Source organism: Synechococcus sp. A15-24 (assembly GCF_014280195.1).
Classification (GTDB): Bacteria; Cyanobacteriota; Cyanobacteriia; order PCC-6307; family Cyanobiaceae; genus Parasynechococcus.
In genome coordinates this window covers 1646486-2087749 of the sequence record NZ_CP047960.1, presented here as the reverse complement: position 1 = coordinate 2087749, position 441264 = coordinate 1646486, and the positions used below count along the sequence as shown (strand labels likewise).

Annotated in this window: 466 protein-coding genes, 15 tRNA genes, 6 rRNA genes, 3 pseudogenes and 1 riboswitch (2 of these 491 only partly in view); of the genes and pseudogenes, 198 read left to right on the top strand and 292 right to left on the bottom strand. The window is 59.9% G+C overall.

The window, feature by feature from the left end:
- The 3 genes in view from SynA1524_RS11805 to SynA1524_RS11795 are tightly spaced (each overlapping or abutting the next) and all read left to right on the top strand, a layout consistent with a single transcriptional unit that may run on beyond the window.
- Positions 1–244, top strand: partial view of a universal stress protein gene (locus tag SynA1524_RS11805; RefSeq protein WP_186498187.1) — the 3' portion only. The gene continues 116 nt to the left of window position 1, outside the view; 244 of the gene's 360 nt are visible here — the last part of the coding sequence; the start codon falls outside the window, past its left edge; the stop codon is at positions 242–244.
- Entirely contained in the window at positions 241–1107 is an 867-nt protein-coding gene (gene ylqF, locus SynA1524_RS11800; protein WP_186498185.1) for a ribosome biogenesis GTPase YlqF, read from the top strand. Before SynA1524_RS11805 ends, ylqF begins: the two co-directional genes overlap by 4 nt.
- A complete protein-coding gene (locus SynA1524_RS11795; RefSeq protein WP_186498183.1) occupies positions 1104–2099 on the top strand; it encodes an RluA family pseudouridine synthase in 996 nt (331 codons plus the stop codon). Before ylqF ends, SynA1524_RS11795 begins: the two co-directional genes overlap by 4 nt.
- A 206-nt stretch (positions 2100–2305) precedes the next feature.
- On the opposite strand, the gene SynA1524_RS11790 is transcribed toward SynA1524_RS11795, so the two are convergent.
- On the bottom strand, positions 2306–3931 hold the full coding sequence (locus SynA1524_RS11790) for an ABC transporter ATP-binding protein (protein WP_186498181.1): 1626 nt from the start codon (positions 3929–3931) through the stop codon (positions 2306–2308).
- Positions 3932–3951: 20 nt separating this feature from the next.
- Between SynA1524_RS11790 and SynA1524_RS11785 the strand changes: the two genes are divergently transcribed.
- Entirely contained in the window at positions 3952–6282 is a 2331-nt protein-coding gene (locus SynA1524_RS11785; RefSeq protein WP_186498173.1) for a RelA/SpoT family protein, read from the top strand.
- Here SynA1524_RS11785 and SynA1524_RS11780 read toward each other — a convergent pair.
- Positions 6275–6727: a DUF2062 domain-containing protein gene (locus tag SynA1524_RS11780; RefSeq protein ID WP_186498171.1), complete on the bottom strand. Its 453-nt coding sequence runs from the start codon at positions 6725–6727 to the stop codon at positions 6275–6277. The genes SynA1524_RS11785 and SynA1524_RS11780 overlap by 8 nt on opposite strands.
- Positions 6728–6790: 63 nt before the next feature.
- Between SynA1524_RS11780 and mnmE the strand changes: the two genes are divergently transcribed.
- Positions 6791–8146 (top strand): tRNA uridine-5-carboxymethylaminomethyl(34) synthesis GTPase MnmE, encoded by a 1356-nt coding sequence (mnmE, locus tag SynA1524_RS11775; protein ID WP_186499639.1) that lies wholly within the window; start codon positions 6791–6793, stop codon positions 8144–8146.
- A gap of 419 nt (positions 8147–8565) precedes the next feature.
- Here the strand turns inward: mnmE and SynA1524_RS11770 are convergent, their stop codons facing one another.
- Positions 8566–10692 (bottom strand): hypothetical protein, encoded by a 2127-nt coding sequence (locus SynA1524_RS11770; protein WP_186498169.1) that lies wholly within the window; start codon positions 10690–10692, stop codon positions 8566–8568.
- Between the two features lie 437 nt (positions 10693–11129).
- Entirely contained in the window at positions 11130–12713 is a 1584-nt protein-coding gene (locus tag SynA1524_RS11765) for an NCS2 family permease (RefSeq protein ID WP_186498167.1), read from the bottom strand.
- 65 nt (positions 12714–12778) lie between these two features.
- Here SynA1524_RS11765 and nadC point away from each other — a divergent pair, with 65 nt between their 5' ends.
- The 4 genes from nadC to SynA1524_RS11745 are packed head-to-tail and all read left to right on the top strand — an operon-like array spanning position 12779 to position 17541.
- Positions 12779–13618: a carboxylating nicotinate-nucleotide diphosphorylase gene (nadC, locus tag SynA1524_RS11760; protein ID WP_186498165.1), complete on the top strand. Its 840-nt coding sequence runs from the start codon at positions 12779–12781 to the stop codon at positions 13616–13618.
- Between the two features lie 34 nt (positions 13619–13652).
- Entirely contained in the window at positions 13653–15428 is a 1776-nt protein-coding gene (gene argS, locus SynA1524_RS11755) for an arginine--tRNA ligase (protein ID WP_186499638.1), read from the top strand.
- Complete coding sequence (locus SynA1524_RS11750) at positions 15425–16543, top strand: pyridoxal phosphate-dependent aminotransferase (protein WP_186498164.1); 1119 nt, start codon at positions 15425–15427, stop codon at positions 16541–16543. Before argS ends, SynA1524_RS11750 begins: the two co-directional genes overlap by 4 nt.
- Entirely contained in the window at positions 16540–17541 is a 1002-nt protein-coding gene (locus SynA1524_RS11745; protein WP_186498162.1) for an asparaginase, read from the top strand. Before SynA1524_RS11750 ends, SynA1524_RS11745 begins: the two co-directional genes overlap by 4 nt.
- On the opposite strand, the gene SynA1524_RS11740 is transcribed toward SynA1524_RS11745, so the two are convergent.
- The 6 genes from SynA1524_RS11740 to prfB form a co-directional block, all read right to left on the bottom strand.
- Positions 17525–18244 carry an MBL fold metallo-hydrolase gene (locus SynA1524_RS11740; protein ID WP_186498160.1) on the bottom strand — a complete coding sequence of 240 codons (720 nt, stop codon included), beginning with the start codon at positions 18242–18244 and terminating at the stop codon, positions 17525–17527. The genes SynA1524_RS11745 and SynA1524_RS11740 overlap by 17 nt on opposite strands.
- A 38-nt stretch (positions 18245–18282) precedes the next feature.
- Positions 18283–18873 (bottom strand): anthranilate synthase component II, encoded by a 591-nt coding sequence (locus SynA1524_RS11735; RefSeq protein WP_186498158.1) that lies wholly within the window; start codon positions 18871–18873, stop codon positions 18283–18285.
- A 10-nt stretch (positions 18874–18883) separates the two neighbouring features.
- Positions 18884–19330 (bottom strand): diacylglycerol kinase family protein, encoded by a 447-nt coding sequence (locus tag SynA1524_RS11730; protein WP_186498156.1) that lies wholly within the window; start codon positions 19328–19330, stop codon positions 18884–18886.
- The gene (gene ybeY / locus SynA1524_RS11725; RefSeq protein ID WP_186498154.1) at positions 19320–19877 is read right to left on the bottom strand and encodes an rRNA maturation RNase YbeY; all 558 of its coding nucleotides are present in this window, start codon (positions 19875–19877) and stop codon (positions 19320–19322) included. Before ybeY ends, SynA1524_RS11730 begins: the two co-directional genes overlap by 11 nt.
- A 2-nt stretch (positions 19878–19879) precedes the next feature.
- Entirely contained in the window at positions 19880–20044 is a 165-nt protein-coding gene (locus SynA1524_RS11720; protein ID WP_186498147.1) for a DUF3285 domain-containing protein, read from the bottom strand.
- Positions 20045–20048: 4 nt separating this feature from the next.
- A protein-coding gene (prfB, locus tag SynA1524_RS11715) for a peptide chain release factor 2 (protein ID WP_222930485.1) occupies positions 20049–21177 on the bottom strand; the annotation gives its coding sequence in 2 pieces (ribosomal slippage) (positions 20049–21101 and positions 21103–21177; 1128 coding nt in all).
- A gap of 74 nt (positions 21178–21251) precedes the next feature.
- On the opposite strand from prfB, the gene grxC reads away from it, so the two are divergent.
- Together grxC and gshB are read left to right on the top strand one after the other, a co-directional pair.
- Positions 21252–21509 carry a glutaredoxin 3 gene (grxC, locus tag SynA1524_RS11710; RefSeq protein WP_186498145.1) on the top strand — a complete coding sequence of 86 codons (258 nt, stop codon included), beginning with the start codon at positions 21252–21254 and terminating at the stop codon, positions 21507–21509.
- Positions 21510–21512: 3 nt separating this feature from the next.
- A complete protein-coding gene (gshB, locus tag SynA1524_RS11705; protein WP_186498143.1) occupies positions 21513–22436 on the top strand; it encodes a glutathione synthase in 924 nt (307 codons plus the stop codon).
- On the opposite strand, the gene SynA1524_RS11700 is transcribed toward gshB, so the two are convergent.
- Positions 22403–23809, bottom strand: a complete 1407-nt coding sequence (locus SynA1524_RS11700; protein WP_186498141.1) for an isochorismate synthase — start codon at positions 23807–23809, stop codon at positions 22403–22405. The genes gshB and SynA1524_RS11700 overlap by 34 nt on opposite strands.
- A 70-nt stretch (positions 23810–23879) precedes the next feature.
- Here SynA1524_RS11700 and menA point away from each other — a divergent pair, with 70 nt between their 5' ends.
- The 5 genes from menA to SynA1524_RS11675 are packed head-to-tail and all read left to right on the top strand — an operon-like array spanning position 23880 to position 27399.
- Positions 23880–24812 (top strand): 2-carboxy-1,4-naphthoquinone phytyltransferase, encoded by a 933-nt coding sequence (menA, locus tag SynA1524_RS11695; protein WP_186498139.1) that lies wholly within the window; start codon positions 23880–23882, stop codon positions 24810–24812.
- Positions 24812–25786 carry an o-succinylbenzoate synthase gene (locus SynA1524_RS11690; protein WP_186498137.1) on the top strand — a complete coding sequence of 325 codons (975 nt, stop codon included), beginning with the start codon at positions 24812–24814 and terminating at the stop codon, positions 25784–25786. Before menA ends, SynA1524_RS11690 begins: the two co-directional genes overlap by 1 nt.
- On the top strand, positions 25783–26946 hold the full coding sequence (locus tag SynA1524_RS11685; protein WP_186499636.1) for an AMP-binding protein: 1164 nt from the start codon (positions 25783–25785) through the stop codon (positions 26944–26946). The genes SynA1524_RS11690 and SynA1524_RS11685 overlap by 4 nt, the downstream gene beginning before the upstream one ends.
- Complete coding sequence (locus SynA1524_RS11680) at positions 26939–27217, top strand: TM2 domain-containing protein (protein ID WP_186498135.1); 279 nt, start codon at positions 26939–26941, stop codon at positions 27215–27217. Before SynA1524_RS11685 ends, SynA1524_RS11680 begins: the two co-directional genes overlap by 8 nt.
- Positions 27217–27399 carry a hypothetical protein gene (locus SynA1524_RS11675; RefSeq protein WP_186498133.1) on the top strand — a complete coding sequence of 61 codons (183 nt, stop codon included), beginning with the start codon at positions 27217–27219 and terminating at the stop codon, positions 27397–27399. The genes SynA1524_RS11680 and SynA1524_RS11675 overlap by 1 nt, the downstream gene beginning before the upstream one ends.
- Here SynA1524_RS11675 and SynA1524_RS11670 read toward each other — a convergent pair.
- From SynA1524_RS11670 to SynA1524_RS11660, 3 genes are all read right to left on the bottom strand, one after another.
- Positions 27396–27854, bottom strand: a complete 459-nt coding sequence (locus SynA1524_RS11670) for an acyl-CoA thioesterase (RefSeq protein ID WP_186498132.1) — start codon at positions 27852–27854, stop codon at positions 27396–27398. The two genes, SynA1524_RS11675 and SynA1524_RS11670, sit on opposite strands and share 4 nt — an antisense overlap.
- Positions 27855–27874: 20 nt before the next feature.
- Positions 27875–28198, bottom strand: a complete 324-nt coding sequence (locus SynA1524_RS11665; RefSeq protein ID WP_353616558.1) for a DUF2752 domain-containing protein — start codon at positions 28196–28198, stop codon at positions 27875–27877.
- A 94-nt stretch (positions 28199–28292) separates the two neighbouring features.
- Positions 28293–29477, bottom strand: coding sequence for an NAD(P)H-quinone oxidoreductase subunit H (locus tag SynA1524_RS11660; RefSeq protein WP_186498130.1), 1185 nt, complete (start codon positions 29475–29477; stop codon positions 28293–28295).
- Positions 29478–29531: 54 nt separating this feature from the next.
- Between SynA1524_RS11660 and rsmH the strand changes: the two genes are divergently transcribed.
- Positions 29532–30416 (top strand): 16S rRNA (cytosine(1402)-N(4))-methyltransferase RsmH, encoded by an 885-nt coding sequence (rsmH, locus tag SynA1524_RS11655; RefSeq protein WP_186498128.1) that lies wholly within the window; start codon positions 29532–29534, stop codon positions 30414–30416.
- Here rsmH and SynA1524_RS11650 read toward each other — a convergent pair.
- Both SynA1524_RS11650 and SynA1524_RS11645 read right to left on the bottom strand, forming a co-directional pair.
- The gene (locus SynA1524_RS11650) at positions 30403–31200 is read right to left on the bottom strand and encodes a hypothetical protein (RefSeq protein ID WP_186498126.1); all 798 of its coding nucleotides are present in this window, start codon (positions 31198–31200) and stop codon (positions 30403–30405) included. The two genes, rsmH and SynA1524_RS11650, sit on opposite strands and share 14 nt — an antisense overlap.
- 33 nt (positions 31201–31233) lie before the next feature.
- On the bottom strand, positions 31234–32298 hold the full coding sequence (locus tag SynA1524_RS11645) for a cysteine desulfurase family protein (RefSeq protein WP_502707897.1): 1065 nt from the start codon (positions 32296–32298) through the stop codon (positions 31234–31236).
- 121 nt (positions 32299–32419) lie between these two features.
- Between SynA1524_RS11645 and SynA1524_RS11640 the strand changes: the two genes are divergently transcribed.
- Genes SynA1524_RS11640 through SynA1524_RS11630 form a run of 3 tightly spaced genes read left to right on the top strand, consistent with a single transcriptional unit; the run spans position 32420 to position 34653 of the window.
- Positions 32420–32947 carry a hypothetical protein gene (locus SynA1524_RS11640; RefSeq protein WP_286188587.1) on the top strand — a complete coding sequence of 176 codons (528 nt, stop codon included), beginning with the start codon at positions 32420–32422 and terminating at the stop codon, positions 32945–32947.
- Positions 32948–32971: 24 nt separating this feature from the next.
- Positions 32972–33709, top strand: coding sequence for a response regulator transcription factor (locus SynA1524_RS11635; protein ID WP_186498122.1), 738 nt, complete (start codon positions 32972–32974; stop codon positions 33707–33709).
- Complete coding sequence (locus SynA1524_RS11630; RefSeq protein ID WP_186498120.1) at positions 33706–34653, top strand: pseudouridine synthase family protein; 948 nt, start codon at positions 33706–33708, stop codon at positions 34651–34653. Before SynA1524_RS11635 ends, SynA1524_RS11630 begins: the two co-directional genes overlap by 4 nt.
- Here SynA1524_RS11630 and bchM read toward each other — a convergent pair.
- Together bchM and SynA1524_RS11620 are read right to left on the bottom strand one after the other, a co-directional pair.
- On the bottom strand, positions 34617–35330 hold the full coding sequence (bchM, locus tag SynA1524_RS11625; protein ID WP_186498118.1) for a magnesium protoporphyrin IX methyltransferase: 714 nt from the start codon (positions 35328–35330) through the stop codon (positions 34617–34619). The two genes, SynA1524_RS11630 and bchM, sit on opposite strands and share 37 nt — an antisense overlap.
- A gap of 27 nt (positions 35331–35357) precedes the next feature.
- Positions 35358–36506, bottom strand: a complete 1149-nt coding sequence (locus tag SynA1524_RS11620) for an amidohydrolase family protein (protein WP_186498116.1) — start codon at positions 36504–36506, stop codon at positions 35358–35360.
- 33 nt (positions 36507–36539) lie between these two features.
- Here SynA1524_RS11620 and purE point away from each other — a divergent pair, with 33 nt between their 5' ends.
- Positions 36540–37097, top strand: coding sequence for a 5-(carboxyamino)imidazole ribonucleotide mutase (purE, locus tag SynA1524_RS11615; RefSeq protein ID WP_186498114.1), 558 nt, complete (start codon positions 36540–36542; stop codon positions 37095–37097).
- Between the two features lie 11 nt (positions 37098–37108).
- Positions 37109–38185: an AI-2E family transporter gene (locus SynA1524_RS11610; RefSeq protein WP_186498112.1), complete on the top strand. Its 1077-nt coding sequence runs from the start codon at positions 37109–37111 to the stop codon at positions 38183–38185.
- Here the strand turns inward: SynA1524_RS11610 and cysC are convergent.
- Complete coding sequence (gene cysC / locus SynA1524_RS11605) at positions 38145–38789, bottom strand: adenylyl-sulfate kinase (protein ID WP_186498110.1); 645 nt, start codon at positions 38787–38789, stop codon at positions 38145–38147. The genes SynA1524_RS11610 and cysC overlap by 41 nt on opposite strands.
- A gap of 31 nt (positions 38790–38820) precedes the next feature.
- Positions 38821–39144: a translation initiation factor gene (locus SynA1524_RS11600; protein ID WP_186498108.1), complete on the bottom strand. Its 324-nt coding sequence runs from the start codon at positions 39142–39144 to the stop codon at positions 38821–38823.
- A 79-nt stretch (positions 39145–39223) separates the two neighbouring features.
- On the opposite strand from SynA1524_RS11600, the gene trpB reads away from it, so the two are divergent.
- Positions 39224–40480, top strand: a complete 1257-nt coding sequence (gene trpB / locus SynA1524_RS11595) for a tryptophan synthase subunit beta (RefSeq protein ID WP_186498106.1) — start codon at positions 39224–39226, stop codon at positions 40478–40480.
- Positions 40481–40486: 6 nt separating this feature from the next.
- On the opposite strand, the gene hrcA is transcribed toward trpB, so the two are convergent.
- Positions 40487–41461, bottom strand: coding sequence for a heat-inducible transcriptional repressor HrcA (hrcA, locus tag SynA1524_RS11590; RefSeq protein WP_186498104.1), 975 nt, complete (start codon positions 41459–41461; stop codon positions 40487–40489).
- Positions 41461–41814: a rhodanese-like domain-containing protein gene (locus SynA1524_RS11585; protein WP_186498102.1), complete on the bottom strand. Its 354-nt coding sequence runs from the start codon at positions 41812–41814 to the stop codon at positions 41461–41463. Before SynA1524_RS11585 ends, hrcA begins: the two co-directional genes overlap by 1 nt.
- 53 nt (positions 41815–41867) lie before the next feature.
- Between SynA1524_RS11585 and SynA1524_RS11580 the strand changes: the two genes are divergently transcribed.
- The 9 genes from SynA1524_RS11580 (at position 41868) to SynA1524_RS11540 (ending at position 49422) form a co-directional block, all read left to right on the top strand.
- Complete coding sequence (locus SynA1524_RS11580) at positions 41868–43442, top strand: DUF3352 domain-containing protein (RefSeq protein ID WP_353616557.1); 1575 nt, start codon at positions 41868–41870, stop codon at positions 43440–43442.
- Complete coding sequence (locus SynA1524_RS11575; RefSeq protein ID WP_186498098.1) at positions 43420–43905, top strand: SixA phosphatase family protein; 486 nt, start codon at positions 43420–43422, stop codon at positions 43903–43905. The genes SynA1524_RS11580 and SynA1524_RS11575 overlap by 23 nt, the downstream gene beginning before the upstream one ends.
- 39 nt (positions 43906–43944) lie before the next feature.
- Positions 43945–45135, top strand: a complete 1191-nt coding sequence (locus SynA1524_RS11570) for a citrate synthase (protein ID WP_186498096.1) — start codon at positions 43945–43947, stop codon at positions 45133–45135.
- Between the two features lie 27 nt (positions 45136–45162).
- Positions 45163–46281 (top strand): NADH-quinone oxidoreductase subunit NuoH, encoded by a 1119-nt coding sequence (gene nuoH / locus SynA1524_RS11565; protein WP_186499633.1) that lies wholly within the window; start codon positions 45163–45165, stop codon positions 46279–46281.
- A gap of 74 nt (positions 46282–46355) precedes the next feature.
- Positions 46356–47003 carry an NAD(P)H-quinone oxidoreductase subunit I gene (gene ndhI, locus SynA1524_RS11560; protein WP_186498094.1) on the top strand — a complete coding sequence of 216 codons (648 nt, stop codon included), beginning with the start codon at positions 46356–46358 and terminating at the stop codon, positions 47001–47003.
- Positions 47000–47602, top strand: coding sequence for an NADH-quinone oxidoreductase subunit J (locus SynA1524_RS11555; RefSeq protein ID WP_186498091.1), 603 nt, complete (start codon positions 47000–47002; stop codon positions 47600–47602). Before ndhI ends, SynA1524_RS11555 begins: the two co-directional genes overlap by 4 nt.
- 10 nt (positions 47603–47612) lie before the next feature.
- On the top strand, positions 47613–47942 hold the full coding sequence (nuoK, locus tag SynA1524_RS11550) for an NADH-quinone oxidoreductase subunit NuoK (protein ID WP_186498089.1): 330 nt from the start codon (positions 47613–47615) through the stop codon (positions 47940–47942).
- A gap of 15 nt (positions 47943–47957) precedes the next feature.
- Entirely contained in the window at positions 47958–48908 is a 951-nt protein-coding gene (locus SynA1524_RS11545) for an NAD(+) kinase (protein ID WP_186498087.1), read from the top strand.
- A gap of 7 nt (positions 48909–48915) precedes the next feature.
- Entirely contained in the window at positions 48916–49422 is a 507-nt protein-coding gene (locus SynA1524_RS11540) for a CYTH domain-containing protein (protein ID WP_186498085.1), read from the top strand.
- A 203-nt stretch (positions 49423–49625) separates the two neighbouring features.
- Here the strand turns inward: SynA1524_RS11540 and pedR are convergent, their stop codons facing one another.
- On the bottom strand, positions 49626–49901 hold the full coding sequence (pedR, locus tag SynA1524_RS11535) for a photosynthetic electron transport-dependent transcriptional regulator PedR (protein WP_011129121.1): 276 nt from the start codon (positions 49899–49901) through the stop codon (positions 49626–49628).
- Between the two features lie 83 nt (positions 49902–49984).
- Here pedR and SynA1524_RS11530 point away from each other — a divergent pair, with 83 nt between their 5' ends.
- Complete coding sequence (locus SynA1524_RS11530) at positions 49985–50878, top strand: methylenetetrahydrofolate reductase (protein ID WP_186498083.1); 894 nt, start codon at positions 49985–49987, stop codon at positions 50876–50878.
- Here SynA1524_RS11530 and SynA1524_RS11525 read toward each other — a convergent pair.
- The 6 genes from SynA1524_RS11525 to SynA1524_RS11500 all read right to left on the bottom strand — a co-directional run bounded on the left by SynA1524_RS11525 (position 50863) and on the right by SynA1524_RS11500 (position 58008).
- Complete coding sequence (locus SynA1524_RS11525; protein ID WP_186499632.1) at positions 50863–52041, bottom strand: nucleotidyltransferase family protein; 1179 nt, start codon at positions 52039–52041, stop codon at positions 50863–50865. The genes SynA1524_RS11530 and SynA1524_RS11525 overlap by 16 nt on opposite strands.
- A 43-nt stretch (positions 52042–52084) precedes the next feature.
- Positions 52085–52987, bottom strand: a complete 903-nt coding sequence (locus SynA1524_RS11520) for a segregation/condensation protein A (protein ID WP_186498081.1) — start codon at positions 52985–52987, stop codon at positions 52085–52087.
- Positions 52988–53050: 63 nt separating this feature from the next.
- Positions 53051–53431, bottom strand: coding sequence for a lipopolysaccharide assembly protein LapA domain-containing protein (locus SynA1524_RS11515; RefSeq protein ID WP_186498073.1), 381 nt, complete (start codon positions 53429–53431; stop codon positions 53051–53053).
- Between the two features lie 67 nt (positions 53432–53498).
- Positions 53499–55139: an NAD(P)H-quinone oxidoreductase subunit 4 gene (locus SynA1524_RS11510; RefSeq protein WP_186498071.1), complete on the bottom strand. Its 1641-nt coding sequence runs from the start codon at positions 55137–55139 to the stop codon at positions 53499–53501.
- A gap of 93 nt (positions 55140–55232) precedes the next feature.
- Positions 55233–57242: an NAD(P)H-quinone oxidoreductase subunit 5 gene (locus SynA1524_RS11505; RefSeq protein WP_186498069.1), complete on the bottom strand. Its 2010-nt coding sequence runs from the start codon at positions 57240–57242 to the stop codon at positions 55233–55235.
- A 34-nt stretch (positions 57243–57276) separates the two neighbouring features.
- On the bottom strand, positions 57277–58008 hold the full coding sequence (locus tag SynA1524_RS11500) for an NnrU family protein (RefSeq protein WP_186498067.1): 732 nt from the start codon (positions 58006–58008) through the stop codon (positions 57277–57279).
- 79 nt (positions 58009–58087) lie between these two features.
- On the opposite strand from SynA1524_RS11500, the gene SynA1524_RS11495 reads away from it, so the two are divergent.
- Entirely contained in the window at positions 58088–59062 is a 975-nt protein-coding gene (locus SynA1524_RS11495; protein ID WP_186498066.1) for a LysR family transcriptional regulator, read from the top strand.
- Between the two features lie 4 nt (positions 59063–59066).
- On the opposite strand, the gene SynA1524_RS11490 is transcribed toward SynA1524_RS11495, so the two are convergent.
- Together SynA1524_RS11490 and SynA1524_RS11485 are read right to left on the bottom strand one after the other, a co-directional pair.
- Entirely contained in the window at positions 59067–59681 is a 615-nt protein-coding gene (locus SynA1524_RS11490) for a DUF3172 domain-containing protein (RefSeq protein WP_186498064.1), read from the bottom strand.
- The gene (locus SynA1524_RS11485) at positions 59678–60025 is read right to left on the bottom strand and encodes an NAD(P)H-quinone oxidoreductase subunit M (RefSeq protein WP_186498055.1); all 348 of its coding nucleotides are present in this window, start codon (positions 60023–60025) and stop codon (positions 59678–59680) included. The genes SynA1524_RS11490 and SynA1524_RS11485 overlap by 4 nt, the downstream gene beginning before the upstream one ends.
- A gap of 86 nt (positions 60026–60111) precedes the next feature.
- Here SynA1524_RS11485 and pds point away from each other — a divergent pair, with 86 nt between their 5' ends.
- The gene (gene pds / locus SynA1524_RS11480; RefSeq protein WP_186498053.1) at positions 60112–61530 is read left to right on the top strand and encodes a 15-cis-phytoene desaturase; all 1419 of its coding nucleotides are present in this window, start codon (positions 60112–60114) and stop codon (positions 61528–61530) included.
- A gap of 3 nt (positions 61531–61533) precedes the next feature.
- A complete protein-coding gene (locus SynA1524_RS11475) occupies positions 61534–62442 on the top strand; it encodes a phytoene synthase (protein ID WP_186498051.1) in 909 nt (302 codons plus the stop codon).
- A 76-nt stretch (positions 62443–62518) separates the two neighbouring features.
- Here SynA1524_RS11475 and SynA1524_RS11470 read toward each other — a convergent pair whose 3' ends face one another.
- Both SynA1524_RS11470 and SynA1524_RS11465 read right to left on the bottom strand, forming a co-directional pair.
- Positions 62519–62953, bottom strand: a complete 435-nt coding sequence (locus tag SynA1524_RS11470; protein ID WP_186498049.1) for an RNA recognition motif domain-containing protein — start codon at positions 62951–62953, stop codon at positions 62519–62521.
- Positions 62954–63016: 63 nt separating this feature from the next.
- A complete protein-coding gene (locus SynA1524_RS11465; RefSeq protein ID WP_186498047.1) occupies positions 63017–64207 on the bottom strand; it encodes a tRNA nucleotidyltransferase/poly(A) polymerase-related protein in 1191 nt (396 codons plus the stop codon).
- Between SynA1524_RS11465 and SynA1524_RS11460 the strand changes: the two genes are divergently transcribed.
- From SynA1524_RS11460 to SynA1524_RS11450, 3 genes are read left to right on the top strand one after another with little or no spacing between them, the layout of a single operon-like run.
- A complete protein-coding gene (locus SynA1524_RS11460; protein WP_186498045.1) occupies positions 64200–64451 on the top strand; it encodes a Ycf34 family protein in 252 nt (83 codons plus the stop codon). The genes SynA1524_RS11465 and SynA1524_RS11460 overlap by 8 nt on opposite strands.
- A complete protein-coding gene (gene tsaB, locus SynA1524_RS11455; protein WP_186498043.1) occupies positions 64451–65056 on the top strand; it encodes a tRNA (adenosine(37)-N6)-threonylcarbamoyltransferase complex dimerization subunit type 1 TsaB in 606 nt (201 codons plus the stop codon). Before SynA1524_RS11460 ends, tsaB begins: the two co-directional genes overlap by 1 nt.
- On the top strand, positions 65056–65631 hold the full coding sequence (locus SynA1524_RS11450) for a YdcF family protein (protein WP_186498035.1): 576 nt from the start codon (positions 65056–65058) through the stop codon (positions 65629–65631). The genes tsaB and SynA1524_RS11450 overlap by 1 nt, the downstream gene beginning before the upstream one ends.
- Here the strand turns inward: SynA1524_RS11450 and SynA1524_RS11445 are convergent.
- The 5 genes from SynA1524_RS11445 to rpaB are packed head-to-tail and all read right to left on the bottom strand — an operon-like array spanning position 65594 to position 70226.
- Complete coding sequence (locus SynA1524_RS11445) at positions 65594–66247, bottom strand: lysophospholipid acyltransferase family protein (protein WP_186498033.1); 654 nt, start codon at positions 66245–66247, stop codon at positions 65594–65596. The genes SynA1524_RS11450 and SynA1524_RS11445 overlap by 38 nt on opposite strands.
- Positions 66244–67140 carry an ACP S-malonyltransferase gene (fabD, locus tag SynA1524_RS11440; protein ID WP_186498031.1) on the bottom strand — a complete coding sequence of 299 codons (897 nt, stop codon included), beginning with the start codon at positions 67138–67140 and terminating at the stop codon, positions 66244–66246. Before fabD ends, SynA1524_RS11445 begins: the two co-directional genes overlap by 4 nt.
- Positions 67141–67168: 28 nt before the next feature.
- Positions 67169–68185, bottom strand: coding sequence for a beta-ketoacyl-ACP synthase III (locus tag SynA1524_RS11435; RefSeq protein WP_186498029.1), 1017 nt, complete (start codon positions 68183–68185; stop codon positions 67169–67171).
- 27 nt (positions 68186–68212) lie between these two features.
- Positions 68213–69499 (bottom strand): phosphate acyltransferase PlsX, encoded by a 1287-nt coding sequence (gene plsX / locus SynA1524_RS11430; RefSeq protein ID WP_186498027.1) that lies wholly within the window; start codon positions 69497–69499, stop codon positions 68213–68215.
- Positions 69480–70226 (bottom strand): response regulator transcription factor RpaB, encoded by a 747-nt coding sequence (gene rpaB, locus SynA1524_RS11425; protein ID WP_186498025.1) that lies wholly within the window; start codon positions 70224–70226, stop codon positions 69480–69482. Before rpaB ends, plsX begins: the two co-directional genes overlap by 20 nt.
- A gap of 90 nt (positions 70227–70316) precedes the next feature.
- Here rpaB and radA point away from each other — a divergent pair, with 90 nt between their 5' ends.
- Positions 70317–71711, top strand: a complete 1395-nt coding sequence (gene radA, locus SynA1524_RS11420; RefSeq protein WP_186498023.1) for a DNA repair protein RadA — start codon at positions 70317–70319, stop codon at positions 71709–71711.
- On the opposite strand, the gene SynA1524_RS11415 is transcribed toward radA, so the two are convergent.
- Positions 71702–72223: a photosystem I assembly protein Ycf3 gene (locus SynA1524_RS11415; protein WP_011129093.1), complete on the bottom strand. Its 522-nt coding sequence runs from the start codon at positions 72221–72223 to the stop codon at positions 71702–71704. The genes radA and SynA1524_RS11415 overlap by 10 nt on opposite strands.
- A 74-nt stretch (positions 72224–72297) precedes the next feature.
- Here SynA1524_RS11415 and SynA1524_RS11410 point away from each other — a divergent pair, with 74 nt between their 5' ends.
- Genes SynA1524_RS11410 through SynA1524_RS11400 form a run of 3 tightly spaced genes read left to right on the top strand, consistent with a single transcriptional unit; the run spans position 72298 to position 76177 of the window.
- Positions 72298–74613 carry a heavy metal translocating P-type ATPase gene (locus SynA1524_RS11410; protein ID WP_186498021.1) on the top strand — a complete coding sequence of 772 codons (2316 nt, stop codon included), beginning with the start codon at positions 72298–72300 and terminating at the stop codon, positions 74611–74613.
- Positions 74610–75239 (top strand): dTMP kinase, encoded by a 630-nt coding sequence (gene tmk, locus SynA1524_RS11405; protein WP_186498019.1) that lies wholly within the window; start codon positions 74610–74612, stop codon positions 75237–75239. Before SynA1524_RS11410 ends, tmk begins: the two co-directional genes overlap by 4 nt.
- Positions 75236–76177 carry a DNA polymerase III subunit delta' gene (locus SynA1524_RS11400; protein WP_186498017.1) on the top strand — a complete coding sequence of 314 codons (942 nt, stop codon included), beginning with the start codon at positions 75236–75238 and terminating at the stop codon, positions 76175–76177. The genes tmk and SynA1524_RS11400 overlap by 4 nt, the downstream gene beginning before the upstream one ends.
- 3 nt (positions 76178–76180) lie before the next feature.
- On the opposite strand, the gene SynA1524_RS11395 is transcribed toward SynA1524_RS11400, so the two are convergent.
- The gene (locus SynA1524_RS11395; RefSeq protein ID WP_186498015.1) at positions 76181–76969 is read right to left on the bottom strand and encodes a response regulator transcription factor; all 789 of its coding nucleotides are present in this window, start codon (positions 76967–76969) and stop codon (positions 76181–76183) included.
- Here SynA1524_RS11395 and SynA1524_RS11390 point away from each other — a divergent pair.
- Positions 76956–77099 (top strand): hypothetical protein, encoded by a 144-nt coding sequence (locus tag SynA1524_RS11390; protein ID WP_186498013.1) that lies wholly within the window; start codon positions 76956–76958, stop codon positions 77097–77099. The genes SynA1524_RS11395 and SynA1524_RS11390 overlap by 14 nt on opposite strands.
- A 150-nt stretch (positions 77100–77249) precedes the next feature.
- On the opposite strand, the gene SynA1524_RS11385 is transcribed toward SynA1524_RS11390, so the two are convergent.
- From SynA1524_RS11385 to SynA1524_RS11375, 3 genes are all read right to left on the bottom strand, one after another.
- Positions 77250–77321: transfer RNA gene (locus SynA1524_RS11385), tRNA-Asn, on the bottom strand.
- 16 nt (positions 77322–77337) lie between these two features.
- Positions 77338–78027 (bottom strand): ABC transporter ATP-binding protein, encoded by a 690-nt coding sequence (locus SynA1524_RS11380; protein WP_186498011.1) that lies wholly within the window; start codon positions 78025–78027, stop codon positions 77338–77340.
- The gene (locus SynA1524_RS11375) at positions 78017–78280 is read right to left on the bottom strand and encodes a UPF0367 protein family (protein ID WP_011129086.1); all 264 of its coding nucleotides are present in this window, start codon (positions 78278–78280) and stop codon (positions 78017–78019) included. The genes SynA1524_RS11380 and SynA1524_RS11375 overlap by 11 nt, the downstream gene beginning before the upstream one ends.
- Positions 78281–78444: 164 nt before the next feature.
- Between SynA1524_RS11375 and psbD the strand changes: the two genes are divergently transcribed.
- A complete protein-coding gene (psbD, locus tag SynA1524_RS11370; RefSeq protein WP_011127544.1) occupies positions 78445–79500 on the top strand; it encodes a photosystem II D2 protein (photosystem q(a) protein) in 1056 nt (351 codons plus the stop codon).
- A 61-nt stretch (positions 79501–79561) separates the two neighbouring features.
- Here the strand turns inward: psbD and SynA1524_RS11365 are convergent, their stop codons facing one another.
- The 3 genes from SynA1524_RS11365 to SynA1524_RS11355 are packed head-to-tail and all read right to left on the bottom strand — an operon-like array spanning position 79562 to position 84079.
- Complete coding sequence (locus tag SynA1524_RS11365) at positions 79562–81190, bottom strand: DUF2079 domain-containing protein (RefSeq protein ID WP_186498009.1); 1629 nt, start codon at positions 81188–81190, stop codon at positions 79562–79564.
- Positions 81153–82571, bottom strand: a complete 1419-nt coding sequence (locus tag SynA1524_RS11360; protein ID WP_186498007.1) for a DUF2079 domain-containing protein — start codon at positions 82569–82571, stop codon at positions 81153–81155. Before SynA1524_RS11360 ends, SynA1524_RS11365 begins: the two co-directional genes overlap by 38 nt.
- A complete protein-coding gene (locus tag SynA1524_RS11355; RefSeq protein ID WP_502707896.1) occupies positions 82556–84079 on the bottom strand; it encodes a phospholipid carrier-dependent glycosyltransferase in 1524 nt (507 codons plus the stop codon). The genes SynA1524_RS11360 and SynA1524_RS11355 overlap by 16 nt, the downstream gene beginning before the upstream one ends.
- 22 nt (positions 84080–84101) lie before the next feature.
- Between SynA1524_RS11355 and SynA1524_RS13110 the strand changes: the two genes are divergently transcribed.
- Positions 84102–84236, top strand: coding sequence for a hypothetical protein (locus tag SynA1524_RS13110; protein WP_286188584.1), 135 nt, complete (start codon positions 84102–84104; stop codon positions 84234–84236).
- Between the two features lie 92 nt (positions 84237–84328).
- Here the strand turns inward: SynA1524_RS13110 and SynA1524_RS11350 are convergent, their stop codons facing one another.
- Positions 84329–85933 (bottom strand): DUF2079 domain-containing protein, encoded by a 1605-nt coding sequence (locus tag SynA1524_RS11350; RefSeq protein WP_186497995.1) that lies wholly within the window; start codon positions 85931–85933, stop codon positions 84329–84331.
- 205 nt (positions 85934–86138) lie between these two features.
- Here SynA1524_RS11350 and SynA1524_RS11345 point away from each other — a divergent pair, with 205 nt between their 5' ends.
- The 7 genes and pseudogenes from SynA1524_RS11345 to SynA1524_RS11315 all read left to right on the top strand — a co-directional run bounded on the left by SynA1524_RS11345 (position 86139) and on the right by SynA1524_RS11315 (position 97365).
- Entirely contained in the window at positions 86139–87590 is a 1452-nt protein-coding gene (locus SynA1524_RS11345; RefSeq protein WP_186497993.1) for an iron uptake porin, read from the top strand.
- Between the two features lie 226 nt (positions 87591–87816).
- Positions 87817–89439 (top strand): annotated as a pseudogene (locus tag SynA1524_RS11340) (iron uptake porin).
- Positions 89440–89975: 536 nt separating this feature from the next.
- Positions 89976–91481 carry an iron uptake porin gene (locus SynA1524_RS11335; RefSeq protein WP_186497991.1) on the top strand — a complete coding sequence of 502 codons (1506 nt, stop codon included), beginning with the start codon at positions 89976–89978 and terminating at the stop codon, positions 91479–91481.
- 178 nt (positions 91482–91659) lie between these two features.
- Entirely contained in the window at positions 91660–93645 is a 1986-nt protein-coding gene (locus tag SynA1524_RS11330; RefSeq protein ID WP_186497989.1) for an iron uptake porin, read from the top strand.
- A 10-nt stretch (positions 93646–93655) separates the two neighbouring features.
- On the top strand, positions 93656–94624 hold the full coding sequence (gene cysK / locus SynA1524_RS11325; protein ID WP_186497987.1) for a cysteine synthase A: 969 nt from the start codon (positions 93656–93658) through the stop codon (positions 94622–94624).
- 24 nt (positions 94625–94648) lie between these two features.
- Positions 94649–95323, top strand: a complete 675-nt coding sequence (locus SynA1524_RS11320) for a J domain-containing protein (protein ID WP_186497985.1) — start codon at positions 94649–94651, stop codon at positions 95321–95323.
- The gene (locus SynA1524_RS11315) at positions 95320–97365 is read left to right on the top strand and encodes a phospholipid carrier-dependent glycosyltransferase (RefSeq protein ID WP_186497983.1); all 2046 of its coding nucleotides are present in this window, start codon (positions 95320–95322) and stop codon (positions 97363–97365) included. The genes SynA1524_RS11320 and SynA1524_RS11315 overlap by 4 nt, the downstream gene beginning before the upstream one ends.
- Here the strand turns inward: SynA1524_RS11315 and SynA1524_RS11310 are convergent.
- Entirely contained in the window at positions 97344–97598 is a 255-nt protein-coding gene (locus SynA1524_RS11310; protein ID WP_186497974.1) for an NAD(P)H-quinone oxidoreductase subunit O, read from the bottom strand. The two genes, SynA1524_RS11315 and SynA1524_RS11310, sit on opposite strands and share 22 nt — an antisense overlap.
- Positions 97599–97711: 113 nt before the next feature.
- Between SynA1524_RS11310 and SynA1524_RS11305 the strand changes: the two genes are divergently transcribed.
- The gene (locus SynA1524_RS11305) at positions 97712–98641 is read left to right on the top strand and encodes a TIGR01777 family oxidoreductase (RefSeq protein ID WP_186497972.1); all 930 of its coding nucleotides are present in this window, start codon (positions 97712–97714) and stop codon (positions 98639–98641) included.
- Here the strand turns inward: SynA1524_RS11305 and SynA1524_RS11300 are convergent.
- From SynA1524_RS11300 to SynA1524_RS11285, 4 genes are read right to left on the bottom strand one after another with little or no spacing between them, the layout of a single operon-like run.
- On the bottom strand, positions 98589–98861 hold the full coding sequence (locus SynA1524_RS11300) for a DUF8620 family protein (protein ID WP_186497970.1): 273 nt from the start codon (positions 98859–98861) through the stop codon (positions 98589–98591). The two genes, SynA1524_RS11305 and SynA1524_RS11300, sit on opposite strands and share 53 nt — an antisense overlap.
- On the bottom strand, positions 98858–100027 hold the full coding sequence (locus SynA1524_RS11295; protein ID WP_186497968.1) for a lipid-A-disaccharide synthase-related protein: 1170 nt from the start codon (positions 100025–100027) through the stop codon (positions 98858–98860). Before SynA1524_RS11295 ends, SynA1524_RS11300 begins: the two co-directional genes overlap by 4 nt.
- Positions 100028–100055: 28 nt before the next feature.
- Positions 100056–100475 carry a tetratricopeptide repeat protein gene (locus SynA1524_RS11290; protein ID WP_186497966.1) on the bottom strand — a complete coding sequence of 140 codons (420 nt, stop codon included), beginning with the start codon at positions 100473–100475 and terminating at the stop codon, positions 100056–100058.
- A gap of 49 nt (positions 100476–100524) precedes the next feature.
- Positions 100525–100917, bottom strand: a complete 393-nt coding sequence (locus SynA1524_RS11285) for a HesB/IscA family protein (protein ID WP_049692565.1) — start codon at positions 100915–100917, stop codon at positions 100525–100527.
- Positions 100918–100989: 72 nt separating this feature from the next.
- On the opposite strand from SynA1524_RS11285, the gene zds reads away from it, so the two are divergent.
- The 3 genes from zds to SynA1524_RS11270 are packed head-to-tail and all read left to right on the top strand — an operon-like array spanning position 100990 to position 103407.
- On the top strand, positions 100990–102456 hold the full coding sequence (gene zds, locus SynA1524_RS11280) for a 9,9'-di-cis-zeta-carotene desaturase (protein WP_186497964.1): 1467 nt from the start codon (positions 100990–100992) through the stop codon (positions 102454–102456).
- Positions 102456–102893, top strand: coding sequence for an SRPBCC family protein (locus SynA1524_RS11275; RefSeq protein ID WP_186497962.1), 438 nt, complete (start codon positions 102456–102458; stop codon positions 102891–102893). Before zds ends, SynA1524_RS11275 begins: the two co-directional genes overlap by 1 nt.
- Positions 102894–102918: 25 nt before the next feature.
- Positions 102919–103407: a hypothetical protein gene (locus SynA1524_RS11270; protein ID WP_186497960.1), complete on the top strand. Its 489-nt coding sequence runs from the start codon at positions 102919–102921 to the stop codon at positions 103405–103407.
- Between the two features lie 6 nt (positions 103408–103413).
- On the opposite strand, the gene SynA1524_RS11265 is transcribed toward SynA1524_RS11270, so the two are convergent.
- The 5 genes from SynA1524_RS11265 to SynA1524_RS11245 are packed head-to-tail and all read right to left on the bottom strand — an operon-like array spanning position 103414 to position 107629.
- The gene (locus SynA1524_RS11265; protein WP_186497958.1) at positions 103414–104202 is read right to left on the bottom strand and encodes a uroporphyrinogen-III synthase; all 789 of its coding nucleotides are present in this window, start codon (positions 104200–104202) and stop codon (positions 103414–103416) included.
- On the bottom strand, positions 104199–105401 hold the full coding sequence (locus SynA1524_RS11260) for a glycosyltransferase (protein WP_186497956.1): 1203 nt from the start codon (positions 105399–105401) through the stop codon (positions 104199–104201). Before SynA1524_RS11260 ends, SynA1524_RS11265 begins: the two co-directional genes overlap by 4 nt.
- Positions 105402–105436: 35 nt before the next feature.
- Positions 105437–107038: a glycoside hydrolase family 3 N-terminal domain-containing protein gene (locus SynA1524_RS11255; RefSeq protein ID WP_186497954.1), complete on the bottom strand. Its 1602-nt coding sequence runs from the start codon at positions 107036–107038 to the stop codon at positions 105437–105439.
- Positions 107019–107423: a 30S ribosome-binding factor RbfA gene (gene rbfA, locus SynA1524_RS11250; RefSeq protein ID WP_186497952.1), complete on the bottom strand. Its 405-nt coding sequence runs from the start codon at positions 107421–107423 to the stop codon at positions 107019–107021. Before rbfA ends, SynA1524_RS11255 begins: the two co-directional genes overlap by 20 nt.
- Positions 107423–107629, bottom strand: coding sequence for a DUF751 family protein (locus SynA1524_RS11245; protein WP_011129062.1), 207 nt, complete (start codon positions 107627–107629; stop codon positions 107423–107425). Before SynA1524_RS11245 ends, rbfA begins: the two co-directional genes overlap by 1 nt.
- Positions 107630–107687: 58 nt before the next feature.
- Here SynA1524_RS11245 and SynA1524_RS11240 point away from each other — a divergent pair, with 58 nt between their 5' ends.
- Complete coding sequence (locus tag SynA1524_RS11240; RefSeq protein ID WP_186499631.1) at positions 107688–108413, top strand: glutathione S-transferase family protein; 726 nt, start codon at positions 107688–107690, stop codon at positions 108411–108413.
- Here SynA1524_RS11240 and SynA1524_RS11235 read toward each other — a convergent pair.
- On the bottom strand, positions 108379–109056 hold the full coding sequence (locus tag SynA1524_RS11235) for a DUF6816 family protein (RefSeq protein ID WP_186497950.1): 678 nt from the start codon (positions 109054–109056) through the stop codon (positions 108379–108381). The genes SynA1524_RS11240 and SynA1524_RS11235 overlap by 35 nt on opposite strands.
- On the opposite strand from SynA1524_RS11235, the gene SynA1524_RS11230 reads away from it, so the two are divergent.
- Positions 109055–109318: a CRR7 family NDH-1 assembly protein gene (locus tag SynA1524_RS11230; RefSeq protein ID WP_186497948.1), complete on the top strand. Its 264-nt coding sequence runs from the start codon at positions 109055–109057 to the stop codon at positions 109316–109318. The genes SynA1524_RS11235 and SynA1524_RS11230 overlap by 2 nt on opposite strands.
- Positions 109319–109320: 2 nt before the next feature.
- On the opposite strand, the gene SynA1524_RS11225 is transcribed toward SynA1524_RS11230, so the two are convergent.
- Positions 109321–109896 carry a shikimate kinase gene (locus SynA1524_RS11225; protein WP_186497940.1) on the bottom strand — a complete coding sequence of 192 codons (576 nt, stop codon included), beginning with the start codon at positions 109894–109896 and terminating at the stop codon, positions 109321–109323.
- 51 nt (positions 109897–109947) lie between these two features.
- Between SynA1524_RS11225 and SynA1524_RS11220 the strand changes: the two genes are divergently transcribed.
- From SynA1524_RS11220 to SynA1524_RS11200, 6 genes and pseudogenes are all read left to right on the top strand, one after another.
- Positions 109948–110868: a 6-carboxytetrahydropterin synthase gene (locus tag SynA1524_RS11220; protein WP_186497938.1), complete on the top strand. Its 921-nt coding sequence runs from the start codon at positions 109948–109950 to the stop codon at positions 110866–110868.
- Positions 110855–111532 carry a RibD family protein gene (locus tag SynA1524_RS11215; RefSeq protein WP_286188583.1) on the top strand — a complete coding sequence of 226 codons (678 nt, stop codon included), beginning with the start codon at positions 110855–110857 and terminating at the stop codon, positions 111530–111532. Before SynA1524_RS11220 ends, SynA1524_RS11215 begins: the two co-directional genes overlap by 14 nt.
- Before the next feature lie 77 nt (positions 111533–111609).
- Positions 111610–111837 (top strand): annotated as a pseudogene (locus SynA1524_RS13225) (hypothetical protein); the annotation flags it as partial.
- Positions 111838–111846: 9 nt separating this feature from the next.
- Complete coding sequence (locus SynA1524_RS13100) at positions 111847–112074, top strand: hypothetical protein (protein ID WP_286188582.1); 228 nt, start codon at positions 111847–111849, stop codon at positions 112072–112074.
- A 56-nt stretch (positions 112075–112130) separates the two neighbouring features.
- Positions 112131–113306 (top strand): GNAT family N-acetyltransferase, encoded by a 1176-nt coding sequence (locus SynA1524_RS11205; protein ID WP_186497936.1) that lies wholly within the window; start codon positions 112131–112133, stop codon positions 113304–113306.
- Positions 113307–113315: 9 nt separating this feature from the next.
- Positions 113316–113723: a DUF4346 domain-containing protein gene (locus SynA1524_RS11200; RefSeq protein WP_186497934.1), complete on the top strand. Its 408-nt coding sequence runs from the start codon at positions 113316–113318 to the stop codon at positions 113721–113723.
- A gap of 3 nt (positions 113724–113726) precedes the next feature.
- Here SynA1524_RS11200 and SynA1524_RS11195 read toward each other — a convergent pair whose 3' ends face one another.
- Complete coding sequence (locus SynA1524_RS11195) at positions 113727–115301, bottom strand: B12-binding domain-containing radical SAM protein (protein WP_186497932.1); 1575 nt, start codon at positions 115299–115301, stop codon at positions 113727–113729.
- A gap of 144 nt (positions 115302–115445) precedes the next feature.
- Here SynA1524_RS11195 and petL point away from each other — a divergent pair, with 144 nt between their 5' ends.
- Complete coding sequence (petL, locus tag SynA1524_RS11190) at positions 115446–115538, top strand: cytochrome b6-f complex subunit PetL (RefSeq protein ID WP_186497930.1); 93 nt, start codon at positions 115446–115448, stop codon at positions 115536–115538.
- On the opposite strand, the gene SynA1524_RS11185 is transcribed toward petL, so the two are convergent.
- Together SynA1524_RS11185 and rimO are read right to left on the bottom strand one after the other, a co-directional pair.
- Positions 115525–116754, bottom strand: coding sequence for an MFS transporter (locus SynA1524_RS11185; RefSeq protein WP_186497922.1), 1230 nt, complete (start codon positions 116752–116754; stop codon positions 115525–115527). The two genes, petL and SynA1524_RS11185, sit on opposite strands and share 14 nt — an antisense overlap.
- On the bottom strand, positions 116751–118127 hold the full coding sequence (rimO, locus tag SynA1524_RS11180) for a 30S ribosomal protein S12 methylthiotransferase RimO (RefSeq protein WP_186497920.1): 1377 nt from the start codon (positions 118125–118127) through the stop codon (positions 116751–116753). Before rimO ends, SynA1524_RS11185 begins: the two co-directional genes overlap by 4 nt.
- A gap of 85 nt (positions 118128–118212) precedes the next feature.
- Between rimO and SynA1524_RS11175 the strand changes: the two genes are divergently transcribed.
- The gene (locus tag SynA1524_RS11175; protein WP_186497912.1) at positions 118213–119142 is read left to right on the top strand and encodes a vitamin K epoxide reductase family protein; all 930 of its coding nucleotides are present in this window, start codon (positions 118213–118215) and stop codon (positions 119140–119142) included.
- 18 nt (positions 119143–119160) lie between these two features.
- On the opposite strand, the gene nadB is transcribed toward SynA1524_RS11175, so the two are convergent.
- The 3 genes from nadB to SynA1524_RS11160 form a co-directional block, all read right to left on the bottom strand.
- Entirely contained in the window at positions 119161–120810 is a 1650-nt protein-coding gene (gene nadB, locus SynA1524_RS11170; protein ID WP_186497910.1) for an L-aspartate oxidase, read from the bottom strand.
- A 67-nt stretch (positions 120811–120877) separates the two neighbouring features.
- The gene (gene psbU, locus SynA1524_RS11165) at positions 120878–121285 is read right to left on the bottom strand and encodes a photosystem II complex extrinsic protein PsbU (protein WP_186497909.1); all 408 of its coding nucleotides are present in this window, start codon (positions 121283–121285) and stop codon (positions 120878–120880) included.
- Between the two features lie 112 nt (positions 121286–121397).
- Positions 121398–122093: a DUF3120 domain-containing protein gene (locus SynA1524_RS11160; protein ID WP_186499628.1), complete on the bottom strand. Its 696-nt coding sequence runs from the start codon at positions 122091–122093 to the stop codon at positions 121398–121400.
- A gap of 90 nt (positions 122094–122183) precedes the next feature.
- Here SynA1524_RS11160 and SynA1524_RS11155 point away from each other — a divergent pair, with 90 nt between their 5' ends.
- The 11 genes from SynA1524_RS11155 to SynA1524_RS11105 all read left to right on the top strand — a co-directional run bounded on the left by SynA1524_RS11155 (position 122184) and on the right by SynA1524_RS11105 (position 134525).
- Positions 122184–123047 carry an undecaprenyl-diphosphate phosphatase gene (locus SynA1524_RS11155; protein ID WP_186497908.1) on the top strand — a complete coding sequence of 288 codons (864 nt, stop codon included), beginning with the start codon at positions 122184–122186 and terminating at the stop codon, positions 123045–123047.
- Between the two features lie 25 nt (positions 123048–123072).
- The gene (locus SynA1524_RS11150; RefSeq protein ID WP_186497907.1) at positions 123073–124470 is read left to right on the top strand and encodes a TIGR03279 family radical SAM protein; all 1398 of its coding nucleotides are present in this window, start codon (positions 123073–123075) and stop codon (positions 124468–124470) included.
- A 24-nt stretch (positions 124471–124494) separates the two neighbouring features.
- On the top strand, positions 124495–126237 hold the full coding sequence (locus tag SynA1524_RS11145) for a TolC family protein (protein WP_186497905.1): 1743 nt from the start codon (positions 124495–124497) through the stop codon (positions 126235–126237).
- Positions 126231–127034 carry an inositol monophosphatase family protein gene (locus tag SynA1524_RS11140; protein ID WP_186497903.1) on the top strand — a complete coding sequence of 268 codons (804 nt, stop codon included), beginning with the start codon at positions 126231–126233 and terminating at the stop codon, positions 127032–127034. Before SynA1524_RS11145 ends, SynA1524_RS11140 begins: the two co-directional genes overlap by 7 nt.
- 603 nt (positions 127035–127637) lie before the next feature.
- Positions 127638–129121, top strand: a 16S ribosomal RNA gene (locus SynA1524_RS11135).
- 187 nt (positions 129122–129308) lie between these two features.
- A tRNA-Ile gene (locus SynA1524_RS11130) sits at positions 129309–129382 on the top strand.
- A gap of 9 nt (positions 129383–129391) precedes the next feature.
- A tRNA-Ala gene (locus SynA1524_RS11125) sits at positions 129392–129464 on the top strand.
- Positions 129465–129926: 462 nt separating this feature from the next.
- Positions 129927–132792 (top strand): 23S ribosomal RNA (locus tag SynA1524_RS11120).
- A gap of 109 nt (positions 132793–132901) precedes the next feature.
- Positions 132902–133018: ribosomal RNA gene (rrf, locus tag SynA1524_RS11115) — 5S ribosomal RNA — on the top strand.
- Together the 16S, 23S and 5S rRNA genes with 2 tRNA genes alongside form the textbook arrangement of a ribosomal RNA operon.
- Before the next feature lie 171 nt (positions 133019–133189).
- The gene (locus SynA1524_RS11110; protein ID WP_186497901.1) at positions 133190–134119 is read left to right on the top strand and encodes a YihY/virulence factor BrkB family protein; all 930 of its coding nucleotides are present in this window, start codon (positions 133190–133192) and stop codon (positions 134117–134119) included.
- A 58-nt stretch (positions 134120–134177) separates the two neighbouring features.
- Complete coding sequence (locus tag SynA1524_RS11105) at positions 134178–134525, top strand: acetolactate synthase large subunit family protein (RefSeq protein WP_186497899.1); 348 nt, start codon at positions 134178–134180, stop codon at positions 134523–134525.
- On the opposite strand, the gene SynA1524_RS11100 is transcribed toward SynA1524_RS11105, so the two are convergent.
- The 8 genes from SynA1524_RS11100 to SynA1524_RS11065 form a co-directional block, all read right to left on the bottom strand.
- Positions 134501–134854, bottom strand: coding sequence for a DUF2834 domain-containing protein (locus SynA1524_RS11100; protein WP_186497897.1), 354 nt, complete (start codon positions 134852–134854; stop codon positions 134501–134503). The two genes, SynA1524_RS11105 and SynA1524_RS11100, sit on opposite strands and share 25 nt — an antisense overlap.
- Positions 134847–135107, bottom strand: coding sequence for an exodeoxyribonuclease VII small subunit (gene xseB, locus SynA1524_RS11095; protein ID WP_186497895.1), 261 nt, complete (start codon positions 135105–135107; stop codon positions 134847–134849). The genes SynA1524_RS11100 and xseB overlap by 8 nt, the downstream gene beginning before the upstream one ends.
- Positions 135104–136267, bottom strand: coding sequence for an exodeoxyribonuclease VII large subunit (gene xseA / locus SynA1524_RS11090; RefSeq protein WP_186497893.1), 1164 nt, complete (start codon positions 136265–136267; stop codon positions 135104–135106). Before xseA ends, xseB begins: the two co-directional genes overlap by 4 nt.
- Positions 136257–136433 (bottom strand): hypothetical protein, encoded by a 177-nt coding sequence (locus SynA1524_RS11085; protein ID WP_173544309.1) that lies wholly within the window; start codon positions 136431–136433, stop codon positions 136257–136259. The genes xseA and SynA1524_RS11085 overlap by 11 nt, the downstream gene beginning before the upstream one ends.
- Before the next feature lie 106 nt (positions 136434–136539).
- The gene (locus SynA1524_RS11080; RefSeq protein ID WP_011129035.1) at positions 136540–136680 is read right to left on the bottom strand and encodes a CAB/ELIP/HLIP family chlorophyll-binding protein; all 141 of its coding nucleotides are present in this window, start codon (positions 136678–136680) and stop codon (positions 136540–136542) included.
- 83 nt (positions 136681–136763) lie between these two features.
- Positions 136764–139283 (bottom strand): ATP-dependent helicase HrpB, encoded by a 2520-nt coding sequence (hrpB, locus tag SynA1524_RS11075; protein ID WP_286188581.1) that lies wholly within the window; start codon positions 139281–139283, stop codon positions 136764–136766.
- Between the two features lie 201 nt (positions 139284–139484).
- Positions 139485–139868, bottom strand: a complete 384-nt coding sequence (locus SynA1524_RS11070) for a DUF8663 family protein (protein ID WP_186497883.1) — start codon at positions 139866–139868, stop codon at positions 139485–139487.
- A 58-nt stretch (positions 139869–139926) separates the two neighbouring features.
- Positions 139927–140184 carry a DUF2973 domain-containing protein gene (locus SynA1524_RS11065; protein ID WP_186497881.1) on the bottom strand — a complete coding sequence of 86 codons (258 nt, stop codon included), beginning with the start codon at positions 140182–140184 and terminating at the stop codon, positions 139927–139929.
- A 130-nt stretch (positions 140185–140314) separates the two neighbouring features.
- Between SynA1524_RS11065 and SynA1524_RS11060 the strand changes: the two genes are divergently transcribed.
- Entirely contained in the window at positions 140315–141439 is a 1125-nt protein-coding gene (locus SynA1524_RS11060) for a trypsin-like peptidase domain-containing protein (protein ID WP_186497879.1), read from the top strand.
- 21 nt (positions 141440–141460) lie between these two features.
- On the opposite strand, the gene SynA1524_RS11055 is transcribed toward SynA1524_RS11060, so the two are convergent.
- Both SynA1524_RS11055 and SynA1524_RS11050 read right to left on the bottom strand, forming a co-directional pair.
- On the bottom strand, positions 141461–141637 hold the full coding sequence (locus tag SynA1524_RS11055; protein WP_186497877.1) for a DUF8642 family protein: 177 nt from the start codon (positions 141635–141637) through the stop codon (positions 141461–141463).
- Positions 141638–141750: 113 nt separating this feature from the next.
- Positions 141751–143475: an ABC-F family ATP-binding cassette domain-containing protein gene (locus SynA1524_RS11050; RefSeq protein ID WP_186497875.1), complete on the bottom strand. Its 1725-nt coding sequence runs from the start codon at positions 143473–143475 to the stop codon at positions 141751–141753.
- A 70-nt stretch (positions 143476–143545) separates the two neighbouring features.
- Between SynA1524_RS11050 and SynA1524_RS11045 the strand changes: the two genes are divergently transcribed.
- The gene (locus tag SynA1524_RS11045) at positions 143546–143728 is read left to right on the top strand and encodes a hypothetical protein (RefSeq protein WP_186499626.1); all 183 of its coding nucleotides are present in this window, start codon (positions 143546–143548) and stop codon (positions 143726–143728) included.
- On the opposite strand, the gene SynA1524_RS11040 is transcribed toward SynA1524_RS11045, so the two are convergent.
- Complete coding sequence (locus tag SynA1524_RS11040) at positions 143706–143936, bottom strand: DUF8665 family protein (protein WP_049692893.1); 231 nt, start codon at positions 143934–143936, stop codon at positions 143706–143708. The genes SynA1524_RS11045 and SynA1524_RS11040 overlap by 23 nt on opposite strands.
- 47 nt (positions 143937–143983) lie before the next feature.
- Positions 143984–144280, bottom strand: coding sequence for a DUF8682 family protein (locus SynA1524_RS11035; RefSeq protein WP_186497873.1), 297 nt, complete (start codon positions 144278–144280; stop codon positions 143984–143986).
- A 105-nt stretch (positions 144281–144385) separates the two neighbouring features.
- Between SynA1524_RS11035 and SynA1524_RS11030 the strand changes: the two genes are divergently transcribed.
- A complete protein-coding gene (locus SynA1524_RS11030) occupies positions 144386–144670 on the top strand; it encodes a ribbon-helix-helix domain-containing protein (RefSeq protein ID WP_186497871.1) in 285 nt (94 codons plus the stop codon).
- Between the two features lie 11 nt (positions 144671–144681).
- On the opposite strand, the gene SynA1524_RS11025 is transcribed toward SynA1524_RS11030, so the two are convergent.
- The 6 genes from SynA1524_RS11025 to SynA1524_RS11000 are packed head-to-tail and all read right to left on the bottom strand — an operon-like array spanning position 144682 to position 152643.
- The gene (locus SynA1524_RS11025; protein WP_186497869.1) at positions 144682–145821 is read right to left on the bottom strand and encodes an anhydro-N-acetylmuramic acid kinase; all 1140 of its coding nucleotides are present in this window, start codon (positions 145819–145821) and stop codon (positions 144682–144684) included.
- Between the two features lie 11 nt (positions 145822–145832).
- Positions 145833–146537 carry a potassium channel family protein gene (locus SynA1524_RS11020; protein WP_011129024.1) on the bottom strand — a complete coding sequence of 235 codons (705 nt, stop codon included), beginning with the start codon at positions 146535–146537 and terminating at the stop codon, positions 145833–145835.
- A gap of 24 nt (positions 146538–146561) precedes the next feature.
- Positions 146562–147971, bottom strand: coding sequence for a TrkH family potassium uptake protein (locus tag SynA1524_RS11015; protein WP_186497867.1), 1410 nt, complete (start codon positions 147969–147971; stop codon positions 146562–146564).
- A gap of 33 nt (positions 147972–148004) precedes the next feature.
- The gene (locus SynA1524_RS11010; RefSeq protein WP_186497865.1) at positions 148005–149822 is read right to left on the bottom strand and encodes an SLC13 family permease; all 1818 of its coding nucleotides are present in this window, start codon (positions 149820–149822) and stop codon (positions 148005–148007) included.
- Positions 149810–151498, bottom strand: coding sequence for a GTPase HflX (gene hflX, locus SynA1524_RS11005; protein ID WP_186497863.1), 1689 nt, complete (start codon positions 151496–151498; stop codon positions 149810–149812). The genes SynA1524_RS11010 and hflX overlap by 13 nt, the downstream gene beginning before the upstream one ends.
- Entirely contained in the window at positions 151495–152643 is a 1149-nt protein-coding gene (locus tag SynA1524_RS11000; protein ID WP_186497855.1) for an NAD(P)/FAD-dependent oxidoreductase, read from the bottom strand. The genes hflX and SynA1524_RS11000 overlap by 4 nt, the downstream gene beginning before the upstream one ends.
- 87 nt (positions 152644–152730) lie before the next feature.
- Between SynA1524_RS11000 and SynA1524_RS10995 the strand changes: the two genes are divergently transcribed.
- Both SynA1524_RS10995 and SynA1524_RS10990 read left to right on the top strand, forming a co-directional pair.
- Positions 152731–153477 carry a phosphoadenylyl-sulfate reductase gene (locus SynA1524_RS10995; protein WP_186497853.1) on the top strand — a complete coding sequence of 249 codons (747 nt, stop codon included), beginning with the start codon at positions 152731–152733 and terminating at the stop codon, positions 153475–153477.
- 5 nt (positions 153478–153482) lie between these two features.
- Entirely contained in the window at positions 153483–154181 is a 699-nt protein-coding gene (locus SynA1524_RS10990; protein WP_186497851.1) for a type III pantothenate kinase, read from the top strand.
- Here the strand turns inward: SynA1524_RS10990 and bcp are convergent.
- Positions 154159–154626, bottom strand: coding sequence for a thioredoxin-dependent thiol peroxidase (bcp, locus tag SynA1524_RS10985; RefSeq protein ID WP_186497849.1), 468 nt, complete (start codon positions 154624–154626; stop codon positions 154159–154161). The two genes, SynA1524_RS10990 and bcp, sit on opposite strands and share 23 nt — an antisense overlap.
- A 77-nt stretch (positions 154627–154703) precedes the next feature.
- On the opposite strand from bcp, the gene SynA1524_RS10980 reads away from it, so the two are divergent.
- The 3 genes from SynA1524_RS10980 to SynA1524_RS10970 all read left to right on the top strand — a co-directional run bounded on the left by SynA1524_RS10980 (position 154704) and on the right by SynA1524_RS10970 (position 156563).
- Complete coding sequence (locus SynA1524_RS10980; RefSeq protein WP_286188578.1) at positions 154704–155282, top strand: 4'-phosphopantetheinyl transferase family protein; 579 nt, start codon at positions 154704–154706, stop codon at positions 155280–155282.
- Between the two features lie 25 nt (positions 155283–155307).
- The gene (locus SynA1524_RS10975; RefSeq protein ID WP_186497847.1) at positions 155308–155820 is read left to right on the top strand and encodes a thymidylate synthase; all 513 of its coding nucleotides are present in this window, start codon (positions 155308–155310) and stop codon (positions 155818–155820) included.
- Between the two features lie 224 nt (positions 155821–156044).
- Positions 156045–156563: a protein phosphatase gene (locus tag SynA1524_RS10970; protein ID WP_186497845.1), complete on the top strand. Its 519-nt coding sequence runs from the start codon at positions 156045–156047 to the stop codon at positions 156561–156563.
- A 64-nt stretch (positions 156564–156627) separates the two neighbouring features.
- Here the strand turns inward: SynA1524_RS10970 and SynA1524_RS10965 are convergent, their stop codons facing one another.
- The gene (locus SynA1524_RS10965; RefSeq protein ID WP_186497843.1) at positions 156628–158883 is read right to left on the bottom strand and encodes an AAA family ATPase; all 2256 of its coding nucleotides are present in this window, start codon (positions 158881–158883) and stop codon (positions 156628–156630) included.
- A 44-nt stretch (positions 158884–158927) separates the two neighbouring features.
- Between SynA1524_RS10965 and SynA1524_RS10960 the strand changes: the two genes are divergently transcribed.
- Genes SynA1524_RS10960 through SynA1524_RS10950 form a run of 3 tightly spaced genes read left to right on the top strand, consistent with a single transcriptional unit; the run spans position 158928 to position 163783 of the window.
- The gene (locus SynA1524_RS10960) at positions 158928–160046 is read left to right on the top strand and encodes an efflux RND transporter periplasmic adaptor subunit (RefSeq protein ID WP_186499624.1); all 1119 of its coding nucleotides are present in this window, start codon (positions 158928–158930) and stop codon (positions 160044–160046) included.
- A gap of 9 nt (positions 160047–160055) precedes the next feature.
- The gene (locus SynA1524_RS10955) at positions 160056–163487 is read left to right on the top strand and encodes an efflux RND transporter permease subunit (RefSeq protein WP_186497841.1); all 3432 of its coding nucleotides are present in this window, start codon (positions 160056–160058) and stop codon (positions 163485–163487) included.
- Complete coding sequence (locus tag SynA1524_RS10950) at positions 163487–163783, top strand: hypothetical protein (protein ID WP_186497839.1); 297 nt, start codon at positions 163487–163489, stop codon at positions 163781–163783. The genes SynA1524_RS10955 and SynA1524_RS10950 overlap by 1 nt, the downstream gene beginning before the upstream one ends.
- A 72-nt stretch (positions 163784–163855) precedes the next feature.
- Here the strand turns inward: SynA1524_RS10950 and SynA1524_RS10945 are convergent, their stop codons facing one another.
- On the bottom strand, positions 163856–165514 hold the full coding sequence (locus tag SynA1524_RS10945) for an alpha-D-glucose phosphate-specific phosphoglucomutase (RefSeq protein ID WP_186497837.1): 1659 nt from the start codon (positions 165512–165514) through the stop codon (positions 163856–163858).
- 115 nt (positions 165515–165629) lie between these two features.
- Between SynA1524_RS10945 and SynA1524_RS10940 the strand changes: the two genes are divergently transcribed.
- A complete protein-coding gene (locus tag SynA1524_RS10940) occupies positions 165630–165896 on the top strand; it encodes a hypothetical protein (protein ID WP_186497835.1) in 267 nt (88 codons plus the stop codon).
- On the opposite strand, the gene SynA1524_RS10935 is transcribed toward SynA1524_RS10940, so the two are convergent.
- Together SynA1524_RS10935 and psbA (SynA1524_RS10930) are read right to left on the bottom strand one after the other, a co-directional pair.
- Positions 165897–166277 carry a hypothetical protein gene (locus SynA1524_RS10935; RefSeq protein ID WP_286188577.1) on the bottom strand — a complete coding sequence of 127 codons (381 nt, stop codon included), beginning with the start codon at positions 166275–166277 and terminating at the stop codon, positions 165897–165899.
- 112 nt (positions 166278–166389) lie between these two features.
- Positions 166390–167469, bottom strand: a complete 1080-nt coding sequence (gene psbA / locus SynA1524_RS10930) for a photosystem II q(b) protein (protein WP_011127848.1) — start codon at positions 167467–167469, stop codon at positions 166390–166392.
- 182 nt (positions 167470–167651) lie between these two features.
- Here psbA (SynA1524_RS10930) and SynA1524_RS10925 point away from each other — a divergent pair, with 182 nt between their 5' ends.
- A complete protein-coding gene (locus SynA1524_RS10925; RefSeq protein WP_286188576.1) occupies positions 167652–169229 on the top strand; it encodes a photosystem II high light acclimation radical SAM protein in 1578 nt (525 codons plus the stop codon).
- On the opposite strand, the gene SynA1524_RS10920 is transcribed toward SynA1524_RS10925, so the two are convergent.
- The 3 genes from SynA1524_RS10920 to SynA1524_RS10910 are packed head-to-tail and all read right to left on the bottom strand — an operon-like array spanning position 169169 to position 171643.
- Positions 169169–170032, bottom strand: a complete 864-nt coding sequence (locus tag SynA1524_RS10920) for a CPBP family intramembrane glutamic endopeptidase (protein WP_186497831.1) — start codon at positions 170030–170032, stop codon at positions 169169–169171. The genes SynA1524_RS10925 and SynA1524_RS10920 overlap by 61 nt on opposite strands.
- 17 nt (positions 170033–170049) lie before the next feature.
- Complete coding sequence (clpS, locus tag SynA1524_RS10915) at positions 170050–170370, bottom strand: ATP-dependent Clp protease adapter ClpS (RefSeq protein WP_186499622.1); 321 nt, start codon at positions 170368–170370, stop codon at positions 170050–170052.
- A 46-nt stretch (positions 170371–170416) separates the two neighbouring features.
- On the bottom strand, positions 170417–171643 hold the full coding sequence (locus SynA1524_RS10910; protein WP_186497829.1) for an LL-diaminopimelate aminotransferase: 1227 nt from the start codon (positions 171641–171643) through the stop codon (positions 170417–170419).
- A 54-nt stretch (positions 171644–171697) separates the two neighbouring features.
- Between SynA1524_RS10910 and SynA1524_RS10905 the strand changes: the two genes are divergently transcribed.
- The 3 genes from SynA1524_RS10905 to SynA1524_RS10895 all read left to right on the top strand — a co-directional run bounded on the left by SynA1524_RS10905 (position 171698) and on the right by SynA1524_RS10895 (position 177140).
- Entirely contained in the window at positions 171698–174352 is a 2655-nt protein-coding gene (locus tag SynA1524_RS10905) for a TIGR03960 family B12-binding radical SAM protein (RefSeq protein WP_186497827.1), read from the top strand.
- Between the two features lie 249 nt (positions 174353–174601).
- A complete protein-coding gene (locus SynA1524_RS10900; RefSeq protein WP_186497825.1) occupies positions 174602–176554 on the top strand; it encodes an Rne/Rng family ribonuclease in 1953 nt (650 codons plus the stop codon).
- Positions 176466–177140, top strand: coding sequence for a ribonuclease HII (locus SynA1524_RS10895; protein WP_286188575.1), 675 nt, complete (start codon positions 176466–176468; stop codon positions 177138–177140). The genes SynA1524_RS10900 and SynA1524_RS10895 overlap by 89 nt, the downstream gene beginning before the upstream one ends.
- On the opposite strand, the gene SynA1524_RS10890 is transcribed toward SynA1524_RS10895, so the two are convergent.
- Positions 177096–177662: a DUF1997 domain-containing protein gene (locus SynA1524_RS10890; protein ID WP_186497823.1), complete on the bottom strand. Its 567-nt coding sequence runs from the start codon at positions 177660–177662 to the stop codon at positions 177096–177098. The two genes, SynA1524_RS10895 and SynA1524_RS10890, sit on opposite strands and share 45 nt — an antisense overlap.
- 50 nt (positions 177663–177712) lie before the next feature.
- On the opposite strand from SynA1524_RS10890, the gene pheA reads away from it, so the two are divergent.
- Positions 177713–178555: a prephenate dehydratase gene (pheA, locus tag SynA1524_RS10885; RefSeq protein WP_186497821.1), complete on the top strand. Its 843-nt coding sequence runs from the start codon at positions 177713–177715 to the stop codon at positions 178553–178555.
- On the opposite strand, the gene SynA1524_RS10880 is transcribed toward pheA, so the two are convergent.
- The 9 genes from SynA1524_RS10880 to SynA1524_RS10840 form a co-directional block, all read right to left on the bottom strand.
- Positions 178545–179474: a methyltransferase domain-containing protein gene (locus SynA1524_RS10880; RefSeq protein ID WP_186497819.1), complete on the bottom strand. Its 930-nt coding sequence runs from the start codon at positions 179472–179474 to the stop codon at positions 178545–178547. The genes pheA and SynA1524_RS10880 overlap by 11 nt on opposite strands.
- The gene (locus tag SynA1524_RS10875; protein ID WP_186497817.1) at positions 179474–180124 is read right to left on the bottom strand and encodes an LON peptidase substrate-binding domain-containing protein; all 651 of its coding nucleotides are present in this window, start codon (positions 180122–180124) and stop codon (positions 179474–179476) included. The genes SynA1524_RS10880 and SynA1524_RS10875 overlap by 1 nt, the downstream gene beginning before the upstream one ends.
- Positions 180125–180179: 55 nt before the next feature.
- Positions 180180–180500, bottom strand: a complete 321-nt coding sequence (gene rpsJ / locus SynA1524_RS10870) for a 30S ribosomal protein S10 (protein WP_011128995.1) — start codon at positions 180498–180500, stop codon at positions 180180–180182.
- A gap of 114 nt (positions 180501–180614) precedes the next feature.
- A complete protein-coding gene (gene tuf, locus SynA1524_RS10865) occupies positions 180615–181814 on the bottom strand; it encodes an elongation factor Tu (protein WP_186497807.1) in 1200 nt (399 codons plus the stop codon).
- Positions 181815–181863: 49 nt separating this feature from the next.
- Positions 181864–183936 (bottom strand): elongation factor G, encoded by a 2073-nt coding sequence (gene fusA, locus SynA1524_RS10860; RefSeq protein WP_186497805.1) that lies wholly within the window; start codon positions 183934–183936, stop codon positions 181864–181866.
- Between the two features lie 91 nt (positions 183937–184027).
- A complete protein-coding gene (gene rpsG, locus SynA1524_RS10855; protein WP_011128992.1) occupies positions 184028–184498 on the bottom strand; it encodes a 30S ribosomal protein S7 in 471 nt (156 codons plus the stop codon).
- Between the two features lie 54 nt (positions 184499–184552).
- Positions 184553–184927, bottom strand: coding sequence for a 30S ribosomal protein S12 (rpsL, locus tag SynA1524_RS10850; protein ID WP_186497803.1), 375 nt, complete (start codon positions 184925–184927; stop codon positions 184553–184555).
- Between the two features lie 72 nt (positions 184928–184999).
- Positions 185000–185326, bottom strand: a complete 327-nt coding sequence (locus tag SynA1524_RS10845; RefSeq protein WP_186497801.1) for an AIR synthase — start codon at positions 185324–185326, stop codon at positions 185000–185002.
- A 39-nt stretch (positions 185327–185365) separates the two neighbouring features.
- The gene (locus SynA1524_RS10840) at positions 185366–187036 is read right to left on the bottom strand and encodes a phosphodiester glycosidase family protein (protein ID WP_186497799.1); all 1671 of its coding nucleotides are present in this window, start codon (positions 187034–187036) and stop codon (positions 185366–185368) included.
- A gap of 101 nt (positions 187037–187137) precedes the next feature.
- Here SynA1524_RS10840 and gltB point away from each other — a divergent pair, with 101 nt between their 5' ends.
- Together gltB and SynA1524_RS10830 are read left to right on the top strand one after the other, a co-directional pair.
- Entirely contained in the window at positions 187138–191739 is a 4602-nt protein-coding gene (gene gltB, locus SynA1524_RS10835; RefSeq protein ID WP_186497797.1) for a glutamate synthase large subunit, read from the top strand.
- A 14-nt stretch (positions 191740–191753) separates the two neighbouring features.
- Positions 191754–192062: a YciI family protein gene (locus SynA1524_RS10830; protein WP_186497795.1), complete on the top strand. Its 309-nt coding sequence runs from the start codon at positions 191754–191756 to the stop codon at positions 192060–192062.
- On the opposite strand, the gene lipA is transcribed toward SynA1524_RS10830, so the two are convergent.
- Positions 192040–192909 carry a lipoyl synthase gene (lipA, locus tag SynA1524_RS10825; protein ID WP_186497793.1) on the bottom strand — a complete coding sequence of 290 codons (870 nt, stop codon included), beginning with the start codon at positions 192907–192909 and terminating at the stop codon, positions 192040–192042. The genes SynA1524_RS10830 and lipA overlap by 23 nt on opposite strands.
- 101 nt (positions 192910–193010) lie before the next feature.
- Between lipA and SynA1524_RS10820 the strand changes: the two genes are divergently transcribed.
- Positions 193011–193084 (top strand) — tRNA-Pro (locus SynA1524_RS10820).
- Between the two features lie 250 nt (positions 193085–193334).
- Here SynA1524_RS10820 and SynA1524_RS10815 read toward each other — a convergent pair.
- Positions 193335–193943: a hypothetical protein gene (locus SynA1524_RS10815; protein WP_186497783.1), complete on the bottom strand. Its 609-nt coding sequence runs from the start codon at positions 193941–193943 to the stop codon at positions 193335–193337.
- An 89-nt stretch (positions 193944–194032) separates the two neighbouring features.
- On the opposite strand from SynA1524_RS10815, the gene SynA1524_RS10810 reads away from it, so the two are divergent.
- Together SynA1524_RS10810 and SynA1524_RS13220 are read left to right on the top strand one after the other, a co-directional pair.
- On the top strand, positions 194033–194275 hold the full coding sequence (locus SynA1524_RS10810) for a DUF3303 family protein (RefSeq protein WP_186497781.1): 243 nt from the start codon (positions 194033–194035) through the stop codon (positions 194273–194275).
- A complete protein-coding gene (locus SynA1524_RS13220) occupies positions 194212–194340 on the top strand; it encodes a hypothetical protein (RefSeq protein ID WP_353616556.1) in 129 nt (42 codons plus the stop codon). The genes SynA1524_RS10810 and SynA1524_RS13220 overlap by 64 nt, the downstream gene beginning before the upstream one ends.
- Positions 194341–194346: 6 nt before the next feature.
- Here the strand turns inward: SynA1524_RS13220 and SynA1524_RS10805 are convergent, their stop codons facing one another.
- The 3 genes from SynA1524_RS10805 to cobJ all read right to left on the bottom strand — a co-directional run bounded on the left by SynA1524_RS10805 (position 194347) and on the right by cobJ (position 198390).
- A complete protein-coding gene (locus tag SynA1524_RS10805) occupies positions 194347–195873 on the bottom strand; it encodes an iron uptake porin (protein WP_186497779.1) in 1527 nt (508 codons plus the stop codon).
- Between the two features lie 8 nt (positions 195874–195881).
- A complete protein-coding gene (locus SynA1524_RS10800) occupies positions 195882–196511 on the bottom strand; it encodes a HupE/UreJ family protein (RefSeq protein WP_186497777.1) in 630 nt (209 codons plus the stop codon).
- A 9-nt stretch (positions 196512–196520) separates the two neighbouring features.
- Positions 196521–196668, bottom strand: a riboswitch (cobalamin riboswitch).
- Between the two features lie 15 nt (positions 196669–196683).
- A complete protein-coding gene (gene cobJ, locus SynA1524_RS10795) occupies positions 196684–198390 on the bottom strand; it encodes a precorrin-3B C(17)-methyltransferase (protein WP_502707925.1) in 1707 nt (568 codons plus the stop codon).
- Here cobJ and SynA1524_RS13095 point away from each other — a divergent pair.
- Complete coding sequence (locus SynA1524_RS13095; RefSeq protein ID WP_286188574.1) at positions 198304–198498, top strand: hypothetical protein; 195 nt, start codon at positions 198304–198306, stop codon at positions 198496–198498. The two genes, cobJ and SynA1524_RS13095, sit on opposite strands and share 87 nt — an antisense overlap.
- Here SynA1524_RS13095 and SynA1524_RS10790 read toward each other — a convergent pair.
- Positions 198495–199772: a hypothetical protein gene (locus tag SynA1524_RS10790; protein ID WP_186497775.1), complete on the bottom strand. Its 1278-nt coding sequence runs from the start codon at positions 199770–199772 to the stop codon at positions 198495–198497. The genes SynA1524_RS13095 and SynA1524_RS10790 overlap by 4 nt on opposite strands.
- A gap of 404 nt (positions 199773–200176) precedes the next feature.
- On the opposite strand from SynA1524_RS10790, the gene psaA reads away from it, so the two are divergent.
- From psaA to SynA1524_RS10770, 4 genes are all read left to right on the top strand, one after another.
- Entirely contained in the window at positions 200177–202480 is a 2304-nt protein-coding gene (gene psaA, locus SynA1524_RS10785; RefSeq protein ID WP_011128980.1) for a photosystem I core protein PsaA, read from the top strand.
- A gap of 21 nt (positions 202481–202501) precedes the next feature.
- Positions 202502–204715: a photosystem I core protein PsaB gene (psaB, locus tag SynA1524_RS10780; protein WP_186497773.1), complete on the top strand. Its 2214-nt coding sequence runs from the start codon at positions 202502–202504 to the stop codon at positions 204713–204715.
- A gap of 141 nt (positions 204716–204856) precedes the next feature.
- On the top strand, positions 204857–205597 hold the full coding sequence (locus SynA1524_RS10775) for a DUF3598 family protein (protein ID WP_286188572.1): 741 nt from the start codon (positions 204857–204859) through the stop codon (positions 205595–205597).
- A 3-nt stretch (positions 205598–205600) separates the two neighbouring features.
- The gene (locus tag SynA1524_RS10770) at positions 205601–205945 is read left to right on the top strand and encodes a hypothetical protein (RefSeq protein ID WP_186497769.1); all 345 of its coding nucleotides are present in this window, start codon (positions 205601–205603) and stop codon (positions 205943–205945) included.
- Here SynA1524_RS10770 and SynA1524_RS13090 read toward each other — a convergent pair.
- The 5 genes from SynA1524_RS13090 to SynA1524_RS10750 form a co-directional block, all read right to left on the bottom strand.
- A complete protein-coding gene (locus SynA1524_RS13090; RefSeq protein WP_286188571.1) occupies positions 205942–206208 on the bottom strand; it encodes a hypothetical protein in 267 nt (88 codons plus the stop codon). The genes SynA1524_RS10770 and SynA1524_RS13090 overlap by 4 nt on opposite strands.
- Positions 206209–206232: 24 nt before the next feature.
- Positions 206233–207078, bottom strand: a complete 846-nt coding sequence (locus tag SynA1524_RS10765) for a hypothetical protein (protein ID WP_286188570.1) — start codon at positions 207076–207078, stop codon at positions 206233–206235.
- Positions 207075–210185 (bottom strand): efflux RND transporter permease subunit, encoded by a 3111-nt coding sequence (locus tag SynA1524_RS10760; protein ID WP_186497767.1) that lies wholly within the window; start codon positions 210183–210185, stop codon positions 207075–207077. The genes SynA1524_RS10765 and SynA1524_RS10760 overlap by 4 nt, the downstream gene beginning before the upstream one ends.
- A 133-nt stretch (positions 210186–210318) precedes the next feature.
- On the bottom strand, positions 210319–210810 hold the full coding sequence (locus tag SynA1524_RS10755; RefSeq protein WP_186497765.1) for a photosystem I reaction center protein subunit XI: 492 nt from the start codon (positions 210808–210810) through the stop codon (positions 210319–210321).
- 43 nt (positions 210811–210853) lie between these two features.
- On the bottom strand, positions 210854–210970 hold the full coding sequence (locus SynA1524_RS10750) for a photosystem I reaction center subunit VIII (RefSeq protein WP_006851672.1): 117 nt from the start codon (positions 210968–210970) through the stop codon (positions 210854–210856).
- Between the two features lie 90 nt (positions 210971–211060).
- Between SynA1524_RS10750 and SynA1524_RS10745 the strand changes: the two genes are divergently transcribed.
- Entirely contained in the window at positions 211061–211525 is a 465-nt protein-coding gene (locus SynA1524_RS10745) for a HEAT repeat domain-containing protein (RefSeq protein WP_186497763.1), read from the top strand.
- Here SynA1524_RS10745 and SynA1524_RS10740 read toward each other — a convergent pair.
- Both SynA1524_RS10740 and SynA1524_RS10735 read right to left on the bottom strand, forming a co-directional pair.
- Positions 211483–212445: a glycosyltransferase family 2 protein gene (locus tag SynA1524_RS10740; protein ID WP_186497761.1), complete on the bottom strand. Its 963-nt coding sequence runs from the start codon at positions 212443–212445 to the stop codon at positions 211483–211485. The genes SynA1524_RS10745 and SynA1524_RS10740 overlap by 43 nt on opposite strands.
- 49 nt (positions 212446–212494) lie before the next feature.
- The gene (locus tag SynA1524_RS10735; protein WP_186497759.1) at positions 212495–213223 is read right to left on the bottom strand and encodes a C40 family peptidase; all 729 of its coding nucleotides are present in this window, start codon (positions 213221–213223) and stop codon (positions 212495–212497) included.
- A 17-nt stretch (positions 213224–213240) separates the two neighbouring features.
- Here SynA1524_RS10735 and SynA1524_RS10730 point away from each other — a divergent pair, with 17 nt between their 5' ends.
- Positions 213241–214146 (top strand): serine hydrolase, encoded by a 906-nt coding sequence (locus tag SynA1524_RS10730; RefSeq protein WP_186497757.1) that lies wholly within the window; start codon positions 213241–213243, stop codon positions 214144–214146.
- 21 nt (positions 214147–214167) lie between these two features.
- Here SynA1524_RS10730 and SynA1524_RS10725 read toward each other — a convergent pair.
- Together SynA1524_RS10725 and alr are read right to left on the bottom strand one after the other, a co-directional pair.
- Positions 214168–214256 (bottom strand) — tRNA-Ser (locus tag SynA1524_RS10725).
- A gap of 37 nt (positions 214257–214293) precedes the next feature.
- Complete coding sequence (alr, locus tag SynA1524_RS10720) at positions 214294–215424, bottom strand: alanine racemase (protein WP_186497755.1); 1131 nt, start codon at positions 215422–215424, stop codon at positions 214294–214296.
- A gap of 74 nt (positions 215425–215498) precedes the next feature.
- Between alr and SynA1524_RS10715 the strand changes: the two genes are divergently transcribed.
- Positions 215499–215999: an HNH endonuclease gene (locus SynA1524_RS10715; protein ID WP_186497753.1), complete on the top strand. Its 501-nt coding sequence runs from the start codon at positions 215499–215501 to the stop codon at positions 215997–215999.
- Between the two features lie 8 nt (positions 216000–216007).
- Here SynA1524_RS10715 and prfA read toward each other — a convergent pair whose 3' ends face one another.
- The 30 genes from prfA to rplC form a co-directional block, all read right to left on the bottom strand.
- Positions 216008–217105: a peptide chain release factor 1 gene (gene prfA, locus SynA1524_RS10710; protein ID WP_186497751.1), complete on the bottom strand. Its 1098-nt coding sequence runs from the start codon at positions 217103–217105 to the stop codon at positions 216008–216010.
- Between the two features lie 14 nt (positions 217106–217119).
- Positions 217120–217380, bottom strand: coding sequence for a 50S ribosomal protein L31 (rpmE, locus tag SynA1524_RS10705; RefSeq protein WP_186497749.1), 261 nt, complete (start codon positions 217378–217380; stop codon positions 217120–217122).
- Positions 217381–217390: 10 nt separating this feature from the next.
- Complete coding sequence (rpsI, locus tag SynA1524_RS10700; protein WP_186497745.1) at positions 217391–217792, bottom strand: 30S ribosomal protein S9; 402 nt, start codon at positions 217790–217792, stop codon at positions 217391–217393.
- Entirely contained in the window at positions 217789–218241 is a 453-nt protein-coding gene (gene rplM, locus SynA1524_RS10695) for a 50S ribosomal protein L13 (protein WP_186497743.1), read from the bottom strand. The genes rpsI and rplM overlap by 4 nt, the downstream gene beginning before the upstream one ends.
- Before the next feature lie 144 nt (positions 218242–218385).
- Complete coding sequence (gene truA / locus SynA1524_RS10690) at positions 218386–219285, bottom strand: tRNA pseudouridine(38-40) synthase TruA (RefSeq protein WP_186497741.1); 900 nt, start codon at positions 219283–219285, stop codon at positions 218386–218388.
- Between the two features lie 28 nt (positions 219286–219313).
- The gene (gene rplQ, locus SynA1524_RS10685; protein WP_011128948.1) at positions 219314–219664 is read right to left on the bottom strand and encodes a 50S ribosomal protein L17; all 351 of its coding nucleotides are present in this window, start codon (positions 219662–219664) and stop codon (positions 219314–219316) included.
- Positions 219665–219711: 47 nt separating this feature from the next.
- Complete coding sequence (locus SynA1524_RS10680; protein WP_186497739.1) at positions 219712–220650, bottom strand: DNA-directed RNA polymerase subunit alpha; 939 nt, start codon at positions 220648–220650, stop codon at positions 219712–219714.
- Positions 220651–220694: 44 nt separating this feature from the next.
- Positions 220695–221087 carry a 30S ribosomal protein S11 gene (rpsK, locus tag SynA1524_RS10675; protein WP_011128946.1) on the bottom strand — a complete coding sequence of 131 codons (393 nt, stop codon included), beginning with the start codon at positions 221085–221087 and terminating at the stop codon, positions 220695–220697.
- Positions 221088–221123: 36 nt separating this feature from the next.
- Positions 221124–221489: a 30S ribosomal protein S13 gene (gene rpsM, locus SynA1524_RS10670; protein WP_186497737.1), complete on the bottom strand. Its 366-nt coding sequence runs from the start codon at positions 221487–221489 to the stop codon at positions 221124–221126.
- A 114-nt stretch (positions 221490–221603) separates the two neighbouring features.
- A complete protein-coding gene (gene rpmJ, locus SynA1524_RS10665) occupies positions 221604–221717 on the bottom strand; it encodes a 50S ribosomal protein L36 (protein WP_006173336.1) in 114 nt (37 codons plus the stop codon).
- 46 nt (positions 221718–221763) lie between these two features.
- Positions 221764–222315, bottom strand: a complete 552-nt coding sequence (locus SynA1524_RS10660) for an adenylate kinase (RefSeq protein WP_186497730.1) — start codon at positions 222313–222315, stop codon at positions 221764–221766.
- A 55-nt stretch (positions 222316–222370) separates the two neighbouring features.
- On the bottom strand, positions 222371–223696 hold the full coding sequence (gene secY / locus SynA1524_RS10655; protein WP_049692887.1) for a preprotein translocase subunit SecY: 1326 nt from the start codon (positions 223694–223696) through the stop codon (positions 222371–222373).
- Positions 223697–223800: 104 nt separating this feature from the next.
- Positions 223801–224259 carry a 50S ribosomal protein L15 gene (gene rplO / locus SynA1524_RS10650; RefSeq protein WP_011128942.1) on the bottom strand — a complete coding sequence of 153 codons (459 nt, stop codon included), beginning with the start codon at positions 224257–224259 and terminating at the stop codon, positions 223801–223803.
- Positions 224260–224265: 6 nt separating this feature from the next.
- Positions 224266–224913: a 30S ribosomal protein S5 gene (gene rpsE, locus SynA1524_RS10645; protein ID WP_011128941.1), complete on the bottom strand. Its 648-nt coding sequence runs from the start codon at positions 224911–224913 to the stop codon at positions 224266–224268.
- Between the two features lie 13 nt (positions 224914–224926).
- Positions 224927–225295 carry a 50S ribosomal protein L18 gene (rplR, locus tag SynA1524_RS10640; protein WP_186497728.1) on the bottom strand — a complete coding sequence of 123 codons (369 nt, stop codon included), beginning with the start codon at positions 225293–225295 and terminating at the stop codon, positions 224927–224929.
- Between the two features lie 33 nt (positions 225296–225328).
- Positions 225329–225868 (bottom strand): 50S ribosomal protein L6, encoded by a 540-nt coding sequence (gene rplF, locus SynA1524_RS10635; protein ID WP_011128939.1) that lies wholly within the window; start codon positions 225866–225868, stop codon positions 225329–225331.
- Positions 225869–225882: 14 nt separating this feature from the next.
- Positions 225883–226284 (bottom strand): 30S ribosomal protein S8, encoded by a 402-nt coding sequence (gene rpsH / locus SynA1524_RS10630; RefSeq protein WP_011128938.1) that lies wholly within the window; start codon positions 226282–226284, stop codon positions 225883–225885.
- A gap of 19 nt (positions 226285–226303) precedes the next feature.
- Positions 226304–226843, bottom strand: coding sequence for a 50S ribosomal protein L5 (gene rplE / locus SynA1524_RS10625; RefSeq protein WP_011128937.1), 540 nt, complete (start codon positions 226841–226843; stop codon positions 226304–226306).
- 41 nt (positions 226844–226884) lie between these two features.
- Positions 226885–227241: a 50S ribosomal protein L24 gene (gene rplX / locus SynA1524_RS10620; protein ID WP_186482160.1), complete on the bottom strand. Its 357-nt coding sequence runs from the start codon at positions 227239–227241 to the stop codon at positions 226885–226887.
- Between the two features lie 2 nt (positions 227242–227243).
- Entirely contained in the window at positions 227244–227609 is a 366-nt protein-coding gene (rplN, locus tag SynA1524_RS10615; protein ID WP_011128935.1) for a 50S ribosomal protein L14, read from the bottom strand.
- Positions 227606–227917 (bottom strand): 30S ribosomal protein S17, encoded by a 312-nt coding sequence (gene rpsQ, locus SynA1524_RS10610; RefSeq protein WP_186497726.1) that lies wholly within the window; start codon positions 227915–227917, stop codon positions 227606–227608. Before rpsQ ends, rplN begins: the two co-directional genes overlap by 4 nt.
- Before the next feature lie 17 nt (positions 227918–227934).
- Positions 227935–228144, bottom strand: a complete 210-nt coding sequence (rpmC, locus tag SynA1524_RS10605) for a 50S ribosomal protein L29 (protein ID WP_186482159.1) — start codon at positions 228142–228144, stop codon at positions 227935–227937.
- Positions 228145–228146: 2 nt separating this feature from the next.
- Positions 228147–228623 carry a 50S ribosomal protein L16 gene (gene rplP, locus SynA1524_RS10600; protein WP_011128932.1) on the bottom strand — a complete coding sequence of 159 codons (477 nt, stop codon included), beginning with the start codon at positions 228621–228623 and terminating at the stop codon, positions 228147–228149.
- A gap of 16 nt (positions 228624–228639) precedes the next feature.
- Entirely contained in the window at positions 228640–229368 is a 729-nt protein-coding gene (rpsC, locus tag SynA1524_RS10595) for a 30S ribosomal protein S3 (RefSeq protein ID WP_186497718.1), read from the bottom strand.
- Positions 229369–229388: 20 nt separating this feature from the next.
- A complete protein-coding gene (gene rplV / locus SynA1524_RS10590; RefSeq protein ID WP_186497716.1) occupies positions 229389–229754 on the bottom strand; it encodes a 50S ribosomal protein L22 in 366 nt (121 codons plus the stop codon).
- Between the two features lie 4 nt (positions 229755–229758).
- On the bottom strand, positions 229759–230034 hold the full coding sequence (gene rpsS, locus SynA1524_RS10585) for a 30S ribosomal protein S19 (protein WP_011128929.1): 276 nt from the start codon (positions 230032–230034) through the stop codon (positions 229759–229761).
- Between the two features lie 35 nt (positions 230035–230069).
- Positions 230070–230933: a 50S ribosomal protein L2 gene (gene rplB / locus SynA1524_RS10580; RefSeq protein WP_186497708.1), complete on the bottom strand. Its 864-nt coding sequence runs from the start codon at positions 230931–230933 to the stop codon at positions 230070–230072.
- A gap of 15 nt (positions 230934–230948) precedes the next feature.
- Positions 230949–231251, bottom strand: a complete 303-nt coding sequence (locus SynA1524_RS10575; RefSeq protein WP_011128927.1) for a 50S ribosomal protein L23 — start codon at positions 231249–231251, stop codon at positions 230949–230951.
- Positions 231244–231879 carry a 50S ribosomal protein L4 gene (gene rplD / locus SynA1524_RS10570; RefSeq protein WP_011128926.1) on the bottom strand — a complete coding sequence of 212 codons (636 nt, stop codon included), beginning with the start codon at positions 231877–231879 and terminating at the stop codon, positions 231244–231246. The genes SynA1524_RS10575 and rplD overlap by 8 nt, the downstream gene beginning before the upstream one ends.
- Positions 231879–232535: a 50S ribosomal protein L3 gene (gene rplC, locus SynA1524_RS10565; RefSeq protein WP_186497706.1), complete on the bottom strand. Its 657-nt coding sequence runs from the start codon at positions 232533–232535 to the stop codon at positions 231879–231881. Before rplC ends, rplD begins: the two co-directional genes overlap by 1 nt.
- Positions 232536–232911: 376 nt before the next feature.
- Here rplC and SynA1524_RS10560 point away from each other — a divergent pair, with 376 nt between their 5' ends.
- From SynA1524_RS10560 to recA, 6 genes are all read left to right on the top strand, one after another.
- Positions 232912–233373, top strand: coding sequence for an NAD(P)H-quinone oxidoreductase subunit N (locus SynA1524_RS10560; RefSeq protein WP_011128924.1), 462 nt, complete (start codon positions 232912–232914; stop codon positions 233371–233373).
- Entirely contained in the window at positions 233340–234386 is a 1047-nt protein-coding gene (locus SynA1524_RS10555) for a Light dependent period protein LdpA domain-containing protein (protein ID WP_186497704.1), read from the top strand. The genes SynA1524_RS10560 and SynA1524_RS10555 overlap by 34 nt, the downstream gene beginning before the upstream one ends.
- Positions 234387–234409: 23 nt before the next feature.
- The gene (locus tag SynA1524_RS10550) at positions 234410–236041 is read left to right on the top strand and encodes an AAA ATPase domain-containing protein (RefSeq protein ID WP_186499619.1); all 1632 of its coding nucleotides are present in this window, start codon (positions 234410–234412) and stop codon (positions 236039–236041) included.
- A 90-nt stretch (positions 236042–236131) separates the two neighbouring features.
- A tRNA-Gln gene (locus SynA1524_RS10545) sits at positions 236132–236203 on the top strand.
- Positions 236204–236213: 10 nt separating this feature from the next.
- A complete protein-coding gene (locus SynA1524_RS10540; protein WP_186497702.1) occupies positions 236214–236963 on the top strand; it encodes an HAD family hydrolase in 750 nt (249 codons plus the stop codon).
- An 86-nt stretch (positions 236964–237049) separates the two neighbouring features.
- The gene (gene recA / locus SynA1524_RS10535) at positions 237050–238177 is read left to right on the top strand and encodes a recombinase RecA (protein ID WP_186497700.1); all 1128 of its coding nucleotides are present in this window, start codon (positions 237050–237052) and stop codon (positions 238175–238177) included.
- Between the two features lies 1 nt (position 238178).
- Here the strand turns inward: recA and SynA1524_RS10530 are convergent, their stop codons facing one another.
- From SynA1524_RS10530 to SynA1524_RS10520, 3 genes are all read right to left on the bottom strand, one after another.
- Complete coding sequence (locus SynA1524_RS10530; protein WP_186497698.1) at positions 238179–238535, bottom strand: DUF1815 family protein; 357 nt, start codon at positions 238533–238535, stop codon at positions 238179–238181.
- A gap of 71 nt (positions 238536–238606) precedes the next feature.
- Positions 238607–238855: a DUF2839 domain-containing protein gene (locus SynA1524_RS10525; protein WP_186497696.1), complete on the bottom strand. Its 249-nt coding sequence runs from the start codon at positions 238853–238855 to the stop codon at positions 238607–238609.
- Between the two features lie 49 nt (positions 238856–238904).
- Positions 238905–240350 carry a helicase gene (locus tag SynA1524_RS10520; RefSeq protein WP_186497694.1) on the bottom strand — a complete coding sequence of 482 codons (1446 nt, stop codon included), beginning with the start codon at positions 240348–240350 and terminating at the stop codon, positions 238905–238907.
- Between the two features lie 82 nt (positions 240351–240432).
- Here SynA1524_RS10520 and SynA1524_RS10515 point away from each other — a divergent pair, with 82 nt between their 5' ends.
- Positions 240433–241308 carry a prephenate/arogenate dehydrogenase gene (locus tag SynA1524_RS10515; RefSeq protein WP_502707924.1) on the top strand — a complete coding sequence of 292 codons (876 nt, stop codon included), beginning with the start codon at positions 240433–240435 and terminating at the stop codon, positions 241306–241308.
- Here the strand turns inward: SynA1524_RS10515 and crtD are convergent.
- Positions 241298–242800 carry a C-3',4' desaturase CrtD gene (crtD, locus tag SynA1524_RS10510; RefSeq protein ID WP_186497692.1) on the bottom strand — a complete coding sequence of 501 codons (1503 nt, stop codon included), beginning with the start codon at positions 242798–242800 and terminating at the stop codon, positions 241298–241300. The two genes, SynA1524_RS10515 and crtD, sit on opposite strands and share 11 nt — an antisense overlap.
- Here crtD and SynA1524_RS10505 point away from each other — a divergent pair.
- The gene (locus SynA1524_RS10505; protein WP_353616555.1) at positions 242791–243741 is read left to right on the top strand and encodes a fructosamine kinase family protein; all 951 of its coding nucleotides are present in this window, start codon (positions 242791–242793) and stop codon (positions 243739–243741) included. The genes crtD and SynA1524_RS10505 overlap by 10 nt on opposite strands.
- Positions 243742–243745: 4 nt before the next feature.
- On the opposite strand, the gene SynA1524_RS10500 is transcribed toward SynA1524_RS10505, so the two are convergent.
- A complete protein-coding gene (locus SynA1524_RS10500; protein WP_186497691.1) occupies positions 243746–244138 on the bottom strand; it encodes a CAAD domain-containing protein in 393 nt (130 codons plus the stop codon).
- Positions 244139–244187: 49 nt separating this feature from the next.
- Here SynA1524_RS10500 and SynA1524_RS10495 point away from each other — a divergent pair, with 49 nt between their 5' ends.
- The 5 genes from SynA1524_RS10495 to SynA1524_RS10475 all read left to right on the top strand — a co-directional run bounded on the left by SynA1524_RS10495 (position 244188) and on the right by SynA1524_RS10475 (position 249544).
- Entirely contained in the window at positions 244188–244649 is a 462-nt protein-coding gene (locus tag SynA1524_RS10495) for a M67 family metallopeptidase (RefSeq protein ID WP_286188568.1), read from the top strand.
- Positions 244639–245772 carry a molybdopterin-synthase adenylyltransferase MoeB gene (moeB, locus tag SynA1524_RS10490; protein WP_186497690.1) on the top strand — a complete coding sequence of 378 codons (1134 nt, stop codon included), beginning with the start codon at positions 244639–244641 and terminating at the stop codon, positions 245770–245772. Before SynA1524_RS10495 ends, moeB begins: the two co-directional genes overlap by 11 nt.
- 161 nt (positions 245773–245933) lie before the next feature.
- Positions 245934–247313, top strand: coding sequence for a tyrosine-type recombinase/integrase (locus SynA1524_RS10485; RefSeq protein ID WP_286188745.1), 1380 nt, complete (start codon positions 245934–245936; stop codon positions 247311–247313).
- A 422-nt stretch (positions 247314–247735) separates the two neighbouring features.
- Positions 247736–248143, top strand: coding sequence for a hypothetical protein (locus tag SynA1524_RS10480; RefSeq protein ID WP_186497689.1), 408 nt, complete (start codon positions 247736–247738; stop codon positions 248141–248143).
- A 1179-nt stretch (positions 248144–249322) separates the two neighbouring features.
- Positions 249323–249544 (top strand): hypothetical protein, encoded by a 222-nt coding sequence (locus tag SynA1524_RS10475; protein ID WP_186497688.1) that lies wholly within the window; start codon positions 249323–249325, stop codon positions 249542–249544.
- 78 nt (positions 249545–249622) lie between these two features.
- Here the strand turns inward: SynA1524_RS10475 and SynA1524_RS10470 are convergent, their stop codons facing one another.
- Together SynA1524_RS10470 and SynA1524_RS10465 are read right to left on the bottom strand one after the other, a co-directional pair.
- Positions 249623–250957: a leucine-rich repeat protein gene (locus tag SynA1524_RS10470; protein WP_186497686.1), complete on the bottom strand. Its 1335-nt coding sequence runs from the start codon at positions 250955–250957 to the stop codon at positions 249623–249625.
- 522 nt (positions 250958–251479) lie between these two features.
- Positions 251480–252628, bottom strand: a complete 1149-nt coding sequence (locus tag SynA1524_RS10465) for a cob(I)yrinic acid a,c-diamide adenosyltransferase (RefSeq protein ID WP_186497684.1) — start codon at positions 252626–252628, stop codon at positions 251480–251482.
- Between the two features lie 53 nt (positions 252629–252681).
- On the opposite strand from SynA1524_RS10465, the gene larE reads away from it, so the two are divergent.
- Positions 252682–253512, top strand: a complete 831-nt coding sequence (gene larE, locus SynA1524_RS10460) for an ATP-dependent sacrificial sulfur transferase LarE (RefSeq protein ID WP_186499615.1) — start codon at positions 252682–252684, stop codon at positions 253510–253512.
- On the opposite strand, the gene speD is transcribed toward larE, so the two are convergent.
- Both speD and recF read right to left on the bottom strand, forming a co-directional pair.
- Entirely contained in the window at positions 253513–253968 is a 456-nt protein-coding gene (gene speD, locus SynA1524_RS10455; protein WP_049692885.1) for an adenosylmethionine decarboxylase, read from the bottom strand.
- A gap of 30 nt (positions 253969–253998) precedes the next feature.
- Positions 253999–255117, bottom strand: coding sequence for a DNA replication/repair protein RecF (gene recF / locus SynA1524_RS10450; protein WP_186499614.1), 1119 nt, complete (start codon positions 255115–255117; stop codon positions 253999–254001).
- 85 nt (positions 255118–255202) lie between these two features.
- Between recF and SynA1524_RS10445 the strand changes: the two genes are divergently transcribed.
- Positions 255203–255276 (top strand) — tRNA-Arg (locus SynA1524_RS10445).
- A 3-nt stretch (positions 255277–255279) separates the two neighbouring features.
- On the opposite strand, the gene SynA1524_RS10440 is transcribed toward SynA1524_RS10445, so the two are convergent.
- The 8 genes from SynA1524_RS10440 to SynA1524_RS10405 form a co-directional block, all read right to left on the bottom strand.
- On the bottom strand, positions 255280–255753 hold the full coding sequence (locus SynA1524_RS10440; protein WP_186497682.1) for an N-acetyltransferase: 474 nt from the start codon (positions 255751–255753) through the stop codon (positions 255280–255282).
- A gap of 4 nt (positions 255754–255757) precedes the next feature.
- The gene (gene ppc / locus SynA1524_RS10435; RefSeq protein ID WP_186497680.1) at positions 255758–258790 is read right to left on the bottom strand and encodes a phosphoenolpyruvate carboxylase; all 3033 of its coding nucleotides are present in this window, start codon (positions 258788–258790) and stop codon (positions 255758–255760) included.
- Positions 258787–259929 (bottom strand): glutamate--cysteine ligase, encoded by a 1143-nt coding sequence (gshA, locus tag SynA1524_RS10430; RefSeq protein WP_186497678.1) that lies wholly within the window; start codon positions 259927–259929, stop codon positions 258787–258789. The genes ppc and gshA overlap by 4 nt, the downstream gene beginning before the upstream one ends.
- A complete protein-coding gene (locus SynA1524_RS10425; RefSeq protein ID WP_186497673.1) occupies positions 259926–261446 on the bottom strand; it encodes an anthranilate synthase component I family protein in 1521 nt (506 codons plus the stop codon). The genes gshA and SynA1524_RS10425 overlap by 4 nt, the downstream gene beginning before the upstream one ends.
- A gap of 52 nt (positions 261447–261498) precedes the next feature.
- The gene (locus SynA1524_RS10420; protein ID WP_186497672.1) at positions 261499–261930 is read right to left on the bottom strand and encodes a photosystem I reaction center subunit II PsaD; all 432 of its coding nucleotides are present in this window, start codon (positions 261928–261930) and stop codon (positions 261499–261501) included.
- A 111-nt stretch (positions 261931–262041) separates the two neighbouring features.
- Entirely contained in the window at positions 262042–263379 is a 1338-nt protein-coding gene (locus SynA1524_RS10415) for a sensor histidine kinase (protein WP_502707923.1), read from the bottom strand.
- On the bottom strand, positions 263376–264614 hold the full coding sequence (gene rodA / locus SynA1524_RS10410) for a rod shape-determining protein RodA (protein WP_186497670.1): 1239 nt from the start codon (positions 264612–264614) through the stop codon (positions 263376–263378). The genes SynA1524_RS10415 and rodA overlap by 4 nt, the downstream gene beginning before the upstream one ends.
- A 2-nt stretch (positions 264615–264616) precedes the next feature.
- Positions 264617–265693: an Mrp/NBP35 family ATP-binding protein gene (locus tag SynA1524_RS10405; protein WP_186497669.1), complete on the bottom strand. Its 1077-nt coding sequence runs from the start codon at positions 265691–265693 to the stop codon at positions 264617–264619.
- A gap of 117 nt (positions 265694–265810) precedes the next feature.
- Between SynA1524_RS10405 and hemF the strand changes: the two genes are divergently transcribed.
- Positions 265811–266902 carry an oxygen-dependent coproporphyrinogen oxidase gene (hemF, locus tag SynA1524_RS10400; RefSeq protein WP_186497667.1) on the top strand — a complete coding sequence of 364 codons (1092 nt, stop codon included), beginning with the start codon at positions 265811–265813 and terminating at the stop codon, positions 266900–266902.
- Here hemF and SynA1524_RS10395 read toward each other — a convergent pair.
- The 3 genes from SynA1524_RS10395 to SynA1524_RS10385 are packed head-to-tail and all read right to left on the bottom strand — an operon-like array spanning position 266895 to position 268726.
- The gene (locus tag SynA1524_RS10395; RefSeq protein WP_186497665.1) at positions 266895–267734 is read right to left on the bottom strand and encodes an N-acetylmuramoyl-L-alanine amidase; all 840 of its coding nucleotides are present in this window, start codon (positions 267732–267734) and stop codon (positions 266895–266897) included. The genes hemF and SynA1524_RS10395 overlap by 8 nt on opposite strands.
- Before the next feature lie 8 nt (positions 267735–267742).
- The gene (locus SynA1524_RS10390) at positions 267743–268297 is read right to left on the bottom strand and encodes a cofactor assembly of complex C subunit B (RefSeq protein WP_049692486.1); all 555 of its coding nucleotides are present in this window, start codon (positions 268295–268297) and stop codon (positions 267743–267745) included.
- Between the two features lie 45 nt (positions 268298–268342).
- A complete protein-coding gene (locus SynA1524_RS10385; RefSeq protein ID WP_042504448.1) occupies positions 268343–268726 on the bottom strand; it encodes a helix-turn-helix transcriptional regulator in 384 nt (127 codons plus the stop codon).
- Positions 268727–268845: 119 nt separating this feature from the next.
- On the opposite strand from SynA1524_RS10385, the gene SynA1524_RS10380 reads away from it, so the two are divergent.
- Positions 268846–269490 (top strand): ribonuclease D, encoded by a 645-nt coding sequence (locus SynA1524_RS10380; RefSeq protein WP_011128894.1) that lies wholly within the window; start codon positions 268846–268848, stop codon positions 269488–269490.
- Positions 269491–269500: 10 nt separating this feature from the next.
- Here SynA1524_RS10380 and SynA1524_RS10375 read toward each other — a convergent pair whose 3' ends face one another.
- A complete protein-coding gene (locus SynA1524_RS10375; protein WP_186497663.1) occupies positions 269501–269758 on the bottom strand; it encodes a DUF8658 family protein in 258 nt (85 codons plus the stop codon).
- Positions 269759–269777: 19 nt separating this feature from the next.
- Positions 269778–270998 carry a lipid-A-disaccharide synthase-related protein gene (locus SynA1524_RS10370; RefSeq protein WP_186497661.1) on the bottom strand — a complete coding sequence of 407 codons (1221 nt, stop codon included), beginning with the start codon at positions 270996–270998 and terminating at the stop codon, positions 269778–269780.
- A gap of 54 nt (positions 270999–271052) precedes the next feature.
- On the opposite strand from SynA1524_RS10370, the gene SynA1524_RS10365 reads away from it, so the two are divergent.
- Positions 271053–271123, top strand: a tRNA-Cys gene (locus SynA1524_RS10365).
- 11 nt (positions 271124–271134) lie between these two features.
- Here SynA1524_RS10365 and SynA1524_RS10360 read toward each other — a convergent pair.
- Together SynA1524_RS10360 and SynA1524_RS10355 are read right to left on the bottom strand one after the other, a co-directional pair.
- Positions 271135–271617 (bottom strand): hypothetical protein, encoded by a 483-nt coding sequence (locus SynA1524_RS10360; protein ID WP_186497659.1) that lies wholly within the window; start codon positions 271615–271617, stop codon positions 271135–271137.
- Complete coding sequence (locus tag SynA1524_RS10355; protein ID WP_186497657.1) at positions 271617–271778, bottom strand: DUF8639 family protein; 162 nt, start codon at positions 271776–271778, stop codon at positions 271617–271619. Before SynA1524_RS10355 ends, SynA1524_RS10360 begins: the two co-directional genes overlap by 1 nt.
- A 24-nt stretch (positions 271779–271802) precedes the next feature.
- Here SynA1524_RS10355 and SynA1524_RS10350 point away from each other — a divergent pair, with 24 nt between their 5' ends.
- On the top strand, positions 271803–272786 hold the full coding sequence (locus SynA1524_RS10350) for an aldo/keto reductase (protein WP_286188567.1): 984 nt from the start codon (positions 271803–271805) through the stop codon (positions 272784–272786).
- 4 nt (positions 272787–272790) lie between these two features.
- On the opposite strand, the gene SynA1524_RS10345 is transcribed toward SynA1524_RS10350, so the two are convergent.
- Positions 272791–273423: a DUF8655 family protein gene (locus SynA1524_RS10345; protein ID WP_186497646.1), complete on the bottom strand. Its 633-nt coding sequence runs from the start codon at positions 273421–273423 to the stop codon at positions 272791–272793.
- 131 nt (positions 273424–273554) lie between these two features.
- Positions 273555–274586, bottom strand: a complete 1032-nt coding sequence (gene purM, locus SynA1524_RS10340) for a phosphoribosylformylglycinamidine cyclo-ligase (RefSeq protein ID WP_186499613.1) — start codon at positions 274584–274586, stop codon at positions 273555–273557.
- A gap of 306 nt (positions 274587–274892) precedes the next feature.
- Here purM and SynA1524_RS10335 point away from each other — a divergent pair, with 306 nt between their 5' ends.
- Together SynA1524_RS10335 and SynA1524_RS10330 are read left to right on the top strand one after the other, a co-directional pair.
- On the top strand, positions 274893–275516 hold the full coding sequence (locus tag SynA1524_RS10335; protein ID WP_186497644.1) for a septal ring lytic transglycosylase RlpA family protein: 624 nt from the start codon (positions 274893–274895) through the stop codon (positions 275514–275516).
- An 8-nt stretch (positions 275517–275524) separates the two neighbouring features.
- Positions 275525–277030 carry a bifunctional pantoate--beta-alanine ligase/(d)CMP kinase gene (locus SynA1524_RS10330; protein WP_186497643.1) on the top strand — a complete coding sequence of 502 codons (1506 nt, stop codon included), beginning with the start codon at positions 275525–275527 and terminating at the stop codon, positions 277028–277030.
- Here SynA1524_RS10330 and SynA1524_RS10325 read toward each other — a convergent pair.
- The 9 genes from SynA1524_RS10325 to SynA1524_RS10285 all read right to left on the bottom strand — a co-directional run bounded on the left by SynA1524_RS10325 (position 277014) and on the right by SynA1524_RS10285 (position 283272).
- Positions 277014–277490, bottom strand: a complete 477-nt coding sequence (locus SynA1524_RS10325) for a low molecular weight protein-tyrosine-phosphatase (protein ID WP_186497641.1) — start codon at positions 277488–277490, stop codon at positions 277014–277016. The two genes, SynA1524_RS10330 and SynA1524_RS10325, sit on opposite strands and share 17 nt — an antisense overlap.
- A gap of 5 nt (positions 277491–277495) precedes the next feature.
- A complete protein-coding gene (locus tag SynA1524_RS10320) occupies positions 277496–278896 on the bottom strand; it encodes a HEAT repeat domain-containing protein (RefSeq protein WP_186497639.1) in 1401 nt (466 codons plus the stop codon).
- A 91-nt stretch (positions 278897–278987) separates the two neighbouring features.
- On the bottom strand, positions 278988–279581 hold the full coding sequence (locus SynA1524_RS10315) for a chromophore lyase CpcT/CpeT (RefSeq protein WP_186497636.1): 594 nt from the start codon (positions 279579–279581) through the stop codon (positions 278988–278990).
- Positions 279582–279659: 78 nt separating this feature from the next.
- Positions 279660–280148 carry a C-phycocyanin subunit alpha gene (cpcA, locus tag SynA1524_RS10310; RefSeq protein ID WP_186497634.1) on the bottom strand — a complete coding sequence of 163 codons (489 nt, stop codon included), beginning with the start codon at positions 280146–280148 and terminating at the stop codon, positions 279660–279662.
- 42 nt (positions 280149–280190) lie between these two features.
- The gene (gene cpcB / locus SynA1524_RS10305; RefSeq protein WP_011128880.1) at positions 280191–280709 is read right to left on the bottom strand and encodes a C-phycocyanin subunit beta; all 519 of its coding nucleotides are present in this window, start codon (positions 280707–280709) and stop codon (positions 280191–280193) included.
- Between the two features lie 158 nt (positions 280710–280867).
- Positions 280868–281656: a phycoerythrobilin:ferredoxin oxidoreductase gene (locus SynA1524_RS10300; RefSeq protein ID WP_186497632.1), complete on the bottom strand. Its 789-nt coding sequence runs from the start codon at positions 281654–281656 to the stop codon at positions 280868–280870.
- Positions 281653–282360 (bottom strand): 15,16-dihydrobiliverdin:ferredoxin oxidoreductase, encoded by a 708-nt coding sequence (locus SynA1524_RS10295; RefSeq protein ID WP_011128878.1) that lies wholly within the window; start codon positions 282358–282360, stop codon positions 281653–281655. The genes SynA1524_RS10300 and SynA1524_RS10295 overlap by 4 nt, the downstream gene beginning before the upstream one ends.
- A gap of 5 nt (positions 282361–282365) precedes the next feature.
- Positions 282366–282947: a phycobiliprotein lyase gene (locus SynA1524_RS10290; protein ID WP_286187817.1), complete on the bottom strand. Its 582-nt coding sequence runs from the start codon at positions 282945–282947 to the stop codon at positions 282366–282368.
- A 91-nt stretch (positions 282948–283038) separates the two neighbouring features.
- The gene (locus tag SynA1524_RS10285) at positions 283039–283272 is read right to left on the bottom strand and encodes a DUF8630 family protein (RefSeq protein ID WP_186497628.1); all 234 of its coding nucleotides are present in this window, start codon (positions 283270–283272) and stop codon (positions 283039–283041) included.
- A 310-nt stretch (positions 283273–283582) separates the two neighbouring features.
- Here SynA1524_RS10285 and cpeB (SynA1524_RS10280) point away from each other — a divergent pair, with 310 nt between their 5' ends.
- The 3 genes from cpeB (SynA1524_RS10280) to SynA1524_RS10270 all read left to right on the top strand — a co-directional run bounded on the left by cpeB (SynA1524_RS10280) (position 283583) and on the right by SynA1524_RS10270 (position 285253).
- Positions 283583–284137, top strand: a complete 555-nt coding sequence (gene cpeB / locus SynA1524_RS10280; protein WP_011128875.1) for a phycoerythrin subunit beta — start codon at positions 283583–283585, stop codon at positions 284135–284137.
- A 58-nt stretch (positions 284138–284195) separates the two neighbouring features.
- On the top strand, positions 284196–284690 hold the full coding sequence (gene cpeA / locus SynA1524_RS10275) for a C-phycoerythrin subunit alpha (RefSeq protein ID WP_011128874.1): 495 nt from the start codon (positions 284196–284198) through the stop codon (positions 284688–284690).
- A 131-nt stretch (positions 284691–284821) separates the two neighbouring features.
- Positions 284822–285253 carry a DUF2656 family protein gene (locus SynA1524_RS10270; RefSeq protein WP_186497627.1) on the top strand — a complete coding sequence of 144 codons (432 nt, stop codon included), beginning with the start codon at positions 284822–284824 and terminating at the stop codon, positions 285251–285253.
- Here SynA1524_RS10270 and SynA1524_RS10265 read toward each other — a convergent pair whose 3' ends face one another.
- Positions 285254–285496: a hypothetical protein gene (locus SynA1524_RS10265; RefSeq protein ID WP_186497625.1), complete on the bottom strand. Its 243-nt coding sequence runs from the start codon at positions 285494–285496 to the stop codon at positions 285254–285256. It lies immediately after the preceding gene.
- A 243-nt stretch (positions 285497–285739) separates the two neighbouring features.
- On the opposite strand from SynA1524_RS10265, the gene SynA1524_RS10260 reads away from it, so the two are divergent.
- Both SynA1524_RS10260 and SynA1524_RS10255 read left to right on the top strand, forming a co-directional pair.
- Positions 285740–287065: a HEAT repeat domain-containing protein gene (locus tag SynA1524_RS10260; protein WP_186497623.1), complete on the top strand. Its 1326-nt coding sequence runs from the start codon at positions 285740–285742 to the stop codon at positions 287063–287065.
- 32 nt (positions 287066–287097) lie between these two features.
- Positions 287098–287778 (top strand): HEAT repeat domain-containing protein, encoded by a 681-nt coding sequence (locus SynA1524_RS10255; RefSeq protein WP_286188566.1) that lies wholly within the window; start codon positions 287098–287100, stop codon positions 287776–287778.
- Between the two features lie 10 nt (positions 287779–287788).
- Here the strand turns inward: SynA1524_RS10255 and SynA1524_RS10250 are convergent, their stop codons facing one another.
- The 6 genes from SynA1524_RS10250 to SynA1524_RS10225 all read right to left on the bottom strand — a co-directional run bounded on the left by SynA1524_RS10250 (position 287789) and on the right by SynA1524_RS10225 (position 293065).
- Complete coding sequence (locus SynA1524_RS10250) at positions 287789–288133, bottom strand: Nif11-like leader peptide family natural product precursor (RefSeq protein ID WP_042503828.1); 345 nt, start codon at positions 288131–288133, stop codon at positions 287789–287791.
- Positions 288134–288292: 159 nt separating this feature from the next.
- Entirely contained in the window at positions 288293–289198 is a 906-nt protein-coding gene (locus SynA1524_RS10245; RefSeq protein WP_186497621.1) for a HEAT repeat domain-containing protein, read from the bottom strand.
- A gap of 171 nt (positions 289199–289369) precedes the next feature.
- A complete protein-coding gene (locus tag SynA1524_RS10240) occupies positions 289370–290251 on the bottom strand; it encodes a phycobilisome rod-core linker polypeptide (protein WP_186497619.1) in 882 nt (293 codons plus the stop codon).
- A gap of 364 nt (positions 290252–290615) precedes the next feature.
- On the bottom strand, positions 290616–291113 hold the full coding sequence (gene cpeA / locus SynA1524_RS10235; RefSeq protein WP_011128867.1) for a C-phycoerythrin subunit alpha: 498 nt from the start codon (positions 291111–291113) through the stop codon (positions 290616–290618).
- A gap of 47 nt (positions 291114–291160) precedes the next feature.
- Positions 291161–291697, bottom strand: a complete 537-nt coding sequence (cpeB, locus tag SynA1524_RS10230) for a phycoerythrin subunit beta (RefSeq protein ID WP_011128866.1) — start codon at positions 291695–291697, stop codon at positions 291161–291163.
- Positions 291698–291868: 171 nt separating this feature from the next.
- On the bottom strand, positions 291869–293065 hold the full coding sequence (locus tag SynA1524_RS10225; RefSeq protein ID WP_186497617.1) for a HEAT repeat domain-containing protein: 1197 nt from the start codon (positions 293063–293065) through the stop codon (positions 291869–291871).
- Between the two features lie 241 nt (positions 293066–293306).
- Between SynA1524_RS10225 and SynA1524_RS10220 the strand changes: the two genes are divergently transcribed.
- Genes SynA1524_RS10220 through SynA1524_RS10210 form a run of 3 tightly spaced genes read left to right on the top strand, consistent with a single transcriptional unit; the run spans position 293307 to position 294182 of the window.
- Positions 293307–293627 (top strand): hypothetical protein, encoded by a 321-nt coding sequence (locus SynA1524_RS10220; protein ID WP_186482128.1) that lies wholly within the window; start codon positions 293307–293309, stop codon positions 293625–293627.
- Positions 293628–293629: 2 nt separating this feature from the next.
- Entirely contained in the window at positions 293630–293911 is a 282-nt protein-coding gene (locus SynA1524_RS10215) for a Nif11-like leader peptide family natural product precursor (RefSeq protein ID WP_286188565.1), read from the top strand.
- A gap of 37 nt (positions 293912–293948) precedes the next feature.
- Positions 293949–294182, top strand: a complete 234-nt coding sequence (locus SynA1524_RS10210; RefSeq protein WP_186497615.1) for a Nif11-like leader peptide family natural product precursor — start codon at positions 293949–293951, stop codon at positions 294180–294182.
- A 10-nt stretch (positions 294183–294192) separates the two neighbouring features.
- On the opposite strand, the gene SynA1524_RS13085 is transcribed toward SynA1524_RS10210, so the two are convergent.
- From SynA1524_RS13085 to SynA1524_RS10150, 12 genes are all read right to left on the bottom strand, one after another.
- Positions 294193–294498, bottom strand: a complete 306-nt coding sequence (locus SynA1524_RS13085; RefSeq protein WP_186482125.1) for a CpeR family transcriptional regulator — start codon at positions 294496–294498, stop codon at positions 294193–294195.
- 3 nt (positions 294499–294501) lie between these two features.
- Positions 294502–295116, bottom strand: a complete 615-nt coding sequence (locus SynA1524_RS10200) for a chromophore lyase CpcT/CpeT (RefSeq protein ID WP_186497606.1) — start codon at positions 295114–295116, stop codon at positions 294502–294504.
- A gap of 8 nt (positions 295117–295124) precedes the next feature.
- Positions 295125–295667: a phycobiliprotein lyase gene (locus SynA1524_RS10195; protein ID WP_186497604.1), complete on the bottom strand. Its 543-nt coding sequence runs from the start codon at positions 295665–295667 to the stop codon at positions 295125–295127.
- A complete protein-coding gene (locus SynA1524_RS10190) occupies positions 295657–295830 on the bottom strand; it encodes a hypothetical protein (protein ID WP_158305753.1) in 174 nt (57 codons plus the stop codon). The genes SynA1524_RS10195 and SynA1524_RS10190 overlap by 11 nt, the downstream gene beginning before the upstream one ends.
- Before the next feature lie 118 nt (positions 295831–295948).
- Complete coding sequence (locus SynA1524_RS10185; protein ID WP_011128859.1) at positions 295949–296683, bottom strand: phycobilisome rod-core linker polypeptide; 735 nt, start codon at positions 296681–296683, stop codon at positions 295949–295951.
- Between the two features lie 74 nt (positions 296684–296757).
- Complete coding sequence (locus SynA1524_RS10180) at positions 296758–298404, bottom strand: phycobilisome rod-core linker polypeptide (RefSeq protein WP_186497602.1); 1647 nt, start codon at positions 298402–298404, stop codon at positions 296758–296760.
- Positions 298405–298459: 55 nt separating this feature from the next.
- Positions 298460–299344 carry a phycobilisome linker polypeptide gene (locus SynA1524_RS10175; protein WP_011128857.1) on the bottom strand — a complete coding sequence of 295 codons (885 nt, stop codon included), beginning with the start codon at positions 299342–299344 and terminating at the stop codon, positions 298460–298462.
- A gap of 178 nt (positions 299345–299522) precedes the next feature.
- The gene (locus SynA1524_RS10170) at positions 299523–300236 is read right to left on the bottom strand and encodes a pentapeptide repeat-containing protein (RefSeq protein WP_186497600.1); all 714 of its coding nucleotides are present in this window, start codon (positions 300234–300236) and stop codon (positions 299523–299525) included.
- 1 nt (position 300237) lies between these two features.
- Positions 300238–300996, bottom strand: coding sequence for a phycobilisome rod-core linker polypeptide (locus SynA1524_RS10165; protein WP_186497598.1), 759 nt, complete (start codon positions 300994–300996; stop codon positions 300238–300240).
- A gap of 70 nt (positions 300997–301066) precedes the next feature.
- A complete protein-coding gene (locus SynA1524_RS10160) occupies positions 301067–301639 on the bottom strand; it encodes a bilin-binding protein (protein WP_186497589.1) in 573 nt (190 codons plus the stop codon).
- Positions 301639–302070, bottom strand: a complete 432-nt coding sequence (locus tag SynA1524_RS10155) for a hypothetical protein (protein WP_186497587.1) — start codon at positions 302068–302070, stop codon at positions 301639–301641. The genes SynA1524_RS10160 and SynA1524_RS10155 overlap by 1 nt, the downstream gene beginning before the upstream one ends.
- A 110-nt stretch (positions 302071–302180) precedes the next feature.
- Positions 302181–302849 (bottom strand): TVP38/TMEM64 family protein, encoded by a 669-nt coding sequence (locus SynA1524_RS10150; protein ID WP_186497585.1) that lies wholly within the window; start codon positions 302847–302849, stop codon positions 302181–302183.
- Between the two features lie 128 nt (positions 302850–302977).
- Here SynA1524_RS10150 and SynA1524_RS10145 point away from each other — a divergent pair, with 128 nt between their 5' ends.
- Positions 302978–303382 (top strand): hypothetical protein, encoded by a 405-nt coding sequence (locus SynA1524_RS10145; protein WP_186497583.1) that lies wholly within the window; start codon positions 302978–302980, stop codon positions 303380–303382.
- A 5-nt stretch (positions 303383–303387) separates the two neighbouring features.
- Here SynA1524_RS10145 and SynA1524_RS10140 read toward each other — a convergent pair whose 3' ends face one another.
- The 12 genes from SynA1524_RS10140 to psbB all read right to left on the bottom strand — a co-directional run bounded on the left by SynA1524_RS10140 (position 303388) and on the right by psbB (position 312846).
- Positions 303388–303627 carry a hypothetical protein gene (locus tag SynA1524_RS10140; protein ID WP_186497581.1) on the bottom strand — a complete coding sequence of 80 codons (240 nt, stop codon included), beginning with the start codon at positions 303625–303627 and terminating at the stop codon, positions 303388–303390.
- Between the two features lie 21 nt (positions 303628–303648).
- Positions 303649–303721 (bottom strand) — tRNA-Phe (locus SynA1524_RS10135).
- Positions 303722–303751: 30 nt separating this feature from the next.
- Positions 303752–304387 (bottom strand): ComF family protein, encoded by a 636-nt coding sequence (locus SynA1524_RS10130; protein ID WP_186497579.1) that lies wholly within the window; start codon positions 304385–304387, stop codon positions 303752–303754.
- Positions 304388–304418: 31 nt separating this feature from the next.
- The gene (locus SynA1524_RS10125) at positions 304419–304694 is read right to left on the bottom strand and encodes a DUF2470 domain-containing protein (RefSeq protein ID WP_011128848.1); all 276 of its coding nucleotides are present in this window, start codon (positions 304692–304694) and stop codon (positions 304419–304421) included.
- Between the two features lie 225 nt (positions 304695–304919).
- The gene (locus SynA1524_RS10120) at positions 304920–305822 is read right to left on the bottom strand and encodes a phycobilisome rod-core linker polypeptide (protein WP_186497577.1); all 903 of its coding nucleotides are present in this window, start codon (positions 305820–305822) and stop codon (positions 304920–304922) included.
- A 147-nt stretch (positions 305823–305969) separates the two neighbouring features.
- Complete coding sequence (locus SynA1524_RS10115) at positions 305970–307235, bottom strand: FGGY-family carbohydrate kinase (RefSeq protein ID WP_186497567.1); 1266 nt, start codon at positions 307233–307235, stop codon at positions 305970–305972.
- 1 nt (position 307236) lies between these two features.
- Positions 307237–308496, bottom strand: a complete 1260-nt coding sequence (gene metK / locus SynA1524_RS10110) for a methionine adenosyltransferase (protein WP_011128845.1) — start codon at positions 308494–308496, stop codon at positions 307237–307239.
- Positions 308497–308520: 24 nt separating this feature from the next.
- Positions 308521–309297, bottom strand: coding sequence for an HAD family hydrolase (locus tag SynA1524_RS10105; RefSeq protein ID WP_186497565.1), 777 nt, complete (start codon positions 309295–309297; stop codon positions 308521–308523).
- A 6-nt stretch (positions 309298–309303) separates the two neighbouring features.
- Complete coding sequence (locus tag SynA1524_RS10100) at positions 309304–310407, bottom strand: 30S ribosomal protein S1 (RefSeq protein ID WP_186497563.1); 1104 nt, start codon at positions 310405–310407, stop codon at positions 309304–309306.
- Positions 310408–310508: 101 nt separating this feature from the next.
- Positions 310509–310991 carry a transcriptional regulator NrdR gene (gene nrdR / locus SynA1524_RS10095; RefSeq protein WP_186497561.1) on the bottom strand — a complete coding sequence of 161 codons (483 nt, stop codon included), beginning with the start codon at positions 310989–310991 and terminating at the stop codon, positions 310509–310511.
- Between the two features lie 178 nt (positions 310992–311169).
- Positions 311170–311265 carry a photosystem II reaction center protein T gene (locus SynA1524_RS10090; RefSeq protein WP_011128841.1) on the bottom strand — a complete coding sequence of 32 codons (96 nt, stop codon included), beginning with the start codon at positions 311263–311265 and terminating at the stop codon, positions 311170–311172.
- A 21-nt stretch (positions 311266–311286) separates the two neighbouring features.
- The gene (gene psbB / locus SynA1524_RS10085; protein WP_186497552.1) at positions 311287–312846 is read right to left on the bottom strand and encodes a photosystem II chlorophyll-binding protein CP47; all 1560 of its coding nucleotides are present in this window, start codon (positions 312844–312846) and stop codon (positions 311287–311289) included.
- 188 nt (positions 312847–313034) lie between these two features.
- Between psbB and SynA1524_RS10080 the strand changes: the two genes are divergently transcribed.
- Positions 313035–313496, top strand: a complete 462-nt coding sequence (locus SynA1524_RS10080) for a 2Fe-2S iron-sulfur cluster-binding protein (protein WP_186497550.1) — start codon at positions 313035–313037, stop codon at positions 313494–313496.
- A gap of 59 nt (positions 313497–313555) precedes the next feature.
- The gene (psbM, locus tag SynA1524_RS10075) at positions 313556–313660 is read left to right on the top strand and encodes a photosystem II reaction center protein PsbM (RefSeq protein ID WP_049692459.1); all 105 of its coding nucleotides are present in this window, start codon (positions 313556–313558) and stop codon (positions 313658–313660) included.
- Positions 313661–313662: 2 nt separating this feature from the next.
- Here the strand turns inward: psbM and SynA1524_RS10070 are convergent, their stop codons facing one another.
- The gene (locus SynA1524_RS10070; protein ID WP_186497548.1) at positions 313663–314511 is read right to left on the bottom strand and encodes a universal stress protein; all 849 of its coding nucleotides are present in this window, start codon (positions 314509–314511) and stop codon (positions 313663–313665) included.
- A gap of 44 nt (positions 314512–314555) precedes the next feature.
- Between SynA1524_RS10070 and SynA1524_RS10065 the strand changes: the two genes are divergently transcribed.
- The 5 genes from SynA1524_RS10065 to SynA1524_RS10045 all read left to right on the top strand — a co-directional run bounded on the left by SynA1524_RS10065 (position 314556) and on the right by SynA1524_RS10045 (position 317783).
- Positions 314556–315008: an acyl-CoA thioesterase gene (locus tag SynA1524_RS10065; protein WP_186497546.1), complete on the top strand. Its 453-nt coding sequence runs from the start codon at positions 314556–314558 to the stop codon at positions 315006–315008.
- 75 nt (positions 315009–315083) lie between these two features.
- Positions 315084–316094, top strand: coding sequence for a DNA-processing protein DprA (gene dprA, locus SynA1524_RS10060; RefSeq protein ID WP_286188564.1), 1011 nt, complete (start codon positions 315084–315086; stop codon positions 316092–316094).
- Positions 316091–316981, top strand: coding sequence for a peptide chain release factor N(5)-glutamine methyltransferase (gene prmC, locus SynA1524_RS10055; RefSeq protein WP_186497534.1), 891 nt, complete (start codon positions 316091–316093; stop codon positions 316979–316981). Before dprA ends, prmC begins: the two co-directional genes overlap by 4 nt.
- Positions 316978–317583, top strand: coding sequence for an L-threonylcarbamoyladenylate synthase (locus SynA1524_RS10050; RefSeq protein ID WP_186497532.1), 606 nt, complete (start codon positions 316978–316980; stop codon positions 317581–317583). The genes prmC and SynA1524_RS10050 overlap by 4 nt, the downstream gene beginning before the upstream one ends.
- Positions 317580–317783 carry a hypothetical protein gene (locus SynA1524_RS10045; protein WP_186497530.1) on the top strand — a complete coding sequence of 68 codons (204 nt, stop codon included), beginning with the start codon at positions 317580–317582 and terminating at the stop codon, positions 317781–317783. Before SynA1524_RS10050 ends, SynA1524_RS10045 begins: the two co-directional genes overlap by 4 nt.
- Here SynA1524_RS10045 and SynA1524_RS10040 read toward each other — a convergent pair.
- The 7 genes from SynA1524_RS10040 to ctpZ all read right to left on the bottom strand — a co-directional run bounded on the left by SynA1524_RS10040 (position 317774) and on the right by ctpZ (position 322417).
- A tRNA-Thr gene (locus SynA1524_RS10040) sits at positions 317774–317845 on the bottom strand. The two genes, SynA1524_RS10045 and SynA1524_RS10040, sit on opposite strands and share 10 nt — an antisense overlap.
- Entirely contained in the window at positions 317836–318045 is a 210-nt protein-coding gene (locus SynA1524_RS10035) for a helix-turn-helix domain-containing protein (protein ID WP_186497528.1), read from the bottom strand. The genes SynA1524_RS10040 and SynA1524_RS10035 overlap by 10 nt, the downstream gene beginning before the upstream one ends.
- A gap of 63 nt (positions 318046–318108) precedes the next feature.
- A complete protein-coding gene (gene minE / locus SynA1524_RS10030; protein WP_011128830.1) occupies positions 318109–318369 on the bottom strand; it encodes a cell division topological specificity factor MinE in 261 nt (86 codons plus the stop codon).
- Positions 318370–318373: 4 nt separating this feature from the next.
- Entirely contained in the window at positions 318374–319186 is an 813-nt protein-coding gene (gene minD / locus SynA1524_RS10025; protein WP_186482090.1) for a septum site-determining protein MinD, read from the bottom strand.
- Between the two features lie 56 nt (positions 319187–319242).
- The gene (locus SynA1524_RS10020) at positions 319243–319902 is read right to left on the bottom strand and encodes a septum site-determining protein MinC (protein WP_186497526.1); all 660 of its coding nucleotides are present in this window, start codon (positions 319900–319902) and stop codon (positions 319243–319245) included.
- Positions 319872–321143, bottom strand: coding sequence for an HD domain-containing protein (locus tag SynA1524_RS10015; protein WP_186497524.1), 1272 nt, complete (start codon positions 321141–321143; stop codon positions 319872–319874). Before SynA1524_RS10015 ends, SynA1524_RS10020 begins: the two co-directional genes overlap by 31 nt.
- On the bottom strand, positions 321140–322417 hold the full coding sequence (gene ctpZ / locus SynA1524_RS10010; RefSeq protein WP_186497522.1) for a carboxyl-terminal processing protease CtpZ: 1278 nt from the start codon (positions 322415–322417) through the stop codon (positions 321140–321142). Before ctpZ ends, SynA1524_RS10015 begins: the two co-directional genes overlap by 4 nt.
- A gap of 67 nt (positions 322418–322484) precedes the next feature.
- On the opposite strand from ctpZ, the gene petB reads away from it, so the two are divergent.
- Both petB and petD read left to right on the top strand, forming a co-directional pair.
- Positions 322485–323141, top strand: a complete 657-nt coding sequence (petB, locus tag SynA1524_RS10005; RefSeq protein WP_011128825.1) for a cytochrome b6 — start codon at positions 322485–322487, stop codon at positions 323139–323141.
- A 39-nt stretch (positions 323142–323180) separates the two neighbouring features.
- Positions 323181–323663, top strand: a complete 483-nt coding sequence (gene petD, locus SynA1524_RS10000) for a cytochrome b6-f complex subunit IV (RefSeq protein ID WP_011128824.1) — start codon at positions 323181–323183, stop codon at positions 323661–323663.
- Between the two features lie 58 nt (positions 323664–323721).
- On the opposite strand, the gene SynA1524_RS09995 is transcribed toward petD, so the two are convergent.
- Positions 323722–325176: a glycoside hydrolase 100 family protein gene (locus tag SynA1524_RS09995; RefSeq protein ID WP_186497520.1), complete on the bottom strand. Its 1455-nt coding sequence runs from the start codon at positions 325174–325176 to the stop codon at positions 323722–323724.
- 688 nt (positions 325177–325864) lie between these two features.
- On the opposite strand from SynA1524_RS09995, the gene SynA1524_RS09990 reads away from it, so the two are divergent.
- From SynA1524_RS09990 to rrf (SynA1524_RS09970), 5 genes are all read left to right on the top strand, one after another.
- Positions 325865–327348: ribosomal RNA gene (locus tag SynA1524_RS09990) — 16S ribosomal RNA — on the top strand.
- Positions 327349–327535: 187 nt separating this feature from the next.
- A tRNA-Ile gene (locus SynA1524_RS09985) sits at positions 327536–327609 on the top strand.
- Positions 327610–327618: 9 nt separating this feature from the next.
- A tRNA-Ala gene (locus tag SynA1524_RS09980) sits at positions 327619–327691 on the top strand.
- Positions 327692–328153: 462 nt separating this feature from the next.
- A 23S ribosomal RNA gene (locus SynA1524_RS09975) occupies positions 328154–331019 on the top strand.
- 109 nt (positions 331020–331128) lie between these two features.
- Positions 331129–331245 (top strand): 5S ribosomal RNA (rrf, locus tag SynA1524_RS09970).
- Positions 331246–331386: 141 nt separating this feature from the next.
- Here the strand turns inward: rrf (SynA1524_RS09970) and mtnC are convergent.
- Positions 331387–332124, bottom strand: coding sequence for an acireductone synthase (mtnC, locus tag SynA1524_RS09965; protein ID WP_186497518.1), 738 nt, complete (start codon positions 332122–332124; stop codon positions 331387–331389).
- Complete coding sequence (mtnB, locus tag SynA1524_RS09960; protein WP_186497516.1) at positions 332121–332756, bottom strand: methylthioribulose 1-phosphate dehydratase; 636 nt, start codon at positions 332754–332756, stop codon at positions 332121–332123. Before mtnB ends, mtnC begins: the two co-directional genes overlap by 4 nt.
- A 31-nt stretch (positions 332757–332787) precedes the next feature.
- On the opposite strand from mtnB, the gene mtnA reads away from it, so the two are divergent.
- Positions 332788–333801: an S-methyl-5-thioribose-1-phosphate isomerase gene (gene mtnA, locus SynA1524_RS09955; protein WP_186497514.1), complete on the top strand. Its 1014-nt coding sequence runs from the start codon at positions 332788–332790 to the stop codon at positions 333799–333801.
- Here mtnA and SynA1524_RS09950 read toward each other — a convergent pair.
- Together SynA1524_RS09950 and SynA1524_RS09945 are read right to left on the bottom strand one after the other, a co-directional pair.
- Complete coding sequence (locus SynA1524_RS09950) at positions 333792–334628, bottom strand: DNA-formamidopyrimidine glycosylase (protein WP_186497512.1); 837 nt, start codon at positions 334626–334628, stop codon at positions 333792–333794. The genes mtnA and SynA1524_RS09950 overlap by 10 nt on opposite strands.
- Positions 334629–334633: 5 nt before the next feature.
- The gene (locus SynA1524_RS09945; protein ID WP_011128818.1) at positions 334634–334843 is read right to left on the bottom strand and encodes a photosystem I reaction center subunit IV; all 210 of its coding nucleotides are present in this window, start codon (positions 334841–334843) and stop codon (positions 334634–334636) included.
- A 100-nt stretch (positions 334844–334943) separates the two neighbouring features.
- Between SynA1524_RS09945 and SynA1524_RS09940 the strand changes: the two genes are divergently transcribed.
- Positions 334944–335984, top strand: coding sequence for a hypothetical protein (locus SynA1524_RS09940; RefSeq protein WP_186497510.1), 1041 nt, complete (start codon positions 334944–334946; stop codon positions 335982–335984).
- 47 nt (positions 335985–336031) lie between these two features.
- Positions 336032–337513: a RecQ family ATP-dependent DNA helicase gene (locus tag SynA1524_RS09935; protein WP_186499611.1), complete on the top strand. Its 1482-nt coding sequence runs from the start codon at positions 336032–336034 to the stop codon at positions 337511–337513.
- 1 nt (position 337514) lies between these two features.
- On the opposite strand, the gene SynA1524_RS09930 is transcribed toward SynA1524_RS09935, so the two are convergent.
- Positions 337515–338537: a LysM peptidoglycan-binding domain-containing protein gene (locus SynA1524_RS09930; protein WP_186497508.1), complete on the bottom strand. Its 1023-nt coding sequence runs from the start codon at positions 338535–338537 to the stop codon at positions 337515–337517.
- A gap of 98 nt (positions 338538–338635) precedes the next feature.
- The gene (locus SynA1524_RS09925) at positions 338636–339985 is read right to left on the bottom strand and encodes an aldehyde dehydrogenase family protein (RefSeq protein WP_502707922.1); all 1350 of its coding nucleotides are present in this window, start codon (positions 339983–339985) and stop codon (positions 338636–338638) included.
- 84 nt (positions 339986–340069) lie between these two features.
- Here SynA1524_RS09925 and SynA1524_RS09920 point away from each other — a divergent pair, with 84 nt between their 5' ends.
- Positions 340070–341731, top strand: coding sequence for an alpha-amylase family protein (locus SynA1524_RS09920; RefSeq protein ID WP_186497500.1), 1662 nt, complete (start codon positions 340070–340072; stop codon positions 341729–341731).
- Here SynA1524_RS09920 and SynA1524_RS09915 read toward each other — a convergent pair.
- Complete coding sequence (locus SynA1524_RS09915) at positions 341674–343251, bottom strand: glycerol-3-phosphate dehydrogenase/oxidase (RefSeq protein ID WP_186497491.1); 1578 nt, start codon at positions 343249–343251, stop codon at positions 341674–341676. The two genes, SynA1524_RS09920 and SynA1524_RS09915, sit on opposite strands and share 58 nt — an antisense overlap.
- A complete protein-coding gene (locus SynA1524_RS09910) occupies positions 343244–344749 on the bottom strand; it encodes a glycerol kinase (RefSeq protein ID WP_186497488.1) in 1506 nt (501 codons plus the stop codon). The genes SynA1524_RS09915 and SynA1524_RS09910 overlap by 8 nt, the downstream gene beginning before the upstream one ends.
- A gap of 51 nt (positions 344750–344800) precedes the next feature.
- Between SynA1524_RS09910 and SynA1524_RS09905 the strand changes: the two genes are divergently transcribed.
- Positions 344801–346231, top strand: coding sequence for a glycoside hydrolase family 13 protein (locus SynA1524_RS09905; protein ID WP_186497486.1), 1431 nt, complete (start codon positions 344801–344803; stop codon positions 346229–346231).
- Between the two features lies 1 nt (position 346232).
- Here SynA1524_RS09905 and SynA1524_RS09900 read toward each other — a convergent pair.
- Both SynA1524_RS09900 and SynA1524_RS09895 read right to left on the bottom strand, forming a co-directional pair.
- Positions 346233–346304, bottom strand: a tRNA-Thr gene (locus SynA1524_RS09900).
- A gap of 10 nt (positions 346305–346314) precedes the next feature.
- Positions 346315–346396, bottom strand: a tRNA-Tyr gene (locus tag SynA1524_RS09895).
- Between the two features lie 85 nt (positions 346397–346481).
- Between SynA1524_RS09895 and aroQ the strand changes: the two genes are divergently transcribed.
- The 3 genes from aroQ (at position 346482) to SynA1524_RS09880 (ending at position 348410) form a co-directional block, all read left to right on the top strand.
- Positions 346482–346919 carry a type II 3-dehydroquinate dehydratase gene (gene aroQ, locus SynA1524_RS09890; protein ID WP_186497484.1) on the top strand — a complete coding sequence of 146 codons (438 nt, stop codon included), beginning with the start codon at positions 346482–346484 and terminating at the stop codon, positions 346917–346919.
- A 2-nt stretch (positions 346920–346921) separates the two neighbouring features.
- Entirely contained in the window at positions 346922–347560 is a 639-nt protein-coding gene (locus tag SynA1524_RS09885; RefSeq protein ID WP_186497482.1) for a MiaE family protein, read from the top strand.
- A gap of 130 nt (positions 347561–347690) precedes the next feature.
- On the top strand, positions 347691–348410 hold the full coding sequence (locus SynA1524_RS09880) for a hypothetical protein (protein WP_222930484.1): 720 nt from the start codon (positions 347691–347693) through the stop codon (positions 348408–348410).
- Positions 348411–348499: 89 nt separating this feature from the next.
- Here the strand turns inward: SynA1524_RS09880 and SynA1524_RS09875 are convergent, their stop codons facing one another.
- From SynA1524_RS09875 to SynA1524_RS09845, 7 genes are all read right to left on the bottom strand, one after another.
- Positions 348500–350959: a pentapeptide repeat-containing protein gene (locus SynA1524_RS09875; RefSeq protein ID WP_186497478.1), complete on the bottom strand. Its 2460-nt coding sequence runs from the start codon at positions 350957–350959 to the stop codon at positions 348500–348502.
- 70 nt (positions 350960–351029) lie between these two features.
- On the bottom strand, positions 351030–352652 hold the full coding sequence (locus tag SynA1524_RS09870; RefSeq protein ID WP_186497469.1) for an iron uptake porin: 1623 nt from the start codon (positions 352650–352652) through the stop codon (positions 351030–351032).
- Between the two features lie 268 nt (positions 352653–352920).
- Entirely contained in the window at positions 352921–353940 is a 1020-nt protein-coding gene (locus SynA1524_RS09865; RefSeq protein WP_186497467.1) for a DUF5602 domain-containing protein, read from the bottom strand.
- 39 nt (positions 353941–353979) lie between these two features.
- Positions 353980–354339, bottom strand: coding sequence for a nuclear transport factor 2 family protein (locus tag SynA1524_RS09860; RefSeq protein WP_186497465.1), 360 nt, complete (start codon positions 354337–354339; stop codon positions 353980–353982).
- A 19-nt stretch (positions 354340–354358) separates the two neighbouring features.
- Positions 354359–354724 carry a nuclear transport factor 2 family protein gene (locus SynA1524_RS09855; protein ID WP_186497463.1) on the bottom strand — a complete coding sequence of 122 codons (366 nt, stop codon included), beginning with the start codon at positions 354722–354724 and terminating at the stop codon, positions 354359–354361.
- A gap of 42 nt (positions 354725–354766) precedes the next feature.
- The gene (locus SynA1524_RS09850; RefSeq protein ID WP_186497461.1) at positions 354767–355132 is read right to left on the bottom strand and encodes a nuclear transport factor 2 family protein; all 366 of its coding nucleotides are present in this window, start codon (positions 355130–355132) and stop codon (positions 354767–354769) included.
- Positions 355133–355178: 46 nt separating this feature from the next.
- A complete protein-coding gene (locus SynA1524_RS09845) occupies positions 355179–355610 on the bottom strand; it encodes a nuclear transport factor 2 family protein (RefSeq protein ID WP_186497458.1) in 432 nt (143 codons plus the stop codon).
- Positions 355611–356014: 404 nt separating this feature from the next.
- Here SynA1524_RS09845 and SynA1524_RS09840 point away from each other — a divergent pair, with 404 nt between their 5' ends.
- Positions 356015–356368, top strand: a complete 354-nt coding sequence (locus SynA1524_RS09840) for a carboxymuconolactone decarboxylase family protein (protein WP_186497456.1) — start codon at positions 356015–356017, stop codon at positions 356366–356368.
- A gap of 57 nt (positions 356369–356425) precedes the next feature.
- Here the strand turns inward: SynA1524_RS09840 and SynA1524_RS09835 are convergent, their stop codons facing one another.
- Positions 356426–357091 carry a DJ-1/PfpI family protein gene (locus SynA1524_RS09835; RefSeq protein WP_286188562.1) on the bottom strand — a complete coding sequence of 222 codons (666 nt, stop codon included), beginning with the start codon at positions 357089–357091 and terminating at the stop codon, positions 356426–356428.
- Between the two features lie 277 nt (positions 357092–357368).
- Here SynA1524_RS09835 and SynA1524_RS09830 point away from each other — a divergent pair, with 277 nt between their 5' ends.
- Complete coding sequence (locus SynA1524_RS09830; protein ID WP_186497454.1) at positions 357369–357932, top strand: hypothetical protein; 564 nt, start codon at positions 357369–357371, stop codon at positions 357930–357932.
- A 113-nt stretch (positions 357933–358045) separates the two neighbouring features.
- On the opposite strand, the gene SynA1524_RS09825 is transcribed toward SynA1524_RS09830, so the two are convergent.
- The 3 genes from SynA1524_RS09825 to SynA1524_RS09815 form a co-directional block, all read right to left on the bottom strand.
- The gene (locus SynA1524_RS09825; RefSeq protein ID WP_186497452.1) at positions 358046–361840 is read right to left on the bottom strand and encodes a multicopper oxidase domain-containing protein; all 3795 of its coding nucleotides are present in this window, start codon (positions 361838–361840) and stop codon (positions 358046–358048) included.
- A 140-nt stretch (positions 361841–361980) separates the two neighbouring features.
- Positions 361981–365400 carry a multicopper oxidase family protein gene (locus SynA1524_RS09820; RefSeq protein ID WP_186497443.1) on the bottom strand — a complete coding sequence of 1140 codons (3420 nt, stop codon included), beginning with the start codon at positions 365398–365400 and terminating at the stop codon, positions 361981–361983.
- Between the two features lie 102 nt (positions 365401–365502).
- Positions 365503–366237, bottom strand: a complete 735-nt coding sequence (locus SynA1524_RS09815) for a VOC family protein (RefSeq protein ID WP_186497435.1) — start codon at positions 366235–366237, stop codon at positions 365503–365505.
- Positions 366238–366447: 210 nt separating this feature from the next.
- On the opposite strand from SynA1524_RS09815, the gene SynA1524_RS09810 reads away from it, so the two are divergent.
- On the top strand, positions 366448–367341 hold the full coding sequence (locus tag SynA1524_RS09810; protein WP_186497427.1) for an EthD domain-containing protein: 894 nt from the start codon (positions 366448–366450) through the stop codon (positions 367339–367341).
- 27 nt (positions 367342–367368) lie between these two features.
- Here SynA1524_RS09810 and SynA1524_RS09805 read toward each other — a convergent pair whose 3' ends face one another.
- From SynA1524_RS09805 to SynA1524_RS09785, 5 genes are all read right to left on the bottom strand, one after another.
- Complete coding sequence (locus SynA1524_RS09805; protein WP_186497418.1) at positions 367369–368736, bottom strand: 2OG-Fe(II) oxygenase family protein; 1368 nt, start codon at positions 368734–368736, stop codon at positions 367369–367371.
- A 73-nt stretch (positions 368737–368809) separates the two neighbouring features.
- Positions 368810–370969: an AGE family epimerase/isomerase gene (locus tag SynA1524_RS09800; RefSeq protein WP_186497416.1), complete on the bottom strand. Its 2160-nt coding sequence runs from the start codon at positions 370967–370969 to the stop codon at positions 368810–368812.
- Positions 370970–371023: 54 nt separating this feature from the next.
- On the bottom strand, positions 371024–373189 hold the full coding sequence (gene glgX / locus SynA1524_RS09795; RefSeq protein ID WP_186497414.1) for a glycogen debranching protein GlgX: 2166 nt from the start codon (positions 373187–373189) through the stop codon (positions 371024–371026).
- Positions 373190–373365: 176 nt separating this feature from the next.
- Positions 373366–375045, bottom strand: a complete 1680-nt coding sequence (locus tag SynA1524_RS09790; protein WP_186497412.1) for a SulP family inorganic anion transporter — start codon at positions 375043–375045, stop codon at positions 373366–373368.
- Between the two features lie 3 nt (positions 375046–375048).
- Positions 375049–375399: a hypothetical protein gene (locus tag SynA1524_RS09785; RefSeq protein ID WP_286188561.1), complete on the bottom strand. Its 351-nt coding sequence runs from the start codon at positions 375397–375399 to the stop codon at positions 375049–375051.
- Positions 375400–375571: 172 nt separating this feature from the next.
- Here SynA1524_RS09785 and SynA1524_RS09780 point away from each other — a divergent pair, with 172 nt between their 5' ends.
- Genes SynA1524_RS09780 through SynA1524_RS09765 form a run of 4 tightly spaced genes read left to right on the top strand, consistent with a single transcriptional unit; the run spans position 375572 to position 380430 of the window.
- Complete coding sequence (locus SynA1524_RS09780) at positions 375572–376558, top strand: DnaJ C-terminal domain-containing protein (RefSeq protein WP_186497408.1); 987 nt, start codon at positions 375572–375574, stop codon at positions 376556–376558.
- Positions 376559–376597: 39 nt separating this feature from the next.
- Positions 376598–377599 (top strand): porphobilinogen synthase, encoded by a 1002-nt coding sequence (gene hemB, locus SynA1524_RS09775; RefSeq protein WP_186497399.1) that lies wholly within the window; start codon positions 376598–376600, stop codon positions 377597–377599.
- Positions 377600–377648: 49 nt separating this feature from the next.
- Positions 377649–378029 (top strand): VOC family protein, encoded by a 381-nt coding sequence (locus SynA1524_RS09770; protein WP_186497397.1) that lies wholly within the window; start codon positions 377649–377651, stop codon positions 378027–378029.
- Positions 377992–380430: an endonuclease MutS2 gene (locus SynA1524_RS09765; protein ID WP_186497395.1), complete on the top strand. Its 2439-nt coding sequence runs from the start codon at positions 377992–377994 to the stop codon at positions 380428–380430. Before SynA1524_RS09770 ends, SynA1524_RS09765 begins: the two co-directional genes overlap by 38 nt.
- A gap of 185 nt (positions 380431–380615) precedes the next feature.
- Here SynA1524_RS09765 and SynA1524_RS09760 read toward each other — a convergent pair whose 3' ends face one another.
- The gene (locus SynA1524_RS09760) at positions 380616–381839 is read right to left on the bottom strand and encodes an ABC transporter ATP-binding protein (protein ID WP_186497392.1); all 1224 of its coding nucleotides are present in this window, start codon (positions 381837–381839) and stop codon (positions 380616–380618) included.
- A 58-nt stretch (positions 381840–381897) separates the two neighbouring features.
- Here SynA1524_RS09760 and cgtA point away from each other — a divergent pair, with 58 nt between their 5' ends.
- On the top strand, positions 381898–382890 hold the full coding sequence (cgtA, locus tag SynA1524_RS09755) for an Obg family GTPase CgtA (RefSeq protein WP_186497383.1): 993 nt from the start codon (positions 381898–381900) through the stop codon (positions 382888–382890).
- 95 nt (positions 382891–382985) lie between these two features.
- Complete coding sequence (locus SynA1524_RS09750) at positions 382986–383168, top strand: hypothetical protein (protein ID WP_186499608.1); 183 nt, start codon at positions 382986–382988, stop codon at positions 383166–383168.
- 3 nt (positions 383169–383171) lie between these two features.
- Here the strand turns inward: SynA1524_RS09750 and SynA1524_RS09745 are convergent, their stop codons facing one another.
- The 4 genes from SynA1524_RS09745 to SynA1524_RS09730 all read right to left on the bottom strand — a co-directional run bounded on the left by SynA1524_RS09745 (position 383172) and on the right by SynA1524_RS09730 (position 386981).
- Positions 383172–383390, bottom strand: a complete 219-nt coding sequence (locus tag SynA1524_RS09745) for a CP12 domain-containing protein (RefSeq protein WP_186497381.1) — start codon at positions 383388–383390, stop codon at positions 383172–383174.
- An 83-nt stretch (positions 383391–383473) separates the two neighbouring features.
- Positions 383474–385378, bottom strand: a complete 1905-nt coding sequence (locus SynA1524_RS09740; protein WP_186497379.1) for an ABC-F family ATP-binding cassette domain-containing protein — start codon at positions 385376–385378, stop codon at positions 383474–383476.
- Entirely contained in the window at positions 385375–386013 is a 639-nt protein-coding gene (locus SynA1524_RS09735) for a DUF2301 domain-containing membrane protein (RefSeq protein WP_186497377.1), read from the bottom strand. The genes SynA1524_RS09740 and SynA1524_RS09735 overlap by 4 nt, the downstream gene beginning before the upstream one ends.
- Positions 386010–386981, bottom strand: coding sequence for a glutathione S-transferase C-terminal domain-containing protein (locus tag SynA1524_RS09730; protein WP_186497375.1), 972 nt, complete (start codon positions 386979–386981; stop codon positions 386010–386012). Before SynA1524_RS09730 ends, SynA1524_RS09735 begins: the two co-directional genes overlap by 4 nt.
- Before the next feature lie 67 nt (positions 386982–387048).
- Between SynA1524_RS09730 and SynA1524_RS09725 the strand changes: the two genes are divergently transcribed.
- Positions 387049–387960 (top strand): aspartoacylase, encoded by a 912-nt coding sequence (locus SynA1524_RS09725; RefSeq protein ID WP_186497373.1) that lies wholly within the window; start codon positions 387049–387051, stop codon positions 387958–387960.
- A 3-nt stretch (positions 387961–387963) separates the two neighbouring features.
- On the opposite strand, the gene SynA1524_RS09720 is transcribed toward SynA1524_RS09725, so the two are convergent.
- The 3 genes from SynA1524_RS09720 to SynA1524_RS09710 are packed head-to-tail and all read right to left on the bottom strand — an operon-like array spanning position 387964 to position 388868.
- On the bottom strand, positions 387964–388314 hold the full coding sequence (locus tag SynA1524_RS09720; protein WP_186497371.1) for a hypothetical protein: 351 nt from the start codon (positions 388312–388314) through the stop codon (positions 387964–387966).
- A 46-nt stretch (positions 388315–388360) separates the two neighbouring features.
- On the bottom strand, positions 388361–388693 hold the full coding sequence (locus SynA1524_RS09715) for a hypothetical protein (RefSeq protein WP_186497369.1): 333 nt from the start codon (positions 388691–388693) through the stop codon (positions 388361–388363).
- 28 nt (positions 388694–388721) lie between these two features.
- Positions 388722–388868 (bottom strand): YWSERL motif small protein, encoded by a 147-nt coding sequence (locus SynA1524_RS09710; protein ID WP_186497367.1) that lies wholly within the window; start codon positions 388866–388868, stop codon positions 388722–388724.
- Positions 388869–389051: 183 nt separating this feature from the next.
- Here SynA1524_RS09710 and psbA (SynA1524_RS09705) point away from each other — a divergent pair, with 183 nt between their 5' ends.
- A complete protein-coding gene (psbA, locus tag SynA1524_RS09705; protein ID WP_011127848.1) occupies positions 389052–390131 on the top strand; it encodes a photosystem II q(b) protein in 1080 nt (359 codons plus the stop codon).
- Positions 390132–390244: 113 nt separating this feature from the next.
- Positions 390245–390694, top strand: coding sequence for a cupin domain-containing protein (locus SynA1524_RS09700; protein WP_186497365.1), 450 nt, complete (start codon positions 390245–390247; stop codon positions 390692–390694).
- 66 nt (positions 390695–390760) lie between these two features.
- Here the strand turns inward: SynA1524_RS09700 and SynA1524_RS09695 are convergent, their stop codons facing one another.
- Genes SynA1524_RS09695 through SynA1524_RS09685 form a run of 3 tightly spaced genes read right to left on the bottom strand, consistent with a single transcriptional unit; the run spans position 390761 to position 393638 of the window.
- A complete protein-coding gene (locus SynA1524_RS09695) occupies positions 390761–391726 on the bottom strand; it encodes a glycine betaine ABC transporter substrate-binding protein (RefSeq protein WP_186497363.1) in 966 nt (321 codons plus the stop codon).
- Positions 391723–392637: an ABC transporter permease gene (locus tag SynA1524_RS09690; protein WP_186497361.1), complete on the bottom strand. Its 915-nt coding sequence runs from the start codon at positions 392635–392637 to the stop codon at positions 391723–391725. The genes SynA1524_RS09695 and SynA1524_RS09690 overlap by 4 nt, the downstream gene beginning before the upstream one ends.
- Positions 392634–393638 carry a quaternary amine ABC transporter ATP-binding protein gene (locus SynA1524_RS09685; protein WP_186497359.1) on the bottom strand — a complete coding sequence of 335 codons (1005 nt, stop codon included), beginning with the start codon at positions 393636–393638 and terminating at the stop codon, positions 392634–392636. The genes SynA1524_RS09690 and SynA1524_RS09685 overlap by 4 nt, the downstream gene beginning before the upstream one ends.
- A 280-nt stretch (positions 393639–393918) precedes the next feature.
- Here SynA1524_RS09685 and bsmA point away from each other — a divergent pair, with 280 nt between their 5' ends.
- Positions 393919–394767, top strand: coding sequence for a glycine/sarcosine N-methyltransferase (gene bsmA, locus SynA1524_RS09680; protein ID WP_011128772.1), 849 nt, complete (start codon positions 393919–393921; stop codon positions 394765–394767).
- Between the two features lie 5 nt (positions 394768–394772).
- Complete coding sequence (gene bsmB / locus SynA1524_RS09675; protein WP_186497351.1) at positions 394773–395615, top strand: dimethylglycine N-methyltransferase; 843 nt, start codon at positions 394773–394775, stop codon at positions 395613–395615.
- A 37-nt stretch (positions 395616–395652) separates the two neighbouring features.
- Here bsmB and SynA1524_RS13080 read toward each other — a convergent pair whose 3' ends face one another.
- The 5 genes from SynA1524_RS13080 to SynA1524_RS09665 all read right to left on the bottom strand — a co-directional run bounded on the left by SynA1524_RS13080 (position 395653) and on the right by SynA1524_RS09665 (position 397651).
- Positions 395653–395925: a hypothetical protein gene (locus SynA1524_RS13080; protein WP_286188560.1), complete on the bottom strand. Its 273-nt coding sequence runs from the start codon at positions 395923–395925 to the stop codon at positions 395653–395655.
- A gap of 82 nt (positions 395926–396007) precedes the next feature.
- A complete protein-coding gene (locus tag SynA1524_RS13075; protein WP_286188559.1) occupies positions 396008–396328 on the bottom strand; it encodes a hypothetical protein in 321 nt (106 codons plus the stop codon).
- Positions 396319–396573, bottom strand: coding sequence for a DUF389 domain-containing protein (locus tag SynA1524_RS13070; RefSeq protein ID WP_286188558.1), 255 nt, complete (start codon positions 396571–396573; stop codon positions 396319–396321). Before SynA1524_RS13070 ends, SynA1524_RS13075 begins: the two co-directional genes overlap by 10 nt.
- A gap of 12 nt (positions 396574–396585) precedes the next feature.
- Positions 396586–396843, bottom strand: coding sequence for a DUF389 domain-containing protein (locus tag SynA1524_RS13065; protein WP_286188557.1), 258 nt, complete (start codon positions 396841–396843; stop codon positions 396586–396588).
- A gap of 13 nt (positions 396844–396856) precedes the next feature.
- Positions 396857–397651, bottom strand: a complete 795-nt coding sequence (locus SynA1524_RS09665; RefSeq protein ID WP_186497349.1) for a prohibitin family protein — start codon at positions 397649–397651, stop codon at positions 396857–396859.
- 91 nt (positions 397652–397742) lie between these two features.
- Between SynA1524_RS09665 and SynA1524_RS09660 the strand changes: the two genes are divergently transcribed.
- On the top strand, positions 397743–399110 hold the full coding sequence (locus tag SynA1524_RS09660) for a M10 family metallopeptidase C-terminal domain-containing protein (protein ID WP_186497347.1): 1368 nt from the start codon (positions 397743–397745) through the stop codon (positions 399108–399110).
- On the opposite strand, the gene SynA1524_RS09655 is transcribed toward SynA1524_RS09660, so the two are convergent.
- Complete coding sequence (locus SynA1524_RS09655; RefSeq protein WP_186497345.1) at positions 399107–399262, bottom strand: hypothetical protein; 156 nt, start codon at positions 399260–399262, stop codon at positions 399107–399109. The two genes, SynA1524_RS09660 and SynA1524_RS09655, sit on opposite strands and share 4 nt — an antisense overlap.
- A 94-nt stretch (positions 399263–399356) precedes the next feature.
- Between SynA1524_RS09655 and SynA1524_RS09650 the strand changes: the two genes are divergently transcribed.
- From SynA1524_RS09650 to SynA1524_RS09640, 3 genes are read left to right on the top strand one after another with little or no spacing between them, the layout of a single operon-like run.
- Positions 399357–399587: a hypothetical protein gene (locus SynA1524_RS09650; protein WP_186497343.1), complete on the top strand. Its 231-nt coding sequence runs from the start codon at positions 399357–399359 to the stop codon at positions 399585–399587.
- Complete coding sequence (locus tag SynA1524_RS09645) at positions 399580–399873, top strand: hypothetical protein (protein WP_286188556.1); 294 nt, start codon at positions 399580–399582, stop codon at positions 399871–399873. The genes SynA1524_RS09650 and SynA1524_RS09645 overlap by 8 nt, the downstream gene beginning before the upstream one ends.
- A 38-nt stretch (positions 399874–399911) precedes the next feature.
- A complete protein-coding gene (locus SynA1524_RS09640) occupies positions 399912–400280 on the top strand; it encodes a hypothetical protein (RefSeq protein WP_186497341.1) in 369 nt (122 codons plus the stop codon).
- Positions 400281–400343: 63 nt separating this feature from the next.
- On the opposite strand, the gene SynA1524_RS09635 is transcribed toward SynA1524_RS09640, so the two are convergent.
- Positions 400344–400643, bottom strand: coding sequence for a hypothetical protein (locus SynA1524_RS09635; RefSeq protein WP_186497339.1), 300 nt, complete (start codon positions 400641–400643; stop codon positions 400344–400346).
- A gap of 1046 nt (positions 400644–401689) precedes the next feature.
- Here SynA1524_RS09635 and SynA1524_RS09630 point away from each other — a divergent pair.
- The 3 genes from SynA1524_RS09630 to SynA1524_RS09620 all read left to right on the top strand — a co-directional run bounded on the left by SynA1524_RS09630 (position 401690) and on the right by SynA1524_RS09620 (position 404052).
- Positions 401690–401869 carry a hypothetical protein gene (locus SynA1524_RS09630; protein WP_186497337.1) on the top strand — a complete coding sequence of 60 codons (180 nt, stop codon included), beginning with the start codon at positions 401690–401692 and terminating at the stop codon, positions 401867–401869.
- A gap of 269 nt (positions 401870–402138) precedes the next feature.
- Positions 402139–403542, top strand: a complete 1404-nt coding sequence (locus SynA1524_RS09625) for a site-specific integrase (protein ID WP_186497335.1) — start codon at positions 402139–402141, stop codon at positions 403540–403542.
- A 333-nt stretch (positions 403543–403875) separates the two neighbouring features.
- Positions 403876–404052 carry a hypothetical protein gene (locus SynA1524_RS09620; protein ID WP_286188555.1) on the top strand — a complete coding sequence of 59 codons (177 nt, stop codon included), beginning with the start codon at positions 403876–403878 and terminating at the stop codon, positions 404050–404052.
- A gap of 168 nt (positions 404053–404220) precedes the next feature.
- Here the strand turns inward: SynA1524_RS09620 and SynA1524_RS09615 are convergent, their stop codons facing one another.
- Positions 404221–404607, bottom strand: a complete 387-nt coding sequence (locus tag SynA1524_RS09615) for a hypothetical protein (protein WP_186497331.1) — start codon at positions 404605–404607, stop codon at positions 404221–404223.
- Positions 404608–404734: 127 nt separating this feature from the next.
- Here SynA1524_RS09615 and SynA1524_RS09610 point away from each other — a divergent pair, with 127 nt between their 5' ends.
- Positions 404735–405907, top strand: coding sequence for a hypothetical protein (locus SynA1524_RS09610; protein WP_186497329.1), 1173 nt, complete (start codon positions 404735–404737; stop codon positions 405905–405907).
- Between the two features lie 250 nt (positions 405908–406157).
- On the opposite strand, the gene SynA1524_RS09605 is transcribed toward SynA1524_RS09610, so the two are convergent.
- The 3 genes from SynA1524_RS09605 to SynA1524_RS09595 all read right to left on the bottom strand — a co-directional run bounded on the left by SynA1524_RS09605 (position 406158) and on the right by SynA1524_RS09595 (position 407499).
- Entirely contained in the window at positions 406158–406505 is a 348-nt protein-coding gene (locus tag SynA1524_RS09605) for a hypothetical protein (protein WP_186497321.1), read from the bottom strand.
- Positions 406505–406915 carry a hypothetical protein gene (locus tag SynA1524_RS09600; RefSeq protein WP_186497319.1) on the bottom strand — a complete coding sequence of 137 codons (411 nt, stop codon included), beginning with the start codon at positions 406913–406915 and terminating at the stop codon, positions 406505–406507. The genes SynA1524_RS09605 and SynA1524_RS09600 overlap by 1 nt, the downstream gene beginning before the upstream one ends.
- A 510-nt stretch (positions 406916–407425) precedes the next feature.
- Positions 407426–407499, bottom strand: a tRNA-Arg gene (locus SynA1524_RS09595).
- A 62-nt stretch (positions 407500–407561) separates the two neighbouring features.
- Here SynA1524_RS09595 and SynA1524_RS09590 point away from each other — a divergent pair.
- Entirely contained in the window at positions 407562–408332 is a 771-nt protein-coding gene (locus SynA1524_RS09590) for a helix-turn-helix domain-containing protein (RefSeq protein ID WP_186497317.1), read from the top strand.
- A gap of 4 nt (positions 408333–408336) precedes the next feature.
- Here SynA1524_RS09590 and SynA1524_RS09585 read toward each other — a convergent pair whose 3' ends face one another.
- Both SynA1524_RS09585 and rsmI read right to left on the bottom strand, forming a co-directional pair.
- Positions 408337–408567, bottom strand: a complete 231-nt coding sequence (locus SynA1524_RS09585; protein ID WP_186497315.1) for a hypothetical protein — start codon at positions 408565–408567, stop codon at positions 408337–408339.
- Positions 408568–408587: 20 nt separating this feature from the next.
- Positions 408588–409445, bottom strand: coding sequence for a 16S rRNA (cytidine(1402)-2'-O)-methyltransferase (gene rsmI / locus SynA1524_RS09580; RefSeq protein WP_186497313.1), 858 nt, complete (start codon positions 409443–409445; stop codon positions 408588–408590).
- 26 nt (positions 409446–409471) lie between these two features.
- Here rsmI and SynA1524_RS09575 point away from each other — a divergent pair, with 26 nt between their 5' ends.
- Complete coding sequence (locus SynA1524_RS09575; protein WP_186497311.1) at positions 409472–410389, top strand: 3'(2'),5'-bisphosphate nucleotidase CysQ family protein; 918 nt, start codon at positions 409472–409474, stop codon at positions 410387–410389.
- Here SynA1524_RS09575 and SynA1524_RS09570 read toward each other — a convergent pair whose 3' ends face one another.
- The 14 genes from SynA1524_RS09570 to sppA all read right to left on the bottom strand — a co-directional run bounded on the left by SynA1524_RS09570 (position 410390) and on the right by sppA (position 421760).
- Positions 410390–412555 carry a polyribonucleotide nucleotidyltransferase gene (locus tag SynA1524_RS09570; protein WP_186497309.1) on the bottom strand — a complete coding sequence of 722 codons (2166 nt, stop codon included), beginning with the start codon at positions 412553–412555 and terminating at the stop codon, positions 410390–410392.
- A gap of 118 nt (positions 412556–412673) precedes the next feature.
- Positions 412674–412976 (bottom strand): 30S ribosomal protein S14, encoded by a 303-nt coding sequence (gene rpsN, locus SynA1524_RS09565; protein ID WP_011128754.1) that lies wholly within the window; start codon positions 412974–412976, stop codon positions 412674–412676.
- Positions 412977–413035: 59 nt separating this feature from the next.
- Positions 413036–414121, bottom strand: a complete 1086-nt coding sequence (gene rseP, locus SynA1524_RS09560; RefSeq protein ID WP_186497307.1) for an RIP metalloprotease RseP — start codon at positions 414119–414121, stop codon at positions 413036–413038.
- A gap of 24 nt (positions 414122–414145) precedes the next feature.
- Positions 414146–415423, bottom strand: coding sequence for a serine--tRNA ligase (serS, locus tag SynA1524_RS09555; RefSeq protein WP_186497299.1), 1278 nt, complete (start codon positions 415421–415423; stop codon positions 414146–414148).
- Positions 415424–415464: 41 nt separating this feature from the next.
- The gene (locus SynA1524_RS09550) at positions 415465–415626 is read right to left on the bottom strand and encodes a hypothetical protein (protein ID WP_173358505.1); all 162 of its coding nucleotides are present in this window, start codon (positions 415624–415626) and stop codon (positions 415465–415467) included.
- A gap of 78 nt (positions 415627–415704) precedes the next feature.
- Entirely contained in the window at positions 415705–417198 is a 1494-nt protein-coding gene (locus tag SynA1524_RS09545) for a Ycf46 family AAA ATPase (protein WP_186497298.1), read from the bottom strand.
- Positions 417195–417713, bottom strand: coding sequence for a YceD family protein (locus SynA1524_RS09540; RefSeq protein ID WP_186497293.1), 519 nt, complete (start codon positions 417711–417713; stop codon positions 417195–417197). The genes SynA1524_RS09545 and SynA1524_RS09540 overlap by 4 nt, the downstream gene beginning before the upstream one ends.
- Positions 417710–418852 carry a membrane protein insertase YidC gene (gene yidC / locus SynA1524_RS09535; protein WP_186497291.1) on the bottom strand — a complete coding sequence of 381 codons (1143 nt, stop codon included), beginning with the start codon at positions 418850–418852 and terminating at the stop codon, positions 417710–417712. Before yidC ends, SynA1524_RS09540 begins: the two co-directional genes overlap by 4 nt.
- Positions 418853–418907: 55 nt before the next feature.
- Complete coding sequence (locus SynA1524_RS09530; RefSeq protein ID WP_186497289.1) at positions 418908–419315, bottom strand: PH domain-containing protein; 408 nt, start codon at positions 419313–419315, stop codon at positions 418908–418910.
- Positions 419312–419698 carry a ribonuclease P protein component gene (locus SynA1524_RS09525; protein ID WP_186497287.1) on the bottom strand — a complete coding sequence of 129 codons (387 nt, stop codon included), beginning with the start codon at positions 419696–419698 and terminating at the stop codon, positions 419312–419314. Before SynA1524_RS09525 ends, SynA1524_RS09530 begins: the two co-directional genes overlap by 4 nt.
- Before the next feature lie 40 nt (positions 419699–419738).
- Positions 419739–419876 (bottom strand): 50S ribosomal protein L34, encoded by a 138-nt coding sequence (gene rpmH / locus SynA1524_RS09520; protein ID WP_011128745.1) that lies wholly within the window; start codon positions 419874–419876, stop codon positions 419739–419741.
- Positions 419877–419922: 46 nt separating this feature from the next.
- Positions 419923–420492, bottom strand: a complete 570-nt coding sequence (locus tag SynA1524_RS09515) for a DUF2808 domain-containing protein (protein WP_186497285.1) — start codon at positions 420490–420492, stop codon at positions 419923–419925.
- Positions 420493–420567: 75 nt separating this feature from the next.
- On the bottom strand, positions 420568–420951 hold the full coding sequence (gene aroH / locus SynA1524_RS09510) for a chorismate mutase (protein ID WP_186497284.1): 384 nt from the start codon (positions 420949–420951) through the stop codon (positions 420568–420570).
- A complete protein-coding gene (gene sppA, locus SynA1524_RS09505) occupies positions 420948–421760 on the bottom strand; it encodes a signal peptide peptidase SppA (protein ID WP_186497282.1) in 813 nt (270 codons plus the stop codon). Before sppA ends, aroH begins: the two co-directional genes overlap by 4 nt.
- A 53-nt stretch (positions 421761–421813) precedes the next feature.
- On the opposite strand from sppA, the gene SynA1524_RS09500 reads away from it, so the two are divergent.
- From SynA1524_RS09500 to SynA1524_RS09490, 3 genes are read left to right on the top strand one after another with little or no spacing between them, the layout of a single operon-like run.
- A complete protein-coding gene (locus SynA1524_RS09500; RefSeq protein ID WP_186497274.1) occupies positions 421814–422743 on the top strand; it encodes a DMT family transporter in 930 nt (309 codons plus the stop codon).
- Positions 422740–423831 carry a glycosyltransferase gene (locus tag SynA1524_RS09495; protein WP_186497271.1) on the top strand — a complete coding sequence of 364 codons (1092 nt, stop codon included), beginning with the start codon at positions 422740–422742 and terminating at the stop codon, positions 423829–423831. The genes SynA1524_RS09500 and SynA1524_RS09495 overlap by 4 nt, the downstream gene beginning before the upstream one ends.
- 41 nt (positions 423832–423872) lie before the next feature.
- A complete protein-coding gene (locus tag SynA1524_RS09490; RefSeq protein ID WP_186497269.1) occupies positions 423873–425660 on the top strand; it encodes an ArnT family glycosyltransferase in 1788 nt (595 codons plus the stop codon).
- 1 nt (position 425661) lies between these two features.
- Here the strand turns inward: SynA1524_RS09490 and SynA1524_RS09485 are convergent, their stop codons facing one another.
- Positions 425662–426183 carry a DciA family protein gene (locus SynA1524_RS09485; protein ID WP_186497267.1) on the bottom strand — a complete coding sequence of 174 codons (522 nt, stop codon included), beginning with the start codon at positions 426181–426183 and terminating at the stop codon, positions 425662–425664.
- A 65-nt stretch (positions 426184–426248) separates the two neighbouring features.
- Between SynA1524_RS09485 and SynA1524_RS09480 the strand changes: the two genes are divergently transcribed.
- The 5 genes and pseudogenes from SynA1524_RS09480 to SynA1524_RS09460 all read left to right on the top strand — a co-directional run.
- Positions 426249–427022: a PspA/IM30 family protein gene (locus SynA1524_RS09480; protein WP_186499606.1), complete on the top strand. Its 774-nt coding sequence runs from the start codon at positions 426249–426251 to the stop codon at positions 427020–427022.
- Between the two features lie 57 nt (positions 427023–427079).
- On the top strand, positions 427080–427397 hold the full coding sequence (gene trxA / locus SynA1524_RS09475) for a thioredoxin (RefSeq protein WP_011128736.1): 318 nt from the start codon (positions 427080–427082) through the stop codon (positions 427395–427397).
- On the top strand, positions 427384–428562 hold the full coding sequence (locus tag SynA1524_RS09470; protein WP_186497265.1) for an aminotransferase class I/II-fold pyridoxal phosphate-dependent enzyme: 1179 nt from the start codon (positions 427384–427386) through the stop codon (positions 428560–428562). Before trxA ends, SynA1524_RS09470 begins: the two co-directional genes overlap by 14 nt.
- Complete coding sequence (locus SynA1524_RS09465) at positions 428559–429329, top strand: biotin--[acetyl-CoA-carboxylase] ligase (protein ID WP_186497256.1); 771 nt, start codon at positions 428559–428561, stop codon at positions 429327–429329. The genes SynA1524_RS09470 and SynA1524_RS09465 overlap by 4 nt, the downstream gene beginning before the upstream one ends.
- A 43-nt stretch (positions 429330–429372) precedes the next feature.
- Positions 429373–430071: pseudogene (locus SynA1524_RS09460) on the top strand (M23 family metallopeptidase); the annotation flags it as partial.
- On the opposite strand, the gene SynA1524_RS09455 reads toward SynA1524_RS09460, so the two are convergent.
- From SynA1524_RS09455 to SynA1524_RS09445, 3 genes are read right to left on the bottom strand one after another with little or no spacing between them, the layout of a single operon-like run.
- Complete coding sequence (locus SynA1524_RS09455) at positions 430043–430222, bottom strand: response regulator transcription factor (RefSeq protein ID WP_186497254.1); 180 nt, start codon at positions 430220–430222, stop codon at positions 430043–430045. The pseudogene SynA1524_RS09460 and the gene SynA1524_RS09455 overlap by 29 nt on opposite strands.
- A gap of 18 nt (positions 430223–430240) precedes the next feature.
- A complete protein-coding gene (locus tag SynA1524_RS09450; RefSeq protein WP_186497252.1) occupies positions 430241–430939 on the bottom strand; it encodes an ABC transporter ATP-binding protein in 699 nt (232 codons plus the stop codon).
- The gene (locus SynA1524_RS09445; protein WP_186499604.1) at positions 430932–432503 is read right to left on the bottom strand and encodes an NAD(P)H-quinone oxidoreductase subunit N; all 1572 of its coding nucleotides are present in this window, start codon (positions 432501–432503) and stop codon (positions 430932–430934) included. The genes SynA1524_RS09450 and SynA1524_RS09445 overlap by 8 nt, the downstream gene beginning before the upstream one ends.
- Before the next feature lie 112 nt (positions 432504–432615).
- Here SynA1524_RS09445 and topA point away from each other — a divergent pair, with 112 nt between their 5' ends.
- Genes topA through SynA1524_RS09420 form a run of 5 tightly spaced genes read left to right on the top strand, consistent with a single transcriptional unit; the run spans position 432616 to position 438550 of the window.
- On the top strand, positions 432616–435318 hold the full coding sequence (gene topA, locus SynA1524_RS09440) for a type I DNA topoisomerase (RefSeq protein WP_186497250.1): 2703 nt from the start codon (positions 432616–432618) through the stop codon (positions 435316–435318).
- The gene (locus SynA1524_RS09435; protein ID WP_186497248.1) at positions 435318–435731 is read left to right on the top strand and encodes a hypothetical protein; all 414 of its coding nucleotides are present in this window, start codon (positions 435318–435320) and stop codon (positions 435729–435731) included. The genes topA and SynA1524_RS09435 overlap by 1 nt, the downstream gene beginning before the upstream one ends.
- Positions 435728–436381, top strand: coding sequence for a DUF2232 domain-containing protein (locus SynA1524_RS09430; RefSeq protein ID WP_186497246.1), 654 nt, complete (start codon positions 435728–435730; stop codon positions 436379–436381). Before SynA1524_RS09435 ends, SynA1524_RS09430 begins: the two co-directional genes overlap by 4 nt.
- A complete protein-coding gene (locus SynA1524_RS09425; protein ID WP_186497244.1) occupies positions 436359–437543 on the top strand; it encodes a nicotinate-nucleotide--dimethylbenzimidazole phosphoribosyltransferase in 1185 nt (394 codons plus the stop codon). Before SynA1524_RS09430 ends, SynA1524_RS09425 begins: the two co-directional genes overlap by 23 nt.
- Entirely contained in the window at positions 437540–438550 is a 1011-nt protein-coding gene (locus SynA1524_RS09420; protein ID WP_286188554.1) for a type 2 periplasmic-binding domain-containing protein, read from the top strand. The genes SynA1524_RS09425 and SynA1524_RS09420 overlap by 4 nt, the downstream gene beginning before the upstream one ends.
- Here the strand turns inward: SynA1524_RS09420 and SynA1524_RS09415 are convergent.
- Both SynA1524_RS09415 and SynA1524_RS09410 read right to left on the bottom strand, forming a co-directional pair.
- Positions 438539–439603, bottom strand: a complete 1065-nt coding sequence (locus SynA1524_RS09415) for an aldo/keto reductase (RefSeq protein WP_286188744.1) — start codon at positions 439601–439603, stop codon at positions 438539–438541. The genes SynA1524_RS09420 and SynA1524_RS09415 overlap by 12 nt on opposite strands.
- Before the next feature lie 50 nt (positions 439604–439653).
- Positions 439654–440217 (bottom strand): bifunctional nuclease family protein, encoded by a 564-nt coding sequence (locus SynA1524_RS09410; protein ID WP_186497232.1) that lies wholly within the window; start codon positions 440215–440217, stop codon positions 439654–439656.
- Between the two features lie 57 nt (positions 440218–440274).
- Between SynA1524_RS09410 and SynA1524_RS09405 the strand changes: the two genes are divergently transcribed.
- Entirely contained in the window at positions 440275–440928 is a 654-nt protein-coding gene (locus SynA1524_RS09405) for a riboflavin synthase (protein WP_186497230.1), read from the top strand.
- Here the strand turns inward: SynA1524_RS09405 and SynA1524_RS09400 are convergent.
- A protein-coding gene (locus SynA1524_RS09400) for an AbrB family transcriptional regulator (protein ID WP_186497228.1) crosses the window boundary here: on the bottom strand, positions 440874–441264 show its 3' portion. The gene runs 50 nt beyond the window's last position; the window shows 391 of its 441 coding nt (coding positions 51–441); its start codon lies beyond the right edge, outside the window — the gene reads right to left on this strand; it ends in the stop codon at positions 440874–440876. The two genes, SynA1524_RS09405 and SynA1524_RS09400, sit on opposite strands and share 55 nt — an antisense overlap.

Genomic DNA, 441264 nt, shown 5'->3' with positions numbered 1-441264 from the left:
GAATTCGGCTCCTAATCCATCGCTTCTGGAGCGGATCAAGGCGCGGATTGATCAGTCCGGTGTGCCCTGCCAGCGGCTGGAGCGCGGCGGTGAGCCCGTGACCGTGATCCTGGACGTGGCAGACGAGTTGAATGTGGATGTGATCGTGATGGGAATCGGCGGCGTGAGCCTTAACTCCGATGACGGCAGCACGGCAGCCCGCGTGATCGAGTTGGCTCCCTGTCCCGTCCTGGTGGTGCCATGAGCACACCGGCAATTCAGTGGTATCCCGGTCACATCGCCAAGGCGGAGCAGCAGCTCAGTCGCCATCTCGACAAGGTGGATCTGGTGATCGAAGTGCGCGATGCCCGGATTCCCCTGGCCACCGGGCACCCCCACCTGGACCGTTGGCTGAAGGGAAAGCAGCACCTGCTGGTGATCAACCGGCGCGACATGGTGACGCCCGCGGCTCGGGAGGCCTGGGAGGCCTGGTTCAAAGGGCGCGGCCAGCGCACGGTGTGGTGCGATGCCAAGGCGGGCACTGGTGTGAAGCAGGTGCAGCAGGCGGCGATTCGGGCCGGCGATCACTTGAATGAACGGAGGCGCAACCGTGGCATGCGGCCCCGGCCTGTGCGGGCCCTCACGCTGGGCTTCCCCAACGTGGGCAAGTCCGCGCTGATCAATCGCCTGGTGAAGCAGAAGGTGGTGGCCAGTGCCCGGCGGGCTGGTGTGACCCGCACGTTGCGTTGGGTGCGGCTTGGGCAGGACCTCGATTTGCTGGATGCTCCCGGGGTGTTGCCGCCCCGACTGGATGATCAGCAGGCGGCTCTTCATCTGGCTCTCTGCGACGACATTGGCCAGGCCGCCTATGACGGCGAGCTGGTGGCCCAGGCCTTCCTGCAATTGCTGATTGACCTTCAGCAGCAGCAGGCCTCAGGCGTGGCCATCGCTGTGCTGGAAAGCCGCTACGGCATTCCCGTGCAGGGGGAGACAGCGGATCCCCCCTATTGGCTTGAGGCGGCGGCGCAGCGCCACACCTCTGGCGACACGGCCCGGATGGCCCAGCGCCTGTTGGATGACTTCCGCAAATCCGCCCTTGGCAGCATTGCACTGGAGCTGCCGGAATGAGCCCCACCTGGAAGCGACTCCCGCTGCCGGAGGAGACCTTCAGCGCGTCCTTCGGTGAGGGGGAGGGTGAACTGCTCACCCTCGTTTATCCCAAGCCGCTGCCGATGCGGTTGGACCGCTGGCTGGTGAGTCAGCGCACCGAGCAGAGCCGGGCCCGGATCCAGAAATTCATTGATGCCGGCTATGTGCGGGTGAACGGCAAGACCGGCAAAGCCAAAACCCCCCTGCGCCAGGGCGATGAGGTGCAGCTCTGGATGCCTCCACCGGAGCCGTTGCCCTACCTCAAGCCGGAACCGATGGCGTTGGACGTCCTGTTCGAGGACGAGCATCTGATCGTGATCAACAAGCCCGCCGGCCTCACGGTGCATCCAGCCCCCGGCAACAAAGACGGCACGCTGGTGAACGGCCTGCTACACCACTGCCCTGATCTGCCGGGGATCAGCGGCAAGCTGCGCCCCGGCATTGTTCACCGGTTGGACAAAGACACCACCGGCTGCATCGTGATTGCCAAATCCCAGGAGGCGCTGGTGCGGCTGCAGGGGCAGATCCAGAAGCGGATCGCATCACGGGAATATCTGGCGGTGGTTCACGGCGTACCTGGTGGTGACAGCGGCACGATCGTGGGTGCCATCGGCCGCCATCCCGCTGATCGCAAAAAGTACGCCGTTGTCAACGATGACTCCGGCCGTTACGCCTGCACCCATTGGACGTTGCAGGAACGGCTCGGTGATTACTCGTTGCTGCGTTTCAAGCTGGATACCGGTCGCACCCATCAGATCCGGGTGCACTGTGCCCATATGAACCATCCGGTGGTGGGTGACCCCACCTACAGCCGCTGCCGCAAACTGCCGATGGAGCTGCCAGGGCAGGCCCTCCATGCTTTTCAGCTTGGCCTGGATCATCCGATCAGCGGGGAACGGATGGCTTTTCAGGCGCCGTTACCGCCGGTGATGGAGCGGTTGCTGGGGGCATTGCGGCGGCGAATCGGTTGACAAATGTCTGGAACTCCCTTCCATAGATCAACTTGCTGACAGATCGTCTGTGGTCATCCGTTTGCGTTGCCGCCGGATGTGGGTGTCTGCTCTATTGCGGTCGCTGCGCAATCAGCTGATGCCACTCCGCATCAGACGTCACCTGATCGTGGTGGATCAGCCGAAGGTGCTGGCTTTTCCAGGGTTCACCTCTGTTTCACGCGGGTTCATGGCAGCCGTGGACAAGCATCCACCAGCGTGCGGCTGATCACAGCCTGAGGGGCTCGGAAGATTCGCTCGCCTGGTCCTTCCTCCACGATCCGGCCCTTGTCCAGCACGATCACGCGGTGGCAGAAGCCGCTGGCCACCGAAAGATCGTGGGTGACGAAGATCATCGCCAGCCCCAGCTCCTGCTGCAGTTCCCTCAGCAGCGCGAGCACCTCGGCCTGAACCTCGGCATCGAGCATGCTGACGCTTTCATCGCAGATCAGCACCTTCGGCTGCAGGGCCAGGGCTCTGGCGATGGCCACTCGCTGCTGTTGGCCGCCGGAGAGCTGGCGGGGAAGACGATCCTGAAACTGCTCAGCCGGATTAAGGCCAACCCGCTCCATCAATTCCCTGGCCCTCTGGCGGGCGGAAGCTTTGCTGCACAGGCCATGGATCAGCAAAGGATCGGCAATGGCATCCGCCACGCTGAGGGCCGGATTGAGGCAGGCCAGAGGGTCCTGAAACACCATCTGCAGGGCTCGGCGTGCCTGTCGCAGGGGTTCACCCTTCAGGCTGAGCAGGTTCTGCCCCAACAGGTCCACGCGGCCACCGCGGATGCTGTTGAGCCCCATCAACGCCCTGCAAAGGGTGCTCTTGCCACAGCCTGAGGCTCCAACGACCCCAAGACTTTCCCCGGCGCACAGCGTAAGGCTGATGCCATCCACCGCTTTGAGCCAGACGGGGGACCAGGGAGTGCCGCCAACAGTGTGCCAGCAGCGCATCTCGTCCACGCTCAGCACGGTGTCGGCATCGGGCCTGGAGGGCGTCTGCCCCCCTTCCCGGGCCCGGGCTGAGGCCACCAACCGTTTGCCCACCTCGGAACGAGGCTGGGTCAGCAGCTGTTGGCTGGGGCCGTCCTCCACCTTCCGGCCACCATCGAGCATCGCCATGCGCTCGCACCAGCGCGCTGCCATGGCGAGATCGTGGCTGATCAACAGCAGGGCACTGCCCATTTCTGCGCAGAGACCGCTCAGTTCGGCCATCACCTGCCCAGCCACGGCGACATCAAGGCTGGTGGTGGGCTCATCGGCGATGAGCAGAGGCGGCTCCAGGGCGATGGCGAGGGCGATGGCCAGACGCTGGCGCATGCCACCGCTCAGCTCGTGGGGAAAGGCGCGTCGACGCCGGGCGCCAATGCCCACTCTCTCCAGCAGCTCATCGCGCCGTAGCTGCCGCCAGCTGTCGCTGCTGTCCGGCCGATGGGCTTTCAGGGTGTCCAGCAGATGACTGCCGACGGTCATCAACGGATTCAGCCGGGTCATCGGGTCCTGAAACACGAGGCCAGCGGCCTGTCCGCGCAGCCGACGCAGGGAGGGACGATCCAGTGGTCGCGGATCGATGCCCGTCAATCGCAGCGTCCCTTCGCATTGGGTGCCAGGGGGCAACAGCTGCATCACGGCACGGGCCACTGTGCTTTTGCCGCAGCCTGAGGCACCCACCAGGGCCATGGTCTCTCCGGACGTCAGGCTCAGGTCCAGACCATTGAGGGTCCAGCGATCACTGCCCGGGTAGCGCAGTCGCAGCTGTTCGAGCTCCAGAACAGGCCGTGACATGGAGAAGACGGGGGGGCGAGCACTGCATACCATGGATTGACCCGCCGGGTCGGATGCTCGACGCTTCCTCACCACAGGATTCCTCCCGGACCGACAGTGCTCCGGCTCCTGTTGTGTGCGGTCGTCCTGAGTTGAGGCGTCATCCGGTGCGCCATCCGGACGAATACAACATCCCTTTGCCGGAGTGGCTCCGGCAATGCATCCTCAACGTTCCACCGGGCCTGGGGCAGAGCTGTCCGATCGATCCTGAAGCGCTGCTGGTGGCGGCCTTCGATTTCGGTTTTCAGCTGCATGAGGGCCAATTCCGGGCCAGCGGTGACCCTTACATCGTTCATCCCGTTGCCGTTGCCGATCTGCTGAGGGACATCGGCGCCAGCGCCAGCGTGATCGCCGCCGGGTTCCTGCATGACGTGGTGGAAGATACTGACGTCACCCCTGACCAGATCGAGCTGCATTTCGGCTCTGAAGTGCGCGAGCTGGTGGAGGGAGTCACCAAGCTGGGTGGCATTCACTTCAACAACCGCACCGAGGCCCAGGCCGAGAATCTGCGGCGAATGTTCTTGGCGATGGCCAGTGACATCCGCGTGGTCCTGGTGAAGCTGGCAGATCGGCTTCACAACATGCGGACGCTTGGGGCGCTCAAAGAGGAGAAGCGCCAGCGCATTGCCCGGGAGACCAAAGAGATCTATGCACCCCTGGCCAATCGACTGGGCATCGGTCGCTTCAAATGGGAACTGGAGGACCTGGCGTTCAAGTTGCTGGAGCCGGAGGCGTTCCGGGAGATCCAGCAGGAGGTGGCCAGCAAGCGCAGTGAGCGGGAGGAGCGGCTGGGGGTCACCGTCGCACTGCTCAACGACCGCTTGGCTCAGGCTGGCCTTGAGGGTTGTGAAGTCAGCGGCCGTCCGAAGCACCTTTTCGGCATCTGGAGCAAGATGCAGCGCCAGCAGAAGGCGTTCCACGAGATCTACGACGTGGCCGCGCTGCGGATCATCACGCCAAGTGTCGAGGCCTGTTACCGGGCCCTGGCTGTGGTGCATGACACCTTCCGTCCAATTCCCGGTCGTTTTAAGGACTACATCGGTCTGCCCAAGCCCAACGGCTACCAGTCGCTGCACACCGCAGTGATCGGACGTCACCGCCCGATTGAGGTGCAGATCCGCACCATTGAGATGCACCGTGTGGCGGAATTCGGCATTGCAGCCCACTGGAAATACAAGGAGGGCGGTTCACCGGCCAGCAGCAGCAGCGAGGCGGAACGCTTCAACTGGCTGCGGCAACTGGTGGATTGGCAACAGGAGGGTGGTAACGATGACCACAACGACTACCTCTCGTCGATCAAAGAGGATCTCTTCGACGAAGAGGTGTTTGTGTTCACCCCGAAGGGCGACGTGGTGGGGCTGCGCAAAGGGGCGACCCCGGTGGACTTCGCTTACCGGATCCATTCCGAGGTGGGGAACCACTGCCACGGTGCCCGCATCAACGACCGTCTCTGTTCGCTGACCACGGCGTTGCAGAACGGTGACTTTGTTCAGATCCTCACCAGCAACACGGCCCATCCGAGCCTGGATTGGCTCAATTTCGTCGCCACCCCCACGGCCCGGAACCGCATCCGCCAGTGGTACAAGCGCAGCCACCGGGACGAGACGATCGAGCGGGGCAAGGATTTGCTGGAGCGCGAACTGGGTCGGGATGGCTTCGAAGCCCTGTTGAACGGTGAGGCGATGACCCGGGTGGCTCAGCGCTGCAACGTTGGCTCCACCGACGACCTGCTGGCCTCGCTCGGCTTCGGTGCCGTGACCCTGCAACAGGTGCTCAATCGCTTCCGCGAGGAGATACGTCTGATCGCCGAGCAGGACAGCGCCCCCCCCAGCAACGAGGAGGTGGCCAGGGCCCTTGTGCCCTCAAAGGAGCCAGGCTCAGATCAACGCCACAGCGAAGACGCGATTCTTGGCCTGGAAGGGTTGGACTACCGCCTGGGGGGCTGCTGCAGCCCACTACCGGGTGAAGCAATTGTTGGCACGGTGGCCCTCGGCAACCATGGCATCACCATCCACCGCCAGGAGTGCGCCAATGTTGAGTCGATTCCCAAGGATCGGCGTTTGCCGGTGCGTTGGAACGTGCATGGTTCACAGCCCCTACAACGCTTTCCCGTGCAGTTGCGGATCGAGGTGATCGACCGTGTGGGCATTCTCAAGGACATCCTGATGCGCCTGTCCGATGGGGCCATCAACGTCAGTGATGCTCAGGTGAAAACCGCTGTGGGCCGACCAGCGAGGATCGACCTGCGGGTGGAACTGCGAGGTTCGGATCAGCTGAGCCGCACCATGAATCAGATCCGCTCCATGGCTGATGTGATCGATATTGCCCGAACGGGTATCAGCTGACGCTCGGGCGCCGTTGGAAGAGCAGGTAGGCCAGCAGTCCCAGCAGCAAAGCCATCAGAGTCCCCACCAACGTGGATCCAAGGAGAAGACGCTGCAGGACATCCCAGCCTTGGTCCCAGAGGTTGCTGCGGTTCACATCATCCAAGTCGGCTCCGGCGAGAGGTCCGAGCAGCCGGTTGCCCACCACGAAGTTGAACCAGTACAGCGGCACATAGGTGATCGGGTTACTCACCAGTGTTCCTGCTGCCGCGAGGAGATGGTTGCCGCGGGCGAGGCTCGCCACCCCAATGCTCAGCACGATCTGCAGGCCGAAAAACGGGAAGCAGCCGCAGAACACGCCAGCCGCCAGTCCCCTGGCCCGTTGCCCGGGTGTGCCTTCTTGCGCCCAAAGCCATTTCAGGCCGCGGCGCAGGCGTTCACGGTTGGTCTGCAGCAACCGTTGCATGGACCCAGGCGTGCAATGAAGGTACGAGATCCTAGGTATGGGAACTGAGACGCAGCCGTTGCCCTGAACGCCTCCGACACCATTGCTGCTGTGGCGACAGCCGTGGCGCCGGGCCAGGGGGGAATCGCCGTGGTGCGTGTCTCTGGCCCGGCGGCGGAGGACGTCGGTCAAGCGGTCGTCCACGTTCCAGGCCAGCAGGACTGGCAGTCCCACCGGGTGCTCTACGGCCATGTGCTCGGTGCTGATGGTCAGCGACGCCTGGATGAGGTGTTGCTGCTGCTGATGCGCGGACCTCGCAGCTTCACCGGTGAGGACGTGGTGGAGATCCACTGCCATGGCGGGGTGATCGCTGTGCAGCAGGTGCTGGAACGGGTGCTTGCGCATCCGGGGGTGCGGCGGGCGTTGCCCGGAGAATTCAGCCAGCGGGCCGTGCTGAACGGCCGTCTGGATCTCACCCGTGCCGAAGCCATCAGTCAGTTGGTGGCGGCCCGCAGTCGGCGGGCAGCGGACCTGGCCATCGCCGGCCTGGATGGCGGCATTCAGGCTCGGATCACAACATTGCGCGAGCAGCTGCTGGATCAGCTCACCGAGCTGGAGGCGCGGGTGGATTTCGAAGAGGATCTGCCGCCGTTGGATGGTGATGCCTTGCTGCATGACTTGCAGCAGGTGCGCCAGGCATTGCTCACCCTGGTGGCGGATGGAGAGCGCGGGGAAACCCTGCGCAGCGGTCTTCGGGTGGCGTTGGTGGGCCGCCCCAACGTGGGCAAGAGCTCGCTTTTGAATCGGCTCAGCCGGCGCGAGCGGGCGATTGTGACCGAGCTGCCGGGTACCACCCGTGATCTGCTGGAGAGCGAGATCGTATTGGAGGGGGTGCCGATCACCCTGCTCGATACCGCCGGCATTCGAAGCACCGACGATGCGGTGGAACAGCTGGGAATTGCCCGCAGCGAAGAGGCTCTGGCCACGGCGGATGTGGTGCTATTAGTACTCGATGGTCATGCGGGCTGGACCGCCGAAGACGCTGCTTTGCTGGCGCGAATCCCAGAGCACATCCCCAGGATCCTTGTCGCCAACAAGGCGGATCTTCCCGCGGGGGCCTTGCCCCAGCCAGTGGATGTGCAGCTGTCGGCGTTGGAGGGCACGGGTGAGGAAGACCTGGTGCAGGCTCTGCTGGAGCGTTGTGGGGCTGCAGGCACTGAAGGGGTGCTACTAGCTCTGAACGAGCGCCAAAGGGATCTGGCCGCTACTGCCGCCGCTGCTCTTGGCCGCAGTCAGGAGGTCGCGGCCCAGCAATTGCCCTGGGATTTCTGGACGATCGACCTGCGCGAGGCGATCAGTGCCCTGGGGGAGATCACGGGCGAAGAGCTTACTGAAGCGGTGCTTGATCGCGTATTTTCCCGTTTCTGCATTGGCAAATAATTCAGCAAACCTTGAAAAGCATTGCAAACATCTGGCAAAATATAGCAAAACTTGTTGAGCAATTGTGCATTGCTCCACTCAACATGGCTCGACATTGGCAACATTTTTGCTGTTGCTAAGACAGTATAAAGCAGGTTGCTCATCAATTGAAAATCTATAGCACTAAAACGATGAAGATTTAAGTCAGCTATTTATTTGATGACTATTTCGGGCCATTTTATTGAATGTGGCATTTAAGGAAGGAATAAACTTTCTTTCAGTACAAGTTAATGATTTTGTGCCAGCAATTCCAGCTACTTCCCGAATTGCTCAGCTCAGAAGTTAAGAGAGGTTAATCAAAAGGGTATGGCAAGTATTAGTTGAGCGTTATTCACATGTTTCTCCTTGGCCGACTAAGTAAAGTATGAAGGTATTAAACATTAGACGAGGGTGTCTGAAATATTATTTAAATCGAGTTGCTGAATCAATCGAAAAGCGGGCCCTAAGTCATCTATATTACTGCCATCATCGACCAATCCGTCATTATCTAAATCAAAACCATATTTTGATTCAATTTTGCCAATATCCTTTACAGCGCGTGCTTTCCCAAAGGGTTTTGGCCTTCCACCACCTTTGAATCGGAATCCTTGCTCTTTATATATACCTTCAACATTCTCAATCAATGCAAACCCATTCTTTATTGGATAAATCCCAACGACATAGTCTCCTTGGTATGGCTTTCCGTTTTTGCCAGTAATGATTTCATCTTCAAAGGGTGTATCCCCAGGACTAAGATCGGACTCTGCAAAGACCAAATCTCCATTATCCATCTGGTAGAGACCTTCACTGAATTCATCATTTCCAAGAAAAATTACTCTTCTTACCTCAAGATCATCACTGGAGGATGAAGAAGGATCTCCAATGATTAAATCACCGGTGAAGTCATAATATTCACGTTCTTCGACTTCGTAGATTCTCCTCGTAATATCACGCTCTTTCCCTTTGGGTTTTAAACCTCGACCAGCCCACTTAAATTGTTGCATGGAATAGCTATCTCCGTTCTTGAAGATGACTGCTTCTCCGCTTCTAGTCCCAATTAGGCCGACCACGCGATCTGCTTCAATAGATGTGCCATTTGCGTAGGAGAGAGGATCAGACTCGAAAGGTATTTCTCCAGGCCGAAGTCCAATCTCTGCGAGAACTACATCCCCGGAGGTGAGTTCATAGAGAGAGCGATCGTAAGCTTCAGGATCAGGGCTAAAAAGAACGGATAGAACTTCAGCATCTTCTTCAAATTGCTCACCTATCAGGCCATCACCGTTGACATCAATGCCTTCACGCTCCTCAATTAAAGCAAGCTGTTTGGTAACATCGCGCAACTGACCGCTAGCTTTTATGCCTTTCCCCCCCCATTTAAATTGTTGCTGCATAATAAAACCATTGTTATTGTAAATTATGCCAAAACCATTGCGTAATCCAAGAATACCTACAAGGCCGTCTATCCCAAGCGGTGATCCGTCTTTCTCTGACAGATCATCTCCTTCAAAAGGCAAATCTCCGGCAGAGAGGCCCTGTTCGGCCAAGCGAACAGTGCCGTCAGTCATTTTATAGATCGATCGGTCAAAACCAGCATCGGGATTATCGTAAACAACCGACTGAACCTCAGCATCTTCTGAAAGCTCATTACCTACTCGACCATCTCCATTAATATCAATACCTTCACGTTCTTCAATTGTATCAATCTGCCTTGTGACATTGCGTAAACTGCCAGACGGTCTTAGACCGCTATTTCCCCATTTAAAAGCCTGCTGAGTTATGACACTATCATTGTTATAAAGTACAGCAAACCCGTTATTCATCCATATAGCTCCTACAATTCCCAGCGTTTCAATCGGAGAACCATCTTTAGATTTTAGATGATCGTACCCTTCATAAGGCAAATCTCCGATAGAGAGACCCTGTTCAGCTAAGCGAACAGAACCATCTGTCATTTTATAGATAGATCTGTCAAAATTAGCGTCTGTATTTTCGTAAACAATTGAGGAAACCTCAACCTCTGGTTCATCTTCCTCAGGCGCACCTATAAATCCATCACCATTCATATCCTCCTGTTCTCGCTCCTCAATGGAGCCAATCTGTTTTGTGACGTCAGAAGTGTTGGGGGACATCACTGGCCCTTGATTACCCCAGGCATATTGCTGTTGCAGGAAGGACTCACCCTGCTTAATGATTAGAGCTCCGCCATTACGTGTGTGGGTATGACCGACAATTCCTCCAGGATCACTGAAATAACCACCCCCTGATGTTCTGATTTCTTCGTAATCAAAAGGGGAGTCTCCGGCATCCAATCCTTTCGAAGCAAAAGCAGTGTTGCCATTAGACAACGTGTAGATAGCACGATCCCAATGCTTACTTCCAGCCCATGCGACCGACGAGATCGTGACATCATCAAAAACAGGTTCCTCCCAAATAGGTTCCTCCCAAACAGGTTCTGATTCCTGCACTGACTCAAGATTTTCAGAAATATTTTCTAATAAATCTAGTTCTGCAGAATTTTCTTCTTCCATGAATTACCCACAAAATTTACTTTTATACTGACTCTTCTATTGAAAAACAGCGCAAAAGGGCCCAATATGCAACAATTATTAAGGTTTTGGAGCGCTAACAGCAGTTCTACTTCACAAGTCATACGGTTTTCTAACTAATTAACTACTGAGCTTGGAAGTCGCTGAGCCTGTCTAGAAGGCTTATTCGATGTTTCTGGCGTCTACATCGCAAATTACCTTAATTCTTAAAGGGAGGGGGCTACGAAACGCCACATTTTTCAAGCCACGATGAAGACGGCGTGCTGCAGGATCAGGTCGAACCGTTCCAGAAACATTAAGCAAATTCTGCCTTTTATATTGGCTGCACAACAGACTTATTTGCTCGGGTAATACTTGCTGCGACAACTAGGTTTCTTGACAACTTATGCATTGGCAAATGACCGGCCACAAGGATGCGGTCAATGGTCCGTTTGTTGGCGCCATCGCGCCAATAGGACAATCACCGTGATGGCGGCGTAACCCTCCGCCCAAGCTCGGCCTGTTCCCCAGCCCAAGTGCATCACCGTGTCCCCCGGACTGAACTGCCAGGCATGGATGACGCCGAACCAGGCCAGTAGCGCGGCCATGGCGGAGCAACAGGCGGCGGCCAGAAAGCGACTTTCAATCGCATACACAAGCCAGGCCGAAAGCAACATGGCCGTGATGATCTGCCCCTGCTCCAGTGCAAACACGCCAGCGGCCCAGATGTCGGCCGTGGCCAGTTGCGTCAGCAGCTGCGGCCCGAACAGCTTGGGATCACCCGCTGCTCCTCCGGCTCGGATGCCAGCTTTGAGCATCAGTGCGCCCCAGCCCGCCACACCAGGAAGCATCCCGAGCACCACGGCCGGACCATGGCGCTCAGATGTTGAGGCGAAGGCTTGCGAGGCCATGGCCAGGCCGATGTACAGCAGGATCGCTAGCCCCGCTTCCACTGGGATCAGCACAGTCACCACCCCGAACAGGCCGAACAGGCAGCCGACGGCCATCACCACTCCGTTCATCCAGGAGTAGGCCGAGCGGGCCCCCAGGGCTTTGAAGCCCGGATGCCCGATGTAGAGGGTTGTCGGAAAACAGGAGCCCAGGGCCGCAGCTGTGAGGGTGCCGCAGCCATCCACCATCAAGCTGCCGCGTGTTGGGTAGGTGTCGCCGGCTGCTGCCGCACTCTCCAGGTTTTGCAGTGAGCCGATCAGGTTGAACAGCCCCATCGGCAAGATCACCCCCATCCAGGGGATCAGATCAAAGCGGCTTTGCCAGAGCGCAGACAGCTGGAGACTTGGGAGGTGCACGCCGATGGCACGGGCAGCCTGCGTCCAGCTCGCAGCATCGGGAGAGATCAGTCCGCTCCCCCAGGCCAGAACCATGCCCAGCAGCAAGGCCAGCAGTCCCGTCGGCAGTGGCCAGCGCACCCTGGCGAGATAGCCCAGCAGGATCACGCTCAGGCTGGTGAGGCAAATCAGGGGATTGGCGTAGGTGCGCAGCAAAAATCCCAGGGCGATGTAGCCCAGCGCAATGCCCGCCAGGGTGGAGAGCAGCGCAGCCCGAGGTAACCAGCGCCGTAAGTGCTGGGCAACAAAGGCACCCAGGGTTTCGATGACACCGGACCCTAGGCAAGCTATTAATCCCACCTGCCAGGAGCGCTGCACGGCCTCGGCCTCGCTCAGTCCTGCATCGAGAGCAGACAACTTGGCCGGCAGCATCACCAGAAACACAAAGGCGAACAGGCTCACCGTGTTGACGCCGTAGGGGAGCGCTGTGCAGTCGCCCCTCTGCTCGGCTTGGCCCAGCCTCCGGGCCTGCTGGGCATAGATCAGGTTTCCCAGCAGCAGGCTGATCCCTGTCGCCGGCAGGATTATTCCGAACAGCAGACTGTCGGGGAAGCCGAGCACGCCGCGGCACAGGCTGATGATCAGCAGGACTTGAATCAGGTTGTTCAGGCCCAGTCCAAGTAGACCGTCGAGATCACCGGTCTGGATCCTGAGCTTTGTTCGGTGTTGTGTCGACAAGCAGTTCGCCGCATCGTGATCAGCCTGGCCTTTCCCATACAGTCCGCTCAACCGCAATTAGCGGAATGGACTGGCAGTCCTCGGCACTGACCCGCGCCCTCGACCGATGGCTGGAGGAGGACATTGGCCGCGGCGATCTCACCGCTTCAGCCCTGCAGGGCAAGCACGGCTATGCCTATTGGATCGCGAAGCAGACGGGCTGTTTCTGTGGAGGCCCCTTGGTGCAACAGCTGTTCCAACGGCTTGATCCTGAAGTGAGCGTTCACTTGCTTCGGGATGACGGTGCCGCGGTGGAGGTGGGTGATCGCCTGCTCGACCTGGAAGGCCCGGCCACGGCCCTGGTGGCTGGCGAGCGCACCGCCTTGAACCTGGCCATGCGGCTGTCAGGCATCGCCACCGCCACAGCTGAATTGGTGGCCCAGCTTGAGGGCACGGGTGTGCGTCTGGCCGACACCCGCAAGACCACACCGGGGCTTCGCTTGCTGGAGAAATATGCGGTGCGCTGCGGTGGCGGCATCAACCACCGCATGGGTCTCGATGATGCGGCAATGCTGAAGGAGAACCACATCGCCTGGGCGGGGGGCATCACGATGGCCATCGCGGCTGTGCGTGAGCAGGCCCCCTGGCCTACGGCCGTGATTGTGGAAGCGGAGACGGAGGCTCAGGCGCTGGAGGCGGTGCAGGCGGGCGCCAATGGGGTGCTGTTGGATGAATTCAGCCCTGAGCAGCTCACGCAGCTGGTGCCGCGCTTGCGGGACTGCAGCACCGGTGTGGTGGTGCTGGAGGCCTCCGGCATTCAGCCCGAGCAGTTGCAGGCCTACGCCGCCACCGGCATTGATCTGATCTCCACCAGCGCGCCGGTGACCCGCAGCCGCTGGCTGGATCTGAGCATGCGCTTCACCTGAGGAGAGATGATCGGTGCCGGATGTTTCGGCCCTGATGCTCAGCCTGTCCAACACCCTGGATGCCCAGCTGCGGGCGGCGATGCAACGGGCCTTCCCGGAGGCCGATGCGGTGCTGGACCCCCAGCTGGCGCCGGCCAGCAAGCCGGAATTCGGCGACTTCCAGGCGAATGGTGCGCTGCCCCTGGCCAAGCCCTTGAAGCAGGCCCCCCGCCAGATCGCCACGGCGATCGTGGAGCAGCTGCAGGCCGATTCCGCCTTCACAGACCTCTGCCTGGAGCCGCAAATCGCCGGGCCTGGCTTCATCAACCTCACGATTCTCCCGGAGCGGTTGGCGGCCGAGGTCTCGTCCCGGCTGGGAGATGAGCGACTCGGTGTGCCTGCAGTGGAGCAGGCTGCTCCGGTGGTGGTGGATTTCTCCAGCCCCAACATCGCCAAGGAGATGCATGTGGGGCATCTGCGTTCCACGATCATTGGCGACTCCCTGGCCCGGGTGCTGGAGTTCCGCGGCCACCCCGTGCTGCGTCTCAATCACGTGGGCGACTGGGGCACCCAGTTCGGCATGCTGATAACCCATCTCAAGCAGGTGGCGCCGGACGCCCTGGACACCGCCGATGCAGTGGATCTGGGCGATTTAGTGGCCTTCTACCGCGAAGCCAAGAAACGCTTCGACGACGACGACGACGCCTTCCAGACCACCTCCCGCGATGAGGTGGTGAAACTTCAGGGGGGGGATCCAGTGTCGCTCAAGGCCTGGGGACTGCTCTGCGATCAGTCGCGGCGTGAGTTCCAGAAGATCTACGACCGGCTCGATATTCGCCTCAATGAGCGAGGTGAGTCGTTCTACAACCCCTTCCTGTCCGCGGTGATTGATGGGCTGAAGGCCGCCGAGTTGCTGGTCACCGATGACGGTGCCCAGTGTGTGTTCCTCGAAGGTGTGCAGGGCAAGGACGGCAAGCCCCTGCCGGTGATAGTGCAGAAGAGCGACGGGGGCTTTAACTACGCCACCACCGACCTGGCGGCGATCCGCTACCGCTTTGGTGCGGCTCCGGACGGGGATGACGCACGCCGGGTGATTTATGTGACCGATGCAGGCCAGGCCAATCACTTCGCCGGGGTGTTCCAGGTGGCCGAACGGGCTGGCTGGATTCCCGGAGGTGCGCGCCTCGAGCACGTGCCCTTTGGCCTGGTGCAGGGGGAAGACGGCAAGAAGCTCAAGACCCGCTCCGGCGACACGGTGCGGTTGCGGGATCTGCTCGATGAAGCGGTGGAGCGGGCCGAAGCTGACCTGCGCTCGCGTCTGAAGGTGGAGGAGCGCAGCGAGTCGGAGGAGTTCATCCAGCAAGTGGCGGGCACTGTGGGTTTGGCGGCGGTGAAATATGCCGACCTCAGCCAGAACCGGATCACCAACTACCAATTCTCCTTCGACCGGATGTTGGCGTTGCAGGGCAACACGGCCCCTTACTTGCTCTATGCGGTGGTGCGCATCGCCGGCATCGCCCGCAAAGGGGGTGACCTGGAGGTGTCGACGGGCCAGCTGCAGTTCAGCGAACCCCAGGAATGGGCCCTGGTGCGGGAGCTGCTCAAGTTCGACACCGTGATCGCCGAGGTGGAGGAGGAGCTACTGCCCAACCGCCTTTGCAGCTATCTGTTCGAGCTCAGCCAGATGTTCAACCGCTTCTACGACCAGGTGCCGGTGCTCAAGGCGGATCCTGAAGCGCTGGCATCCCGCCTCGCCCTCTGCCGCTTAACGGCAGACACCCTCAGACTGGGTCTCAGACTGCTGGGCATCGCAACCCTGGACCGCATGTGAGCGACACCATCCAACCGTTCACCCCCGGTGGTGCTCCTGCGGCCCGCGCCGCAGTGGAGCAGCTCAAGGCCTACAGCGCGCCTCTGGAGGGTCGCCGCCAGATGCTGCGGCTTGATTTCAACGAGAACACGATTGGCCCCAGCCCCCTGGTGGCCCAGGCGCTGCGCAACTTCAGCACCGAAGAAATTGCCGTTTATCCGGAGTACGACGGCCTGCGGGAGGCGCTGCTCCAGAACCTGGTGGAGACCGGCTGCCGTCTGGGGTTGAAGCCTGCTCAGGTGGGCCTGTTCAACGGTGTGGATGCCGCCATCCATGCGGTATTGCAGGCCTATGGCGATGCCGGTGAAACTTTGCTGACCACAGCGCCCACCTTCGGGTACTACAGCCCCTGCGCTGGGATGCAGGGCATGACGATCAAGGCGATCTCCTACGAGGGGGAGACGTTTGACTTCCCCCTGGCGGCCATTCAGGAGGCGTTGGCGGCTCGCACGCCGCGGTTGCTGTTGATCTGCAACCCCAACAACCCCACCGGCACGCGCTTGCCAGCGGATCAGGTGATTGCTTTGGCGGCCTCAGCCCCGGGCACCTTGGTGGTGGTGGATGAGCTCTACGAGGCCTTCACCGGGGACAGCGTGCTGCCGAGCGCGGATTTCACGGCCACACCGAATCTGCTGGTGTTCCGCTCCTTGGCCAAAACAGCTGGATTGGCGGGGTTGCGGATTGGCTTTGCCATTGGTCATGCCGATGTGGTCGATCGGGTGAGCCGCGTCACGGGGCCTTACGACGTCAACAGCGTGGCCGTGGCTGCAGCGTTTGCTGCCTTGGCCGATCAGTCGTATGTGGACGCCTATGTGGCCGAGGTGCTGCGTGCTCGCGATTGGATCCTGCAGGCGCTGCGGGACGCGGGCGTGCGCCACCACTGCGATGGCGGTAATTATCTGTTGATCTGGCCCCGGCGCTCCGTGGAAGAGATCGATGCGGCCTTGCGCAGTGAGGGCATCCTGATCCGTTCCATGGCGGGCAAACCGCTGATTGATGGGTGTTTCCGCGTCAGCATCGGCACCACCAGCCAGATGCAGCGCTTTATGGAGGCCTATCTGAGCATCGATCCATGAGCCGCCGGCTGCTGTTGCTGGCCACGGGCGGCACCATCGCCGGCCAGGCAAGCGACCCAACCCGTTTGAACGACTACACCGCCGGTGCCATGGCGGGAGACGCGTTGCTGGCGGCGGTCCCCCAGTTGCAGGACCTGGCGACCATCAGCGTCGAGCAGGTGGCCAATGTCGACAGTGCCGATCTGTTGTTTGAGCATTGGCGAGCGCTAGTGGCGCGCATTCGTGCTGCCTTCGCGGCGGACCCCGAACTGGCGGGTGTGGTGATCACCCATGGCACCAACACCCTGGAGGAAACCGCCTGGTTGCTGGAGCTGTTGATCGACGATCTCCGGCCGGTGGTGCTGGTGGGAGCGATGCGGCCGGCCACGGCCCTCAGTGCCGATGGTCCGCTCAATCTGTTCCAGGCGGTGCAGGTGGCTTTGAGCCGTGAAGCCCGTGGCCACGGCGCACTGGTGGTGATGGATGGCCAGATCCATGCCGCGCAGCGGGTCACCAAGATGGCGACCCAGGGAGTGAGGGCCTTTGCCAGTCCCGGCAGCGGGTCTTTGGGCTGGGTGGATGACGTTGGCGTTCATCTGCCGATGGCGAGCGGATCACGCCGGGTGCCCTTCGCAGAGCTTGCGTTACCGGAGCAATGGCCCAAGGTGCCGATCGTCTACGGCTGTGTGGAGCCCGAGTCGTTGATGCTCCAGGCCTGTCTCAACGCCAGTGCTATGGGGGTGGTGTTCACGGGCACCGGAGCCGGACAGTTGTCGGCGGCAGAGCGTTCTGTTCTGCAGGCTTGGCCAGGCAAACGGCCTTTGATGCTGCGGGCCAACCGCTGTGGTTCTGGCCCCGTGCACCATCATTACGAGGATGAACGGCTCGGGCTGTTGCCCGCTGGCAACTTGAGCCCGCAGAAGGCCCGAGTGCTGCTGTTGCTGGCCTTGATCGCCGGACTGAGTCGGGGTGAATTGGCCGCAATGATCAGCGCAACACCCCTTATCGCAACACCGTGATCACGGTGGTGTCGGGCAGGTTGGCGGGGAGGTTGATGTTGCGGCCTGGATTCACCACGGTGGTGCTGCCCATGGCGTTGAGGAACGGTTGAACTCCGCCCTGATCGCAGTTGGCAGGGGCATCGCCGTTGATGTACTGCACTGGGATGACCCGTCTGGGGTTGAGCTGCTTCACCACAGCAGCAGCTTCTTCACCGCTGTAGATCTTGTCGCCTCCGCCTACGCCGATGATCAGCACATCGGGGCGGCCCAAAAGCACACGGTCAGCGCCGCTGATCGGTCCGGCGGTGGCACCCACATGGGCAAAGTCGAGACCACCTTGTTGCCAGCGCCAGATCGTGGCGTTGCCGAAGCGACGGCCTTCGATCCGGTCGTGGGGGCTGGCGAAACCCTCCAGATTCAGACCTCCAACCTTGTAGGAGCCGGGCGCCACCAGAAAGCGTCCCGAGGCAACACCGCGGGCTCCTTCATCAGCTAGTTCGGAGCTGGCCAGCACGACACCTGCGTTGACACGGGGTTCTGGCAAGCCCGCTGCACAACCCACAGCCTTGTAGGGATTCAGCAGAACCGATTGGCCACCACCCTGAATCAGCAGGGCCCGTTGGCCATAGCTGCTGATGCTGACCCCACCGGCATGAGCGACGGTCTGCAGGCTCAGTGCCAATCCTGTGGCGGCAAATGCAGCTGAGCGCAGGGCGTGCATGGCTAATGAACAATAGAGATCGGACGCTAACAGCGTTCTTAGCTGGCTTCCTGCAAAAAGTTGGCCAGCAGTTGGTGGCCGGCGTCGGTTAGCACGCTTTCGGGGTGAAACTGCACCCCCTGCAGATGGCGATGTTCACGGTGGCGCAGGCCCATGATCGTGCCGTCCTCCAGCCAGGCCGTCACCTCCAGGCAGTCCGGCAGTGAGCTGCGTTCGGCGATCAGGGAGTGGTAGCGGGTGGCTGTGAGGGGCTGAGGTAGCCCGGCGAACACCCCTTCGCCGTTGTGCAGCACGGGGGAGGTTTTGCCATGCATCTGTTGGCTGGCACGCACGACGCGGCCGCCATGCACCTGAGCGATGGCCTGATGTCCCAGACAAACCCCAAGGGTTGGAGTGGTGGGGGACAGATCCCGCAGTACGTCGAGGCAGACGCCGGACTGATCCGGATCGCCCGGACCAGGCGAGAGAAGGATGGCGTCTGGCTTCAGTTCTCGGATCTGCGCCAGGGTGAGCGCATCATTGCGGTGCACCTGGAGATCCGCCGCGATGGGGTGATGGGGAGCCAGCTCACCGAGGTACTGCACCAGGTTGAAGGTGAAGCTGTCGTAGTTGTCGATGACCAGCAGCATCGGCGGAACCTCAGAAATTCAGGCGGAGCAGCAACGGTGGCAGCAGCAGGAACAAGGCGATCAGCAGAGAGCTGATGGCCGCCACAAGCACCGCGGCCGCGGCGCAGTCCTTGGCGATGCGGGCCAGGGGGTGGTATCGACGACCGATGGTCAGATCCACCACCGCCTCGATGGCGGTGTTGAGCAGTTCCAGCACGAGCACGGCCGTGACCGTGAGCGCCAACACAGCCATGCGGATCAGATCCAGTTGCAGCACAACCGCCAGGCCGAAGACCACCGCACCGATGACGACGTGAATGCGGAAGTTGCGCTGGCTCGAGAAGGCATAACCAAGCCCCTGTGCCGCGTAACGAAAGCTGGCCGGTAGGTCCCCGGCGATCCGCCAGCTGCGGCGTCGCGCCGCCAGCTTGACGGCCTTGAGTTCGTTCTCCACCGGCAGAGGTAGCTCAGTGGGCATTGCCGTCGACCGTGGTGTCCACTGAATGCGGATCTGAGATTCGAACGTTACCTCCACCGTCGAGCAGCTGCTCCTGCAGTTGCAACATCGCCGCGAGGCTGTCCTCATCGGGATGGTCCCAGCCCAGCAGATGCAACAGGCCATGGCTCACCAGCCAGCGCAGTTCCCGGGTGAGGTTGTGATCCTGCTCGGATGCCTGGCGTCGAGCCGTGTCTAGTGAGATCACGATGTCGCCCAGTTCCACGCACGACACGTCCGGCAAGTCTGGGGTTTCCTCCAGCGCCGCAAACGACAGCACATCAGTGGCCTGGTTCCGTTGACGCCAGGTGCTGTTGAGCGCGGTGATGGTGGCGTCGTCGGTGAAGCGCAGCCCCAGGCTCACCTCTCCGGCTTGGCACACCAACGCTGGACAGGGCAGTGATGGGTCGGCGCAGATCGTTTGGATCCAGTCGAACAGAGTTGTTTGCCAGGTTTCAGGCTCGATCAGGGAGCTGGGGTCCTCGGGACTCCAGGGACCAGCGGCATCGAGGGCCAGATCAAGCTCCATGCCTATCCCGGCAGGGTCGGTCGCCCCAGCCAAGCCACAAGGGTGATGAAGCCGAGGAAACCCATTGCGGTCAGGCCGAAGTGGAGCAGGCTCTTGCTGCCCTTGCGCACCATGTTGCGCATCGCCTGTTTGACGAAGCTCGGTGGTGGGGTGCTCTCGGTGGCCATAAGGTCAAGAATCGGCGTCGGCGCCGGGGCTGTCGACACCCTGGCGCAACGAGGCGTCGATGAAGGGGTCGAGAGCCCCGTCCATCACCGCCTGCACATCATTGGTCTCCTCGCTGGTGCGCAGGTCCTTGACCATTTGATACGGATGGAACACGTAGTTGCGGATCTGGTTGCCCCAGGCCGCTTCAACGATGTCGCCACGGATGTCGGCGATTTCGGCGGCCCGTTGCTCCTGGGCGATCACCAGCAGCTTGGCCTTGAGCAGCGCCATGGCCTTTTCCTTGTTCTGAAGCTGCGATCGCTCCTGGGTGCAACGCACCGCCAGGCCCGTCGGGATGTGGAGGATCCGCACCGCTGTTTCCACCTTGTTGACGTTCTGTCCGCCCGCACCACCGGAACGACTGGTGGTGACCTCCAGATCCTTTTCGGGAATGTCGATGTCGACCTCCTCATCGATCTTGGGCATCACCTCGATGCCCGCAAAGCTGGTCTGCCGCTTGTCGTTGGCGTTGAACGGTGAGATGCGCACCAGTCGATGGGTGCCCTTCTCATTCCGTAGATAGCCGTAGGCGTAACGCCCCTCCACCTCGATGGAGGCGCTCTTGATGCCCGCTTCTTCCCCTTCTGAGAGTTCGTTCACGGTCACCTTCATGCCGTGATCTTCCGCCCAGCGGGTGTACATCCGCAGCAGCATCTGGGCCCAGTCCTGGGCATCGGTGCCACCGGCGCCGGCATTGATGGTGAGCACAGCGCCTTCCTTGTCGTAGTCACCACTCAGAAGGCGCTCCAGCTCCCAGCGGTCCAAGCCCTGGCGCAGTTGATTGAGGCCCTCCTGGGCCTCGGTGAGCATCTCCTCGTCCGGTTCCAGCTCATAGAGCTCCAGCGTTGCCTTGGCATCGTCCACGGAACCGCCCCAGTCCGCCAGCTGCTGCAGCTGCGCTTTCACCTCATCCAGGCGGCGCATCTGCTTCTGGGCCGCCTGCTGGTCATCCCAGAAATCAGGCTGGGCGGCGAGTTGTTCGAGATCTTGTTGTCTGGCCTTCAGTGCGGGGACGTCAAAGACAATCCTGGGCATGGCCCAGGCGGTCAGTGAGCTCGGAGAGATCGCGCTTGAAGTCGGTGAGATCCAGCAAGGACTGCGTTCTGATCAGTTGTTGACGCTATCAGTGCCGCCGCTGCATAGGATCCGCACAACTGGAGCAGCTCCATGGCCAAGGTCGAGATCTACACCTGGCGCACCTGTCCCTTCTGTGTTCGCGCCAAGGGTCTGCTGGACCGCAAGGGCGTGAGTTACGCCGAGCATGCCGTGGATGGTGACGAACCCGGCCGCGATGCCATGGCTGCCCGTGGTGACGGCCGTCGCAGTGTTCCCCAGATCTTCATCAACGACCGCCACATCGGTGGTTGTGATGACCTCCACGCCCTCGAGCTTGCCGGTGAGCTCGATCCCCTGCTGAACGCCTGAGCCATGCGCCAGCTGTTCGTGCTGGATCCGCTGTCGCAGATCCGGCCGGAGAAAGACTCCACCGCCGCCTTGATGCAAGCGGCCCAGCGGTCCGGTGATGACATCTGGGCCTGCACGCCGTCGGACCTGATCGCCCGAGGGGATGAGCCCATGGCGGTGGCGTTGCCTGTCACACCGGACCCCTGGATCGCTGTTGGAGCGCCAGAACGTCAGTCGTTGGCCGGGTTTGACGTGATCTGGATGCGGAAGGATCCACCAGTTGATGAGGCGTATCTCTATGCCACCCATCTCCTGGAGGTGGCGGAGAGGGCTGGTGTTCGTGTGTTGAACCGCCCTAGTGCCCTGCGGGCCTGGAACGAAAAACTCGGTGCCCTGCGTTTCAGTCGCTGGATGGCGCCCACCCTGGTGGCCGGCCGGGTCTCCGAGCTGATGGCCTTTGCCCGGGAGCAGGGCGACGTGGTGCTCAAGCCCCTCGGTGGTCGAGCTGGACTCGGTGTGATCCGCGTCCAGGCTGAGGCACCGGGCCTGAAGGCCTTGCTGGAGTTGGTCACGGAGCAGGAACGGCTGCCTGTGATGGCCCAACGCTTTCTGCCTGACGTGACGGAGGGTGATAAGCGGATCCTGCTGGTGGACGGCGACCCCCTTGGTGCAGTGAATCGGCGCCCGTCGGAGGGGGAGTTCCGCAGCAATCTGGCGGTGGGTGGACAGGCTGAAGCGACGGAATTGAGCGAGCGCGAGCGTCAGATCTGTGCAGCGTTGGCGCCGGCTCTGCGGGCAGAAGGTCTGTTCTTCGTCGGCATCGATGTTATCGGCGGCATGCTCAGCGAGATCAATGTCACCAGTCCCACCGGCGTGCGGGAAGTGGAACGGCTGATGCAGCAGCCCTTGGCGGATCAGACGGTCGAACGGTTGCGCTCGCTGGTCTGAAGTTCCAGCTGATCGGCGAGGACCGCCAGCTTCAGTTCCACTTCCTGGCGTTCCCGTTCAGCGATCGACCCGCGCACGAGCCCTGCTCCGGCAGTGAGATCGAGATGGCTCCCTCGGGCGTGACCGCAACGGATGGCAACCCTGAGCTCGGCATCCCCGGCGCTGTCGATCCAGCCGATCGGTGCGGCGTAACAGCCCCGTTCGAACGGTTCAAGGGTGCGCAACCAGGCCATGGCCTCCCGCCGTGGCAAGCCAGCCACTGCCGGGGTCGGGTGCAGTTGTTCCGCCAGGCTGAGCGCAGATCGTCCCTGCACTTCAGCCGTGATCGGGGTGTGCAGATGGGTGAGTTGGCCGTGGCGGGCCAGCTGCGGCTGGCGGCGGCGGCAGGGAGTCAGTCCCATCTGCCGCAACTGGTTGGTGAGTGTGTCCACCACCAGCTCATGTTCACGGCGGTCCTTGTCGGAGCGCAGCAGTTGCATACCGTCATCACCCTTACCCGCGGTGCCGGCGAGGGCATCGCTGCGCAGCCAGCCCCCCCTCAGGCTCAGCAGGCGCTCGGGTGAAGCGCCGAAGAACACATCATCAGCTTCTCGTCGCCACAGAAAGCGGCAGCTGCCGGACTGCTGACGCCGCAGTCGTTGCAGCAGGGGTAAAGGATTGAAGCGGTTGTCCAGATCGATGGTGTGCCGCACCGCCAGCACCAGCTTGTGCAGCTCTCCGCCATTGACCAGTTCGATGCCGCGCTCAACTGCCCGGCCGTAGCGCTGTTTCCATGGATCCGGGTTGCCGTTGGCCAGCTGCGTCGGTGATCGACTGGAGGTGATCGACGGCAGGTCGGCTTGGAGTTGTTCGCATTTGAGCCACAGCTGTTCGGCCAGCTCTCGGGCTTCGGCTGCGGAGTTGACGACCCCATTGAGGCGGAGCCAGCCACGGCGGCCCTGACTGGTGAGCTGCCAGCGGGGCAGCACCGCCTCCACGGCGGGTGGATGCATGGCGCCGTGATGGTGTTCTCCGACCTGTTCGAAAAAGCGGAAGCGAAGCAACACCCTTGGCCTGGCCTGGGCTGGGCTATTTGCCCTGGTGTCCACCAGGCGGCTGAGGCTCAGATCGGCGAAGCGCTGCGCCAGCTCGAACCGACGCGCACCGGCCAGTTCCAGCTGCTGGCAGGACCCGGCAGCCGCCAGACAGAGCCCTGGAGCACCATCCATCAGCATCTGAAACGACGCCTGATCCGCCAGCACCGGCAGGGCCTGGAGCGGATCGATGCCGTCGAGGGGCAGAGTCAGGCTGAGCAGCGTGTCCTCGCCACCGGAAGCCGTCCAGCCCTGCTGGGAGGCCTCGAGAACACTGCTGAAAGAACAATCAGCCGACATCCGCGGCGATTCCGGCCAGGGTTACTGCTCAAATGTATGGGTCATCACCCGCTGGAATCGGGTCCAGTCCATGGTTAAGCCGCAGGCTGTCGCATCCCGTTACGCCGATCGGCGTCTGCTGTGGAAAGCCGCGATCAAGTGGCCGATGTATTCCGTGGCCGTGATGCCCGTTTTGCTGGCGGCGGGGTGGCGAATCGGTGCCGTCGGATCGCTGCGCTGGACCCAGTTGTTCGGGTTTCTGCTGGCAGCCATCCTGCTCCTGCTCTGGGAGAACCTCAGCAACGACCTGTTCGATGCCGACACCGGAGTCGACACCACGGGCAAGCCCCACTCCGTGGTGAACCTCACCGGACGTCGGGACCGGGTTGCCCTGGCGTCGCTGGCATCCCTGGGATCGGGGTTGGTTCTGATGGCCTGGTTGGCCTGGTGCAGCTCCGTGCTGGTGCTGGCCCTGGTGTTGCTGTGCTGCGGCCTTGGTTACGTCTACCAGGGCCCTCCGTTTCGTCTGGGTTACAGAGGTCTGGGAGAACCGCTCTGCTGGCTGGCCTTTGGTCCCTGTGCCACCGCTGCAGCCCTGCTGGTGCTGGAACCGCAGGGCGCGAACGCCATTCCCTGGGGAACAGCCTGGATGCTTGGGGCAGGACCGGCTGTGGCCACCAGCCTGGTGCTGTTCTGCTCCCATTTCCATCAGGTGAGCGAAGACTCGGCCCATGGCAAACGCTCTCCGGTGGTGCGGCTGGGCACAGCCCGGGCAGCGGCCCTGATTCCCTGGTTGGTGGCCCTCACCCTGGCGCTGGAATGGCTGCCGATGTGCCGGGGGGACTGGCCTCTCACCGTACTGCTGAGCGGCCTGGGGCTTCCGGCGGGTCTGGCTTTGATCCGTTTGATGCAGCGCTGCCATGACCAGCCGGACCGCATCAGCGGCAGCAAGTTTCTGGCCCTGCGGTTTCAGGCCTGGAACGGGCTTGGTTTGGCGTTGGGGCTGGCCCTGGGGAGACTGTGATGCGTCTCCAGCTGCAGGGGCGCCGCTTTTGCTTTTCATTGCAACAGCCGCTGCGGACCGCTGCGGGAGTGCTGGACGCCCGCGAAGGCTGGTTGCTGCGGATCGAGGCCAGCGATGGAGCCCTGGGGTGGGGTGAGGTGGCGCCGCTCGATTCCGCTGAGCGACCCCTGTGCGCAGCGGGTCTGGAGCAACTAGCCGGGGAGTGGCTGCCGCGTTCACACCTGGAGGAACGGCTTCCAATGCTGTCCCCCTCTTTGGGCTTTGGGGTCGGTGCAGCCTTGGCGGAACTGGATGGGCTGGTGGGCAACGCTGCTCGGCAGGGCTGGTTGGCGGCGCCCAGGTCGGCTGAGCTGCTGCCGGCTGGTGATCGGATGCTGCATCAGCTTGAACAACTGCTGGAGCAGCAGGGCCGGCAACGGCAGTTGACGGTGAAGTGGAAGGTGGCGGCAGATCCGGACCCTCATGAGTGGTTACTGCTGGAGGCGTTGTTGGCGCGGCTGCCGTCCACGGCCTCCCTGCGGCTGGATGCCAACGGTGGCTGGAGCCGGGCCACGGCCCGCCGCTGGATGGAACGGCTGGTGGGGGACCCACGCTTTGCCTGGTTGGAGCAGCCCCTGGTGCCCAACGATCAAGAGGGATTGGATGAGCTTGCGGGCCTGGGACCGGTGGCCCTGGATGAATCCCTCGATCAGGATCCGTCCCTGCGGAACCGTTGGAGTGGATGGCAGGTGCGGCGTCCGCTGTTGGAAGGGGATCCACGGCCGTTGTTGCGGCAGCTGCAGGAGTGTGTGCCCTATCGGATGCTCAGCACCGCCTTTGAAACGGGCATCGGCCGCCGTTGGCTGCATCATCTGGCGGCGCTTCAGCAGCAGGGTCCAACGCCGGTGGCGCCTGGGCTCGCGCCGGGCTGGTGCCCATCGGGCCCGCTGTTCAGCGACGATCCGAACGCGGTGTGGGAGGCGGGCTTGCCATGACGCCCGATCAACTGCTGCAAGGGTTCCGCGACGGTCGCTGGATGCCACTCAGGGGAGCTGAAGCGCTGCCGCAGCAGCTGTTGCCTCCAGGCCCAGGGGTGTTGGTGAGCAGCGGTGGCAGCAGCGGTGGTCGACGGGTCTGCCTGCAACCCCTGGACCATCTCGATCAATCGGCAGCGGCAACCGCCCATTGGTTGCAGGGCATTGGTCTGGATCCAGGCGAGGTGTTGATCTGCAATCCCCTGCCGATGCATCACGTCAGTGGACTGATGCCCTGGTGGCGCAGCCGCAGCTGGGGTGCACCCCAGCTCGTGCTGGAGCCCCGTTGGCTGAAGCAGCCGCAGTGGCTGATCGAGTCCTGTCAGGCGCAGCCAGGGTGGGGTCAGCGGCCTGCCCTGTTGTCGTTGGTGCCCACCCAGCTGGGTCGGTTGCTGGCGGATCCCGGCGGCATCGACTGGCTGAAAGGCTTCAGCGTGATCTGGGTGGGAGGCGCCGCGCTCCCGCGCGTGATGGCCGATCAAGCCCGCGAGGTGGGGATCAGGTTGGCGCCCTGCTACAGCGCCACAGAAACGGCGGCGATGGTGGCTGCCTTGCCGCCAGAGCGCTTCCTGCAAGGCGATGACAGTTGCGGAGCTCCGCTGATGGATGTGGAGCTGCGCTTGGCTGCTGATGGGGCTCTCGAGGTCAAAACGGATCGTCTGGCGACGGCCTGTTGGCGGCCGGAGCAGCCCCAACAGCTGCAGAGCCTGAGCGATGCCAGTGGTTGGTGGCGTTCCGGGGATCGGGCTGCGTTGGAGACGGATCTGCGCATCCTGGGTCGGCTGGATGGAGCGGTGATCTCTGGGGGTGAGACGGTGTTTCCTGAACAGCTGGAGGCCCGGTTGCTGGCCTCGGAGCTTCCATTGGAGGCGGTGTTACTGCTGGGGATTCCTGATGCTGACTGGGGTGAGCGCCTGGTGGGTCTTGTGCGCAGCAGCGCCTCGGACATTGTTGAACGGTTGCAGGACGTCACCCAGTCCTGGCCGGCTGCTGAACGGCCGCAGCGCTGGCTGTTCTGCCCGGAGCTGGCAGCGTCGGAAGCCGGCAAGTGGCAACGGAGCCGTTGGCAGGCCTGGTTGCAGTCGCAAGAATCAGGACTCCCGCCGGAACCCGATGGCTGAGCTATCTGAAACCGAGATCAGCAACAAGAAACTGGCGGCTGGATTGCTGGGGATCTTTCTGGGCTCTTTCGGGATCCACAAGTTTGTGCTCGGCTACAACAACGCCGGCATCATCATGTTGGTGGTGAGCCTTGCCGGTGGTGTGGTGACCTGTGGCATCGCCACTGGGGTGATGTCGATCATCGGGTTGATCGAGGGGGTTATCTACCTGACCAAGTCCACCGACGAATTTCGCGAGTTGTACCTCGATCAGGAGAAACCCTGGTTCTGATGGAGAGTCCTCCGGTTCGGCGATCGGCGTCTACGGCTCTGCTGGTGGTTGCAGCCTTGATCAGTGCGACTGCCCTGTCAGGCCAGATTCAGGGAGGTTTCCATCCGCTGGGTGTGGTGGTCGCCCTGCTTCCGCTGCAATGTGCAGCGTTGTTCTGGGCATGGCAGCGGGTGCGTGACTAAAGGCTGCTGATCTGTCCGGTGCTGGAGGCTTCGAGCCAGAGATCAATGGCGTTCGGGAGCGGGCATCGCTGGCGTGTTGCGCTCTTGATGGCGAGATGGCGGATCAAACCGATCGCCACATCAACACCATCCAGCTGAAACCGGGTCTGCACCTCGAAGCATCCAGGGTCGATTCGTCGTGGTTTGACCCTCACCTGCAGCTGATCACCGCCGTGCAACGGCCGCAGGAAATCCGCTTCGCAATGCACGACTGGCAACGCGGTGTCGGGCCAATAGTCCTGGCCGCGGCCTCCGGGAAAGATGCTGCCCGCAGCAATGCCGTATCGCTCCAGGCTTTCTTCCCAGGCTTCATGGCACCAGCGCAGCAACTGATGGAAATGCATCACGCCGGCGGCATCGGTGTCGCCGAAGCGCACGCGCCGCTCGAGCTGGAGCCAGTGGTCGGGGGAGGGCACAGTCTCTGGAAATCGAGGCGTCAGGACGAAGCCGGAAACCCCAGCATGCCTTCAAACCCATAGCCATAGCTGAGGATCAGGCGCAGCAACCAGTAGAGGAGGAGTGCGCTCGCCGCTAGGAGCACTGGTGTGGTTCGCCAGCGCATCGGCACCATGCGTCGCCGTTTCAGGGCCAGTGCGCTCCACACGATCAGCCCCGCAGCGAAGGCCGGACCAAACGCATGCAGGGACACACTGGTGCTGATGTCGCCGTTCAATGCCGCAGCGGTCGCTCGCGTGAGATAACAACCCGGGCATGGAACACCCGTGATCGCCAGAACAGGGCAGGTCCAGCCGGGGAGCAACGCGTAGTGGCCCTTCAGCCAGAGATAACTGGTCAGACTGGCGGGGAAGAGGTACCCCGCCTGACGCAGCCGCCGCAGGAACCGATTCAGAATCTCAGCGGTCGACCGATCCCATGATCACGTCGATCGATCCGAGGATGGCCATGATGTCGGCCACCTTGTGTCCCTTGAGGATGTGGGGAAGGATCTGCAGGTTGTTGCTGTCGGCAGCGCGGATCTTGAAGCGCCAGGGGGTGACGTCGTTGTTGCCCTGAATGAACACGCCGATCTCGCCTTTTCCGGATTCCAGACGGGTGTAAAGCTCGCCGTTGGGGATCTTGAAGGTGGGGGCCACCTTTTTGGCCACGTACTGGAAGTCAAAGCCAGCAGCGTCGCTGCCCTTGCCTTCGTTGAGGCGTTTGGCTTCGAGGTTTTCGGTGGGGCCGCCGGGGATCATTTCGCAGGCCTGGCGAAGGATCTTGAGCGATTGGCGCATTTCTTCGATGCGCACGCGATAGCGGGCGTAGCAATCGCCTTCCTTCTCCCAGGCCACCTGCCAGTCGAAGTCGTCGTAGCACTCGTAGTGGTCCACTTTGCGCAGGTCCCAGGGCACACCGGAGGCGCGCAGCATCGGACCGGAGAGGCTCCAATTGATGGCGTCCTGCTTCTCGATCGTGCCCAGGCCCTCAATCCGGCGCCGGAAGATCGGGTTGTTGGTGATCAGCTTCTCGTATTCATCAATCTTGGGGCCGAACCAGTCGCAGAAATCGCGGCACTTCTCAAGCCAGCCCCAGGGCAGGTCTGCGGCGACACCGCCGATGCGGAAATAGTTGTTGTTGATCAGCCGCTGACCGGTCGCTGCTTCCCAGAGGTCGTAGATCATCTCCCGCTCGCGGAAGATGTAGAAGAACGGCGTCTGGGCGCCCACGTCTGCGAGGAAGGGGCCAAGCCAGAGCAGGTGGTTGGCGATGCGGTTGAGCTCCAGCATCAGCACCCGGATGTAGCTGGCCCGTTTCGGCACCGGGATGTCCGCCAGTTTCTCCGGAGCGTTCACCACAACCGCTTCGTAGAACATGCCCGCCGCGTAATCCATGCGGCTCACATAGGGCACGAACATCACATTCGTGCGGTTCTCGGCGATCTTCTCCATGCCGCGGTGGAGGTAGCCAATCACCGGCTCGCAATCCACCACGTCCTCACCGTCCAGGGTCACCACCAGCCGCAGCACCCCGTGCATGGAGGGGTGGTGGGGCCCGAAGTTGACCACCATGGGCTCCGTGCGCGTTTCCAGCTGCGTCATGGGAGCGGCGGTCCGATCGATGAGTACATCTTAGGTAGTCCTCGCCGCGGGCCTGTGCCGTTGTTCAGCCATGTGTCGGTATTGGCGGAGGCGGTGGTGGACGCAGGCCGCCAGTTGCCCCGTTCTGAGGGGCTGTTGATCGACGCCACCCTTGGCGGCGGCGGCCACAGCGCCCTGTTGCTGGAACAGCATCCCGGCCTGCGGCTGGTCGGCCTGGATCAGGACGCGACGGCCCGGGCTGCCGCTGCTGAGCGCCTGGCACCGTTCGGAGATCGGGTCAGCATCATCGCCACCAATTTTGCGGAGTACACCCCGCCGGAACCGGCGCTGATGGTGCTGGCGGACCTGGGGGTGAGCAGCCCCCAGCTGGATGTGGCAGAGCGGGGCTTCAGCTTCCGTCTGGACGGGCCCCTGGACATGCGGATGAATGCCACAGGTGATGGGGAAACGGCGGCGGAGATGATTGACCGCCTGGAGGAAAACGAGCTGGCGGATCTGATTTACGGCTGTGGAGAGGAGCGGTTGTCGCGCCGCATCGCCCGGCGGATTAAAGCCGATCTGGCGGCGCAGGGGGCCTATTCCGGCACTGCGGCCTTGGCCTATGCCGTGGCCGGTTGCTATCCGCCCAAGGCACGCCGCGGAAGGATTCACCCCGCCACTCGCACCTTTCAGGCCCTGCGAATTGCAGTGAATGATGAGCTGGGGGTGCTGGATCGCCTGCTGCTGCAGGCCCCCGACTGGCTGGAGCCGGGTGGGCTGGTGGGGATCATCAGCTTCCATTCGCTGGAAGATCGACGTGTGAAAACAGCGTTTCTCCGGGACGATCGGTTGGAACGGATCACCCGCAAACCTGTGGTCGCGACAGAGGAGGAAGAGGAGGTGAACCCCCGTAGTCGCAGCGCCAAATGGCGTTTGGCCCGCAGGGTCACTGATCCTTGAGCAGGCCGGCTGGGTCCTCCTGGCCGAACAGTTGTCGATAAGCGGCGCCTGTGATGCACACGCACACCGGAGCAGCAGCTACTAGACCCACCACACAGGCCAACACCCCCAGCAGCAGGATCACCACCTGCAGGATCAACAGGCCGAACACCTGCCACCACTGACCCTGCACCACGGTGATGCCCCGTTGAATCGTGGCGATCGGGTTACGGCACTCCAGCAGGGCAATGAATCCGAGGAAGCTCTGATTCACCTGGATGTAAGTGGCGAACAGCCAGCCGATCGCGACTGTCAGCAAGGCCAGGGGGCTGCGGCTGAAATTGAGGGCCAGCTCCAGGGCGGCGGCACTGCCGGCGTGCGCCAGCTGCGGATCGCTTGGGTCAACCGTCAGCGCCAGATTTATCAGCGGAGCGAACACCGTCCAGGCATCGGCGGCATTGAGGGCCACGACGATCACCACCAGGGCGATGGGCAGCAGCAGCAGGCCAAGCACCAGCTGCCGGCTGAACAGACGCCAGAGGGCAGCCCCGTTCCAGCGGGTGAAATCTTCAAAGCGAGGGGCAGTGCCCCCCAGAGCGATCCAGGAGCCGCGGATCAGGCCAACACCGCCCCACAGGTTCACCAGCGTTGCCACCAGAGCGCCCAGCAGGGGAATCAGATTGGCCAACTGGGCCAGCAGCGAGCTCAGAAGCACAAAGCCAACGAAGGCCCACGGGGCCAGGCGAAAGGCACTCCAGCCGTCTTGGATGGCGGTGCCAACGGAAAGCTCGGCCTGATTGCTCATGAATCCTGATCAATCGATCGGAGGGTAGATAGTTCAGCTCTGGACTGCAGCGACGGCATCACCGATGGCAGTGACCGCTTGATGGATGTCGTCTGCCGTGGTGTCGCGGCCCAGGCTCAGGCGAAGGGATGCTTCGGCGTCGGCGCGTGAGCGACCAAGTGCTTGCAGCACGTGGGACGGGGCGCCGTTGCTGCAGGCGGAGCCACTGCTGCAGCTGAGCTGGGGCTTGAGGGCGCGCTGCAGGCGGCTGCCGCTCACCACGGGCAGGGTGATGTTGAGGTTGTGGGCAAGCCTTGGGGCCAGGGCTCCGTTCAAGCGCACGTCAGGGATCTTGCGCTGCAGATCAGCCCAGAGTTGGTCACGCAGCGACGCCAATCGCTGCTGGCGTTGCTCTCGGTCTTGCATGGACAGCTGCACGGCGGCAGCGAAGCCGACAATCAGGGCCGTGGGCAAGGTGCCCGCCCTGAGTCCCGCTTCCTGGCCACCACCCCATTGAAGGGGTTGCAGGGCAATTCCGTCTCGGATCACCAGGGCGCCAACGCCTTTGGGGCCATAGAGCTTGTGGGCGCTGAGGCTCATCAGGTCAACCCCCATGGCATCTGGTTCCAGAGGGATATGACCGAAGGCCTGGGCGGCGTCGCTGTGAAGGGTGACTCCGTGGTCGCGGCACACCGCGGCCAGGGCCGTTAGGGGTTGGAGCACCCCGATTTCGTTGTTGGCCGCCATCACGCTCACCAGCTGCGTCTCGGGGGTGATCGCCTGCCTTAGCTGCTCAGGGGTGATCAGCCCCTCGGGGCCTGGGGTCAGCAGGGTGACGCTGAAACCCTCCCGCTGCAGTTGTTGGAGCGGATCGAGCACGGCGTGATGTTCGGTGGCCACGCTGATCAGATGGCCGCTGCCCTTGGCCCGGGCATGGCCCAGCAAGGCCAGGTTGTTGGCTTCGGTGGCACCACTGGTGAACACCAGTTGCTGTGGCGTCACCGCCAGCGCATCCGCGATCTGCCGCCGCGCCAGGTTCACCGCCGCTGAAGCGGTCAGGCCCAGCCGGTGCTGACGGCTGGAGGGATTGCCCCAATCCTCGCTCCAGTAGGGCGCCATCGCCTCCACCACCTCCGCGGCGCAGGGCGTGGTGGCTTGGTAGTCAAAGTCGAGAAGACGGCGCGGCAGCTGGTTGATTCACGCTGTTGCGATCATGCTGGGCCACGTTGTTGATCACTGCATGGGTCTGCGATTCCCGACGGCTTGGACCGGCCTGGCGCTGTTGCTGGTCCCGATGGGGGCGGCTGCCATTGATCGCAAGGAGGTGTTGGAGCAGATGAAGAACTCCCGCCCCGCAGATCTCACCGTCCTGATCCAAAAGCCTGATGCCGGAGGTCTCCGCACCATCGGCATCTATGCAATCAAACCCAGCGCCGCTGATCCGAAAGTGCGGCAGTACAAGATCTGGGAGGAACTGCCGAATGATCTGAACATCTACTTCGAGTCTGTGAACTGCAGTGCCGCCAATCCCCTGCGCGTCAAACGGACGTCCACGGCGGTTTACGTGCGCAATCTCAATCCGGGTGGTCCCGTGAGCGACACCAACCGTGAGGATCACCTGGTGTGGTGGGCAGCCTGTGTTCCCGAAGTGGCGGGAACCGAGCCTGCCAGCCTGCGCCAGAAGGCCCTGGATCTGGGCTATTCGACCCTGATTCCCGAACGTCAGCAGCAGTTACCCGCACTGGCTCCGAAGTCTCCCCGTCCATAGGCTTTCAGAAGAGCGATTCCGGCCATGACCGATACGCCCCTTCCCAGCACCGACGAGCAGGAGGCTCCTCCTCCGGTACCGCGGCTGCTGCTGGTGGATGACGAGCCTGGGCTGCGCACGGCGGTGCAGGCTTACCTCGAGGACGAGGGTTTTGAGGTGACCACGGCGGTGGATGGAGAGGAAGGTTTCAGCAAGGCGCAGCAGATGCTGCCGGATGTGGTGATCAGCGACGTGATGATGCCGCGGTTGGATGGCTACGGGCTGCTGAAAAAGCTCCGGGCCGATGAACGCCTCGGCGGCACGCCGGTGATCTTCCTCACCGCCAAGGGCATGACGGCGGACCGCACCCAGGGTTACCTGGCCGGCGTGGATGACTACATCCCCAAGCCGTTCGATCCGGATGAACTGGTGGCGCGGGTGCGCAACGTGGCCCAGCGACAGCAGCGGTTGTTGCAGGAGGCGGCCCGCTTTGCGGATACGGATATGGGCCAGATGGCGAAGCAGATCACCGAGATCCGCTCCTTGCTGGCTCAGGCCGAGGCCCTGCCCTCGAAGGAGCCGGTGGTGCATAGCTTCACCCCACGGGAGGCGAGTGTGCTGCAGCTGGTGGCGGAAGGATTGATGAACAAAGAGATCGCCCGTCAGCTGGAGACGTCGATCCGCAATGTGGAGAAGTACGTGAGTCGCCTGTTCAACAAGACCGGCACCTCCAGTCGCACGGAGCTGGTGCGCTATGCGCTGGAGCACCGTCTGGTGACTTGAAGCCAGCGGCGTTCAACGACGGCTGGACGTATCGCGACCGAGTGCCGGTAGGGGCAGCTGGTACTTGGTTGAGTTGTTGGCTGGCGGAGCGCTATCAGCATTCCGCTGGAGAGGTCTGGCGGCAAAGAATCCATTCCGGCGAACTGGATTGCAATGGGCAACGCTTGACGGAGGATCGGCGGCTGGCTGGCGGTGAAGCAGTCCTCTGGCGTCGTCCTCCCTGGCTGGAGGAGGCGATCCCCGATCAATGGGAGACGATCCATGACGACGGCGATCTGCTGGTGATCAACAAGCCTTCGGGTCTGCCGGTGATGCCCGGCGGTGGTTTTCTGCTCCACACGCTTACGGCACTGTTGGAGCCCACCGGTGCGCGGCCGGTGCATCGGTTGGGGCGGTTCACCTCCGGCTTGCAGGTGTGTGCTCGGGATCCGATGACCCGCGCGTCGTTGTCCAAAGAGTTCAGGCCAGAGGGCAGCTGCCGCAAGGTGTATCAGGCCTGGGCCCAGCGGGTGCCGGGTTTGGAGCAGGGGCAGACCCTGACGGTCACCAATGATGTGGTGGAGCGGCAGCATCCTCTGCTGGGTTGGGTCTGGGGGCCGGAACCGCTCAAGCAGGAGCCGATCCGCAAACGCCTCACAGCTCGTTCCGAGCTGGAGCTTTTGGAGCGAACGGCTGAGGGCGATCGCTTGCAGGTGACGATCACCACAGGCCGACCGCATCAGATCCGCATTCATCTGGCACAGCTGGGCAGCCCGCTGCTGGGGGATCCGCTCTATTTGCTCAACCGGGAGATTTCGGCGACGGCAACCCCTGGCGATGGGGGCTATCGGCTGCATGCCTGGCAGCTTTCGGGTCTCCCTCACTTGGGGGAGACAACACTCCAGGTGGATCCCTCAGTTGAGGGAGATCAGGCCTTGCGGAATTCGATCAACCGCGAGAAGTAGAATGGTGCTTTGTTCAGGCTGCGGCGCACCAGCTTGAAGCCACAGGCTTCCGCCGCTTTCACGATGCCCTCTTCTTTCAAGGTGTATGCCCGGGTGGTTTTGCTGGGGCCGGGGAACAGCTGGCCGATGCCCTTCAGCAGCGCCAGCAGAGGGGTGTACGGCGCAAAGCTCACGATCAGGCGCTGCTCGGTGAGGCTGCAGAGGTGTTTCACCATCTCCTCGGCTGGTTGCTGGGGGTAGTGGATGAACACATCCAGGCAGCACACCGTGTGGAAGGAGCCGCTGAGGCTTTCCAGATCGCTGGCGAAGAAGTTCAGCTTGCCCATGTCCAGACCAGCAGCGCGGGCGCGGCGGTCCGCCTCCTGCGCCATCGCTTCGGAGATGTCGCTGGCGCTGATCGAACCGGCCCCCATTTCGGCCAACGGCAGGCTGAGGCTGCCGACCCCGCAGCCGGCATCGCAGAAGCTCACGTCGTTGAGCTCACCGCTGTACTTGATCCAGGCCAGCACTTCATCCACGGTTTTCTGGTGGCCAATGCGGATGTTGCGCTGCACCTTGTTCACGTCATCGCTTTCGCTGTAGATGCGATTCCAGCGATCGAAACCCGTGGTCTCGAAGTAGCCCTTCACCTCCTGCTTCTCGGCCTGTTTCTGCTCCAGCAGTTGATCGGGGGCCATCGAAGGTGGGTCGTGTTCGGCGGGATCTTAAGCAGCGCAGCCCCAGTGGAGTTCCCCCTCGCGTTGGCTCCAGCGCAGCAGGTTGGTCAGCTGCTGGCCCAACAGCGCGTCGTTCAAGGCCCCAGCGGTGCCGATCACCCGTCGTGGTGCGACCGTGGCTCCCCAGATCGCCGCGCCTGCTGCGCCGCTCCAGGCCGCCAGCCGTTTCACCCCCTCCAGCTGCGGCAGGGTCACTCCCGCCAGGGTGCCGTCCTCCAGCCGGCAGGTGCCGTTCTGCACCAACAGCACCCGTTCGTCCCAGCGATGCTCACCATCCGCCAGGCCGTAGGGGGCCAGGGCATCGCTCACCAGCACCACCTGTTCCGGCGCCAGCCGTTGCAGCAGCACCGCCATCGTCGGAGCGACGTGCACCCCGTCGGCGATGAGGCCCAGGGCGATGTCCCCGCGGCGGCAGGCTTCCCCCAGTGGTCCCGGTGCCCGGTGGTGCAGGCCTGGCATGGCATTGAAGGCATGGGTGAGCATCCCCACGCCCTGCTCAAAAGCCTGCCCCGCCTGTTCTGCTTTGGCGGCACTGTGGCCCAGGGCCACGGTGATGTTCCGTTGGCGCAGGGCGCTGATCAACACGTCGGCCCCCGCGAGCTCCGGCGCCAGGGTCACTAGGGCGATCTCTGATTCAAATCCCCTGATCCGTTGCTCCAACGCCTCCAGGCTGGGGGTTGCGAGGTGCTCGATCGGATGGGCACCGCGGCGGGCTTCCGCCAGGAAGGGGCCCTCCAGATGGGCGCCCAGCAATCGGCAGCGGCCCGGTTGGTGCTGCAGCCGCGCCTGGTGCAACACCGCCAGGGCCTGGCGAAGCGGGGCGATGCCGCAAGTCACCAGGGTCGGGGCGATGGCCTCGACTCCATCAGCCCAGAGCAGCTCCAGCAGCGCGATCAGCCGCGGCAGATCTGCCGCGCTCAGTTCCGGGAAGGCCAGGCCGAGCCCACCGTTGATCTGCAGGTCAACGCTGCGGGGGCTCAGCCAATCGCCGTGCCAACTGGAGCCAGGGCAGGTTTCACCTGCGATCTGGGGCTGGATCTCAACGATGCGGCCCTCGTCGTTGAGGCCGATCCAATGGGGTCGCTTCGTCTCGCTGCCGAGGGGTGCGGGCAGACGCACATCGGTGATCCGTCGCATCAGGTCTGGCCGCCTGGGCCGCCGCGGGAGACGATGACAGTCTTGCCGGTCTTTCTCGTGACGACAGTTCTTCCCCGCGTGGCTGTGGTGATGGGCAGTGATTCTGATCTGCCGACCATGGAACCGGCCGCGGCGATCCTGCGGGAGCTGGGGGTTCAGGTGGAGGTGCGGGTGTTGTCGGCCCATCGCACCCCGCTGGAAATGGTGGCGTTTGCCCAGGCGGCCCGCTCTGAAGGATTCGGTGTGATCGTGGCCGGAGCTGGTGGTGCTGCCCATCTGCCGGGGATGGTGGCGGCCCTCACCACCCTGCCGGTGATCGGTGTTCCCGTCCGAAGTCGCGCCCTCTCTGGTGTGGATTCGCTGCACTCGATCGTTCAGATGCCCGGTGGCATTCCCGTTGCCACGGTGGCCATCGGCGGTGGCCTCAATGCAGGATTGCTGGCTGCTCAGATCCTGTCGGTGGCAGACGTGGCCCTGGCGGCCCGACTGGCGGACTACCGCCGCAGGTTGCACGATGCAGTGGCGGCCAAGGATGCCCGTCTGCTCGATCTCGGCAGCACGGCTTATCTCGACGGCATGTCGACCCCCTGAACCTCAACGCGATGACCTCCTGGCCGGCCTGGCTGCGTCTCGGATTGGTGCTGCCGCTGCTGGGGTTGAACGCCTTTGTGCTCAAACGGGTGTTGGTGCAGTTCGCCCCGTTTCCCGGTCTGTTCCTGACGGCAGCTTTGATCGCGTTTCTGCTCGACCTGCCCTGCCGCTGGCTGATGGGCCGAGGCCTCTCGCGCATCGGCTCGATAACCATGGTGATGCTGCTCACCGTGGGTCTGCTGGTGCTGGCGGCCGTGGAGCTGGTGCCGCTGTTGGTTGCGCAGCTCAGTCAGCTGATCAGCGCCTCGCCGGCACTGCTTGCTGCGGCTGAAGCCTGGATCAACCAAGGGCAGTCCTGGGCACTCGATCATGGTTTACCCGCGGACTTTGCCGACCTCAGCAGTGATCTGATCTCCCAGATCAGTCGGGTGGCGACCCAGTTCAGCCAACGGCTTCTGGGGATTCTCGGGGCCACGGTGGGCACCACGATCAATGTGCTGATAATCCTGGTGCTGGCGGTATTTCTGCTGCTTGGCGCCGACTCGATCGCCGCGGGCTTGCTGCAGTGGCTGCCGCCCCGGTGGCGTGGATTGGTGGGCTCGACGCTGGATCGCACCTTCCGTGGCTATTTCGCCGGTCAGGTGGTGCTGGCCCTGATCCTCAGCGCTGGACAACTGGTGGTGTTCACCGTGCTGGAGATCCCCTACGGCGTGCTCTTCGCCGTGCTGATCGGCTTCACTACGTTGATTCCCTACGCCAGTGCCCTGACCATCGTGTTCGTCAGCGCTGTGCTGGGCGTTCAGGACCCCCGCACCGGAATCGAGCTGCTGGCGGCGGCCATCGTCGTCGGCCAGATCGTGGATCAGGTGATCCAACCGCGACTGATGGGCAGCATCGTGGGGTTGCAGCCGGCCTGGTTGTTGATCGCCCTGCCGATCGGCTCCCGGCTTGGGGCCATCCTCGGTGTGGGCGATCTGTTGGGTCTGCTGCTGGCGGTGCCGGTGGCCAGTTGCGTCAAAAGCTTGGCTGATGCAGCCAGGACCGGCGTCAAACCGCCGGAATCACCCCCCGTTCCTGCAGCGCCTTGATCACCAGATCAACCGATTCGGCGAGCTCCTGGGTGCCGGTGTCAATCTTGAGTTCTGCGGCCTCTGGCGCTTCGTAGGGGCTGGAGATGCCGGTGAATTCCTTGATCTGGCCGGCACGAGCCTTGGCATAGAGACCCTTGGGATCGCGTGATTCGCAGACCTCCAGATCCGCGGCGCAGTGGATTTCGATGAAATCACCGTCGTCCACCAAGGCGCGGGCTTTGTCCCGGTCGGCGCGGAAGGGGGACACGAAGGCCGTCAGCACGATGACGCCGGAGTCCAGAAACAACTTGGCCACCTCGCCGATGCGACGGATGTTCTCTTCGCGATCGGCATCGGAAAAGCCCAGGTCCTTGCAGAGGCCGTGGCGCACGTTGTCGCCATCCAGCACATAGGTCGCCAGGCCCCGTTGGAACAGGGCAGCGTTGACGGCATTGGCCAAGGTGCTTTTGCCGGACCCGGAAAGGCCGGTGAACCAGAGGATGGCGCTGCTATGACCGCGCTGCTCAGCCCGTGCAGCCCGATCCACCGAAGCCTGGTGCCAGGCGATGTTGGTAGACGCCCCCTGGTTGGTGAGCTCTCCGTAGGTGGGGCTGGCGGACATGGGCACGGGCTGAAGTGGAAGCCATTCTCCCTTAACCACCAGCGCGCTTTGGGCTGTAGCCCTCCTTGGTCAGCAGGTCCAGGGCCAGCGCCACCTGATCCCCCTGCAGTTCGATCACGCCGTCCTTGGCGGTGCCGCCGCTGCCGATCCTGGTTTTCAGTTTCTTAAGCAGGGCCTTGAACCCAGCTGCGTCCAGCTCCAGCCCCCGGATCACCGTCACGGTTTTGCCGCCCTTGCCGCCACGGGTGGGCTGCACCCGCACCATCTGCTGCGCTTTGGGGGTGCTGGCCGCCGGTGCGGCCGGGCGCTGCAGGCTGTCAGCGCTGCTGAATTCCTGCCAGCCGCCTTTCGGCATCCAACTCGGTGCGATCGGATCCATCCTGCCTGCAGCGCGTCTGCCTACCCTGAGTCGACGCTCTCGCTGTGGATCCCCTGTGACCAGCACCCTGCCGAACGCCAGCACTCCGGATCCCGCCAGCCTGCAACCGTCTGTGCGTCCAGGAGCCCACGGACGCTTCGGTCGCTTCGGTGGGCAGTACGTCCCGGAGACCCTGATGCCGGCCCTGGCGCAGCTGGAGCAGGCGGCGGCCCAGGCCTGGAACGACCCAGCTTTCACCGCAGAACTCAACCGGCTACTGAAGAACTACGTCGGTCGGGCCACACCTCTGTATGAGGCTGAACGCCTCACGGCCCATTACCGCCGCGCCGATGGCGGCCCCCGCATCTGGCTGAAGCGTGAGGACCTGAATCACACCGGAGCCCACAAGATCAACAACGCCCTTGGTCAGGCGTTACTGGCCCTGCGCATGGGCAAGAAGCGGATCATTGCGGAAACCGGCGCTGGCCAGCACGGTGTGGCCACCGCCACCGTCTGCGCTCGTTTCGGCCTCGAGTGCGTGATCTACATGGGCGCTGAGGACATGCGCCGTCAGGCCCTCAATGTGTTCCGCATGCGCCTGCTAGGGGCCAAGGTTCAACCGGTCACGGCCGGCACCGCCACCCTCAAGGACGCCACCAGCGAAGCGATCCGCGACTGGGTCACCAACGTGGAATCCACCCACTACATCCTCGGTTCCGTTGCTGGCCCGCATCCCTACCCCATGCTCGTGCGGGATTTCCATGCCGTGATCGGTCAGGAAGCCCGTCAGCAGTGCCGCGAGGCCTTCGGGCGCCTGCCGGATGTGCTGATGGCCTGCGTGGGCGGTGGCTCCAATGCCATGGGGCTGTTCCACCCCTTCGTGGAATGCACCAATGTCCGTTTGATCGGTGTCGAGGCCGCCGGTGATGGCGTGGCCACCGGTCGCCATGCCGCCACGATCACCGAAGGCCGCGCCGGGGTGCTCCATGGCGCCATGAGCCTGCTGCTCCAGGACTCCGACGGCCAGGTGCAGGAAGCCCACTCCATCAGCGCTGGTCTCGATTACCCCGGCGTGGGTCCCGAGCACAGCTATCTGCGCGAGATCGGACGGGCTGAGTACGGCGCTGTCACCGACCAGCAGGCCCTGGATGCCCTGCGTCTGGCCAGCGAGCTGGAGGGCATCATTCCAGCCTTGGAGACTGCCCATGCCTTCGCCTGGCTGGAGCAGCTCTGCCCCACCTTGCCCGACGGCAGCGAGGTGGTGATCAACTGCTCCGGTCGTGGCGATAAAGACGTCAACACCGTGGCTGAAAAGCTGGGTGATCAGCTCTGATTCGGCTCAGTTGAGCAGCAGGTCGAGGTGGCGGGCCACCCGTCGCACGGCGGCGTGAGAGGTGGCGTAAGCCATCCGCATCGGACCCACCAACGCCACCTGACCCACCCCTTCCTGGCCGCAGCGGTAGGGGGCCTGGACCACCGAACAGGCTTGCAGGGCCTTCTGCGGATGCTCCTCCCCGATCCAGACGGCCGGTTGATCGGTGGCACTCACCACGGCACAGGGTTGGTCATCAATCAGCTCAAGAAGTGGCCGCAGCTCTGAGGTGCTGTGGAATTCCGGCTCGCCTACCAGCCTTGAGAGGCCATGCACCACGAGGGGCGTCTCGGGTGACATCGATGGATGGTCCAGTGCGCTGCGCAGCACGTCGCCGCTGCGTTGCAGCTGGGGTGGCAAAGACCGCCAGTTGATGCTGCCGTCTTCCAATTGCTGATCGGTCCAGCGCTCCATGGCCGTCAGTTCGTCACCGGCACCGGGCGGAAGGCGCAGGTTGAGGTGGCTGGCGCGGCCGCTGTCCTCCACCAGCATCACCAGCAGCCGATCACCGCTCTGCACTAGGCGGATGGCCTCCAGCTGTGCGCGGGGTTGCTGCGGGCGGGTGATCAGGCTCATCAGCCCGGTGAAGTCGGTCAGGCGCCGGGCCAGTTGCTGCAACAGGTCGTCCAGTGCTGCCCAGCGCAGGCTCAGGCCTGTGAGTTCCCGTTCGAGGTGCTGCACAGCCACCCCCGGTTCCGGCAGCAGGTCGTCCACGTAATGGCGGTAACCCAGGGCGCTGGGGATGCGGCCCGCTGAAGTGTGGGGCTGGGTCAGCAGACCCCGTTTCTCCAGGGCACCCATGGCCGAACGGACCGTGGCGGAGCTGGCGGGAATGCTGAAGCGCTGCACCAGCGTGCGGCTGCCCACCGGTTCCATCGTGTCCACGTAGTGGTGCACCGTGGCCTGCAGCACCTGTTGTTGCCGGGCGGACAGCGGTTTCATCAGTAACGGGGAACCGACGAATCCACGTGCACACTCCAGGCATCAATTCCCCTCTCAAGGTTCCACACCTCCAGCTCCGGCATCTGTTGCAGCAGCCACAGTCCGAGATGGAGGCTGCGCACGCCCGCATGGCAGATCACCACCACCGGTCTGCCATCCGCCAACTGTTGCGGTACGGACTCCAGCCAGGCGTCGGAGCGGCTCAGAGGCCAATGCAACACGTCCGCAGGGAAGCGGGCCAGATCCAGTTCGGCGTCCTCCCGAACGTCCACCAGCAGGGGATCGGGGCGGTCGTCCTGCAGCCAGGACTGCAGATCCCGGGCCTGAATCGGTCGTGGGGTGAGCGGTTCCATGGCGCCATTCTGCGGTGATGGATAAAGATGACGTCATCCGACACTGCAGGCCCATGCAGGCCCGCTCCTTTCTGACGGCCCTGGCCGCTGCCCTGCTCTCCCTGGTGCTGGTGACCACCGGCTTGCTCTGGGGGCTGGAACGGCGCAGTCCGCTGCACCTGGTTGATCAACCGCTGCAACTGCCGCGAGCGGCCCGTTTTGTTCCCCGTGATGCTGCCCTGTCCGTGCATTGGCTGGCCGACAGTGCGAGTCTTCCGGCCTACGCCCAGGCTGTGGCGCCGCCGCGGCAGCGGCGGACAGCCCGGGACGGGATGCGTCAGTGGCGTGATGGTGCCTTCGCGTTGGCGGGGCTTGATTTCGACGCTGAACTCGCCAGCTGGGTTGGGCCGGACCTCAGCCTCACCCTGCTGGATGCCAGTGATACGCCGGGTTGGGTGCTGGGGTTGACGAGCACGGACAGCGATGGGGCCCGTCGCTTTCTGCAGCGCTTTTGGCAGACCCGCAGCCTGGCGGGCACCGATCTGCAGATCAGCAGTTACCGCGGCATGGGACTGATCAGTGGTCGTGGTGCTCTGGTGGGACGGGACCCGCAGCCTCTGGCGACGGCCCTGATTGACGATGACCTGGTGCTGTTGGCCTCCGGGAGGGGGGTATTGGAGCGAGCTCTGGATGTGTCTCAGCTGCAGCAGCAGCATCAGCTCGGGGATGAGCAGCTGGGGCGGGACATTGCCGAGCTGGGCCATGGGATGGCATTGATCACGGCATCCCCTAATGCGTTGCGGCGGTGGTTTGAGCTGCCATCGGCCCTGAGCGGGCTGGAGGGGATGGTGGCTGCCCTGCAGGCGGACAACGCTGATCTGCTTGTGGAGGGCCGGCTGCGCTGGCAGGAGCGGATCGAGGCCGCACCATGGGCTGTTCAGCAGGATCTGGTAGCGGGTTCAGGCGGTCGCGCCAGCCTGATGGCTCAGCTGCAGGACCCACGCCGTCTGCTCGATCCGGATGAGCTCCATCCCCTAGCGCAGTGGCTGGGCCCCGTGCTCAAGCGGCACCTTGCGCAACAGCCGGCGGCCCTGGCTCTGCTGGAGCTCGATGATGGCCCGTTGTTGCTGCAGCAACAGCCCGAGGGCTGGCTGCTGGCCACAAGCCATGGCCAGCCTGAACTGTCAGCGGTGGACGACCAGCTCAAGGCCCAGGGTCTGGCCCAGTCCGATCTGAGCGGTGATGGTGAAGCGATTCAGGTATGGACCCGTCTGAAGCGGCAACGGGGCCGCAGCGCTGGTGTGGACGCCAGCCTCGCGGTGGCGCGATCCGCCGATCGCGATCGCGATTGGTGGGGTGAAACCCTGCCATCACTTCTGCAGCGGCAGGACAGTCGGGCTCTGGAACCACGCCTTCAGCAATGGCGCAACCTCAGTCACCTCAAGTCCACCCCGGCCCATTCGTTGATGCTGGCTTCCAAACCGGCCCGTACCGTGCTGGCGGACTGGCAGCCCTGGACCTTGCTGCAGGCCATGGCTGGACAGACCCTCCAGCCACGGATCCAGGGGCTCAGCCTCAGCCTGGAGACCGATCGTCAAGATGAAGGCCGGTCCGTTCTTCCCCTGCATGCCCGACTCGAGCTTGGTTGAGCTGGTGCTGCTGCGCCACGGCATTGCCGTGGAACGGTTTGAGGGGCGAGATGCCGTCGATCGGCCGCTGACGGCGAAGGGTCGCCGCCGCACCCAGGGGGTGATGGAGGCACTGGTGGCGGGTGGTCTGCGGCTGGATCGGTTGGTCACCAGTCCTTATGACCGGGCGCTGGAGACAGCACAGATCGCACTGCAGGCCGGCCTGGCCCCTGTGCTGGACAGTGACGAGCGGCTCTGCCCCGGCGGACCTGTCGCTGAGGTGCTCAACGACCACAGCGGTTGCGTTGCCCTGGTGGGCCATGAGCCGGACCTTGGCTTGCTGGCCTGTGACCTGCTGGGGCTGCCGCCTGGATCCCTGCGGATCCGAAAGGCCGGAGTGGTGCAGCTTCGGTTCGGGCCTGGGGGCTGGACGCTCGAGGGACTGCTGCGGCCGAAACTACTGCTGGGTAGCCTGGGATTCTGAGCCGGCCGGCTTAGGTTTGCCAGCAGCAACGACGTGGCGGTGGCTCAGCAGCAGTCAGGGGACCTGCGCCATGCGCGGACAGGCATCGAACTACGACCCGGTCTGGATGGTGTGCCGGCCACCCAGTCCGCGATCTGTGACATCAATGGCGAGCAGGGGCTGCTGACCTACCGCGGCTACCCAATGCAGGATCTGTCGGCCAACAGCTGCTTCCTGGAGACAGCCTTTTTGCTGATCTGGGGGGAGCTACCCAGCCGCGATCAGCTGGCGGAGTTCGAGCACGCCGTACAGATGCACCGGCGGGTGAGCTTCCGGGTGCGGGACATGATGAAGTGCTTTCCTGCCAGTGGGCATCCGATGGATGCGCTGCAATCCAGCGCAGCATCCCTGGGGCTGTTCTATTCCCGTCGGGCCATCGACGATCCGCAGTACGTGTATGACGCGGTGGTGCGGCTGATCGCCAAGATCCCCACGATGGTTGCGGCCTTCCAGCTGATTCGGAAGGGCCAGGATCCGATTCAGCCCCGCGACGACCTGGCCTACTCCGCCAATTTCCTCTACATGCTCACCGAGCGTGAGCCGGATCCTCTGGCGGCGCGCATCTTCGACCGTTGCCTGATGCTTCACGCCGAGCACAGCCTCAACGCCAGCACCTTCAGCGCCCGCGTCACCGCGAGCACACTCACCGATCCCTACGCCGTGGTGGCCTCGGCGGTGGGCACCCTTGCCGGACCTCTGCATGGGGGAGCCAATGAAGATGTGCTGGCGATGCTGGAAGAGGTGGGAACCCCTGAGAACGCCGGCGCCTATCTCGATGAGGCCATGGCGGCCAAGCGCAAGATCATGGGCTTCGGCCACCGTGAATACAAGGTGAAGGATCCCCGTGCGGTGATTCTTCAGGCCTTGGTGGAGGAGATGTTCGCCCGCTTTGGCCACGATGAGCTCTACGACGTGGCGGTGGCGATCGAGCGGGAGGCGGAGTCTCGCCTCGGGCCCAAGGGCATCTACCCCAACGTCGATTTCTATTCAGGCCTCGTCTACTGCAAGCTCGGCATTCCCAGGGATTTGTTCACGCCGGTGTTCGCCATCGCACGCGTGGCTGGCTGGCTGGCCCATTGGCGGGAGCAGCTCGGGGCCAATCGCATTTTCCGGCCCTCTCAGATCTATTCGGGCTCACAGCCACGCGCGTGGATGCCCATGGATGAGCGTGTCACCGCTCCGGCCGCTTAAGTTGCAGGCACTTCAGTCGACACCATGGTGAGTCCGGGACTGGACCTTGAACTGAGTTTCAGCCAGGCGCTGCAGGGATTTGGCCTGTCAGAACAGGCCGCAAGGCTGCTCTGGCTGCCTCTTCCGATGCTGCTGGTGCTGGTGGCCGCCGTGGTCGGCGTGCTGGTGTCGGTTTGGCTCGAACGCAAAATCTCAGCGGCGGTGCAGCAGCGGATCGGTCCTGAATACGCCGGTGCCCTTGGTGTGCTGCAGCCTCTCGCCGACGGCCTCAAGCTGCTGGTGAAGGAGGACATCATTCCGGCACGGGCCGACAGCCTCCTGTTCACCCTCGGCCCCGTGTTGGTGGTGATCCCCGTGATCATCTCCTGGCTGATCATCCCCTTTGGTCAGAACCTGCTGATCAGCAATGTCGGCGTCGGCATTTTTCTGTGGATCGCGTTCAGCAGCATCCAGCCGATCGGCCTGTTGATGAGTGGTTACTCCTCCAACAACAAGTACTCCTTGCTCGGTGGTCTTCGGGCTGCAGCTCAGTCGATCAGCTACGAAATACCCCTGGCGCTTGCGGTGCTGGCCATCGTGATGATGAGCAATTCGCTCAGCACGGTTGACATCGTCGGTCAGCAAACCGGCGCCGGCATCCTGAGCTGGAACATCTGGCGCCAACCCGTGGGCTTCCTGATCTTCTGGATCTGTGCCCTGGCCGAGTGCGAACGCCTTCCCTTCGATCTTCCCGAAGCTGAAGAGGAGCTGGTGGCTGGCTACCAGACCGAGTACGCCGGCATGAAATTCGCTCTCTTCTACTTAGCGGGTTACATCAACCTGGTGCTCTCGGCCGTTCTGGTTTCTGTTCTCTACCTCGGGGGCTGGGGTTTTCCGATCCCCGTGGAATGGCTGGCGGGCTGGTTGAACCAGCCGATCGATGCTCCGGTGGTTCAGGTGATCACGGGTTCCGTCGGCATCGTGATGACGGTGCTGAAGGCCTACCTGCTGGTGTTTGTGGCCATCCTGCTGCGGTGGACCACTCCCCGCGTTCGTATTGACCAGCTGTTGGATCTGGGCTGGAAATTCCTGCTTCCTTTGTCTCTGGTCAATCTCCTGGTGACCGCCGCACTGAAACTGGCGTTCCCCGTGGCTTTTGGCGGTTGATCCCTCTGGATCGTTCTGCACCGGCCATCATGGACTCGGTGACCTGACTCTCGCTCTCTTCCAGGCTTCTCGCCATGTTCGGATTTCTCAAACAGGTCGGTGACTACACGCGGGATGCCGTGGATGCCGCCCGCAACCTGGCGCAAGGCTTCTCGGTCACCTTCGACCACATGAAGCGCCGTCCAGTGACGGTGCAGTACCCCTACGAGAAGCTGATTCCGTCGGAGCGGTACCGCGGCCGGATCCACTACGAATTCGACAAGTGCATCGCCTGTGAGGTGTGCGTTCGGGTCTGTCCGATCAACCTGCCCGTGGTCGATTGGGTGATGAACAAGGCCACCAAGAAGAAGGAGTTGCGCAACTACTCCATCGACTTCGGAGTCTGCATTTTCTGCGGTAACTGCGTGGAGTACTGTCCCACCAACTGCCTGTCGATGACCGAGGAGTACGAGCTGTCGGCCTTCGACCGCCATAGCCTCAACTACGACAACGTGGCACTGGGCCGTCTGCCCACCAGTGTCACCACTGATCCTTCGGTGCGTCCCTTGAAGGAGTTGGTTTACCTGCCTGCCGGTGAGATCGATCCCCACGCCGTCGCTGCAGATCGCCCCCGTGCAGGTCAGCTGCCAGCCCAGGTGCTGGAAACCCTGGCACCTCCTGCAAAGGCTGTTGCCAAGAATGAGGGACAATCCAGCGGTGAATCCCTGGAGGGCGAGGCATGAGCATTGCCACCACCACTGAGCTGATCTGTTTCCTGGTGCTGTCCGCGGTCGTGGTGACCGGTGCCCTGGGGGTCGTTCTGCTCAGCAACATCGTGTACTCCGCCTTCCTTCTCGGAGGGGTGTTCATGGCAGTGGCTGGTCTGTATCTGCTGTTGAACGCCAGTTTTGTCGCCGCGGCCCAGGTCCTCGTTTACGTGGGGGCGATCAATGTGTTGATCCTGTTTGCGATCATGCTCGTTAACAAGCGAGAGGACCTCAAGGCCATCGCTGGATTGAATGTTCGACGGGCTGTTTCGGGCGGGGTTTGTCTGGGACTTCTGGCTCTGTTGGTGCGCGTTGTGGTCACCACCCCATGGTCTCTGCCTGGCCCTGCTGCCGTTGGAGAGGAGGCGACTGCTCGCATCGGTGAGCACCTGTTCACCGACTATCTGTTGCCATTCGAGGTGGCGTCTGTGCTGCTGCTGATGGCGATGATCGGTGCCATCGTCCTGGCTCGCCGTGATGTGCTGGCAACGGATGTTGTGACCGGTGAAGTCGCTGATCAGGGCCTGATCGAAAAATCCCGTACACCGCTGCTGGTTGAGCGGCCTTCTTCCTGATTCCTGAACGATGACCGAGCTTCTTTCTCAACTCCCTTCGCTTCAGGCCTATCTGCTTGTGGCCGCGATGTTGTTCTGCATCGGCGTCTGGGGATTGATCAACAGCCGCAACGCTGTGCGGGTGCTGATGAGCATTGAGCTGATGCTTAATGGGGTGAACATCAATCTGATGGCCTTTTCGTCTTATGTCGATGGCGATCTGATCCGCGGGCAAGTGTTCGCTGTGTTTGTGATTACTGTCGCTGCTGCAGAGGCCGCTGTTGGTCTGGCCATTTTGCTGTCGCTTTATCGCAACAGGGTTACCGTCGATATGGAACAGTTCAACCTGCTCCGCTGGTAACCATCCACAGGGGCCATGCGTCTCGATCGGGCCTGGGTGATCTATCGGGCTGACAGCCAGCCGGCTCAACGTGAAGCGCGTCAGTGCGCCAAAGAGCTCAAGGCTCTTGGTAGCGATGTGACCACTGCCATGTCGGGAGCCCGCGTTAACCCATTCCCAGGCCTGTTGGCGACGCAGCAGCAACTGCCTGACCTAGCTGTTGTGCTGGGCGGCGATGGCACTGTCCTGGGGGCTGCCCGCCACCTGGCCGTCTACGACATCCCCATTCTCAGCATCAATGTGGGTGGGCATCTCGGCTTTCTCACCCATGACCGCCGTGTACTGCGGGGGGATGAGATCTGGCAGCGGCTGCTCAATGATCAGTACGCCATGGAGCGGCGGATGATGCTTCAGGCGATGGTGGATCGCCGAAGCGCCGAGGAGCGGGCGGACGCATCGACGCCACTGCAGCAGCCTGATGTCGAGGACGATGACGAGCACCACTGGGCGCTCAATGACTTTTATCTGCGCGCCTACCGCGATGAGATTTCACCCACCTGCACCCTAGAATTGGAAATAGATGGGGAAGTGGTGGACCAGATCCGCGGCGATGGACTTATCCTCTCCACTCCCACCGGTTCCACGGGCTATGCACTTGCGGCTGGGGGGCCGATTTTGCATCCGGGCATTGATGCCATTGTGGTGGCACCGATCTGTCCGATGAGTCTCTCCAGCCGCACGGTGGTGGTCCCGCCGCGGGCCCGTCTGGTGATCTGGCCCTTAGGCGCCGGTGATCATCGGATCAAACTGTGGAAGGACGGTGTTGGCTGCACGGTGCTTGAACCGGGCGAATGCTGCGTGGTGCAGCAAGCCCGCCACCATGCCCAGATGGTGCAACTGAACCAGAGCCCCTCCTACTACCGCACCGTGGCCTCCAAGCTGCACTGGGCCGGAAGCCTGACAGCGGCCCAGCCGTCTCACAACTGAGCGAACCATGGCTGTCGAAATCGAACGACGCTTCTTGTTGACCGGTGAGGGCTGGCGATCTCTGGCGGGAGAACCCCAGCCACTGCGCCAGGGCTACCTGGCCGCCAGCGCCGAAGGCGTCACGGTGCGCGTTCGTCTGCGTGGGGCTGAAGCCGCCTGGCTCAACCTCAAGGCAGCCGCCGATGCCATTGGGTTGGTGCGCCATGAGTTCGAGTACGCCATTCCGGTTGCGGATGCCGAGTCGCTGTGGACCCTGGCCCCCCATCGTCTGGAGAAGACCCGCTACGACCTCTCCTTGGCTGGTGGGGACTGGGTCGTTGACCACTTCGCTGGACGCAATGATCCCTTGCTGCTGGCGGAAGTGGAGCTTCCTTCTGCGCAAACACCCCTTGAGATTCCGTCATGGTGTGGGCATGAAATCACAGGCGATGGGCGCTGGTCCAATGCAGCATTGGCCAGGCGGCCGCTGCAGGATTGGCCTCGGGTGGAACGGCAGGCCTTCGGCTACGCCTGAACAGACCTGGAAACTTCTTTTGATTTCCTTTAGGTTTGAAGGCAGGCGCTTCTCGCTGATGGTGGGCCTTTACGACCGGGAAGGAATGCTGCGCTTTGTTGGCAGCAGCTTGGAGGCCTGCGTCGAATACGCCGCCTTGTTCAAAATCCAATTGTCGCCAAGCTCCCTACAGGAGCTCCCCGAGCCCGCTCAGCCCGGGGTGATCATTCGGGGCCGTCGGCATCTGGAAGGGCACAGCAGTTGAAGCCATCCCGGCAGATCTTGCCGTTGTCCATCGCCCAGTTCAGCAGGGCTACACGGTTTTTCGAGCCGGTCTTGGTGAACACGTTGCTGACGTGGTTATCCACCGTGCGTTTGCTGATGGTGAGCCGGTCAGCGATTTCTTGATTGGTGAGACCCTCGGCCACCAGTTCAATGATCTCAATCTCCCTTGCCGAGAGTGAAATGTTGAGGGGATCGCTTGGATCGCTGCTGGACATGGGCCTCAACCACCCTTTCGACTCATGGTAGTCCCGTCGAATGATCTGATCCTGCATAGTGGGCCCCATCGGCAGTTCAGGGTTTGACGACGGCGCTCCAACGCGCGATTGAGTCCGGTCAGCAGGCGATGACGGCGGAGGTGATGCCCCCCCGGGGGGGAGATCCCACCCACACGCTGACCATGGCGGACCAGCTCAAGGGACGGGTGCATGCTGTCAATGTCACCGATGGCAGTCGTGCGGTAATGCGGATGAGCAGCCTGGCGGTCTGCCGTCTGCTGCTGGATCGAGGCCTGGAGCCTGTGTTGCAGCTGGCATGTCGGGATCGCAATCGTCTGGCGCTGCAGGCGGATCTGCTGGGAGCCCATGCCCTGGGCATCCACAACCTGCTCTGTCTCACGGGTGATCCCGTGCGGGCAGGTGATCAGGCCGATGCCCGACCGGTGAATGAGTTCGAATCGGTGAAACTGCTGCGTCAGGTGACGGCCTTCAACCAAGGGAAGGATCCCGTGAAGGCTGTTTTGCCGGATGGTGCGACGCAACTGTTCGCCGGCTGTGCCGCAGATCCTCAGTCGCGCAGCTGGAGTGGTCTGAAACGCCGCTTGCATCGCAAACACGAAGCCGGTGCTCGCTTTGTGCAGACCCAGATGGTGATGGATCCTGCAGCACTGGAGCGGTTTCAGGTTGAGTTGGCGGGACCGCTGAACCTGCCGGTTCTGGCGGGTGTGTTTCTGCTCAAGTCGGCCAAGAATGCCCGCTTCATCAACCGTGTGGTGCCGGGTGCCTGCATCCCGGAAGACCTGATCCTGCGGTTGGAATCAGCAGACAATCCCGCCATGGAGGGGGTGGCGATCGCGGCGGAGCAGGTGAAGCGGTACCTCGGGATTGTCCAAGGGGTTCATCTGATGGCGATCAAAGCTGAGGAACGGATCCCCCTGGTGCTTGATCAGGCCGGGGCCGGTCAGCTGGCTGCCTGAGTGAGCTCGGTACCCAGGAGTTCCGCCATGGCCTTCTGCTGCGGTGAGGGCTCCACAAGGTCCTGTCGCCGCGCATCGGTGATCAGCCAGTCCAGCGCCGCTTCCTGAAGATCGAAGTGGTCGCCATCCTTGCCCACGCAGTAGCGACCGAACACCAGCTTCTCCACCAGCTGCACACCGGCTCCAATCCGCGAATAGTCGAAGATGATCGAGTTGTCGATCACGGCTCCTTCACAGATGTGGCAGCTGGGGCCGATCATCGTTGGGCCAACAATCGTGGCACCGTCCTCGATCTTGGTCATGCCTCCCACGTAGACCGGACCGCTCACGTTGATCTTGTCCCAGTTGGCGGCCACGTTCAGACCGGTGTAAACACCTGGCTGAATCTCCTTACCGGGAATGCCCACCTGACGCACGTCTCCCAGCAGAACGCTGCGGATGGCCTGCCAGTAATCGGGCACCTTACCGATGTCCACCCACTCGAAATCCATCGGAATGGCATAGAAGGGTGCCCCGAGCTCCGCCAGTTTCGGGAACAGGTCCGAGCCGATGTCGAAGGACACGCCCGACGGGATGTGATCGAAAATTCCCGGCTCGAAGATGTAAATGCCGGTGTTGATCGTGTCACTCAAGGCTTCTTCCACCTTGGGTTTTTCCTGGAAGTGGGAGATCCGGTCTTCAGCGTCGGTGACCACGACGCCGTAGCTGCTCACCTGTTCCTTGGGGACGCGCTTGGTGACAAGGCTGGCCAGGGCACCTTTCTCCCGGTGGCGACGAACCGCTTCGGTGAGGTCGAGATCGATCAGAGCGTCACCGCAGAGCACCACAAAGGTGTCGTCGAAAAAGTTCTGAAAATCCTGAATTTTTTTCAGTCCGCCAGCAGAACCGAGGGCGCTGCCGATCAGTTCGCCATCTTCAATGCGCCCTTCGAAGCTGTAAGCGATCTCGACGCCGAAGCGCTGCCCATCGCGGAAATAATTTTCGATCTCCTCAGCCAGGTGGGAGACGTTCACCATCACCTCGTTGAAGCCATGCTCCTTGAGAAGCTCGAGCAGAAACTCCATCACGGGTTTCTGCAGGATCGGGATCATCGGTTTGGGGATCACATGGGTGATCGGCTGGACCCTCGTTCCCTTTCCGGCCGCCAGGATCATCGCCTTCATCGGCGTTTCTGACATCACAGGATGGTGAAGATTAAACCGCTCCTTAAGCCGCCTGCGTGGTTCGGGTCGGCACTGAATCTGGCACCTCCAACCGGGTGATCGGGAGCTGAGTGAAGCTGCCGCTGGCTGGGATCCGTTTCAGCCGGAGGGGAGCATGCAACCAGCCCTCCTGCTCCAGTTCCACCGCCCCCTGGGAGGACAGAAACAGCAGAGCCCAGAAGACTCCCACCCGATCGGTGTCCAGATCGCCTGGAGCCACGCTGGTCCAGCGCTGCACCAAGCGTTCAAAGTCGATCCAGTCCAGGGCGTCCTCCCAGCTGTTGAGATAAACCCCCAGGGCTGCTGTGGTTTCTGGCAGTTTTTCCCGGTGGGCCAGGCCCGCCACTTGAGCGATCGCTTCACGGTTGCTGAAGCGCCGCTTGCGTTGGCGGCGGCGGGCTTCCAGCTCGTCGGCTTCCAGGTGCTCGGCGATGGATTCCAGTTGTTCGATCAGCTCGCCGAGGGTGACTGGCCGCCGCAACGGCGGCGGGGCCACAGGCCGGCGTTGAAGATGACGTTCCGGTCGACGCGGCAGATCGAAGCTCTGGTCCAGCCATCCCTGGGCGTCGAACTCGGCATCGATGTGCTCCTCCACCTCAACAGGAGGCGGCAAAATGCTGGCTTCAAGCACCTCGGCTTTCAACCCCACCAGCACTGAGGCGGCCAGGAAGGCCTCACTGCTGTCCGCCAGTTCACGTTCATAGCTGCCGCCGCGGCCATCGAGGGCGGCCGCCACCTGCCGTGGCACCTCGATGCGTTGGCGGAGCTGATCCAGAAAGCCGTCCACGACGGCGATCACATCCACATCCCAGGGGTCGAGCTCCCCCTGTTCAGCTGCGTCCTGCAGCAGGCGGATGGCCAGGCGGGCGCCTGCATCAGCACTCTCTTGGCTGGCCACCTGGGGCACGTGTGATCCCGATTGAGCTGAAGGTATCGGTCCTTCAGCTCAGATGCCATTGGCAGACTGGGATCAGGCGGCGTCGCTGCTGTTGTCAGCCCCCTCGCTGCTGCTGCTGCTGACCGTGGTGGCCGGCAGCAGGCCGAGCTGGGTCTGCACCGTGGAGCGATAGCGGTTCAGGTCTGTTTCGAGTTCCTGGATGCGCACCTGCTGCGCTTCAAACTCGCTGGCCTGCGTGATGCGTTCCACATTGTTCAGCATCCCTGTCCAAGCGGCGAAGAACCAGGCGGACACTGCACCAACACCCGACACCAGCAGCAACAGGCCAGCCAGCGGCAGGGTGTAGTTCATCCCGGGCAGAACATGAACGGTGGTAGGGGCGGTGTTTTCGAGGGTGAAGAACACCGTGATCAGTCCGAAGCCGAAGATCAGGCCGAAGTTGATCTGGCGCATGGAAAGGGCCGAATGCGATCAGAACTTACGGACTTCAACGCGCTCTGGGGCAGACCTCGACACTTGTTTACGAGGCTGGAACCGATGGAGCGCTCAGGACAGCCGGCACCGCTTGAGCCTGGCCACGGATCAACGGTGCAGTGGGTTGGGTGATCCGTTCCATGGCACCGAGGTCGCGCCCCACCAGGGCTTCGATCGATCGGCTGTAGCTGTCGGTCATCAGCCGTGGGTAGAGGCCGATGCCAATTATCGGCACCAACAGGCAGCCGATGATGTACACCTCACGCGGTTCTGCGTCCACGAGGTTGGTGTGGGAGACCAGCTCTTGCTTCTCTTTGCCGAAGAAGATCTCCCGCAGCATGGAGAGCAGATAGATCGGTGTGAGGATCACACCGACGGCGGCCAGGCCGCAGATCACCACCCGGAACGGCAGGGTATAGGCCTCATCGGTGGCAAAGCCGGCGAACACCATCAGCTCGCTGACGAAGCCGCTCATGCCGGGCAGAGCCAGGGATGCCAGGGCGCAGACGGTCCAGAGCGCGAACATGGTTCGCATCTTCTGGCCGACGCCCCCCATCTCGTCCAGCTGCAGGGTGTGGGTGCGGTCGTAGGTGGCACCCACGAGGAAGAACAGGCTCGCTCCGATCAGCCCGTGGCTGATCATCTGCAGCATGGCGCCGCTGGTGCCGAGGGCACTGAAGCTGCCCACACCAATCAGCACAAAGCCCATGTGGCTGATGGAGCTGTAGGCGATCTTGCGCTTGAGGTTGCGCTGGGCGAAGGAGGTGAGCGCGGCGTAGATGATGTTCACCACCCCGAGCACGATCAGAAGCGGTGCGAACTGGGCGTGGGCGACAGGCAGCAGCTCGCAGTTGAACCGCAGCAGGGCGTAGCCGCCCATCTTCAGCAGGATGCCAGCCAGCAGCATGTGCACCGGGGCCGTGGCCTCACCGTGAGCATCGGGAAGCCAGGTGTGCAGCGGCACGATCGGCAGCTTCACCCCGAAGGCGATGAGCAGGCCTGCGTAGCAGAGCAATTGGAAGCCACTGCCGAAGTCCTTCGCCGCCAGGGCGGTGTACTCAAAGCTGGGGGTTCCTCCGCCAAAGAAGCCCATGGCAAGGGCCGCCAGCAGGATGAACAGGGAACTGCCGGCTGTGTAGAGGATGAATTTGGTGGCGGCGTACTGGCGCTTCTTGCCACCCCAGATCGCCAGGAGCAGATACACCGGGATCAGTTCCAGTTCCCAGGCCAGGAAGAACAACAGCATGTCCTGTACGGCGAAAACGGCGATCTGGCCGCCATCCATCGCCAGGAGCAGGAAATAGAACAGGCGTGGCTTGAAGCTCACCGGCCAGGCCGCCAAGCAGGCCAGGCTGGTAATGAAGCTGGTCAGCAGGATCAGCGGCATCGACAGCCCATCGGCTCCAACGGACCAGGTGAGACCCAGGTCGGGCAGCCAACTCACCCGTTCGCTCAGCTGCAGTCCGCTGAGGCTGGGGTCATAGCCATTGAGGTAAGCGCTCACCGTGATCAGGAAGGTGATCAGGGTGATGCCAAGGGCGTACCAGCGAATCTGCTTGCCATCTCCAGCATCCGGAATGAACGGCACCAACAGGGCGCCCACGATCGGAACCAGAATGGACAGGCTCAGCCAGGGCACGGTCGCCGCAATGGGGTCACTCGCCCCGGCGACTGCGAATTCGATCACGATCTGTCCCGATCACCACTGGCTGGATCGTAGAAATCACAGCCGAACTGTCATCACCTCGATAGGCGATGACACACATGAGCCAGTGGTTTGTCAGGCGGTTGGTCCGCCGATGACGCCGAACAGAACCACCAGACCGATCACTCCAGCGAACACGATCAGTGCATAGAACTGGGCTCGACCCGTTTCCAGGTATTTCAGACCCTCACCACTGCCAAGGGTGAGCAGGCCGGTGAGATTGACCACACCATCCACAACTTTGGCGTCGACCTCAAGCACTTCCCTGGCCAGCTTGCGGCTGCCACGCACGAACAACTTCTCGTTGATGGCATCGAGATACCACTTGTTGGCCAGGAAGGCGTTGAGGCTGGGGAAACGACCTGCCACCAACTCACCAAGATCAATGCGGTGCAGGGCATAGGCCAGCACCGCAAGGGTGATGCCCACAACCGAAATGGCCACGGAAGCGCCGGCCAGGGGCAGGAACTCGTTCCAGCTGAAATGTTCTGCCATCTCCACGGCTTCCTCCGGATTCAGGAGGCCGGCGAAGCGGCTGTTCCAAGGAGTGCCCAGCAGGCCCACCAGGACCGAAGGCACCGCCAGCACCGCCAGGGGGGCTGCCATGGGCCAGGCAGATTCATGAACGCTGCCGCCATGGGCGTGATGGTCGCCAGGGTCCTTGCCTGCTGCCGTCAGCAGCTGGGCCTGCATGGCCGTGTCGTTGCCGCGGAACTCACCTTCAAAGGTGAGGAAATACAGGCGGAACATGTAGAAGGCGGTCATTCCTGCGGTGAGGAAGCCCACCAGCCAGAGGACGGGGAAGCTGTTGAAGGCCTGGCCGAGAATTTCGTCCTTGCTCCAAAAACCTGCCAGGGGGGGTATGCCGCTGATCGCGATGCAGCCAATGAAGAAGGTGATGGCAGTCACAGGCATCTTCTGGCGCAGACCACCCATCAGCCGCATGTCCTGGGCAAGGACCGGTTCGTGGCCGACCACCTCTTCCATGGCATGGATGACTGAGCCCGATCCCAGGAACAGCATCGCCTTGAAAAAGGCGTGGGTGACCAGGTGGAACAGTCCGGCGACAGGGGCTCCGCAGCCCATGGCCAGCATCATGTATCCGAGCTGCGAAACGGTGCTGTAAGCCAGGCCCTTCTTCAGGTCCATTTGGGTGAGGGCGATCGATGCCCCCAGAAAGCAGGTGATAGTGCCCACCACGGCGATCACGGTCTGGACAATCGGGAACTGGCTGTAGAGCGGATCAAGGCGAGCCACCAGGAAGACTCCCGCGGCGACCATCGTTGCGGCATGAATCAGGGCGGAAATCGGGGTGGGGCCCTCCATCGCATCCGGCAGCCACACATGCAGTGGGAACTGCGCCGACTTGGCCATCGGTCCCAGGAACACCAGCAGGCAAAGCAGAAGGGCGGCCCAAGGGGCCACCGCTCCCGAGCTCAGGCCATCACGCAAACCATCGGCAATGCCCTGGAAATCGAAGCTGCCTGTGGCCCAGAACAGTCCAAGGATGCCCAGCAGCAAACCAAAGTCTCCGACGCGGTTCACCACAAAGGCTTTCTGGGCGGCGTGGGCTGCACCGTCCCGGTCGTACCAGAAACCCACCAAGAGGTAGGAACACATCCCCACCAGCTCCCAGAACACGTAGATCTCTAGGAGATTCGGGCTGATGATCAGCCCCAGCATCGAGCTGCTGAACAGCGCCAGGTAGGTGAAAAAGCGAACGTAGCCCTTGTCGTGGGCCATGTAGCCGTGGGAGTAGACCATCACCAGCAGCGCGATGGTGGTCACCAGAGAGAGCATCACGGCGGCCAGGGGATCCACCACGAAACCCATCGGCAACACGAAGCTGCCGGCGCTGGCCCAGACGAACAAGCTCTCAACCGGCGGAGCGCCAGCCAGCTGTCCGGCAAGGATGGCGTAGCTCAACACCGCGGCTGCACCCACGCAGCTGATCAACAACAGAGCCACCGGCTTGCGCAGCCGGTTGATGGTGCGGTTGAAACTGATCAAGCCAAGGCCAGTGATCACGGCTCCCGCAAGGGGAAGCACCGGGATCAACCAGGCAAGTTCCGCGGCCGAAGGCATCCGCTTTCAACAGATTGCTCGGAGTGTAGGCAGCTCAGCTCAGCAGACTCTCCAGTGCTGAGTTGCGCACCATTGCCGAGGCGGTCGGAATGAAGCGGTGCGCCCACCAGAACACGCCGACTGCAATCAGGATTCCCAGCTGGGCTGGCCTGAGAAATTCACGCCAATCCAACTGCTGTCGGCCATCGATCACTGCCCGAAATGGCAGCACGGATGTGTTGGCTTTCAGGTCGTCAAAGGCCTCGCCAAACCGCTCCTTCAGACGGCGGTCGCCGTGCCAGACCGCGAATAAATGATGGGCGACCAGTCCGAAGCAGGTCACCAACATGAAGCTGCTGCCGATCCACAGGGCATGGGTGATGCACCAGAGGATTTGCCCGATGGCCTGGGGGTGGCGTGAGATGCGGATGATGCCTGTGGCGTACAGCCGAACCTGGGGTTTGAGGACGGCTGGAATCTCCAGGAGGTTGTAGGTAGCGGGGTACAGGAATAGGAAACTGACGGCGGTTCCAATCCAGACCAGCGGCACCATCCCCGGCACCCCCTGCAGGTTCCAGAGGCGGATGCCGTCATAGCGGTGGGCGAGGAACCAGCCGATAACAACGACGGCGGAAGGGATGCTTGCGCTGGCGAACAGCAAACGCCATGCCCTTGCCCCAATCCGGGCTTCAGCGCGTTGCCGCAGGGCCGCACCGCCGCTGTGGATCACAGCAAACAGCACCAGCAGGATCAGCATCACGATGCTGCTGTGGTGGGAAACGGCCATCGGCCTCTGGACATTGCGCCGTGATTCTGGACGCCGGCCGAGGCAGATATAGATTCCAGGCTCTTCCGCATCGCGCGCGGTGGCCGATCTGCCCTTCACGCTGGATCAGCTCCGCATTCTTCGCGCCATCGTCAGCGAAGGAAGCTTCAAAAAAGCGGCCGACAGTCTCTACGTCACGCAGCCGGCCGTCAGCTTGCAAATCCAGAACCTCGAGAAGCAGCTGGAGGTGTCGTTGTTTGATCGTGGGGGGCGGAAGGCGCAGCTGACGGAAGCCGGGCACCTGCTGCTCAGTTATTGCGATCGGATCCTCAGCCAGTGCCATGAGGCCTGCCGTGCTCTGGATGATCTGCACAACCTCAAAGGCGGCTCCCTGATCGTCGGAGCGAGCCAGACCACCGGCACCTATCTGATGCCCCGGATGATTGGTCTGTTTCGGCAGAAGTATCCGGATGTGGCGGTCCAGCTGCAGGTTCACAGCACGCGCCGCACAGGCTGGAGCGTGGCCAATGGCCAGATCGATCTGGCGATCATCGGTGGTGAATTGCCGCCTGAGCTCAACGACCTGCTCCAGGTGGTGCCCTACGCCAGCGACGAGTTGGCTCTGGTGTTGCCGGTGAAGCATCCCCTGGCTCGTCTGGCGGAACTCACCAAGGAGGACCTCTACAGACTGGGCTTTGTCTGCCTTGATGCCCAGTCCACCACGCGGAAGATGGTGGACCAGCTGCTGGCTCGATCCGGGTTGGACGTTCAGCGGCTGCGCATCGAGATGGAATTGAATTCGCTGGAGGCGATCAAAAATGCTGTCCAGGCAGGTCTCGGCGCTGCATTCGTCCCGGTGGTGTCAATCGAGCGGGAGCTGGCGGCCGGAACAATTCACCGCCCGGTCGTGGCGGATCTGCAGGTGCGTCGGCAGCTGAAGCTGATCACCCACCCCGCCCGTTACAGCTCCCGCGCTTCAGCGGCTTTCCGGCAGGACGTGCTGCCGGTGTTCGCCAGTGCCGACAGCCCGTTGCGCCAAGCCAAGCCGTCCCAGCCCCAACCCCTGCAGGCCTGAATGGTCAGAATTGATCGGCTTCCGGCGTAACGCCGGCTGCGTCATCAGCGATACCACGGGTGAGGAACTTGTTTTCGCTGATGTCGGTTTGGTAAACGCAGCGCACTACAGGCTTATCGCGTACAGACCCGATATAAGCAAAGGTGTTCATCCGCTGCTTGCACTCGCGTTCCTGGTTCGCGGTGATGGCTCCTTCCTTGCGCAACACACTCCAGTTCTCTCGTCGGATCACACAGCCGGGCTGAAGCGTGGGTTGGGTGACGAAGCTGCTGGAAGGGTTGAGCGTTGTGTACATCTCAATGTCCATCACGAAGGCGCTGGCCCCCCACTGACGGCAGAACTCGGGATCCGGAACGGCCATGTCCAGCTGCTGAGAGCTGGCGATGTTGCCCTGATCGCCCTGGGTGGTGCTGGTGACCGCACTGCCGATACCGATGCCCACCACCAGAACGCCTGCCAGCACCGCTGCCGTGAGCGTGCTGAATTGGAATCCTCCCTGGCTGTCATTGCCCTGAGGTGGACCGGGGGGGCGTCCATAGCCACCACCGCGGCGCTCAGGCCTGTCGTAGCGATCGGGCCTGTCGTACCGGTCGGCTCTGTCGTAGCGGGAACGGCTCACAACAGGTCCGGTGTGCGAGGAAGACCCATGGAGAAGTTCTGAACTCGGCCATCCGGGTTGTAGCTGAGTTCCCCGGCCTGGAGAAGCTGGCGGATGTAGCCCTCCAGGTCTGTACCGATTCGCCTGAGGCTGTAGTCGCTGAGTTCGCCACCGGCGCCGGCGTCCACCAGCTGTTGAAAGCGCTGTTGCACTTTGCTCACCACGGTGTCCGACCAGAGGAATTCATTGTCGGGATCAAGGTCCAGGGTCAGCTCATCCGCTGATGGCACCAGATCCTGGTTGTCCACCCGTGCCGTGAACAGGCGTACATGGCGGGTGGTGCATTTCAGCAGGGTGTCAGCCATGGCGCGCGATGGGTTCGTGCGACGACTTTAAGAAGCGAATGGGGATCAGGCCCTTTTAAGGTTGGTTTCAACTTTTAACCATCCGCATGCGCGTCGCTATCGCCGGAGCCGGTCTTGCGGGTTTGTCCTGCGCCAAATACCTGGCTGATGCAGGCCATACCCCAATCGTGGTGGAGGCACGCGATGTACTCGGCGGCAAGGTGGCGGCCTGGAAAGACGAGGACGGTGACTGGTACGAGACCGGTCTGCACATCTTTTTCGGGGCTTACCCCAACATGCTGCAGCTGTTCAAGGAGCTGAACATCGAAGACAGGCTGCAGTGGAAGAGCCACTCGATGATCTTCAATCAGCAGGACGAACCAGGCACCTACAGCCGCTTTGATTTTCCTGATCTGCCAGCCCCTGTGAATGGTGTTGCCGCGATCCTGGGCAACAACGACATGCTGAGCTGGCCTGAGAAGATCAGCTTCGGTCTGGGCCTGGTGCCCGCCATGCTGCGCGGTCAGGGTTACGTCGAAGAGTGCGACAAATATTCCTGGACCGAGTGGTTGCGGGTCCACAACATTCCCGAACGGGTCAACGATGAAGTGTTCTTGGCGATGAGTAAGGCCTTGAATTTCATCGATCCCGATGAAATTTCTGCCACGGTTGTGCTCACAGCGCTCAATCGTTTTCTGCAGGAGAAGAACGGCTCCAAGATGGCTTTCCTTGATGGGGCGCCCCCGGAGCGGCTTTGCCAGCCCGTGGTTGAGTACGTCGAGAGCCTTGGTGGCGAGGTGCATCTCGATAGCCCACTGCGCGAGATCAAGCTCAATAAGGACGGCTCCGTGGCGGCGTTCCACATCGGTGGTGTGAAGGGGAAGGACAGCTTTGACCTCACCGCTGATGCCTATGTGAGTGCGCTGCCGGTGGATCCGTTCAAGCTGCTGCTGCCGGAGCCCTGGAAACAGATGGAAGTGTTCCGGAAGCTTGATGGGCTTCGCGGTGTTCCGGTGATCAACCTCCACCTCTGGTTCGACCGCAAGCTCACTGATATCGATCACCTGCTGTTCAGCCGCTCCCCGCTGCTCAGCGTCTACGCCGACATGAGCATCACCTGTAAGGAGTACGAGGATCCCGATAAGTCGATGCTTGAGCTGGTGTTTGCCCCCGCCAAGGATTGGATCGGCCGACCGGATGAGGAGATCATTCAAGCAACCATGGGTGAGCTCAATAAGCTCTTTCCCATGCACTTCGGTGGCGACAACCCCGCCACGCTGCTGAAGTACAAAGTCGTCAAGACGCCGCTGTCGGTCTACAAGACCACCCCGGGCTGTCAGCAGCTCCGCCCCGATCAGACCACGCCGATCAAGAACTTCTTCCTGGCTGGCGACTACACGATGCAGCGCTATCTAGCTTCCATGGAAGGTGCGGTGCTCAGTGGCAAACTTTGCGCCGGTGCTCTGGACCAGAAGCGGGATCAGCTGTCATCATCGACCCCAGTCAGCGAGCCGGTTGCGGCCTGAGTGATGCCCCTCGCAGCCCCGGATCTCGACGCAGCCTTTGAGGCTTGCCGTCGTGAGACCGCTGAGTGGGCCAAGACCTTTTACCTGGGGACGCTTCTGCTGCCCCAGGAGAAGCGCCGTGCCATCTGGGCCATCTACGTCTGGTGCCGTCGCACCGATGAGCTGATGGACAGCCCTGAGGCTCAGGTACGCCCCGTGAATGAATTGGCGGAACGCCTGGATCGCTGGGAGGAAAAAACTCGCGCCTTGTTCAAGGGAACGGTCGAGGATGATCTCGATGCCGTGATGGTGGACACCTTCGAGCGCTTTCCCCAGGACATCCAGCCCTACCTCGACATGATTGAGGGTCAGAGGATGGATCTGACCTGGACGCGCTATCCGCGCTTTGACGACCTCAAGCTGTACTGCTATCGCGTCGCTGGAACCGTCGGGCTGATGACCCAAGGTGTGATGGGTGTTGATGGTGCCTACACCTCGGCTCCCTGGAGTGACCGTCCTGACACCTCAGATGCGGCGGTTGCTCTCGGTATTGCCAATCAGCTCACCAACATCCTCCGCGATGTGGGTGAAGACCGGGGGCGGGGGCGCATTTACCTGCCGCTCGAGGATCTGGAGCGGTTCGGCTACTCAGAAGATGATTTGATGGCCGGACGCCTTAACAGCGCCTGGTATGAACTGATGCAGTTCCAGCTGCAACGAGCCAGGGACTGGTTTGCGCGATCGGAGGCTGGCGTGCGCTGGCTCTCCCGTGACGCGCGCTGGCCGGTGTGGACGTCCCTGCGTCTCTACAGGGGCATTCTCGATGCGATCGAGCGGGTGGATTACGACGTGTTCAACAACCGTGCCTATGTCGGCAAGGTCAGCAAATTGCTGGATCTGCCGCGTTCCTTCGTTCTGGCGCAGGCGCGCTAAATAGCCCATCAAAAAAACCCGAAGGCTTGCACCTCATGGGTTCATTGGGTGTTGAGTTGACTGATCAGAACACCGATCAGACGGCTGTCTTTTGATTGGCCAGAAGATCCTTCAGTTTGGACAGCTCGCCAGCCCAACGGGGATCTGGAGCTCCTTCACCAGGGGCGTCGCTATGGACAACCTTGTTGACGGCCTTGCGGGCCACCTGAGGCTGACCATTGCCGCCGCCGTTGGGGCCGCGGCGATTGCCGCCACCACCATTCTCCCGTCGCTCGGAGCGCTCGACCCGCAGGGCGCTGCCGCCGAAGTCTTTGCCATTCAGCTGCTCAATCAAAGCATCAGCAACTTTTTCTTCCTCGACGTTAGCGAAGCCGAAACCACGGGACGCTCCGGTTTCACGATCCAGAACCGATTTGAACCTGATTCCCTCTCCCACACTCTTGAGCAGAGCAGCCAGCTCCTGTTCGTCAAAGGTCTGCGGCAGGTTGCCGATGTACAGGCGGATGCTCATGAAGGGGGGGGGAAATGCGATTCGTCGGTGTCGGACCGTCATCGTTGACACCTGCAAAGTTAATCACAGTGCGTCCCGATTCCGATTGGTCCAACGGTGCGCTTCCTGGAGTGCATCGTCGCGGCTATGCAACCGTCCGAAGGCTCTTTCCAGGCGCAGATGCATCAGCAGCTCCCCAAGACGAGGGCCTGGAGTGAGCTTGAGTTCGCGCTGCAGTGTGGTCCCATCCACGGGGCTGGCTGGGTGAAACAACGGGTCCTCCGGATCCCGCCAGCGCCGCAGCCAATGGGTCTGATGGGCTGGTTCGAGCTGAAGGATCAATGCCGCCAGATCCCGATCGAGATCCAGGTGCAGTTGCACCCGCTCCGCCTCCGGCAGCGTCTCCAGGTCATCCGGTAAACGTTGCTGCCACTGGCGCAGCCGCCGGCAACGCTGACGCAGGGCTCGACTGCCCTTGAGCCGCTCCAGCCCCTTGTCGCTGATCAAGGCGGTCAGGCGTGCCAACGGCAGGGCATGTTCCTGTTCGCTTGCCGTCAGCTGAATCGCGTCAACGGACGTCGGCAGTGGCTGACCGGCCGCCCAGGGGCGGATCAGTTCGAGTTGGCAGAGCTGCTCGATGGCTTGATCAGCCAGGGGACCCGCCACCAGTTTCTGCAGTTCCGCCAGGATCCGTTCCGGTGCTGCTTGCGTCAGTTGCTGCCGGTGGCGACGCATCCAGACAGCGGTCATCGGATCGAGGCTGAGGGGGATCTCAGCCATCAGCCGCAGGCCCCGCAGCAGCCGCAGCGGGTCGTCGGTGATGTTGGATTCGCGTACGGCCGTCAGCCGGCCTTGCTGGAGGTCAGCCAGGCCACCGGTGGGATCAATCAGCTGCGCAGGCCCATGCAGCGGCAGGGCGATGGCGTTGATGCGGTAATCCCGGCGTTGCAGGTCCGCCTCGAGGCTTGCACCGTCCTGTCGGGCGATGTCCACGGTCCAGTCCCGCAGCACCAGACGGGCCATGTCACGCTCCTGGTCGAGCACCACGCAACTGCCCCCCAGCCGATTGGCCAGGGTGCGCGTCAGGGCGAGGGCACCGCTGGGGACCACAAGATCAAGATCCGGCTTGGGCTTGAGCCGATCCAGCAGGGCATCACGAACCGCTCCCCCCACCAGCACCGCCCCCGCCGGCAGAAGATCCAGGGGAAGGGGCCAGCGCTGGGGTGCCAGGCGCTCCAAAATGGCGGTAGCCGGTGGGTTGGAGGGCATGTGCATCTGTGTGGACTGCCGCTGGGTCGACCGCTGCCAGGCCTATCACGCAGTTGAACGACAACATGGCGTGGATCACCTCAGTGACGTGCCGGATTTTGAACCTCGCTCCCCGAGGATCCACGTCTCTGTGATGGATCTGCCCGGGGGTGGTGCTGGAATCGAATGGGATGTACGGGCCTGCTCCAGCTTCACGCCTGAACCCGGACGCTGGGGGCGACTGCGCCCAGGGCAAGCCGTGCCGGATTGATGACTGATTCCCCTCTACTGCTGGCCCTGCACAGCTGCACTGAACGCTTCGGAGTGGCGGTGCAGGATCCCGAGATCGATCAGGACCGCCCGCGGGTGATGGGGTTCGATGACGGACGAGGTCTCTCCAACAGCCTGATTGAGCGGGTCGCGACCCTGCTGCCCAGAGGCCGGTGGGGCGAGCTCAAGGGTTTGGCCGTTGCGACCGGGCCCGGAGGATTCACCGGCACACGCCTCTCGGTGGTGATGGCACGAACCCTTGCCCAGCAACTCGGCTGTCCATTGTTGGGCGTCAGCAGTTTTGCCCTGATGGCCTCGCGTCTGGCGCCTGGTGAGCAGCCGTTCTGGATCACGCAACCCCTGCCCCGGCGTGGCGTGGTCGCAGGTCAGTACCGCCTGCGGGCTGCCGTGGTTGAGGAGCTTGAGACTCCGCATCTGCTTGAGGCCGACCGGATCGTGAGCCCTGCCATCGAGGCCGCTGTCGATGTGGATGCCGACGTGGAGGCGTTGCTGGGGCGTCTGCGGCAGGCCCTTCAACGGGGTGAGTTGCTGCCCTGGCAACCGGTTCTCCCCATCTATCCAACCTCCCCGGTGGGGCCGGTCTGATGGCAGGGGTCCGGGCCGGAGTCCTGCTCAGCGCAGGATTGCTGACATGGCTGGTGGTCCGAGGGCCCCTGGCGCCCTACCGCCAGGCTCTCCTGGACACAGCACCGCCCCAGCAGGTGCTGGTGCTGGGGGGTGATGTCGAGCGCGAACGGGTCGGGGCGCGGCTGGCACGTCAGCTGGATCTACCGCTCTTGGTGAGTGGTGGCAGCAACCCTGAATACGCCAGCTGGTTGGTTGAGGAGGAGGGATTGACGACCGATCAGGTGCAGCTGGATTACAGGGCCCGCGACACCTTGAGCAACTTCACCTCCGTGGTGGATGACTTGGCGTCTCAGGGCGTCCGCCATGTGTTGGTGGTGACCAGCGCCGACCATCTGGAACGCTCCCTGGCGGTGGGCCAGGTGGTGGCCGGCAGTCGAGGCATCCACCTCACGGGCATGCCGGTGGGCTGTGAACCCACCTGCAGTGAGGAGAGCGCCTTACGGCGTTGGCGGGATTGGCTGCGAGCCGTGGCCTGGGTGGTGACCGGCCGGGACCTCAGGGATGCAGCGGATCCAGCTCCAGCAGTGCGTTGATCCGTTGCTGAAGAATGGCTGTGGTGGCGTCGAGATCAGTGCGGCGGCGACTCGCCGGCGCTGGCACGGGCTCCCCCACCCGCAGCTGCAGCGGCACCAGCCGCGGTACGACCTGGCCCGTTCCAAGGGCGCGATGGCTGTTGACAATCGCCACGGGGAGCAGCGGAGCACCGCTGCGGGCGGCCAGAAGTGCAGCGCCAGGCTGTGGTGCATTCACCCGACCGTCCGGCTGGCGGGTGCCATCGAGGAAGACACCTGTCGCCCATCCCTCCATCAGTCGCGCGGTGGCCGTGCGGATGGCCTCGCGGTCACTGGCCCCTCGCCGGACTGGATAGGCGCCACAGGCGCGAATCACGGCCCCCAGCAACGGGATTGAAAACAGTTCCGCCTTGGCCATGAAGGCCACCGGCCGCCCCAGGGCATGACCCAGCAGGGGTGGGTCGAAATGAGAGCCATGGTTGGACACCACCACCACCGCCCCCTGCTTCGGCACATGGCGCAGGCCGCGGGTGGAGCCACGGAACAGCCCCCGGAAGAGTGGAAACACCAGCAGCCCACTCACCAGCCGGTAGGCAAGGCTGGGCTTGGGTGCCAGGGCCAGTGGGGCGCTGCTCACTGGCCGAGGTCTCCGGAGCTGGCGATCTGTGCGGTGGTCACACCGTTCATGCTGCGTTTGGCCAGGCCACTGAGCACATTGCCCGGACCGATCTCCACCAGGGTGTCGATGCCATGCTCTGCCATCGAGGCCATGGTTTCCCGCCAGCGGACGCCGGTGGTCATCTGTTGCTTTAAGCGTTGCTTGAGCAGGGCTGCATCGCTGCAACCGCTGGGATCGCTGTTGCTCAACACCGGGATCCGGGCATCGCGGAAGCTGACGTCATCCAGCGTTGTGGCGAAGGCCTCTGCCGCCTCGGCCATGAAGGGGGAGTGAAATGCTCCGGAAACTGCCAGGGGAATAGCCCGTTTGCACGTGAGCGTCTCGCTCACGCTCTGAACCGCGTCCGGCTGCCCCGAGATCACCACCTGGGCGTCGCTGTTGTCGTTGGCGATGCTCACCCCTTCGGTGTCGTTCACCAACGCTTCGAGCTGGCTGCGGTCGAAGCCGATCACGGCGGTCATCGCGCCGCCACCGGCGGCCGCCATCAGTTCTGATCGGGTCTGCATCAGCTTGAGGCCCGTTTCCAGGTCGAACACGCCGGCGGCATAGAGCGCCACCAGTTCCCCAAGGCTGTGGCCAGCCACCAGTGCTGCGTCGCGCCCCTGCTCGATCAGGTTGTCCACCAGCAGAGACTCCACGACGAACAGGGCTGGTTGCGTGTTGCGGGTGTCGTTGAGGTCCTCGGGACCGCTGCCGCCACCGCTGTTGCCCTGGCAGATGGCCAGCAGATCACGGCCCAGCAGCTCGGAGGCAATGGTGAAGCGTTGGCTGGCGCCGCTGAGGCTGAGCACCGGATCCGCCATGCCCAGCTTTTGTGAGCCCTGGCCGGGAAAAACCCAGGCGATCGCCATGACGTGTCCGCACCGATGTGCGGGGAGATTACGCGGGCCCGCTCCAACGCAGCAGGGCTGCACCCCAGCTCAGTCCCGCGCCGAAGCCACTGCTGGCGATGCGGTGGCCCGGTTGGATCCGTCCGTTCCGCACCGCTTCATCCAGCATCAAGGGGATGGTGGCGGCTGAGGTGTTGCCGTAGTGGGCCAGGTTGCTCAGGACCTTCTCGTTCGGAATCGAAAAGCGCTCGGCCACGGCATCGAGGATGCGTTGGTTGGCTTGATGCAACAACAGCCAGTCGAGGGAATCTGGCGGGGTTTCGGTTGTTTGCAGTAGCGCCTCCAAAATCGCCGGTACTTCCCGAACGGCGAATTTGTAGACCTCCTGTCCGTTCATCCTAATTGGCTCAAAGCCACCACGCTGATGGCTGGCATCGCCCACCAGAGGTGCTCGTTCGCTGCTCTGGGGTAGCTGCAACACCGCCCCACGGCTGCCATCGGAGCGAAGCAGGAACCCATGGAGGTCGTCCTGCTCATCGGAGGCTTCCATCACCACGGCACCGGCGGCATCCCCGAACAGCACACAGGAGCGGCGGTCGTCCCAGTCGACCCAGCGACTGAGCTGGTCGGCTCCCACCACCAGGATCCGTTGCATCGCCCCGCTGCGCAAGTACTGGGCTGCCGTGACCACTGCGAACAGAAAACCGCTGCACGCGGCGGTGAGATCGAAGGCCGCGGCGTTCACCGCACCGATGCGGGCCTGCAGCCGCGGTGCGGATCCGAAAAGATCATCGGGTGTGGAGGTGGCCAGCAGGATCAGATCCAGGCTGTCCGCCGACCATCCCGCCATGGCCAGTGCGCGTTCTGCCGCAAGGCCGTTCAGTTCACCCAGGCTTTCGTCGGTCCCGATGACCCGTCGGGCAGCGATGCCGGTGCGACTGCGGATCCAGTCATCGCTGGTCTCCACCCGTTGTCCCAGCTCGGTGTTGCTGATGGAACGCTGAGGAGTCGCGCTACCGCTGCCTCGGAACAACACACCGCCGGTCCTGTTGAGCTGCTCGACCAAAGCGCGGTGGAAGACGAGTGGCGTCAGTCAATCACAGCTGCTCTGCAGAGCGGCCAGATCCTCCATCACGCCATGGCTGGCGGCGGAATGGGCGATGCGCAGGGCACTCACCACAGAGAGGGCTTTGCTGCTCCCGTGGCCGATCACCGCGACGCCGTTGACCCCCAGCAGCAATGCTCCTCCATGTTCGGCGTGGTCGAGGCGTTTCTTGATTCGCCGCAGGTTGCTGCGCAGGAAGGCAGAGCCCACCTTGCCGCGCCGGCCTCGGGGCAGTTCAGCCCGCAGAACCCCCAGCAGCACGCTGCCCACGGACTCCAGGAACTTCAGCAGGACGTTGCCGGTGAAACCGTCGCAGACGACCACATCAAACGCGCCGGACAGCACATCCCGCCCTTCACAGTTTCCGGCGAAGTGCAGACGACGTTCATCCCGCAGCAACGTGTGGGTCTTGAGGGCCAGGTCATTGCCTTTGCAATCCTCCTCCCCGATGTTCAACAGGCCGATCCGTGGTTGCTCCACCTGGAGCACATCACGGCTGTAGATGTTGCCCAACAGGGCGAACTGGTGCAGATAAGCCGGTTTGCAGTCCATGTTGGCGCCCACATCGAGCACTAGCACCGGTTGGCCCGGGTCCTTCGTGGGAAACAGTGCACCAATGGCGGGACGGTCGATGCCCTTCAGCCGTCCGAGTCGAAAAATGGCGGAGGCCATCATCGCGCCGGAGTTGCCGGCGGAATACACGGCCAGGGCCTGCCCTTTTTTTACCAAATCCATCGCCAGGTTGATGCTGGCATTGCGCTTGCGTCGTACGGCGGTGGCCTCATCGTCCATGCCGATGGAGGGGCCGCTGGCCACCAGCTCGAGATGATCCGCTGCTTGCGCCTGGTCCAGGCGCTCGCTCAGGCCCAAAGCATCAGCCGCTTTCAGAACTTTGTCGGTTTCGCCGACGAAGCGGACTTTCAGAGGCAGGCGATCGATGGCTTCGAGGCAGCCCTCCAGGATCGGGCCAGGGGCGTGGTCCCCGCCCATGCCATCCACGGCCACCCAGAGGCGATCGGCATCCTGAATCTCTTCATCGTCGGTGTTGCCCTGAAGCCAGCGCAACGGGTCAAACACCAGCGGTTGCAGCATGGAGTTGGCCACCGATCCCGCGACGGTTCCCGCTGCTGAGGCGGAGCTGGTCGCCGTATCCACCAGGGAAGTGACCGCGGCATTGCGGCGATACCAGATCACCAGGCGGCGGATAGCCCGGGGTCGGTTGCTCTTGCTCCTGGACTCTGGGGTCCGGGAGGAGTCAGGGTCCTTCGGAGGCAACGGAGTCGATGATGCGCTGGAACAGGTAGCCGGTACCGCGAGCCGTGAGAATCAACTCGGGGTTAGCAGGATCATCCTCCAACTTGGAGCGAAGCCGCGAAATGTGGACATCCACCACGCGGGTATCGACATGGCGTTCCGGGGTGTATCCCCAGACTTCCTTGAGGATCTCCCCCCGATTGAATGGCTCACCGGAGCGACTCACCAGCAGTTCCAGCAGGCTGAACTCCATCCCGGTCAGGCGGATCCGCTCGTCGGCCCGGAACACCTGGCGTTTGTTGGTGTCGATGCGGAGATCCGACACCTGAATAACACCGGAGTTGGGAATGCCAGCCACCGAATCCTTCTCCACCCGGCGCAGGACGCAACGGATGCGGGCTTCCAGCTCCTTGGGGCTGAACGGTTTGACGACGTAGTCATCAGCCCCGAGCTCAAGCCCCGTGATCCGGTCCGCCACATCGCCGAGGGCCGTCAGCATCACGATCGGCACGTCGGATTCCTTGCGCAGCTCCTGGCAGACGCCGTAGCCGTCCAGCTTCGGCATCATCACGTCGAGGACCACCAGATCAGGAGCCGTGTTTTCGAACAGCTCGAGCGCTTCGGTGCCGTCGCAGGCCGTGACGACGTTGTACCCGATCATCGACAAGCGGGTTTCCAGAATCCTTCTGATCGAGGCCTCGTCATCGACCACGAGGATTGTTTCCTTGGAGGGGGTCGTGGCCGTCATGACGCCTGGGGCGTTTTGTTCTTCTGGTCACAAATAAAAGCCCCGGCCCCCCGTCCGTTCATCTAACGGCAACTTTCTTCACAGTTCGCAGTGCCTAAATCCGCCGTTGTATTCCATTGCCAGGTCTGTGGAGCCCAGTCACGACAGTTCTTTGGACGCTGCCCGGAGTGCGGCAGCTGGAATTCCCTCGTGGAACAGTCCCAGCCCGCCAATGACGACCGCCGTCGTCGCCGTCCGCCGGATGCAGACCGACCGCCGACGCCGAAACGCTCCACGGCCATGGCCTCGCTGGAGGATCAGCCGATCCGGCGATTGCCAACGGGATCCGGGGAATTCGATCGGGTGCTGGGCGGCGGGCTGGTGCCAGGCTCCTTGGTGTTGGTGGGGGGCGATCCGGGCATCGGCAAGAGCACCCTGCTGCTGCAGAGCGCTTCGGCGATGGCTGCTCAAACCTCAGTGCTGTATGTGAGTGCGGAGGAGTCGGCCCAGCAGGTGAAGCTGCGTTGGCAGCGCCTGGCGGGTGGCCCCTCTGATCTGCAGCTGCTGGCGGAAACCGACCTTGAGCTGGTGCTGGAGGAGCTGGAGGCCCTGCGTCCTGCCGTGGCGATCATCGACAGCATCCAGGCTCTCCATGACGCCAACCTCCCCAGTGCTCCCGGCTCCGTTGGTCAGGTGAGGGAATGTGCCGCCGCCTTGCAACGGCTGGCCAAACGCCAGACCACAGCCCTGTTGTTGGTGGGCCATGTGACCAAGGAGGGAATGTTGGCTGGACCCAAGGTGCTGGAACACCTGGTGGACGCGGTGCTCACCTTCGAGGGGGACCGCTTTGCCAGTCACCGGCTGTTGCGGGCCGTCAAAAACCGTTTCGGAGCCACCCATGAACTGGGACTGTTCGAGATGCAGGCTCAAGGCCTGGAGGAGGTGAGCAATCCCAGCGAGTTGTTCCTGAGTGAAACTCGTGCCTCGGGTGTTGCCACGATCGTGGCCTGTGAGGGATCCCGCTCGCTAGTGGTGGACCTGCAGGCCCTGGTCAATGTCACCAGCTATGCCAGCCCCCGACGCACGGCCACGGGCATCGGTACCAACCGGCTTCACCAGATCCTGGCGGTGCTGGAAAAGCACATGGGATTACCGCTCTCCCGCTTCGATTGTTATCTGGCTGTGGCCGGTGGGCTGGAGGTGGAGGAGCCGGCGGCGGATCTTGGGGTTGCCGCTGCGGTGGTAGCCAGTTTTCGCGATCTCACCCTCCCGCCGGGAACGGTGCTGGTCGGCGAGCTGGGTCTGGGCGGGCAGCTCAGACCGGTCGCTCAGCTGGAGTTGCGTCTGCAGGAGGCGGCGCGGCTCGGATTCCGGCGGGCGGTGGTGCCCCGCGGCAGTGGTCTGGGCGCCTTGGCCAGTGGTCTTGATCTTGCCCTACTAGAGGCCGATGGGGTCACCGAGGCCCTCGTGCTGGCTCTCGGTGAGGACGTGACGGATCAGAAGTAGACGTCGACGTTGCTGCGCCCGGTTGATTTCAACCAGTTCTCGATGTCCAGATAGCCGCCGGGATTGAGGCGCACCGCCTGGGTCCAGGCCTCGGCGGCCTGGTCAAACCAGCGATCGGCGTCGTCCTGGCGGCCGTCTTCTTCGGCGATCCGCCCCCATTTCTCAAAGATCAGCCCCATGTTCTTGAGGCAGGACGGCTGGTTGGAGTTCTCGTCCAGGGCTCTGCGGTACGTCTCAATCGCCCGCTCCTCCTCGCCGTTCGACATGTAGATGATCGCCATGTTCTTGAGGGTTTCCCCACGGTCGGTGGGGTTGTCCTCGAGTTTCAGCGCCTCGTCGTAGTTCTCCAGCGCTTCGGCGTAGTCGCCGTCGTTCTGAGCGGAGAGGCCATCGCGGTAATAGACGTACGCCTCCTTGGATCGGGCGTTGATCGGCAACAGCTTGACGATCAGGTCCGCCATCACCGTGAAGCTCTTGTCGATGAAGTTGTCGTTGCGATTACTGCGGGGCACGGCGCTCCGGCGGAAGGCCCCCATCCTGACGGGACCAGAACCCGACCTAGCGTTGCCGTAACGAACAAGCGCCAGTGAGTCCTGCGGTTCAGACCGTCGTCCTCGATGTGGAGGGGATGAAATGCGGAGGCTGTGTGCGAGCCGTGGAGCGCACCTTGCTCGAGCAGCCGGGGGTGCAGCGCGCTGATGTGAACCTGGTGAGCCGTGCGGCATGGCTGGATCTCAGCGAAGCCGATGGCGATGTCGACGCCGTACTCGGCGCCTTGGCCAGTCGTGGATTTCCTGCTCGTGAACGCTCCCTGGAGCCATCTTCCGCTCGGCTTGCGGCGGGAGCCTCCGGATTGACCTGGTGGCAGCAGTGGCGCCAACTGATGGTGGCCCTCACGCTGCTGCTGTTGTCGGTGCTTGGTCACCTCAGCGAGGCCGGCCATCTGTCGTTGCCCCTGATCGGCAGCCTGCCTTTCCATGCCGCTCTGGCCACCGTGGCCTTGTTGGGTCCCGGTCGGCCGATTCTGCTGGGTGGTTTCGCGGCTGTCCGGGCGGGTGCGCCCAGCATGGACACCCTGGTGGGTCTGGGGGTCGGCAGCGCCTATCTGGCCAGTCTTGTGGCACTGATTTGGCCCCAGGTCGGCTGGCCCTGTTTTTTCAACGAGCCGGTGATGCTGCTGGGTTTCGTGTTGCTTGGGCGCTTCCTGGAGGAACGGGCTCGCTTCCGCACCGGTCAGGCGCTGCATCAGTTGGCCCAGCTGCAACCCGATACGGCCCGTCTGGTGCTGCCAGATGGCGCCATCCGGGATGTGCGGGTCGGGGCCTTGCGCCCCGGGGAGCGGCTGCAGCTGCTGGCGGGGGACCGTGTGCCCGTGGATGGTGTTGTGGTGGAGGGGTATTCGGCGGTGGATGCCTCCAGCCTCACCGGTGAACCGCTGCCCTGGCAGGCAGAACCCGGCCTTGAGCTGTCCGCCGGCAGCCTCAACCTCGATGCACCGCTCGTGCTGGAGGTCACGCGGGTTGGAGCGGAAACGGCCTTGGCACGGATCATCCGACTGGTGGAGCAGGCCCAGGCGCGTCGTGCCCCGATTCAGGGGCTGGCGGATCGCGTGGCCGGACGCTTCTGCTACGGCGTGATCGCTCTTGCCCTGGCCACCTTTCTGTTCTGGTGGCTGTTCGGCGCCGGTCAATGGCCCCAGGTGATGCAGGCGTCAGCACCTGGCATGCCCCAGGGGCATCTGATGACCAGCGGCCATGCGATGCACCACGGCGGTCTCGGCAGTGGTGCCACCTCCCCGGTCGGGTTGGCGTTGCAGTTGTCGATCGCTGTGCTGGTGGTGGCCTGTCCCTGCGCCCTTGGCTTGGCCACCCCCACCGTGATTACCGTGGCCACCGGTCTGGCGGCGCAGCGGGGCTGGTTGTTTCGCGGCGGCGATGTGATCGAAACCGCCGCCGGCCTCGATCGCGTTGTGTTCGACAAGACAGGAACCCTCACCCTCGGGCGCCCGCTGGTGACCAGCGTGTGGGCCAAGGACGCGGCTCTGCTGCTGCAGCTGGCTGCCAGCCTCGAGCAGAGCAGTCGTCACCCTCTGGCCCATGCCCTGCTGCAGGAGGCGCAGCGACGGGACCTGACCCTGCTGGAACCAGTGCAGGTCACCACCGTGTCCGGGCAGGGTCTGGTGGGCGAGGTGGAGGGTTGGCCTCAACCGATTCGGGTGGGACGTCCCGATTGGCTGGGTTCATTCGGCGTTGCCCTCAGCGATGAATCCAGGACCTGGCTGGCTCAGGCCGATGGCTCCGTGGTGGCGGTGGCCCATGGCAGTGCCTTGCTGGGATTGGTTCAGATCGAAGACCAGCTGCGTGCCGATGTGGTGCCGGCTCTGGAACGCTTGCGTCAGCAGGGCCTTGCCCTGGCGATGTTCAGCGGTGACCGCGAGCCGGCGGTGCGTGCGTTGGGTCAGCAGCTGGGCTTTGAGGCGGCTGATCTGGGCTGGCAGATGCTGCCGGAGCAGAAACTGCAGCGCCTGGAGGAGCTGCTCCAACGGGGGCGGGTCGCCATGGTGGGTGACGGCATCAACGATGCTCCGGCTCTGGCAGCGGCGGATCTGGGCATTGCTATCGGCACCGGCACCCAGATCGCCCAGGACACCGCCGGCATGGTGTTGATGGGAGATCGTCTGGACAACCTGCCGGAAGCGTTGACCCTGGCCCGCCGCACCCTGGCCAAAGTGCGGCAGAACCTTTTCTGGGCCTTCGGTTACAACCTGATCGCCCTGCCCCTTGCCGCTGGTGCCCTGTTGCCGAGTCAGGGGGTGCTGCTGTCCCCGCCCCTTGCGGCCTTGCTGATGGCCATCAGTTCGATCACGGTGGTGCTCAATGCTCTGCTGCTGCGGGTGGCATGAGCGGTCGCTTCATCGTTCTCGACGGGATTGATGGCTGCGGCAAGTCGACGCAGCTCGATCATCTTTTGGGCTGGCTGCCGGGCAGCGGACTGATGCCGGCAGGTGCCGAGCTGATCAGCACCAGGGAACCGGGGGGGACTCCGCTGGGCCGTTCCGTGCGCGAGCTTCTTCTGCACACACGGGCGGAGCAGGCTCCGGCGCCAACGGCGGAATTGTTGCTCTACGCAGCGGATCGCGCCCAACACGTGGAGCGCCTGATCCGCCCAGCCCTGGAACGAGGCGATTGGGTGATCAGCGATCGCTTCTCCGGCTCAACCATGGCGTATCAGGGACATGGCCGGGGCTTGGATCGCCAGCTTATCGATCAGCTTGAGCGGATCGCCACCGCTGGTGTGCAACCGGATCTCACCCTGTGGATGACCCTGCCGCTGGAGGAGAGTCTGCGGCGCCGGCAGGGTGATCAGGCCGACCGCATCGAAGCGGAGGGGCAGGTCTTTCTGCAGCGCGTGATTGACGGGTTTGCGGCCATTGCCGAGCAGCGGGGATGGTCGGCCATTGCGGCGGATCGCCCGCCGGAGGCCGTGAGCCGCGCCTTGGAGCGGGAACTGATGGACCGCCTGGGATGACCAATCTGTTCGAGGACCTGATCGGTCAACCCTTGGCGGTGGATCTGCTGACTGCCGCGTTGAAGCGGCAGCGCCTGGCACCGGCTTATCTGTTCGCTGGGCCTGATGGGGTGGGCCGTCGGCTGGCAGCCGTGCGATTTCTGGAGGGTGTGCTGGGGGCGGGGCAACCAGCGGAGCGGCAGCGACGGCGGCTGGAGGAACGCAACCATCCCGACCTGCTCTGGGTTGAGCCGACGTTTCAGCACCAGGGTCGTCTGCTGACCCGGGAGGAAGCCGAGGAGGCTGGGATCAGCCGCCGCACGCCGCCTCAGCTGCGTCTGGAGCAGGTCCGCTCGATCAGCCGCTTCCTGGCCCGTCAACCGGTGGAGGCTGAACGGGGCATGGTGGTGATCGAAGCGGTAGAGGCGATGTCGGAGGCCGCGGCCAATGCCCTGCTGAAGACCCTGGAGGAGCCAGGACACGGGCTGTTGATTCTGCTTTCGGCTGCGCCGGAGCGGTTGCTGAGCACGATCCGCTCACGATGTCAGCTGATTCGCTTCCTGCGGCTTGCCCAGGCGGATCTGAATCGTGTGCTGGAGGGTTGTGGAGCGCTGGAGCAGGATCCGCCGGAGCTGCTGGCCATGGCGGCTGGATCACCGGGTGCTCTGCTGGAGCATCGGCGCCAGCGGGCAGGCTTGCCCGAGGAGCTCACAGGGCGATTGGCATTGATGCCTGATCAACCCATGGAAGCCTTGGCTCTCGCCAGGGATGTGTGTGAAGCCCTCAATGGTGAGCAACAGCTGTGGTTGATCAACTGGTGGCAGCAACAGCTGTGGGCCCGTGGTGCCGGTGATCGACCGTTGCAACGCCTGGAAACACTGCGGCGCCAATTGCTGTCGTTCGTTCAGCCACGCCTCGCCTGGGAGGTGGCGTTGCTGGAGCTGACAACCGGTGGATAAGGCTCAGGCGCTGGCCCGTTCGCTTTCCTGCTTGCGCTCATTGCGGGCAATGGCGACAACATCCTGAAGGTCGTCCAGTTCGCCACCGATCGGCAACTCAAGGCAGTAGCCGGCTCCGTAGACGGTCTTGATGAAGCGAGGCTTGCGCGGGTCAGGTTCAAGCTTGGTGCGCAAATGACGCACGTGAACGCGAATGGTTTCGATGTCGTCGTCCGGTTCGTAACCCCAGACCTCTTTGAGAATCAGGGATGGAGCGACAGTCTGTCCGTGGCGTTGCAACAGGCAGTGGAGCAGTTCGAATTCCAGGTGGGTGAGCCGCACCGGGGTGTCAAACCAGATGGCTTCAAACCGCTCGGGCACGAGGGTGAGCGGTCCGTAGCTGAGGATTTCGTTGTGGTTGCTCGAGCCCACGGGAGCACGATCACTGCGGCGGAGGAGTGCCTTCACCCGCGCTTGCAGCTCCTCCAGATCGAAGGGCTTGGTTAGGTAGTCGTCGGCGCCTGAGTTGAAACCACTGACCTTGTCCTTGGTGCCGCCGAGGGCCGTGAGCATCAGGATCGGGATGCCGGAGGTGCGGTCATCGCGGCGCAGGCGCTGACAGAGGGTCAGGCCATCGACTTTGGGCAGCATCAGGTCCAGCAGGATCAGATCCGGCGTGTACTGGAGCGCTAGGGCCTGGCCCTTGATGCCGTCATCGGCCCTTTGAACGTCGAAGCCGCTGTGCTCCAAATGACCACTCACCAGGTCGCGCATGTCCTGGTCGTCTTCGATCAGCAGGATGCAAGGCTTCATCGATCTGGGGGCGGAACAAGAAAAGAAAACGGAGCGCTGGTCTTCTGGAACGACGCTTAAAGGATTCTCTCAAGCTTTTCGGGTGTCTGCAGATTTTGCGTTGTGGAAGGAATTTCAGGTTGATCTCTGAGAACCGCTGTGCTGCAAGCGATCTTGCGCCTTGGTAATCGGCTGAGCCGAGGTGGCTGTTCAGGAAGTCTTCCGCTTCGGGCAATCGGTTGTCATGAAAATTCCTTTTTTGTCAATAAAAAAAGCCACAGCGTTTGCTGTGGCTTGAAAGCTCCCCGGGCGGGATTCGAACCTGCGACCAATCGATTAACAGTCGACCGCTCTACCGCTGAGCTACCGAGGAATGGCTCCCGAAGAACTTACCTGTCAGAGCTCCCGTGCTGCAAGCGTCGTTGCAGTTCTGTTCCTGACATCCACGGACCAATACGCCCCGCACGCATCTCAGCCGCGCCGTCGGCACAGGTCAGTTCCTCGAGCCGGTGGGTGATCCACAGCGCTGTGAGGGGGGCCTCTGGTCGTCGGCAAAGCTCCTGAACGGCGGCGAGCACGCTGGACTGACTGTCTGGATCGAGCAAAGCCGTCGGCTCATCCAGCAACAGCAGGCTCGCCTCGCTGGCCAGAGCTCCGGCAATGGCTAGTCGCTGTTTCTGGCCGCCACTGAGGGCATGGATCGGTCGACGCTCCAGCCCTGCCAGCCCCAGTTCCTCCAGCCGCAGTCGGACTCGTTCGCGACGTTCGCTGTTGTCGAGGCCTTGATCCATGCCCAACAACAGATCGCTGCAGCAGCTCGGCAGGAGTAATTGATGATCCGGGTTCTGAAACACCAGAGCGGATCGATGGTCGGAGCTGATCGATCCGGATTGCGGTTCGATCAGCCCTGCGATCAGGCGAAACAGGGTGCTTTTGCCACTGCCGTTGCAACCCACCAGCATCCAGAGTCCAGGCTTCGGGATGACGAGATTGCATTCGTCAAGAACCCTCTGCTCATTGGCCCAGCGATGGCTCAGGCCTGTGATCCGAAGCTCAGCGGTCGCGGTCTCAGGAGTCAAAGGAGAAGCCGGGGCGCTTGCTGCCGCCCGTCGCCGCAGTCTTTTCATAAAGCTGAACGGCGAGAACCTCACTGATCAGCAGGGTGACTTTCTTGCCCTCCACTTTCTCGCAGGTGAGCTCCAGCAGGCGGGGTTGACCGCTCTCCAGGGCTTGTCGGATCTGCTGATAAAGAGCTTCAGCGGCCTCGGCCTCCTTGCGCTGTACGGACACCGGGACGGGGCTCATGCGCAGGGCCAGTTCGATGACGTACACGGCATTGATGTCTCAAGGCGCTCATTCTCGCGGAGCAGCAGCGCGCCTGACTGTTCACGCCTGGGCATTTTTACTCATCGTTTCGCCCTGGTACGGATTTCTTGCTCCAGGACGGAAAACAACACCTAGGGTTGTCGTGTAACGCTTCATGAAGCGCCTTTCTCATGACGATCGCTGTAGGACGCGCGCCTCAGCGGGGATGGTTCGACATCCTCGATGACTGGCTCAAGCGCGACCGCTTCGTTTTTGTCGGCTGGTCCGGCATCCTCCTTTTCCCCACGGCCTACTTGGCCATCGGTGGCTGGCTCACAGGCACCACCTTCGTCACCTCCTGGTACACCCACGGCATTGCCTCCTCGTACCTGGAAGGTTGCAACTTCCTCACTGCTGCTGTCTCCACCCCCGCTGATGCGATGGGTCACAGCCTGCTGCTGCTCTGGGGCCCTGAAGCCCAAGGCGACTTCGTTCGCTGGTGTCAGCTCGGCGGCCTATGGGCCTTCGTGGCCCTGCACGGCGCCTTCGCGCTGATCGGCTTCATGCTGCGTCAGTTCGAGATCGCTCGTCTGGTGGGCATCCGCCCGTACAACGCCATCGCCTTCTCCGGCCCGATCGCGGTGTTCGTCAGCGTCTTCCTGATGTACCCCCTCGGTCAGAGCAGCTGGTTCTTCGCGCCATCCTTCGGTGTGGCTGCGATCTTCCGCTTCCTCCTCTTCCTCCAGGGCTTCCACAACTGGACCCTGAATCCCTTTCACATGATGGGCGTCGCCGGCATCCTCGGCGGTGCACTGCTTTGCGCCATTCACGGCGCAACCGTGGAAAACACCCTGTTTGAGGACGGCGAGCAGGCCAACACCTTCAAGGCGTTCGAGCCCACTCAGGAAGAAGAGACCTATTCCATGGTCACCGCCAACCGCTTCTGGAGTCAGATCTTCGGTATCGCCTTCTCCAACAAGCGCTGGCTGCACTTCTTCATGCTGTTCGTGCCTGTGATGGGCCTGTGGACCAGCTCCATCGGCATCATCGGCCTCGCCCTCAACCTGCGTGCCTACGACTTCGTGTCGCAGGAAATTCGCGCTGCAGAAGATCCCGAATTCGAGACCTTCTACACCAAGAACATCCTTCTGAATGAAGGTCTGCGTGCCTGGATGGCACCGGCTGACCAGCCGCACGAAAACTTCGTCTTCCCTGAAGAGGTTCTGCCCCGTGGTAACGCCCTCTGATCTAGAATGTGATCGTTATTAGCCCCCCGAAAGGGGGGCTTTTTTGTTGAGATGACATAGTTCAGAAATTTAAAGATCTAAAGAGTGCATTGAACGCCTGTTGTGCCACTGCATCAGTTTGGGCCTGTCGTTGCAGCAGGACGACGTCATCGTCGAAGGCAACAACGCCATACCCCTGATCCGACAGCTCATTGAGCTGGCGGAGATTGCGCTTCAGACCCTTGCGCTGTTTTCGAAACGTCTGAAACAGGCGCTGGTTGTGGAGATCGGCCGCAACCCACTCCACCGGAACGGGTTGGCCATCCTGATTCTGATAACGGTCGTGGTACGGAAAGCGGATCAGGACTTCACGATTGGCCAGGTGGGGGATCAGGCCCGTGGTGGCCGCAACACTGCTGTTGTCTGGAATGGTCTGGATCAAAGCAAGGGCCCGCTGGCCATGGCGGAACTGGGCCACGGGATCCCGGTAGATCCAGGGTTGGATGCTGTCTGGAATCATCCAGGACAAGCTCTGGTTTGGATTGGCCGTCACAGTGAACAAACAGGACAGGGCGATGGCGCCAGCCCAGATCCGGCGCAGGCGGCGAGATTCGAACAGCCCCTGACGGCTGCGCCACCAGAGCACGGCTCCAGCGAACAGCCCCGGCACCACCAGAAAGGTGTATCGGATGCTGATGGACAGCGGATTGTTGAAGCCCTGGGCCAGGAGCAACCCCAGCAGTGGCAGCCCCATCAGCAGCCAGCTGTCGATCGAGATGAAGGGCACCAGGATCAGCGGTAAGCCCTGGGCCAGTAGGTAGGTGATGGTGTTGCCCGGTGGCGACACCAGTTCGCGCAGCAGAACCAGAGGCTGGCGCAGCACTAGCCCAAGCACCTCCAGGCTGCTGGCCTGGTCGCGGCCTTCCAGGTATTGCCCGAAGTTCTCCACCATGAACCGTTGGGCGTTGTCTGCGCTGAACAACGGCATCAGAACGTTGGTGGACAGGGCCACCCATCCGCCACCGAACAGGATCAACGTCACGGCCATCGGCCAGCGCCCCCTACGGCGCAGACCCAGCCAGATCCCAACTCCCATCAGCACAACGCCGGTGTCCTCCCGAATCAGGGGAATGGAAAGAGCGGCTGCCCATGTGAGCCAGCGCTGCTGGCGCTCCAGCCCCAGCAGCAGCAGAAACACGCACAACGGCAGCTGACTGAGATCGGTGAAGTTGCTGAGCATGCAGGGCGCGATCACCGCATTTGCGCCGTAAAACGCGATGGTGACCAGGGCCGCCAGGTCGGGCTTGAGCTGCCGTTGCGCCAACCGGTGCAGCACCAGCCCAGCAGCGGTGATCAGCACCACCTGCAGCATCGGAAGGGCCCATTTCCCCAGCAGCCCCACCAGCGGAATCCATAACGCCAGGATTGGGGTGAAGTGCTGCCCGAGCCGGTGGTAACCGAGGGCGGGCAGCTCATCGCTGTGGATCACGTTGGTGGACAGCTGCGACGAGAGCGTGCTCTCGAAGGGGTGCCCCCGCAGGCCGTTCCAGAGCACCTGCATCAGGATGCCCTGGTCCATGGAGGCTGTGAGGGATTGCATACGCCACCACTGCAAGGCGCAGCCGATCAGCAGGAACAGTGCTGCGGCCAGACGGACACGCTGCTGCGCAGACTCAGCTGAACGGGGGTCTGGGGTCTGAAGCGAGGCCATGGAGTCGTTCAGAGTGCTCAGGTTCCGATGATCTGCAGAGTGTCAGGCCCGAGGGCCAATCCCGGCAGTGCCAGTCCTGGCGTTCAGCCTGATCGATCAGCCGCCGTTGCACCTTTCTGGTGGAACCCCAGCCAGGGTCGATAGGGTTCAGCAGCAGCACCGTCCAGGTTTGGTCGCTGAGTTCACTGTTGAAGGCGGCTTTGGGGAAGGCGATCCGGCGGCGCTGGCTGAGGTGAGGCACCAGGTAGCTCGTGGTGAGCACCGCGTCGTTCGGATGCACCTTGGCCAGGGCTTCCTGAGCTGAGTGCAGGTGCGGCAGCCGCTGCAGGTAGGGCCCTGTGAAGAACAAGGGTTTGGCCAGGGCCAGCCAGCAGGCTGCTGCCCAGATCAGGCTCCTGGGAAGTCGATGGCGGGGTCGGTCAGCTGCCAACCCTCCATCAATGGCCGCCAGCACGGCGACCAGCGCCAGGGGAAGGCTGTAGTGATGCACCAAGGTGCGGTAGCTGGCGGAGGCCGACAGCAGATTGACCAGCACCAGGGGAAGGGCGATCAGCAGGGTCGGCAGTGATCGCCGTCGCCAGAGCCAGATGCAGGGCAGGCAGAGCAGCACCAGGTACTGAAGGCCTCCGCTCCAGTCGAGGCTCTGCAGGATCTGCATCGGCCCGCCGCTGAGATGACTGAACATGCGAGCGGCGGCCTTGGGGCCTTCGCCATCGCGCAGCCAGGGATAGAGCCACCGACTCAGCAGCAGCAACCAGCTCGCTGCCAGCCCGCTGACGGCGGCACTCCATCGCCAGCGCTGGCGCCATGCCAGATCGAGCCCCATGCCGCCGAGTACCAGCACCAGCCCATCACGGGCCCCCAGCATCACCAGCAGCAGGGCTAACCACAGGCGTGGGCGTTCCGCCCGTTCGGCCCAGAGGGCCCAGGCGAAGGCGGGCATCACCCACGTTTCCGGGTGCACATCGAACAGCAGAGCGTTGAAGACGACGGGCTGCAGCCACCACAGTCCGCATGCCAGCCAGCAGCCCTGTCTGGAGACGCCAGCCTGCTGCGCCAGCCACCAGATCGGGATGGCCGTGAGACTCAGGGCCAGGGCTTGGGCCGCCAGCAGCCACTGCACCGATGGGAACAGCTTGTAGAGCAGACCGGTGCCATACAGCAGCCAGGCACCGTGATCCGCCAGCACGTGAACGTGCTCCATCGAGGAGATTGGTGGCAGCCCCTGGCTGATCAGCCAGACCCACTGGTCAAACAGGCCCAGGTCGTAGGCGTTGCTGTGCAGCAGGCCATGCCGCATGGCGCTGCAGCCCCAGCCAATCAGCCCCAGACCGACGGCAAGACCCCAGAGCTGGCGGGGTGGTTTCATTCGCATTTCCATAGCTGCCACTCACCGCTGGCCGGGTCCTGGCTCGGCAGGCAGCCCGGCATCGGCTTGTTGCTCACCAGCCAGTAGGGCCCCTTGGGTGGCTCACTCTTGCGGTACTGCAGCAGGTTTCGGCCCCCATACCAGCCGAGGGATGGCCGAGTGGGCCCCTTCAGCCAAACGGACGCATCGGCCGGCAGCGCCCGTACCTGAGCGGCCACAGGCCGTGGATCCCAGCTTTCATTCAGCTCCCATAGCCAGAGGCGGCTGTGCCAGAGCGCAAGCAGCGCCAGGCCCCAGGCGATCACCAGGATCGCCAGCCCGCGTCGTCGCCGCTGGGGCTGGGGATGACTGATGGCTTGGCCTCCAGCCAACAGCCCGAACCCCGCCAGCAGCAGGCTGAGGCTCGGCAGTTCTGGCTCGCGGATCACCAGCGTGCCCAATCCAGCCAGGCTCAGTCCAAGGCCGAGGGCCTGCCAGCACCGGCCCACCCAGCGAGGCGTTCCGGAGTCGAGCAGTTGAGCCAGCCCTTCGGCGCAGAGCAGGGCCAGAGGCGGCCAGAGCAGGTGGCTGTACCAGGGCAACTGGGTGCGGAGCGGCAGCACCAGGGCAGCACTGCCGATGAGCAGCCCCAGTTCCCAGCGCCCGGCGGTGACATGGCGTTGCCGCCAGGCCCAGGACAGACCGATGGGCAGCAGCAGCAGCCAGGGCCAACCACCCTCTAGCACCTCCACCCATGGGGTCCACCAACCGTGGCCATCGCCGACGCTGCTGGTGATCCGGGCCAGTCCCTGGCCGCCCCACATCAGCAGCGCATCGTCGCCGCGCACACTCCAGTGCCAGAGATGCCAGCTCAGCCCGGGCAGCAGTCCCAGGCTGAGGCCGATCCAGCCGCGCCAGCGCGGCCAGCTGTTGCGGCCGCCCACAACCAGGGCGATCAGGCCCAACCCCAGCAGTGCCGGTGGTTTCAGCAGCAACACGCCACTGCTGGCGATCCCTGCGCTTAGAGCAACCAGGGGATGCTGACGGGCTCGGATCCAGCTCCACCACAACAGCAGGCTGCAACTCACCAACGTGCCGTCCAACATCGCCAGCCGGCCGTGACGGGCCATGGGCAGCAGGGTCATCAACACCACCCCCGCCAGCAGGGCCCTGCGTTGCCGGTCGGAACCACCGAGCTCCCTGCGCATCAGCACGATCAGGGGGACCGCCAGGGTGGAGAGCATGGCCGGCAGCAGTCGCACCAGGGCGTCCTGCTCTCCGTGGGCACGGATCAACTGGCCCATGGGGGCGTGAAGACCGGGGGGTTTGTTGAGGTAAGGCTGCTGCCATTTCATCGGCAGCAGGCTGGAGCTGGAGCGGGCCACCGTGGCCACGCGCCCTTCATCCCAGTCGCGCAGCGGCAGGTTGCCCAGACCCGGCAGCCAGAGCAGCAGCGTGAGCAGCCACAGCAGCAGTGGCATCAGCCAGCGCCGCTGATCCAGCAGCTTCGCCAAAGTTTTGACACCTCCGTTAGGGTTCAAGAGTCCCGACCGCAGTGGTGTGGTGGCATCTTCGGACCTTCGGGTCCTGGACACCACCGAATGCATCACCGGCGCTCATCAACCCTTTCAGGAGGAGGTGTCCATGCAATCCAGTTCTTTCATGCAGGGTCTGCTGATCGCGGAGAACGCCGGCTGAACGGCGCCCTCTAACTGATCATCCGGTTCCGCGGCACAAGCGGACTCGGCGAGAGCCCCCGGTCGGTCTTCCGATCGGGGGCATCGTTTTGATCAGGAGCGCCGGCGGGGGTCGGCAGGGAGTGGTCGATCCAGCTGTCGATCGAGGGCGGCTTCAAGGTTGGGATGCTGAACGCCATTGCGCTGCAGCACCACCACACCACTGTTGATGGCCTGCACCCGATTGCTGTCGCGATGGGCCGCCAGCCAGCGGCGAGCGTTGCGCAGCTGTTTCCAGTCGCCTCTGAAAGCAACCCCGTATTGCTCGAGCTGCTCGAGATCCACGGCGATCCAGTCCACCTGCTGGGGAGATCCGGATCGATCCAGATAGCCCGTGGCGAATGGGAAACGCACGAGCACGGCGCGTCTGGCGAGCAGCGGCACCAGGGGTGTATTGGCGGCCACGGTGCCATCGGCGGGGATGACGGACAGGGCCTGGCGAGCGGCGGCGCCATGGTGCCACTGACGCCATGGGGCGCTGTACACCCAGGGATCAATGCTGTCCGGGATCAGAAAGGACAGGCTGCGGTGGGGGTTGCTGCTGACCGTCAGCAGCAGAGACAGGCTGAGAGCAGCTCCCCAGGCCAGACGGGTTCGCGCTCCAGGGTTGGATTTTGGCCGACGCTGCCACCAGAACAGAGCGCCAAGGGCGAATCCCGGCACCACCAGCAGCGTGTAGCGGATGGTGATCGAGAGGGGGTCGTTGGCCCCCTGGGCCAGAAACAGCCCGAGCAGACTGGGGCCCGCCAGCAGCCAGGTGTCGAGGCTGATGACAGGGACAAACAGAAAGGGCAGGCCGTGGCCGAGCAGATACAGCAGGGTTTGACCCGGCGGATCCACCAATTGCTGAAGCAGCAGCAGGGGCTGGCGCAGGGCGTGGCCCACGATCCCGAGGCTTGAGCTGCTGTTCTCGTCCCCCAGATACTGTCCGAAGTTCTCCACCATGAACCGCTTGGCGTTGTCGTCGGAGAACAGCGGCATCAGCAGGTTGGTGCAGATCACCACCCAGCCACCACCCCAGGCGATCAAGGTCATGGCCAACGGCCAGCGCTGCCGTTGCCGCAGCAGCAGCCACAGACCGATGGCCACCAGCAGCACACCGGTGTCCTCGCGGATCAAAGGGATCCATAGGGCTGCCCCAGTGATCCACCAGCGGCGACGTTCCACCAGGCCGAGCATCAGGACAAACACGGCCAGGGGCAGCTGGCAGAGGTCGGTGTAGTTCCCGAGCGTGGGGCCGATAAGGGCATTACCTGCAAAGAAGCCGTAGGTGAGCCAGTTGGCAGTGCGTTCCGGCAGCAGACCCAAGGCCAGTCGATGCAATGTGAGGCCAGCCGCCGTGATCAGTCCCACCTGCACCAGCGGCAGGGCGGCACCTCCGATCAGCCCCAGAAGGGGTGTCCAGAGCAGGAGAGTGGGGGTGAAATGCTGACCAAGCCGCTCGTAGTCGACCGAGGGCAGCTCCCCGGCGTGGATCACATTGGTGGAGAGCTGCGAGGAGAGGGTGCTTTCAAACGGATGACCCTGGAGAGAGTTCCATAGCACTTGCTGAAAGATTCCCTGGTCGTAACTGGCCAGGAGCACCCAGGACCGCCAGGCCTGCAGCGCCAGCAGGACGGCTGCAAAGAGAATGGCGACGCGCAGGACCCGAGAGGACATGGAGCGCACAAGGAGCCGTCCCCACTGTGGGTGGTTGCCCACATGAATCAATTTTATGTTCGTAGCAAACGCTTTTAGGCGTTTTCTGTGACACCTGTTACTAGTCATTGAGGGAGCTGGCACAGGATTGCTTGGTTAAAGCTTGGTAAAGCCCTATGAGATCTAGGTGGCGCTGTTGCGCCCATGTTCTGTGTGAGGATCCCCCATGAAGCTTTTCCAGCAATTGCTGGTGGCTCCAGCCGCCCTTGGCCTTCTGGCCACCGGTGCCAATGCCACCGAGCTCAACATCAATGGTGTTGCTGAGTACTCCTCTTCTTCCAAGAAGGATCAGGTCACCAGCGTCACCCAGTTTTCTGACGTTTATCCCACCGACTGGGCTTACCAGGCTCTGAGCAACCTGGTGGATCAGTACGGCTGCGTGGCCGGCTACCCCAACGGCACCTTCCGTGGTGGCCGGGCCATGACCCGCTACGAAGCGGCTGCCCTGCTGAATGCCTGCCTCGATCGCGTCACCGAGGTGACCGATCAACTCAAGAGTCTTATTTCTGAGTTCGAGAAAGAACTCGCAATGATCGCCGGCAAAGTCGACGGTCTCGAGGCTCGCGTCGGCAAACTTGAAGCGACCCAGTTCTCCACCACCACCAAGCTGAAGGGTTACTCCGCTTGGGTCTTTGGTGCTGCTGAAGGTTTCGACGATGATGAGGGTGAGGCACTCACCTTCAACTACGACCTTCGTCTTGCCCTGAAAACGTCCTTCACGGGTAAGGACATGCTGACGACCGTTCTGCGTTCCGGTAACTTCGGTCCCTCCGTCTGGGATGAAGGTCTCACCTTTGTTGAGACCGCCATGTCCTCCGGTAACACCGTCAAAATAGGTCGCTTGTTCTACACCTTCCCTGTTGGTGAGAACCTGACGGTGACAGCTGGTCCTGTGGTGAGGACGGATGACCCTGGTATGTACGCCGGCTATGCAACCTTCTACCCCTCCGACCTGCTGCTGGACTTCTTCACCTATGGCGGTGCCTGGGCAACCAACAACCTGGCTAGCACCGGCGCCGGCTTGGGTGGTATTTATACGCTTGGAGACTCTGGTTTCAAACTCAGCGGCAACTACGTCGCATGGGATGGAAGCAGTACGGGCATTGGCCGTGCTGAAACCGGTTCGACATCTTCTTGGCAGCTTTTCTATGAAGGTGAAATCGCTGAAGGTAGCTTCTTGGCTCAAGTTGGTTATGCCTACGCGCAAAATGTTGGCCTGACCATCGGCACCAACAAGGCAGCTGCTGAAGCTGGTGACAGCCGTCATGGCTTCAGCATTGCTGCAGCATGGGCACCTGCAGATTCAGGTATCATTCCTTCTGTGAGTGGTGGTTACTCATTGTCTAACCCTGACGATTCAGACGAAGAGATCACCAGCTGGTACGCCGGTTTTGAGTGGTCTGATGTCGGCATTGAAGGTAACTCATTCGGCACAGCCATCGGTCAGGCTCCTAAAATCGAAGACGACTACAACATGATGTGGGAAATCTTCTATAAGTTTGCCGTTACCGACAACATCACCGTCACGCCGACTTACTTCATCATTGATGAGTATTCCGGCGATCTTTCAAGTGATTACGTCCAAGGTGCTTACGTGAAGACCACATTTACCTTCTGATCGCCAACGAAGAACCTCCACTTGTTCTTTCTTTTCCGACCCACCTCTTATGAGGTGGGTTTTTTTTGCCTTTAACTGCCACTCTGGCCTTTAAACTTGCTTTAAATTGTTCAAAGTGTAGTAATGGACACAAAATTGTGCGGACCCTTGTGGATGCTTTTGCTTCACCAGTATCTTTTTTAGGGACTCTCTGTCCACTTCCCTCAATTTTGGTGTGAGGAATCTCATGAAACTCTTACAGCAACTGCTGGTAGCGCCTGCCGCCCTAGGCCTCCGGCGCCAACGCCGCAGACCTGAACATCAACGGTGTGTCCGACTACTCGGCATCCGAAGAGCAGGTCACCAGCATCACCCAGTTCTCCGACGTCTACCCGACTGACTGGGCCTACCAGGCACTCGCCAACCTGATCGAGCGTTACGGCTGCGTCGCCGGTTACCCCAACGGCACCTTCAGTGGCAACCGGGCCATGACCCGCTATGAAGCGGCTGCCCTGCTGAACGCTTGCCTCGACCGCATCACCGAGGTGACCGACCAGCTGCGTCGTCTGATCAAAGAATTCGAAACCGAGCTGGCTGTGATCCGCGGCCGCGTGGACGGTCTGGAAGCTCGCGTTGGCGAACTGGAAGCCACTCAGTTCTCCACCACCACCAAGCTGAAAGGCAAGGCGAATTTCGTCATGGGTGCCACCAAAGCTCTTGGTGATAACCCTGGCAATATGAGGGATGACTACAACGCTGAGTACGGCGCTTTCACCTTCAGTTATGACCTGCGCCTGGGTCTGAAGACGTCCTTCACTGGTAAGGATTTGCTCTTCACTCGCCTCCGTGTCGGCAACCAGGGCGATGCCTCGGTTTGGGATGGCAACGGTGTTGGCTTGAACAAGCTTGACACTGGTGCTCCTGGCGGCAACGCTGTTGAGATTGATCGTTTGTACTATCGATTTCCCCTGGGCAGCGGATTTAAGGCTCAGATCGGTGCTCTGACCCGCAACACCGAAATGATGGGCTACAAGGCCAGTGCTTATGCCAAGGGTGGCCAGAAGGTTCTCGACTTCTTCGGTGGTTCTCTGGGAACCCCCGGCGTCTGGAACAAGGAAACTGGCAGCGGCTTCGGTCTGATCTACACCAACAAGAAGAGCGCCGGAAAGGGCAATCCTTACTGGACTCTTGCCGCTAACTACATTGCTGACTCCGGAGAGGGTGAAGATAGCAACCCCAATTCGGGTGGCTTCATGACCGATAACTCCGAAGCGAACATCACCAGCCAGATTGCCTACGGAACCAAGAGATGGGGCCTTGCCGCTGGTTATCGCTACGGACAGTGCGGAGCTAAATTCCGTACTGGTACAGAGTTCGCTGGTAAGGGCGACACTTCTTGCACCGTTGAAAATAAAGACGGCAAAGAAGTTCGTTCTGATGCCTATAGCCACAACTGGTCACTCCATGCCTCTGGCGCCCTGAGGAATCAGGCATGATTCCTTCCATTAGTGCGGGTGTTGGTGCTTCCTACAGCAACGGCAACGATGACTGGGAGGATGCGACCGAAATCCGTGAGATGGCCTCTTGGATGGTGGGTCTTACTTGGAATGATGTTTTCCAGAAGAAGAACGCCCTTGGAGCTGCTATTGGTCAGCCACGGTTCGTGACTAAGATTGATCGCAAAGGCGAAAGTGATTTTGTTGCCGATGGCAACTATGCCATGGAGCTCTGGTACAAGTTCCAGGTCACCAACAAAATTGCTGTAACCCCTGCAATTTACTGGCTTTCTCGTCCTTACGGATTCGAGACTCCCGACGACAAGTCCGTTGGTGTGTTCGGCGGTGTAGTTCAGACCGTCTTCAAGTTCTGATTCATAACCCGACTTCGGTCGGGTTTTCAGACTTGTTCCTCACACAGATCAGCCCCCCGTCAGGGGGGCTTTTTTATTGTGTTTAGTAATGGGTTAATGGGGTCAAGCACAACTCCCCAAGTTCGGTGCCTTCAGTTTGTTGTTGTAATGCTTCCTGCAGGAATTTGAGGGGATGGGTATGAAACTTCTCCAGGACCTTTTGGTCGCACCGGCAGCCCTGACATTTTTGATTGGTCTCAAATAGCACAAGCTGCGGATCTCAACATTATGTTGACGGTGCTTATGTGAAGTCCAACTTCATTTTCTAATTAGCAACGAAGAATCTCTACTTGTGCTTTCTTCCTCAACCCACCTTTTGTGAGCTGGGTTGTCTTTGGCTAACAACCTTCAACCTAATTATTTAACCTAAGCTTAAACTGGTTAAGGCGTAGTAATGGACACATAACAGTGCGGCCTCCTGTGCAGACTTTTCCTTCACCAGTATTTTTCTGGTGGACTCTCTGTCCACTTCCCTCAATTTTGGTGTGAGGAATCTCATGAAACTCTTCCAGCAACTGCTGGTAGCGCCTGCCGCCCTAGGCCTCCTGGCCTCCGGCGCCAACGCCGCAGACCTGAACATCAACGGTGTGTCCGACTACTCGGCATCCGAAGAGCAGGTCACCAGCATCACCCAGTTCTCCGACGTCTACCCGACTGACTGGGCCTACCAGGCACTCGCCAACCTGATCGAGCGTTACGGCTGCGTCGCCGGTTATCCCAACGGCACCTTCAGTGGCAACCGGGCCATGACCCGCTATGAAGCGGCTGCCCTGCTGAACGCTTGCCTCGACCGCATCACCGAGGTGACCGACCAGCTGCGTCGTCTGATCAAAGAATTCGAAACCGAGCTGGCTGTGATCCGCGGCCGAGTGGACGGTCTGGAAGCTCGCGTTGGCGAACTGGAAGCCACTCAGTTTTCCACCACCACCAAGCTTAAAGGTAAGGCTACCTTCGTTACAGGTGCCATTAATTCTGAGGCTGACGCAGACAAATCTGTCTATGACGCCTTGAGTTTCTCTTATGACTTGCGTCTTGGTCTGAAGACTTCTTTCACTGGTAAGGATCTTCTCTTCACCCGCCTGCGCGGTGGCAACATGAAGGATGGGTCTGCTTTCTCCGGTGGATTGCGCAAGTTGGATGTTTCCGGAATGTCTGGAAACGTCATGGAAGTTGATCGTCTCTACTATCGCTTCCCTGTTGCAAAAGGCCTGACCGCGATTGTAGGCCCTCTGGCTCGGAATACTGAAAGCTTGGGTATGAAGCCCACGGCTTACAAAGTGAAGACCCTCAATATGTTTGGTGGTCACTGGGGCACACCTGGTGTCTACAACAAGGAAACCGGCGGTTTGGTTGGCTTGATCTGGAAGCAGAAGGTAGCTAAAGGGGACCCTAAGTTCACTGTTGCCGTGAACTATGTCGCCGATGCTGGAGAAGCAGAGAACAGCGATCCCACCGCGGGTGGCATGTTCGGCTCCAACTCACGTGCTAATACGACTGCCCAGATTGGCTACGGATCTAAAAAGTGGGGTGTTGCCTTCGGCTATCGCTACGGTCAGTGCAAAGCAGGTTTCGGAACTGGCTTCTTTAAGGAGCAAAGTTGCGCTAAGGGCACTGATGTCTACTCCAATAACTTTGCTCTCAATGGTTTCTGGAAGCCTTCTGAGACTGGTCTGATTCCTTCAATCAGCGCTGGTTATGGATTCTCCTCCCTTGAGGGTTCTGACGTTGAAGAACTTGCTAGCTGGATGGTTGGTTTCCAGTGGGACAAGCTGGCAAAGTCAAGCCATAAGCTTGCTGTCGGATTCGGTGCCCCCCAGTACGTTGTCTCTCAAAAGGGCGATGACCCTGATGCCCCTGAACTTGCTATCGAAGCTTCCCTCAAGCTGAAGGTGGCTGACAAAATCTCAGTCATTCCTGCAGTCTTCTACCTTCCTGAGCAGTCTCAGGGTGTGGATGATGCGTCCCAGTGGGGTGGCGTCGTTCAGACCGTCTTCAAGTTCTGATTCAACGGCCCGACTTCGGTCGGGTTTTCAGACTTGTTCCTCACACAGATCAGCCCCCCTATCAGGGGGGCTTTTTTATTGTGTTTAACGGTGGGTTAATGGACTAGCACCACACCCCACGTTCGGTACCTTCAGTTTGTTGTTGAAATGCTTCCTGCAGGAAGTTGAGGGGATTGGTATGAAACTGCTCCAGCACCTTTTGGTCGCTCCAGCAGCACTGACGTTTTTGATTGCTCCCCTTTCGGCACAAGCTGCCGACCTCAACATTGACTCGGTTTCGGATTACTCTGCTACCCTCGATCTTGAACAAGCCAAGCAACTGCTCCAGCAGGTCACCAGTGTTAATCAGTTCAATGATGTATACCCCACGGACTGGGCCTATCAGGCCCTGGTGAGGTTGGTAAAAACCTATGGATGTGTGGCTGGCTACCCCAACGGCCGCTTCCGCGGCTACATCCCGATCACGCGTTATGAAGCGGCGGCATTGTTGGCCTCCTGCCTTGATCGTGTCACAGAGATGACCGAAGAGGTGGAGCAGCTGCTGAAGGAATTTGAATCTGAACTCAACTTCGTGGCGGGCAGCATCATGCTGCTGGAGGACCGCGTTGGATCCCTCGAAGCCAGTCAGTTTTCAACCACCACCAAGTTGAAGGGCAAGAGCACCTTCACCATGGGTTCCACCAAGGCCTATGGCACCAATGATGGTTCTAAGTACTACTGGGATTACGACAAGAAGCACCAGATCGTTGAAATTGATGGTCGTGAATCACCCCTTGGCTCCACGCAGAACAGTCGCTCCTGGCAGAAAACCCGTGAAGCCTGGCGTTCCGTTCACAACCGCGATGGTTCGCTGAAGGAAAAAGACGGCAAACGCGGTACAGAGATCATCAAAGGCACCAAGCTCGAGAAGCACTACAAAGACATCCGGTCTCGTAAGTTCCGAGATCACAAATCCTGGAAAAAGGATGCCACAGGAGGTGGTATCCGCGCCTACAACAGTCAGTACGGGGCCTTCACCTTCAACTATGAGCAGAAGCTGAACCTGAAGACCTCATTCACCGGAAAGGATCTCCTCTACGCAAGTTTCACAGCAGGCAACTTCTGCGACAACGCCTTTGCAGGCGACGGTGTGCCTCTGACAAAACTCAGCACCGCTCCTTGTACGGACGATATTCTTGGTTTAGGGCGTTTGTATTATCGCTTCCCTCTGAAGAATGACGAACTTATCGATCACTCGCTGATCTTCATCGTTGGTCCAATGGCGAGAAACACCGAGAGCTTGGGGATGTGGCCCTCGGCCTATAACCGTGGCGGAGCCCGCATCCTTGATTGGACCGGATTGGCGGGTGTGCCGAATGTCTATAACAAAGCCACAGGTGCGATGTTTGGTGTGATTTATAAGGAGAAGACTGAAAACAAGGGAGATCCAGCATTCTCGGTTTCGATGAACTATGTGGCTGAGGATGGTGGTGATGGTGATCCGGTGCTTGGCGGCATGTTCACCAACAACTCCCGCGGTAATTTCCTGGTCCAGGCTGGTTGGGGAGGCGAGGAATACGGTGTCGCCTTCGCGTATCGCTACGGCCAGTGCGGCACTGGCCAGCGCCGTGGAACCAATTTCATGATGGATGATTCATTCAATAACGAATGCTGGCGTGATGTCTGGAACTGGACGGAAGAAGATCTTTATCAAGGTGATTACATCGCTGAACGCAGTGAGCGCAACAGCCACAACTTCGCTCTGAACGGGTACTGGGTCCCCCAGGAGACCGGCTGGATCCCCTCCGTGTCTGTCGGCTATGCCCGCAGTGCCATCACGGGTTCGGGATTCTTCAAGTACTCCCCTGTGGCCAGCCAATCCTGGTTTGTCGGCCTCAAATGGGATGACGTCTTCGATGTCGGCAACGACCTTGGTGTCGGCTTCGGTATGCCCAACTTCGCGACTGAACTTGCCGGTGGACATACCCCGAATGATGCCAATTACCTCGTGGAGCTCTATGCCTCCTTCCAAGTAACTGACAACATTCAGATCACGCCATCGGTGTTCTGGATGTCACGTCCTCTGGGTCATTACACCGCCAACCTCAGCGGTGATCAGGATCAGAACGGTGCATCGACCTTCGGCATCTTTGGTGGTTTGATTCAGTCGGTCTTCCGGTTCTGATTCAGCAGCCATGGCCATTGCCTCCGATATCACCGGCCTGATCGGAGGCACACCCCTGGTTCGTCTCAACCGCCTGCCGTTGCGGTTCGGCTGTGGGGCAGAAGTGATCGCCAAGTTGGAAAGCTTCAACCCCTCAGCATCGGTGAAGGATCGCATCGCCAGCGCCATGGTGCTGGCGGCGGAGCAGGAGGGAACGATTCAGCCGGGGCGAACGGTGCTGGTGGAGCCCACCAGCGGCAACACCGGCATTGCGCTGGCCATGGTCGCGGCTGCCCGGGGCTACCGGCTCATCCTCACCATGCCAGACACGATGAGCACGGAACGCCGTTCGATGCTGCGTGCCTACGGGGCTGAGCTGCAGCTCACCGACGGTGCACAGGGCATGGCCGGAGCCATTGCCCTCGCCACTGAGTTGGTGAAGGAGATCCCGGAGGCTTATCTGCTGCAGCAGTTCGACAATCCGGCCAATCCTGCGGTGCATGAACGCACCACCGCTGAGGAGATCTGGAACGACTGCGACGGTCAGCTGGACGCTCTGGTGGCTGGCGTCGGCACCGGCGGCACCATCACAGGCTGTGCCCGTTTGCTGAAGCAGCGCAATCCTCAACTGCAGGTGGTGGCAGTGGAGCCGGCGGGTAGTGCTGTGCTTTCGGGCAGGCCGCCTGGTGCGCATCGCATTCAGGGCATCGGTGCAGGATTCGTCCCTGCTGTGCTGGAGCGTGATCTGATCGATGAGGTGATGACCGTGTCGGATGAGGAGGCGATGGATGTGGGCCGTCGTCTGGCGCGGCAGGAGGGTCTGCTTTGCGGCGTCAGCAGCGGTGCCGCCGTTGCTGCGGCTCTGCGGCTTGGTCAACGCTCCGAGTGGCAGGGGCGGCGTGTGCTGGTGATGCTGGCCAGTTATGGCGAGCGGTATCTGTCCACGCCGATGTTCAGTGGAGTCGCGTCCTCGCCGGCACGTCAGGACCCGATGCTGTGACGATGGAGGCAGAGACGGGAACCGATGGCCGATCCCTACGCCGAGCTTGGGGTGAGCAGCAGCGCCAGCGCTGCTGAGATCAAGGCCGCCTATCGACGCCTGGTGAAGCAACACCACCCTGATGCCGGTGGCGATGACCAGCGCATACTCGCCCTCAATGCCGCCTGGGAAGTGCTCGGTGATCCCGAGCGGCGCCGAGCCCACGATCGAACCAGGATTCCCGTGTCATCAGCCGCTGGAACCGCAGCTCAGGATCGAAGCCGGGCGGCAACGGGCCATGACCGCGCAGTGGAGGCCGATGACGCCCTCGTGCGCTGGTTGCGGCAGGTGTACGTCCCCATCGATCGGCTGCTCGGTGAGGTGATCAATCCCTTCCCCAAACAGCTCAAAGCCCTCTCGGCGGACCCCTACGACGACGCACTGATGGAGGATTTCTGCAGCTACCTTGAGAGCAGCGGCCGTCGCCTGGAGCGGGTGAAGGACCTGTTTCAGAGCCTGCCCACCCCTGTAGCGGCCCGTGGTTTCGGGTTGAGCGTCTACCACTGCTTCTCGGAGGTGGAGGACGCCCTGGCGGAGCTGGAGCGCTACACCATGGGCTACGTGGACGATTACCTCCACGACGGTCGGGAGATGTTGCGGGAAGCCAAGCAGCGGCGCAAGCGCTTGCAGGATGAGCGCCGCCGCCTGGAGATCGCGTGAACCGGCTCTGGCGGTTTTGGTTTGGGGTGGCCATGATCTGGCTGCTGGCCACGGCGGTGGATCGTCTGTGGTGGACGCAGCAGTACGGAGTTCCCGCCTGGGATCAGGCGGACTACCTCAACAGCGCCCTCGACCATGGCCGGGCCCTGGGATTGCTGCCCAGTGGCGGTTGGAACGGTTGGCTGGCGCTGCTGGATCTCTCCCCCAAGATTCCACCGCTCGCCTCTCTGGTGAATGGCACCGTGATGGCCATCAGCGGTGATGCCCCGGCGGATGCCGCCTGGAGCCTCAGCCTCTGGCATGGGTTGCTGTTGGTGGCCGTGGCCGGTTGGGGGCTACGGCTTCGTGGTGAAGGCCTGGCCCTGCTGGCTTGTCTGCTGACGGCCCTGGCTCCGGCGCTGTTGGATCTGCGGACGGACTACGTGCTGGAAATGCCGCTGGCGGCGGTGGTCACCCTGGCTCTGTGGAGGATGTCCCTCTGGTGTGACCCCAGGACCGGTGGACGTTGGGGACAAGTTGTTTGGGCAACCGTTGCAGCGTTGGCAGCAGTGCTTGTGAAGCAAAGCGCCCTGCTGACGCTGGCACCGGCTGGTGTCTGGGCTGCCTGGATTGCCCTGCGTCGCCGGGGAGCCTGGTTGAGACAAGCTTTGGTGCTGCCGTTGCTGGCGTCATGCCTGATCCTGCCTTGGCTCAGGCACAACTGGATCACAAGCCTGGGGGGCACGAACCGCGCGGTGTTTGAGTCCGCGGCCCGCGAAGGAGATCCCGGCCTGCTGAGCTTGGAAAGTTGGTTGTGGTACCCGCGGTTGTTACCGGAGCAGCTGGGGGTTGTGTTGCTGGTGATGGGAGTCTCCGGCCTCTTGCTCTGGTGCGCTCAGCGCTCCAGGACGGCTGGTGATGACGGCTGGTGCTGGCGCTGGCTGGTGATCAACCTGCTGGCGGCCTGGCTGCTCACCAGCCTGAGTCCGAATAAAGGCGATCGCTACATCGCCCCTCTGCTGCCGGCGTTGCTGCTGCTGTTGAGCCGTGGTTGGTGGCAGTGGGGCTTCTGGTTGCAGCAGTGGCGGCCTCGCTGGACCACCCCATTCCTGGGCCTGGGGATTCTGGCCTGTGTTCCAGCGGGCTGGGCCCTGCAACTGGAGCGCTTGCAGGATCGGCCGCGGGGGCCAGTGCAGGCCCTGGTGCAGGCTGCCGGTGGTGGCGATCCCGCGGTGGAGCCCCGCACCCTGATCGTGGTGCCCAGCACACCGGATCTCAACCAGCACAACGTCAGCTATTACGGCCGTCGGGGTGGCGGTCGGTTGGTCGGTCGTCAGCTGGGGGGCAGCCGCCGGGACCGGACTCCTGTGCTGGCCCGGGCGGAGTGGGTGGTGCTGGCCGAGGGGGATCAGGGATCGGTTCGCAAGGCAGCGCGCAAGCTCGACCGTGCCGTTCGCAGCAGCGGGGTGTTCGAGGAAGTGCAGCGCTTCCCGCGTCCGAAGGGTGGCAGCTATTCCCTCTGGCGGCGCCGCTCGGACCGACCGGTATCGGTGGGTTTCGCCGACGCGTTTCCCGCCCTGGCGCAGGGCTTGGCGGCGGGGCCCGCCGGTCTAGATCCGGTGTTTTCCGCCGTGGCGGTGGAGCACATGCTGGATGGCCATTTCAGCTACCGCCAGCAGGTGGACCGTCAGGCGCGGCAGCAGCTCGCCGCAGACCCTGACCACGCGCAGGCTCGATGGAGCCTGGCGCTGCTGGCGGTGCTGGCCAACCGCCCCGCTGCCGCTGCTGAACAATTCGCTGTGCTGCAAAGGCTGCAGCCACAGAGTCCCTGGCCTGCGGCGTATCGCAGCGTGGTGCTCCTCGCTGGCTGGATGCCCTGGTCGGCATCGGCCGTGGCAGATCAGGCCAGGTCCGAGCAGAACAATCCTGTTCTGATTGCGCTGGCCGATCTCAGTGGGGTTCTCGGGGGTGCCGTCTGGCGTTTGGCCTCAGCGATCAACAGTGTGCCCAAGGCGGTGGAGATGGTGGAAAGCGCCCTGAGTCAGCCGCAGGATTCCAACTGATCCATCCGCAGCCAGACATCCGGCACGGGCCGGTTCCAACGCACCTGGCCGTAGTCCCCTTTCACCAGCAGCAGCTCCCCAGGACCTTCAAAGATGTAGTCCGGTGCTATGGGGTCGCTGGCGGCCGCCTCAAGGCTGGCGTTGTAAGCCGCACGGTTCACTTTCACCAGGGCGCCCTTGCGCAGGGCCGCCGGTTTGGCCTTGGCGGGGGCCTTGCTGTCGGTTTCGGCCATCTGGGCGAGCAGAAGTCTTCTAAAGGCTAAATGCCATCGACGATCGATCCAGGCTGGTCTCTTCATTGGCTGGAGATTCGCCTTAGCCTCCCCGACGCGGATTTCAAGGACCCATGCGATTGCTGCTGCTGGGATGCACTGGATTTGTCGGCAAGGAGCTGGTTCCCCAGTTGATCCAGTCCAGCCATCAGCTCACCCTGGTCAGCCGTCGCTTGCCCCGGGGATACGACGCTGAACGCAGCGATGGTCGCTTGACTTGGCTGCAGCTTGACCCGGCACAGGCCGCCAGCTGGCATGACAGTTCCCTTCAAGGCGCCCTCAGTGAGGCGGATGGTGTGGTGAACCTTGCCGGTGAGCCGATCGCCGAGCAGCGTTGGACCCCTGCCCATCTGAAGGTTCTCGAGAACAGTCGACTGGAGACCACGCGCCTGTTGGTGGAGGCGATTGCGGTTCTGAAGACGCCACCTCAGGTGCTGGTGAATGCCTCCGCTATCGGGTTTTACGGCACCAGTCGCGAGGCCTGTTTCCAGGAGTCCAGTGCTGCCGGTTCCGATTTCCTGGCCTCGTTGTGTGAACGCTGGGAAGCCGCGGCAGCAGCGGTTCCAACCGGCACCCGCCTAGTGACCGTGCGGATCGGCATCGTGATTGCCGCCGGTGGTGGTGCACTGGGCAAGATGCTGCCGGTGTTCCGTGCCGGCTTTGGCGGACCCATCGGTTCGGGGCAGCAGTGGATGAGCTGGATCCATCGCAATGATCTCTGCGCCCTGATTCAGCGCGGTCTGGAGGATTCGGCCTGGACTGGTGTGGTGAATGGTGTCGCCCCTCAGCCTGTGTCGATGAATGAGTTCGCGCGGGAGCTGGGCCGCAGCTTGGGGCGTCCCAGCCTGTTGCCTGTGCCCGGTCCGGTGCTGCAGGTGCTGCTGGGGGATGGCGCCAAGGTGGTGCTGGAAGGTCAGCAGGTGCAATCGGAGCGGCTGGACAGCCTCGGGTTCAGCTTCCGCTATCCCGACCTGTCTTCAGCACTCGCCGCTGCCACCAGCTGAGAATTCCACTGAGCAGGGCCGCCATGATCAGCAGGCTGATGGCTGGGGTGAACAGCGGCTGCCAGAGGGCTTGAAACAGATCCATCGGTGCGCTGCGGCCCTGGGTCTGGGCCGCGACGGCCACCCCGAAGAAGCCGGCGCCGAGGATCACCACGAGCACGTTGAGCATCAGCAGCCGATCCAGCCAGCGTTTCCAGGTCGGTTCCGAGAACGCACTCATGGCAGGAGGTCGCTGATGGCTGCGGCCATTCTTGTGCCACCTCCCGTGGTTCCGAGGCGACGGCTTGCCTCGCGTCGGCACTGCTTCTGCAGCTCGTGATCACTGCCGGAGCGTTCCAGCAAGTCCAGCGCCAGAGCAGCCGTGGCTTTGATGTTGTTACGGGAACCGGCGTTGCCGGGGGCACAGAAGACGGTCGGCCCCAGCAAGCGGCGCTGGGCTTCCGCGAAGCGGGCGGTGAACTGGGGACCCTGGCCAGGGAGTTGCAGGGCTGGTTTGGCGAGACCCACGGCCTGTTCGATCGCAGTGCCAGCCATGCCGATGATCAGATCGCTGTGCTGAAGCACGGCTTGAAAAGCCCCTCGCTGCACGGAGATCGGCAGCGTTCCCTCTCGGCTGAGGACCCCCCGCTCTAGATGCCAGCCAACGCGGCCGGCCAGGGTCTGCAGTGCCGCATCCTCCAGGCTGGACACAAGGGCCAGATCCAGGCTCAGATCCGCATCGCGGGGGAGCTGCTCGATCAGTTGCAACAGCAGCAGAAGGTTCTCCTCCAGTTCCGGCCGGCGACTGCCGGGCAGCAGTCCGATGCGGCGACGGGCGGTTGGCAACGCATCAGCCGGCGTCAGCACCGGGTCCATGAACGGGTTGCCAATGAATCTCACCGGGCGTTGCAGCTGGTCTGTGAGGTCGTCCGCTGTGAGCTGATCCCGGCTGAACACCGCCTTGAAACGACGGGTGGCGAGCAGTTCGCCGCAGGGCCATGGCAAGCGCAGCCGTCCCTCGTAGTGGCTTGAGTAAGCCACGAGATAGGTGGCCACGGGCCTGCGGGTCAGCCAGGCGGCGATCACCGGGATCACATCCCCCACCACCACAATCAGGTCAAAGCGATGACCGTTGCGCAGTAGACGCAGCATGCGCCGCAACAGGTAGAGGATCTGCCCTTGAACCAGTTCCGTCAGCCGGCCGCGCAGGCTGGTGTAGCCGATGCCTCCGGTGCTGAATTCATGGCTGCGTCCAAGCAGGGCTATCCCAGCCTGTTGGTAGGGACTGCCCAGCCCCGCCAGTGGCAAGGCCTGCACGCTGTGGCCCATGGATTGCAGGGCCTGGCCGATCAGGGCGCCGGAGACGTCCTCACCGTGACCATTGCTGAGCAGCAGGATCTGTCCCATGGATCGTAATTGCTGCTGTGTGATGGATTCAGAGGTTCAGCCAGGACTTCACTTTTTCGAGCGCTTTCCAGCCCGGGCGCCTCACCAGGCCATCGTCCAGGGCCCCTGTGAGGTCATCGGAAATCTGGGGGGCCATGGTCAGCACCTGCTGCACCATCTGGATCTGATCGCGCACACCCTTGGAATCCGTCTCCAGCAGCGCCAGGCTGAGGTTGATGCGGGCCTGGGGATCCTGGGGACTGAGCTTCACGGCGAAACGGGCTGACCGCAGGGCTTCATCGGGTTGGTCGCAGAGCAGCTGCAACCAAGCCAGGCAGGTCCAGCCCGCCGCCTGGCGGGGGGCGATTTCAGTGATCTTGAGGAAGTCGGGCAGGATCTCGGCGGCGCTGGCTCCGGCCTGGTAGCGGGCCATGGCCTGGTCGAACAGGTTCTCCTGGCTAGACTCCATGGGTAGGCGTGCTGAACACCTCTTCAGATTCCCACGCGGCGCTTTGGGGTCAGACCGCGAAGGAGCTGCCGCAACCGCAGGTCTGGCTGGCGTTCGGGTTGGTGAAGTTGAACCCACCACCGATCAGGGCGGTGCTGAAGTCCAGCTGCATGCCGTAGATGTACAGCAGGCTCTTGGGGTCGCAGATCACGCGGAAGCCCTGGCCGTTGGCGGCGACGTAATCGTAGGTCTCGTCGTCCTCGAGGGTGTCGGAGGCCGGCACGAAATCCATGGTGTAGCTCATGCCGCTGCAGCCTCCTGAGCGCACACCCACCCGCAACACCTGCTGATCACCCTGTTCACTGCAGAGCTTCGCCAGCTGCTGCATCGCCGGCTCCGTGATCAGGATGCCCTTGCCGTCCTTGGCGGTGTGGGCCGGCGCTGGGCTGGTGGTTGAGGTCATCGGTGACGCAGGCTCGTGCCCTCACTTTATGGAGCCTGATACATAGAGTCGCCATCAGTTGCACACCAAAAGGTGCGGGTCGCGATTGTCGGTTCCGGTCTCGCGGGCCTCTCCGCTGCGGTGGATCTGGTGGATGCCGGTCATGAGGTGAACCTCTACGAGGCCCGTCCATTCATGGGCGGCAAGGTGGGCAGCTGGGTGGATGACGGCGGCAACCACATCGAAATGGGGTTGCATGTGTTCTTCTTTAACTACGCCAATCTCTTCGCGCTGATGCGGAAAGTGGGTGCATTTGAGAATTTGCTGCCCAAGCAGCACACCCATCTGTTTGTGAATGAGGGCGGTGATCTGCGGGAACTGGATTTCCGCTTCCCGATCGGAGCTCCGTTCAATGGCCTCAAGGCGTTCTTCACCACGCCGCAGCTGAGCTGGATCGACAAGTTGCGCAATGCCCTGGCCCTAGGCACTAGTCCGATCGTGCGGGGTCTGGTGGATTACGAAGGGGCGATGCGCACCATCCGCGCCCTGGACTCCGTCAGTTTCCAGGATTGGTTCGTGGGCCATGGCGGCAGCCCGGAAAGCATTCGCCGCATGTGGAATCCCATCGCCTACGCGCTGGGATTCATCGATTGCGAGGCGATTTCGGCCCGCTGCATGCTCACCATCTTCATGATGTTTGCGGCCAAGACCGAGGCCTCGAAACTCAATCTGCTAAAGGGATCGCCCCATCGTTGGCTCACCGGGCCGATCCTGGAGTACATCCAGGAACGCGGCGGCACCTTGCACCTGCGCCACCGGGTGAAGCAGGTGGAGTTCAGCGATGGCGAGTCCCCCGAAGTGACGGGCCTGCAGCTGGGCACGCCGGAAGGGGACATCCGCGTTGAAGCGGATGCCTATCTTGCCGCCTGTGATGTGCCCGGGATCCAGAAGTTGTTGCCGGAGGACTGGCGCCGTTTCCCCCAGTTCGATGCCATCCATCAACTGGAAGCGGTTCCTGTAGCCACGGTGCAGCTGCGGTACGACGGCTGGGTGACGGAGCTGGGTGAGTCCCAGGACGCGCAGCGCCGGGATGTGGCAACGCCCACGGGGCTGAACAACCTGCTGTACACCGCCGATGCCGATTTCAGCTGTTTTGCGGATCTGGCCCTGGCCAGCCCGGAGGACTACCGCAAGGAGGGAGAGGGTTCCTTGCTGCAGTGCGTGCTGACGCCTGGTGATCCCTGGATTCCCAAATCCGTGGAAGACATCGTGGCCCACACCGATCGCCAGGTGCGTGCCTTGTTCCCCTCAGCCCGGGATCTCAAACTCACCTGGAGCAACGTGGTGAAGCTGGCCCAATCGCTGTACCGCGAGGCTCCCGGCATGGAGCCTTACAGGCCGGATCAACGCACGCCGATCCAGAACTTCTTCCTGGCCGGCAGTTACACCCGCCAGGACTACATCGATTCGATGGAAGGGGCCACGATGAGTGGTCATCTGGCGGCGGCCGCCATCCTGGATCAGCCCGTTAGGCTCGCCACGAACACAGCAGTGGCTTGATGGGACGCTGGCTTGACCACTCCGTCACCACTGAGGTTCAGGCGCCGGCCGAGGACGTCTGGGCGGTTTGGAGCGATCTGGAGGCCATGCCCAAGTGGATGCGCTGGATCGAATCGGTGAAAACCCTCGATGATCCTGATCTCACCGACTGGACCCTGGCGGCCCAGGGCTTTCGGTTCCACTGGAAAGCGCGGATCACCCAACGGGTGGAGGCCCAGCAACTGCACTGGGAGTCCGTCGGCGGGCTTCCCACCAAAGGCGCTGTGCGCTTTTATCCCGAGTCGGCTGATCGCACGGTGGTGAAGCTCAGCGTCAGCTATGAATTGCCCAGGGTCTTGGCACCGTTGATGGAGCCCAGCATCCTGGGGGGGATTGTCACGAAGGAACTGCAGGCTAACCTTGACCGTTTCCGGGATCTGGTGGAGAAGGTGGGCTGAGCAAGCCCTGAATTCGTGTCTGCTAGTGGGATTGCTGGCCCTTGCCGCCTGTGGCAGCGACAACTCCCCTGTCGCCACGATCACTCCGCCCCAGGCGCCACCCCCAGAGGTGGAGCCAACGGTTCCAGTTGTGACCGCAGCTCCGGATCCCGGCCTCATCCCTCTGCCGTCGGTGCAGCAGGTCCGTGAGGCGGCACCGGCCGGGCGCCCGGATCCGTTTCAGCCGTTGCCGGGGCTACGCGGAGATGGCACCGCACCTGGTGCCGATGGAGCCATTGACCCCTCCTCCGGTCTGACGTTGACCGGCGTGATGCTGGTGGGTCAGCAGCGCCGCGCTCTGGTTCAGTCCTCCTCTGGCAGTGCCGTGCTCTGCATCGGTGCGGATGGGCGCTGTGCGGCCGATGATCTGCCGATGTTGCCGGAGACCTGGTCGGTGCTGGGCATCGATGTGCAACGCGGTTGCCTGCAGTTGGCGCAGGACGGAGACCCGCGGGAGGAGATCTGCCTCAGCTGAACCAGTTCAGCCCAGCAGCTGGCAACAGGCGTTCACCAGGCCCTCGAGGTCGTGGGGATCAGCTTCCGCATCGATGCGACCGAACCACTGGCGGCAGCTGCGGCTGGTCTGGGGGCCGATGGACACCAATTTCAGAGCCTCCAGGCGTTGCGTCCAGCCAGGACCGAAGCGTTGCAGCAGCAGTTGTGCCGTGTGGGCAGCCGTCTTGCCGCTGCTGAACAGGATGGCGTCCACCGTTCCAGCCTCAAGGGCTTCGGCGGTGCGCTCGGGCATGGCGTCGGGACAGCGGGACTCGTAGGCCGCCACCTCCACCACCCTCACCCCAGCTTCCCCGAAGGCTTCCGCCAGCACGGTTCTGCCGCCGCTCTGCACCCGTGGCAGAAGCATCCTCAGGCCATAGCCGGAGACGGGAAAGTGGTCGATCAGGCTGTCGGCCACGAAGCTCGGCGGTACGAAATCGGCTGTGGCGCCAAGATCTTCCAGGGCTCTAGCGGTTTTGCGACCCACAGCGGCGATGCGCAGGTTGGTTGGACGCCGCAGCAGGCTGCGGCCGAGGCGTTGCAACCGCTGCTCCACCGCCTGCACGCCGTTGGCGCTCGACACAACCAGCCAGTGGAAGTCCTCCAGTTCCAAGAGGGCATCATCCAGCGGTCCCCAGTCGTCGGGGGGGCCAATTACCAAGGCGGGGAGGTCAAGCACCTGTGCGCCTTGGGTTTCCAGCAGTCGTCTGGCTTCCCCCTGTTGGTCGGCGGCGCGGGTCACCACCACCGTGCGGTTCTGCAGCGGCTGGCTCAAGCGATGGGCTCCAGGTCCAGCTTGACGATGCCCTGGGCCTTGGTGCGTAAGGCCTGGGCGTCGACCGGTCGCCCCTGGGTCTCCAGCAGGGTGATGGCGGTGCGGAAGGCCGCGCGGGAGCCTTCGATGTCGCCCCCCAGCAGCAGGGCAACAGCACGGTTCTGATGGCAGGCGGCGTTGTTGGGGTCGAGCTCCACAGCGCGGCTGTAGGCCTCAAGGGCCGCCGCGATGTCGCCGCGACGGCGCAGCATCAAACCCAGGTTGTACCAACCCAGGGCCACTTCCGGGGCCCGTTGGGTGGCGGTCTGGGTCAGGGCAATGGCTTCATCGAGTTCGCCTTGCTCCATCAACCGGGCCGCCAGGTTGAGGCGTGCCCCAAGGCTGATGCGGGCATCGAGGGGAATGTCCAAAGCCTGCCGGTAACAGGCCACGGCACCGATCGGATCGCTGGGGCTGAGGGCCAAACCGAGGTGCAGCAGCAACTCGTAGCGTTCCGTGCTGTCGCCTCTGGCTTGATCCAGGCCGCGGCGCAGCAGTGGGATCGCCTGGACGTGCTGCCCTTCACTGATCATCAGGCCGCCGAACTTGGCGCTGGCGTAGGGATCCCCGGGATGGCGATCCAATTCGCTCTGCATGGCCTGGCGCAACCTCTCTGCTTTATCGGTACCGGCGAGCAGTTCCGGCCGGTAGCCGTCGTGAAGGATGGCTGGTTCGCTGCAGTCGGCGATGCGCCATTGGGGTTCGCGGGCCAGCAGCTCCCCAACGCTGTCGTCGATCATCGAGTGATATGGGCGGCTCCAGCGGATGGCGGGATGGCGGCGAAACAGACGGCTGACGCTGGAGTAGGGCGCCATGGCAGCTCCCACCTCGTAACGCAGCAGGTTGATCACCAGCACATCGGGTTGTGCCATCAGGGCCTTAAGGCTGGGGATGACCTCCGGTCGCAGCTGTTCATCGGCATCCAGCACCAGCACCCAGTCGCCGTTGAGGAAGGTAAGGGCGGTGTTGCGGGCGGGGGCGAAATCACCTGGCCACTCCACCTGTTCCACCCGGGCGCCGGCCGCTTTTGCCACAGCGATGGTCGCGTCGGTGGATCCGGTGTCCACCACCACCATCTCGTCTGCAAACTCCCGCACGGAGGCCAGGCAGCCCGCCAGCCGCGCCTCCTCGTTGCGCACGATCATCGAGAAACTGAGCATCGCTGGCGGCTCGGATTGGCGGGAGGTTAGGCCGCTCAGTCGGTGAAGTCCCGGCTCTGGGGGCTGTCTGATGGCTGTTGCAGCAGGCTGCTGAGTAGCTGGCACTGGGCCTCTGGCATCTGCCCTGGGCTGAAGGCTGCCGCGATGGAGGGGGCCAACACAGAGCGCAACTCCTCCCAGAGATATGGACTGCCGTACACGATCAGGCCGGCCAGAAGATCCAGCCGTTGCAGCTGTTGCACCGCAGCGCGCCAGGGTTCCTGCCGGTCGCGTTCACCGCGGAAGGGATTCCCCCGCAGAAACAGCTGCAGCAACACCGGGCCATCGCCCAACCGCTCCAGCGCCAAGGGGGCCTCTGGGTCGTCCTGCCAGGGGGAGACCCCCTGGCCGTGAATCACAACGCTGCGGAATCCATGCTGTTGCGGCAAACGCAGGGCTGGGGCTGCACCGTTCAAAGCAGGGCAGGGCCAGGCGGCATCGACCCGGATCAGGTTGATGCCTTCGCCAGGGGGAATGGGCGCGGTGAATGACTGTTCCAGGCTGGCGGTCACCAACTGCTGTTCCAGCTCCCGTTCCGCTGGGGTGGGTAAGGGGAGCCCAGGCGATGACGGCTGCACCCGGGCCAGCGCCTCGCGCCGCCGCCTGAGGGCGGCATGCAGCCGTTGGATGGGGATGCGTCCCTGGGCGATGGCCTGACTGATGCCGGAGATGGCGGCATCGGCATCGGCGGGCATCAGGATCAGATCAGCGCCGGCCTCAAAGGCCAGCACGGCAGCATCCGCTGGGCCATGGCGAGCTGTGATGGCTTCCATCACCAGGGCGTCCGTCACCACCAGGCCGTTGAAGCCCAACGCTCCCCGCAGCAGATCGCTCAACACGACGCTTGAAAGAGTGGCGGGCTGCTGGGGATCCAGCTGCGGCAGCAGCAGGTGAGCGGTCATCACGCTGTCGACGCCGGCGGCGATGGCTGCGCTGAAGGGTGGGAATTCCACCTGCTCCAACCGTTCACGGGAGTGGGGCAGCACCGGTAGGTCCAGGTGGGAATCGCTGGCGGTGTCGCCATGGCCCGGGAAGTGCTTGGCGCAGCCCAACACACCGCCACGGGCCAGGCCCCGTTGGAAGGCAGCGGCAAGGGCGCCGGCGGTGGTGGGTTCCTCACCCCAGGCCCGCACGTTGATCACCGGGTTGGCCGGGTTGTTGTTGACGTCGCAGACCGGGCCGAGCACCCAGTTCAAGCCGCAGCGCCTGGCCTGGTCTGCGGTGCAGTGGCCATAGCGTTCCGCCAGGGCGATGGCTTGTTCTGGGTCGATCTGGTGCAGCCGCCCCAGGGCCAGGGGGGGGACCAGCCAGCTGGCACCATCAAACCGCTGACCGACGCCTTCCTCCACATCAGCGCAAAGCAGCAGCTGCTGATCACTCCAGCTTTGGAGTTGCCGGGTGCGTTGCTGCAGTTCCACAGCGCTGCCCCCCAGCAGGATCACCCCGCCAACTCCGGCGTTCAGCAGCCGTTGCAGTTCGTCATTGCTGAGCTCCCACTGGGGATACCGACGATGTTGATCATCGAGGTGGCCACTGGCGCGCACCACCAGCAGCTCGGCCACCTGCCGCTGCAGCGGATCACTCGGCCGGCAGCTCATCGCTTCCCGCCGGGATCTCCCCTCGCTCCTTGCGCTCGTCCTCGAGTTTGTTGAGCAGACCCAGCACCGAGGTGCCCCTCTCGATGCCGCGGTCCAGCTGGAACACCACATCCGGTGCGCGACGCATCTGCAGCCGCCGGCCGAGTTCTCCCTTCAGATAGCCGCTGGCGGCCTGCAACCCTTCCATCACCTGCGGTTGGCTGGCCTCATCGCCAAAGATGCTCACGAAGATCTTGCAGTGCTGCAGATCACCGGAGACCTCCACGTTGGTGATGCTGACCATCCCCTGATGCACCCGTTCGTCGCGGATGCCATTGATCAGCAGTTCACTGGTTTCCTTGCGGATCAGGGCCGCCACCCGCTCGACTCGACGCCCCTGTGCCATCACGCCATCGGTGCTGAGGTCACCATGGCACGCAGCACCAGGCTTAGGCTGATGAAACCGCTGATCAGGGCACCGATCAAGGCCACGGCGGTGACGGGATTGCTGCGCCGCCGGGCCAGGGGCTCTGCGACGGAATTCATCACGCCCAAGGTGAACGCCACCAGATAGCGGGGGTAGCGGGTGACGTTGAGGAAGAACTCCCGCATGTGCTGGCGACTGGTGGAATCTGCTGGCTACTCTGCCGGGCCCATGGATCCATTGGCCATGCTGGAGCTCCATCAATTCCGCCACTCCGCCTTCTGCCTGAAGGTACGGATGGTGCTGCAGGCCAAAGGGCTCAGCTTCCGCACTGTGGAGGTGACGCCGGGCATCGGTCAGGTGGCGGTGTTCCGCCTTTCGGGGCAACGGCAGGTGCCGGTGCTCGTGGATGGCGATCAGGTGATTGCTGATTCTTCTGCCATTGCCCGTCATCTGGAACAGCGCGAAGCGGATCCGGCGCTGATTCCTGCTGATCCGCGTCAGGCCGCTCAGATGCACCTGATCGAAGACTGGGCTGACACCACCCTGGCAATGGCCGGTCGCACGGCCCTGGTGCAGGCGGCGGCGCTGGATCCAGAGTTGCGAGTGGCGCTGTTGCCCGATGACCTGCCCGACCCCGTGCGGTCGGTGATGGGAGCCATCCCCGGCGGGTGGGTGAACAACGTCACCGAACTGGTGAACCAGGGCGAGCGTGCTGAGCTGCTGGCGAGCCTGGACCAGTTGGCGGCCTCGGTTGAGGCGTCCCCCTGGCTGGTGGGCGACAGCATGACCCTGGCGGATATCGCCGTGGCTGCTCAGCTGTCGTTGCTGCGCTTCCCCTCGTCCGCCGGTGCGGCTCTTGCTGGCAAGGGGGTTCCGGGTCTGAGCGATCACCCCAAGCTGCAGCCGCTGTTCCAGTGGCGTGATCAGATCGAGCTCAAATTGATGGAGCGGACCCTGGAAGAGGTGTGAAGCGCAGGTGGTAGTGGTGATGGGCGACGGCCTGATCCCGCAGGCTTTCTCCCGGGGAGGCATAGCGCCCCTGCCACTGTTCGGCGCAGATGGCGTCATCGCAGCGGCTATAGCGGCTGAGGGTTTCGATCCGGCTGAGTCGCGGTGCTCCGGGGGTGTGCAGGATCTGCAGCACCAGTTCATCGGCCAGGAAGGTGTCGGCCGTCGGGGAGTCCTGACGGCGGCCCGTCACCGTGGTTTCAAGGTACAGATCTCCTTTGAGTCGGGTGATCTGACGGTTGGCGGAGTCGGGGTCGTCCTCCACCCGCAGCAGCTGCTCCCCGAGTAAGGCGCGGCCGATGGCGGTGGCATTGAAGCTGCGATCGCCGACGAGCCGGCCGCGGCGATCCGTTTCAAACCGTGCCTGGTGCAGCAGCGGTGGGTCGCCTGGGGCATCGAGATCGATGCTCTCCACCTGCCAGAGCCCGGCAAACCATTCGGGATAGATCAAATCGTCCCGATTCGACGGCCGCGGCAATGGTGCCGGCAGGCTCCAGTTGGGCCAGCTGTTTAGCCGTTGCTCCAGGCTGCTTTGTGCCCAGGCGGGACCGCCACTGAGCAGGATGGTGAGGCTGATCAGCAGCATCCACACGCGCCGTTCCATGTCTGATCCCCTGATCCGTGCCCTTGATGACTATGTGGTGCTGGAGCCCGGCAAGCCGGAGCAGCTGCTCAGCGCCGCCGATACGTTGACATGGCTGAGCGGTTGGTTGCGGAGCCTGGATCAGTTGCCGGCCGATCTGGCGGATCAACCCGATCTGGATGCAGCGGCGCAGCGGTTGATCGATACCGCCTGTGATCTGGAGATCAGCCCTGGGGTGACCCTGCAGTGGTTTGCGGTGCGGTTGGAGCCGCCAACGGCTTGAGCTCAGTCGGTTCGGCGCTGGGTCGGATCTTTCAGCAGGCTGGGCAGCAATTGCAGGATCTCGTCGGTGACGGCGTCGGGCGTTTCTTGGTCGATGACCACGGTGAGATCGGCCTCCGCATAAAAGGGCCTGCGTTGGTTGAGCAGCGTGTTGAGCGCAGCGTCTGGATCGACGGTTTGGAGCAGCGGCCGCACGGTGCTGTCCGCTTTGAGGCGTTGCATGAGTTGCTCTGGCACCACATCCAGCCAGATCACGACGCCACTGTGCAACAGCCCCCAGTTCTCCTGTTGCGTGACCACTCCACCGCCGGTGGCCACCACCAGGGAGTGACGTTGGCTGATGGCGTTGAGCACCTGGCTTTCCAGGGCCCGGAACCCTGCTTCACCGTCCCGCTCAAAAATCTCCGGAATGCTGCAGCCGGCGGCCTGCTCTATCACGGCATCGGCATCCACAAAGCCATACCCCAGTCGTTCCGCCAGGGGGCGACCGGTGCTGGTTTTGCCGCTGCCCATCATCCCCACCAGATACAGGCTGCGACCGCCCAGGCGCTGCTTCAGGGAGGGAATTGGGTCCGACATGGCTCGAGATCGCCGTTAGCTCATTAGGATGCCTCGGGGCCGGAACGTCACATGACTGAAACGAAGTCACCACCACGCCACGGCCAAGGTCGCGGCTGCGTGATCACGCGGCGGGCCTGTTTCAGTGCCAGCCACCGTTATTGGCTGCCGGAGCTGTCGGCGGACGACAACGCGGCTCGCTTCGGGCCCTGCGCTATCGCCCCTGGCCATGGCCACAACTACGAGCTGATCGTGTCCATGGCCGGCGGCCTCGATGCCGATGGGATGGTGCTCAATCTCTCGGAGGTGAAGCACGCCATCCGCCAGGACGTGACGGGCCAACTGGACTTCCGCTTCCTCAATGAGGCCTGGCCGGAATTCGATGTATCGGGCCCCTCTGGCTGTCTGCCCACCACCGAAGCGCTGGTGCGGGTGATCTGGCAGCGCCTCAGCCCGCATCTGCCGATCACGGCATTGCGCCTTTACGAACAACCGGGCCTTTGGGCCGACTACCTCGGACATCCCATGGACGCCTTCCTCACCATCCGCACCCATTTCGCCGCTGCTCACCGTTTGGCCCGCCCTGAGCTGAGCCAGGAGGAGAACGAAGCGATCTACGGCAAGTGCGCCAGGCCCCATGGCCACGGCCACAACTACCTGGTGGATGTGACCGTGCGTGGTGAGATCGATCCCCGCACGGGAATGGTTTGCGATCTTTCCGCTCTCCAGCGCCTGGTGGATGATCTGGTGGTGGAGCCTTTTGACCACACCTTCCTCAATAAGGACGTTCCCTTCTTCGCTGAATGTGTGCCGACGGCCGAGAACATCGCCCTGCACATCGCCGACCGGCTCAGCACACCGGTAAAAGCGATAGGAGCCCATCTGCACAAGATTCGTTTGCAGGAAAGCCCCAACAACGCCGCTGAGGTCTACGCCGAGACCCCTCAGTTGGACCTGATGCCGGCTGCTTTGGAGTCGGTTGCTGCCGTCTGATCGTCCGACGCAACGTCCTCATGTTCGGTTGGTGCTGGCCGTCAGCCTTGATGGCCGGCTTGCACCGGCTGAGGGCGGTGCCTCACAGCTTGGTGGTGAGGGTGATCGGGCCGTTCTGGAGCAGGCCTTGGCCTGGGCTGATGCCTGTCTGATCGGTGCCGGCACCCTGCGGGCCCATCAATGCACCTGTCTGATCCGCAATGCCGATCTGATCGACCAGCGATTGCGTGAGGGCCGTGGAGAGCAACCGATTGCTGTGGTGGTCAGCCATGGCAATGGTTTTCCAATGAATTGGCGGTTTTTTCAGCAGCCACTGCAGCGTTGGCTGCTGGCACCAGCGGCTGCCGCCCAGGGATTTGATCGCTGGTTACCGCTAGGAGATTGCTGGAACGAGCGGTTGGGCCGTTTGGCTGCGCTGGGTGTGGAGCGCCTGGTTCTGCTCGGCGGTGCGCGGCTCACGGCAGATCTCTTGCAGGCTGATGCTGTTGATCAGTTGCAGCTCACCCTGGTGCCCAGGCTGCTGGGGGGGGACCACAGTTGGTTGCCACAGGGGGTTGCAGCTCTGCCAGAAGGTCTGGCCTTGGATGGGGCCTGGCAGTTGCTGGAGGCAAGGCCTCTTGGGGGGAATGAACTGATGCTCAGCTATCAGCGGCAGCGAGGCTGAAACAGATCTGAGAACAGTTTGTATCCCTCAACTGAGGGATGTGGAATTGATTATGACTCCTACTATTAGGTGCATCCATCCACCAGCGTTCGAGCCTCACCCATGAGCAGAAGAAGAATAAGATCGTTGGCACCAAGCTTGGCGAGGAACTGATTGGTACCAATGGAAATGATGTCATCATCGGTAAGCGTGGTGATGATGTCATCAACACCACTGGTGGTAGAGATAAAATAAAGGCCGGGTCAGGCGATGATGTTATCTCGTCAGGTGAAGGTAATGATAAAGCATGGGGTGGTGAAGGTAATGATGTTTTTGTGACTGTCGACGGCGGTAAGGGGCACGTCAAAATTATGGATTTTGAAACTGGTGACAGCATCAAATTTTGCGGCTGTCCCTCCACAATTCTGGAACAGCGTGGAGATGACGTATGGGTCATCAAAAGAGACGACGTGAAAGCCGTGATCAAGAATTTCGATGCGGACGACCTGGACATCGATTTCGACTCCCGGTTGATCACCGTTGTCACTGATCCCCTGGCCTGATCACTGGAACCACGGCTCTGGTTAAGGTCTGCTGTATTGCCTGCGGCAGACCACCGATGTCGTCACTTACGGCCCGCTGGCACCGTTCGATTCAGGAGATCCCCGAGAAGCACTGGCAGGCGCTGGTGGGTAATCAGGCCATTCCCTTTTATCGCTGGAGTTGGCTCGAGGCCCTGGAGAGCTCCGGCAGCATCGTTCCGGAGCAGGGCTGGCAGCCGCTGCATCTGGCCTTGTGGCGTGAGGATATCCCCATTGCGGTTGCGCCTCTTTACCTCAAGGGTCACAGCTATGGCGAATTCGTGTTCGACCAGACCTTTGCCCGTTTGGCCGGGGATCTGGGCCTGCGTTATTACCCGAAACTGCTGGGAATGAGCCCGGTGAGCCCGGTGCTGGGCTACCGCTTCCACGTGCTTCCCGGTGAAGATGAAGCGGAGCTCACAGCGGTGCTGCTGCAGGCGATTGATGCCTTCTGCGAGCACCACAGCATCCTCAGCTGCAATTTTCTCTACGTGGATCCCCAGTGGCGGCCGCTGGCGGAAGCGGCCGGCTGTGCCACCTGGCTGAACCAGCAGAGCCTCTGGAGCCGAGGCGACGATCAAAGCTTCGACGACTATCTCAACGGCTTCAACGCCAACCAACGCCGCAACATCAAACGGGAACGCAAAGCGGTGGCCAAGGCAGGGCTCATGGTGACTCCGCTCACAGGAGAGCAGTTGGATCTGGAGCTGTTCCAGATCATGCATGGCTTTTATGAGCAGCACTGCGCTCGCTGGGGGCCGTGGGGCAGCAAGTATTTGGAGCAGGGTTTTTTCGAGGCTTTGGCGGGGTTGCACCGGGAGCAGGTGGTGTTGTTTGCGGCCCATCGCGGTGATCCGCGCGAGCCCGTCGCCATGTCGATGTGCGTGCGCGACGACCAGCACCTCTGGGGCCGTTACTGGGGTAGCGAGGAGGAGATCGACTGTCTCCACTTCGAGGTTTGTTATTACGCCCCGATTGAATGGGCGATCAGCCAAGGGATCGACAGCTTTGATCCCGGGGCCGGCGGCAGCCATAAGCGGCGGCGGGGGTTTGTGGCCCGCCCCCACGCCAGCCTGCACCGTTGGCATCACCCGCAGATGGATAGTTTGATTCGGGCTTGGCTGCCCAAGGTGAATGGCTTGATGCTGGAGGAGATCGAAGCGATCAATGCGGAGCTGCCCTTCAAGGCGGATGCTCCATCGCTGAGTTTGTAAGTTAAAGAGATGGTCAAGACCCCTGAAGCCCCCGCATCGCTGGCTGCGGCCATTGATGCTTTGGATGAACGCCTCTCCCAGCGCTTCATCGCGCTCGATCCCAGCGGTTACTTCCTGATCAAGGTTGATGCTGATGCCGGTGAGCTGGTGCTCGAGCACTACTGCAACACCATTGATGAAAAGGGACTGGCACGGGATTCCGACACCGGTGAGGTGCTGAGCTGCAAAGGCGGCAATGGCCTCCGACAACCTTCAAGGATTTATCGCGGCTGCAGCGCCAAGCAAGTCGGCATCCAACTCACCGAAGGGGGCGGGCCGCATCCGCTGAGCCGTTTGGATCATGCTCTGTATCTGGGGCGGGAACTGCAGAAAGCCGAGCAGTGTCTGCTTGATGGCTCTGCCTACGTGCAGGACTGATCCTTAAACAGGCTGCAGTTCCTTTTGCGCCGAGGGTTCCTCAGGCGGAAGTGATTCCAACTGCTCGCGGATTTCCTGCTGCACGATCGAGCGGTACTCGAGGAAGTGCTCGTTGTGGGCCAGCACGACCAGGAACTGCTCCAGCAATGCCGGGTTCTGGCGGGCCATTCCCAGCATGTACTTCCAGAAGCGACTCCGGGTGTCGCGCTTGATGCCCTGTCGCCAGATCACAGTGCTCAGAGCTTTGATATCCGTCAAAGTGGGCAATTTGGCAGCCGCCTTCCAGCGGGGGGCGCCCATCTTCAGGTAGTAGCTGTACACCCGATCCATGTAGGCATTGGGTTCGTACAGCGCGCAGAACGCATCAACGTATTCATTGGCGATATCACGGATCGGACGAGTTGGTTTGAAATTCAGCAGGTTGGTCTGATTCACGCCCTTGGCGGCATCTTCTCCCTGGATCAGGCGGCCTTCCTTCTCCAGACGCGCCCAAAGTGCGGTTTTGGGAAGCGCCTGCAACATGCCCATCATTGCGGCGGGAATGCCGGTACGGGTCACGAAATCAACGATGCGGTGGCCTGCACCATCCTTCTCACCGTCGAAACCGATGATGAAGCCTGCCATCACACGGATGCCGTTGGCGGTGATCCGATCCACCGCAGCATCAAGGGGGTTGCGGGTGTTCTGAACCTTGCGGGCCGTCTCGAGGCTCGATTCGTCGGGGGTTTCGATGCCGAGAAACACGCTTTCAAAGCGGGCGTCGTGCATCATTCGCATCATCTCGTTGTCATCCGCCAGATCAACGGAGGCCTCGGTCGCGAAGCTGAACGGATATCCGCGCTCCTCCTGCCAGGTGCGGATCTGCGGCAGCAACAACTTGGCATTGCGCTTGTTGCCGATGAAATTGTCGTCCACCAGGAAGATCGAGCGGCGCCAGCCCAGGTCATAGAGGGACTGGAGTTCCGCTACCAACTGCTCAGGGGTCTTGGTGCGCGGTTTGCGGCCGTAGAGCACGATGATGTCGCAGAACTCGCAGTTGAACGGGCAGCCCCGCGAAAACTGCACGCTCATTGAGTCGTAGGCGTCTAACTCGAGCAGATCAAACCGGGGGATCGGCGTGGCGGTCACATCCGGCTTGTCGCCTTCAGCGGTGAAGCGGCCGCTGGTTTCACCCCGTTCCAGGGCCTCCAGGAACATCGGCAGGGTGATTTCACCCTCATCGAGGATCTTGTAATCCGCCTGATCGAGTTCCGGTGCATCCGGCGTTGAACTGGCGAAGGGGCCGCCGATGGCCACCGGCAAACCCCGCTGCTTGGCCTTGCCGATCTGTACGGCCATGTCGTCCTTCTGCACGATCATCCCCGAGATGATCACCATCTCCGCCCAGTTCCATTCCTCCTCTGTCACTTCCCGCACGTTGCGGTCCACAAGCTTCATCTCCCAGTCCTGGGGAAGCAGGGCCGCCACCGTCACCATCCCCAGCGGGGGCAGCAGCACCTTGCGGTTCACCAGCTCGAGGATCTTCTCGTAACTCCAGAAGGTCTTCGGGAACTCGGGATAGATAAAGAGGGTGCGCATCATCTCGGGCGTGGAGGGTCAAACATCCGGTCGGCCCGGTTGACGGTCACCCGCACGCAGGTGTCAGTCGTTCACAAACCTAAGCGCTATGGCCCGGAAGCTGATCCATGCCTGATCTAATGGTGGTCACCTCCTTACTCGCACATGGGCGTTGGCATCTATCTCGGCCTGGTTGGATCCGGTCTGGTGGTCGCTTTTGTGCTCACCAAACTGCTCAAGGGAATCAAGCTGATCTGAGCGGCTCCAGCACCGTCCCCCCCCGTCGGCGGATCCAGAGCAGCGCCAGCACAGCGCCGATTCCGCCGGTCAGGGCAAAGGTGGTGGACAGGCTGGTGGCCATCACCAGCAAGGCCGCCAGCAGTCCGCTGATGCCACCGCCGCCAAGAAACGCGATCTGGCTCAAACCGGCCATCCGCCCGCGCATTACCTGAGGCGCTCCGATCTGCGTGATGAGGTTGCAACTGCTCAGCAGTCCAGCGGTTCCAGCACCGATCGCGAAGGCCATGCTCAAGCTCACGCCAATGCTTGAGCTCCCCGCCATGCCCAGCTGGGCGATCGCTGTGATCAGTCCAAAGCAGCCCAGCGTCAGGAATGGTCGCCGGCTGAAGCTGGCGCTGCAGCGTTGCAGCACGATGCCGCCGGCGATGCTGCCGGCCGCCAGCACACTGGTGAACAGCCCTAGATCCCGTGGATCCGGCCCCAGCACCTGATCTGCGATCAGTGGAGCCAGGCCCGGGTGAAAGAAGTTCACCATGCAAAGCACAGCGGTGAGGGTCAGAACCCCCCGCAGGGTGGATCCGCAATCCTTCCAAGCCGTTAGCAACGTGGCATCGCCATCACCACGGCTGCGTTGTTCCATGTCCCGGCGTGGCTGCAGCAGGAACACCACGCTGGCGATCGGCAGCAGGTAACTGGCGGCGTCAATGCCCAGGGCCCATGCCGGTCCAGCCATGGCCACCAGCCATCCGCCGATCGGAGGCCCCACCAACTTGCCCACGTTGAACACCACCGAAAAGCTGGTGAGGTATCCCGCCAGCTGCTTGGGCTCCTCCACCAGCAGGGAGCAGTACTTATTGCGCGCGGTTAGCTCGAAGGCGCCGGCGATGCCCACCATCAAGGTGCTGCCCAACAGCAGCAGCACCTGGGCTGTTCCTTCCAGCAACGGGACCGAGAGGGCCCCCAGGGCAGCGGCGGCCAACAGCCCCCATTGCGCTCGCACGAGCACCGTTTCGCAGCCCAAACGGTCGGTACGCACCCCGGCAGGACCGCTGATCAACAGGCTGGGGAGTGATAAAGCTGCAAAGTTCAAGGCCAGCACGAAAGGGTCGGCGCTGCCATGCAGCAGGATCCAGCCCTTGGCGGTGATGCCGGCGAAGGAGCCTGCGGTGCTGATGCCAGACACCACCAGGAACAGGCTGCGTTGCTGGTCCAGGCGAAGGGGGGAAGCGCTCAAGCGTCGGTTCTGATTGCCGCCACCATGGCGCGGGCTCCCACGATCCGTCCGCTTAGGTCGTAGATGTCGGCACCCATGATCTGCACCGGCACCAGCGTGCCGGGGGCGGCCTGCTGGCCGTCCTCTCCAGGCTGCACCTGCACCTCCCCATCCACCTCCGGCGCAAAGCGGGCGCAACGGCCAATCATCTGCCCGGTCTGGGGGTTGTGCTGCTCGATCAATACGTCCACGGTGCGGCCCACCCAGCTGTGGTTGCGTTCGGCGGAAATGGGTTGCTGCAGCGCCATCAGGGCGTCCTTGCGGGCCTGGGCGACGTCGGGATCCACCGGGTTAGGCAGCTCAGCAGCGGCGGTGCCGTCCTCCGGCGAGAAGGTGAACACCCCAACGTGGTCGAAGCGTTGGCGCCTCAGAAACTCCATCAGGTGCTGGAAGTGCTCGTCCGTTTCGCCCGGAAAGCCCACGATCAAAGTGGTGCGCAACACCGCGTCGGGGAGCTGGTCGCGGATCTGATCCAGCAGCCGGTCGTTCACATCCGCCTGCCAGGGGCGGTTCATCGCCCGCAGCACCTGCGGGTGGCTGTGCTGCAGCGGCAGATCCAGATAGGGCAACACATTGGGCACCTCCCGGTATGCCGCCAGCACCTCTGGGGTCAGCCCCGTCGGGTAGGCGTAGTGCACGCGGATCCAGGGGATCTCCACCTCCCCCAGGGCCCGCAGGAGTTCCGCCAGCTTTGGCTTGCCGTAGAGATCAAGGCCGTAGTTGGTGGTGATCTGGCTGATCAGGATCAGCTCCTGCACCCCCTGCTCCGCCAGTTGGTGCGCTTCGGCCACGATCGATTCGATCGGTCGGCTGCGTTGGTCGCCCCGCAGCTTGGGAATGATGCAGAAGGCGCAGCGGTAGTCGCAGCCCTCCGCCACCTTGATGAACGCCACCGCCTGGTCCGTGGTGCGCTGACGCGGCAGGTGTTCATCCCCCACAAAGGTGGGCACGGCGCTGACGCGGTTCACTCGCTCGCCGGCCTCCACCCGCTGCAGCACCTCCACGATGTGTTGGTAGTCGCCGGTGCCAACGATCGCCTTCGCTTCAGGAATCGATTCGAGCAGTTCATCCTGAAAATGCTGGGCCAGACAGCCGGCAATGACCAGTTCCTTGCCCTGTTCTGCCAGGCCCACCAGGGTGCGCACCGATTCCTCGCGGGCGTCCTGAATGAAGCTGCAGGTGTTCACCACCACCACAGCCGCATCGTCTTCGTTGGTGCTGACGCCGTAGCCGGCCTGTGCCAGCAAACCCACCATGTGTTCTGTGTCCACACGGTTCTTTTCGCAGCCCAGGTGGGCGAACGCGACCGTTGGTTTCGTCGGGGTGCTTGTCATCACTGCGCCGCCTGCCATTCATCACCCTACGGAGAGGACTGTTTTCGTCAGAACTGACAGAATTCAGCCACTCGATAGGGAATGGATGGGCACCACCCGTCTGGTCAGTCGTCGCCGTCAAGATGCCGGTGCCAAGTGGGCCCGCATCGCCATGGCGGTGTTCGCCACCGTCGGTGTGATCGACACCGGCTCGATCACCCTCAAGCGGTGGGGATTGCTGGGCAACCTCAGCTGCCCGATGGGTGCCGACGGTTGCGACAAGGTGCTCAACAGCCCCTGGGGCACCGTGGCGGCCGGCATCCCGCTGTCGTTTGTCGGACTGCTGGCCTACATCGCTGTTCTGGTGATGGCGCTGTTGCCGCTGCTGCCGGGTCTGCAGGAAAACAAGAGCGATCTCTCCCGCCGAACCTGGTGGGGAATGTTCAGCGTCTCCCTGGGGATGGCGGTGTTCAGCGGCGTGTTGCTGGGCCTGATGGTGATCAAGATCCAGGCCTTCTGCTTCTTCTGCGTTCTGTCCGCCGTTCTCTCGCTCAGCCTGTTTCTGCTGTCGGTGATCGGCGGTGGCTGGGATGACCCTGGGCAGTTGATTTTTCGAGGCATTCTTCTGGCCCTGGCGGTGCTGCTGGGGGGCCTGATCTGGGCCTCCGTTGTCGATCCAGACCGGCCGGAAGCCACGGCCACGGGGCCAGGCGTTGCTCCAGTGGTGACCACCGCCAGTTCCCCGGCAACACAGGCACTGGCGGACCATCTCACCGCCTCCGGAGCGGTGATGTATTCGGCCTACTGGTGCCCCCATTGCCACGAGCAGAAGGAGTTGTTCGGCAAGGAGGCCTCCGAACAGCTGAAGGTGGTGGAGTGCGCGCCCGATGGCCGCAACAACCAGGCCGACCTCTGCCGCAGCAAAGGTCTTGAGGGTTTCCCCAGCTGGGAGATCAACGGTGAACTTGATTCCGGTGTGAAGCCCCTCGAGGTGTTGGCAGACCTAAGCGGTTATCAGGGCGACCGCGAGTTCTGAGCCCTGAGCAGGCCCTGCTCAAGGGCGAACAGCCCGGGTGTGGAGACCCCGGGCTTGGCTCTGACGCGAGTGGCATTGCCACTGGGGCTGTGGTGACGGGGCATCCGTGCGGAAATGTCCTCCCCTGCTCTCCTGGCGAAACAGGCAAGCCTCCAGCATCAGCCGGCTGGTCACCAGGCGGTGGCGAAGATCCAGCAGCAGATTCAGATCGCGGCGACTGCTGTCATCGAGCAACAAAGCATCCCGCTGCAGACAGTTCAGCAAGGGTTGTTGATCCAGGCGTTCCAGCTCGCAGCGCAAGTGATCCAGGCCGGCGTTGAGCCGGCGTCCACTGCGGTCCACGCCAGCCCGTTGCCAGCAGAACAGGCGCAGCTGCTCGATCTGCTCCATCAACCCCGCGCTGGTGATCGCTCCCTCCAGTGCTTGCCCGTAAGCCTGCGGCGGGGCAGGGTTCGACGGCTTGATGGCAGGCCCCAGGTCGATCTCCGCCAGGCGATGGGCGAACACGAGGCATTCCATCAGGGAGTTGCTGGCCAGCCGGTTGGCGCCATGGACCCCAGTGCAGGCCACCTCGCCAACGGCGTAGAGGCCGGGAAGGTCTGTCGCGGCTTGTAGATCCGTTGCGACACCGCCCATCCAGTAATGCGCCGCAGGCGCAACAGGGATTGGCCGTTCGAGGGGGTTGAGTCCGAATTCGCTGCAGCGGTCGAGAATCGTGGGGAAACGCGCTTCCGCCTGGGCACGGGGAATGGCGGAAAAATCAAGCCACATCTGGGCCATGCCCTGCTCCCGCATGCGCTGCACCAGGGCCCGACTCACCTGATCCCTGGGGGCCAGGTCACGTTGCAGCAGGTGGTCCACCGGACTTCCCCCCTGGGCATCCACCAACACCCCGCCTTCCCCGCGCACTGCCTCTGAAATCAGGAAGCAGGGGGCATCGTCCAGCCGCAGGGCCGTGGGATGGAACTGCACGAATTCCAGATCTTCTACCGCTGCACCGGCTTGCCAGGCCAGGGCAATGCCCTCTCCGCAGGCCTGGGCCGGATTGGTGGTGTTGGCAAACAGATGTCCACCGCCGCCGCTGGCCAGCACTACGGCGCGGGCCTGGATGTGTTGCAGGAGGCGGCCATCAAGCACTTGCACCCCACAACAGCGGCCGTTCTGCACATCAAGCCTGGTGACCCGCACGCCTCGGCGGTGCAGCAAACCGGGCCGTTGTTCGACCCGCTCACGCAGGACATCCACAAGGGCGCGTCCGGTGCGGTCCTGCACATGCAGCACGCGTCGATGGCTGTGGGCTGCTTCCAGGGTCGTGGCCAGGCCATGGCCGTCGCGGTCAAAGGCCATCCCCAGCTGCTGGAGGCGATCCACACAACGCGGAGCGGCGTCCACCAAAAACCGCACGGCATCGCCGTCACATAAGCCAGCGCCGGCGTTCAGGGTGTCGTCGGCATGGCTGCCCGCCGAGTCTTCAGGGCGGGTCACAGCGGCGATGCCCCCCTGGGCCCAGCGGCTGGAGGAGCGGCGTCCGGTATTGCGGTTCAGCAGCAATACCGACAACCCCTCTGGTAACTCCAAGCAGGTCATCAAACCCGCTGCCCCGGCACCCACCACCACCACATCCCAGGGGCCGGGATCAATGGCATCAAGCGGGCGGGAAGGGTCCATCCAGGCAGTCAAAAAAAGCCGCCGGGTAGTCCGACGGCTTTCGGGTGATGGGCTGATTGTGGCGCGATCAGCGGTATTGACCGTCGTTGATCCGATCGTCACCCTCGTTCAGGGCAATTTCCGGTGGGGTCACCGTGAAATTTTCCTTGTACTTGTTGAACAATTCGATCTGACGCTCGCTCAGATCCAGGCTCAGCACCTCATCAACGTCGTTGTAGGGGCCGCCAAGCACGATCTTGCCGGCCATAGTCGGGTACATCCCGGGGAACTGCTGAAAGCGGCGAACGGAGGAGTTGTTGAGGTCCACCTTGCCCTCCCGTGCAGCGATCTTGTCGTCCGCGATGTTGCGGATCTCGTTACCGGAATACTTGCCAACCAGGTCCTCGTCAGCATGAACGCTTCCGGGAAGGATCAGACCGGCCAGCAGGCCTGCCATCAGTAATGCACCGGTCAGCCAGCTCAGCAGCCGCTTCATCTCAGCTCTCCGTCGGGATCGGATTGGGTTATCCGGCAGGAGCCGGCCAGGGAACCTTACAAGTGTCACTGCCGTCTCGATCAAGCCCGCGCTGGAGCTTTTGCAGTTCGTTTCACTCGATCAGGCCGCTGAGGCCTGGTTGGAGCAGAGCGGTGATCAGAAACAGGCCGTCCACCCAAACCGTTGTGACCAAAACTGCCCCGGCCATGCTCCAGGTGGAACCCATCTGGCTCCACCTGCGGCCGAGGCCCAGGATCAACACTGCGGCAAGGGCTAGAAGCAGCATCGGCAGGGGATGGAGCAGCTGAAGGCCTGCTTGATGCAGAAGCCCTGGCGCCAGATCGATCGGAGCCATCACAACCGTGGGCCAGGTTTGCATCACTCCGGTGACCGCCATCATCAGGTCGGTACAGGCTGTCCCCAGCAATGAGGAGAGGTAAAAGGCTGCTGCCAGCCTCCAGCGACTGTTCAGTCCAGTCAGTGCCAGGGGCAATGCGAAGGCCTCCACCGGCAGGTGTAAAAGAGGATGGGCTCGCAGCCAACCCCAGAACAGGCAACCGGCCAACCAGCTGCCGCTGAATCCCACCAAAAGCTGGCCGATTTCAGCCTTCTGTCGATCTGCGGTCTGCCCCAGAACGATGCCGACCGCCATCAGCACCGCAGTGAACAGCGTGGCGGAAAAGGGGTGCAACCTCACCCAGGGGGCTTGCAGAAACACAGGCAATACAACCATGGCTGCCGCCAAACGAGGCACCGCCAGGGTCCAGGACCGATCGGGGGCTGTGAGTTGCCAGGTGCCTCCGATCAAATCCGCCAATTAACAAGAAAGTCTCGAAACCTTAGAAGACATCTCCTGGCCCCGTGCCTGACATAACGTCCTCACCCCTGGTCCGTTTGCATGGCTGACCCTTCCGCTTCCCTTGGCCTTTGGGAGGCCTGTTGGCGTGATCTGGTGCTTGGCATCGTGCAGGGACTGACGGAATTCCTCCCCATCAGCAGCACGGCACATTTGAAGGTGGTGCCAGTGCTACTGGACTGGGGGGACCCTGGCGTGTCCGTGACGGCCGCCATTCAACTGGGCAGCATCGTTGCGGTGATCGCCTATTTCCGCAGGGACCTTGCCCAGGTGATGCAAGGCATCTCAAAGGCATTTCGCCATGGTCAGTGGCGGGAACCGGAAGCGCGCCTTGGCATCGCCATGGCGGTTGGCACACTTCCGATCCTTGCCGTTGGGCTGGCGATCAAGCTGTTCTGGGATGAGGGCTACGAGACATCGCTGCTGCGCAGTGTTCCCTCGATTGCCGTTGTGTCGATTGTGATGGCGTTGCTGTTGGCGGTCGCTGAAAGGATGGGACCGCGGCGCAAGCAGTTGTCGGACGTTTCTGGACGCGATGGCCTGTTGGTCGGTCTGGCCCAGGTGCTGGCCCTGATCCCAGGGGTCTCCCGCTCCGGCAGCACCCTGACCGCGTCATTGCTGGATGGCTGGCAGCGGGCCGATGCCGCCCGCTTTTCGTTTCTCCTCGGCATTCCGGCGATCACTATCGCTGGCATCGTCGAGCTGAAGGATGCGCTGGCTGCGACGGCCGATGCCGGACCGCTGCCCCTCGTCGTCGGGATCCTGGCGGCGACGGTGGTGTCCTGGTTGGCGATTGACTGGCTGCTCAAGTTTCTGCAGCGCCACAGCACCTGGTTGTTTGTGGCTTACCGACTGCTCTTTGGTGTGGGCCTCCTGGCCTGGTGGTCCATCCACGGCGCACACTGAAAGGAACCCATCGTCTGTTCGACCCTTGTGGAATGAGCCCTCGGCCGGGGTAGCGGTCACGGCCCTCAATCCAGATGCGGTGGCCCGCCAGCCCCTGCCGGCCGTGGTCGACAGCGTGGAGCCGGGCTCCATCGGCGAGGACCTGGGGTTTGAACCTGGCGATCAGCTGCTCAGCATTAATGGCATCCGGCCGCGGGACCTGATTGATTACCGCTACCTCTGCGTCGAGGAAGACCTGCACCTTGAGGTGCGCGATGCCGCCGGTGTTCTCCATCAGGTGGATCTGGAGAAGGACGCCGACGACGGCCTGGGTCTGGCCTTCACCGAAGCGCTCTTTGATGGGCTGCGGCAGTGCAACAACCACTGCCCGTTCTGCTTCATCGATCAGCAGCCCCCAGGCCACCGCGACAGCCTTTACCTCAAGGACGACGACTTCAGGCTCAGTTTTCTGTACGGGTCCTATCTGACCCTGACCAACCTCACGGATGCCGACTGGCAGCGCATCGACGAGCAGCGACTGTCACCTCTGTATGTCTCTGTGCATGCCACGGAGCCTGAGTTGCGGGAACGGTTGCTGGTGAATCCTCGGGCCGGACTGCTGATGCAGCAATTGGCCTGGTTTGCCGAACGGGATCTTCAGATCCATGCCCAGGTGGTGGTTTGTCCCGGCATCAACGACGGTGCCGCGTTGGATCGCAGCCTGCAGGACCTGGCCCGCTTTGCCGAAGGCGAGTGGCCAGCGGTGCTGTCAGCTGCTGTTGTGCCCGTGGGGTTGACCCGTTTTCGCCCGCCGGATGGTGGGTTGCGTCCGGTGGATCCCGCCTGCGCCCGCACCGTGATAGCCCAGGTGGAGGCTTGGCAGAAACAGTTTCAGGCGCGCCTCGGCAGCCGTTTTGCTTGGTTGTCGGATGAGTGGTACCTGATGGCTGGGCAAGCCCTGCCGCCACGAACTGACTACGAAGACCTTCCCCAGCAGGAAAACGGCGTGGGCACCATCCGGGCCTTTCTCGAGGCGTTGGATCAGGCCACCCAGGATCTGCCGCAACGGATCCAACAACCGCGCCGTTGCAGCTGGGTGGTTGGTCGCATTGTGGCATCGGCGTTGCGTCCGGTCTGCGACCGCCTCAATCGTGTTGAAGGGGTTGATCTCCAGTTGCAGGGCTTGCCCAGTCCCTATTGGGGGCAGGATCAGGTGGTGACCGGTCTGCTCACGGGAGAAGACCTGTTGAGTGGTTTGGCCGGGCTGGATCTCGGGGATGAGCTGCTCTTGCCGTCGGTGATGCTGCGGCAGGGCCAGCCGGTGTTCCTTGACGACATGAGCCTGGAGGAGCTGCGCGCCCAGCTTCCGGTTCCGGTTCGGATTGTTCATGGGGCGGCTGACATCGTGGCCTCCGTGCTCGGTGGACTAGGAAAAAGTCCCTAAGCTCCGCCCAGTTAGCGATTTGCTGTGCGTCGGTTCACCGCGACTGTTGTCCTGACTGCTGGTGTGCTGGCAGCAGCAACTGCTCCTGTGGTGAGTCAGGACGAACCGACGTCCTCCACTTCCGCGCTGGTGGATCAAACCACCCTTCCGAATGCTCTCGAGCTGAAGGGAGAGCGTCCTGTGGCCGATCCTTCCGTCCTTCCTGCTGCAGCGGCAGAACTGCCCGAAGAGTTGGAGGATCTCGCTGCTCCCCCCAGCCTTGCTCTCCCCGACGCACCTGAACAGGTTCGGATCCATGAGCTCCGTCCGCTGACGTTGGAAGAAGCTCTGCAGCTAGCAGAGGTGAACAGTCCACAGCTCAAGGCAGCAGCGAGCCGGGTGGATCAAGCCAAATCGTCACTTCGGGCGGCTATCTCGGCCTGGTACCCCTCCGTTGATCTGTCTGCCAACGGTCTGCCGAGCTATCTCAAGTCGTACACCTACCGCAATCCCGATTTCGTTCCAGGTGTCACAAATCCCCTGACCGGTGAACGGATCGAAGGCGATCCTGAGACCTACGGCCGTGAGTGGCGCGCCGATGTCAATCTGCGGGTGAGTTGGGACATCATTGATCCGGCCCGTGTACCTCAGATTGCAGCGGCTCGCGACACCTTTGAGCGTGCTCGCGACTCCTATCTGATTGCACTGCGCGACCTTCGTCTTCAGGCAGCGTCGTCCTATTTCCAGTTGCAGGAAGCCGATGAAGGGGTTCGTATCGGCCAGGCATCCGTCCGTGCGTCCCTGGTGAGTCTTCGCGATGCCAGAGCGCGCTACAACGCCGGTGTCAACACCAAGTTGGAGGTACTGGAAGCTGAGACGCAGCTGGCACGCGACCGCAACCTGTTGACGGATCGACTCGCGTCTCAGGATCTTGCCCGGCGCAGCTTGGCCCGTGAGCTGGACCTGCCTCAGGACATCACCCCAACTGCCGCGACTCCCTCAACGCCCCTTGGCTTGTGGGAGCCTTCCCTGCAGGAGAGCATCATCGCGGCCTACAACTACCGGGAAGAGCTCGATCAGCTGATTCTCGATATCTCTATCGACAACAGCCAGGCCAATGCGTCACTGGCTGCGGTCCAGCCGGTGCTCAGCTTTGTGAACACCACCACGAGCTTTCGCAATGAAGGTCTGTCCGGTGTGAATTCCCTCGGGGATATCGACATGGACGATTACCGCTGGGGTGCCCAGAACACCACCGCACTCACGGCCAGATGGCGCCTGTTTGATGGTGGACGGGCCAGGGCTGACTACCGTCGGTTTAAGCAAGCCGCTGAAGAAAGCGCTTACAACTTTGCCGCCACGCGTGATGGCATCCGGCTTGAGGTGGAGCAGAGCTTCATCAACCTGCGTTCGGCCATTCAGAACATCGAGACCACATCCAGTGAAGTGCTGTCGTCTCGCGAGTCACTGCGGTTGTCCCAGTTGAGGGTTCAGGCGGGTGTGAGCACCCAGCGGGAAGTGGTGGACAACCAGCGGGACCTCACCAACGCTGAGCTCCGCTATGCCCAGGCCATCCGTGATTACAACACCAGCCTGGCCCAGTTGCGGCGTCGTACGGGTCTTGATGCACTGATCGCCTGTCCTGCCAACACCCTTCCGGCGCAAAAGCCGGAGGCTGAGGGCATGGTGATCCCGATTGAACCCACACCCTTGAAAACAGCCTGTCCGATGAGTTCCGTCGCAGGTCAGACTGAAGCCATCTCACAGTCAGTGCAGCCCCTGTGGTGACGTCGGTGCTCAGTTCAGACCAACTGAGCGCCATTCATCAGTTGCTGGATCGCATTGCAGAGCGTCAGCGCTCGGATTTCGGCAACATCGTTTCTGATGTCAAACCAGACGGCACGTTGATCACGGCCTGTGATCGCTGGAGTGATGCGGAGCTGGTCAAAGGACTGGCCTTGATTGCACCCGGTGAGGGCGTTCTCAGTGAAGAGGGTTCGCAACGCGTACCCCAGACCCGGGCTTACTGGGTTGTGGATCCCCTGGATGGCACCACGAACTTCGCGACGGGTATTCCGGTGTGGGCCATCTCCGTGGCGCGTTTTGTTGATGGCCGCCCCAGTGAGGTGTTCCTTGATGTTCCAGCCCTGGGGCAGCGGATCGTGGCGTTGCGGGGGAGGGGTGTGATGCGCAATGAACAGGCGTTGACCACAGCGACCCGTCAGCACGCCAACAGCGCCTGCGTGTCGTTGTGCAGTCGTTCGATCCGTGTGTTGCAGCGAAAACCGAATCAGCCTTTTCCCGGAAAGATCCGGCTGTTCGGCGTGGCCAGCCTCAATCTGGTGAGCGTGGCGATAGGCCAGACCATTGCAGCCCTTGAGGCCACCCCCAAGATCTGGGATCTGGCGGCTGCCTGGCTGGTTCTCGATGAATTGGGCTGTCCGATCCGCTGGTTGGACATCGATCCCGCCGAGCTGTCGCCGGGTCAGGACTTGTCTCAGACCAGTTTTCCAATGCTCGCTGCGGGCTCTTGGTCTGAGCTGGCGCGCTTGCTGCCCTGGGGTGAAGCCCTGATCCAGCCTTAGTAGTTGCGCCGTGGGCGTAAGGAGTGGTACGATTTTAACTTGTGCAGGAGCCGAGAGGTGAGAGCGCAAGACCGAAGCCTGAGGGGCGAAAGCCTTGAAGTGTCTTGGGTCACTTGCAAGACCAAGAGGGAGCGATCCCACGGTGTTGTAAGTTCTTCAAGCGGTCGCGAGAGGCCGCGTTGATCAGTTACCACTCTTCTGAAAGGAAGGGGCTAGGGAACTGGTCGCACCTGGACAATTGAAAAGTTTAGGAACTGACGCTTTCATCGCGTTTGGTTCTGAACCGAGCCGAAAGGTCAGGTGAGGGATTGAATGAAGAAGCGATGAAGGTGTGAGGTCCCGTCAAAAAATTTCGTTGCGTCGAAGCATTGTGCTTGCAACGGGAAGGTTTTCACGATCCTTTCTGTTGCCGGTGTGCGCAATGTGGAGCAACAACCGGATCTGAGATCCTGGAAAGTCATAGATAGAGAAATCTAGATGTGCACTCTTAAGAACCCTTTCTGTGTCAGCGGGAAGGAGGCCTCAACTGTTTCCAGCGAATGCTGAATAATGGGTGACGCAAATTAAGTTGAGATGATGAAAATTATCAAAAGGACTTGATCTACAACGGAGAGTTTGATCCTGGCTCAGGATGAACGCTGGCGGCGTGCTTAACACATGCAAGTCGAACGAACCTTCGGGTTAGTGGCGGACGGGTGAGTAATGCGTGAGAATCTGCCCTCAGGAGGGGGATAACGGTTGGAAACGACCGCTAATACCCCATATGCCGCGAGGTGAAATGAATTTCGCCTGAGGATGAGCTCGCGTCTGATTAGCTAGTTGGTGGGGTAAAGGCCTACCAAGGCATCGATCAGTAGCTGGTCTGAGAGGATGATCAGCCACACTGGGACTGAGACACGGCCCAGACTCCTACGGGAGGCAGCAGTGGGGAATTTTCCGCAATGGGCGAAAGCCTGACGGAGCAACGCCGCGTGAGGGATGAAGGCCTCTGGGCTGTAAACCTCTTTTATCAAGGAAGAAGATCTGACGGTACTTGATGAATAAGCCACGGCTAATTCCGTGCCAGCAGCCGCGGTAATACGGGAGTGGCAAGCGTTATCCGGAATTATTGGGCGTAAAGCGTCCGCAGGCGGCCCTTCAAGTCTGCTGTTAAAAAGTGGAGCTTAACTCCATCATGGCAGTGGAAACTGTTGGGCTTGAGTGTGGTAGGGGCAGAGGGAATTCCCGGTGTAGCGGTGAAATGCGTAGATATCGGGAAGAACACCAGTGGCGAAGGCGCTCTGCTGGGCCATCACTGACGCTCATGGACGAAAGCCAGGGGAGCGAAAGGGATTAGATACCCCTGTAGTCCTGGCCGTAAACGATGAACACTAGGTGTCGGGGGAATCGACCCCCTCGGTGTCGTAGCCAACGCGTTAAGTGTTCCGCCTGGGGAGTACGCACGCAAGTGTGAAACTCAAAGGAATTGACGGGGGCCCGCACAAGCGGTGGAGTATGTGGTTTAATTCGATGCAACGCGAAGAACCTTACCAGGGTTTGACATCCTGCGAATCTCTTGGAAACGAGAGAGTGCCTTCGGGAACGCAGTGACAGGTGGTGCATGGCTGTCGTCAGCTCGTGTCGTGAGATGTTGGGTTAAGTCCCGCAACGAGCGCAACCCACGTCTTTAGTTGCCAGCATTAAGTTGGGCACTCTAGAGAGACCGCCGGTGATAAACCGGAGGAAGGTGTGGATGACGTCAAGTCATCATGCCCCTTACATCCTGGGCTACACACGTACTACAATGCAATGGACAAAGGGCAGCAAGTTCGCGAGGACAAGCAAATCCCATAAACCGTTGCTCAGTTCAGATCGTAGGCTGCAACTCGCCTACGTGAAGGAGGAATCGCTAGTAATCGCAGGTCAGCATACTGCGGTGAATACGTTCCCGGGCCTTGTACACACCGCCCGTCACACCATGGAAGTTGGCCACGCCCGAAGCCGTTACTCCAACCCTCGGGAGGAGGACGTCGAAGGTGGGGCTGATGACTGGGGTGAAGTCGTAACAAGGTATCCGTACCGGAAGGTGCGGATGGATCACCTCCTAACAGGGAGACAACACAATGATTTTGATGCCTGAGTACTTTTATTCTTAGGCCGAAATCCTGTCACCTTAGGTCGATCGGTACCTCAGCGTTGAAGCAACAGAGTTAACAGAGATGTTGATGCGTGTTGTGGAGATGATCAGTTCCTAAACTTTGTCTAGGTCACACCCCACAAGGGTTGAGTTTTCCTGGGCCATTAGCTCAGGTGGTTAGAGCGCACCCCTGATAAGGGTGAGGTCCCTGGTTCAAGTCCAGGATGGCCCATTCGGTGTTGGGGGTTTAGCTCAGTTGGTAGAGCGCCTGCTTTGCAAGCAGGATGTCAGGAGTTCGAGTCTCCTAACCTCCACTGACCGAACTCAATCTCCGGTTTTGCATTGAAAGATGGAGAACCACTCGATTGTGAAGTGTGATTTAGATGTGTCCGCTGGATGACCCCAGCTTCCTGTCATTCCAAATTGAAGTAGACTAGTTTACTTGAATGAATTTGGTTGATAAGATGCTGGGCTCGAGTTCAGTGATCAAGAGATTGGTCATTGGATTTGGAGTCTGGCAGAACCTTGACAACTGCATAGGTAAGTCTGGAAAAACAAAGCATCTTACAGATGCATTGTTTTAAATCTAATTTTCTGAAAGGGAGATTAGATCTAGAACAATGAAAATTCTTTTGAGCAAGAGCCGAGACTCTTGAGCGTTCTTTGATTCGTGTCGAGCGAATCAGAGTTTGATCTTGTTTTAGGAATCAGCGAAAGTTGATGATTAAAACTTGAAAATCTGCTTTCAACGGCGGTAAGCGTTCAGGAGATTAATTGGTCAAGCTACAAAGGGCTCACGGTGGATACCTTGGCACACAGAGGCGATGAAGGACGTGGTTACCTGCGATAAGTCTCGGGGAGCTGGAAGCACGCTTTGATCCGGGAATTTCCGAATGGGGCAACCCCTAGTACGGCCAGCTGAATCCATAGGCTGGTGCGAGCCAACCCAGCGAACTGAAACATCTTAGTAGCTGGAGGAAAGGAAAGTAAAAACGACTCCCTAAGTAGCGGCGAGCGAACGGGGAAGAGCCTAAACCGATACTTTCGAGTATCGGGGTTGTGGGACAGCAACGTGTATCAGGGATGTTAGGAGAAGTGTTTGAATGACACGCCACAGAGGGTGAAAGCCCCGTAACCGAAAACTGAACTGAGCTAGCTGTATCCCGAGTAGCACGGAGCACGTGAAATTCCGTGTGAATCCGCGAGGACCACCTCGTAAGGCTAAGTACTACTGTGTGACCGATAGCGAAACAGTACCGCGAGGGAAAGGTGAAAAGAACCCCGGGAGGGGAGTGAAATAGAACATGAAACCGTGAGCCTACAAGCAATGGGAGTCCTACTCATAGGGTGACCGTGTGCCTGTTGAAGAATGAGCCGGCGACTTATAGGCACTGGCGGGTTAAACCGGAAATGGTGGAGCCATAGCGAAAGCGAGTCTGAATAGGGCGCTTGTCAGTGTTTATAGACCCGAACCCGGGTGATCTAACCATGGCCAGGATGAAGCTTGGGTGATACCAAGTGGAGGTCCGAACCGACTGACGTTGAAAAGTCAGCGGATGAGCTGTGGTTAGGGGTGAAATGCCAATCGAACCCGGAGCTAGCTGGTTCTCCCCGAAATACGTTGAGGCGTAGCGTCTGATGCTCCAGCAGGGGGGTAAAGCCACCATTTCGGTGCGGGCTGCGAGAGCGGTACCAAATCGAGATGAACTCTGAATACCCTGTGTGTAGTCAGGCAGTCAGACTGTGGGGGATAAGCTCCATGGTCAAGAGGGAAACAGCCCAGACCGCCAGCTAAGGTCCCCAAATCAACACTAAGTGATAAAGGAGGTGGGATTGCATAGACAACCAGGAGGTTTGCCTAGAAGCAGCCATCCTCAAAGGAGTGCGTAATAGCTCACTGGTCGAGCGATCCTGCGCCGAAAATGAACGGGGCTAAGTGTTGTACCGAAGCTGCGGATTTATGGTAGGGGAGCGTTCTATGTGGGGCGAAGCGTTAGCGTGAGCGGGCGTGGACTGCATAGAAGTGAGAATGTCGGCTTGAGTAGCGAAAACATGGGTGAGAATCCCATGCACCGAAACCCTAAGGGTTCCTCCGGCAGGCTCGTCCGCGGAGGGTTAGTCTGGACCTAAGGCGAGGCCGAAAGGCGTAGTCGATGGATAACAGGTCAACATTCCTGTACCGGTTATGTTTTGGGAAGAGGGACGGAGAAGGCTAGCCAAGCCAGATGTTGGTTACTGGTTCAAGCGTTCGAGGCGTCGAGGAGCGGTGAAAACGTTCCGAGCTGAGGCGTGAGCACGAGCTGCTACGGCAGCGAAGTTGGTGACGTCATGCTTCCAAGAAAAGCTCTATACCCGTTAAGGCATAACTGCCAGTACCCGAAACCGACACAGGTGGGGTGGTAGAGAATACCGAGGTGCGCGAGGTAACTCTCTCTAAGGAACTCGGCAAAATGGCCCCGTAACTTCGGGAGAAGGGGTGCCACCGCAAGGTGGTCGCAGTGAAGAGGCCCTGGCGACTGTTTACCAAAAACACAGGTCTCCGCTAAGTCGCAAGACGATGTATGGGGGCTGACGCCTGCCCAGTGCCGGAAGGTTAAGGAAGCCGGTCAGCGTAAGCGAAGCTGGCGACTGAAGCCCCGGTGAACGGCGGCCGTAACTATAACGGTCCTAAGGTAGCGAAATTCCTTGTCGGGTAAGTTCCGACCCGCACGAAAGGCGTAACGATCAGGGCGCTGTCTCGGAGAGAGGCTCGGCGAAATAGAATTGTCTGTGAAGATGCGGACTACGTACACCTGGACAGAAAGACCCTATGAAGCTTTACTGTAGCTTGGTATTGTGCCCGGGCTCTGAATGCGCAGGATAGGTGGGAGACGTTGAAGTAGTGCTTGCGGGTGCTACTGAGTCAATGGTGAGATACCACTCTTTCAGAGCTAGGGTTCTAACGTTCACCCGTCATCCGGGGAGCGGACAGTATCAGGTGGGCAGTTTGACTGGGGCGGTCGCCTCCTAAAAGGTAACGGAGGCGCGCAAAGGTTCCCTCAAGCTGGTTGGAAATCAGCTGACGAGTGCAAAAGCAGAAGGGAGCTTGACTGTGAGACCCACAAGTCGAACAGGGACGAAAGTCGGCTTTAGTGATCCGACGGTTCTGAGTGGAAGGGCCGTCGCTCAACGGATAAAAGTTACTCTAGGGATAACAGGCTGATCTCCCCCAAGAGTTCACATCGACGGGGAGGTTTGGCACCTCGATGTCGGCTCATCGCAACCTGGGGCTGAAGTCGGTCCCAAGGGTTGGGCTGTTCGCCCATTAAAGCGGTACGCGAGCTGGGTTCAGAACGTCGTGAGACAGTTCGGTCCATATCCGGTGTACGCGTAGGAACATTGAGAGGATTTCTCCCTAGTACGAGAGGACCGGGAGGAACGCACCTCTGGTGTACCAGTTATCGTGCCAACGGTAAACGCTGGGTAGCCATGTGCGGAGTGGATAACCGCTGAAAGCATCTAAGTGGGAAGCCCACCTCAAGATGAGTGTTCCCATGGGGTAACCCAGTAAGGTCACGGGGAGAACACCCGTTGATAGGCTCTATGTGGAAGTCCAGTAATGGATGCAGCAGAGGAGTACTAATAGACCGAGGGCTTGACCAACATTTTGGTTCTTGCCTGAAGACAACATTCTTTGTTTAATTCAGACGCGCAACTACGGTTGCAGATCCTATGCAGTTCTCAGGGTTCACACCTTGGGAATGACTTTTATCCTGGTGTTCATGGCGGTGTGGTCCCACTTCGATCCATCCCGAACTCGGTTGTGAAACGCATCAGCGGCGACGATATTTGGGGGGTAGCCCCCTGAGAAAATAGCTCAATGCCAGGTAAAACATTCCTCAATAAGGGAGTTGATGATTGAGCCGTTTCGGCCAACATCCCTCCCCACGAAGAAACCACCTCGTCACGAGGTGGTTTTTTTGTGCCTTGCTTTGCTCATGGTTCACCAGCTTTAGCGTGAGTCGCTGGTGTTAGTGTTCCAATAGGTGGCGTATTCGCCTTGAGTCGACGTTCTCGCTTTCGCTGGATTGTCGTCAGTCTCTGGCGAGCGGGTCAGCGTTGGGTGAGTCATGAATGTGTTGATCTCAGTGCTGCGTTTGCATATTTCACGCTGCAATCAATTTTCCCGCTGTTACTGATTGCTCTTGCTGTCGTGGCCAATGTCATCGGTAAGGCTGAAAGTCTTGATTATCTTTTTGCCAGTCTGTCGCCTGTCTTGCCTCCATCGGCGCTCGACCTGGTGGAAACCACATTGCGGGGCCTGGTGGACCAGGGATTCGGAGCAGGTTTGTTCGGTGTTGTTGTTCTTCTGGTTACCGCGAGTAATGCATTTTTGACCCTTCAGCGTGGCGCTGACCGATTGTGGGAGGAGTGGATGCCATCCCCCGCGCAGTCACAATCGTTCTCTTTTCAGGTAATTCAGTTCATCCGTAGTCGTCTGGAAGCATTCATGATTGTGTTGTTGCTGACATCTCTACTCCTGGTGGAGCAGCTGGTTGTGGGCTTTCGCCAGCTGCCGGATGAATTGCTTGCCACCCTTCAGCAATTCGCGCCTGAGTTGTCACTGTTACTGCTGACGGGGCCAGTGACACGACTCGGACAGATCCTCGTTCCAACCCTGTTTCTGTCGTTGTTGGCGCTTTTGCTTCAGCGCGTTCTTCCTAGCCGTCGCGTTCCATTGAGGCCACTGATCCCCGGCTCTTTGTTGATCGGATTCAGTCTCACGATCCTGAACAGTGTTCTCAGTCTCAGTATTATTTCCCTGGGCAATCGCTACCAGGCCTATGGCGTGATTGGTGGTGTTTTGGTCTTAACGCTATGGGTCTGGCTGGTGGGATTGATTTTGTATTTTGGCCAATGTTGGAGTGTTGAATTGAGCCTGAGATTACGTCAGCCTGATCAGGGACAACCAAACCTCACATCTGCTTGATCTTTAGGCCGATTTTGCGAAGCTGGACCTGATCTGAACAGCCCTGTCTGCCTGATTGATGAATCGTCCACCAGCATTGCTTTGGTTCGCCGTTCTTTTACTGCTGCTGTTGCCAACAGCCGCTGGACGCGTGCTGCTGGATCTTGTGGGTGGGGTGGCATTGGTGCTGCTGGGGCTCCCTCTGCTCTTGACGGGGCTTGGCTGGATCGGATGGAAGGTTCTTCAGGCACGCATGATCACGTGTCCAGCCTGCGGAACCGCCAGTGTCAAAAGCGTTGAGCGATGTCCCGCCTGTGGTACATCCATGCCGGTGGGTTCAACTGCGTCGGCTTCAGCCAACGATGCCGTTCCCGCCAGTGATGTCACCATCGACGTGTCGGCTCAGGAGGTCAACTCGGATTCCTGAGCCTGCAATTGACGTTCGCGCAGGAACAGGAAAAACGGAGCTGCGCAGGCGAAGGCAACGCCAAAGCTCAGGGGGATCGCCAGCCACCAGCCTTTGATCTTCTGTCGTGGTCCTTCCACACAGATCCAGATCGTTACTGCGGTGGCTCCGATCAACAAATCCGCGCTGAGGGACCGTGCTGCTGCCGTGCTGGAGGCATCGGCCACGAACCGCGACAGATCGAAGGCCTGGCCGCCGCTTTCCGCGATGAACTCCAGGTTTGCTTTCCAGGGCAGAACAGCTCCCAGCACGGCCAAGGCCAGGTAAATCCAGGGGAGAGCTTTACGCATCGGTGGTTGGTTCAAGGCTGTCGGGGTCGAGGGTGTCGACGGCACGTTCCACAGACTTCAGTAGTGATTCGCAGTGGTCGAGGTACACCTCCCCATGCGCAACACGCTGCTGCAGCTCAGCCAGTGGAACCGTGTCGCTTTGTAGCTCAGTCAGCAGCAGATCGAGGGCTTGCAGGGCCTCTTCGTAGCTGAGGCCGGCGGCATCCTCGCGCCAGGTTTCGATCTGGGCTTGCAGGTCGGTGGGTTGGCTCATGGCGTTGAAGACGAGTTTTGTGGACGCACCTGGGTCACCACGGTTTCAAGGCTGCCGTCTTGGAAGCGGAGGGTCAGTGTGTCCTTCTTGCGCACACCTTTCACACCATCGATGGCCATGCCCTGGCCATTGCTGACAAGTGCAAGCCCCTGCTTCAGCCAGCGCTGAGGCGACAGGGCCCTCAGCAGGGCGCGGCGCTGTTCCAGCTGCTGCCGCAGTTGTTGAAGCCTTCGTTGCGGTGTCAGCAGGGCCAGTGCCTGGCGACGATCCAACAGACGCTGATGCTGGCGTTCCAGCCAGCGGCTCCGCAGGTCCCGCAGCCGTTGGCGCTGCTGCTGCAGCTCCCGCAGCGCCACATGCCGATCCGGCAGCAGAGCCACGATGGCGGCAGTTGGGGTGGCGGCCCGATGATCCGCCACCAGGTCGGCCACGGTCAGGTCGTCCTCATGGCCGAGCCCCGTCACAACGGGGACCGGAAAGGCCGCCAGATCACGGCAGAGATCTTCGTCATCGAAGACGGCCAGATCTTCGCGGCTGCCGCCCCCGCGGGCCAGCACCAGGGCGTCCAATTCCAGCGCGCTCGCTTCTTCGGCCAGGCGACCCAGCACCTCTTGGATTCGCGCTGCCACGCTGCCTTGAACTGGGATCGGCACCACCAGCAGGCGTGTCATCGGCCAACGTTCAGAGGCGGTACGAAGCATGTCCGCCAAGGCGGAGCTGGGAACGCTGGTCAAGACCGCCAGTGTTTTTGGTTGCCGCGGAAGCGGTCGGCGGCGTGTGACATCGAGCAACCCCGCCTCCTCCAGCCGGCGACGCACCAGCTCGAACTGCCGCAGCACGGTGCTCAGGCTCGGGCGGATGTCCAGCACCTGGACGTTGAGACTGGCTCGTGCAGCCCAGAAATTCAGCTTGCCGACCACGGTCACCCCGTCGCCGTCTTCCGGCCGATAACGGAGCTGCCGCAGCTGGGATGCCCACGCCACTGCCGAGATGCTTGCCTCCCCATCGGTGAGGGTCAGCCAGAGGTGGCCTTTTTTGAGCTGGGGCCTGGAGACGGTCGCTTCAACCAGGAAGCGCGGAGCAAAGCCCCGTTCCAGCAGGTTGCCGACGGCGGCGTTGAGTTCCGCGACGGAAAAGCTGGGGATCCGGTCAGCGCTCAAGACGTCGGTAGGCGAAACCCCAGTACAGGCAAACCACGGCGCTGATCATGGCCACGGCTGCTCCCCAGGCTTGGTGGAGTTGGGTTGCGGCGATGGTGAAAATCACCAGGGCACTGCTCAGCAACCTGGAGCCATCACGACGGTTCTGAACGTAAAGCGGTGCCAAGGCTGTTGGGTCGCGGAGGTCCACTGTGGACCATCAAGGAGCGGATGAGCAGACATCAAAAAAGCCCCTCGGCCTGGCCGAAGGGGCTTTTGTATATCGCGAAGGATCAGCCGAGGCCGATTTGGGACAGGATGCCCTGGCCGGTCAGCAGCTCAGTGCCGAGGCCGATGACGAAGCCCATCATGGCCAGACGGCCGTTCCAGGTTTCAGCGAAGTTGACGAAGCCGAAGCGTGCGTTGTCAGACATGGAGGAGAACCAGTTGTGGATACACCAAATGTAACAAAGGTTGGACTTTTGTTGCCAGTGCTTGCGGCGACACTCGGAGTTGTTTACTTCCTGGTAGCAGATCGTCGCTTGGTGAAGGCTGTTGCGGTCGCCTCCAGCGGGTTGTCAGGCCAGGGATGTTTGGGATAGCGGCCGCGCATCTCGCGGCGTACGTCGCTGTAGCTGCCCTGCCAGAAGCCTCTGAGATCGCGGGTTCGTTGTAGGGGGCGACCGGCGGGAGAGAGCAGTTCAATGGTCACCGCCAGCTGGTTGTCGAGAACGGTCGGCCCTTCCTGGCAGCCGAACATTTCTTGCAATTTCACAGCAAGCACCACCTCCTCATCCTCGTAGCGAAGCGTTGCTTCACGGCCGGAGGGGATGCTCAGGCGCAGGGGCAGCAGCCGATTTAGCTGCTGGCGTTGCTCCCAGCTCAGCTCACCCCAGAGGGCCTCCTGCAGGCTGAGTTCATCCAGGTCTTGCCAGCTGAGGCATCCTTCCAGGCAGGGCCCCAGCCACTGCTCGGGATGCTCAATCAGTGCGATGCGATCCCGGCTCGGCCATGGAGCCCCTCGGTGGCGGTGCGCCAGCGCCAGACGTCGACGCAGTTGTTCACAGCTGTCTGACCAGGGCAGCAGCTCCAGCCGTCCGGATTCTCTGAAGCGGCTGAGCAGAAGATCTCGGCACTGCTCGGCCGGTGGAGCCGGTTGCGCCTCCTGGCGAAGCACCAGCGCCCCCAGCTTCAGCTGACGTTCGGCCCGAATCCGCTCTGACTTGTCATCCCAGGTGACCTGATCCAGCCATTCCCCTTGCTCAAGAGCCAGCTTCTCCACCCGTTGACGGCTGAGGGGCACCGCCAGCTGGATCCTCGTGTCCCGTTGGCCCATGTCCAGCCTGGCCACCGCCAGGGCCTCAGAGCCGGCCAGGGGGTCTGCTGGGCGAAGGATGGCCCCACGACCCTGGCGCAGTCGGTAGCGCCCCGTTTGTCCGGGCCGTTGCAAAGCGAGCCAGCTGGGGAAGGCGGTGAGGATCAATTGGGCGCTGTCGATGCCCGTGCTCTCGGCATCGGGATCGATCTCCAGGCGTGCCAGTTGTCGCTTCAGTTGACGGCTCAGCTCCCGCAGGGGCTTGCAACGCTTCTGCTCGCGCATGGCCTCGAGGCGGGCTTCAAGGTCGCAGCCCACCTCCGCTCCAGACAGGGGATCCCGGTCACTCAGGAGGGCGGCCAGATCGCAGCCAAGCCGGCTGCGGCCATGGCGCTGAGCTTCCACCATCAACAGACCAAGGCGTGGGTGGACCCCCAGCTGCGTCAGCTGCTGGCCGATGGCGGTGAAGCGGCCGTCCCTGTCAAGGATGCCGAGGCTTTTCAGCTCCCCTTGCCCCTCTCGCAGGGCCGCTTGGGGTGGTGGATCCAGCCAGGGGAGTGCATCACCCAGCCCTGCGCCCCATCCCGCCAGCTCCATCACCACCGGTTGGGGGTCCGCCAGCAGCAGTTCCGGTGGGCTGAAGCTGGGGCGTCGTTTTTGCTCGGCTGGAGACCACAACCGGACGCAGCAACCAGGTCCCTGGCGTCCCGCCCTGCCGCGTCGTTGATCCGCACTCGCAAGGCTGGCGGGAACGGTCTCGAGGCCCTCCATGCCGGTGTTTGGATCGAAGCGCAGCTGCCGGCTCAGGCCGCTGTCGATCACCAAGCGCACGCCGTTAATGGTGACCGAGCTTTCGGCAATTCCACTGGCCAGCACCAGCTTGCCGTCGCGGTTGGCAGGGCAGCGTTTCAGCGCATCGCTCTGGCGCTCCAGGGGCAGCTGGCCATGGAGGGGGCAGATCTGCCAGTGCCTGAGGGCATTGGCGTGCTCCAGCCGTTCTCGGCAACGCTCGATCTCTGCCAGTCCAGGCAGAAACACCAACACTCCACTGCCTTTCGGGAGATCAAGGCCATGGGTCTCCACGGCACGGAGCACTTGCTGTGGCAGCGGTTCGTCCGCTCGCGGCGGTTGGTGCAGGGTGTCGACAGGGTGGGCTCGTCCTTCGCTGGTCAGCACCGTGGCCTCGGGCAGCCTTGATCGCAGGTCGGTGATGTCCAAGGTGGCTGACATCAGCATCAGGCTCAGGTCCGGCCGCAGCAGAGGGGCTGCTTCCCGCAGCAGGGCGAAGGCGAGGTCGGCATCGCGGCGCCGTTCGTGAAATTCGTCAAACAGCACACAGCTCACCCCGTCCAGGGAGGGATCCGCCTGCAGCCGTCGCAGAAAGAGGCCGTCGGTGATGACCTCCACCTGGGTTCGGGCGGATCGCCGCTGCTCACCACGCACGGCGAAGCCAATCCGTTGTCCAACCTCTTCCTCGAGGCTGGCGGCCAGGCGGGCTGCAGCGGCCCGAGCCGCCAGCCGGCGGGGTTCAATCATCCAGATCCGCCCGTCCCTGCGGATCTCATCCCCCAGGGCACCGATCAGGGCAAGGGGAACCCGGGTGGTTTTTCCTGCGCCAGGCGGGGCTTGGAGCAACAACGTGCGGCCTGGCTGGAATCGGTTGCACAGCTCAGGCATGAGCGCATCGATCGGATAAGCGTCCTGCCTGGGTTTGAGTGTCAACGCACGAGGTTGAGCAACGCCATCAGCAGCAAACTGCTGATGGCTCCCAGGGCTGTTAAGAGCCGGACCAATGGGCCCACGGATATCGCGGGATTGACCATGAAGAAAACCTTAAAGGCCGAAGCAATTCCGTCCTAGCTCGGCTTGAACGCTTCCGCTGTCGCGGTTCGCACGGCTTCACATCCGGGTCGCCTGGGTGCGTCAGCGCACGTGCCGGGTGCCATCGACGGGGTGGTATTCCTCGCCGGTCAATTCTTCGAAAACAATGGCGGGCAGGCCGGTTTCAAACATCGTCTGCAGGGCCTCCTTCAGATAGGGGTTCCAGCCCCCGGTGCTCACCTGGCCATGGCGCACAGTCCAGTCCCAGGTCCCCTGCAGGTCCCGAGGGATCCGGCCCTCGCGGTCACGTCGGGCCACCAGGTCGAGTGACTCCACCAATCCAACCGTCACTGGGTCCTTGCCGTAGGCGGGGGTGAGGCTCAGCTCCAACCGCACGGGGTCTTCCTTCAGCAGGCGCAACCTGAAACGGGGAGGCAACTTCACCCCTTTGATCACAGCAGCAACGATGCGTGTTTTCTGATCCACTCGGACGTCCCCTGATCGTTTCCTGGTTGATACCCCGTATAGGCATCAATGTCCCAACTTATTCAGCGCCAGGTCCGGGGGCTTCCTCCTGGGAGTCATCGTCACCACTAAAACGCACTGTCAACAAGGCTTCATCGGTGATTTTGCCCTCGTTGTCCAAGAGCTCCGGGTGCACGGTGACGCGGCCTGTCCGATCGTTTGGTTCCGCAATCGGGCCACTGGCCGCGCGGAAGCCTTTACCCATCACCCGGAAGGCTTGCCAGAGCAGGGCCACAAAAATCGTGCCGTAGAGCAGAGGAAAAAGGGAACTGAGCATCGTGAGCCGGCACGTCCAGCCCTCTCATCCTGACGGGCCGAGGGCGGGGGTGGTTGCACCTGGTCATAGCTCTGACCGTTTCGGGGCTTGTTGGCACCCCAAACCGCTTCCTACGGTCAGAGCGGCATCCATGACATCCGTGACGTCGATTCCCCCTGCCAAGACCATGCCCGCCCTTGCCTCGTTGCTGCTCGGGGGAGCTGTTCTTAGTGCTGTGACTGTTCAGGGATGGCTGCCCTCGGCATCACGCGCCCAGTCCAGGTCCGCCCCCTCAGGCTTGTCCCGCCAGTCCTTCGTTGCGGCGGCTGTGGAGCGCAGCGGTCCGGCGGTGGTCACGCTGGAAACGGCTCGAACGGTCACCAGCTCAGGCATGACGGGCCTGCCGAAAGGTCTGCTGATGGATCCACTCTTCCGTCATTTCTTCGGAGTGCCTGGGGCTTCAGCCCCACGTTCTCGAGTGCAACGCGGTCAGGGGAGCGGTGTGATCTTTGATGCCGAGGGGCTGGTGCTCACCAATGCCCACGTCGTGGAGGGGGCTGACACGCTTCAGGTGGAGCTCACTGACGGGCGGAGCGTTGAAGCCAAGGTGGTCGGCAAGGACAGTCTCACGGATCTGGCCGTGGTGCGGCTGGAGGGCAAGGGGCCTTGGCCCATCGCCGCCCTGGGGGATTCCGATCGATTGAAGGTGGGCGACTGGGCGATTGCCGTTGGCAACCCATACGGGTTGGAAAACACCGTGACCATGGGCATCATCAGCAACCTCAACCGGAATGTGGCCCAGCTGGGAATTTCCGGAAAGCGGTTGGATCTGATCCAGACCGATGCAGCGATCAACCCCGGCAACTCCGGCGGTCCGCTGCTCAATGCGGAGGGTGAGGTGATCGGCATCAACACCCTGGTCCGCTCGGGGCCCGGGGCTGGCCTCGGCTTTGCCATTCCGATCAACCGGGCCCGCAGCATCGCCAAGCAATTGGTCAACACGGGGCGAGCCAGTCATCCCGTGATCGGGGTTGGCTTGGCGGCTGGTCCTCAGGGCCCTGTGATCCGTTCCGTTCAGCCCGGTGCTCCCGCAGCCGGCGCTGGCCTGAAGCCCGACGACGTGATCACTGCCATCAATGGTGTGGCCACAGCCAGCCCCACGCAGGTGGTGGCCGCTATTGAACGCAATGGCGTTGGACGGCAACTGACCCTGTCGATCAAGCGAGGCGAGACAACGCTCACGGTGTCGATGACGCCAATGGATCTCGCCGCTTAAGCCGACGCTGTCGCGCTGCGCTCAGGCGTCATCGTTGTCCCGCAGTTGATCAACGCAGCGGGTGATGCATTCCCCGTCATCGAGGGAGCAGGTGGTGATGCACTCGAAGTAGGTCTCCACGGCGTCCCAGGTCTGCTCGTGGGGGGCGCCCCCATTCGCGGCATGGTCGTGGCTGCTGGGGCGGGAGACCATTGTCATCGCGGCGGGGATCAGTTTTGTCAGCCTATGCACACGTAATGGCTGGGTAAAGCGAAATGAGTTGTCCTGCCTAAGGGTCTGTGAAGTTTCCCCCGATTTGGCAAGAATGCTGGTCAGGCCGCTTTTTTGCGGCGCTCCTGACGTGCTTTCTGCTTGTCCCGGTTGGCCTTGTGTTTGGCTTCCTGCTCCGCAGCCAGTTGTTTCTCCCGTTCTTCAGCCCTTTCCTCCTCTTTTTTCTCGAGGTAGTAGGCGTAATCGCCGCGGTACAGCACCAGTTCGCCGTCGCGCAATTCCACGATCCGGTTGGCAACTCTGGAGATGAAGTAGCGGTCGTGGGAGACCACCAGCACAGCCCCTTCGAACTCACGGAGCGCATCCTCCAGCATCTGTTTGGCCGGGATGTCCAGATGGTTGGTGGGCTCGTCCAGCACCAGCAGGTTGCAGGGGCTCAACAGCATCAGGGCAAGCGCCAGGCGAGCCTTCTCACCACCGCTCAGCTTGCCCACCTCTTTGAACACGGAATCGTTGCTAAAGCAGAAATTGCCGAGCAGGGAGCGCACCTGGGTTTGCGTCCAGTCGGGCACCGCTTCGAACATTGTGTCGATGACGGTTTTGTTCAGGTCAAGGGCTTCGGCCTGGTTCTGTTCGAAATAGCGGGCCACCACGTTGTGTTCCCCAAGTCGCGCGCTGCCCTCGTCAGGGGTTTCGGTCCCCATCACCAGGCGTAGCAGGGTGGATTTTCCGGCTCCATTGGGGCCGACGAAGGCAATCCGATCGCCGCGCTCCACCTCCAGTTCAGCGCCGAGGAACAGGATTTTTTCCCCATAGCTGTGGCAGAGGTTGTCAATCACCGCCACCTGCGCCCCGGAGCGGGGGGCCGGTGGGAAGCGAAAGCTGGGGCCTGAGACCGATTCGATCGGAGCCTCAACCAGCTCCACTTTGTCCAGCTGTTTCTCGCGGCTTTTGGCCTGGGTGCTGCGGGTGGCGCTGGCGCGGAAGCGATCGATGTAGGCCTGCTGGGTGGCAATCTCCTTCTGCTGGCGTTCGAAGGCGGCCTGGGTGGCCTCCTGTTCCAGTTGTTTCTGTTCGAGGTGGGCTGTGTAGTTGCCCAGATAGCTGCGGGAGATGCCGCGTTCGGTGGACACGATCTGATTGCAGACCCGATCCAGGAAGGTGCGGTCGTGACTGATCACCACCAGGGCCGCGGTCTGCTCCACCAGGTAACCCTCCAGCCATTGGATTGTCTCGACATCCAGGTGGTTGGTGGGCTCATCCAGCAGCAGCAGGTCAGGGTCCTGCAGCAGGATTTTCCCCAGGGCGATGCGCATCTGCCAGCCGCCGGAGTAGTCGCTGACCAGTTGTTCTGCGCCTTCAGGCGTGAAGCCGATCGTCGGCAGGAGCTTGTCGATTCGTGCATCCAGCTCGTAGCCATGGAGAGCCTCAAACCGGGTTTGCAGCCTCCCCAGCTCATGGATGAGCTGATCGAGGTGGTCGGGATCCTCAGTGGCCTTGTCGGATGCCATTGCCTCCTCTACCTCCCGCTGGCGGTTCAGAACAACGGCGGCTTCCCCGAAGGCCTGAAACAGTTCCTCGCGCACGCTGCGCTCGGGATTGACGTCAAATTCCTGTTGCAGAAAGGCGATTCGCGGATCGCCCTGACGCACCACCTGGCCGCTACTGGGTTCCTCCTGCCCAGCAATCAGGCGCATCTGGGTGGACTTGCCGGCACCGTTGACGCCGACCAGGCCGATGCGATCCCCTGGCTTGACCTCCCAGGTGACGTTGCGCAGCACCTCCCCGGTCGGATAGATCTTGCTGACGTTTTCGAGTCGCAGCACCGGCCGGGAGCATTGAGTTCCCATCATCCCTGCCGGCAGACTGGTGAATGGGACACCAGGGAGTCAGGCCGTGCTGAAACTGGAGCAGCTGGCAGCGGTTGTGGTGGCCGCCGGTCTGGCCATCGTGAGCTATCTGTTGTTTTTCAGCTGGGCCGGTGGCGGCGGCTACGAGCGCCGCAGACCGACATCAGGGCAAGTTCCCGGCGAGCGGATCGTGGAGCAGGAACCGCTTACAGCCCACCGCGTGCCTTGACGACCCAGCGATGGCTGGCCTCATCGTCGAGGCTGGCCAGATGCTGCCTGACCTCGTCCGGAGTGACAGGGAGCCCCTGGTCTTCGCCAAATTGACAGATGGAGGCCATGGCACCGGAGGGATCCTGCAGCGCCTGCCGGAATAAGGCCTGGGTCTGTTCTGGGTTGCTGCGGATGCGCTCGTAGAGAGCAGCGGCATGGCCAGCCATGGACATCGATGCGGCTGAAGTAACGCTATTCAGTTGCTCGACGATCGTCAGGCTGCCTGGTCCAACCCTTCATCACGGAGGCCAAGGGCGGAGGCATCTTCCATGCTGCGGGCATCCATGCAAAGCACCTTGCGCAGCTGGGCGTAATTGGCGGCCTGGGAGTTTCTGCCCTCCTGGGCGGCGCCGTATTCAGCCCGTTGCAACACGTGGTGCAGGTGGGTGAGCAAATACGTGCTGATCACAGCGGACACAAGCACGTCACTGTTCTCAGGGGTTCGTTGAGGGCGGCGACGGCCAGTGGTGCGCCGGCTGCGGCGCTGGGTGGTCGTTGTGGATTCGGGCATGGGGCACTCCGAGGAGGACCGATGCCCCCATCATAGTCATGGATACTACCCTTGACCACCTCTGTACACTTTCGAGTAGCTGAGACTCCCCCTGGAGATCCGGTTGTGCCTACCCGTCAGACGTCCTCCAGCGGGAAGCCCAAATCCCCGCGGATTCAGGTGGTCCTGCCTGAGGATCTCTGCGCCCGCTTGACGGCCTTGGCTGATCAGGAGTCGCGCACGGTCAGCAACATGGCGCGGGTGCTGATCCAGCAGGGAGTCCAGAGGCATGAACAGAATGCTGAGGCGACGCTGCCCTCAAGGGAAGAGCGGTTGCGCTCCGCCCTCGAGGCCCAGCAACCCCGTCGTCTGCGCGGCGCTCCAAGGCGGTTGCGCCTGCACCGTCCCTGACTCAGTCACGATCAGGCGGGGGCAACCCTGACGCCGAGGCATGCTTCCCGCGTTGCACCTGTGATGGCGGGTGCATTGCCGGAGTGGCCGCGGTGATGCCACCAGGCCAGCAGCGCAAAGACAAGCGCCTCCCTCGCCTCCGCAGCCAGACCAATCTGATCACTTGCCCGCACGGCCAGCCCCCGGCAGCGACGTTGGAGTTCCTTCATCAGCACTGGGTTGCGGCAGCCACCTCCGGCCACCAGTAGCTCCAAGATATGGACGTTTCTGTCCGCCCTCAATCGGTCAAGATCCTGAGCCACCACCGCCGCGGTGAAGCCGGTGAGGGTGGCCACAGCATTGACGGTCGGGGCTGCCCCCAGCTCGTGAAGACGACGCCTGAGATCCTCTTGGCCGAAGCATTCCCGCCCCGTTGATTTCGGTGGGCTGAGCTGAAAGTAGGGCTCTTGAAGCCAACGCTGAATCACATCGTTGTCGCAACGTCCTGCTGCGGCCATGGCACCGTCCCGATCAAACAGCTGCTGGCCATCGCTGAACTGCTCCATTGCCAGATCGATCAGGCTGTTCGCTGGTCCACAGTCCCAGCCAAAAACAGGCTCCCGTCGCTGGGGACCCGAGCGGGGAGGGATCAGGGTGAGGTTGGCAATGCCCCCCAGATTGAGCACCCCCCGCCAGCCGTCCCCATGCCCGATCAGGGCAGCATCGGCCCTGGGCACCAGGGGCGCCCCCTGACCTCCTAGGGCCAGGTCGGCGGAGCGGAAATCGTGCACCACTGGCCTTACCAAGAGTTGGGCCAGCAGCGGAGCCTGCAACAACTGCCAGCTGGCGCCGCGCCTTGTGCTGCTGGGTGGGCGATGCCAAAGGGTCTGGCCATGGCAACCGATCAGGCTCGCGCGCTGATCGGGGTCGGCGCCGCGAGCCGCTATCGCCTGTTGTTCGGTCACCGCCTCCGCCAGATCCAGCAGGGCCGCGGCCGGTCGTGGTTCTCCCTGGCCGATTCGAACCAGCTCGTCCCGCAGTGCAGCTGGGTAGGGGCTGTGGTGATGGCTCAGCAGCTGCCACTCAGGACGATCGGGAGCACCCTGGAAGCGAGCCAATACCGCATCGACTCCGTCGGCACTGGTGCCACTCATCAGGCCGAGGCAGAGCATGGGGGTGACCGTCAGGTTTTGGGCAACCGTTGCAGGTCATCCACCAGGCCCATCACCACGAGCAGATGGCCTTCCTCCAGCACATGGGAGGCCGGGGGGTTCACCGTGAGGTTGCTCTGGGGGCCCGCTGCCAGCACATTCACCCGGAAGTTCTTGCGCAGATTCAGATCACGCAGTGAGCGGCCCATAAATGGCTCCGGCACCTTGATCTCCTCAATGCAGTGCTTTTCATCCAGGGCCAGACGCTCCATCAGGTTGGGGCGCACCAGCTCAAGGCCCAGTCGTTCTCCCTGCATGCGGGAGGGAAAGATCACCCGGTCGGCACCAACCCGCTTCAACATCTTTTCGTGCAGTTCGCTGGTGGCGCGGGCGATCACCTGGCGGACCCTGGTGCCCTCACTGTCCTTGGCGATCAGGGTTGCTGTGATGCTGGCCTCGATCGGTTCGCTCATGGCCACCACCACCGTGCCCATGTCCAGCACACCGGCTTCCCGCAGCGATTCTTCATCGGTGCAATCCACCACCCGGGCTTCCACGGTTGGCTCCAGCTGACGCAGCTCATCCACGGCCCGTTCTGAGCGGTCCACCGCCAGCACCTCTGCCCCGTTCTGCAGCAGTTCTCGGCAGACGGCGATCCCGAAACGACCAACGCCGACGACTGCGAAGCCCAACCGCTCGCTGCCCTGGAGCGGGCTCCATTGCCACCATTCCCTCATCGCTGGTGATCCCAAAGACGGCGGTCAGACATACAGGTCCTCACGGGGATAACCAATCCGATTCTGGCGATAGATGTGGATCTGCTCCCGGGTCATCAGTTCCCAGATGGCGCTCAGTAGCAACAGAATCCCAAGCCGCCCCACAAACATTCCCAGCATCAGCACAGCCTGGCCGAAGCGTCCCAGCTGCTCCGTGACCCCAAGATCGAGGCCGACGGTGGCAAAGGCCGAGATGCAGGTGAACAGCATCTCCAGAAACGTGAAGGGTTCTGCACCGTTGAGGTTGCTGGCGATGCTCAGCAACAACGCCATCGCCAGAACAAACAGCAGTGACGCCACGGTGATGCCAAGGGCCCTCAGCACAACCTTGTCCGGGATTTCGCGGTTGCGGATCACCACCGCATCGCGACCGCGCATGGTGGATCGCGTCGCTGCCATCAGGGCGGCCACGGTGGTGGTCTTGATGCCTCCGCCTGTCCCCCCCGGACTGGCACCGATGAACATCAGCGCCATCAGCAGCAGGGTGCCCGAATCGGTGATGTTCTCCAGTGAGAAGGGCACTGTGGTGAACCCGGCCGTTCGGGCGGTGACCGATTCGAACAGGGCGGTCATCCAGCGTTCCCGCCAGGCCATCCCGATGAACACCTCGCCGCGGTTGAGCCATTCCGTCAAGGCAAGGCCAAGGGTGCCGAACACCACAAGCAGCAGCGTGGTGCGCAACACCAGCCGGGTGTGAAGGCTGAGCCGCCGCCGGCCGCGGCGGACCCCTTGACTGGCGAGATCACTGGTGACCCGCCAGCCCAGTCCCCCCATCACGATCAGCACCATCACAACGGTGTTGACCAGAAGGTTGTCGTGATACCGCTCAAGGCTGTCGGACCAGAGTCCGAAGCCGGCGTTGTTGTAGGCCGAGATGCTGTGGAAGATCGAGGCCCACAGGCGTTCACCTCGGTCAGGGATGTCGCTGAACCCGAAGCCGTACAGCACCAGAGCACCCACCAGGATCACCAGTGCCGCCGTCGCAGCAATGCCACGGAATGTGCTGCCAACTCCGCCGACGCCGAATTCATCGAGGGTCTGGCCCCGGTCCAGTCGGCGCCGTAGACCAGTGCCCTTCACCACGAACCCCTGGAGAAAGGTGGTGATTGCCATCAGTCCCAGGCCTCCCGCCAGGATCATCATCGCCAGCACCAGTTGCCCGGCTGTGGTGAGATCGGCTCCGACATCAATGATCGACAAGCCGGTCACCGTGATCGCTGATGTGGCTGTAAACAGGGCTTCCCAGAGCCCCACCTTGCTGCTGGAACACAGCGGTGTGGCCAACAACAGCGTGCCCAGCAGGATCACCAGCAGGCCGGTGACCACGGTGAACTGGGGCACGGTGAGTCGCCGGTGCCAGCCCTGGCTGCGCTCGATCGCCTGGCGGAGGGGCACGGAGCTGACGACTTGAAGAACGACCAGTGTTGATCAGGATGCGGCATAACGCCACAGGATCAGGGCCGGCACCAGCACGGTCATGATCAAAGTGAGGCCGATCCCGTAACGGGTGACATCAAGGAAGCGGTACCTCCCGGGGCCGAACACCATCAAGTTGGTCTGGTAGCCGACCGGGGTCAGAAACGACTGGCTCGCCCCAAACAGCACGGTGATCAACAGGGCGGTGGGGGGCAGGTCCAGTCCCGGTGCCAGCTGCACCGCCACCGGCGCCAGCAGGGCAACTGAGGCGGCATTGCTCATCACTTGAGTGAGCAAGGTGGTGCCGATGAACACCACCACCAGGGAGCCGTAATTGGGCCAGCCCGTCAGCCACTGTTGAAGACCCTGGGCCATGGCATCGGCCAGGCCGGTGGTCTGCAACGCCACGCTGAAACTGGTGAGCGAGCCGAGCAGCAGGATCACATCGAGACGAATGGCGCGCTGCAGCTCACCGGGGCGAAGACAGCCCGTGGCCACGACAGCGACAGTGGCCAGCAGCACCGCGGCCACCAGGGGTACGGGCGTCAGGGTCGGCAGAAGAAGCATGGCGATCGCAATGCTCACCACCAGCGGTTTGCGCCGCACCGTCGGCAGGTCATCCTCGAGCCGATCCAGCACCAGCAGGTCATTGCTGGCCTGCAGACCACGGATGGAATCGAGGGGTGCCTGCAGCAGGAGTACATCCCCCTCCCTCAGCACGATCTGCCCCAGCCGTTCCTGCAGGGTTTCCTGCCCGCGGCGCAGGGCCAGCACCGTGGCGTTGTGGCGTTGGCGGAAGCGGAGTTCGCGCAGGCTGGCGCCGGCCAGGGTGGAACCGGCCGGCAGCAGCACTTCAACCGTCTTCTGACCACCTATCTCATCGCTGCTCAAGTCGAACCCGGCATTGTTGCCCTGGGTTGTGAGCTGAACCGTGTGGTCCTGCTGAAGACGAAGCAGGTCCTGTCGGGTCACCCGCAGCAGCAGGTGGTCGCCGGCCTGGAGCTTTCGGTCCGCCAGGGGGGGCAGCAGCCGTTCTCCGGAACGCTGAAGTTCCAGCACATCCACGTCGAAACGCCTCTGCAGACGGCTGTTGTGCAGGGAGACCCCCACCAGTTCCGAGTCGTGGGGAATGGTGACTTCGGTGCTGTAGCTGCTGCGCTGGGGCGAGAGTCCCAGGTCGTCATGGTCGTGGCCACGATCCGGCAGCAGGGCCCGTGGTGCCAGCACCAGATAGGCCGCCCCCACTAGCCAGATCGGCAGGCTGATCAGCGTGAAGCTGAACAGTTCCAGCGATCCATACCCCAGTTGCTGGCTGATGTCACTCACCAGCAGGTTCACCGAACTGCCCAGCAGGGTGAGGGTTCCGCCCAGCACTGTGGAAAACGAGAGTGGAAGCAGGACCCTGGATGGGGAAATGCCGCGCCGGTGGCACCAGTTCTCCACCACCGGCAGCAACGACGCCACCACCGGTGTGTTGGGGACGATGCCGGAGACAGGCGCGATCACGAACGCCATCAGCGCGATCAAGCGCCTTGGTGAACGGATCCGCTCCGAGGCGATCAGGGCACGCAGGCGGTCCAGCGCTCCGCTTTTAAACAGGGCCGCGGAGACGGGGAACAGGCCCATCAGGGTGATCAGGGCGGGGCTGCCGAATCCGGCCAGAGCCTCTGGTGGTGACAGAACCCCAGTGGCCACAAGCAGGCCGAGGCTGAGCAGTCCGGTGAGTTCCGGCGCCAGGGCCCCTGTGATGAATAAAACGATCGCCAGAACCAGAACCGCCAGGGTGATCACCGCCTGGGGGTTCTGAAGCGTGCTGATCAGCTCGGCCATTCGGGCAGACGCCCTGCATCTGGATCTGATTCTGCCCCGGGATCAAAGAACTGCCCCCGCAGCCATTCCTGCAGACCCCGCAGGCCATCCCCGCGCTTGGCCGATAGAAACAAGGTCTGGGCATCCTGGCGCCGGATCGTTTCGACAGCGTCCAGCGGGCAGCGGTCGATCTGGTTCGCCACCACCCGTCGCAACGCGGTGCTGCCGAGGGAATCCAGCAGCCGATGGACGGTGCTGAGCTGACCGGACCAGTCGGGATCCGCCAGATCCACCACCATCAGCAGCACATCGGCGTCGAGGGCTTCCTCCAGCGTTGCCCGGAATGCTTCCACCAGGGGCTGGGGCAGGTCACGGATGAAACCAACGGTGTCGGTGATCAGCAGCCTGTCTGGCCGTTGCCCCGGCCGCGGCAGGTCCAGGCGACGGGTCGTGGGATCCATGGTGGCGAACAGCTTGTTCTCGGCCAGCACACGATCGCTTTCGCGGCGACCACAGAGGGCATTCAGCAGGCTGGACTTGCCAGCGTTCGTATAGCCCACAAGGGCGACTCGCGGCAGTCCCCGCCGTTGGTCCCGCAGTCGGCTGCGGTGCTGCTGAAGCTGCTGTTGATCCCGGAGCAGGCGATCGATGCGGCGGCTGATGGCACGGCGGTCTTTCTCCAGCTGTGTTTCCCCTGGGCCCCGTGTTCCGATGCCACCGCCCTGACGCGACAGGCTGCGCCCCCGTCCCAGCAGGCGCGGCAGGAGATAGCGCAGCTGCGCCAGTTCCACCTGCAAGCGACCGGCGGCGCTGCCGGCTCGCTGGGCAAAGATGTCGAGGATGAGTTCACTGCGGTCGGAGACCGGACAGGCCAGCAGCCGCTCCAGATTCCTGGCTTGAACCGGCGTGAGCTCGCGATCCGTGACAACCAGTGAGGCGCCGCGACGGCGCACTTCAAGGGCTGCCTCCTGCAGCTTTCCAGTCCCCCAGAGAGTTTGTGGATTGGCGCTGCCGGCCCGCTGCGTCACCACTGCCACCGGTTGGGCTCCGGCACTGCGCACCAGTCCCTCCAGTTCGGCCAACTCCCGTTCGCTGCGGCCAGCATCTCCGCTGGTGAGGGTCAGCAGCAGCACGGGTTCGATGGCAGGACCAGCGCCGGCGGGGGACGACTCCGGTGTTGTGATCGCCCCAGGGTTCAGATCCTGCTGACAGAGATGGCGCAGATCCCCCTGGTCCAGCTGTCGCCAGCCATGGGCTTCCTCACGGTCGGGCTGCAACAGTTCGGCGTTGCGCAGTCCGTCGCGGGCTGGAACCGGGGCAAAGCGCAACCAGCTGATCGGATTGAGATCGAGGGCAATCACTGCCTCCGCCATGTCCTGATGCAGGCCATGACGGCTGAAGGGACAGCTCAGCAGCCTCCAGCCGCCACCCCGGCGCCGGGGTGCCTGCGGCAGGTGCTGACGGAGGGCCTCGGAACTTTGCAAGGGACCCAGCCAGAGCAACCGGCAGAGCCCACGACCGTCCAGCACGAGATGCATGGATAGCTCGAGCTCCTGCACCAATCCGGCCATCCGCTCCAGGGTCAGCAGGTCAGCGCCGCTGCCCTCGGGATGACGACGGTGGCTGAGGCGGTCGAGTTGTCGTTGCTGGCCGGGCCGCAGGCCGCGGGTCCGGCCGCCGAGATGGGCCTGCTTCAACGGCTCATCAGCCAGGCCCCGGCAGAGCGCAGACCCAGTGAGAGTCCAGGCAGCCTGGTGAGGTAGGTGGCCCGTCGGATCTTGAAGGCCAGGGGGCCGGCAAGCGTGATGCCAAGCCCAGTGAGCGTGGCGTTACCGATGCCCAGGCTGAGCATCTCGCCGCGATCCTGGAACTGAAACGTTTTCGGCTCCTGGTTGTTGCTGGTGGCCTGCAGGGCCGCTGCAACAGCCTCGCCCTGCTGCATGGCCACCTGAGCAGTGGCCGGCCAGGGCTCAACGCTGCAACGTCCGCAATCCCCCAGCACGAAGACGTGTTTGTTGCCGAGAAGCCGCAGATCCTTGCCGATGTTGAGAGGGCCTTTGGCGTGACCAGGGTCCGGCCGGATGTCGGGCACGGTCGGGCTGCTGCCGGCACTCCAGATCAGACCGCTGTGGGGGAGCAAGGTGCCGTCCTTGAAGCGGACACGATCGGCGCGAACCTCGGTCACAGCTGTGTTGAGGTGCAGGCAGACTTCCCCCCGCTCCAGTGCGGCGGCAGCGCGTTCACGGTTGAACGACGCACTGTTGGGCAGGATCCCGTCTCCCCTCTCAATCAGATGGATCCGGGCTGCTCCATCGAGCATGTCCGCCAGCTTGCAGGCCAGCTCCACACCCGTTGGCCCTGCTCCGACGATCGCGATAGCGGCATCGGGGGTTCTGCGCTTCTTCAGCTCTCGCACAAGGGCGCGCAGATGGGCAACATCGTTGAGATCCCGGAAGCTGCAGGCATGATCACGGACACCGGGAACTCCGAAATCATTGAGCTCGGTGCCGGTGGCCAGCACCAGATCACCCCACTGGAGAGCACCGGAAGCGGCGGTGGTGAGCTCCTGGTTGTTCAGATCGATGCTGATGACACGGTCCTGCAGCCAGCAGATGCCACGGCTACTGAGCAGCTGGCGATAAGCGGGCGCCACTTCCCAGCTCTGGAGCTCACCGCTGAGCAGTTCGTAGAGAAGCGGTTGAAATAGAAAGCGGTCGCGGGGCTCGATCAACAGCACCGGTCGCTCCGGCAAGCGCTCGCTCACGGCCAGAGCGCTGCACAGTCCCGCGAATCCACCACCGATCACCACCACGGTCTCGGGTGATGACAGAGGTGTCGTCATGGAACATCAGGAAGTGCTGAAACCTTAGGCAGCCCTTCTCACCGGGCGGCAGGGGAAGATGGGGCAGGTGATGGATGGGTCCGCGGCATGACGGGCGTGTTGGTTCGGGACAATCTCGATGCGGACCGCGGCAGCCTGGAGCCGTTAAGTCCTCAGGATCGACTGGCTTGGGCACACCAGCGCTTCGGATCCGGATTTGCTCTCACCACTAGCTTCGGCATCCAATCGGCGGTGCTGCTGCACATGCTCAGCCAACTGCCGGAGGGTGACGCCGTCCCTGTGATCTGGGTGGACACGGGCTATCTGCCGGAGGAGACCTACCGCTATGGCGCCCAGCTCACGGAGCTGCTCAGCATCCGCCTGATGGTGGTTCAAAGCGCGATGTCGCCGGCTCGGATGGAGGCTCTGCATGGACGCCTCTGGGACACCGGACAGCTTGATGATCTTGAGAAGTATCACCAGATCCGCAAGGTGGAGCCCCTGGATCGGGCTTTGGCGCAACTGGAGGTGAGCTGCTGGGCCAGCGGCGTGCGTCGTGGCCAAACCGACCACCGCCGCGCGATGACCGTGCTGGACCCGATCCGAGAGCGGCTGTCTCTGCGTCCGCTGTTGGATTGGACCCAGAAGGACATCTACTACTACATGGAGGACAACAACCTGCCGCAGCACCCGTTGTTCGAGCAGGGGTACTCAACCGTGGGGGATTGGCACTCCAGTGCTCCGGATGGCGCTGAGCTCAGCGGACGCAACACCCGTTTCGGGGGGCTCAAACAGGAATGCGGGATCCACGTTCCCCAGGAGGCCGTGGAAGGCTTGATGGGGGATGGGATCTAGGCACGATGGCCTCACGTGCCCTGCTGATCGGCAACAGCCGCTGGCACTGGGCCACCCAGCGCGGAGAGCGCTGGAGTTTTGACCATGCCGCGCCTGATCCGCTGCGGATCGACACCACCAACCTGATCTGGGCGGCTGTGGGAGAGGTCCCAGCAGCTCTGGAGGGCGCCCAGGAGTCCCGACTGCAACTTGAGAATGTGCCCCTGGAGGGTTGTCCGCCCTGGCTGGGTGTCGATCGTGCCCTCGGGGCCTGGGGTGCCTGGCGACGTCAACGTTCCCAAGGCGGTGACCTGGATCAGGGGCTGTTGCTGGCCGATGCCGGCACCGTTCTCAGCCTCACTCTGCTCGACGCCCATGGCCGCTTTCGCGGTGGCCGTCTGATGCCTGGATTGCGGTTGCAGCTTCAGGCGATGGCATCGGGGACGGCCTTGCTGCCCTCCGTGGCTCGTCAACAGCGAACCGATGATCTATTCCCCAGCGGCACCGCAGAGGCGATGTGCCAAGGGGTGATGCAGGGCTTGGCAGCTGCCGTTGTGGACGCGTATCAGAGCAGTGGGGCCTGCCTCTGGCTCTGCGGTGGAGATGCACCCTGGCTGGAGAAGGAGCTGTCCCGTCGGGGTGTATCAGCTCAGTCCAATAAAAACTTGCAGCTGCAGGCCATGGTCGACTTGATCCCTGTAATCAAGCCAGCTCCAAGTCGCTGAGAATGGTGTCAGCCATGATGGCGGACTTCACCTTCAGGTAGATCCTTTCGAGCTTGCCGTCCGCATCCACGACGAAGGTGTGGCGCATCATGCCCATGTATTCACGGCCCATGAACTTCTTCAGGCCGTAACTCTCGTAACTGCTTGCGACCTCACAAGGTTCCACATCGGTCAGCAGCGTGAAGGGAAGCTCATGTTTGCTGATGAATTTGGTGTGGGACGTGGCGTTGTCCTTGCTAATGCCCAGCAACTTGATGCCGTGCTTTTCAAAGCGATCCCAGCGATCACGGAAATTACAGGCTTCTTTTGTGCAGCCCGGGGTGTCGTCCTTGGGATAGAAGTAGATGACGACCCGTTGTCCTCGAAACGACGACAGCTGCACGGGGTCGCCGTCCTGATTGGGGAGCGTGAAATCGGGTGCCGGATCGCCGATCTGGAGAGCCACTGAAGCCGCAACTACACACAAGCCGAATCGTAACGGCCCTGTGGCTGATCCCGGAACATCAGGATCTCCCGTCCGATGTGGAACTCTCGTCTGTGGAAGCGGGTTGGATGGATGGCATGGCCATGGCTCGGGCCGTTGCGTTCCGCCGCTCCCGGCTCTGGATGCGGCGCTGCCTCGCCGACTGCTTCGACGTTGATCCAGCCACGGTGCCATTGCAGGCACCACCGGGGAAGCCTCCGACCTTGGCCGATGGCTGGGGCTGCCTAAGTCTCAGTCATTGCTGCGATGCGGTGTTGGTGGCCTGGTCTGCCGATGCTGTGGGTGTGGATCTGGAACGCCGCGATCGTTGTTTCCCGGCGGCGGCGTTGGCGGATCGTTTTTATTGCGCCGAGGATCGTCGCGAGCTCGACGGTCTGGCCGGGGAAACGCTGCGAATGGCGGTGCTGAAGCAGTGGGTGGCGAAGGAAGCGCTGATCAAGATGCAACGCGGCAGCCTGGCGTTGGATCTGAGCCGTTGGCGTTGTGGCGCTGATGCTTGCCAGGGTCTTCACCCTGATCTGGAGCATCCCGTACCTGTCCATCGCCTGCAGCTGGAGGGCTGGCTGATGGCAGTTGCAGGCGCTGCAGGACAGGTTGGTCCAATCTGCCTAGCTTGAAATATCTGTTGTTTTGGCTGTTGTGATGGCCCAGCAGCCGCGGACGCATTCGCTGGCGACCCTGATGGCAGCCACCCCGTTGGTGGTCATCGGAGCGTTGGGCCTGACGTCTGATCCGCGGCCATCCATGGCGCCGGGCAGCTGGGAGACGACAGGGGGCTCACGAATCCGGTTGACGGAACAGTTGGCCGAGCGCGAAATCGAACTGGATCAGCGGCGCGATGCCCAGCTGTTGATGAAGGAGTTCATCCGTGGCCAGATGGCACGTCATTACTGGGGAGGTTTTTCGCCATCGCTGGCTGATCTCGGGCTGACGGTTCCGCTGCGCCTAGACACCCGTGTGGATCGCGATCGATTGACGACCACTTTGAAGGTGATGCCCCGGCGCGGTTCTGAAGCATTCCTGGCGGGGGTCGAACGACGAGGGGGTCGGTTGACCAGTTGGTCTTGTCGCGGCCGGAAAGATCAGATCAGCGAGCGCACCCATAAAAGATGTCCGGAGGGGTGGACATTGCTCGATGTCAAGCAGCTCGAATGACCGAAATCGAAGCCTGCATGGTCCAAGTCGGTAGGGGATATGGGCCCCATGCTGCGGTGGTAAATCCCATAGCTGCTCAACGATTAAGTGCTTGCGGGCGGGCTGGGTTTTATGGGCTGTTTTTTATCTTCGGGACTATTGTTGAACTCAGTTAATAGCTTTAGTTCTCGTCTGTGTTCAATCGCCTTGTTACTGGCCTAGCTGCAGCTGCTTCCTTGGTTTTGATGGCTGCTCCTTCATCTTTCCCGCAGCGCCTTGTTCGTTGGAACACAGGAGGTGCTGCTTGGATAAGCAATTCACATGTGTTCAAGCATTTTTTAGAGACAGGTGAGATCGCTGACCGCTCTCTTTTTGCCAGTGTAAGGAACTCTGGATGGACAGCAGATGAAATTCGTTTCGGCATGAAAAAGGTTTATATTGTTGACGTTGCGAGAGTTGCTCGATATTTGAATAGTCGAGAAGGTATAGATTTTCTATCAAAGCAGACTTATTCTTATTATCCTCCCAATGGTGAGAATGATTCTGCGGTTTTCGCTATGCGTTCAGCCATAATTAAGGCTTCGATTGGTGGCAAGCTTTCTTCGGTTGGAATTATTAATAGCCTACCTGTTGACTTCCGATTGACTGGTGATGGTTTAGTGATTTGTGCTCCTGAAAAGGTTGACAAAAAACAAGCTGCATCCCTTTTGACTTGGTACATATTCCTGCCTGCTTGTATCGTAAGGGATGTGGCTGCATATTGATGGCTTGCTAGATGAAGTCAAGAATCCCGGTTAATTCTCATGTTGTATCTGTGTTTGTGAGGAATTATGCCCGCTCAGTTTGGGGGCTCAATACTCGATGCTCTGTTGTTGGCTGACTTCGCTTCCCTGCGAGTAGCTGATGCCGCATCGGCAACCGTAGTCTCTCTGATCCAAGTCCCTCCAGGGTTGTACGCAGCAGCTGCAGTGGTTCCGGTTGGATACTGCCGAGCATGCGCCGGTAATCAGAGTCATTGGCCAGCCATCGCTCAGCCAACGACTTGCCCCCAGGCAATGTCAGTACCTCGTCCCATTGATCGATGTTCAGGCTCCAACCCTGCTCCTCCAGCGGCTGAGTCTGGATCTGGAGCTGTTGCAGCCAGCTTTGTTCCTGCTCAACCAACTGGGACAGGGAGGTCTCGGCAGTGTGTGATGCGCTGAGGGCACCTGCAGGTCCACACCCAGCACAGCTGATCAGCAGACGCAGGCTGGCGTTGCTGTCGGCATGGCCCGTCAAGGTCTGAGCCAGCTCGGTCCAGTCCGTCTCCAGCAGATCCACCGTGCCCAGTCGCCCACCGATCCAATCAAAAACCTGATCGGATGGCAGCGCTTCAACCCCATCCAGGAGCTGTGGCTGCTGCTCAGGTTCGAGCAGGTCGATCTGTGCCGCCAGTCGCTGGCGATCGTCAGGGCTTGGACAGATCAGGGTGACGCCCCCTTCCGGCACCTGGCGCAGTGGATCCAGCGCCCAGAGCAGGGAATGGCAGCCCAGCAGCAACACCCGGTCCTGGCGCTGCCAGCTCACTCCCGCCCAGAGCCGTCGTCGCAGTAGTTGCAGACGTTCGCCCTCCTGTCCCAACTGCCGCTGAATCCAGCGTTCCATCGCCGGACTGTCGGGACCACTGCTTAGTAGCAATGGCTGCTCCGATGCCAGTTCAGCCGCCGCTGCCAGCTGTGCGGCACGGCGCTCGGCCATGCGCTCCCGGCGTTCCCCCTCCCAGCCCAGTTGGCCTGGCTGCCAGAACACTTCCCCTTGCAGTGCCGTGGGTAGGTACTGCTGATCCACCCAATGTTCGGCGTAGGCATGGGGGTAGCGGTAACCGACGCCATCGCCGAAGGCATCACCATCCCGGTTGGCGTCCCGCAGGTGGCTGGGCACGTCCTGACGGTTCGCCTCTCGCACACTCTTGAGGGCGTCGAAGAAGCCCAGCACGCTGTTGCTTTTCTCGGTCCCCGCCAGGTAAAGGGCGGCCTGGGCCAGGGGATACAGCCCTTCCGGCAGGCCGACCCGCTCGAAGGCTGCGGCGCAGGCTTCCACCACAACGATCGCCTGGGGATCGGCCAGGCCGATGTCCTCCCCCGAAGCAATCAACATCCGCCGGAAGATGAAGCGGGGGTTTTCTCCGGCCTCCACCATCCGTGCCAGCCAGAACAGGGCAGCATCGGCGTCGGATCCCCTCAGAGACTTGATGAAGGCGCTAATGGTGTCGTAGTGAGCATCGCCCTGCTTGTCGTAGAGCACTGCCCGCTGCTGGATCGATTCCTCCGCGATCGCCAGGTTGATTTGGATCACTCCATCGGGCTCCGGCTCGGAGCTTTCCACCGCCAGTTCCAGGGCATTGAGCAGGCTGCGGGCATCGCCCCCTGCTACATCCACCAGATGTGCCGCTGCGTCCGGAGTCAACGTCACCCGACGGGTGCCGTACCCCCGTTCCTCATCGTTGAGGGCACGCTGCAACAGCTGATGCAGGTCTTCTGGCTCCAGCGGCAACAGCCGGAACAGGCGTGAGCGGCTCACCAGTGCTTTGTTGACTTCGAAATAGGGGTTCTCGGTGGTGGCGCCGATCAGGGTCACCGTCCCGTTCTCCACCCAAGGCAACAGGGCATCCTGTTGCGCACTGTTGAAGCGGTGCACCTCGTCGATGAACAGGATCGAGCGCAGGCCATGGCGTTCGAGGCGAAGCTTGGCGGCGTCCACTTCTGCGCGCAGGTCCTTCACGCCAGCGAGCACGGCGTTGAGGCTGCTGAAGTGAGCCCGCGTGTGGTTCGCAACAATCCGCGCCAGGGTCGTCTTGCCCACACCAGGTGGGCCATGCAGTATCAGGTTGCCGACCCGGTCGGCTTTGATGGCCCGCCTCAGCAGGCGTCCCTGGGCCAGAATCCCTTGCTGACCTTCAAATTCCTCCAGGGTGCGTGGACGCATGCGGTCGGCCAGGGGGGCCTGCTGCCGGCGCCGCTGTTCTCCCTGATAAGTGAAGAGGTCCTGACTCAAGGAAGCGGCATCGACGGTCCTAATAGAGCACTTCTCGCGGGAATACTGCATCCCCGTGACGTTCGGCGCATAATCCGGCAAAGGGGTTGAACTCTGTGCGTCATCCGCAGCGACTGCTTCTTTCCCTCGCCGCTCTGGTCACAGTCAGTTCTTGTAAGGGAGAAGCCCCCAAGCAGCAGCCGCCGCCGAAGGTTCAGGCCGTGTCCACCCAGATGGCGGATTTCACTGATGGCGTCGACACCGTCAGCACGCTTGAGGCCAGCAATCTGGTGGAACTGGCAGCTCAGTCGGGTGGTCGGATTCTTGAGCTGAAGATCAAGCAGGGCGATGAAGTCGATCCCGGTCAGCTGCTGGTGGTGCTGGATCAGGCTCAGCAGCAGGCCAGGTTGGCGGAGGACAAGGCCAAATCCGAGACGGCGCGCGCGAACTACGAGCGCTATCAATACCTCTTCAAAACCGGTGCCGCGTCTCAGAAGGAGCTGGATCGCTACCGCACCCAGTACATCGCTGCGATGGAAACGGCGAAGTCCACAGAAGCCACCTTGAGCTACAACAACTTGCGGTCTCCTTCTGCGGGGACTGTGGCAGACGTCACCGTCAAGGTGGGTGACGTGATCCAGACGGGCCAGGTGTTCACCAGCCTCGTGCAGAACAACGAGCTGGAAGCCCGCGTGGAAGTGCCTGCGGTGTTCTCCAATCGTCTGGCCCTCGGACAGCCGGTGTTGCTCAGTGCTCCTGGGAGCGAGAACGTGATCGCCACAGGCAAGGTTGATTCGATTGATCCCCGGGTCAACAAAAAGACCCAGGGGTTGCTGGTGAAAGCGGTCTTCCCCAATGAAGACGGCAAGCTGCGCGATGGCCAGCGCCTGAGCACTCGGGTACAGATCAATGCGCAACAAGAGCTGTCGGTTCCCTTTGCAGCGGTGACGCAGACCTCTGGACAGAGCTTTGTGTTCCGACTCGGCACGTTTGAGGAGCTCAAAGAGAACCCCGGTAAGGCTGATCTGGAGAAGCTTGAGAAGGGAATCAAGGCGGGCAAATTGCCGGCTGATGCCCAGTTCGCTCTGCAGACCCCCGTCACGGTGGGCGAACTCGAAAATCAGCTTTACCCGATCACCAAAGGGCTTGAGGCCAATCAGAAGGTGGCCACCACCAATCTGCTCAACCTGAAACACGGCATGCCCGTGCAGGTGCAACCCGCCGAGGCGAACTGAGGCTGAACGATGTCTGCTTCCAATAACTTCATCACCAGGCCGGTTCTCAGCACGGTCTGCAGTCTGTTGATTGTGATCGTCGGGTTGATCGCAATCCCGATCCTGCCGATCGAAAACCTGCCTGACATTGCACCTCCCACGGTGAAGGTGCAGTCCACCTACGTGGGCGCTGATGCGGTAGCTGTGGAACAGGGTGTGACCTCCGTGCTCGAGCAGCAGATCAACGGGGTCGAGAACATGGACTTCATCACCTCCAACAGTTCGTCGGATGGTGTGAGTTCGATCTCGGTGTCTTTTGAAAGCGGCACCGACGGCAACATCAACCAGGTAAACGTGCAGAACCGCGTTTCCCTGGCAGAGCCCCAGTTGCCTGAAGAGGTGCGCAAATCGGGTGTGACGGTCAACAAGGCCTCCAACTCGATTCTGCTCGTTTACAACTTCGTCAACGAAGATCCTTCCAAAACTGAATACTCAGTGGAGACGATCAGTGGATATCTCGATAAAAACCTCACCGACAACGTCAAGCGCGTTAAAGGCGTGGGCGACGTCACCTACTTCGGCAACCGCAAGATCGCCTTCCGGCTCTGGCTGGATCCGGAAAAACTCACGGCCAACAACCTTTCGGCCACGGATGTTGTCCAACAGCTGAAAAGTCAGAACCGTCTCGTTCCTGCCGGCAAAATCGGCGGTGCACCGGCTCCGGAAGGTCAGGAATACACCTTCACGGTGCAGCTGCAGGGGCGTCTCACTACCGTTCAGGAATTTGAAAACATCGTGCTGCGAAGCATGGATGCTGGCGGTCTGGTGCGTCTGAAAGATGTGGGCCGTGTGGAGCTTGGCGGTGAGACCTATGGCATCGATGCCATGGACCTCAAAGGCACCCCTTCCGTTGGTATCGCCATCTATCAGCTCTCCGGCAGTAACGCCATCGAGGTGTCCAACGGTGTGAAGGATGTGCTCGAGGAATTCGAGACAACCTTGCCGGTGGGCCTCGGTGTTCAGAAGATTTACGACACCACAGACTTCATCAACCAGTCGATCAAGGGTGTGACCAACTCCCTGCGGGATGCCGTGATCCTGGTGGTGCTGATCCTGTTCCTGTTCCTGCAGAACTGGAACGCCACCCTGGTTCCTGCTATTGCCATCCCGGTGGCCCTCATCGGAACCTTTGCCCTGGTGCTGGCCTTCGGTTTCTCACTGAACCAGCTCACCCTGTTTGGCCTGGTGCTGGCCACCGGCCTGGTGGTGGACGACGCCATCACCGTGGTGGAAGACACCTCCGCCAAGAAGGCCGAGGGGATGACGTCCGTGCAGGCGGCCATGGAAACCATGGATGAACTGTTCGGCGCTGTGATCGCCACCTCCTTGGTGAAGATGGCGGTGTTCCTGCCGGTGCTGTTCTTCCCGGGTGCCACCGGCACGATCTACAAGCAGTTCGCCGCCACGATCCTTTTTTCGATCGGCATCTCCACCTTCAACGCCCTCACCTTCTCGCCGATGCTGTCGGCCCTGTTGCTCTCTCGTGAAACCAAGGAGCTCAGCCGCAATCAGTACGCCACAGCAGGCGTTGTTCTCGGCTTCATCTACGGCTTGCTCAGTGCGGGTAATGGGGCCGCAGCTGCGCTGATCCTCGCCGTGATCGGTGCCGTGATCGGCTTCATTGCCGGCAAGATCACAGGCTTGCCTCTGCGTCTTCCCTTCACCGCCGGTGGCGCTGCAGTGGGTGTGGTCACCACCGGTGTGATCTTCAGCAACCCGATTCCAGTGGTGCTGTTCACCGCCATCGGTCTGGTGGTGGGCTATTTCGTTCCGGTCATCTTCAGCAATTTCAATCGCTTCTACAGCGGTTTTGAGAAGCGCTATGCCTCCATCTTGGATGCGGTGTTGAAGGCCCGTCCGATCGTGATGGCGGCATTGGCGGCAGGCATCTTGCTTACTGGCTTTGCCTTCACCCGTATCCCCGGTGGCTTCGTACCGATCGAAGACCAGGGCTACGCCATCGGTTTTGTGCAGGCGCCCGATGGCGTGTCGAATGAGAAGACCCTGGCGATCAACCGCCAAGTGGCTGAAGTGCTGCGTTCGGAAGAAGACATTGCCTCGGCTGCTCTCTTCAGCGGCGCCAGCCTCGATGGCAACGCTCCCAACAAGGGCCTGTTCTTCATTGGCATGAAGCATTGGGAGGAGCGCCCGGGCAGTGAACACACCGTTGGTGCTGTGGTGAAACGCCTCAACGCCAAGATGTACGGCGCCATCGATGCCGGGCGGGTGTTCGTGGTGGAGCCTCCCTCGATTCCCGGCTACGGCACCGGTGGTGGCTTTGAGTTCCAGCTGCTCGATCAGAGCAGCGGTGTTTACTCCTTGAACGACTTCTTTGGCACGGCGCAGCAGATCATGCAGGCCGGCAATGCCGACCCCGTGCTGAACCGCGTCTACTCGTTGTTCTCGCCTCAGGCGCCCCAGTACAAGATCGATGTGGATCGCGAGCAGATGGCATCGCTCGGGGTGGACTTCGGTTCCGCCATGTCCGCGTTCAGCGTCAACTTTGGTGGTGCCTACGTCAACGACACCTTCCAAGAGGGCAAGGTGCGTCGGGTTTACGTGCAGGCCAACGAAGTGAGTCGGGCCACTCCCCAGCGACTCTCTGCCATCTATGTGCCCAATTCCCAGGGTGAGCAGGTGCCGCTTTCGGAGTTCTTCACGGTTAAGCAAACCGTGGGCCCCAGCGTGATTCCCCACTTCAACCTCTACCGATCGATCAAGATCGAAGGCACGCCCAAGGAGGGCAACAGCTCCGGTCAGGCGATCGGGGCGATGAAGCAGATCTTTAACACCGGTAGTTATAAGGGCCTCGGCTTTGACTGGACCGGCATCTCCCGTGAAGAGGTGAAAGCCGGCTCCCTGGCAGCGGTGATCTTCGCTCTGGGCATCCTGGCGGTGTTCCTGGTGCTGTCGGCCCAGTACGAGAGCTACTCCGATCCGATCATCATCCTTTTGACGGTTCCTACCGCCTTGCTGGGAGCCCTGGTCTTCCTAGGCGGGGCCGGCCAGGTGCTCAACATCTACGCCCAGGTAGGCCTGGTGATGCTGATTGGTCTGGCGGGAGGTAACGCCATCCTCATTGTTGACCTGGCCAACCAGAAAATGGGCGAGGGCGAGTCTGCCCTGGAAGCCGCCAAGTTCTCGGCCAAATCGCGTCTGCGGCCGATTCTGATGACAGCGATCTCTTCGCTCACCGGCTTCCTGCCGCTGATGCTCGCCAGTGGTGCTGGTGCACAGAGCCAGTCGTCTCTGGGTCTGGTGGTGTTCGGTGGTCTGCTGGTGGCGACCTTCCTCTCCACCTTGGTGGTGCCCGTGTTCTATGTGGTGATGAAGTCGCTGCTGGGTCAGGCCGATGCCAAGCCACAGGACGATGCTCCCAGTCCAACTGCCCAGCCGAGCTGATGTCTGCGCAGAAGCCCGAGCTGAATCAGAGCAAGTCCTTCAGTGGGTTGCGTGTTCTGGTGGCCATCGCCATCGGTTGTGCTCTCGGTGCAGCGGTGGCGTATTTCCTCAAGGTGCTGATCGACAACAGCCCAGCAGAGATTGACCTACGGCGCTTGCGTTTGTTTTATCTCATGGTGATCTCCTCCGGCGGCCTGGGTGGTTTCGCCATCGAAACCGTGCGGCAGTTGCAGGAGGAGGCCACCGATCCTCTGTACCGCCCCAAGAATCCACACCGCGGCCGCCGTCCCTTTTGATGGAATCCCATAAAAAAGCCACCCCTCGGGGTGGCTTTTTGTTGAGGCAGGTCATTCACTCGGGCAAACCGATCAGGTGATCACAGTGGGCCGATCCATCCCGGTGCGCTGCTTGATCTCCGCCAGTTCGTTGATGGCGCTGATCATGTCGGCCAGAGCGATCTGGGGATCCTGGTTGAGATCGCCGCTGCTGGGCACATAGCTCTCCAGATAGATGCGGATCGTGGCGCCCTTGGTGCCGGTGCCCGAGAGGCGCACTATCACGCGGCTGCCATCGTCCAGCAGGATTCGCAGGCCCTGCCCCTTGGTCACTGAGCTGTCGACCGGATCGGTGTAGCTAAAATTGTCGGCAGCGCTGACGCTGCGGCCAGCGAAGCTCTGCCCCACCAGGCCAGGGAGCATGCCCTCGAGGCGGTCAAACAGCCCATGGGCTGCGTCACTGGCGACGGCTTCGTAGTCGTGGCGAGAGTAATAGTGCCGGCCGAAGCGCTTCCAGTGCTCCGCCATGATCTCTGCGACGCTGCAGCGACGCTCGGCCAGGATCTGCAGCCAGAACAGAACAGCCCATAGGCCATCCTTTTCGCGCACATGGTTGCTGCCGGTGCCGAAGCTCTCTTCACCGCAGAGCGTGATTTTGCCGGCATCCAGGAGATTGCCGAAGAACTTCCAGCCGGTGGGGGTCTCGTAGCAGTCGATGCCCAGTTCCTTGGCCACCACATCCACGGCTGAGCTGGTGGGCATGGAGCGGGCCACACCAACCAAACCATCGGCATAGGCCGGTGCCACCGTGGCGTTGGCTGTGAGCACCGCCAGGCTGTCGCTGGGGTTCACGAAGCAGTGTTGCCCCAGGATCATGTTGCGGTCACCATCGCCGTCGCAGGCGGCCCCGAAGCGGAACTTGTCCCCGTCGAGCAGCAGTTTGGCCAGCTCGTGGGCGTAGGTGAGGTTGGGGTCGGGGTGGCCACCGCCGAAGTCTTCCAGAGGAACACCGTTGCGGACGCTGCCGGCAGGAGCGCCGAGGATCTCTTCCAGCAGGCGAGTGGCGTAGGGGCCGGTGACCGCATGCATCGCATCAAACGCCAGCGGGAAGTCGCTGCGGATCAGCTCCCGGATCCGATCGAAGTCGAACAACTGCTGCATCAGAGCCACGAAGTCGTCGACGCCGTCGATCACCTCCACTTGCATGGCGCCGATGCTGTGGCTGCCGGGGGTATCGATGGCGATGGCCGCGGCATCAACGATCGAGTATTGCTCCAGGGTCTTGGTGCACTCGAACACCGCATCGGTGAACGAGGCCGGGGTCGGGCCACCGTTGGCGCCATTCACCTTGACGCCGAAGTCTCCATCGGGGCCGCCAGGGTTGTGGCTGGCCGAGAGGATGATGCCGCCGATGGCCTGGCGCTGGCGGATCAGGTTCGAGGCCGCTGGGGTGGAAAGGATGCCGCCGGTGGTGACGATTACCTTGCTGAGGCCGTGGGCCGCGCCCATGCGCAGGATCACGTCGATGGCGCGACGGTTGCCGTAACGGCCGTCACCTCCCAACACCAGCGTGCCGCCTTGAACACCGGTCAGGGTGCGGAAGACCACTTCCACGAAGCTCTCCAGATAGTTCGCTTGCTCGAACTGCTGGCTGCTTTTGCGCAACCCGGATGTGCCGGGCTTCTGATCCGTGAAAGGTGCGTCTATGCGCACCAGGCGCTGGGTCGGTTCCGCGGGGGCCGAGGTGGTCATCGCAACGGACAGGACTCTCTGCGGAACGTAAACACGAAAAGCGGCTTCCACCGTGTTGCGTACGACCAGTTGCTGCCCTTATCTGTGGTGGTCAACCCGAGCCGGGGTTGCCATCGTGAAGGAGCGAAGCGCCCACACTCACCATGGACGCACCCACCCCGGTTCCAAGGCCCTCAGCGACGATCAGAAGACTTTACTGGAGGAGTTTCGCAACAAAGTTGAGTCGAGGATCAGCAGCCACGGCCTGACGGCTGCAGATGTGCAGAGCTTTGTGGATGAGATCAAAAAGCACCCAGAGGTGAGTGCAGTATTGCTAGAGGAGATCCGCAGTGAAGTGGGTAAGCTAATGCAGGGTCAGCGCTTCAGCTTCGACTTCGACTGATCACGACTGTGTCGGTGCAACCGGTTTGATTTTCTTCAGTTTGGCCGGTTTGGCACAGATCCGCGTGATCCTCCGTGCAGGTTCGTCGATGGCGTCGCGACGTTTGTAGTCGTTACTCGTCGCCACTCTGGCCTGCTCCAACAGGCTCCAGACCACGTCTTTGCAGACTCCAGGCAGCAAAGGGTGATCCATTAGGGGGTCAGCCAGAGACCGTGCGCGATCGCAGGTTTCCTTGGTGTTCTCCCTGGAACAGTCAAAAGCGGCGCTCTGAACGGCACGCAATTGATCCTTGCTTGGCCAGGTTGGTGGCGTGCCGGCAGCTTGAGCTGGCAGAGACAGTGCCAGCAACAGCAGCAGCCGAGTGGAGATGAAGTGGCTCATAGCGGCATTGTGGCTGGAACTGCTTGTTGGAGGCGTTTTCACAACAAAAAGCCCCCACCTTGCGGTGAGGGCTTTCCGATTCAGTTGATCTGAATCGTTACTTGATTCCAGATCAACCGATGGCAGGTGCCTGCAGAGCCACAGGAGTGGACTCAGCAGCAGCCAGGTCGAGGGGGAAGTTGTGAGCGTTACGCTCGTGCATCACTTCCATGCCGAGGCCGGCACGGTTCAACACGTCGGCCCAGGTGTTCAGGACGCGGCCCTGACCATCAAGGATGGACTGGTTGAAGTTGAAGCCGTTCAGGTTGAAGGCCATGGTTGACACGCCCAGGGCGGTGAACCAGATGCCGACAACAGGCCAGGCAGCCAGGAAGAAGTGGAGGCTACGGCTGTTGTTGAAGGAGGCGTATTGGAAGATCAGGCGACCGAAGTAACCGTGGGCAGCCACGATGTTGTAGGTCTCTTCCTCTTGGCCGAACTTGTAGCCGTAGTTCTGGGACTCGGTCTCGGTGGTTTCACGCACCAGGGAGGAGGTCACCAGGGAGCCATGCATGGCGGAGAACAGGGAGCCACCGAACACACCTGCAACACCCAGCATGTGGAAGGGGTGCATCAGGATGTTGTGCTCAGCCTGGAACACCAGCATGTAGTTGAACGTGCCGGAGATGCCCAGGGGCATGGCGTCAGAGAAGGAGCCCTGACCGAAGGGGTAGACCAGGAAAACTGCAGAGGCAGCAGCGACAGGTGCGCTGTAGGCGACGCAGATCCAGGGGCGCATGCCCAGGCGGTAGGAGAGTTCCCACTCACGACCCATGTAGGCGTAGATGCCGATCAGGAAGTGGAAGACGACGAGCTGGAAAGGACCGCCGTTGTACAGCCACTCATCAAGAGAAGCAGCTTCCCAAATGGGATAGAAGTGCAGGCCAATGGCGTTGCTGGAAGGAACAACAGCACCGGAGATGATGTTGTTGCCGTAAATAAGGGAGCCAGCGACGGGCTCGCGGATGCCATCGATGTCAACCGGAGGAGCGGCGACGAAAGCGATGACGAAGCAGATGGTGGCAGCCAGCAGGGTGGGGATCATCAGCACACCGAACCAACCGACATACAGACGGTTGTTGGTGGAGGTGACCCACTCGCAGAAAGCCTGCCAGCTGGAAGCGCCGGAGCGCTGCTGGAGGGTGGTGGTCATGAGAACGGAAAGAAGTGTTCCCGAAGGAACGGTTTAAGGAAGGGCAGGTGTGCCCTGCCTCACACCAATGTAACGGAAGGTTGAGAGGTGTGTACGCCCGTTTACAAAGCAAATGTGAAGGATGGTTGAGCGCCGTTCGTCATCGCGCTTGTTAGCGTCCAAAAGGCCCTGCAGCAGCTGCGTTGTCCCCAAATCAGGAACGGGTGCTGCTGGTGCGGCTGCCCTGCAATCCAATTTTCCCGATCGGTCCGATCTACCTGGCGGATCATCTCCATAAATGTTTTCCCGGGATGCCGCAGCGCATCCTTGATCTGGCGGCACTGCCAGTTCTTGACGTCCAGAGGGTGCTGATCTCCACCGTGGATCAGTTCCGCCCCACGCTATTGGTGTTCTCATGGAGGGACATTCAGATCTACGCACCGGTCGACGGCCGTGGCGGTAACCCCCTTCAGAACTCCTTCGAAGTTTTTTACGCCCGCAATCCGCTCAAGCGCCTGCACGGTGCCCTTGGTGGACTGCGGCTGATGACAAGCCATTACGGAGAGTTGTTCCGTAATCAAGGTTTGGTGCGATCCGGTCTTCGTCAGGCCCGTCGCCACCATCCAGCCGCTCGCGCCGTGCTGGGGGGTGGCGCCGTCAGCGTGTTCTACGAGCAGTTGAGCAAGTCGCTGCCGGAGGGCACGATCGTCTCCATCGGCGAGGGGGAGCCTCTGCTCGAAAAGTTGATTCAGGGTGAGTCCCTGGACGGAGAGCGTTGTTTCGTTGTGGGTGAGCCGCCCCGCTCAGGCCTGATTCACGAGCAGCCGGAAAGTCGCCCCAAAACCGCCTGCAATTACGACTACATCGCTTCGATCTGGCCTCAGCTCGATTGGTACCTCGAGGGCGGCGACTTCTACGTGGGTGTTCAGACCAAACGCGGCTGCCCTCACAACTGTTGTTACTGCGTTTACACCGTGGTGGAGGGGAAGCAGGTGCGCCTCAACCCGGTGGAGGAGGTGGTGAAGGAGATGCGCCAGCTCTACGACCGTGGCGTCCGTGGCTTCTGGTTCACCGATGCGCAGTTCATCCCGGCACGTCGCTACATCGAGGATGCCAAGGACCTATTGAGAGCCATCAAAGCCGAGGGGCTGTCGGGGATCCGTTGGGCTGCCTACATCCGCGCCGACAACCTTGATCCCGAGCTTGCCCAGCTGATGGTGGAGACGGGCATGAGTTATTTCGAAATCGGCATCACGTCCGGCTCCCAGGAACTCGTCCGCAAAATGCGCATGGGTTACAACCTCCGCACCGTGCTGGACAGTTGCCGGATGCTCGCGGATGCCGGCTTCCAGGATCAAGTGTCGGTGAACTACTCGTTCAACGTGATCGATGAACGGCCCGAAACCATCCGCCAGACCGTGGCATACCACCGTGAGCTGGAATCAATTTTTGGACCGGATCGCGTGGAGCCGGCAATCTTCTTCATCGGCTTGCAGCCCCACACCCACCTGGAGCAATACGGCTTCGATCAAGGCTTGATCAAGCCCGGATACAACCCCATGAGCATGATGCCGTGGACGGCTCGAAAGCTGCTCTGGAATCCGGAACCGATGGGCAGCACCTTTGGACGGGTCTGCCTCGAGGCCTTTGACCAAAATCAGGCAGATTTCGGCCGTACGGTCATGTCCCTGCTCGAGCGTGATTTCGGCTCAGCACCGCTTCAGGAGGCGTTGCGTGCCCCCGTCTCCGGCCGTGCTGCTCTGGCGACAGCGGTGAGTTGAACAACAAGCAGCAGCAATAGACCGCCGATGCCCATCAGTCCTCCAAGGGGGTTCGGGGACAGACCACCCGGGCCCACCAGCCAGGCTGGGGCGTCCGGTGACAGCTGCACCAGTCCGCTCTGAATCAGAAACCAGCCACCAACCAAGCCTCCATGGAGGCCAACGCATCCCCAAAGGGATCCGCCATCCAGCCGGCGTTGCAGGGCCAGAGCCATCCCCAGCAAAAACAAGCCGATCAACAGTCCCAGCATCGGCCCCACGCCAAGGTTGAACCGGGTGTGCACCAAGCTGAACACCAGCGCCTGGATCAGCAGGGCTGTCGGGGGATTGATCAGCTCGTTGAGTTCCCGCCACAGCCATGCCCGGAAGATCAGTTCTTCCGCCAACCCCACACCCAGGGTCAGCAGCAGAGCATTGATGACGCGGTCCAGGGTGCACTCTCCAATCCAGTGGCCCCAGCTGCCCAGAAGGACCGGCAGCAAGACGATGCCCAGCAGGATCAGGGCTAAGGACAAGCCGCCGAACAGTGCCGCAATTAGGGCCTTTCGACCCGGGCATCCACGTCTGCTCAGTCCAAGGGCTGCCCAGCCGTTGGACGATGTCCATCGCAGCCGCGCCCAGCAGGGAAGCAGGCCAACGAACAGCAGAAAGCTGATCATGGTGCCGATCAGGGCCTGGCGTTCCGCAGGCACCCCAAGGGGAATCAGCGGCCATGTCAGAAGCCAGCCGACGGCATACAGCGTTGGGATCAGAAGCAGGGCAGGAAGCCATGACGGCTTCCGTTGAATGCACTGATCCCGCAACCTGAGCAGGGATCTGATCAGGTTTCCGGCTCGATCGTGCTGGTAAGGCCCTTGGCTTTCAGGGTTTCGCAATAGAACTCGGCCGGCTCAAGGTCACAGACGATCACAAGGCCGACGCCTGTGTTGTGAGCTTCCATCATCACGGCCATGGCGTCCTGTTCACTCAGCTGTGGCACCACCTGACGCAAGGTGCTCACCACGTATTCCATGGTGTTCACCGGGTCGTTATGCAGCAGCACCTTGTAGCGAGGCGACTGTTTCCGCACCCGCTCGGGTGCCTTTTCCATCACCGCCGCCCCACCGGGGGAACGGGTGGGTGTGTCCACCGCCATGGCCATGGTGTTCGGCTGATTCAAATCTAAAGGAAATCGGTGCACAACCTGCTCAGAGGGCCTTGATTCGGGCCATCGCAGCATCCACGTTGGCGCGGCTGTTGAAGGCGGACAGTCGGAAGTAGCCCTCACCTGCGGCGCCGAAGCCACTGCCAGGGGTTCCCACCACGTTGGCCTTGTTCAACAGGTGGTCAAAGAAACCCCAGGAATCCATGCCATCGGGGGTCTTGATCCAGACATAAGGCGCATGCTCGCCCCCGTAGATGGTGAGACCCGCTCCACTGAGTTCGCGGCGAATGATGGCGGCGTTCTCCATGTAGAAGTTCACCAGACCCTTCACTTCCGCCTGGCCTGCATCGGAATACACCGCTTCCGCACCGCGCTGAATGATGTAGCTGACGCCATTGAACTTGGTGCTCTGGCGGCGATTCCATAGACCCCAAAGTTCGACAGCCTCGCCGTTGGCTGCCGTGCCCTTGAGTCCCTTGGGGACCACGGTGAAGGCGCAACGGGTGCCAGTGAAGCCAGCGTTTTTGGAAAAGGAGCGGAATTCGATCGCGCACTCCCGTGCTCCTTCGATTTCAAAAATCGAGTGGGGCAGGCTCGGGTCCTGGATGAACGCCTCATAAGCGGCATCAAACAGGATCAGAGAGCCGTTGCTGCGGGCGTAATCCACCCAGGCTTTCAGCTGTTCCTTGGTAGCCACTGCTCCGGTGGGGTTGTTGGGGAAACAGAGGTAAATCAGATCCACGGGCTCGCTTGGGATCTGGGCTGCGAATCCGTTGTCGGCGCTGATCGGGAGATAGGTCAGCCCCCCGTAGCGGCCTTCCTCTCCCGCTTCACCGGTGCGGCCCGCCATCACGTTGGTGTCCACATACACGGGATACACCGGATCGGTCACGGCGATGCGGTTGCCTTCTCCGAGGATGTCGAGGATGTTGCTGCTGTCGCATTTGGAGCCGTCGGAGACGAATATCTCCTCGGCGCTGATGTCGCAGCCGCGGGCCTGGAAGTCGTGCTTGGCAATGGCCTCCCGCAGCCAGCCATAGCCTTGTTCGGGGCCATAACCGTGGAATCCCTCGGCCGTGCCCATCGCATCGATGGCGGTTTTCATCGATTCGCGGCAGGCCAGCGGCAGCGGTTCGGTCACATCGCCGATGCCCAGCCGGATCAGTGCGGCGTCAGGGTTGGCGGCGCTGAAGGCTTTGACCCGACGGCCGATTTCCGGGAACAGGTAGCCCGCTTTGAGCTTGAGATAATTGCCGTTGACCTGCACCACGGAACCGAAGGGGTTTCTGCGGGGTCATCCTGCCCTGTCGACCGCTTCCATACGATGCAGTCAGGTGTGAGGACATCTGTCGTGGTCGTGTCTGCCCCGGATCACCCGGTTTATTTTCACCAGCTGGTTGACAGCAGTATCAACAAGCCTGCCCGCTACATGGGCCACGAGCTTGGTGTGGAGCCGCGGGATTGGCAGGCGGCTCTGGTGCGTTGGGCACTCACCTATCCCGAGATCTACGAGGTGGGCTCCAGCAATCTTGGCCACATCATTCTCTATTCCATCCTCAATGCGGTTCCCGGTCAGCTCTGTGATCGGGCCTATCTGCCAGCAGCTGATCTGGCGGCCCGTCTGCGGGAGCAGGAGCAGGTCCTGTTCGGTGTTGAAAGCCGGAGACCGTTGCCTGCGTTTGACATCCTCGGCTTCAGCCTGAGTTACGAACTGGGCGCCACCAACATCCTCGAGATGCTGGATCTGTGCAGGGTGCCGTTACGGGCGTCGGATCGCGGTGATCTGCCTCTCAATGATCCAGCTGCACCTCCGTTGATCTTTGCCGGAGGCCCCACGGCCACGAGCAATCCCGAGCCCTATGCCCCGTTCTTCGATTTCATCGCCCTGGGGGATGGTGAGGAACTGCTGCCCGAGATCGGGCTGGTGGTGGCTCAGGCCAAGGCCGATGCCCTGACCCGGTCTCAACTGCTGCGGGATCTGGCTCAGGTGCCAGGGGTTTACGTGCCGTCGCTCTACGCGACGGGCGACGACGGCGTCACCCTGCAGCCGCTGTATCCGGACCTCCCCCGGCGGGTGCTGCGTCGGGTGGCGACCCCGATGCCCCACTACGCCATGGGCCTGGTGCCGCATGTGGAGACGGTGCACGATCGGCTCACCGTGGAGATTCGTCGCGGTTGCACCCGCGGTTGCCGCTTCTGTCAGCCCGGGATGCTCACCAGACCGGCACGGGATGTGGAGCCTGAAGCGGTGATCGAAGCCGTGGAGAACGGCATGAAACAGACGGGCTACAGCGACTTCTCGCTGCTGTCGCTCAGCTGCAGCGATTACCTGGCTCTGCCGGCGGTGGGGGTGGAGCTGCGCAACCGTCTGGCGGATCAGAACGTGACCTTGCAGCTGCCCAGTCAGCGGGTGGACCGGTTTGACGACGACATCGCTCACATCCTTGGTGGAACCCGCCAGGCCGGACTCACCTTCGCGCCTGAAGCCGGCACCCAGCGTCTCCGCGACATCGTTAACAAGGGTCTGACCGACGACGATCTGCTCCATGGCATCCGCACCGCCATGGAGAACGGCTACCGCAAGGTGAAGCTGTATTTCATGATCGGCCTGCCGGGTGAGACGGATGCCGATGTTCTCGGCATCGCGGACACCTGCGTGATGCTTCAGCAGCGCTGCCGTGATCTGGGCCGGCTGAACCTCAACATCACCATCAGCAATTTCACGCCCAAGCCCCATACGCCGTTTCAGTGGCACAGCGTTTCGACGGACGAATTCCTGAGGCGTCAGGACTTACTGCGTGGGGCTTTCAAACGCTTGCGCGGGCTGAAGGTGAATTTCACCGACGTGCGGCTGTCGGCGATGGAGGATTTTGTGGGTCGCAGCGATCGACGCGTGGCCCCGGTGATCGAGGCCGCCTGGCGTGCGGGTGCGGGGATGGATGCCTGGTTTGAATCCCTCGATCGCACCTATGCCGCCTGGACCGGTGCCATCGCTGCAGCAGGCCTTGAGGGGCGTTATCGCCAGATGGAGGTGGGTGGTTGGAGTGCGGTGACGGCCCTGGATCGGCAGGACCTCGACAGCTTCTGCGCTCAACCGTTGCCCTGGGATCACATCGACACCGGCATCAACAAAGGTTGGTTGGCGGAGGATCTGAAGCGGGCTCTGGCGGCGGCGGTGGTGCCGGATTGCTCCTTTGACGGTTGCAGCAGCTGTGGCGTTTGTGGACCGGACCTTGGCCACAACGTGGTGGTGCCGCCCCCTGTGGTGCCAACGCAGTTGCCAAGCCAGGCGCCCGCCAGTGAGCGGGTCTGCCGGTTGCGGATCCGTTTTGCCAAGACAGGGTCCATGGCTCTGCTCAGTCATCTCGACTTGATGCGGATGCTGGAGCGGGCCCTGCGCCGCAGTCCCCTGCCGATCAGCTTCACCGGTGGATTTCATCCGTTGCCGCGGATTCAGATCGCCCTGGCGCTGCCGCTGGGTGCGGAAGCAGATTGCGAGTGGATGGATCTGGAGTTCACCAGCCCCATTGCGGGTGATCAGTTGCTGAAGACACTGCAGGCGCTTCTGCCCGACGGCATGGCTTTGCTTTCAGCGGACGAGGTGCCGGTGAATGGCAAGAGCCTCTCTCAGAACATCACCGGTGCCGTTTGGAGTTTCGACCTTCAGCTGGAGCAGGAGGCCCATCCCCGCTGGTTGGAGGCCGTTGAGGGACTTATGGCTGCTGAGCAATTGATCTGGCACGACACGGACAAAAAGGGTCGCCCCCGGGAGCGGGACTGCCGACCAGCCCTGCGCCAGTTGGTGCTGGTTGGCCCTGCGGATGGCCAGCGGGTGCGGTTGCGGCTCGAGGCCACGGTGGATCCGATGGGCCGCAGCATCCGTCCGTCTCAAATCCAGCATTGGATTGAGGCTCAGCTTGGTGCGCCGCTGCATTTGCACAATCTGCGTCGAGACGAGTTGCAGTTGGCTGAGTGCTAATTTCACTAAGAACAGGTGGCATTTCTGTCACGTCCTGTTCCGGTCTTGCCTGATCCGAATTCGGATATCGAGGTCCATCGCTCGATCGAAGGTCCGCACAGAACCAAACTCCCTCGAGCTCGTTCCAGAGGAGTTTCGACTCCGCAACATTTCCGGCCTCATTGGCCCATCCATCCCTAACCACCCCTGCAGTGCGGCGGATGCCGACTGATGGGATTTGAGCCTCGCGTGGGCTCGCCACGTCCATTTATGCCCCAGCAAATTGTCATCGCGGAGCAGCTGCGCATCGCGGCTGTGCTCACCGATGAACGGGTTGACGAACTGATCGTTGCCCAGGGTCGTTACCAAATCGGTGACGTCTACCTCGGCACCGTTGAGAATGTTCTTCCCGGCATTGATGCAGCTTTCGTCAACATTGGTGAAAGCGAAAAAAATGGGTTCATCCACGTCACGGATCTGGGCCCACTGCGCCTGAAGAAAGGGTCTGCCGGCATCACCGAATTGCTGGAACCGCGCCAGAAGGTGTTGGTGCAGGTGATGAAGGAGCCAACCGGCACCAAGGGGCCGCGACTCACCGGCAATCTGGCGCTCCCCGGGCGCTACCTGGTGTTGCAGCCCCATGGTCAGGGGGTGAATATCTCGCGCCGGATCAGCTCTGAGGCGGAACGCAATCGCCTGCGGGCTCTTGGTGTGCTGATCAAGCCGCCTGGAGCAGGGCTGCTGATCCGCACCGAGGCCGATGGCATTGCTGAAGATCAGCTGATTGATGACCTCGAATCCCTCCTGCGGCAGTGGGAAGCGATCCAACAGGCTGCCGAGACTGCAGCTCCTCCGGTGCTGCTCAATCGGGACGAGGATTTCATCAACAGGATCCTGCGGGATCACACCAGCCCCGACCTGGTTCGGGTGGTGGTGGATGAGCCTGCCGCCGTCGCCCGCGTCAGCAGTTTTCTCGGCGCCGAGGCGGACAAGGTGTTGGTGGAGGCCCACAGCGAGCCAAGCGAGCTGTTGGAGCACTTCAAGGTCAACGCCGCCATCCGTGACGCCCTGAAGCCTCGGGTCGACCTGCCTTCCGGCGGGTACGTGATCATCGAACCGACGGAGGCTCTCACCGTCATTGACGTGAACTCAGGCTCCTTCACCCGGTCTGCCAATGCACGGGAGACCGTGCTGTGGACCAATTGTGAGGCGGCCATCGAGATCGCCCGCCAGCTGAAGCTGCGCAACATCGGCGGCGTGATCATCATCGATTTCATCGATATGGATTCCCGCCGGGATCAGCTGCAGCTGCTGGAGCACTTCACCACGGCGGTTCGGGATGACGCTGCGCGGCCGCAGATTGCCCAGTTGACCGAGCTTGGTCTGGTGGAACTGACCCGCAAGCGCCAGGGCCAGAACATCTACGAGCTCTTCGGTCGTGCCTGCCCCAGCTGCGGCGGTCTTGGGCACGTGGCGGTCTTGCCCGGCAAGGATCTGCTGCAGCCTCTGGCGACGGCGACCGGTCTGGTGCGCTCGGCAGCATCGGCCCGCGCTGAAGTGGCCCCTCCTGCCGAGACCTCCGGCAATGGGCGACGGCGTCGCGGCGGTCGAGGTCGTGCTGCCCAGGACAACCTGCCTGTGCTGAGCGACACCGATGAAACCGAGGCTCCAGAGGTCTCCACGGAGGAGGCGCAGGAACCGGCCCTTGCCCGCCGCCAGGATCCTGAGTTGGTGGCGGTGCCCATGACACCGGAGCAGGAGGAGGTGTACGGAACCCTTGGCCTCAACCCGATTCTGTTGCTGGATGAGCCGCCTGAATCCGAGAATGTGATGGTGCGGGTGGTCCGGCCCGGAGAAGACGCTGAAGCCGTGCTCGAGCAGGCTCGCCAGCAGTTGGCTGCCACCGCTGGCCGCCGCCGCCGGCGTGGTGGACGCGGTGGCCGTGGCTACTCCCGAGGCAACGGCGGCGCTTCATCGCCAGCTCCGCTCGATGCGTCTGCGGTGGTTGTGGCGGACCCACCCGAGGTTGAAGAGCAGCCGTTGATGGTGGAGATCACACCACTCGAGGCCGTTCAGCCTGTGGTGCTGGATGAGGTGCCGCCATTGCCTGAGCCAACTCCGGCTGTCGTCGTTGATGGGTCTCAAGCCACCGCTGAAGAAACGGAAGCCGAAGAACCCCGCCGTCGCCGGCGTCGGTCTTCGGCTTCAGCCTCCCCTGACTGATTCCATCCCCTGCCATCGCGGTGTCGCCGGGGTGGATGAAGTGGGACGGGGCTGCCTGTTTGGCCCCGTCTTTGCTGGGGCTGTTGTATTGGAGGCTGCCAACGCCAGCCGTCTTCAGAAGGAGGGACTCACAGACAGCAAACGGTTATCTGCACGCCGGCGGGGGGAGATGGTGCCGTTGATTGAACAGGAGGCCGAAGCCTGGGGGCTGGGCCAGGCTTCAGCCCGAGAGATCGACCGCCTGGGGATCCGTCCTGCCACCGAGTTGGCCATGCTGAGGGCGCTGCAGCGGCTACCGAATCGGCCGAATCTGGTGTTGGTGGATGGCAATCTGCCTCTGCGCCCCTGGATGGGACAACAGCGCAGCATCGTGGCCGGCGACCAACAGGCATTGGCGATCGCTGCTGCCAGCGTGATTGCCAAGCAGTGCCGGGATGCATTGATCCAGCGTCTGTCGCGGCGGTTCCCGGGCTATGGCCTGGAACGCCATGCCGGTTATGGCACGGCCCTGCACCGTGCAGCCCTGCTCGATCTCGGACCGTCAGCTCTGCATCGCCGCAGTTTTCTCCGACGCCTGCTGGGGTGACACCAGGGTGGGGCTCTCGCGGCACCAACGCTTGAAGTCTGCGATCAACTGCTGGCCCACGCGCGTCTTGATGCCCAGCAAAATGCCGCCAAGAATCGACTCCCCGGTACTTTCCAGAACGCGGCGGGGAATCAGTCGCAACAGCGGAGGCTGACTGACCTGAACCTCAAGCCGGGCATCACCACTGAGGCCCTTGCTGTTGCAGCTCAGGCTGGCCTCGAGGGTGAGGTTGAAGTCATCCACGATTCCAAGGCCCTCCAATTCACAGTCGAGGGCGCGCATGTGCATGGCGCCGTCGACGGTCTCGATCTCCAGGGAGACGACGGGCTTCACTTGCAGTTGAAACACCTGAATCGTAGTGACGGTGTATCGATAGGTGCCCGGAGCTAAACGGGTCAACTGACGTGGATCCAGCAGGGATGCAATCACCCTGTCCTCCTGCTGGAGATAGTCCGGCAGCCGCTCGGTCTGGCGGTTCACGGGTAGATCGAGGCGCTGGCTGGCACAGAAGGCCAGGGGCATGACCATCTCCCGACAGGGCATGATCCTATCCAGTGTTGTCCCCGCCTCCGATGCCCACCCGCATCGCCTACCTCGGCCCAGCAGGGACTTACGGCGAGCAGGCCAGCCGCGCTCTGGCCGAGTTGGAAGGGCTGACGGAGGTGAGCTTTCTGCCCTGTGCGGGACTGCGGGCCGTGGTGGAGTGCCTGGCCCAGGCAGGGTCTGATGCGGCGGTGGTCCCTGTGGAGAACTCCGTGGAGGGTGGTGTCACGGCCACGCTCGATGCGCTCTGGGCCCATTCCGACCTCGGCATCCGCCGCGCTCTGGTGCTGCCGATCCGCCATGCCCTGCTGGGCAGTGGATCGTTGCAGGACGTCACCGAAGTGTTGTCTCACCCTCAGGCCCTGGCGCAGTGTTCCGGCTGGCTGGCCGCTCAGTTGCCTCAGGCGCTGCAACTGCCCACGTCGTCCACCGCTGAGGCGGCGCGAATGGTGGCGGGCAGCCGCTTCCGAGCGGCGATCGCCTCCCGCAAGGCCGGCCAAGAGCATGGACTGGAGGAACTGGCTTACCCGGTGAATGATTTGGCAGGCAACCGCACCCGTTTTCTGCTGTTGCACCGTGGGGAACGGCGCCTGGAGGGGGATGTGGCCAGCCTGGCGTTCTCACTGCACCGCAATGCACCAGGTGCCCTGCTGGAAGCCCTGGCCAGCCTGGCGGAACAGGGGTTGAACATGAGCCGGATTGAATCGCGGCCTTCCAAACGCGAGTTGGGGGAGTACGTCTTTTTCGTGGATGTGGAATTGCCGGCGCAGCAGCCAGAGGCGCTGAGCACCCTGGTGGCAGCACTGACACCGCTCTGTGAGCACCTGGCGCACTTTGGGGCTTACCCCAGCAGTGAACTGTTCAGCGGCTGAGGCGAAAGACGCCGAACTGCATCAACCCTGTGGCAAAGGCCCAATGCATCAACAGCAGTGTCGGAGTCTCCCGTAGGCCTTGAACCACTGCTTTGGGACCAAGGCCCAGGACAGCCCAGGGGCGACGGAGGCCTTCGGCGATCGAATCAAACCAGGAGGGAAGGGTGGCCACAGTCCAGTCGCCGGTACTGATCAGGCCCCTCTGGTGAGGGCTGGCTTCAAGGTTGGCCCGGAAGCCAGGGATGCTGGCGAATTCCGGATGCGCCCATTGATTCAACAGCTGCCGCATCACCCAGCGTTCGATGCGGTTCATGGCGCCATCCTTGGGGTCGCGGCGGTTCCAATCAGCGGCGGCTAAGCAGCCCCCGGGCCGGAGCACCCGCAGCAACTCGTCAGCGAAACGCTGCTTGTCTGGCATATGGGGTCCTGCCTCTACCGTCCACACCGCATCGAATTGCTGATCGGGAAGTTGAAGGTTGAGGGCATCCATCACTTCAAAGCGACAGCTGAGGCCTGCGGGGGTGAGTTCTGTGGCGCGGCGGATCTGGGCTGGGCTGATGCTCACCCCGAGCACGTCCAAGCCATAGTCCCTGGCTAGGATCCGGGCACTGCCGCCGATGCCGCAACCCACATCCAACACCCGACTGCCTCGAGGTAGTTGGTCGAGCTCGCTCCAGCGCACCAGCTCGTGCACAAAAGCCTCCTTGGCCTGGCGGAAGTCGACAGAACCTGGCGGGTTTCCGTAATGCCCCAGGTGGACATGCTCTCCCCAGAGCCGTTCCAGCAGTTGGTCATCGGTCCAGGCGTCGTAGGCCGCGGCAACGCTGTCTGACGAGTGGTAGCGGCGATCACGCTGCAACCAGATCAGCAGTGCCGTGGCGCCGGCAGCCCCGGTCAGGAGAAGCAGTCCAGCCAACATCAGACGTCTTGCTCCTTGAGATCCATCAGCACTGTTCTGGCCGCCAGTTGACGACGGGTGTGGTCGAGCATCTCGAATTGACGTTCCAGGCGCTCGTTGGTGTCACTGAGCTCCAGCAGGGTCTGCTGTTCAGGGGCGGCGCGGTTGTCGAGATGGGCTCCGATCCAGAACGACAGCTCCCGCGGCAGATCGGGGAGGTCATCAGGCAGTTCCGCTTCGCGGCCTTGGATCTTGGCCGTGAGTGAAAAGACATCGTTCAAGGCTGAACTGACCTTGTCGCGCAATGCGTTGAGCTCGGCGTGGTCTTCGACTGGCTCGTCTTCCATCCAGCTGACCATGGCTGAGCGGAAAGGGGTTTCACGGGTGACATTGAGCACGCGAAAACGCTGCTGGCCAAGGGTGACGATGTAGCTGCGACCATCGTCCGTGGTCTGGTGCTGGAGCACTTCGGCGCAGCAGCCGATTTCGGCCATCTCGCCGTTTTCGGGATTGATCCGCACGATCCCGAATCGTTTGTCGGTCTCCAGAACGGTCTGGAGCAGCATCCGATAGCGGGATTCAAAAATATGCAGCGGCAGCAGCTGCTGCGGAAACAGAACGACGTCCGGCAGGGGGAACAGGGGAAGCTCCCTGACGGAAAAATCGGACACGGACGCCGCTCAAACGCATGATGATCCTAGGAAGGACGATCTGACGCCGAAGCGTTCAGAGCTTCACTTCAATGTCGACACCACTGGGGAGGTCCAGCTTCATCAAGGCATCGATGGTCTTCGCCGATGGGCTGTAGATGTCGATGATGCGGCGGTGGGTCCGGGTCTCGAAATGCTCGCGGGAATCCTTGTCCACGTGAGGAGAACGCAGCACGCAGTAAATCTTGCGCTTGGTGGGGAGAGGAATGGGGCCGATCGCTGTTGCAGCGGTCTGATCGGCCGTCTCAATAATCTTGTCGCAGGAGAGATCCAGCATGCGGCGGTCAAACGCCTTCAAGCGAATGCGGATCTTCTGCTGAGCAATGGCAGTGGACATAGGAAAGAAGCGAACAGGATCCTGGGAGTCCTGAATTCAGTTGTCGAGGTTCAAATCAAATGTAGGAGATGGGGGGATAACTCCCCCCATCCATCAGTAATCAGTTAATGCTGATCACTCGATGATCTTGGAGACCACGCCGGCACCAATGGTGCGGCCGCCTTCGCGGATGGCGAAGCGCATGCCGTTTTCCATGGCCACAGGGCAGATCAGCTCACCGGTCATTTTGATGCGGTCACCGGGCATCACCATCTCAACGGCACTGCCGTCATCGGCGGTGAATGCGGTGATCTGACCGGTCACGTCCGTTGTACGGATGTAGAACTGCGGGCGATAGCCGGCGAAGAAGGGAGTGTGGCGGCCACCTTCTTCCTTCTTAAGAACATAAACCTCACCTTCGAATTTGGTGTGAGGGGTGATGGAACCGGGCTTCACCAGCACCATGCCGCGCTCGATGTCCTCTTTCTGGATACCGCGGAGCAGAAGGCCGCAGTTGTCTCCAGCCATTCCTTCTTCGAGGAGCTTCCGGAACATCTCCACACCGGTGACGGTGGTTTTGCGAGCGTCCTTGATACCAACGATTTCGATCTCCTCGCCAACCTTGACCTTGCCACGCTCGATCCGACCGGTGGCCACGGTGCCACGACCGGTGATGGAGAAGACGTCCTCAACGGCCATCAGGAAAGGCTTGTCAACCTCACGCTCGGGCTCAGGGATGGCCTCATCAACGGCAGTCATGAGTTCTTCGATCTTGGCTTCCCACTCGGCTTCGCCTTCGAGAGCTTTCAGACCAGACACCTGGACAACAGGGATGTCATCACCAGGGAAGTCGTAGCTGTCCAGCAGCTCACGCACTTCCATCTCAACCAATTCGATGATCTCTTCGTCATCGACCATGTCGCACTTGTTCAGGGCAACCACCAGAGCAGGAACACCCACCTGCTTGGCCAGCAGGATGTGCTCCTTGGTCTGAGCCATGGGGCCGTCGGTGGCGGCGCAGACCAGGATGGCGCCATCCATCTGGGCGGCACCGGTGATCATGTTCTTCACGTAGTCCGCGTGACCGGGGCAGTCCACGTGGGCGTAGTGACGGGTGTCGGTCTCGTATTCAACGTGGGCGGTGTTGATGGTGATGCCGCGCTCACGCTCCTCGGGAGCACCGTCGATATCGGCGTAGTCCTGCTTCTCAGCCTGACCTTTCTTGGCGAGCACGTTGGTGATCGCAGCGGTGAGGGTGGTTTTGCCGTGGTCAACGTGGCCGATGGTGCCGATGTTGACGTGGGGCTTGTTCCTTTCGAACTTCTCGCGTGCCATTTGTGGTTAAGAATCGAGGGTTGGAATGAGAGGAGTTTAGAGATCAGGATTAGTTGCCCTGATTCTTGGAAATGATGGCTTCGGCCACATTGCGAGGAACTTCGGCGTAATTGTCGAATTCCATCGAGAAGATGCCCCGGCCCTGGGTCATGGAGCGGAGCTCGGTGGCGTAACCGAACATCTCGGCAAGGGGCACCTTGGCCGAGATCTTGGATGTGCCATCTTCAACGCCTTGGCCCTCAACCTGGCCTCGGCGTGAGGACAGGTCGCCGATGATCGAACCGAGGAAATCCTCAGGGACCTCGACTTCGACTTTCATCATCGGCTCAAGAAGCACAGGACTGCACTTCTTGACGCCGTCCTTGAAGGCCATGGAGCCAGCGATCTTGAACGCCATCTCCGAAGAGTCGACGTCGTGATACGAACCGTCGACCATGGTGCACTTCACATCGATCAGGGGATAACCAGCGATCACACCGGATTCGCAGGTCTCTTTCATGCCCTGTTCGGCGGGCTTGATGTATTCCTTGGGAACAACACCGCCCACGATCTTGTTGACGAACTCGAAACCGGAGCCAGGTTCGCCGGGCTCCATTTCGATCACGACATGGCCGTACTGACCCTTACCACCGGTCTGACGGGAGAACTTGCCTTCACCCCCAGCGGAACCACGGATGGTTTCCCGGTAGGACACCTGAGGAGCACCGATGTTGGCCTCAACCTTGAATTCCCGCAGCATGCGGTCCACCAGGATTTCCAAGTGAAGCTCACCCATGCCGGCGATCACGGTCTGGCCGGTTTCCTGATCCGTGTTAACGCGGAATGTGGGGTCTTCCTCAGCCAGTGCCACCAGGGCCTTGGAGAGTTTCTCCATGTCGCCCTTGGTTTTGGGCTCGACCGCTACAGAGATCACCGGTTCCGGGATGAACAGGGTCTCGAGAACGATCGGGTCGTCTTGAGTGCAGAGGGTGTCACCCGTGGTGGTGTTCTTCAGTCCGAGAACGGCGCCGAGATCGCCGGCCCGCAGAGCATCAACTTCTTCGCGGTCGTCGGCCTTCAGCACTACCAGACGTGAAATGCGCTCCTTCTCACCCTTGGTGGAGTTGAGAACGTAGCTTCCCTTCTCCAGGACACCGGAATACATCCGGACGAAGGTGAGCTTGCCGTAAGGGTCAGCCATGACCTTGAAGGCCAGGGCTGAGAAGGGTGCTTTGTCATCGGACGGACGAACCGCTTCTTTCCCGTCGGGAAGCACACCCTGAATCGGGGGCACATCGACAGGGGCTGGAAGGTAGTCGATGACAGCATCGAGAACCAGCTGCACACCCTTGTTCTTGAAGGCCGAACCACAGAGCATCGGCACCAACCCGTGCTTGAGCACACCCTCGCGGATTCCCTTCTTGAGCTCTTCGGTGGACAGTTCGCCGGTTTCGAGGAACTTCTCAATCAAAGCCTCATCGGTTTCAGCGATGGTCTCCATCAGCGTGGCGCGCCATTCGGCGGCCTCATCGGCCATCTCGGCAGGGATCTCGGCTTCTTCGATGTCGGTGCCGAGGTCGTTCTTATAGATGTAAGCCTTGTTGCCGACCAGGTCGATGATGCCGCTCAGGTCGCCTTCGGCTCCGATGGGGAGCTGGATGGGCACGGCATTGGCCTTGAGCCGATCCTTGATCTGCCCGTGAACCTTGAGGAAATCCGCGCCGGTGCGGTCCATCTTGTTGACGAACACCATCCGCGGAACGGAGTAGCGATCAGCTTGACGCCAAACGGTTTCGGATTGGGGCTGGACACCACCCACGGCGCAGAACACTGCAATCACTCCATCAAGCACCCGCATGGAACGCTCCACCTCGATGGTGAAGTCCACGTGCCCGGGTGTATCAATGATGTTGATCCGGTGGTCCTGCCAAGACGTGGAAATGGCAGCCGCGGTGATGGTGATGCCACGTTCCCGTTCCTGGGCCATCCAGTCGGTCACGGCGGCGCCGTCATGCACCTCACCGATCTTGTGCACCACGCCTGAATAGAACAGGATCCGTTCAGTGGTGGTGGTTTTGCCGGCGTCAATGTGGGCGGCGATACCAATATTTCTGACGCGTTCCAGGGGGAAGTCGCGAGCCACAGGAATTCTCCGGGGGTGGGGCGTGAAAAGGCGGGTGAGACTCTACAGGCCAGACCTTGACATAGAAGGTGTCGGGCTGGCTTGCCCGAGATCAATAGCGGTAGTGGGCAAAAGCCTTGTTGGCTTCTGCCATCTTGTGGGTTTCTTCGCGCTTGCGAACCGCGCTTCCGGCCTCATTGGCTGCATCCATCAGTTCGCCGGCGAGCTTCTGAGCCATGCTCCGGCCGTTGCGGGCGCGGGAGAAGCTCACCAGCCAGCGCAGGGCCATGGCGGTGCCACGTTCCTGACGTACTTCCATCGGAACCTGGTAGGTCGCGCCACCGACGCGACGGGCACGGACCTCGACCAGGGGGGTGGCGTTCTTCACTGCCGTTTCGAACAGCTCCAGGGGGTCTCCGCCAGTGCGCTCGTTGATCAAACCGAACGCATCGGACAGGATCCGCTGCGCCGTGGACTTCTTGCCGTGCTGCATCAGACGGGACACCATCATCGTTGCCAGACGACTGTTGAACTGCGGATCAGGAAGAACCGGACGTTTTTCAGCGGCGTTGCGGCGGGACATCGGAGGTCAGTGAAGTGGGGATCAGAACGTGGTGGGTAATGGAAGACCGTGAGGTCACTCCTTCGGAGCCTTGGCGCCGTACTTCGAGCGAGACTGCCGGCGGTCTTTGACGCCAGCGGTGTCCAAAGTGCCTCGAATGATGTGGTATCTGACACCTGGCAGGTCCTTGACACGACCGCCGCGAATCAGCACCACGGAGTGCTCCTGAAGGTTGTGTCCGACGCCGCCGATGTAGGCGGTGACCTCGAAGCCGGAGGTGAGGCGTACGCGAGCCACCTTGCGCAGCGCCGAATTGGGCTTCTTTGGCGTGGAGGTGTACACACGGGTGCAGACCCCGCGGCGTTCTGGGCAGGACTTCAAGGCCGGCGATTTTGTCTTGGCCTTGAGGCGTGAACGCTCCGCGCGGATCAGCTGTTGGATGGTTGGCATCGAGGGTCGGTGTGCGGTCGGACGCCCCGACCAGATTCGACAATCCGCCACGATACCGGTTAACGGTCCCTTCTATCGCAGGCTGAACGCACTGCCGCATGCGCAGGGGCTGATCCCGTCTCCGCTGCGAATCAGAAATCCGCCACCGCTGAGGTCACCGCGATAGTCGAGGCACAGGCCTTGCGACAGGTTGAGCTGGTTCTTGGGTGCATGAAGGGTGACGCCATCAGCCCTGGCGATGGCCACCCCCGCCAGATGTCCAGGACGGATCTGGATCACGTGATCAGCACAATCTCCTGGGCGAAGCTCGAGATGCATCTGCCCAGGAGTGCCGGCAACCGCGGCCTGACGACCCAGTTCTGCGGCGGCAGCCGGCGTCAGGCGCAGATTGGCAGCCATGGAATGAATCGTCTGGTGTCGTCCCATTGTGCCAGCTGTTTAAAGGGGAATGAAGCCAAGTCCGTTATGCACACGGGGGGCACTGCCGCGACCGTTCACCACCGTTCGTCCAGCCACCACGACCGTCGTTGAACTGCCTCCGTCCAGGTTCAGTGCATCCTTCAGTCCGAGCTGCTGCGCGGCCAGGGCTGTCTCCAGCAAGGTGGGATCGCTCCCCGCTGCACCGCGCAAGGCCAACAGCCAGGTGCCGCCTGCCCCTTGGCCCACGACGGTCCTGGGTGCCGCAAGGGCGAGGAAATCAGGGCTGAATCCTTCAGCACGACCGTTCAACACAATCTGGCCTCCCTGGATCAGCAGCGGCCCCCCACCGAGCACGTTGGCTTGATCACCCAGCCCGGACGTGGTGCGTTGGCTCAGCATCACCGCATCGCCGGCTTTGGCCGGCAGGGGGGTGCCGCCGCGGGCCACAACCAGGTCGCCGTCGGCGGGAATCAGCACACCACGGCGAATGCTGGCGCGATCAAAGCGATGCGTAACGCGGCCCCCCTGCACCAGCAGTGCCTCCTCCTCGCCGCTGAGCGGGCGATAGATCGGTCCCCAGGCGCGTGTGTAGCGGCTGAGGCCCCGTTGTACATAGCCGCTGTTGAGATAGCTCAGCCCCCAGCGCCGACCACCGTTCACCTGCAGCTGCTGGTCCAGCCGCAGGCGTCCGAACTGGAGTTGATCGTTGTCGCCCCAAGCGACCACCCCCCGGTTGAGGATCGGTCCGGACAGCCACTGGCCCTGTTGACGTAGAGCGCCAAGGGGCAGTTGCAGGATGCGATTGAAAAAGCCGCCGTTGATGGCGATCACCGCATTGGCCGGTTGGGACAACTGGGGCAGAAAGCGCAGCCCCTGCTGTTGTCCAGCCATGGTGAGTGGCGTCATCGTCAAACCGATGCGGCTCAGGTCACCGCCGGTTCTGAGCACCCGCAGTGGCTTGACGCCCACGGTGACGGTGCGTTCCTCGAGCACCAGGCCGCGGCGCAGCCAGCGAGCAATTGCCGGGTTGCTGAGGGGAAGCTGGGCCGCAGTCGCTGCAGGGCCGCCAGTCCGTACGCCATCGAGCACAACGCGCCAGGGTGTCGCCAGGCTCAGGGTCCTGAGTCGAGTGGCCTGTCCCTTCAGCACGAGGCTGTTGGGACCTTGCTGAGGAATGAGCCGCAGCCGTCGCAGCTCCAGCTGCTGGGCTGCTGTGCTGCGCACGCCCAGATGCAAGTCATCTCCCACGCGTTGCACCAATGCGGGGCCATCGAGGTCCAGCACGAGGCGATCGGCGGTGCTGCCCTTGCCGCGCCGAATCCCCTGCAGATCTGCCGCAGGCAAGGTCAGCTGCAGCTGCTGATCCTCCAGACGAATGATGACGCCGACCTGGGCCAGCCAGTCCGCCACCTCCAGGCCCACCTCATCACCCAGGGTTCGCTGGGGCAGCTCTGCCAATGGCTGCCGGCGGCCGAACCACTCCAGTTGCCCCTCATGGCGGCGGAAGCCGAGATGTGACTCCAACAGCTCCAGAGGGAGCCACAGTTTGTCCGGCCAGCTCCGGTTGAGGCCTTCCCATTGCCAACTGTTGCGCAGCTCCAGGCCGTCGATCCGCAGCTGCTGCCCCTGCAGTGACGGGGCCTGTCGCAGTTCCGGCAGGGGCTCCGGCAGCTGGGCGAAGGGAAACATCGGGAGGCGATCCGGGGAGGGCGCTTGCCTAGGATCGTTGTCTGACGTGGTTTTTGCAGAGCACGATGCTGCGAACCATGCAATCGCCCGGCTGAACATTCATGTCAGATCTCACCCGACCCACCGTCTGGCCTTACAGCGACAGTGCTGCGCCCGAGGCTGTGGCCGGTGAGAAAGATGCCTGCGGGGTGGGTTTCCTGGCGCAATTGTCTGGGGAAACCAGCTATTGGGTGCTGCAGCAGGCCCTGCGCGGCCTTGGTTGCATGGAGCACCGCGGCGGCTGTGGTGGTGATGGTGATTCCGGTGATGGTGCCGGCGTGCTCTGCCAAATCCCCTGGACTTACTTGAAAGCGGTCTGGCCTGAGGCGGCCTCCGCCCGCGGTCTCGGGATGATGTTCATGCCCCAGGACGCCAAGCGGCGGGAGCTGGCGCGCCGGTTCTGCAATGAGGAAGCCGAGGCGCTCGGCCTCACGTCCGCCGGCTGGCGGGTGGTTCCAGTGGATTCTTCCGTGCTGGGCCCCATGGCGCGGGACACCGCCCCTGTGATCGAGCAGTGGAGCCTTGCCGGTGGCCCCAATGGTGACGCTTTCGAGGCTTTGTTGCTGCGCCTGCGTCGCCGGATCGGTTCCCGTGCCCGCCAGGCCTGGGGGTTTGAGGGATCCCGGGATCTTTACGTGGCCTCGTTGAGCAGCCGCACCGTTGTGTACAAGGGCATGGTGCGCTCCGAGGTGCTGGCGCAGTATTACGCCGATCTGCGCGATCCGCGCTTTGAAGTGAGCTTTGCGGTGTACCACCGCCGCTTCAGCACAAACACCCTGCCCCGCTGGCCCCTGGCTCAGCCGATGCGGTTGCTGGGTCACAACGGAGAAATCAACACGCTTCTGGGCAACCTCAACTGGGCCAAGGCCTCTGAAGCCAGCCTCGCGGACGTTTGGGGTGAAGCCGCGGATGATCTGAACCCTGTGGTGAACCCGGCGTTCAGTGATTCGGCCAACCTCGACGCCACCCTGGAGCTGATGGTGCGCAGCGGCCGCTCGATCACCGACAGCTTGATCACCCTGGTGCCCGAGGCCTTCCGCAACCAGCCGGATCTGGAGGATCGCCCTGAGGTGACCGCGATGTACGAATTCAATGCCGGCATCCAGGAGCCCTGGGATGGTCCGGCGCTGCTCGTGTTTGCCGATGGCAAACGGGTGGGTGCCACGCTTGATCGCAACGGGTTGCGACCCGCGCGCTGGTGCACCACCGCCGACGGTTTCGTGATCATGGGATCGGAAACCGGTGTGGTGGACCTCAGCGGCAAGACCGTTGTTCAGAAGGGCCGTCTCGGCCCTGGCCAGATGGTGGCTGTGGATCTGGAGAACGGCCAGCTGCTCGACAACTGGACCGTGAAGGAGGACGCGGCTGGACGCTTCCCCTACGGCGACTGGCTGCAGCACCATCGCCGCAGTGTGGAAGCCCAACCCTGGACCCAGGATCGTCAGGTCGGTGAGTTGGATCTGCTGCGGCTGCAGACCGCCATGGGCTTCACCGCCGAAGACTTCGATCTCGTGATCGAAGACATGGCCGGACTTGGTAAAGAACCCACCTACTGCATGGGAGACGACATCCCCCTGGCGGTGTTGTCGGATAAACCCCACCTGCTGTACGACTACTTCAAACAACGCTTCGCCCAGGTCACCAACCCGCCGATTGATCCCCTGCGGGAAAAGCTGGTGATGAGCCTGGAAATGCATCTGGGTGAACGCCGGCCGGCGCTGAAGCCCCAGGCCGAGGCGGCCGCCGTGATCCACCTGGACACGCCGGTTCTCAACGAAGCCGAGCTTGCGGCGATCAGCAAGCAGGAACTTCCCGTTGCCACCCTCTCCACCCAGGTGGCCGTTGAAGCTTGCGCCGGTGGTTTGTCATCGGCCCTGCAAGGGCTGTGTGAGGCGGCCGAGGAGGCTGTGCGCGGCGGTGCCCAGGTGTTGGTGCTCTCCGATCGTGTTGATGGTTCCGGTGCCGCTGCCCAGCTCACCGCCACCAGCGTGGCGATGCCGGCCCTCCTGGCCGTGGGGGCAGTGCATCACCACCTGCTGCGGCAGAAGCTGCGTCTGCGCGGCTCCTTGGTGATCGACACCGCCCAGTGCTGGAGCACCCATCACATGGCCTGCCTGATCGGTTACGGCGCCAGTGCAGTCTGCCCGTGGCTCACCTGGGAGACCACCCGCCATTGGCTCGCCCACCCCAAAACCCAGAAGCGGATCGAGCAGGGCAAGCTGCCCGCCCTCGATGCCGACAAGGTGCAGGCCAACGTGCGCGTTTCCCTGGAAAACGGCCTTCGCAAGATCCTTTCCAAGATCGGCATTTCGCTCCTGGCCAGCTATCACGGCGCTCAGATTTTTGAAGCGATCGGCCTCGGTGCCGATGTGATCGACACCGCGTTCAGCGGCACCACCAGCCGTGTGGCGGGCATGACCCTGGCAGAGCTGGCCAACGAAACCCTGTCACTCCATGCCAAGGCCTTCCCGGAGCTGAATCGCAGCAAGCTCGAGTTCATGGGCTTCGTGCAGTACCGCACCGGTGGCGAGTACCACCTCAACAGCCCGGACATGGCCAAGACCCTGCATGCGGCGGTGAAAACCGGGCCTGGCTACGACCATTTCTCAACCTACAAAACGCTGCTGGAGAACCGTCCGGTCACGGCGCTTCGGGATCTGCTGGAGTTCAAGCTGGCCCCAACGCCGCTCCCTCTAGATCAGGTGGAGAGCGCAGAATGCCTCTGCAAGCGTTTCTGCACGGGGGGCATGAGCCTCGGGGCGTTGTCGCGGGAAGCCCATGAGGTGCTGGCGGTGGCGATGAACCGCATCGGCGGCAAGAGCAACAGCGGCGAGGGTGGTGAGGACCCGGCCCGTTTCCAGGTTCTTCACGATGTGGATGCCGAGGGCCGCTCGCAGGCCTTCCCCAGCATCGGCGGCCTTAAGAACGGCGACACCGCCTGTTCGGCGATCAAGCAGATCGCTTCCGGGCGGTTTGGCGTGACAGCCGAATACCTGCGCAGTGGCAAGCAACTGGAGATCAAGGTGGCCCAGGGGGCCAAGCCCGGTGAGGGCGGTCAGCTGCCCGGCCCCAAGGTGGATGACTACATCGCCTGGCTGCGCAACAGCAAACCCGGTGTGGCCCTGATCTCACCGCCGCCGCATCACGACATCTATTCCATCGAGGATCTGGCTCAGCTGATTCACGATCTGCACCAGGTGCACCCCAAGGCGCCGGTGAGCGTGAAGCTGGTGGCAGAGATCGGCATCGGCACGATTGCCGCCGGCGTGGCCAAGGCCAACGCCGATGTGATTCAGATCTCCGGACATGACGGGGGCACCGGAGCCTCGCCGCTGAGTTCGATCAAGCATGCCGGCAGCCCCTGGGAGCTGGGTCTCACCGAGGTGCACCGCAGCCTTCTCGAAAATGGCCTGCGGGATCGGGTGCTGCTGCGGGCCGATGGCGGCCTCAAGACCGGCTGGGATGTGGTGATCGCAGCCCTGCTGGGCGCTGAGGAGTATGGCTTCGGCTCAGTGGCGATGATCGCTGAGGGCTGCATCATGGCCCGGGTCTGCCACACCAATAATTGCCCGGTGGGCGTGGCCACCCAGAAGGAGGCCCTACGCAAGCGCTTCACCGGGGTGCCTGAGCACGTGGTGAATTTCTTCTGGTATGTGGCGGAAGAAGTGCGTCAGCTACTGAGCCTGCTCGGCGTGGCCAAACTCGAAGATCTGATCGGTCGCAGCGATCTGCTTCAACCCCGTGCCGTGGATCTGGCCAAAACCCAGGGTGTGGATCTCTCCAGTCTGTTGGCACCGATCCAGGGTTCGGAAGAGCGCTCCTGGCTTCGCCACAGCGCTGAGGCCCATGGCAATGGCCCGATTCTTGAGGATCAGCTCCTCGCCGATGCCGAGCTGATGGCGGCGGTGGAGAGCCACGGTTCCTTGAACCGCACGATCGCGATCATCAACACCGACCGCAGTGTCGGGGCCCGTCTGGCCGGTGAGATCGCCCAACGCCATGGCAACCGCGGCTTCAAGGGCCAGCTCAACATCACCTTCCAGGGCGCCGCCGGCCAGAGCTTCGGTGCCTTCCTGGTACAGGGCATGAACGTGCGCCTGGAAGGGGAAGCCAACGACTACGTCGGCAAGGGCATGAACAGTGGATGCATCAGCCTGGTGCCAGCCGACGGCTGCGCCAATCCCGGTGATCAGGTGATCCTCGGTAACACCTGCCTCTACGGCGCCACGGGCGGTGAGCTGTTTGCTCGTGGCCGTGCTGGTGAGCGCTTCGGTGTGCGCAACAGCGGCGCTCGCACCGTGGTGGAGGGAGCTGGCGACCACTGCTGTGAGTACATGACCGGCGGTGTGGTGGTGGTGCTGGGCAGCACCGGCCGCAACGTGGGTGCCGGCATGACCGGTGGCGTCACCTTCCTGCTGGATGAGGGCGATCGCGTCACCGCCAGGGTCAATCCTGAGATCGTTGCGGTCTGCAGCCTCACCACTTCACAGCAGGAGGAAACGCTCAAAGAGCTGTTGGAAGCCCACGTGGCCGCCACCGGCAGCAGCAAGGCCTCAGCGCTGTTGGCCGCCTGGGCCGCGGCCAAGGGACGCTTCAAGGTGCTGATTCCGCCGAGTGAGCGGGCAGCCATGGGTCTGGTGGATCAGCAGGCGGTGGCGGCCTGAACAGGCCGCTTTCCATGCCCTGGTTTGTCAAACACGAAACCTTCACGGCGGAAACGGCCGCTCTGCCGCTCGAGCAGCGTCGGCTCCATCTGGAGGCCCACCGGGCTTGGGTGGCAAAGGAAACCCAGGTGGTCCGTCAGATCCGCAGCGGTTTCCTCGTGGATGAGCGGCGGCGCCCCGGTGGCGGCGGCTTGTTGATCTTTGAGGCTGAGTCTTACGGGGAGGCGCTGGCCTGGGTGTCGCACGACCCGATGATTCAGGCCGGCTTGGTGGACTGGAGCCTGCAGGAGTGGATCCCCGTCAGCGGGGATGGCTGGCCATGAGGCGCTGCACCTCGCCGGCGTGATAGCTGCTGCGTGTGAGGGGGGTGCTCACCACCTGCAGAAAGCCCAGCTCCTCCTCGCCGATACGGCGGTAGGTGTCGAATTGCTCAGGGGTCACAAAACGATCCACGGCCAGATGCTTGGGGCCTGGAGAGAGATATTGACCGATGGTGACGATGTCCACCCGGTGAGTGCGCAGGTCGCGCAACACGTCGATCACCTCGTCGTCGGTTTCACCGAGGCCCACCATCAGGCCGGACTTGCTGTAAGCCCGCGGCCAGTCGTCCCGAACCCGCTGCAGAAGCTCCAGGGACCGCTCGTAAATGCCCTGAGGGCGTGCCAGGCGGTACATCCGCGGCACTGTTTCGATGTTGTGGTTAAGCACATGGGGTGCTGCCGCCATCACTGTGGCCAGGGCGTTCCAGTTGCCGCAGAAGTCGGGAATCAGCAGCTCGATCGTGGTGAGCGGTGAGCGTTGCTTCACCTGCTCGATGCAGGCCACGAACTGGGAGGCTCCCCCATCCGGCAGGTCGTCCCGGTTCACCGAGGTGATCACCACATGCTTCAGACCCAGACGCGCCACCGCTTCCCCGAGCCGTTCCGGTTCGGTGGGGTCGAGCTCACGGACGCTCTTGTCGAAGTCGATGTCGCAGTAAGGGCAGGCGCGGGTGCAGCCTGGGCCCATGATCAGAAAGGTGGCCGTGCCGCCAGCGAAGCATTCCCCGATGTTGGGACAGCTGGCCTCCTGGCAGACCGTGTTGAGGTTCAGGTCCAGCAACAGATCGGCAACAGCACCGATGCGCTCCCGCTGCGGGGCCTTGACGCGCAACCACTCGGGCTTGAGCACGGCTGACGAGTGTCAATCCACAACCCTAAACAATGGGGCGTGCAACAAGTGATCGCGTCCTGCGACGAACGGCGACCGCTTGTCTTCTACGATGGAACAAACGGGATGTGGCGCAGCTTGGTAGCGCACTTCGTTCGGGACGAAGGGGCCGCAGGTTCGAATCCTGTCATCCCGATTGGCTGATCCAATGAGGCCTTGATTGGTTGAGGTTAAGTTGTTACCGGCTTAGCCGACCAGTGACAAACCCCACGCCTCCACCGATCAAGGCTGCTTGAAGTTGCCAGAATAATTTGCGGTTTCTTTATGCTGTGTTGTTGAGCCAGATGCCGGCACCGACAGCAAAAACCAAAACGGTGATGACGGTGGCTTTCGTTAGCAATTGACTTCTCCGTGTGAGTGACTCTGATTCTAAAGAGAGCTTGGATTTATGTATTTGAGTTAAATCCTAATACGCTTGATTTCTCGCTTCGTTTTGAGTTGCGTGCCTTGGCAAATCGCTTGATTTTGATGGTCTCTGCGGTGAGAAAATCCTGCAGGTGAGCCTGCTCACCGAGTTTGGCTTGTTCGAGGGCGAGTTGGAGAATCTTTTGAAAGCGCATTGGACTGGCATGAAAGCCGAATATACCCTCACGGGTTTGGATTCTCCTCAGCGCTGTTTGAATGCCTTGTACTTGTTGATCATGTTCGTCGATGTTGAGAATTCTGTCGAGCAGATGATCAAGGCATAGTGATGGCCGATGGCGAAAGCCGATGTCTCGACTGCCGTTTTTGCGTTGATAGTTGGTGATCTCGGCGGTCATCCAGTACATCTCCACGATGCCTCCCACTGAATGATCCAGGCGGCTGTTCTGCAGCCAGCCATGGTCGACGCGTAACGGCGATAAGGAACTGATGGCAACATCAGTTCGCCATGGATAAACATTCACTGCTTTGAGGCAAATGTTGAGGCTGCCGATGGCATTGGGCTCGCAGCGGTTCAGCCGACCCTCCAGCACTACAGACTTGCCCAGCAGATCAAGCAATTCATCCCGCATGGGATCGCAGGGGTGTCATGGATGTGTCTGTGATCACGCTTGATTTTCCTCTCTTGGGTCAGGGTGACAGGGCCTGAGACTTCTGAGCCATGCGCTTTGTCATCAACTGGTCCACACCCAACGCTGGCATGGATCCTGAGTACACCAAGGCCGTTGTCGATTACATCAACAACGGAACCCCCATGGATGAGTTCGAGGGCTTCAAGGTCCTTGAGCGCGTGTTCTTCCCTCAGGAAGGCGGCGGTTCCAGATTGTGGAAGCCCACAGCATGTGGCACGTTTACAAATTCACCGGACCCTGGACCAAAGCCTTTGGAATCACCGTGGAAGTGATTCCTGCACTGTCGGATCAAGAATTCGTTTCTGCAGAAACGGAGATCGCTTCGACGCAGAGTTGATCGTCCTCAGAAGCTGAAGGTGGTCATCACGAGACCACCCAGCTGGCTGAATGTCTCACCCGAAGGTGTGTTTTGCCCCATCGGGCGTGAGAAATAGATCAACGCCGGGGTCACGCTGATGGCATCGCTGAGCTGGAACTGGTACCACCATTCCCAAATGTAATTGCCATCGTTTGGAGTGTCTCCGCCTTGCAGCGCGGTGGCGAACACTGGCTGTCCCACGGCCATGCCGGCGCTATTGCCTTCAGCAAAGAGGTCATCCCACATCAGTCCCACACTCCAGGACTGGCTGGTGGTGACCTGACCTTTTTGCTGGCTGTCGCTGTTGTTGATACCCCATCCAACCGAGATGGAGGGCATCCAGCCCGCATCGGCTGGATGCCATGCCGCGCTTAAACCGAATGCATGGGTGTCGCCCGCTTGCCCCAGCTGGGCCTGGGTGAAAGGGGTGGCATAGGCGATCAGATCATTGCCGTTCTGGATCATGGAGTAGATCCCGGCAATGGCCCAGCCGTCGGCTTCCCAGCCCAACTGCACGGTGCCCGTTCCTCCGGCATGGTCCGTTGCCAGGCCGCCGCTGCTGCTGTCGCTCAGCGCGCCATTGGCAGCCACATAGTTCGCTGTGAAGCGGAAACCGCCATCCGGTGCCCAGGTCATACCGACGCCGGCCCCCTGGTTGTTGTTGTAGGCCGCCAGTGCACCATTCAGAGTGAGGGCATCCAGAATTGGCGGGCTGTTGTAGAAGGTTGGCCAGAACGGCAGCATGTCGTCTTGGCCAACATTCGGACCCCCCGTGACGGTGATGCTGTCGCCAATGGGAAAGCTGTAGAAGAGCTTGTCGATGAACACGTGGTTGGGCCCGCCATCTCCCTGGGAGGCATTGCCAAGCGTGGCCAGGCTGCTCGGCCCCCCGCCACCAAAGGGTGTTTCACCGCCGAAGTTGCCGGCCCGCAGGGTGGCCGTAAGCAGATCCTTGCCGCTGAAACTGGTCTCGAGGATCAGCTGAAGGTCGTTGTTGAAGGTGGTGGCGCCGAAGCCCTGGTTGTTCTGATCGACCAATTCATCATCAGAGCCTGAAAAGTGGTTCGCCCCGACCACGAAAGTGGCGATGCCACTGAGTTTGGTGGTGGTGGAGAACTGGGTGGCCTCCAGCTCTCCCAGGCGGGCCTCAAACCCATCAACACGGCCCTGGATGATCGCCAGTTCACGTCGGAAGACATGGATTAGCTCTTTCACCTCATCCGTCATCGCGGTGATTCGATCCAGGCAGGCATTCAGCAGTGCCGCCGCCTCGTACCGGCTGATGGACTGCTGACCTTGGAAACGACCACTGGGGTATCCGGCGACGCAGCCGTGCTTCTCCACCAGGTTCTGCAGCGCCTGGTAAGCCCAGTCCGTCGGCATCACATCCGTGAATTGCACAGCCGTGAATGGACTGACGTTGCTCACCTGCGCCCTGGCCAAGGGCGCACACGCCAGGGACAGCACTACAGCAGCAGGTGCGACGAGCTGACGAACATGGGAAGATGCCAAGGATGTGGTCAGTCGATCAGCGCGACCCAGGCAAAAGCCATGCCGATACCGATCCAGATGCCAGCTCCGAGCCGCCGGCCTTGGTCTGCCAGACGTTCCACCAGGCCCTGGGACCAGGCGGTGACGAGCAGCAACAGGCTGCCCTGGGCCAGAAGCAGGCCCAGGAAGTAGCTCAGCAGAGGGCTGGGTTCCGCCCCGACGATCGTGCTGCCAAGGAGGAAACCATGCAGGCCGAACAGGGGCAGCAGCCAGGCGGCGGGGGCCATGCTCAGGGCGATCAGGCCTTCGACCGCAAGGCTGAGGGACACCAGGGCTTCGGCCCAGGGCGCCACTGCGTCGGGCAGGGGAATGAATTGCGACAGCAGGCTGCCGCCAAGACCGATCGCCAACAGCGGCAGCACCCAGCGCAGCGGGCGTTGCAGGCCAACAAAGCCAAGGGCAAGCAGGAACAGCAGATGGTCAGGCCCCAGCAGCGGGTGACCCAGGCCACTCAGCAGTCCCTGCCAGACGGTCAGCGCACCGCTGTCGCCCATACCGAAGGGATGGTGGGCAAAGGCTGGGCTGGCGATCAATAGCAAGGCCAATGCGGCAACGGCGGCCTGGCGCAGAGGCCGGGGAGAAGCCAGAAGATTGGTCAAAGTCGATCCTCGTCGGTAGTGCTCCTGGCGGGAATTCTAACTGATGCCGGCGGGGCCGGACGCTTTACAGCTGCGGGACAGCGACGGATTTGCACCGTTCTTTCCCCGTTTCCATCAGCGGCTGATCCCCGCTGAAACCAGACCCAAACCCTAGGGGAGGGTCTTCCATTGGTCACGGAAGGGTGGCACCGGGATATCCCCTGGGTGTCACTATCCGACCATCGCGGGCGTAGCTGCTGCTGTTGCCGATCAACACCACGGTGAGCATGTCCACCTGATCAGGCTCCAGGCTGCTGAGATCGGTGAGTTGCTGCGATTCATCGCTGCGTCCCAGCTGCCGGGCTAATAGCACTGGCGTTTCGCCCCTGCGGTGTTCCAGCAATAGGTCCCGCGCCTTGGCCAGTTGCCAGTCGCGGCCCTTGGACCGTGGGTTGTACAACGCCACGACGAAATCCCCTGACCCCGCGGCCCGCAGCCGTTGCTCAATGACGGGCCAGGGGGTCAGTCGATCACTGAGGCTCACCGTGCAGAAGTCGTGCATCAAGGGTGCTCCCACACGGGCTGCCGCCAGCTGCAGGGCTGAGATGCCCGGATGCACCTGAAAGCTCGGCCGATCCTGTTCCGGCTGCTGCAGCCACAACTCCAGGGCCAGCCCGGCCATGCCGTAGATCCCACTGTCTCCTGAGGAGATCAGGGCGACCCGCGCTCCCTGTTGAGCCAAGCTGAGAGCCTGAGCGCAGCGTTCCCATTCACGGGTGAGCTGGCCGTCCAGACGCACCTGATGCACCTGTCGCAACGGCTCCAGCAGGTCGAGATAAAGCCCGTAGCCCACCCACGCCGTGCAACGGGCGAGGGCTTGGCGGGCGTCACCACTGAGCAGCGATAAATCCCCAGGGCCACTGCCGATCAGATGCAGTTCCCCCCGCGATGGGGCGAAGGGGAGCTTGGCTTCGGCAACCGCCACGGTCACCGCGCCCTGTTCCCCGGTGGCGGCATGGCGAATCACTTTGTTTTGGCGCAGGACAGCCCCCTCTCCGGCTACCAGCAGAGCGGCTGCCTCCGCCACCGAGGCGGTGCCCATCTCGGCGAGCACCACGTCCGATGGGGTTGGCACCTCGACCGTTCCAAGCGCCGTTGCGTCGTAGGTGCGGAAGGGCCATTGCCATTGCTCGCTCAGCTCCAGCAGGGCTGGCTCATCCGCTTTGCGATCGATGCTTGCCAGGCCGGCGACTGCTGCTTCAGCCAGTCCCGCCTGAGCCAGGACCTCCCGGATCGCCCGTTGCACCAACGCCAGACTGGTGTTGCGTTCACAGCCCACCCCCAGCCAGAGGCTGGCGGGATGCCAGCGGCAGGGGGCCTGGTTGGCGGCGCCGATGCTGAGCTGTGCCTCGTTCGCACTGGTCACGCTCTCCAGCGCGGGATGTTGGCGCTGCCAATCGGTAGCACCAGAGGTCTGGGCGACGGTCAGCCGTTCCGAGCACGCCTGTTGCTGCATCAACTGCCGCCAGGCAGTGCTGCTGCCAGCGCGCCGCCAGCCCCAGCCCTCACCGAAGGCATCGAGCGCCAGGCGATCCTCTGTGGCACAGGCTCCGGTCAGGACGGCGCTGGCCTGCAGCATCCCTGCCAGTTCCCGCGCCCGTTGCTCAGCACCACTGCTGTGGCCCCCCAGCAAGGGGATGACCCACCATCCCTTCGGATCCAGCACGAGAACGGCTGGATCCCGCTCCTTGCCTTGGATCAGAGGGGCGATCAGCCGGGTCACAGCACCAACCGCGCCAATGAACAACAACGTTTGTTCAACCCGCCAGTGGCCAAAGAGCAGCTCCTTGATCGCTCCATCAGCTCGATGGGCTTCCTGGATCTGACCACTCCGCTTCAGGCGATCCAGCAGGGGTTCGCTGGCGGCGGAAAGGCCGATGCCGATGCCGCAATCAAGGGTCTGTGGGGTGGGCGAAGTCAGGGCGGTCGCTGGCAGAACGTGGCTTAGGGCTGCTTGAGACGTCCATCCGGATTCAGCAGCTCCCGGGCTGATCCTCCCAGGCTGGATTCCGGCCGCAGCAGCGGTTCAGGCTGACGGACGGGAGCAGGGTCCGGTTCGAGCTGTTGCGGTGCTGGTGCCGGGTCCATCGGGGGTGTTGGGTCATCGTCGTTGTCAACGGCTTCCTCAATGGAGTCGTCAACGGTTGCAAGATCAGGCTCTGTGGTCGGTTCTTCGGCGGTTGCGACGACGGGTTCAGAAGCAACGTCGGCTTGTTGCGCTTGCTCCTGAGCTTCTTGATCGTCGTTTTGCTCTTCCTCTGCGGGACTGCGTTGCAATGAGGGCTCCGGGTCGATGCGCTCTTGCCGGGGCGTACCGCTCAAACGCTCCAGTTCGTCTTCACTGAGCCGGGCTTTGAGCCAGACGGGTCTGTCACGGCGGCCGGCCTCCAATCGGATCAGGCGATTGTTGAACACGGGCTGCAGTGGTTCGCCCTGGCCATCCAGCAGCTCCAGCTGCAGTGTGGTGCCGTTGCTACCTGTCCCTTTCAGCCAGATCGCTTCCTGATGGTCCGTCAGAAAACTGTCGCCATCAACGCTGATACGGATGCGCCAGCGGCCGTCTCCATCGCGAAGATTTTGAAGTGGGGCATTCCAGATCAGCCAATCCAGCATCAGCGGTTGCTGGTTTTCTTCGTTGGCGGGTGGAACCGGCACAACCCATGGGGCATCTGACGCTGGCTGGGTGGCGTTCAGGCGCTGCCAAAGGTGCAGTCGTCCTTGAATGGCACCGCCCGGGGCTGTCACCGCTTCCCCCCAGGGATAGGCGGCCCAGGCGCTGAAACGATGGCTCCCCGGCGTTAGATCGTCGAGCTTCAACCGCAGCTTTCCATTCGTGAGTTGATCAAGTCGGATCAGGGGTAGGTCATCCACCTGCACGGCCACATGGGGACCGATGCCCAGGTCTGGGTCCAGGCTCACCGGCCAGTCCTGCACGTCCAGGACCAGCTCGACAGCATCACTCTTAACGACGTTGTCATCGGCGGGACTTACCAGGGTGAGCTGGGGATGCCGGCCTGCGAGTTGGTGCTTGAGTTGCTGAACCGCTCCTGGCGGAGCAAGCTCCTGGAGACGTCCGGAGGGGCCCTGGCTCGGAATCGGTTGCTGCTGAGCAGGGCCGCGGCTCAGCCAGCTCGGCAGGGCTGCAACCCCAAGCGGGGCGCTGAGCAGGAGCAGCAAGGCCAGAACCCCCACCAGCAGCGGCTTCAGGGCCGAGCGCGGCATGGCTGAACAGCGGATGTGCTCATTCTGCCCACCATGGCGTGGCAGAAAACAGTTTTTATTAGTCTGCCCGCAAAAATGACGACGTTTGCATTACTTACTCTTGAGAGATTCTGTTTTTTCGCTGATAATCACACCTCTGGAGACCCCAGTTCCAGACTGGCTCGGGGCGGGATTGAACCTTTGTAACTCAACACCGGTATAACCCCTTCTTCAGATCTATGCTTCCGCCAGCGGTCCCCTCTTTGGGGCCCCAGCTTCAGTGAAGTCAAGGGGTTTCGGCCTTTTGAACGCACTGACGCCCTGACGCTGCTTCATTGCGGAGCTGTGTCCGGGGCCCCGGTGGATTTCGATCCGCCGGAGGGGTGGCCCTCCACCTCGACTCCAGTCCCTCGAGGAACGACTCGATGACCATCAGCCCACCTGAGCGTGGGAGTGACGCGAAGAGCCAGGTCGAAAAGGTTGACAATCCAGCAACCTTCGAGCTGTTCGGCAAGCCCGGACACTTCGACCGCGCCCTCGCGAAGGGTCCCAAAACCACATCCTGGGTTTGGAACCTTCACGCCAACGCTCACGACTTCGACGCCCACACGAGTGACCTCCAGGAGGTTTCTCGGCGGATCTTCTCCGCACACTTCGGCCACCTGGCCGTCATCTTTATCTGGCTGAGCGGCGCCTTCTTCCATGGTGCCCGCTTCTCCAACTATTCCGGTTGGCTTGCTGATCCCACCCACGTGAAGCCCAGTGCTCAGGTGGTGTGGCCGATCTTCGGCCAGGAAATTCTCAATGGTGATATGGGTGCCGGCTTCCAAGGCATTCAGATCACTTCAGGTCTGTTCCACGTCTGGCGTGGATGGGGCATCACCAGCGAAACCCAGCTCATGGCTCTGGCCATCGGTGCCCTGGTGATGGCCGGCCTGATGCTCAACGCTGGTGTTTTCCACTACCACAAGGCTGCGCCGAAGCTGGAGTGGTTCCAGAACGTTGAGTCAATGCTGAACCACCACCTGGCAGGTCTGCTGGGTCTCGGTTCACTGTCCTGGGCAGGCCACCTCATCCACGTGTCCGCTCCCGTCAGCAAGCTGATGGATGCGATTGACGCCGGCCAGCCACTGGTGCTCGATGGCAAGACCATCGCCACCGTGGCGGACATCCCCCTGCCGCACGAGTTCTTCAACCAGGACCTGCTGGCTCAGCTCTATCCCGGCATCGGTGCAGGGATCGGAGCCTTCTTCTCCGGTAACTGGGCTGCCTACAGCGACTTCCTCACCTTCAAGGGTGGACTGAATCCTGTGACCGGCAGTCTCTGGATGACCGACATCGCCCATCACCACGTGGCGATCGCCGTCCTGTTCATCGTCGCTGGTCACATGTACCGGACGAACTGGGGTATCGGTCACTCCATCAAGGAGATCCATGAAGGTCAGAAGGGTGATCCCCTGCTGTTCCCGGCTCCAAATGGTCACGACGGTCTCTATGAATTCCTGACGACCTCCTGGCACGCCCAGCTGGGCCTGAACCTGGCGATGCTCGGCTCTCTGAGCATCATCGTGGCTCAGCACATGTACGCCATGCCTCCCTATGCGTACATGGCCGTTGATTACCCGACCCAGATTGGTCTGTTCACCCACCACATGTGGATCGGTGGATTCCTGATCGTCGGTGGCGCTGCTCACGCGGCCATCGCCATGGTGCGTGACTACGACCCTGCCAAGCACATCGACAACGTGCTGGACCGGGTGCTCAAGGCCCGGGACGCCATCATCAGCCACCTCAACTGGGTGTGCATCTGGCTCGGAGCCCACAGCTTCGGCCTCTACATCCACAACGACACCATGCGTGCCCTGGGGCGTCCCCAGGACATGTTCAGCGACTCGGCGATTTCAATTCAGCCGATCTTCGCCCAGTGGATCCAGAACGCCCACGCTGCAGCAGCCGGAAGCACCGCTCCGAATGCCCTCGCTGGTGTGAGCGAAGTGTTCAACGGCTCTGTTGTGGCCGTCGGCGGCAAGGTCGCCGCGGCTCCCATGCCGCTCGGCACTGCCGACTTCATGGTCCACCACATCCATGCCTTCACGATCCACGTGACGGTGTTGATCCTGCTGAAGGGTGTGCTCTACGCCCGCAGCTCCCGTCTGATTCCAGACAAGGCCAACCTGGGCTTCCGCTTCTCCTGCGACGGCCCCGGTCGCGGTGGCACCTGTCAGGTGTCCGCTTGGGACCACGTGTTCCTGGGTCTGTTCTGGATGTACAACTCCCTGTCGATCGTGATCTTCCACTTCTCATGGAAGATGCAGAGCGACATCTGGGGAACGGTGAACGCCGACGGTTCCGTCGCGCACATCACCAACGGCAACTTTGCCCAGAGCGCCATCACCATCAATGGTTGGCTGCGTGACTACCTGTGGGCTCAGGCCGTTCAGGTGATCAACAGCTACGGCTCGAACACCAGTGCTTACGGAATCATGTTCCTGGGTGCTCACTTCATCTGGGCCTTCAGCCTGATGTTCCTGTTCAGCGGCCGCGGCTACTGGCAGGAGCTGATCGAGTCCATCGTCTGGGCTCACAACAAGCTGAAGGTGGCTCCGGCCATCCAGCCCCGTGCGCTGTCCATCATCCAAGGCCGTGCCGTGGGTGTCGCCCACTATCTGCTGGGCGGAATTGCGACCACGTGGGCCTTCTTCCACGCCCACATTCTTGTGGTCGGCTGACCTCACTGACCTTTCCCTCTAATGGCAACGAAATTTCCTTCGTTCAGCCAGGGTCTGGCTCAGGACCCGACAACCCGTCGTATTTGGTACGGGATCGCCACGGCTCACGACTTCGAGAGCCATGACGGAATGACGGAGGAGCGCCTCTACCAGAAGCTCTTCTCCACCCATTTCGGTCACCTCGCGATCATCGGCCTGTGGGTTTCGGGCAACCTGTTCCACATCGCCTGGCAGGGCAACTTCGAGCAGTGGGTCGCTGACCCCCTGCACGTGCGCCCCATCGCTCACGCAATCTGGGACCCCCACTTCGGTCAAGGTGCCATTGACGCCTTCACTCAAGCGGGTGCGTCCTCACCGGTGAACATCGCCTTCTCCGGTCTGTACCACTGGTGGTACACCATCGGCATGCGCACCAACGCCGAGCTCTATCAGGGTTCCATCTTCATGATGATCCTGTCGGCCTGGGCCCTCTTCGCCGGTTGGTTGCATCTGCAGCCCAAGTTCCGCCCCTCTCTGGCCTGGTTCAAGAACGCTGAATCACGCCTGAACCATCACCTCGCCGTTCTGTTCGGCTTCAGCTCCATCGCCTGGACCGGTCACCTGGTTCACGTTGCGATCCCCGAAGCCCGCGGTCAGCACGTTGGTTGGGACAACTTCCTCAACGTTCTGCCCCACCCCGCCGGTCTTGGACCCTTCTTCACCGGCAACTGGGGTGTGTATGCCGAGAACCCTGATTCCCTGAACCAGGCCTTCGGCAGTGCCGACGGTGCAGGCACTGCGATCCTCACCTTCCTTGGCGGTTTCCATCCTCAGAGCGAAGCTCTGTGGCTCACCGACATCGCCCACCACCACCTGGCCATCGGTTGCATCTTCGTGATCGCCGGCCACATGTACCGGACCAACTTCGGGATCGGTCACTCCATCAAGGAGATCCTCGAGACCCACAACCCACCCAAGGGCACCCCTGGTGACCTCGGCGCCGGCCACAAAGGTCTTTACGACACGATCAACAACAGCCTGCACTTCCAGCTCGGCCTGGCTCTCGCCTCCCTCGGCGTGGTCACCAGCCTGGTGGTGCAGCACATGTACTCGATGCCGTCGTACGCCTTCATCGCGAAGGACTACACGACCCAGGCAGCCCTGTACACCCATCACCAGTACATCGCCATCGCCCTGATGTGCGGTGCCTTTGCCCACGGTGCGATCTTCTTCATCCGTGACTACGACCCCGAAGCCAACAAGGACAACGTCCTGGCTCGGATGCTCGAGCACAAGGAAGCGATCATCAGCCACCTGAGCTGGGTCTCCCTGTTCCTCGGTTTCCACACCCTCGGCCTCTACGTCCACAACGATGTGGTCGTCTCCTTCGGTACCCCCGAGAAGCAGATCCTGGTGGAGCCCGTGTTCGCCCAGTTCGTGCAGGCCGCCTCTGGTAAGGCCATGTACGGCATGGACGTGCTGCTCTCCAATGCCTCCAGTTCCGCCAGCCTCGCTGCGCAGAACATCCCCGGCGAGCACTACTGGCTGGATGCCATCAACGGCAACACCGACGTGTTCCTGCCCATCGGCCCTGGTGACTTCCTGGTCCACCACGCCATCGCTCTGGGTCTGCACACCACCACCCTGATCCTTGTGAAGGGTGCCCTGGATGCTCGCGGCTCCAAGCTGATGCCTGACAAGAAGGACTTCGGCTACTCCTTCCCCTGCGACGGCCCCGGCCGTGGCGGCACCTGCGACATCTCAGCCTGGGACGCCTTCTATCTGGCTGTCTTCTGGGCCCTGAACACCGTGGGTTGGGTCACCTTCTACTGGCACTGGAAGCACCTGGCCATCTGGTCCGGCAACGTGGCTCAGTTCAACGAATCCAGCACCTACCTGATGGGCTGGTTCCGCGACTACCTCTGGCTCAACTCCTCCCAGCTGATCAACGGCTACAACCCGTTCGGCAGCAACAACCTGGCCGTCTGGGCCTGGATGTTCCTGTTCGGTCACCTGGTGTGGGCCACCGGTTTCATGTTCCTGATCTCCTGGCGCGGTTACTGGCAGGAACTGATCGAGACCATCGTCTGGGCGCATCAGCGCAGCCCCATCGCCAACATGATGGGCTGGCGCGACAAGCCTGTGGCTCTCTCGATCGTTCAGGCTCGTGTTGTGGGTCTCGCCCACTTCTCGGTTGGTTACGTGCTCACGTACGCCGCCTTCCTGATCGCCTCCACTTCAGGCAAGTTCGGTTGATTCATATCCGTCCAACCGTCTGATTCACGAGTCGTTCCTCGTATTCACCCCGTCCGGTTTGCCGGGCGGGGTTTTTTGTTGCAGCCACGCTCCATCGGCTGGTGCTGGATAGGTTGTCGACCCTGGTTTTGCTTGCTGGTTGTGACGTCACGCCAATGGAGTCACTTTTTGCTCAACCGCGGCATCTGGCAGGGCAGCTTCGACACGCTGGACCGGAGTCTGGAGTTGAGACGGCGGCAGCCATCGCAACTCACCCTTGCGGGGGACGACGCCCTTGTGGAGCTGGAGTTGCTGTTCTGGCCTGATGCTCTCGATGGCCAACGTCAGGGCGATCCGGTGAAGCGGATCGCTCAGTCCTTCCATCAGGTGGATTCTGAGCTGGGTTTCTTCTCCAGCGGCAGCTTTTCACGGGGTTCCCTGTTCATCTCCTCCTGGTCCAGGCCCTATGCCGAATTCGGATTCCTCTGGCGAGATCGCCGCCATCGCCTGGTGTTGCTCTGGGATGGAAGCGGTCGCTTTGATCACCCGGTTCTGATTCGCGAACACCGTGCCGGTGTCCATGCCCATGAAGCACCTCCCCTGACGGCGGAGCAGCTTCTGGGCGATTGGTGTGGACAGCAGACGTTGCTGGAGCGGGACCGCTCAGCGGTCGATTCTGTCATCACGCCCCATAAACTGCAGATCACCAACGACATGGTGCAAGGCCTGCGCTGGCTCCCTGATGGTGGCGCCTTCCGCGCCCCCGAACAGGTCAGGGCTGGCAGCGGCTTTGCCATCGAGGCCTGGTGGTGTCCCTGTCCTGAGCGGTTGGAGCGTATTCAGCGCTGCTATGACGCGTTCGGCAGTTGGATCGCCAGCCGCAATGTTCTGTTGCAGCGTTAATTGATGAGCGCAAACAAGCTGCTTGTGGGCACGGTTTGCTCCCTTTTCCTAGGAACTGCGCCTCCTGTTGATGCCGATACCGCTCGCGTGCATTGCCATCTGCACGTGAAGTCTCCGGTGATGAAGCGGACCAATAGCGCTGCCAATTGTCAGTTCAGCCAGTCCCAAGGCAACGTTCACGTGGTGATGAACCCTGGTTTGCCTGGTGGACTGCAATTTGTCTTTCCAGCGTCCAAGCAGAACGTCACTTATCAGCGCTTCAATGACGAGGCTGGGATCCAATTCACAACACCAGAGCTCACACTCAAGGTGTTCTGGGCTGATCCCGGGACCCGCCACAGTTTTTAAATCGTTCCCGGCAGGGTTGAACCCAATCGCTCCACGGCTTCCCGCAATCGGTGAAACGCCCTGGGTTGCAGCCGTCGCTGGATGCGCAGCAGCACATGATCAGCGATGCGTTGCATCGCTACCATTTCGCTCGCACTCTCCGGTGCGTACACCGCTTGCGGGCGTTGCAGCAGGGTCTTGTCCTGAACGAACACCTCCTTCCAGCGCCGTCCCCAGACCGCTTCGGCAAAGCGGTTGTTGTTGTCCTTGAAATGCCGTCGCACGACCCTGGCGAGATCCCTGTCGAATCACCAGTAATTGCCATCGTTCCAACGACGGAAGCTCTGCTCCCGCGGAACGATCGCAGAGGAATTCTCGATGACCCGATGGCTGATGCCATGGCGGGCCAGGCGCAGCCCCACTTGGCGTGCCAACCAGGTGGCGCGAGGGCCCGGACTTGCATTGAGGTCCTCTGAACGGCTGGCGGCCCAGTTCAGATCCGGATTGAGATCAAGGGTCCTCAGCAGTTGTCGCAGCGGGTCTTGCTCCGTCTGGCGAAAGGGAATGAAGCGCACATCCAGTCCCCGCTTTCGTTCATTCAGCAGGGCAGAGAAATAACTCCAGAAGTCGAACACATCACTGCGTTTGGCATTGGGCCCCGTGAATGTTCCGCTGGAGGGCAAACGGCCCGCCAACACTTCCTCCACATACTCATTGAATGTTGTTGTGTGATAAAAACGCTTCAGCGTGTAGGCATAACGGGAGTTGATGTAATCGAGCTGTGATCGGATGAAAATCACAACCGTCAGCTCATAGCCGTTCTCCCGGGCTAAACGCCTCAGCTGGCGGAGCGTCGTTCGTTGCGTGAGGCGAGGGGCGAACTGTTCAGCACTCAGCAGCACATCGCCATCGTGACGGGCCATGGCCTCCAGATAGTCACGCCACAGGCTCCAATCCCCTCGCGTGATCGCTTTGATGAGGGGTTTGAAATCAGGAATCTCTGCCAGGGGAAACCGGTACTGAATGTGCTGTTGCTCCAGCAACGCCCGGCTGCGCAGCAGCCTCGATTGGATGTCCGTTGAGGCGGTCTTGTGGGTGCCGGCGTGCAGGATCAACCGACGGCGGACCGCATCCGCAGGAGGTGTTGAGGTCATGCCGGACGCCAGCGTTTCAGCAACAAATACACCGTCGGCACCACAAACAAGGACAGCCAAGAGGAGACCAGCAGGCCGCTGAACACCACCGTGCCAATGCTGATCCGGCTGGCGGAACCGCTGCCCTGGGCCAGCAGCAGCGGTAGAAAGCCGGCCAGGGAGGTGACTGCTGTGAGCAGGATCGGCCGCATTCGGTTCACGGCGGCGCCGAGGATCGCCTCACGCAGGTTCATGCCGGCGTTGAGCCGTTGGTTCGCGAATTCGACAATCAGGATGCCGTTCTTGGCCGCCAGGCTCACCAACACCAGCAGTCCCATCTGTCCGTAGACATCCAGGGGCAGACCGCGCAATTTCAGCCCGATCAGCGCCCCCATCAGGGCAATGGGCACCGTGAGCAAAATGATCAGCGGATCCACAAAGCTTTCGTAGAGCGCCGCCAGCAGCAGATACACCACCACCACCCCGAGGCTGAACAGCACCCAGGTTGAGCGGGCTGCCTTTTGCTCTTCCAGGGCCAGGCCCGTGAAGGTCAGCCCGATGTTGTTGCCCCCCACCGCATCGCCAGCGGCCTTGAGTTGCTGAATCGCCTGACCGCTGCTCACCCCAGGGGCCGGCACCGCCGTGACCGTGATGGCCCGGTTGAGGCCATAGTGGCGAATGCTGTTGGCCCCTTCCGTTCGGGTCAGGGTGGCCACGTTCTCCAAAGAGACCAGCTCTCCGCTGCGGTTGCGCACCATCAAGCCGCTGAGGTCCTCCGGGCCGGCTCGACGCTCTCCGTCCAACTGCAGATAGATGCTGCGGATGCGCCCCCCCTCGTAGGTGTCGTCGATGTAGCGGCCGCCGATGGCCGTGCCGATGTCGCGCAGGGTGGTGTTGAGATCGAGGTCGAGGCCAGCAAGAAGATCCCGATCAAGACTGAGGCGCCAGCGGGGGGAGCTGGCATCGAAGCGGGTGCTCACCCGTTCAAAGCGGTTGCTGGCTTGGGCGGTGTTGATGAAGCGCTGCGCCAGGGCTTCGAACTCCTGCAGGTTGAGCTGCCCGCCGCTGCGGTCCAGCAGTTCCAGCCTCAAGCCGGATTCACTGCTGAAGCCCCGTACGGTTGGTGGGGTCGTGACTACGACACGGGCGTCGCCGATCTGGCTGCGGATGGCGCGGTTCAGTCGTCGTTTGACGGCGTCACTGCTCTGATCACGACCGGAGCGCTGCTCCAGCGGCTGAAGCCGCAGATAGAACGAGCCACGGTCTTCGCCGCTCTGGCCGAAGGATCGGCCGGCGTAGAAGTTGCCCGTGCGTATCAACGGTTCTTCTGCCACCACGGCACGGATGCGGTCCATAACCGCCACCGTGCGTTCCAGGCTGGCCCCTTCCGGCAGGGTGAAGTAGCCGCGGATCTGGCTCTGGTCTTCGTTGGGGATGAAGGCGGTGGGTATCGCCCTCAGCCCAGCGCCGGTGATGAGCAGTCCCGTCAACAGCAGGCCCAGAACCAGCGGTGCGCGCTTTAACCAGCGCTCCAGCAAATTGGCGTAGCGCCGTTGCAGGTCGCTCATGCCTTGCCTGAGCCCTCTGCTCAGGCGCCGCAGCGGACCCGGCAATCGCCCTTCTCCGGAGTCCAGCACCCGGGCACAGGCCATGGGGGTGAAGGAGAGGGCGTTGAGGGTGGAGAACAGAATCGCGCCGCTGATGGCCAGGGCAATCGGTTGATACAGCCGTCCCACGGAGCCGGGGATCAGCAGCACCGGTACGAACACTGCGGCCAGCACAAGGGAGGTGGCCACAACCGCTCCGGCCAGTTCGGCCATGGCGTCTTCCGCCGCAGCTTTTGGGGCATCCCCCCGTTCGATCCGACCGGCGATGTCTTCGCTCACCACGATTGCGTCATCGACGACGATGCCGGTGGCCATCACCATCCCAAACAGAATCAGGCTGTTGAGGTTCGAGCCGCTCAGCTTCACCAGTACCAGGCTCCCCACCAGTGCCACCGGCACGGCAAGACCGGGGATCAGGGCCAGGCGCCAGCGTCCCAGGAACAGCACCAGCACGACAAGCACTAGCAGCACGGCATCACGCAGGGTGGCGATGGTGCGATCGAGGTTGGCCTGCACGTTGTCAGCCACATCCACGATCATCGATGTCTCAACACCGGGCGGGAAGCTGGGCTCCAGTCGCTTCAGTTCTGCTTTGACAGCTCGACTCACCTCCAGGGCATTGGCCCCATCACGCTGATAGAGCCCCACGGCCACGGAGCGCTGCCCCTCGAGATTCATGGCCTGGCTTCCGTAGCTGCGCTGTCCCAGCTCGACGCGACCCACATCCTTGAGTCGAAGCAATCCGCCGTTGTCGAGGCGGCGCAGGATCAGATTCTCGAAATCCTTCTGGGTGAGCAGCCGTCCCTCGGCATCCACCGGCAGGCTGATCAGTTGACCGTCCGGTGCCGGTGAAGCGCCGAGGCTGCCGATGGCAGCCAGAACGTTCTGCTCGGCCAGGGCACGGCTGACATCTGAGATTGTCAGGTTGGCTTGTTCCAACCGATCTGGATCGAGCCAGAGGCGATAGGAAAGGTCACTGCTGCCGAACACCAGAACATCGCCAACCCCAGGTGTGGTGAGCAGCGACTCCCGCAGGGATTGATCCAGCCAACCGGCCAGAAAGGTGGGAACGTACTGATCAGGTGGGTGGCTGAAGCCAAGGATCATCAGCAGGTCATCCGAGGAGCGCCGCACCCTCAGGCCCTGACGGCTCACCGCCTGAGGCAGGCGGCGGGTGGCGAGGTTCACCTCGTTCTGCACCTTGATGGCATTCAGCTCCGGATCGCCTTCGCTGAAACGCAGGCTGATGCTGGCGCCGCCCTGACGGCTGTTGGAGCTGATGCTGTCCAGCCCCTCCAAACCGTTGAGCTGTTGTTCCAGGACGGCGGTGACGCTCTGCTCCACCACCTCCGGCGACGCGGCGGGAAAGGTGGCCCCAACGCTGACCCGGGTCGGTGCCAACTGCGGCAGGTCTTCAAGTCCCAATCCGGTGAGGGCCACCAGGCCGGCCAGCAGGATCAGCAGGCTGCAGACAATCGTGAAGACCGGTCGGCGCAGAAACGGCTGGGAGAGCGACCGCACCGGGACGATTTGGAATGACTTGAATACTGACAGTCAAAAACCCCCGGCTGCTCCAACAAGGGATAGCCGGGGGTCAGCGTTGGGACTGGACGGGATAGTCCCTAAAGATCATGAGCTGGGGAGCTTGGCCTGATCAGCCGACGCTCCAGACTCCTGCTGCGATTTTGAACAGGTCTTGAACGTGAACCGTATTGCAGAGGAACCAGGCGAACACGGCGCCGCCGCAACCACCCAGCCAGAAACCACTGGTGAAATCGGCCCAGCCGGTGCGGGTGAACAGATCAGCTGGTGGGTTCTCGACAGTGGCGTCGGCGGGGGGGATGTTGGGCTGCTTGCCGGGCTGGTTGTACAGCAGCAACAGCAGGCTGAGGATGTGAACCGCGCCGATGGCGGCCAGCAGACCTGCGGTCTGCTGATACTCAGTGGCACGCAAGGGGCCGCAGATGGTGAAGGGGCCGTACAGCAGATAGCCGAAGGCAGCGCCGGTCTCCAGCCCACGGAAGTTGGGGGAGATGCCGGGGCGGTACAGGGGCAGGTTGTTGATCAGGCCCTTGATGAAATAGCCGCTGTTGACCGGGGTGGCGAGGTTGCCGACGCAGGGGTCAGAGACGGGAGTGACGGTCATGGAAGTCGAATGCTGAGGGGTGGAAACGATCCGCAATCCGCGGTCACTCGGCGGCGGTGATCACTCGACCGACGAGGACGATGAACACTGCAGGGAAAACGATTCCGGTAATGGGCACGAAAATCGCAGGCAGCCAGGCAGCAGCGAAATCTCCAGTCATGTCGAGGCCAAAAGCTTCGCAGCTATCGTATAGATCACTGATCTGACGGTCTCTTTCGGGCCGCAACGGCGACATAAAAGTTCAATCCGCATGCAGAACGTTCTCGTCCCCGGTGCTGTCGTTCTTCTGACGGTGGTGCTCTGGTTACGCCGCAAGCCGGCCAAGGCCATGCTCAGCAGCACGGATACCAGCAGCGTGGCTCAGTTGAACCGGGCCCAATTGGAGCTGGTGATCGAACCGTCCAGTCCAGACACCGCTGTAGAAGATCCTCTGGCTGATTGGACAGCTCCCCAAACGGAGCAGGGCCGTCTGGCGTTGCAGCAGCGGCTGCGCCAGCGCATGGCATCAGGGCCGGAGCAACGGCTTGATGCTGTGCGGGAGGCGGCACTTTGGGGACACCGTTCCGTTCTGCCGTTGCTGAAGCGTGCCCTCAGGGACAGCGATGCTCGGGTGGTGGAAGCTGCAGCGGAGGCGATGGAGCCGTTTCGCGGAGCGCCGCGCCGCGAAACGGCTCAGACGGTGCGGTCGCCGCGCAATGTTTCGCGGATGCGATAGATCGGGCGCCCCTGACTTTCGTGATACGTGCGGATCAGCAGCTCTCCGAGCAGTCCGAAACAGAACAGCTGAATCCCCGCTAACCCCAGCACCACCGCCAGGGTGAGCAGCGGGCGGTTGCCGATGTCTCCACCCATCAGCTTCACCACCAAGAGGTAAGTGCTGGCGAGCAGGCTGCCGAGCATGGCGATAAGCCCCCCGAATCCGAAGACGTACATCGGCCGGGTGAGGAAGCGCTTCATAAACCACACCGTCAGCAGGTCCATCAGCACCCGGAACGTGCGGTCGATGCCGTATTTGCTGCTGCCGTACTGGCGGGCCCGGTGGTTCACCTTCACCTCGGTGATGCGTGCTCCCTCGATGAAGGCCAGTGCAGGCAGGAAGCGGTGCAGTTCGCCGTAGAGGCGCATGTCTGAAAGCACCTCGCGCCGGTAGGCCTTGAGGGAGCAGCCGTAGTCGTGCAGCTTCACGCCGGTGACGCGTCCGATCAGGCGGTTGGCGATGCGAGAGGGCAATTTGCGTTGCAGGGCGGCGTCCTGGCGCTGATGGCGCCAGCCGCTCACCAGGTCGTAGCCCTCCCGCAGCTTGGCCAGCAGCATGGGAATGTCGGCGGGGTCGTTCTGCAGGTCGCCATCGAGGCTGACGATGACGTCGCCCTGGGCTACATCAAACCCGGCGGCCATCGCTGCGGTCTGGCCGTAGTTCTTGCGCAGCAGCACTGCGACTAGTTCGGGGACCTGATGGCTGAGCTGCTCCAAGACCTCGGCTGTGCGGTCGCTGGACCCGTCGTTGACCAGCACCAGTTCGAAGCGTTCGCCAATGGGGCGCAGGGCCTGAAGCAACTGCTCCACCAGATACGGCAGGCTTTCCTCTTCGTTGTAGAGGGGCACCACCACGGACAGGTCCAGGGGTGTGCTCATGCCGGAGTTTCTGCTGATCGATGCAACTTAAGCCGACCAGTCCCGCCGCCTAGCTCAGTGAGGCTCCGTCGTGGCAACGGATCACGCGCCCCGCTCCTCTCAGCTCGCTCCGATAGTGACTGGCGACGGGATGACGATCCGAAAGGTGAAGGCTGTCGACGCCGATTCCGTTGCGACCATGCTCCCGGCCTGAACTGTGGCGGTAGCGGCCACCGCCCAAATGGATCCCGACATGGGTACAACGCCGCGGAGAGCCGAAGAAGATCAGATCCCCCGGACGTAACAGATCCAGCGCGCCGACCGCGACGGCGACGGGTTGGCAGAAACGCTCCTGCTGATACGCGTCCCGTGGGATCCAGATGCCCTGGCTGGCAAAGGCCAGCTGCATCAGGCCTGAGCAATCCATGTTCGGTTCGGTGGTGCCGCCCCAGAGGTAGTGGTTGGGCTGCTGTTCGGCGTGCTCGCTCCAGGCCAGGACCGCCGGCAGTCGCCGCTGGATCTCCGTTGCTGGCAGCAAGGTTGGTTTCCAGTCAGGCAGTTGCTTCGCGCGCCCGATGAGGGCCTCGAGATCCATCCAGCAGCGGTAGCCGTCCTCCAGCAGCTGCACCAACAGTCGATCGCCGCTCCGTTGCAGCAATCGGATGGTGCGACCAGAGCGCCCCTGGGTGGTGAGGCTGTCGCCCGTGGAGCGCCCGTAGCCATTGACGTCGCTCAGCAGGGTCCACTGGGTTCCCAGCTGCACCAGGTCGGGAGCCAGCAGGGTGTTTAACGTCGCCATGACCCGTCGCTGTCGCCATGGCGTTCTACCGCCCCGATCCCGCCATGGCGTCCCATCTCGAATCGGTGCTCGACCAGCTGGATGCTGCGGGGCGTCCTGGGTTGCGCAACAGCCTGTCCATCACGTGGGTGCGCTACAGCGACGTCAGCCCTCAGGCGGGTCAGGGCCTTGGTGCTGGCTGGAATCAGGAGCGCTGCGTCTATCCCGCCAGCGTGGTGAAGCTGATTTATGCGGTGGCGGTCGAGCGCTGGCAGCAGCGGGACATGATCCCTGACAGCGACGAACTCCAGCGCGCCATGCGGGACATGATCGCGGACTCGAGCAATGACGCCACGGGATTGGTGGTGGATCTGCTCACCGGCACCACCAGCGGCTCGGAGCTGCATGGGGAACGTTGGGAGCAGTGGCAGCGCCAGCGACGACTGGTGAATGACTGGTTGGCCAGCTTGGAATGGTCGGAGCTCGATGGCGTCAACTGTTGCCAGAAAACCTGGGGAGACGGCCCCTATGGCAGGGAGAAGCATTTCTATGGCGCCGACAATGGCAACCGCAATGCCTTGAGCACGGCCGCCACGGCTCGGATGTTGGAGGCGGTGATGACCGGCGCTGTTGTCTCACCCCCCGCCTGCCGGCGGTTGCGGGACCTGTTCAGTCGTTCACTTGTCCCGGATCAGCGTCGGGCCGATCCGGAGAACCAGGTGGATGGATTTCTTGGGGAAGGGCTACCTGCAGCGAGTCGCCTCTGGAGCAAGGCGGGTTGGATGAGTCAGGCCCGGCATGACGCCGCTTGGTGGCAGGTCTCCGATGCTCCCCCAACGATGGTTGTGGCCTTTGGCAGCGGCAGCGATCGCGCCCAGGACGACCAGCTCCTGCCGGAGTTGGCACGGGCGTTGTGCGATTTCACCCCTCCAGAAGAGAGCTGAAACCGTGTATCTGAACCGGAACGGAGAGGGAGGGATTCGAACCCTCGACAGAAGTTGCCTCCTGTAACTCCTTAGCAGGGAGCCGCTTTCAACCACTCAGCCACCTCTCCAGTGGCCACACAAGAGTACCAAGCGTTGGACGGTCGGTCAGATCTCGACCCGCGGCAGGCGGTGCTTAAAACCACAGAGAATTTCCCAGGGGATGGAGCCGCAGCGAGTGCTCCAGTCCTGAGGACTGATGCGGTCACCTCCGTCCTCCCCCAGCAGCGTGACACTGTCACCCACCGTCAGGTCCTCGACATCTGTGGCGTCGACGATGATCTGGTCCATGGTGATGTTGCCCACCTGCGGCAGCCGGCGACCACGATGCAGGACGTCGATGCGGCCGCTGAGGGCGCGGACCACGCCGTCGGCATATCCAATGGCGATCACTGCCAGGCGCGACGGACGGCTGGTGACAAACCGATGGCCGTAGCTGACGCCGCTACCGCTCGGCACCTCCCGGATCAGGCTGACGCGTGCCTTCACCGCCAAGGCGGGCTGCAGAGCCAGATCCTGGCCGAGGTGTTCTGCTGGGGATTGTCCGTAAAGGGCGAGACCAACGCGCACCATGTCCAGATGGAAGCGGGGATCCTGCAGGGTGCCGGCGGAATTGGCCAGATGACAGCACAGGCCGCGGCCCCCATCCGGCAGGGCTTCAATGACGGATCCAAAGCGCTGCAGCTGCACGTGGGTGAACTGGTCCTCAGGCTCATCTGCACAGGCGAGATGGCTGTAGAGCCCCACCAGGTCCAGCTGCGGCAGGGCGCGGATGGACTGCACCAGCTGGGCGCCCTCCTGCCATTCGCTACCAAGCCTGGCCATCCCTGTATCGAGTTTCAGCTGCACAGGAAAGCGCTCGGTTCCTCGCCAAGCAGCCACCGCCGCGGCCGTGTTCGCTTCATCCAGGCTGCTCAGGGTCGGCATCAGCCGCCGCTCCAGGCAGTGGCGGAGATCCTCCGAGTTGGGCAAGGCGCTGAGGATCAGCACCGGCGCCTCGATGCCTGCATCCCGCAGTTCCAGGCCTTCCTGAAGGGTGGCCACGCCAAGGCTGGATGCCCCGCCACGTAGGGCGGCCGTTGCCACGGTCACGGCGCCGTGGCCATAGCCGTCGGCTTTCACCACGGCCATCAGCTGGCAGCCGGGGGCAAGTCGACGGCACAGCAGTCGGCAGTTGGCCTCAATGGCCGTGGGGGAGACCTCCACCCAGGCGCGCTGGCGTGGACTTAGCTCCGACATGGGGCTTTGGTGCTCAGCGTTACCAAGGGGGGCTTGGTGGAATCGATAGCATGGCCTGTATTCAGGGAGCTGGCATGGGCCAGGTTCTCGTTCTCAATGCGTCCTACGAGCCGCTGAACATCACCACCTGGCGCCGCGCCATGGTGATGATGCTCAAGGGCAAGGCTGAGAGTCTCGAGCAGGATTCCACCCGAGAGATCCGGCGTGGTACCCACCTCCCGACGGTCATTCGTTTGCGCCAGTTCGTCCGGGTGCCCTTTCGGCAGTTGCCTCTGACCCGACGCAACCTGTTCCATCGCGATAACCACAGCTGTCAGTACTGCGGCTGCCGCAACGAACCGCTGTCAATCGACCATGTGGTGCCTCGCAGCCGCGGTGGTGTTGACACATGGGAAAACGTGACCACCGCCTGTCTGAGCTGCAATGTGCGCAAGGGCAATCGCACCCCGAAGGAGGCGGACATGCCGCTGATGCGGGTGCCGCGGCGTCCTTTGAGCAGCCTCAGTTTTGAAGCCACCCGCCAGATCCATTCCGGCCGTCACAGCGAATGGGCTAAGTACGTGATCGGAGCCTGAGCTGCACGTCAGTCCTCGTTCTGTTGGCTGAGGGCCTCTAGTTTCTGCCGCTGCTCTTCTGCGATGCAGGCGCCGATCAGATCCTCAAGCTGGCCATCCAGCACCGGATCCAGTGAAAAGTTTCTGCCCAGCCGGTGATCGGTGGTGCGGTTGTCTTTGTAGTTGTAGGTGCGGATTTTTTCGCTGCGATCACCGCTGCCCACCTGGGCGCGTCGGTCGCTGCTTTCCCGGGCCGCCGCCTCCCGTTGCTCCTGTTCCAGGAGTTTCGCTCGCAGGATTTCCAGAGCCCGTTCCCGGTTCTGCAGCTGAGAGCGCTCCTGGGTGCAGAACACACGGATGCCGCTGGGTTTGTGCAGCAGGTCCACGGCGGTTTCCACCTTGTTGACGTTCTGACCACCGGCGCCACCAGAACGGGCGGTGCTGATCTCCAGATCCTTGGGATCCAGCTGCACCTCCACCGCATCGGCTTCCGGCATCACGGCCACCGTGGCTGTGGAGGTGTGGACCCGACCCTGGGATTCGGTGGCGGGAACCCGCTGCACCCGATGCACACCGGCTTCGAACTTGAGCTGACTGAACACGCTGTCGCCTTTCACCGACAGGATCAGTTCCCGGAACCCCCCCAGATCGGCTTCATTGCTGCTGATGGGTTGCACGTTCCAGCCGAGCTTCTGGCTGTAGCGCTCGTACATGCGCGCCAGATCGCCGGCCCAGATGCAGGCTTCATCGCCACCGGCCCCGGCTCTGATCTCCAACATGACGCTGCGTTCATCGCGGGGGTCGCGGGGCAGCAGGGCCACCGTGAGTTTTTCGGTGAGCTCGGCGTGGCGTTGATTGAGGCTGGCTAAATCCTCTTGGGCCAGCTCCTCCATCGCGGCATCGCCGCGGCTTTCCTTCAGCAGCTCGCGAGATTGTTGCTGTTCCTCTTCAAGACCCTGCAGCTCTTCGAAGTCGAGCACCAATGGCTCGAGCCGTGCCCGTTCACGGGCGATTTTTTCCAGCCGAGTGGGATCCGCAGCCACATCGGGATCAGCCAGCTGCCGCTCGAGGTTGCGGAAGCTGGCTGTGGCGGCCTCAAGCCGCGCGACAAGGGTCGAGGCGTCCATGCCCCGCGCCTACGTCAGGATTTGGCGTCCGCCTTGGCCTCGGCCTTGGCTTTGTCGCCGGACTTCTTCTTGCCCATGCCGTACTTCTTCATGAAGCGATCTACGCGACCCTCGGTGTCGAGAATCTTCTGGGTTCCGGTGAAGAAGGGGTGGTTTCCACTCCAGACATCGACGTGGATCTCCGGCTGGGTGGAGCCGGTGGTCATCACGACTTCGCCGTTGCAGATCACCTTGGCGTCGGGATACCAGGTGGGGTGAATATCGGGCTTGGGCATGGGATGAAAATCAGCGCTTGGAGAACTGAGGAGCCTTACGAGCTTTCTTGAGACCGTACTTGCGGCGTTCCTTGGCGCGCGGGTCGCGGCTCAGATGGCCTTCGGTCTTGAGAGGCTTGCGGTTATCAGCCGACAACTCACACAGAGCGCGAGCTGCGCCTTGCTTGATGGCTCCGGACTGACCGGTGAGTCCGCCGCCTTGGACATTCACCAGGATGTCGTACTCCGCGCCAAGACCAAGGGTCTCGAGGGGAGCTTTCACCGCTGCGATGTAGGCGGGGTTGTAGTTCAGATAGTTGTCACCGGGACGACCGTTGATGGTGATCGTGCCGTTGCCGGGGACGAGGCGCACACGGGCGACGGAGGTCTTGCGGCGACCAGTGCCCCAGTAGACGACGGAATTGCTGCTCATTGTGCGGATGCAGAGGGGTTGAGCTGAAGAGGCTGAGGCTTCTGGGCGGCATGAGGATGCTCGCTGCCTTTGTACACCTTGAGCTTGCGGAACATCTGACGGCCCAGGGCGTTGTGGGGAAGCATGCCTTTGATCGCCTTTTCAACGATCCGCTCGGGGATGCGGTCCTGCAGCGCTTCGAAGGTTTCGGTCTTCATGCCGCCGGGGCGACCGGAGTGACGGCGATACAGCTTCTGGGTGGCCTTGCTGCCGCTCACCCGGATCTTTTCGGCATTCACCACCACGACGAAATCGCCGGTGTCCAGGTGGGGGGTGAAGCTCGGGTTGTTCTTGCCGCGCAGAACAGCGGCAACCTCGGTGGCCAGGCGCCCGAGAGTCTTGTTCTCAGCGTCCACCAGATACCACTGGCGTTCGAGAGAATCAATTTGAGGAAGGGAGGTCTTGTTCATCGCGCCGGCATGCCGGTTCGGAATTGCTCAGCCGAGATGGCCAAGCTGGTCAGGGATGGTCTGGTCCAGAGGAGGACCTGACGGGAGCTCAAAGATCGAGCTTACTCTTTGACAGGACCCTTCTCCCAATGAGAAGAGCTGCATTCAGAGTTCAGATCCGCTTGCTTCCGGCAGAGGCGGAGGATCCGGTGGGGGATCACTCTCCGCCAGAAAAAACAACGGTTGACAATTGTACCAGCCAGCTCTGGTGAAGATCTCCTGCTCATAGCCAGCCCTGAGCAGACATAGCCCATGGCCTGGAGCTGCTTCACGGACCTCGTGGCGTCGTCGTTGACGCCAGCGCTGCTCGAAATCCCCGACGGATAGACGGTGTTCGCCTACCGCCACCAGCTGAGCCATCAGCAGGCGAACCATGCCGTAAAGGAAACCACTGGCCTGGATCTCAACCCGCACCATGTCGCCCTGGCGCACCAGCTCCACCTCCTGAACCGTGGTTCTGGCATGGGCCCGACGGCTTCCGGCCCGCATGAAAGCACTGAAGTCGTGAAGCCCGAGCATGCCGTTGAGGGCATCCCGCATGCGGGACTCATCCAGCCGGAGTTGGTAGCGGTGCCAGCTCCAGGGGGCGAGGAACAGGTTGGGTCGCCGCCCGTTGTGAATGGTGTAGCGATAGCGCCGGTAGGTGGCCGAGTAGCAGGCATGCCAATCCTTGGGCCGCAGCACTGACTCCCTCACCCGGATCGTGGATGGCAGCCGTCCGTTCAGGGCCAGTGCCCATTTGGCGGGGGGGATCCTGTCCCCACAGTCGAAATGCACCACCTGGCCGGCTGCGTGGACGCCGGCATCGGTTCGTCCCGCGGCGAAGGTCTGGATCGGGCGGTATGGATCCAGCTGCTCGATCGCCGTCTCCAGCTGGGCCTGCACACTGTGGCCGTTGCGTTGACGCTGCCACCCGCAAAAGGCGGAACCCTCGTACTGCAGGCTGAGGGCGATCCGGCAAGGGACCGAGGACTCAGGGGCTGCAGACGAGGGTTCGGAGCTCAAACGTCAGAACTGACGCAGGGGATAGAAATCAGACCAGTTCGATGATCGCCATCTCGGCGTTGTCACCACGACGGGGGACGGTGCGGGTAATGCGGGTATAACCACCCTTGCGGTCGCTGTAGCGGTCGGGGGCCTTGTCGAACAGGGCGTGCACCAACTGCTTGTCATAGATGTAGCCAAGGGCGCGACGACGGGACGCGAGGCTGCCGTCCTTGGCGAGGGTGATCATCCGCTCAGCCTCGTCACGCAGGGCCTTGGCACGGGCCTTGGTGGTGGTCACCCGACCTTCTCGAATCAGCTGGGTTGTCAGTGCGCGCAGCATCGCCTTGCGCTGGTCAGCGGGGCGACCCAGCTGGGGAACTCGGCATTGGTGACGCATGGTTCTGTCGGAGACGGATGTCGGGAAAGTTGTTAGGCAGGCCGATCTCAGGCAGAGGTGCGGCTCTGGGGGATGGAGATGCCGATGCGTTCGAGGGCTTCGATCACCTCGTCGGCTGATTTGGAGCCGAAGTTTTTGATCTCCAGCAGGTCCTCGTAGCTGAAACCCATCAGGTCGGACACGGAGTTGACTTGGGCACGCTTGAGGCAGTTGTAAGCCCGCACGGAGAGGTTGAGTTCCTCCAGCGGGATCTGAGCTTCTGCAGAAGGCTCGGGTTCGATCCCCGGCTCCTCCACGAGGGTCACCGTGGCGAGAGGTTGGAACAACTCGATCAGGTAGTTGGCTGATTGAGCCAGAGCGTCATCGGGGGTGATGGAGCCGTCCGTGACAATCTCCATGCGCAGACGCTCTCGGGCGGATCCACCCTCGGCAACGGCGGTTTCATCGATGGTGAAATTCACCCGGATCACCGGCATGAATACCGCATCGATCTGAAGCAGGTCGATGGCGCTGATGTCCTCGCTGTGGCGATCCACCGGTCGGTAGCCCACGCCGCGTTCCACGTGGACCTCAAGCTCGAGGCTGTAACCGTCGGCCACGGTGGCGATGGGACGGTTGCCGTCCACCACATCCACCTGGGAGGAGAACTGCAGATCGTTGGCGGTCACTTCAGCGGGACCAGCCACCACAAGACGACCGATCTCCAGCTCAGACGACCGGCTGTTGACGGAGAGCTCCTTGCAGTTGAGAAGTATGTCGAGAACGTCCTCACGCACACCGGGGACGGTGGCGTACTCGTGGTTGACACCAGCGATCCGAATGGCGGTGACGGCACTGCCTTCGAGGCCGCCCATCAGGACACGTCGCAGGGCGTTGCCCAGGGTGGTCGCCTGACCCCGCTCAAGGGGACCGATGAGGAACACCCCACTTTGGGAGCGATCCTCTTCCACCTGATGCTCGATGCGGTCAATCTGGTATTGCAGCACGGTCTGATGCGGGGTAGGGGGCGTAAACCGGGAAATGATGCGATTCAGACGCGACGGCGCTTGGGCCGCCGGCAACCGTTGTGGGGCAGCGGAGTGACGTCTCTGATCAGGGTGATCTCAAGACCAGCCACCTGCAAGGCTCGAATTGCGGTCTCACGACCGGATCCAGGCCCCTTCACCAGCACCTCGATCTGGCGCATGCCTTGATCAAGTGCTCGACGTGCCGCTGCTTCTGCCGCCGTCTGGGCAGCGAAGGGTGTGCCTTTGCGGGCACCCTTGAAGCCGCTGGCACCAGCGGATGACCAGGAGATGACTTCGCCAGACGTGTCGGTGATCGACACGATCGTGTTGTTGAAGGTGCTTTGGATGTGGGCAACGCCGTTCGGGACGTTGCGTTTGGCCTTCTTGGGGCCTGTTTTCTTGGCGGGTTTGGCCATGGGCCGGGAACGGTCGTGTAAAGGACGAGGGGGGGCTTACTTCTTCTTGCCGGCCACTGTCTTGCGCGCGCCACGACGGGTGCGGGCATTGGTCCGTGTGCGCTGGCCACGCACAGGCAGGCTCATGCGATGACGACGTCCGCGCACGCAGCCGATGTCCTGCAGACGCTTCAGGGCCATGCCCTCCTGCCGGCGCAGATCGCCCTCGAGGGTGAACTCGTCGGCGGCGTTGCGCAGTTTCTGAAGGTCACCGTCCTCAAGATCCTTGACCCGGACGTCGGGGTTCACACCGGTCTGAGCCAGGATGGTGCGAGCCCGTGTCGGGCCGACTCCATAGATGTAAGTGAGGGACACTTCAATCCGCTTGTCGCGGGGAATGTCAACGCCGGCGATCCGTGCCACGAAGATTCAAATGAGAGGGACAAAGGCCTCCATTGCAGTGGAGGCGGTGATTGATGCAGTGCAGGCCGGAAGCAGGGATTCGAAGATCCGTTCAGGTCTGACGTGGGCTGGTTGTCAGCCCTGGCGCTGCTTGTGCTTCGGGTTGGTGCAGATCACCATGACCCGGCCGTGGCGACGGATCACCCGGCACTTGTCGCACATTTTCTTGACTGAAGCGCGCACCTTCATGAGGCGTGGCTCTCCAAATTTCCAAACAGCAATCCTACCACGCGGGTCAACTCAGCACATTGGTAATCCGCTCGGTGATCTCCTCCACGGAGCCGTTCGCTTCAACCGACACCAGCAGGCCTTTGTCCCGATAGAAGCTGATCAGGGGTGAGGTCTTCTCTCGGTAGACCTCCAGGCGATTGCGGATGACCGCTTCATTGTCGTCGTCGCGGCCACGGGCGAGCAGACGCTCGATCAGCACGGCATCGTCCAGCTCAAGCAGCACCACGGCTTCAATCGGTTGCTTGAGTTCGTCGAGCAGCGGTTCGAGGGCATCGGCCTGAGGCACGGTGCGGGGAAACCCGTCCAGGAGCCAGCCTCCGCTGGACAATCCCTTCAACTGGCTTTCCACGATCGCAAGCACCAGGGCATCGCTGACCAGTTCCCCACGGTTCATCACCGCTTCGGCCTCCTGGCCCAGGGCTGTGCCGGCTACGACCTCCGATCGCAACAAATCACCGGTGGAGAGATGGCTCATGCCGTTGGCGTTGCACAGGCGTGCTGCCTGGGTGCCCTTTCCTGCTCCAGGGGGGCCAAGGAAGAGGAGACGGGATTTCATTGGTGTGTGCGAATAGAGAGCGAAAAAGGAAACAGGGGCTTGCCGCCTCTGTTGATCACTGACGCACCAGCCCTTCGTAGCGCTGGGAGATCACGTAGGTCTGCACCTGTTTGGCGGTGTCGATGGCCACACCCACGAGGATCAGCAATGAGGTGGCACCCAGGCCCTGGAAGGTCTGCACATTGGTGGCGCGCTCCACCGCTGCGGGGATGATTGCGACGCTTCCCAAGAACAGGCCGCCCAGGAGGGTGAGCCGATTCTGAACACCGGACAAATAGGTGGCAGTGGCACTGCCAGGACGCACCCCAGGGATCGCAACGCCGCCCTTTTTCAAATTGGAGGCGATATCGGTCGGGTTCACCGTCAGTGATGCGTAGAAATAAGCGAATCCGAGGATTAAGGCGAAGAAGGCCAAGGCATAGGGCCATGGGTTGGCGGCGCCTGGGTTCAGCAGGCTGGCTCCCCGGATCAACCACTCGTTCTTGGTGAAATTGGCAATCGTGACGGGGAGGAAGATCACCGCTGAAGCGAAAATGATTGGCATGACGCCGCCGGCATTGAGCTTCAACGGCAGATAGCTCTGACGGGTTGGCAGAACCCCGACACCGGCACCCCCGACCTGGCGTTTGGCACTGACGATGGGGATGCGACGTGCACCCTCCTGCACAAAGATGATGCCAACAATGGTGACAAGGAAGACCAGCACCAGCACGACGATGCCCAGAACGGTGTTGCGGTCACCGGTCTGAGCCGCCTCGATCGTGGCGCCAAGGGTGCGGGGCAGCGTTCCCACAATGTTTAAGAAGATCACCAGCGATGCCCCCTGGCCGATGCCCCGTTCGGTGATCACCTCGCTCAGCCACATCACCACCATTGATCCGGTGACCAGACACAGCGCGGTCTGGACCACGAACACCACCTCGCTGATTCCTTCCAGGGCGTACTGGCGCAGGATCATGGCGAAGACGACGCTCTGGATCAGGCCCCAGCCCAGGGCGACGTAGCGCGTGATCTGGGCAATCTTGCGCCGACCGGCTTCCCCCTCGTTCTTCTGCAGATCCTCCAGCTGTGGCAGGGATGCCGTCAGGAGCTGCAGGATGATCGAGGCGTTGATGAACGGAAGGATTCCAAGCGCGAAAACGCCGAGGGTCGAGATTCCCCCGCCGGTGAAGATGTCGAGGAAACCCAGCAGGGAGCCGCCCTGCTCGATGAAGCTGGCAAAGGCCTCGCGGTCGATCCCTGGGATGGGGATGTAGATGCCGAGACGCACCAGCAGTAACAGGCTCAGGGTGGTGAGCACTCGATTGCGCAGGCCCGAGTTGCCGATCAGCTGGCTGATGACTTCGGCGGCGTTGGGATTGCGGCCCCGACTGACGAGCATGGACAGGAAGAATGGGGTGGGCTGAATGCAGCAAAGCCGCCCGTGGATTGACATCCAGCGGACGGCTCAGACCTTAGGGCTGACGGACGGTGAACCCGGCCGGATCAGTCGAGGGTTTCGCAGCTGCCGCCGGCGGCTTCGATTTTGGTGCGGGCTGATGCGGTGAAGGCAGCGGCCTGAACAGTCAGCTTCTTGGCCGTCAGATCACCGTTGCCGAGAATCTTCAGGGGATGCTTCGGACTGGTGACAACCCCATCTTTGACGAGGGAGTCCAGGTTCACTGTGCTGCCGTCCTTGAGGCTGTTGAGAGCCGAGACGTTGAGCACTGTGAAGTGCTTGGGGTTGACCAGGGGGAAGTGCTTGAGCTTCGGCACCCGGCGGTAGAGCGGCATCTGGCCACCTTCAAAACCTGGGCGGGTGGGACGGCCGGAGCGGGATTTCTGGCCACGCATGCCGAAGCCGCAGCTGGCGCCCTGGCCGGCGGCGATGCCGCGGCCCTTGCGCAATTTGCGGCGACGGGCGCCCTTGTTGGCTTTGAGGGATTCGAGTCGGAGAGTCGTCATCGCGAATCAGGAGTAGATCTGTTCGAGGGAGATTCCCCGTTCCTTGGCCGTCTCCTTGTGGGTGCGGAGAAGCGACAGGGCCACCATGGCAGCCCGGGCGTTGTTGAGGGGGGTCTTGCTGCCCAGACGCTTGGCCAGGACATTCTTGATGCCGGCCAGCTCGAGCACGGTGCGGATCGAGCCGCCCGCAATCACACCGGTACCGGGGGCGGCGGGACGGATCAGCACGCTGGCGGCACCGTCACGGCCATTGGAGAGGGTCGGGATCGAGTTGTGACGGGTGAGCGGCACCTTGACCAGGTGCTTCTTGCCATCGGCGACGCCCTTGCGGACAGCACCGATCACATCACCGGCCTTGCCGACACCGACGCCGACTTGTCCTTTCTCGTTGCCGACAACGACGATGGCCCGGAAGCTCATCTTCTTGCCGCCCTTGACGGTCTTGGAGACGCGGCGGATCTGCACCACGCGCTCCTGCCATTCGGAGTCGCGCTCTTGATTGCGTCGATCACCGCGGCGTCCGCCGCGGCGGTCACCACGTTCACCACGGCCACCGCCGCGACGCTGTTCCTGTTGCTGGCCCTCCGCGGCTGCGGGGACATCGGCGGCGCCTGGCACCGCGTTGGGGTTGGACTGGGGGGAGGAATCTGTCATGGGTAAGCAGGAATCAGAACTGAAGGCCCGCTTCCCGGGCGGCATCGGCTAAGGCCTTGATCCGGCCGTGGTACAGGTTGCCGCCACGGTCGAAGACCACGCTTTGGATCCCCTTGGCGATGGCGCGCTTGGCGACCAGTTCGCCAACGGCGACGGATGCATCACAGCTGCCGCCGTTGGCATCAAGGCCAGCACGCAGCTCTTTGTCAACGGTCGAGGCCGAGCACAGGGTGCTCTGAGCGTCGTCGTCGATGACCTGGACGTAGATGTGATTGTTGGAGCGGAACACCGCCAGCCGCGGACGGTCGGAGGTGCCGGTGAGGTGGCGACGCAGGCGCCGGTGGCGTTTCTGCGTCTGCTGTTTGCGGGACAGTTTGGACATGGTGGGTAAGGGAGAGGAACGTCAGGACAAGGCTTATTTCTTGCCGGACTTGCCCGCCTTGCGCATGATGCGCTCGCCTTCGTACTTGATGCCCTTGCCCTTGTAGGGCTCGGGCGGGCGGATGGCGCGGACTTTGGCGGCCTCGTTGCCCACCAGTTCCTTGTCGATTCCGGAGACGATCACCTTGGTGTTGTTTTCCACCTTGAAGGTGATGCCCTCAGGTGGCTCCATTTCAACGGGGTGGCTGTAGCCGGCGCTGACCACGAGGGTCTTGCCTTTGACCTGGGCCCTCGAACCCACGCCCACGATTTCGAGGCTCTTGCTGTAGCCGTTGTTGACGCCCTCGATCATGTTGGCGACGAGGGTGCGGCACAGGCCGTGGCGTTCACGGGAGAAGCGCTTGCTGGTGGATGGAGCCACCACGATGCAGTTGTTGTCTTGGCTGACGCTGACGCCATCAGGAAGGGTGCGTTCCAGTTCGCCCTTCGGTCCCTTGACCTTCACGGTGAGGCCGTCGAGGGAGACGGTCACCTTGTCGGGTACGGGAACAGGATTTTTGCCGATGCGTGACATGGTTGAGCTCCGGATCAGTAGACGTAACAGAGCACCTCGCCCCCGACGCCCTCGCGGCGGGCATCGCGATCACTCATCACACCTTTGGAGGTGGAGATGATCGCAACGCCAAGACCGCCGAGGACCTTGGGCAGGCCACGGGTGTTCTTGTAGATGCGCAGACCTGGCTTGCTCACCCGCTGCATGGAGCGGATGGTGGGCAGCCGGTGCTTGCCGCTGTACTTGAGGGAGAGCACCAGTTCGGTGCGCACGCCTTCGCCCTGTTCGCTGATCTCGGAGATGAAGCCCTCCTGCTGCAGCACCTTGGCGATGCTGCGGGTCATGCGGGATGCAGGGATCTTGGTGGTCTCGTGACGCTTCTCACTCGCATTGCGAATGCGGGTGAGCATGTCGGAAATTGGGTCGTGGTTGGCCATAGGTGTCGACGGGGAGGGCTCAGTTGCTCTGGAACGGCATTCCCATCTCGCGGAGGAGGGCCCGGCCCTCTTCGTCTGAACGGGCGGTGGTCACGATGGTGATGTCCATGCCACGGATGGCATCGATCTTGTCGAAGGAGATCTCAGGAAAAATGATCTGCTCCCGCACCCCCAGGGTGTAGTTGCCGCGCCCGTCAAAGCTCTTCGGGCTCACCCCGCGGAAGTCGCGGATGCGGGGCAGCGCCAGGTTGATCAGGCGCTCCAGGAACGCATACATCCGGTCACCGCGCAGGGTGACGGCACAACCGATCGGCATGCCCTGGCGAATTTTGAAGGCGGCGATTGCCTTCTTGGCACGGGTGACGACCACTTTCTGGCCGGTGATCTGTGCCAGCTCGTTCACCGAGGCCTCAAGGGACTTGGCGTTGGCGGCGGCTTCGCCGAGGCCCCGGTTGACGGTGACTTTCACCACCTTGGGGACTTCGTGGATGTTGGTGAGGGAGAGATCCTTCTGCAGCTTGGGCTGAATGGTCTCCCTATAGCGCTTCTTGAGTGACATGGGGGATGTGGGGTGCTTCTGGGCTTGGTCAGAAGTCGGGTTCAGTCGAGGACTTCACCGGTTTTCTTGAGCTTGCGCTTCTTGCTGCCGTCCTTTTCGACGACGATCTCGACGCGGCTGGCCACCTTCTTGGCGGTGGAATAGAGCATCACGTTGGAGGCATGCAGGGATGCTTCCTCATTGACGATGCGTCCGGTCTCACCTTCCTGGGTGGGCTTCTCGTGGCGGGTGCGCATGTTGACGCCTTCCACGATCACGCGGTTCTCGTTGGGCAGGGTGCGCAGCACCTCGCCGGTCTTGCCCTTGTCCTTGCCGGCGATCACCTGAACGGTGTCGCCTTTGCGGATGCGCATCTTGATGCGATCGCTGGGCTTGGCCTTGCTGGTTGCGGTGGCCATGGTCAGATCACCTCCGGAGCGAGGGACACGATTTTCGTGAAGTTGCGCTCGCGCAATTCACGGGCCACCGGTCCGAAGACGCGGGTGCCTTTGGGGTTGTTGTCAGCGTTGATGATCACCGCTGCGTTGTCGTCGAACCGGATGGAGTTGCCGGTGTCGCGGCGAAGGGTTGCCTTGGTGCGAACCACCACGGCTTTCACCACATCGGACTTCTTCACGCCCATGTTGGGCATGGCGTCCTTCACGGCGGCAACGATCACATCGCCCACGTGGGCGTAGCGACGGTTGGTGCCCAGCACACGGATGCACTGGATGCGCTTGGCGCCGCTGTTGTCGGCGACGCTCAGATAGCTCTCCTGCTGGATCATTCGCTCACCTCCTTGGCCGCAGCCTCAGGTGCTGGAGCAGCGCTCTCGGCTGATTTGTCAGCTTTCGGGCTGTGGCTCAGGACCTCGGCGATGGTCCAGCGCTTGTGCCGGCTCATCGGACGGGTTTCCGTGATGCGAACACGGTCTCCGACGCGACAGGAGTTGTCTTCGTCGTGGGCTTTGTAACGGGTGGTGCGGCTGACCGTCTTTTGATAGATGGGATGGGGGAAGCGGCTTTCCACCGCCACCACCACCGTTTTTTCCATCTTGTCGCTGACGACGGTGCCGACCCTTTCCTTGACTGCCATGGGTACAGAGAGGGGGATCAGGACGCGGCGGAGCGCTGACGCTCCGATTGCACCGTCATCAGCTGGGCCAGCTTGATGCGGACCTCTTTGAAACGGTGCGTGTTGGCCAGCTGGCGGGTGGCCTGCTGGAAGCGGAGCTGAAACAGTTCGCGGCGAAGACCATCGATCTGTTCAGTTATGTCCGCATCGGACAGCTGGCGGACCTCAGCGGCGTTGGGACGGGCCATGGTCAGGACTCCACGTTGACGGCTTCAGCAGCAGCCGGCGCTTCCGCAGCCGATTGCTTCTGCTGTTCATCAAGAGCGATGAACTTGGTCTTCACGGGCAGCTTGTACTGCGCCAGACGCATGGCCTCCTTGGCGATTTCGGGGGTGATTTCGGCACCGCCCATCTCAAAGAGGATGCGACCTGGCTTGATCACTGCCACCCAGAATTCCGGGTTGCCCTTACCGGAACCCATCCGGGTTTCGGCGGCGCGCATGGTGATCGATTTGTCCGGGAAGATCCGGATCCAGATCTTGCCGCCACGCTTGACGTAGCGGGTCATGGCGCGACGGCTGGCCTCGATCTGGCGCGAGGTGATCCAGCCGCATTCCTGGGCCTGCAGTGCGAATTCACCGAAGGCGATGGTGTTGCCCCGGGTGGCGACGCCGCGCATGCGGCCTCGCTGCATTTTCCGGAATTTGACGCGTTTTGGACTCAGCATGGTTCAGGCCTCCTGTTCAACCCTCGTTGGAGCGGTCTTCGAACTGTTGGGGCCGACGGCTGGCCCGACGGCGAGGGGAAGCCCCCACCGGCATCTGCGGGGCTTCGTCGCCCAGCACTTCACCCTTGAAGACCCACACCTTGATGCCCAGCACGCCGTAGGTCGTGCTGGCCACCTTGGTGGCGTAATCGATGTCAGCCCGCAGGGTGTGCAGGGGAACGCGACCTTCTCGGGTCCACTCGGTCCGGGCGATCTCGGCGCCGTTGAGGCGGCCGGACACCTGGATCTTCAGGCCGAGAACACCAGCGCGTTGGGCGCGCTGGACGGCCATGCGGATGGTGCGGCGGAACGCCACACGTTTTTCCAGTTGCTGGGCGATGTACTCAGCCAGCAGGAAGGCGTCACCGTCGACGCGCTCCACTTCGACGACATTGATCCGAACCTGGCGGTTCCGATCGCCGACCGTCTTCTGGATTCCGGAACGGAGTTCCTCGATTCCGCTGCCCTGGCGGCCCACCAGCACGCCGGGGCGTGCGGTTTTGAGCTCCACCTCGAGCTGATCGGCCTTGCGGGCGATCAGCACATCGCTGATGCCAGCAGAACCGTATTTCTTGTGAATGAACTTGCGAATCCGATCGTCCTCCTGAAGGAGGGCCGGATAACTCTTGCTGGAGGCGTACCAGCGAGACCGGTGTTCCTGGGTGATCCCCAGGCGCAGACCGGTTGGGTTGATCTTGTGTCCCATTGGGTCAGAGTCCTCGGGGGTCAGGAATCGGGCTGAGCCGCCACAGCAATGCTGATGTGGCAGGTCTGCTTCTTGATCTGGAAAGCGCGACCCTGAGCCCGGGGGCGGTAGCGCTTCATGGACGGTCCCATGTCGGCACTGGCACTGGAGATCACCAGAGAGGCGGGATCAAGACCCAGGTTGTGCTCGGCATTGGCCACAGCGGACCGGAGCACCTTGGTGATCGGTCCGGTGGAGCGATACGGCATGAACTCGAGCATGACCAGGGCGTCGCGGTAGGTGCGACCTCGGATCTGATCGAGAACACGGCGCACCTTCGACACGGAGCCCCGGATGAAGCGTCCGTGGGCCTGTGCAATCGGGGCCGTGGTGGATGACGTGGTCATGGCGTCAGCGGCCTCCTTTCTTGTCTTTGATGTGGCCCTTGAAGGTGCGGGTGGGAGCGAACTCCCCCAGCTTGTGACCCACCATCTGCTCGGTGATGAACACCGGCACGTGGGACTTGCCGTTGTGAACGGCAATTGTGTGGCCGATCATCATCGGCAGGATCGTGGAGGCTCGAGACCAGGTCTTGATCACGGACTTGTCGTCGGTGTCGTTCTGCTTTTCAACCTTGCGAAGCAGGCTGTCGGCAATAAACGGACCTTTTTTGAGTGAACGTCCCATAGCGGTTTAAGCAAGCGGCAAAACGATGGTTGGCATCAGGAATCGCGTCCGCCACGGCTCCGCTTGGAGGTCTTGCGACGCTTCCGGAGCACGTATCGGTTGCTGGGCTTGTTCCGCTTGCGGGTCTTGAGACCGAGGGCGGGTTTGCCCCAAGGGGTCACCGGGCCGGAGCGGCCAATCGGTGCCCGACCCTCACCACCACCGTGGGGGTGGTCGCAGGGGTTCATCACACTGCCTCGAACCTGGGGACGACGCCCCAGCCAGCGGCGGCGACCGGCCTTGCCAAGGCTGGTGTTGCGGACTTCAGAGTTGCCCACTTCACCGAGGGTGGCGTAGCACTCACGGCGGATCAGGCGCACCTCGGTGGAAGGCAGCTTGAGGGCGACGTAGTCGCCTTCTTTGGCCATCACCTGAGCGCTGGCACCGGCGGTGCGGACCATCTGGCCACCGCGGCCGGCATAGAGCTCAACGCAGTGAACGCTGGAACCCAGGGGCACGGCCGACAGCGGCATGGCGTTGCCGTTCTCGATCGGGGCGTCGGGTCCGGAGACCACGGTCTGACCCACCTGAACCCCTGCCGGAGCAAGGATGTAACGCTTCTCGCCGTCGGCGTAGAAGAGCAGCGCCAGACGGGCGTTGCGATGGGGGTCGTAGTGGATGGCAGCCACCTTGGCGGTGATGCCGTGCTTGTTACGGCGGAAGTCCACCACGCGGTACAGCCGCTTGTGACCGCCACCGCGATGGCGGCAGGTGATCACACCACGGTTGTTGCGGCCCTTGCGGCGGTGTTTGGACACCACCAGGGACCGTTCCGGCTTGCGGCCGGTGACCTCACTGAAGTCGGTGACCACCCGGGTTCTGGTACCGGGGGTGTAGGGGCGGAAGTTACGGATTGCCATGACGATTCAGACCCCTCAGGACTCAGGGAAGAGTTGGATCGAGTTGCCCTCCGCCAGGCGCACCACGGCTTTCTTCACCTGGGCTCGTTTGCCGGCGAAGCGACCCATCCGACGCGTGCGACGGGGGGGATTCATGGTGCTGATGCCGGTCACCTTCACATCGAAGAGCTGCTCGATGGCGGCCTTGATGTCGGGTTTTGCGGCGCGGTGGTCCACCTCGAAGGTGTACTGGTTGAACTCGAGGGCCCGGGTGGCCTTCTCGGTGATCAGCGGCCGACGGATCACGTCAGCCAGGCGGCCCTGGAAACGCTCAGTCATCGCCGTAGACCTCCTGGATGGTTGCAAGGGCGTCCTCGCCGAGCACCAAGGCGTTGGCGTGGAGTAGATCGAAGACGTTGAGCTGATTGGCGGCGATCAGCTTCACCTTTTCGAGGTTGCGCACGGAGCGGCGCACCACATCGGAAGGCTCGGTGAGCACAATCAGCACCTTGGCGTCGGCAGCGATGCCAAGCCGGCCGAGGGCGTCCGTGATCTCCTTGGTCTTGGGGGCTTCGAGGCTCGTGCCGAAGTCCTTCACCACCGTCACGTCTTCAACGCGGGCCATCAGCGCGGTGCGCAGGGCCAGACGACGTTCCTTGCGGTTCATCGCAAGGTTGTAAGTGCGGGGCTTCGGCCCGAAGACGATGCCGCCGCCGGGGCGCAGAGGTGTGCGGATCGAACCCTGACGGGCTCGGCCGGTTCCCTTCTGCTTGTAAGGCTTGCGGCCACCACCACGCACCTCGGATCGGGTGAGGGTGGAAGCGGTTCCCTGACGGGCGTGGGCCTGCTGGCGCAGAACCGCACGGTGCATCAGGTCGTTGGCCGTGGTCTCCTTGGCCACTTTCAGATCGAGGGTCGCCTTGCCGGCTTCCTTCCCCTGCCAGTCGCGAATCACGCAGTCAGCCATCACTGTCCTCCTTTGGCGGGCTTGGCACCCACCCGCAGGGCGGGTCGGATGTTCAGCAGGGCGCCCGGCTTGCCGGGGACCGACCCTTTCACCACAAGCAGGTTGCGCTCGCTGTCCACCTTGAGGATGGTCAGGCCGCGGGTGGTGATCTTCTTGCCGCCGTAGCGACCGGCCATGCGCTTGCCGGGGTAGATGCGACCAGGTGTGGTGCCGGGTCCGATCGAACCGGGCTCGCGGTGGTTCTTGGAACCGTGGGTCATCGGTCCACGGCTGAAACCGTGGCGTTTCTGATAACCGGAGAAACCACGGCCGATCGTGTCACCGCTGACATCAACCTTCTGGCCGGCTTCGAAATCACCGACGGTGATCGATCCGCCCAATTCGAAACCGTCCAGGCCATCAACGCGGTATTCACGCAGGTGGCGGAGGAGTGTTTCACCGGTTTTGTTGAGGTGACCCTTGGCAGGCTTGTTGATCAGCTTTTCGCGGGTGTCGCCAAAGCCGATCTGCACCGCGGCGTAGCCATCGATGTCGCTGCTTTTGAGTTGGGTGATGCGGCAGGGACCGGCCTCGATCAAGGTGACGGGGACGGCTCTGCCCTGCTCGTCGAAGAACTGGGACATGCCCAGCTTCTTCCCGAGAATGCCAATTGACATGAGTGGGGAGGAAGCGCCAGCGGGACTAGCACCACCCGGTGACCCGGATGGGGCGTGGTTTGCTGATCGGTTGGACGCAGACGTGGTTCGAGCGAAGAATCCTGGAAGGAACGTCTCTCGAATGGGGCTAGCGGTCGATTCAGCGAGGCTGGGACTGACCTGTGCACGAGGTGCTCTGGAAGTTTCCCGGCGGATCGGAGGACCCGCACTGGCCTGAGGACCCTGCGCAATCGCGGGGTCTGTTCTGCCGACTGGAGGCCCGGCTAGCGGACGGGCACAGAAACGCAGAACAAACAAAGAACATACAGCAGCGTCAGACCTCCCTTCCCTGCTCTTGCCTTTGGCTGCCAGACTCTCGACCAGCCATCCTGCAGCCATGCCTCTGCTTCTCACCGGCCGGACATTCCGCCGTGATCTCGAAGCCCATGGTTGTCTGGCCGTTCATGCGCCTTTGGAAGGCGGTGCCGAAACCAGGTTGTTGCGACGGTTGCGCGGTGCCGGCTATCGCACTCGACTCTGGTCAGCCCGTGGCCTGGGCGATCCGGAGGTGTTCCTGACGCAGAAGCACGGCATCCGTCCCCCACATCTGGGACATCAAAGCGTCGGTCGTGGTGCTGCTGTCGGTGAGGTCCAGGAGGTGGTGCCGCAGCTGGGTGATCTGCTCGATGGTGACGCCCAGGTGGCGCTTTGGCTTCTTGAGGGGCAAGTGCTCTCGCAATCAGAACTGCGCTCTCTCTGCGATCTCTGCAGTCGCGAACCACGCCTGCGCATCATCGTGGAGATGGGTGGAGCCAGGAGCCTGCGATGGCAGCCGATGAGCGGCCTGCTGGCCAGCTGAGTCCTCACGACGCTCTGCGTCGTGGCCACTGGGTCAAGTTGATCTGTGGTGCCAGCAACCAGGACCTGCCTGCGATAGCGGATCTCTGTGCTGTGTACGGAGCAGCAGGCATTGATTGCGTTGATGTTGCCGCTGATTCGGCCGTGGTGAGAGCAGCTCGTCAGGGCTTGCAGTGGCTCGACCAGCTCGGCATGGCACGGCCTTGGCTGATGGTGAGCGTCAGCGATGGCCGTGACGCCCATTTCCGCAAGGCTTGGTTTGATCCCGCCCGTTGTCCGGCCGACTGTCCGCGACCGTGCCAGCGGGCCTGCCCTGCGGAGGCGATCGCAGCGGTGGGAGCGGTGGATAAGCGCCTTTGCTATGGCTGTGGTCGCTGTCTACCCAGCTGTCCGCTCGGTCTGATCGAAGAGCGTGACCACCGCCTCAGCTCCGACGCGATCGCTGAGCTGCTGGCGTCGATGCGCCCCGATGCGGTGGAAGTACACACCGCTCCGGGACGGAGTGAGGCCTTTGACACCCTGTTGGCGCAGCTGGCCGTCGCCGGAGTGCCGCTGCAGCGTTTGGCCGTCAGTTGCGGGTTGGAGGGCCATGCGCTGACTCCCGCTGCCCTTGGCCAGGAGCTGTGGCAACGACACAGCAGCCTGCGCCGTTGGGGATTCAGCCCGCTCTGGCAGCTGGATGGACGCCCGATGAGTGGTGATGTGGGAGCCGGAGCGGCCCGGGTCGCGGTGCAGCTGTGGCGCAGGATGCAGCCGCTGGCGCCGCCCGGACCGCTGCAGCTGGCCGGCGGCACCAATGCCAGCACAGTGCAGCTGTTGCGGCCTGAGGAGCGCCCTGCAGGCGTCGCCTTCGGGGGGATGGCTCGTCGTCTGCTGATGCCCTTGATTCACGAGGCGCAGGCCCAGGGCACGTCTCTGCGTCACTGGCCCGAGGGCTGGCGGGCTGGGCTGAACCTGGCCCGCTCTTTGGTGGAGCCATGGCGGCGACGGCCAGGGATGGAACGCCCCTGCTAGAAGCGGGTCCGGGGGATGCCGTGATGACCACACAACGGATCACAGACGATCTCGAGCGGTTGTTGGCTCTGCTCCCCGATCCGGTGCGTGACGCTCTTCGCCCGCCAGAGCGCCGGGACCAGCTGCTCGAGGTGGTGCTGGATCTGGGACGTGTCCCTGAGGCGCGTTACCCCGGCCAGGCGGTGGCCCTTGGTGAGGTTGCCCTCACCCGCGACGACCTAGACGCCATGGTGGCTCGGCTGGGTTGTTTCGGTGCAGACAATCGCGCCGGAATCGAGCGGACCCTGCATCGGATCAGCGCCATCCGCAATCGCCGGGGGGATGTGGTCGGCCTGACCTGCAGGGTCGGTCGTGCGGTCTTCGGCACCGTGGCCCTGGTTCGGGATTTGCTGGATGGAGGTCAGTCCCTGCTGCTGATGGGGCGCCCAGGCGTCGGAAAGACCACCGCCTTGCGTGAGATTGCGCGCGTGCTGGCGGATGACCTGCAACGACGGGTCGTGGTGATCGACACCAGCAACGAAATCGCCGGTGACGGCGACATCCCCCATCCCGCCATCGGTCGGGCCCGTCGGATGCAGGTGGCCAGGCCTGAACACCAGCATCAGGTGATGATCGAGGCGGTGGAGAACCACATGCCCGAGGTCATCGTCATCGACGAGATCGGGACGGAGCTGGAGGCCCAGGCGGCCCGCACGATTGCCGAACGGGGCGTGATGCTGGTGGCCACGGCCCATGGCAATGCCCTGGCCAATCTGATCAAGAACCCCACACTCAGCGATCTCGTGGGCGGCATTCAATCGGTGACCCTCGGGGACGATGAAGCCCGGCGACGGCGCAGTCAGAAGACGGTGCTCGAGCGCGCTGCCGAGCCCACGTTCCCCGTGGCGGTGGAGATGCACAGTCGTCAGCGCTGGGCGGTGCATACGGATGTGGCCTCCACGGTGGACCAGTTGCTGCGCGGCCTCCCGCCCCGGATCCAGGAGCGGGAGCTGGCAGCCGACGGCGCTGTTCGGTTGGTGGATCCACCGGACGAGCGGCGTCCTCGCCTGCTGGCACAGCCTGGGCTGCAGAGTCGGCCTGCTTTGGCGGCTGTGCCGATGCCACCGCCCGCTGAACCACCGTTACCCGACCCAGAGGAGGAGGTCGATCCCGCCAGCGACGACCTCCAGGTGCTCTGTTGCGGGATCACACCGCAACTGGTGGACGAGTCGACCCGGCGCCATGGATGGCCCGTGCAGGTGGTGGAGGATCTCTCCGATGCGGATGTGGTGTTGAGCATCCGTCAGGGACTGGGGCGTCAGCCGTCGCTGCGGCGGCAGGCCCGTGAGCTGAAGGTGCCGATCCTGGTGATCAAGGCCGACACACTGCCCCAGGTGGAGCGTGCGCTGGAACGGTTGCTCAGTCGGCGCGAGGGCATGGATCAGGAGGAGCCAGGTCCCGTTTCCGGGGACGGCCAGGACGACGAACTGGCGGGCCTCGAGGAGTGTCGGTTGGCCGTGGAGCAGGTGGTGATGCCGCAGGGCCGGCCCGTGGAACTATTGCCGCGATCCGAGCGGGTGCGCCGGATGCAGGCCGATCTTGTGGAGCGTTACCGGCTGCGTAGTGATGTCTTCGGCCAGGCCGAACAATGCCGATTGCGTGTGTTCCCCCCCTGACCAGGCAACGGTGGATTGACGAAGGTGAGCCTGATGTGGGTAACTATTTCCTAACCGGAGCGCGTTCGATTACGGAGTCGCCCGGATCATTGGGCCGTCGCCAAGCGGTAAGGCAGCGGGTTTTGGTCTCGCCATTCCTAGGTTCGAATCCTAGCGGCCCAGTTTTTCCGTCATGACGGCACACTCCCTTCTTGTCTTCGACTTTGACGGTGTGATCGTCGATGGCATGGCTGAGTACTGGTGGAGTGCCTGGATGGCAGCCCAGCGGCTCAATGCAGAGCCGCAGGGGCTCGGGCCTGATGCGGTGCCGCAGGGTTTCCGGCGGTTACGTCCCTGGGTCCATCACGGCTGGGAGATGGTGTTACTGGCCGCTGAAATGCCTCAGCTCGATCCCGAGCGTTGGGTTGTGGATTACGAGGCTGAGCAGGCCATGGCCCTGGAGCGGCGCGGCTGGGCCGCGTCTCAACTGCAGGAGGCCCTGGACCAGACGCGGCAGCAGGCTGTCAGCTCGGATCGTGCGGCCTGGCTTGGCTTGCATCAACCCTTTCCCGATCTCGTGGATCGATTGCAGGCGTTCCAGGAGGAGGGCGTGGATTGGGCCGTGCTCACCACCAAGACGGCAGCGTTCACCGCTGAGTTGCTGGAGAGCCTTGGGCTCAGGCCCTGGCGGCTGGATGGACGGGAGGCCGGTCCCAAGCCGGAGGTGCTGCTGAGACTCCAGCGTGAACGGGTGCTGGCAGGTTTTGTCGAGGATCGCCGTGCCACCCTCGAGACGGTGCGAGACACCGATGGTCTTCAGTCGCTGCCGTGCTGGCTGGCGAGCTGGGGATATCTCAAGCCTTCTGATCGCGAGGATCTCCCGCATGGAATCCAGCTGATTGACCCGGATCGACTGGCGACCCCCCTGGCGCAATGGCCCTGATCCGTTAGGGTACGTCTGTACTACCTGAGACGATTCGGCGCTTCTGTGGCATTGGATCTCTCGTTCCTTAGTTTCAGGTTGCTTCCATGCCTGCAGAGATGAAATCCGCCGCTTCCGGTTCCGATCCCCGTTCCTCCGGCGAGCGCGACAAGGCGCTGAATCTGGTGCTTGGCCAGATCGAGCGCAACTTCGGCAAGGGGTCGATCATGCGCCTTGGCGATGCCTCCCGGATGCGGGTGGAAACCATCTCCACCGGTGCCCTCACCCTTGATCTGGCCCTTGGCGGTGGCTACCCCAAGGGACGTGTGGTTGAGATCTACGGACCGGAGAGCTCCGGTAAGACGACCCTCACCCTGCATGCCATCGCAGAAGTGCAGAAGCGCGGCGGTGTGGCTGCCTTCGTCGACGCTGAGCATGCCCTCGACCCGGTTTACGCCGCCTCCCTCGGCGTTGATGTGGAAAATCTGCTGGTGTCCCAGCCAGATACCGGCGAGATGGCGCTGGAGATCGTCGATCAGCTGGTGCGCTCAGCGGCGGTAGACATCGTTGTGATCGACTCAGTGGCCGCCCTGACGCCGCGGGCTGAGATCGAAGGTGAGATGGGAGATCTGGCGGTTGGAAGTCAGGCTCGTCTGATGAGTCAGGCGATGCGGAAGATCACCGGCAACATCGGCAAGTCCGGTTGCACCGTGATCTTCCTCAACCAGTTGCGCCTCAAGATCGGCGTCACCTACGGCAACCCTGAAACCACCACGGGTGGCAATGCGTTGAAGTTCTATGCCTCCGTTCGACTGGACATCCGTCGGATCCAGACGCTGAAGAAAGGAACGGAGGAATTCGGGATCCGGGCGAAGGTCAAGGTCGCCAAGAACAAGGTGGCTCCGCCGTTCCGCATCGCTGAGTTCGACATCCTGTTCGGCCGCGGCATCAGCACCCTCGGTTGTCTGCTGGATCTGGCGGAAGAAACCGGTGTGGTGATCCGCAAGGGAGCCTGGTACAGCTACGAGGGCGACAACATCGGCCAGGGGCGGGATAACACCATCACCTGGATGGAAGAGAACCCTGAAGCCGCCATCACGATCGAGCAGCTCGTGCGTCAGAAGCTCACCGAGGGATCTGAAGTGAAGGCCAACTCGATGAAACCGCTTGCAGCAGCGGCTCGCACGGCAGCGGCCGCGGCCCCGAAGGCCTCGGCGGATGAGGCGGCGGCCTGACTCAGGCCGGGGATGGAGCGGACAGTTGGCTTGCTGTGCTGTCCGCACCCCGGCTTTGGTGCAGCATTTCGGTCATTCGCTGCAGTTCCTGGATGGCTTCGGCGCCTTCCAGCTTCACCAGCTCGTGGCCGTTGCGGGACTCCACCCAGCTGATACCGAAATCGGACACGAGGAAACGCACCACGTGGCCATCGCCGAGGTCGGAGACGAACGACGCGCCATGGGCATCCTCGCCATCACCGCAGGAGTAGCAACTGGCGGTCATGCCGCAGGCTTTCAGGCCGGAGGCCAGTGCTTGCAGGCTCATCACGAGATCCTGAACCACAGAGCGGTAGTGCTCGGCGAGACGGGGGAACATGCCTGAGTCCTAAGCAAGACCCAGGCTAAAGGTTCTCTTCAGCTTCTGTGTGTCCCTGTCTGGAAGGGGTGTCAGGGGGTGTCCGCCAGGGTCCACCAGCCCGCGGCAGGTCCGATGAAGCGCACCGTCACCCAGAACACGACCATTGCGCCGATGCCGATCCATGCCCCACGAGTGGTGACCGCCACAAACTGCTGGGCTTGATTCCGGGTCAGGGGGATCCAGGACACGATCCGTGGGGAGGTGTCCTTCGGGGACGCACCCTTCTTGGGTTGGCGTGGTGGCAGGCCCTGGGCCGACCGTCGGCGAGCTTCTCCCATCCCCACAAGCTGTCGTCACTTCAGCTTATTCAGCTCTAAAGCGGGTGAGTCAGTCAGGCAGAAGACGTTGAAGCGGTCGCCAGGGTTCAAGCCGTTGCAGCACCTGATCGCCCCAGCTCCGCCCCCACAGGCGGCCATCCAGCACCGCAAGCCTGCCTCCAGATCGGCGCAGGGGTGCGACTGCGGCAGGGATCTGGCGCAGTGCTTCCGGCAACAGCAGGGAGCGGAACCAGTCCGCACCCTGGGATTTCAACCGTTCCACCCGAGCGGCTGTGATCGGGCTGGTGAGGCTGGCGATCGGCAGCAGGCCGATGATGATCTGCTCCGGCTCAGGCAACTGGTCAAGGTGCTGCAACCACCAGCTCCAGCTGCCGCTGATCACCCCGTTGACTTCCGGTGCAGTGCACTCATCCTGAACTCGGGTGCCGAATTCGGCGGCCAGCGATGCCGTGAGGGAACGGCGCAGGCTGGGGTCGTCGAGCAGCAGCACCGTGAGGCCCGGGCGACCCAGGATCAGTCGCCGGCTTTGCTCCAGCAGATGCTCGGCATAGATCTCCGTGTTCGGTAAGGGCTGACGCCTGGGGGCAAACAACGGCAGTGGCTCCTCCAGTTCGGCCTCCCGCAGCACCGCGGTCACCGTGGGCGAGGCATTCGCCTCCTGCAGTTCCTGTTCCAGCCGGGCGCTGTCCCCGCTGTCGCTCAGCATCAGCGTCGGCCGCTGGCTCAGCAGCCCCTGCAGTTGCTGCAGGGGCTCCAGTGGTTCCAGGCACCAGCTCCACTGCAGCATCGTGTGATCCAGCTCGGCCCAGTTGCCCCACTCGCGGGGATCGCAGGCCAGCAATTCAGACCAGGGGGATGGACAGGGCCCCATCACCCCCAGCAGATCCCGCAGGCTCTGGCAGGCGCTGTTGTCCAGTCGAATGCAGGCGTCAACCCGTGGCGCTTCCCGGAACAGTTGTCTGCTGAGCCGTTCATGCAACTCCAGCAATGGCTTTTCGGCCTGGGGTAGGGCCAGACGCAACTGTTCCCAGTGGCTTGCATCCAAACGGATGGCCATGCACCGCCGCAGCTGTTCGCTGAGCTGATCGATGCCTGGCAACAGCAACTGACGATCACCCAGCAGGTCATTGCGGTGAGCCTGAATCATGCCGGCATGGTCCAGCAGCCAGAGCTGATCCTGCGGCGGCGGGGTGCTGCCCTCCCAGCAGGCCAGTCGGAATCCCTGGCGGGCCAGGCGCGGACGTTCCACCTGCAGCAGTCGCTGCCGCTGTTGCGCTGTGAGCACGAGCACGGCGCTGCTGGGTTGCAGACACAGCGGCATCAGCAGCCCCAGCCACCAGCGTTCCCGTTGATTCGGTGCCAGACGCAGCAGGGTCCTGTCGCCACGTCTCAGGCTGCGACCCACCAGCCGGCTGAGGGTCAGGTGATGGGGCCAGTTCGATTCACCCTGCTGCAGCAGTGTCTTCAGGTGACTGTGGGCCTGGGCTTCAAGCATCAGTGAACCATACGCAGAGTTCGATGCCCAAACGGTTCATCGCAATCGATCGACCAACATGGACACAGGACCGTTGAGCGGCATGGGTGTGGATTCGGGCTGCGTTGGCATCGTCGGTCTGGGCCTGATCGGTGGATCGATTGGCTTGGATCTGCGCGCTCAGGGCATCAAGGTGCAAGGCCTGGTCCACCGTTCTTCAACAGCAGAACGGGCGATGGAGCGGGGACTGGTCAGCGCGGTGAGCACCGATCCCGCCTGCCTGGCCTGCTGCGACCTGGTGATCCTGGCGTTACCGATTCCGGCGCTGCTCAGGCCGAATTCGGAATTGCTGGAGGCCCTGCCGGCTGAGGCGGTGGTCACCGATGTCGGTTCGGTGAAACAACCGGTGCTGGAGGTGTGGAACGGCCGTCACCCACGTTTTGTGGCCAGCCACCCCATGGCGGGAACGGCGCAGGCCGGGGTGGAGGCAGGCCAGCGCGATCTGTTCCAGGGGCGCCCCTGGATTGCCACTCCGGATGTCAAGACCGATGCGGCGGCACTGGCGGTGGTGGAAGACCTGGCCAGGCGACTCGGCAGCCGTTGGTTCACGGCCGCCGCCGCCCAACACGACCAGGCGGTGGCCCTGATCTCCCACATGCCGGTGTTGGTCAGCGCTGCTCTGTTGCGGGCCGCCGGCGATGAACGCGACCCTGAGATCCGCACCTTGGCCCAGGCCCTGGCCTCCAGTGGTTTCGCCGACACCAGCCGCGTCGGTGGCGGCAACCCCGACCTAGGGGTGGCCATGGCCAGCAGCAACCGTGAGGCGGTGCTCAAGGCCCTGGCGGCCTACCGCTGGAGTCTCGAGCAGCTGGAGGATGCCGTGATCAAAACCAACTGGGATCAGCTGCACAAGGAGCTGACCCGAACGCAGCACCTGCGTCCCGGGTTCCTGGATGCTTCGGCTGAACTCAACCCCTGAGCTGCAGCTCGCCGCCGCGCGCTGCCACCAGCTGCCGACAGGCATTGAGGGCTGAAAGGCTGACGCCTGCCGTTCCTTCTCCGGGGTGGAGGCTGTCGCCGCAGAGCCAGAGCCCTGCCATCGGCGAGCGGCCCGCCAGACCGAAGGGTCCGAAGCGGCTCGGATGCTGGCCGAGTCCCCCCACTATCCCCCGCGGTCGCCCGGTCCAACCGGCGAATCCCCGGGGGGTGGCCAATTCCACGTGCAACCAGTCCTGGGGCTGCAGATCAAGCCAGTGGTTGAGCTCCCGTCGCATGGCGTCCAGGCACTCGCTTTTGCGGGCCTGGTACGGCTCCTCCTCGAGGCTGCACCAGTCCGCGGTGGGGGTGAACACGCTGGCGATGAGGGTGGCCTGACCCGCCGGTGCCCGTCCGTCACCCTCGCGGCTGATCGAAACGAACAGGGAGCCTGGATCGTGGGATCCCCGTTGCAGATGGCCCGGGCAGGCGCTGGGTAATACCTCCCGTCGCACCGCGCCGTAGAGCACCAGGGCGCCACTGGGTTCCGGCAGCTGGCTCAGGCGTTGCCGGTAACCCCTGGTCATCACGGCCTCGGGGATCAGCTCCAGCAAGCACTGGGGCGGCAGGCTGCAGACCAGATCGGCGGCCATGTGGATCTGATCACGGCCGGTGGGACTGTCCACCACCACCCGCCAGCCCTGGTCGGTGGGCTCGAGGGCGGTGACCCGATGGCGCATCAGCACGCGGCCGCCCTGGGTTTCGATCGCCTGCACCAGCTGATCGCTGAGAACCTGCATGGAGCCCTGCAGATGCCAGAGCCCCAGGGGTGCCTGGGCTATCTGTAGCACCGTGGCGCCGTAGAGCGCTGCGGTCCGGTCCGCGGGCTCTTGGGAATACAGCTTGAGCTGGAGGTCGAGAAACCGTCGCAGGCGCGGGTCGTCGCCGCAACCGCAAAGGCCGAGCAGGTCGGCCATGGTCAGGCCCGTCAGCAGACCCGACGCCACGGTGATCGGGCGCAGGGCGGAAACCAGTTGGCGCAGGTCCCAGAGGGAGCGCGGCGTGACCACCGGATCACGACCGGCGAAGCCCCAGTTGCTGCGATGGATCAGCTCACAGAGGCGCCAGAAGGCGTCGCTGCCGGGAAACTGGCGACGGCGTTCGGCGTTCCAGCGCTCGGGGTTATGCCAGAGGGGGATGGGCTCGGAGCCATCCCCGAGGTCCACCACGCAGCCAGGATCGAGGATCTCGGCTTCCGGTAGGGGCAGGCCCAGATGCTGCAGCAGACGGGCGTGGCTGCCGCCCGGTTCGAGCCCGGCCACCTGGGTGGCGCCCACGTCAAAGGTCCACGGCCCTCGGCGGAAGGTGCCGGCACAGCCCCCCGGCTGGTGATGTGCCTCCAGCAGCGTCACCGGCAGCCCCTGCTTGGCCAGCAGCGCCGCTGCGGTTAGCCCGGCGATGCCGCCACCGATCACGATCACACCGGTTGACGTCAAAGCGCACCCTTGTACCGGTGCATGCTGGCAACAAGCGATCCGTCCCGGCGATGCACCCGCAACTGCAGCAGGAGTTGGTGGCATCCACTGGACCACTGCCGGGCCGCCAGCTGGTGGGTGTGCGTGCGGTGGGGGGCGGCTGCATCCACCAGGCCTGGTGCCTGACCCTGGCGGACGGCGAGCGGCTGTTTGCCAAAAGCGGCAACCCCCAGGCCATGGCCCTGTTTGAGGTGGAGGCCGAGGCGCTTGAGGCCTTGCATGCCCATGCCGATCCGGATTGGCTGGTGGTGCCCAAACCGCTGGATCTGGCAACCCTGCCCAGCGGAGCGGTGCTGCTGCTGCCCTGGCTGGAGCTCAGCGGCCGCGATCAGCGGGCCCTGGGTCGTGGCCTGGCACTGCTGCATCAGGCATCGGAAGCGGCTTCGCCCCAGCGATTCGGCTGGGATCGGGATGGCTACATCGGCGCAGGCCCCCAGCCGGGGGGATGGCGGGATCTATGGGGTGCCTGCTTTGTGGAGCTGCGGCTGCGGCCCCAGTTGGCCCTGGCCAGGGATTTTTCTTTCTCAGAGGAGTGGCTGGATCGGTTGCTGACTGGCCTGCGTCAGCGGATTGAGGGCCATGCTCCAAGCCCTGCTCTGGTGCACGGAGACCTGTGGGGCGGCAATGCAGGGGCTCTGAACGATGGTCGCGGTGCTCTTTACGACCCCGCCAGCTGGTGGGCCGATCGCGAGGTGGATCTGGCCATGACCAGAATGTTTGGCGGCTTCAGCGCAACTTTTTATGGGGCCTACAACGAGGTGTTGCCGCACCGCTCAGGTTGGGAGGAGCGCGTCGAGATCTACAACCTGTATCACCTGTTGAACCACGCCAACCTGTTTGGAGGCAGTTACGTCTCTCAGAGCCAGGACTGCCTGAAGCGCCTGGCTCGATCGATCAATTAAGACTTCAGCCGAGGTATTCCTGACGCAGGGACTGCACCCGCTGCACCAAAGCACTGCGCTTGTCGCTGGTGGTGAGGTTTCTCCAGCTCCACTGGCCCACCACCACAACGCCGAGCAGCTCCAGCAGGCCGGGCACCACAGGCAGCAGATTGATCGTGTCGAGGATGCCCTTGATCAGGATCTGAGCAACGATCACCGCAGCGAAGATGCCGACGATCTTGCCGATGCGACCCATCTGGTTCCAGTCGACCTGGTCGAGGGTGTCATTCACCTTGCCCAGCACTTCGCTGTAGCGCTCGGTGAACGAGGTGGTGTCTTCGGTACTCGTTGCAGACGCTTCCACCGCAGGGGTCGCGTCGGTCGCGGGGTCCTTAACTTCGGTGGTGGCGTCACTCATGGAACCGACAGAACTGTCTATACGGTCTGCAGAGCGTATCGGCGCTTCGTTGATTGCGCCATCCAAGCTGTTGCTGCGTTTTGGTTGCCTCACGATTCTGGAGCGCACCTTGCTGGCGAGCTGGCCTGAGGAAGGCTGCGCGTTGTTGATCGGATCCCAGGGCGAGGGCAGCTCGCTGCGGTTGGATCACGTCTGGCCTGGATGCAACCGTTGGGGGCGACAGCCGGATCTGCATCCGTGGGGAGCGGGTGAGACACCTGGCCGGGACAGCAATTTTCTGTTCGACCCCCGCGAACAACTGGCGGCTCAGCGCTGGTCCCGGCAACACCAACTACGGGTCATCGGTGTGGTCCACTCCCACCCCCACAGCCCGCCGGTTCCATCGGCGGCGGATCGCTGTCGCGGCGTCCCCCACCAGCTGATGCTGATCCTCTCGGCTCAGCAGGGGCTGCGGGCCTGGTGGCTGGAGGAGGATCGGCAGGTGCGGCCGGTGCCGATCGATGTCGATTGAGGAATTGAGTAGGGAGGAGCGGAACCGTTATGCCCGCCACCTGATGTTGCCGGAGGTGGGCCAGGCCGGACAGGAGCGGCTCAAGGCGGCGTCCGTGCTCTGTGTGGGGGCCGGTGGGCTGGGTTCTCCGTTGTTGCTGTATTTGGCTGCCGCCGGTGTCGGCCGGATCGGCATCGTCGATGGCGATGTTGTGGAGTTATCCAACCTGCAACGCCAGGTGATCCATGGCATGGACTGGCTCGGCCAATCGAAGGGGCGCTCCGCCGCGCACAGGCTGCAGGAGCTCAATCCCCACTGTCAGGTGGAGCTGCATGAGCAGATGCTGGATCGGGAGAACGCCCTGGAGATGATTGCCGGTTACGACCTGGTGTGTGATGGCTCGGACAATTTCCCGACGCGGTACCTGGTGAATGACGCCTGCGTGTTGCAGGGAAAGCCCTTGATCTACGGATCGGTGCAGCGTTTTGACGGCCAGGCATCGGTGTTCAACCGCACGCCGGAGAGCCCCAACTACCGCGATCTGCTGCCGGAGCCACCGCCGATGGAGCAGGTGCCGTCCTGTGCGGAAGCGGGGGTGATGGGGGTGATGCCGGGCCTGATCGGCTTGATCCAGGCGACGGAGGTGATCAAGTTGATCACGGGCATCGGCCGCAGCCTGGATGGCCGCCTGTTGGTGGTGGATGCCCTCACGATGCGGTTTCGCGAGCTGACGCTGCGGCGTGACCCGGAGCGGCCGGCGATCGATGGCTTGATTGACTACCAGCAGTTCTGCCGACCGACGGCATCTTCCATGGACAGCATCAGCGTGATCGAGCTCAAGTCGCTGCTGGATGGCTCGGCCGATGATCTGGTGCTGCTGGATGTGCGCAATCCAGCTGAAGCCGAGGTGGCTGTGATTCCTGGGGCCGTGCTGATCCCCCTGGCCTCGATCAAAAGCGGCGAGGCAATCGACCGCATCCGCGGGTTGGCGGAGTCCAGGCGTCTTTACGTGCACTGCAAACTCGGCGGCCGTTCGGCCCAGGCCGTGGAGCTGCTGGCTCAGCAGGGCATCACGGCCACCAACGTTGATGGGGGCATCGATGCCTGGTCCGTGCAGGTGGATCAGGCCGTGCCGCGCTACTGACCCATTGAATTAATAGTCAACCCCCCGTTTGAGGTCCACGCCCTGCTCGGCGTAGGCGGTAAAGCATTGTTGCAGCAGGGTTTTTGGCCTGATCTAGGCCCGTTATTCAAACTTTGTACAAACTTTGGCTAGTCTTCTGGCAGTTCGTCAGGAGCTTGGTCGTGCCGAAGATCGCTGAGAAGGCCAAAGCCCTGAACGGCAAGGGCGTGGTTTTCTCTTATTTGGGCGAGCCGCAGAAGTTCTATTTCCGCGAGCTGATCCCGGGGACCAAGAGGTACAGGTCCCGTTTGATCGAAGGCGCCGAAACGATCGAGGAGGCACTGGATGGCTGCATCGATGCCTACACGGCTCTTAGGAAAACCGAGTCGATTTTTCCAAAGGGTTCAGAGGTCGTCAGGCATGCAGGTGCTCCTGCTGTTTCTGTGCCGCCAGTACGTGCTCGTCTGAGGACCTGGGAGATCAAACGATGTGTTGACGAGTTCTTGGCGAGTGAGCACGCAAAGGTTGAGGCTGGTCTGCTTGCTCACAACACCTACGAGAACAAGCAGAGAACGCTTCGGATGCACATGCTCCCCTACTTGCGGGAGAAGGGATGCTCACATTCACAGCACATAGAAACGGAGACCTTTCATGACTATCCCGTTTGGCGAAAGGCTGCAGCTAAGTCAACCAGAAAGCTAGAGCTAGTAGTTATCAAAGACTTTGTTGATAATTTTATGCGTGTCAAGAACTTGCTGCGCAAGGAAATTGACTACAAGAAGTTAATTCCAAAAATCAAAATCACAGACAGTGACCTCGATGCTAATCCTCCCCTGGACGAATCTAACTGGAGAAAAATTCTGGCTGCATTGAAGCGCAACTGTGAAAGAGCAGAGAAGAATCCCAATCACAGAGGTCACTATTCAAATCGCCTCTTCTATCACTGGGTGATCATCGCTCGTAACTGTGGGCTGCGACCCATGGTTGAGCTGAATCAACTGCGCTGGTGTGATGTCCACTCAGTGAACGTCGGTCGGGACTCGAAGTCAGAAGGCAAGCGTGTTGACCGCTGGATCAGCGTGATCTACGTGAAGAAGTCCAAGACAGGTAGACAGCGGACTGTGCCAGCTAATGGTGTCCACAAGCAGCTACAAGATTGGAAGCAGTATCAGCAGGAGTACATTGCGAAGCATTGTCCTGGTGTCGAAGTAACTGACCAGACATACATTTTTGGCAACCCTTACCATGAGATGAAGCCTTACTCACGAGAGTATATGGGTCAGTCTTGGACAGATATGTTGAAGTTGATGGACGAGCCGCTGAAGCCTTATGTCTTCAGTGATCGCAACTACACCTTGTATTCATTGCGGAGCACTTATATATGCAACCTTATCCTTCAAGGTAAAGGCATCTATGACGTTGCCAAGCTTGCTGGTCATACCGTTGCTGTTTGCGAGAGGTATTACGCACGTCTTGATATGGCTGTGAAGGCTAAGGAGCTTACTGAATTTGAGTTTGGAAAGTCTGGAGGAAGAGGACAAGAAGTTATGCAATATGTATGACATGACTAACGGACTTCTAGTTGATAATTTGCTCCACTCAGGATCGCCTACAACCTGCCTCAAATGGCACGAACGATGAATCCCTTATTCACAATCACCAAAGCATCTCTCAGCGGCTCTCCGGATACCCACAACGGACAATTAAATAGCCACCAAACCACTCGCTCCTAGGTAAGGAAAGACGAATACAGATTCATGGTGATCAATAGAAACTTCTAAAAGTGCTACCGCATCCAGCAAAACGGCTCTGATACAGAGAGAACGATCGATCCCTACCGTATACAGGGGGATCTGGCAATCCCTAACTTATACAGGGGGAAGTAGCGATCCGACACTTATATAGGGGGATCTAGCGCTCCGAGCCTGATCACAACCTAGTCAACTAAAGCGTTCCAAATAGAACACAAGTAAGTATTATCTAAATGACAGTTATTCTTAAAGACACCGTGCCTCCAATTACCGAAGTAGCAAAATTGGGCTATGCAGCAGTAGCTGTGTATAGCCTGATGTATCAATCTGCGTATCAGGATCTACGATATGACAAAAGAATGTACAGGAAATGGAAAGATCGTAGAGACTGTGGTGGCACAACAAATTGGTCACACAAGGCGATTGCTGAAACACTTCATATGGGGAAAGCAAAGGTAATTAATGCCATTGATTTGCTCCTTGACAACGGTTTTATTCAGGCTGAAGGATTAATGCCGTCATCTAAAGGTAGTAAACATCGGATTTATCGTGTGGTTCACCCTGACATGATTGATGCAGTAAGACATGCCATGTCATTTTTCACAGCCACTGCTTCTGATAGGGCTAAGCAGGCAAGTTAGAGGTAACCCTAAGACACCAGTCCCCACCTGGGTTTAGAGCGGTCCCTGCCTTATACAGGGGGAAGAGAAGGGGGGACTGTTGCTTTTGTACCTTTGGGGAAGACATCCTTCCCATTTATTAATGTCCAGGTCGAGCGCAGCGAGACGGACATTCTGTAAGTACCGCCTAAAGACAAGTTAACCACAAGACACATTGTCTTTAACTTGTACTAACTCCTGGTTGATTTTGGAAACGCTTTTTGTTTCTACTTATCAACTCTTTGTTTACTGGATGAACAAAACAAACAACAAGTTAAATAAATAGATTTACTTGATCTTTTCGCCGAGCTTGAATCTGAATATCACAATGTCCATTGAAGGGACATCTTGATATTACTATTCATGCTGTATGGATACAACAACCTTCAAGCGAACAAAAAACAGGAGCATTACCTGTTGGTTGTCTTAGCTAACGGAGGTGATTGGCCGTTAGCAACCAGATTGGGTGCACTGGTTCATCTAAATCACATGTCATAAAAAAGCCATCCTTTTGGATGGGTATGTTTAGCTCAACGAATGTCTGGTGACCTCGTATTGGTTCGATTCCAATAGTTCGTATTGGTATTAGTCTCCTACGTCCTTCGTGATGTAGGTGAACTAATACCCAATCAAATAATGAAATCAGCTAAAGAAATCTATGTAGACAACAGAAAAAGGACAGTCATTGAGTGCCAGTCCTGTGGAGCCACAACGTACGTCAACGCGGGAATAGACACCAAGACAGCCAAGACGGCAGTGGATCGATCCTGCAAGGTATGTAGCCCACCTCAGAACCTTCCAAATAACCAAGGTTGGTGGCTGGAGTTTGGTCTTGATAAGAATCCATATATTTATGGACCGATGCCACGATTACGAACTGGTCTTAGGTACCGGATGGAAGAGGCCAGGCGTATGGGTTGGATGGCCTGGGTTTGGCACGATGAGTACGAGGAAGACCGAAAAGGTGTTCAACCACAACTACAAGCTACCAAAAAATAACAATCTGAAAATGCAGACATACCTAGATCAACTACGTGAACAAGTCAGACTCAAGCAATTGGGTCTCAAGGAACAGAACAAGCCACAACAACAACCTGGTCTACCTTCATTGCTAGACCTCATCGACAAAAATACGAAGGATTCAAAGAAATGAATAACCCAATGTCTGACTCCTACAAAAAAGAGGTTGAGGAATTCAAAAAGTGGGCTGACAATTCACTAGGAAGATGTGAAGATTTCAGTAAAGGTATTTCTCCAAGGCCTAGATATGAACGACCTTACGAACCACCGATGTCCCCAGCACTAAAAGACATCATCGACAATACCTTTAACTATGCGACTAGAAAATTTAAGGCAAAGCAGCGACCAATGCTTGATATTTGACCTAGCTATTTACTTCTGGTTCTAATGATCTGATTCACTTCAACTCGCCTGGCGACGGGGTTAATATTCTGTCCGTAATCAGACAGCAATCCTGGCGATGGCGTCGTTTCCTGCTGCCAAGAACTCGTCATAGTCCTGATCTACTAGAAGCATCCGAATACTGTTAGTAACTCTTATCAGAGTTCCATCAACATCATCAATGACGTCATAAATAGTGTCTTGATATAGACCAATACGATCTCCTTGTATAAGACTGAAATCATTAACTATATCAACACCTTTGGATGTCTTAAAGACATCCGCACCTCGCCCACCAATTAAAACATCATCGCCTTTGGAACCCAAGAGATAGTCATCACCTTTTGATCCTTTGAGGATGTCATTACTATCGCCACCTTCAAGGATGTCATCACCATTCTTGCCGTTTATTTTGTCTCTACCACTAAGTCCAAGGATAAAATCATTTGACTTTGTACCGTTGAGCTTGTTGTTCTTGTTTGTTCCAGCAATTGAATTTCTTGTAGTAGGTAGAATGTAGTCATTGTCGTTAGGTTCAGGAGTTGGCTCAGGTGCAGGAGCTGGTGTTGGCTCAGGTGCAGGAGCTGGAGTTGGCTCAGGTGTCGGCTCAACAGCACCGGAATAGCTAAATTCCACTCCAAGATCAAATGCTTTATGTGGAGGATTGTCTTTGAATATTGATGGCAATTTAACCTTAGTCAGCTTGTTTCTCTTGAACGCCCCGCTGCTAATTGAAGTGACAGAATCAGGTATTAAAACCTCAGTTAGATTGTTGCCAATGAACGCCCCGGAGCCAATTGAAGTAACAGAATCAGGTATTAAAACCTCAGTTAGATTGTTGTTCTTGAACGCCCAGCTGTGAATTGAAGTGACAGAATCAGGTATTATAATATTGGTCAAATCGTTTTGCTGGAAAGCCCTTCTGCCAATCGAGGTTACAGAGTCACCAATTACGACCTCAGTCAACTGGTTATCATAAAACGCCCCGCCGCCAATTGAAGTGACGGAATTACCAATGTTAGCCTCAGATAGCTGATTTCGAGCAAACGTCCATTGACCTATCGAAGTAACACTATTGGGAATGACAATGCTTTTAAGTTGGTTTCCATAAAACGCGTAGTCGCCAATCGAGTTGACAGACTCACCAATAATCGCCTCATTCAGCTTATTTTCATAAAATCCTTTAAGGTCAATAGTAGTTACCCGCTCAGGAATAACTATTTTATTCAGACTGCCGCCTCTAAACGCTTCCGTTCCAATTGAGAGGACAGAGCCTGGAATAGTTACGCTTTTAATTTCCTTGCGGCCCTTAAAAGCCCTAGCAGGTAATTTGAATGACCCTTCGGCAATAGTTACGTGACCAGTGGCACTGTCAAAAGTAAAACTAAATGTCATTGGATTAAACCAAACTTCTCTAATATTAGTTGTCTAGTGCTAATTGGTCAAGGATTTTTGAATAAGTCAGTAGTTCTGTAGGATTGAACAAGACAATGCATTTTTCTTAGGAGTCTCAAACAAACAAGACAAATTTCTGAGAGGTCATTACGTATATACGAAGGTGCTGATTGACCCCCATAGCCCCTTCGTCCAAGGCTCAGCAGCACGGCTAGACGGCCTTGCAGCAGCAGCTAGCGCTCCAGGCAGGGCTTACCACTTGAAACATTTACGGCTTGCTGCAGTGCCTTCCAGGCCTTAGTTCAAACCGATCGAGTTCGTCCCTACAAACTTTTCCCTAGATCGGTTGATGTGGCTGTGGTGTGGTGACTATCGCGGATAAGCGGTCGTTCATTTGAAGCCGAACCGAAGACCTTTTCTCAATAAACTCTCTCCTATTGAGAATCAATCGGGTGCTATCTGTTTCGCGGATTTGTGTAAGTGATTCCGGTATACAAACTTCGTACAAACTCTTACGAGGCCTCAATAATCCACTCCTCGCTTGAGGTCCACGCCTTGCTCGGCGTAGTGCTTGTGGCACACCATCTCGGAGTGGATGCTGGCCAGATCGAAATAAGCGGGCTGGTTTTTGCAGCGGCCGGTGATGATCACTTCGGTTTCCGTCGGTTTGCGCAGCAGCGTCTGCACGATCGGCTCCTCCGGCAGCAGCTCCAGATCCACCGTTGGGTTGAGTTCATCGAGGATCACGGTTTTGTAGAGCCCGCTTGAGATGGCAGCGCGGGCGATCTCCCAGGCCCGTTCCGCTTCCACGTAATCGATCGGTTCCTGCTGGCCGCGCCAGACGATGGCATCACGGCCGGAGCGAAGGTGATCCACCAGATGGGGATAGCTGTCCCGCAGCGCGGCGATGGCGGCGTCCTCGGTGTAGCCGCTGCCCCCTTTTAGCCACTGCAGGATCAGCACCCGGTGGCTCTTGTCCTGGCTGATGCCCCGTCCAATCGCCTGCAGCGCCTTGCCGAGGGCGCTGGTGGATTTGCCCTTGCCTTCGCCGGTGTAGATCTCGATGCCGCTGCTCATGTTGAGCGGGATCACCCGATCCTCCTCCAGCCCTGGCCGCCGGTGCGCCCGCATCTCGGAGTGCAGGTCCGCCACCCGCACCAAGGGTGCAGGTGCCGCGCGGCCGGTCACGATGATTTCCATGCCCTCCGGCCGCTGCCTGAGTGTGTTGACAACGTCCTCCACGTCCAGCAGCCCCAGATCCAGCACCGGGTTCAGTTCATCCAGCACCACCACCGAATAGAGCGCGCTGGCGATGGCTCCTTTGGCGATCACCCAGCCCCGCTGGGCTTCCTCCCGATCGAAGCGGGTGGCTTCTTCAGCGGTGAAGTGATCGGCACGGCCCGTGCGCAGGTGGTCGATCAGATGCGGGAAACCCTGCTGCAGCGCTTCGATGGCGGCGTCTTCGTCGTAGGCGCGGCCTGGACCCTTGAGGAAGCGCAGCAGCAACACCCGAGTGCGTCGTTGTTCACAGATGCCGAGGCCGATGGTGCGCAGCACCACTCCCAGGGCGGCCTGGCTCTTGCCCTTGCCCTCACCGTCATAGATGTGCAGCTGACCATGGCTGCGCTCGCGGCTGTCCGCCGCCGTCACGATGCCGATGCTTCGGGGCATGGTCCCGGCTCTTACAGTTGGAGCCTACCGAGATCGACCGGGTTGTTCCGCTGATGTTCCGGCTGCAGGAACCTTTGCCGTCGCGGCAGGCCGATCTGCTCCAGCAGTTGCGCACCTGGCTGGCTTCACACGATGCCCTGTGCGTGGCTTACTCCGGTGGTGTGGACAGCACCCTGGTGGCCGCAATCGCCCATGAACAGAAGGGTGATGCCGCTGTCGCGGTGACGGGGGTCTCGCAGGCCCTGGCTCCCCATCTGCTGGAGGAGGCGCGGGCGCAGGCGCAGTGGATCGGCATCCGCCATCAGGAGTGTCCAACCCGTGAGCTCAACGATCCCGACTACAGCAGCAATCCTTCCGACCGCTGTTTTGCCTGCAAGCGGGAACTGCATCACCACCTGCAGCCGATCGCTGCCGCCGCCGGTGGTGCCTTGGTGGTGGATGGGGTGAATCTGGATGATCTCGGTGACCACCGCCCCGGCATTGAGGCGGCCCGGCAATCTGGGGTGCGCTCCCCCCTGGCGGAATTGGCCATCGACAAGGCCGCCATTCGCCAGTTGTCATCAGCCCTCGGTTTTCCCTGGTGGGACAAGCCGGCCCAGCCCTGCCTGGCCTCCCGCTTCCCCTACGGCGAGAGCATCAGCGCCGAGCGGCTGAAGCGGGTCGGGCAGGCGGAAGCCTGGTTGCTGGCCCGAGGGTTCCCCAGGGTGCGGGTGCGCAGCCAGGGCCTCTCCGCGCGCATCGAGGTGCCCCGTGATCGGCTGGATGATCTGCTGGCCCTGAACGCAAAAGAACCCCTGGTCAGCAGCCTGCTGGACCTGGGGTTCACTTCTGTGAGCCTGGATCTGGAGGGCCTGGTGAGCGGCAAGCTCAACCGCGGCCTCTGATCAGCCAGGCAGCTGGATCGGTTCGCGCACGGTGTCGGCCACAGCCGCCGGTGTTTCCCTTCGAAAACTCCTCAGGGCATGGCGCTGGGCCCGCAGTTCGTCCCGCAGAACGGCGCAGGCCTGTTCCGGCATCGTGTGGTCACCGCAGGTGAACACATCCACGGCGGCATAACCGCTCTCGGGCCAGGTGTGGATGGAGATGTGCGATTCCGCCAGCAGGGCCAGTCCCGTGACGCCCTGGGGCTCGAAGCTGTGGGTGATCAGATTGAGAAGGGTGGCACCAGCACGTTTCGCTGCTGTCGTGATGGTGGTTCTCAGGAATGCTTCGTCGTCGAGCCGGGCAGGATCGCAGTCGTAGAGCTCGAGAATGCAGTGTTTGCCCACCATGTCGGTGGCTTGCAACTGGGTGTCCCCCCATCCCGGGTTGGGATGCAGGTCAGACAGGGTCTGCTCCATCAGGCGATCAGAGAAAAACAGCAAAGCAGATTATCCGATCTCCACCCCTGGACTCAGGTCTCCAGGATTGAGAATCTGGGAATGCTCTCGCCAGCCGCCCTCAAAGCCGCTCAGGTGGGTAGCGCTCACCAGGCATTGATGCTCCTGCCCCACCGCCTCCAGCAGCAGGTGCTGACGGGTGGGATCGAGTTCCGCCAGTACGTCGTCCAGCAGCAGCAGCGGCGCCTCGCCGAACAGCTGGGTCACCAGTTCCAGTTCCGCCAGTTTCAGCCCCAGCACCAGCGAGCGTTGCTGGCCCGATGATCCGAACCGCCGCGCCGGTGTTCCCCCCAGTTGCAGGGACACTTCATCGCGATGGGGCCCCACCCGGCAGCTGCCCAACCGTTCCTCCTCCGGCCGTTGCCGCCGCAGCTGCTCTTCGATGGCCAGTCGCCATGGCTCCTCCGCTTCCTCGGCATCGAGTCGACTGCCCGGTAGGTAGTGCAATTCCAGCTCCTCGCTCCCGGCACTGAGGTGCGACTGCCAACGGCGCGCGATCGGTTCCAGGCGCCGCAACGCCCGTTGGCGGCGGCGATGAATGCGCGTGCTCATCAGGGCCATCTGCACATCGAAGGCATCGAGCAAAGCGTCCCGCTGGTTCGGGCTGGTCTGCGCACCACGACGCCAGAGCTGGCTGCGTTGGCGCAGCAGGCGGTTGTAGCGGCCGAGCAGATCGGCGTAGACGGGCTCCAGCTGCAGCACCACCCGGTCGAGCCACTGCCGCCGCAGGGCCGGTTCCCCCCGCACCAGCTCCAGATCGAGGGCGCTGAACCCGATGCAGCGCAGAGGACCGATCAGATCCAGCTGGCGATCCAGAGTCTTGCCGTTGCGACGGGCCTGGCGCCCCCCTTGGCGACGCAGCTCAAGCTCCAGCTGATCGCCATCATCCAGGCCGGCCCGCAGCAGGGCCCGCGGTGCCTCCCACTGGATCAGGTCACGGTCCTGGCTGCAGCGATGCGAGCGCAGGCTGCCCAGCAGCTCCACCGCCTCCAGCAGATTTGATTTGCCGATGCCGTTGGGGCCGATCACCAGCAACCGCGGCTGGGTCAGCTCCAGCGACAGCTGACTGTGGTTCCGAAACCCCTGCAGCTGGAGCGTTTGGAGCCGGATGGGTCACAGAGCGGCGTTTGGGTAAGGTACTGACAACGGGCCGGCCTGTCGGGCGGTCTCCTGCTGTTACCTCACTTAGGCCAGTGGGCATGTAGCTCAGTTGGATAGAGCATCAGATTCCGGTTCTGAGGGTCGGGGGTTCGAATCCCTCCATGCTCGTGTTCAGTCAGTTCCAGAGGTTGATTTCAGCCTCAACCCCATGGCCCGGATGCCACTGGGGTCGATCACAAACCCCTGACCCTTCAGCGCTTCGAGCGACATCGCCGGCGCGGAGACGGACAGGCTGCAGCCAGGCAGGTCTCGCCGCAGGATGTGCAGGGCTCGATGCATCAGAACCGTCAGCAGCCGGCCCTGATCCGGTCCCGGAAGGGCGGACAGATTCCAGAGATTGGCGTTGAGGGCCATGTCGCTGGTGGCCCGCACGAATCCCACCAGCTCTCCCGTGGACTCCTCAAGAATGCTGATTTGCCACAGGCTGCGCTCCATCGCCTTGGGCCAGAGCTCTTCCGGGTGGGTGGATTCCTGGCAGGACGCCAGCAGTCGGTTGATGGCTGCCGGAGATGGCACCTCACCGGTTTCGAGTCGGTATCCCTCGGGGAGTTGAGGAACACTGGGCTGCTGAAGGAACGAAAGCAAGGGATCAGCCGGTGTTGCGCATGCCGGCGGCGATGCCATTAAGGGTGAGCAATGCGCCCCGCAGCAGCTCACTGCGGCTGTAGGTGCGGCGATCCTCCGGCGTTCCAGGGGATTCGCTCATGGGGGGCTGGCGGTTCTGATCCCGCAGTCGCCGCAGCAGGGCCACCTGCAGGAAGCCCAGGGGAACAATGGTGCGGTTGCGCAGATCCACCGACAGCTGCAGGTTCTGATCGGCCCCAAGCAGGCGGCTCTGACCGGTGATTTCAAGTACCAGCTTCAGGGTGCGGCCGTATTCATCGGCGATCACCTTGAAGATGTCTTCAAAGGCATCGCGCTGCTCCGGGTTGCCGAGGCTGCTCATGTAGTGGTGCGCCAGGTCGAGATCGACCTTGGACAGCGTCATCTCCACCTTGGAGATCAGCATCCGGAAAAACGGCCAGCGCTGATGCAGTCGCCGCAGCAGGTCCAGTTGCTCAGGGTCGTCGTTGACCTCCTCCGCCAGGGCGGTGCCCACACCGAACCAGCTCGGCAGCAGGAACCGGCTTTGGGTCCAGCCGAACACCCAGGGGATTGCCCGCAGACTGGAGAGATCCCGGGCGCCGGTCTTGCGGCGGGCCGGACGGCTGGAGATCTGCAGCTTGCTGATCTCCTCGATCGGGGTGACCTGCTGGAAAAACGCCACCAGATCGGGGTTGTCGTGGACCAGGGCCCGGTAATGCTCGCGGGAGCGCTTGGCCACGCGGCTCATCAACTGGTTCCAGCTCGGGGTGGCATCCAGCTGATTGGTCACCAAGCTGTTCTGCACCACCGCCGTCGTGACGGTTTCCAGGTTGTAGAGGGCAAGTTCCGGCAGGCCGTACTTGGAGGCCAGCACTTCACCCTGTTCGGTGATCTTGATCCGGCCCTGCAGTGTGCCGCTGGGCTGAGCAAGTATGGCCTGGTAGGCCGGGCCACCGCCGCGGCTCACCGATCCACCCCGGCCGTGGAACAGCCGCAGGGCCACGCCATGGCTACTGGCCAGGGTTTGCAGGGCGATCTGCGCCTGGTGAATCTCCCAGTTGCTGGAGAGGAAGCCCGAGTCTTTGTTGCTGTCGGAGTACCCGAGCATCAGCTCCTGCAGGGGCTGTCGCTGGACGCCAACACTGGGGAGCAGATTCCGGTAAATCGGCTTCTGGAACAGGCCGTCCATGACCTCGGGGGCCCGCTGCAGGTCTTCCACCGTTTCGAACAAAGGCACCACCAGCAGCGATGCCTTGCCGGCCTGCGGGTCCGCCAGGCCGATCTCCTTCGCCAGCAGCATCACCTCCAGCAGGTCGGAGGCGGTGTGACTCATGGAGATCACATATGAGTGGCAGATCCGCTGACCGAATTCCTGCTGCAGGCGATGCAGCATCTGGAACACCGCAAAGGTCTGGGCGGTGGCTTCGGACCATTCGACCGCCGCGGGGATCAGAGGCCGGCGGGTCTGCAGTTCCTCCAGCAGCCAGGCCACCCGCTCAGATTCCTCCATGGCGCCGTAGGCCTTGGGAAGCTGCAGGTTGGTGGTCAGCTCATCGATGGCGTCGCTGTGGCGGGTGCTCTCCTGCCGGATGTCCAGGCTCGCTAGAGAGAACCCGAAGATGTGGACCTGGTTGAGCAGGGTGTCGAGCTGTTCGCAGCTCAGCTCGGTGCTGACAAGGCTGTTGCGGATCAGTTCCAGATCACTGCGGAACTGATTGATGTCGGTGTAGTGCAGCGCCTCATGGCCCGGGATCCCATCGGTTGGCGCTGTGGTGGCAGGTTCCGGCGGCGACTGCCAGCCAGCCTCTGACATCTGATGGTTGCGCTGCAGCGTGAGCTCCAGCCGTTCAAGGATGTAGCTGAGCTTGAGCCGGTAGGGCTCCAGCCGATAGCGGGCGGCCCGGCGCTCATAGATCTCCGGGAAGCGCAGCCGGTCCATTTCCAGCGATTCCAACAGTGGTGGGGCTACCTGGCTCCACTGCATCGAGATGCTCAGCTGGTTGCGCAGGGATTGCACCGAGCCGATGTAGAGCTCCAGCATCAGCTGGCGCTGATAACAGGCGGTCCGCCAGGTGATCTCCGGGGTGACCGAGGGGTTGCCGTCGCGGTCGGACCCCACCCAGGACCCGAAGGTGCAGAAGGACGCCTGGGGGAACTGCACATCGGGGTAGTGCCGGCTCAGGGATGACACCAGCCGCCGCCGCAGCTGCGGCATCGCTTCGAACAGCACCTGCTGGAAGTAGTGCAGGGTTGAATCCACCTCATCCAGCACCGTCGGTTTGAACTGGTGCAGCTCGTCGGTGCGCCACCAGAGGCGGATCTCCTCCTCCAGCTGGCGTCGCAATTCCTCTTCGTCGTAGCGGGGCAGCGCTGGCTCTGACTGCAACCGTTGCAGCAGGGACGCCACCTTCCGCTGTTTGTGCCGCACGGTGTGCCGCACGATTTCCGTCGGGTGGGCGGTGAACACCAGTCGGATGTCCAGTTCCCGCAGGAGCGTCTCCACCTGCGCGGGGGGAACATTCATCCGCCGCAGCCGCTCGAACACTTCGCCGAATGTGGCGGGGTCGGTCTGGCTGGCCAGGGGCGGGGCGAAGGGATCAAACGGTGCCGCGGTCTCGTCGTCCTGGCTGCGGCTGGGACGAAGGCTGTCGAGATAGCTGTCTTCCTCGATGCGCTGCTCGAGGATGTTGATCAGCTGGAAATACAGGGAGAAAGCACGGGCTGCTGCGATGGCCTCGGAGAGATCCATGCTGAGGATCAGCTCAACGATCGCCTCGCTGCTGCTCTCACCGTCGCGGCCTTCCAGGGCCACCGGATCACTCAGCTGCTTGAGACGGAGCAGCCGCTCGCTTTGTTCCGGGGGGCATTCGCTGCGCAGCACGGTCTGCCACAGGTCTTCCACCAGCTCTAGGCGATGCTGCAGCAGGCGGCCGGCGCCGGGGCTGCCACCGCTGGCCCAAGGCTGCTCGCCGTCGGGGGCATGGGCGGTGGACTGGGGCATCGACGCTCCGCTGGTCTCGGGACTGCGCATGATCATCCCAAAGCGCCGCTCAGGGGGGCGACGGATTCTTCCTGATCCTTCATGGCACAACTGCCCTGCCGCAGAAGGTCTCCGATGCTGCAGCCCTGCTCAATGGCTGCTGTCCAATGCATGGCTTGGTTGCCGGATTCCAGCAGCCGTCCCAGCGGTTGAAGCCGCTCCCTGAGGTCGAGGGCTTCGGCCCGGGGGCTCAATTGCTCCAGAATCTCGGCAATCCAGGCTCGGCCGGTCACCGCACGGCCGTCCTGCCAGTGCTGGAGCGTGGCATCGAGGCTTGAGCGGGCCGCGGCGGCGTCATTGCTGTCGGCCAGCTCCGCCAGCTCCTCTGCGCTGAGTTCACTGGCCTGGAGCGGATCCAGCCGCTGCGGGTCATCCCGCAGTTCCAGCAGCCGCAGTTCCAGCAAAGCCGTGATCGCCAGCAGTTCCGCCGGGTCGGTGATCAGATCACAGATGCGCAGTTCCAGGCGGTTGAGGTCGTAGGGCCGTCGCGGTCCGTTGGGGCGGACGGAGGTCCAGAGATGGCGTTCGTTGCGCATCTGGCCATCGGCCAGGCGCTGCTCCACCCACTGTATGTAGTGGGTGTGATCCAGAAACAACGGCACCTGCCGTGGGGTCAGGGGAAACTGATGCCAGCGCTGCGAGTGGTGGCCGGTCAGCTGACCACCGAGAAACGGTGAACTGGCACTGAGGGAGAGCAGCAAGGCCGCTTCGCAACGCACCAGCCGTACGGCTGCGAACAGCCAATCCAGGTCCGTGATGCCCAGGTTGATGTGAACGCTGGCGGTCACGACCTTGGTGCCGTAGGTCGTTTCGATCAGGTCGTGATACGGATTGGTGGGATCCGATCGCTCGAAGCGGCTGCTGTCGCCGAGGCTGAGGGTGCTGCCCGGCAGCAGGGTCAGCCCCCGGGGAGCCAGCCATTCGCGCAGCCGCCGGCGTGGTTGCAGCAGGGCCTCTGGCAGAGCCTCGTAGGCGCTGATCGGCGGGGTGGTGTACTCCAGGTTGCGGTGGTCCGGTTCCGTGACGAAATCACTGAGATCCCGGGCCACCTCGCTGGCCACTCCCACGTTGGTGCCGTCCGGTCGCCCGGTGAATAGCTCCACTTCAAAGCCCTTGAGCAGCAGCCCTTCGGTCATGTCCGCTCCGGGTTGAGGCAGGCCAGGGCCGTGAGCATGCCGCGGGCCTTGTTGAGGGTCTCCTGGTATTCCGCCGTCGGCTTCGAATCCGCCACCACGCCAGCTCCCGCCTGCACCTTCACCTTGCAACCACCGGACGGGTCCGGTTGAACCACCATGGTGCGGATCGTGATGGCGGTGTTCAGGGCTCCCGCCAGATCCACCGATCCATAAACACCGGAATAGGGGCCGCGGGCATCGGGTTCCAGCTCATGGATCAGCTGCATCGCACGGATCTTGGGGGCTCCACTCACGGTTCCGGCGGGGAAGGATGCCATCAGCAGCTCCCACACGTCGTGCTGGGGGGCCAGACGCCCCTCCACCTGGCTGACAATGTGCATCACGTGCGAGTACCGCTCGATCACCATCAGATCCTTCACCGCCACAGTGCCGGGCTGACAGACCCTCCCGAGGTCATTGCGGCCGAGGTCCACCAGCATCACGTGCTCGGCACGTTCCTTGGGGTCGGCCAGCAGATCCAGCTCCAGGTCGCGATCCTCATGGGCTGTCGTGCCGCGCGGACGGGTGCCGGCGATGGGTCTAAGGCTGGCTCGGATGCCCTCCGGCGTAGGGTCGGCCTGCACCATCACCTCCGGACTCGATCCGATCAACTGCCAGTCCCCGAAGTCGAAGAAGGCCATGTAGGGCGATGGATTGACCATCCGCAGGCTGCGATAGAGCTCCAGCGGCTGCTGGGGAACAACCGTCTCCAGGCGTTGGCTGATCACCAGCTGGAAGACGTCCCCGGCGGCGATGTGCTCCCGGGCGGTGTCGACCGCCGCCTCAAAGCGCTCCTGGCTGCAGTTGCTCTTGACATCGGGAAGCTGCTTGGCCTGCGCATCCCAGGGCAGGGGATCCACCAGGGGGAGCGGGGCTTCCATGTGCCGCCGGAGCGCTGCAATCCGCGCCATGGCCCCGTCCCAGGCAGCGTCTTCTGATTGACCCTGGCTCAGGTCGGCGAAGGCCACGGCCGTGATCTGTCGCTTTACCTGATCGAAAATCAGGATCGCGTCCATCAGCATCCAGATGCCGTCCGGAGGATCCGACACCTGCCGCGGATGCACCGGAACACTGGGTTCAATCCACTTAATCAGCTCATAGCCCCAGACGCCGTAGAGCTGCCCGAGCGGTGGCAGTCCGGGCAGGCTGATGCAGCGGTAAGGCTCCAGACAACGCCTGAGACTGTCGAAGGGATTGCCACGCAAGGTTTCTTCGCGGCCGTCACGCCAACGTCGTTGCAGGCAATCGTTGCGGGCTGATGCGGTCCACAGGGGATCGCAGGCGATGACGCTCCACCTGCCGAGGGTTTCACCACCCTCAACCGATTCCAACAGCACCCCAGGGGCATGATCGGCCCCGACCTTGATCCAGGCCGTCAGAGGGGTTTCAAGATCCGCCGGCCAGCTCTGGGCCAGCGGAATCAGATTGGCACCGTTGGCTGCGGCCTCGTGAAAGACGACGCGATCAGGACTGAGCATGACGGCATCTTTGCAGCACCGCCCCAGTGAGGGGCGGGGTCAGTGCGATGGATCAGGAGTCGTAGGTGTTGCGACCGCTGAACTTGATGCTGGAGGGGTTCACGTTCTGACCGATGCGCCGGGAGTTGTGACCCACCATGGTGCGACCTTCGTTCACTTTCTCGGAGACCACACCGTCCTTGGGATAGAGGAATTCGGTGTCGCCGCCGGGGAAGATGCGGTAGATCTTATAATCATCGATCCGGGGCTTGAACTTGGTGCGCAGCTGTGTTCCGAGGGCAAGGCACTGTTCCTTGCGGGCGAAGTACATGATGTTTTCGCCGGAATTCATCATGGCGGCGCCGCCGGTCGGCAGCTCAAAGGCCTGAGCGCTGTTGCTGGTCCAGGTGATGGCGTATTTCTCTTCGGTATCAGCGGCATTCAGCAGACCACCGGTGCTGCCGATGAACTGAGGAAGCTGACCATTCAACGCCGATGCTGTCATGGCTGCGGTAATCCAGACGGTCCGTTACGACTGGAAAGTAGCACCGTGGTTGGGGCTTGATTTGGCTGGCGAAAGCAACCTTCACACCCGTCAACAAAGCGGTTCCTGATATCAGGTTGGAATCGGTGCCACGGGGAAGAACACGGTGAGATCCCGATCGCGTCGTGCGTGGTATCTCCCGCCCAGGCTGGCCATCAGTTGACGGGTGGCCGACTGACTGAGCTGAAGGCTGCCGGTGGCTGGATCCCAGCTGAGCACAGTGCCCACTTGTTCGGTGCTCGAACCCGACCCGGTCGATGCCGGCCCGTCCTCCATCTGCACCAAAAGCTGCAGTTTCAGGCGGGCGCCGGCCGGCTGCAGCTCCAGTCGCAAGCCGGTTCCGCCGGGTAATCCCCGACTGACCCGGTCGATCAGACCGCCGAGCATCGGCTCCAGCCGCCTCGGGTCGCTGAGCACATCGGGCAGGTCAGGCTGCACGTCCAGCGTGAGGCTGAGTTGGCGTCGCTCGAGTTGGTCCCGCCAAATCGGTTCCAGACTGCGCAGGATGGAGCCGAGATCCGTGCGGGCCAGCTGAGTTCCCTCAGGTTGGCGCTGCAGCTCGGCGGCATGGAAGATCAGCCCGAAGCGGTCGATCTGTTCACTGCATTCCCCATCAATCTGTCGAAGCCGTTTCTGCACCACGGCGGGCAGGTCGTCGCGGCGCAGCAACGAGCGGATCAGGGTGCGGATCGTGGCCAGGGGGGTGCGCACCTCATGGGTAATGGCCTCCAGCAAGCTGAGGTCGTGGGAGGACTCCTGGTTTGATTCGGAGCTGCTCTGGGTCGGTTGCAGGGTCAGGCTAGGTGCCGTCACGGTGAGCTTCTCCGCCAGCCGCGGCCAGAACTGCTGGTCGAGCTGGGGATCGCTGTGCAGCGGGCCAAGACCGGTCAGCTGTGTTCTCAAGGCTTCAGCCAGCTCGGGGGACTGACCCTGCAGCCGCGTTCCGAACAGGGCCAGGGCATCGCCCAGGGTGTCGTGGTCGCAGCGCATCAGCAGCTGACGCCGGTCTTGATCGCCATGGATGGCCAGTGCCACCTGCAGGGTCGGTGTGATGACGATCAGCAGGGGGTCCAATCCGTCCTCAGGGTGCAGGGGCAGCCGACGGAAACGCATGCCCTCCGGCCGCTGGCCGCCACTTCCCGGCAGGGCGGCATGGGACGGACTGAAGCGATCGAGGTTCTCCGGCGCCAGCACCCATCCCTGCAGATGGGCCAGAAGCTCGGGCTCGTAGAGCGCTGGCAGCGGGGAGGCCAGCCAGATTCCCGCCTGGGCATCGCGATTCAGCAGCTCCTCCTGAAGAATTTCGAGGGCGCCCCACCAGAGGCGACGCACCCCGGATTCATCACAGGCTCCAGGACGTCTGTCCCGGGCCAGACGTTGCCGCAGGGCCTGGAGGCTGTTGTCGCTCACCATCGACCCAGTGAGCCGACTCGGCTCTGCCGCACCACGGACAGGCAGAGGCCTAGACAGATGAAGTTGACGAGCATCGCCGAGCGCCCGTAGCTGAGGAACGGCAGGGGGATGCCGGTGATCGGTCCGAGTCCGATGGTCATGAAGATGTTCACCACCACCTGGAACATCACCATGGTTCCGATGCCGACCACCACCAGCGATTCGAAATCGCTGCGGGCGTGGCGGGCCACCTGCAGCAGGCGCATCATCAGCAAGGCAAAGCCCGCCACCACCAGCACCGTGCCGATGAATCCGGTTTCCTCACCGAGTGCACTGAAGATGAAATCCGTGTGCTGTTCAGGAATGAAGCGCAGTTTGGTCAACTGACCCTGTAGCAGCCCGGTGCCGAACAGCCCGCCGGAACCGATGCCGACGCTGCTCTGCAGCAGGTGATAGCCACCACCGAGAGGATCCTGGGAAGGGTCGAGGAACAGCACCAGGCGATCGCGTTGATAGTCCTTGAGGCCGTTCATCCACAGCCAGGGGGTCACCACGGCCATCAGGGAGTGGATGGCAACGGTGATGGCAGCAGCCAGTCGCTTCCAGGGCAGGCTCCGGAAAGCCAGGATCATCATCAGCGGGATCCAGATCGCCATCCCCCAGGGCAGCAGACCGGACAGCAGCGCCGTGACCAGCGGAGACAGCAGCAGCACGACCCATTCGATCGGCATGCCCGACCAATAGAGCATCGTGAGCATCAGGGCTCCGAACACCAGTGATGTGCCCAGGTCCGGCTGGATGAACACCAGCAGCCAGGGGATGGAAATCACCCCCAGTGGGCGCAGCAGATCCACCGGACGCTCCACCGGATGACGGGCCAGAACAGCCCCCAGCAACAGGATTGCCGCGATCTTGGCGAATTCGGACGGCTGAACATTGACGGGCCCGATGCTGATCCAGCGCTGCGCTCCCAGGGCGGTGGTGCCCACCACACGCACGGCGATCAGACTGAGAACCGTCATGCCGTAAACTGGGATTAGAAGCGGCTGCAGCCGTTGCAGTGGCAGGCGTGCCAGGACCAGGGCAATCAAGGCTCCGACTCCAGCCGTGATCCAGTGGTGATACCAATCGGCGTAATCGGCCTGCCGTTGGGTGCTGGCAATCAGCACGCCGGCGATGGCCACCATGGCCAGCGGAACGCCCCAGAGGATCCATTCCTTGGATTGTTGGCGTCGTCCGCGGCTGGTCGTCATCGTCAGGCCGTTGCGGTGACCTGCTGAAGCACCCGTTCAGCCAGTCCCTGGAATTCCTCCGCACTGGCGGAATCCGGCCGGCTGATCACGATGGGGCGTCCGCTGTCGCCCCCTTCCTGCACCGGCATCTCCATGGGGATCTGCGCCAGAAGCGGCACGTCATAGTCCGCAGCGAGGGTGGCTCCGCCGCCACTGCCGAACAAGGCGTAGCGCTGTTCGGGGCGATCCGGCGGAATGAAGGCGCTCATGTTCTCCGCGACGCCGAGCACCGGAATGCCCAGTTGCCGAAACATGGCCAAGCCACGGCGGGCGTCCTGCAGGGAGACCTGTTGCGGTGTGGTCACGATGACAACACCGGCCATGGGCACGGCCTGGGCCAGGGACAGCTGGGCATCGCCAGTGCCGGGGGGAAGATCCACCACCAGTACATCGCGTTCACCCCAATCGGCCTGATACAGGAACTGGCGGATGATGCCGTTCAGCATCGGACCACGCCAGATCACCGGCTGGTGTTCATCGATCAGCAACCCCATCGAGACCATGGCGACGCCGCAGCTTTCAATCGGCACAATCCGCTGCGTGTCGCCACTGCCGCGCACCTCCGGTGTGCGATCGGCCACTCCGAGCATCGTCGGTGCATTCGGGCCGTAAATGTCGGCGTCGAGTAACCCCACGCTCAGCCCCTGCTGCGCCAGGGCGCAGGCCAGATTCACCGCAACGGTGCTCTTGCCGACGCCCCCTTTGCCGCTGCTGACGGCAATCACCTGGCGGACGCCAGGGATGGACTGGCGCTCGGCCGGTTGTCCATGGCCGGCCTGACCGATTCCCCCCTGGCTGGGGGGCTGCCCCAGTTCGATCTGCACATCATCGATTCCGTCCAAGCTCAGCAGCGCTTGACGGGCTTCGCCGGCGATGCGTTCACGCTGCCCCTGGGCGAAACCGGGCAGGGCGAGTCGGAAGACCACACGGGAGCCCTCCACCCGGACCTGATCAATCCAGCTGAGTTCCGTCACGGCACGGCCGCTGCCCGCATCCTGGATCTGAGCAAGAACGCCGTTTGCCTGCTCGACCGAAACCATCGGATTGTGCTGCTGCGGGCTGGATCCTAGGGGCGCCCTCCCGTGACAGTCCCTGACGGAGTGTTGTCTTGGGCTGGCATCACCTGTTTAGGTTCTTCGATCGAATGGTCTGCCTTCATGGTTCGCTCCCTGGTTCGACGCCTGCTTGGCCGCCCACAGAACAATGGGATTGCTGCGCCGGCTTTGGAGCTGCCGCCTGAGGATTCCCGGGCCCGGGCTCGGGCCATGGTGATGGGATTGCAGGATGAGATCTGCGCAGGTCTGGAGTCCCTCGATGGTGAAGGGACATTCGTCGAGGAGAGCTGGGAGCGGCCTGAGGGAGGCGGCGGGCGATCCCGGGTGATGCGCGAAGGCCGTGTCTTCGAGCAGGGCGGCGTGAACTTCTCGGAAGTGCAGGGCCAGGAGCTGCCACCCTCAATCCTCAAGCAACGTCCTGAGGCCAAGGGGCATCCGTGGTTTGCCACGGGCACCTCGATGGTGCTGCACCCGCGCAATCCCTACATCCCCACGGTTCACCTCAATTACCGCTACTTCGAGGCTGGTCCGGTGTGGTGGTTCGGTGGTGGGGCAGACCTCACGCCCTATTACCCCTTTCTGGAGGATGCCCGTCACTTCCATCGCACCCATCAGGCGGCCTGCGATTCGGTCCATCCAGACCTGCACAAGGTGTTCAAGCCATGGTGCGATGAGTACTTCTTCCTGAAGCACCGCGGTGAGACCCGCGGCGTTGGTGGCATCTTTTACGACTATCAGGATTCCAGCGGAGTGCTCTACAAGGGGCAGGACCCTTCAGGTCCCGCCGCAGGGGTATCGGCTCAGCTGGGGGCTCGTCCCCTGGGCTGGGAGCAACTGTTCGCCCTGGGGCAGGCCAATGGCCGTGCCTTTCTCCCGTCCTATGCGCCGATCGTGGAGAAGCGCCATCCGATGGCCTATGGCGATCGCGAGCGTCAGTTCCAGCTCTATCGCCGTGGGCGGTACGTGGAGTTCAACCTCGTGTGGGATCGGGGGACGATCTTCGGTCTCCAGACCAACGGCCGTACCGAGTCCATCCTGATGTCACTGCCGCCGTTGGTGCGCTGGGAATACGGCTTCAAGGCCGAGGCCGGGTCCAGAGAAGCTCTGCTGACGGAGCTGTTCACCAAACCCCAGAACTGGCTTGGTGATGCATCCCTGGAGGACCGCTGCCGCCCCCACGGCGCCATCAACTGACCCCCTGAACCAGGGCGTTCACCACCCGCTCGGCGATGCACTCCAGGGTCTGGGAGCGGGTGGAAGGGTTGCGCAGCTTGTTCTCCAGCGGCGGCTCCAGCATCGCGATTTCCAGGATGCCGATGCCACGACGGGGACCGCCGAGGCCGTTACGGAAAAGTCTTGGGAACCGGCCGAAGGCCTTGGCAAGGCTCTCGTCCAGCGCATTGAGAGGCCGATTGATCGCCGGGATCAAACCCGATCCGAACCCGTAGGGCCGGTAGGCATCGAAGTGAATCTCCAGGATGTAGTCGCCGCGGGCTGAACGTGTCTTGGCTTGCGACCAGTTGGTTCTTGGATCCTCGTCGTTGCGGATGGTGAGTGCCGGTGGTGTGTAAGCGCTGATGTTGAGACCTCGGGTTCGCCCCAGCCGCACCACGGCCTTCTGCACCTGCAGGTTCCAGTAGAGCTCGTCCCGCATGCGGGGATCCATCGGCGCCTGACGCCGCTTGTCCACGGCGAAGCCCGGTGTTCCGGCACTGGCCATGGCCTGGGAATCCGCGTGGCCGGCCATCACCACGATGGACTGATTGGGCTTGACCGCACCCCGCCCAATCCAGCGTCCCGGCATGCGGGTGCGAGGGCCCAGAAGGGGATCGGGGTTGCCGCTGGCGGGGCATTGCGTCGCTGGAACCGTCGTGGGTGCCTGTGGCGCGGGTTTTGGTTGAGAGGTGAGCCAGTTCTGGCGTGGCTGGGCCGTCGTGGCGGGGCAGAGCAGCAGCGTCAACGCCAGCCCACCGAGGCTGAGATGCGTGCCGCACCGTTGCTGATGACTCCAGGTGTGCCAGGCCATGCGTCTGATCAGATCGGTGACGACAGCAGGGAGCCGTCACTGGAGAGCTGAAGGCTGTCCGCCAGTTCCAGCTCGATGGCGATCAACTCATCACGGTGCGCGCGAAGACGAACCGTGATGCCGGCTTCGTTGTGCTCCTGCAGCAGTTGCAGTTCCAGCGCCTCGGTGCGGGCGGCCCGCCGGCTGTAAACGGAGCCGGCCACAGGGCCGAGCAGGATCAGCAACAGCGGCCACCAGCTTAGCTGCGGAGCCAGCTGGCGCAGCACCAGGCCGAAACAGGTGCCGCCGATGGCGGCCAGAACGGACAACAACACGGCCAGCGGTTGGCTGGCGGCCACAGACCCCCGGAAGCGCAACACCTGCCGATCAGCATCGCCGCCGTCCCGGCTCCAGCCCCGTTGCTCCAGCCAGTCGCTCAGGCCGCTCAACACCTCCAGGGCTGGCCTGGGGGAGTGCACATCCACAACGGTGGTGCGGTCCTTGCTGGCGGCGCGCAGGAAAAACACCAGGCCAATCGCCAGCAGGACGGTCAGCAGCAGGGTGGATTGAAAGCCCGCAGGCATGAACCAGCTCTCAAGTTGGACTGTTCTAAGCCGTCTTTGATCGCGTTAGTTCAACACCAGCCGGTGGGATTCCAGCCAGCTGTGCCACGGGGACATCAGCTGTTCGGCCTGGCCCCTGGCATCCGGCATCAGATGCAGCATCCGGCGGGGGCGACCACGGCTCGGGCAGCGCTGGGTGTACGTGCTGATGGAACCCTGTTGCTCGAGGAAGTCCAAGGCCTGCTGAAGCACCGTCTCGGAAAGCCGCAGCTGGGGCTCCTCCCGCATCAGTTTTTGCAGCAGCCCGGAGGGATAGTTGTCGTCCTTCAGCAGGCACTCGAGCACCCAGCACACCGCCAGTTCCAGGTCGAGGAACTGTGGTGGTGGCTGGCGAAAGTACTGCTCAATATCGGCCAGGCAGGTTCTGGACGGCTTGCGGCGGGAGAACACAGCAACAGAAGCACTGGTTCCATCAAAGTCGATCTCATTTTGAGATTCAAGAGGGAATTTCAGTGGCGTCCCGACAGGCCTGCCGCTGGCCACACTGGAGCTGCTCACTGCGTGTTCCCATGGCCGATTCGCTTCCTGCTCCCGCTGAATTCGCCGTCTTTGACGGCGATCTGGATGCGGATTGGACCGAGCGATACCTGCGCATGTCCGCCCTGGCGGTGGACACCGAGGCCATGGGTCTGATCCATGGCCGCGATCGTCTCTGCCTGGTTCAGATCGCTGATGCCGACGATCGGGTCTGCTGCATTCGGATCGGGCTTGGTCAGACCTCGGCGCCCAACCTGCAGCGGCTCCTGGAGGCCGCTTCCGTGGAAAAGGTCTTCCACTTCGCCCGCTTCGATGTGGCAGCGCTGGCCAGCGGCCTCGGCATCGCCGTCAGCCCCATCTTCTGCACCAAGGTGGGTAGCCGTCTTGGTCGCACCTACACACCCCGCCATGGTTTGAAGGACCTGGTGATGGAGCTGGTCGGGGTTGAACTCGACAAGGGTGCCCAGAGCAGCGACTGGGGCCGGGTGGATGAGCTCAGCGATGTTCAGCTCGCCTACGCCGCCAATGATGTGCGCTATCTGCTGCCGGCACGTCAGAAGCTGGAAGCCATGCTGCGGCGTGAGGGGCGCTGGGATCTGGCGCAGCGCTGCTTCGGATGCATTCCTGTGATCGCGGATCTGGATCGGATGCGCTTCAACCAGACCTTCGAGCACTGAGCTTCAACGTTCAGTCTTCGAGGATGAAGTTGCCGTCTCCCTCGCTTGAACTCAACAGCGCGGTCAAGCGCTCGACGCTTCCCCCGTCGTTGCTGTCCAGGGCGGTGAGCATGGATTGGGCCATGGCCCGTCGTCCCTCCAGGTCACGCTTGCCCTCGCGGGCTGCTGCCTGATCCACCTGGCGCCGGGCACTGGCCAGGCTGATGCTCAATCGGCTGGCCAATTGAGCGCAGATTTTGACGTATTCGGAGTCCTGAATGGCTGCCATGGGTCCCAGTGGCGGTCCTTCAGTATCCGTGCAGCCGTTCAAGGATTAACGCAGCAAGGCGGGCGCTTCCCCCGGGAGGGCCCATCCTTCGTTGGCCGATCCGCCCGAGGCGTTCCCGCAGCGGCGGGTTGTCCAGCAGCTGCTGCAGCCTGCCGTGGAGCTCCTCCGGGGAGCTGCAGGGGCGCACAGCTCCCCCCAGCAGGCGGCTTTGGCGCCGCGCGAAGGGCCACTGGAACTGTGGCCCCGGCCCCGGCAGTGACAGGGCCGGAATTCCAAGCCCAACCAGTTGTTCCGTTGCGGTGCCGGCGGTGGCCACGCCAGCTTCCGCCCAGCTGGCCCAGGTTTGGAAACGCTTCACGCCGATCAGCACCAGCAGAGGTCCCTTCACCCAGCAGGCCGCGGCATTGAGCTGGTCGGAGGGAGGCAGGCCGCGGCGGAACTGTTGATCGCGAAGGATCGGTTCGAGTTGATCCAGGCTCGGTTGGCTGCCGACAGCAACAAGAACGGCAATCGGCTGATCGGCCTTCAGCCGGCTGATGCCATCCAGCAGCCGGCTGAAGTTCCGTAGGGCCTCCGGTACGCGGCTTCCACACAGCAGAAGCACCCGCCTGCAGCGTCCAAGGCTGGCGGGAACATCACCGTTCGTCAGGCCATCCATCATCGGATTGCCCGGTGCCAGGGCCCGCACGCCATGGCGCTGGAGTCCGCGGGCGGTCAACCCATCGCGCATGGCCACCAACCGGCAGCGTGCCGCTCGCATCAGCATCCACTCCCATGGATCCCATTCGCTGCCTTTCAGCCGGTGGTAGCGATCGCTGGGGCTCTGGCCAGGGCCGCTGCACCAGGTGTAGTCGCTCTTCGGGGTGCCGATGAAGCCATAGCGGGCGCCACTGCTCCAGGCCATCAGCAGGGGGAGGAGATCGCCGATCGCCAGCAGCTTGAGGCCGGCGCGAGCCCGCTTACCGATCAAGCGCCACTGTTGCCAGCTGAGCATGGGAAGGCCGGCCTTCAGGTCCGCCAGAAATCCAGTGATGCTCTGGTTGCTGAACCCTCCGCTGGGGAGGGCGGCCGCTGGACCGATCCGTTGCAGCCAGCCCTTCTGAATCGCATCGTCAAAAACACGCCCCTGACCGACCAGAGGCAGCACTTCAAGCTTCAGGGCGGGGCACTGGGCATGCAGTTGTTCCAGCACCCGCAGAGCGATCAGATCCTCCCCGTGGCCATTGCAGACCACCAGCAATCCAGCATCGTTGTGGCTGATACGATCGCCTGATGGGAACGGCCGTTCCCGATCGGCGGCATGGCCAAGTGGTAAGGCAGAGGATTGCAAATCCTTTATCCCCAGTTCGAATCTGGGTGCCGCCTTCGATCGATATTCACAGCCGGGCCTCCGCGCTTCGTTGCAGTCCATCACGCGTCTGACTCTCGCAGTTGAGGCGTCGTTCGTTGATCCTGCACGCACCGGTGGTCGGTCGATTGCTCGGCAAGCCGATTGGCAGACCGCGTTGATCAAAGACCACCAGGGAACTGCTGGTGATGGTTCCGCTCCAGGAGGCAGCTGCCAGGCGGCAGCGGCCGTTCTGACAGCTCAAAACGGGATCCCCGGTGCCAGGGCCCATCACGAATGTCAGCTGGTGGGTCTGACCCGGGTCCTCTTCACTGACGCCGATGAAGCGGATGCGCAGACCGATTGTGCTGGTTTGGCTGAGTTGCAGCCGCTGGCAGCCCATGGAGCGCTCGGCCTGAGTCAGACGACAGCCGGACACGCCCGTATCCAATCGGCCGAAACGGTCGTTGCCGACTGCATCGCTGCTGGCGACGTGGACGCCCATCAGCACCAACAGAAGCGGCAGCAGCATCAGTAGTCGCTGTCAGCCACACACATGCCGAGACAGCGGATGCCGTTGCTTGCCGTGCGCCGGCAGTGTTGGCAGAGGATGCGCTCCTCAACCGGTTCTGTCGATTCACCCGCTAGCGGGTTCACTGTTGGGATGGAAGTGGCCGTCTGTTGTTCAGCCATGAGAGTCCGTCAATGGAGGCGATCATGACGGGCAGAGGAGGTGACGCGTTGAACGGCATCGGATTCGGCACCTGGGCCTGGGGCAATCAACTGTTGTGGGGGTACGACGCCGAACGGGATGACCGCCTTCTGGAGGAGACCTTCCGCCAGGCCCTTGCATCGGGTCTTGGCCTGATCGATACCGCTGATTCCTACGGCACCGGGCGGCTCAATGGTCGCAGTGAACAGCTGCTGGGGCGGTTCGCAGCACGACTGCCAGCGACGCGAAGGGCGGATCTCTGCATCGCCACCAAACTGGCGCCCTTCCCCTGGCGGCTCGGGCGGCGGGGCCTGGATCAGGCGCTTCAGGCGAGTCGTCAGCGGCTTCAGGGCCATCTACGACGCGTGCAGCTGCACTGGAGCACTGCTCGCTACGCCCCCTGGCAGGAGGTGCAGCTTCTCGATGGACTGGCGGATCGCGTTCTGGATGGCTCCATCAGCGAAATCGGGGTGTCCAACATCGGCCCGAAACGGCTGGCCTGGATGCAGCAACGCCTGGCGGAGCGAGGAGTTCCCTTGCGCAGTGTGCAGGTGCAGTATTCGCTGCTCTCACCGGGCGACGCCAAGGTTGATGCGTTGCGACAGCTCTGCCGTGAGAGTGGCATCGAGGTGCTGGCCTACAGCCCGCTTGCTTTCGGTGTGCTGACCATGCCGCCAGAGGGGGAGCGACGATCGCGAACCGTCCTGCAACGGCAGCTCATTGCCAGGTTGCAGCCTGCCAGCCGCTCACTTCGCGCCGGTGTGGCGGCCATTGCCGGCCAGCGCGGTGTTTCGATGGCCCAGGTGGCCCTCAACTGGTGTCGAGCCCAGGGGACCACACCGATCCCAGGCCTCAGAACTCCAGATCAAGCGAGGGATGTTGCCGGAGCCCTCCAATGGTCATTGACCTCTGCAGAACTGGATCAGCTGACCGTGGCGCGGCAGCAATGCACGGTGCGCACACCGTCCAATCCATTTCAAAGCGCTTAAGACCTCAGGCTTCAGCGACGTTGTCTGGAGCAGGACTCACCACAACAGGAAGACTGTCAGCGGCAGCCTCGCTGCGCAGGGGGATCACGTTCTCCCGTTCCGGTGGTGGTATGGGGGCAGCAGCAGCCTGGCTCTCTTCGCAGGCCTTGAGCGCTTCCTGGAGCAGGGAATCAAAGGTGGTTCCCGGCAGACGGTGCCTCGCGACCTCAAGGAAGGTCCTGGGCAGGGATTCCCCGGCCGCGGACCGCAGGGCGGGGTTGTTGCTGCGCAGTTCTTTTTCCTCATCGATCGCTCGCAGGAAACGAAGGGTGACGTCGCGCTTGGTGGAGGCCTTGATCAATGTGTCCCGATCCTGGGGGCCCTGATCGAGGCTCTGTTCAAGTTCGTGGATCCGCCGCTCAAGACTGTCGAGGACTTCCTGGGCTTCTTTGCCGATGTGGGACAGCTGACCGTCGGACAGATCAGGCATGTCAGCGACATAAACCTTGCCGTGGTCCCTCAGGGTGAGGAAGGTCGGCCGGGGTGATTGTCGGTGGCCATTGGAACGCTCATGGGCCGGGACGACCGGGCGGCGTGGGGGTGTTGGACCAGCAGAGGATCGTCTGCGCGTGGTGCGCTGAGGTCTATCAAACGGCATGACGTTGTTAAACCGATGTATCGACGCTGCGTCCGGAGAAAATCTCCGAAGTGCTTGAAATCACCTTAAACGGTTCTTTCCCTTTTCCGGACTCTTGAACAATCTCTTTGGAGAGTGATGCATTCCCCCTGTTAGTCGGGGAGGCCGATCACGCCGTCTGCAGGGTTCCCTTCCAAGATCCTGCCGATCGGCCAGGCCTGGAGCTGCTGGGTACGGCAGGCCGCGACGGTTCGGTCAGTTTGATCCTGCGGAACCACAACACAGAAACCGATCCCGAGATTGAAGGTGTGCCAGAGATCACGCTCCGGAATGCCGCCAGAGCTCTGGAGCCAGTCGAACAGGGGCGGGCGTGCCCAGCTCGTTGGGCTCACCTGGGCGCGACATCCAGCCGGCAGGCAGCGGGGGAGGTTCTCCGGCAGTCCTCCACCTGTGATGTGCGCCATGGCATGGATGGGAAGGCTGCTGCTGAGCAGGTGCTGCACCAGCGAGGCGTAGAGCTGGGTGGGCCTCAGCAGATCGTCGATCAGGGGGCGCTGATCAGGTCCGTACAGGGTGGATCGATCCGCATTGGCCTGGGCCAGCACTCGGCGCACCAGGCTGAAGCCGTTGCTGTGGGCACCACTGCTGGCCACGCCGATCACGGCATCACCCGGTTGAACCTGATGTCCATCAATGAGCTCGCTCTCTTCAACAACGGCGACGCAGAACCCGGCCAGGTCGTAGCGACCCGCTGGGTAGAAGCCAGGCATTTCGGCGGTTTCGCCGCCGAGCAATGAGCAGCCGCTCTGCTGGCATCCGTCAGCGATGCCCTCAACTACCTCAACCATGGCGTCAGGGCTTAATGCGCCCGTGGCCATGTAGTCGAGAAAAAACAGCGGCTGGGCGCCGGATGTGATCACGTCGTTCACGCACATCGCCACCAGGTCGATCCCAACGTTGTGGTGGGCTTGATGGTCCTGCGCCAATTCGAGTTTGGTGCCGACACCATCAGTCCCTGAAACCAACAGGGGCTGTCGCAGGCCAGCCGGCAGGCGCATCATGCCGCCGAAGCCCCCCAGACCACCGACCACCTCCTGGCGGTGTGTTGCTTCGACGGACGATTTGATCCGTTGAACAAAGGCGCGCCCGGCCTCGACGTCAACGCCAGCACTCTTGTAGTCCATGGGCTGAAGAACCTGTATCGATCCTGCAACCCCAGCGACCTTGGGACGGTCGACGAGCCGGATCAAGAGGCCATCAGTTTCGCTGATGACTTGACCAAGTCTGGCTGATGCCTTGGTTTGGGATCAGTAGGGGCCTCGCCTGTGAGCGGCTGATGCGCGCCACGGGTGTCCAGATTCGCTGTGCCAGCCGCTGGATTGGTGCCTGCTGATGTGTTTGTTGCGAACTTCTTAGCGTCAAACAAATTTGCCTGTAGAGGTCTGCACAGCTTCTGAGCCTTGCTTCCAGGAGCCTGCTGATCGCCCGTCATGCTTGTCGTTCTCACCCTCCTGGGTTTGTCCGGGGCGATTTCAGCCAGTGCAGCTCTTTTCCCCGTGGTGGCGCAGGATTTTGAGGATCCGGATTGGTTCGAGCCTCTCGATCCAATTGAGTTGGCCGTCGACTCGGACGTTGACGCTCAATCCATAACGGCTGCTCCACTTGATTCCAACGTGTCGGTTCAGGACGACCTCGACCCGGACAGCAGCGATGACAACAGCGTCAGCGCCACATTGACGCCCGATGAGGTGAGGGAACCGGTCGATCCAACGCCCGTGGCGGTTCTGCCCGAGCCGAAGCTGAAGCTGCTGCCCGACGTGGTGCGCGTGATCACCGGGGAGGCCAGCTGGTACGGGCCTGGTTTCTACGGAAATCACACGGCCAACGGCGAGATCTACCGCCAGGGGACGATGACGGCAGCTCACCGCACCTTGCCGTTCGGAACCAAAGTGCGCGTTACCAATCTCTGGAACGGCCGCTCTGCGGTGATCCGCATCAACGACCGAGGCCCCTTTGTTGATCACCGGGTCATTGATCTGGGCCACGGTGCCGCCTCGAACCTTGGGCTGATCAGTTCCGGGATTGCCCAGGTGAAGCTTGAGGTGCTGCGCTGACCACCGCTTTGCTCTCAACGCAGGCTGAGCTGGTGGCATTCCGCTCAGGCCTCGGCCAATCCATTCAGTTCGTCCCGACCATGGGAGGTCTGCACCAGGGGCATGGGGAGCTGATCCGCCGTGCGGCAGAGCAGGGCCCAGTGTTGGTGAGTGTGTTCGTCAATCCCCTTCAGTTCTGCCCTGGCGAAGACTTCGACCGTTATCCGCGCAGCTTGGAGGCCGACCTGGCTTTGGCGGATCGCTGCGGTGCAGCTGCGCTCTGGGCTCCAACGGTTCAGACCATCTATCCCGATGGAACCGCTGCCGATTCGGCTCGCCAGGCACCTGCAGCGCTGCAGCAGCATCTGTGCGGAGCTGGTCGACCCGGACACTTCAATGGGGTGGTCACGGTGGTGGCTCGTCTGCTGGAGCTGACGAAGCCCGCCGGTCTCTGGCTGGGGGAGAAGGACTGGCAGCAACTGGTGATCCTGCGTCAGTTGGTGGCGGATCGTGCGTTGCCTGTGAAGGTCCACGGGGTCGCCACGGTTCGCGAGGCGGATGGCCTCGCGTTGAGTTCACGCAATCAGTACCTGTCACCTGCGCAGCGTCTTCAGGCAGCCGCGCTGCCCGCGGCGTTGCGTGCTGCTGATGGCACCACCCCATTGGACGTCACCCGCTCGAGGCTCTCAGCTGCTGGCCTCGAGGTGGAGTATGTAGAGAGGGTTGATCCCCAAAGCCTGCAGCCCTGCAGCTCGGAGACGGCACTCTCGCTGCTGGCCGCGGCGGTGCGCTGCGGGACGACACGCCTGATTGATCACACATTTCTGATGACCCGCCAGCCCCTTGTTGCCATCGATGGCCCTGCCGGTGCTGGTAAGAGCACGGTGACCCGTGCGTTCGCGGAGCGCCTGGGCCTGATTTACCTGGACACCGGAGCGATGTATCGCGCCGTCACGTGGCTGGTGCAGCAACGGGGCGTGGAACCCGGGGATGCTGCGGCCGTGGACGTGTTGCTGCGTGCTCTCAATCTGCAGCTTCAGTCGCTGCCGGGTGGTGGTCAGCAGGTGTTGGTGAATGGTGAGGATGTCAGTCAGGCGATCCGTTCTCCTGAGGTAACGGGATCGGTGTCGGTGGTGGCCGCTCACCGCTGCGTCCGGCAAGCGCTCACGGCTCAACAGAAAGCGATGGGTGCCAAAGGTGGCCTGGTGGCGGAGGGGCGCGACATCGGCTCAGCCGTGTTCCCTGATGCCGATCTCAAGGTGTTTCTCACGGCCACGGTGGCCGAACGGGCTCGTCGCCGGGCCTTGGACCTGGAACAACGGGGCTTTCCGGTGCCGGAGTGCTCAGAGCTTGAAGCACAGATTGCCGAGCGCGATCATCTCGACAGCACCAGGGAAGAGGCACCGCTGGTGCAGGCGATTGATGCCGTGGAACTGGTGACCGATGGCATGAGCATCGACGCTGTGATCGATGCCCTGGTGGAGCAGTTTCGTGCCCGGGTGCCTGAGGAGGCCTGGCCTACGCCGGCGGGCTGAGCTCGTCCAGCAGGTTGGAGCAGGCGTCCTCCAGCAGATCGAGCACGTGCTCAAAGCCTGCTTCACCGCCGTAATAGGGATCCGGAACCTCCGTTTCTGAAAAGCGGCGGGCGTAGCTGAGCATCGGTTGAATGGTTGCCGTGGCTTGTGCGCCGGCTTCGCGAGCCAGCCCCTGCACCGCGGCCAGGTTGTTGTCGTCCATGGTCAGCACCAGGTCGAACTCCGAGAAGTCGTCGAGGCTGATTTGTCGTGCGCGGCTGGGCAGCTGAATGCCGCGACGGTTGGCTGCGGCCTGCATGCGCCGGTCGGCGGGGTTGCCCACATGCCAGCCGCCGGTGCCGGCGGAATCCACCACGAACTGATCGCTCAGCCCTCGCTCCTCCAGCAGATGCAGGAAGACGCCTTCGGCCGCTGGTGATCGGCAGATGTTGCCGAGGCAGACGAACAATACTTTCATCATTAGTTTTAGAGAACTTTTTTGTTTTCGATGTGACGGATAGAAGTCTTATTTTTTGATTTTAGTATTGCCTTGTCAAGGCGTGCAGAGAGGACTGGATCTGTTTCTTTTGCTTTGGCTTCATTTAAGAGTTCAATCGAATCGGCATTGCCAATTCCTTCCAGCGCCAAGCATGCGCTGTAGCGCAAACCCCAGTCTTCAGGTGAATGAAGTGTCCATTTGAGTTTGTTGAAAACGGCATGCAGTGATTGCGACGAAATCTTCGCGTTCCAATTGATGTCACCAAGGGCGCACGCTGCGACGCGTCGAATGTTTCCTTGGCAATGATTGCCAATTTCGACCCCAATAGCATCAATAAGTGCGTTTGCGTAGTGGGGATTTTTGAGTTCAGCCATGGCCTTGATCAGCCCCATTGTGATGTCTTGATCTGATTCTGAGAAGTACAGATCAAGAAGATCGATTTTGAAATGATTAGCACCACGGACGAGTTGTTTTATGCCTGATTTTCTGCTCGTCAAGGATGGTGACCTTAGGTTGTCGAATGCATTTGAAAGTAGATCGCTCTCTGTTGAGCCGTCGCCTGGATAGGTTTCTGGAATTTGGTTGTCTTGCTCAATCAATAGGTTCCCCGAAAAGTTGTCTCTGGCGAGACTGTCAAGTGCTTTGAACAGAGAGGAATGAATTGATGCGAGGTCGGTATCTGGAATAGAATCTGCTTGATTGCTTCGGCTGAGTGATTTATTGAGTATGGCTTTTATGGCAAACATCTTGACGTTGTTGGGGATCTTGGCAGTCAGGATTGGATCTGTTGCTTTGATTGTTCCGATACGGGCTAGGTCGAATGCAGCGGATTGCCTGATGAAGCGATTCTGGTGATCAAGAAGTGAGATAACTTTGTTTAAATAGGTCATCTCACCGGTGTAGCTGTAGAAAAAAGCTGCTGCAGAGCCGGCGATCCTTTCTGATTTGTCGTTAAGAAAGGGTTGGATCTTTTCTGAAACATCCCACATTCTTTGCTCTGTTAAGGCTTCTATAAGTGCTTCTATTGGTTTGTTGGGAATATCTCGGTCAAGGTAGTTAATGAGTGAGCTTGAGCATTGATCACTCTTGATTTGAATTAGGGCTCTAAGTGTTGCTTCATGCAATTGCACGTCATCTGTTTCTAGTGTTTTAAGAAGCTCTGGTAAACAGCGTGAGTCTTTGATCATTCCCAGTGATCTTGCTGCTTGCCTTCTTAGGGGGTATCCGCCTGTACATGTTTTGTCCCTTTCGTCTAGAAGGCATTCCACCAATCGTGGTACTCCCTCAGCCGACCTGTTTTTCCCGAGCCACCAAGCACCGTGATACCGAACACCCGCATCTTGGTGGTCGAGGGCTTCAAGAGCGGCTGTAACTGAGTCAATTGGCATCAAGGTAGTTTTGTTTTACAAAACTTGCTTTGCATTCTATAGGCTTGCCCCACTGTCTCATGTGCTTGAAAAATGGTCTTTGTATCCATGCTCATGAATGAATGTCTTGTTCCCACTTTGCTTCCCATGATTTTGTTCGTTTGAATTGAAATTCACCTGCAATGGCACCCCAAAGTCTTGCATTCGTTTTTGGGTCATGACCACGGTCAAGAGTTTTTAATGAGTCCTCCTGGAGGTGAAAAGTGCTGACCAGGACTGTTTCTTGCCCATTTCGGGTAACCATACACCGACAGCCTGGTTCGATCGATCCATGATATCCGTCGCTCTTGTGTTCAACTTGGTAGTGACATTGGTCAAGGCAGATAAGGTCGCTGTCTTGAATGGTCTGCCGACATTCTTTATCAAAGGTTGCTTTGGCAAATCTTGATGGCTCGTGGAAAGTATGGTTCCACAACTTAATAATTCCAGGTGATTGTTCCTCTGCTCTGATCATGCGTAGTCGGTAAGGATTCTTTGGGTCAACTGCATAGCTTTGTTCTAGCAAAATGGATCCTGGTTGGAGATGCTCTAAAGGTCGGTATCTCAGGAAAATATGTGCAAAGAAAGGAGGGTTATCCAATGCTTGTTGCTGATTGCTGTATTCGCCGCAAAGCAAGCTGAGAAAGTTCTGCTCTGTTGGGGTCATTTTTAGAATCCTGGCCCAAGCTGTTTGAACAAAAAAAGCCCTCCATGAGGAGGGCTGTCACATCTGTGGTCTAACCGATCAGGTCAGAGCATTGATGGCGTAGTCGATGTAGCTGTTGGCTTCAGTGGCGGCGTCGCCAGAGAGGCCGTGGTTGGACTTGATGTGCTTCAGAGCTTCCACGTACCAGGAAGGGGAGAGCTCGAAAGTACGGTTGATTTCGGCCAGACCGGCAATCAGGTAGTCGTCCATGGGGCCAGTACCACCAGCGACCAGGCAGTAGGTGATCATGCGCAGGTAGTAGCCCACGTCACGGGAACACTTGGCCTTGCCTTCGGGAGTTGCTGAGTAATTGGGCCCCTCCATCTGAGTGGTGTAAGGGAACTTGGTGTACACAGCTTGAGCTGCGCCGTTCACCAAGGAATCGGCCTTACTCGTGAGGGCTTTGGCCGCTTCGAGGCTGGCCTTGGCACGGTTGAAGCGACCGGAAGCGGCCTGAACTTCGGTGTTGCTCAGGAAACGGCCCTGGGAATCAGCTGCAGCAACAGCTTCGGTAAGTGGGGTTTTCATTGGTTGATGGGAGAAGTGAAAGACGTCGGATTAACGCGTCGATCAGGCGACGGAGGCGGCGGCGCGGTCGAAGTAGGTGCCGATTTCGCTGCTCAGGGAAGCGCAGTCGCCAGCGGAAATACCAGCTTTGTCGTTGACGATGGCCAGGGCAGTGTCCTTCATCAGGTTCACGCCGGCGGCAACGGAAGCACCGGGAGTGCCGAGGGCCAGGTAGGTCTCACGCAGGCCGTTCAGGCAGCGGTCTTCCATCACGGAAGCGTCGCCGGTGAATGCGGAGTAGGTGACGTAGCGAAGAATGATCTCCATGTCGCGCAGGCAAGCAGCCATGCGACGGGAGGTGTAAGCGTTGCCGCCGGGGGCGATCAGTGAAGGCTGCTGAGCGAACAGCTGACGGGCAGCCGAAGCAACGATGGTGGAAGCGTTGCTGGAGATGCGATTCACGGCATCCAGACGCTTGTTGCTGTCAGAAACCATGGCAGCGAGGGCATCGATCTCGCTGGTGCTGATGAATTGTCCCCGGGCATCGGCCTGGGCGACAACCTTGGTGAAGGCGTCGAACATGGTTGTTGTTCCTTTGAACTACGTCTGGAGGGGAATCTCAGACAATTGGGATGGTCGAAGGCTATTGCCTCCATCCCGACCATGCGATTCTCGCCAAGCCCAGGCGGGCGCTTCGACGGCTGTTCATAATGCTTAACTCCCTTGGTACGACAAGGGAGTTAAGCGGCGTCCTCGAGATCGAACAGCACGCCATGGATGTACGACTCTGTCCACTCGCTCCCGTAGAACCGCGTCAACATGCCGCGGGCTGGATCCTTCTCGGCGCGATACGCGGTGTAGCGCTTTTGGCCTGAAAGGAGCAATTCCGCACGGTCGTCAGACACGGGTTCCGCTTCGGCCACGAGGTTGAGGTAAAGCTGCAGATAGTCCATGAAGGCCGGGCGGATCACGCGTTCAATCAGTTCATCCCCCTCCTCCCCAAGCGGGATGCGGGTCCAGAGAAACGCCGGTGAGAAATAGGGTTGGGCTTCTTCTGGGATGGGGCCTCCATCGGGGAGTTCGGCTTGCCAGCGCTCGAACAACGGCATCAGTCGCTCCCACACGGGTTGGGTGTGATCGGGATCAGCCTTGTCAACCGGTTGAAGATCCAGAGCGAGCAAATGGCCGTTTGGAAGCGTCACCAGATCGGCTCCGAAGAACGGCAGGTCGAACCGACAGCTCGGGTTGATCACAAAATTGAGCACCGAAGCAGCCATACCCGCTTCAACGCAGGCACAACGCACCTGACGCAACTTGTCTGTGGAACAGGCCCAGGTCGCCGTTGTCACCGGAACGGGTTTCGCTTTTGAACCGGAGCTGCCCTCCTTTTGCAGAAACGTTTCCGCTACGGGATAGGGAGACGGGTTGAACGGCTTGAGTGCAGCACTGGCTTCATCGAGAAAGGGCTGCCATCGCCACCCCGGAATCTGAACGGGATCAAGGCTCGACGCGCGGAGATCAATGCTCATGCGGGCTGACTGGCGGGGAAAAGGAATTCGTGCAGGAACCGGTCAGACCACTCCTTGCCGAAATGGCTGGTGAACAATCCATGGGCAGGATCACGCTCGGCGCTGTACACGTCGTAGGCGTTCTGAAGCCGTTCCACATCTCCAGGTGAGATTGAGGATGGTTCCTTGGAAGCCTCATCGTGTAAACCCCAATAGGCTTTCAAAAAGGCGCTGAAGGCTTTTGGCAGTGACCTGTCAGCCTCTTCAGAACCTCCACGGCAAAAAAGTAGCCATGATGAGAAGTATTGATTCGGATCGAAAGATCGCATCGTTTCTTCTCCGTTTAGATCCGGGAAACGAGCATTCAGATCTTTCAGACCATCAAAATGACGATCGAGATAGTCTTTATCTTGAACCAGTGGTTGAAAATCAAGAACCGCAACTAGCTTTTGACGTGCGCCAAACCAGAGCAGATCAACACCCATCAAAGGATGGTCCAAATCGAAATCGGGATATGCGACGGAATTCAGAACTTGAAGGCTGTCACCTGCATCAAGTCGGGTGACGCGCCAGCGACGAAAACCTGGAACCTGCCAAAGCCAGCTTTGGATGGTGCTTGAGCCCTTCTGGGATTGATTGTGTTCCAGCCCGGCCGGAACTTCAACTGATATGCCACCGCGGGCTTGAATTCCAGTTTGTAATTCCTCAAGAAACGGATCAAACATGATGGTTAAGCTCCAATAGATGCAGTCGAACGAGCGATCTGCCTGGCATGCTCAGATATGGCATTGATATCAGCATCTGTTGGACAGCGAAATTCAGTGCAGTAGGTAGTCATTGCGACACCATCCAAGCATTGGACAGAACTGACACGCATTCGGATCTGATCAGTCACAAACCAGCATCGTTCAATTCCAATATTCGTGTCATATCTTGTAGTGATCGTCAACACGCCATCTTCGGCAAAAACGTAAGTGCTCAATACCGCCTGCTTTTCAACATATCCTACATCTCGTAGTAAGAAACCCTTTCGAGCATTATCTCGGTTGGGTACATCGATGACAACAGCCGCATAATCTTCGTTGCGGACTCCTTTTTTGATATTACTTTCCCACCAAAATCTAGCTCCACCAGTACTGTCGATCGTATTGATGTTTAGGGCTTCGCAAATGCTGCGAACTGCCGGATCATCATTTTTAAATGGTTCGATAACAAGATTAGAATCTGCTGCTTCATCATCCTGGTGATCCAAATGATGAACAGCACGTCGGTTCAACCAGGTCCCACGGCTTGCTTCGAAAAAATCCACCATCGTCATTGGTGGATATGACTGGAGGGGAAACATTAGATTGAACTTGCAGAGCTGAGGTGTTGAGACTGTGGATCAATCCTTCTAATAAAATTCAAGATTTAGACTGCTGAGAATCTCTTTGCGCAACAAGTTGTGACATAACTTCGTCAAGACGCTTTAGCTCTGCGTGCTCAGCGACTGTCGAATCAATTTTTTTCTGCGAGAGGCGCAGCTTCTTTCCAAGTCCGACCACATCCTGAAAAAGTCTCTCTCGGTATGCAGATAGTTCGTCAATAGACTCCTGTAATTCTTCAATGCTGGGCAGATCAGAGGCTGTTTGATCCATGAAATGCTGACTGACTCTGAAATTTTAAACCTTCTACCTGTCTGCCTTGGCTCCGTTGGGCTTCGTCTCTGACCCACGACATGGACCGACCGGCTTGGAAGCCTTGATGGTCGACGGTCTTGCCGGTAGTCGTTGACTCGTGCCCCAAGGTGACAAACTCTTGCGTGACCGCGTCTGTTTTGGAACCCAGCCGGGAACCGGGGTTTAGCGTGGCTGGGCGCATCTTCCCCCTTTGGGCCTCCAGTCTTAGCGGCTAGTTCCCAAGGCGGTTTCCGAAGCACCGCATCCACAAAAAACTGTCTGGCCCCCAATGCTCGACGCATTTTCCCGCACAGTCGTCAGCGCTGACGCCAAAACTGCACCTGTTGGTGGTAGCGAGCTCGCTAGCCTCCGTTCTTATGTGCAGGATGGCAACAAGCGTTTGGACGCTGTTAACGCCATCACTTCCAACGCCTATTGCATCGTTTCGGATGCGGTCACAGGCATGATCTGCGAAAACACCGGTCTGATCCAGGCCGGTGGCAACTGCTATCCCACTCGTCGCATGGCCGCATGCCTGCGTGATGGTGAGATCGTTCTTCGCTACATCAGCTACGCCCTGCTGGCTGGCGACGCTTCCGTGCTGGATGACCGTTGCCTCAATGGTCTGAAAGAGACCTACATCGCTCTGGGTGTTCCCACTCAGTCTGCAGCTCGCGCTGTCGCGATCATGAAATCCGCAGCAACGGCTCTGATCGGACAAACCAACACCCCTGCTAGCGGTGGCGCAAAGTACCGCAAGATGGAAACCACACAGGGCGATTGCTCTGCACTGGTGTCTGAAGCAGGTTCTTACTTCGATCGCGTGATCGGGGCAATCAGCTGATCGGCGGCTGAATTCGTCTTCTTCTTTCCTTCTCAGCACCCTTATCTAAGGATCTCAAATGAAATCCGTCGTCACCACTGTTGTGACCGCTGCTGATGCAGCCGGTCGCTTCCCTTCCCAGAACGACCTCGAAGCCGTTCAGGGCAATATCCAGCGTGCAGCTGCTCGCCTTGAGGCTGCTGAAAAGCTGGCCGCTGGCCTCGATAACGTAACTCGTGAAGCAGGCGACGCCTGCTTTAACAAGTACGCCTACCTGAAGCAGCCCGGTGAAGCCGGTGACAGCCAGGTGAAGATCGACAAGTGCTATCGCGATCTTGGTCACTACCTGCGTCTGATCAACTACTGCCTTATTGTTGGTGGTACTGGTCCTCTGGACGAGTGGGGTATTGCTGGTGCTCGTGAGGTGTATCGCACCCTTGGTCTTCCAACCAACGCATACATCGAAGCTCTCACTTACACACGTGATCGTGCATGTGCACCTCGTGATATGAGCGCTCAGGCTCTCAACGAATTCAAGAGCTATCTCGATTACGCCATCAACGCCCTGTCTTGAACTGGCAACGGCTGTGAAAGAGAGGGGGGGGGGGCGATAAGCCCCCCCCTTTTTTGATGACTGCAGGCTTCTCAGATTGAATCGCGGGTATGTAGTTGTTCCGTTAAGATTGAGGGGACAAGTCTTTTCCAATGACGACATTTATTCTGTCTCATAACCTGCAGGTTCAATCTAAAGATGTCCCTCCCTTTGAAACTCAAGTTCTCGCTGACGGTATAGTCTCGAATTCTTCGGCAATTATTTCTGCAACAGTCATTCAACATCCTCATTGGATCATTGAATTGACTTCAAACTTGCCTCCCAACGATATGGCAGTGGAGTTGGTCAAGTCTTGGAAGCAATTGAGGTCTAAACTTGGACAAAGTGCAGATCACGTCATACTGGCGCTTGGTGGGCGCAAAGATTCAATGGCTGCTCCAGGTGCACCGCTCCAAGAAGGTTTCTGGGGCGTGGATGTTGTGGAAACACACGATGAAGAGGCTTTCCTTCAAGCCATTAATTGGGATGCACTTAAGTCCAATCGCCCTGAAGATGGTGTTTTCGAGATCTCCTCAAATAATTGATTAGGACGATTTGCGACGACCTCTGCGGCGTTTGCCCTTTTGTTTAGATTCATCCATCGTTCTGTCTACATCGGTTTTCATGTTTTTAGTCAGGCTCGGAAACTGAGCACTCATTTTCCCAATTAAGGTCTGCGACTTATCTTTTGAACGTCCTGTTGTTCCCTTCCTTGTTGTTGTTGTTGAATCAAGGTGAGCGGCGCTGATCTGAGTGATTGCTGCATGGGAATTTTTGGCGGCTTTCATCCATTGGCTCATAAACCGACTGTCTAGACTTATATGTCTCTGTTTCGAAGTTCTCGAGCCTGGCAACATTGCAGCAGAAACGCAGAGCAAACGACCGGAGAATGGCCCCATTTCCCTCTTTACAGACAATACGATAATACTTTAAATCTAAATGCTGAGAAGCAGCCCAATGCTTTTCTTATTGTTGTTTAAGAACGCTAGATAATTAGGCGTGTAGAATTTAATTGATATTAGGCTTTCTTCATGTCGGGCTTGTTTGACAATATTCATCCTGAGTTGGACCAGGCTGGTGCCATCGAGATCTTGGCTACAGATTTTCAAGATCTCGAGAGCGACAGTGACTACTATATTGCCGTTTCGCACTTGGTCAATTTTCCTGGTCAGTTTGCAAATGAAGCGTTGCTGAATTTTCTTGGCAGGGTGTCGACTGAGTCTGCTGTCCTCCTTGCTCAACGAAAAGCTGTAGAAGTTCTTGCCCGGCTGGGGGTTACGCAAGCTCAGGCGAAAATTGCCAGTTTTCTTGATAGTTCGGATATCTATATGGTCGAAAATGCTGCCTGGGCACTGGCACAAATAGGCTGTCAAGATCAAGCCGTTCATCAGCGCTTGATTCGGTTGTTGCATGATTCCACACAGAATCAACGGGTTTTAATTCAAAGTTTGTCTAAACTCTCAGTTTTTGCAGCACTTTCGACGATTACTCCCTTAATGGACCATGAAAAGTCTTCTGTGCGCGGTGCTGCAATTGCGGCCACAATTCACTTGTCAGGAGATAGGACACGTCTCGCTGATTTGGCTGATCATTTGTACGTAGCTAATCAGATGGATCGTCAGTCGGCAGTTCAAGATGTAATCGATGCTGGTGGGATTGAACTCATGTCGAGTTTGCTTCAGTCACCCATTTCACCAGCGTTTCGAATGAGAGCTGTTCGTGCTCTTGTCGACCGATCGTCAGGTGAGCAGTTGAAAAATAGTGCTCTTTCGGCTGTTGACCAGGTCCTTCGCGATGACCCCAGGCTGATCACGGTGCTTCATCACTATGGGGACCCCCTACCGACTCAGCTGCTTGTCGAAGGTCTGTTTCATCCTGATTTCAGTCGCTGCTATTTGTCGATGCAAACCCTGCTGGATCGCGATCCAGATGAAGTCTGGACCCATGTCTGGGCCAGTTGGCATAAGAAAGCCCATAACGACTATGGAGCGCACTATTTCATGATGCATCTATTTGGTCTCATAAGGAATTGGAGTCACGAGGCCCTTGCGTCTATTCACGACATCCTGTCGGATGCTATTCGAGATAGACGTCCACAATTCAGGAAATCTCCATCTGCTGCGTTGTTGTCTTTTGCTATCTTATTTCCTGGGCAGTGCGACCACTTCTTGAAAGATGGTTTGACTACCGTAATGCAACCATTTTGGGATTTCCGTTATACATCGCTTCTACTCCTTCAATCTCCCGAGTTGAGTCAAATCCGGTCTCAAAATCTTGATGTAGTCAGTGATTTGTCTCAATCGGATCCAGATTACTTTGTTTGTTGGAAAGCGCAGTCGATTCTCCAATATACATAGTGCATGTATGAGACGTCTGCGTCTGTTTTCGGTTGATCATCAGTGCTAAAATAAATTATCAGTTCAGGCTTTCTGTGAGCGATAATCAGTCTATGCCTTCCATTGATTCCCTATTCGAGGATCTCAGGCATCCCAACCCTAGGATCCAAGAAGAAGCCAGTTTAATTCTTTCGGAGCACTATCAGGAAGAAGCCTTGCCCATGTTATTGGAACTATTCTGTCATCAAGATCCCAAAGTATACAGAGCAGCAGTTAAGGGAATTGGTTTTTTTGGGAGTTCTGCATTCGATCCTTTGATCGAACTTTATGCAACAACTGAGAATCAAACTGCAAGGCGTTGTTGCCCGAAAGCATTCGTTCAATTGTTCAAGAATTTTCCTGATCAACCGTTTCCTGATTCAGTCATGCAAATGTTGGAACAAGGGATTAATGACACAGATATGGTAGTCGTACAAGGAGCTCTGATGTGTCTTGGTCAAATCGGTAAGCAACAGTTCAAGTCTGAAGAGGCAATTAAACTACTAGCAAAATCTCTCAGCAGTGAAAATGTGGCTTTGATCTTTAGTGCATCTCAGGCTCTTGCTGATATCCCGCATCCCATGGCGGAGGTCGCTTTGCATGCACTTCAAGATAATAATGACGATCCGCTGATTCAGGAAGCAGCTCAGTCTGCATTGGCGCGACTTCAAAATCTACTCAATTCAAGGAGTTAAAACCTTTTCTTTATCCAGTCACTGCTTTTACTCCTTCGTAATAGCCTCCAGCACGAAAATCAAAACGCTCAACTTTGTCCTCTTTGGTACATGTTGTTTGTGAATAATGCAGCAGTGTGCTGAATCCCTCGGGTACCATTTTTGGGCATAACCTTCCCACATCGTTGGCGAATGGGCAGAAATACACACCTGCCCACCGATTCAGGAAACGCCCTTTTATTTCATCCGAAAAGATAAACCCATGTTGATCGGCAAGCTTGAGGATTTCCTCGGGATCAGCTTCTTGAAAAAGAGCTCTGAACGGTAAATCTTCTTCCAGGACCTGAAGAAAGCGTATGAATTCAGCGCGCGACATAAAAGATCACCTACATGTTCAAATTTTATCAGCATCTATCCGCTTTTTACCAGGATCACTGAAAATGCTCCGCTAACTTTACAAGAGAGAACTTGGGGTATTTGAGGCATCCTTGAAATTCTTCAGTGCCCTTCTGTGCATTGTTTTGACCCTAACTTCTCACAAATTTCTGCTTAGTATGTTGATGGCGACATCAAATACTGCTTGAACTGACTCGTCATCTTCTGTTGACTTTGCCTTCTCTATGCTTTCTACAGAGTTAAATGCTTCAAGCTTCATCAGTGCCATCGCCGTGTTTTTTCGTACCTGAGTGTCTTTGTCGATCAGTTTCCTTGTCAGCATATGTTCAACATCTTCGGCATCACATGATTTTCCGATAAGTGTTACAGCTTCTGCTCTAACGTCTGGTGAGCAGTCATCTAAAGCTCTGAACACTCTATTTTTTGCACGATGATCGTCACTCTTTTGTATTTGATCTCCTAGGGCTGAAATTGCAGCCACGCGAACTTCAGTCACGTCTGACTCTGCAGCCTCGAGTAATGCCTCAGGTGCTTTGGCGCCGATGAAACTAAGCGCAAGATTAATCAAGCCCACCTGAAATGGTGTGCAGTCTGGATTTTTCAGGATCCCAAGTAATGAGTCCATGGCGTCGGGTCCAATCGTTGCCATTGCTCCAGCAGATGACCCGAGAACAACTGGATCACTGTCTTCTAAAAAAGCTTCGAGGAGATAAGGCAGAGCCTCCTTACTTCCAATCAAATTGAGTGTTTTGGCTGATGCTCTTCTGACGACTACATTTTGGTGTTGGCGAAGAGCTTCACAAAGAATGGGTAGAGCCTCGTCTCCTACTGCGCCAAGGCTTTTTGCAAAGGTTAGTCTTAGGGCTCCTCTAGCATCACCAAGGCCAGCAACCATTTTCTTGAGAGACTCTGCATCAGACCCTGGTTTCTCACCATCACTTAATTTCAAACTTAGTTCGTTGGCGAGTTGAAGCGCTTCTTCTTCGGTGAGCTGACTGTCGCTGAGTGACGAGACATTAGAGAAATCCTGGAGCACTGTGGCCATCGCACAATCTTCATATCAATCTAATCGATTACGGTTGCTGTACTGTTGATTCCTTGAAGCTTTTTCGCCCACGAGCTCTTGGACAAAAAAAAGCTCCCTTTTGAAAGGGAGCTGGTCATCACACACTTGAGTGTTGAATTCTGACCTGACCATTAGACCATTTTGGGTCGGTCAGAAGTGGATTCCGAAGGGGCGGAATGCGACGTAGTCTGTCTGCTTAGGAGGCTGATGACCGCTGTACTGCTGTTGAGGCAGCTTTGGAGCAGGCTTGGTAAGTGCAACATAGTTAAATGTCACAGGTTTAATCGCGCTGCTCGCTGCTAAGGCGAGTGGTGAAACGGTGCGGCTCCGGGATCCCTGAGCGTTGTCACTAACTGCTACTTTGGTGCTTGCAAGCTCCCTCATCATGTTGAAGGAGGACGTCATCATTCCGGCATAAGAATCGGCAGTCCGCACGTATGGGACGATATCCGAACCAAAGACCTCGGCATATTCTGCCCCATCCGTCAGGCTATCGATGAGAGCATCAAATCCCTGTTCGGCCTGCAGCTTAATGCTGGCCTGAATTTCTGCCTGATTAAGTGGAGCTCGCCCTAAGAGGTGTTTGAAGTTCAGTTCGATCCCTCGCTGGGGCGCGACTGAGTGGAAGTAATTTTTTTTGTAAAAAGGAGATTTGGCCAGACCATTGACGAAGTCACGTACCGTTATTTCTCCATTCATGAGGCGTGCTTCCAGTGAGGTGCAACGCTCATTTTCCGTTGGAGGTAGGTTCCCGTAAACCTGGCGATAGCTATCGCGGATTGTGCGCTCCAACGCCGCACTATCGTTGGGGTGATACTCATCAAAGACCGAACCGAATGGACACTCACTGTGGAGTCGAGGGCCGATTCCGAGACCCATAGATGAGCAAGTGTTCCGCTTAAACTCTGCAATCGAACCTGCCACCGTTCGGGCAACAGTATTCATTCCAGCTTTGCTGGAGGTGGAATACGAAGCGGATTTGGTTCGATTTGCTGCAGACATACCTGCAGGAGTAGTTTGTGTGGTGAGCATGATGAGGATTTGGAGGTGATTGATGATGTCGAGACCTTCAAGTATTCTGATCGCTCTCGAATTGAGGCGGTACTTGACAGAACAGCGGGAGGATCCTTAGTGGTTTAAGGCTTGAAACAGGTTTTACAAGTTTCTGCATTCAACCACTCGAGCAATCATCGACAATAATTGCGATAGGTTTAACTTTGGCTGGCTGATTGTCTTTTGGGGGGTTGGCGCCGATCGATCTAATGTCGCTATCGAGTCGTTGAGTTTCTTTCCTTCGCAGGAAGTTTTCTCGCTACTGCTAAAAAAAAGGGGGTGAGCTATTTGCTCACCCCCTGAGACGACTAGTCGTAAATACCAATCCGTTAAGGACTGATAATCAGCCCAGGGAGTTGATAACGTAGTCGAGCAGCTGGTTGTAAGCGGTCAGTGCTTGAGCACTCATGTCGCGAGGAGCGCAACCGCGGGAACGCAGGTGGGAGAAACCAGCAACGTAGGTTCCAGCGTCGATGCTGAGTGCTTTGTACACTTCCTTCTGACCGTTGATGGCTAGCTCATCCAGGGGGCCGGTGCCGCCGGTGACCAGGCAGTAGTTGATCAGGCGCAGGTAGTGAACGAAGTCACGCTTGCACTTCTCTTTGCCTTCGGTGGCGCACTTGCGGGGCTGACGGCCGGTAGCTCCGTTGGGGTACTGGTTGTACACAGCATCGACAGCTTCCTGAGCAACTTGGTCGTAGTTACCGGCCAGTTTCTCAGCAGCTTCCAGACGAGCAGCAGCACGCTGGATGGAGCCCTGGACGGACTCCATGTCGGAGGCAGAGGGGAAGCGGGAAGCGCTGTCGGCTGCGCCGACGACGGTGGTGATGACGGACTTCATGATGAAAAAGGGGGGGTGTTCAGATGTGCAGAAATTCAATCTCTGGCTCAGCTGATAGCGCTGATCACCATGTCGAAATAGCTGGCAGCTTCGCCGGCGATGTTGGAGCAATCTCCAGTGGTCACAGGCATCTTTTTGGGCTGGCTGTTGGTGTTGGTGATCAGGGCACCAGCAGCGGCCTTCATGATGGCCACGGCACGGGAGGCGGAACCTGTGGGAACACCCAGTGCAGCGTAGGTTTCACGCAGTCCGTTCAGGCAGCGGTCCTGGAGAACAGAAGCATCACCAGCCAGCAGGGCGTAGGAGACGTAACGCAGAACGATCTCACCATCGCGCAGGCAAGCAGCCATCTTGCGGTTGGTGTAAACGCCACCGTTGGGGGCGGTCAGACCGGTGTTCTCGCAGCAGATGCCTGCAACGGCGTCAGAAACGATGCAGCTAGCGTTGGAAGTGATGGCGTTAACAGCGTCGAGGCGCTTGTTGCCATCGGCAATGAAGGACTTCAGAGAGGCCAGTTCGCCGCCGCCGATGAAAGAGCCGCTGGAATCGGCTGAGACAGCTGCCCTGGAGAATGCGTCGAGCATGGGTTGGGGAATACGTTGTTTGGGGAGATGCATTCCGCATCAAGATGGACAGTAACCCTGCTTTTCTTGCCTAAATCCCAGACAAGCGTGTCAGGACACACAAGTTGACAAACGAAAAATCGGTAACACCACGACATCATTTGGCCTGGTTGTTACTGAGGAAGACACTAATCATGACAACTGTTTAAGTACCTGCCTGCAGGTCCACTTCAGTGGTAGCCAGTTAGCTGAGACTGAAAGCTCCTCGAGGAGGGGCTTCTGATCAGTCAGTCTCAATCTCAGGCAACCCCAGGCTGCTGCAATCCTCGATTTTGTGTACTGAGGGATCGTTTCGGCCAGAGCTAGGCAGATCAAGTCACTCCTTTCGGACAAGCCTTGAAGGCTGATGACTGATGTTAAGTAATAGTGAGTAACATAGTCGCTCCATAATTTTTGTTTAATTTCATTAATTAATTCCATTCTGCATCGTTTGTCCATATTCATTAGGCTCAAAGCCCCACCGTATTGACGTGCTTCGTCTCGGTGTTGAAGATTGTTTTCGATTTCAATTGCGTCAACAGGGCAGACCCACTCTTGTCTGAGCTTTAAATGTTGTGGGTTGTCTTGCAATAGTTGCGTTATTAATTCTGAATATTCATCAGGAACGTGACATGTTTTGTTGGGATCGACGAGCTGGAAAGCGCTTCTTGCCCGTAATGACATGGACACAGGTGCCGTAACCAGTGCCTCCAATCTTGTGACATCACCAGCATCGCCAAGGTCAATGACGGCGGATCGGCGTCGACCAGCGATGGGATCGATCAGCTGGGGAACCAGATCATCTAGACCGGAGGTCTCTTTGTGCACTCTTGCTAAATATGCTTTAGCTGCACCGCAGACGAGCGGATTCTGATCGTTCGCGAGTGGGCGTATTGCCTCTTCTGCCTTATTGATTTCCAGCCTGCAAAAGGCCTGGATGACTGCTCGCTTTTGGATATCTTCCCCATCGAGTGCCTTGATCAATCTTCCCTGATTGTTTTCTGTTAGTGGTGCACCAATTTTTGTGATGGCGTCAACAGCGTTAATGACTGCAGCCTCATCTGTGCAAGACAGTGAGCGAAACAGAGTAGGTAATGCCCTAGTGCTTTTTCTGCGGCCTAGAGCATCAATGGCTTTTCGTCGTGTGATTCGGTCAAACAGATGTTCCGGACTTAATTCTGCTGCCTTAATGAGAACATCAAGGGATTCCTCAGTATCGCTAGCTCCCAACCTCGTCGCAGCCATATATTTGTCGACAGGTCGATCCAATGTCTCAGGGTCGGCCAGAATCACAGACATGGCACGATCTTCTGTTAATCCTTCAACCAAGTTGTCGAAACGCTCTGCCATAATTTTAATTGGTCGGATGAATTGATGAGACTGATGAAGGCAGTCTTCGATTTCCTGAATAATTTTAGAGCGTATGCGTCAAGATTATTTGTTTATGCGCATGGAAATATTCACTTGTAAGATTCAAAAAGTTTTTTCGAAATTTACTCCATATCCATGTTCCGACGGCTCAGGTTGCTGTTGCTGTAATAAAATGAAAAGACTTGTTTTTGGTACTATTCGATCGGTTCGTCGCAACACGATGCCTGTGTCCCCTGAGCGTGAGCAAGCGCTCTCTGAATTCGTCGCTGCCGTTCAAGCACGGGAGGAAGTCCAATCCGAGTTAAACGAGATCACAACTCTCGATCAGCTGAAAACAATCGTCGATTCAATTGAACCAGCATTAACTGGTGCTGCATTGATACCCTACGAACAGGCAACAAGTCCACCAAAGATCACCGTTGATTCTGGTGTCCTAGACAAGAATATTCCATGGCGACTTCTGCGTTGTCCTGGGGGGCCATTGGTGCTTCAAATGATTTGTACAAGGGTCAACTTTGCTTTGTGGATTGAGAGTTGTTGAGAATGAATACTCTTCCGATTAACGAATTTATCCAGGCGGTTGTGTATGACCATTCAATCGCCACTGGTTTGAAGGCTTGTAAGACTGACCAGGATATTGTTGATTATGCAGCTTCCAAGGGATTTATTTTTTCATCAAGTGAATGGCAGCTACATCTTTCTTTGGATCGTAAGACTTTGAGTGATTCAGAATTGGCAAAGATTCTTGTCGTACCTGTTGAGCATTGGTCCTGGGCATTTCGGAAGGTTGCCTTATGGCGTGCCATGCTGATGGATGGAGTTTGATCTACAATGAGATTACCTCTATTGAGCAGTCTCTGGTATGACGGATTCCTCCTCTAACGTAAAGCAAGATTTATCTTTGGAATCATTCATTACAATGGTTCGTCAGGATCCTGATCTCAAAGCTGAAATTAAGGCAGCTCTCAATCAAGATGATGTGATCGCAATCGCTGCATCTAAGGGATATGAATTCGATTCCTTGACTATATTAAGAAGGTGGAGCAAGCACACTGACTTTACTCAGGATACCTGGATGGGATGGTTTGATGAATGAGCCTCAATTATCAAGAAGATATCTCAGAGTACCTTGTTGTTTTGCTTCCCTTTTTGGCCCAGTAGGTCACTAAAGCCTCGCCGCCGGGTCGTGGAACACTTGCAGTTGCTTGCAGGATCTTGAATGATCGTCTAGGCCCCATTGGCCAGTTTCCAACGGCTTTTACAGTTCTAATTCTCCCTCCCATGGCTCTAATGCAAGTCTCGAACTTGTCTAATTGAGTTTGATCAACAGTTTCAAAAATAAAATCACTTCCAACACAGATTAAATGTTGTGAACGTATCCACGTTTTCATTTGTTTATCATAATCAACCATTGTTCAGGTTTTAAGCTCGAGCCACTCGTTAGTGATTTCCTTTGAAAAACTTGTGATTTTTTTGAATCGCAGCATGCCATGCTCTGATCCCCAGACTTGCGCATTGTTCTCTGGGTCAAATCCACGATCCCGACTAATCCAGGAGGTTTGATTGACTTCAACTTCACTGACAAGATAAGTCAATTTTCCGTCCCTTGGAATTAGACAACTTTTCCCGGGTTCAACATTGCCAACGTAGTGTCCAGGAGATATGGATCGGAAATGCATGGCACAGCCGCAGCGCCTCTTCAATGATTCTGAATGCAGATCGTCCAAAAGTTCGGGATTACATCCAGCGCCAGCAAGTCGGCGAGGATTATCAAAGGCAAAATTCTCCATTACAAACAAGTTCTGATCTAGTACTAGCCGATGTATCCCTTGCCGGTAGGGATCCCACGGAGCATAGTCATAGCATTGCTCAGAATAAAAACCTGGTCCTCTAAAGATGCGCCATGGTAATGGTCGAAAAAAAATTTTGATTCGTGCGAAATCCTTTGGATTTTCTTGTGCTTGATTAATGTTATCGAACGTGCCTGCAAGAGTCTTGGCAAAGTCTGCAATCGCTGAATAATTTCTCATGTATATATCTAGGCCTTGACTCGTCTGACTTCAGAGGCAAATGAAGTTTGCAGAACTCCTGAGCCTGCAGATGTCTTCAACACAGATGATCTGCACCGAACATTGTCTGAAACAAACCAGATTCTTTCCTCTGCTATTGATTGTTCATAGTGAGTTGTAAGTAAGAATGTGCCATCATCTAAGAACTGGTATGTCGACTCTGCTAATTCTGATTCGGCATACCCCACACTTCTGATCAAGATGCCAGAATAATCATTTTTTTTCAGTGGGATGATCAGGCACGAGCCTGATGAAACTTGAGATGGATCTTCGGGCTCCCAGTCACTTTCAGCTGACCATTCCATCCTGAATGGCGCGACTATGTCGGAGCTATGTCCTTGATGAGAAGTTGCGGTTGAGAGTAAATCTTGAACAGCAGAATCGTCTTTCTCGATGGATTCAATGCTTACTTCGCTAAGAACGTCTTCAAATTGTTGAAAAGCGAGAGAATGACCAGATCTCATGGACCGCCATTTACCCACACTTTGAGCAACAAATTGCTCAATCGTCATACTTTTTAATATTGTGCTCATCCAGCGGCTGGCGATTGCTATGCATCATGTTAACCATTGAATCGATCATCATCGACATGGCCATTGGTGCAGAAGCTACTGATTGCTGAAAAGCTGTGTTCTGAGTCGGTTGTTCTCTTGAAAATGGGCGAAGAATTGGCATTGGGAATAACCGTTTCCGATTTGAATCTGGTGAATGTGTTCTTGAGGGTCACCTTTGTATGACCACTCGGCAATCATGACTGATTTGCCTGTCTGGATTGTGGAAAAAGCGCTAAGGATTAAGCCTTCGCAATAGAAAGGATCTTTCCGCCTTGGGACAGGATCGAGCGAATCGTTGCCGACATGGATGTCTGATTGACCACCGATTTCTGTACAGCGCGCCGATTGGCTCCAACCTGGCGGCGTGACGTCCAATTGATCGTTAAGGAGTTGGCGTTTCCGACACTCTTGCGATCAACCACGTCTGGTGAGTTGCCTGAGCACAGGCTTTGCAGCAACTTGGACTGGCGCTCAGCACTGTCGTATCCGGCGTAACCTGCATCAACAACTCTTGATCGGGTGTAGTTCAGGGTTCGTCCTCCAACCATGCTTTCTGAGGCGCGGTTGTATGGGACCTGATCGACTCCGAAGGCTGAAAGATATTCTTCGCTGTAGACATAGCTTGCTATCTCGGCTTCAAATCCTTCGTCTTGCAGCAGTCTCACGTGATTCATTAGCTCGACCTGATCATGAGGAGGTCGGCCAAGAAGGTGCTTGAAATTAAGTTCAACAAACTGATAGGGACTATTGGTCTCAAAGAACAGTTTTTTGTAGGTGTCAGACTGCGCGAGGGCCATGACAAAACCCTGGACGGTGAGATCACCATTCATGAATAGTGCCTCGATGGAGCTATTGACATCAAGCTCCATCAGGTGTCGGTTTCCGAAGACTTGGCGATACGTTTGTTGAACGACCACAGCAGCATGACTGGTATCAACGTTGGGTTGTGAAGCAAGAGTTGTGGGCTCAGTCATGATGCTGGAATGGGTTTGAAATCTATAAGGGCCGCTTCAGGAGGCGGCCCCCTATGGCAGGACTAGATCTGCTCTTACATCACCTCAGTGATGGAGACAATTTTGCCTCCACGTGCATGGATGTACTTCATTTGGCTGGACATGTCCTTGCCGGAGACGAGATAAGTGTTTCCTGCGGTGCGCTGACGTGACCGAGCTGCCTGGGTTGCTACGACAATCCGGAAGCGCTTCTTCGTGGGATCAGGAGCGCCTGACTGTGTTCCAGTTCGGTTAATTCGGGTGGTCGTAGCACTCCATCCACTGGGAACCATTCCCGTGGCAACGGAGGAGACAAGAGAGGAGCTGCTCAGGACCGTGTCACTAGCTGCGAAGCCTTCTGCCAGGCTGAGATGTCGATTGAAGGCAACCTGGGAGCGGCCGTTTTCGGTAAGGATCCTGGCGTATGGAATGGTGTCTTCACCAAAGATGCTCTGATACTCCACGCTGTCGACGTAGCTGCAGATTTCAGCTTCATAACCACCTTCGGCGAGGATCTTGGTGTGTTCGCTGATCTCCGCTTGAGACTGTGGGGCTCTACCGAGGAAATGTTTGAAATTCAGCTCGATGAATCGATAAGGAGCGTTGGTTTCAAAGAATCGCCGCTTGTATTCAGCTGAAAGGCCGACAGCCCGCACAAATTCACGGGTGCTCAAATAACCATCAATGAACTTGCTTTCTGCCGACAGAGCGCGTTCAAACTCCATCAGGTGGGGGTTACCCATGACCTGTTTGTATGCAGAGCGAATCAGGGCATTGAGCTGATCCGGGCTGTCTCCTGGGCAACGCTGAAATGTTTCCTGCTCACGCTGACCAAGACCGAAGGTGACGTATGCGTCGCCGCGAAGCGGAGCGGAGTCATTACCACTGGTGATGCCAGGAGCTTTGCTGCTGAAACGACCAGAAGTGAAGCTTGCGGAGGGACGCACGCCCACGGCCTGACTCGGGACGCTGATCCGAGGAGCGATGCCGGAGGCCAGGCTTCTGGTTAGCGCTGGGCTTCCTCCACGGGCACTATCACTGCCGGCGAAACTCTTCTCGAGAGCTGCCAGCATCGGGAATGCAGCAGTAGAAAGGTCTGCAGGAGAACTCCAAGAGCGGGCATAAGGCACAACATCGCTTCCAAATACCTCGAGGTATTCAGCTGAATCGACGATGCTGTCGATGAGGGCTCCCTGCCCCTGTTCTGCCTGCAGGGTGATCATGGCAGAAATCTCAGCCTGAGTTTCCGGAGCGCGCCCTAGAAGATGTTTGACATTCAGTTCAACACCCCGCTGTGGAGCAACGCTGTTGAAGAACCGGCTCTTGTAGAAGCTTGACTTTGCCAGACCTCTAATGAAATCACGCACGGTCAGACGGCCGTCTCTGAGCTGAGCCTCAAGTTCTGTGCACCGCTCAAAATTCATGACATGAGCGTTCCCGAAGACCTGTCGGTACGACGCTGAAATGACTGTCTCTAGAGCACCATTGTCCTCTGGGCTGTAGCACTCGCTTGTGACACGGTGAGGGCAGTCGGCGTGACTACGGGGCCCCACCCCGATCGCCATTTGATCGCAGGATTGCTTCTTGAACTCCCCAATAGTCAGGGCCGGCTTCTGACCAGCTTGGCCTTTGCGCTGGAAGCTGACTGGATCTCCCCACTTCGTGGTTGCTCCAAAGCCGAGTGATGTTTGATTGCTGGCCATTGTTCAGGTGAGATTTTGAAGTGGTCTGGTGTACGTGATTTCAGTGAGGGGAGCTTCAGGTCACCGGTGTGATGCTGGCGATCTTTCCTCCTTCGCGGTGGATGCGTTTGAACTGCTCCGAGAGCTTGTCGAACGGCACGTAGAAGACCCGGTTGCTGCGGGTGTAGCGGGAGATCCGACGAACGTTGTTGGCGCTGTAGGCGGTGACCTCCACGCGATACGTGAGGCCTTGCTCGCCTGCGCCGACCCCCAGGCGAGTTGGTGCATCCTGCAGATTTGGGGAAGGACGGAAGCTCCATCCCAAGGCCTCGGTTGAAGACGGTGGGACCACGGGGATGGCTCGGTTCTGGTAAGCAGAACCACCGAGCTTGCTGCTGATGCCAGCTAGGTCTCCTTTCAGACTGCTGCTGCTATTGCCTCGCAACAGTTGAAAGCTCCAGGTGAACTCCTGCATGGTTCCACAGCTTTCGGTTTTCCAACCCCGTTGAAAGGGCACCGTCCATTCCCCGAAAGCGTTTTGATACTCATCAGAGTCCACGAAGCTGTCGATGTCGGCGTCGTATCCACTGCTGTCAAGCCGCTCAGAATGACCACGCATTTCCTCAAAGTCGGCGGGCGCGCGACCCAGTAGGTGGCGGAAGGCCAACTCGATGTAGCGGTAACGTGCGCAGCTTTCAAAGAAGCGGCTGCGATACAGGTCGCTCTTGGCTATGCGGCGAACCAGGTCACGGACGCTGATCTCTCCAAGCTTGAACTGAGATTCAGCGACAACCTGACGCTCGCTGTCCATGACATAAGCATTGCCAAGAACCTGCTTGTACACCGCCCGAATGATCTGCTCTTTTCGGGCATCGTCATCGCCAGGGATCAGCTCGAATGGTGCCTCACTCTCTTCCGAGAAGCGTTCGACCCCTAGAAGTGAGGCAGGTCCAAAGGGCATGGATGCTCTGACGTTTCGCCATGCAATGCTCCGTCAGAAGCGTTCTGACAGAACGTGTTCTTTATAAACCTCAATCAAGTGTGTTCATGTGTTGCGTGGAGTGACCCTTTTGCCAAATTCCCTCGCCCCCAAGCAGTTGTGGGTTAAGGCTTTGTGGCTTTATGTGGGCAGGCCGGGGCTAATCGGCTCTAGCAGCCCGTAACGATTCAAGGCTGTTCCGCGTTGTGGAGCGTGTTAAGGGGTTCCAGCAATCGAGTTCTTCAACTGATCGGGACAACAGAGCATCGATCTGAGTGCCCAGCCCTGTGCAGAGGGAAAAATCGGTGCCTCTGATCGACTCGACCGTTTCTAGAACAGCTCCTTCCAAGTCAGCGCCGCGAAGATCAGCCATGTCGAGTTCGCAGGTGCCGAATCGTGTCCCGCGGCACATTGCTCCCCGCATGGTGGACGACCGGAGATCTGAACCGGCCAGTGAAACTCCATCAAGTATCGCTCCGCTTAAGTCAGCTCCACTCAGATAGCTGCCAAGCAGCATGCTTCCCCGCAGATCCATGCCTCGCAGGTCGGAGCTGTTGAGATAAACACCGTTGAGCTTGGCGCCGGGCCCCACAGCTCCACTGTTGCTCAAGTCGAAACCAACAGGTACGACGGTTTGGCTGTCGTAGCGAGCTAGGCGGAGATCAGCGCCATCAAGTTGGCAATGACTGAGATCTGTGCCTCGTAAATCGCAGCGACAAAGCTTTGCTCCGCGTAAATCGAGCTCGCCCAGCTCGATCCCGTGCCAGTCAGCACCTCTTGCATCAACGGGTACTAGAGGTGAACCGTTTGGTAAGAGTTTTTCCGGTGCCGTCCACTCACGCAGGTTGAGGGGTGCAGATCCGGTGGTTGACATGTCAACTTTTCGCCATTGCCAAAGCGATCGTAAGGACCACCCGTCCCAGTTCAAATACTCCTACCAGGGCAAGTCCAAGCCAGATCCTTAGCGCGAAGGCCGGAGGCTGGCCGTTGACCCAGGCCGCGGATGTCTCCAGCTGTTGCATCTGAGCGGCTTGATCGCTTGGGGCCCGATCCTGCAGTGCATCCCGCCAGTCGGCCCCGTAGCGCGGGAACTGTTGGTAAATCGGCGTTTCCCCGAGGGCCCGTCCGGGGAGCAGCCTCGATCGTTGCTGCGGCACGAGGTCATAGCCGAAGCTGTCCATGTACTCGCTGCTGTCCAGCAGGGCTTCAACGAATGCTGTGAAACCCTTCTCCCCGATCACAATCGACCAGGCTCGCCGTTCGGCATCGCTATGGACGGGTCGACCGAGAACACGGCCCACGACCTGATCCACCATCCGATAGTTCGAGTTGCACTGGTAGTACCCCTGCTGGAACCTCTCGGAGAGCAGAAGGCCGCGTATGAAATCGCGAACAGTGATGTTGCCGCTGCGCAGTTGGGATTCCAGGAATGGTTCGCGATCGCTTCGCATGGCGTGGAAAAACACCTGCAGGTAGGCCTGCTCGATCAGGCGGTCCATCTCGGCCCGAGTGCTTTCATCTCCGGCGGCAGACGTTCCGTAGAGCGGGCTCTGGACGGTGCTGTTGTCACCGGCCAGGTTGCTGACGCGACTGTTCTGTGCACTGAGCGGATATCCGAGGAGCGGGAGGAACATGCGCGTGCCGTGAGTGGAAATGCCTAGAGGCTGATCCTCTCGTGGTCCGACGGAGTCTTTTTTTCTCTTATCAGCTCTTAACTGCAGTTTTATTGAGCCGCTCGATCAGGTGTTGGAAGCAGGCGTTGATGAGCTCCTGATCTGCTCCGCGCTCAAACTTCTGCGCTGCAAGCACGTTGAGCTCCATGAGGGCGATATTCAGGCCCTCCGTTGGCACGTCCATCCGCTGATACAGCTCACGCAGCGCTGCCATGCCTGTGGGGTTTGTGAAGTTGCTTCGCTGGCAGGCCATGGCATAGACGATCACGCGCAGAAAGTTCCAGCAGTCCCGCCAGCAGGCATCGGCCCGTTCGCTGGGGAACAGGGCTCCGCCAGGCTGCACGAGCTGTGGTTGTTGCTCCAGCAGGTGGCATCTGGCCTGGTTCACCAGGTCATCCGCATGGTTTTGGAGCCTTCGGAGCAGTGACGCATCCTGTCCAGAGGCTGCGCAGAGGCTGAGCAGTTCCTCCTGGCTGAGTTGGCGATGCTCCTGATCTGCTGCCCCAATGATCTGGCGCGCTTCTTCATGCAAAGAGTGGTCGCCGCTGAGGCCTTGCACTTGAGCGCTGCGAATCAGCTCTGCCAAGTCAGGGATGTCAGCCATCAAGGCTGGATGGCGGCGACAGGGGTGGCAATGAGCCAGCCATGACGTTCTAGATAAAAGGCCCACACCAGGTCGTCACCAAGCCCCGGGCAACGATCGACAGCGGCCTTGGTCAGAGGCTCAGGGATGCCAAGTTGTTGCAACAACAGAGCTGCTGCGGTGGGGCTGTTGGCGCTGGCTCTGCGAATGGCTGAACCCACCACCCAGGTGAGTCGGGTGTCCTTCAGTTCACCGCCGCTTTCTTCGCAGGCGAGCAACAGTTGGGTGCTTTGGGTTGCGTTCTGCTGCTCCAGCGTCTCTTGCCAGAGCTCGATGTTCTCGTCGCGCAGGTTGATGCGGAAACATCCTTCGCCGATGGGCAGATCCAGTTCACCACTAGCCCCGGCCTGATCCTGTAACACTTCGATTCTCGGATCAGCAAGCGCGCTCATCGAGAACAGGCCTCATCGCATCAACGTAACCAGTGTTCCTTAAAACAATCACCGCAGCCTGGTTGGCGGGTGATTCGACATGCACGGGTGAAGGGATCTGCTGTCTGTGATCAGCCTGGGTGCACGGGGGGATGGGGGGCGTCCTTGGACGCTGCTTTCCGTTTCATCAGTCCTGTGAAGGTGGCCAGCCCAAACATCGCGAGCAGAGCCAAGCCCAGGGTGAGGCTGGCGCCCTGGGCCACACCCGCGCCTACGGCCACGAGGATCGAATCACTGATCAACACGCTGATTAGCAGCGCTGGCGCGAACACCCGCCAATGGGTGCGGCTGATACCGATGGCATAGCTGAGGAAATCAAACAGACCGGTCATCAGCAGGCCCGTCATCAAAAAGAAGTTGCCCTCCAGCTGGTTCTTGCTGAAGCCATCGATGCGTTTCATCGCGCTGGCCCCCACCAGACGGCTCACCGGACCACGACCCCAGCGACGGGCGATGAAAAATGCCGTGCTGCAGAACACCAGATCCGAGAGGGTGATCGTGAGGTATCCGGTTTGGAAGCCCAGCAGGGAACCTGCCAGCAGCGAATAGATCGAGCTCGGCAGGGCCGGAAGAATGATGCTTACGCCCCGCAGCAGAAATAGGCCGAGCGGCGCCCAGAACCCCATCCCTTTCACGGCGTCCTGAAGCGGTGCAATGCCATAGCGCTGCAGCAGCACGACGACAACGATGAATGCCGCCACCCAGGCGCTGATCTTCAGCACCTTGCTCAGCCTGGACATCAACACCCGCGTTCTTGGGTCAGGAATTTAAGCCAGCTTCCTGCGATCAACCGCCTGTCAGGCAGCCCGTGGACAGCCGCTTCAGCATCGATACCATCAGCGAAATTTCTAAACACGAGGCCAGCCCGGTGACCACCTCCTCCCCGCGCACCGCGTTCGAGCAGCAGTTGTGCACCCATCTGCTGAACCTCAGTGAAGTGGCCGAGACACTGGCTGATCGTGTGATGGCCCTGGAGGCGAGGCTGGCTGAAGTGGAGAAGAGCCAGATCGCCGATGACGATCAAGACGCCATCAGTGATGACGCTGGCGAGTTGCTGTCAGCCAGTGAGGAGAAGGTGCGCCTGCTCCGAGATCGTCTGGCTCCGGCGCAGGTGGTTGCTCTCCACGCTGAGGACACATCCCCATCGGAACCTCAAAGTGATCTCGACGAGGCGATCGAAGACGAGCGGGTGGAAGACGAAGCGGTCAGTGACGACGCTGAGGGTGACACCGAGTACGTCGATGACCCGCAGATCGACCTGCTCTCCGCTTGATCGCTTCAGCTCAGCTCCAGTAGGCGGATCCGGAAGGCAGCAACCTGTCTGGCCATCTCGGGCGAGCTGATCAGAAAGGGATGATCTGCCATGGCCGCGAACACGGCTTCCAGGTGGTCGACGTGACTCACATCACCGTTGCCCCTTGATCGCAACTGCTTCCAGGTGCGATCAAACACCATCGCAAAGCTGTCGGCGTTATCGAACACCCGATCCGTGCCTGCATCAGGTGAGATGAATGACACGACAGATTAGGCATCAAAAGATGCCAGGACCCAGATTTGAACTGGGGACACGGCGATTTTCAGTCGCCTGCTCTACCAACTGAGCTATCCCGGCACGTCGCCTACGCGACACAAACACTTTAAATCACCGCCGGAGGCGACGGATGGGGGTGCGCCCCAAACAGATCAAGCCGCAGACCTGATGACCGGCATCCAGCAGGGCTTGTCTCGCTGCCAGGGCTGTGCCCCCTGTGGTGAGAATGTCATCCACCAGCCAGATCTCCATGGCTTGTAGATGGGCGCTGACCTTGAAGGCACCGCTGAGGTTCGACAACCTCTGCTGACGGTTCAGGTGATGTTGGCCGGCGCTGGCCCGGGTGCGCTGCAGCAGATCGGTTCGGACCTGGCACAGGGTTGTGGCAATCAAGCCCGGCAAGGGGTTAGCCCGCCGGCGTTTCCAGCTGGGGATAGGAATGAGCACGGCTGGATACGGCATCGGCAGGGTTGCTCGCAGGCAACCGATCAGGGCCGACAACTGACGATCGTCAGGACGGCGTTTCAGTCGCAGCAGCAGGGTGCGGAAAGCACCGTCGTAATACGAGAGGCCATGCCATGGCAGCGGTGCCGATCCGTAAAGACCACCTTTTTTGAGCTGAAACCGGTCATGGCATGGCGGGCAGATCGGGTCTGCCTCAGTGTCCGGACAGAGGGGGAATCGGCAGAGCCGGCAGGTGGGCTGAATCAGCAGCTGTCGGCCCAGCTTCAGCAGTTGGTGGTACAACGATCAAGCAAGGCTGCTGGAAGGATTCCCCTCAGGCGTCCTGTTTGGGCATGGCACGAAGCATCGCCACAAGGGTGCGATGGGCGTCCTCGCTGTCGGTGAGGGTGTGATCGAAGGGAATGCGCAGTGGCTGTCCGTCCACCTTCAGCTCCATGTCTGTTGCGGAGACAGCCACCATTTCGGCGGCCGATGCTGCATCCACTCCGCCGTAGTGGTGGGCGTAGGCCAAAACGGCCTCAGCGTGATCCTCATTCATGTGTTTGCAGATCCGAGCGCTGACGGCAGGAGTCAAAGGATCAGAAGGCATTTTGCTGCTAAGGAGGAAATTGCTGGAGTTAGCTCAAGCGTTGCCACAGCAGTGAGCCGAAGCGAACAGCACTAAAGCCGACGTAGCAAGACAACACTACAAACAAAAAAATAGAAAGAATTTCTTGGAGTTTTTTAGTCATAACTGATTTGACTTCGAAAACGTAGGATTTGCGTGTCGCAAGTCCTACGTTTGGTCAGCCTGGATTTTGGTGGTTTATGTTGATTAGTTCCAGGATTTTGCTGTTTTGGATTGGTACATTCTGAGGAATGCCGCAGAGGTGGGATCGCTTGTTGCTTTGGAATAAGAGAAGCCACTGACTTCATATTTGTTGCCAGCCTCGCTCAGGCTGCGTGCATTGCTGAACTCAACAACCAGTTGGCTCCGTCGCTCAACAATAGTGTCTGAGCTTGCATTGCCAGGAGTGACGCGAGCAAGGTTGGCAAAAGTTGAACAATAGGCGCGTGCTTCTGATGTCCATGCACGCAGGTATGGAACTGTGTCTGTTCCGAAAACCTCTAGGTATTCCCCAGACCGTGTGATCTGATCGATGAACGCATTAAAGCCTTTGGATGCGATAAGGGTTATGGCAGCACTTACTTCTGCTTGATTGATCGGCGGCCGACCGAGAAGGTGCTTGTAGTTCAGCTCGATGCCGCGGATTGGCGAAACTTTCGAAAAGTAGTTTTCCCTGTAGAGATCACTCTTTGCAAGTCCCGCCACGAAATCTCTGACGCTTATCTCCCCATTCTTTAGTTGCGATTCAAGTTCGATGCATTTCTGACTGATCGTTGGTCCAAGATTCCCGAGTACCTGCCGATATGCCGCTTCGATTGCCACCTCAAGAGCTTCGTTCCCTGTTGCAGCATATTGATCATTAACACTCCTAAAAGGACATTCGCTGTGAACTCTGGGGCCGATTCCAATCCCCATCGCTGAGCAAAGATTCTCTTTGTACTCGTTTTGTGAGGATGCAGCCAGGCCTTTGCGCGATATCAAGCCCCCCTGGGCTTGTTCGGCTCGGTAGCGATTGATTGCAGTGTTCTGTTTGGGTTTGGAGGCGTTGTTGGCGGAGAATGAAATCCGGCCAAGATTCGTGAAGTCGCGGGTCGGCTTGATGGCGATCATTTCTGATCTGTATTGAGATTGATATCGGAGAGGATAAAGCTATGAACTGAGAAACCAGTTCAATTCAGCCAGCTTGCAACAAAATGTTTGCCTTTATCGACTGAGAATTGCATTTGATAACTCGGTAATGAATGTATGGCGAAAATCTTATGACTTGTTCATCTTGTACTCGGTCTGCCGCTGCCGACTCAGGGCCAGCAGGGCAACACCTGCGGCCGGTGGTTGGTTGCAACTCACCACGGGAAGGCCAAGCCGCCGCTGCCGGATCTTGCGCCACTGGGGGTTTCGGGCACCACCGCCGAGGCTGATCACCCGTTGCGGTGGATCCGCCCCGAGTTCCGTCAGTCGCTCCCAACCCTTGGCCTCAATCTCCGCCAGACCTTCCAGCAGCCCATGCAGAAACAGGGCATCACTCACCGGCCGTGGCTCCAGCACCGGCTCGAGGTTGGGATCGTCCACGGGAAATCGCTCGCCACGGGCCGGAAGGGGCTGGTAACTCAGGCCGCTGTCTTGGTCTGGGTCGATCTGGCGGCTGAGTTCCGCCAGCTCAGCATCGGTGAAATAACGCCGCAGCACGCCGGCCCCAGCGTTGGAAGCCCCGCCACACAACCATCGCTGCCCGATCCGATGCCGCGTGATGCCGGCTCCTTGGATCGGTACTGGCGTGAATCGCTTCATCACCAGAGTGGTGCCCAGCACGGTGATCCCGTCGTTGTCGCCGGGGTTCGCGGCCAACACCGCCGCGTTGGAATCGGTTGTACCGGCCACCACGAGCAGATCCTCTGGTACGCCGAGATTCCTGGCCTGATCGGTTGCGATGCGTCCCAGCACGGCACCGCTCTGCTTCACCTCAGGCAAGGCCGAACTCCAGGACTGATCAGCGATGCAGCCCTGCCAGGTGGCTTGCTCAAGGTCCCATCCAAGCTTGAGGTTGTTGCCCTCTTCGCCCCATTGCCAGTTCTGCAGGAACCAACCGCTGATCCAGTCGGCTTGATGTCGCAGGCGATCAATGTGGCCATGGTGGTTCAGCAACTGCAGGGCTCGCGCCAAGCTGCCGCTGCTGCTGGATGCCGCGCAGCCATCTGGCACCAGCCGTTTGAGTGCACTGGTCTGCTCGGGGAACGCGGTGGCGTAGCTCAGTGCAGGCCCCATGGGAGTGCCATCCTCCCGACAAGCCAGAAGCGTGCCCGAGGTGCCATCGACCGCAACAGCGGCCAGTTGACCTCTGATCTGAGCGGGCAAATGGGTGATCAAGTCGCGGCACGCCTCAGCCCAGTCCAAGGGGGCTGTTAATCCCGTGGCGTACTCAGCGGACGACGAATAAATCAGCGTGCCCTGCTGATTCAGCACCGCAATGCGAACACCGCTGGTGCCCAGGTCGATGCCGAGCGCCAGCGATGTTTCAACGTTCACGTCAAACCGTGGCGCCTTGCTTGATGCGCTTGGCTTCGGCCTTCACCAGCTCTTCGCTCTTGGCGGCCACATCCTCCCAGGGGGCTTTGAGGTCGTTACGACCGAAGTGGCCGTAGGCGGCTGTGTCTTGGTAGAAGCGACCACCGCGCTGCTGGGGCAGGTTGCGCAGTCCGAAGGTTTCGATGATGGCGCCGGGGCGCAGGTCGAAATGCTCCTGCACCAGTTCGGTGAGCTCGGCATTCGACACCTTCCCAGTCCCGAAGGACTCCACCAGGATCGACACAGGCTTGGCGACGCCGATGGCGTAGCTCAGCTGCACTTCAGCGCGTTCAGCCAGGCCGGAGGCCACCAGGCACTTGGCCACGTAGCGGGCGGCATAGGCGGCGGAGCGATCCACCTTGGTGGGATCCTTGCCGGAGAAGGCGCCACCGCCGTGGCGGGCATAGCCGCCGTAGGTGTCCACGATGATCTTGCGACCGGTGAGGCCGGCATCACCCTGGGGACCGCCCACCACAAACTTGCCGGTGGGGTTCACCAGATATTTCGTGGCCTCACGGCTGGGTTTCAGGGCCAGATCGGCGGTGGCTGGTTCCACCACATGGGTCCACAGGTCTTCGGTGATGCGCTCACGGATGCCCTGCTCATCGCTGATGCCGGCCACTTCGGCCGTGTGCTGCGTGGAGATCAGGATCGTGTCGATGGCGACGGGCTTGTCGTTCTCGTAAACCACGCTCACCTGGGTCTTGCCGTCGGGCAGCAGGTACTCGAGGCTGCCGTTGTGACGGACCTCGGCCAGACGCTTCGCGAGACGGTGGGCCAGGCTGATGGGCAGTGGCATCAGCTCCGGGGTCTCGTTGCAGGCGTAGCCAAACATGATGCCCTGGTCGCCGGCGCCGACACGGTCGAGGGGATCGCCCTCGTGGTCATCGGCTTCGTCCACACCCTGGGCAATGTCTGGAGACTGCTGGTCGAGGGCCACCAGCACCGCGCAGCTGTTCGCATCGAAGCCACCGGCCCGAGCTCCGCTGTAACCGATTTCTTTGATCACGTTGCGCACCAGGTGGATGAAATCCACCTGCGCTTTGGAGGTCACCTCGCCGGTGATCATGCACAGCCCGGTGTTCACTACCGTTTCGCAGGCCACCCGACTGCTGGGGTCCTGGGCCAGCAGAGCATCCAGCACCGCATCGCTGACCTGATCACAGATCTTGTCGGGATGTCCCTCCGTGACCGATTCGGATGTGAAGACGTAACGGCTCATGGAATGGAATCTTGTGGCAGGACTTTACGGGTCGGCTTCTAGCCCCATCTCCGCCCAGTTGTCCAACCAATGTGTAGCGCTGGGGAGTTCGGGTGTCAGTCCCCAGCCACCGCCGTAGCCGATCACCAGACGGATGCCAGCGGCCGCTGCCATCTGTAGATCGGTTTCGGCATCACCGATCAAGGCGCACTCTTCAGGATCGAGCCCCAAACGTGAACAGAGACTCAAAACAGCGGCAGGATCCGGTTTCCGCGGGCTGTCATTGGCACTCCAACAGGCAGCGATCAGATGACTGAGGCCGTGATGCTGGAGAAAGGCGTGGATCCCTGCACGGGTGTCGTTGCTGATGATGGCGTTGGTGATGCCCTTTGAATGCAAGCAGCGCAGGAGGTCTTCAGCTCCATCCAGCAGTGGACTGATGCTGTTTCGATCGTGCTCCTGCTGATCGCATTGATCAAAACAGCTCTGGGCCAGAGCGATTGCAGTGGGCCAGCTGCATCCATGCAGACAGAACACTGTGGCCATGGTGGTGAGGTTGTCCTGTCGTGCAGCAACCGCCAGGGTTCCACCAGGGTGCAGCTGTTCGCCTTGAATGCCGAAGGCACGGCGCAACATCGGCCCGAGCGTGTTCTCCTCTTTGGGGGAGGGGGCTTGGCAGTTCCAGAGCTCTTCAGCGATCTGAATCCGTCGTTCGGCTAGATCGAGCAAGTACGGCTCGCTATGGGAAAGGGTGCCGTCCTTGTCGAACAGCACCCCCTGGATTGTGCCGATGGGAACACCCCTCAGCAGCAGTGTCGCCATGGCGAATCAGATCATCATGGAACTGATCGGATCCTCTCCTTCCTCGGCCTGCTCCAGCAGCATCTGCTTGTAGCGGGCAGCCATTTCCTCTGCTTTCTCGAACACCTTCTGGGGGTCGGTGAGCATGTCTCCGGGCTCCGGTTCCAGTGCTTTGGTTGAAAGTGAGATCCGGCCTCGTTCAGCGTCGAGATCGATGATCATCACCTTCATCTGATCATTCACGTTGAGCACCGAGTGGGGGGTCTCGATGTGTTCATGGCTGATCTCCGAGATGTGCAGCAGGCCGCTGACGCCGCCGATGTCGATGAAGGCGCCATAGGGCTTGATGCCGCGAACGGTGCCGACCACCACTTCGCCGACCTCGAGGCGATTCATCTTGCGCTCCACCAGGGCACGGCGATGGCTGAGCACCAGGCGGTTGCGCTCTTCATCCACCTCGAGGAATTTCAGCGGCAGGAAGTCGGCCACCAGCTCTTCCTTCGGTTTGCGGGTGCTGATGTGGGAGCCAGGGATAAAGCCCCTCAGGCCTTCCACCCGAACCAGGGCACCACCGCGGTTGGTGGCAAACACCTCGGAGTAGATGGTGGCGTCCTCTTTCTGCAGCTGGCGCACCCGTTCCCAGGCCCGTTGGTATTCGATGCGCCGCACCGAGAGCGCGAGTTGTCCATCCTCGTTCTCTTCACTCATGATGAAGAACTCGCGGATCTCGCCGGGCTGCAGCACATCGCTCAGCCCTTCCACCCGATTGATCGACACCTCCTGCAGAGGCATGAAGGCAGCGGTCTTAGCGCCGATATCGATCATTGCGCCCTTGGCTTCCAGGGCGAAGACGGTGCCGTTAACGATGTCGCCAGGCTTGAAGTTGTAGTCGTACTTGCTCAGCAGCGCAGCGAATTCATCAATGGTGAATCCCGCGTCATCGAGATTGTGGCTGCTGGCTCGGCTGCCCGGATCATCAGCGGTGGGAACGTCCTCGGGGATGCCGAGATCTTCTGCGGCCTCGAAGGCTTCATCAACGCTGGCGACAGCTGCGGCGGCGTCCTGGCTGACCTCTTCGGTCGCTGCGGTTTGGACGTCCTGAAGCTGCTCTTCCGTGGGAGTCGCGGACATGGGGGTATGGCGGTCTACCTCATGCGGGTAGTACGAGTGGTTCGCATGAACCGCCCGCCGACGGTTCAAGGAGAACTATGAATCCTACAGATCAGTGGGGCTCAGCCCACGGCTGCGAGATGCCCCGGCCCGGGTTTGCGGTTCATGGTTTCCAGGGTTGAAACGAAATCATCGATGCCCTGGAATTGGCGGTAAACGGAAGCGAAACGGATGTAGGCAACTTCGCTCATCTGTTTCAGCTCCACCAGCACCAGTTCACCGATTTCAGCACTGCTTACTTCGCGTCCACTGCGTTGCTGGAGCTTGAGTTCCAGCTCTTCCACAAGGGCTTCAAGCCGGGAGGCATCCAAGCCTGTCTTTTCGCACGCCCGGTTGAGCCCATGCAGAAGTTTGCTGCGGCTGAAGATTTCTCGGTTTCCATTTCGCTTGATCACCGTGATGGGAACGGTTTCCACGCGCTCGTAGGTGGTGAACCGAATCTCACAGTTCAGGCATTCACGTCGCCGGCGCACACTTCTGCCGCCATCAGCTGCCCGTGATTCGAGCACCCGGCTATCAGTGTTTTGGCAGGAAGGGCACTGCAAGCCTGAAACAGTTAGAGAACTCTCTCAACTCTAAACATTGAACTGACTGATGAAAAGGCCGGTATTACGTCGTTTTTTGCCTGTCAGTGGACGTCGTCTGTGGATGGCCGATGGTGCGTTGAATTGGATCCAGGAAAGGTCACAAAAAAACCCCGCCGTGGCGGGGTTTTTGGATCGATCACTTACCGATTTTCGGGGGATCGCGGAATGCAATTGCAAAAAACAGAGTGGCAATCGCGAGGGTAAGGATGAGGACGTAAGCGAAGCTTTCCATCGAGGGTCTCCTGAGAGGCGATCAGTTGAGGGGTGTTCCAGCGGGAGGAACGTAGCCCTCGGGCAGACGGCGGGTCGATTTGTCGCCGAGTTTGGCGAACAGACCGAATTCCACCTGGTCGCCGAGATCGGGGTCGATACCGGCAAACACATCGCGGTAGAGGGTGCGAGCACCGTGCCAGATGTGACCGAAGAAGAAGAGCAGCGCAAAGGTGGCGTGGCCGAAGGTGAACCAGCCGCGGGGTGAGCTGCGGAAGACACCGTCGGAACCGTAGGTCTCGCGGTCGAAGTCAAAGCCCTCTCCAAGCTGAGCCTTACGAGCTAGACGCTTCACGTCAGCAGGATCGGTAAATCTCTGACCGTCCAGAGCTCCACCGAACACCTCAGCAGTGACGCCCTGCTGTTCGAAGGAATACTTGGCTTCTGCGCGACGGTAGGGAATGTCGGCGCGCACTATGCCTTGCTCATCCTGGAGGACGACAGGGAAGTTCTCGAAGAAGTTGGGCAGGCGGCGAACCTCAAGTTCACGACCCTCTTTGTCGGTGAAGACGATGTGACCAACCCAAGAGGTGGCCAGACCATCACCATTCACCATCGGGCCAACACGGAACAAACCACCCTTGGCAGGGCTATTGCCGACGTAATCGTAGAAAGCAAGCTTTTCAGGGATGGACTCATAAGCCTCCTGACGCGTTGCACCGTCATCCATGGCGGTCTGGACACGACGGTTGATCTCGGTCTTGAAGTAGCTCTGATCCCACTGGTAGCGGGTCGGACCAAACAGCTCAACAGGCGTAGCAGCTGCGCCGTACCACATGGTTCCAGCCACGATGAAAGCGGCAAAGAACACTGCTGCAATGGCGCTGGCCAACACTGTTTCGATGTTGCCCATCCGAAGAGCCTTGTAGAGGCGCTCGGGAGGACGCGTGGTGATGTGGAAGATGCCGGCGATGATGCCGACGATTCCAGCCGCGATGTGGTGAGCAACGATGCCACCAGGGTTGAAGGGATTGAATCCCTCAGGACCCCAGGACGGTTGAACAGCCTCGAGGTGTCCGGTAATCCCGTATGGATCTGAGACCCACATGCCCGGGCCGAAGACACCGGTGAGGTGGAACGCTCCGAAACCAAAACAGCCGAGACCAGCCAGCAGAAGGTGAATGCCGAAGATCTTGGGGAGATCGAGGGCGGGTTCGCCGGTGCGGGGGTCCTGCCAGATCTCGAGATCCCAGTAGGTCCAGTGCCAGATGGCGGCCAGCATCAGCAGGCCTGAAAACACGATGTGAGCAGCAGCAACACCCTCAAAGCTCCAGAAGCCGGGATCGACACCGGTTTCACCGGTGATGCTCCAACCGCCCCAGCTGCCAGTCACGCCCAGACGTGACATGAATGGCATCACGAACATGCCCTGACGCCACATGGGGTTCAGGACAGGGTCGGAAGGGTCAAAAATGGCGAGTTCGTACAGCGCCATGGAGCCGGCCCAGCCGGCAACTAGGGCTGTATGCATGAGGTGCACGGCCAGAAGGCGGCCCGGGTCATTAATGACAACGGTGTGCACCCGATACCAGGGCAATCCCATGGGTCAGGTTCGGGGGACAAGACCGCGTGTAAACGCAATCAGACTTCGCGATGGTAAGGGGTTCTTCTCTGGGAGCGGTGGGAGGTCGCCTCAGCTGAAACGCTCGGTGACACGAATGATCGCGATCAGCTGTTCACAAAACGCAACCCTTGGTCGCATAGTGGTGGCCGCTGCTGACGACATCTCCCATGCCGGTGATCCGTTTTGTCCGTGAAGGTCGTGATGTTGAGTGTTATCCGGGCGAAAACCTGCGGGAGGTGGCCCTGCGCGAGGGCATCGAGCTTTACGGATTGAAAGGTCAGCTGGGGAACTGCGGTGGCTGTGGCCAATGCATTACTTGTTTCGTTTCCGTTGTCGATGAAGGTGGGAAGGAGGCGTTGACGGCCCGTACGCCCGTTGAGGACAACAAGCTTCGCCGACGTCCGGCCGAATGGCGCCTTGCCTGTCAGGCCTTGGTGGAGACGTCGGTGATGGTCCTGACCCGCCCCCAGGTGCGCCTGCCGGACGCCGACAACCGCTTGAACGCAGCGCGTCAGGCGCCACTTCCTGCCGGACCTCTGGCCTGGCCAACACCCCCCGAGGCCGAAGACGAGGCCGAAGAATCATCCGATGAGGACACCAAGGCTGCTACTGCCGATGACGAGGACTGAAGCGTCTTGGTCGATGGCCTTGGGCCGGTGATACCTTCGCCTGGAAACCTTCAGCGGCCATGGAAACCAACGATCTCGGATTCGTCGCCAGTCTCCTGTTCATCCTGGTTCCGGCAATTTTCCTGATCGTCCTCTACATCGGCACCAACCGCAGCGAGGGTTGATCTCAGCCGCGTTCTGGCTCGCGAACCAGCAAGACAGGCGCTGGGGCGTGCACGCGGATGTAGTCACTGACTGATCCGCCCAGAAGCTTGTCGAGATCGACAAGACCCCGAGCCACAAGGGGCCGACGGTCCTGGGAGGCGATCACCAGAAGATCAGCATTGGCCTGCTCTGCGGCCTGGCAGACCGCCCGGCCAATATCTTTGCCCTGAACGGTGAGGCATTTCAGTTCCACCCCGAAGCTGCGGGCCCGTTGTGCCGCCGCTTGAAGAAGTTCGTCGGCTTTGCTGAGGCCGCCACGGCTTGGAGCTGTCTCCTGAGAGATGACGTGAACACCCGTGAGGGTGCCGCCTGGAATCTGCTGCACCAGTTCGCAGGCGCTGCGCAGGGCGTCGTCTCCCACACCCGTGCCATCGATGGTCACCATCACGCGGTTGACGTGCCTTACGTAAAGGTCGTCACGCACCAGCAGCATCGGTCGGGTGGAGAGCTGGAAGACGTACTGGCTGGCACTGTTGGCCAGGATCGACTGGAGACGTCCAAGCCCCCGTGAGCCCATCACGATCAGGTCGCAGTTCTGCTCTTCAGCCACCTTGAGCACGGTCTGCTTTGTGTCTCCCTCTCTCACCAGTGGTGTGACGAGACTGCGCTCAAGTCCCATCCGATTGACGGCGCTGTCCAGTAGTTCTTCAGCATCGATGCGATGGCTATCGGCCCCGGCTTTGCTCTGTTCAGGGATCACGTGCAGCAGTGCCATAGCGGCGCTGCGCATGGAGGGGATGTCCTGCAGCATCCGGATCATTTCCTCCACATGCCCTTTGCCGGAATCGGCGATCAGGAGTTTTTTGAACACGGTGTTGCGGCAACCTGATCGAAAGCCTATGGGCAGGATTCCGAGTGCAGGACAAGCTGACGGACAGCGTTACGCCCCAACCCTGGAGGCTCTGCAAGCGGGTGTTGCCCCAGCACACCGACCATGCCGGGGTGATGTGGCACGGGGCCTATGTGGCCTGGCTGGAGGAGGCGCGAGTTGAAGCGCTGGCTGCTGCTGGATTGAGTTATTCAGCGATGGCGACCATGGGAGTGGAAATGCCTGTCGTGGCAATGAACCTGGAATACCGCCGGTCCATCCGTCATGGCGACCAAATTGTGCTCGAGAGTCACTGTGGGTCCCAATCAGGGGTGCGCTGGCACTGGCGGAGCTGTTTTTTGCTCGATGGGCGGGTCATGGCTGAGGCCCGGGTGGAGCTGGTGATCCTGGGTCGTGGGCGGCTGCTTCGACAGCCTCCAGAGGCCGTCCGCCCCGCTCTGTCCGCACTCCAGGGAGGACCCTCTAACACTCTAGAGTGATACATCTGTATTAGTTCGTGGATGCGCGGATGGTGGTGGGCTTGGAGTGGATGCCCGGGCATCGGGTCTTCGCGGATGGCTGCGCTACAGGCCGCTGCCCTTGAGCATGGTGTGGGCCTCGATGACTGCTGGGCATGGTCCAGGGAACGCCTCGCTAAGGTGCTTTCCTGGCCTGACCCACTGCTCGACAAGGTAGAGCGTTACCGGCGGCTGCACGGCAGCAGCCCCCAGCTCAAGATCCCGAGCAATGTTCTGACCCCCCTGGATCAGATTTGGCCCCAGGGGTTGAACAAGCTTGATCGGCCCCCACTGGTGCTCCATCAGCAGGGGCGTGCGGATGTTCTTGCTTGGCTGGGTCAGCGCCGCGCTGTGGCCGTGGTCGGAACCCGTGCTGCCTCGGACCATGGCCTCCGCATGGCAGAACATCTGGGCAGTGTTCTGGCTGGAGCCGGCTGGCCAGTGGTCAGTGGTCTGGCGGAGGGGATCGATGCGGCGGCTCACCGCGGTTGTCTGGCGGCTGATGGCGTTCCCGTCGCTGTGCTGGGAACACCGCTGGATCGTGTGTATCCGCGGCATCACCAGGCACTGCAAGAGGAGGTCGCTCGCAACGGTTTGTTGTTGAGCGAGCGCCAGCCTGGGGAGTCTGTTCAGCCAGGTCACTTTGCTGCCAGGAACCGCCTGTTAGTAAGTCTTTCCTGCGCTTTGGTGGTGGTGGAGTGTCCGGATCGCAGCGGTGCTTTGATCTCAGCGCGCCTCGCCGCAGAGCAACAGTGTCCTGTCTGGGTTGTCCCCGGTGATGCGGGGCGCTGGTCCAGTCGTGGCAGCAACAGGCTTCTGCAGAACGCGGCTGCGCCCTTGCTGTCTCCAAAGGAGCTTGTGGAGCATCTCGGCCCCGGGCCTTGCCACAAGGCCAATGCCACGGCCCCTGCTCTTGTGAAGGCTCTGGGCGCGGGAGCCTCCATCGAGCAGCTTCAACAGACCCTCAAGCTGCCGGCTGGTCGCCTGGCCAGCGATCTGCTCGAGCTGGAATTGGCAGGGCAGGTGGTGTGTGAGTCTGGATTTCTCTGGAAGCCCTGTCGGCCGTGACCACTGCCCAGCAGCTGGAGGGGGCATCGCTGCTGAATTGGCGACGTCGGCAGCTTCAGCGAGGGGGGCGTCGTGTCGACTTCGATTGGCTTCTGGACCTCGCCGGGGGGCTGTCATGGTCGTCTCTCCAGCGCCTGCTGGTGGAGCCGCAGCGCACTGTGCAGCTGAAGCTTTCGCTGAAGGATCTCGAGCAGATCTGGGGGCATCATCTCGACCAAGCCATTCCCCTGCAGCATCTTGTTGGCCGCTGTCCCTGGCGCGATCTTGAACTGGCGGTGTCGGCCGCAGCCCTGATCCCGCGCCAGGAAACGGAAGTGCTTGTGGATCTAGCGCTGGAGACGATCGCCGGGATGTCCATCGAACGTTGGGCCGATCTGGGGACAGGATCTGGAGCCATCGCCGTTGCCCTCAGTCGGGCGATGTCGGCGACCCCGGGCCATGCTGTCGATCTCAGCCCCGATGCCCTTGCATTAGCCAGGACCAATCTTGAGGCTCTGGCTCCCGAGGGGGAGTGGCATCTGCACCAGGGCCGTTGGTGGGAACCGCTGGAGCCGTGGTGGGGACACATCAATCTTGTGGTCTGCAACCCCCCTTACATCCCGTCCGACCTGATCCTCAACCTCGATCCTGTGGTCCGTGATCATGAACCCCATCTGGCCTTAGCCGGTGGAATCGACGGTTTGCAGGCGATCCGTGAGGTTGTGGCGGGAGCTTGTCGTGCTCTGGCTCCGGGAGGGTGGATCCTGATCGAGCATCACCACGATCAGAGTGCGCCGGTGCTCAACCTGTTAAACCAGGCTGGCTTGAGCTCCATCCGTGCGGCCCGAGATCTCGAAGGCGTCAACCGCTTCGCTCTGGCCCGCCGATCGCTCTCCCCTTGCTCATGAGCAGGCATCGAGCCAGGGTGCTGGCTTCCCACGAGCTGGCAGAGCACCTTCTTCAAGGTGGTGCGGCGGTGATCCCCACCGACACCGTGCCAGGGCTCGCCATTGCTCCGTCGCATGCTGGTGACATCTGGCGACTCAAGCGCAGGCCTGCCGATAAACCATTGATCCTGCTGGGGGCGACGGCGGAGGTGTTGCTGCGCCATGCCCAGCCGTCCTGTCGCGACGATGCTCGCTGGATGGCTGAGCGGCATTGGCCTGGAGCCCTGACCCTGGTGGTTCCGGCCCATGGGGCGGTCCTCGAGGCGCTCAACCCAGGGGGAACCTGTCTCGGACTCCGTATTCCCAACTGTCGTCAGTGTCGCGAGCTGCTGCACCGCACCGGTCCCCTGGCCACCAGCAGTGCGAATCCTTCCGGAGATCCAGCAGCCATGACTCCGGAGCAGGCTGCGGTCTACTTCCCCAACCTTCCTCAGTTGGGGCCTCAACCCTGGCTCCCTCCTTCGGGGCAGGCCAGCACCGTCATCAGCTGGACGTCCTCAGGACGATGGAACGTGCTGCGCCAGGGTGCTGTGATGCCTCAGAGGGTCACCGAAGGCGGATGACGACATTGATTGGGTGCATCCTGCTGCTGCTGGGCCTGCTGCACTGGCTGGTGGAGCCCCTTGAAGCCGTTCTCACTTCAGTTCTCCGCCTCGGATGGCTGGGCTGGATGGTGCTGCCACTGGCGCTTTGGTTGTTGTCTGGTCGCCAATGGGAACAGACTGGGAAAGGACCAAGCCATGACCACTCTGAAGCCGGCTAACGGATTTGAACCGATGACCTTCGCTTTACAAAAGCGCTGCTCTACCGCTGAGCTAAGCCGGCGTTGAAGGCATCGTAAGCATCCGCAGCGCCAGTTCCAGCCGGTTGACACAACCGGTTTTGGCCAGGGCCCGGCTGATGTGGCATTCAACGGTGCTATGGCTGATCACCAGCCGCTCTGCGATGGCCCGGTTGCTGAGGCCCTGGAGAAGAAGAGCGCTCACCCGCTGTTCGGCAGGGGTGAGCGGAATGTCGGAGAACATGCATCAAGGTCGGATGACCGAAGGATTCCCCAGACACCGTTGAAACGAATGAACCGCAACAGGTCAGAGGGTGCGGCGGATGGGCAGATTGGCGACCAGAGCGGTGACACGATCCTCGGTTTCGAGACTGACATCACCTTCTGAAAGGTCAATCTCCACATAACGGGACACCACCTCAAGAATCTCCCGCCGCATCTGATCCAGCAGTTCAGGGTTGAGATCACTGCGGTCATGGGCGAGCACAAGCTGCAGGCGCTGACGGGCCGTGTCGGCACTTGCAGGCTGACGCCCCAGCAGTTTGTCGATCAGATCTTGCAGGGTCATCGGTTCAGAAGATCTTGGTTTGCATAAGCCTGCGCATCTTGGCGCGCAGTCCCTGACGGGCCTTGGCGGGGTCCATCAATGGAATGTCTTCACCCTGCAGGCGGCCGGCGATGTTGGTATAAGCCTGGGCCGCTGGGGAATTGGCGGGGCCGAGGGTGAGTGGCTCGCCGCGGTTGGTGCTCACGATCACCTGCTCGTCTTCGAATACCAGGCCGAGCAATGGCAGCGCAAGGATGTCCGTTACGTCGTCCACGGACAGCATTTCCTGGGTCGACATCATTTTTGGGCGAACCCTGTTCAACACCAGCTGGACCGGGGAAACCCCCTGGGTGTTGAGCAGGCCGATCACCCGGTCGGCATCCCGTACGGCCGCCACTTCCGGTGTGGTCACCACCACGGCTTCCCTGGCCGCGGCCGCAGCATTCTTGAAGCCATCCTCGATTCCTGCCGGGCAGTCGATCAGCACGTAATCAAAGCGCTCCTCAAGCAGCGCAACAATCGCCTGCATGTCCTTGGGGGTCAGCCACTCGAGCATGCGGGGATTCCCGGCTGGAAGCAGCGCCAGATTCGGTTCCTGTTTGTGCTTCACCAAGGCCTGCTCCAGCCGGCAGGTCTCCGCCAAAACCTCCTGAGCTGTGTAAACGATGCGGTTCTCCAAGCCGAGTAGAAGATCGAGGTTGCGCAGACCGAAATCAGCATCCAGCACCACGGTGCTGGCGCCCCGGCGGGCCAGAGCGATGCCGAGATTGGCTGTGGTGGTGGTCTTGCCGACGCCGCCCTTGCCCGAGCAGATCAGGATTGTTCGCGTCGTCGACACGAGGTCATCACAAAGTTCTGATTACGATAGGCAGCGTGTTGCAGGTGACAACCTGATCAGGACCGAGCCAGGGCCTGGGGCTGGGCTGGTTCGATCACGATCTCGCCATCCACCAGACGCGCCTGCTCCGCCATGCCAGCAATGGGTTGGTCCTCCGGCCCGCGCGCGACCACATCAGCGATGCGCAGTTGCAGCGGCCGCAGATGCAGCGACACGATCCGTGTTGAGGTCGCACCGTCCCTGCCGGCATGGGCGACCCCCCGCAGCCGTCCCCACACCAACACGTCCCCGGCCGCGCTGATTCGAGCGCCGGGGTTGACGTCTCCAACTACAAGAAGACTGCCATCACTCTGCAGGTGGTCTCCGGAGCGGAGGGTGCCCTGATGAACCGTCAGGCTTCCCGGAGGAGGCGATGGCTTGTCCTCATCAGAAGACCCCGCTTCACACAGTCGACCATCCAGTCCGATTGCCGCTGCACTCACCACCGTTTCGGCGACCGTGGCCTCCAGCCGATGGATCTGCCGACCGGAGTCTTCCAGGATCCGTTGCAGATCTCTGAGGTCACTGCAGGTCAGCGACCAGTCTCCGCAGTGAAGACCAAGCCTGCCCACAGGGCAGGTGTTCAGCAGGTCTGGCAAGGCATCTCGCCAGTGCTGAAGCCGTTGATCCGGCAGGTACAGCGTCTTCACCGATCGGATGTCAAGGAAGAGCCCCATTCAACGTCCATCGTTCTCCTCAGCTCCTTCTGGATCTCCCTGGGGTGAATCAGCCAGGAGGTGGCGGCGGGGGTGGCCAGACTGGCCACCAGGGGTGAAGCCTCTTCCAGAGCTTGCATCTGCTCGCCGTCCCACAGCCTGAGTCCCCCTCGATAGGGGTGATAGCCCCTCAATTCCTGATGACGCAGTCCGCAGCTCAGGGAGGGATCGATTCCCCGTTGCTCGGCCAGCCGACCGGCAACTGCCAGGGCCTGCAGCTGCTCCTCCCGGGTGAGTTGCGTCACGGCCGTGGCTTTGAGCAGATCCCGCTCGCGAAAGCGGCGGCAGAGACTGGCCAGCGCTGGTGGTCCCTCCTCCTGCCAGCGCTGCAGGTGATACCCGGTGCGGACGTCGTCGTTGGCCAGAAAACTGTCGAGGTCGAGTTCATCGGCGTTCCAGAGCCAGCGCTGCATCACGCCATCAGCCCAGACGAGGTCAGGACCCAGCTGCCGGGCCAGGCGCACAAGCCGTTCCAGCAACCAGTTGCACACCACGTTCAGGCGATGGTTGTACACGCTGCGGTACATCAGGTTGCGCACCACCAGGTAGTGCTCAACGGCCATCAGGCCCTTTGGATGAATGGCCAGATCCCCGTCGGGGGACAAGGTCAGCCCCGCCATGATGCGCTCCAGATCCAACTGGCCGTAACGGGTGCCTGTGCTGTAGCTGTCTCTGAGCAGATAATCCAGCCGGTCACAGTCCAACTGGCTGCTCACCAGCCGCTTCACCACTGGGTGGGGCGCCTGGCCGTGTTCCAGAAGTGCCGCAACGGCCTGTGCCGTGCCCTGATCCTCTTGATCAAGGCAGGCCTGAATCTGGGGATGGTTTTGCGCGATTCGGGCTGACCAGCTTTCGTGATGCAGCCCAAACATCTCCTCGCCGGTGTGGCTGAGGGGGCCATGGCCGATGTCGTGGAGGAGAGCGGCGGCGTACAGCAGTGGCCGATGAGGTTCGAGATCCGGGCTGAGCTTCAACAGACGCTCAAAGGCCTGCCTGGCTAGATGGAACACGCCGAGTGAATGGGTGAACCGGCTTGATTCAGCGCCGTGAAAGGTCAGAAATGCTGGCCCCAGTTGCCGAACCCTGCGCAGACGCTGAAAGGGTGCTGTCTCGACCAGGGCCATCACCATGGCCTCGCCGGGCCGATGGCTATCCAGCTGGATGCCGCGGTGGAGAGGGTCGTGGTACGTCCGCTGACTCATTCGGCAGCGGGATCCGGCGATTGCTCCAGCAGGGCTTCCATCCACTGCTCGGCTTCGCTGATCCAACGGTCTCCATCACCACCGTGTGCCAGGGGTTCTGGATCGGAGAGCTGCCGGTCCGGTGCAATCCCTTCGCCCTGGATGTCGTGACCGTTGGGGGTGACATAACCTGCCACTGTGACAGCAAGACCGCTGCCATCACTTAGATTGGTCAGGGTCTGGATCAGCCCTTTACCGAAGGTTTGGTGGCCCAGCAGCGTGGAGCGTTCGTTGTCCTGCAGTGCTCCCGCCAGGATTTCGCTGGCGCTTGCCGTTCCCCCATTCACCAGGGTCAGCATGGGGCCGTCATAAAGGGTTGAGGGGTTGGCGTTGATGGCGTCATCGATGCCATCGCGGTTGCGGGTTTCCACGATGGTGCCGCCGGCGAGGAAGTTATCGGCAACTGCGAGACCGGAACTCACCAGACCCCCAGAGTTGTTGCGCAGGTCCAGCACTAAACCTTCGATGTTTTTGTCCTGAAGTTCCTCCAGCGCCTGTTGCACCTGTTCAGGAACGCCATCGGTGAATTGCGTGATGCGCAGATAGCCGAAGGTGTGGTCATCGCTGCGCAGTCGCCGCGTTCGAACCGGTCGCAGGTCAACGCTGCGTCGCTCCAGGGTGACCTCATCGGCAGAGCCATCGGCCGCTTCGATGCTCAGCACCACTTGCGTTCCCACGTCACCTCGAAGAGCAGCAGCTGTGCCCTCTAGCCCCAGATCCGTCACAGATGTGCCATCCACAGCGAGAATCGACGTGCCGGTCATGAGCTCGGCATCCGAGGCGGGGGATCCATCGAGGGCAGAGATCACCACCACCCGATCGGACTGTTCGGAGGGGCCAAGCTGCAAGCCGACGCCGCTGAGGTTGCCGCTGGTGCTGTCCTTCAGTGCGGCGTAATCGTCTGGGCGCAGCAGACGGGTGTAGGGATCATCGAGAGCTGAGAGCATTCCGTCGATGGCGCTGTAAGCGTCTTCGCTGCTGACGATGCTTTTTTCCAGAGCCTTCTGGCGCTGACGTCGCCAGCGCACGGCATCGAGGTGTTCGGGATCGAGATATCCCTGGTTCACCAGCCGCCAGCTGTCCACCACCAACTGTTGGGTATCGCTCAGCGCTGTGGCCGAACAGGGGCCAGCAAGCGTCAAAAACAGTCCGAGGATCAGGACACAAAGGGACTTGACCCAGTGAGAACGCCTGTGCCGCAGGCACTCTGAGGGATCGTTAACAGTTGGATACATCACGGTCGGGTCGGCTCCTTGGAAGAAGCGTGCTGCGTAGACTTTCGCAACCCGAGCCCGCTTGTGCATGGCGAACTCATCCCCTGTTTACGACTGGTTCCAGGAACGTCTGGAAATTCAGGACATTGCTGATGACATCAGCACGAAATACGTGCCGCCCCACGTCAACATCTTTTATTGCCTGGGCGGCATCACCCTGGTTTGCTTCCTGATTCAGTTCGCGACTGGGTTCGCGATGACCTTTTACTACAAGCCGACTGTTGCCGAGGCCTATTCCTCTGTTCAGTACCTGATGACAGACGTCAGCTTCGGCTGGTTGATTCGATCGGTGCATCGCTGGAGCGCATCGATGATGGTGCTGATGCTGATTCTTCACGTGTTCCGTGTTTACCTCACCGGCGGCTTCAAGCGTCCCCGTGAGCTCACCTGGGTCACCGGCGTAACCATGGCCGTGATCACTGTTTCCTTCGGTGTCACCGGTTACTCCCTTCCTTGGGACCAGGTTGGTTATTGGGCCGTCAAGATTGTTTCCGGAGTTCCAGCAGCCATTCCAGTTGTGGGTGATTTCATGGTCGAGCTGCTCCGCGGTGGTGAAAGCGTTGGTCAGTCCACCCTCACTCGCTTCTACAGCCTGCACACTTTTGTGATGCCCTGGCTGCTCGCCGTGTTCATGCTCATGCACTTCCTGATGATCCGGAAGCAGGGCATTTCTGGTCCCTTGTGATCTGCGTTCCTACCGTTAACCCAACACCTGGACTCACCGATGCACATTCTCAAGAAGCCTGACCTCTCCGACCCCAAGATGCGCGCCAAGCTCGCCAAGGGCATGGGGCACAACTACTACGGGGAGCCTGCCTGGCCCAACGACCTTCTATACATCTTCCCGGTCGTCATCCTTGGAACCATTGCCTGCATCGTTGGCCTTGCGGTTCTTGACCCCGCGATGCTGGCTGACAAGGCTGACCCCTTCGCCACTCCTCTGGAAATCCTTCCTGAGTGGTACCTCTACCCCGTGTTCCAGATCCTTCGGGTCGTTCCCAACAAACTGCTGGGCATCGCTCTCCAGACCCTTGTCCCCCTGGGCCTGATGCTGGTTCCCTTCATTGAGAGCTTCAACAAGTTTCAGAACCCTTTCCGTCGTCCCGTAGCGATGACTGTGTTCCTGTTCGGAACCGTCACCACCATCTACCTCGGAATTGGTGCTGCTCTCCCGATTGACAAGTCACTGACCCTCGGCCTGTTCTGATTCAAAACGTGATGTTTTCCTTGACCCCGGCTCCTTTGGAGTCGGGGTTTTTTGTTGCTCAGCTCAAACCGGCATCGAGGTGCAGCATCAACACGTCGTTAGGTTCAACCCTGAGGAAGTGATGCAGCAGCAGGAAACCAACGATGGTCCAGGTTTGGTAAGTGCGTGATTGCTGCCCAACCCAGGTTCCCGTGGGCCCATCGAAGTATTCGGCCCATTGCTGGCGAGGAAGTTGGTTGAGTTGGCTCCAGTAGCACTCCTCCACCAACGTTTTCATCTGCGTCATCAGCAGCATGTCCGCATGGGGATGGATGCGCTCGTGCAGAAGGATCGATCCGCCGAAATACCAGAGCAGGCTGGGCCAGTGCCCACCGTTGTGATAGCTCCAGGGCCAGTTTTTGGGGTCTGATCCAGTTTTGTTCTCCCATTCCACCCCCTCCATGGGGGGGTGACAGATGCGCATCGGCATCTGTGCCATCAGATGCTGGCGATTGTGTTGCACCAGGCGGAACAGGGCACGTTGCTGTGGTGCCGTCAGCAACCCGAACAGACAGGCGAGTGAATTGCCGAGGCTGTAAAAACGAAAGTCCGGTCGACCGGTGCGCATGTTGCCGATCAGATATCCACCTCGGTTGTCCAGCCAGTCCTGGAGCCAGTCAGGGATCACCTGGGGTTGAACGTTGAATTCGTTCTGGTATTGGTTGTCGCCGTACTGCTCGGTGGGTCGTCGTCTGAGCACCTGCATGGTTTTGCTGGTGACCCAGTAGTGCTTCAGCAGGTACTGACGTAGGTCATGCATCCAGCGACGGCTCAGGCGCAGCCGTTCTTCAAGAAGCACACTGCTTTCGTGGCGCTGGCAGAGCTCCATCAGCTCAATGGAGCTGCGTAGGGCTGCAAACAGCAACACCTCCACCTCGAGCGGTGCGCCCCACACGTCCATGGGGCGATCAATCATGAAGGCGCAGTCGGGGACGAACAGCACCGGCGTGCCTTCAAAGCTGGGGTGGAGCACCAGGTCCAGGAGCAGTTGCAGACCCCGTTGCACTTCTGGACTGCGGCCGAACTCCGTGTCTCCGCTGCGTTTGACGTAAATCCAGCAGAGAACCGGCCACCAGAGGCTTGCGTCCACGGAGGTGATCCGTCCGATTGAACGCTGCCCGTAGTCGGCCACCAGTTCCTCGTTTTCCTCCACGAAGCTGGTGGGGAAGACGCCGCGGGTTTGCACGCTCGTGCTCTGAAGATCCAGGCACACCGTCAGGAACTGCCGGACGATCGAAAACCGTCGCTTCAGCAGCAGATAGATCATCACGGGAACGTTGTCCCTGAGAAAGATCTCGCCGTAGTTCAGGGCTTCGTCATCGCTGGGATGTTCCAGGGCAGCCACGCTGCCGGCGAGCTCTCCACGAATGGTGATCAGGGTGCGCTCGAAGTGCTCTTCAGCTTTTTGCACCACATGCTCTTCCTTGGAACTGGGGCGAAAGCGCTGACTCTGTTCCGTGAAACCCCCTGCCATCCACATGGTCTCCTCTGTTCAGAAGCTAGGTGTGGCAATGGATTTCGCCAGTGGAAGCAACTCTGCAGATGCTTTGGATGGTCTGTAGTTGCGCCGTGGGCGTAAGGAGTGGTATGATTTTAACTTGTGCAGGAGCCGAGAGGTGAGAGCGCAAGACCGAAGCCTGAGGGGCGAAAGCCTTGAAGTGTCTTGGGTCACTTGCAAGACCAAGAGGGAGCGATCCCACGGTGTTGTAAGTTCTTCAAGCGGTCGCGAGAGGCCGCGTTGATCAGTTACCACTCTTCTGAAAGGAAGGGGCTAGGGAACTGGTCGCACCTGGACAATTGAAAAGTTTAGGAACTGACGCTTTCATCGCGTTTGGTTCTGAACCGAGCCGAAAGGTCAGGTGAGGGATTGAATGAAGAAGCGATGAAGGTGTGAGGTCCCGTCAAAAAATTTCGTTGCGTCGAAGCATTGTGCTTGCAACGGGAAGGTTTTCACGATCCTTTCTGTTGCCGGTGTGCGCAATGTGGAGCAACAACCGGATCTGAGATCCTGGAAAGTCATAGATAGAGAAATCTAGATGTGCACTCTTAAGAACCCTTTCTGTGTCAGCGGGAAGGAGGCCTCAACTGTTTCCAGCGAATGCTGAATAATGGGTGACGCAAATTAAGTTGAGATGATGAAAATTATCAAAAGGACTTGATCTACAACGGAGAGTTTGATCCTGGCTCAGGATGAACGCTGGCGGCGTGCTTAACACATGCAAGTCGAACGAACCTTCGGGTTAGTGGCGGACGGGTGAGTAATGCGTGAGAATCTGCCCTCAGGAGGGGGATAACGGTTGGAAACGACCGCTAATACCCCATATGCCGCGAGGTGAAATGAATTTCGCCTGAGGATGAGCTCGCGTCTGATTAGCTAGTTGGTGGGGTAAAGGCCTACCAAGGCATCGATCAGTAGCTGGTCTGAGAGGATGATCAGCCACACTGGGACTGAGACACGGCCCAGACTCCTACGGGAGGCAGCAGTGGGGAATTTTCCGCAATGGGCGAAAGCCTGACGGAGCAACGCCGCGTGAGGGATGAAGGCCTCTGGGCTGTAAACCTCTTTTATCAAGGAAGAAGATCTGACGGTACTTGATGAATAAGCCACGGCTAATTCCGTGCCAGCAGCCGCGGTAATACGGGAGTGGCAAGCGTTATCCGGAATTATTGGGCGTAAAGCGTCCGCAGGCGGCCCTTCAAGTCTGCTGTTAAAAAGTGGAGCTTAACTCCATCATGGCAGTGGAAACTGTTGGGCTTGAGTGTGGTAGGGGCAGAGGGAATTCCCGGTGTAGCGGTGAAATGCGTAGATATCGGGAAGAACACCAGTGGCGAAGGCGCTCTGCTGGGCCATCACTGACGCTCATGGACGAAAGCCAGGGGAGCGAAAGGGATTAGATACCCCTGTAGTCCTGGCCGTAAACGATGAACACTAGGTGTCGGGGGAATCGACCCCCTCGGTGTCGTAGCCAACGCGTTAAGTGTTCCGCCTGGGGAGTACGCACGCAAGTGTGAAACTCAAAGGAATTGACGGGGGCCCGCACAAGCGGTGGAGTATGTGGTTTAATTCGATGCAACGCGAAGAACCTTACCAGGGTTTGACATCCTGCGAATCTCTTGGAAACGAGAGAGTGCCTTCGGGAACGCAGTGACAGGTGGTGCATGGCTGTCGTCAGCTCGTGTCGTGAGATGTTGGGTTAAGTCCCGCAACGAGCGCAACCCACGTCTTTAGTTGCCAGCATTAAGTTGGGCACTCTAGAGAGACCGCCGGTGATAAACCGGAGGAAGGTGTGGATGACGTCAAGTCATCATGCCCCTTACATCCTGGGCTACACACGTACTACAATGCAACGGACAAAGGGCAGCAAGTTCGCGAGGACAAGCAAATCCCATAAACCGTTGCTCAGTTCAGATCGTAGGCTGCAACTCGCCTACGTGAAGGAGGAATCGCTAGTAATCGCAGGTCAGCATACTGCGGTGAATACGTTCCCGGGCCTTGTACACACCGCCCGTCACACCATGGAAGTTGGCCACGCCCGAAGCCGTTACTCCAACCCTCGGGAGGAGGACGTCGAAGGTGGGGCTGATGACTGGGGTGAAGTCGTAACAAGGTATCCGTACCGGAAGGTGCGGATGGATCACCTCCTAACAGGGAGACAACACAATGATTTTGATGCCTGAGTACTTTTATTCTTAGGCCGAAATCCTGTCACCTTAGGTCGATCGGTACCTCAGCGTTGAAGCAACAGAGTTAACAGAGATGTTGATGCGTGTTGTGGAGATGATCAGTTCCTAAACTTTGTCTAGGTCACACCCCACAAGGGTTGAGTTTTCCTGGGCCATTAGCTCAGGTGGTTAGAGCGCACCCCTGATAAGGGTGAGGTCCCTGGTTCAAGTCCAGGATGGCCCATTCGGTGTTGGGGGTTTAGCTCAGTTGGTAGAGCGCCTGCTTTGCAAGCAGGATGTCAGGAGTTCGAGTCTCCTAACCTCCACTGACCGAACTCAATCTCCGGTTTTGCATTGAAAGATGGAGAACCACTCGATTGTGAAGTGTGATTTAGATGTGTCCGCTGGATGACCCCAGCTTCCTGTCATTCCAAATTGAAGTAGACTAGTTTACTTGAATGAATTTGGTTGATAAGATGCTGGGCTCGAGTTCAGTGATCAAGAGATTGGTCATTGGATTTGGAGTCTGGCAGAACCTTGACAACTGCATAGGTAAGTCTGGAAAAACAAAGCATCTTACAGATGCATTGTTTTAAATCTAATTTTCTGAAAGGGAGATTAGATCTAGAACAATGAAAATTCTTTTGAGCAAGAGCCGAGACTCTTGAGCGTTCTTTGATTCGTGTCGAGCGAATCAGAGTTTGATCTTGTTTTAGGAATCAGCGAAAGTTGATGATTAAAACTTGAAAATCTGCTTTCAACGGCGGTAAGCGTTCAGGAGATTAATTGGTCAAGCTACAAAGGGCTCACGGTGGATACCTTGGCACACAGAGGCGATGAAGGACGTGGTTACCTGCGATAAGTCTCGGGGAGCTGGAAGCACGCTTTGATCCGGGAATTTCCGAATGGGGCAACCCCTAGTACGGCCAGCTGAATCCATAGGCTGGTGCGAGCCAACCCAGCGAACTGAAACATCTTAGTAGCTGGAGGAAAGGAAAGTAAAAACGACTCCCTAAGTAGCGGCGAGCGAACGGGGAAGAGCCTAAACCGATACTTTCGAGTATCGGGGTTGTGGGACAGCAACGTGTATCAGGGATGTTAGGAGAAGTGTTTGAATGACACGCCACAGAGGGTGAAAGCCCCGTAACCGAAAACTGAACTGAGCTAGCTGTATCCCGAGTAGCACGGAGCACGTGAAATTCCGTGTGAATCCGCGAGGACCACCTCGTAAGGCTAAGTACTACTGTGTGACCGATAGCGAAACAGTACCGCGAGGGAAAGGTGAAAAGAACCCCGGGAGGGGAGTGAAATAGAACATGAAACCGTGAGCCTACAAGCAATGGGAGTCCTACTCATAGGGTGACCGTGTGCCTGTTGAAGAATGAGCCGGCGACTTATAGGCACTGGCGGGTTAAACCGGAAATGGTGGAGCCATAGCGAAAGCGAGTCTGAATAGGGCGCTTGTCAGTGTTTATAGACCCGAACCCGGGTGATCTAACCATGGCCAGGATGAAGCTTGGGTGATACCAAGTGGAGGTCCGAACCGACTGACGTTGAAAAGTCAGCGGATGAGCTGTGGTTAGGGGTGAAATGCCAATCGAACCCGGAGCTAGCTGGTTCTCCCCGAAATACGTTGAGGCGTAGCGTCTGATGCTCCAGCAGGGGGGTAAAGCCACCATTTCGGTGCGGGCTGCGAGAGCGGTACCAAATCGAGATGAACTCTGAATACCCTGTGTGTAGTCAGGCAGTCAGACTGTGGGGGATAAGCTCCATGGTCAAGAGGGAAACAGCCCAGACCGCCAGCTAAGGTCCCCAAATCAACACTAAGTGATAAAGGAGGTGGGATTGCATAGACAACCAGGAGGTTTGCCTAGAAGCAGCCATCCTCAAAGGAGTGCGTAATAGCTCACTGGTCGAGCGATCCTGCGCCGAAAATGAACGGGGCTAAGTGTTGTACCGAAGCTGCGGATTTATGGTAGGGGAGCGTTCTATGTGGGGCGAAGCGTTAGCGTGAGCGGGCGTGGACTGCATAGAAGTGAGAATGTCGGCTTGAGTAGCGAAAACATGGGTGAGAATCCCATGCACCGAAACCCTAAGGGTTCCTCCGGCAGGCTCGTCCGCGGAGGGTTAGTCTGGACCTAAGGCGAGGCCGAAAGGCGTAGTCGATGGATAACAGGTCAACATTCCTGTACCGGTTATGTTTTGGGAAGAGGGACGGAGAAGGCTAGCCAAGCCAGATGTTGGTTACTGGTTCAAGCGTTCGAGGCGTCGAGGAGCGGTGAAAACGTTCCGAGCTGAGGCGTGAGCACGAGCTGCTACGGCAGCGAAGTTGGTGACGTCATGCTTCCAAGAAAAGCTCTATACCCGTTAAGGCATAACTGCCAGTACCCGAAACCGACACAGGTGGGGTGGTAGAGAATACCGAGGTGCGCGAGGTAACTCTCTCTAAGGAACTCGGCAAAATGGCCCCGTAACTTCGGGAGAAGGGGTGCCACCGCAAGGTGGTCGCAGTGAAGAGGCCCTGGCGACTGTTTACCAAAAACACAGGTCTCCGCTAAGTCGCAAGACGATGTATGGGGGCTGACGCCTGCCCAGTGCCGGAAGGTTAAGGAAGCCGGTCAGCGTAAGCGAAGCTGGCGACTGAAGCCCCGGTGAACGGCGGCCGTAACTATAACGGTCCTAAGGTAGCGAAATTCCTTGTCGGGTAAGTTCCGACCCGCACGAAAGGCGTAACGATCAGGGCGCTGTCTCGGAGAGAGGCTCGGCGAAATAGAATTGTCTGTGAAGATGCGGACTACGTACACCTGGACAGAAAGACCCTATGAAGCTTTACTGTAGCTTGGTATTGTGCCCGGGCTCTGAATGCGCAGGATAGGTGGGAGACGTTGAAGTAGTGCTTGCGGGTGCTACTGAGTCAATGGTGAGATACCACTCTTTCAGAGCTAGGGTTCTAACGTTCACCCGTCATCCGGGGAGCGGACAGTATCAGGTGGGCAGTTTGACTGGGGCGGTCGCCTCCTAAAAGGTAACGGAGGCGCGCAAAGGTTCCCTCAAGCTGGTTGGAAATCAGCTGACGAGTGCAAAAGCAGAAGGGAGCTTGACTGTGAGACCCACAAGTCGAACAGGGACGAAAGTCGGCTTTAGTGATCCGACGGTTCTGAGTGGAAGGGCCGTCGCTCAACGGATAAAAGTTACTCTAGGGATAACAGGCTGATCTCCCCCAAGAGTTCACATCGACGGGGAGGTTTGGCACCTCGATGTCGGCTCATCGCAACCTGGGGCTGAAGTCGGTCCCAAGGGTTGGGCTGTTCGCCCATTAAAGCGGTACGCGAGCTGGGTTCAGAACGTCGTGAGACAGTTCGGTCCATATCCGGTGTACGCGTAGGAACATTGAGAGGATTTCTCCCTAGTACGAGAGGACCGGGAGGAACGCACCTCTGGTGTACCAGTTATCGTGCCAACGGTAAACGCTGGGTAGCCATGTGCGGAGTGGATAACCGCTGAAAGCATCTAAGTGGGAAGCCCACCTCAAGATGAGTGTTCCCATGGGGTAACCCAGTAAGGTCACGGGGAGAACACCCGTTGATAGGCTCTATGTGGAAGTCCAGTAATGGATGCAGCAGAGGAGTACTAATAGACCGAGGGCTTGACCAACATTTTGGTTCTTGCCTGAAGACAACATTCTTTGTTTAATTCAGACGCGCAACTACGGTTGCAGATCCTATGCAGTTCTCAGGGTTCACACCTTGGGAATGACTTTTATCCTGGTGTTCATGGCGGTGTGGTCCCACTTCGATCCATCCCGAACTCGGTTGTGAAACGCATCAGCGGCGACGATATTTGGGGGGTAGCCCCCTGAGAAAATAGCTCAATGCCAGGTAAAACATTCCTCAATAAGGGAGTTGATGATTGAGCCGTTTCGGCCAACATCCCTCCCCACGAAGAAACCACCTCGTCACGAGGTGGTTTTTTTGTGCCTTGCTGAACGATTGATTCCTAGCCTTGACCTGCTGGGATTTGTCTATAGATATTCATCCACGTCGTTGAGAGTTTTGATCACTCTGTGGCTCCGGGGATTTTGATCTGGGTTCCCGTCTCGCAGGCTGAACAGTGTCTCCATGCCGCTCGCGCCAGCGGCGTCACATTCGTCACTATTGTCGCTGATGAACAATATCTTTGAGGGGTTCGTGCTGATTTTGGTGGCAATTTTCCGGTAGCTTGCGCACTCCTTCTTGTTGCCCGTGTGGGTGTCAAACCAATGATCAAAGAGGTCCTCAAGATCGCCATCATTGGTGTGCCGATACAGCAATTTCTGGGCCTGAATGCTGCCGGATGAGTACACCGATAGCGATCGGGGTCTGCGGTGCCAACGCTTCAAGCACTCGGTGGTTTCGTTGAAAAGATGGCTTGTGATTTCACCCTTCCTGTAGCCGTTGTCCCAGATCTTTCCTTGAAGATCTTTCAGGGCTGTTGACTTGCGATCAACGTTGATCAGGTGCTCAAAGTAAACCTTGATGGAATCGATGAAGTTCAGGTTTTGATTTCTGGTGGCTTGGCGAAGCTTGATGCTCTCTGGTGATGGATCTCCATCCCATTCCCGCTCTGCTGCTAGCAGGATATTCTTGAGATCTAAATCTTCCTGGTGGTCATTCAGATAGTTGGATAATGATTGCTTGGCATAGGGAAACAGCACCTCGCTTACAAAGCTGACCGGACACGTGGTTCCTTCGATATCAAGAAGTAAATGAGTAATGGTCATGGTTGCTGGCTTTTGGCCACGTTGAGTTGCACGTCCAGTAGAAACTCCAAGATTTCAAGATGACGCTCGGCGTCGGCCAGTGTTGTTCCCCAGGCATACAACCCATGGCCTGCCACAAGGATTCCATGAGATTGGGCTGGAAGGTGAGGCAGGAATGAATCCACCAGAACCTCCATGGATTGGCTGTTGCCTACAACGGGGATATTGATGCGGCTCGCATGGGTGTTGACCCCTTCCAATCCCTTCTGCATTTCCCATCCTTCCAGGGTGACGTGACCGATCTTTTGATGGGTTCGCGACAGCACCGTGGCGGCGATGGAATGGCTGTGAAGGACTGCGCCTGCGCCTGTTTCCCTAACAACGGCCAGGTGCAGGGCAGTTTCAGCGCTGACGCGGCCGTTGCCTTCGACAATCTCTTGGCTCTCATTGACCACGATCAAGTCATCAACCTCCAATCGACCTTTGTCCACACCGGTCGGGGCCATCAACAGTCGACGTGGTTCCCGTTGCAGCACAACACTGAAGTTGCCGCCGGTGCCATCGCACCAACGCCGTTGATGCAAGCGTCGCGTCGTTTCGATCAGCTCAGATCTGATGCAGCGGCCGTCGTCCAAGGGATGCACCTCCTCCATCTTCTATACAGGAAACAGCAGCTGCACTCCGTTGACGCTTCCCCCCAGCCTTCGATGGACTGGAGATCATCTGGAACTGCTGGATCAACGGCGGCTGCCTGAGGAGGTCAGTTTCCTGCAGCTGCATCAATGGCGTGATGTGGCCGAAGCCATCGCCACCATGGCGGTGAGGGGTGCCCCTGCCATCGGGGTTGCGGCGGCATGGGGTGTCGTGTTGGCTGCCCAGGCCAACGAGGATCTCGATCTGGCCGTTTCCGTGCTGAAGTCTTCCCGCCCCACCGCGGTGAATCTCGGCTGGGCTCTGGACCGGATGAAGGCATCCCCTGCCGCCCAAGACCAGGTGGATCCGCAGGGGCTCGCGGCCGTGGCAGCTGCTTTGGAAGCGGACGATCGCGCCCGCACGCAGACCCTTGTGGACCACGGCGTTGGTCTTCTCGCTTCAGGGAGTCGCGTCCTCCATCACTGCCATACCGGCGCGATTGCCACGGCAGGGGTTGGAACCGCACTGGGGGTGATCGCTGCTGGCCATGCTCGGGGTGTGGTTCGCCACGCCTGGCTGGATGAAACACGGCCCCGCCTCCAGGGAGCAGCCCTGTCGGCCTGGGAATTGGGATGTCTTGGTGTGCCGTGCACGGTGATCGTCGACGGTGCCAGCGGTCTTCTGATGCGCCGCCAGGAGGTCGATGCCGTGCTCGTGGGGTGCGACCGTGTGGCGGCCAACGGCGATGTGGCCAACAAGGTGGGCACTTACAACCTTGCCCTGGTGGCCCGTGCCCACGGCATTCCCTTCTACGTCTGCGCTCCCGGCAGCAGCATTGACCGCAGCACACCGGATGGTGATGCCATCACCATCGAAGAACGCCCCCAGGAGGAAATCACCCAGCACCGGGGCCAGCGGTTGGCGGCACCTGGCGCAGCGGCCTGGAATCCCGCTTTCGACATCACCCCGGCCCATCTGGTCACGGCATTGATCACCGAGTTCGGTGTGATCCGCCCGCCTTATCGCGATGCGTTGCAGGCTCTCCCCCTGGATCGTCAGCCCTGACAGGTCGGGCACCAATGGGTGCTGCGTCCAGACAGCTTGTCCCGTCGGATGATCGTGCCGCAGCGCCGACACGGCTCTCCCCCTCGGCGATACACCCAGGCCTGGCCTCCGTAATTGCCGTTGACGCCCTCCAGATCACGGAAGTCACTGAAGGTGGTGCCGCCTGCACCAATGCTGGTGGTGAGCACCTCCACCAGGGATGAGCGCAACCTCTCAAGCTGGGCAAGAGTGAGCCGTCCAGCAGGGGTTAGCGGGGGGATGCCCGCCGAGAACAGGCTTTCATCGGCATAAATGTTGCCCACACCAGCTACGAGGGCCTGGTCGAGAAGTGCTGTTTTGATCGGGCGGCTGCTGTTCTTGAGCTGCCGTTTGAGGTATAGAGCGTTGAAGGCCTCGCTGAACGGTTCCGGTCCCAGCCGCGCCAACCCCGGGATTCCAACAGTGAGCTCCACGTCGGGAGGGACCCACCACATCTCGCCGAAACTCCGCACATCAACGAAGCGCAGTTCGTGGCCGTGGGGGTTCCAGAAGCGCACGCGGGTGTGAGTGCAGGGAGTGCTGGGCTCCTCGATCCACTGAAACTGCCCAGTCATGCGCAGATGAACCCCCCAGATCCCGCGATCGGGTTCAAGCGCTGCCATCAAGTACTTTCCGCGCCGGCTCCAGGTTCCGACCCTTGCACCAGTCAGTCCCACCAGGAAGGCATCCACGCCACCACTGCTGGCAATCGCTCGCGAGCGGCAGACCTCGACGCGTTCAATTTCAAACAAAGAGAGACGGTCCGCCAGACCTCGGCGAACCGTCTCGACCTCAGGGAGTTCCGGCAATGGCCTCAGGCCAGCTCGAGCTCAGCTTCCGAGAAGTTGTTGGTGTTCACGCCACCGTCGGTGCCATCGATGCCGGTGTAGTTGACCTTCTCGAAACGCACAACGACCGGATAGCGGATGCCGGATGTGTCGATCGAGGCGACGGTGCCGACTTCATTGAACCAGTAGGACTCGGGACGCTTGATGCGCACCTTGGCTCCGCGGGAGATCGCCATCGCTGGGCATGAAAGGGATGCAATCGCGAGCGTATCGCCTGGACTGGGGCACGAACCGCCTGCGTCACAGAATGTCGTCCCGCTGCCCTGTGCATCGCTCTTGACCAGTTCTGTTGTGCCTGACCCCCCCGCGTTGCAGCTGGATTTGCCGGATCCGGACCGCGATGACATCAGCACGATGGAGTTCCTCGCCCGGCTGGAGCAGGCCTGGGCGGTGTGCGATCGCTTTGATCTGCAGACGGAGATCTGGCGTGGCCGCATTCTCAAGTCGGTGCGTGACCGGGAAAAACGCGGTGGCGAGGGGCGTGGTGCCGGCTTCCTCCAGTGGTTGCGGGAGCGGGAGATCAGCAAAACCCGTGCCTACGGACTGATCCAGCTGGCTGAATCGGCGGAGACCATGTTCAGCGAGGGGGTTCTGGAGGAATCCAGCGTCAATCAGTTCTCCAAGCGCGCCTTCATGGAAACGGCTCAGGCGGCTCCTGAGGTTCAGCTGATGATCTCGGAAGCGGCGAATGAAGGGCAGGACATCACCCGCAAGCAGGTGCGGCGGCTGACCGACGAATTCACTGCGGCCACCAGTCCGCTGCTGCCAGAGGAGATCCGCCAGCGCACCCAGGAGAATCTGCTGCCTCCCAGGGTGGTGGCTCCGCTGGTGCGAGAGCTGGCCAAGTTGCCGGAACCCCAGCAGGAGGATCTGCGCAAGGTTCTGCGGGATGAGCCGGAACTGGACCGGATCAAGGACGTCACCAGCACGGCCCGCTGGATCACCAAAGCCACCGAGTCCGGCGTGGCTGTCCGGGCGTTTCAGCAGGGAGAACTGGATCTCGAGAAAGCGATGCAGGAAGCGCAGCGTCTCGATGCTTTGGGTCTGCTGGCTGATGCCGTGGGACAGGCCCAGGCCCTGGAAGCTGCGGTGCTGAAGCTGCACACCTCCTGGCGGCGGCTGGGGGGGCTTCAGGAACGGCTGTGGGTGGAAAGCGGCAGCAGCACGCCGTATCTCAGGGATGTGCTGAATGCTCTGCAGTCCCTCAGTGGTGCCACGTTGCGGGTGTCCCTTGGGGAGTTGGCCGGGGGCAAGAACGTGCGCTTGCAGCTGGTGGAGGAAGCGCCGGATCAGTTGGAGCCACCACCGCTGGCCTGACGCCAGATGTTGTGGCCGTTACGCTAGGGCCGCTAGATCTGGTGGTTGTGGATTCGCTCGAGACCGCTCTCCACGCCCATTTCGGCTGGTCTCGCTTCCGGGCAGGTCAGCGACCTGTGGTGGAAGCCGTCCTGAGCGGACGGGATGCTCTGGCTGTATTGCCCACCGGAGGGGGCAAATCCCTTTGTTACCAGCTGCCTGCGCTGATCCGAGGGGGCCTGGTGGTGGTCATTTCACCCCTGGTGGCATTGATGGAGGACCAGGTCCTGCAGCTGCGGCGTCGGGGCATCGCCGCTGCCTGCCTCCATGCGGGCCTTGATCCAGTCCGGCGCCAGCAGGCGATGGCTGCGCTGCGGGATGAAAGCCTCCGGCTGCTTTACCTGGCACCTGAGCGCCTCCAGGGAGAAGCAACCCAGCGCTTGCTGGAAACCCATGCCGCTGAGGGACGCCTCGTGGCCCTGGCCGTGGATGAAGCCCATTGCATCAGCGCCTGGGGCCACGATTTCAGGCCTGACTACCGACGCCTCGGCCTGATCCGCCGCCTCTGTCCTGGGGTGCCCATGCTGGCGCTGAGTGCCACGGCTGCCCCCCGCGTGCGGGCCGACATCCTGCGGCTGCTCGACCTGCGCAGTCCGTTGGTGCAGGTCAGTTCCGCCCGTCGCGAGAACCTCCGCTATGCCATGCAGCGGCGGCCGCGCGATCCGATGCCGCAGGTGCTGGAGGCACTGGAGCAGTCCCGTGGTGCAACGTTGATCTACGCCCGCACCCGTCGCTCCGTGGAGCATTGGGCTGAGCGCCTGCAGGGCCAGTCTGTGGAAGCGACCCCGTATCACGCTGGTCTGGAACCAGCCACGCGTCACACCGCACTGACGCAGTTCCTGGAGCAGGAGAGGCCTGTGCTTGTGGCCACGGTGGCCTTCGGTATGGGGGTGGACCGCGGTGATGTGGGTCTGGTGTTGCATCTCGACCTCCCTTCCACACCAGAGGGCTATCTCCAGGAGTCCGGCAGAGCTGGGCGGGACGGTCAGCCGGCCCGTTGCCTGGTGCTCTTCTCCCCTGGGGATCGCACTAGAATGGGCTGGGCGATGCAGGCGGCCGCCGGACGGGAAACCACCCCCGATGAGCGGCATCGTTTGGATCTGGCTCAGCAGCAGTTGCGTCGGATGGAGGCGGTGGCTGAAGGGGAGATGTGTCGTGAGCAGGCGCTGCTGTTAGCGGTGGGTGAGTTGGTGGATCCCTGTGGACGCTGTGATCGGTGCTCCGCATCACCCAAGCGAAAGGATTGGTCCCGCCAGGTGACAACGCTGTTGACGCATCTGGATGATCTCGATGGCACCGACATGCGGCGCCTTGGTGAGCATCTGGCCCTCCACGAAACCGGTCAGGGGGAGCGCTGGACCTGGTTGGCTCGGCGCCTTGTGCAGGAAGAGCTCATCCGCGAAAGCAACGACGGGGTCCAGCGACTGCAACTGCGGGACAGCGGTCGCCGCTACCTGGAGCGTCCTTGGCCTTTGGATTTTGCCGCTTGATTCAAGCCTTGGCCTGACAGCGGTCCTTGACCAGATCCTTCTCAAAACTGCTCTTGGGTGATGACCACGTCTTCCAGCTTCCGTCCGCTCCAGTGACATTCAGCTTTCCGGCGTCGCAGTTCACTGCCAGGTAAAGAGCCTGGCCTTCAGCATTCAGGCTGGGTACAACCTGGCTGCCTCCCATCGGCTGCCAGTTGGCCCAATCCACCTGCAGTGGGCCATAGGTGCGCCAGTCAGCACCTTTGGCGACCACCGTTGCGGGTTGTGGTTGAGCCTTTGGCTTGCTTTTGCCCTTGGCCTGAGTCGTCGTGCTGGTGGGTTGAGGTTGAGGCTTTGCCTTGGGTTTGGGCTCGGGCTTGAGTTTGGGCTCCGCCTTGACCACCGCCTTGACCTCCGTGGTGTTTGGAGTGGTGGAGTTTGATGGACCGCTGCTGGTAACCAGTGGTTGTGTCGTGGATTTCAGGTAGAGCGTGGTGCCCACATTCACCTTGTTCGGATCGCTGATGGCGTTGATGTCGATCAGGGTGGCCACCGGCAGTTGGTAGGCCCTGGCGATTTGGGTGAGCGTCTGCCCGCGCCCCACGGTGTGCTCGCTCGCCCCTGACGTCACTTGAATCGGAGCCGGCTTCGGTTTGGCTTGAGCGATCACCGCGTTGCTGGGCAGTTTCAGCGTTTGTCCAACCTCTACGTGGTTGGCGTTGCGCAGGCCGTTCACGAGCATCAGATCCCTACTACTCACGCGGTATCGAGCCGCGATGTCGTCCAGGGTGTCGCCTGGCTGAACCCTGTGGCGGCCAGGGCCCGCACTCACCTGCGGACCAGGGACCTCAAGTCGACTGCCTGCTTCGATGTGGTCGGAGTAGCGCAGTCCGTTCAGGCGCATGAGTTGGCGGGTGCTGACGCCATAACGGTCAGCGATTTCCGAAAGCGTCTCGCCGGATTGCACCGTGACCGTTGCGGCTGTGGCCGATAAGGGGACAAGGGCCGTCATCAGTACAAGACCAGCGAGAAACTTCATACCCATGAATCCCCAGCAATTGCTAGAAAGATACGGTGCCTGAGTTAAAGCGCCAGCCCTCAAGAGCCACTGCAGCAGCTGGGGACTTCGGGATTACTGTCACGTCATCCAGCCAGCCGCCTCAGCAGGTTGAGATCAATGCCGTAGGGGGGATAGCGCAGCTTGAAATCCAATCGGAAGGGGCGTCGCAGTACAGCCTTGGCATGGCTGAAGGTGTCGAAGCCAGCCTGGCCGTGATAGCTGCCCATGCCGCTGCCGCCCACGCCCCCGAAGGGCAGGTCCGGCACGCCTGCCTGCATCACCACATCGTTGAGACAGACCCCACCGGAGCTGGTGGTTTCCAGCACCTGCTGCTGCTGCGCCTCATTGCCTCCAAAGAGGTAAAGCGCCAAGGGCTTCGGACCCTGGCGGATCTCGGCCAGGGTCTGGGGGAGGTCCGCCAGCTCCAGCACCGGCAGCAGGGGGCCGAACAGTTCATCGGCCATCAGGGGGTCCTGACGGTCGTCGACACGAATCACCGTGGGAGCGATGCGCCGTTGATCACGGTTGATCTCTCCGCCGATCAGGACGCGACCCTCCTGTTGGGCCTTGTCCAGCAGAGCTTCAAGACGTTGAAATTGGCGGTCGTTGACGATGCAGGCCAATTGTTCCGACGCCAGGGGGTCGGTTCCGTACATCTCGGTGCGGGCTGAAGCCATGGCCTTCAGCAGTTCTGCCTTCAGCCCGGGCTGCACGATCAGGTGATCCGGCGCGATGCAGGTCTGGCCTGCATTGAGGCCCTTGCCCCAGATCAGCCGCCTTGCGCTCACGGTCAGATCCGCCCCCTCCAGCACCAGGGCAGGACTCTTACCGCCGAGTTCCAGTGTCACCGGGGTGAGATGTGCCGCAGCCCCCTCGAGCACCTTGCGGCCAATGGCGCCACCGCCGGTGAAAAAGATGTGATCGAACGGAAGGGCCACCAGCGCCGCCGCGACCGCTCCATCCCCCTGGTCCACTCGAACCACCTCGGGATCGAAGTGTTCTGAAATCAGGCGGCTGATCAAGGCCGCAACGGCTGGTGCGTGTTCGGATGGCTTCAGCACCGCCGTGTTTCCGGCTGCAAGGGCGCTGATCAGGGGCTGAAGGGTTAAGGAGAAGGGATAGTTCCACGGGCCGATGATCAGGACGCAGCCCAGGGGCTCTGGGATCACATCCGCTCGGCCAGGGCGCTGGGCCAGAGGCACCGAGACGCGCCTCGGGCGCATCCATCGGCGCAGTTGGCGCTGGGCCAACTTCAGTTCCTGGCGCAGCGCAACGATTTCGAAGAAGGCCTCGGTGGGTGGTTTGCCCAGATCCGCTGCCAGAGCTGCCAGCACCTCCTGTTCGTGCTGCTCGACCAGGTCGCTGAGGCGCTGAAGTTGCTCCTGTCGCCAGGTCGTCGCTCGAGTGAGACCACGCCCCACGCTGTCCTGCATGCGGCGGAGTTCGTCGATGGACAGGGTCACAGGGCTGACGATTAGGCCTGTCGGGTCTAGCAGTGGTGCAGCGGCATCCGGGGGATGAGCCAAACCATGCCGTGGTGGACCGGCACGGTCATATATCAACTGATCGTGCGCAGCTTCGCCGATGGCAACGGTGATGGCATCGGCGATTTCAAGGGTCTGGCTTCGCGCTTGCCCTATCTGCGCTGGCTCGGGGTGAAGACGCTCTGGCTGACACCCACGTACCCATCTCCCTTACGGGATGGTGGCTACGACATCACCGACTTCAAAGACATTCACCCTGACCTGGGCGATCTGGCGTCGTTCCATCGGTTTCTGACGGCAGCCCACAGCCAGGGCGTGCGTGTGATTCTCGATCTGGTGCTGAACCACACCAGCGACCTTCACCCCTGGTTCCAGCGAGCCCGCTGGGCCCCTAAGGGCAGCACTGAACGGGATGTGTACGTCTGGAGCGACGACCCATCCCGCTTTTGCGACGCCCCGGTGCTGTTCCGGCACTTTGAAGCGTCCAACTGGGAGTGGGATCCAGTGGCGGAGCAGTACTACCTGCACCGTTTCCTGAGCCATCAGCCCGACCTCAACTACGCCAACCCGTGGGTGCAGGAGGCCATGCTCGAGGTGGTTGACTTCTGGCTGGAGCGTGGGGTCGACGGCTTTCGCCTTGATGCGGTGCCGTTTCTGTTTGAGCAGGAGGGGACTCGTTGTGAAGGGTTGCCGGAGACCCATGCCTTCCTGCGGCGTCTGCGGGCTCGTGTGGATGCCATGGGACGAGAAGTGCTGTTGCTGGGGGAAGCGATCCAACCCGTGCAAGAGGCAGCCCCCTACTTGGCGGAGGACGAACTGCACGGAGCCTTCAACTTCGTGCTCACAGCCCATCTGTTCGCTGCTGTGGCGTCCGGCAGTACCCGCCAGCTCGGGGACTGTCTCAACGAGGCGGAACAGGCGGTGGAGGGCCCGCGCTGGGCCCTGCCGCTGCGCAACCACGACGAGCTCTGGCTGGGGGATGGGCACCTGATTCCCGACGAGGTGATCCAGTCGATCCGGGTGGGCTTGCCCCAAGGGCAGGGGCATTGGCTGAATTGGGGCATCAACCGTCGATTGGCACCGCTGCTCAATGGCGACCCCCGCTCCAACCGATTGCTTCACGGACTCATTTACAGTCTTCCAGGCATGCCCTGCCTCTACTACGGCGACGAGCTGGGGATGGGGGATTGGCCGGGGTTACGGGATCGGGATCCGAACCGCACACCCATGGCCTGGACACCTGCCCGCAACGGTGGCTTCTCCTCGGCTCCCGACCCTTTGCTGGTGCTTCCCCCGATCACAGCTCCTGGGTACGACTACCGAGTTGTGAACGTTGAGGTACAGAAACAGCTGCCAGGTTCATTGCTGAACTGGCACCGCCGCATGCTCACCTGCCGGCGTTTGCTGCCGGCCCTCGCCCATGGATCATTCCAGCTGTTGCCGTGCAGCCATCCCGGTGCCTTGGTCTACGTCCGCGCGACTGAGGCCATGACGGTGTTGGTGGCGGGCAATGTCACGGCCGCCGGCGCCTCTTTCAGCCTGGATCTCACGGCCTGGGAGGGCCTGCGGACTCGCGAGGTGATGTGGGGCTGTGAGTTCCCGCTGGCCAGCCGCGAATGGTTCGTGAACCTGCCTCCCTACGGCATCAACTGGTGGTTGATCGGCGAGGTGGAGACCGCCGTGCCTGTGAGCTGATCCAGTCGCTCCTCCACCATGGGTTGCAGCCGGCGGGCCTCCGCCAGATCCACCATGGCCAGCCTGCAGCGCCGGGCCAGCACATCGCTGGCACTGCGGGCATGCTCGCTTTGAATGGCGTGATCAATCTCTCCCTGGCAGAGGGGGATCACGCTGCTGAGCGGTTCGCGCAGAGCCGGATCGACCCGACTGATCATCGGCAGGGCCTGCAGACCATGGTTGCTCTGCAGGTGAGCGATCTGCTGATTCCTTAAAGGCCCGTCCGCCAGCAGATCCTTCAGTTGGCCGGCCTGCTTCATCAGCAGCTGTCGCGTTTCTGACGGCGTGTCCGCGCTCCCCAGCAGAGAGAGGGGTTGCGGCACTCCAAGGGGACGACCCAGTTGGGCGGCAACCGCCTGCAGGGTGTCGTTGGCCATAGGTCGGCAGGTGGTCCACTTCCCCCCCATCACGCTGACCAGACCACAGGGCAGTTGCTCCACCTCGTGCTCCCGCACCACGCGGCTGCTGTCCAGGCTGTCTCCTGCAGGGCGGAGCAACGGCCGCCCTCCGGCCCAGCGGCTGGTCACCGTGGGATCGGACAAGGCCGGGAACCACTGGCGCACATAGCCGAGCAGGTAGTCCTCCTCCTCGTCGGTTGGGGTCGTGGCTGCATCGATGGAGCAGGGGGCATCGGTTGTGCCCACCAAGGTGCGGCCGTGGAACGGCAGCATGAACAACACGCGTCCATCCGCTGTGGATGGCACCAGCAGCCCCAGACCACCAGGACAGAGGTTCTGCTCGAGCACAAGGTGGCAGCCACGGCTGGTGAGCATGCGCGGGGCTGCCTGTGGATCGGCCAGCTGGCGGATTGAATCAGCCTGGATTCCGGTGGCATTGACGATCACGCCAGCGGCCCAGCGCTCCTGTATCCCCGTGTCGGTTTCGCTGATGGCAGCGCTCAGACGCCCATTCGCTGACCGCTCAAATCCCACCACTCGGCAGCGGGTGCGCAGGCTGGCTCCTCCCTGTTCGGCGGTGCTTGCCAGCAGCAGATTCAACCGAGCGTCATCGAACTGCCCATCGCTATAGGCGACCCCTCCCCGGCCGGGTTTCAGCATCGGCAGGGACTCCTGCAAGGCGTCACGGCTGATGCCACGGCTGCGACCGATGCGTTGCTGGCCGGCCAGAAGGTCGTAGAGACCGAGCCCAGCCTGGTAGTACAACTGACCCCACAGCGTGTCTGTGGGCAACACCAGCTCCAGCCGGTGGGCAAGAAACGGCGCCTGTTCCAGCCAGTGACCACGCTCCAGCAGTGCCTCTCGGACAAGCTGCAGCTGGGCCAGGTCGAGGGTCTTGAACGCCAGTTCCAGGTAGCGGACTCCGCCATGGAGGAGCTTGGTGCTGCGGCAGCTGGTGCCACCGCCGATGTCGCCGGCATCCAGCAACGCCACCGTGAGTCCCCGACGCACGGCCTCCATGGCCACCGAAGCACCGCTGGCACCGGCACCGATCACCAGCAGGTCAACGTTGTGATCAGCCATGCCAGCCCAGGCTGCGGTTCACGGCGTCATTCCAGCGGTCACGTTGATGCCTGCGCCGCTCGGTGTTGATCTGCGGTTCGAAACGCTGCACATCGTCCTCCCGGTGGTCGGCGATGGCGGACAGGTCGGGGATCAGGCCGCATTGCACACCCGCAAACAAAGCGATGCCGCGGGCTGTGCTTTCCAGGTTCCGAGGACGGCGCACCGGCAGGCCGGTGCTGTCCGCCTGCGCCTGCAACAAGGGATCGGAGGCGGCAGCTCCCCCATCCACCGCCAGTTCCCTCAGGTCATGGCCGAGTGCCTCTCCCGCCAGCTCCACCAGGGTGGCCACTGACAGGGCGATGCCCTCCAGGGCGGCTCGGGCGATGTGGCCGCGGTTGCTGTCTCGCGTGAGCCCCACCAGCACACCGCGGGCCTGTGGGTCCCAGTGGGGGGTCCCCCAACCGGTGAAGGCGGGCACCAGCATCACCCCGCCGCTGTCCGGCACCGATTGCGCCAGAGCATTCACCTCATCGGCCTGCTCGATGATCTGCAAGCCGTCCCTCAGCCACTGCACCACAGTTCCTGCATTGAACAGGCTGCCCTCCAGGCAGTAGGTGGGTGTGCCGCTGGCATCGGTCCAGCCAAGGGTGCTGAGTAGACCGGCGCTGGAGCGGCGGATGCTGTCGCCGGTATTGATCACCAGAAAGGCCCCAGTGCCATAGGTGCATTTGGCTTCGCCAGGCTGCAGGCAGAGCTGGCCAAGGGTCGCGGCTTGCTGATCACCGAGCAGGGCCTGGATGGGCAATCCGGCGAAGGGAAGCTCCGCTGCGATGTGGCCGAACTCCCCACGGCAGGGCAACAGCTCCGGGAGTGCGTTCGCAGGAAGACCCGTCTGTTCGCGGAATTCATCCATCCAGCAACGCTGCTCGAGATCCATCAGCAGCGTGCGGCTGGCATTGCTCATGTCACTGCCGTGGCGTTGTCCTCCCGTGAGGTTCCAGAGCAGCCACGACTCCACCGTGCCGAAGCACAGATCGCCCTGGGCCGCAGCGGCTGCTGCCTCGGGGTGGTGCTCGAGCATCCAGCGGATCTTGCTGGCGCTGAAGTACGGATCCAGCAGCAATCCGGTGCGCTGGCACCACGCGGCTTCGAGGCCGTCTGCTTTCCAGCCTTGGCAGATGTCAGCTGTACGACCGTCCTGCCAGACCAGGGCCGGTCCGCAGGGATTACCGCTGCTGCGACGCCAGAGCACCGTGGTTTCGCGTTGATTGGTGATGCCGCAGCTCACCACGGCCAGACGTTGCGCCTCACTGAGCTGTTGGTGCAGATCCTGCAGTGCCTGCCTTTGGCTGTTCCAGATGTCGCCGGGGTGTTGTTCCACCCAGCCATCGGCGGGGTACTGAATAGGCAGGGGAGCCGTTGCACTGGCCACAAGGTCGCCCTTGGCGTCAAACACCGCTGCTCGGGAGCTGCTGGTGCCTTGATCCAGCGCCAACAGGAGAGGCTGATCTGCCATGGCCGACTCGTTTCTTCCCTGCTAGCGAGGGGATTGCTTCCTGGAAAGGCCATGGCGTCCTCCACGCCCTTCCACGACCCACCGGCCTGGGTGGCTGATGCCGTGGTGTATCAGATCTTTCCAGATCGATTCCGCCGCAGTGGTCAGGTGAAGGTCCAGCAACATCTGGAGCTGAAGCCCTGGGGCAGTGATCCCCGTGAGCAGGGCTTTCAAGGGGGGGATCTCTACGGGGTTATCGAGGCGTTGGATCAGCTGAAGGCCATGGGCATCAGCTGCCTGTACCTCACGCCGATCTTCAGCTCCGCCGCTAACCACCGCTATCACGCCTACAACTATTTCGAGGTGGATCCCCTGCTGGGGGGGAATGACGCTCTGGATGCGTTGATCGCAGCCTTACACCAGCGGGGCATGCGGCTGGTGCTCGATGGTGTGTTCAACCACTGCGGGCGCGGCTTCTGGGCGTTTCATCACCTGGTGGAGAACGGCCAGGATTCCCCCTACCGGGATTGGTTCCATGTGCACCGCTGGCCTGTAAAGCCATATCCGGCCGAGGGCGAGGACTGCGGCTACGACTGCTGGTGGGCCGTGCCTGATCTGCCCAAGTTCAACCATGCCAATCCCGCAGTGCGGGACCATTTGTTGGAGGTGGGTCGTTTCTGGCTGGAACGGGGCATCGATGGATGGCGTTTGGATGTGCCGGCCGAAGTGCCAGCTGAGTTCTGGGTGGATTTCCGTCGCGTGGTGCGCGAGGTCAACCCTGATGCCTGGATCGTGGGTGAGATCTGGGGTGATGCCCGGGAGTGGCTGCAGGGCGAGCACTTTGATGGGGTGATGAATTACCGCCTCGGCTGGAGCAGCCTGGGATGGGCTGCTGGAGATCGGTTACGGCAGGGTTATCGCAATCCGGAGTATCCGCTCAACCCCCTCAGCAGCGAGGAAGTGATCGACATCTGGAGCACCACGTCCGGTTGGTACCGGCCAGCTGTGAATCGAGCTCAGATGAACCTGCTCGATAGCCACGATGTTCCTCGGGCACTCCACAGCCTCAATGGGGACGTGAAGGCTCTGAAACTAGCCCTGCTGCTGCTCTTCCTGCAGCAGGGGGCCCCATGCGTGTACTACGGCACCGAAGCGGCTCTGGCCGGTGGTCCAGATGCGGAGCAGTCGGGGGGCCCGGAACCCGCCTGCCGTGAAGCCTTTCCCTGGGGTGAACCCTGGCCTGCGGATCTGAGGTCAACCATTGCTGGCCTGGCTGATCTCCGGCGAAACCACCCCAATCTCATTCGCGGCGATCTGCAGTGGCAGCCGACTGGACGCGACGGACTGCTGGGAAGAACGTCAAGTGGATTAAGCATTTGGGTTAACCGCAGCACCTCCCAAAGCCTGGAAATACAGCCAGGGACCTCCACGATCTGGACGAGTGGAACGTGTGATGGGCGTTTCCTGGCACCACAGTCGGCGGTGGTGGATCTGCAGGGATGAAAGCCCTTGTCGAGACTTGAACTCGAGACCTCTCCCTTACCAAGGGAGTGCTCTACCGCTGAGCTACAAGGGCATGTGGAGGATGGGCCGGGTTGGATTTGAACCAACGTAGGCAGAGCCAGCGGATTTACAGTCCGCCCCCATTAACCACTCGGGCACCGACCCGAACCACACTCGAAGAACCTACCAGCAGGTGTGACGCTCATGACCGAATCGATACGATCGACCCATGTGATACGGGCCTGCGGCCATGCACCTGCTGCTGCTGAACGGACCCAACCTCAATCTGCTGGGCCAGCGTGAGCCAGGGATCTACGGCAGCGGAACGCTTTCATCAATTGAAGATCGACTGAGGCAGGAGGCCACCGCTGCTGGGGCAGAGCTGGAGTGCTTCCAAAGCAATTTTGAAGGGGCACTGGTGGAGCGCATTCATCAGGCGGTGGGATCCAGCCAGGGGATTCTGATCAATGCCGGCGCTTATACCCACACCTCCATTGCGCTCAGGGATGCTCTGCTGGGGGCAGCGATTCCCTACGTGGAGCTGCACCTCAGCAACACCCACGCCCGTGAAAGTTTTCGGCATCGTTCTTACCTGGCTGATCGCGCTGTTGGCGTGGTTTGCGGCTTCGGTCCCATGAGCTATTCCCTGGCCCTTCAGGGCTTGATCCAACACTTGCGAGAGGGCTGATAATGATCAGCACACCGCAGAAAAGCATTGCGTCCATCCGCTGGTTGAACGCCCCCACCAGCTGGAGCTGGGTCGAACAGGCCAATGCCCGTCCGATGGAGGTGCTGATCGATCACGCCCATTGCGAGCGAAAAGCGGCTGGATCAGCTGTACAGATGATGTTTCGCTACCTCTGTGAGCCTGGTCTCGGAGAAGTGCTGAGTCCTCTGGCCCGTGAAGAGCTCGATCACTTTGAGCAGGTTCTGGCTCTGATCAAGGCCCGTGGTCGCTATCTGGAGCCGCTGCCCTCCCCTGGTTATGGAGCAGAACTTGCAAAACACATCCGGAAGGTGGAGCCATTGCGCATGCTGGATTCGTTTCTCGTGGCGGGATTAATCGAAGCGCGCTCACACGAGCGGATGGCCCTGCTTGCTGAGCACAGCTCTGATCCAGATCTACGTGAGCTCTATGGCGGTTTGTTGTTGAGCGAGGCACGTCATTTCGGCCTTTATTGGACGCTTGCAGAATCCCGTTGGCCGCGAGAGGTGGTCACCCAACGTTTGGCGGAACTGGCCATATATGAATCGCAGGCTCTTCAAGGGCAACTTGGCGCCCCGAACGATGTGAGGATGCATTCGGTTGGTATCCAGTTTGAGACGTGATCAATGCTCGAAGGCCGAGTTGAAGCGCACTCTACTGATTTGCGATCGCAGCCAGGCTGGGAATGTCTTTCTTATTCGGTCACACCTCTGTTCGATTGCGTTCTGTGATTGATTTCGGTATTAAAATAAATTGCCCCTGATCCACCTTCAAAGCATGAGGCCGCTGAAACAAAAAGGTGGTTGGCAAGACCAAAACCGTGGTCCGCTCTTCCACATAACAGGGGTGCCAAGTTCGGGTTCATGGTCGTCAATCGGGCAAGGAAATGGATGGATCAATGCAGGGCTAAACAACTCCTCCAGCGCTCATGATCATCCAGTTGTCAATCAAAATAATGGTGATAATGATGCCATGGAGTTATTTGCATTGGCCAAGTCAAAAATGCCCCCAACCGATGGGGCTATATCATCGCCGACACTTGGGAGCAAGCTAATCGGAACTTCTGACGCAGATATCATTACCTTGTCTGGAAAAGGTCAAGAGGCTAGAGGAAAAGCCGGAAAAGATGTATTTGTCCTCGATTTAGATATGGCCACATTGAGTGATCGCCGTTTGGATAAGATTAAAGATCTAAGCTTCGAAAAAGGCGAAAGCATCATTCTCGCCTCGGCAACAGCTAGGTTGAAGGGAATACGCCTAGGTGTATCTAGATCAAAAAAAGAATTTAAGGCCTTGCGAATTTCCGATGCTGATTTGATATTCAAAATCAATAAGAAGCGAACCAAAGGGATCTTGTCAGCAAACACTCCGGATTTTTACGATGGAATCGATGCAGGAGATATCCTACTAAAAGTGAAGGGAGACTTGGAATATGATGAATTGATCCCTTTGGAGATGGCACGCTTGAGTTAGTATTTTGTTTTGAATAACATTTCAAATCTTTCTTGCCAAGGGAGGCAAGAAGGAAAGTCGAAGACTGGGTTGATCAGGTAATAACTGGTCTAAATCGTGATCTCGGAGAAGTCCGTAGCAGTAACGTCTTCAAGCTCAGAAAAATCAACCCCAGTAAAAGTTGATCCTCTGAAAATTGAGGCCCTAAATCTGGATCCACTTAAATCAGCACCGGTAAAGTTGGCTGGTTCAAAATCTCCCATAGCAATCTCTCTGGAAATTGCTTGGTTCACAAATCGAATATCAGCATCTTTAAAGCTTGCGTTAGTAAAATCAGTTCCATTAACTTCAGCTCCCGAAAACACTGTCTTGTCAAGTATTGCATCTTTGTAATTGGTTTCAACGTGAATCGAGCCGGGTAGAAATGCACCAGTTAGATCAGCATCTTCAAGGTTTGCTTCAGACAGCGTCGCGCCAAACATATTTGCTCCTCGAAGACTGGATCCACTCAGGTCAACTCCTGTCAGGTCGACAAATTCCATGTAGGAATCGTCAAGTGTGACGTTTGTCAGATCGTAGCCTTGCAGATCAAAACCAATCGGTGGAAAGTCCATCCCACTGAGATCAAGGGGACCTTCAAAGACTTCGCGACGCAGTTCATTCCAAGTGTCTGCTCCAGCAAACAAGGCACCTTGGAGATCTGTGTAGGTGCTTCCCTCGGGAAGGATCGTGTCTTCAATACTGGCAGCTGTATCAAAATCAACTCCAAATGCATTGACGGTTGAGAGATCAACATTATCAAACACAGCATCGTCCACAGTCGTAAACCTCAAAGATGCATTCTTTGTTGTCGCATCAGTGAAATTTGCGCCCGTCAGATTGGCTGTAATTAGGTCGGCACCGTTGAGATTCGCACCCTCAAGATTGGCATTCGTTAAGTCTGCGCCAGCTGTAAGGAAGGCACCTCTGAGATCAGCGCCTCTGAGATCAGCACCCCTGAGATTTGCTGCACTCAGGTCTGCTCCGCGCAGGTCTGCGTTACGCAGATCTGTTTTCGAGAGATTAACTGCAAAAGCGTACGCACCGTATAAATTGGCATTACGAAGCTGAGCCTTGCGAAGGTTCACACTCTCTAGAATGCTGCCTTTTAGATTTGCATCATCCAACAATGCTTTACTCAGGTCAAACGATGTTGGACCTGCCATGCTAGATACGATGCCAGGTAGATCAGTGTTCTTAAGTTTAACTTTTTTGTCTGGATTTGAAAGCCTATAAATGTTCCAAGTATCAGATCCATCCAGTAACTTCCTTTGCTGCTTCGAAGGAGTTGGGCTAGAGGGTCCTCCTAGATCATCAACCTCTATTTCAATTTCTTCCACGACACTTAAACCGCCTGAGTCAACGCTTCTAACTTTGATTGTATATGTTTCACCGGCTTCAAGCTCAGGATCATCATTGATAAGAATTTGGTTGCCGTTAACAATGAATCGGCCCTCAGCATCGTCCACCAGGACCGGAGGAATTCCAAATGGAAGCGCATAAACGTGATCGTCTTTTTTCCGAAATGGACCATGCTCATCAACGGTCTCAAGAACACCGACCAAATTAAGGTATTCAACATTATTATATATTTTTTTATTATCGATTAGGATTTCAGTTGGAGGTTCATTGCGCCTCTCCGGTGGTGTCGAGGCCTCGTGATATTCAAGATCACTCAAATAGACCTTATATGGAAAATCATCTCCTTTAACAAAATCAATTTCGTAGCTTTTAGGAAAATATCCAGATTTAAAATATTTATCGGGTTGCTGAATCGAGTCTGACGAACTTTTTTTGGAGAGCAGATAGTCTCGGGTTGTCATCGGCTCGAGAAGCGTCATGTGCCCGTCATAGGCGCCATACTGAACAGTCCTTTGATCAGGACCAAAGGGAACGCCACTGGACTCAAAGAACTGGTAGATCTCGTCGTTGTCAACCTGCTCAAATTCGGGATAAAGTACATTATTCCAGTGACTTCCATCGCCTGGAGCTACTCCGATTCCATTCATGAAGGCGTCGACCGGACGCTTGTAGTCCTCTGGCCAGAAATCAACAGGGGGAGCAATCTGCGCCTTCGCGTATTCATCTGGCGAATAGAAAACATTAATGGTATCTCTAACTTCTTGAGAATTTAAGTAAAAGTGAAAATCGAAATGATCGACGTCGTAAACTCCGTCGGGTCCATGGCCGTCAGTTTGAGTTCCATTAGGACCAGCAACCCACGTCCACGTCAGTAGATTGAAAACAGTACTGTTCTCTGGATACGCAAGCTCGATCTCAAATTCGCCCGCAAGATAATCACCCCGGTCTTGACGATTCTCAAGGGATCCAGGCAAATTTTTCAGAGCTGCCTTGTTGAACTCCATTCCGATGTCCAATGGAGTGTCAAGATCTCCATCGAAAACCATAAATGATCGAATTCTACCTTTTGATTCTTCGAATCCAGCTCGCTTGTTGAGCTTTACTGTCGGACCATAAACGATAAAGTCGTCTCCATCAAGGGGAACATGAACAGGGGTGAAATCAGACATCGGAGAAGGAATTGAAGAAATGGTTGGAAGGTGGGTTGTGAATCAGATTAAAGTCGTTGGGATTTAAGCTTCAGAATGTGAAATTCACTTGAACCACTCCGCCAAAGGTATCCATTCGTCCCTGCGTTAGTTGTCCATATGGTCTGCTTAGGTAGAACAGGCCTGGCATGATTGAAATGTGGTTGGAAAAGGGATAGCGATACCAAAGTTCCATGATGTAATTTCCATCATCAGGAGTGGAGCCGTCAGCCAAGGCTGTCGCAAATGTTGGTTGACCAACGGCGAAGGACAGGGAATCTCTAATGCCTGTAACGTCATCCCATTGAAGGCCAACCATCCAGCTTTGTGATTCGCTCACTTTTCGGACGCCTCGGTCGTATTCATTGTATGTAGGATCACTCACGTCATCATTGTTCAGCGTGTTGACCCCCCATCCCACGCTGAGTGATGGTATCCAGCCTGTTTCCTGTGGCCTCCACCAAGCGTTGACGGCAAAGCTGTGAGAATCAGATGTTGTGCCGTACTCCAACCATGATTGGTGCCTTGTGGTTGTTTTTGTGCCTTGTAGGAAATCTGTACCGTTCTGACCATACCGGTAACCAAGAACCAACCCGTATAGAGGTGATTGATAACCAAATTGAGCTGCGATGTTCCCGCGAGATTGGTCTCTCATGAAGCCTCCCGACTCCCCAGATACTTCACCCGAGATGGCCAGATAATTGACAGTGGCAAGCCAATGAGAAGTCATGAATGGATTTCCTGCTTTGCTTCTCCAAGTAACAGCTCCGCCAGCACCTACTGCTTTGTTATAAACCCCAGGAGTACCGAAACTACTGAAATAGTCTAAGATGTAATCTCCACGCACGCCATAGGCAGACGGATAGCTCGCCCACAACCCCATATTCATAATCTTCGGAGCCAGAGTTATTGTGAAGTCATTGCCTAGAGGAAATTTATAGTACATCCGCTCCAGATTAAAGACATTGTCCCCTCCGACGGGAGTGAAAGCGCGGTCCAGAGCTGCAAGAGGCACCGTGGACTTGTAGAAAGGAGTGGCAGGGTTGAAGGTATTAAATGCAGAATTGGAAGCATTACCTGTACGAAGCTGGGCAAGGAAATAATCCTTTCCGGTGAAACTTGCCTTAAAACCCAACCTCAAACTTTGTATCATATGGAAAGCATCCTGCCTAGTTGAATACAATTGGCCAGCAATATTGTCGCTAACGTCTCCGCCATGTTTGATGGAACCCATCATGAAACTAGCTTCTCCCTTGAGTTTCGAGACCGGAGAAAACTGCATTGCCTTCAATTCTCCTACTCTGGCCTCTAATCCATCAACTCTGCCCCGAATTAATGCAAGCTCTGTTTCAAAAAGGTAAATTAGCTTCCTGATTTCATCCGTAACCTCAGATATAGAATCTAAACAGTTGTTCAAGAGTGCAGCTGCTTCGTAACGTGTGATCGCTTGATCCCCCCGTAGTGATTGATCTGGATAGCCTGCGACGCACCCATATATTTCGGCAAGATTTATTATTGCTTGGTATGCCCAATCTGTAGGTTGAACATCAGAAAACTGATCTACAGAAGTGACTTGGTCAAGTTGATCAGCCGTGGGCTCAATATAGGCATCTAGATCTTGGTATGCATAGTCTGCAGGATGCACTTGATCGGCATTGGCGTTGGAGATGAGCAATGCTGAGCAGGTACCTAGAAGAGTCGAGCTTATGAAAAGGTTGCGCATTTGCGGTTTCAATCTTATTTATTGTAGAGATAGACACTGACTTGACACGACATGTATGAATATGTCACGAATCGAAGACGGTTTTCCTTAAGGTTTTTAATCGACGAGTGAAATTAGAAACCCTGTAACCCCCATTTATAGCGAATTATGTATATGGCATTGTGCAGCCCATTGCTTTATGTAAAGCAATGGGCTGCACAATATTAAAAAGTGCCAATCCTCAGCTCAGTGCTCGTTTAATCATCGGGACAAGAGGCTGACATTTTGCTGGAATTTGCAAATCCTTTGGCTTGGCTTCTTTGTGAGTAAAAATTATGTCGACCATCTTGGAGTCTAAGCAAGAGTCAACTCCATATACATTACCTGGATAAGATGCAGCTCTCAACGTGAGCTCATCAAGAGATACATTGATGAGATCGCGCTTCGTATCGTATTTGACGCTATACGAAAGAGGATAATAACCGCTCACTGGATAAGCCTTAGGCTGGGGAATTTTGGCGGAGAAGTCGGGCTTAGAGAGCAGATATTTTCTGGTCAGCATAGGCTCCCAAAATACGATGTTGCCGTTGTGCCCCCCGAACAGGAATATATTAGAAAAATTGTGTGGCTTGAGTTGATCTGAGCTCATGTCTGCATAGTGGGTCCCCATCCTCGGCTCAGAGGTATTTGGGGCACGATAATAACCTTCAGGAAGAAAATCTCTAGGTGGTTCAATGTTTTGTACCAGCAGATCTTCAGTGTCGGGATCGACCATGCTGTCGTTTGTAATTGAATGACGATAATCCGTGGTCGCCATATAGAAGTGCACGTCTAAATGAGGTTCAAAGAAGACATCCTCTAGGGGTCCATGCCCTTCAGGGTTCCAATTCAACCCCATGTGGTTGTAGGCGGTACGATCAGCCTCTTTAGGAAAAAGCATCTCATATTCAAAATTGTGCCACGGACTTCCGTCGATGAGTTTTAGCTTCAGAGTCCCTTTCTCGGGCTTCTCATCATCAGCGGGAAGTCCGTCCAGAGCGGATTTGGTCAGGGTGATCCCCAACCGTCTCGGTGTGCCGGTACCCTTTTCGACTTCTGTCCACGTCCAAACTTCGCCCTTACCCATATTCATTTTATCTCCCTGAACCACCCTTGTCGATGTAGCTGCGTGAACATTTGGAGGGAATGAGAAGCAGAAAAGAACAAGTGATAAAACAAATGCAGAAATTTGATTGGAGAGCTTCCGAAGTTGAGAAATCATGGATTTAAAAGATGCAGATTGATGATTAAAGGCAATGATTTATTTAAAAAGAGGACTGAGGTCTGCAAATACCTGTAGAGACTTAATTTTTTGGTCAATTATAGTGAACAAGTCCAAGCATGTAATGGTTACGGTTTTACCGTCTTTCTTGTGGTATGTGGCATTAAGCTCTATCACCACAATATTCTCGCTTTCGTACGACGATAGGATTTCATGTTCAACTCGTTCAACCATACCTTTAAATCGACCGTAGCTTTGCCCGAGAGCTTCTTTCCCAACGATCACGGGATTGTTTCCCACTTGATAAGTACAATCATTTGCGAAAAAATTTAGATATTCATCTAAATTCGCCGCACCGCCAAGAAACGTTGTTGCATGCTGTAGTGTTAGAGATGCCATTTTGTTCAATGCAGGTTGTTCAGGAAAAGGCTGGTGAAGTATCGATATATGCCTTCAATTCATTGACTTTCCCGTCGCTGAAGTGGATGACATCGACGCATGGAACCGTAACTGATTTGCCATCTTTGCGGTTGTACGTTACATTCATTTCACAAATTACTGTGTTTTCGACCTCCCAAATCGTCGTGATGTCATGAGTCACGGACTCAAACATGTCGACAAGTGGTTCTGCCAAGGCACGTATGCCATCAGGCCCAACGACGGGGTCGAAATTTGCTACTTTGTAGATAGCATCATCAGTAAAGAATTGAACATACGCTGAGATGTCGTTCGATTCAACGGCTGCATAAGCCTCTTTGACAGAAGTTACAAGTGCGGAATTCATAGCTAATTGGGTGATAATAGGATTGATTTAGAATTAAATTCTTTATGCTGTGAACAGCGGAGTTGCATCCATAAAAACTAACATAGCAGAAACCTTCCCGCCTTGAAACTTAAATATATCAAGGCATGGAAGCGGTAAATTTCCACCTTTTTTGAGGGAATAGTTACAAATCAATTCCGTTACTACAGTATCTTCAAGTTCGTATAGGGATTTGATTTCAAAAGAAATCCCCGAAATTGCATCAAGGTGACTAGCCTTGATTGTTGCGGCAATATTCTCTTGCCCAACGGCTGCAGGATAATTACCGAATCGATACTCGGCATCTTCAGTGAGAAGTTCTAAAAATCCCTCCACATTGAAGGATTCAAACATCTTCAAAAGACTGCGTACTGTGTCAGAGTTTGACATCATTGATAGTGAAATTGGATGGGAGTGTGTTTCGAGAAATTGAAAATTAATCCTGGAAAAGAGGATTGATGTCCATAAATATTTTTAGCTCCTTGATCAATGCTCCTTCGTACTTGACGATATCAAAACATGGAAGCGTGACAATCTTGCCACTATGCGAGATGTAGGTCACAACCATTTCAACAAGCAATGTATCTTCGCTTGGAATGGAGATGTTTAGGATGCGATGGTGTAGTCCTTCGCATGACTCAATGAACCCTTGTGATGCAGCTTTGATCTCTTGAGGCGTCCTCGCAGGAGGAAAGTTACCAAATTGGTAGTAGCATTCGTCCGCAAAAAACTTGATAAAGTTGTTGACATTTAGCGCTTCTCCGGCGAGAAAAAGTTTTTTGAGAGTGTCTACATTTTCCCCCATATTGTTGAACTTTGGCCACTTCAGGGTGTGCGGCCATTCCCATTGATAGGTTGCGTCGGTCATGAAATACCTTTAGTTTGTGAGCTTGTGAAGGTCGCCGGATTAGGCTATGTTGATTGCTAACCATCTAAACCTTAGCCATTGCCGAGGCAGTGGTCTCTTCGCTTCACGATGTGTTAATGCACGTCCATGGAGATGCCAATCGGTAATATGGATTACCGTTTCAGTCTGAAATTAGAATTGCCGACGGTATCTTTAGATTGCCAGCTCTAATTGGGTTTTAATTTTTTGCTTTCTAGCTGTAATCTGTAGTTAGTTTGGCTTATCAGGCGGCTCCCCTTTCGCCGAGGCTCCTTTCATTAATCTCAGCTCACAAGTACGCAGAATTAAATCAGATCTTCAGCCGTTGACGAATCAGTGCAACTACTCGACACGAGTGCTAAAATGTGTTGTCGCCTGTCATTATTATGGATCTCAAGGAAAATGCCGTCCTTGGTGATGCTCAACTCCAAGAAGCGCTGAACGGAGTCAATCCCAAATTTGGGGACTTTTGTGTACGTGTTGCTGGAGAGGCCTGGGGTCATTCCTTGATTGATCAAAAGACCAAAGCGATGTTTACGATTCTGCTAGACGTCGCAAATCAATCGTACAGTGGCCCAGGTATTCCTTTTGAAGCCCACGTGACTATGGCCCTAAAGCAAGGGATTACATTTGAGGAAATCGAGGAAATTCTTCTGTTTGCCTGCGTCTACTGCGGCTTTAATAAAGCTGCCGGTGGATTTGGACGCCTTAACGAGCTAAAAGAGAAATACGGATCGTGATTGACTCCTGACTTTGCGAGGGGCAATTAGTTTAAAGCTTGCCCCTGCCCAAATGTTTCAAGTTTCAATTTCTTTGAGGAACAAATCAATCAATTCATCTGTAAATGCAGGGTGCTTGGCTGATATTAAGTCGCCGTCAACACAGCTGCCAGCAGTTCCGTCATCCCCGTATTGAACTTCTGCGCCTGCGTTTTCAACATCGCATAGGATATTGTGGGCGCACGTTACTTTTTTGCCTTCAAGTAGAGTACGGTCAGCGCAAAGCAACCAAAGTGAGTGGCAAATTGTACCAATCTTGACACCATCCGCTTTATTGATCTTCCTTAAAAGTTCAACGGCGGGTGCATCATTCGGTTTTCCTTTTTCAGGCTTAACTGAATACCTCAGGCGATCCGTGGCGTACGCTCCAATGAGGAGAAAACCCTTGTAGTCAGTAGGATTGATATCTGCAACATCTTTAGCGACTGTTATGTGCTCCTCAACCCATCCGTTATCTGGGTTAGAGCCAAACTGAAGTGTTGGATTGCCCCAAAGATTTGAGATGTACTCTAATTCATATCCTGCAGCAGGAAAACGGCGATTGAAGATTCGATATTCCGTCATATCGAAGTGATCTTCGATGAAGACCCCTACTCTTCCTTTCGCTGGACCATGTGAGCTGAGTAACATGATTGTAAACTTAAATTGTTTTGCGGAGTCGGCAGGAACACCTGACTCCCCCATTTTCACTATAGCTTTCCCTCTTGGAACAGAGCATATTTTTACGAGACCATTAGAACCTTGGGTAATTAATGTCTTGGATTCCTCGTATATATTGTATGAAGCATGGATCTTGTCTAAGCGCCACCAATATTTTTCTTGCTCGTTCTCGATTCGATCGTTTATGTGTCACGTGCCACAGGTCTGATTTTCTTGCTGCGCGCCCTCTTTGCGAAGGCTATATTTCAAGTGTTAGCTTCAGCCATTGGTTGGAGCTGATTAAAATTGATTAAACAATTCCATGACGCGCCGCAACTACTACGAAGGCCTGACTGCCGACTATTCACGAGTCGGTCTTGTCAGCGATGAAATGAAGGCCAGTCTGATCAAGCGTTCAGACGAAATTGGCAATATGCAGGAGGTCTCATTACCTGCCATCGGTCCGGATTACACCCTTGAACAGATTGAAGCTGAAAATCGTGAATTTTGGCCGACACATTGTGAAGCTCTCCGTCAGGGTCGGGGCGATTTGTTAACCAAGGAGTATCGTCCGGATCTCGTCTATCACTGTCAGGATGGTCCATATCATGGCATCACTGAGCAGCAGCAGCGGGAAAAGCACTGGTGGGCAATTATTGCTCAGCCTGGCGTAACGATGTGTTGGCCCATCGTGCAGTTCTGGGGTGAGTTCACCCATTTTGAGTGGATCTGTCTGGATGATGCAACCCATGAGCAAATCGCGAAAGGTAGTGTTTGTTGGGTTCGTCGTGGTCATCGTGGCGGCTGCTACTACAAGAGTGAGCAGCTGACCTTCGTTCGTGATGTCTTTGCTTCACAAGAGCTTCTGAAGCTCGTAACCGTATAATTCGAATCCGAGTATGACTTGATCAAAAAAGTCCAAGCCAACACTTTTGGCTTGGATTTTTTTAATGATTTATGATTGCGTCCTCTATCAACAGTGTTTTGGCCTAAATTGGGCTAGCTGGGTGTGATGTTAATTGCTACAGTATCCATGATAGAAAACTCACCTTCTTGGACTGTTGTTGGCTCTATATAGTGAAGGTACTCTTCACCCTTTCTAGTGGTGATGACTAGACCATTCATTCCTCGATCATCAAGCGCGTCCGACAAATCGAAGAATGCATTGTTAATGCTAGTGATTTTTTTGTCAATATTTAGAGATACTGCGAGAGATGGCAATAATCCTTCACTGTGATCAGCACGTGATTGTTCGGTATCGCTGTGATTCGCATGCGAACTTCCACCTGTATAGAAGAAGCTTTTGATTGAGGGGTCTTCTTCGCTTGATCTCTTATCAACTGCGAGTGTTGTAAAATTCGCATAGCTTGTCTGCACGATTTGATCTTTTTTTTGTTCTGAAATTTCATCATCGAGATCGTAGCTTGGGCGTGGCAAAATATAACCACTTGCTACATCTACTTCACCTGTATATCCAGGGAATGGATGAAACATAGTGTCATATGCTTCTGTCGCTTGCGCAACTTTTTTCCCTTTGAATGGTTTGATCCCTGCTGTTTCCTCATCATCAATGTTGTTACCCTGTTTATTCTTAATGACTGATGTTAAGGCGCGCCCATCAAATACTTCCACCATCCCCATGCCTCCAGAACCTTGGCCAACAAGAATATCAACAAAATTATCTGAATTAATGTCTCCAGAGGCGATATTAATGCTTGTTTTCATGCCATAACGCCAAAATGGCTTTATCTTTGCCATTCTCTCGAAATTATTACCGCTATAGATTTCAATCATAGGGTCTGTTTTGGGCCCACCAATCCCAATAATTATGTCCCCGTGTCCGTCACCATTTATATCTCCGACTGCCAGTGACGAGGATATTGATTTGGACTTCTTTTTGCTAAAGGAATTGATTGTTGCTAGAAGATGATCTTCACCTGACAATTCTATTTCGGACTGCTTTTGTTGATCTCTCTTTAATTTATATGAGCCTGTCGCCGATTGACTTACTGAGTCTCCATCATATACATTTATTTGAAAACCACTTTCATTTCTCGCAATCTTTTCTCCGGTAATTGCGATGTCTGCGATATTATCAGATTCCCCCTTGGTACCACCTTTAAAGGTGTCACTGAGTTTGTCCATGCTAAAGAACTTGCCAAAATTGATATCGCCAATTGCGATGTTTAGTTTTTTGCTAAAGTTATCGCTGTTATCGATTGAAAAAGTATCCACCATTGATGATCCTAGCCTGAGTGTGGGCTTACCGGTTTGCTTTTCAGCGCCAATATAGTTCGAGTCAGTGTTGAGGATTACTTTCACTGCCTGCATCATGCCTGCATCTTCGTGAAAGAGAATATGACAATGATTAACATATGCTCCAGTGTAATCTTCGAACTTCATGAATAATTTGGTTTCGAAATTCTGAGGTATCCCATTTATGCTATCAGTGATCGGATTGAAATATGCTGGGCTGCCATAGGGATTATTTGCAGTAGCTGAATCTTGAACATAAGAACTAGCTAGTGTAACTGTGTCGACAAGTTGGTTGGCTGGATATGATGGTATATCCTCTACATTTATGCCATTGATTTCTGTGACAACAAAATCGTTTTGGTGAATGTGAAATGGGTGCCATTCTCCTACAGCACCTGCACCAAAGCCTATGGAACTATTCTGAAGAGTCCATTCTTCAGTGGTCCCCAGCATTGGCATCGCAACTACAGGTTGCTCACTTGGCGAATGCCCAAACCACCTTCCGTTAATCCAATACATGTCTTCAAATGTTGACGGATCATTGTCATCTATAATTCTATTTTCTTCTTGGAGCCGACTATAGTTTGCATCCCAAATAAAGTTTCTCCTTTTTATATTATCATTGGCAATTGCATTTTTTGTATCACTTACCCAAGTGTCAATCTTTTCTGATTCTTCAAGCAAGTATTGAATTGGTTCTGGTGGGGCAGGTCTGCTTGATATTGATTCACCAGTTACCTCTACTGTTGCGAGAACTTGTGCGCCCCAGATTAGGTGGCCATCATGAATTCCTTGGTATGGATATGTGTCTTGATCGTATTTAGCGTTAGAAGCTTGATCAATGCCACCCGGTAAAAGAGCGCCGCTTAGATCAACATCGAAAAGATTTGTATTGGTTACGTTGGCACCAATTAGGTTGACATTATTCAGACTTGATCCTCTTAGGTCAACATCAGTCAAATTCACCAAACCCATGAAGGAGTCATCTAGATCTACATTTGTCAGATCGTATCCTCGTAGATCCCATGTTGGAGGGAAATGCATTCCAGATAGATCAAGAGGTCCCTCAAAGACCTCTCTTCTAAGTTCGTTCCATGTTTCTGCTCCTGCGTAGAGAGCACCTTGAACATCGCTCGGCACAAAATCCGGATTGAACTCAATACTCGGAGTTTCATATAAATTCATAGGGGCTATATTTGCCACTTCTGGGGCCAACTCTCCAAGGATTTCTTCTGTTCCGTTTGCAAGAAAATAATATTTACCTGGTTTTGTAAAAGCTTGCTGAACTGTCATTCGATTGCCGGGAGCCATCACTGGTGTTTCGGTAACAAATTGCAGTGCCTGCGAAACTACTCCTGCTGCATCTCCATCAACGGCGATCACTTGAAATTCCTCAAGCGATAACTCACCTTTGTATTCACGTACAAGTTGGATGACAAAGTGAGAGTTAACGGACTGATTTAGGAATCCAAAAACATTCCATTGACCAGTTTCTACGTCAATGGTTGGATTGTACTGGCCATTAACTGTATGAATTATATTTTCTGTTGGTGTTCCAGCTATCCCTGCTCCATACGCAAATGGGGTACCTGATGGGTCGCCTGTTGGCTGAGTAGGGTCGTAATAATCGGGCTTAAAGTTGTAACCTATGTACGCTGCGTCCGATTTTGTAAATACTTTTGTGCCGTCAACTTCAGTAAATACAGGTGGTGTTCCTATCCTGTATGAGAGACCGTTTGGATCTTGATTGAGTGGGTCATTCGAAGATGCTGGTCGCTCTTGCTGAAGCAGAGATTGTGTTTGAATTGCCATCCAGTAGAAAGAATTATCCACTGGACTAAATTTGTCTATATCATCGGCTTCTTCTTCTGAAGCTAATACTAGAAGTGTTCCTGCGAGCCCGTTTGATACTTGGAGATTTGTTGCTCCGTGAAGGTGGGGGTGATACCATTGAGGTCCAACAAAGTGGTTATCTGGGATTTTTATTTCAGTTTCCCATGCATCCCCAGGTGATAGCGAAAATAGAACGTTATCGCCTGCACCTAGTGGACTTACATGCAATCCGTGTGTATGGAAATTGGTGTCAGCGGCAAGTTCAAGCCCGCTTCTGTTCTCTAAGTCATTGACAAGCCTAATTTTGAGCGTGTCTCCCGGATCTACTACAAGCAGTGGGCCAGGGATGAGTCCGTTGTACGCTTGAAAGCCATCGTCATAGGCTGTGCCATTGTCTTCAGTACTACGCGTTAGTACTCCTAATCCTGGAATCGTGATTTCGTTGAGCTCTGACAGCGTAAGTTCGACATCCAGGACGTCTGACTCTGGTCCCCAGCTCGAGTAATAACTTCCGTTGGGCCCTTCTTCTGAATAGATGCCGTCTCTGTAGTTTTTGTTCCCTTGTTGCCATTCAAGCCATGGGCTTGTGTAGGCAAGCTTTTGGTTATGTTGTGGGAGGACTTTAAGGTATGCTTTCGGATCGAAATTTTGACTCCATGACGAGTGATTTTCCGAACCAATGATGTATGCATCATTAAGAGTCACGGGGCAAGCCTCATCTAATTAACACTAGCCAAGTCTTGAGAATGTATTGCAGATATTTATAATAATAACCTGAAGCTTGTCTTTGCGGGTAATAAGGTTTATTTTATTCTATTCCTTTACTTGGCCAGACATTTTCTAACTTATATTATGAAGGATTGGTTTGGTGTGATATTAATTGCCACAGTGTCCATGATGGAGAACTCTCCTTGTTGCACGGTTGTTGGCTCAATGTAGTGAAGAAACTCCTCACCCTTTTTGGTTGTGATGATAAGACCGCTCATCCCTCGATCATCATGGGCGTTCGAGAGATCGAAGTAAGTACTGTTAATACTATTAATTTTTTTCTCAATATTCAGGGATACAGCGAGTGAAGGCAGTGATCCACCACTGTCATCAGTACTTTCGTCTGCGGAGTTGCTGTTATTGGCGTGTGCACTTCCTCCGGTATAGAAGAAGCTTCTGATCGAGGGGTTTTCCTCGCTTGATTTCATATCAACTGCAAGTGTTGTGAAGTTTGCATAGCTTGTCTGGACAATCTGACCTTTATCTTCTGATGCATTCGGTCTTGGCAGAATATAGCCTGCGGCTACATCAACTTCACCTGTGTATCCTTCATAGGGATGGAACATATCTGCGTATGCCTCCGTCACCTTTGCGACTTTTTTGCCTTTGTATGGATTTACATCTTGAGTCTTTGCTGCATCGATATTGCTGCCATCATTATTTTTGACAACTGATGTTATAGCTCGTCCATCGTAAACTTCGACCATGCCCATTCCACCTGCCCCTTGGCCGACCAATATGTCTACAAAATTGTCAGAATTAATATCACCTGCTGCAATGTTAACCGTTGTTTTAGAGTTGTTTTTTCTAAACGGCTTGATTTTGGCGAGCTTTTCATAATCTTTTCCGCTGTAGATTTCGATCAATGGCTCCGTATCCTTACCTCCAATTCCAATGATGATGTCACCATGTCCATCACCGTTGATATCACCAATTGCAACCGATGACCTCAGTGTTCTCGACTTCTTCTTAGCAAAGGCCTTGATTGTTGTGAGTAGGTTTTCGTCTCCAGCAAGTGTGGTTTCCGCCGATTTACCTTGATCCTTCTTTAATTTATAGGATCCCGTTACAGCTTGATTGACTGAGTCTCCGTCGTATAGCTTGATATCAAATCCTGCTTTATTTCTTTGTACACGATTGCTGACGATGGCTATGTCTGCAATGTTGTCGGATTCTCCCTCAGTCCCCCCTGCAAATGTTTCGGCGAGCTTTTCCCTTTTGAAGTACTTGCCATAGTTGATATCACCGATGGCAATATTTGCCTTTTTGATTCTGGGTCCGAACGCTTGAATGGAAAAATCATCCATCATCGACGTTCCAATCCTGAATGATGGATTTGAATCTTGTCTTTCTGATCCGATGTAATTCGAATCGGTGTTTAATATGATTTTTACTGCTTGCATCATTCCTGCATCTTCATGAAATAGAATATGGCAGTGATTAACATAGGCTCCGGGATAATCTTCGAATTTCATGAATATCTTTGTTTGAAAGTTGAGTGGTATATCATTGGTGCTGTTTGTTATCGGGTTGAAATATGCTGGCGTGCCGTATGGATTTGTTTCCGTGGCTGAACCAGGTATATATGCGCCGGCGAGTGTAACTGTATCTACCAGTTGGTTTGCTGGGTATGATGGTATATCTTCGACATCGATGCCATTGATTTCAGTGACTACAAAGTCGTTCTGATGAATGTGGAATGGATGCCATTCACCCCAAACAGCACCATAACCAAGTGAGCTGTTCTCAAGAGTCCATTCTTCTGTGGTCCCCAGCATTGGCATGGCAACCACAGGTTGCTCACTTGGAGAATGGCCGAACCATCGGCCATTGATCCAATACATGTTTTCAAATGTTGACGGGTCGTTGTCATCTATTCCTGGCCCCGCAACCCTTGAATAATTTGCATTCCATTCAAATTCTCTCTGCTTAATTGATCCCTGCTCGATTGCATCTTTGGTTTCCGCTACCCAGGTATCAATTTCTTGTGCCTCCTCCAGTAAATAGTCGATTGGCTCCGGCGCTGGTGGTCTTTCTTCAAATAGATCACCAGATACCTCTACCGTAGCCAGTACTTGAGCTCCCCAGATCAGATGGCCATCATGGATCCCCTGGAATTGTGTTGGTGCACCAAACGCATTGGTCAGGCTCGTGTTGGCAACTTCAGGTGCGAGATCACCCAGGATTTCTTCAGTACCGTTAGCTAGAAAGTAGTAGGTTCCAGGTTCGGTGAATGCCTGTTGAACAGTCATTCGATTACCTGGTGCCATTACAGGGGTTTCAGTGACGAATTGCAGTCTCTGAGATACGACTCCGGCAGCATCACCGTCAACCGCAATCACTTGGAAGTCCTCTAGGGACAACTCACCTTGATGTTCTCGGATTAATTGAATGACATAGTGGGAATTGACTGATTCATTTAAAAATCCAAATACATTCCAGGCCCCTGTCTCAACATCGAGGGTTGGATTGTATTGTCCATTAACAGTGTGAATGACATTTTCTGTTGGGGTTCCTGCAAGCCCTCCACCGTAGGCAAATGGAGTACCCGATGGATCCCCTCCTGGTGTTATCGGGGAATAGTAATCAGGTTTGAAGTTATATCCAATGTAGGCTGCATCTGATTTGGTGTAATATTTGATTCCATTTATTTCTGTATAGATAGGTGGCGTTCCAATTCTGTAGGCTCCCCCATTTGGATCCTGATTAAGAGGATCTGTATCCGATGCAGGCCGTTCCTCTTGAAGCAGTGATTGAGTTTGGACTGCCATCCAGTAGAAGGAATTATCCACTGGGCTGAATTTGTCCAGATCTTCAGCCTCTTCCTCAGATGCCAGGACAAGTAAGGTCCCCGCCAAGCCATTTGAAACTTGTAAATTGGTTGCGCCGTGAAGATGTGGGTGGTACCACTGGGGGCCAACAAAGTGACTTTCAGGGATTTTGATTTCAGTTTCCCAGGACTCACCAGGTGACAGTGAAACTAGAACGTTATCCCCAGCTCCTTGTGGACTTACATGCAATCCGTGTGTATGCAAATTGGTGTCAGCGGCAAGTTCAAGCCCGCTTCTGTTCTCTAAGTCATTGACAAGCCTAATTTTGAGCGTGTCTCCCGGATCTACTACAAGCAGTGGACCAGGGATGAGTCCGTTGTAAGCTTGAAAGCCATCGTCGTAGGCTGTGCCATTGTCTGCAGTACTACGCGTTAGTACTCCTAATCCTGGAATCGTGATTTCGTTGAGGTCTGACAGCGTAAGTTCGACATCCAGGACGTCTGACTCTGGTCCCCAGCTCGAGTAATAACTTCCGTTGGGCCCTTCTTCTGAATAGATGCCGTCTCTGTAGTTTTTGTTCCCTTGTTGCCATTCAAGCCAGGGGCTTGTGTAAACAAGCTTTTTGTCGTGCTGCGGGAGGACTTTAAGGTAAGCTTCCGGATCGAAATTTTGACTCCATGACGAGTGATTTTCCGAACCAATAATGTAGGCATTCGCTAGATTCATGAAATCAGTTGCATCTAATCAACACTAGCCATGCCCTAACAATGCGACCACATTGATTATAATAAAAATTTGTTATTTCCTATAGAGCGCTTTGGCTTTTATTTATCCCTGCGGCCACGAGTAATCTGTACCGTTGAGGCGATTGTACTGTTGCTGGGCTTCCTTGAAGTTGTCTTTGCAGATCGATCTCACTTGGTTAAACTCAAGCTGCTCGCCATTCGGTCCTTTCACATAGATCAAGCACCAGCCATCGAATGAATCAGGAAATTTGTCAATCGCAAATTCCTTAGAGCCGGCTTCACCCGACGTCTCTTGTTGTTTGCGATGAACTTTGACCTCGGTCAGCCCTCTTTTGTGCGATTCCGCCTCGAGCTTCAACGCAAATTCATTTACATCAACATCGGATCTCAGGAAAAACGATAGGTGAGATACATTCGCAAATCCTACACTTGTAGATATTGCTTTGTATACGTTTGGCGCCCACTGATCTTGTTGGGCTTGCCTGAAATGCAAAAGCTCTAGGGTTGTGTTGCCGAACTGTATAAAGCGCACATCCAGAGCGTCTTTGTTCCCATCTCTTAGGTCCGGGATTCCGCAATCCTCAGCGCTAACGTCATTTTGTATTGCCTTTAATTCATCCTGTTGAAATAGTAGATTATGTAATTCAACACCATAAAATCCATCACCTCCGACCGCCAATCGTCCTCCAAGGATATCGATATAAAAGGTCAGAGACTTTTTGAGGTCGGGAGTGGTTATTCCAAAATGTTGAATGCCTTGCAGGTAATGGCCTAGGGCAGATGGTGATTCTTCCTTATCAACACTGTAAAACTGCATTTTAAGTTAGATGCTCCACCAATCCTAGTTCTGACCGTTTTGCGTGGCAACTGCTTAATCCTTTTGTCAGCTTCTCTTTACACCCTAGACGGCCTTGGTGTGTCGTTATCTGTTGACTACGTAGATGCATCATTCTTCTGTATTGATCCTGCACCACTTTTTGCCTGCCTAGTGTGTTGCAGCTAAACTTTCAGAAGATTCTTCTTGCACATGCCATCCACGCCGCGTTCGCCCGAGGTCGTTTTTTATGTTCCGCTTTGGAAGCGTGACGGCATTACCCTTGCTCAGTTTGACGACTATTGGCGTGATGTTCATGGGCCGGTCTGCGCTCGGTTGCCTGGCCAAATGGAATATTGGCAATTCCACCTCTCACCATATGAGGGTGGGCTGTTTCCTGTCGTCGATGGTTGCCCTGTCAACACACTCTATGAAGATCAATTTATGGGGGTTGCTGAACTGACATTCTCCTCAGTAGAAGATCGTGCGACTTGGTTCCAAGCCTCCACGATATTAATGGACGATGAGCATAATATTTTCAGCAAAGCAATTGGTTACACGACATCATTGGGTAATACGGTTACCTTGATTGATAATCTTTCGGAGCCGTATCCGAATGGTTCGATCTCAGAGCTTCGTTACCACGTTATGGTTCGCAAGGCTGATTCTGCATCTGTAGATCAATTCCGTACCTACATTTCAGATCAATTGATGGCCTCGCTTTCCTCTTTGAAGGAGGTTTCTAAGTTGCGTTATCATTTATTTGACGAAATTGATCTTTCCCGCCCTGACGCTCAAGGTGTAGAGCATGTCGAAAAGCCTGGCAAGGACTACCATGCCTGCTTTGAAATTGCTTTTGCAACGGCACTCGATCGAGAGACTGTTTTTTCGGATCCTGGTTTCTTGGCAGCCCTAACCAGTGGATCTGATTTGATAGATATGATTAAGCCTTCTGAAGAGCGGTTTACTGCTACGTTTGTGGCTGATCACAAAATGACTCTTGCAGGTGCTCGCGGCTCCTCTGTATCTCAATTGATTACTGGTCTTGGAGCTCTCAATCAAATTCGTGACGATATCAATGATTTGATGCTGTTCAACAAACTCTGATTTACGCTCTACATCGGGCAAGTTTCTTTATGAGAGCTTGCCCGTTGCGTTGAACGCGATGCAAATTCTTTCATAGTCTTCGTTATAAGGGATCGTTTCGTGCGGCAAATGGCTTGGGAAAACAACCAACATTCCTGGTTGTGGTTTAACGATCTTCTTTTTATGCCCTGAGAACATGAGGCATCCCTCTCCGTTGGATTCTTCCGTTGTTTGAAGATAAATAACCCCGCTGAGTTCGGCGTCAGTGTGCGTATGTTTTTTCTGATAGCCTCCACGCTTAAGAATGACACCCCACCCACTTAGGCTGTTCTCCAGTTGTTGGTGAATCACCTCATTTCCTGATTCAGCAATAACTTTTACTATTTCTTTCTTTAATTGGATGATTGACTTTTTCTTTGAGTCCTTTAGAAGTTCGTATGTTTGATACCCGCCCGTTGTTGGCTTGTCTGCGCGATTCCAGGCCAGGGATGATTCCTCTCTGATGGCTGCAATCAGATCCTGTATCAATATTTCATTTGCTTGCAGCAGTTGATGGCATTTTACGACGACCTCTGGATCGCATATGTTGTTCACTTGAAGCATTCTTTGGCGGTTTTCTGGCAATTCACACGCTGCCGCCAACCATTTCTTTGTGTACTTCATTTCTCCACATGCTTCGAGTTTTTTGTATGCTGCTTCCCACGATTTGCTTTCGATATACGCGTACACTTCTGCTAGTTCTGACTCAAGATTGCCTTTGTATTCATTGATCAGCTTCTGTAATTCTTTTGATTCCTCTGTGTCTTGTACGATGCAATTTGCTTTTTTTAGTAAAATATTGGCTTCGTCTGGGTTGCCTATGGCTAGCTTGAACTTACTATAGTTGTAATAGCCTAGAAATTCATTTGGTCTTTTTTGGGTCACTTTTCTGTAGAGTTTATCTGCTATTTGGTAATTGCCTAGTTCTGTCTCGATGACCGCGAGATTTGTTAAAAGTGAAGGGTCTTCCCTGTTTATTTCTATCGCTTTGATAAGTATAATTTTCGCTTGCTCGAGTTCGTTGTTTTCAAATAGTAGTTCGCTTAAGGGTACGATGATTGCCGCGCTGTAGTCTCCTTGATTGGCGCGATCTGTAAGGATCTTCCTTGCTCTTTTTTGCCGCCCTGTTCGTAGTGCTATCTCCGAGATTTGCATCACAATATTCATGGTTGCATTGTCCCGGCTGTAACTTCTATGCTTTTGTTCGTAGTAGTCAATTAGTCCGTCTATGTCTCCCCTCATTTGCATGACGCGTATTATGTTTTGAAATATTCCTTGATTGGATCGATCTTCCTCGTAGGCCTGTTTAAATAAAAATTCTGCCTTCGCCAAATCCCCCGCTTGAGCTGCTTTCACACCTAGGCTATTTTTATTCATCATGTTTTTGGCTAAAAAAAGTGCTGAGCCTCTCGACTCAGCACATTGTTTTTAAGTGGATTTAAAATGGCTATCAAATTACTTGGAACTCTTCGTCCAATTCAGCATCTTTCAGTAATTGGTTGATTTCACTGTTGAGACCTGTTAATTGAAGGCTGAATGAGGCACCGCGTTGTTGTTTGGTGAACAACAGATAGTTCCATCCAGTATCATCAATTGTCTTAAGGTTGGTCATGTCAAGAACGACACCTGCCAAACCGCTTAGTTTCTCCAGCTCTTTCTTGAACAGCGGCAGTTTGCATTTTGTGAGATCACCATCAAGCGCGAAGCGGCCGATACCGTTTTCGTAACTCATCAGATCTGCACTGAATCCAAGACCTGCAGGTTCAATCCGAACTCGCACGCGAAGTGGTTTGTCGGAATCAGGAAGATTCACGATCATGGCTGACTTGTCGAAGTCGTAGAAAGATTTGTCATCGATCCAGACTTCAGCCAGTTCAACGCTGCCAGCTGGGAGCAGATCAGGTGCAACCCTCAGTTTGTTATCAGGCCAACCCTGTGGATCAGGACGGAAGAAGAAATCCATTGGCTGTTTTGTGACTAGCAGGTTCGAGTAGATCGCCGCCAAGAAGCAGAGCTCGAACGAGTGGTAACCAGCCATGGAGTGGCTGCCCTTTCCACGTTCAGAACCAAGGGAATAGGGCTGTCCATTGGCTAGAACGTTGAAGTAGATGCCGCCAGACTCGTAGTCGAGGAACCAGCCATTGTAGAAAGCTGTTCCTTCTCGGGCAAAGCGCAGATATTCGGGCTTGTCGTTGTAGACGCCAGCCATGATGTAGTAGGCCAGGATGCCCTGTTCCTGTTGCCACCACGCTTTTCGGTCGTGCCACACACGGCGGTAGTGCTCTTCCCCGTCTTTCAAGGTCCGCTCCATCATGTCGTACCAGCCGCCCCGCTGGTTGTCGCAACCGGCCGGAGGAATGGCATCAGCGATCTGGTGCGCAAAAGTTTTGTAGCTCTCCTTGGGATTAAGGCTGTGCATGCGCGTGAGGTTCCACGCCACTTTCAGGTTGTGGCCAACAACGCAGCGTGCTTGGTGAATTCCCCATTTCAGATCGTGCGTCCAGTCTTCAAAGAACTTCTCGTTCATGAAGGGGCTGTAGCCGTAATCGGGGAAATGATCGCAGATCGTGTCGAACGTATCTTCCAGGAATTTTGCGTAGCTTTCTTCTCCCGTAGCGAGGTACAGGTTGATCAGGTATGCCGGAGCATGGTCTCCAACGGAGTTCCAGTTCTTCTTGGCTTTGTTCACACCCAGTGACTCGGCCTTGGCGTCGAAGGTGACAGGGTCAACGTGGGAGTAATAGCCGCCGTAGGGACCGTGATCTTTGTAGTACCGATTCAGGAATGCAATGGTGTCATCGATGTCGTGGCGGATGGACTCTCCACCCGTCAGTCGCCATGTCTGTGTTGGCCCGGCCAGTGCATAGATCTGCTCATAACAAGGGATTGCATTGCCGCCTTCATCACCACCGGCTGTCGATCCCATGTACTTGCGAACGCTGCCATCGTCCTGGATGTCGATCTGGCTGTACCAGTAGCAGATCCCTTCACTTTTGTTTTGATGGCGGAAGTGACGCTGCATGTACTCAGTGCCGTTTGTGGCAGCTTCCAGAGCACGTTCATCGCCCGTGATCATGTAGGCCGTTGCAAAGCCGTACACCAAACGTGAGATCGTATCGAGATTCTGAACACCATCCTGTTTCTTACCTTCAGCACTCAGGTCGGTGCGGAATTTTTTGAAGTCAATCGCTTCACCTTCAACCACCTTGAACTGTGCTTCCAGGTAGAAGTTCAGTAGTTGTTGGATTTGATGAATCCACCAGTTTTGATCTTCAAAGCGCAGATCTTCTTTGCCACGTCCGAAGAGCAACATGTGCTTCGCCTCAAACTTGAGACTGTCTGCTTCGGGGTAGAAAAGGCCATAGACGTGCACAAAGCGATCCTCGACGAGGATCTGTTTAATGTCAGGAGCAACTTGAAAGGGTTCTCCCAAGTTACGTACTAGTTCTGCATAACATGCGTCGGTTATTTTTACTGTATACATCCTCCCATCGGATGTTTCCACTTCGACCATCCCCTTGCAGTCAAAGATCTCTGGATAGGAGACGCTGCGAATGTAACCAGCGACGAGATCTGAGAAGGGAAAGTTCAGTTGATTTTTGGATGTCATGGCTAGGAATGTGGAAATGGTGGAATTGTTGTTGAGGCGGAATTGACTGAGAATTCAGTTTGTTTCTCGCGAAGCGAGAACAACAATGCTTCTTCCAGTTACGAGATAAGTGCTGCCATCAACGGCTACTTGTTGATCTCTAGTTTGGATGTCATTTGGTGTTGGAAGAGCGGTATCGATGGCTCGATACCACCTCAGGCCAGGAGCCTGAGGTATCTCGAATTCAACGCCGTCCCAATACATATTGAACATGACGTGGATATTGTTTGTTTGATCAGTGTCTTCGGCGGTGTCGCCAAGAGTCATTCCCAGACACAATGCATTTGGATCGTCCCATCCCGGACTGTTTAATTTTGTGCCGTGCCAGGACACGTCGTAAAGACCAAAACGGTTGCTGCCCCCTTCGAAATATCTTCCCCTGAAATGGTCAATGTAACTCTTTCTCTTGTCCATGATCATTGACCAGAACCGAATCATTTCCTGGCTCTCTGATTGTTGAATCTTATTCCAGTCAAACCAGTTGATTTCATTGTCGTGGCAGTAGGTGTTGTTGTTTCCACCTTGACTGCGCATGAATTCATCGCCTGCGACAATCATTGGTACACCGATCGACAAAATATGGATGGTCGCAAAATTCTTGACCTGGCGCTTTCGTAAATCATTGATCCACTGATCACTTGTTTCCCCTTCAGCTCCACAATTCCAGCTGCAGTTGTCATCGATTCCGTCATTGTTGCCTTCACCGTTGGCCCAGTTGTGCTTTTCGTTGTAAGCAGTCAGGTCATACAGGGTGAAGCCGTCGTGAGCCGTCACGAAGTTGACGCTGTTTGTTGGTTCGTGATGGCGACCTTGATACAAATCAGCGCTGCCAGTGATTCTTCCAGCAACCTCCCCAATGATTCCAGGCTCTCCCTTGATGAAATTCCTAATGCAGTCTCGATATTTCCCATTCCATTCGGCCCAGCGTGCGCCAGGGAATGAGCCAATTTGGTAAAGGCCTGCGGCGTCCCAAGCCTCTGCGATGACCTTGGACTGACCAAGTAAGTCGTCGAGTTCAATCGACCATACGACTGGGGGATGCTCGAGTGGTGCTCCATCCTCTCCCCGGCTCAACACCGACCCCTCGTCAAAACGGAATCCATCAACATGCATTTCTTCGACCCAGAATCGAAGCGAGTCGATGATCAGCTTTTCTCCAACAGGGTGGTTACAGTTAAAGGTGTTACCGCAACCTGTGTAGTCGTAATAAAACTCCCGAGATCCGTCTGCACCAGTGAGGTAATAATATGTTGAGTTGTCGATTCCTTTGAAGCTGAATGTTGGCCCTTGATGATTGCCTTCATCAGTGTGGTTGTAGACAACGTCAAGGATGACTTCGATGCCTGCTTGATGCAGGGCTTTTACCATGTCGCGGAACTCGTTGAGATGTTGGCTTGTATCTGAGCTGACGCAATATCCTTGGTGAGGGGCGAAGTAACCCATTGTGCTGTAGCCCCAATAGTTCACCAGCTTGCGCCCTTCATGGACTTTGGTGACATCGGTATGGTCGAAACTGCAAACGGGTAGTAGCTCGACTGCCGTTATCCCTAACTCCTTGAGATAGGGTATTTTTTCGATTAGTCCAAGATACGTGCCTGGGTGCTTGACACCGCTTGTTGGACTTTTCGTAAAGCCGCCGACGTGCATTTCGTAAACAATGGTCTCAGCCATTGGTTTTTTCAGCGGTGCGTCACCCTCCCAGTCGTAATTGCTGGTGTCGATGACGACACTGCGCATGGATTTGTGCAGGTTGTCGCCTGGCATGCAGGCAGCTCCCCGGTCCCATAGCGCTAAGCAATTGCCTTTGGAGTATGGATCGACCAACACCTTTTCTGGATCGAAGCGCTGTCCGTTCCAAGGTTCCCGAGGGCCGTCGACACGATAGGCATAGCCCATGCCAGGCTTAACACCTTCAATGAAGGTATGCCATACGTTAAAGCTTCTATTATCTCTGCCATCCAGATCGATGACTTTTACTGGCTCCAGATCGTCTGGTTTGGAGAAAATAAGCAGTTGAACGCTTGTTGCGCTGCTGCTGTAAAGAGAAAAATTAACCCCATCGGCCTCAACAGTGCTTCCAAAGGGATGAGGGGAGCCTATGTATCGACGAAAGTGAGTCCCCTGAGGCTCGAGTGGATTGCCCTGTAGTGATGAGAGGGCAGGAGGTGAGCTGATCGTCATTTGATAAATCGATGCAGGGTTTGTTCCGGAGATGACTGCCCATCCTTCCAAGCTCGATCGGATCGTCCGAACTAAGCCATCTCTAGATAGCAGCATTTGGCCAGCTCCGGTGATGGGTGGGCTTGATGTGTGCAGTTGCTGATGTTGCTTGACAAATGGCGCTTCCGTCCTGGCTTTCACCTTGAGATGTATTCTGAAGATCGCTCAAGTGCTTCCTGCCTTGTTGTCATCAGTGCAGTAATTCCAAATTTTTTCAGCCGCTCCTGTAACCGCTGATTTGCGCCAGCGACAAAGGTCAACCTGCCAAGGGCCTGAGCTTCCTCCACCATGCGTTCAAGTGCGAGTGCTGCGGTCACCCCCATTCGGGGGACGTTGCTGATGTCGAGGATTAGAACTCTGCAGTTGCTGACTAGCCCTATGCGTGAGCTGATCCCTTTGGCGGCACCGAAACTCATGGGCCCCTTCAGACGGAACAGCATCAATTGATTGCCACACGACTGGATCAGTCGTTGTTCTTCCATGCTGAGGTCGCTCCCAAGGGCTACACCTCCATCGATTGGATTGTCCTCATCCATCCCCTGCAGCTGGGTCTGGGTGATGGCATCCACCGTCAGCAGATTGGCGACGAACATGCCAACCAACACCCCCCAGATCAGATCCCAGAACACGGTCATCAACATCACCGCGTACATCAACGCAGCGGTTTTGACCGAAAGCCGATGGGCCCTGAGCAGGAAGCCCCAGTCAATGATGTCGAGCCCCACCTTGATCAGGATTCCAGCCAGTAAGGCTGTCGGGATTTCCGCAGCCATGGATCCTGCCCCGAGAAGAACAAGCAGCAGCACCACGGAGTGGGTCATGCCTGACAGCGGCGTCTTTCCTCCCGACTTGATGTTGATCACCGTCCGCATCGTGGCTCCAGCACCAGGCAGTCCTGAAAGCAGTCCTGAGGCGGTGTTCGCGATGCCCTGACCGATCAGCTCTCGGTTGGAGTCATGGCTCGTCTGGGTGATGTTGTCGGCCACAAGAGACGTCAATAATGAATCGATCGCTCCAAGCAAAGCCAGGACCATCCCTGCTTTGAGCAGTTCCGGCAGATGTTGACTGAAGTCTGGAAGGACAAAACGGAGCCCCCCCTCTGGAATGGCGCCGATGCGGTTGAGCGGTTCAACCCCCAACGACTGCAATCGGTCGTCGTTGAACATCAACATCGACAACGGCGTCACGATGAGCAGGGCCAACAGTGGTGATGGCATCCATTGGCGAATCCGTGCTGGTGTGAGGAAGACCACTGCAAGGGTCATCACGCCGATGCTGATCGCTGCCGGATTCGGCAACGGCAATTCGGCCAGTGTGCTCAGAGATCCGACGACTCCCCCCGTTGTGGTCACACCAACGAATGGTCCCAGTTGCAGGATCAAGATGATGAAGCCAATCCCCGACATGAACCCAGAGACCACGGAATAGGGCACCAGGGTGATGAACCGTCCCAGACGAAGTACGCCGAGCATTGCTTCGAAGACGCCGCCGATGGCAACGGCAGCCATCACCAACGGCAACATCTCGCCAGCCGAGAGGTCTGTGGACACACCGACAGCAGCCAGGCTGGAGACCACTCCTGCCACCGTGACGCTCATGGGCCCAGTCGGCCCGCTCACCTGGGACGGGGTCCCCCCGAGCAGTGCTGCAACAAATCCCGTGACGATGGCCCCGTAAAGGCCGTAAATCGCTCCACCCGGACCAAGGGCTGCATTGCCGAAAGCCAGAGCCAGAGGCAAAGCCACCACGGCTGCGGTCAGCCCCCCAAGCAGGTCACCCCGCAGATTGCGGGTGTTCAAGCCATGAATCAATGACATCGCTTAGTCAAGACCGCTCCAACGGCTGAGTTCGTCGATCGACTGAACTCCCTCCTTTCTTTGTCCGTCTGGCAACAGCCAGGTGGGATAGGCCCGCACCTCTGCCTCGCGGCAGGCAGCTGCTTCGTTTGGGCGTTGCTCCGGCATCCGGCACTCCACATAGGGAACCAGAACAGCTGCTTGCTTGCCGAACAGCTCCATCTGGCGCACGCAGGCAGGACAGGTCCATGCCCCGAAAAATCGTGCACCAATCTTGCTCAAGTGCTCAGAAAGGTTGAGCGCCTTGGCGGTTGATGCCTGTTGTGGCTGCTTGATGTTGCCGGTCCATTCCTGGGCGAGGAATGGTGGGCTCACAGCACCAAGACCCAGAGCGATCACTGCGATTGATCCTGCTTGGCTCCACCGCATCACTCTTCGAGCATTCTTTGAAAAACGCTAGTGGTGGCATCGCGTTCGGGCTTCCCTCCATGGGGAACCCACACGCATGTCCCAGGGCTTGAGACACTGCAGAAACGGGTTAGGAACCATGGCAGGCAGCGGTTACAAGGATTATTTCCAGGTTCTGGGGGTTGATCGCAGCGCCGATGCCGATGCGATCAAACGCGCTTTCCGCAAACTTGCCCGTCAATACCACCCGGATGTGAACCCAGGTGATGCCAGTGCCGAAGCCCGCTTTAAGGAAATCAGCGAGGCTTACGAGGTGTTGTCGGACCCCGACAAGCGTCGTCGTTATGAACAATTCGGCCAGTACTGGAATCAGGCCGGTGCTTCGGGTGGAGCGGGGCCGGGCATGGATGTGGATTTCGGTCGGTACGGCAACTTCGACGATTTCATCAACGATCTTCTCGGTCGGTTCGGCGGTCCAGCTGGAGCTGGTGGCTTTCAGGGCAGCGGCTTCCCTGGTGGTGGTTTTCCAGGCGGTGGTTTTCCTGGTGGAGGGTTCCCTAGGGGGAATGCAGCAGCTCGCACTCCAGTGAATCTGGATGCAGAAGCAACCGTGAGCATTTCATTCGCAGAAGCCTTTCGCGGCACTGAGCGTGCTCTGTCGGTGAACAACGAACGGGTTCAGGTACGCATCCCTGCCGGGGTGAAGAACGGTTCGCGCCTGCGCCTCAAGGGGAAGGGCAATCTGCAGCCTGGTACTGGGCGCCGGGGGGATCTCTACCTCAACCTCAATGTGAAGGAGCATTCGGTCTGGAGGCTGGATGGAGAGCAGCTCCAGGCGGATCTCCCGGTCAGCCTCGATGAGTTGGCTCTTGGAGCCACCGTCACAGTGATGACCCCTGATGGCGAAGCGCAGGTGTCGATTCCAGCTGGTACGGCTCCCGGTCGAAGTTTGCGCTTGAAAGGAAAGGGTTGGCCTCTGAAAGGACGTCGCGGCGATCTGCTGTTGACCCTGGCTTTGAAGATGCCGTCGTCCTGGACTGCAGACGAACAGGAGTTGCTGAACAAGTTGCGCGAGCAACGCTCCGAGAATCCACGTCACGACTGGTTGCGCTCCGCCGCCCTCTGAGGCTTCGGCCGTACGATCGCCGCCTGGACATAGATCCCGATGGAGCTCACCTACCGCCCCCGTCGTTTACGACGCACACCGGCCCTGCGCGCCATGGTGCGGGAACATCAGCTTTCTGCAGCGGATTTCATCTATCCACTGTTTGTGCATGAGGGCGCCGACGTCGAACCCATCGGTGCCATGCCAGGGGCGAGTAGGTGGAGTCTGGCGGCCCTGACCGGAGAAGTTCAGCGCGCCTGGGACCTGGGGGTCCGTTGCATCGTTCTGTTCCCCAAGGTTTCCGAGGGCTTGAAAACAGAAGACGGCGCTGAGTGCTTCAACGCCAATGGCCTGATTCCCAGAGCCATCCGTCAGATCAAGCAGGAGGTTCCGGGGATGGCGATCATGACTGACGTGGCACTAGATCCCTATTCCTGCGATGGTCACGATGGCATCGTCAGCGCAGAGGGGGTCGTCCTCAACGACGAGACGATCGAATTGCTCTGTAAACAGGCTGTGGTTCAAGCCGAAGCCGGTGCTGATCTGATCGGCCCTAGCGACATGATGGATGGGCGTGTCGGGGCCATTCGTGAGGCCTTGGACGACGAAGGGTTCGAGCACGTCGGAATCATCAGTTACACCGCGAAGTACTCCTCGGCCTATTACGGGCCATTCCGTGAAGCCCTGGATTCGGCCCCCCGTGCTGCCAGCAGCAAGCCGATTCCAACCAACAAGGACACGTATCAAATGGACCCCGCCAATGCCCGGGAAGCCATCACGGAAGCCCAGCTGGATGAACAGGAAGGCGCCGACATCATGATGGTGAAGCCGGGTTTGGCCTACCTGGACATCATTCATCGACTGCGCGATGAGTCGGAGCTTCCCATTGCTGCATATAACGTCAGTGGGGAGTATTCGATGGTGAAGGCCGCCGCCGAACGCGGCTGGATCGAGGAGCGCGCCGTGGTTCTCGAAACCCTGCTCAGCTTCAAGCGGGCCGGTGCGGATCTGATCCTCACGTATCACGCCTGTGATGCCGCGGAATGGCTGCGTCAAGGCTGAGCGGTCTGACAGCCCAACACTTCAGAATGCACATCGACGTCGGCTGCAGATGACAACGGTTGATCGTTTAGGTCATGTGGCTATCCGCGTTCAGGATGTGCCCCGTGCCGTGGCGTTTTACGAGGGGCTTGGCATGCGTCTTGTCTGGAAGGCCGACGATTGGTGCTACCTGGAAGCGGGTGAAGGCCGGGACGGACTGGCCCTGCTCGGGCCTGGCTACAAAGCCGCAGGTCCCCACTTCGCCTTTCATTTTCGTGATCGCCAGGAGGTGGATCGTGTGCACGATCGTCTGAAGGCTGAAGGCGTGCACGTCGGTGCCGTCCACGATCACCGTGACGGAACCGCATCCTTTTATCTGAAGGATCCTGAAGGCAACTGGCTGGAAATGCTCTATGAACCCCCCGGTGGCATTCCCTCCAACTGCCGCTGACCCGACAAGGGGGATCGATCGGGCCGTCCAGGAAACCCTGGATCTGCTCGAGTGGCCCAGGGTCTGCGACCACCTGTCGAGCTTCGCCTCCACCGGCATGGGGCGTGATGCGGCTCGAAACCTCGTGATGCCTGAAACCCTGGAGGTGAGCCGGCAGCGGCTGGCGGAGACCGTCGAGATGGCGGTGCTCGATGACCTGACCGAAGGAGGCCTCAGTTTCCGCGGGGTGCAAGACCTCACACCGGTGCTGTTGCGCTGCAGCAAGGGGGGCGTGGCCTCCGGCGAGGAGCTGCTGGCGGTGGCTGAGACCCTGGCCGCTGCCCGTCGTCTGCGCCGTCAGATCGATGAGCCTGAGCTCAGACCTGCCTGTTCGGCGCTGATCGACACGATGGTGACGTTGCCGGAGCTGGAGCAACGGCTCAAGTTCTCCATTGAGGAGGGCGGTCGCATCGCCGATCGGGCCAGTGCCCCTTTGGCGGGGTTGCGTCAGCAATGGCAAGGCCTGCGCCAGGAACGCCGCGACAAGCTGCAGGATCTGTTGCGGCGCCTGGCGCCCTTTCTGCAGGACAGCGTGATCGCCCAACGCCATGGCCGCCCGGTGCTGGCGGTGAAAGCTGGCGCAGTGGCACAGGTGCCGGGTCAGGTTCACGACAGCTCGGCCTCAGGCAGCACGGTGTTCGTCGAACCCCGCTCCGTGCTCACCATCGGGAATCGACTGACCGATCTGGAGGGTCGGATCCGGGACGAGGAACGCAAGGTGCTGAGCGAGCTCAGCGCGGCCGTCGCGGTCGATCACCCTGTGCTCATGCAGTTGGTGTCGATCCTGTTGCAGCTGGATCTGGCCCTGGCCAGAGGCCGCTATGGCCGCTTTCTCGGCGGCACAGCTCCCCGCATGGAGGCTTCCGCCGCGGCACCGTTCCGTTTCGAGACCCTGCGCCATCCGCTGTTGGTCTGGCAGCACAAGCGTGCTGGCGGGCCGGCGGTGGTGCCGATCTCGATGGAGGTGTCCGCTGACTTGCGGGTGGTAGCGATCACCGGTCCGAATACCGGAGGCAAGACAGTCACGCTCAAAAGCATCGGTCTGGCGGCATTGATGGCCCGGGCGGGATTGCTGCTGCCCTGTGCAGGGATGCCGACCCTGCCCTGGTGTGCCCAGGTTCTGGCGGACATCGGCGATGAACAGTCGTTGCAACAGAGCCTGTCCACCTTCAGCGGTCACATCAAGCGGATCGGCCGGATTCTGGAGGCGCTGCAGTCCGGCCCTTCGCCCGCCTTGGTGCTGCTCGATGAGGTGGGGGCCGGTACCGACCCCAGTGAAGGCACGGCCCTGGCGACATCTCTGCTCAAGGCCCTCGCCGACCGCGCTCGGCTCACCATCGCCACCACCCATTTCGGCGAACTCAAGGCTCTCAAATACAACGATGCCCGCTTTGAGAACGCCTCTGTGGCCTTCAACGCCGAGACCCTTTCCCCCACCTATGAGTTGCTCTGGGGCATCCCAGGCCGCAGTAACGCCCTGGCGATTGCCAGCCGTCTCGGCCTGGATGACCAGGTGCTGGAGGAGGCGCGTCAGTTGCTGGCGCCCGCTGCTGATGGAGAGGTCAACAGTGTGATCCGTGGTCTGGAGGAACAGCGGCAGCGGCAGCAGGCGGCGGCGGAGGATGCTGCCGCTTTGCTGGCCCGCACGGAGCTGCTCCACGACGAACTGCTGCAGCGATGGCAGAAGGAGAAACAACAATCGGCCGAACGCCAGGAGCAGGGGCGCCAACGGCTGGAACGCTCGATCCGCGATGGTCAGAAGGAGGTGCGATCCCTGATCCGGCGCCTTCGGGATGATCGCGCCGATGGGGAAACAGCACGGCGGGCCGGACAGCGCCTGCGTCGGCTGGAGGACCGTCACCGCCCCGAACTGGAACGGCGTCAGCCCCTGCCTGGCTGGAGACCAGAACCCGGCGAGCGAATCCGGGTGCTGGCCCTGGGCAAGGCGGCAGAGGTGCTGGCGATTTCGGACGACGGCATGCAGCTCACCGTGCGCTGCGGCGTGATGCGCAGCACGGTGGAGCTATCTGGCGTGGAAAGCCTCGATGGCCGCAAGCCGGAGCCGCCCGCTAAGCCGGTCGTGAAGGTCAGTGCTCGGATCAACCCGGGGTCCGGTGCCCAGGTGCGCACCAGCCGCAACACGCTGGATGTGCGTGGCATGCGTGTGCATGAGGCGGAGGCCGCTGTGGAGGAACAGCTGCGTGGGGCCAATGGACCGGTGTGGGTGATCCATGGGATTGGAACCGGCAAGCTCAAGCGAGGGCTGCGGGCCTGGCTGGAGACGGTGCCCTACGTCGAGCGTGTCACCGACGCCGAGCAGGGGGATGGCGGAAGAGGTTGCAGTGTGGTGTGGGTACGTTGATATCAACGTCAGCCGCGCAGTTGTGGTGATCAATCCGATCTCGGTGGTCCTGATCGTGCTGATCGGTTCCCTTGTTGTCCCAGCTCCAAGCCAGGCTGAGTGCCAGACCAATCAGACCCTCCGGTCAGGAGGTCTGTGAGGAGGAGGACGACACCAACGGGGCCTACAACCTGATGGAGCGCTGATCAGCTCAGCTTGGGCAGCTTTGGAGCGTCAGCGCCGGGATCCTGCCGTGCAATCGCTTCTCCACTTGCATCGAACAACCGCCAGCCACTGGGTTCAGGATCCAGATGCAGCACATCGTCGGGTTTGACCGTTAAGTCGGGGTTCGTCCGCACCTGCACCAGGTGGTCTCCGTCGTGCAGGCGGCAGCTGATCAATTGCTCGTTTCCCAGCACTTCGCAATGAAGCACCGAGGCCGGCAGGTTGCGGTTCGTGGCCGGCGCCACACGCCAGCCCTCTGGCCGCAGGCCCGCCGTCAGCGTCTGGCCTTCCAATGCCGGTAGGGCCGCTGCCAGAGGCCCCTCAACCGACAGTCGCTTGGGGCCGAGAAGCAGGGTGGCGCCTGGGCCGATCACCACGGGAAGCATCGACATCGGTGGGCTGCCGATGAACTGCGCCACGAACAGATTGGACGGCCACCGGTAGAGCTCCATCGGGGTTCCGAGCTGCTGCAGGCGCCCCTGATTGAGCACGGCGATGCGGTGACCCATCGTCATGGCTTCCACCTGGTCATGGGTCACATAGACCGTTGTGGTGCCCAGCTCCCGCTGCAGGTCAACGATGCGGGTGCGGGTGCTGTTGCGCAGCTTGGCGTCCAGGTTGCTGAGCGGTTCATCCATCAGAAACACCGCCGGTTTTCTCGCCATGGCCCGCCCCAGGGCAACACGTTGTTTCTGCCCGCCGGAGAGCTCCTTCGGCAGGCGGTCGAGGAGTGATTCCAGCTCCAGGGCCTGGGCCACGGTGTGGACGCGCTGTTCAATCAGCTCCTCTCGCGGGGATCGCACCCTCAGGAATGCGGGAAGTCCGCGGCTGAGCTGGCTGAGTTGATCCTGCAGTTGCTGAGGCAGGCTGCGATGGCGGCTGCGTCGCAGCCCGAAGCTGAGGTTGTCGCGCACGCTCAGGTGCGGATAGAGCGCGTAGCTCTGGAACACCATGGCCACGTCGCGACGCCCGGGCCGCACCTGGCTCACGGGGCGCTCACCGATGACAATTTCACCCACAGTGGGACTCTCCAGGCCGGCCAGCAGTCGCAGCAAGGTGCTCTTGCCGCACCCCGACGGTCCCACCAGCACCAGGAATTCACCGTCCTCGATGCTGAGGTCCAGCTCACGGATCACCGGAACGGGCTCCGAGCCACGGCGTCCGGGATAGGTCTTGCTGAGGGCTTCGAAACGGACGCCGGCCAACGGCTGTTCAGCAGCGGCTGAATCTTAGGGTTGAGAGCTGGATCCATCGCGTGGCGCCGTGCAGTTCATCGATCAGGCACGGATCACGGTGCGCGGTGGCCGCGGTGGAGATGGCATCGCCGCGTTTCGTCGCGAGAAATATGTGCCGGCCGGTGGACCCTCCGGAGGTGATGGAGGTCATGGCGGGCCTGTGGTGCTGGAGGCGGACAGCAACCTTCAGACCCTGCTCGACTTCAAGTACAAACGGTTGTTCGCCGCGGATGACGGCCGGCGAGGTGGCCCGAACAAGTGCACGGGAGCCTCGGGTCGGGATCTGGTGATCAAGGTGCCCTGCGGGACCGAGGTGCGACATCTCACCACCGGCATCCTGCTTGGGGACCTGACCGATCCCGGCGAGCGTTTGACCGTGGCCTTCGGCGGCCGCGGCGGTCTTGGTAATGCCCATTACCTCAGCAATCGCAACCGTGCGCCGGAGAAATTCACCGAAGGTCGCGATGGGGAGGAATGGCCCCTTCAGCTGGAACTGAAGCTTCTGGCGGAGGTGGGCATCATTGGCTTGCCCAACGCTGGAAAGAGCACTCTGATCGCTGTCCTGTCAGCCGCTCGCCCCAAAATCGCCGACTACCCCTTCACCACCCTGGTGCCCAATCTCGGCGTGGTGCGACGCCCCAGTGGCGACGGCACGGTCTTTGCCGATATTCCTGGATTGATCGCTGGTGCTGCCCAGGGCGCCGGATTGGGACACGATTTTCTGCGTCATATCGAGCGCACCCGTTTGCTGATTCACGTTGTCGATGCCGGGGCCGATGATCCCGTCGGCGATCTACGGGTGGTGGAGAAGGAGCTGGAGGCCTACGGCCATGGCCTGGTGGACCGTCCTCGCCTTCTGGTGCTGAACAAGCAGGAATTACTTCTGAACGAGCAGCTCCCTGAACTCAGCCAAGAGCTTGAACAGGCCAGTGGACGTGCTCCCCTTTGCATCTCAGCGGCGATGGGACGCAATCTTGATCAGCTGCTGCAACGGGTCTGGACGGAATTGGGGATCGCCTAGAGACGAATCGGGTGGCAATCGTGTCGGCCACCACATCGGTGGTTGTGAACACGTCTCAGCGCCGCCATAACGGAACAGTGATCCACCACCTCGTGATGACCTTCTACACCTGCCTGGATGACAAGGGATCGGTAATCGCCCGTTGTCAGACGGAAGAGGAAATCGCCGTTCTTAAACGCATGGGGCGTCCGATTGCTCAGGTCCGCGCCATGAAAGATCAAGAGGCTGTGGTGTGCAGCCTCACCGGCAGCCCCTCTGATTACAACGACGAATACTGAGGTTCAGTCGTCGTAGATGCGGCACTCGTCAGCTTCCGGGTTGGTGTCGCAGTACAACTCGAGGGGAGTGGGGTCGTGCTTGTCCTCGGGGTTGTGTTCCTTGTACTCCTCCAGGGAGTGCAGTTCCCCTTCCAGGTGACGCACCTTGGCCTCATCACCAGCTGCCTTGGCTGCTTCGATGTCGGTCTTGTCCTTCTGAATGTGCTCGTCGATCGATTTCATGGGAACACCTTTCTGCCGTGGCTACCTTACGGCCGATGCTTCGTTCCTGCTCCCGAGACACCCTTTTCAATCGTTCGCTGACATCAGGGCTGAAGCTCGCTGAGTTCCAGCCAGCGCTCTTCGGCAGCCTCAATGGTGGCGATCAGCTCCGCTAATTCGCGGCTGACCTGCGAGAGATCCGTGCCATGACCGGCCAATTTCTCCTCGAGGGCCGCCTTGCGTTCCTCCAGTTGCGGTAGGCGCTGGTCGAGTTGTTGCAGTTCCTTGGTTTCCTTGAAACTGCGCCGCCGCGGGCCCGTCGATGACTTGGCATCGGCTTGGCGGCTGTCTTGTTTGACCGTGGGCAACGGCGCTGAGGTCCGTTGCCGTTCCTGCTGGCGCTGCTGCTCGAGAAAGCCGCTGTAGTTGCCCTCGAACCGCTGCAGACGACCCTGATCGAAGCAGAACAGGCGATCCACTGTGCGGTCGAGAAAGTACCGGTCGTGGGACACCACGATCACGCAGCCCCGGAAGTCTTCAAGAAAGTCCTCCAGAACGCTCAGGGTGCGGACGTCGAGATCGTTGGTGGGTTCATCCAGCAGCAGCACGTTCGGGGCCTGGATCAGCATCCGGCACAGGGTCAGACGCCGACGCTCGCCTCCGGACAGCTTGGTCAGGGGGCTGTGCTGCTGAGCCGGGGGGAAGAGAAATCGTTCCAGCAATTGGGAGGCGGTGACCTGCTCTCCGCCGACTTCGATGCGGCTGGCGGCTTCTTCAACGAATTCGATCACCTTGCGCTGCAGTCCTTCCCCCTCGGTGAAGGCTTCGGTGTGCTGGTCGAGGTAGCCGATGTGCACGGTTTCTCCCAACCGCAACGCGCCAGACGTGGTCTGACGCCGACCGGCGATCAGATCCAACAGGGTCGACTTACCGCTGCCATTCGGCCCGATGATGCCAATGCGATCCTCCGGGCTGAAGCTGTAGCTGAAGTCTCTGAGGAGGGGCCTGCCGTCGGGCTGGCCATCGGCGGTGACTCCCACGGCTTCGGCCTCGATCACCAGCTTGCCGATGCGGCGGCTGACGCTGGCCATTTCCAGGATTTTGCGCCCCTGCTGGACGGGGGCCTCCCGCATGGCCTCGATGCGCTGCAAGCGGGCTTTCTGTTTGGTGCTGCGGGCTTTGGGTCCCTGCCGAAGCCAGGCCAGCTCCCGGCGCAGAACACCACGGAATTTGGCGGCGGAGGACGCTTCCGAGGCCTCCTCGTCCGCCTTGTGCTGCAGGAACGTGCTGTAGTTGCCCTGGTACGTGCGAGCCCGTCCTCGGTCCACCTCCACCATGCGGCTGGTCACCCGATCCAGCACGTAGCGGTCATGGGTCACCAGCACCAGGGCCCCTGGGTAGCGGTCCAACCAGCTCTGCAACCACTCCACGGCGGCTGCATCCAGATGGTTGGTGGGCTCATCCAGCAGCAGCACATCCGGGCAGGCCACCAGGGCGGAGGCCAAGCCAACCCGCTTCCGGTAGCCCCCCGAGAGGTCCGCCATGGGACGCTGGAGATCGCTTATGCCGAGCTTCTGCAGCACTTCCTGGCATTGCTGCTCGAGGCTCCAGGCCTCTTCATCGTCCATGCGCTGGCTCAGTTGCCCCAGTTCGGACAACAGTGTTTCGTTCTCTGGGGCTGCTGCCAATGCCTCGCTGAGGGCGCTGAAGCGCAGCAACAGGTCGCGCTTGGCACCACAGCCCTCCAGAACCTGCTCCAGCACGGTCAGGCCGGGGGTGACACGACTCTCCTGACCCACCAGCTCCACCCGCAACCTGGGGGAACACCGCCGTTCTCCCGCCCCGAGTGGTTCCATACCCGCCAGCACCTTCAGCAGGGTGGACTTACCGGCACCGTTCGGGCCGATCAGCCCCAGCCGTTCACCTTCCCCGATGTGCAGCTCAAGATCGGCGAACAGGGTGCGGATGCCGAAGTCCTTGGCGGCACCCACAAGGCTGATCAGACTCACGAGGTGCGCGCAGACAGTTGACCGTCCAGATAAGCAAACACGCTCTTGTCGCCGACATCAGCGGCGGCGTCCATCCCGAACTTGCGCAGGGCGAGAACCACCAGCAGAGCAGCAGCCACCGCCATCAGCGCCAGGCAGACGTGAGGGTCGATCAGGCCGACCAGTCGGCCCAGCAGAGCCACAGGCAGCAACAGGGTGAGGCCGACAGCTTCCAGGCGCTGAAAGCAGAAAAACTCCTTGAAGCCGATGCCCGCCAGGGCGGCGAACACGGGCCCGATCGCCACGATCCACAGCCGTTGATCCGCCAGGGTGAGCAGGGCATGGGGCGGACCGGCGCTGATCAGCAGCGTTCCCCAGCCCAGGCAGCCCGTCAGCCAGAACAGCTGAAGCGCTCGGTGCAGGGGGCGGAGGTAAATGTGAATCCAGAGCAGGGCCAGCCCGAGACCGATGCCCATGGGCAGGATCCAGACCCATGCCCAGCGGGCACCAAGCAGCCAGCAGTGCAGGATCCCCGCCAGCAGCGCCAGACCTGTGGTCAGCAGAGCCAGGCGATAGCGCTGCACCTCATTGCGGTCGGCTTCGGTGATTGTGTATGGGCCGTAGACCCCCTCAAATTGCGGATCAGCCGTGGTCATGGCCTGGGAATGCCGGCATGCACCAGTGTGCTCAGGTCAGGTCCAGCCGGAACAATTCCGCCGGGATTCAGCGGAAACAAGGCCCCGAAATAGTCCTGGCGCCATGCTTTGGCATCACAGGTGTCGTCCACACCAGGAAGCGCGTGGAAGCGCTGCCGCCAAAGCCACAGATTGGGGAATTGCCAAAGTGGTCGGCGGCTGCAGCCGAACAGAGGGGCGTAAACCACCTCCCAGCGGATCAAGGTGGGGAACAGGCGAACATCCGACAGGCTGAGCTCATCGCCGCAAAGCCAGGAGCGACCATCTTGAAGAGCCTGCTCCACTTGCTGGAGGGCGTTGAAGAGGTCTGTTTCGGCGAGGTCGTAGGCCGCCTGGGTGCGGGCGAATCCACAGCGGTAGACCCCGTCGTTGACGGCTGGTTGCAGCAGCGATTGCCAACGGTCGATCTCCCCTCGTTGATGCGCAGCTGCCAGATCCGGTGCCCCATCGGGTGCTGGCCATTCGTTGAACAGCTCCACCAATTGAGCGCTTTCGTTGCCGAGGATCCGAGGCCCGCTGGGATCCACCAGCACCGGCACGGTGGCCCGGTACGAGGGGGGAGCACCACAGCGCCGGTACAGCTCCAGCAAGGTGTGACACCCCTGCCAGGGGGGATCCAATTGCCATCGGCCGGCGCGGTGGTCGGCCCTGGCGATCAGCGGTGTAACGCTGCTGCCGAGTCGCCGCAGTTGATGCACCAGCCAGGTGCGGTGGGCCCACGGACAGCTTCTTCCGAGGATCAACAGGGGGCGTCGCTGCTCTGGAAGCGTTGAGAGAACAAAGGATGGAACGCTGGCGCTCAGGTGATCGCTGCTGGGTCGCTGGTAATTCCCCTCCGCATCAGCCGGCCCCAGGCCTCCCATTAATCGCTGCCATTGCCATTGCCAGCCCTGCCGGGCGGCGATCACAAGAGCCGGGGGGATGGCCATGCTCAGTTGCTGTTGGCTTCAGTCTTGCCGTTTCCCATGCTTCAGTCAGGGGATTCAGAAGCTTGAGATGACCCGCTGCGATGTGCTGGTGGTGGGTGGCACCCATGGCAACGAAATCAATGGGGCCTGGCTGGTGGACCAGTGGCGTGATCAGCAAGATTTGCTGGATGCCGCGGGGCTCTCTCTGGCTCTGGAGATCGGCAATCCCGAAGCTCGCACAGCCAACCGTCGCTACGTCGACCGAGATCTCAACCGCTGCTTCACCGCGGATCTGTTGAATCAGGGGGAGCAGGAGCAGGAATTGCAGCGCGCCCGGCAGCTCCTCGCTTGGCACGGCCCCGACGGCGCGAACCCCTGCCGGGTGGCCCTGGACCTGCACAGCACCACAGCAGCCATGGGCAGCTGCCTGGTCGTGTACGGCCGTCGCCCCGCCGATCTGGCACTGGCTGCACGGGTGCAAGGGGCTCTTGGACTGCCGATCTATCTGCATGAGGCCGATGCCGCTCAGACCGGGTTTCTGGTGGAGCAGTGGCCCTGCGGGCTGGTGATCGAAGTGGGGCCCGTGCCTCAGGGGGTTCTGGATGCACGGGTGGTGCGCCAAACCCGGATCGCCCTCGAGACGTGTTGTCGGGAATTGGCCGCGGCGCGTGCGGGTACGGGCCGGGACCCCCACAACCTGGTGGTGCATCGTCACCTCGGCAGTGTTGATCTGCCGCGTGATCAACGGGATTGTGCAGCTGCCATGGTTCATCCACAGCTGCAGGGACAGGACTGGCGGCCGCTGATGGACGGAGCGGCCATGTTTGAACTGCCTCGCGGAGGCACGGTGCCGCTTGAGGTGGATGGAGGAGAGACCTGGCCCGTGTTCATCAATGAGGCGGCCTATGCCGAAAAGAGGATCGCCTTTTCATTGACCCGCCGGGAGGTCTGGCCCATCGATCCGAGTTGGGGTCAGGCGTTGGAGCAGCTGATGGGCTGAGCCTCAGCGAAGCGGCCCGTTGTAGGGAACATCGAGGATTTCATCGCCATCGATAGAAATCAGTACTTCGGTTTCGAGGGTTGGGTCAGGGGGACTTTGCTGTTGCCATCCCGGCGCCCCTCCTTTGAAGCTGAACCTGTAGCCGTTCTCGTCGGCAGAGACGAGGCAGTCCACACCACGGGTGACGTACATGCAGCGGTCGGCGCGATACAGACGCAGACCACCATTGAGCTTTTCGGCCAGCATCCTGGCCAGGTTGGCTGCTTTGGTCTGGGCGTGGGTGTATGGCGTCTGGGCCTGGGCCGTGGGAGCGGCCAGGCTCATTGCTGCGAGCAGAAGGCTGATCAGACGCATCGGCGCGGCGAATGGCGTTAATCCACTCTGATCGGTTCGGGGTGGCTTAACCACAGGCCCAGACACCTTTGCCTTCCTCACTGCAGAGCAGATCACTCGACTGACCATCAGCCCAGTACAGCCGCAGACGATCGTCGTCCGTCCCCAGGCGAAGGGTGAGGGACTGAAGCGGTCCGGCAGGGACTTTCTGATCGATCTCTGCGTTGCCAGGGCTTCTGGCGCTGAGTTTCCGCTCCAGTTGATTAACCCGCAGTTCGAGTTGCTCAAGGGCGGCTTGGCTGGTCTTGTCTGCGCCGGTGGAGGATGGCTTCGAAACACAGCCGCTGAGAAGCAGGCAGCTCAAAGCCATGAATGACAGCGCGAAATAACAGCGTTTCATCCGACGCAGGAACGTTGGCTACAGCCTCTCAGTTGAGACCGGTCGGCACCAGCCGCTCACTCCAATAAATGGTGGCACCTTGAGCCTCTAGTTCATTGCGTCGATGGCGAGCCAGTTCCAGAGGAACTGTTTCCTCGAGACGACGTCCAGCATGGAGCCAGCGGATCAGGACCAAAACGGGCTCCGGACAACACCAGAACCTTAAATCTTTGTGAGCTGGCCAGTCACTGACAGGGCTGCCCAAAACGCTTGCCGCAATAACCGAACACACCTCTCAACCTTCCGTTACATTGGTGTGAGGCAGGGCACACCTGCCCTTCCTTAAACCGTTCCTTCGGGAACACTTCTTTCCGTTCTCATGACCACCACCCTCCAGCAGCGCTCCGGCGCTTCCAGCTGGCAGGCTTTCTGCGAGTGGGTCACCTCCACCAACAACCGTCTGTATGTCGGTTGGTTCGGTGTGCTGATGATCCCCACCCTGCTGGCTGCCACCATCTGCTTCGTCATCGCTTTCGTCGCCGCTCCTCCGGTTGACATCGATGGCATCCGCGAGCCCGTCGCTGGCTCCCTTATTTACGGCAACAACATCATCTCCGGTGCTGTTGTTCCTTCCAGCAACGCCATTGGCCTGCACTTCTATCCCATTTGGGAAGCTGCTTCTCTTGATGAGTGGCTGTACAACGGCGGTCCTTTCCAGCTCGTCGTCTTCCACTTCCTGATCGGCATCTACGCCTACATGGGTCGTGAGTGGGAACTCTCCTACCGCCTGGGCATGCGCCCCTGGATCTGCGTCGCCTACAGCGCACCTGTCGCTGCTGCCTCTGCAGTTTTCCTGGTCTACCCCTTCGGTCAGGGCTCCTTCTCTGACGCCATGCCCCTGGGCATCTCCGGCACGTTCAACTACATGCTGGTGTTCCAGGCTGAGCACAACATCCTGATGCACCCCTTCCACATGCTGGGTGTTGCAGGTGTGTTCGGTGGCTCCCTGTTCTCCGCCATGCATGGCTCCCTGGTGACCTCCTCCCTGGTGCGTGAAACCACCGAGACCGAGTCCCAGAACTACGGCTACAAGTTCGGCCAAGAGGAAGAGACCTACAACATCGTGGCTGCCCACGGTTACTTCGGTCGCCTGATCTTCCAATACGCCTCCTTCAACAACAGCCGTAGCCTCCACTTCTTCCTGGCTGCCTGGCCTGTTGTCGGCATCTGGTTCACCGCCCTGGGCGTGTCAACCATGGCCTTCAACCTGAACGGCTTCAACTTCAACCAGTCCATCCTTGATGGTCAGGGCCGCGTCCTGAACACCTGGGCCGACGTGTTGAACCGTGCCGGCCTCGGCATGGAAGTGATGCACGAGCGTAACGCTCACAACTTCCCCCTCGACCTGGCTGCTGCTGAGTCCACTCCTGTGGCTCTGCAGGCACCTGCCATCGGTTGATCTGGAATCAAGTAACGATTCAGATCAACTGAATCGGAAAGCCCTCACCGCAAGGTGGGGGCTTTTTGTTGTGCCAACGTTGGCTTCCTGCGTTCTGATCAGCGTTGGACCTGATGGACTCCCTTGTGGCCCGTTGGCGGCTGCAGCCTCATCCCGAAGGCGGTTGGTACAGGGAAGTGCAACGGAGCTCCATTCAGGTCACAAGGCCCGATGGCCAACCACGCAGTGCCATCACGACCGTGCTGTTTCTGCTCGGTGCCGGGGATGTGAGTCGCTGGCATTGCGTTCACGGTGGTGATGAGATCTGGACCTTCCTTAGTGGCGCTCCCCTCAGCCTGTTCCAGCATTCCGATGCTGCAGACGGACCCCATGAACAGGTGATCAGTGAGGATCAGCCCGTGGCCTGGGTTCCGGCGGGGGTCTGGATGGCAGCCCGGAGTCAGGGAGATTTCACTCTGGTGAGCTGTTGCGTCGGCCCAGGGTTCAGCTTTGACGATTTCGAGATGCTGCGTGATCGAGACCGCTCTCAATGGCCAAAGGGGGTTGATGAACGGTTGATCTGATCTCCGGCGCTAAAAGGCACGGTATCGAGTTGATATTGACTCGATATAAATGCGATTTCGTGCTTTTTAGATCTTTCCTGTCGTCCAGTAGCGAACCCGATTGGGATGGCGAGCCAGGTAGGTCGACACCGCGGTCTCGGCGGATGACTCCTGGGCCTGCAGCAGCAAGCCATCCAGGTCGCTCTCAGGTAAATGGAAGCGGCTGAGGAACGCTGTCACCGCAGGATGCAGCTGATCCATGCCCTGCCGAGCCACGGCATGGATGCGTTCTGTTGCTCCGAAGCTGCCCTTGGGGTCGTCAAGGAAGCGCAGTTTGTAGCGGGCAAACATCCAGTGGGGGGTCCAGCTCGTGGCGATCAGCCAGCGTTGCTCGTCGATCGCCTGGGCCAACACAGCAGCCATGGCCGCGCTGCTGGACGCCACCAGCTCCATAGACGTCAATCCGTATTGCTTCAGGGCTTTCAGTGAGGCCTGGTTCAGGCCAGACCCCGGGTCGATGCCCTGGACCCTGCCATCAAAGCGAGCCGCCAGCTGCGGATCCTGGAGTTGCTCAATGCTGGCAATCACCTCCTCTGGCACATAGTCGGGCACGATCCAGCCAAGCCGGCCGGAATACATCGGCCCGAGATCCAGCACTCGATCACGCACCTTGCTCCAGTAATCCCGATGGGTGCCTGGCAGCCAGGCCATCAGCATCAGGTCCAGATCGCCGCGGGCCACGGATTGGTATTGGATGCCGATGTCGGCCATCACCCGTTCCACCGGTTGATTCAACTCCGATTCGATCAGCTGGGTCGCCATCAGACTCACCACTTCGGCATCGGCCCAAGGCGACCAGCCCAGCTTCAAGGGGGCACCGGCAGAGTTGCGGTCGTTGCTCGACTGAACCTGGGACGTTGATCCAGGCGTGTCCGTCGCCGGGGCGGATGTGTCGGCTTCAGGGCGGCTAGCCAGGTTGTGCAGGGAGGCACCCGCCAGACCCAAGCCAGCCAGCAGCACACTGCGTCGTCGCCAGAGCTGAAACTTGTTCATCGAATCCTCCAAAGCGTGGCCAGGCTGCGGACCCGATCCCGCGCGGATCGGCTGGGGGGTGTGCTGAGGCTCTGGCTGAGACGGTCCAGGATGACCGCCAGGATCACCACGGCCAGGCCTCCCTCAAAGCCCAGGCCAATGTTCAGCTGCTGGATGCCCCGCAGCACCACATCACCCAGCCCACTACCACCGATCATCGAGGCGATCACCACCATCGAAAGGGCCAGCATGATCGTCTGATTCACGCCGGTCATCAGCGTGGGAAGAGCGTTGGGCAGTTGCACCTTGGTGAGCAACTGCCACTCGGAGCAGCCGAAGGATCGCCCGGCCTCGATCAGATCAGCCGGAACCTGGCGGATGCCCAGAACGGTGAGCCTTACCACCGGTGGCATCGCGAAGATCAACGTGGCGATCACCGAAGGAACGGCGCCGGTGCTGAACAGCATCACGGCAGGAATCAGGTATACAAAGGCCGGCATGGTCTGCATCAGATCCAGCAGCGGACGGGTGAGCTGCCAGATGCTTCGCTGACGGGCAGCCAGCACACCCAAAGGAAGACCGATCGCGAGGGCCAGCAGGGAGGCGGTCAGCACAAGGGCCAGGCTGCTGACCATTGGCTCCCACAGGCCCATGGTCTGCACAAGATTCAGACCGAGAAGACTGAGAAGACCGAATGCGGCACTCACACGCCAGAGCCCCAGCAGTGCCACCAGCAGTGCGAGCAGCCAGGGGGCGGGTGCATTCAGCAGCTGTTCGACGAACGCCGTCAGCACAAAGATGACGGTGTTGATCAGGCTGAACAGGGCACCGCCGTTGCCAATTAGCCAGCTCACGATGCTGTCGGCTGTCGCGCCCACCGCCCCGGCTTCGCTGGCCTGTGCCAGCCACAGCTGACTGAAGAGCTCACTCATCGACTAAGCGCCCGCAGGATCGTGTTGGGTGACACCGAGCCGATCAGATGGTGATCGTTGCCGACAACCGCCACAGGCCTGTTTGCGGCCGTGACGATCGGTATGGCCTCCTTGAGGAGCATGGCTGAGGAGAGCACGGTGAGGTCGGGATCCTTGGGATCCCATCCGTCAGTCAGTGGCGATGGCTCGGCAATGGCTCCAAGGGTGAGGACGCCAGCGGGATCAACACCACGGAAAAATTCAGCCACCGCCGGCTCGGCGGGGGTGCGGAACAGCTTTTCCGCTGTATCGCACTGCAGCAGACGTCCGTCCTGCATCAACGCGATGCGATCGCCGATCCGCACCGCTTCATCCAGATCATGGGAAATGAAGACAATGGTGCGCCGGTGTTCCCGTTGCAGATCCAGCAGCAGATCCTGCATATCGGCACGGATCAGCGGGTCCAGCGCCGAGAAGGCTTCATCCATTAGCAGAACGGGGGGATCCAACGCCAGAGCCCTCGCCAGACCGACCCGCTGACGCATGCCGCCGGACAACTGATCCGGCGTGCGGTGCAGATCCCCACCGAGGCCAACCCGCTCCAGCGCCTGCTGAGCTTTGGCCAGGCGTTGGCGGCGGGGGACGCCGGCCATTTCAAGCCCAAAGGCTGCATTCTCCAGCGCGCTGCGCTGCGGAAAAAGGGCGAAGGATTGGAACACCATCGCCATGCTGCGCCGCCTGAGGGCACGCAGTTCGCCTCGGCTGAACTGCTGCAGCGGTCGCCCTTCAATCTCAACAACCCCAAGGCTTGGGCTGATCAAGCCATTGATCATGCGCAACAGGGTGGACTTGCCGGATCCGGACAGCCCCATCACCACAAACATCTCCCCGGCCCTGATCTCCAGGGAGACGTCCTGTACAGCAACCCTGGCTTCAGAGGACTGAAGTAGTTCGGCTGGCGACGCTCCTGGCCTGCCGCCGAAACTTTTCCAGACCTCCCGGAGGCGGATCGGCTCATTCATGCCAGCCCAACACCCGCTAATGAAATGTTAGGCATGCTCAGCTCGATTTTTGAATGTTGAAATATTCCCTGCGTCTGCCTGCGCGGCAGTGGGTCTTGTGGTCTGAACTGTGCTGCTGGTGGCCGATTGTTCTCTCAATCACTGACAACCAGCCAGGCTGTGTCTAGGTTTCAGTCGTGTGATTGCAGATCACAAAGGCTTCATTTTATTCATTCGGGTTTGGATTGTCCTTGCCTTAATGAACGTCAAGGAGCCTGTTTGAACTTCGAATTGATTTGGAATGACGTCAACGCAGAACCATCCATTGCAAACGCAGGACGATCAGCAGCGTTTTGGACAATCTCCTGAATCGGTTCGCGAGACGGATCACTACCAGCAGGAGTACATCGAAGACTTCACCGATCGCTGGGATCGATTGATCGACTGGAATGCACGGGCTGAAGCGGAGGGTGATTTCTTTATCCGTCTGCTCAAGGAGCACGGTGCCCGTTCGGTTCTGGATGTAGCCACAGGAACTGGTTTTCACTCCATCCGATTGCTGGAGGAAGGATTTGATGTGGTCAGTGCGGATGGCAGCCCCAACATGCTGGCCCGGGCGTTTCGCAATGCTCGCAACCGTGATCAGCTGCTGAGGACATCGCAGGCGGATTGGCGCTTTCTCAATCGTGACATTCACGGCGAGTTTGATGCTGTGATCTGTCTTGGTAATTCATTCACCCACCTGTTCAAGGAGCGGGATCGGCGTAAAGCTCTGGCTGAGTATTACGCCGTGTTGAAGCACAATGGCATCTTGATTCTTGATCACCGCAATTACGACCGGCTGCTGGAGGGCGGATCGGCCGTTCGACAGGGCAAAGGCAATGTCTATTGCGGAAAAGATGTGGAGGTTGGTCCTGAGCATGTTGATGAAGGTTTGGCGCGCTTCCGTTATTCCTTCAGTGATGGTGGGGTCTATCACCTCAACATGTTCCCGTTGCGCTACGGCTACGTCCGTCGTCTGATGTCTGAGGTTGGCTTCCAGCAGATCACCAGCTTTGGTGATTATCAGCGGGACTTTGAAAATCCCGATTTTTATGTTCACGTCGCGGAGAAGGAATATCGCTTCGACGTCGACACCACCATGCACTGAGGCTGATGGGCACAACGAATGGCTCTGCGGCGGATTCCGTTGCGGCGACCTACTACGACAGTCAGGACGCTGATCAGTTTTACGAACAGGTTTGGGGTGGGGAGGATATTCATATCGGTTTGTATGCAACGCCGGATGAGGCCATCGCGACGGCCAGTGACCGCACGGTGCATGCCCTGCTTGAGCTGGCCGACCCACTGCCTCAAGGCGGATGCGTGGTGGATCTTGGGGCGGGCTACGGCGGAGCATCCCGGCGCCTTGCTCGCTGGAGTGAGCGACCGGTTCATGCCATCAACATTTCGGCGGTTGAGAACGACCGCCATCGTCGACTAAATGTTAATGCCGGTCTTGAGCAGCAGATCACGGTGCACGACGCTTCGTTTGAGCAGGTGCCCGTGGCCGATTCCAGTGCAGACCTGGTGTGGAGTCAGGATGCCATCCTGCATGCCGGCGATCGAGCCAAGGTGTTGGCCGAGGTGTCCCGCCTGCTGAAGCCTGGGGGATGTTTCGTGTTCACCGATCCGATGGCGGCCGATGGTGTGGAGATGGGATTGCTGCAGCCGATCCTCGACCGTATTCATCTCCCCGACCTTGCCTCACCGAGTCGATACAGGGCTTGGGGAGATGCGGTTGGCCTGACGATGGAGGTTTGGGATGAACGCACTGAGATGCTCGTGCGTCACTACGACCGGGTCCGGCAGGACACCCGGTTACGTCGTGCACAGCTGGAAACCAGCATCAGTTCCGGTTATCTCGATCGGATGGATGTGGGCCTTGGCCACTGGGTGGATGGTGGCCAGCAGGGACGCCTCAGCTGGGGACTGATGCGGTTGCGCAAGCCTGGTTGATTCAAGGGGTGGTTCTGAGGTCGGGATCTTCAGGGTTTTAATTGACGCTTGACGCCTCAGCTTGGGGAGAATCTGGAGGTGATGGATTGGTTTGAAGCGTCTCTTCAGGGGATTCAGCTTGATCAAGAATGGTCTTGATGTTGATGCTATCCATCACTTCGCTTCCGGAAACAACACTGACATTGATACGTTGGACTTCCATCTGCATTTTTAGTCCGTCAAATTTTTCGCTTAGTTTCTTGTTGATGAGGTCCTGAATAATTTGAACTTGTTTGTAGCTTGGTGTTGTTGGGTTGGTGACACGAACCACCAGGATAATCTTCGGGGTTGGGTTGCTGCTCAAGTAGTCTGGCCAGTCAAACAGGATGTTTTCCAGTTCCAGGGAATCATTGCTACCGAAAGGTCTGGGTTTTCTTCTTTAAGTACATGCTGATTCCCTTTTCGATCCTGACCTTGGCGTAGTCTCGTTTCAGCGCATAGAGGTGTTGTTCATAGCGGCCGTAGAGCTTGAATCCCACCCAGCTGGCCAAGGTCAGGGCCAGCATTAGCGGCAAGCGGGACCGTCGTTGCCGGCGCAACTTGTCTCGGAAGTAGGGCTCTCGGATGGCCAGTACCGAGATCCCTCCGATCAAAATTCCCAGCAGATTGGCGGCGTAGAGCAACCCGGCACCGCGCGCGTCCGCAAAGTCTCCTGCCGCCAGCATCAGCCCCATCCGCAGACTGGTGGAACCAGGGCTACGGCAATCGCCGTGCCGGCCATGGAACTCACGGACCCGGGGTTGACCTTGGCGTAGGTGGCAATGGCACCGGCGGCCAGGGCGATACCCAGGTCCAGGAGCCTCGGGCTTAACCGACTCTGGATTTCCCCTGAGAAGGCGTCCACGGTCAGCAGGCCATTGGCTTGAGCGATCAGCCCAAGCATCATCGACAGCAGCGTGGTGACGAGGGCTCCGGCCACCAGGGTGAGGGCCTAACGGGGCAGCAGTCGCCAGTCACCGATCAGCACAGCGAAGACGGCCACCCGCAGCGGCAGGATCCAGGGGGCTACCACCATGGCTCCGATCACCACAGCAGCGTTGTCGGCCAAAAGGCCGAGGGTGGCGATCAAACTGGCACCCAGGGTGAGCACCAGAAACGACTCATTCAGCTTCGCGTCGCCGTCGTAGCTGCGGTGCAGCTCATCCAGGCGATCTCTTTCCTCCAGCAGGCGTTGTTGATCGACGGTCAACGCTTAGGGATCGTCAGTTTTTCCTTCCCACGATGACCGGAGGTGTGCCCCCTGGTGTCCCGGGTAGTGCCGGAACCACCTCCGTGCGGCCATCCCACTTGTCAAGAAACAGTTTGAACAGCACCTGGTCGTCCAGGCTGCGGTTGAGGGTGTCGTAGCGGATGGCTTCCTGTTCAGCGATCTTCACCTCCGTCTGGGCTCTCAGCAGTTGCTGTTCAGCGATCTGTTTCTGTTCAATGGCTGCTCGGTACTCTTCGGCGATCTGCAGGCCGGTCAGGTCAAGGCCGCGCACCTCCACATAATCAAATTTGTCGAGTTCCTCGGCCACGGTGCGCTCCACCAGGGAGGAGATGTCGTTCCATTCGGTGGCGATGGTCACCAGCTCGTACTGCGAGAACACCGACTTGAGAGCCTTCAACAGGGAAGGCTGAATGATGCGCGGATAAATCTCGCGATCGGTGCTGGCAATGGTGCGGTAAATGCGTCCGGCTTCGTTAGGGCGGACGGCGTATTTAACGGTCGCGGTGGCCTCAATCACCTGAAGGTCTTTCGTCAGCGTGGCGAATTCCTCGGGCCTCACCTGCGTGCGCACATCGAAGGGAGAGGCCGCCTGGACGAAGGGGATCTTGAAATTCAGGCCCGGCAGACGTGATCCACCACTCACCTTGCCCAGGGTGGTGACCACGGCCACCTGTCCGGCAGGAACGATAAACAAGGACTGACCCAGCAGCAGCAGCACGCTCAGCAGGATGGCAACCAAACCCACCAAACCAGTGGAGGGATCGTTGATCGGACGGGGGGTCTGCATGGCAGCCGTAGCATTGCGATGATGATGTCGGTTGGTCACCGGGTGTTGTTGGCTTTGGCACTAAACCGACACCAAATTCTTCGGCTGTCTCTTGGCCTACAAAACTGCAATCGAAGTACCTCGTTCAGGCAATGCCTGGATTGATGGTCTGACGGACGGCTTCCGCTGGGGCACCACAGCGACAGACCCTGCTGTCGGCACCACCTTCATCAGCGATACATCTGATCGGCCGGGTGGTGAGTTCGGGGGCTATCCCTCCTGGGGTTGGAGTGATCAAGAGCGCCAGCTCATGGAGGGTGCCATGGAGGAAATCTCTGCGGTTTGTTCTCTTCAGTTCGACGACCGCGGAGATGACAACGACGATGGGGTGGAAATCTGGTATTACAACCTCGATAAACGTCAGTCAGAAGGAAGCTATGGCTTCGCCTACACCCCCGGCAGCGACTCTGATGAAGGGTTGGTGGCCATCAACTGGTCGACCTATCAAAACGCTGATGGCAGTTTCAAGAATTCGATTGCTTCCGGCAGCTTCTACGGCATCACGTTTTTGCATGAGCTCAGTCATGCAATTGGCCTTAAGCATCCCCATGACAAAGGTCTGCTTGATCAACCCCGTTTCCCTGGTTTGACGCACAGGTCGAATGAATTTCGGGACAAAGGCGATTTTGACCAGAACGCCCACCCCTTCACACAGCTCAGCTACGTCGATAAGGGAGCTCGTAATGGAATGGTTCCGGAATCGATCGACGCTTACGGCTTTCTGCAGACGCCGGGGGCGCTGGATATTGCTGCATTGCAATGGATATACGGAATCAATCCTGACGCTGCCTCCGGAGATGACACTTACACCTTGCCGCTGGAGAATCGCCAGGGAACGGGGTGGCGTGCGATCTGGGACACCGGCGGGGTGGACCGCATCACGGCAGCTGGTGCCACAGCTCCTGTCACCATCGATCTGCGCAACGCGACCCTTGGTGATGACGTCAATGCCGGTGGCTATGTCAGCCGCGCGGAGGACGTCTTCGGTGGTTTCACCATTGCCCACGACTGGGACGGCAGAAACCTCGGCCAGCCTGCGGGGTTTTGTGTGATTGAGATCGCCATCGGTGGCAAGGGAGATGATCTCCTGATTGGCAACGATGCTGACAACCGGCTGAAGGGAAAGAAAGGCGCTGATGTTCTGGCTGCCGGCGGTGGCGATGGCAACCGGGTCACCGGTGGCAAAGGGAAGGATCAGTTCTGGATTTCAGCCCAACAGGGTGCACTGGTGGAGGTGACCGATTTCAACCCCCGCAAGGATCGACTGGTCTTCGATGTTGATGTCAGTGCGGTGACCTTTTATTCAGTTGACGATGGCAGCCAGGTGTTGATTGATGGTCGTGTGGTGGCGCAACTGCCAGGTGTGAGTGACCTGGATCTTGAACGGCATGCCCTGTTCAGCGGCTTTGAGGGGCTCTAGGCCGACTCCTGAAGTGAGGCCTGAAGCTGGCTGCTGCGCTGCGCTTCACAGCGACGGCACTCACGGGTGTCGAGCGCGAAGAAATTGAGCGACAGCGTTTTGCCGCAACTGCTGCACTCACGGGTTTCGGCCGGTGGACTGGTCAGCAGCATGATTTCAATGTCGTGTTGATTGTCACTGTGCCACTGACTGTGCTCTAGATCACATGGCGATGGGAGTCAGAATGAACGGAGGCACTTCGTTGAGATGGCAAAAGACGCGGGAACGCAGGCCGACAACAAGAAACGGCGCCGCCGAGAGCCGGCCATTCCGCTTGAGCAGGTGTCCCCAGCAGTGCTGACCTCCACCAGGGATGTGGCGTTCACCTTGCACCAACTCCATCTGGATCCATCTGCTGAAGAGGTCCTGAAGGCGGTGCTGGATCGAGCTGCCCATCTCGAGGAACAGGCCAGCGGCATCACGGTGTTTGATGACTGACGCATTGCCCCCCGATCAGGAGAGCGCCGATCAGGCGTTGCGGTTGTTGCTCCTCGCCATTGCCGGGCCGAACTATGCCGGTGCCCTCAAGGAGGGCAATGTGGCTCAGCAGATCGACCGCTGCCTTACCTGGGTCAAAGCGGAAGCCTCAGAGGCCGCCTCCCTGATCGACTCCTGTGTGCCCCATGGCAAGCCGATGCTGGCTCAAGCGCAGAAACGCTTGGAGGTTCTGGAATCTCTGAAGCTGTTGCAGCGGTTGGCTGAATCCCACTTTGCCGAGAGCTGATCGTTGGTGTTGTGGGCGGGCCAGCGCTCACGTGGATCGTGGCCATCGCGCCAGGGGGTGAACATCAGGAAATTTCCGGCGACGAGCCCCGCCGTGACCAGCACAGCCACGATTTGCTCCAGGGTTTCGATCGACATGGGGACGTGTCCTGGTCACCTGCGCAGTCTGCGCCTGACCCGCGGAATGATGAGAAGGTCCATCACAGCAAGGCTCAGCAGGCAGGGAACGAAACCTTTCCCCACCAAATTTCAAAAGGCACGTTCCTGATCGAGATTGCAGATCAGCAGTTCGAAGAATCAGAACAAAGCAACCTTGACACCGAGAGACTTTGTTGCAAAGCGAGATTCGCTGTCGTTCAGGCCCACCAATCTGACCATGGGCAAGTAGGTGAAGTGAATGGAGTTTGAACCCAGGACCTCAAGGGCGGAGTCTTGATGGCGTTGCAACCTTGAAAACTGTGTTGATGCTGATCAACCCTTGTGGGTCACAACAGTGCCGGAGACGGGATCCGTCACGCCAAGTTCTGGCGATAGCTCCTCGAGGAGATCACGCACATCATTCAGATGCTGAATCATCTGGGGCCGAGCATCTACAAGGCTCTTTTCGCTTTCCCAGAGACCCACGAAGCAGTAACGCCGCTCCCCGGTCTTGGCCCAATAGGCATCCAACATTCCCTCAGGGTTGACCCATGCTTGTGTTGCCGAAATGAATGACTCTTCGCAACCCGCTTTGCAGATCACACGGACATTGTTCAGAAATTTGGCAGCCATGGGTTGATTGATCTTTTGTTGAATTTCTCAGAGATCATCCTCAAAAAAGGTGATCTGAATCACAAGTCTTGGTCATCAAAGCATTTTTCAGTGCCGGCAGCCGCTCAAATTTTCTGTTTCCTCTTGTTTTTAGGCTAATGGCGTGCGACAAATGCTAGTGAACGCAAGCAAATAATTGGCACAAAGGATATTTCAATAAAGAAAGTTACTGCCTGCTATGGCCAGGTGTTCAATTAGCTTCGGAAGCTGAATTCAACGCGTATTTTAGGACGCTTTCGAATCATGTTCATCACTTGAATTCCAGAGTTCTGCGCTTTGCGCTCTTCCGATAGGCCCTTGAGAATGAGAGATCCGCAGCCATGCCAGTCTTCGCTTTTTTCAATCAAGGCTTGAGCCTGTTGGAAGAAGGCCTCAGCTTGTCTGAGATGCTGACTCCTTTTTGAGTCCTTCTCTGTGGGTTGAAACTGATTGTTTTTGATTTTGCTGTCACAACTTTCTTCTACTAACAATAGCCTAAAGAAGCTCAGTTGTTAAGGCGCTGATATGTGGCAGCTCCGGATGATGATCGAAGTGGAAATTCTGACTGGTCAATGCTAACGCCGTCAGGGGTGCTTGGGTTGAGTGCCTGACAGGGGTGGGGGTTGCCGTTGGTCCTTCTGATTGGTTAGTCGTTTGTCGCGTCTGTTTGAGGACAGCACCTCCAGAAGCCAATCCCGTTGGTGCTACTTCTGGCGACGCGCTTGCAGACCATGCCATCACGACTTGGATCGTTGTTGCTCGTCACGGTGACGCATTCAGAGGCATGGACTGATTGGACGAACCACATCGCTGCTGTTGTGAGCATTAGTGCGACCCGTTTTGCCAAGAGCTACTTGCGACCAAGACAAAGTACTTGGTTGGAATGTTCTGAACGTTGAGGCAAGTCTTCTGCACCTTCGCGGGGGTCGCCGTCCCTCTGCCCTGCAACCGCGAGGAAGCTTGGGCTTCAACGGAAGCTGTATCCAAGATGCCAGCCTCTCGGCCGGTCCAGGCTTAAGAATCGAAGGATGACGAACAGCACTCCGAATCTCATCGCCTGGATGGCTGAGTACCAGAAATATCTGGACCTCATCGAGATGGATGCTGTTGAAGAGGCTGCTGCACTTCAGCAAGACATCCAGGAGGGACTGGAATGGGTTGGACTGACCTGGGCTGACCTCGAATTTGCGAGCAGTCAACAAGCTTGAGTTTGCATGGTGGTCATCGCCACCGTCCCCAACAGGTCTCGAGCAACAGCCTTCTTGCCCTTTCTGACCTCCCATGGCCATGTGTTCGACCTCAAAGAATGGCCTCTCTTTGAACTCCCCCTGATGGATTCGAACCATCGACCGACTGCTTAGAAGGCACTTGGTCAAAGGGCGCTGTATCAAGGTCAAAATCCCATGAACACTAGTGATAACCGTTGGTATGACTAGGTGTTAGGCAAGGCTATGCGCACAGAAGTTGTAACTCCTGGTTGACCGTTGCAACGATTCTGCGCACAATTGTGCGCACAGGCTCCTGTGATGCTTCAAGGCAGTTGGTCATGGCTTCTACGAGAGAGCAATGGTTCGTAACTTGCAGAAAGCTGCTCAAGGCCGAGCAAGGCTTCGGTTGGTCCATTCGTGACCATCGCGGAACTGTGCAGCTCACGCGCCGTTTCGAAGACGGTTCAAGGTCTTCTGCGTATCTGCCGTTGCCCTGGACCAAGGCCAGTTCGACTCCAATCTTGAACTGGGTCAAGGCCGTGCGTGAGCTGATGGAGGTTCAGCAGCTCTCTCTCTCCAAGGCGGTGAAGCTGTACGGAGATTCTTTGGATGATCCGAAAAAGCCTTCTGCAAGCGTTGCCGGTGTCACTGGCCAAAAAGCGTGGGAATCAGCTCTTGCCAGCTTCATGGCGACAAAGGCTGGCAATCGCCCCAACACTCTGAAATGGACCTCAGCTCGCTTGAACAAACTGCTGCAAACCCTAGAGTCAGCACCAAAGCCACGCAATGGTGAAGCGGCTCTGCAGGCTTATGCGGAGCAGCATTTTTACGATACGGACGGCAACGTTTCCGTCAGTGCTGGCGGCCAAGGGCGAATCCGAGCTTTGAAAGATTGCTCGGCATTTCTGAAATGGTCTGTCGAGCGTCAGATGGTTCCGCCACGGTTCGCACCACCATCAGGTTCACAAGGCACTGAGCTGATGCGTCAGCTGACCGGTACGGCCAGCGCACAGGTTGAAGCGGACAAAACCACACCACCACTCAAGAGCAAGCAGATCAGTGATCTTTTGGATGAACTGGAGAGTGCTGGCCGCCACGATCTGAAATTGTGCGTTGGGCTGATCGCTTATCTCGGATTACGACCAGGTGAAATTGCGGTGCTTCAGGTGCAAGACGGTCAAGCGACTGTTGGTCATATCAAACGAAACCATCGCACTATGCACAAACCGATCAAGGCACCTGACCCTGTGATGCCTCTGGCCATTGCGGGTCGGCCTGTAGGCGAAGCTGAGCAGATGCTGACAGCATTCGAATCTGGCTTAGTGAAGCTGCCGAAGGCCGTACGCAACCAAATTTCTACAATAGAGAAGAAGAATAGTTTTCAAGGTGTTGGTGGTGAGGTCGGGCAGCAGCTGAATCGCTTCCCCTACTGGCGAGACGTCATCAAAGCTGGCAACGCCAACATCACAGCAAACTCATTCCGGCATGGCTGGGCGTATCGAGCGCATATTGAATCTGACAATCACATGCACGAACGAGTCGCTGCAAAGTGGCTTCGGCACTCGCTTCTGACCCATCTCAGGCATTACGGTCACTGGCTTGATCGCGAGTCTATGGATGCTGCGCTGAAGAAAACTAATGCCGGTGTTGCAGTGGCAAAAGGCCAGACTTGAGCCTTTAAGTTATGGCATACCAAATTACTTTCATTGTTGGCTGACACCATCTATGGTGTCTTTGGCTTGCCAAAGCTTGCAACGTGCTGCAGAATGTGGTCACAGGCGTTATGCGTCTGACGCGAATGCTGCCTTCGGCGGCTCGCTATGACCGGCTGAATCGAGTGGCTACATTCGATTCACTATGTGAGCACTGGTTATGCCGGTGTGGTCAGAAACTGAAGCTCTGCTCTAGTCCCATGCAACTTCTTTCTTTAACCACGCTTAATTTTAATGGATTTAACAATGGAGAGGCATCGGCTTGTCTTAAAGACAGCTGATGCTGCCTATGCGATGAAAATGTCGCAGGGCCACTTAAAACGTCAGATGGATTCCAAAGGTGGTCCTCTGATAGCTGGCGAAGATTATTTTCTCGGTGCACACAAAACATCCCCAATTCGTTGGGACGTTGAAAGTTGCCGTGAAAAATTTCACCAGCTTGGAATGCTTAGCCGTAAGGAGCAAGCATAAAAATGACCCACAACCGAATAGGTCACGGGCCAGATCCAGCCAAGGATGAGGCCATTCTAAGTGACCTACTGCCGTAACAGCAGTAGGTCGACCTGTTTAGATCGCCCTCTGTGACTCAATAATCTTCTGTCATTTCGAGTGCAGTGCGCAGATTGGTGCGCAGAGTATTCAGCGCCTGGTGTTGCAATGGCGATAACCCCAACCTGGTTTCTTTGCCTTCTCAGCTTCGTCATCAAGCCGTCGACGTAACAGCAGCTCGTACAACATCTTCTGTGCACCGACCGCTGCGCCGTACTGCTTGTCCTGCTCGGCTTTCAATGCAATGCGTTGAAGTGATGTCGCCATGTGCACCATCAGATGTTGAGCATCGTGCGAATCCATGCCCAACTGCAGCTGGTTGTGTGCCCAACGACAGTCCCGTTGCGCAGAACTTCTGCTGCACCCCCATTGCGCCATCTGTGCGGTCACTACATCACTAAAACCTTTTCCCTCGCTGACCAGCGTTAACGCTGATTCACGACGTCGGTTGCGCTCAGCTCTGCTGGTTCTGGCCATTTCTCAGCTCCTCTACAATGGATAAATCTGTTGCGCAGCGACTCGCATCAAACGCGCAAATCCTTTTAAATGCCCAAGAAAACACCACCAGAAGAGCACCTCAGAGATGTAAAGTAACACGGAAAAAATGCCTAATCGACGCAAAACAAAGGAGCAACATCTAGCTGAAATAGTCTCTCACGGGAGAGTAGAACTTGTAGGCGAATTTCTTGGTAACGAGAGAGACACTTATTACTTGTGTCTAAGACACGATGAAGTTTATACGTCTAAGCCATGCATCGTAGCAAGAGGCTGGGGGCTTGAGTGCTGCGCAAGGCATCGTGCGCAAGAAGCTAATCAAAGGAAGAGGGATAAAGCGGCAGCAACTTACGATGAAGATCTTGCCAAGTTTGGAAAAGTAATTCGACTCGAAGAATATATTGATAAGGATACGCCCATCTATCACCTTTGCTTAAAACATCAAAAACATTTTGAAGCCGCTCCCAACCACTGCAAAAAGGGCCAAGGCTTAAGATGTTGTATGTTAGAGGCTAATAGAGAAAGAGGGAGAGAAAAAGATAGAAAAAATGCTGAGAGTTTTCAGGAACGTCTAGCAAACTACAATCCCACTCTTGTATGGGTTTCAGGTGAATACATTACCTGCAGATCCGTACTGAATTTTTACTGCACACGTCACAACGAAGTGCACCCAGCAAAGCCAAAAGATGTTTTGCAGAGGCGGCTGACGGGACCCAAGAAGGGCCACAAAAGTGGTATTAAATGCTGTCATATTGCCCAATGTATAGCGAATGGAAAAAAAGTAGGTCCTGCCTTAGGCAGAAAATATGGACCAATATATTCTGCACATAATGGAAAAACTAATGATACCGTTTGGAGAGCGTTGTCTGGCACTCTTGCTTATGGAGGCAACTGTGAGCTATATCTGCACGAGTCCCCTAACCCGAAATGCTCAAAGTACGGAATAAGTAGCAACAAGAAGCGAAGGTCTTCACAAGGTAAATACGGGCCCGAATTAATTGCACCTCGCTTTTTCCCTGATAGATCTGACTGCGTCCTTATTGAACAAGCATTTAAATTTGGGTGGGGACTTCAGGATATCCCAGAGGATCTTAGGGATTGGACAGGGAAAACAGAGCTTACCCAATTGCCGCCAGCTGAGTTTGAGTCCATTATTTCAGAACTTGAAAGTGAATTGATTTCATTGGGCAAGTGGCAATTTGCAGAAAAATACTGTGACCCTGCACAAGTAAAAAGAGCCCGTTCAGTGGTGAAATCAATAAATGAAATGGAACTCGATTAACTCTGGTCTCATGGCAACAAATCTGCTTCTTTAAAGAGCTGCTCGACGAGTGATAGCTCCACGTCGTCTAGGTTATCTGCCAGATTTGCAATGACGCTAGCCACAGCGGCTTTAGTTATTCGCAACCATTCCTCTCTGGCGCAACTCTTGGGCCATCGGTTAACGCTATGCAACAGAGGAACGTCTGGGACGTGATCAAAAAGGTTTGGCATCAGTAGTGGTTGCACTGGAATTTTCAGACTGTCTAGAGTTATGAGTTGTCAAGCAAGTGCTTGAGACGTTGCCTGAGATCCACAGCTGCATCTCTTTGATCGAGCAGGCCGCCGGACTGCAGTTCAATCTCCCGGCTGAGGTTGGTGATTTGGCGTTCCAGCTCTGCAACATGGGCGGTGAGCTGGTCTCTGTAGAAGGGCTTGGCGACAGCCTTGGGCAACCAGTTGACCCAGGTCTCCTCAACGAAGCTCGCTGGCATACCGCTGAAGCTTGGATCAGCCTCCAGCGCATGATCGCGATGGGTTAGCTGACGGTCGAGGAGTCTTCTGCTGTCCTCTGGCTGGCAATGCAGCCAACCCAGAACAGGGTGCGGTCGAGCAAGCATCAGAAGAACCTCCCAGTCATTGGGTTGATGCCACTGATGAGCTGCTGCTCGCGGACCTTGGCAGCGCTCTCGTTACTGTCGCGGAGGCGCTCTGTGCGCATCGCTAACGACTGCGCTGCAAGGGCTCTGGCCTCCTTCTCCTCGTCCATACGGTGACGAATGCCAGGGTCTATGCCGCAAAAGTGAGCTAGCTCTGCGGAATCTTGTGCAATAAGAGATGTAAGTGTCAGATTTGACCTGATTTTTGCTAGGTCGACCGGTTGACCATAACGACGTGTTGGTATGAGATGTTTTGTGCCATCGATCTTGGCGATTCTGGCTTCAAGCTGACGAGCCTGAGTTTCGACTTGCGATGCAGATTGGTACGACGCCTTGATCTGGTCGTCGATTGATTGAAATTCAGCTGACATGAGTTGCTATGCGGCGGCTTTGGGGACTTGCTAATGGGTCGTAGGACGGCACATGTGGCAAGTCATCATCAATTTCAAAGACTGCACGCTGACGTTCAATACTGGCTTCAAGACGAAGACGATTGATGATCAGGTCAGCCTGAATAGGTAGCTGACGTTTGGGCACTAAAATGCATATCTGGGATATATACAGCTTAGCTGTTTTGAGTATTCTGTGAACACTCAGTTTTACGGTGGACTGGCGGCTCAGCGCAACAGATAGGGGCCGCTTCGGCGGCTTCTTTTTTGCCGGTTCTAGTTATAAAGGCAATTATTTATAGGCACTGAATTACGAAATAAATGACGAGATGCATTTCAGGCGGCGGGTTTTGGGCGATTGTGCGCAAAAATTGCTGTGATCTGTTGCGGCAGAGGCGGTTGCAATGAATCTGCGCACAATTCTGCGCACAAGGCTGCAAGATGAAATGAAAAATGGCTCTCAGAAACGCTGAGAACCTTTGGTATAACTAACGCCCCCTGATGGATTCGAACCATCGACCGACTGCTTAGAAGGCAGTTGCTCTATCCAGCTGAGCTAAGGGAGCTGCCGATCGCATTCTGCCAGCCACCTAAGGCTCCTAGAGTTTGGAGCTCCTAAACGACATTGATGGCCCCACGTCGTCTTAGCGAAAGCGAGAAGCAGGACCTGGTGGGTCGTTACAAGGCTGGAGAGTCCACTGTTGCCCTGGCGGAGGTCTTCGGTTGCAGCCCAAACACCGTGACTCGCACGGTGAAGGCGCTGCTGCCCCCAGAGGCCTATGCCGCTCTCAAGGCCAGTCGCCAGAAGACCGGAACAGTGACGCCAGTCGCGGAGGCTGCTCCTGTGGCTGTTGCAGCCGCTGATGCGGTGCAGGCGAGTGCCTCAGAGCAAGATGAGGACAACGCTGAAGCGGTTTCAAACCTGGCGTTGGACGATGCCGACGACTTCGGTGAGGACACGGATCCAGTCAATGAGGAGGAAGGGGTTGCAGCGGACGACAACTCCGAAGCGAGCCATACCTTCACTGAACTTGTGCCTTTGGTAGGGGTGGCTGATCTCAGTGATCGGCTTCCAGTGGAGGTGCAGCCTCTGCAGGCAGGCTCTCTGCCGAACAGCGTTTACATGCTTGTGGACAAGGTGGTGGAGCTCGATGCGCGCCCGTTGCGAGATTTCCCAGAACTTGCTCATCTCGAGGAGTCCGAGCTTGATCGGCAGGGCCTGTTTCTCTATGGCAATCCTCGAGCTGCCAAACGCCAGTGCGGTCGCAGTCAGCGGGTGATCAAAGTTCCTGACACGGCCGTCTTTGAACGCACGAGTCCCTACCTGTTGGCTCGCGGGATTACCCGTCTGGTCATGGATGGGAGCCTGATCGCGCTGGATGCAGCTGCGCAGGGCTGATTGATCAGTCCCAGCGTTGCTCCGGCAACATCACGGCAGCTGCACTTCCGCCGCTGACCACACCAATCACCAGCGAGAGTCCCACCAGGAAGCCCGTTGGCAGCGGTACTGATCGTGCGGATCCAACCTGGATGCTGTGGCGGTCTTTGAGGTTCTGAGCCCCCAGGCACAGAAACATGATCAGCACCGTTCCCATCCCCAGGCTGATCAGCATCAGTCGGAGACGTAACAACACCAAGGATCTTCGATATGAGCTCATTCTGACGGGTCCTGGTGAATCAATGCATACAAGCGTCGGCGGCTGATGCCGCTCTCCAGGGCGAGCTGCCGAGCTGCATCACTGGCGCTAGCACCGTTAGCGATGCATTCCTGCAATCGCGCCAGCAGTTCACTGTCATCAGGTTCTGATGGTGTTTGTTCTGGGCACCCCCCCAGTACAAGGGTGAATTCCCCTTGGGGGCGTTGCGTCTGAAAGTGCTCTAGAGCGGCCGCGATGGTTGGTCCAACCTGCTGTTCGTGTCGCTTGGTCAGCTCCCGCGCCACCTGCAGAGGGCGCTCGGCACCACAGTGCTCCTCCAGGCTTTGGAGGAGAGGCAGCAATCGGTGCGGTGCTTCGTAGAGCACGGTGGTTCTCGGCTCGCTCGCGATCTGCTCCAAGCGCTGTCGACGTTCTTTTCCTTTAACCGGCAGGAATCCCTCGAAGCAGAAGCGGCCACTGGGCAGTCCACTGCTGACCAGAGCCGTCGTAGCGGCGCAGGGGCCAGGGATGCAGATCACTTCAAAGCCTGCGCTACGCGCTTCCGCTGCCAGTTCTTCGCCGGGGTCGCTGATGCCGGGAAGTCCGGCGTCGCTGATCACCGCCACGCTGTCGCCCTCGCTCAGCGCCTGCAGCAACTGCGGTAGACGGGTGCGTGTGTTGTGCTGGTGGAAGGACAGCTTGCGGCCGCTGGCTTGCAGGCTGCTGAGCAGCTGGCCGCTGTGGCGCGTGTCTTCACAGGCAATGACGGTCACCCCAGCCAATACCGCTTTGGCTCTTGGTGAGAGATCACCAAGGTGACCGATGGGTGTGCCCACGAGATACAGGCATCCCGAGGCTGGCTCGTCCCGCTGCATCACAATGGCCAGCGCCTGTTCTGATCATGATGCCAAGCCCTGCCGTCCTGCCTGCCGGCGTCAACCAGGACGTTCTGTTGTCAGAACTCCGTCTCCTCAGCTGGGGGGCTGCCGACATCCTGAGGGCCTATGCCCGCGGCGAGCAACCGCCCCATGGATTCCCCAAGGCTCTCAGCGTCGACGATGGCGGTGAAGGCCCTGTGTCTGCTGCTGATCTGGCCGTGAACCAATGGCTGCTGGATGGCTTGTCAGCTGCGTTTCCTAAGGCTGACTGGACTCTGCTCAGTGAAGAAACGGCCAAGGAGCAGCTCACGGAAGGCCAACCGTTGCAGGCGGAGTGGCTCTGGATCCTGGATCCCTTGGACGGCACCAAGGATTTCCTCCAGGGCACAGGCGAATACGCCGTTCATCTGGCACTGGTGCGGGGGCATCGTCCCGTGCTGGGGGTGGTGCTGTTGCCGGAAGCCGATGAGCTTTGGATCGGCATCGTCGGCGAGGGCGCCTGGTGCGAAGACCGTCAGGGTGAGCGCTCGCCGGTTCGCTTCAGCGATAGAACCGCTGTTTCGGATCTGATCCTGGTGGCCAGCCGCAGCCACCGCGACGACCGTCTGGTGAAGCTGATTGACGCCCTCGTGCTTGGCGGTTCCAAGGCAGTGGGCAGCGTTGGTTACAAGGTTGCCACCATCCTGCGAGGCGAAACCGACCTCTACGTCTCCCTATCCGGACGCAGTGCCCCCAAGGATTGGGACATGGCGGCCCCTGAGGCCGTGTTGCTGGCGGCCGGTGGACGCTTCACGCACGCTGATCAGACGGACCTCGCTTACAACACTGGCGATGTGCGTCAGGCCGGTTGCCTGATCGCCAGCCATGGAAAAGCCCATGCCGAGCTCGGAGAGCGTGCGACGCGGGCGATGGCCGAGGTCGATCCCGGCTTTCAGGTTTGATCAGCTCAGCGGTGCCACCGGGGTGGGCTGAGGCTCCTCCCCGGCACCGTCGCCGCTCTGGGGCACGCCCCGCAGGGTGAGGTTGATACGACCGCGGTTGTCGATTTCCCGAACACGCACGGTGACCTCGTCACCCACCTTCACGACGTCCTCCACCTTCTCCACCCGAGCTTCGGAGAGTTGAGAAATGTGGATCATGCCTTCCTTGCCGGGCAGGATCTCGACGAAGGCACCGATGGGGATGATCCGGGTGATCGATCCGGAGAACACCTCGCCTTCATTCACTTTGCGGGTGAGGCCTTCGATGATCTTCTGAGCTTCATCAGCCGCCGCACCGTCATGGGAGGCGATGGTGACGATGCCGCTGTCCTCGATGTCGATCTTGGTGTTGGTGCGCTCTGTGATGCCTTTGATCGTGCGCCCACCAGGACCGATCACCGTGCCGATCAGCTCGGGATCGATCCGGAAACTCAGCAGGCGCGGAGCATGGGGGGACAGGCCTTCGCGTGGTGTGTCGATCGCCTCCAGCATCTTCTCAAGGATGTGCAGACGGGCTGGACGGGCCTGGTTGATCGCCTCGGCGATCGTTTTCACCGGCAGACCGGTGATCTTCATGTCCATCTGCAGGGCCGTGATGCCCTTCTCGCTGCCAGCGACTTTGAAATCCATGTCGCCGAGGAAATCCTCGATTCCCTGGATGTCCGTGAGGATGCGGATGTCATCGTCCTCCTTGATCAAGCCCATGGCCGCACCGCTCACCGGTGCCTTGAGGGGGACGCCAGCATCCATCAGCGACAGGGTGCTGCCGCAGACGGAGCCCATCGAGGTGGAGCCGTTGGAACTGAGTACTTCACTCACCACCCGCACCACGTAAGGGAAGGTGTCCTTGGCGGGTAGCACCGGCAGGATGGCCCGTTCGGCCAGGGCGCCATGGCCAATTTCGCGGCGTCCGGGGGAGCGCATCGGTCGGGTTTCGCCGACGGAATAAGGCGGGAAGTTGTAGTGGTGCAGGTACAGCTTCTCGGTGCTGGGATGGAGGTCATCCATCTCCTGGGCATCGCTGGGTGTGCCCAGGGTGGCGGTGGAGAGCACCTGGGTGAGACCACGTTGGAACAGGCCGGAACCATGGACCCGTCGAGGGAGGACCCCAGCCAAGGCACTGATGGCGCGCACCTCATCCAGGGCGCGACCATCGACTCGCTTGCCGTCTTTGAGGATCTGCTGGCGCATCAGGGTTTTGGTCAGCGCTTTGAAGCTGTTACCGAGCAGCTTCGAATTGGAGGCGGTGGCCACACGGATGGCATCGTCCTCCTTCAGGCCGGCGATGGCTTCAGCGGCTTCCGCCTTGATGGCATCCAGGGCCTTGTCGCGCTCATCCTTGGTGTGGTCGAATTTCTTCAGCACCTCGCTGATCGCTTTGGTGCACTGCTTCTCCAGGTAAGCCGGCACTGTGGTGTCCTGCTTGGGGGTCTCCGGCTTCACCTGTTCGATGCCCAGATCCTTCAGCAGTTGCTCCTGGGCTTTGATCAATTCGCAGATTGCTTCGTAACCGAAGTCGATCGCTTCGATCACATCCTGTTCGGGTAGCTGGTTGCCACCGGCCTCCACCATCACCACACCATCCGGGGTGCCAGCGACGATCAGATCGAGGTCCCCGCGTTCAATTTCGCGGTAACTCGGGTTGAGCACGAAGTCATCGCCGAGTAGGCCCACCCTCACGGCTGCCATCGGACCGTTGAAGGGAATGCCCGCCAGCAGCGTGGCAATGGAGGCACCGGTTACGGCCAGCACATCCGACGGGACACGTTCGTCCAGGGATAGACAGGTGGCGACCACCTGAAGGTCATCCCGCAGCCAGCCTGGGAACAGGGGCCGCATCGGCCGGTCAATCAGACGGGCAGTGAGGGTGGCCCGCTCGGGGGGGCGACCTTCACGTCGCTGGTAGCTGCCGGGGATCCGACCAGCGGCGTAGAGCCGCTCCTCGTAATCGCAGATGAGAGGCAGAAAATCGATGCCCTCTCGTCCGCCGGAACGGGTGGCGGTCACCAGGACGGCAGTGTCGCCGCATTCAACAAGAACGGATCCGCCCGCCTGGGGGGCAAAACGTCCGGTGGTCAGTCGAATCTCGCGTCCATCAAAGGAGATCGACTGGGTTTGTCCTTGCACGACGGTTTATGTCCACTTGTCAACCGATAGTTTGACATTTCACCGCATCCGCTCACCAAAAAAGGGAGCCGAAGCTCCCTTTGCAGAACCATTCATGCTGTTGGGTCAACAGCGAATCTCACCAGCTGGACTTCACAACGCCGGGGAGTTCGCCTTTGTGTGCTCGCTCGCGCAGTTGGTTACGGCAGAGGCCGAAGTCGCGATAGTAGCCACGGGGTTTACCGGTGGCCCAGCAACGATTGCGGATGCGGCTGGGGGCACTGTTCCTGGGCAGCGCCTGAATCTTGCGATGAATCTCCAGACGATCCATGGGATCGTCCGCTGCATTGAACGCCGCCATCAGCGCCGCACGCTTGGCCGCATATCGCTCGGCCATTTTCTTGCGCTTGACGTCGCGGGCGATCATCGACTTCTTAGCCATGCAGCTCTGGAGCGGCGGTAGGACGAACCAAGGAGCATACACGGCGGCACTCTTCGTAATCAGCGACCTCCCATCAGCTGCTGAACCACGGACAACTGGCTGGTGTCCCGCACGATCAGCACCAAGGTCAATCCAACGATCAACAGGAAACCCGATTGAGCCACTGCCAGTTGCAGACGCTCAGGCACTGGGCGACCCCGGATGGCCTCAATCACCAGGAGCAGCATCTGTCCGCCGTCCAGCAGCGGCAGAGGCAGGGCGTTCAGCACCGCCAGATTGATTGAGATCAGCGCCATGAACAGCACAAGGCCTGAACCTCCCTGCTCACTGAGCTGGGCCCCCATTTCCACGATCTTCACCGGACCACTCACCTGACTCGCGGTGGCCCGGAAGTTGGTGATCAGGCCTCCATAACCTGCCACCGTCTGCTTCAGCAGGTTCTGAAATTGCCCGAGGGTGTAGCTGAACAGCTCTCCTGGGTTGGCTGCTGTCCTGGCTTCCCCGCTGAGGTTCATTTGAAGCTGAGCGCCGATGCGTCCCTGCCCCTGTTGGTTGAGCGGCGTCATGCTGATCACCTCCAATCGCTGATCCCTCTCGCGCTCAAGCTTGAGCGTCTGATCGGGGGAGCTTTTGATTGTCTCCACCATGGATCTGACGCCCTCCTGGCCTGCGGAAAGAAGGTCTCCTTCCAAGCTGAGGACACGATCACCTGGGGTCAGCCCAGCGCGATCAGCGGCTCCTCCCGGTTGAACCGCCACCACTAGCACCCCTGGATCAGGTTCCGCAGGCAACCCCACCAGGGCAGCCTGTCCAAACAAGACCACGAGCGCCAGCAGCAGGTTGGCCAGCACTCCCGCAGCGATCACGAGGGCTCGCTGCGGGATGGGGCGGTTGCGCAGCAGGTCCGGGTCGTCAGCAGGAATGGTGCTGTCCTCGTCGTCGTCTGGAAAGGCGACGAACCCCCCCAGGGGCAGGGCCCTAATCGCGTAGGTGACTCCGCGCCGCTGGCGTTTGATCAGTGCCGGGCCAAAGCCGATTGAAAAGCCGCTGACCCGGATCCCCTGCAGGGTGGCTGCAAGGAAATGACCGGCCTCGTGAACAACGATCAGCAGCGCCAGAACGGCCAGAGCCGCGAACACATTCATGCCGTTCTCAATCGCGCAATCGAGTCATTCTGGCTGGAGTCGTTCACAGCCGACGTAGGGCACCAGAGCTTTCGGCAGCAGAACGCTGCCATCGGATTGCTGGCCGGTTTCCAGCAGAGCCGCCATCGTGCGCCCCACAGCCAGTCCACTGCCGTTGAGGGTGTGCACGAGTTTTGTGGATTTGCCTTCCTTGGTACGAATGGCAGAACGGCGGGCCTGGAAATCTCCGCACACGCTGCAGCTGGAGATCTCCCGGTAAGCCGCTGCACCCGGCAACCAGACCTCGAGGTCGTAGGTGCGTTGCGCTGAGAAGCCGATGTCTGCTGTGCAGAGATCAAGAACCCTGTAGGGAAGTTCCAGTGCCTGAAGAACGGCTTCCGCATCGGCGGTGATCTGAGCGTGGGCTTCTGCGGAATGGTCCGGGTGGGTGAACCAGTAGAGCTCAACCTTGTTGAACTGGTGCAGACGAATCAGCCCGCGAGTGTCACGTCCGTAACTGCCGGCTTCCCGGCGGAAACATGGGGTGTAGGCCGCGTAGCGGAGCGGCAGCTGATCGGCGGGAATGATCTCGTCGCGATGCAGTGAGGTCACCGGCACCTCGGCGGTTGGGGTCAGCCAGAGGTCGTCCTCCGAGCAACGGAAGCAGTCATCGGCGAATTTGGGCAGCTGCCCCGATCCCGTGAGGCTGGCGCTGTTCACCAGCACCGGAGGCATCACTTCTCGGTAGCCCTTGCTGGTGTGCAGGTCCAGCATGAAATTGATCAGTCCCCGTTCCACCCGAGCGCCATGTCCTATCAAGGTGACAAAACGGCTCTGGGCGATGCGGACGGATCGCTCAGTGTCGAATAAGTGGAGTCGTTCGGCGATCTGCCAGTGCTCCTCCAGCCCTTCCTCCTGTCTTGGGCTGCCCCAGCGGCGCAGCTCGACGTTGTCGCTCTCGTCCTTTCCCTCCGGACAGTCCGGTGAAGGCAGGTTGGGGTAGGTGAGCAGTTGTTCCTTCAGTTGCGTGGAGAGGTGCTTCTCCTCTTCTTCCAGCACCGCCACCTTCTGTTTGATGGCGTTGCCCTGCTGCCTGAGTTCAGCGACCTCTTCCCCTTTGGGGTCGGCACCCCCTTTGATCTTCTGGCCGACCTCCTTGCCGATGCGGTTGCCTTCGGCCTGGAGGCCACTGCGTTCTTCCTCAAGCTTGCGCTGCTGCTGAGCGATCACCTGAAGCCGGGTGAGATCAACGGATTTCCCCCGACGCCCCAATTCAGTGGCAATGACGTCGGGATTCTCACGCACCAGGCGCTGGTCGAGCACGGATCCTGCAGAGGAGGCGCCGGCAGCCTATGGCAAGCCGATCAGAGAACTTGTCCGAGCATCACAGCAGCTACGGCAGAGAACACGGTGATGCCGAGAGCTGTGATCGGATTCTGTCCCTGGGCCACGGCCACGGTGGTGATGACGCCAGCGCCAAGACAGGCCACTGCGAGCTGGGTGGTGATGTCGTTCGGGCGTTCCACGGGTTGAAATCGATTGATCGGACCGTAGGGATCGCTTTTAACCGCGTCTTCACCTGAAGCTTGCTTCGTTACGTGGGGTCAGGCTTCTTTACGTCCCGCAATGGACGCCGGCCGGGCGCGGCCGCTGGAGGCCCAAGCCTGGAGGGCTTCCAGTTGTTCTCGTGCCGTTCTGGACAAGGGGATCAGCTGTGAGGCAGCACGGATCAGGTCGGTTTCATTCAGCTCACGGCCTTCTGCGAATGCCAGATGCATCGCTTCGATCACGGTCTGTTCCAGCTCGGCGCCGGAGAACCCTTCGCACCGGCTGATCACCGTGTCCAGCGGCAGCTGCAGACCTGGGCGGCGTCGATTGAGATGCAGGCTGAGAATGCTGCGTCGCTCCTCCATCGAGGGGAGGTCCAACAGGAAGATTTCGTCAAAGCGCCCCTTCCGAAGCAGTTCGGGTGGCAGCTGGTCGACACCGTTGGCCGTGGCGACAACGAACACCGGAGACTGTTTTTCGGCCATCCAGGTGAGCACGCTGGCCAGCACCCGTTGACTCGTACCCCCGTCACTGCGGCCATCACCACCGAAGCCCTTGTCGATCTCATCAATCCAGAGCACACACGGCGCCATGGCTTCCGCCCGCTGGATCGTTTCGCGGGTGCGGGCCTCACTGGCACCGACGAGTCCGGCAAACAGACGCCCCACATCCAGACGAAGCAGGGGCATCGACCAGCTGCGGGCGATGGCTTTCGCTGTGAGGGATTTGCCGGTTCCCTGGGGGCCCACCAGCAGCACGCCCCGTGGCATGGGCAGTCCGAAGCGACGGGCCTCGTCGGAAAAGGCTCGATGACGCTGCTGCAACCAGTCCTTGAGAGCCTCCAGGCCACCGATCGCCTCGGTGCCGGACTCTGTGACGCAGAACTCCAGCACCTCACTGCGGGCAATGCTCTGACGTTTCTCCTCGAGAACTTCCTCCAGGTCTGCAGCACCAAGCTGACCGCGACGGGCCAGGGCTCGGGCCGCGACCTGGCGGACCCGCTGTTCACTGAGGCCGCTGCAGGCTCGCGTGAGCTCCTCGAGCACTGTGGGCTCCAGTGGGGTGCCACTGCTGAGGCTGATGGTGTTCAGCAGGCCGCGGAGCTCATCGGTGTCCGGTAACGGCAGATCGAGAAGGGTGAGGGTTTCGTCCAGATCCGTTGGCGGCGACCAGCTGCCGCTGCAGAGAACCAACGTATGGGCGGTGCTGCGCAGTGCTTGTTGGAGGTTGCGCAGCATCCGGGCGATGCCGGGGTCATCGCAGAAGCGATGGAAGTCCTTCACCAGCAGAAGGGTCGGTCTGCTGCTGTCCAAGTCTCGCAACCACTGCAGAACAGCCATCGGCTGACGACTCCCCAGCCCCTCAACGTTCAGAACGCCTTGAAGGCCGTCGATGAAATCCCAGCAACCCAACTGATGCTGCAAACGGGTAGCTGTCTGCGTCAATAGCGCTTCCACCCGCGCTTCTTCGTTGCTGCGGATCCAGATCAGAGCCGTTCTCGCTCGGATCAGCAGATCGAACTGATCACACCAGCTGGTGCAAGCTGTCATGGCTGTTGCAAACCCCGCAGCGCAGCCCAGCGGGGATCGATCGGTTCAGCTGAAGCTCCTACAGACGCTTCAGGGCGGATCGTCGGTCCCGGACAGTGTTTGCCGCAGTGATTCACCACAGGCAGCTGCAGGTTCAGCTGTTCGAACACCCATTGCTGGGGATTGAAATCCCCCCTGGGATCGAGGCATTCGACCAGCCCCTCCATCGCGGCGATGTCCTCGGAGTTTTGAAGCTCTTCCTCCGTCGGTGGTGATTGACCCAGCCAGATCAATTCCGAGCTGCTGCAACGGAGATGATGGTTGTACTGGCCGAGACAGCGGTCACAGCAGAGGTTCACGATGGTGGACAGCTCTCCTTCCACGATCAGAACGTTGCCGCGATGTTCGGCATTGAGTTGGCCCCGCACTGGGGTCAACGACGTCAGTTGATCAAGATGTCCTTCGACGGACCAGTGGCGAGGAGCCCCCAGCACCCGGAGTTCCTGAAGGGGAAAAGGCTCTAGGCCTTCAATCATTTGCCGCCTTTGGGTTCAAAGGGAAGGCGGGCATCGCCAGCGCCAGCCGACGTCGCTGTGGCGGGCACCGTCTGCTGGGTCATCTGTTGGTCAAGGATTTTCTGGAGGTTGTCCGGCAGCGCTTCACGGGTGAGCAGGAAGGTCTGCAACGCCTGGAAGATGTTGGCGATCACCATGTAAAGCAGAACGCCGGCGGGAAGCGGGAAGAACAGGAACATTCCCGTGATCATCACAGGGGTGATCTTGTTGGCAGTGGCCTGCTGTGGGTTGGCCGGCATACCCATCCCCGACAACAGCTGGGATAGGAACAGAGTGAGTCCGAAACCACCAACCAAGATGGCGATATCCCAGTTGATGTCTCCGTCGGCGTAGAAGCCAACCTGACCCAGGGCCTTGATGAACAGGAAACCGCTGCGGGCCGCTAGTCCAGGGATTTTGGCTTCCACAGTGGCGTCACCGGCGGCCAGGGCGGTGATGGTGCCGTCATCGCTGACGCTCACTACGTCATCGCCCTTGGTGATCGACCAGTTGGGGGCAAATCTTGAAGGGTTGTCCACAGCGGTGAGCACGTCATCGAAGCCCCTCCCGTCTTTGGTGTGGAGATTGACCGTGGCGCTGTCACCTACACCAAGCTTTGTGCCGCGGGGGAGGCTGGCGATGACGGGAACGTGATCGGTTTCCGCAATGAAGATCGAATGGCTGGCGCTGTTGAAAGGCTTGGGCTCCACAGCAGCAATCTGATCGGCTGGCAGAACCTTGAGGTTGATCGTGTAAGGAACATCGGCGAACGGTGATCCCCTCAGGGTGGCGAAAAGGGCGAAAAGGATCGGCATCTGCACTAACAACGGCAGACATCCCGCCAAAGGACTACCGAACTCCTTCATCACCTTGCCGAGTTCCTCCTGCTGCTTCTGCAGGTTATTGGCGTAGCGGCTCTTGATTTCAGCCTGACGCTTCTGGATCACAGGCTGCGCAATGCGCATGCGCCGAGCGCTGCGGATCGATCCGGCGCTGAGGGGATAGAGGGCGACGCGGATGACGATCGTGAGGGCCACGATCGCCAGGCCGTAACTGGGAACCAATCCGTAGAAGAAATCCAGGATCGGGATCAGCAGGTTGTCGGAGATGTACCCGATCACGTTGAAGAACCCGTGGTTGGTGACGTTGTGGTGCCAGTGTGCACGAACATCTGATTCAGGCGGCGAATCCCTCGACCGGCTTGTCTGCAGGTGCGGATGAGCGGGAGGCCATGCGTTCGAGGATGTAGGCCTCTGTCTCGCGGAAGCTCGGCACAGAGCGCATTTCAAGACGGGCGCCGTCATTCAGCACCAAGACCATGTCGCCCCATGCGCCAAAGCCTCTAGACACGCTGCGAACCTCCTTGATTTGGGAGTAAACGACCTGGGTTTTCTCCTTGCCCATCCAACCGCCCGTAACAGAGATCCTTCGACTGGTGATGCGGAAACGCAGCCAGACGGCCCGGACAATGGCCCCGATCGTGAACGGCAATCCGATCAAAGTGACACCCAGCAGGAGGTTGAAGATCAGATCACCCTTGGCCGGGCCACCGTCGTAATAAACGTCCTCTTGGATGCTGGTCATTGGCCCAGGCCTGCACAACTGAGAAGACTGTCGCATTCTTCGAGCAACTGTGATGGATCCGCCTCGGACGCTTCAGGGCGAAGGCTGATCAACACCCATCGACCCGCGAGATCCCCGCGATGTTCGAGCTGCTGACGCAGGTGTTGATGCAACAGGCGACGCAGGCGGTTCCGGCGCACAGCCCGTTTACTCACTTTGTTGCTGATCACCAGGGCGCAGCGACAGCAGCGCGTTGGATGTCGCCGCAATTCCGGTCGCAGCAAGCGTGGCTCCCCTGGCATCACGCGCAACACCATCCAGTCGCCGTGATGACGGCGACCGATGCGATGCAGCCTGTTGAAGCAACGGTGCCCCCGGAGTCGCATGGAGGCGGGGAGTGCCATCAACCCTGGCGTTGTAGAAGGAGCAGAGCGATCAGCCGGATCAGACGGCAAGACGGGAACGGCCCCGCTTGCGACGGGTGCGGATCACGCGACGGCCGGTGTGGGAGCGCATGCGGACCCGGAAACCGGAGACCCGCTTCCGCTTGCGGCTGGTTCCACCCAGAGTGCGCTTCGTCATGACAGTTGGTTGGCGTCCGGCCGATCAGAACTAACGATTTTATCAGTCAGTCCAGATCAATGAGCCAGCTGCCGACGTAGCCGGACATGGGCACGTCACCGGGGGCTTGGATCAGGGCATTGAGCTGATACATCCGCTTCCCCTGAGGGTTGAACAGCTTGATGCGCAGCGAATAATCCCCCTCAACAGGAACTGGAGTGTCTGGGTAAACCTCGATCGCGGTTTGCGTCTTGTTGACCTCGATCGTGGCGGGGACTTCCTCCAGGCATCGGGTGCGGCTCATCATGCTGCCGGAGGAGGTGCGGCAGAGCGTCATCCGCTCAGGACGCAACTTGGAGTCGAAGTAGTCCGGCACCGTCACGGTCAACTTCATGATCGACGTCTTACGGTCCTTAGCCCTGAGATGCAGATACCACTCGGAGCGATCGTTCTCGATCGACGACGTCTGGAAGTAGTAGAGCTTTCTGTAGTCCCGATCGCTGTCCCAGCGGAATTCCATCAGGCCAGGAGTGCCCCCCTGTGCATGGGCGGTGGGAGGTGTCAATGAATTGCTGACAGTGGTCAGAAAGGCGGCTGCGCTGGCGCACAAGGCCTGCCGAAAAATGGACGGTTTCATGACGTTCACTCTGTTAAGGGGATTCTCCTGAGACATATGCAGGGAGGGGCGGTCCCTGGGCCGGCCGCTGAGCTGTCAGTTGTGCCCAGATCTGTCTGGTCGCAGTCGACTGGCTTCACCCAGGTATGGGTGCTGGGGGGTCTGCTCAGGCGGCAGCCACACATGGGCCAGCACTCGGATGCAATGGCACAGGTCGCCCTGAACGGCCATCTGCTGGCAGTCCAAGAGAGCAACGCTGTCCCAGCCGTTGCGCTGGCGTGCTTCTGCAGCGGGAAAACAGGCATCCAGATCCGCCGTGACGGAGAACGTCACGGACACAATCTGGGCGGGACTGATCCCGTTGCGGCTGACCAGGTCATCGATCAGCTCACGAACAGCCTGGCGGATGTCCGTCGTGGTGTTGGCAGCACATGTGGTGGCGCCTCGCAGACCCACCAGGCGAAGCGGTGTGTCATTCATGGCCGGTAAAGCCAAAGCACCTGACCACTGCCCATGAGCTCGAGGCTGAGGCGCTGCTGCAACAGAGCGATCAGCTGAGAACCCGGCAGCAGATTCATTAACTTTTTACGGGGCTTTCCCAAGGTGACCGGACGTGTGGTCTGTTCATCAAGGTCGGCCAGCCGTGCGGCGAGGCGCCGGGCATGATCTTCATCGCCCAGTTCATCGACCAAACCCAATGTTTTGGCCTGTTCACCGCTGAAGACGCGGCCATCGGCAAATCCGCGGACCGTCTCCTCCGTCAGCGATCGCCCTTCCGCCACAACGCGAACAAACTGTCCATAGCTGCTGTCGATCAGCTCCTGCAGCAGCGCGCGTTCCTCAGGGCTGAGAGGGCGGTCCGGAGAAAGAATGTCCTTGAAGACGCCGCTTTTGACGGTGTCGAAACGGATGCCAATCCGCTCAAAAACCTTTGAAAGGTCATTGCCGCGGAGGATGACTCCGATCGATCCGGTGATGGTGCCGGGGTTGGCCACGATCGATTCGGCCGCCACGCCGATGTAGACGCCACCGGAGGCCGAGATATTCCCAAAACTGGCCACCACGCGGCACCCTTTTTCCCGCAGACGCAGCAGTGCTGCATGGATCTCCTGGCTGTCGCCAACCGTTCCGCCGGGGCTGTCAATGCGTAGGAGCAGGGCAGGGAATTCACGCTCCTCTACGTCACGGAGTGCCTTGAGCACCCGCTGACGGGTGCTGCCGGTGATCGGTCCATCCACCACGATCCGTGCCATCCGGCGACGGGATTTACGGCGCCAGGGCCAGATCATCTTTCGCAACTGCAATACCCCAGATCTTAAAAAGAGCATCCTCCTCCTTTCCCATGGCACCACTGCGTCTCTGGTTGCTGATGGTGCTTCCCTTCGCGCTATGGGGAACGGCCATGACGGCGATGGCGCCGTTGATTGTCAGTGGTGGTCCCTGGTTTGTTGCGGCTTTCCGTTTGCTGCCAGCTGGTTTTGTGCTGATGGCCTGGGCCGTGATCAGTGGCCGTCGCTGGTCTCTGGATGGTCGTGACCTTCCCTGGTTCCTTCTGTTCACCCTTGTGGATGCCTGCCTGTTCCAGGGGTTGTTGGCCTGTGGGTTAGCGGAAACCGGCGCAGGGCTCGGTTCGGTACTAATTGATTCCCAGCCCCTGCTGGTGGCGCTCCTGGCCAGGGTGTTGTTCGCTGAATCGATCAACCCCATCGGCTGGCTCGGACTGGCCCTTGGCCTGGCGGGCATCGTCTGCCTCGGTGTGCCAGCAGATCTGCTGGGTCATTGGTGGTTGTTGCTGGATCCACCCCAACTGCTGCAGTTGCTTCAGCCTGGTGAGGGGTGGATGCTGCTGGCGGCTCTGGCGATGGCGGTGGGGACCGTGCTGATTCGTTATGCAGCTCGTCACAGCGATCCGGTGGCCGTGACCGCCTGGCACATGCTGCTCGGAGGCTGCCCCCTTTTGTTGGCAGCCGAATGGCAGAACGGCTGGACGCTGCCCCCCTGGTCCGTGGCGGACTGGGGGCGCATGGGCTTCGCCACCCTTTTGGGCAGTGCCCTGGCCTATGGCCTGTTCTTCTGGTTCGCCAACCGTCGTGACCTCACCACCTTCAGCAGCCTGGGTTTTCTGACGCCCGTCTTCGCTCTGGCAACAGGTGGCTGGTTGCTCGGTGAACGGTTGGATCCGCTTCAGTGGGTTGGTGCGCTGATGGTGTTGGTATCAGTGGTGTGTGTGAGCCAGCGTCGACGCCTGTGGGAGCCTCAGCCGGTGGGATGACCTCTCGCCCCCTCGATTTGATCCTGGTCAGTACTCCGATCGGTGGGTTGGGGAGTGGTCGGGGCGGTGGTGTTGAACTGACCCTGAGCTCACTGCTCAAGGGGCTGGTGGATCGAGGCCACCGGGTTCGGCTGATCGCTGCGGAGGGCTCGCGGCTGCCGGAGGGCTGCGAGGCTGTGGAGCTGCTGACTGCCCAGGGTCTGGATCAACCCAGCTGGCAGCACCTCGATGGGGAATCCCCGGTGTTGATCCCCCGTGCTGGGCTGTTGCCACGCTTCCTCGACATCTCTCTTGAGATCGGTGCGGAAGCCGATGCCGTGATCAACTTCGGCTACGACTGGCTGCCGCTGTGGATCACGCCCCACGTCTCTCAGCGGCTTTTTCACTTGATCTCGATGGGTGCCGTGGCCGATGTGATGCGGGATCAGATCGAGGCGCTGGCGTCTTGGGATCAGCAGCGACTGGCTTTTCACACGGCTCGTCAGGCGGCGGACTTCCGGCTTCCTCAACCGCCACGGGTGGTGGGCAACGGCTTTGATTTATCCCGGTATCAATTCCGCCGAGAGGCCGGCGGACCTCTGGGCTGGGCTGGTCGCGTGGCGCCGGAGAAAGGACTGGAGGATGCCGCTGCGGCAGCAGCGGCCTTGGGGGAGCAGTTGCTGGTGTGGGGGTTGCGGGAGGACCCTGCTTACGCAGAGGCGGTGGAGGCGATGGTGCCAACGGGAACCCTTCAATGGCGTGGATTCCTGCCTACCGCTGATCTGCAGGAGGAACTGGGGCGTTGCCGGGCCCTGATTAACACGCCCAAGTGGAATGAGGCCTACGGCAATGTGGTGGTGGAGGCTCAGGCCTGTGGCGTGCCAGTAGTGGCCTATGACCGCGGAGGTCCGGGCGAACTGGTGCAGTCGGGGCAGACGGGTTTCCTCGTGGAGCCTGACAACGTCTCAGCACTGTCGGATGCTCTGAAACGCGTTCCAGAGCTGGATCGTGCCGACTGTCGCGCCTGGGTGGAGGCGAATGCCACGCAGGAGGTCTTCGCCCGTCGCGTCGAAGACTGGATCCTGGCGGGACTTTCATCGTTGCCCTGAGTCGCGGATGTCAACATCGACGGATTGTCCTGAGGTGCTGCGTGGTGGTGATCTCCGGCCGCCGGCATCTGGGTGTGCTGGCCTTGGTGCTGGCCCTCGGGGTTCTGATCAACCTGTGGAGACTCGGTGCCACCGGTGTGGTGGATGAAACGCCGCCCTTGTTCGCAGCGGCTGGCCAGGCCATGACCCAGACCGGCGATTGGCTGACACCCCGGGTGAACGGCCTGCCGCGTTTCGATAAACCGCCTCTGGTGTATTGGCTGATGGCCCTGGGCTACAGCCTGCCGGGCCAGATGGTCTGGGATCCGCTTGGCAGCTGGGCGGCGCGGTTGCCTTCGGCTTTGTCCAGCGTGGCGGTGATGCTGGTATTGGGCGACACTCTCTTGCGGTGGCCTCCGGTGGGACCACGGCGGCCCGTGGCTGCTGCGTTAACGGCTGCCCTGTGTTTCGGTCTCTCGCCGTTGGTTCTGGTCTGGAGTCGCACGGCCGTCAGTGATGCCCTGTTGTGCGGACTGCTCGCCATCAGCCTGATGCTGCAATGGCGGCGGTTTGCAGCACCCGAGCGTCACCGCTGGTGGCCGGCCTGGTTGGTGCTGGGTCTGGCGGTTCTGGCGAAAGGGCCGGTGGCGGTGGTGCTCACAGGACTCACCCTGTTGTTGTTCAGCGCCCTGAGGCGTGATCTGGCCACGCCCTGGAGTCGTCTGAGACCACTTCCCGGTCTCGCTCTGACGGCCTTGGTGAGCCTGCCCTGGTACGCCGTGGAACTGCTGGTGGAGGGCCAGCCGTTCTGGGATAGTTTTTTTGGGTATCACAACCTTCAGCGCTTCACGAGCGTTGTCAATGACCATCTGCAGCCCTGGTGGTTCTTTGGCCCCGTGATGCTGGTGGCGGCCATGCCCTTCTCCCCGTTGCTGTTGCTGGGATTGGCCCGTATCCCCCGACAGCGAACATCACCAGACCAGTCCTTGCATCAGTTCGCGGGCTGCTGGTTGCTGGCGGTGCTGCTGCTGTTCACCACGGCGGCGACCAAGTTGCCCAGCTACTGGCTTCCAGCAACACCGGCTGCGGCGCTGCTGATCTGTTTTGCGCTCGGGCGTCGGGATCGCTGGCTTGCTTTGGCCTGGGCCAGCTCTTTGGCGCTAATGCTGCTACTGGCGGTCGGCTTCTGGTGTGCGCCGCTCTGGGTCCCGCTGATCAACGACCCGGAAATGCCGACCCTGGCATCTGATCTTCTGGCCAGTGGCCTGGTGTGGCGCGCGGCTGGATGGTTCAGCTGGGCGGCTGTGCTGGGGTTGGTGGTCTGGCGATGGGCTCCTGTCGTCCGATTGCTTTCGGTGCAGCTCTCGCTGGTCTGTTTTCACCTCACAGCAGTGATTCCGATTGCCGAATTGGCTGACCAATTGCGGCAGCTTCCGGTTCGGCAGGCCACTCAGACCCTGGTGGATCAGCAGCGGCCCCAGGAGCCGCTGGCCATGGTCGGCGCCATGAAACCTTCGGTTCACTTCTACGGCGGTCAGGTGATCCTGTTCGAGGGGCGATCCAATGGTGCTCTTGTGAACCTGGCGGATCGGCTGTCGAAGGAGCAACGTCGCGGCTGGCGAGGAGTTCCTTTGCAGTCTCCTGACGCCTCTCCGACCGTTCTGTTGATCATTGATGAGGGGACACGCCGGCAGAAACACTGGCGAGGGTTGCAGCAGGAGAGGCTTGGTCGTTTTGGGGTTTACTCCGTCTGGCGGGTAGAGCGGACACGCCTGAACGATCGTGCAGCGGAACTGATGGCTGATGGGGTTGATGCCGACTGGCAGAAGCCTCGACCGGAGCGGTTCTGATTCAGCCTTCGCTCAGGCGTTGGCGATGGCAGAAACCGCAGCAGCTCCACAACGACATTTCGCCATTCGGGGCCGGTCTGTGGCACTGCGGACAGGTGCCCATGCCGTGGATATCGGTCCGGCTGGGATGGCGGGACCAGATGTCTGTCTCACTGGGCAGTGGGGCGGTGCTGCCGGTGTGATGCTGCTGAATACGTAGATCCCGCACCGGGTGCCCAGCCCTGTTGAGAGAACTGATCAGCTGCGGCTTGTTGTATTGCAGAGCCTGACGCCACTGGGGATGACTTGCACCGACCGTGAGCACGCCTCGCTGGAGGGACAACGGGCGACAGTGCGTCGCCAGAAGGTCGCCTGCAATCGAGGGCCAGTCCTGCCACAGGCTGGCGAGGCTGCCGTCCCGCCGCCAGTCCTGACGTAGGCGGTCGAGGCAGTCTCCTAGGGGGGATGCCGGAGTCGGCGGGGCCTGCTGGAGCAGTTCAACGCCGCGAAGTTTGTGACGTTGTCCGTCTGGAGCGATGGCCATGAACCGAGCCTAGAGCCGAGTTCTCAGCTGAACTCGCTAATCTCAAATTGGTTTTGTTATCCCCGATGGGCTTCTTCGATCGGCTGGGTCGTCTTGTACGCGCCAATGCCAACGCTGCGGTCAGCAGCATGGAAGACCCGTCCAAAATCCTCGACCAGTCCGTTGCTGACATGCAGTCGGATCTGGTGAAGCTGCGGCAGGCAGTGGCTTTGGCCATCGCCAGCCAGAAGCGGCTTCGCAGTCAGGCTGAGCAGGCCTCATCCCAAGCCACAACCTGGTACGAGCGGGCTGAATTGGCCCTGAAGAAGGGGGAGGAGGACCTGGCTCGAGAAGCACTGACGCGCCGCAAAACCTTTCAGGAGACCGCCACGTCTCTCAATGCTCAGGTTCAGTCGCAGGATGGTCAGGTCGACACTCTGAAGAAGAGCCTTGTGGCCCTCGAAGGCAAGATCGCCGAGGCCAAGACCAAGAAGGACATGCTCAAGGCCCGCGCCCAGGCGGCGCAGGCTCAGCAACAGCTCCAGAGCGCCGTCGGCAACATCGGCACAAATTCCGCCATGGCAGCTTTCGAGCGCATGGAGGAAAAAGTCGAGGCGATGGAGGCCACCGGACAGGCCGCGGCTGAGTTGGCCGGTGCTGATCTGGAGAGCCAATTCGCAGCCCTGGAGGGAGGCTCTGATGTGGATGATGAGCTGGCAGCGCTGCGCAACCAGCTCAAGGGCGGCCCGGAGGCCGTTGCTCTGCCCGCGTCTGAGCAATCCCAGGCTGTGACGCCAGTGAAGGTGGAGGAAGTCGATGCAGATCTCGAGGATTTGAAGCGTTCCATCGACAAACTCTGAAATCTGGCTGCTTCGGCTCGAGGCTCCATAGGATCAGGGCAGCTCTGACCTCGTGCTTTGGTCGCTGATTTCACTGACGCCGGGTTTGCCTCCGAAGTGCTTCAGGCACCTGGAACAGTTCTGGTTGATTTCTGGGCACCATGGTGCGGCCCCTGCCGGCTGATGGCTCCCCTGATGGACTGGGCTGCTGACACCTATGGCGAGCGCTTGACGGTTGGGAAGCTGGAAGTCGATGGCAACCCATCGACCCGCGATGCCTACGAGGTGCAGGGCATTCCCACCCTCATCCTTTATCGCGACGGTGAAGTGATCGCACGCCATGAAGGGGCGATTGCCAAGCCTCAGCTGCAGGCATTCCTGGATGCCAACCTCTAGGCGTCTTGAGGCCCTTGGTAACGGTGTTTTTGCGCGCACCGACCGGGCGAAACAGGCCCATCGGGACAAACCAGGCCTTCCACCTCTGATCGATCTCTCCCTCGGGTCGACAGATTTACAGCCGCCTGACGAGATTATCCGCTGCATGGCGGCGGCAATGACTGACCCTGCTAGTTCCGCGTATTGCCTTGAAGCGGGGACAGCACCGTTCCAACAGGCGGTGGCAGCCTGGTGTCAGCGCCGATTCGGGGTGGAGGTCGACCCCCAACGTCAGGTTCAGCTGCTGGTCGGCTCCCAAGAGGGAACAGCCCATCTCCCCCTCGCCATTCTTGACCCGGGGGACCATGCGCTCCTCCTCGATCCTTCTTATCCATCCCATCGCGGTGGGCTTGTGCTGGCAGGAGCCTCGATCTGCAGCTTGCCTCTGTCTCAGGAGCAGGACTGGCTCCCTGATTTCGACGCCATCCGCCCTGAGCTCTGGGATCAGCTGAAGCTGTTCGTTCTCGGTTACCCCCACAACCCAACCGCCAGGGTGGGAAACCAGGAGCTGTTGGATCAGGCGATGGCCCGTGGTTGTCGCCATCAGCTGGTGATTGCCAACGACAATCCCTACGTGGATCTTGCCTTGGAGGGAGAGGCCCCATCGCTGTTGAGAAGTCCTGGTTGGAATGACTGGGGTATTGAATTCTTCTCCCTGTCCAAAGGCTGGTGCCTTGGCGGATTTCGGCTGGCCTTCGCCATTGGCGCCGAACCCTTGATCACCGCCCTGCGTCAGGTGAAAGGCGTGGTGGATTTCAACCAGTCGTTGGCGTTGCAACAGGGGGCGATCCAGGCCCTGACCCGATGGGCTGATTGGCCCCGCAGCCTGCATGGCAAGTATTGCGAGCGTCGGGATCGCGTTTTGTCGGTGTTGCGGGGCGGTGGCTGGTCCTGTCCCACTCCAGGGATGGCCATGTATCTCTGGTTGCCATTGCCAGCTGATGCTGGCGTCCGGAAGCTTGACGATGAAACCTTTGCCAGCCATGTGCTGCAACACTCCGGCGTCGCACTTACCCCGGGCTCCGGTTTCGGTGAAGGGGGTAAGGGCTGGTTGCGGATGGCTTTGGTGCGTCCAACGGATGAGCTTGAGGACGCTGCCCGACGGTTGGTGGCTGCTGTCCCATGACCTGGACGGCTCGACCGCACCGCTGTGGAGGGCGTCAGCTGGCATTGCATCATCGACGATTCAGGACTAAACACCTGGGGACATGGAATCTGCGCTGGCTTCCGGTGTGCAGCAGCACCGAGATCAGCCTTGCCGAATGGCTTCAGGAAACATCGGATCTGGCGCGGCCCCGAGCAGTCGTGGCAGGCCGTCAGCGGCGAGGCGTTGGTCAGCGCGGTCGCCACTGGCAGTCGCCAACCGGTGGGGTCTGGCTGAGTGCCGCCATGCCCTGGCCAGGACAGTCCGCCACGGCAGCGGGTCTGCTAGGCCTTGCTGTTGCCCTGGAGCTTGCCAACCGGCTGGAGCGCCAGGGCGTTCCGGTTCAGATCAAGTGGCCCAATGACCTACTGGTGGAGGGGCGCAAGCTGGCGGGGGTGCTGCCGCGACTGGTGCACCGCGGGCCACAGCTGAGGCTGGTGCGCTGTGGTATTGGGCTGAATGTCATGAACACTGTCCCCACCGGTGCCATTGCCCTGCGTGAACTGCTGCCAAGGTCTGATGCTTCCGTTGAGATCTGGGTGGGTGAACTGCTGCTGTCGCTGGAGCGCAGTCTGCAGTTGCTGGCTGGATCTTCCGCCTGGCTTCAGTTGGTGGAGGACCGTCTCTGGAGCGATCAGGTCTCCAGTTCAGACAACGGACCGTCCTGGACGATCGAAGGCTTGTCGCCCCGCGGCGGCCTGCTCCTGCGACGTGGGCAACAGCGAACGGAGTGGATTCGCTGGCCTTAACCGAGCCGGGACTGCTTACTCTTGCTGAGCAAATCCTTGATTGATTGTGCTCCGCTGGTTGCCGCTGTTTTGGGTGCTGAGCATTCCAGCGGTCCCTCTGAAGCCTGATCCCGCGCAGATCAGCACGGCAGAACCGCCGCGTCGTTCCGATCAGTCATTGGACCAGCTTGAGCGGTCCCGGGTGATTACGCCGCTGGAACGACGAGGGCTGGAGGCCGGACAACCGAAGGCCCCAATCGATGTCTCCCGCTATCAAAAAGCCTGTCGTGAGGGTGCCCTGTCCCGTCAGGAGTGTGCATCCGGCGTGGCGGTGCGTTCCTTGCCCCGTTCCAGGTCTGCACCCACCCCGAGCTCGGTTCCTGTGTCTGCCCTGCTGGCGGGGACTGCAGCCAGCTTCAGCTTGGATTCATTCTTTGCGGTCACGCCGCGACCATCCCCTCATCCGGGAAACGGAGATACGCGGCTGCTGTTTCCCGTCATCGGTCAGGCGATTACCAGCAGTGGCTTCGGCTGGCGGCTCCATCCGATTCTTGGCAATTGGCTGATGCATGCGGGTCGGGATTTTGCCGCGCCCCAGGGCACACCCGTGGTGGCAGCCCTCTCCGGCCGTGTCGTGAGCAGTGGCCTGGCCGGTGGCTATGGCATCGCCATTGAGCTGGAGCACAGTGCCCCGAGGCGCCGCACGCTTTACGGACATCTCTCGGAGCTGTACGTCAAAGCAGGACAGAAGGTGCTTCAGGGTTGAGTTGTTCGACGTCGTTCAGAAAGGCCTCAGCAGTGCTGAAGCACTTGCAGCAATGACCTTCTTCACAGATCTCCTCGTGAATCAACTCTCCGATGCGGGGATCGTCCTCCACAACCGCAATGATCAGTCCCTCAGATGACTGCGGCATCAATGCAACAGAGATACGTCATTGTGATGCTTCATTCACGATGCGGCCATCCTGAAAACGGGCAATTCGATGGGCTCGGGCTGCCACATCGTCTTCATGGGTCACCATCACCAGGGTGATTCCCTGCTGGTGCAATTCATCAAACAGTTCCAGCACTTCAGCCGTGGTGTTCGAGTCGAGGGCGCCGGTGGGTTCGTCCGCCAGGAGAAGACTCGGGCGATTGATGATGGCTCTCGCTATAGCGACCCGCTGCTGCTGGCCGCCGGAGAGCTGGTTGGGACGATTGTCCAGACGTTGACTCAGGCCGACGCGATCAAGGGCTGAAGCCGCTCGTTCCTTGCGTTCGTCCAGTGGGATTCCGGCGTAGACCATCGGCAGCATCACGTTCTCCATGGCCGAGGCATGGGGAAGGAGATGGAACTGTTGGAACACGAATCCCAGAGACTGGTTGCGCAGGTCCGCAAGCTCATCATCATCGAGCTGTTCAACGGCAATTCCATTAAGCCGGTAACGGCCACCGGTCGGTCGATCCAGGCAGCCAAGGATGTTCATCGCCGTGCTCTTGCCGGAGCCGCTCGCCCCCATCACCGCTAGATAATCGCCGCTGCGAACAGTGAGATCAAGTTGATCCAGCGCCCTGACTTCAAGATCACCCTGGCCGTAGACCTTGCTGACGCCACTCAGTTCAGCAACAGCTTGGGAGGTTGAATCAGCCAAGGCCGCGTTGTGTGGATTGAGCGATGGCTTCCTGCAGCAATGGGCTACTGGTTACGGCTGTATTGGCCCACTGGAACAAGGGGTTGGAGAGGATGCCACCCACGGCAGTCACGGCGACGCAGCCGATCAGGGCGACGCGCAAGGGCTGCATGCCCATCACGGACCAGCTCACATCTGGGTAGGCCTTGACGATGTCGGAGGCTTCCTGGGGCTCTTTCACGACCATCATCTTGATGACCGAGATGTAGTAGTAGATCGACACCACTGAAGTGATCAATCCGACGACGACCAGAAGGTATTGGTGGTCGGCCCAGCCGGCGAAGAACAGGTAGATCTTTCCGAAGAAACCCAGCATGGGAGGGATGCCACCCAGCGACAGCAGGCAGAGGCTCAGTCCGAGGGTGATGAGTGGATCCTTTTGATACAGGCCGGCGTAATCAGAGATCCTGTCGCTGCCCGTTCGGATCGAGAACAGGATGATGCAGGCGAAGGCCCCGAGATTCATAAACAGGTAGGCGGCCATGTAAAGAACCATCGCGGCGAAACCGTCTTCGGTGCCGCAGACCATGCCGATCATCACGAAGCCGGCCTGACCAATCGAGCTGTAAGCCAGCATCCGTTTCATTGAGGTCTGGGCTAGTGCCACAACGTTGCCCAGCGTCATGCTGAGCACCGCCAGAACGGTGAACAGCAGCTTCCACTGGCCGTCAAAGGCCCCGAAACAACCCACAAGGATCCGCAGGGCTAACGCAAAGCCTGCGGCCTTTGAACCAACTGAGAGGAACGCCACCACCGGAGTGGGTGAGCCTTCATAAACATCCGGAGTCCACTGGTGAAAAGGAACGGCTGCAATCTTGAACGCCACGGTTGCCAGCACGAACACCAAAGAGAGGGCTGCTACTGGTGTTGTGCTGGTTTGGAGGGCAACGCCGATGGCCTCAAGGCTGGTGCTGCCGCTCAGGCCATAAAGAAGGGAGGATCCGTAGAGGAAAACGGCAGCGGCGGCTGAGCCGACAAGCAGATATTTGAGCGCTGCTTCGGAGCTGCGGGCGTCGCGCTTCATGTAGCCCGACAGCAAATAGCTGGCCACCGAGAGGGTCTCTAAGGAAATGAAGACACTCACCAGATCCGTTGCACCGCAGAGCAACATGGCCCCGAGGGTGGCAGCCAGCAGGATGGCGGCATATTCCCCGACCGGTGTGCCGCTCTGCTCGGCGTAACGCCAGCTGATCAACAGCGACAGCAGGGTGGAGAGAGCGATGACCGCCCGAAAGGCCACCGCGAGGTTGTCCGCGAGGAATGCCCCCAGAAAGGAGCTTTCAACCGGGGCATTCCATTGCAAGGCCAACAACAACAGCGCTGTCCCGAGACCCCCGTAGCAAATGGGAGGAACCAAGCGGGCAGCAACCTTTTCCCCTGCTAGATCCACGAGCAACGTGGCGATCATCGCCAGCAATACAGCTCCCTCTGGAAGCACCGCCGTGGCATTCAGCGACAGGTTGAGAAGCTCACCAGGAGCAGCCATGGCCTGGGCGGCGAGAAGAAAGACACCCATCTCGGGCATGGCGGCCTGAATCCGTTGCGCTGAGGCGACTGTAGCGGCGCTGCTCAGCAGGACTGCTCGTGCAGAGCGCTTGGCGGTGCGATAAAGAAGGAGCACGGATCCTTGCCCGCCTGTGGCGCACACCCTCGTCATTGTTGAAAGCCCCACGAAGGCCCGCACCATTCGCGGCTTCCTTCCGAAGGGGTTCAAGGTCGAGGCGTCCATGGGCCATGTGCGTGATCTACCCAACAACGCCAGCGAGATCCCTTCGTCCGCCAAGGGTCAGAAATGGGCCAATCTCGGTGTGAACACCGAAGCCGACTTTGAGCCCTTGTACGTGGTGCCGAAGGACAAGAAAAAGGTGGTGCGTGACCTAAAGGATGCGTTGAAAGGTGCGGATCAGCTGCTTCTGGCCACCGACGAAGACCGCGAGGGGGAAAGCATTAGCTGGCACCTGCTGCAGCTGTTGGCGCCGAAGGTTCCGGTGAAGCGGATGGTCTTCCACGAGATCACCAATGAAGCCATCGGCAAGGCGCTGGATCAGACCCGTGATCTCGACATGGAGCTGGTGCACGCCCAGGAGACGCGTCGGATCCTGGATCGTCTGGTGGGGTATACCCTCTCCCCCTTGCTCTGGAAAAAGGTGGCATGGGGGCTTTCCGCTGGCCGGGTCCAATCGGTCGCCGTTCGCCTGCTGGTGCAGCGGGAACGGGCTCGGCGGGCCTTCCGCAGCGGCAGTTACTGGGATCTCAAGGCCCAGCTCGAGCATGCCGGCAGTGGTTTCGAGGCCAAGTTGACCCATCTGGGTGGCCAACGTATCGCCACCGGTAACGATTTCGACGAAAGCACCGGTGGCCTCAAGGCCGGCAGTGAAGTGCGGTTGCTGTCGGAAGAGGAGGCCCGTGCTCTAGCGGAGACGGTTCAGGCCGCGCCCTGGTCGGTGGATGCTGTTGAGGAGAAGCCCACGGTGCGGAAGCCCGTGCCTCCGTTCACCACCAGCACCCTGCAGCAGGAGGCGAATCGCAAGCTGCGCCTCTCAGCGCGGGAGACGATGCGCTGCGCCCAGGGCCTCTACGAACGCGGTTTCATCACCTACATGCGAACCGACTCGGTTCATCTGTCGTATCAGGCGATCAGCGCGTCCCGCAGCTGTGTGGAAGGCCTCTATGGCAAGGAGTATCTGAGCAAGGGTCCGCGGCAATTCAGCACCAAGGCACGCAATGCCCAGGAGGCCCACGAGGCGATTCGCCCCTCCGGCGAGAGCTTCCGCACACCAGGCGACACCGGGCTTGAGGGCCGTGACCTGGCGGTGTACGACCTCATCTGGAAACGCACCGTCGCCAGCCAGATGGCGGAAGCCCGGCTGACGATGCTCTCGATCGATCTCAGCTCTGGAGAGGCCAGTTTCCGAGCCAGCGGCAAGCGAATCGATTTCCCGGGCTTCTTCCGTGCCTACGTCGAGGGCAGCGATGACCCTGATGCAGCCCTGGAGGGCCAGGAGGTGCTTCTGCCCGCACTGGCCGTGGGTGATGCCCCTGCCCCCAAGCAGGTGGAACCTTTGGGCCACCAGACCCAGCCGCCAGCCCGTTTCAGCGAAGCCTCCCTGGTGAAGATGCTGGAGAAGGAGGGCATCGGACGACCCTCCACCTACGCCTCGATCATCGGCACGATTGTTGATCGGGGTTATTCCACGCTGCAGGGCAATGCCCTGACCCCCAGCTTCACAGCCTTTGCTGTGACCGCCCTGCTGGAAGAACATTTTCCGGATCTGGTGGATACGAGCTTCACGGCTCGGATGGAGAACACCCTTGATGAGATCTCCCACGGCAAGGTCGAATGGTTGCCGTACCTGGAAGGGTTTTTCAAAGGTGATCAGGGGCTGGAAACCCAGGTGCAGCAACGGGAAGGGGACATCGATCCCGGAGCCTCCCGAACCGTCGACCTCGAGGGCCTGTCCTGCGCGGTGCGCATCGGGCGATTCGGTGCCTACTTGGAGTCCAAGCTGGTCGGCGATGACGGCGAGGAGGAGCTGATCAAAGCGACGCTCCCCAGGGAGATCACACCGGCGGATCTTGATGCGGACCAGGCGGAACTGATCCTGAAGCAGAAGGCCGATGGCCCGGAAGCCATCGGCGAGGACCCGGAGACTGGCGACTTGGTGTATCTCCTGTTTGGTCAGTACGGGCCCTATGTGCAGCGCGGGCAGGTCAGTGATGAGAATCCAAAGCCCAAACGGGCCTCACTTCCCAAGGGCCAGAAACCTGAGGATCTGACCCTGGAGGATGCCCTCGGCCTGCTCCGACTCCCCCGCTTGTTGGGGGAACATCCCGATGGCGGGCGGGTTAAGGCTGGTCTCGGACGTTTCGGGCCCTACGTGGTTTGGGATATGGGCAAGGGCGAGAAGGACTACCGCTCTCTTAAGGGTGAAGACGATGTGCTGGCGGTTGGCCTCAGCCGCGCCTTAGAGCTGCTGGCCATGCCGAAACGGGGCCGCGGCGGCCGGACGGCGCTGAAGGATCTCGGCAAACCCGAGGGCAGCGAGGAGACGATTCAGGTCTACGACGGTCCCTATGGCCTCTACGTCAAGCAGGGCAAGGTCAATGCCTCCCTGCCTGAAGGCAAAGGGGCGGACGATGTCACGCTGGAGGAGGCTGTGGAACTGCTGGCGGCGAAGGCCTCTGCCAAGAAGAGCAGCCGCAAGACCACGGCGGCCAAAAAAGCTCCGGCCAAGAAGGCTGCTGCGAAAAAACCCGCCGCCAAGAAACCTCCGGCCACCACCAAGAGCGGACGGCTGCGGGCTAGTGCTGTGCGGGTGATCAAACCCGCCGACAGCTGATGCTCCGGCTGGTTTGGCTGCTCCCACTGGCGCTGCTGCAGGCCTGTGCCGGATCGCCGGTGGCTGAGGAGTTGCAGCGCAGCTTCGAGTCCCCTGAACTCGCGGCCACCGAGGCGGAGGCACCGATCCCTGAGCAACCTCCGGTGGTGGATCCCGCCCCGATCGATCGATCACAGGTGGTGGACGAGGAGGCAGCAACCAAACCCGACACCGATACCGACACTGACACTGAGGTCGATGGGATCGATGTCCAGCAGCCCATGTCCAAGTCGCTGCAGCCCCCGGCGCCGTATCGCATCACCATCCGCTTGGCTGGGGCCGATCCAGCCGCTCCTGCGGAAGCGGTCACGCGGGCGTTGCGGAAGTCCGAGGTGGTGTTCTCGGTGGAACGGATCGAGCGAATCACGCCATGAATCAGCCGCGGCGCAACCTGACGCGGCCACAGGCGCTCCGTCTCGTGGAAGGGGCTTATCTGGCGGCCACCACGGGCCTGATCTGGCTGGCGCTGTACTACCTGCCTGTTGGCGGTGCGCTGTTCCGGCTAGCTCTGCCGCTGCCCCTGTCCTTGCTGCAACTACGCCGCGGTGGACGGTCGGGGGCCGAGGGTGTGTTGCTGGCGGTGTTGCTGATGACAGCGTTGATGGGGCCTGTGAGAGGCCCTCTTCTGCTGTTCCCGTATGGCCTGATGGCTCTCTGGTTGGGCTGGAGCTGGGGCAAGGGACGAAGCTGGTGGTTGAGCTGGCCGGTGGGAGTGGTGCTGGGCAGCATCGGATTTCTGGTGCGGTTGCTGGTGTTGTCGCTCCTGGTGGGAGAAAACCTCTGGGTGGTGATCACCCGAGCTGGTGCCGGCTTGCTCGAGCGGTTGATCGCGCTGTTGCAGTTACCCATCAGCCCAGATCTCACCAGCGTGCAATTGATGGCCCTTGGCCTTGTTGTGGTGCAAGAGGTGATCTATGTGCTGTCACTCCACGCGCTGGCGTACTGGATTTTTCCCCGCCTCAACGCGCCAATCCCAGAGCCACCAAAGCTCCTGCAAGGACTTGTTGCCCTTGACCCTCTCTGATCTGGAGGGCCTCCCGTTGGGCTGCTCCATTGTTGGCAGCCGCTGCAGCCGCCAGCAGTTGCAGGCCCATCTCGAGCCATGGTGCCAACGGGATTCGAGCTTTGATCTGTTGCTGCTGCTGGCGGCCACGCGGACAGCTGAACGCGAGGGCATTTCCGCTGCAGGAGCCACCGCTGCCTCCCGCCGTCTCACCGCCCTGGCGGATGCTGACCTACTGCTCCAGGGCCCAGGCCAGCTGCGGAGTTGGTCGTTGCCGCCCCTCCCCGCTGGTGTCTCGCCCGCCCTGCTGAGCCATGTGGCGCTGCAACCCCTTCCCATGCAACCTGTTGTGGCGGCGCTTGGTTTGGAGCACGAGGCCACGTTTCCCCACCTGCGTCTGGAGTCCCCACAGGCCGGGCCGGCGCGGTGTTTGTCCACGGGACGGGCCATGGATCCGGAGCGAGTGGAACGGCTGTGGCGCCAGGGGATGCGTCTTGGTGCACAGCTGCGCCGTCCACTGCTGCTGGCGGAATGTGTCCCAGGAGGAACCACGACAGCTCAAGCTGTGCTCACGGCCCTTGGGGTGCCGGTGAATGGGTTGATCAGCGGCAGCGCCCGGCAGCCACCCCAGGAGCTGAAGCGACACCTGGTGGAGCAGGGATTGCGTCGGGCGCAGTTGCCGGCATGGCCGTCACCCCAGGCTGTGTTGGCAGCGGTAGGGGATCCGTTTCAGGCGGTGGCCGCCGGTGTGCTGGTGTCAGCTCAGCAGCCGGTGCTGCTGGGGGGAGGCAGTCAGATGGCTGCTGTCGTGGCCCTTGCCCTGGCATCGCTGCCGGATCAGCGACGGAAAGCCCTGGCGGATCGGGTGCTGCTCGGTTCAACGGCCTGGCTGGCGCAGGAACGGATCTGTGGCAGTGACATGCCGGCCCTGGGCTGTCTGCTGGATGAAGTGGGCCAACGCTTCGGTGTTTCCCTGGCAGGACTGGCCAGTGGATTGCGCTTCCATGCCAGCCGGCAGCCCGCCTTGCGTGATTACGAGGACGGGTTCGTCAAGGAAGGGGTTGGGGCTGGAGCGTTGCTGCTGTTGGCCCAGTTGCAGGGCCACCACTCCGAGGCTCTGCTGGAGGGTTGCGAGCGGGCCTTGGATGAGCTGCTGGCGTCCGCCGTAGCGTCAGAGGTATGAGCGCAATGGGTTTTCGCGGACAGTGCAGTCGTCGCCGCCTGCTGCAGCTGGCGGCGGGAGCGGGTCTCGGGCTGGTGGCTGCCTGCCGCAAGGGCCCGCAGCCACCCCAGCTTCGTGCGGCTCGAGGACTCATCCCCAAGGCCTGGGCGGATCAGCTGCCGTCGCCCTGGACCTGGTCCTGGCAGGAGTCTGAGGCCACGGATCCCGATGACCAGGAGCAAGGTGGCGGCGATCTTCTCGCCCTCAACGATGGGTGGTTGCCGTCGTTGCCGCCGGATCAACGGCAGCTGATCCAAGCGCCACCGTTGCAGCAACAACTCGGTATTCAGGCACGCCGTTTTCTGGAACAGCAGGGTGAGCAGCGCGCCGGATCGCTGCTGCCGGTGGGTGTAAGTCCCTGGGTGATTCTGTTCCGGAATGGCACCGAGTGGGCTGAAGCGGCCAGGGCCGGCTGGGATGTGCTGCTGCAACCGTCGCTGGCCGGACAGGTGATTCTTCCCGCCAGTCCCCGTTGGGTGATGGACCTCGCCGACCGTTGCGGGGGTGATGCAGCCCTGCAACGCCTGCGCCAGCAGCTGCTGACCATGGACGACCGGCGTGCCACCAACTGGTTGCTCAAGGACAAGGCACGGGTTGTGGTGTTGCCCCTGCAGCGCTGCATGGCCCTGTTGCGGCGCGATCCACGCCTGACGGCCGTGCTGCCCGATCAAGGAGCACCTCTGCATTGGACGCTGTTGGTGCGGCCCAAGGGAACCCGCGAGCCGCTGCCTCAGAACTGGGTGGAGGCGGCCTGGACATCTCCCCTGCGCCGAACCCTTCTGGTCAACGGCTGGCGTGCCCCGCTTGAGGCCGATGCGATCGAGCTGGATCGCCAAGACCTGCCCAACCCATGGCGTGAGCTGCTGCTACCGCCTGCATCGCTTTGGGAACGCTGTTGGTCACTGCCGCCGCTAACAGAACCGGAGCGGTTGCAGCTGGGAGAGCGTTGGCGTGCTTCAACCCCATAACCGTCGGCGTGGAGAGGCCTGCAGTCGACGGTGGGTGTCAGCCAGCAAGTCTGGAATCGTGAGTTGGTGAGGACAGCGGGGCAGGCAGTCCCCACACTGCTGGCAGGCGCTGGCATCAACGGTTTCCCACCAGTGGCCCGCTCGCCCGATGAGGTTGTAACGCTCCTGGCAGAAGGGGATCAGGTCATGGCCGATGGCCAGATTGCGTAACCGCAGCAGCTCTGGGATTGGCACCTCGTTCGGACAGGGCAGACAGGCCTGGCACTGCCCGCAGAGATCGGCGCCGACACGCTCACGGCGATAGTCGTCCAGCCGTTGCAGGCTGGATTCTTCCTCAGGAGAGAGGGGGGAATCACTGCTCTGCAGCGCAGCGGCGAGCTCCAGGTCAGAGGCCTGGGCCGCACCGACACTGAGGGTGGAGATCCCCTGGGCCAGCAGGAAGCGGGTGGCCAACTGCAATGGGGAGAATGGCGCACAGTCGCTGATCAGGGTCGGACTTGGTGCTTGCAGGCGTCCCCCCTTGTCAGCCGGAGAAATCGCCAGGACCCCCATGCCTTGCTCAAGGGCCTGATGGGCCAACGGCAGTCGCTGTGGATCCAGCAGATGCAGATGCAGGCTGCAGAACTGAAATCGCCCACTGCTGATGGCCGCGGCAATCAGTGCTTGGCTGCCATGGCTGCTGAATCCCACCTGAGCGGCATGGCCCTCCCCCTGGACCCAGTCCAGCAAGTCCTTGCCATCCCCATGCAGGGCCCAGTCGAGGTGGTCAGGGCGGTTGATGCCATGGATGGCCAGGTTGTCGAGGCTGCCGCAGCCAAGACGCTCCAGGATCTTCAGCAGCTGATGCTTCCCCTCACGCAGGGTCAATCCCGGCAGCAGTTTGCTGGTGACCACCCAGCCCCCCTCGGGCTGTCGTTCTCCTTGCTGCAGTGCTTGCCCTAGAAAATCTTCTGCCGGGCCGTAGGCGGGTGCTGTCTCGAGATGGTTGATGCCGGCGAGGACCGCTGCCTGCACCACCTCGTGCATCTGTTCGAGCGAGCCCAGGGCGCGCATGGTCCCGAGGGTGAACAGGCTGACCGGTCGTCCGGCACCGAATGGACGTCTCACCCCCGATCAGGATCTGTCTGTTCTGGATCCTCCCCTTCACCGCGGTTGCGCAGGTGTTTCACCAGTGCGGCGGGACTGAGGTCGTCGACGAAACGGTTGAAGTCGCTCTGATCTCGGGCGTCCGCTTCGGCATCCACGGCAATGGAGGCTTCCGCCACCACCTCCTCCAGCATCCAGATGCCGCTGCCGGTCCGAACCGCAAGGGCGATGGCATCACTCGGGCGTGCATCAACGTCATGGAGGATCACGTCGCCTTCATCCGCCTGCTCCAATGGATCGGTTTGTCTGAGCTTCAGGACCGCATGAAAGGTGCTGTCTTCGATGGCATGCACGATCACGCGTTCCAGTTCGAGACCGCCGGCCACCAGCAGAGCCGCCATGAGGTCGTGGCTGAGGGGTCGCGGTGGTTCCGCCCCTTGCAGCCCGGCCATGATGTTGTGGGCCTGGCTCTGGTCGATCCAGATCGGAACCTGGCGGCGACCACTGGGATCCCTTAGCAGAACGATCGGCGTCCGGCTTGCCGCATCCAGAGCAATTCCGGCAACGCTCATCTCCACCATGGCGGCGCTGCAGCACTATCCGATTATGACCAGTGGGAACCGATCGGGCGCTCAGCCATGTTCACAGGGTTGGTACAGGCAATGGGTCGGATTCAGCGCCGGGGGAACGGTCTCCTGGTTGAGGGCGCTGGGCCCTTCGGCCCCTTGAACCTGGGGGACAGCGTTGCCGTGGATGGGGTTTGCCTCACGGTTGCCGAGTGTGTCGGGGATGGGTTTCGTGCGGATGTCAGTGAGGAGACTCTGGAGCGCACCACGCTGGGACGCAAGGCGGAACGGGGTGGTGCCGTGAACCTGGAGCCTGCTTTGCGGCTCAGTGACCGCCTCGGAGGGCATCTGGTGAGTGGCCACATCGATGCTGTGGGCGAGGTGATGGCTGTGGTCGAGCTGCCGCAGTCCTGGCGGCTGGGGCTGCGCTGGAGTGAACCTCGCTTCGGGCGCTACGTCTGCGAAAAAGCCAGCATTGCGGTGGACGGCATCAGCCTCACCGTGGCCTCATGTTCAGACGATGGCGTGACGTTCGAGCTGGCGGTGATCCCCCACACCTGGAGTGTCACCACCTTGAGCCGGCTGGCTGTGGGAGATCAGGTGAACCTGGAGGCCGATCAACTGGCGCGTTACGCCGAGCGGTTACTCGTGGCCGATGGACAGGACAACCATCACTCCACACCGGCCATGTCAGAAGCCTGGCTTTCTGAAAACGGCTGGACCTGATCAGGAGTGCTCTCCATCGCGCTCTCGTCGAGAGGGCTCAAGGAGATAGACCCGGAGTCGCGGTTCAGCTCGATCCGGAATTCCTGGCCAGGCTCAAGACCGAGCCTGCGGGTGTAGGCGTGTCCGATCAGCAGATTGCCGTTCCCATGCACACGGGTGCGGAACTCGGCCTGCCGACCGCGACTGCCACCCCCACCGCTGTTGGTTGTGCTGCGGGGAAGCTGCCAACCCTGAGCTTCGGCCTTGGCTTCGACCAGTGCTCTGTAGAAGCTCTTTTTCAGCAATCGACCACTGGGGCCGACGTAACCGCAACCTCTGGCGATGTCATCCTCCGGC

What these genes read in the sequence shown, in the direction of transcription:
- cpeB (WP_011128875.1), top strand. Translation starts at nt 283,583, where the DNA reads ATGCTCGACGCATTTTCCCGCACAGTCGTCAGCGCTGACGCCAAAACT.
- SynA1524_RS11600 (WP_186498108.1), bottom strand. Translation starts at nt 39,144, where the DNA reads ATGCCGAAAGGCGGCTGGCAGGAATTCAGCAGCGCTGACAGCCTGCAG.
- SynA1524_RS09945 (WP_011128818.1), bottom strand. Translation starts at nt 334,843, where the DNA reads ATGGCGATCTCCCGCGGAGCCAAGGTGCGCATCAAGCGTCCCGAGTCC.
- SynA1524_RS10035 (WP_186497528.1), bottom strand. Translation starts at nt 318,045, where the DNA reads ATGTTCTCCGACATTCCGCTCACCCCTGCCGAACAGCGGGTGAGCGCT.
- SynA1524_RS10755 (WP_186497765.1), bottom strand. Translation starts at nt 210,810, where the DNA reads ATGACCGTCACTCCCGTCTCTGACCCCTGCGTCGGCAACCTCGCCACC.
- SynA1524_RS11475 (WP_186498051.1), top strand. Translation starts at nt 61,534, where the DNA reads ATGCCCCTCGCAGCCCCGGATCTCGACGCAGCCTTTGAGGCTTGCCGT.
- SynA1524_RS09780 (WP_186497408.1), top strand. Translation starts at nt 375,572, where the DNA reads ATGGCAGGCAGCGGTTACAAGGATTATTTCCAGGTTCTGGGGGTTGAT.
- SynA1524_RS09855 (WP_186497463.1), bottom strand. Translation starts at nt 354,724, where the DNA reads ATGAATTCCGCACTTGTAACTTCTGTCAAAGAGGCTTATGCAGCCGTT.
- larE (WP_186499615.1), top strand. Translation starts at nt 252,682, where the DNA reads ATGTTCCGGCTGCAGGAACCTTTGCCGTCGCGGCAGGCCGATCTGCTC.
- SynA1524_RS10380 (WP_011128894.1), top strand. Translation starts at nt 268,846, where the DNA reads ATGGCCGATTCGCTTCCTGCTCCCGCTGAATTCGCCGTCTTTGACGGC.
- SynA1524_RS11350 (WP_186497995.1), bottom strand. Translation starts at nt 85,933, where the DNA reads ATGTCCTCTCGGGTCCTGCGCGTCGCCATTCTCTTTGCAGCCGTCCTG.
- SynA1524_RS10955 (WP_186497841.1), top strand. Translation starts at nt 160,056, where the DNA reads ATGTCTGCTTCCAATAACTTCATCACCAGGCCGGTTCTCAGCACGGTC.
- SynA1524_RS11000 (WP_186497855.1), bottom strand. Translation starts at nt 152,643, where the DNA reads ATGACGACACCTCTGTCATCACCCGAGACCGTGGTGGTGATCGGTGGT.
- SynA1524_RS09925 (WP_502707922.1), bottom strand. Translation starts at nt 339,985, where the DNA reads ATGCAGGACAGCGTGGGGCGTGGTCTCACTCGAGCGACGACCTGGCGA.
- SynA1524_RS10390 (WP_049692486.1), bottom strand. Translation starts at nt 268,297, where the DNA reads ATGCCTGCGGGCTTTCAATCCACCCTGCTGCTGACCGTCCTGCTGGCG.
- SynA1524_RS09790 (WP_186497412.1), bottom strand. Translation starts at nt 375,045, where the DNA reads ATGTCATTGATTCATGGCTTGAACACCCGCAATCTGCGGGGTGACCTG.
- SynA1524_RS09995 (WP_186497520.1), bottom strand. Translation starts at nt 325,176, where the DNA reads ATGGCAGGGGGTTTCACGGAACAGAGTCAGCGCTTTCGCCCCAGTTCC.
- SynA1524_RS10745 (WP_186497763.1), top strand. Translation starts at nt 211,061, where the DNA reads ATGCAGAACGTTCTCGTCCCCGGTGCTGTCGTTCTTCTGACGGTGGTG.
- nadC (WP_186498165.1), top strand. Translation starts at nt 12,779, where the DNA reads ATGGACTGGCAGTCCTCGGCACTGACCCGCGCCCTCGACCGATGGCTG.
- SynA1524_RS10560 (WP_011128924.1), top strand. Translation starts at nt 232,912, where the DNA reads ATGCCTCTGCTTCTCACCGGCCGGACATTCCGCCGTGATCTCGAAGCC.
- mtnC (WP_186497518.1), bottom strand. Translation starts at nt 332,124, where the DNA reads ATGACCATTACTCATTTACTTCTTGATATCGAAGGAACCACGTGTCCG.
- SynA1524_RS10425 (WP_186497673.1), bottom strand. Translation starts at nt 261,446, where the DNA reads ATGCTCAGTCCTGATCGCGTCGTCTTTCACGAGGCCGCAGCCAACGGT.
- SynA1524_RS10190 (WP_158305753.1), bottom strand. Translation starts at nt 295,830, where the DNA reads ATGCCAATTCTTCGCCCATTTTCAAGAGAACAACCGACTCAGAACACA.
- SynA1524_RS11330 (WP_186497989.1), top strand. Translation starts at nt 91,660, where the DNA reads ATGAAACTGCTCCAGCACCTTTTGGTCGCTCCAGCAGCACTGACGTTT.
- rplF (WP_011128939.1), bottom strand. Translation starts at nt 225,868, where the DNA reads ATGTCACGCATCGGCAAAAATCCTGTTCCCGTACCCGACAAGGTGACC.
- SynA1524_RS10185 (WP_011128859.1), bottom strand. Translation starts at nt 296,683, where the DNA reads ATGACTGAGCCCACAACTCTTGCTTCACAACCCAACGTTGATACCAGT.
- SynA1524_RS10740 (WP_186497761.1), bottom strand. Translation starts at nt 212,445, where the DNA reads ATGAGCACACCCCTGGACCTGTCCGTGGTGGTGCCCCTCTACAACGAA.
- SynA1524_RS10730 (WP_186497757.1), top strand. Translation starts at nt 213,241, where the DNA reads ATGGCGTTCTACCGCCCCGATCCCGCCATGGCGTCCCATCTCGAATCG.
- SynA1524_RS09875 (WP_186497478.1), bottom strand. Translation starts at nt 350,959, where the DNA reads ATGTCTGATTTCACCCCTGTTCATGTTCCCCTTGATGGAGACGACTTT.
- rpsI (WP_186497745.1), bottom strand. Translation starts at nt 217,792, where the DNA reads ATGAGCAGCAATTCCGTCGTCTACTGGGGCACTGGTCGCCGCAAGACC.
- SynA1524_RS10105 (WP_186497565.1), bottom strand. Translation starts at nt 309,297, where the DNA reads ATGGCGACACTGCTGCTGAGGGGTGTTCCCATCGGCACAATCCAGGGG.
- SynA1524_RS10300 (WP_186497632.1), bottom strand. Translation starts at nt 281,656, where the DNA reads ATGAGCATTGATCTCCGCGCGTCGAGCCTTGATCCCGTTCAGATTCCG.
- rplC (WP_186497706.1), bottom strand. Translation starts at nt 232,535, where the DNA reads ATGTCAATTGGCATTCTCGGGAAGAAGCTGGGCATGTCCCAGTTCTTC.
- SynA1524_RS10050 (WP_186497532.1), top strand. Translation starts at nt 316,978, where the DNA reads ATGAGCAGGCATCGAGCCAGGGTGCTGGCTTCCCACGAGCTGGCAGAG.
- SynA1524_RS10735 (WP_186497759.1), bottom strand. Translation starts at nt 213,223, where the DNA reads ATGGCGACGTTAAACACCCTGCTGGCTCCCGACCTGGTGCAGCTGGGA.
- menA (WP_186498139.1), top strand. Translation starts at nt 23,880, where the DNA reads ATGGTTAAGCCGCAGGCTGTCGCATCCCGTTACGCCGATCGGCGTCTG.
- SynA1524_RS13075 (WP_286188559.1), bottom strand. Translation starts at nt 396,328, where the DNA reads ATGGGGCTGATGCTGGCGGCAGGAGACTTTGCGGACGCGCGCGGTGCC.
- SynA1524_RS11200 (WP_186497934.1), top strand. Translation starts at nt 113,316, where the DNA reads ATGGTCAAGACCCCTGAAGCCCCCGCATCGCTGGCTGCGGCCATTGAT.
- SynA1524_RS11335 (WP_186497991.1), top strand. Translation starts at nt 89,976, where the DNA reads ATGAAACTCTTCCAGCAACTGCTGGTAGCGCCTGCCGCCCTAGGCCTC.
- rimO (WP_186497920.1), bottom strand. Translation starts at nt 118,127, where the DNA reads ATGACAAGCACCCCGACGAAACCAACGGTCGCGTTCGCCCACCTGGGC.
- SynA1524_RS10285 (WP_186497628.1), bottom strand. Translation starts at nt 283,272, where the DNA reads ATGGATCAAACAGCCTCTGATCTGCCCAGCATTGAAGAATTACAGGAG.
- SynA1524_RS09605 (WP_186497321.1), bottom strand. Translation starts at nt 406,505, where the DNA reads ATGCTTGCTCGACCGCACCCTGTTCTGGGTTGGCTGCATTGCCAGCCA.
- ctpZ (WP_186497522.1), bottom strand. Translation starts at nt 322,417, where the DNA reads ATGTATCCAACTGTTAACGATCCCTCAGAGTGCCTGCGGCACAGGCGT.
- nadB (WP_186497910.1), bottom strand. Translation starts at nt 120,810, where the DNA reads ATGGACCCTTCCCGCCCGCTTGATGCCATTGATCCCGGCCCCTGGGAT.
- purM (WP_186499613.1), bottom strand. Translation starts at nt 274,586, where the DNA reads ATGGACTACAAGAGTGCTGGCGTTGACGTCGAGGCCGGGCGCGCCTTT.
- SynA1524_RS10575 (WP_011128927.1), bottom strand. Translation starts at nt 231,251, where the DNA reads ATGACTGAGCGTTTCCAGGGCCGCCTGGCTGACGTGATCCGTCGGCCG.
- SynA1524_RS10990 (WP_186497851.1), top strand. Translation starts at nt 153,483, where the DNA reads ATGGCCTCACGTGCCCTGCTGATCGGCAACAGCCGCTGGCACTGGGCC.
- rpsJ (WP_011128995.1), bottom strand. Translation starts at nt 180,500, where the DNA reads ATGTCCACTGCCATTGCTCAGCAGAAGATCCGCATTCGCTTGAAGGCG.
- argS (WP_186499638.1), top strand. Translation starts at nt 13,653, where the DNA reads ATGCTCAGCCTGTCCAACACCCTGGATGCCCAGCTGCGGGCGGCGATG.
- SynA1524_RS10660 (WP_186497730.1), bottom strand. Translation starts at nt 222,315, where the DNA reads ATGAAATCCCGTCTCCTCTTCCTTGGCCCCCCTGGAGCAGGAAAGGGC.
- rpsG (WP_011128992.1), bottom strand. Translation starts at nt 184,498, where the DNA reads ATGTCCCGCCGCAACGCCGCTGAAAAACGTCCGGTTCTTCCTGATCCG.
- SynA1524_RS09910 (WP_186497488.1), bottom strand. Translation starts at nt 344,749, where the DNA reads ATGGCAGATCAGCCTCTCCTGTTGGCGCTGGATCAAGGCACCAGCAGC.
- SynA1524_RS10125 (WP_011128848.1), bottom strand. Translation starts at nt 304,694, where the DNA reads ATGCCTTCTGATCCTTTGACTCCTGCCGTCAGCGCTCGGATCTGCAAA.
- gltB (WP_186497797.1), top strand. Translation starts at nt 187,138, where the DNA reads ATGTCAGATCTCACCCGACCCACCGTCTGGCCTTACAGCGACAGTGCT.
- SynA1524_RS10250 (WP_042503828.1), bottom strand. Translation starts at nt 288,133, where the DNA reads ATGTCGCGCGCTGAATTCATACGCTTTCTTCAGGTCCTGGAAGAAGAT.
- rplP (WP_011128932.1), bottom strand. Translation starts at nt 228,623, where the DNA reads ATGCTGAGTCCAAAACGCGTCAAATTCCGGAAAATGCAGCGAGGCCGC.
- SynA1524_RS10165 (WP_186497598.1), bottom strand. Translation starts at nt 300,996, where the DNA reads ATGTTCCTCCCGCTCCTCGGATATCCGCTCAGTGCACAGAACAGTCGC.
- rplQ (WP_011128948.1), bottom strand. Translation starts at nt 219,664, where the DNA reads ATGCGTCACCAATGCCGAGTTCCCCAGCTGGGTCGCCCCGCTGACCAG.
- psbA (WP_011127848.1), top strand. Translation starts at nt 389,052, where the DNA reads ATGACCACCACCCTCCAGCAGCGCTCCGGCGCTTCCAGCTGGCAGGCT.
- alr (WP_186497755.1), bottom strand. Translation starts at nt 215,424, where the DNA reads ATGTCGGAGCTAAGTCCACGCCAGCGCGCCTGGGTGGAGGTCTCCCCC.
- SynA1524_RS09645 (WP_286188556.1), top strand. Translation starts at nt 399,580, where the DNA reads ATGACTGACGCATTGCCCCCCGATCAGGAGAGCGCCGATCAGGCGTTG.
- SynA1524_RS09545 (WP_186497298.1), bottom strand. Translation starts at nt 417,198, where the DNA reads ATGACAGCTTGCACCAGCTGGTGTGATCAGTTCGATCTGCTGATCCGA.
- SynA1524_RS10470 (WP_186497686.1), bottom strand. Translation starts at nt 250,957, where the DNA reads ATGACATTTAGTTTTACTTTTGACAGTGCCACTGGTCACGTAACTATT.
- SynA1524_RS11300 (WP_186497970.1), bottom strand. Translation starts at nt 98,861, where the DNA reads ATGAGTGCGTTCTCGGAACCGACCTGGAAACGCTGGCTGGATCGGCTG.
- SynA1524_RS10100 (WP_186497563.1), bottom strand. Translation starts at nt 310,407, where the DNA reads ATGTCCGCGACTCCCACGGAAGAGCAGCTTCAGGACGTCCAAACCGCA.
- SynA1524_RS10240 (WP_186497619.1), bottom strand. Translation starts at nt 290,251, where the DNA reads ATGCTCACCACACAAACTACTCCTGCAGGTATGTCTGCAGCAAATCGA.
- SynA1524_RS09915 (WP_186497491.1), bottom strand. Translation starts at nt 343,251, where the DNA reads ATGGCTGATCACAACGTTGACCTGCTGGTGATCGGTGCCGGTGCCAGC.
- SynA1524_RS09480 (WP_186499606.1), top strand. Translation starts at nt 426,249, where the DNA reads ATGGGCTTCTTCGATCGGCTGGGTCGTCTTGTACGCGCCAATGCCAAC.
- SynA1524_RS10220 (WP_186482128.1), top strand. Translation starts at nt 293,307, where the DNA reads ATGCCTGTGTCCCCTGAGCGTGAGCAAGCGCTCTCTGAATTCGTCGCT.
- SynA1524_RS11235 (WP_186497950.1), bottom strand. Translation starts at nt 109,056, where the DNA reads ATGGAACGGCGCGTGTGGATGCTGCTGATCAGCCTCACCATCCTGCTC.
- SynA1524_RS11610 (WP_186498112.1), top strand. Translation starts at nt 37,109, where the DNA reads ATGACCTCCTGGCCGGCCTGGCTGCGTCTCGGATTGGTGCTGCCGCTG.
- rpmE (WP_186497749.1), bottom strand. Translation starts at nt 217,380, where the DNA reads ATGCCCAAGCCCGATATTCACCCCACCTGGTATCCCGACGCCAAGGTG.
- SynA1524_RS10905 (WP_186497827.1), top strand. Translation starts at nt 171,698, where the DNA reads ATGCAGTCAGGTGTGAGGACATCTGTCGTGGTCGTGTCTGCCCCGGAT.
- SynA1524_RS11155 (WP_186497908.1), top strand. Translation starts at nt 122,184, where the DNA reads ATGGCTGACCCTTCCGCTTCCCTTGGCCTTTGGGAGGCCTGTTGGCGT.
- SynA1524_RS10200 (WP_186497606.1), bottom strand. Translation starts at nt 295,116, where the DNA reads ATGAGAAATTATTCAGCGATTGCAGACTTTGCCAAGACTCTTGCAGGC.
- SynA1524_RS09865 (WP_186497467.1), bottom strand. Translation starts at nt 353,940, where the DNA reads ATGATTTCTCAACTTCGGAAGCTCTCCAATCAAATTTCTGCATTTGTT.
- SynA1524_RS10290 (WP_286187817.1), bottom strand. Translation starts at nt 282,947, where the DNA reads ATGGTGGATTTTTTCGAAGCAAGCCGTGGGACCTGGTTGAACCGACGT.
- SynA1524_RS09730 (WP_186497375.1), bottom strand. Translation starts at nt 386,981, where the DNA reads ATGGCCATCCCCCCGGCTCTTGTGATCGCCGCCCGGCAGGGCTGGCAA.
- SynA1524_RS11680 (WP_186498135.1), top strand. Translation starts at nt 26,939, where the DNA reads ATGGCTGAGCTATCTGAAACCGAGATCAGCAACAAGAAACTGGCGGCT.
- SynA1524_RS09860 (WP_186497465.1), bottom strand. Translation starts at nt 354,339, where the DNA reads ATGGCATCTCTAACACTACAGCATGCAACAACGTTTCTTGGCGGTGCG.
- SynA1524_RS11025 (WP_186497869.1), bottom strand. Translation starts at nt 145,821, where the DNA reads ATGCTCTGCCTCGGCCTGATGAGTGGCACCAGTGCCGACGGAGTCGAT.
- SynA1524_RS10120 (WP_186497577.1), bottom strand. Translation starts at nt 305,822, where the DNA reads ATGATCGCCATCAAGCCGACCCGCGACTTCACGAATCTTGGCCGGATT.
- rpaB (WP_186498025.1), bottom strand. Translation starts at nt 70,226, where the DNA reads ATGACGGCCACGACCCCCTCCAAGGAAACAATCCTCGTGGTCGATGAC.
- SynA1524_RS11585 (WP_186498102.1), bottom strand. Translation starts at nt 41,814, where the DNA reads ATGGAACCGCTCACCCCACGACCGATTCAGGCCCGGGATCTGCAGTCC.
- SynA1524_RS09470 (WP_186497265.1), top strand. Translation starts at nt 427,384, where the DNA reads ATGCCAACCTCTAGGCGTCTTGAGGCCCTTGGTAACGGTGTTTTTGCG.
- SynA1524_RS11345 (WP_186497993.1), top strand. Translation starts at nt 86,139, where the DNA reads ATGAAGCTTTTCCAGCAATTGCTGGTGGCTCCAGCCGCCCTTGGCCTT.
- SynA1524_RS09830 (WP_186497454.1), top strand. Translation starts at nt 357,369, where the DNA reads ATGACGCGCCGCAACTACTACGAAGGCCTGACTGCCGACTATTCACGA.
- SynA1524_RS11525 (WP_186499632.1), bottom strand. Translation starts at nt 52,041, where the DNA reads ATGAAGGCGATGATCCTGGCGGCCGGAAAGGGAACGAGGGTCCAGCCG.
- SynA1524_RS11060 (WP_186497879.1), top strand. Translation starts at nt 140,315, where the DNA reads ATGACATCCGTGACGTCGATTCCCCCTGCCAAGACCATGCCCGCCCTT.
- SynA1524_RS11240 (WP_186499631.1), top strand. Translation starts at nt 107,688, where the DNA reads ATGCTGGAGCTCCATCAATTCCGCCACTCCGCCTTCTGCCTGAAGGTA.
- SynA1524_RS09845 (WP_186497458.1), bottom strand. Translation starts at nt 355,610, where the DNA reads ATGACCGACGCAACCTATCAATGGGAATGGCCGCACACCCTGAAGTGG.
- SynA1524_RS10810 (WP_186497781.1), top strand. Translation starts at nt 194,033, where the DNA reads ATGCGCTTTGTCATCAACTGGTCCACACCCAACGCTGGCATGGATCCT.
- bsmB (WP_186497351.1), top strand. Translation starts at nt 394,773, where the DNA reads ATGGGCACAACGAATGGCTCTGCGGCGGATTCCGTTGCGGCGACCTAC.
- SynA1524_RS11730 (WP_186498156.1), bottom strand. Translation starts at nt 19,330, where the DNA reads ATGCCCACTGAGCTACCTCTGCCGGTGGAGAACGAACTCAAGGCCGTC.
- psbU (WP_186497909.1), bottom strand. Translation starts at nt 121,285, where the DNA reads ATGAAGCGGCTGCTGAGCTGGCTGACCGGTGCATTACTGATGGCAGGC.
- SynA1524_RS11505 (WP_186498069.1), bottom strand. Translation starts at nt 57,242, where the DNA reads ATGCCTTCGGCCGCGGAACTTGCCTGGTTGATCCCGGTGCTTCCCCTT.
- SynA1524_RS11795 (WP_186498183.1), top strand. Translation starts at nt 1,104, where the DNA reads ATGAGCCCCACCTGGAAGCGACTCCCGCTGCCGGAGGAGACCTTCAGC.
- SynA1524_RS10520 (WP_186497694.1), bottom strand. Translation starts at nt 240,350, where the DNA reads ATGCTTGAAGCCCAGGCCCACAGTCACCTGAAGACACTGCTGCAGCAG.
- clpS (WP_186499622.1), bottom strand. Translation starts at nt 170,370, where the DNA reads ATGGCCATGGCGGTGGACACACCCACCCGTTCCCCCGGTGGGGCGGCG.
- SynA1524_RS09500 (WP_186497274.1), top strand. Translation starts at nt 421,814, where the DNA reads ATGGCACCACTGCGTCTCTGGTTGCTGATGGTGCTTCCCTTCGCGCTA.
- SynA1524_RS09485 (WP_186497267.1), bottom strand. Translation starts at nt 426,183, where the DNA reads ATGGCCATCGCTCCAGACGGACAACGTCACAAACTTCGCGGCGTTGAA.
- SynA1524_RS10945 (WP_186497837.1), bottom strand. Translation starts at nt 165,514, where the DNA reads ATGACCACCTCGGCCCCCGCGGAACCGACCCAGCGCCTGGTGCGCATA.
- sppA (WP_186497282.1), bottom strand. Translation starts at nt 421,760, where the DNA reads ATGATCTGGCCCTGGCGCCGTAAATCCCGTCGCCGGATGGCACGGATC.
- bsmA (WP_011128772.1), top strand. Translation starts at nt 393,919, where the DNA reads ATGACGTCAACGCAGAACCATCCATTGCAAACGCAGGACGATCAGCAG.
- SynA1524_RS10895 (WP_286188575.1), top strand. Translation starts at nt 176,466, where the DNA reads ATGGGTCTCAAGCCACCGCTGAAGAAACGGAAGCCGAAGAACCCCGCC.
- SynA1524_RS09800 (WP_186497416.1), bottom strand. Translation starts at nt 370,969, where the DNA reads ATGACATCCAAAAATCAACTGAACTTTCCCTTCTCAGATCTCGTCGCT.
- ppc (WP_186497680.1), bottom strand. Translation starts at nt 258,790, where the DNA reads ATGATCATGCGCAGTCCCGAGACCAGCGGAGCGTCGATGCCCCAGTCC.
- aroQ (WP_186497484.1), top strand. Translation starts at nt 346,482, where the DNA reads ATGCACCTGCTGCTGCTGAACGGACCCAACCTCAATCTGCTGGGCCAG.
- grxC (WP_186498145.1), top strand. Translation starts at nt 21,252, where the DNA reads ATGGCCAAGGTCGAGATCTACACCTGGCGCACCTGTCCCTTCTGTGTT.
- cpcA (WP_186497634.1), bottom strand. Translation starts at nt 280,148, where the DNA reads ATGAAAACCCCACTTACCGAAGCTGTTGCTGCAGCTGATTCCCAGGGC.
- mtnB (WP_186497516.1), bottom strand. Translation starts at nt 332,756, where the DNA reads ATGGAGGAGGTGCATCCCTTGGACGACGGCCGCTGCATCAGATCTGAG.
- ndhI (WP_186498094.1), top strand. Translation starts at nt 46,356, where the DNA reads ATGTTCGGATTTCTCAAACAGGTCGGTGACTACACGCGGGATGCCGTG.
- SynA1524_RS10160 (WP_186497589.1), bottom strand. Translation starts at nt 301,639, where the DNA reads ATGGCTGACATCCCTGACTTGGCAGAGCTGATTCGCAGCGCTCAAGTG.
- SynA1524_RS11275 (WP_186497962.1), top strand. Translation starts at nt 102,456, where the DNA reads ATGGGACGCTGGCTTGACCACTCCGTCACCACTGAGGTTCAGGCGCCG.
- psbB (WP_186497552.1), bottom strand. Translation starts at nt 312,846, where the DNA reads ATGGGATTGCCCTGGTATCGGGTGCACACCGTTGTCATTAATGACCCG.
- hemB (WP_186497399.1), top strand. Translation starts at nt 376,598, where the DNA reads ATGGAGCTCACCTACCGCCCCCGTCGTTTACGACGCACACCGGCCCTG.
- cysK (WP_186497987.1), top strand. Translation starts at nt 93,656, where the DNA reads ATGGCCATTGCCTCCGATATCACCGGCCTGATCGGAGGCACACCCCTG.
- SynA1524_RS11225 (WP_186497940.1), bottom strand. Translation starts at nt 109,896, where the DNA reads ATGTCGGACCCAATTCCCTCCCTGAAGCAGCGCCTGGGCGGTCGCAGC.
- SynA1524_RS09850 (WP_186497461.1), bottom strand. Translation starts at nt 355,132, where the DNA reads ATGTCAAACTCTGACACAGTACGCAGTCTTTTGAAGATGTTTGAATCC.
- SynA1524_RS09700 (WP_186497365.1), top strand. Translation starts at nt 390,245, where the DNA reads ATGGACTCCCTTGTGGCCCGTTGGCGGCTGCAGCCTCATCCCGAAGGC.
- SynA1524_RS10500 (WP_186497691.1), bottom strand. Translation starts at nt 244,138, where the DNA reads ATGAGTGACGCCACCACCGAAGTTAAGGACCCCGCGACCGACGCGACC.
- psaA (WP_011128980.1), top strand. Translation starts at nt 200,177, where the DNA reads ATGACCATCAGCCCACCTGAGCGTGGGAGTGACGCGAAGAGCCAGGTC.
- psaB (WP_186497773.1), top strand. Translation starts at nt 202,502, where the DNA reads ATGGCAACGAAATTTCCTTCGTTCAGCCAGGGTCTGGCTCAGGACCCG.
- SynA1524_RS11465 (WP_186498047.1), bottom strand. Translation starts at nt 64,207, where the DNA reads ATGCACATGCCCTCCAACCCACCGGCTACCGCCATTTTGGAGCGCCTG.
- SynA1524_RS10715 (WP_186497753.1), top strand. Translation starts at nt 215,499, where the DNA reads ATGGGCCAGGTTCTCGTTCTCAATGCGTCCTACGAGCCGCTGAACATC.
- secY (WP_049692887.1), bottom strand. Translation starts at nt 223,696, where the DNA reads ATGCTCGTCAGTCGGGGCCGCAATCCCAACGCCGCCGAAGTCATCAGC.
- rplM (WP_186497743.1), bottom strand. Translation starts at nt 218,241, where the DNA reads ATGAACAAGACCTCCCTTCCTCAAATTGATTCTCTCGAACGCCAGTGG.
- SynA1524_RS09690 (WP_186497361.1), bottom strand. Translation starts at nt 392,637, where the DNA reads ATGAGTGAGCTCTTCAGTCAGCTGTGGCTGGCACAGGCCAGCGAAGCC.
- SynA1524_RS09525 (WP_186497287.1), bottom strand. Translation starts at nt 419,698, where the DNA reads ATGGCACTCCCCGCCTCCATGCGACTCCGGGGGCACCGTTGCTTCAAC.
- SynA1524_RS10480 (WP_186497689.1), top strand. Translation starts at nt 247,736, where the DNA reads ATGACAGTTATTCTTAAAGACACCGTGCCTCCAATTACCGAAGTAGCA.
- SynA1524_RS10270 (WP_186497627.1), top strand. Translation starts at nt 284,822, where the DNA reads ATGACGACATTTATTCTGTCTCATAACCTGCAGGTTCAATCTAAAGAT.
- SynA1524_RS11195 (WP_186497932.1), bottom strand. Translation starts at nt 115,301, where the DNA reads ATGCGCACCCTCTTTATCTATCCCGAGTTCCCGAAGACCTTCTGGAGT.
- SynA1524_RS09620 (WP_286188555.1), top strand. Translation starts at nt 403,876, where the DNA reads ATGAAAATGTCGCAGGGCCACTTAAAACGTCAGATGGATTCCAAAGGT.
- SynA1524_RS11685 (WP_186499636.1), top strand. Translation starts at nt 25,783, where the DNA reads ATGACGCCCGATCAACTGCTGCAAGGGTTCCGCGACGGTCGCTGGATG.
- SynA1524_RS11645 (WP_502707897.1), bottom strand. Translation starts at nt 32,298, where the DNA reads ATGGCGCCCTACTGGAGCGAGGATTGGGGCAATCCCTCCAGCCGTCAG.
- SynA1524_RS09905 (WP_186497486.1), top strand. Translation starts at nt 344,801, where the DNA reads ATGGCGTCCTCCACGCCCTTCCACGACCCACCGGCCTGGGTGGCTGAT.
- SynA1524_RS11555 (WP_186498091.1), top strand. Translation starts at nt 47,000, where the DNA reads ATGAGCATTGCCACCACCACTGAGCTGATCTGTTTCCTGGTGCTGTCC.
- rplO (WP_011128942.1), bottom strand. Translation starts at nt 224,259, where the DNA reads ATGACGACTCTCCGACTCGAATCCCTCAAAGCCAACAAGGGCGCCCGT.
- SynA1524_RS09885 (WP_186497482.1), top strand. Translation starts at nt 346,922, where the DNA reads ATGATCAGCACACCGCAGAAAAGCATTGCGTCCATCCGCTGGTTGAAC.
- SynA1524_RS10525 (WP_186497696.1), bottom strand. Translation starts at nt 238,855, where the DNA reads ATGGGAGAAGCTCGCCGACGGTCGGCCCAGGGCCTGCCACCACGCCAA.
- SynA1524_RS09575 (WP_186497311.1), top strand. Translation starts at nt 409,472, where the DNA reads ATGATGCCAAGCCCTGCCGTCCTGCCTGCCGGCGTCAACCAGGACGTT.
- SynA1524_RS11575 (WP_186498098.1), top strand. Translation starts at nt 43,420, where the DNA reads ATGCCCGACTCGAGCTTGGTTGAGCTGGTGCTGCTGCGCCACGGCATT.
- purE (WP_186498114.1), top strand. Translation starts at nt 36,540, where the DNA reads ATGACAGTCTTGCCGGTCTTTCTCGTGACGACAGTTCTTCCCCGCGTG.
- SynA1524_RS09515 (WP_186497285.1), bottom strand. Translation starts at nt 420,492, where the DNA reads ATGAAACCGTCCATTTTTCGGCAGGCCTTGTGCGCCAGCGCAGCCGCC.
- SynA1524_RS09610 (WP_186497329.1), top strand. Translation starts at nt 404,735, where the DNA reads ATGCCTAATCGACGCAAAACAAAGGAGCAACATCTAGCTGAAATAGTC.
- SynA1524_RS11515 (WP_186498073.1), bottom strand. Translation starts at nt 53,431, where the DNA reads ATGCGCCAGATCAACTTCGGCCTGATCTTCGGCTTCGGACTGATCACG.
- rsmI (WP_186497313.1), bottom strand. Translation starts at nt 409,445, where the DNA reads ATGCAGCGGGACGAGCCAGCCTCGGGATGCCTGTATCTCGTGGGCACA.
- SynA1524_RS13085 (WP_186482125.1), bottom strand. Translation starts at nt 294,498, where the DNA reads ATGGTTGATTATGATAAACAAATGAAAACGTGGATACGTTCACAACAT.
- SynA1524_RS11080 (WP_011129035.1), bottom strand. Translation starts at nt 136,680, where the DNA reads ATGTCTGACAACGCACGCTTCGGCTTCGTCAACTTCGCTGAAACCTGG.
- SynA1524_RS10215 (WP_286188565.1), top strand. Translation starts at nt 293,630, where the DNA reads ATGAATACTCTTCCGATTAACGAATTTATCCAGGCGGTTGTGTATGAC.
- tuf (WP_186497807.1), bottom strand. Translation starts at nt 181,814, where the DNA reads ATGGCACGCGAGAAGTTCGAAAGGAACAAGCCCCACGTCAACATCGGC.
- rplX (WP_186482160.1), bottom strand. Translation starts at nt 227,241, where the DNA reads ATGGCCACCGCAACCAGCAAGGCCAAGCCCAGCGATCGCATCAAGATG.
- SynA1524_RS11175 (WP_186497912.1), top strand. Translation starts at nt 118,213, where the DNA reads ATGGGCACCACCCGTCTGGTCAGTCGTCGCCGTCAAGATGCCGGTGCC.
- ylqF (WP_186498185.1), top strand. Translation starts at nt 241, where the DNA reads ATGAGCACACCGGCAATTCAGTGGTATCCCGGTCACATCGCCAAGGCG.
- SynA1524_RS10335 (WP_186497644.1), top strand. Translation starts at nt 274,893, where the DNA reads ATGCTTGTCGTTCTCACCCTCCTGGGTTTGTCCGGGGCGATTTCAGCC.
- speD (WP_049692885.1), bottom strand. Translation starts at nt 253,968, where the DNA reads ATGGAGCAGACCCTGTCTGACCTGCATCCCAACCCGGGATGGGGGGAC.
- SynA1524_RS10550 (WP_186499619.1), top strand. Translation starts at nt 234,410, where the DNA reads ATGACCACACAACGGATCACAGACGATCTCGAGCGGTTGTTGGCTCTG.
- rpsC (WP_186497718.1), bottom strand. Translation starts at nt 229,368, where the DNA reads ATGGGACACAAGATCAACCCAACCGGTCTGCGCCTGGGGATCACCCAG.
- SynA1524_RS10765 (WP_286188570.1), bottom strand. Translation starts at nt 207,078, where the DNA reads ATGACCTCAACACCTCCTGCGGATGCGGTCCGCCGTCGGTTGATCCTG.
- rpmC (WP_186482159.1), bottom strand. Translation starts at nt 228,144, where the DNA reads ATGGCCCGTCCCAACGCCGCTGAGGTCCGCCAGCTGTCCGATGCGGAC.
- SynA1524_RS09650 (WP_186497343.1), top strand. Translation starts at nt 399,357, where the DNA reads ATGGCAAAAGACGCGGGAACGCAGGCCGACAACAAGAAACGGCGCCGC.
- SynA1524_RS11690 (WP_186498137.1), top strand. Translation starts at nt 24,812, where the DNA reads ATGCGTCTCCAGCTGCAGGGGCGCCGCTTTTGCTTTTCATTGCAACAG.
- SynA1524_RS11295 (WP_186497968.1), bottom strand. Translation starts at nt 100,027, where the DNA reads ATGGGACAGATCCTGCTGCTCAGCAATGGTCACGGTGAGGACGTCTCC.
- pedR (WP_011129121.1), bottom strand. Translation starts at nt 49,901, where the DNA reads ATGTCCAGCAGCGATCCAAGCGATCCCCTCAACATTTCACTCTCGGCA.
- rpsE (WP_011128941.1), bottom strand. Translation starts at nt 224,913, where the DNA reads ATGACAGATTCCTCCCCCCAGTCCAACCCCAACGCGGTGCCAGGCGCC.
- SynA1524_RS11220 (WP_186497938.1), top strand. Translation starts at nt 109,948, where the DNA reads ATGACTGAAACGAAGTCACCACCACGCCACGGCCAAGGTCGCGGCTGC.
- SynA1524_RS10770 (WP_186497769.1), top strand. Translation starts at nt 205,601, where the DNA reads ATGAGCGCAAACAAGCTGCTTGTGGGCACGGTTTGCTCCCTTTTCCTA.
- SynA1524_RS09540 (WP_186497293.1), bottom strand. Translation starts at nt 417,713, where the DNA reads ATGATTGAAGGCCTAGAGCCTTTTCCCCTTCAGGAACTCCGGGTGCTG.
- SynA1524_RS10890 (WP_186497823.1), bottom strand. Translation starts at nt 177,662, where the DNA reads ATGCCCCTGGCCTTCTGTGCCAGCCAGCGCCTCGATCTACCCGTGAAC.
- SynA1524_RS11785 (WP_186498173.1), top strand. Translation starts at nt 3,952, where the DNA reads ATGCTCGACGCTTCCTCACCACAGGATTCCTCCCGGACCGACAGTGCT.
- rpsH (WP_011128938.1), bottom strand. Translation starts at nt 226,284, where the DNA reads ATGGCCAACCACGACCCAATTTCCGACATGCTCACCCGCATTCGCAAT.
- rplE (WP_011128937.1), bottom strand. Translation starts at nt 226,843, where the DNA reads ATGTCACTCAAGAAGCGCTATAGGGAGACCATTCAGCCCAAGCTGCAG.
- SynA1524_RS09815 (WP_186497435.1), bottom strand. Translation starts at nt 366,237, where the DNA reads ATGCAGTTTTACAGTGTTGATAAGGAAGAATCACCATCTGCCCTAGGC.
- fabD (WP_186498031.1), bottom strand. Translation starts at nt 67,140, where the DNA reads ATGGCGATCGCCTGGGTTTTTCCCGGCCAGGGCTCACAAAAGCTGGGC.
- cysC (WP_186498110.1), bottom strand. Translation starts at nt 38,789, where the DNA reads ATGTCCGCCAGCCCCACCTACGGAGAGCTCACCAACCAGGGGGCGTCT.
- SynA1524_RS11020 (WP_011129024.1), bottom strand. Translation starts at nt 146,537, where the DNA reads ATGAGGGAATGGTGGCAATGGAGCCCGCTCCAGGGCAGCGAGCGGTTG.
- SynA1524_RS09835 (WP_286188562.1), bottom strand. Translation starts at nt 357,091, where the DNA reads ATGGGGGAGTCAGGTGTTCCTGCCGACTCCGCAAAACAATTTAAGTTT.
- SynA1524_RS11735 (WP_186498158.1), bottom strand. Translation starts at nt 18,873, where the DNA reads ATGCTGCTGGTCATCGACAACTACGACAGCTTCACCTTCAACCTGGTG.
- ybeY (WP_186498154.1), bottom strand. Translation starts at nt 19,877, where the DNA reads ATGGAGCTTGATCTGGCCCTCGATGCCGCTGGTCCCTGGAGTCCCGAG.
- rpsQ (WP_186497726.1), bottom strand. Translation starts at nt 227,917, where the DNA reads ATGGCAGTCAAGGAAAGGGTCGGCACCGTCGTCAGCGACAAGATGGAA.
- SynA1524_RS09445 (WP_186499604.1), bottom strand. Translation starts at nt 432,503, where the DNA reads ATGCCCGAGATGGGTGTCTTTCTTCTCGCCGCCCAGGCCATGGCTGCT.
- SynA1524_RS11580 (WP_353616557.1), top strand. Translation starts at nt 41,868, where the DNA reads ATGCAGGCCCGCTCCTTTCTGACGGCCCTGGCCGCTGCCCTGCTCTCC.
- SynA1524_RS10475 (WP_186497688.1), top strand. Translation starts at nt 249,323, where the DNA reads ATGTCTGACTCCTACAAAAAAGAGGTTGAGGAATTCAAAAAGTGGGCT.
- rpsS (WP_011128929.1), bottom strand. Translation starts at nt 230,034, where the DNA reads ATGGGACGTTCACTCAAAAAAGGTCCGTTTATTGCCGACAGCCTGCTT.
- hrcA (WP_186498104.1), bottom strand. Translation starts at nt 41,461, where the DNA reads ATGAAACCGCTGTCCGCCCGGCAACAACAGGTGCTGCAGGCCACGGTG.
- SynA1524_RS11460 (WP_186498045.1), top strand. Translation starts at nt 64,200, where the DNA reads ATGTGCATCTGTGTGGACTGCCGCTGGGTCGACCGCTGCCAGGCCTAT.
- SynA1524_RS10225 (WP_186497617.1), bottom strand. Translation starts at nt 293,065, where the DNA reads ATGGCAGAGCGTTTCGACAACTTGGTTGAAGGATTAACAGAAGATCGT.
- SynA1524_RS10350 (WP_286188567.1), top strand. Translation starts at nt 271,803, where the DNA reads ATGACGGGCAGAGGAGGTGACGCGTTGAACGGCATCGGATTCGGCACC.
- SynA1524_RS10265 (WP_186497625.1), bottom strand. Translation starts at nt 285,496, where the DNA reads ATGAAAGCCGCCAAAAATTCCCATGCAGCAATCACTCAGATCAGCGCC.
- SynA1524_RS11790 (WP_186498181.1), bottom strand. Translation starts at nt 3,931, where the DNA reads ATGGTATGCAGTGCTCGCCCCCCCGTCTTCTCCATGTCACGGCCTGTT.
- SynA1524_RS10815 (WP_186497783.1), bottom strand. Translation starts at nt 193,943, where the DNA reads ATGCGGGATGAATTGCTTGATCTGCTGGGCAAGTCTGTAGTGCTGGAG.
- SynA1524_RS10420 (WP_186497672.1), bottom strand. Translation starts at nt 261,930, where the DNA reads ATGACAGCATCGGCGTTGAATGGTCAGCTTCCTCAGTTCATCGGCAGC.
- SynA1524_RS10090 (WP_011128841.1), bottom strand. Translation starts at nt 311,265, where the DNA reads ATGGAAAGCTTCGCTTACGTCCTCATCCTTACCCTCGCGATTGCCACT.
- SynA1524_RS10195 (WP_186497604.1), bottom strand. Translation starts at nt 295,667, where the DNA reads ATGACGATTGAGCAATTTGTTGCTCAAAGTGTGGGTAAATGGCGGTCC.
- SynA1524_RS11470 (WP_186498049.1), bottom strand. Translation starts at nt 62,953, where the DNA reads ATGAGCATCCGCCTGTACATCGGCAACCTGCCGCAGACCTTTGACGAA.
- SynA1524_RS10880 (WP_186497819.1), bottom strand. Translation starts at nt 179,474, where the DNA reads ATGTTGGCTGGACTGCTTCTCCTGACCGGGGCTGCCGGCGCCACGGCA.
- xseB (WP_186497895.1), bottom strand. Translation starts at nt 135,107, where the DNA reads ATGAGCCAACCCACCGACCTGCAAGCCCAGATCGAAACCTGGCGCGAG.
- SynA1524_RS13220 (WP_353616556.1), top strand. Translation starts at nt 194,212, where the DNA reads ATGTGGCACGTTTACAAATTCACCGGACCCTGGACCAAAGCCTTTGGA.
- pds (WP_186498053.1), top strand. Translation starts at nt 60,112, where the DNA reads ATGCGCGTCGCTATCGCCGGAGCCGGTCTTGCGGGTTTGTCCTGCGCC.
- SynA1524_RS11545 (WP_186498087.1), top strand. Translation starts at nt 47,958, where the DNA reads ATGCGTCTCGATCGGGCCTGGGTGATCTATCGGGCTGACAGCCAGCCG.
- SynA1524_RS10540 (WP_186497702.1), top strand. Translation starts at nt 236,214, where the DNA reads ATGACGGCACACTCCCTTCTTGTCTTCGACTTTGACGGTGTGATCGTC.
- SynA1524_RS10375 (WP_186497663.1), bottom strand. Translation starts at nt 269,758, where the DNA reads ATGGCAGCCATTCAGGACTCCGAATACGTCAAAATCTGCGCTCAATTG.
- SynA1524_RS09590 (WP_186497317.1), top strand. Translation starts at nt 407,562, where the DNA reads ATGGCCCCACGTCGTCTTAGCGAAAGCGAGAAGCAGGACCTGGTGGGT.
- SynA1524_RS11720 (WP_186498147.1), bottom strand. Translation starts at nt 20,044, where the DNA reads ATGGCCACCGAGAGCACCCCACCACCGAGCTTCGTCAAACAGGCGATG.
- rplN (WP_011128935.1), bottom strand. Translation starts at nt 227,609, where the DNA reads ATGATCCAGCAGGAGAGCTATCTGAGCGTCGCCGACAACAGCGGCGCC.
- SynA1524_RS09695 (WP_186497363.1), bottom strand. Translation starts at nt 391,726, where the DNA reads ATGAACAAGTTTCAGCTCTGGCGACGACGCAGTGTGCTGCTGGCTGGC.
- SynA1524_RS10150 (WP_186497585.1), bottom strand. Translation starts at nt 302,849, where the DNA reads ATGTCCAGGCTGAGCAAGGTGCTGAAGATCAGCGCCTGGGTGGCGGCA.
- SynA1524_RS10320 (WP_186497639.1), bottom strand. Translation starts at nt 278,896, where the DNA reads ATGCCAATTGACTCAGTTACAGCCGCTCTTGAAGCCCTCGACCACCAA.
- SynA1524_RS10830 (WP_186497795.1), top strand. Translation starts at nt 191,754, where the DNA reads ATGCCCTGGTTTGTCAAACACGAAACCTTCACGGCGGAAACGGCCGCT.
- petL (WP_186497930.1), top strand. Translation starts at nt 115,446, where the DNA reads ATGGGCGTTGGCATCTATCTCGGCCTGGTTGGATCCGGTCTGGTGGTC.
- SynA1524_RS11620 (WP_186498116.1), bottom strand. Translation starts at nt 36,506, where the DNA reads ATGCGACGGATCACCGATGTGCGTCTGCCCGCACCCCTCGGCAGCGAG.
- SynA1524_RS09455 (WP_186497254.1), bottom strand. Translation starts at nt 430,222, where the DNA reads ATGCCGCAGTCATCTGAGGGACTGATCATTGCGGTTGTGGAGGACGAT.
- SynA1524_RS10325 (WP_186497641.1), bottom strand. Translation starts at nt 277,490, where the DNA reads ATGATGAAAGTATTGTTCGTCTGCCTCGGCAACATCTGCCGATCACCA.
- rpmJ (WP_006173336.1), bottom strand. Translation starts at nt 221,717, where the DNA reads ATGAAGGTGCGCGCTTCAGTCAAGAAAATGTGCGACAAGTGCCGGGTG.
- SynA1524_RS10965 (WP_186497843.1), bottom strand. Translation starts at nt 158,883, where the DNA reads ATGCAGTATTCCCGCGAGAAGTGCTCTATTAGGACCGTCGATGCCGCT.
- SynA1524_RS11395 (WP_186498015.1), bottom strand. Translation starts at nt 76,969, where the DNA reads ATGAAGCCTTGCATCCTGCTGATCGAAGACGACCAGGACATGCGCGAC.
- SynA1524_RS10790 (WP_186497775.1), bottom strand. Translation starts at nt 199,772, where the DNA reads ATGCCGCGCTCGGCCCTGAAGCCGCTGCTGGTGGGGGTTCTGGCCTTG.
- SynA1524_RS09665 (WP_186497349.1), bottom strand. Translation starts at nt 397,651, where the DNA reads ATGCAGACCCCCCGTCCGATCAACGATCCCTCCACTGGTTTGGTGGGT.
- SynA1524_RS10315 (WP_186497636.1), bottom strand. Translation starts at nt 279,581, where the DNA reads ATGACCCCAACAGAGCAGAACTTTCTCAGCTTGCTTTGCGGCGAATAC.
- SynA1524_RS11100 (WP_186497897.1), bottom strand. Translation starts at nt 134,854, where the DNA reads ATGCGTAAAGCTCTCCCCTGGATTTACCTGGCCTTGGCCGTGCTGGGA.
- gshA (WP_186497678.1), bottom strand. Translation starts at nt 259,929, where the DNA reads ATGACCGAAGGGCTGCTGCTCAAGGGCTTTGAAGTGGAGCTATTCACC.
- SynA1524_RS10995 (WP_186497853.1), top strand. Translation starts at nt 152,731, where the DNA reads ATGACGGGCGTGTTGGTTCGGGACAATCTCGATGCGGACCGCGGCAGC.
- SynA1524_RS09840 (WP_186497456.1), top strand. Translation starts at nt 356,015, where the DNA reads ATGGATCTCAAGGAAAATGCCGTCCTTGGTGATGCTCAACTCCAAGAA.
- SynA1524_RS11700 (WP_186498141.1), bottom strand. Translation starts at nt 23,809, where the DNA reads ATGTCGGCTGATTGTTCTTTCAGCAGTGTTCTCGAGGCCTCCCAGCAG.
- SynA1524_RS10555 (WP_186497704.1), top strand. Translation starts at nt 233,340, where the DNA reads ATGGCAGCCGATGAGCGGCCTGCTGGCCAGCTGAGTCCTCACGACGCT.
- SynA1524_RS11500 (WP_186498067.1), bottom strand. Translation starts at nt 58,008, where the DNA reads ATGGCCGTTTCCCACCACAGCAGCATCGTGATGCTGATCCTGCTGGTG.
- SynA1524_RS09430 (WP_186497246.1), top strand. Translation starts at nt 435,728, where the DNA reads ATGAATCAGCCGCGGCGCAACCTGACGCGGCCACAGGCGCTCCGTCTC.
- SynA1524_RS11635 (WP_186498122.1), top strand. Translation starts at nt 32,972, where the DNA reads ATGACCGATACGCCCCTTCCCAGCACCGACGAGCAGGAGGCTCCTCCT.
- hemF (WP_186497667.1), top strand. Translation starts at nt 265,811, where the DNA reads ATGGTTCGCTCCCTGGTTCGACGCCTGCTTGGCCGCCCACAGAACAAT.
- metK (WP_011128845.1), bottom strand. Translation starts at nt 308,496, where the DNA reads ATGAGCCGTTACGTCTTCACATCCGAATCGGTCACGGAGGGACATCCC.
- SynA1524_RS11745 (WP_186498162.1), top strand. Translation starts at nt 16,540, where the DNA reads ATGAGCCGCCGGCTGCTGTTGCTGGCCACGGGCGGCACCATCGCCGGC.
- SynA1524_RS11290 (WP_186497966.1), bottom strand. Translation starts at nt 100,475, where the DNA reads ATGGAGTCTAGCCAGGAGAACCTGTTCGACCAGGCCATGGCCCGCTAC.
- SynA1524_RS09630 (WP_186497337.1), top strand. Translation starts at nt 401,690, where the DNA reads ATGACGAACAGCACTCCGAATCTCATCGCCTGGATGGCTGAGTACCAG.
- SynA1524_RS11105 (WP_186497899.1), top strand. Translation starts at nt 134,178, where the DNA reads ATGAATCGTCCACCAGCATTGCTTTGGTTCGCCGTTCTTTTACTGCTG.
- SynA1524_RS09405 (WP_186497230.1), top strand. Translation starts at nt 440,275, where the DNA reads ATGTTCACAGGGTTGGTACAGGCAATGGGTCGGATTCAGCGCCGGGGG.
- SynA1524_RS09745 (WP_186497381.1), bottom strand. Translation starts at nt 383,390, where the DNA reads ATGAAATCGATCGACGAGCACATTCAGAAGGACAAGACCGACATCGAA.
- SynA1524_RS09810 (WP_186497427.1), top strand. Translation starts at nt 366,448, where the DNA reads ATGCCATCCACGCCGCGTTCGCCCGAGGTCGTTTTTTATGTTCCGCTT.
- SynA1524_RS09420 (WP_286188554.1), top strand. Translation starts at nt 437,540, where the DNA reads ATGAGCGCAATGGGTTTTCGCGGACAGTGCAGTCGTCGCCGCCTGCTG.
- SynA1524_RS11390 (WP_186498013.1), top strand. Translation starts at nt 76,956, where the DNA reads ATGCAAGGCTTCATCGATCTGGGGGCGGAACAAGAAAAGAAAACGGAG.
- psbM (WP_049692459.1), top strand. Translation starts at nt 313,556, where the DNA reads ATGGAAACCAACGATCTCGGATTCGTCGCCAGTCTCCTGTTCATCCTG.
- SynA1524_RS11305 (WP_186497972.1), top strand. Translation starts at nt 97,712, where the DNA reads ATGCGATTGCTGCTGCTGGGATGCACTGGATTTGTCGGCAAGGAGCTG.
- rbfA (WP_186497952.1), bottom strand. Translation starts at nt 107,423, where the DNA reads ATGGCACAGGGGCGTCGAGTCGAGCGGGTGGCGGCCCTGATCCGCAAG.
- rplD (WP_011128926.1), bottom strand. Translation starts at nt 231,879, where the DNA reads ATGGCTGACTGCGTGATTCGCGACTGGCAGGGGAAGGAAGCCGGCAAG.
- SynA1524_RS10245 (WP_186497621.1), bottom strand. Translation starts at nt 289,198, where the DNA reads ATGGCCACAGTGCTCCAGGATTTCTCTAATGTCTCGTCACTCAGCGAC.
- SynA1524_RS11065 (WP_186497881.1), bottom strand. Translation starts at nt 140,184, where the DNA reads ATGCTCAGTTCCCTTTTTCCTCTGCTCTACGGCACGATTTTTGTGGCC.
- SynA1524_RS10515 (WP_502707924.1), top strand. Translation starts at nt 240,433, where the DNA reads ATGGGTGTGGATTCGGGCTGCGTTGGCATCGTCGGTCTGGGCCTGATC.
- SynA1524_RS11320 (WP_186497985.1), top strand. Translation starts at nt 94,649, where the DNA reads ATGGCCGATCCCTACGCCGAGCTTGGGGTGAGCAGCAGCGCCAGCGCT.
- SynA1524_RS11010 (WP_186497865.1), bottom strand. Translation starts at nt 149,822, where the DNA reads ATGGCCGAGCTGATCAGCACGCTTCAGAACCCCCAGGCGGTGATCACC.
- SynA1524_RS10360 (WP_186497659.1), bottom strand. Translation starts at nt 271,617, where the DNA reads ATGCTGCTGCCGCTTCTGTTGGTGCTGATGGGCGTCCACGTCGCCAGC.
- SynA1524_RS10295 (WP_011128878.1), bottom strand. Translation starts at nt 282,360, where the DNA reads ATGTTTGATCCGTTTCTTGAGGAATTACAAACTGGAATTCAAGCCCGC.
- SynA1524_RS11035 (WP_186497873.1), bottom strand. Translation starts at nt 144,280, where the DNA reads ATGCCCGAATCCACAACGACCACCCAGCGCCGCAGCCGGCGCACCACT.
- SynA1524_RS09715 (WP_186497369.1), bottom strand. Translation starts at nt 388,693, where the DNA reads ATGAAACGCTGTTATTTCGCGCTGTCATTCATGGCTTTGAGCTGCCTG.
- rodA (WP_186497670.1), bottom strand. Translation starts at nt 264,614, where the DNA reads ATGACGACCAGCCGCGGACGACGCCAACAATCCAAGGAATGGATCCTC.
- SynA1524_RS10845 (WP_186497801.1), bottom strand. Translation starts at nt 185,326, where the DNA reads ATGGCTGCCAATCTGCGCCTGACGCCGGCTGCCGCCGCAGAACTGGGT.
- petD (WP_011128824.1), top strand. Translation starts at nt 323,181, where the DNA reads ATGCACATTCTCAAGAAGCCTGACCTCTCCGACCCCAAGATGCGCGCC.
- dprA (WP_286188564.1), top strand. Translation starts at nt 315,084, where the DNA reads ATGGCTGCGCTACAGGCCGCTGCCCTTGAGCATGGTGTGGGCCTCGAT.
- SynA1524_RS10155 (WP_186497587.1), bottom strand. Translation starts at nt 302,070, where the DNA reads ATGAGCGCGCTTGCTGATCCGAGAATCGAAGTGTTACAGGATCAGGCC.
- rpsK (WP_011128946.1), bottom strand. Translation starts at nt 221,087, where the DNA reads ATGGCCAAACCCGCCAAGAAAACAGGCCCCAAGAAGGCCAAACGCAAC.
- SynA1524_RS10465 (WP_186497684.1), bottom strand. Translation starts at nt 252,628, where the DNA reads ATGCCCCGAAGCATCGGCATCGTGACGGCGGCGGACAGCCGCGAGCGC.
- SynA1524_RS09615 (WP_186497331.1), bottom strand. Translation starts at nt 404,607, where the DNA reads ATGGCCAGAACCAGCAGAGCTGAGCGCAACCGACGTCGTGAATCAGCG.
- SynA1524_RS11040 (WP_049692893.1), bottom strand. Translation starts at nt 143,936, where the DNA reads ATGGCTGGCCATGCCGCTGCTCTCTACGAGCGCATCCGCAGCAACCCA.
- petB (WP_011128825.1), top strand. Translation starts at nt 322,485, where the DNA reads ATGGCGAACTCATCCCCTGTTTACGACTGGTTCCAGGAACGTCTGGAA.
- SynA1524_RS10170 (WP_186497600.1), bottom strand. Translation starts at nt 300,236, where the DNA reads ATGTCAACCACCGGATCTGCACCCCTCAACCTGCGTGAGTGGACGGCA.
- SynA1524_RS10970 (WP_186497845.1), top strand. Translation starts at nt 156,045, where the DNA reads ATGGCTGCTCCTTCATCTTTCCCGCAGCGCCTTGTTCGTTGGAACACA.
- SynA1524_RS11055 (WP_186497877.1), bottom strand. Translation starts at nt 141,637, where the DNA reads ATGACAATGGTCTCCCGCCCCAGCAGCCACGACCATGCCGCGAATGGG.
- SynA1524_RS09765 (WP_186497395.1), top strand. Translation starts at nt 377,992, where the DNA reads ATGAACCCCCCGGTGGCATTCCCTCCAACTGCCGCTGACCCGACAAGG.
- cpeB (WP_011128866.1), bottom strand. Translation starts at nt 291,697, where the DNA reads ATGCTCGACGCATTCTCCAGGGCAGCTGTCTCAGCCGATTCCAGCGGC.
- cpeA (WP_011128874.1), top strand. Translation starts at nt 284,196, where the DNA reads ATGAAATCCGTCGTCACCACTGTTGTGACCGCTGCTGATGCAGCCGGT.
- moeB (WP_186497690.1), top strand. Translation starts at nt 244,639, where the DNA reads ATGTCGATTGAGGAATTGAGTAGGGAGGAGCGGAACCGTTATGCCCGC.
- SynA1524_RS11400 (WP_186498017.1), top strand. Translation starts at nt 75,236, where the DNA reads ATGACCAATCTGTTCGAGGACCTGATCGGTCAACCCTTGGCGGTGGAT.
- SynA1524_RS10975 (WP_186497847.1), top strand. Translation starts at nt 155,308, where the DNA reads ATGGCCCAGCAGCCGCGGACGCATTCGCTGGCGACCCTGATGGCAGCC.
- SynA1524_RS10260 (WP_186497623.1), top strand. Translation starts at nt 285,740, where the DNA reads ATGTCGGGCTTGTTTGACAATATTCATCCTGAGTTGGACCAGGCTGGT.
- SynA1524_RS11780 (WP_186498171.1), bottom strand. Translation starts at nt 6,727, where the DNA reads ATGCAACGGTTGCTGCAGACCAACCGTGAACGCCTGCGCCGCGGCCTG.
- bchM (WP_186498118.1), bottom strand. Translation starts at nt 35,330, where the DNA reads ATGGCCCCCGATCAACTGCTGGAGCAGAAACAGGCCGAGAAGCAGGAG.
- SynA1524_RS10840 (WP_186497799.1), bottom strand. Translation starts at nt 187,036, where the DNA reads ATGTTTCCCTTCGCCCAGCTGCCGGAGCCCCTGCCGGAACTGCGACAG.
- cpcB (WP_011128880.1), bottom strand. Translation starts at nt 280,709, where the DNA reads ATGTTCGACGCCTTCACCAAGGTTGTCGCCCAGGCCGATGCCCGGGGA.
- rseP (WP_186497307.1), bottom strand. Translation starts at nt 414,121, where the DNA reads ATGAATGTGTTCGCGGCTCTGGCCGTTCTGGCGCTGCTGATCGTTGTT.
- minE (WP_011128830.1), bottom strand. Translation starts at nt 318,369, where the DNA reads ATGACCCTGCAAGATCTGATCGACAAACTGCTGGGGCGTCAGCCTGCA.
- SynA1524_RS10900 (WP_186497825.1), top strand. Translation starts at nt 174,602, where the DNA reads ATGCCCCAGCAAATTGTCATCGCGGAGCAGCTGCGCATCGCGGCTGTG.
- cpeA (WP_011128867.1), bottom strand. Translation starts at nt 291,113, where the DNA reads ATGAAGTCCGTCATCACCACCGTCGTCGGCGCAGCCGACAGCGCTTCC.
- SynA1524_RS09655 (WP_186497345.1), bottom strand. Translation starts at nt 399,262, where the DNA reads ATGCTGCTGACCAGTCCACCGGCCGAAACCCGTGAGTGCAGCAGTTGC.
- prfA (WP_186497751.1), bottom strand. Translation starts at nt 217,105, where the DNA reads ATGGACGCCTCGACCCTTGTCGCGCGGCTTGAGGCCGCCACAGCCAGC.
- SynA1524_RS09720 (WP_186497371.1), bottom strand. Translation starts at nt 388,314, where the DNA reads ATGCGTCTGATCAGCCTTCTGCTCGCAGCAATGAGCCTGGCCGCTCCC.
- recA (WP_186497700.1), top strand. Translation starts at nt 237,050, where the DNA reads ATGCCTGCAGAGATGAAATCCGCCGCTTCCGGTTCCGATCCCCGTTCC.
- SynA1524_RS09930 (WP_186497508.1), bottom strand. Translation starts at nt 338,537, where the DNA reads ATGGGTATGAAGTTTCTCGCTGGTCTTGTACTGATGACGGCCCTTGTC.
- psbD (WP_011127544.1), top strand. Translation starts at nt 78,445, where the DNA reads ATGACGATCGCTGTAGGACGCGCGCCTCAGCGGGGATGGTTCGACATC.
- SynA1524_RS11540 (WP_186498085.1), top strand. Translation starts at nt 48,916, where the DNA reads ATGGCTGTCGAAATCGAACGACGCTTCTTGTTGACCGGTGAGGGCTGG.
- rpmH (WP_011128745.1), bottom strand. Translation starts at nt 419,876, where the DNA reads ATGACGAAGCGCACTCTGGGTGGAACCAGCCGCAAGCGGAAGCGGGTC.
- SynA1524_RS09415 (WP_286188744.1), bottom strand. Translation starts at nt 439,603, where the DNA reads ATGCGCGCCCTGGGCTCGCTCGAACAGATGCACGAGGTGGTGCAGGCA.
- SynA1524_RS10750 (WP_006851672.1), bottom strand. Translation starts at nt 210,970, where the DNA reads ATGACTGGAGATTTCGCTGCTGCCTGGCTGCCTGCGATTTTCGTGCCC.
- SynA1524_RS10345 (WP_186497646.1), bottom strand. Translation starts at nt 273,423, where the DNA reads ATGCCGTTTGATAGACCTCAGCGCACCACGCGCAGACGATCCTCTGCT.
- SynA1524_RS10080 (WP_186497550.1), top strand. Translation starts at nt 313,035, where the DNA reads ATGCCGGTGATCCGTTTTGTCCGTGAAGGTCGTGATGTTGAGTGTTAT.
- SynA1524_RS11660 (WP_186498130.1), bottom strand. Translation starts at nt 29,477, where the DNA reads ATGACGCAGCTGGAAACGCGCACGGAGCCCATGGTGGTCAACTTCGGG.
- SynA1524_RS11770 (WP_186498169.1), bottom strand. Translation starts at nt 10,692, where the DNA reads ATGGAAGAAGAAAATTCTGCAGAACTAGATTTATTAGAAAATATTTCT.
- SynA1524_RS09530 (WP_186497289.1), bottom strand. Translation starts at nt 419,315, where the DNA reads ATGACCAGCATCCAAGAGGACGTTTATTACGACGGTGGCCCGGCCAAG.
- SynA1524_RS09820 (WP_186497443.1), bottom strand. Translation starts at nt 365,400, where the DNA reads ATGAATCTAGCGAATGCCTACATTATTGGTTCGGAAAATCACTCGTCA.
- SynA1524_RS09465 (WP_186497256.1), top strand. Translation starts at nt 428,559, where the DNA reads ATGACCTGGACGGCTCGACCGCACCGCTGTGGAGGGCGTCAGCTGGCA.
- tmk (WP_186498019.1), top strand. Translation starts at nt 74,610, where the DNA reads ATGAGCGGTCGCTTCATCGTTCTCGACGGGATTGATGGCTGCGGCAAG.
- SynA1524_RS09805 (WP_186497418.1), bottom strand. Translation starts at nt 368,736, where the DNA reads ATGAATAAAAATAGCCTAGGTGTGAAAGCAGCTCAAGCGGGGGATTTG.
- psbA (WP_011127848.1), bottom strand. Translation starts at nt 167,469, where the DNA reads ATGACCACCACCCTCCAGCAGCGCTCCGGCGCTTCCAGCTGGCAGGCT.
- SynA1524_RS10015 (WP_186497524.1), bottom strand. Translation starts at nt 321,143, where the DNA reads ATGAGTCAGCGGACGTACCACGACCCTCTCCACCGCGGCATCCAGCTG.
- SynA1524_RS10020 (WP_186497526.1), bottom strand. Translation starts at nt 319,902, where the DNA reads ATGGGGCTCTTCCTTGACATCCGATCGGTGAAGACGCTGTACCTGCCG.
- SynA1524_RS09685 (WP_186497359.1), bottom strand. Translation starts at nt 393,638, where the DNA reads ATGAATGAGCCGATCCGCCTCCGGGAGGTCTGGAAAAGTTTCGGCGGC.
- rplV (WP_186497716.1), bottom strand. Translation starts at nt 229,754, where the DNA reads ATGACCACGTCATCCACCACGGCCCCGATTGCACAGGCCCACGGACGC.
- SynA1524_RS11245 (WP_011129062.1), bottom strand. Translation starts at nt 107,629, where the DNA reads ATGCGGGAGTTCTTCCTCAACGTCACCCGCTACCCCCGCTATCTGGTG.
- rpsL (WP_186497803.1), bottom strand. Translation starts at nt 184,927, where the DNA reads ATGCCAACCATCCAACAGCTGATCCGCGCGGAGCGTTCACGCCTCAAG.
- SynA1524_RS10935 (WP_286188577.1), bottom strand. Translation starts at nt 166,277, where the DNA reads ATGAGCCACTTCATCTCCACTCGGCTGCTGCTGTTGCTGGCACTGTCT.
- SynA1524_RS10180 (WP_186497602.1), bottom strand. Translation starts at nt 298,404, where the DNA reads ATGGCCAGCAATCAAACATCACTCGGCTTTGGAGCAACCACGAAGTGG.
- SynA1524_RS09920 (WP_186497500.1), top strand. Translation starts at nt 340,070, where the DNA reads ATGAGCCAAACCATGCCGTGGTGGACCGGCACGGTCATATATCAACTG.
- SynA1524_RS11310 (WP_186497974.1), bottom strand. Translation starts at nt 97,598, where the DNA reads ATGGCCGAAACCGACAGCAAGGCCCCCGCCAAGGCCAAACCGGCGGCC.
- SynA1524_RS11205 (WP_186497936.1), top strand. Translation starts at nt 112,131, where the DNA reads ATGTCGTCACTTACGGCCCGCTGGCACCGTTCGATTCAGGAGATCCCC.
- SynA1524_RS11285 (WP_049692565.1), bottom strand. Translation starts at nt 100,917, where the DNA reads ATGACCTCAACCACCAGCCCAGCGCCGGCCCACACCGCCAAGGACGGC.
- SynA1524_RS09435 (WP_186497248.1), top strand. Translation starts at nt 435,318, where the DNA reads ATGCTCCGGCTGGTTTGGCTGCTCCCACTGGCGCTGCTGCAGGCCTGT.
- SynA1524_RS09600 (WP_186497319.1), bottom strand. Translation starts at nt 406,915, where the DNA reads ATGTCAGCTGAATTTCAATCAATCGACGACCAGATCAAGGCGTCGTAC.
- SynA1524_RS09770 (WP_186497397.1), top strand. Translation starts at nt 377,649, where the DNA reads ATGACAACGGTTGATCGTTTAGGTCATGTGGCTATCCGCGTTCAGGAT.
- SynA1524_RS11360 (WP_186498007.1), bottom strand. Translation starts at nt 82,571, where the DNA reads ATGGAAATGCGAATGAAACCACCCCGCCAGCTCTGGGGTCTTGCCGTC.
- SynA1524_RS11640 (WP_286188587.1), top strand. Translation starts at nt 32,420, where the DNA reads ATGGGTCTGCGATTCCCGACGGCTTGGACCGGCCTGGCGCTGTTGCTG.
- SynA1524_RS11740 (WP_186498160.1), bottom strand. Translation starts at nt 18,244, where the DNA reads ATGCACGCCCTGCGCTCAGCTGCATTTGCCGCCACAGGATTGGCACTG.
- rplR (WP_186497728.1), bottom strand. Translation starts at nt 225,295, where the DNA reads ATGTCCAAACTGTCCCGCAAACAGCAGACGCAGAAACGCCACCGGCGC.
- SynA1524_RS09495 (WP_186497271.1), top strand. Translation starts at nt 422,740, where the DNA reads ATGACCTCTCGCCCCCTCGATTTGATCCTGGTCAGTACTCCGATCGGT.
- SynA1524_RS10395 (WP_186497665.1), bottom strand. Translation starts at nt 267,734, where the DNA reads ATGGCCTGGCACACCTGGAGTCATCAGCAACGGTGCGGCACGCATCTC.
- SynA1524_RS10175 (WP_011128857.1), bottom strand. Translation starts at nt 299,344, where the DNA reads ATGCCCTTTGGACCTGCCTCACTTCTAGGGGTCGAACGCTTCTCGGAA.
- glgX (WP_186497414.1), bottom strand. Translation starts at nt 373,189, where the DNA reads ATGACGATCAGCTCACCTCCTGCCCTCTCATCACTACAGGGCAATCCA.
- SynA1524_RS10355 (WP_186497657.1), bottom strand. Translation starts at nt 271,778, where the DNA reads ATGGCTGAACAACAGACGGCCACTTCCATCCCAACAGTGAACCCGCTA.
- SynA1524_RS11365 (WP_186498009.1), bottom strand. Translation starts at nt 81,190, where the DNA reads ATGGCCTCGCTTCAGACCCCAGACCCCCGTTCAGCTGAGTCTGCGCAG.
- nuoK (WP_186498089.1), top strand. Translation starts at nt 47,613, where the DNA reads ATGACCGAGCTTCTTTCTCAACTCCCTTCGCTTCAGGCCTATCTGCTT.
- SynA1524_RS10405 (WP_186497669.1), bottom strand. Translation starts at nt 265,693, where the DNA reads ATGGTTTCGGTCGAGCAGGCAAACGGCGTTCTTGCTCAGATCCAGGAT.
- SynA1524_RS11485 (WP_186498055.1), bottom strand. Translation starts at nt 60,025, where the DNA reads ATGGCTGACACCCTGCTGAAATGCACCACCCGCCATGTACGCCTGTTC.
- SynA1524_RS09750 (WP_186499608.1), top strand. Translation starts at nt 382,986, where the DNA reads ATGACCTTCTACACCTGCCTGGATGACAAGGGATCGGTAATCGCCCGT.
- SynA1524_RS10950 (WP_186497839.1), top strand. Translation starts at nt 163,487, where the DNA reads ATGTCTGCGCAGAAGCCCGAGCTGAATCAGAGCAAGTCCTTCAGTGGG.
- SynA1524_RS09735 (WP_186497377.1), bottom strand. Translation starts at nt 386,013, where the DNA reads ATGACCACGGCTGATCCGCAATTTGAGGGGGTCTACGGCCCATACACA.
- SynA1524_RS11255 (WP_186497954.1), bottom strand. Translation starts at nt 107,038, where the DNA reads ATGAGCTGCCGGCCGAGTGATCCGCTGCAGCGGCAGGTGGCCGAGCTG.
- SynA1524_RS11230 (WP_186497948.1), top strand. Translation starts at nt 109,055, where the DNA reads ATGTCTGATCCCCTGATCCGTGCCCTTGATGACTATGTGGTGCTGGAG.
- rpsN (WP_011128754.1), bottom strand. Translation starts at nt 412,976, where the DNA reads ATGGCTAAGAAGTCGATGATCGCCCGCGACGTCAAGCGCAAGAAAATG.
- SynA1524_RS10210 (WP_186497615.1), top strand. Translation starts at nt 293,949, where the DNA reads ATGACGGATTCCTCCTCTAACGTAAAGCAAGATTTATCTTTGGAATCA.
- SynA1524_RS10045 (WP_186497530.1), top strand. Translation starts at nt 317,580, where the DNA reads ATGACGACATTGATTGGGTGCATCCTGCTGCTGCTGGGCCTGCTGCAC.
- aroH (WP_186497284.1), bottom strand. Translation starts at nt 420,951, where the DNA reads ATGAATGACACACCGCTTCGCCTGGTGGGTCTGCGAGGCGCCACCACA.
- SynA1524_RS11650 (WP_186498126.1), bottom strand. Translation starts at nt 31,200, where the DNA reads ATGAGCAATCAGGCCGAGCTTTCCGTTGGCACCGCCATCCAAGACGGC.
- SynA1524_RS11260 (WP_186497956.1), bottom strand. Translation starts at nt 105,401, where the DNA reads ATGCTCAGTTTCTCGATGATCGTGCGCAACGAGGAGGCGCGGCTGGCG.
- SynA1524_RS09410 (WP_186497232.1), bottom strand. Translation starts at nt 440,217, where the DNA reads ATGGTGGAGATGAGCGTTGCCGGAATTGCTCTGGATGCGGCAAGCCGG.
- SynA1524_RS11450 (WP_186498035.1), top strand. Translation starts at nt 65,056, where the DNA reads ATGGCAGGGGTCCGGGCCGGAGTCCTGCTCAGCGCAGGATTGCTGACA.
- rplB (WP_186497708.1), bottom strand. Translation starts at nt 230,933, where the DNA reads ATGGCAATCCGTAACTTCCGCCCCTACACCCCCGGTACCAGAACCCGG.
- SynA1524_RS09635 (WP_186497339.1), bottom strand. Translation starts at nt 400,643, where the DNA reads ATGGCTGCCAAATTTCTGAACAATGTCCGTGTGATCTGCAAAGCGGGT.
- tsaB (WP_186498043.1), top strand. Translation starts at nt 64,451, where the DNA reads ATGACTGATTCCCCTCTACTGCTGGCCCTGCACAGCTGCACTGAACGC.
- SynA1524_RS11675 (WP_186498133.1), top strand. Translation starts at nt 27,217, where the DNA reads ATGGAGAGTCCTCCGGTTCGGCGATCGGCGTCTACGGCTCTGCTGGTG.
- SynA1524_RS10530 (WP_186497698.1), bottom strand. Translation starts at nt 238,535, where the DNA reads ATGTTCCCCCGTCTCGCCGAGCACTACCGCTCTGTGGTTCAGGATCTC.
- gshB (WP_186498143.1), top strand. Translation starts at nt 21,513, where the DNA reads ATGCGCCAGCTGTTCGTGCTGGATCCGCTGTCGCAGATCCGGCCGGAG.
- SynA1524_RS09725 (WP_186497373.1), top strand. Translation starts at nt 387,049, where the DNA reads ATGACCCGCTGCGATGTGCTGGTGGTGGGTGGCACCCATGGCAACGAA.
- pheA (WP_186497821.1), top strand. Translation starts at nt 177,713, where the DNA reads ATGCCCACCCGCATCGCCTACCTCGGCCCAGCAGGGACTTACGGCGAG.